The following is a 331,405-nucleotide window of genomic DNA, read 5'->3' on the forward strand; positions in this document are numbered from 1 at the left end:
ACGGTCAGGATGTCGCCTTCGCGCAGCGCCCTGGGATCGGTGAACAGCCGGCTCTGGCGGTCGTCCCACAAAGAGAACTTCTTGACCGGAGCGGCGGGCGGCTGAGGATAGCTGTAGGGTGCTGCCCCGTCGCCGCCGATGCCCGAACCGACCGGCGACAGCGATGGTTCCCTACCGATTTCCTTGAAATTGGTTGCGCAGCCGGACAAGGCTGCCGCCGCGGACAGGATGAGCATTCTGCGGATCATGACGGATCTACCCTTCGGGCTGCGCTGGCCATGATGCCGGTGAGCGTCGCCGCCGCCTTCTGGTCCATTTCGTTGAGGATGACACCCGCCTTGCGCGAATCGAGCTTCATCAGGATGGCCGCGGCGAGGTCCGCGTTGACGATCGCCAGGCGTTCGGCCGCGGCATCGGGCTTCATGCCGGCATAAATCTTGACGACACCGTCCTCGGCCCGGGCCAGAAACACCTCGCGCCGCTTCAACCAGGTTTCGTATTCGGCTTTTTTTGCGTCCAGCGCCTTCATGCGCTCGTCGATGCCTGCCTGCAGCTGTTTTAACTCCTCCGCCTGCAAGGCATAGCGGCGGTCGCGCGCGGCGTCGGCGATGTTGGAGCAGAAGCGCTCGATCTCGCTCTGGTCCGGCGCCTTTTCTCGTGTCAGTTGCTGCGGTGCGACCGCGGGCTGCGCTCCGGGCAGAATCTGACGAACGACATCCTCGCCGCGTGCGCCGCAGCTCGAAACGGACATGGCCGCGAGGACCGTGGCCGCGAACAAGATTGCGCTGGGAGGGCGTCCTTGATGGGATGAGAGGGAGGTGATCATCGGCATCGCTATTGGAGAACCAGATCGGCTTGCAAGGCGCCGGCCGACTTGATGCCTTGCAGGATGGCAATGATGCCGTCCGGCTTGACGCCGAGACGGTTGAGGCCGGAAACGAGAGTTTGCAGGTCGGGCCCGTCGAGCACGGCGACGCGGGCGTTGGGCCGGGTGGCATCGATGGCTGTGAACGGTTCGACGGCGGTTTCGCCCTTGGAGAAGGGTTCGGGCTGCACGACGCGCGGCGCTTCCGTAATGCGCACCGTCAGCGTGCCGTGGCTGATGGCGACACGTGAGATCTTGACGTCGTTGCCGATGACGATGGTACCGGTGCGCTCGTCGATGACGACGCGGGCCGGCGTGTCGGACTCGACCACCAGGTTTTCGATCTCGGCATAGAAGCGGGCCGCCGAAACGCTCTTCGGCCGCCTGATCTGCACGGTGCGGGAATCGCGCTCCGCCGCCACGCGCATGCCGAAGCGCTGGGCGGTGTAGTCGTTGATCGCGTCCGCGATGCGGATGGCGGTGGAGAAATCGGGATTGCGCAATTGCAGTGTCAGCGTCGACTGGTCATCGAACTCGGCCTTCACCTGCCGCTCGATTATGGCCCCGTTCGGCACGCGGCCGGCGGTCGGTACGCCTTGCGTCAACTGCTCGGCCTGGCCTTGAGCGGTGAAACCGGAAACGATGACCGCGCCCTGGCCGACGGCGTAGATCTCCCCGTCCGCCGCCTTCAGCGGCGTCATGATCAGCGTGCCGCCGGCAAGCGAGGTAGCGTCGCCCATCGAGGAGACGTCGATGTCGATGCGGGCGCCGGACTGCACATAGGGCGGCATGTTGGCGGTGACGATGACGGCGGCGACGTTCTTGGCGCGTGCGCTGCCGCCTTCCGTGGCGATGCCGAGATTTTCGAGCATGGCGCGGATCGACTGTTCGGTGAACGGCGAGTTGCGCAGGCTGTCGCCGGATCCGGCGAGCCCGATGACGAGGCCGTAGCCGACGAGCTGGTTGTCGCGCGAACTCTGCAGCTGCGCGATATCCTTGATGCGCGAGGCGACCTGGCCAGGCGGCAGCGAGCTTGGTCCGGGCGAAACGCGGAACATGCGCGCGGTGGTGGCGGGATCATATTCGGGATCGTCGTAGACACCGCCATTCCTGGCGGCGAGTTCGCGCTTGGCCTTGGGCGTCAGGCCATCGGCTAGTGCCGGCTGCAGACCGAGCGTGGCCGCAATCAGAAGGGCAAGCAGGCGCATCATGAAGCGCCGACCTGGATGGTGCCGTCGGCCATCACCGTGCCGGAGAGAATCTTGCCGCTGTCGCTGTTGCGGACCTTGATGAAGTCGCCCGCCGAACCCGGCTGCAAGGTCACGGCGGTGGCCGTGATCGTCAGCCCGCCGGCGACGAAGAAGACCTGCACGGCGGCACCCTGCTCGACCAGCCAGGCCTCACGGACGGCGACTGAAGGAATGTAGCGGCCGGGCAGCAGCGTGCGCTTGGCGATCTTGCCCTGCAATTCCTCGGAACGGGTCGCAACAGCATCGGGCTTATGCTTGCCGGGGATGAGGGTGACCTGCTTCAGGGCGGTGAGTTCAATGGTCTCGCCGGGATAAATGACCCGGTTGGGGATCAGCACGACCTCGCCAGCAGGTTGGTTGCTGGCGATCTGGTTGGCCGAGTCCTGGGCGAAAGCCGGCATGCCGCAGGCTACCAGCGCAAGGGCGAGCGCGGCGCGACGGAATGCGGAGCAGGAGATCGGCATGGCCATCATCCGTTACCTGATGTTCTTGGAGACGACGGAGGCCATGTCGTCGGCGGCCTGGATGACCTTGGAGTTCATTTCATAGGCGCGCTGCGCCGAGATCAGTTCCGTGATCTCCTTGACCGGGTCGACATTGGAGGCCTCGAGATAGCCTTGCTGGATGGTGGCGAAGCCGGGATCGCCGGGCACGCCGACATTGGCCGGGCCGGAAGCCGTTGTCTCCTGGAAGAGATTGTCGCCGAGCGGCGCGAGGCCCGCCTCGTTGGCGAAGTTGACGATCTGGAGCTGGCCGAGGTTCTGCAGGTCGGTCTGGCCGTCGATGCGGGCGAAGACCTGGCCGGTCTTGTTGACGATGACTTCGACCGCATCAGTCGGCACGGTGATGGCCGGAATGACACTGGCGCCGTCCACCGTCACCAGCTGGCCGGTGGCGTTGGTGTTGAAGGCGCCGGCGCGGGTATAGAGCGTACCGCCATCGGCGCCTTCGATCTGGAACCAGCCCCTGCCGGTGAGCGCCATGTCGAAGCTGTTGCCGGTGCTGGTCAGTTCACCCTGGGTGTGGACGTTGCGCACGGCGGTCGTCTTGACGCCGAGACCGATCGAAACGCCTTCCGGCACCAGCGAGGCATTGGAGCGGTTGGGGACGCCTTGCGTGCGGTCGACCTGGTAGAGCAGGTCGGAGAATTCGGCGCGCGCGCGCTTGTAGCCGGTGGTGTTGATGTTGGCGATGTTGTTGGCGATGACTTCCAGATTGGTCTGCTGGGCATTCATGCCGGTGGCGGCGATGGCGAGTGCTTTCATGGCCTGCTCCTCAGATGCCCATGCGACTGACTTCGAGATAGGCCGAGACCACCTTGTCGCGGATGGCGACGGCGGTCTGCAGCGCCTGCTGGGCGCTCATCACGGCATCGACCACCTGGCGGGTGTCGGCGTCGCCCTTGAGCGCCTGCATCGACACCTGCTCGGCATTCTGCATGGTGCTGACGGTCTTGGAGGCAGCCTGGCTCACCGCTTCGGCGAAGGAGGTGCCAAGGTTGCCCGATGCCGCCGGCGCAACGCCACCCTGCAGCAGATCGGTGGCTGTATGGCCCAGCCCAGGCTTCAGGTTAAGCGCGCCGATGCCGTTGACGATCATTGGTTCCTCATCAGGTCGATGGTCATTGAAATGAGATCACGCGCCTGCTTCACGACTTGCAGGTTGGCCTCGTAGGAGCGGTTGGCCTCGGTCATGTCGGCCATCTCGATCAGCACGTTCACATTGGGCATCTTGACGTAGCCCTTGTCGTCGGCGGCCTCGTTGCCGGGCTGGAATTCGACGGGAAAATTGCTCGGGTCGCGGTCGATCGAATTCACCTCCACCGTCGAGCTGCCGGAGGCCCGGTCGAGTTCGGAGACGAAGCTGATGGTCTTGCGGCGATACGGGTCGGCGCCCGGCGTGGTTCCTGTCGACTGGGCGTTGGCGAGGTTCTCCGAAACCACGCGCAGGCGCTCGGACTGAGCGCCGAGGCCTGATGCTGCGACTTTGAGGGCTGCGGTCAGTGCGTCCATGGTCAGCTCTTCACCGCCATCATCATCATTGAGTGGAATGCCTTGACGATGGCCGTGTTGAGTTCGAAGGAGCGGCGCACCTCGCCGGCCTTGAGAAGCTGGTCTTCAAGCACGACCGTGTTCTTGGAGGGCATGACCACGCCGTCGTCTTCCTGCGGCTTGATGGAGAAGCCGGCATTGGTCGCCGCAGTGCCGAGATGGCCGGGCTCGGTGATCTGGAGCGACACCGCGGTGCGGTCGAGCACCTTCTCGAACGGCTCGACATCGTTTGCCGTGTAGCCCGGCGTGTTGGCATTGGCGATGTTGCCGGCGACCGCCGACTGACGTACCGACAGCCACTGCGCTTGCTTGGCGGCGAGATCGAAAAGGGAAACAGGCTCCATGGGAATCTCCGGGCATGTGCCCAAAGACTAGGACGCCAGTCTTGCGCGGACCTTGCGATCGGTCGCTGGAACGTGAAGGCGAAAACGGTGAAGCGGTTTTCGGACGACATCATGCTCCATCCCTTGAAATGGAGACGGATGATTTCAGGACGATCCGACCTGAAATCATCCTCGGCACAAAACCGTGACGGCTTATCTGGAAAGCTCGATCACCTGGTTGGCGCTGGTGAGCATGACCCATTTGCCGTTGCGCTGCTCGATCGCCGATACCTTGCTGGAATCCGGCAGCGTCGAACCGCGCTGGACCATCCACAGGCCGGTGTCGTCCTCGATCATGGCGCGGCCATTGGCGACATGGACCATGCGGAACTTCGCGATGTCGGCGGGGAAGGGTTGCTCGCCGGGCGGCTGCGTTTTGGAGTCGTCCTGCACCGTGCCGGTGGCAAGCAGATCCACATCGGCGTTGGGAACGTCCCTGGCGGTCAGCGGCGCGCTGCGCTCGGCGACCACGCCACCTCCCGCACGTCCCGAATTGGTACCGGTGCCGCCGAACTTGATCGCCTGCACGCCGAACTGGTCCTGGTTGAAGAAGATGTACCAGGGAAACAGGGCGCAGGTCAGGCCGAGCGTGATGCCGAGCGCGGCGATGACGACGTCGCTGCGACGGTCCGCCTTCTTCTTGCCCAGTCTGGGGAATTGCGGCTTTGGCGGCTGCGGCCATTCGCTGGCGGCAAACAGGCCATCGATCAGCGATTCGCGACTGGCTTGAGCCATATCGGCAGCCTCGACGCGGGGAAGGGAATTCACAGGGGGCTCGGCAGTCCGGGCCGGCAAAGGCTCGGATCTGGGGAGAGCCGATTTGACGGCCTTGGCCAGAACAACCGCGGTCCGGGCAGCCATGGCGGCGGCGGCGTTTGCCCTGGCGACCCTGGCCTCCTCCGCTCGAGCCTGCTCCGCGGCGTTCGCTTCGGCGATCATCTCGTTCAGGAGTCGCTCGGTGTACTGGCGTTCAGTCTCCTGGTTCGGCATTCTGCTTTCCCTTGAGATGGCGGGCAAGATCGGAGAACGGATCGGCGGACGGACGGTCCCTGGGCGATTGCGTCAGCGCCTCATAGATGACGGGCACCTGGCGTACGGCCATATCGAGTTCAGCGTCGACGCCGCCCTGATAGGCGCCGAGCAGCCGGATGTCGCGCGTGTCCTCGAAGCGGGAGATCATCGACTTCAGCCGCGTCACCAGGGCTCGCTGTTCGACACTCCAGGCCTTGCCGGCCAGTCGCGAGATGGACGACAGCGGATTGACGGGCGGATAGCGCCCCTGTTCGGCGATCGCGCGGTCGAGCACGACATGGCCGTCGAGGATGCCGCGCACCGAATCGGCGACCGGATCGTTGTGATCATCGCCGTCGACCAGCACGGAAATGATGGCCGTGATCGATCCCTTGCCTTCCAATCCTGGGCCTTCGGTTCCAGGCCCGGCGCGCTCGAGCAGCTTGGGCAGTTCGGTGAAGACCGAGGCGGGATAGCCGCGGGCAACCGGCGGCTCGCCGGTTCCCGTCGCCACCTCGCGCAGGGCGTGAGCGAAGCGGGTGATCGAATCCAGCACCAGCAGCACACGGTGGCCCTGGTCGCGAAAATGCTCGGCGACGCGCATGGCGGTGTCTGGCGCGCGCCGACGCATCATGGCACTCTCGTCGCTGGTGGCGACGACGGCCACGGTCTTGGCCATGCTGTCGCCGATCGTATCCTCGAGGAATTCGCGGACCTCGCGGCCGCGTTCGCCGATCAGCGCCACGACGACGGTGTCGAACGCGTCGGCGCCGGCGAGCATGGCAAGCAGCGTCGACTTGCCGACGCCCGATCCGGCGAAGACGCCCATGCGCTGGCCGAAGCAGAGTGGCGTGAAGATGTCGATGACCTTGACGCCGGTCATGAAGGCGGTACCGACGCGCTGCCGCGCCATGGCGCCGGGTGTCGCGGCGGCCGCCGACATGTCGTCGCCCCTGACCAAGGGCGGACCACCGTCGATTGCCCGGGTGAGCGCGTCGATGGCGCGGCCGCGCCACGAGGCATGCGGCGCCACCGCGAGCGGACCCCTGCGGAACACGGCATCGCCGATGCCGGCGTCGGCGCTGCGTTCGAAGGGGGCGATCACAACCTCGTCGCGGCTGATTTTGACGATCTCGCCGCGGCGCGAGCCGGACTGACCGCGCTGCTCGACAATGTCACCCAGCCTGGTGAAATCGGAAAGGCCGCGCACCTTGTAGTGCGTTGATGTGACTTCGGTGACGAGCCCGCCGCGCTTGACCAGCCCGTCGCTGTCGCCAAAGCGCCTGATAATCCGCTCCAAAGCGGCAAGCCGATCCAGCGGCGCCGGCTGGAGCTGTCTTTCGGGTGCACGGAGGGCTGGCTGCTCTGACGACATGCTACGACTTCGAGCCGAGCGTCTTTATCGCCTCCTCGGCGGAGGAATCGGTCTGCCGCATCAGCGCGGCAGTGTTCTCGAAGGCGCGCTGGACCATGATCAGCCGGGTCATTTCCAGCACGGGATTGACGTTGGATTCCTCGAGGAAACCCTGGGCGACGCCGATGTCGGAGCGGTCGGTGACCGGTTCGGGCGTGCGTGCGGGCACAATGCCGGAATTGCCGTAGCGCACGAAATTCTCGCCCGGGTCGAAATTGTAGAGGCCGATCGAGCCGACGAGCTGTTCGTTCTGGCGCAGCGAGCCGTCGGCGCCGGCCTTGGGCGGACCGTTGCGGGGGTCGAGCTGGATCGGCGCCCCGCCGGCGTCGAGCACCGGATGGCCCTCGACCGACATCAGCTCGCCATTCTCGTTCATCGAGAAACGGCCGTCGCGGGTCATGACGGTGCCAACTGGCGTGTCGATGGCGAACCAGGCGTCGCCCTGGATGGCGAAATCGAACGGGTTGCCGGTCTCCGTCATGGCGCCGTGAGCCCCCGACATAAAGGTCTTGCCGGAGGAGGCGAACGAAACCGACTTCTGCCCTGCGCCAGACACCACGTCCTCGAACTTCACGCCGGTGGCGCGAAAGCCGACGGTGCTGGCGTTGGCGACGTTGTCGGCGATCGTGTCGAGCCGGCGCTCGAGGGCTATCTGCGCGGAGAGGGCAACGTAGAGACTGTCTCGCATGATCAGAACTTCAGTTTCTGCATGGCCATCATCAGGTCGGTGGAGATGCCCGATGTGACCGGTTTGGCAAAGAGCACGCTGACCGACGTCACCGCCGTCGAGGTCGGATTGTTGATCTCGTACATGCTGGTGAAGCGGGTCAGGAACTTGTTCAGTTTCACGGGGTCCGTGAAATCCGAGATGTCGAGCTTCTGCCCGAACAACTGCGCCTGCTTGTCGATGTCGGCGGTGGCGAAAGAATCGGGCAGCCCCAGCGCGGTGCGCACCACGCTGGCAAGCGCCGTGTCGGCCAGCACGTCGTACCAGCTGGTGATGGTTGATGCTTTCCGGTCGAAATAGAGCGCCAGCCGCACGCCCTCATTGGTCTTGCCGGCGTCCTCCTCGAGGGTCTGGCGCATGTAGTTGTCGACGGTCGGCTGCTGCGCCGGATTGATGGTGGTGGCTGCTTCGCCGTACTGCTCGAAGTTGAAAGCGGCGGCGAGCCCGGCATAAGCCTTGTTCGTCATCTTGTTGGCGACGCTGTCGGCGTCGCGAATGCCCCCGGTCAGCACGCTGCGGATGAGATCCTTGCTTTCGGTCGCCGGATCGAGTCCGTAAGCCGAGAGCGCATAGTTGTACAACCGGCTGTTGGCCATCAGGTCGTCGATGGATTTCACGTTCGTGACGTTGGCAAGGTAGTATGCGGTCTCCGATTTTATGGAGTCCGCGTTCGGCAGGATCAGGCCAAGCGCCGACCCCGTGGTGTAGATCTTCGGCGTGTCTTTCAGCACCTCGTCGCGCGACGTTGTCTGATCGCCATATTGGGCAAAGTTGAACGCCGTGACGAAGTTGGCGTAGCGTTTGTCTGTCAGCTTGTTTGCCGGGCTGTTGGGATCGCTGACGCCGCCCGCCAGCATCGTGCTGATCTGCAGCGGCTTTTCGGTCGACGCATCCAGTCCGTAGGAAGCCATCGCGAAGGTGAGCAGGCGCCTGTCCGCCATGAGATCGTCGATCGACTTCACCTTGGAGATGTTTGCCGCGTAATAGTCCGCCTCGCCCTTGATATACTGGGGGCTCGGCTCGACCAATTTCAGTCCGGTTCCGGCCACATAGCCTTTCGGCACCGCCTGCTGGGCAGCATCGCGCGTGGTTGTCTGATCGCCATACTGGGCGAAGTCGAAGGCCGAGACAAAGTTGGCGTAGCTGTTGTCGGTCAGTTTGTTGGCGGGACTGTTGGGGTCGCTGACGCCACCTTCGAGCATGGCCCTGACGGTTGCCGCCGGTTCGGTCTCGGCATCGAGGCCGAATGCGGCCATCGCGTATGTCAGCAGGCGGCTGTTGCCCATCAGGTCGTCGACCGACTTCACCTTGGAGATGTTGGTGACGTAGTAGGCGGTTTCACTCTGGTAGTAGGAGAGTCCTGCCTGCGAGGCGCCGATCTGGACTTGCAGCGCATAGTTGCTGGTCACCAGTTGCTGCGCCTTGTTGTAGATCGTCGCATTGGGGCCGTTGGCGGCGAAATTGAAGGCGCTGACGAACGCGGCGTAGCGCTTGTCGGTCAGTTTGTTGGCAAAACTGTTGGGATCGGAGACGCCTTCCTTGAGTGCCTTCACCATGAAGGCCTTGGCGTAGTCCATGTTCTCCAGGCCGTAGGCCTTCATGGCGTATTTGAACAGCCGGTCATTTTTGACGAAATCGTCGATCGATTTCACCTTGGTGATGTTGGCGAGATAATATTGGGTATCGCGGTCGACGGTCGGCTGTTGCTCGATGCGATCGATCGACTTGTTGATGTCTTTGGTGATCAACTGGTAGCTGGTATAGGTACTGAGCAAGGACGCGCCTCCGGCCGAAGCTATGCCAGCACAATAAGCTCACTTCCTTGCGCGAAACTGAATCGCCAACTTTCGTGCCATGGCGGCTCGGATTCAAGCCTCACACAAGGCACGGGGACTATCCCTTGTCCGACGTGAAATGCGGAAGGACCGGTCGTGGGCATTCTGATTGGACTTGTGGTGACGCTTGGCTGCGTCCTTGGCGGCTTCATGGCCATGGGCGGGCATCTGCACGTGCTGGTGCAGCCATGGGAAGCCGTGGTCATCTGCGGCGCCGCACTCGGCACCTTCCTGGTCGCCAATCCGATGAAGACGGTCAAGGATACCGGCAAGGGCATTCTGGAAGCCTTCAAGCAGGCGGTGCCGAAGGAGCAGGACTATCTGGAAACGCTCGGCGTGCTGCACAGCCTGATGCGCGAGTTGCGCTCCAAGTCGCGCAGCGAGGTCGAGGCGCATATCGACAATCCGGAGGAATCGGCGATCTTCCAGGCCTTTCCAACCGTGCTCAAGAATCACGATTTGATGAATTTCATCTGCGACTATTGCCGCATCATCATCATCGGCAATGCCCGCTCACACGAGATCGAGGCGCTGATGGACGAGGAAATCCAGACCATCAAATCCGACAAGATGAAGGCCTATCACGCGCTGGTCGCGGTCGGCGACGGCCTGCCGGCGCTCGGCATCGTCGCCGCCGTGCTCGGCGTGGTCAAGGCGATGGGCGCGCTTGACCAGTCGCCGGAAATCCTCGGCGGCCTGATCGGCGCGGCGCTGGTCGGCACCTTTCTCGGCATCTTCCTGTCCTATGCGGTGGTCGGACCTGTCGCCACCAAGATCAAGACGGTGCGCGAGAAGAAGAACCGCCTCTACATCATCGTCAAGCAGACGCTGCTCGCCTACATGAACGGTGCGCTGCCGCAGGTGGCGATCGAGTTCGGCCGCAAGACCATCTCCTCCTATGAACGGCCGACCATCGACGCGGTCGAGCAGAGCACCATGAACACCGGCAGCGCCGAGAAGAAGGCTGCCTGAGCGATGCGCGACAGATCGGTGCCAAAACTGTCATGACGAGTCCGGGCAGCCCCTCGCAGGCGCGTTCGTTGATCATCGAGCGTCTGGTCGGCGACAGCGGTGAGACCGATCAGGTCGTCGACGCCGGCCGTGCCATGGCCGAACGCGCCGTGCCGCTGCTGCAGAAGGGACTCTCGGGCGAGCTCGGCATTCCCGTAATTGTCGACCTCAAGGCCGTCGAGGTCAGCCGCGTCCCGGAGGCGCGCTCGCGCGCCGGCGACAATTTCGCGATGACCGTCGTCGGCTCGCCGGCGTCCTCGGACGCGATGACACTCGTCATGGATGCTCCCGCAATCGCGATCATGGTCTCCACCTTGTTCGGCGGCGACCCGGATATGCCGGTGTCGCCGATCGAGCGCGAGCTGTCGTCGATCGAGGCCGATGTCTCGACCATGGTGCTCCAGGAAGTGGCGCAGGCGCTGAACGGATCGGGGCGGCGCTCGCTCGAACTGCGGCTGCCCGCACCCCGCGCCATGTCGGGGATCGAGGCCAGGCGGCACGTGTTGCGCGACGGTGCCGCGATCCGCATCGTCCTTGGCATCTCGACGCCGGTCGACAGCGGCTCGATTACCGTGACGATGCCGCAGCGCATCGTGCTGGCGGGCCGCGATGCCACGGCCAGCATCAGCGAGGACGATCATGGAACCAGTTGGCGGGCACGCTTTTCGGAAGAGGTGATGCGCTCGACCGTAGCGCTCGAGGCCACCATGCCGCTGGCGCGGCTGACGCTGGGCGACCTCGCCAACCTCGAAGTGGGCCAGGTCATCGACTTCGAAGAAACGGCGCAATCGCGGGCTCGCCTCGGCGCGCGCGGCCAGACGCTGTTCGTATGCGAGTTCGGCAAACTGGGGCAGAATTACACCGTCCGAATCAGGCATCCTTTCGATGCCGGGCAGGATTTCATCGATGGGCTCATGCCGGCTGGTGCCGGGCGCGCCTGAGCTTTTGGAGACGACGCATGGCCAAGACCAAGGTAGAAGCAGAGCTCGACCAGCCGGACGAGCAGCTCGATCGCGCCATCGAGGAATTGCGCGGGGTCCTGCACGAAGAAGAACAGCGCCCCGATGCGGCGTTCCGGGCCGCCGCGGGGGCCAATTCAAGCGTCATCATGAACATCCCCGTCGATGTCCAGATCATCCTCGGCAGCACCGAGATGGCGGTTGCCGATCTGATGGCGCTGCAGAAGGGGTCGACGGTCGCGCTCAATCGCCGCATCGGCGAGCCGGTCGATGTCGTGGTGAACGGCCGCAAGATCGCGCGCGGCGAGATCACCGTGCTCGAAAGCGACCCTTCGCGCTTTGGCATCAGGCTGACCGAAATCATCGCCGGCACGAAGGGCGCCTAGACATGGATCGCGGAGCTCGCCGGTGGCAGCGGAGGCGAAAGGCATGACGACGCCGCTGACGACCCTGACGCGCGCGCAGAAGGCAGCCGCCATATTGGTGGCGATGGGCAAACCGTCCGCCAGCCGTCTCCTGAAATTCTTCAAGCAGGAAGAGCTGAAGGCGCTGATCGAGGGCGCGCGGCTGCTCAGGACCATTCCGCAGAGCGATCTCGAGCGCATCGTCGCCGAATTCGAGGCCGAGTTCACCGAGGGCGCCGGCCTGCTCGATTCCGCCGACAGGATGGACACCATTCTCAACGAGTCTCTTTCGCCCGAAGAGATGAGCGCCATCATGGGGGACAAGAAATTCGAGGTCGCGCCTGAAGGGCCGCCGCCGATCTGGCCCGATCTCGAAAAGCTCGAACCCTCGCGGCTGGGCGCGTTCCTAGCGGGCGAACACCCGCAGACGGCGGCCATGGTGCTGTCGAAACTGGGGCCGCAGGCGGCGGCGAGTGTGCTTTTGACACTGACGAAGCCGATGCGCGGCGAGATCATCAAGCGCATGGTGACGATGGCCAACGTTCCGGCCGCCGCCACCAGGATCGTCGAGAACCGGCTGCGCTCCAGCGTGCTGTCAGATACCTCCACCAAGGACACTTCGGCCGGGCAGGCGCGCGTCGCCAGCGTGCTCAACGAGCTGGAAAAGCCCCTGCTTGAGGAGGTCATGCAGGATCTCGAAGCCGCCGGCACGCCCGACCTCGACGGTGTCCGTGCCCGGCTGTTCGCTTTCGACGACCTGCCGCTGCTCACCCAGAAGGCGCGCGTGCTTTTGTTCGACGGGCTGTCGACCGAGCTTGTCACGCTGGCGCTGCGCGGCACGTCGGCGGCACTGGCCGAGGCGGTGCTGTCGGCGATCGGCGCGCGCTCGCGACGCATGATCGAGGCCGAACTCGGGCAAGGCTCGGAGGGTGTCCCGGCCGCCGACATCATGGCTGCGCGCAAGACGATCGTGACGACCACCATCCGCCTGTCGCGCGAAGGGGCCTTCGAACTTCCCTCGACGCAGAACGCCGCCTAAGGCATGTCCGACGCCACCGACAAGGACTCGAAAACCGAAGAGGCGACGGAAAAGAAGATCCGCGATACCATCGAACAGGGCAAGCTGCCCCATTCGAGGGAAACGGCGCTCCTCGCCTCGTTCGTCGCCATACTGGTGTTCACAGTCTTCTATGCCAAGGACGCCGCCGTCGATCTCAGCACGTTCCTGTCGATGTTCCTGGAGAAGCCCGAGGCTTGGCCGATGGACACCGAGACCGATGTCATCGCGCTTTACAAGCAGGTCTTGTTCGAAGTGGGTCGCGCCGTCGTGAGCCTGCTGGTGCTGCTGACGGTTGCCGGCATCGGCGCCTCCGTGCTGCAGAACATGCCGCAATTCGTCGGCGAGCGGATCAGGCCGCAGATGTCGCGCATATCGATCGCCAAGGGCTGGAACCGGATGTTCGGCGCCCAGGGCTGGGTCGAGTTTTTGAAATCGCTCGCAAAGGTCGGTTTCGCCATCACCGTGCTCACCTTCACGCTGTCGGAGGACCACCGCAAGCTGCTTGCCGGGATGATCACCAATCCCGTCGCTTTCGGCCTCGTCATCCGTGGCATCGCCGTCGACATACTGGTGGCGATCGTGTTCGTCATGGGACTGATCGCGGCGATCGACATCGTCTGGTCGCGCTTTCACTGGAAGCAGGACCTGCGCATGAGCAAGCAGGAGGTCAAGGACGAGTTCAAGCAGTCCGAAGGCGACCCGATCGTCAAGTCGCGGCTGCGTTCGTTGGCGCGCGACCGGGCGCGCAAGCGGATGATGACCGCGGTGCCGCGCGCGACGCTCGTTATCGCCAACCCGACCCATTTCTCGATTGCGCTGAAATATGTGCGCGACGAAGATTCGGCGCCGCTGGTCGTAGCGAAAGGGCAGGATCTGGTGGCGCTGAAAATCCGTGAAATCGCCAAGGAGCATAACATCCCGATCTTCGAGGACGTGGCGCTCGCCCGCTCCATGTACAAGCAAGTTTCGGTCGATAATGTGATCCCATCACAATTCTACCAGGCCGTCGCCGAACTGGTGCGGATCGTCTACTCGAAAAAGGCTGAGCGCAGACAGATTTCATGAACCGGCAACCGCACGCAAAATCCCGCGAGATCATCGTCGCCAGCGCCATCGAACAGGTGGTGGTGGAGCTCAGGCTGATCGACGTCGCCGACTATATCGCCTTCATCCGGCTGGAGCATTTCGCCTGCCTGTCGGATCTGGTCGATTCAGCGGCGGAGCTGTTCTTCATGCCGGGTACGCTTAGGCTCGGTCATGGCGGCGAGGCACATGTCGACTGGAGCGGCAGCCCGCGCATCGTGCTCGATCTGGAACTCAGGCCGCCCGGCGTGACCGTCTATTTCCAGCTGACGCTGAGCGAGACCGGCAGCACGGTCCTGGTCAATTACGTGTCGTTTGAAAAGCCGGGCGAAGACCCCGGGCACAACACGGCGCTGCTGGAGGCGGTGATCGAACAGGCCCGCATTCGCAAGGTCGAACCGCTGGCGTTCTAAAGCGCTTCCTTCAGCCGAGAGCGGCTACTCGATAAGCCCCAGCCGCAACGCCTTGGCGACCGCTTGGTTGCGGTTGACCGCATTGAGCTTTTGGGTCGACTGGGTGAGGTACTGGTTGGCGGTGTGCACCGACAGTTTCAGGAGCCGCGCGATCTCCTCGCTGGTGTTGCCGTTGGCGGTCAGCTTCAGGCATTCAAGCTCGCGCTTGGAGATCGAGCGCATTCTGCCGACGTCTCCCGGACGCATCCGCGCGACGGCGGCGAACAGCGAGAAGCAGCGAGCGTGAATTTCGTAGAGCGCATCCTGCGCCAGCGCGATCTCCGATCCCAGGAAGACGACAAGACCGCATTGACCGCGATCGGCATGGACGGGGAAGGCAATGCCGCTCGACCCGGGTGTCAGCGGCGCCATCTGTCCGGTCCAGGCGAGATTGCCGAACATGTCGGCCATGGCCGCCACGCCATCATCCGTCCACCAGCGCGGCTCGGTCGAAATCCGGCTATGGCGAACGATGTCCTCGCCATTGGCGCCTGAAATGAACTTGGTGGCCACCGCGACGCCGGGATAATCTGAATCAAAGCACGGGACCAGCCGCGCGCGCTCCGGCGACGGGCTGACGAAGTACAGGCCGAAGGCCGAGGCATTGATGTCGACTGAGATCCAGCGGCAGCGGCGCACCGCATCGGGAATGGTGACGGCGTGATGTGTTTCGGATCCCAGCGAGAAGGCACCGAACGGGCTGCGCTGCTCGTTGAAAAGGGCCTCCGCGGCCTCCTTGATGTCGGCGTGTTTCAAATGATGCCACTCCTGATCGCCGTGGCGATGGCCATCGCACGGTTCGAGGCCGCGAATTTCTGGATGGCGTGGGTGATGTAGCTGTTGACGGTGTTGGAGGAGACGCCAAGGATCACCGCCACCTCGTCGGTGGTCTTGCCTTCCGAGACCCAGAACAAGCATTCGCGCTCGCGGTCCGACAGCGGATCCTGCATCGCCGCGGCGGCGATCAACTGCGGGATGTGCGAAAGCGCGTAGCAGCATTTCAGCTGCGCCTTCATCAGCGCCGGCTGGTCGATCCGGCCGGCGGCGGCCGCCGAGAACAAGGCGAACAGGCGCTGACGGCCGACATTCAGCCGCAGTGAATAGACCTCGGCATGGCCGAGCACGTCGAGGAGCCGAGCCTCTTCGCCCGAGACCAGCCCGCCGGCATCCGGCGCCTGGGCCGCAACCAGCGGCGTCGGACGGATACCGGGTGCGGCGGTGAGCGGGCCCTGTGCAAGGCCGGCGATCAGCCGCTTGCCGATCAACTCGATGGCGTCGAAGATCCAGTTCGAAGACACGATACGCGCATCGTTGCGGTCCTGGTCATGGACAATGGCGACCAGCATGTAGCTGTCGGCGCCGATCTCGGCGGTCAGCTCCATGAAGAAGGAGGTGAGATCACCGCGCGACGTCAGGCGCGAGCCCAATGTGTCGGATTGAAGAGGCGCGGCGGGACTGCTCATCTGCTGCTTTTTGGTCGGAATCAATTCTGATGCCCGGCTGCTGGAGTGCCAGCTGCCGAACCCGAAAACGCGTTACTTTTACGAGACACACACGAGGCGCGGGGCCGCGCCCGACCAGACGGAATCCATTCAGGGAACGCGAGACATCCGCGTCTGGCGCCGGAAAAATTCCGGAACGTGAGACTTTGGGTGGTCGCCGCGCCCCCCGAGGACCGGCTGATTCGGGTCTAATCTACCCGCAGATGAATCCGACATCAAACGCGATTTGACAAAATTGAATCCGGTGGACTCGGCCCGCGACTCAGCGGCCAATTTCTTTGCATTTCCTGGGCACGGAAATCGAGCCGCGCAGGCCGGTCATGATTTTTGCGATGGGCTTACGCGGCGCCTCTGGGTGCAAAGAAGGGGCGGCTGCCGCCACCCTTCCTTTGTCCGTCCTCCCCGCAGACGCTGCGCTTGCTGGACGACCGCTCTACCGATCCTCGAACCCAGTCAGCACGCCGACGGCATTGATGCCGATCTCCTCGACGGCATAGCCGCCTTCCTGGACGAACAGCGTCGGCAGGCCGAGCTTGGCGATGCGCTGGCCGATCTTCGGATAATCCAGGCTTTTCAGCTTGAACTGGCTGATCGGGTCCTTTTCGAAAGTGTCGACGCCGAGCGAGACGACGACGATGTCGGGAGCGTAGGCGGCGAGCCTGGCGCAGGCATCCTCCAGCGACACGTTCCAGGCATCCCAGCCGGTGCCGAAGGGCATGGGGTAGTTGATGTTGAAGCCTTCGCCGGCCCCCGCGCCATGCTCATCGGCATGGCCGAGGAAGAACGGGTACTCGACCATCGGATCACCGTGCAGGTTGAGAACCTGTACGTCGGCGCGGTCATAGAAGATCTCCTGCGTGCCGTTGCCGTGGTGATAGTCGACATCGAGGATCGAGACACGCTTGGCGCCCTGGTCGCGGAACCATTGCGCGGCGACGGCCGCGTTGTTGATGTAGCAATAGCCGCCCATGAAGCCGGCCCCGGCATGGTGGCCGGGCGGACGGCAGAGCGCGAAGGCCGACCTCTCGCCGTCCTTGACCAGGCCGGCGGCGGTCAGCGCGACGTCAAAGGACGATTTGATCGCGGCCCAGGTGCCCTCGACGAAGGTGGCGCCGCCGTCGAAGGAATAATAGCCGAGCAGGGCGTCGATGCGCTTGGGCGGCACGTCGCCGCGCAGTCCGCGCGTCGGCCAGGTGAAGGGCATCGCCGTGCCCGCATGGCCCTCGGCGATCCATTGCGGCCAGACGGTCGGCAGGAAGTCGATGTAGTCGGCCCTGTGGACGCGCTTGGCGGCGGCAAGGTCGTGCTCGACCGGCGCGATGATCGGCCCGAGCTTCTCGCTTTCGACCCGCGCCTTGATGAACTCCGCCCGCGAGGGCTTTTCGAAGCCGGGCACGATGGCTGAGGTGACCAGTTCCATCTGCCCGGCATGACCGGCGTGAAGTGGCGAATAGACAGTTTTCATGAATTTCCTCTCGAAGTGCGAAGCTACGGCAATTCCAGGAAAAGTGTGAAGCGGTTTTCCGTCCGGAATTGCATTGAAACCGGTCAGTCAAGATTGAGGTAGGGGCTCACCAAGGCGAGCCACATGGTTTCCACATCGTCCTCGATGAGGTCGAACGTCCTGCGGTCCTTCTTCAGCCCAACGAGCCGACAGACGTGCCCGACCTCCATCATCACCACGCCGAGCCGGCTGGCGATCTTGCCTTCGAGTGCGGGGTTCACATGCTGCAGCCATGCAGCATAGAGGGCGATGATCTGGTCGTCATATTCGTTCTGGATCGGCCGCAGGTCGGCATTGCCTGAAATGGCCTCGATCACCGGCATCAGGGTGGCGTTTTCGAGGTAGAGCTTCGACGTGTCGATGAACAGCTTGCGCACTTCCCGCCGAAATTCTTCGCGGTTGGTGGGCGGGGCGACCTTGATGCGCCTCGCGATCACCTCGGGAAAGGATGACAGCCAGCGTCGGGCGAGATCCAGAAGAATGGCTTCCTTGTTGGGAAAGTACTGGTAGACCGAACCGACCGACAGGCCCGCGCGCTGCGCGATGGCGAGCGTCGTCGGTGTCCTGGTTCCTTGCTCACGCGTCAGGATCAGCGCCGCGTCGAGAATCCTGTCGACCACCTTGCTGGACCGTTGTTGCCGCGGCTGCTTGCGCGGCTCGAGCGCTATCCTGGCTTTGCGGTCGAGACTGCGCTTCACTGCTTGATGCCCTCGTTCCCCGCCTGGTCCCAACACAAGCGGGGCGTGCTGTCCACAATACATTCTAAATCCGGCATGTTGACAAACGCGAATAATCAGTCGCATTCTTTATCCACACTGTCTCTTGGGATAACAAGGGAAATTTCGAAGACAGCGTACTGGCATCTATTTTTGTCCCATGGCGCCGCTCCTGTGGAGTGGGTCGTTGGGCACGGGGTTGTCGGGTCTAAAGTCAGTCGTCAAAAGCGCGGAGTCGCGATGTCTGTTACGGGTGCGGGTCACAATGCGGATCTGATTGTCATCAACGGTCGTGTGCTGACCATGGACGGTGACAATCCCGCCGCCGAGGCCGTTGCCGTCAAGGACGGCGCCATCATCGCCATTGGCAGCCGTGCTGCAATCGAAGAGTTCAGGGGAACGGGTACAAAGGTCATCGACGCCGAGGGCGGTTCGGTGATCCCGGGTTTCATCGAGGCCCATATGCATCTGTTCGGCGGCGCGGCTGAACTCGACAATCTGCACCTGGCTGCCGTGCATGGCTTCGATGCCTTGCGCGATGCTATCCAGCTCTTTGCCGCGACGCGGCCCAATGCCAAGCTTCTGATCGGCGCCGGCGTCGACTATGCGGTCCTTCCCGAGCCGGTTACGCGGCATCATCTCGACCGCATCATTCCCGACCGCCCCTTCGCCATGTCGGCTTCCGACCATCACACGATGTGGGCGAACACCAAGGCGCTGGAGCAGGCAGGGCTTCTGCATGGCCGCCAATTGGGGCCGGGCAACGAAATCGTCATGGGCGCCGACGGACTGGCCTCGGGCGAATTGCGCGAAGGTGAGGCATTTGGTCCGATTATGGAATTCTTTGGCCAGAACCGCACGCGGCTTGGCCTGACTGGCACGGAGCCGGAGCCTTATCCTTCGGCCGAGGAATTGGCTGCCGACCGCGATCTGATGCATCGCGGTCTCGAATGGTGCGCCAGGCATGGCATCACGTCGATCCAGAACATGGATGGCAACCTCTACCAGCTTGAATTGCTTGCCGGCCTGGAGGCGGAAGGGCGGCTTATATGCCGTACAAAAATCCCGTTCCATTTCAAGAACTTCATGACACTGGGCATGCTTGAAAAAGCGTCGGGTATGGCCGCGACCTATAACTCCGAATGGCTCTCCTCGGGCATGGTCAAGGTGTTTTACGACGGTGTGCTCGATTCTTGGACTGCCGTGATGGTCGACGACTACGCCGACCGTCCCGGCTGGCGCGGCGAGCCATTGTTCACGCCCGAGCACTTCGCCGAGGTGGCAGTGGAGGCCGACCGCAGAGGCCTGCAGATCGCCGTTCATTCGATCGGTGACGGCGCAGTCCGCGCGGTGCTGGACGGCTATCAGGCGGCGCGGGAGAACAACGGCAAGCGGGACAGCCGTCACCGCGTCGAGCATATCGAAGTCATCACCCCGACGGATGTACCGCGGTTCGCCGAACTTGGCGTCATCGCTTCGATGCAACCGCCGCATCCGCCCGGCGCCATGAACTTTCCGCTGGAGCCGACGATTTCGCGCATCGGTCGCGAAAGGTGGCCGCTGAGCTATGCCTGGCGCACGCTGAAGGATGCTGGCGCCCGCGTCGTGTTCGCTTCCGACTGGCCGGTCTCGCCGGTTGATCCGATCCTGGGCATCCAAGCGGCGGTGATGCGAAAGCCTTGGGCAGAGGGCTTGGCGGACCAGAGTTTCTCGCTGCATGAAGCGCTTGCCGGCTATACGGTCGAGGGCGCCTACAGCGAATTCATGGAACACCGCAAAGGCGTGCTGAAGCCGGGTTATCTGGCGGATCTGGTCGTTTTGTCGGCCGATATCGAGAGGACTGCCCCGGAAGCGTTGCATACGGTGCGGCCGGTGACGACCATCTGTGGCGGCAAAATCACCTACCAAGCCTGACTGTGGCATGGGGCTTGCTACCCCAAGAGTACACTGAACTGTGAGTCAATGCCGGGCTTGCCAACATACCGGGCGTGTGGTCACATCCAACAGGGGAACAGCTCCGCCAGCAAGAGCGGGGTCAACAGTGAGGCGTAATCGTGCCGGACAAACCGGATCGGAATGCGATTGAAGTAGTAAACGTCAGCAAAATTTTCGGATCGGGTGAGGGGCAGGTCGCTGCCCTCGACAAGGTCTCGGTCTCCATTCGCGAGAACGAGTTTTTCACGCTGCTTGGGCCGTCCGGCTGCGGCAAGACCACTCTTTTGCGGCTGATCGCCGGATTCGATTTTCCAACAGCCGGCGAAATCCTGCTCTATGGCCAGGACATCGCGCCCTTGCCGCCGTTCAAGCGCCCGGTCAACACCGTCTTCCAGTCCTATGCGCTGTTCCCGCACATGACGGTGGCCGAGAACATCGGCTTCGGCCTGGAAATGCTGGGCAAGCCAAAGGATCAGATCAAGGCGCGCGTCGCCCAGATGCTGAAGCTGGTCAAGATGGAAGCGCTGAGCAATCGCCGCACCAGCCAGATCTCCGGCGGCCAGCAGCAGCGCGTAGCGCTGGCGCGGGCGCTCGCACCGCAGCCGAAGGTGCTGCTGCTCGACGAGCCGCTCTCCGCGCTCGACTACAAGCTGCGCAAGGAGATGCAGATCGAACTGAAGCGGCTGCAGCACGAGACCGGGATCACCTTCATCTTCGTCACCCACGACCAGGAGGAAGCGCTGACCATGTCGGACCGTATCGCCGTGATGTCGTCGGGCAAGATCCTTCAGGTCGGTTCGCCCTGGGACATCTACGACAAGCCGGCCGAACGTTTCGTTGCCGACTTCATTGGCGAGACCAACTTCTTGACCGCCGCCATCTCTGGCGTCAGCGATGGAAAGGCCCGCGCGACGCTCAAATCCGGGGCGATGATAAATGCCACGGTGGCGGAAGGCTTCCAGCCCAAGGACAACGCCACCGTGGTGGTGCGGCCCGAACATGCCAAGCTGACAACGACCAAGGGTGATCTTTCCGGAACGGTCGAAAACATCGTCTATTTCGGCACCGATACGCACATTCAGGTCCGCCTCGACAGTGGCGAGGCCTTCACGGTCCGCCAGCAGAACACCCGTAGCGCAGGCTGCGGTTTCGAGCAGGGCGACAAGGTCGGCATTGCCATTGGCAACGACGCCGCACAGGTGTTGAGGGACTGATGGCAGCCGCACTCTCAAAAGCCGCCTTGTTCGAAGCAGGTGCCGCCAAGGCCTCGGCACGGCGCAACCGATTGCTCTCCGTGCCGGCGCTGATCATCATCGGCATTTTCGGCGTGCTGCCGCTCATCATCATATGCGTTTATTCGTTTCTCCAGGCAGCGCCCTATGGCGGCGTGCAATGGCAGTTCTCGACCGACGCCTATCTGAACTTCCTGTTCCAGCGCGATATTTTCGATGACACGCTGCAGTTCACGCCGGACTTCCTGATCATCTACCTGCGCTCGTTCCTGTTCGCCGTGGTGACGACGGTCATCTGCCTGCTGCTTGGCTTTCCAACCGCCTACTTCATGGCGACACGGCCGCCGGCGCAGCGCAACTGGTGGGTGCTTTTGATCACTATTCCGTTCTGGTCGAACCTTTTGGTGCGTACGCTGGCGATCATGTTCATCATCCGCGACGAAGGACTGGTCAACAATGCGCTGATGGCGTTGGGTGTGATCGATAAGCCGATCACGATGCTCTATACTAATTTCGCTATCCAACTCGGCCTGCTCTATTCCTTTCTGCCGTTCATGATCCTGCCGCTTTATTCAAGCCTGGAAAAAATGGATTTCCGGCTGGTTGAGGCCGGCTATGACCTTTACGCCACCCGTCGCAAAGTGTTGTGGCGCGTGATCATCCCGCTGTCGTTGCCCGGCATCATCGCCGGCTGCCTGCTCGTCTTCATCCCGGCACTCGGCGCCTACGTCACGCCGCTGATCCTTGGTGGCGGCATCCATCTGATGATAGGGGATCTCATCGCCCAGCAATTCGGCTCGGGACGCAACTGGCCGCTCGGCTGCGCGCAAGCGCTGATCCTGATGGCCGCGGTGCTCGTGGCGCTGTACTTCTACGTTCGCAACACGTCGGGGAAGGTGCAGCATGGCTGATCCCCGCAACGTAGATATCAAGGATCAGCCGGGGTTCCGCACGATCGCCATCATATGCGTTGGCGTGCTTTACGTGCCGATCCTGATCCTGATGATCTTTTCGTTCAACACGGGTTCGCTTGTCACCCATTGGGAGGGCGTCGGCCTGACTTGGTACGGCACCGCACTGCTCAATGAGGAATTTCACAACGCCGCCGAGAACACGCTGATCATCTCGGTGAGCGCGACGATCGTTTCGACGATCTGCGCCACGCTGGCGGCGATCGGCATGACCCGGGTGAAGCCGTGGCGTGGCCTTCCGGCCGCCTTCATGGTCATAAACCTGCCGCTGATGGTTCCCGAGATCATAACCGCGGTGGCGACATTGTCCTTCTTCGCCCTGATCGCCGGGGCCTTCGGCCTGAATTTCGGCATCGGCAATCTGATCCTCGCCCATACCGTGTTCTGCATCCCCTTCGCCTACATGCCGATCCGGGCACGTCTCGAGGACATGGACCTGACGCTCGAATCCGCCGCGGCCGATCTCTACGCCACGCCCTGGCATGCGTTCCGGCGCATAACACTTCCCTTGCTTGTTCCCGGTATAATGTCGGGTGCGGCGCTCGCCTTTATCGTCTCCTTCGACGATTTCACCATCACGCAGCTCGTCGCCGGCCCCGGCCAGACGACCTTACCTCTCTACATCTGGAACCAGATCAGGCGGCCGATGACGCCGGAGATCAATGCCATCTCCACCATCCTGCTGTTGGTCTCGATCCTCTTCGTCTCGGTATCATTCCTGATCGCGCGCAGACGCGCCAAGTGACCAAAAGCTCCACGACAAACAATGGGAAGGCAAGGAGAACAAAAATGTCTAGAAAGTTGATGGCGGCCGTTTCGACGGCCGTGCTTATGTGGGCAGTGCCGGCACTCGCCGATGGCGAGCTGCACATCTACAATTGGGGTGACTATACCAATCCCAAGCTGGTCGAAAAGTTCGAGAAACAGTACAACGTCAAGGTTACGCTGGACGATTATGATTCCAACGAAACCATGCTGTCGAAGGTGCGCGCCGGCAATTCCGGTTACGACATCGTCGTGCCGTCCGACTACACGGTGAAGATTATGGTCGACGAAGGGCTGCTCGAAAAGACAGAGCCCAACGCGATGCCGAACGGCAAGAACATCGATCCGCGTTTCGTCGACGTCTATTGGGACAGCGGCCGTCACTACACCGCGCCGTGGCAGTTTGGCACCACGGCATTCGCGGTCAACACAGACAAGTTCAAGGGCAATATCGACACGCTGGCCATCCTCTTCGACCCGCCGGCGGAGCTGAAGGGCCAGATCAATATGCTCGACGATGTCAACACTGTCATGCATGCGGCCGAGCGTTATGCCGGCGTGCCGCGCTGCGGTGCCGACAAGGCCAATCTGAAGAAGGTCAACGACATCCTGATGGCCGCCAAGCCGTCATGGAAGACCTTCAGCTACGACACCATCACCAAGATCACCTCCGGCGACGTGATCGTGACGGAGCAGTGGAATGGCGCGACCTATCGCTCGCGGCAGAAAATCCCGGCCATCAAATACGCCTACCCCAAGGAGGGCATCGAGGGCTGGATGGACAATGTCGCGGTGCTGAAGGGCGCCAAGAACCTCGACAATGCCAAGCTGTTCCAGGACTTTATCATGGCTCCGGAAAACGCTGCGCTGATCTCGGAATTCGCCGGTTACGACAACGGCATTGCGGGCAGCCACAAGTTCCTGCAGCCGGATTTCGCCAATTCGCCGGAACTCAATCCGCCGGCAGGCGCGCCGGTAGCGGAATTCGTTCCGCCCTGTCCGCCAGATGTGGTGGAGATTTACAACAAGATCTGGACCAATTTGCGCAAATAGGTTCGGTCTAAAGTCCAGCGGGAGGGAGGCTTCGGCCTCCCTTCTTTGCGCTTACGGGGAGGGTTCCATGACATCTTACCGCAACAGCGATCCGCGGCCGCCTATCATGCAAGGCTCGCCGCCCGCCATGCTGCCGCCGAGGCTCGACTGGGACAGGCCGCCCTGGAACCGCTGGGCTTTCCAGCACATACGGGAAATTCTGCCGACCGTGGAAGTCTGGCGCGGCGCTGGCCATCGCCACCGTCTCGAACGCGCCGAGGTCGATCTCGACGGGCTAGCGGTCGAGGACAGCGAGGGCAGGCCTTCGACACTCGCCGGCTTGCTCGACGAGACCTATACGGACGGCTTCCTGGTGCTCAAGGACGGCAGGATAGCCTATGAGCGCTATTTCAACGGCATGGACGAGCGCACGCTGCACCTGTCGCAGTCGATGGCCAAGTCGGTCACCGGCTCGGTGTTCGGGATATTGGCCGGGCGCGGCCTGATCGATCCGGCGAAGCCAGTGACGGACTACCTGCCGGAACTGAGCGCGACCGGGTGGGCCGGCGCCAGCGTCCAGCATGTGCTTGATATGACCACCGGCGTGCGGTTTTCGGAGGAATACACCGACCGCTATTCCGACATCGGCCAGGTCGATGTCGCCACCGGCTGGAAGCCGGTGCCACCGGGCAGCGATCCGGATTTCCGCTGGCCATCGCACATGTTCGAACTGATCCTGGGCTTGAAGGACACGGTTCGCCCGCATGGAGCCACGTTCGAATATCGCTCGATCGAGACGGACGTGCTCGCCTTCATCATGGAACGGGTGACCGGCAAGCGGCTGGCGCAACTCGTCTCGGAAGAACTTTGGCAAAAGCTCGGGGCTGACGAAAGCGCCTGCTTCACCGTCGACAGCGCCGGCTATGCGCTGGCCGATGGCGGCTTCAACGCGACGCTGCGCGACTACGCCCGCTTTGGCCAGCTGATCCTCGACAATGGCGGCGGCATCGTGCCGGCGGACTGGATCGAGGCGACGCGTACCGGCAGGCATGGTCCGGATTTCTCGGCCAGCCTGCCCGAGGGCAGCTATCGCAACCAGTTCTGGATCGAGAATCCCAGCTCGCGGGCACTGATGTGCCGTGGCGTGTTCGGACAGTTGATCCATATCGACTGGAACACAGGAATAGTCGTGGTGAAGCTGTCGACCTGGCCGGATTTCAGCAACATGGCCTATTCCAGGGCAACGCTGAAGGCCGTGCACGCCATCGCCGCGGCGCTTGCCTGAGCTTCATGACCAATGGACTGGGAGGAAACGCCATGACCGGCAAGACCGCGTTCGAGACTCGATACGGATTCCGCCGCAACGAGGTGCTGCTCGGCAACTGGCGTGTGAGCCCGTTCAATCGGTGGTCGTTCCAGAATCTCGGCGAACTGGTGCCGACCGCCCGGGTGGCGGCAGCGCCCGGCGCCGCAGAAGCCCCTCGGCGAGACATGGACGGCTTGCTCGGGGAAAAGGTCACGGTCGCGACTGCACCGGAGACGGTGGCTGAATTCCTCCTGCGCTCCAGCACCGACGCCCTGACGGTGATGAAAGGCGGCAAGATCATTGGCGACTGGTTCGCGCCGCATATGGAGTTTGGCGCGCGCCACATCATCTTCTCGATCAGCAAATCGGTGACCGCGATCATCGCCGGCATACTGGAAGGCGAGGGCGTGTTCGACCCTGAAGCGCCGGTGACGGACTATATCCCGGAAGCAGCCGGCTCGGCCTATGGCGATGCAAGCGTTCGGCATGTGCTCGACATGAGCGTCAGCCTCGACTTCGAGGAGGCCTATCTCGATCCGGAAAGCGCCTTCGCCCGCTATCGCCGCGCGACGCTGTGGAATCCGGGCGGCGGCACCGAAAGCCTGCGTGAATTCATCCTTACCCTGCAGCGGCTTGCCGAGCCGCATGGCCAGACCTTCCGCTACCGCTCGCCCAATTCCGACCTGCTCGGCCTGCTGCTCGAGCGCGCCTCGGGCCAGCGCTTCACCGACCTGATGCGTGAGAAACTGTGGCTGCCGCTTGGCGCCCTCGGCGAGGCCTCTGTCGGCGTCGACATGGAAGGCACGGCACGCACCGCCGGCGGCATTTCGGTGACGCCGCGTGACCTGGCGCGCATCGGCGAGATGATGCGGCAGGGCGGCACCGCCAATGGCCGCCGCATCGTGCCCGAGGCCTGGGTGCGCGACACCACCAGCACCGGCGGCAGCTCGGAAGCTTGGCGGCGCGGTGCCATGCTGCCGCTGTTCCCGAAAGGCCGCTACCGCAACAAATGGTATCAGACCGGCTTCGAAAATGGCGCGTATTGCGGCATCGGCATCCATGGCCAGTGGCTTTATGTCGATCCCAGCACCGAAGTGGTGATCGCCAAGATGTCGTCGCAGCCGGAGCCGGTCGACGATCCGCTGGATATCGAGATCGTTGCGTTTTTCGAGGCGCTGAGCCGGATGGTCTAAGTGGGCAGTCGCGTGCGATTGGTGATGTCGGCGCTGCCCCTCATCCGCCTGCCGGCACCTTCTCCCCGTATAGTGACGGGGAGAAGGGATCTGGTCGCTACGCCGGCGCCCCTTTGCACCGTTGGCGATTGGCGAAATCGGCGATGACAGCGCCCTCTCCCCGTCACTATACGGGGAGAGGATGCCGGCAGGCAGGTGAGGGGCGGCGCAGACATCTCAGTATCAGCAAATTCCTGCGGTACCCAGATCCGGTGAACGCATCGCGTTTTCCTGTGGACCTCCGCCGCCGTTGAAAACGTCGCGGTTGGCGGACCTGATGTCTGCGCTTATGGTCGCCGCTCTTTTCGACGAGAGTGGGAAGACATGGCATCCGACATCAAGCGCATCGCAGCCATCATCGCGGCCGAAATCAAGGCGCGGCCGGAACAGGCGGCCGCGGCGATCGGACTGCTCGATGAGGGGGCGACGGTGCCGTTCGTGGCACGCTACCGCAAGGAAGTGACCGGCGGGCTGGACGACACGCAATTGCGCGACCTTGCCGAGCGTCTTGTGTATCTGCGCGAACTCGACGCCCGCCGCGACACCATCCTGGGCTCGATCCGCGAGCAGGGCAAGCTGACGCAAGAGCTTGAAACCAAGATCGCGGGCGCCGCGACCAAGGCGGAGCTCGAGGACATATACCTGCCCTACAAGCCGAAGCGCCGCACCAAGGCCGAGATCGCCCGCGAGCGTGGATTGGGGCCGCTGGCCGAAGCCATTCTCAACAACCGTGCGCTGGTGCCCGCGGACGTCGCGCTCGCCTATGTCACCGGCGAGGTGGCCGATGCGAAGGCGGCGCTCGAGGGCGCGCGCGACATCCTGTCGGAGCAATTCGCCGAAAACGCCGATCTGGTCGGCAAGCTGCGCAGCTACATGAAGGAGCGCGCCTTCCTGCGCGCCAGGGTGGTCGACGGCAAGCAGGAGGCCGGCGCGAAATTCTCCGACTATTTCGACCATGTCGAACGTTGGGCGACCGTGCCGAGCCACCGCGCGCTCGCCATGCTGCGCGGCCGCAACGAGGAGGTGCTGTCGCTCGACATCGAGGTGGATGCCGATGACGGCTCGCCGGTGAAGCCGGTCGAGCGGATGATCGCCAACGCCTACGCCATCGGTGCCAGCCTGCCCGGCGACCGCTGGCTGATGGAAGTGGCAGGCTGGACCTGGCGCATCAAACTGTCGCTGCACCTGACGCTCGACCTGATGCGCGACCTGCGCGAGCGGGCCGAGGAAGAAGCGATCCATGTCTTTGCCCGTAACCTCAAGGATCTGCTGCTGGCGGCTCCCGCCGGCTCGCGGCCGACGATGGGGCTCGATCCCGGCATCCGCACCGGCGTCAAGGTGGCGGTGGTCGATGGCACCGGCAAGCTGCTGGCGACGACGACGGTCTATCCGTTTCCGCCGAGGAACGATGTGCGTGGCACGCAGGCCGAACTTGCGGCGCTTATCCGCCAGCACAAGGTCGAGCTGATCTCGATCGGCAACGGCACCGGCAGCCGCGAGACGGAGAAGCTGGTCGCCGACATGCTGTCCGACATGCCTTCGGCCGGCGGCCCGAAGCCGCTCAAGGTGATCGTCAGCGAGGCGGGAGCGTCGGTCTATTCGGCCTCGGCGACGGCTGCCGCCGAGTTCCCCGGCCTCGACGTGTCGCTGCGCGGCGCGGTGTCGATCGCGCGACGGCTGCAGGATCCGCTGGCCGAACTGGTCAAGATCGAGCCGAAATCCATCGGCGTCGGCCAGTATCAGCACGATGTCGACCAGTACCGGCTCGGCCGCTCGCTGGAAGCGGTGGTGGAGGACGCCGTCAACGCGGTCGGCGTCGACCTCAACACCGCCTCGGCGCCGTTGCTGGCGCGGGTTTCAGGCCTCGGCGCGTCGCTCGCCGATGCAATCGTCGCGCATCGCGATGCGACCGGCCCGTTCGCCAGCCGCAAGGATCTGCTGAAGGTGGCACGGCTTGGACCGCGCGCGTTCGAGCAGTCCGCCGGCTTCCTGCGCATCGCCAATGGCAGCGAACCGCTCGATGCCTCGTCGGTGCATCCGGAGGCCTATGGCGTGGCCAAGAAGATCGTCGCCGCCTGCGGCCGCGACGTGCGTTCGCTTTTGGGCGACAGTGCCGCGCTCAAGGCGCTCGACCCGCGCGTCTTCGTCGACGAGCGGTTCGGCTTGCCGACGGTGCGCGACATTCTGGCGGAGCTGGAGAAGCCCGGCCGCGATCCGCGTCCCGGCTTCAAGACGGCGACCTTCGCCGATGGCATCGACGAGATCAAGGATTTGAAGCCCGGCATGCTGCTGGAAGGCACCGTAACCAATGTCGCCGCTTTCGGCGCCTTCGTCGATATAGGCGTGCACCAGGACGGGCTGGTGCATGTCTCGCAGCTCGCCGACCGCTTCATCAAGGACGCGCATGAGGTGGTCAAGGCCGGCGACGTGGTCAAGGTGCGCGTCGTCGATGTCGACATCAAGCGCAAGCGTATCGCGCTCTCCATGCGTAAGGATGGCGGCGAGGGGGGTGCATCGAAGGGCGGGCCGCGCGACAATGGCGGCGGCAGGCCGGCGCCACGCGGGCCTACGCCGCAACGCCAGCCGGAGCGGCCGGCACAGCAAGGTGCGTTCGGCGCCGCGCTGGCGGACGCGCTGAAGCGAAAGTAGCTACCACGCCAGAACAGCCGGCTCCTTCTCAAGCTGGCCGAGCAGCCAGTCCCGGAAACTGGCAACCGGCGGATAGCCGCGCTTGTCGTGAGGAATGACAAGGTAATAGGCGCTGCGGCTCTGCATCGGCTGGCCAGGCGCGGGCACAAGCTGGCCGCGCTGCAGTTCGCCCTCGATGAGGATCTGCGGCAAGAGCGCCACGCCAAGGCCCGCCATGCAAGCCTGGGCGGCGGTGGCGAACTGCTCGAACTGCATGCCAGGCCCGGTCGGCGCGCTCAGGCCCTGATGCTCGAACCATTCGCTCCAGGCCCCGGGGCGCGTCGTCATGTGCAGCAGCGGCAAGCGGCCGATGTCGGCCGGCGTAGCGATGGCGCGGCCGGCGAGGAAGTCGGGCGACACCACCGGCGCCACCGTCTCGCGCACCAGAAGCGTCGAGTCGGCGTCCGGCCAGTCCGGCAGGCCGTAGTGGATGGCGGCATCCAACCGTTCGCGAGCGAAGTCGAAGCGCCCGACGCGGGTGACGAAGTTGATGGTGATGTCGGGATTGTTCTCGACGAAATCGGGGATCATCGGCATCAGCCAACGCGTGCCGAAAGTCGGCAGAATGGCAAGATTCAAGATGCCACTATGCCGATTGCTCATCAATCCAAGGGCTGCGTCACGCAACTGGCCAAGCGCCGAGCGTACCGCTTCGGCGTAGATTTCACCTGCCGTGGAGAGCCTTACATTGCGGCTGTCGCGTTCAAACAGCTGCCGGCCGAACTGATCTTCCAAAAGCCTGACCTGGCGGCTGACCGCGCCCTGGGTCAGGTCCAATTCCTGGGCGGCGGAGGTGAAGGAGCCAAGCCGCGCCACGGCCTCGAAGGCGGCAAGGGCGCTGATGTTGGGCAAAAGGCGGCGCTGGACACTCATGATCCATTCCTAACGCTCATTGATCCGCGAAGCAATTTCGTTTGATTTTTTCAGGCCACGAGCCGATAAGCCGGGCTTCACCTGTTTCAAGGATCGAGAAGCCATGGCCGACAAGAATGCATTCGTGTGGGAAGACCCGTTCCTGATCGAGGACCAGCTTTCGGAAGACGAGCGCATGGTGCGCGATGGCGCTGCCGCCTTTGCCGCCGACAAGCTCGCGCCGCGTATCGAGGAAGCCTATCTCAACGAGACCTTCGACACGGCGATCTTCCGCGAGATGGGCGAGGCCGGCCTGCTCGGCATCAACATTCCGGAAGAGTTCGGTGGCCTCGCCGCCAGCTATGTCACCTACGGTCTGGTGGCGCGGGAAGTCGAACGCGTCGATTCCGGCTATCGCTCGATGATGTCGGTGCAGTCGTCGCTGGTGATGTACCCGATCCATGCCTATGGCTCGGACGAACAGCGCAGGAAATATCTGCCCAAGCTCGCTAGCGGCGAATGGATCGGCTGCTTTGGTCTGACCGAGCCGGATGCCGGTTCCGATCCCGGCGGCATGAAGACCCGCGCCGAAAAGACCGCCAGCGGCTACACGCTCTCCGGCTCCAAGATGTGGATTTCCAACGCGCCGGTCGCCGACGTGTTCGTCGTATGGGCCAAGTTGAAGGGCGAGAACGGCAAGGACGAGATCCGCGGTTTCGTGCTGGAGAAAGGCATGAAAGGGCTATCGGCGCCGAAGATCGGCGGCAAGCTGTCGCTGCGCGCTTCGATCACCGGCGAAGTGGTGATGGAAGGCGTCGAGGTCGGCGAGGACGCGCTGCTACCCAACGCCAAGGGCCTCGGTGGACCCTTCGGCTGCCTCAACCGGGCCCGCTACGGCATCTCCTGGGGTTCCATGGGAGCGGCGGAAGATTGCTGGCATCGCGCTCGCCAATATGGGCTTGACCGCAAGCAGTTCGGCAAGCCGCTGGCCGGCACGCAGCTCTACCAGAAGAAGCTCGCCGACATGCAGACCGAGATCGCTCTGGGGTTACAGGCCTCCTTGCGCGTCGGGCGCCTGCTCGATGAAGGCAAGATGGCGCCGGAAATGATCTCGATCGTCAAGCGCAACAATTGCGGCAAGGCGCTCGACATCGCCCGCCAGGCCCGCGACATGCATGGCGGCAACGGCATCCAGATCGGCTATCACGTCATGCGCCACGCGCAGAACCTGGAAACCGTCAACACCTACGAAGGCACGCATGACGTGCACGCGCTGATCCTGGGACGGGCGCAGACGGGGATACAGGCGTTCTTTTGAGCGACTTAAGCCGGCAAGCGGTTCTTTAATTTAGGTGCACCGCAACATCCGCTTGGAGAATGGCGGCCAGGTGTGTCAGGGTTCGGCTGATGAAACGCCGATCTCCGGGGCCCCATGGCAATTCTGGCAGCCGTCTACCACCTGACCCACTATAAATACGACCGGCCGGTGGTTCTCGGGCCCCAAATCATCAGGCTGCAGCCGGCACCGCATTCCCGCACCAAGGTGTTGAGCCATTCGCTCAAGGTCGAGCCGGCGAACCACTTCGTCAATCTGCAGCAGGATCCTTACGGCAACTTCCTCGCCCGTTTCGTCTTTCCGGAGCCGGTGACGGAGCTGAAGATCGAGGTCGACCTCGTCGCCGACATGACCGTCTACAATCCGTTCGACTTCTTCGTCGAACCGTCGGCCGAGGCGTTCCCGTTCGACTATCCCGAGGAGATCCGTGACGACCTCGCCATCTACCGGATGCCGGAGCGGGCCGGGCCGCTGCTCCAGGCGTTTCTGAAAACTGTCGACCGCAGCGCGCCCAACACGGTCAATTTCCTCGTCGATCTCAATGCCCGCCTGCAGCGCGAGATCGCCTATATCGTGCGCATGGAAACCGGCGTCTTCTCACCGGAGGAAACGCTGGCAGCGGCCAAGGGCTCCTGCCGCGATTCAAGCTGGCTCCTGGTGCAGATCCTGCGCAATCTCGGCATCGCCGCGCGCTTCGTCTCGGGCTATCTGATCCAGCTCAAGCCCGATCTTGTCGCGCTGGATGGGCCGGCCGGCACAGCGGTCGATTTCACCGACCTGCATGCCTGGTGCGAGGTCTATCTTCCTGGCGCCGGCTGGATCGGGTTCGATCCGACCTCGGGCCTGCTCACCGGCGAAAGCCATGTGCCACTGGCCGCCACGCCGCATTTCCGCAATGCGGCGCCTATTTCCGGCATGGCGAGCTTTGCCAATGTCGAGTTCGGCTTCGAGATGCGGGTCGACCGCATCGCCGAGCATCCGCGCATCACCAAGCCGTTCTCCGACGAGAGCTGGCAGGCGCTCGACGCGCTCGGCAACAAGGTCGATGCCGCGCTCGCGGCCGGGGATGTGCGGCTGACCATGGGAGGCGAGCCGACCTTCGTCTCGATAGACGATTTCGAGGCCGCCGAATGGAACACCGCCGCCGTTGGGCCAACCAAGCGCGAAAAGGCCGATGCGTTGATCCGCAGGCTGCGCGAGCGTTTCGCGCCCGGCGGTTTTCTCCACTACGGCCAAGGCAAGTGGTATCCCGGTGAAAGCCTGCCACGCTGGACGTTTTCGCTCTTTTGGCGCGCCGACGGCGAGCCGGTGTGGAGCGACCCGTCGCTGATCGCGCGGGAAGATAGTTCGGCTGATATCGGGCCGAAACAAGCCGAAAGCCTGCTGACGGCGATCGCCGGCGAACTCGGCATCGACACGTCCATGGTCAGCGAAGCCTATGAGGATCCGGCCGAATGGCTGCTCAAGGAAGGCAAGCTGCCCGAGAATGTCGACCCGTCGAATTCGAAACTCGAAGATCCGGAGGAACGCAGCCGCATGGCGCGTGTCTTCGAACGCGGGCTGACCAAGCCGTCCGGCTATGTGCTGCCGGTGCAACGCTGGAACAGCCAGGCCTCCGATCCGCGCTGGCGCTCGGAGAAATGGAAGACGCGGCGCGGCCGGCTGTTCCTGGTCCCGGGCGATTCCCCGGTCGGCTATCGTCTCCCACTGGGCACGCTGCCCTATGTGCCGTCGGCGCAATTCCCCTACATCGTGCCCGTCGATCCGTCGCTGCCGCGTGGCCCGCTGCCGGTGCGCGAAGCGATCTTGCCAGCGGCCGCTCCTGCGGAACTCGAAGGCGCCGACGAAATGGCCCGTCGCCAACAGGCAGCCTCGTTCACGGCGACGACCGGCCAGCAGGAGCGCGTCGAGCAGGAGATCACCGAGATCGGCGGCGCGGTGCGCACGGCACTTTCGGTCGAACCGCGTGACGGCAGGCTGTGCGTGTTCATGCCGCCGGTCGAGGCGCTCGAGGATTACCTAGAGCTCGTCGCCGCGGCCGAGAACGCGGCAAAGGCAATTGGCCTTCCCGTGCACATCGAGGGCTACGGTCCGCCGCATGACCCGCGCCTTAACGTCATCCGCGTGGCACCCGATCCCGGCGTCATCGAGGTCAACATCCACCCAGCCTCCAACTGGCAGGACTGCGTGGCGACAACGACGGCGATCTACGACGAGGCGCGGCAGACGCGGCTCGGCGCCGACAAGTTCATGATCGACGGCCGCCACACCGGTACCGGAGGCGGCAACCATGTCGTGGTCGGCGGCGCCACGCCCAATGACAGCCCATTCCTGCGCCGGCCCGACCTGCTGAAGAGCCTGGTGCTGCAATGGCAGCGGCATCCCTCGCTGTCCTATCTGTTCTCCGGCCTGTTCATCGGCCCGACCAGCCAGGCGCCGCGCTTCGACGAGGCGCGCCACGACTCTCTTTACGAGCTTGAAATCGCGATGGCGCAGGTGCCGCATCCCGACCAGGGTGCCGCACCCTTGCCGTGGCTGGTCGACCGGTTGTTCCGCAACCTGTTGACCGACGTCACCGGCAATACGCATCGCTCGGAAATCTGCATCGACAAGCTGTTTTCCCCGGATGGTCCGACTGGCCGGCTTGGCCTTGTCGAATTCCGCGGATTCGAGATGCCGCCCAATGCGCGCATGTCTCTGGCGCAGCAATTGCTGGTGCGGGCCATCATCGCCCGCGCGTGGAAGAACCCGCTCGACGGGCGCTTCGCGCGCTGGGGCACCTCGCTGCATGATCGCTTCATGCTGCCGCACCATGTCTGGGCGGACTTTCTCGACGTGCTCGACGACCTCAAGCTCAATGGTTTCGAATTCCGGCCCGAATGGTTCGATGCCCAGCTCGAATTCCGCTTTCCCTTCTGCGGTGAGGTGCAGCATGCCGGGATCAAGCTGGAGCTCAGGCAAGCGCTGGAACCATGGCACGTGATGGGCGAGCAGGGCGCGATCGGCGGCACCGTGCGCTTCGTCGATTCCTCGGTCGAACGGCTGCAGGTCAGGACCGAAGGCCTCAATCCGGAGCGTCATGCGATCGTCTGCAACGGCCGCATCGTGCCGATGAGGATTACCGACAACAGAGAGGTCGCGGTCGCCGGCGTGCGCTTCAAGGCCTGGCAGCCGGCCTCGGGCCTGCATCCGGCGCTGCCGGTCAACACGCCACTGGTGTTCGATATCTATGACCGCTGGTCCGGCAGGGCAATCGGCGGCTGCGTCTACCATGTCGCGCATCCCGGCGGGCGCAGCTACGATACTTTCCCGGTCAACGGCAACGAGGCGGAGGCACGGCGGCTCGCCCGCTTCGAACCGCGCGGCCACACACCCTCGGGCTATGTGTTGCGCGAGGAACAGCCGGCGGAAGATTTCCCGATGACCCTTGACCTCAGGCGTCCACCAAGACTGTGATCTGACATGGCAAAGGGGAATCACAAAAGGGTGCGCGGCAAGCCGCAGGCCCATAGCCTGCTGGAGCACTACCAGCCGATCGACGGCGTCGTCGACGAGATGGTCGACGCGTCAGGCAATCCCCGTCCGGTCTGGAAGCATTTTGTCGAAGCGCTGGACGACCTCGGGGCCGAAAAGCTCGGCCAGCGCTTCGCCCGCGCCGACCAGTATCTGCGCGATGCCGGTGTCTACTACCGCGTCTACGACAAAGCGGGCGCCAACGAGCGCGAATGGCCGCTGGCGCATATCCCCTTGCTCATCGAGGACAGCGAGTGGCAGGCGGTCAGCGCCGGCCTGGTGCAGCGCGCCGAACTGTTCGAGGAAATTGTTGCCGATATCCACGGGCCGAACCGGCTGGTCGAAAAAGGCATCCTGCCGGCAGGACTGATCGCGGCGAGCCCTGAGTATTTGCGGCCCGTGGTCGGCAGCAGGCCGGCCGGAGGGCATTTCCTGCACTTCTGCGCCTTCGAACTCGGCCGCGGTCCGGACGGCCGCTGGTGGGTGCTGGGCGACCGCACCCAGGCGCCTTCGGGCGCCGGCTTCGCGCTGGAAAACCGGGTCGCCACCACGCGCGCTTTGTCCGACATCTATGGCGAGATGCATGTGCACCGGCTCGCCGGCTTCTTCCGCCGCTTTCGCGATGCGCTGATCGGCATGGCAAAGGAGAGCGACGGCCGCGTCGCCATCCTGACGCCGGGGCCACTCAACGAGACCTATTACGAACACGCCTATATCGCCCGCTACCTCGGCATCATGCTGCTCGAAGGCGAGGACCTGACCGTTTCCGGCGGCAGGCTGATGGTGCGGACCGTGTCCGGCCTGATGCCCATCAGCGTGCTGTGGCGGCGGCTCGATGCCGCCTTCGCCGATCCGCTCGAGCTGCGCCCGGATTCGCAGATCGGTACGCCGGGGCTGGTCGAGGCGATCCGGCAAGGCACGGTGTCCACCGTCAATGCGCTGGGCTCGGGCCTGATGGAGACGCGCGCGCTGCTCGCCTTTCTGCCCAAGATCGCGCGCGAATTGTGGGGCGAGGAGCTGCTTTTGCCCAGTGTGGCGACATGGTGGTGCGGGCAGGAGACGGAGCGCGCCCATGTGCTCGCCAATATCGACCGCATGGTGGTCGGCCCGGCGCTGTCGACAAGACTTGCCTTCGAAGATGACGGACAGACGAAGCTCGGCTCGGCGCTGTCGGTCGGGGAGCGGGCGGAACTGGTGGCGCGCATCGAACGCGACGGCGAGGCCTTCGTCGGCCAGGAGGCGGTGACGCTTTCGACGACGCCGGTCTATGTCGGCGGCTGGCTGGAACCGCGGCCGGCGAGCCTGCGCGTCTATCTGGCGCGTACGCCCGAGGGCTGGACGGTGATGCCGGGCGGGTTTGCGCGCGTCGGCCTATCGCTCGACCCGACGGCGATCGCCATGCAGCGCGGCGGCCAGGCGGCTGATGTCTGGGTGGTCAGCGACAGACCCGTGGAGCGCGAGACGCTGCTGCCGCAGGAGAGCGACAGCTTCAACCGGACGAGGCCCGGTAGCCTGCCCAGCCGCGCGGCGGAAAACCTGACCTGGCTCGGCCGCTACATCGAACGCTCAGAAGACACGGTGCGTATCCTGCGCGCCTATCACGTGCGGCTCGCCGAAACGTCCGATCCGGACATGCCGCTGCTGGCCGATATCAGGGACTATCTCGAACCGTTCGGCATCGATGTCGAAACGGCGATCCCGCCAGGGCTGATCGGCACGCTCGACAGCGCGGTGTACAGCGCCGGCCAGATCCGCGATCGTTTCTCGCCGGATGGCTGGCTGGCGCTCAAGGATTTGTCCAAGACCATCCATCAGTTCGCCACGACGGTGGCGCCGGGGGACGATGCGACGCGGGCCATGACCGTGATCCTGCGCAAGCTTGCCGGATTCTCGGGCCTTTTGCATGAGAACATGTACCGCTTCGCTGGCTGGCGTTTCCTCGAGATCGGCCGGCGGCTGGAGCGCGGCATCCAGATCGCCAGCACGCTGGCCCGACTGACCAGCAGCAAGGCGCCGGACGGGGCGCTGGACATGATGCTGGAGATCGGCGACAGCGTGATGACCCATCGACGGCAATATCCGGTGCAGGCCGGCCGGCGCACGGTGATCGATCTCCTGGCGCTCGATCCGCTCAATCCACGCTCCATCCTGTTCCAGCTCGAGAGGCTGAAAGCAGAGATAGGGCTGTTGCCGGCGACCGGCGGCGAGGGGCACATGTCGGCGGCGGCCAAGGAGATCCTGCAGCTCAACACGTCCATCGCCATCAAGGAACCGGCAGACATGACGGTGAAGGCGTTGAACGATCTCGCGGGCGAAATAGGCGGGCTCTACAGCAGCCTCGCCAAAGCCTATTTCGGCTAGAAAGAGATGGCCATGCTGTACGACATCAGGCTTCTGCTCCACTACGACTATGCTGCCGCTGCTGGCGGCGGACGCCATCAGGTGCGCGTGCTGCCGTCGACCATTGACGGTGTGCAGCGTGTCATCGCCGCTTCGCTTTCTTTTTCACCGGCACCCAACGAACGGTCGGATTTTTCCGATTTCTTCGGCAACAATGTCACTTCGATCGCGTTTCGCGACGCCCATGACACGCTCGACATCAGGATGAGCGCGCGTGTGTCGGTGGCGCGGCCCGAGCCGGGGCTCGACGTGTCGCCCGATCTCGGCCGCCTTCGACAGGAGCTGGCCGCCGTGCGGTCGCTTGCGCCTGCCTCGCCGCACCATTTCCTGGCCGCCAGCAGCCATGCGGGCATTGATGCCGCGATCACCGCATTCGCGCGAGACAGCATCGGAAACTCGGCCGCAGGGACGGCGATGAACCTGTGCAATCGCATCCATCGCGATTTCACATACGATGACGAGGCGACCACGGTGCGGACCCGGGCCAGCGACGCCTTCCAGCTGAAGCGGGGCGTCTGTCAGGATTTCTCCCACATCATGATCGCCGGCTTACGCGGGCTTGGCATTCCGGCCGGCTATGTCAGTGGCTTCCTGCGCACCATTCCGCCCAAAGGCAAGCCCCGGCTGGAAGGCGCGGATGCCATGCATGCCTGGGTCAAGGTCTGGTGCGGGCGTGATGCCGGCTGGCAGGAGTTCGATCCGACCAATGGCATGCGGGCCTCCAACGACCATATCACCGTTGGTTACGGGCGCGACTATTCGGATGTGGCGCCCATCGTCGGCGTGCTGAAGACGACTGGCGGACAGGTCGGCGACCAGGCGGTCGACGTCATCCCGGTCGTGCTCGAAAAGGCGTGAAACGGGGAGGCAGTCGACGGCCTGGAAAGTGGCGCACGCAGTCCGCGAGATGACGGACGACCGCGACGGCCGGGATCCGCTGCTGGGCCGCATCGTCGAGGTCGACACGACCTACATGGGCGCGCCTCCGCGCAAGAAGAAGTCCAAGTTCCACCGCCATGTATGGAACCCGCCAGGCAGGGGTACGAAGCGGCCGGAGGTGGCCGTCGCAGCCAGCCGAGACGGCCGTGTGGCGGCGGCGGTGATCCCCAAGGGCGACAAAGGCGCCATCGCCCGCTTCCTCGACCGTTTCGTCTCAAAGGACGCCAGGATCATGTCGGACGATGACCGCGCGATAGCCAAGGCGGCCAAGGCTTTCGCGGGCCACGCGACCGTCATCCACGGCCAGGAGGAATTCGCCCGCGGCGATGTCCATTCGAACACCGTGGAGGGCTTGGCGTCGCAGCTGAAGCGCGCCCAACTCGGCGTGTTCCACTACATCAGCGAGACGCACCTGCAGCGCTATGTCGACGAAATCATCTTCAGGCGAAACCAGCGGGAGATTATCGTCAAGCAGTACGTCGAGGACGGGCCGAAGAGCAAAGAGATGGTCTACCGGAACTTCGAGATCCAGCTGCGTGACCTGCTGAAACGGGCGATCGGACGCCAATTGCGCAGATCGCAGATCGGCGGCATGGAATGGCCGGATCCGATCGCTCCGGGATACGCGGCCGCGCCTTCGGCGGCCTCGACCTAGCGATGAAAGCGTGACGAGTAGGGCGATGGCAGACACGGTTCTTCGCTTCGTGACGCATTCGACACACCCGCCCTTCGGCTACCGAAGCGGCGTATTCAAGGTAGCGTATGAGCTTCGTAGAACGCTGCCGCCTTTAACGCCACGTTTCGAAGACATGGCGGAGCAATTGAGCTGGTTCGAGACGAACCTCGCCGTTCCCACGCGCTTTTCGACATCTCGACACCCTCGCGCACAGGAAACGGCTATCTCGTGGATCAGGAGCAGCGCCAAAGAACACGTGCGGAGGCTTCGCTTGCTTGTAGCCTTGGTCGAAGAGCTTGGGCACACCGCGATCGACGAGATCAGGACGGAGCGACCCGGCTACGTGGTGTTTGAAGACGACCATCAGGTCGTCGCGCTGCCATTTGCGGACACTCCTCGCTGATGACCCCATCCAACAGCTAGCGAATAACTGCATCGATGCGGTCACTAGAGCAGCTCACCGGTTCACGGAAAAGGCAAGCCGATCCAAGTCTTTGATTTCGCGCAATTCCGGACGGAAAAGCCGTTTCACACTTTTCCTGTAAGTGCTTAGTCTGTATTCGCCTTAAGGGAGAATAGTCTTAGGCTGCCGCGCACAGGCATGAGGTTTGTCATTGAAAGCTGTCAGCGTCGTCATACCCGCCTACAATGCGGCGGCAACGATCGCTAAAACGCTGGCCTCGCTTGGCGGAGAGGCCGGGTTTATCGGCGAGGTCCTGCTGGTCGACGATCAATCGACCGATGGCACGGCCGATGCGGCCCGGCAGGCCGCGGCGCAATCATCCCTGCCTTTGCGTGTGCTGCCCGCCAGTTGCCGCGACGCCGGCGGCGCCCGCAACCTGGCGCTCGACGAGGCAGCCCATCCGTGGGTCTACCTGATCGACGCCGACGACCTGCACCTTCAGGGCGGCTTAAGCTCCTTGCTGTCGCAGGCGGAAACCCAGCCCAAGGCCGACATGATCGTCGGCGCCTTCCGGCGCAGGGTGAACGGCCAGGACCGGCAGATCAAGGTGCCAAACGGCTATACCGCGGCCTGCCTCACCAACGCCTCCGCCTACGTGAAGGGAGATATACGCTCGGTGGCGGTGGGCAGCGTGCTGGCTTCCCGGCGTCTCATCGGCGAGACGCGGTTCCCCGTCGGGCTCGCCTTCGACGAGGACACGCTGTTCTGGGCGCGGCTGATGAGCAAGGCGTCGCTGGTCATGATTCAGCGCCCCGTCATGATCTACGAAGTTTCAGCGGAGCGTTCGGACGATCGCTTCACGGTCAACCCGGTGCGGCGCTTCCTGGACTGGCGCCGGGAACTGCGTACGCTCACCGATTGCGGCATCCCGATTTCGGCACTGAAAGCCAGGGAGGGCCTCGTCGCGCTCAAGATCGCCCGTGTCCATTATGCGCGAGGCGACCTGGACATGGCCGCGCGCTTTCTCGCAATAGCCTCGGCGGCGCCGAAGCGGCGCTCGGAAGCCTGGCGCTGCCTGCGCTACAAATTCAAACTCGCGGCGCGGCGCCGGCTGTCCCTTCCGCCGACACAGATGCAGCGCGCATTGTAGGCCTGACCGCCGCCACCGGGGGCCTGACCGCCGCCACCGGGACTGCCTTGTTTCCAGGCGGGGTGTGGAACCAGCGGTCAGCCCGCAGCTTATCTACGCATATTTCGTGTGGAGCTTACATGCTGCAAAGAACCGGATCGTCGCGGAGCCGATTGGCCGACGGTGATAGCGTACCCAAGAATGGAGCACAGATTTCCGCCAGGGATGCCGCGCTGACCTATGTCAGCGATGCCGAGCCCGGCATCCGCCGGCTGAAGGCAGGCAAGGGATTCGCTTACAAGGCACCGGACGGGAAAGCGGTCTCCGATGCCGACAGAGCGCGCATCGCGGCGATCGTCATACCGCCGGCCTGGACCGATGTCTGGATTTCGCCCGATCCGAACGGGCATATCCAGGCGACCGGGAGGGATCAGCGGGGGCGCAAGCAGTATCGCTATCATCCGCAATGGGCCGAGGAGCGCGACGGCGCCAAATATTCGAGCCTCGTGGCTTTCGCCGAAAGCCTGCCGGACCTTCGGCGCAAGATCGACAGCGACCTGCGCCGTCACGGCCTGCCGCTCGAACGCGTCGCCGCCGCGGTGGTCTGGCTGCTCGACAACACGATGATCCGCGTCGGCAATGCCGCCTATGCTCGCGACAACAAGAGCTTCGGCCTGACGACATTGCGGGACCGGCATGTCGATATCAAGGGATCGAGCCTGCGCTTCGCCTTCAAGGGCAAGTCCGGCAAGGAATGGAAATTGAAGCTGGTTGACCGCCGGATCGCGGGGATCGTTCGGGGCGCGCAGGACCTGCCGGGCCAGAAACTGTTCCAGTATCTCGACGAGGACGGCAACAGACGCCCTGTCCGCTCCGACGACGTGAACCACTATATCCGCGAAGCGGTTGGCGACGCGTTCAGTTCGAAGCACTTCCGCACATGGGGTGGCACCATCCACGCCGCGTCGCTGTTTGCACAAACGGAACTGCCTGAGAGCCAGGCACAGCAAAAACGGGTGATGAACAACGTCATCGACAAGGTGGCCGAACGGCTGGGCAATACGCGCGCAGTCTGCCGCCAATGCTATATCCATCCGCAGGTCTTCAAGGCTTGGAGCGAAGGACGACTGCTTGCCGAAATGGCGGAAGCCAACAAGCGCAAGCGATCCATCGAAGGCCTCGATGAGGAGGAAGCGCTCGTGTTGAGATGGTTGAAGACGCAGGAGGACCGATCGGCGGCAATCGGCGGCCGCTGAATCCGCGGCGTCTCGATTTTTTTATCGACGCCATGTCGGCATCGGCCCTACTGTTTCGTCCTTTGCTACAGAAAGGACCGTCCATGCTCTACGCCATCCTCTGCTACGCCTCCGAAGATGTCGTCTGTTCCTGGAGCAAGGAACAGGACGACAAGGTCATGGCCGACCTGCTCGGCGTTCAGGAGAAGTATGCCAACGCCGGCCGGCTTGGGCCCGTGGCGCGGCTTTTGCCGACGACGGCGGCAACGACGCTGCGGAAAGTGAAAGGTGAATCGCTGGTCATCGACGGGCCGTTCGCCGAGACCAAGGAACAGTTCCTCGGTTTCTACACGCTCGATTGCGCCGACCTCGACGAGGCCGTCGAATTCGCTCGCGAGCTCTCCGAGGTCAACCCAAGCGGCGGTTCCTACGAAATCCGCCCGGTATCGGTGTTCCATCCGACGAGGGTTCCGGCATGACCGAACTCGCCTGGATAAGCTCCGCGATCAGCGCTGCCCGCCCACAGGCGATGGGCGCGCTGCTGCGCTATTTCCGCGATCTCGACACGGCGGAGGAAGCTTTCCAGGACGCCTGCCTCAAGGCGCTGAAGAACTGGCCGCAAAACGGGCCGCCTCGCGATCCGGCGGCCTGGTTGATCTTCGTCGGCCGCAACAGCGGCATCGACGCTGTGCGCAAGCGTGCCAAGCAGGCGCCGATGCCGGAAGAGGACCAGGTTTCCGATCTGGAGGACGCCGAAAGCGACATCGCCGAGCGGCTGGACGGAGCGCATTACCGCGACGACATATTGCGGCTGCTGTTCATCTGCTGTCACCCTGATTTGCCCGCAACGCAGCAGATCGCGGTGGCGCTGCGCGTCGTCTCCGGCCTCACCGTCAAGCAGATCGCGCGCGCCTTCCTGGTCGGCGAAAGCGCGATGGAGCAGCGCATCACCCGCGCCAAGGCGCGCATCGCGGACGCTGGCGTGCCGTTCGAGACGCCGGGCGCGGTCGAGCGCTCCGAGCGGCTCGCGGCGGTCGCGTCCATGGTCTACCTGATCTTCAACGAGGGCTATTCGACCAACAGCGGCGAGGCGCCGGCTCGCGCGCCCTTGTGCGAGGAAGCGATCCGACTTGCCCGGCTGCTGCTGCGGCTGTTCCAGACCGAGCCGGAGATCATGGGGCTGACGGCGCTGCTTCTGCTGCAGCACGCACGCGCACCGGCCCGTTTTGACGATGATGGCGAGATCGTGCTGCTCGAGGACCAGGATCGAAGCCTGTGGAGCCGCAAGATGATCGACGAAGGGCTGGCGCTCGTCGACAAGGCGCTGCGCCATCGCAAGCCAGGTCCCTATCAAGTCCAGGCGGCGATCGCAGCGCTCCACGCGCGGGCCGAGAAAGCCGAGGACACCGACTGGGTGGAGATCGACCTGCTCTACGGCCTGCTCGAGCAGATGCAGCCGTCGCCGGTCATCACGCTCAACCGTGCGGTCGCGGTCGCCAAGGTGCGCGGACCGGAGGCGGCGCTGGCGATGATCGAGCCGCTCGAGCCGAGGCTTTCGGGCTATTTCCATTTCTTCGGCCTCAAGGGCGGGCTGTTGATGCAACTCGACCGGGGCGAGGAGGCACGCATTGCCTTCGACCGCGCCATCGCGCTCGCCAATACGGCGGCGGAAGCTGCCCATATCCGCATGCATATCGACCGTCTGATCAAGGACGGCGCCGTACGCACGCCGGCGAAAAAGGCAAACTAAGCCCCTACGCCCGGTCGGCCCGAGCATCGCCTGGCTCAATCGTGCAGCCCGGGCTTGGACCATGCCGGGGTGGCGATTCTCCCCTGAAACAGGTAATGGCACGCCATGACAGCCCCTTCCAGCCGCGACGGCGCCGGGAAGGCATGGCGCAAGGCGTTGACCCGCGCCCTATGAGCGGCGGGATTCTGAAAGGGACAGAAATGACGATAGCGAAGGAAACGGCCGAGCTTCTGGCGAAACTGGGCGTGGCCAAGGAGGCGCTTGACGGCGGCGACCTGATCGTGCGCAGTCCGGTGACGGGTGAGCGGATCGCGGCGCTGAAGACGATCTCGCCGGCCGACGCGGCAAAGACCATCGATGCGGCCCACAAGGCGTTCCAGTCCTGGCGGCTGGTGCCGGGTCCCAAGCGCGGCGAACTGGTGCGGCTGCTGGGCGAGGAACTGCGCACGCACAAGGCCGAGCTTGGCCGGCTGGTGTCGATCGAGGTCGGCAAGATCCCGTCCGAAGGGCTCGGCGAAGTGCAGGAGATGATCGACATCTGCGATTTCGCCGTTGGTCTGTCCCGGCAATTGTACGGCCTGACCATCGCCACCGAGCGTCCGGGCCACCGCATGATGGAAACCTGGCATCCGCTTGGCGTCGTCGGTGTCATCTCCGCATTCAACTTCCCGGTCGCGGTGTGGTCGTGGAACGCAGCACTTGCGCTGGTTTGCGGCGATGCAGTGGTATGGAAGCCGTCGGAGAAGACGCCGCTGACCGCGCTTGCCTGCGAGGCGATCTTCAAGCGTGCGGTCAAGCGCTTCGGCACCGACGCACCGCAAGGACTGGCACCGGTTCTGATCGGCGACCGTGCGGTCGGCGAGATACTGGTCGACCATCCCAGGGTGCCGCTGGTTTCGGCCACCGGTTCGACTCGCATGGGCCGGGATGTCGGTCCGCGCCTGGCCAAGCGTTTCGCCCGCGCCGTGCTGGAACTGGGCGGCAACAATGCCGGCATCGTCTGCCCGACGGCCGATCTCGACATGGCGCTGCGCGCCATCGCCTTCGGCGCCATGGGCACCGCCGGCCAGCGCTGCACGACGCTGCGCCGCCTGTTCGTCCATGACAGCGTCTACGACGCCTTGGTGCCGCGGCTGAAGAAGGCTTATCAGAGCGTCTCGGTCGGCAATCCGCTGGAGACCTCGTCACTGGTCGGTCCGCTGATCGACAAGGCCGCCTTCGACGCCATGCAGAAGGCGCTGACGGAGGCGGCCGCGCATGGCGGCAAGGTGACTGGCGGCAGCCGGGTCGAGAACGGCCATCCCGATGCCTATTATGTGCACCCGGCGCTGGTCGAAATGCCGAAGCAGGTTGCACCGGTGACGGAAGAGACCTTCGCGCCGATCCTCTATGTGATGAAGTATTCCGATTTCGACGCCGTGCTCGACGAGCACAACGCGGTCGGCGCCGGCCTGTCGTCGTCGATCTTCACCCGCGACCTGCAGGAATCCGAGCGCTTCCTCGGTGTCGACGGTTCGGATTGCGGCATCGCTAACGTCAATATCGGTACTTCCGGCGCGGAGATCGGGGGCGCTTTCGGTGGCGAAAAGGAAACCGGCGGCGGCCGCGAGAGCGGTTCAGATGCGTGGAAAGCCTATATGCGGCGCGCCACCAACACCGTGAACTATTCCAAGGCGCTGCCGCTCGCCCAGGGCGTCTCGTTCGACATCGATTGAGAACGCCGGCCCGGTTCGGGTGTCGTTGCGCACCCGAACCGTTTGCGACCGGAGGTTGATTGCCGAGTGCAGTTATGCTACCATCTTCCGCATGGTGCCGACATGGGCCGATGACCCGCCGCAAGGCGGGTTTTTTGTTTCACGGTTCTTGTGTTTGGCTGGTTGTCGCCAACAGGCAGGTGACGCCGGCGACGCGGTTAAACCGCTCTACGGCATGTCGCGGCGAATAGGATTCGCCCGACCTGCTGTAAGCCCCTGATTTATGCAGGTCGTTGGCCCGGAGCCGGGTGCCATCCATTAAGTCCCTGTTTTTACGCGATTCCGGGCGGAAACATACCCTTCCTGGAAGCGCTTTGGAAACGGCCAAAAAGCACGCGCAGGTTGACAACCTTCCGGTTGCTGCAACATCCTGCCGATCTTTGACTCGGAGGTAGTTATGACTGTTTCGATCAACCGCCGCACCTTTTCCATGGGCACAGGAGCTTTGGCTTTGGCCGCCGCCGGCCTTTCGCCGGCGCACGCGCAGCAGGCTTTTTTCCGCATCGGCACGGGTGGAACGTCCGGCACTTACTATCCGGTGGGTGGCCTGATCGCCAACGCCATCTCGGCAACGGGGCCGGCCGGCGTCGAAGGCCTGGTCGCCACCGCCACGTCCTCCAACGGGTCGGTCGCCAACATCAGCGCCATCCAGTCGGGTGCATCCGAATCAGGGTTTACGCAATCCGATGTCGCCTACTGGGCATATTCGGGCACTGGCCTCTATGAGGGCAAGCCCAAGGCTGATGACCTGCGCCTCATCGCGACGCTCTATCCCGAAACGATCCATCTGGTCGCCCGAGCGGATGCTGGCATCAAGACGGTGGCGGACCTGAAGGGCAAGCGCGTTTCCCTCGACGAGCCGGGCTCAGGGACCATTGTCGACGCGCGCCTCGTGCTCGGCGCATACGGGCTGACGGAGAAAGATGTGCAGCCCGAATACCTCAAGCCCGGTCCGGCCGGCGAGCGGCTCCAGGATGGCGCCATGGACGCCTATTTCTTCGTCGGCGGCTATCCGACCGGCGCCATCGTCGAACTTGCCAGCACCAACAACATCACCCTGGTTCCAATCACCGGCCCCGAAGCCGACAAGCTCCTGTCCGAGCAGAAGTTCTTCTCCGCCGACACTGTGCCGGAAGGCACCTACAAGAATGTCGGCGAGACCAAGACCATATCCGTCGCCGCGCAATGGGTGACCAGCGCCAAGCAGACCGACGACCTCGTCTACAAGATCGTCAAATCGCTTTACAGCGACGCGACCCAGAAGGCGCTGCAGGCCGGCCATGCCAAGGGCAAGCTGATCACGCTCCAGAACGCGGTCACCAGCGCAGGCATTCCGTTTCATCCCGGTGCGGAGAAATTCTACAAGGAAGTCGGCGCCCTGAAGTAGGAGTCTAGCGCGTAGGACCGATGGACGACAGCGAGGCGGGAGGCGTGCTTTCCGCCTCTTTTGCCTGGAAACTCAGGACACGGAACCGGCCATGAGCGACGATGACAAAATCACGCTTTCCGCGATGGAGTTCGATGAGGAGAAAGCTCGCGAACTGGAGGAGAAATTCGACTCCGAAATCCGATTCCGGCCGTTGACCCAGGCCGCGGGCTGGCTGGTCGGCTTCCTCCTGGTGGCGCTGTCGCTGTTTCACTACTACACCGCCGGCTTCGGATTGCTGCAGGAGATGCTGCACCGAGGCATCCATCTGTCGATGGTGCTGGCGCTGATCTTCCTCGTCTTCCCGCTGGTGAAGAAGGGTTACGACCAGCCCGCGCAATCCAGCTTCCTGCGGCCGCTTGGCATACCGCTTTTCGACTGGCTGCTGGCGCTCGCCGCCGTGGTGGCCGTCCTGCACGTGCCGATGATCCCGCTCGACGATCTTGCCTTCCGCGTCGGCAACCCCACGACGCTCGATGTGGTGTTGGGCGTTATCCTGATCCTGCTCCTCCTGGAAGCGACGCGCCGCTCCGTCGGCATCCCACTGCCGATCATCGCGTGCATCTTCATGGCCTACGCACTGTTTGGGCGGTACATGCCGAGCGTTCTGGTGCACCCCGGCGCGTCCGTTTCCCAGCTTGTCGATCACCTCTATCTGACGACGCAGGGAATCTACGGCATCGCGCTCGGCGTCGTCGCCACCTACGTCTTCCATTTCGTGCTGTTCGGCGTCTTCGCAACCCGCATAGGCCTCGGCCAGCTCTTCCTCGACTGTGCCGCCTGGGTCGCCGGCCGCTACGCCGGCGGTCCCGCCAAGGTATCGATCTTCGGCTCGGCATTGTTCGGCATGATCTCCGGCTCGTCGGTCGCCAACACCGTCACCGTCGGCTCGCTGACCATCCCGGCGATGATCAAGCTCGGCTACAAGAAACATTTCGCCGCGGCGGTGGAGGCGGCGTCCTCGACCGGCGGTCAGGTCACGCCGCCGATCATGGGCGCGGCCGCCTTCCTGATGATCGAATTCCTCGAACTGCCCTACACGACCATCATTCTGGCCGCCATCGTGCCTGCCTTCATGCATTTCTTCGGCGTGTTCATGCAGGTGCATTTCGAGGCCAAGCGCACCGGCCTCCGAGGGCTCAGGCCGGACGAGATGCCCGACGTCGTCGAGGCGCTGAAGCGGGACTGGCCGACGATCATCCCGCTCGTCGTCCTCATCGGCGTCCTGCTCTCGGGCTACACGCCCTACATGGCCGCCTTCTGGGGCATCACGCTCTGCATCGCCGTCGGCTTGCTCAATCCGCGCCGTCGCATGTCGGTTGCCGACATCGCAGTATGCCTGCGCGACGGCGCCAAATATGCGCTCGCCGTCGGTGCCGCGGCCGCCACCGTCGGCATCGTCGTCGGCGTCGTCACCCTGACCGGCGTCGGCTTCAAGCTATCCTACATCGTCACCTCGACGGCAGGCCAGTTGTCGCTCCTGTTCGGCACCTTCATCCCCGAGTCGATCTTCTCGGCTCAGGGCCTGACGCTGCTGTTCACCCTGCTCATGACCGGCGTGGTCTGCATCCTGATGGGCTGCGGCATCCCGACGACGGCCAACTACATCATCATGGTGACCATCGCGGCACCCGCGCTGGTCATGCTGGGCACCGAACCGATCGTCGCCCACTTCTTCGTCTTCTATTACGGCCTGCTGGCCGACATCACGCCACCGGTGGCGCTGGCCGCCTATGCGGCCGCCGGCATGGCGGGGGCGGACCCGTTCAAGACAGGCAACACCGCCTTCCGGTTAGGGTTGGGCAAGGCGCTGGTTCCTTTCGTGTTCGTCTTCTCGCCGTCCCTGCTGCTGGTGACAAAGGACTTCACCTGGCCGAATTTCTTCCTGGCCTTTGGCGGCTGCGTGCTTGGTATCACCTGCCTCGGGGCCGCCCTGTCGCGCTATCTGCTGGTGCGAACGCGCCCATGGGAGAACGTGCTCCTGGTATTTGCCGCCCTGCTGCTGGTGGCGCCCGAGCTCTATTCCTCGCTGCTCGGCCTGGCGCTCGTCGTTCCCGTCGTGCTGCGCCATTGGAGCGCACGCCATACCGACGAGGCGCAACCAGTCTGACCGGCGCCGCGCCCGCGCGATCGACGCTTTAAATAAGCCTGCATCACCTTCACAAGCTAGGAGGTGACGGGACTCGGCGGTCGGTGGAAAAACACGCTGCAAAGGCGCTGTCGACGACGGCCAGCTTGGCGGCCTGGACGATCATGTATTCCTCGTAGAATCCGTGCGACACCCACATCACCGAATTGCCGCGCTGACCAAGCCAGCCAATGCTGCCGAGTTCCTCCGCCGTGCGCAGTTTACGGCTGAGATGGGTCCGCGACAGCTTGAGCCATTTGGCGAAGTCGCCGATCGAAACCACGCCGGTCGGAATTCGCTCCAGCCCGGCATGGTCGGGGTTGATGCCCGACATCAGCCAGTCCATGACGATGCCGCCATTGTTGAGCCAGATGAACAGGGAAAAGGTCTGGTTGGGTTCGCGCACCGGCTTTGAGGCTAGCAAGCCGTCAGCCACCAGCGGCTGCAGCGTGGCAAGCATGTCGGGCCGCTCCAGGAACCTGGCCAGCCGGTTGCCGCCATCGATATGGTCGAGCGTGCGCAGATGGGCTGTTACCCAGCCGGTGAATCGCTCAATCGTCGCCGCCGTCGGTTGCAGGGGATGCGTGCGGCCGTCCCCACCCGCCACATACTCGGCGATGTTGTAGTGCAGCATCTCCTTGATGAAGGCGTCCGCCGTGTTGCGGCTGGCCACGGCGTTCTTGTGCACGACCTCGATGAAACGCGATACGGTCAGGTCCTTGCGGCGGTCGTTCGGGTCGCGCCTGAAGTGCATGGCAAGGCCGACATGGCCCAACAGCCAGCGCTGCTGCGTGGCAAAGATCGAAGCCAGCCGCGGGCTTTCCTCATAGATGCGGATCAGGGACTGCGACTGTTCCTGAACGTAGCGGTGCAAGGCTGGATGGCCGGCTATGTCTTGCAGATTCAGCGATGATCTCCCGATGCCTTGAATCAACTCGCATGGCGAGATTGCGTTCCCCATTTTCCAGTCTTCGACATCCGTGTCCAGACGTACCAACTACGAAGAACAGGGCCAGCCGAGACACAGATCCACGGCAACGGTGATGCGTCATTTCGCTGACTGCTTGCTGTGGCTTTAGAACCCCTTCCCGTAATCGTTAGCCGAGCGGCGAGATCCAGCCGCAGGGTGGCGCAACGGTCGTCAAGGGCGTTTCCAGTTACTGGTTCATGGCGGCATCTTTCACCTCCATCAACCCACATGGCCGAACCCCAGCGAAGTCGAATTAACAGTTGGACAGGTTCGGCGCGGCCTTGCCGCGCAACGCATTGTCTTTCATTCGGCCGCCTGCACCCGACCGTTTGTTATGATGGCGCGAATCTCCGACCGGCAGGAACCGCAATTGGTGCCTGCCTTCAGCGTGGCGCCGATGGCTTCGACACTGTTGCAGCCGGCCGCCACGGCCGCGGTAATCTGGTTCACCCCGATGTTGAAACAGGAACAGACGGTCGCGCCGGCATCGGGCCGCTCGGCACCGGCACGGCCGGCGACGATCCTGAAGCGTTCGCGCTGGCTGGCGTGGACCTCGCCGAGCTGCTCGGCGGCCCAGCCGCGCGACACCGCGACCGGACCGGGTGCGATGAACAAGGCACCCGCCAGATGCTCGCCTTGGAAGGCGGCGATGCGGTGCTGGCCGGCCTCGCGGTCGTGATAGGCGAGCATTTCGGCATCCGCGGCATCGAAGAGAGAGCCGGCGAAGGCCGTCCAGTCGATATCGTCATTGGCAAAGGCCAGTTCGACCCGCCAGCCGCCCCGGCATCTGGCGGTCGCCCAGTAGTCGGCGGCCATCGTCACGGGCCTTTTGCGTGTCACGGCAAAGCCAAAGGCCCCAGCGGTGAATTTCTCGATGCGAGCGGCGACATGCTTTAGCGCCGGCTGCCCCGACACGGGATCGGTAAGCGATGCCGTGAGCGTGTCGAGCCGGCCCCTGGCGGCGAACTGGTCGGTCCAGTGCATCGGCGCGAACAGGCTGCCCGGGCGCTGGCGCGTGGTCACCAGCACGCGGACCAGCACATCGCCGCGCGGAGTAGAGACGCGCGCGATGTCAGCGTCGCCAATGCCGTAAAGCTGCGCATCCTCGGGGTGGATTTCGACGAAGGGCTCGGCGATGTGCTGGGACAGGCGCGGGCTTTTGCCGGTACGCGTCATGGTGTGCCAATGGTCGCGGATCCGGCCGGTGTTGAGGACGAGCGGGAAGGCGGCGGTGATGCGGGTCTCGACGGTTGGGCGCAGAGCGATGAAGCGGGCCTTGCGGTCGGGCGTGTAGAAGTTGCCGTCGGCGAAGAAACGGGTTGGTTGGCGTTCAATCGAAGTGGCCCCCTCTGGCCGAGTTCCAGCCTGAGCACCCCCTTCTGATTGAAGCTGAGCTTGAGCACCCCCCTCTGGCCTGCCGGCAGGCCAGAGGGGGGGGCCTGGGCTCGGCGCCGGCCAATGGAACGGAGCCAATCCTTCGTAATCCTCAACATCGATCGCAGCATAAGCGCTGATGTCGAAATCCCGCTCGCCATCATTTTCGAACCCCGACAGCGCGGCGTGCTCGGCAAAGATCCCCGCCGGGCTCTCATGCGCAAACGCCTCGCCAAAGCCCATCCGCCTTGCGACTTCCGCAATGATCCACCAGTCGGGCCGCGCCTCGCCGGGGGCGGCCAAAAACGGCCTCTGGCGCGAGATGCGGCGCTCGGAATTGGTGACGGTGCCGTCCTTCTCGCCCCAGGCCGTGGCCGGCAGCCGGACATGGGCGTGGCGGACCGTGTCGGTCTCGGCCAGCACGTCCGACACCACGACGAAGGGGCAGGCCTTGATCGCAGCCTCGACTGCCCCTGCATCCGGCATGGAATCGACCGGGTTGGTGGCCATGATCCACAACGCCTTGATGCGCCCATCGGCCACCGCCTTGAACATCTCGACCGCCTTGAGACCGGGCTCCCCGGCAATCGCCGGCGCCTTCCAGAAGCGCTGCAAGCGTTCGCGATGCCCGGGGTTTTCGATATCCATGTGGGCGGCGAGCATGTTGGCCATGCCGCCGACCTCGCGGCCGCCCATGGCGTTGGGCTGGCCGGTGACCGAGAAAGGGCCGGCGCCCGCTTTTCCGATGCGGCCGGTGGCGAGATGGCAGTTGATGATGGCGTTGACCTTGTCGGTGCCCTGGGACGACTGGTTGACGCCCTGGCTGTAGACGGTGACGGTCTTTTCCGTCCTGGCGAACAAGCTGTAGAAACGGCTAAGTTGGTCTTCGCTGAGGCCCGTGGCGGCAGCGACGCCGGCAAGGTCGAGCGTCGAGGCGGCGAACAGGGCTTGTCCGAATCCGGCCGTATGCGCCGTGATATAGGCACGGTCGAGCGCATTGTGCTGGCCGAGCCAGGCGAGCAGGCCGGTGAACAGGGCGACGTCGCCATCCGGCGCGATCGCCAGATGCATGTCTGCGATGTCAGATGTCATGGTACGGCGCGGGTCGACCAGCACGATCTTCATCTCCGGCCGCTTTTCCCGGGCAGCCGCGATGCGCTGATAGAGCACGGGATGGCACCAGGCGAGATTGGAGCCGACCAGCACGATCAGGTCGGCCAGTTCCAGATCCTCGTAGGTTCCCGGCACGGTGTCCGAACCAAACGCGCGGCGATGGCCGGCGACCGACGAAGCCATGCAGAGCCGCGAATTGGTGTCGATGTTGGCCGAACCGACGAACCCCTTCATCAGCTTGTTGGCGAGATAGTAATCCTCGGTCAGCAACTGGCCGGAGACGTAGAAGGCGACCGCGTCGGGGCCATGTTCGGCGATGGTGTGCCGGAAGGTCGAGGCGACGAGGTCGAGCGCCTCGTTCCAGCCGGCCGGGCGGTCGTGGATTTGTGGATGGAGCAGCCGGCCGTCGAGGTCGATCGTCTCGGCCAGTGCGGAGCCCTTGGAACAGAGCCGGCCGAAATTCGCGGGATGATCGGGATCGCCGCGGACAGACACCTGCCCGTCCGCGGCGATCTTCGCCAGCACGCCGCAGCCGACCCCGCAATAGGGGCAGGTGGTCCTCACCTCGCGCGCTGCGTCAATCTCCATGGTTCAGGCCGCCCGGCTGGCCAGCGCTTCCAGCGCGACGAACAGGTGCTCGCCCTCCCGCTTCACGGGAATCGTGCGCACGGCGCCTTCGTCGGCGCCAAGCGCCTTGCCTGTCTCAAGCGAGATGACCCAATTGTGCAGAGGGCACGTCACGGCCGCGCCATGGACAATGCCCTGGCTCAGCGGTCCGCCCCTGTGCGGGCAATGGTCGTCAATAGCGAAAACCTGATCCTCGGCGGTGCGAAAGACAGCGATCTTGCCTTGCGGGGTGGCGACACAGCGCGCGCCACGGCGGGGAATGTCGGAGAGGGTGCCGATCGATGTCCAGGTCATAGGTGTGCCTTTGCTTGATAGGATTGCGCCAAGGCGCCCCCCTCTGTCCTGCCGGACATCTCCCCCGCAAGGGGGGAGATTGGCAGCTTGAGCGCAGGCGCATTTTCTTCAGCGCTGGAGATTGGCGAAAGCAGATATGACATCCGATCTCCCCCCTTGCGGGGGAGATGGCCGGTAGGCCAGAGGGGGGTGCCTCGCGCAAACATCTCCATCACTCCGCCGCCTGCGCAAATCCTACCGAAGCCATCGGCCGAAACTCGTGCTTGTCCTTGCCGGACACGCGCTCGGACCATGGATCGACCTGGGCGAACTTCTGCGAAAAGATGAAGCGGTCGTAATAGGCCTTGCGCTTCTCGCCATCGTCCATGATCTGGCGCTTGATCTCGGCGATGCCGATGCGCTTGGCCCATTTGTAGATGCGTTCGAGATAGCGGCCCTGCTCGCGATACATCTGCGTCAGCGCCACGATATGCTCCAACGCCTCGTCCTCGGTCCTGACCAGGCCGAGCACTTCCGTGCCCTTGATGTCGAGCCCGGCGGCGCCGGCGAAATGGATCTCGTAACCGCTATCGACGCAGATGACGCCGACGTCCTTGCAGGTCGCCTCGGCGCAATTCCTCGGGCAGCCCGACACCGCCATCTTGACCTTGGCCGGCGTCCACGAGCCCCACATGAACTTCTCGATGCGGATGCCGAGACCTGTCGAATCCTGCGTGCCGAAGCGGCACCAGTCCGAGCCGACGCAGGTCTTCACCGTGCGCAGGCCCTTGGCATAGGCATGGCCCGAGACGAAGCCGGCCTGGCCGAGATCGGCCCACACCGCCGGCAGGTCCTCCTTGCGGATGCCCAGCATGTCGATGCGCTGGCCGCCGGTGACCTTGACCATCGGAATTTCGAATTTGTCGACGACGTCGGCGATGGCGCGCAGTTCTGCCGCATTGGTGACGCCGCCCCACATGCGCGGCACCACCGAATAGGTGCCGTCCTTCTGGATGTTGGCGTGGACGCGCTCGTTGATGAAGCGCGACTGGTAGTCGTCGGCATACTCGTCCGGCCAGTCGCAGACGAGATAGTAGTTAAGGGCCGGCCGGCATTTGGCGCAGCCGCAGGAGGTCTTCCACTCCAGCTCCTGCATGACCGCCGGAATGGTCTTCAGTCCCTTGGCCTTGATCAGCCTGCGCACGTCGTCATGGCCGAAAACGGTGCAGGAGCACATGGGCTGCACGGCGGCCGGGTTGTAGGTGTCGCCAAGGGTCAGCACCATCAGCTTTTCGACCAGCCCGGTGCAGGAGCCGCAAGACGCCGACGCCTTGGTGTGGGCGCGCACGTCGTCGAGCGAAGTCAGGCCCTTGCCCGTGATCGCGCCCGTGATCTTGCCCTTGCAGACGCCGTTGCAGCCGCAGATTTCCGCATCATCCGGCAAGGCTGCAACGGCCGCCATAGGGTCCAGCGGGGCACCCCCCTGGTAGGACTGGCCGAAGATCAACGTATCGCGCATCTGCGATATGTCGGTCTGTTTCTTCTTCAGGTCGTTGAACCAGGCGCCGTCCGATGTCTCGCCATAGAGCACGGTGCCGATGATGCGGTCATCCCTGAGCACCAGCCGCTTGTAGACGCCGGCCGAGGCGTCGCGCAGCACGATTTCCTGGCGGTCGTCGCCATCGGCGAAGTCGCCGAGCGAGAAGAGGTCGATGCCGGTGACTTTCAGCTTGGTCGGCGTGTCCATGTGGACGAAGGCGGCGGTCTCGTCGCCGGCAAGCTGATGAGCGGCGACACGCGCCATCTCATAGAGCGGCGCCACCAGCCCGTAGACCATGCCGCCCACCTCGGCGCATTCGCCGAGTGCGTAGATATCCGGGTCGTTGCTGCGCATCCCGGCATCGACGACGATGCCGCGGTTGACGGCAATGCCTGCATCCTTGGCAAGAGTGGCGTTCGGCCTGATGCCCACCGCCATGACGACCAGCGTCCCCGGGATGATTGTGCCGTCGGCGAGTTCCACCCGCTCGACCTTGCCATTGCCGGTGATTGCCTGCGTGTTGGCCTTGGTGACGACCTTGATGCCGCGCTGCTCCACCGCGCGCTGCAGGAGGTAGCCGGCGGCCGGATCGAGCTGGCGCTCCATCAGCGTCGGCATGACGTGCAGCACGGTGACATCCATGCCTTGCGCGTTGAGGCCGGCCGCCGCCTCCAATCCGAGCAGGCCGCCGCCGATGACGACGGCCTTGGCGCGCGACTGGGCGGCGAGCATCATCGCCTGAACGTCGTCGAGATCGCGATAGGTCAGCACGCCCGGCAGATTGTGGCCGGGCACCGGGATGATGAACGGCACCGAGCCGGTGGCGATGACAAGCTTGTCGTAAGGCTCGGTGACGCCGTGGTCGGAGGTGACGGTCTTCGCTTGCCGGTCGATGGCCATGATCTTGTGGCCCTTGTAGAGGGTGATGTCATTGGCGATGTACCAGCCGTCGCCATGGATGATGATTTCCTCATAGGCCTTCTCGCCGGAGAGCACCGGCGACAGCATGATGCGGTCGTAATTGACCCTAGGCTCGGCGTTGAAGATGGTGACGGCGTAGCGGCCCGGCGCCTGTTCCAGCAGATGCTCCAGCATGCGCCCGGGCGCCATGCCATTGCCGATGATGACGAGTTTTTCGGTCATTGCGTTACTCCGCGGCTTCGACGAAGCGGTGGCGTTCGTAGAGGAACTTCAGCACCGCCTCGCGGCAACGCAGGAAGGTCCGGTCGGAGGCAAGTTCGATGCGTCGGCGCGGCCGCGCCAGCGGCACGGGCAGCACCTCGCCGACGGTCGCCGCCGGGCCGTTGGTCATCATGACGATGCGGTCGGACAGCAGCACCGCCTCGTCGACGTCATGGGTGATCATGATCGTCGTCGAACCCAGCCTGGAATGGATGTCCATCACAGCGTCCTGCAGATGGGCGCGGGTCAAGGCGTCGAGCGCGCCGAACGGCTCGTCGAGCAGCAGGATCTTGGGTTCCATGGCAAGCGCCCTGGCAATGCCGACGCGCTGTTTCATGCCGCCGGAGATTTCGGCCGGCCGCTTGTCGCTCGCATGCGCCATCTGCACGAGGTCGAGATTGCGCATGATCCAGTCATGCCGCTCGGCCTTGCTCTTCGAGCGGCCGAAGACTTTCGACACCGCCAGATTGATGTTCTCGTAGACGGTCAGCCACGGCAGCAGCGAGTGGTTCTGGAACACAACGGCGCGCTCGGGGCCGGGGCTGTCGACCTCCTTGTCCTCCAGCAACACCGCGCCGGCGGAAACCTTGGTCAAGCCGGCGATCAGGTTGAGCAAGGTCGACTTGCCGCAACCGGAATGGCCGATGATGGAGACGAATTCGCCCTTGTCGATGGTCAGCCGGATGTCCCTCAGCACATCGCTTACCTGGCTGCCACGAGCGAAGGATTTGTCGATATGGTCGAGCTTGAGATAGGCGGTCATGGCGCTCTCCTCACTTTGCCGTCGTGCCGCGGGTGACAAAGGCGCCGACCGCCGCGACCAGGCGGTCGAGGCAGAAGCCGGTGACGCCGATATAGGCGAGCGCGACGATGATGTCGGGCAGCCGTGACGAATTCCACGCGTCCCAGATGAAGAAGCCGATGCCGACGCCGCCGGTCAGCATTTCGGCCGCGACGATGGCGAGCCAGGACAGGCCGATGCCGATGCGCAGGCCGGTGAAGATGTAAGGCGCAGCGGCCGGCACCATGATCTTGATGAAGAATTCGAGTTGGTTCAGCCGCAGGATGCGGGCGACATTGCGATAGTCCTGCGGGATGTTGCGCACGCCGACGGCGGTGTTGATGATGACCGGCCAGATAGAAGTGATGAAGATCACGAACAGAGCCGACGGGTTGGAGTCGCGGAAGGCGGCGAGCGACAGCGGCAGCCAGGCGAGCGGCGGCACGGTGCGCAGGATCTGGAACACTGGATCGAGGCCGCGCATCGCCCAGATCGACTGGCCTACCAGCGCGCCGAGCGCCACACCGACGACCGCCGCCATGCCGAAGCCGATGGCGACGCGCTGCAGCGAGATCAGCACCCGCCAGGCAAGACCGATATCCTGCGGGCCGTTGTCGAAGAATGGATGCGCGATCAGGTCATAGGCCTCGTTCCACACCTGGCTCGGCGGCGGCAGGCTTGCCGTCGGCGACGAGCAGGCGACCTGCCAGACGACAAGCAGGAGGGCGATGACGATGGCGGGCGGGACGAGAGCGCTGGCCACCCTGGTGGCGACCGCCACCGGATCGATACGGCGCCGCGCTTTGGCGGTGAAGGCGACCACCTCGGCTGGCTTGGCCGGGAATGCTTTCACCTTGGTGTCCTCGACGGCTTGGATGGACATGTCCTAGGGATACTCCGTGGCGTGCTGGTGCGGTACTGAGCGCCAAACGGCGATGGCGCCGTTTGCGTTGGGGCACAAACGGCCTGACTAAGCCGATGCCTTGATGGTCAGGCTGTCGAGATAGGCCGAGGGGTTGGCCGGATCGAAAGTCTTGCCGTCGAAGAAGGTCTCGACGCCGCGCGAGGACGAGGCTGGGATGTCGCTCGCGGCGACACCGAGTTCCTTGGCCGCCTCCCGCCAGATATCCTCGCGGTTGACCTGGTCGACCAGCGCCTTGATGTCGGTGGTCGGCGCGAACTTGCCCCAGCGGATGTTTTCGGCGAGGAACCAGCTGTCGTGGCTCTTGAACGGGTAGGAGACGCCGCCCTTCCAGAATTTCATGTAGAGGTCGGTGGCGCTGGCGACCCGGCCATTGCCGTAGTTGATGTCGCCCTTGAGGCGGCCGATAATGTCGGCGACGGGCACATTCATCCATTGCCGCTTGCCGATGATGGCGGCCATCTCGTCCTTGTTTTCCTTGGCATCGCACCATTGCTGTGCCGCCATCACCGCCATGACGATCGCCTTGGTGGCGTTGGGATATTTTTCTATGAAGGCGGCGCGCAGGCCGAGCGCCTTTTCCGGATGGCCCTTCCAGAGTTCGCCCGTCGTGGCGGCGGTGAAGCCGATGCCCTGGTGGACAAGCTGTTCGTTCCACGGCTCGCCGACGCAGAACACGTCCATATTGCCGACCTTCATGTTGGCCACCATCTGCGGCGGCGGCACGACGATGGTCGAGACATCCTTGTCCGGGTTGATGCCGCCGGCGGCCAGCCAGTAGCGCAGCCACAGATCATGGGTGCCGCCCGGGAAGGTCATGGCGGCCTTGACCTCCTTGCCTTCGGCCTTCTTGGCGGCGAAGGCGTCCTTCAGCTTGGCGGCATCGAGGCCAACGCCGGTCGCGGCATATTCCTGTGCGACCGAAATGCCCTGGCAGTCGTAGTTGAGGCGGGCGACGATCGCCATCGGCAGCGGCTGGTTGTTCTGCGTCACCTTGCCGGTGTGCATGAGGTAAGGCATCGGCGTCAGGATGTGGGCGCCGTCGATGCCGTTGGCTTCGCCGCCGAGCATCAGATTGTCCCGCGTCGCGCCCCAGGAGGCCTGCTTGAGCACCTCGACATCAGGCATGCCGAATTTCGCGAACAGGCCCTTCTCCTTGGCGATGATCAGGGGCGCGGCATCGGTCAGCGCAATGAAGCCGAGCTTGGCGCCGGTTACTTCGGGACCTTTGCCTTCGGCATGAGCGCCGGCGGGAAACAATGTCTTTGCGGCGAGGAACAGTCCTGCCGTCAGCGCGCTGCTGGCCAGAAAATCGCGGCGGGTGAAATCCTTGAGGGACGTGCCAGTTCCGATCCGTTTCGTCATCGTCGTCTCCGGTTGGGCGCGTTGGAAGCGCCGTCGATTGCGTGTTCGGCCAAAAACAAAAAAGCCGCCGGCCAGGCTTCGCGCATCCCTGGGGGGATTGCGCAGTGACCTGAGCGGCAGCTTTGCCTATGGCGCCCGCCATTGGACGCCTGTTCCATTGCCCGTGAAGGGCTCGTTTATTTCAAAGCAGGAACCGTGCCAGTTTACCTCTGGAAGGAAATTGCAAATGGATTCAAGGCGATCGGAGTATTATGCGGCGACCCGATCCGTCGCGATTGAGGTCAAACATTGGTCAGCTCACCTTTCGAGCGCATAATTTTTGTGCAATGCACAAGCATGGCGCTAAAATGATCAGATTTCCCCGATGGCTGATTTTTGCCTCTCGATATAGGCGTCGATCTCGTCTGGATCGAAGATCTGGCCATCGAAGAAACCGTCCGGTCCGAGCATGAGGCCGGCTCCCGTCGCGCCTACCGCGGTCGCGGCCTTGAGCGCGCCTTCGACCTTGGCATTGGCGCCGGGCAGCGCCACCCCGAGTGGCTTCAGTGCCGAGCGGTAGAGATCTGGGCGGTAGCAGTCGCGGGCGATGGCGAGATTGTCGGGCGTGTGCGCGACGTGGCCCCAGCGGACCATCTGCGTGTAGAACCACAGCGAATGGCTTTTCCAGGGAAAGTTGGCGGCCTTGTCGAACGGCACGAAGAAGTCGTCGATGTCCAGCTCGGCCCCGCCGCCCAGCCGGAGATGGCCGGTCAGGATCGGCATCTGGACCGCCGGCGGCAGGCCAAGGAAGCCACGTTGCGCCATCACCGCGGCCAATTCGTCACGGTTCGCCGGATCCTGGCACCAGCGCGCCGAGTGATGCAATGCGCGCAAGAGGGCCGCCAGCGCCTCTGGGACCTGTTCGGCCCAGGCCTTGCGCACGCCAATCACCTTCTCCGGGCTGTTGCGCCATATCCGTGCCTTGACGGTGACGATATGGCCGGTGCCGGCCGCCACCGCGGCGCTGTTCCAGGGCTCGCCGACGCAATAGCCGTCGATGCGGCCGGCGGCCAGCGCGTCGGCCATGAAGGGCGGCGGCACGATGACGATCTCGATCTCGCGCGATGGATCGACGCCGCAGGCGGCAAGCCAGTAACGCAGTTCGTAATTGTGCCCGGAATGCGGATGCACGACGGCGAAACGCAGCGGGTCGCGGCCGGCGTCGGCCCGCTCGCGGATGAAGGCGCCAAGTGCCGCGCCGGCACGGGCCGGATCGAGATCGGGTGCCGCACCGTGCGCCGCCATGCCGGCCCAGACGGCGTTGGAGATGGTGACGCAGTTGCCGCCGAGCCCCAGCGAAAAGGGCACGATGGTCTCGGAGGCGAGCGGAGTGAGGCCCAGATTGCAGGCGAGCGGCATCGGTCCGAGCATGTGCGCGAGGTCGAAATGGCCGATGGCGATGCGGTCGCGGATGTTGGCCCAGGAGGTCTCGCGGTGCAGGGTGAGATCGATGCCTTCGCGCGCAGCAAAGCCCAGTTCGCCGGCCGCGACCAGCACGGCGCTATCGAAAAGCGGCATGAAGCCGGCGGTGATCTGGTGCTCGGCGCCCATGCTCATTCGTCCTCCGCCGGTCCGAGAAGCCCGGCGGCAGTCACCAGGCTTTGGGCGATGTCGCCGATCTTGCGGTTCTGGTTCATCGCAGTCTTGCGCAGCAGCGTGTAGGCGGCCTCCTCGGTCAGGCCGCGCGACTTCATCAAGATGCCCTTGGCGCGGTCGATCACCTTGCGGCTCTCGAGTTCGCTGCGCGCCTCTTCCAGTTCACGTGCCATGCGCGAGAAAGCGTTGAAGCGGCTCACCGCCATGTCGAGGATCGGCTTGACGCGCTCCTGCCTCAACCCGTCGACGACATAGGCCGAAACGCCGGCATCGACCGCAGCCTCGATCGAGGCCTGATCCGAGCGATCGACGAACATGGCGATCGGGCGCTTTACGGCCCGCGACAGCTGGAACATGTTTTCCAGCATGTCGCGGTTGGGATTTCCAAGGTCGATGACGATGACGTCGGGTTCGATCTCGGCAATGCGGCGCGCAATGCCCGAGACGTCATGGATGACGGTGACCCGCTGATGACCCGCCTCGCGCAATCCGGCTTCGATTATCGAAGCGCGGATGCGGTTTTCGTCGATCACCAGGACGGCGAGGGAAGTTCGGACCATGCCCGCATTATGAGCAAGGCCGCAAATTTGTGCAATGCAGCATAGCCACCGACCTTGGAAGGTCGGTGGCTATGCCCAGAATGCCTGGCGGCGAAAAGTATCGGCTTGGCAGGAGACGTTGATCAGCCGCAGACGCGAACGTCTTCGACCACCCTGTGGTGGTGGCGCCAATGCACGACCGTCTCGATGTGGCAGCGGTGATGGCGGTGGTGACGCCAGCGGTAGCCGTCATTGTCATACTGGACGCTCTGGTCGCCATCATACTCGTTGTCGTAGCGGCGCTCATGATGACGGCGCACTACGATTCCGGAATCTTCGTCCGAGGAATACTGGTTGCCGTCGTCGGACTGGATAGTCACGCTGGCAGCCTGCGTGGGCGCAATCGCCGCAGCTGTCGCGGCAAACGCCAGCACCGAAGCCAAAATCAACTTTTTCATTCCGTCCTCCTGCATGTTCAACACACATAAACTCGCGGACCAACCGGGTGTTCCGCTCAAATCCACACGCTTTGCGAGGCTGGCGACATCAAGCCGTTATCGGCCGCATATTACAAGTGGACGAAGGCGGTCAGCGGCAGATGGTCGGAGGCCACGCGCGACAACGGTGTGTCATGCGCTTCGATGGTCCCGATCATGCCGTGCCGGTTGGCCATGATCCGGTCGAGCGCCAGCAGCGGCAGATTGGATGGGAAGGTGGGAACGGCAGGGGGCTGCGGGCCGAAGCTCGCGTGCAGCGTGTTCAGCGCGGAGCGGTTGCCGAGCCGCCATTCGTTCAGGTCGCCGAGCAGGAGCGTCGGCTTCTCGTCGGGACTGTTCATGATATCCAGCACGACCTGGGCCTGCTGCGAGCGGGAGCGGCGCAGCAGGCCCAGATGGGCCGCGATGATGCGCAAGGACCGATTTCCGTCGAGATCGATTTCCGCGACCACCGCGCCGCGCGGTTCGAGACCCGGGAGCCTGATCTGATGCACGTCGCGAACGACGCCCCTTTTGAACAGCAGGACATTGCCGTGCCAGCCATGGCCTTTGCCCGTTGCTGAAATGGGCACCGGCACGAGGCCGGTTTCGAGTTCTAGACGGTGCAGGTCGAGAAGCCCGTCACGGTCGCCGAAACGATTGTCGGCCTCCTGCAGGGCGATCACGTCGGGGGCGATCTCCCGGATGACGCGGCTGGTGCGGTCGGGATCGAACTTGCGGTCGACGCCGATGCATTTGTGGACGTTGTAGGAGGCGACCAGCGTCCCGGTGACGCCGTCCTTCTTCGCCGAGAAGGCGTTGGCCTTGCGCATCCGCCGGTCGCGAATGGACAGGAGCATATTGGCCGGCAGGCTGCGCCCGTTCACTCGCATCGCGCGCCGATCGTCCTTGCTGTTTTCACCATGCACCTAGAAATAGAGTCTTTCAGCCGATGTTCCATGGTTGGCGACACCCTATCCGGTAAACACGTCGTTTTCTTAAAGACAGGTTTTTTCCCAGAGATAGTTTCTCCTAGAGATAGGGCGATCCCAGCCAGAGCATGCGATCGAACAGCCGGATGATGAACGGACGCGCCCGCAAGGAGGCCAGCGTGACTGGGACGGCCGTTTCGATCGCCGATCCGATCCGGGTCTCGATCTCGGTGGCAAAAGCCGCATCGAGGACCTCAAGGTCGATCTCGAAGTTGAGCCGCAGCGAGCGGGCATCGAGGTTGGAGGACCCGACATAGGCCCACACGCCGTCGATCGAAAGCAGCTTGGAATGGTCGAAGGGCCCTTCCGTGCGCCATATGCGGCAATAATTCTTCAGGATCTGGTCGAATTGCGCGGTCATGGCGCGATCGACAAGGAAGAGGTTGTTCACCGCCGGCACCACGACATCGATCTCGACGCCGCGCCTGGCCGCGGTGATCAAGGCACTGATCAATTCCCGGTCCGGCAGGAAATAGGGCGACATCAGCCGTATCGACTTGCGCGCGACCGAGAAGGCGCCGATCAGCAGTTTGTGGTTGGTTTCGTTGCTCGCATCCGGTCCGGATGCGACCGCACGCACCAGCATCGGCTGGCCGGCGGGTGGCGAAACCGGTGTAATCCGCCAGGCATCGCCCTTCAGCGCCTCCTTGGTGGCAAAGCGCCAGTCCTCGGCGGCGACGGAGAAGAGATCGGCGACAACGGGGCCGGTGACCTGGAAATGCGTATCCCTGGCGCTTTTCGACCCGGCGAACTCCGCCGAAAAACCCTTGCGGATGTTCATGCCGCCGGTAAAGGCAACCGTGCCGTCGACCACCAGGATCTTGCGGTGGGTCCGCAGGTTGGCATAGGGCAGGCGCAGGCCCATGACGATGTTGCCGTTGAAGACATCCGCCGGGATGTTGGCGCGGCGCAGATGCCCCAGGATGCTGGGCACGGAGTAGCGGGCGCCGACGGCATCGATCAGCACACGGACGGTGACGCCGCGCTGGACGGCGCCGGCCAGCGCTTCGACGAAAAGCAGGCCGACGGCGTCGTTGTCGAAAATATAGGTCTCGAGCAGGACGCTGCGCTCGGCCCCGTCGATCGCCGCGCACATGGCCGGGTAGGCCTCGTCGCCGCTTTCCAGCACCTCGATTGCATTTCCCGGGTTGAGCGTTCGCCGCGCCACCCTGTCGCCCAGCGTCCTGAGGCCAGTGAACCGCTGTCCATAGCGCTCGATGATCAACGCCTCTTCGAGGGCGACGTCGCGTTCATGCTTGGCCGACACCAGGCCATCGGCGAGCGGGCGCTGGGCGCTGATCGTGGCGCGGCGGATGCGATTGATGCCGGCCACGGCATAGATCAGCACGCCGAGGATCGGCGACAGCACCATGATGCCGACCCAGCCGGTGGCGGCGCGGACGTCCTCCTTGGTCATGACAGCATGGGCAATGCCGATGGTTGCCATCACCACCGAGATGATCGCCAGTATTTGGGGCCAGTGAATCGCCAGGGTCTCGAACATTGCCGCGACTATCCAGCGAGCGCCCGCATAAGGCAATGCAGCCGGCCGTGTCCACGTCTCCGCATGTGCGAGAACGGCGGCGCACGGTTATTTGAGCAGGCCAACCAGGACGCTGAAAGCGGCGTCGATATCGGCGCGGACCGCGGCCTTGACGGCCTCGCCGTCGCGAGCACGCAAGGCCGCCGCTGGTCGCGAGAGCCTCGGCCGCCAAGGGTGGCTCTCCTGCTGGTGGGAACGTTCGTTTGAGGATTGAGCAGTTGGCTCGATCAACCTGCGATAAATTCCACCCGAGAGAGCCCAGCCTCACCGCGTGGGAAAGCATAGAGCCGGCGCCGTCCCGCGCCGTCCCGCGCTGCTTTGGTCATCGAGGCTTCCTGTACTTTGGTACCGCATCCATTGTATATCAGAGGGAATGAAATTAGCGATGTAACACTTCGGTTGATGGCGAGGGGGGCGCCGAATGATGACGTTCAACTTCGAGGGGCCACCAATGGGCGACGGCGATGCGCCGGCCGATTGCCAGGACCAGTTGCTGCCTCTCGTCAATGAGATCGTGCAGGCCGCGGTGGCGGCCGGCTGGAAGCGGGACGATATTCTTCTGGCTTTCGTAGAACTCGCCTGGGATCTGTACGAGAACCGGCGCGGTGATCTGTAGCAGCGGACTGCCAATCACCGGCTCCGAACGGCGGCTCCCATGCTCGACCTCGCGGGCAAGCCATCAATCAGCGCAGGCTGCGCCAGGCACCTGCCGTCAGCGGTTGACGAGAATACAGAAATCGCGCGACCGGGCGTGTCAGCACCGATTGGCGAACTCCTGGATGGCGAAGACCTCGTGCCGAGCGAAAATGAAACGCTCGGCAACTCCCATTCGCCGCCATTCCTTGTTTCTTTTCTCGAATAAAGATTTTTCTTTGCACGTGGGAGTTCTTCCCAAGCGAAGATGGCTGCGTTACGCTGTCTTCGGGGCCGGGAAGGGGATTTGAGGCGTCGTCGGACGGCTGAGGCAGTGCGAATGAAAAATGCGGACGAGGCACGGGAAAGCGGCATTTCCCGAGGCATCGATCGGAAGCGAGCAGCTCGATACGTCCTGGACATCATTCCTGAAAGTGCAGGTCCGCGCAGGGCCACAGCGCAAGGAAGCGTGATTTATTCCGTTTGCGGGCCCGGCTCGCAGACATTCCTAGCCAAGGAGTACTCCGCAGGGATCGTGCTTGCGCCCATGCAGCCTGCGCATCGTTCGCCGTCCGGACGGATCGCTCACATGAACGGGCCTCACGACGACGCCGGCCCGCGTCGAGCAATCACGAATTGTTTTTCGCGGGAACGGCCAGGGAGGCCTCGGGTTGAACTTTATCTGGAACTTATCAGGAGGCCGAAGAATGCCGGGCGATGATGGTTTCCCCGGGTCAGTTTCTCGAATCAATTCGGCGCGGCAGCCGGCGCTCACTGCAAAAGGCGGGCTTTCTCCCCGCGCCGCACGCAAGGTGCAAGACTTCCTGCACGAGAACTTCACCCGCAAGCTGGCGCTTGCCGAGATGGCTGCGGTGTGCGGGTTGTCGCCTTCTCATTTCGTGCGGGCGTTTGCCAGGACGTTCGGCGTGCCGCCGCATCAATATGTTCTCGACCTGCGGCTGGACCTCGCCGAAAGGCTGCTTGCCGACAGCCGCATGACGATCGCCGACATCGCCCATTCCAGCGGATTTTCAAGCCAGAGCCATTTTACCACCGTGATGAAGAAATACCGGCAAGTGACCCCATTGCAGGCGCGGGTAGGAAAGCTTAACGCCAAGATTAGATGAAGCGTCGCCCACACCGTTGCTTGATTACTTGGTTTTAAAGCAGTTGCTAAGGTAACGAGCTGTTAACCTCCGCCTATATGCTCGGGTCTTTTCTCACAAGACAGCAATTTCGTGAAATACGGCAAGCAGGAATCATGTCTTCCTGCCGTGGACTGGAATTGTCAGACGATTCCATGCCGGCCAGCGGAGAGGGCACCATGACCGACAATCAGATTTCGAGCGGCTCGCCTGTTGTGCAGCGTCGCGCGGCGCATTTCGCCGGCAACTGGATCGCCGGCACCGATCCCCGTTCCCGCTCAATTCGTCGTCGTTTGATGGCGGTGCTGCGCATGGCTCATCGCGCGCTGGGTATGGGACGCAAGCGCCTGGGGCTGGGAACGCTGGGCGTCGGCGGGGCGCCGGCCGCGATGCTGGGCGCCTTCGCGATCGGCATGGCTGCAACGCCGGCCCTGGCGCAATATCAGGCCGGTGGCGGGTCGGCGACAGGCGGCAACGCCGTCGCCATCGGTAACGGCGCGACGGCGAATGGCAATAACAGCACGGCGTTGGGCACCTCCAACAGTGCAACGGGCGACGCTACGATCGCCATCGGCTATGCGATGAGTGTCAATGGCCTCAATTCCATAGGCATAGGCGTGTTCGCGGGCGCGACCGGCGTCAACGCCCTCGCTTTGGGCGGGAACGCCCATGCCAACGGGGACGGAGCAAGCTCGATTGGCGTCAACTCGGTTGCAGCCGCAGGCGCGGCCGCCTTTGGCCTGAACGCGCGTGCCGACGGATTGAACTCGACGGCGATCGGCTACGTTACCCGGGCGACCGGGCTGCGCGCCACCGCGCTCGGGTTTGGGGCAACAGCGTCCGGGCTGGATTCGCTTGCCCAAGGTAATAGCGCCGTCGCAAGCAATCAGAACGCCATCGCCATCGGCTTCCAGGCGACCGCGACCGCGATCAATGCCGTCAATCTTGGCAACCGAACTGTTGCGGGAGGGGGCGCCCTTCAGGAAAGCGCCATCGCCATTGGCACGGACGTACTGGCGTCTCAGGTTGACTCCACTGCGATCGGGCGCCAAAGCAAGGCAACGGGCACGTCCGCCATAGCGATGGGCGTCACAGCCGCGGCATCGGCAACTAACTCGGTCGCCGTCGGCGCCAGCACGGTTGCATCGGGAGCCTTCGGGGTCGCCATGGGTAACCAAGCGCAGGCGCTTGCAGCCGGTGGTGCTGTTGCGATAGGCTCGGGCGCAATCGTTGCCAGCACCGCGACCTCGGGCCTTGCGCTCGGCAACAATGCAAGTTCCGGTGGTATTTTATCGGTTGCCGTAGGCGCCGGTACCAACGCCAGCGGCGACAATTCCACAGCCACCGGACGCCAGGCTGTTGCGAGTGGCACAAACGCCTCCTCGTACGGGACAGGATCCAAGGCTACGGGAGACAATTCCCTCGCTGCCGGCGTCAGCTCCAACGCCAGCGGGGTTGCCAGCACCGCACTTGGCATCGGCGCCGCGGCGTCGGCTACGAGCGCCATCGCCATCGGCAACAATGCCGCGGCCAGTTCCACCAACGCGGTTGCCATGGGTACCAACGCCGTGGCGACCGGCGGCCAAGCCGTCTCGATCGGTGCGAACAACACCGCCTTTGGCGACGGCGCGGTCGCCATCGGCGATCCGAGCTTCGCCAGCGGCAGCGGCGCCTTCACCGGCGGCGCCAACAACAGCGCCAACAGCGACGGCACGGCGACCGCGACCGGAGCCAATATGGCCAATGGCGCCGTCGCCATCGGCAACAACAACAAGGCGATCGGGCAAGGCTCCGTCGCGCTGGGCAACGGCTCCACCGCGGGCGCCGCCGGTTTCGTCGGCAATGTCGCGCTGGGCAACGGCGCCTCGGCGGCGGCAAGCTCGGGCGACGTGGCGCTGGGCTCGGGCTCGGTGACCGCCGTGGCGGTCGGCACCGCCAGTGGGGTGGTCAACGGCACGACCTATGCCTTCCAGGGCACCAACCCGACCTCGACGGTCAGCATCGGCGCGCCGGGCGCGGAACGCACCATCACCAACCTGGCTGCGGGGCGGATCAGCGCGCTCTCGACTGACGCGATCAACGGCTCGCAGCTCGCCGCCACCAACCAGGCGGTCGACGCCATCGGCGCCGTCGTCAACAACATCAATGTCGGCGGCGGCATCAAGTATTTCCACGCCAACTCGACGCTGGCGGATTCGCAGGCGCTGGGAGCCGATTCCGTCGCTGTCGGCCCGAACGCGGTGGCCAACAATGCCGGCGACGTCGCGATCGGCCTGAATTCGACGTCGGGCGCCACGACCAATGTCGGCGGCACGACGATCGGCGGCGTCAACTACACCTTCGCCGGCGGCACGCCGGCGGGCGCCTTCTCGGTCGGCTCGGCCGGCGCCGAGCGCCAGATCCAGAACGTCGCCGCCGGACAGTTGAACGGCGGTTCGACCGATGCCGTCAACGGCTCGCAGCTCTTCGCCACAAACCAGCAGGTGACGCAGAACACGACCGACATCGCCAATATCGGCGGCAACATCACCAATCTCGGCAACACGATCAACAACATCGCCGGCGACACCTCGGCGATCTACACCAACGCCAATGGCGAGGGCATCCGCTATGCACGCACCAACGAGACCGGCCTGGCGCAGACCGATTCCTTCGCGCAAGGCGTCGGTTCCACCGCAGTCGGCTACCAGGCGACCGCGACCGGCGTCAGCGCGCTTGCGCTCGGCCGCGACAGCGCGGCCAGCATCGACGGCAGCGTGGCGCTCGGTCAAGGTTCGGTCTCTGACCGCGCGATCGCTCCGGCTTCCGGGCAGATCGCGGCCGGCCCGTCCAACTTCATCCAGTACAACACCACCGACAAGACGCTGCTCGGCGCCGTGTCGGTTGGTACCGCCACGGCCTACCGGCAGATCACCAACGTGGCCGACGGCACGCAGGACCAGGACGCCGTGACTGTGCGCCAGCTGGCGGGAGCGATCGCGGCGGTCTCCGCCACCTCGACGAAATATTTCCATGCCAATTCGACAGCCGGCGACTCGCTGGCGGTCGGAGCGGAATCGGTCGCGGTTGGCCCGACCACGGTCGTCAATGGCGACAATGGCGTCGGCATCGGCAATGGAGCCGTCGTCGACCAGACGGCACCCGGCGGCACCGCCATCGGGCAGAACGCCCATGTGATGCTGGCCGACGGCATCGCGCTCGGCACCGACTCCACCGCCGCCGGCGTGCAATCCATCGCACTGGGCGCCGGCGCCCAAAGCACCTTCGCCAACAGCGTGGCGCTGGGCGCGTCGTCCATCACCACGGTCGGCGCGCAGGCCGGCTACACAGCCTTTGCCCTCGGCGCCGCGCAGACATCGGCCGGCGAAGTGTCCTTCGGTGCCGCCGGGGCGGAGCGCAAGCTCACCAATGTCGCGGCGGGTTCGGCTGATACGGACGGCGTCAACGTCTCGCAGTTGCGCGGTGTCTCACAAAACGTTTCCAACCTGTTCGGCGGCGGCACCACGGTCAATCCCGACGGCTCGATCACCGGGCCGACCTACAACATCCAGGGCAACAACTACTCGACGGTCTATGACGGCTTCACCGCCGTCAACAATGCGCTCACCACCATCAACAATGGCGGCGGCATCAAATATTTCCATGCCAATTCGACGCTGGCCGACAGCCTTGCCGGCGGCACCGACGCGGTGGCGATCGGGCCGGAGAGCGTGGCGAGCGGCACCGACAGCCTGGCCGCGGGCCATGGTTCGACGGCCACCGGGCAGGGCGCCGTGGCGCTCGGCCAGGGCGCGCAGGCCAACAATGCCAGCGATGTGGCGCTCGGCTCCGGCTCGGTGTCGCAGACCGCCGTCGGCACGTCCAACACGGTCATCAACGGCAAGACCTACGCCTTTGCCGGCACGACCCCGGACGGCACCGTCAGCGTCGGCGATGCCGGCGCGGAGAGGACGATCACCAATGTCGCCGCCGGACGCGTTTCTTCCGACAGCACCGATGCGATCAACGGCTCGCAGCTCTACGCCACCAACACAGCGATCGAAGACCTTACCAAAACGATCGGCGGCATCGGCGGCACCGTCCAAAACACCGTGCAGTACGACACCGTCACCAATCCGGACGGATCGACGACCAAAATCAACAAGATCACGCTGCAGGGCGGCGATCCGAATGCGCCTGTCGTCATCTCCAATGTCGGCCCCGGCGTTGCCGGCACCGACGCGGTCAACGTCAACCAGCTGAACCTGAACCTGGCTCAGAGCAAGACCTATACCGACCAGGTGGCTGTCACGACGTTGCAACAAGCCAACACTTATACCGACCAGAAGTTCAGCCAGCTCAATTCCGACATCAGCGGCATCCGGGACGAAGCACGGCAGGCGGCGGCAATCGGTCTGGCGGCAGCCTCGCTCCGCTACGACGACCGTCCCGGCAAGCTGAGCGTGGCGGCGGGCGGTGGCTTCTGGCGGGACTCGAGCGCCTTTGCCTTCGGCGCGGGCTACACCAGCGAGGACGGCCGCATCCGTGGCAATGTGTCCGGCACGGCGGCGGGTGGAAATGTCGGTGTCGGCGCCGGGCTGAGCTTCACCTTGAACTGAGGCGGGGACCTGGGGCGGGAATGAACAGGCGAACCGGCCATGTCAGGCCAGGCTCGAATCCGGGAAACCCGTTTGGTTTTCCCGGACTAGCCATGGCATTCCTGACCTGCCTGGCGCTTGCCGGCGGGCTGGCGCCGGCTGCCGCGCAGACGGCTTCGCCCTATAGGGTCAAGCCCTCCGACGTGGTCGTGCCGCCGGACGTGAAGCTCGGACAATACCAGCGCACCATCCGCCCCTTCGAGAACTGGACGCTGATCTGCGACGAGAACCTCAAGGCGCGCAAGAAGGTCTGCAACGTCTCGCAGGTGATCGAGGACGGGGCGGGCAAGATGGCGTTCAGCTGGTCGCTCGCCGCCACCCAGGACGGCAAACCCTACATGATCCTGCGCACCGCGCCGAACGCCAGGAGCGATGGGCTGGTATCGCTGAAGTTCGAGGGGCGCGCCGAATCCATCGACGTGCATTTGAACGGCTGCAACGAAATGGTCTGTGTCGGCATGCTGCCGGTGGGACCTCTGATGCGCCAGGAGATAGCGCAGAAGGCGACGCCGGCGATTTCCTACCCGACCGTCGATGGCCAGACCGTTACCGTCACCGCAACGCTCAAGGGGCTGTCCGAGGCCCTTGCGCCAGTCAAATAACCGAGGCAGCACCGTGAGCCACCAAGACCCGTTCATCTCCGCGACGCGCAGCAACCCGACCGTCGAGCCGGATCGCAAAAGGACCGTCGAGCCGGACCGCAAGAGGACCGTCGAGCCGCCGCGGCGTTGGCCGCGCGTCATCGGTTTGTGTGCGCTGGGGCTGGCCATGATGGGCATCGGCTTCGCCGCAGCGAACTATGCCGCGATCGCCGGTCTCGTCGGCACGCCGACGGCCGCTCAGGCCGGCACGGCGCCGCCCGCGCTGCCGGACTCGCCCTTCCTCCAACACGTCAAGCAATCCGGCGTGCAGGCCTGCTCGACCGTCTATCCAGTGCTCGGACAGCTCTTGACGACCGGCTCGAAATACAGCGTCAAGTCGCTGTGGAGCGACCAGGCCGCCGACAAGCACGCCGTGCAGGCGCTTGTCGGCCTGGACTATGCGACCGAGCACTACAGCGGGCCGGCCGCCGGCATCGTTTTTGCTTCGCCCACCGCCACGGGTTGCGAAGGCACCATGGTGCGGGTGGCGCCGTTCGCCAGCCCCTGCGCCGACGTCACGTCCGCGCTTCCGCAAGGCAGCAAGATCACGGATCATCTCGGACAGGTCGAAGTCTACGAGCTTGGCGGCAACACGGGCGAAGCCCTTGTGCTGCCGACCGGCAACACGTGCGTGGTGATTTCCATCGCATCGGCGGCCAAGTGAGAATGTCAGGCGAATGGGCGAGGCGCCCTGGAAAGGATTGCGGACCATGAAATCGCGACGTTTGACAGTCTTGTGCATGGCCTTGCTGTGGAGCGGGCAGGTCGTCTCGGCCGATCTGGTGGAGCCGTCCGAGCCACCGCAGGAGGAGAAAGGCATCTGGGCGGCAATCGCCTACTCCCAGACCGATACCAAATACGGCTTCTTCTGGGGCGCCGACAAGCGGCAGGAAGCGAAGGACATAGCGCAGAAATATTGCGAGAATGCCGGTGGAAAGGCCTGCAACGTCGTTACCGTGTTCCGCAATCACCGTCATTGGACGGACGATGATAAGACCGGATTTCCCTACAAGCATTGCGGCGCGCTCGCCGTGGCAGACAAAGTGGAGCACCGGTTCACCCCGTGGGGCGTGAACTCCGCCGAGACCCGCCGGGAAGCGGAGGATCTCGCCCTGCAAGCCTGCGAGGCAGGGGGGACCCAATGCAAGATCCGTGAATGGGTCTGTACGTGACGATAAACACGGGTCCTCGAGCCGCTACTTCGGGCATTTGCCCGGCACCCAAGAGAAGGCAGCATTCATTGGTTCGTAGACAGCTTTTCCCGAAGGCAGCCGTCATCTGCGCGGCTGCCTTCGCCGCTTCGGTGCCGGCCGTTTTCGCGCAACAGCAGCAGGCTTCGCTTCCCAATGGCGCATCGTCGCTCCAGGAAACCTATCAGGACTGGCAGCTGGCCTGCGGCATGCAGGACAATGCCCGGGTCTGCACGGTCACGCAGGACCAGACGCAGAAAAACGGCCAGAGGCTTCTGGCCGTGGAACTGCGCGTGGGGCAGAAGGGCGGGCTGTTTGGAACCTTGCTGCTGCCCTTCGGCATCCTGTTCGAGCCCGGCGTGACGCCCCAGATCGACGACCAGCCGCCCGTCGGGCCGTTGAAGTTCAGGACCTGCCTGCCGAACGGCTGCGTGGCGCTGTTTCCGATCGACCGGGCGCTGATGCAGAAGCTCAAGGCGGGGACCGAGCTGAAACTCGACGTCACCACCGCGGCCGACACCAAGCTGAGTTTTCCGGTGTCGCTGAAAGGCCTTGGCGCCGCCCTCGATCGCATGGTCGCGCTGAGCGCACGTTGACGAGGGTGCCGTACGCGACTGCCGGCGGATGCCAAGGTCTTCTTCCCCTGCGGGCGCTCAGCGTCATACCGGAGCCTGACCCGGTCGGGTCATTTCAAAAGGCCCATTGCAGCGCGAGACCGATAACCGACAATCCCATCGCAGTCGTCGCGAGCCAGCCGAGAAAGCGCAGCCAGCCCTCGACGGGGAATTCGCCCATGATTTCGGAACGCCCGGTCATCAGCATCATGACGACCATTACGGGGACCGCGCATATGCCGTTGATGACGGCGCTCCAGTAAAGCGCCTTGATGGGATCGATCGGCGTCAGCATGATCCCCATTCCCAGCACCACGGCGGCGGCCAAGGTCGCATAGAATGCCATCGCTTGCTTCGGCTTGCGCTCCAGCCCCACTGGCCAGCGGCGCGCCTCGCCCACGGCGAAAGCGGCCGAGCCGGCGAGAACCGGCACGGCGAGAAGGCCGGTGCCGATAATCCCCATCGCAAAAATCACAAAGGCGAATTTGCCCGCGACCGGCTCCAGGGCCTTGGCTGCGTCGGTGGAGGAATTGATGTCGGTCACCCCGGCCTTGTGCAGGGTGGCGGCCGTCGTGACGATGATTGCAATGGCGATCAGGTTCGAAAAAGCCATACCCACCAGGGTGTCGGCGCGAATGCGCTGGAACGCTCGCGGCGCCTGCCAGGGTGCCCATTTCAAAGGCTTGGCCTTCGGGTCGATCTTCTCCTCTTCGACCTCTTGCGATGCTTGCCAGAAGAACAGGTAGGGAGAAATCGTGGTGCCGAGTATGGCCAGAAGCGTCGTGAAGAACGCCCGGCTCCATTCGACATGCGGAACGACGATTCCCTTGAGTGCCTCGCCCCATGGGATATCAGCCAGAAACGCGGCCACCACGTAGGCAAAGAGGCTCAGCGTTGTCCATTTCAGGACCGTGACGTAGCGGCTGTAGTCGAGGAAGACGATCGCCAAAACGCATGCCACGCCGAACGCAACGACGTAAAGCGAGCTTGGGCCGCCCACCAGCAACCACAATGCATCAGCCATCGCGCTCAGGTCCGCCCCGATGTTGATCACGTTGGCGGCGAACAAAAGCAAGGCTACAAAATACATCAGCGGAGACGGGTAGTGCCGTGCGAGGTTGCCGGAAATACCTCGACCTGTCGTCCGGCCTATTCGCGCTGCTATCTCCTGGATCGCGACCATGAGCGGAAAGGTGAAGACCATCGTCCAGCCGACATTGAACCCCAACTGGGCGCCCGCCTGGCTGTAGGTGCCGATGCCCGAAGGATCGTCGTCCGAAGCGCCTGTGATGAAACCAGGCCCGATTGTGCGCAGCAGCCGCTGGAATGGCCCTTTTGCCCGAAGATTGCTCTGTTTCTCAGAGACTTCGGCGCTTATGTTGCTCATGCAGGTGCTCCAAATACGGGGTCCCTTCCGTAATCCGCCTGAAGCAAAATTCGGCGATCGCCATTCGGTTCCGTTAGCTATCGCTGAAACGCCGTTGGTGCCGTGTCGCCAGGTCGTGCTTGCTTTGCCGGCGATATGCTATTTCTCAGGCGCGCGATCGAGCGAAGGTCTCGGCGATCGCGAGAACCGCGGCGTGTATAGGTCCCGCGGTGAGACTGGGCATGATCGACGCGTCGACGACAAAAAGATTGTCGAGCGCCTTCAGCCGCAGATCCGCATCGACGACGGCGTCCGGGTCCTTGCCCATCCTGCAAGTGCCACAGGGATGATGATGCGTGATGACCGACTGCGCGATGAAGTCGTCCATGTCAGCCGCGCTGTTCAGGCTGCCTGGCAGGAGTTCGCGCTCGCGCCAGCCGGCGAGTTCATCCCGATGTCCGATCGTCCGGGCTGCCTCGAGCGCCTGGCGAAACAGCGCACGGTCCCGGCCGCTTTGCAAATATGCGGGGTCGATGATCAACCGATCATCGAGCTCCGGCCCGCTTATGCGCACGCTGCCGCGGCTCATCGGATGGGTGATCCCGAACAGCAGCGAATATGCCGTGCCGGCGGAAGGCGCCTGAAAGCGTTCCGACACGATGGGCGCGATGCCGCAACCAACGACAATTTCGGGCTGACCGGTACCGGTGAACCCGCCGGCGCGCATATAGGCCATCGATTCCGAGTGCTGGAGGCGCGATGGAGGAACGGGCCTGCGAGCCGCATAAAGGTTGCCGGCGCCAAGCAGGTGATCCTGAAGGTTTCGACCGACTTCCGGCATATCGATCAAGCAGCCAACGCCGGCGGTATCGAGCATGTCGTGCGGACCGATGCCCGAGCGCATCAGCAAAGCCGGACTTTCCAGCGCGCCGGCGCAAAGGACAATTTGATCCGCGAGGATTTCGACCGGACCCTGTCGCCCCACGATTTCGAGGCCGCGGACCCGATTGCTCGCCAGGTTAAGCCGCCGCACTCGCGATCCCGTGAGGATGGTCAGGTTCTCGCGGCCTCGAACAGCCGGCGTGAGCCAGGCGTCCGCCACCGTAACCCGCAGCCCATCGCGAATGTTCAAGGAGTTTGGGGTGACGCCGATCATCTCCCCGCTGTTGTGCCCTTCAAGACGCGGCAGGCCGAGCGAAGCGCCGGCTTCGATAAACGCGCGCGCGACCGGACTGACCTCGTCGGCCGGCAAATGGACGGGCATCGGCCCGCCCTTGCCGTAAAGGCCGTTGCCGCCGAGCGGGTGATCCTCCATAGCCCGAAAGGCGGGCAGCAATTCATCCCAGCTCCATCTGTTATCGCCGGTCGCGTCGACCCATGCCTGGAAGTCCCGGGGATGACCACGCATGTAACCCATCGCGTGCAGGCAACTCGAGCCGCCGACCACCCGCCCGCGCGCCCAGCGATGCACCCGGCCAGCGGTCCCGGCTTGCGGCTCCGTGCGATAGTCCCAATCGTAGCCACGGCCCTGAAGTGCCGGCCATGCGGCGGGGTTCCAGATGTCGGGATCCACCGCTTCTTCGCCTGCCTCGATCAGCAGAACGCGGCTGTCCGGCTTTTCACTCAGTCGCGCCGCAAGCAATGCGCCAGCCGACCCGCCGCCGACGATGACGATATCGGCATCCCGTTCGCGCTCAAAATTCGCCCAGCTCATCATCACTCCATCTGACGCTTGCGTATTTGGTCGGCAAGTTTGGCGCCGGCACGAGGTGGCCTACGCATCGAGCCGTGCGCGGACAGTCGATCCGCGACATCGTCAAAGGCTTCGGGTTTCAGGCGGAGCAACTGTCTTTCGAAAAACTCAAATCGCGCTGTCCATGGACATCTTCGCTGCCGCTTTGGCCTTCAACAGGTGATTTTTGGAGGCCTTGCGGGCGGCCTTCTCGTCGCCGGCGGCGATGGATTCGTATATCTCCTTCATCTCCGCCAGGCTGCTCTGTGCCCTGCCATCCAAGGACATCGATCGTCCGCGAAAGAAGCTGATCCTGGCCACAAGGCCACGATGGACCTCCTCAAGGATCGGGTTGCCGCAATTGGCCAGTATGATCGAATAGAAGTCCGCGGCGGTCATGACCTGTGCCAGGCTGTCATTGCTGGACGCCGCCGCTTCGAACGCGGAAAGAGATTTCTCGAGTTCAAGCAACTGCTCCGGGGAAATTCTCGACGCGCAGCGTCCCGCTGCCTCGACTTCCAACAGCTCTCGAACCTCGTAGATTGCGGTTGCCACTTCCCACGTAAGCGACGGTATCGATGGCCCGCGGTTGGGGACGATCTCGATCAGGCGCTCGGCCTCGAGACTGCGCAAAGCCTCCCTTAGCGAAGGGCGACTGATTCCGAGCTGTGTGCACAGCTGACTTTCGATGAGGCGGCTTCCCGGCTGGAACAACCCGGAGAAGATGGCGAGCCGTAACTTGTCGACGGTCTCCCGTTGAACTGTTCGTGGGGAAATTCGCAAATTCAAATCTGGAGGCATTTCTAACGTCTCATCGGTTTGAGTCGCAATCTCCTAACCAGCATACGTCACGCCGTGGAAAATAGCCAGATTGTCAAATCTGAAGATTGCAAGAATGTCAGACAATCTGCTTGACGTCCTTCTGGCTGTATGATCCTTTTGACCGAGACGGGCAGTGACGGTGAGGATCATGAACATTGCGGCAGGGACAGCTTCCGACCAATTTGGCTCGCGACGCATCGACACCGGCCGCATCACCTTGAATGTGCGCGAGGCCGGCAACGGCCCGTTGATGCTGTTTTTCCATGGCATTACCTCCAATTCCGCGGTCTTCACGCCCTTGATAGCTCGGCTCTCGGATCGCCTCACGACCGTGGCCGTTGACCAGAGGGGGCACGGCCACAGCGACAAGCCGGAAGGCGGTTACGAGGCGAATGACTACGCCGACGACATCGCCGGCTTGATCCATACCCTCGACCGAGGTCCTGCCATCCTCGTCGGACATTCGCTTGGCGCGAGAAACTCCGTCACGGCCGCCGTGCGACATCCAGATCTGGTGCGGTCGGTCATCGCAATCGACTTCACGCCCTATATCGAGACCGAAGCGTTGGATGCGCTTGAAGCCCGGGTGAACGCGGGAAGCCAGCTTTTCGAGGATATCAAGGCCGTCGAAGCCTATCTTGCAGGCCGCTATCCGAACATTCCCGCCGACGCCATCAGGATCCGGGCCGAGAGCGGCTATCAGCGGGTCGACGGCGGGCTGCGGCCATTGGCATCGCCCACGGCCATGGCCGAGACGGCCAAGGGCCTGCGATCAGACCTGGTGCCCGCCTATCGGGATGTGGCGAAGCCCGTCCTCATCGTTCGGGGCGAGGCGAGCAAATTGGTTTCGGCGGCGGCGCTGGCGAAAACAAGCCGGCTGCGGCCCGATCTGCCCGTGGTCGTCGTTCCGGGCGCCGACCACTACGTAAACGAGGTATCTCCCGAGATCACGCTGAAAGCGATCACGAATTTCATCGACGCCTGACGGCCCAGCACGCCGTCTTCTTGTACGCAGCATCAGGATAGAAAATGGCCAATGTAAACAAAACCCAGGGTAAGGCGCGCCGTGCCGAGGTCGCTGGCGGCGGCTTTGCTGGTCTGACCGCCGCCATCGCTCTGAGGCAGAACGGTTGGGATGTCAGGCTGCACGAAAAGAGCTCGGAGCTGCGGGCATTCGGCGCGGGCATCTATCTCTGGCACAATGGCCTTCGCGTGCTCGAAGGACTGGGCGCCCTGGATGATGTTCTCCAAGGTTCGCACACGCCCCCGACCTACGAGACCTGGATGCATAACAAGTCGGTTTCCAAGGAGACGTTCAACGGTCTCCCCTGGCGCATCATGACCCGGAGCCACCTGCATGATGCCCTGGTCAACCGCGCCCGCGCGCTGGGTGTCGACGTATCGGTCAACTCCGAAGCGGTTGCCGCCGATCCGGAAGGTCGCCTGACGCTTCAGACGGGAGAGGTTCTCGAAGCCGACCTGATCGTTGGCGCCGACGGTGTTGGGTCCAAGGTCAGGGACTCCATTGGCTTCAAGCAGGACCGATGGGTCTCCAAGGACGGTCTCATCCGGCTGATCGTGCCTCGCAAGAAGAAGGAACTCGGTCACGGCGAGTGGGACAACACCATAGACATGTGGAACTTCTGGCCGCGCGTTCAGCGGATCCTCTACTCACCCTGCAACGAGAATGAGCTTTACCTCGGCCTCATGGCTCCAGCCGCCGATCCGCGGGGGTCGCAGGTGCCGATCGATCTCGAGGTCTGGGTCGAGATGTTCCCTTTCCTGGAGCCGTGCCTGATCGAGGCGGCGAAGCTGAAAACAGCCAGGTACGACAAATACGAAACGACCAAGCTTGACAGCTGGACAAGAGGCAAGGTCGCCCTGGTGGGAGATGCCGCGCATGCGATGTGTCCGGCTCTTGCCCAGGGCGCCGGTTGCGCGATGGTCAATGCCTTCAGCCTGTCGCAGGATTTGGAGACTGGCTCTTCGGTCGAGGACGCGCTCGTCGCGTGGGAAAAGCGCATTCGCCCCATCACCGATCGCTGCCAGGCCCTGTCCGGCGACTATGCGGCGAACCGCTCGCTCTCGAAGGGAAACATGTTCACGCCGGCGGCATTGGAAGCAGCCCGCTACGACCCGCTGCGCGGCGTCTTCTCATGGCCGCAGTAGCATCGGGCGAGCCGCTCAACGAATTAATCGGCGCGCGCGCAAGCTGCGCTCCCTTCAGGAGACGAAGATGAACTATTCCAGTGAAGTCGAACGGGACTACGATGTCAGGGGTTGGTACGCCTCGGTCCAGGAAAGCCGGCATGATGGCGGCCAGCCTGGCGAGACCCTCGTCAAAGTCGCGACTGGCGTGGTCATACGCAATCCGTTCGCCGGAAAGTTCGTCGCCGAACTGTCCGACCTGACCAATCCCAGTTCAGCCATCGGTCATGCGCTCGGCGAGCGGGCGGTGGCGCTGCTCGGCAACAGGCCGGTCGAAAGCTATGGCAAGGGCGGCATCGCGGGCACATCCGGCGAGCAGGAACATGTCGTCGCCTGCATCACCACGGTGTTCGGAGATCCGCTGCGTCAGCAAGTGGGCGGCGGCAAGGCCTGGATCTCGTCGGTCAGCAAGGTCGCCGCGGCCGGCACATCCATCGATATCCCGCTTGCCCACAAGGACGAGCTCTACATCCGTTCCCACTATGATGCCGTCACGTTTTCGGTGCCGGATGGCCCGCGCCCCGATGAGCTTTTGATCTGCGTGGCCGTCGCATCGGGTCCGCGCGTTCATCAGCGCGTCGGGGGCAAATCCGTCGCCGACCTCAAGGCCGGTGTCTAGTTCGATCGAAATTGGCGAAGGACGAATTCCATGCCCCTGAACATCAAGGACCTCAAGATTACGTCGGCGGATTTCAAGCCGCTCGGGAAGTTGCGCGACGAGCATGCCGGCGACAAAGGCAATGTGTTGCCCAGGCTTACGGTCAGCGGCGTCCCCGCGGGCACGAAGGAACTCGCGGTCATCTGCCATGATCCCGACGCGCCCTTGCCCAACGGCTTCACGCATTGGGTCGTCTACGGCATCGATCCGTCGACCACCGATCTTTCGGATGCGCAGGAGAAGTTTCGCGTCGGCCCAAACGGCGCCGGCGGCAAGCAGTATTACGGGCCCCAGCCGCCCGCAGGCCATGGAGAACATCACTATTACTTCTGGGTCTATGCCCTGGACACCAAGGTCGAAGGGACGCCTACCAGGGAGGAGTTCCTGCAGAAATATGCCGGGAACATCATCGAGCAAAACCGGATCGTTGGCCTCTACGAAAACAAGTGAAATCCGCGACGCCGGCGACCGATAACTAAGAATAAAAATGGTCGCCAGCGCCGCGCAATGGGAGAATTTGGAAATGAAAGACAACAGCCCAGCACACCAGACCGTCTTCGAAGAGCTGGTCACGGCGACGAAGATCCTTCTGAACGAAGGCATCATGGATACGTTCGGGCACATCAGTGCCCGTGACCCCCAGGATCCCCAAAGCTTCTTCCTGGCCCAGAAGCTTGCTCCGAGCCTGATAACCGTCGACGACATCCAGCGTTTCAATCTCGACGGCGAGACGTCGGACAATCGCCCGTCCTATCTTGAGCGCTACATCCACAGCGAGATCTACAAGGCGCGGCCCGACGTCCAGTGTGTGCTCCACACTCATTCTCCGGCTGTCCTGCCGTACTGCTTCGTCGATACGCCGCTTCGGCCGGTCACCCACATGGGAGCTTTCATCGGCGAGAAAGTCCCGGTCTACGAGATTCGCGACAAGAATGGCGACGAGACGGATCTCTTCGGCGGCAGCCCCCGGATCTGCGCTGATATCGCCGAAAGTCTCGGCAACCAGACAGTGGTGCTCATGGCGCGGCATGGCGTCGTCAATGTCGGCAACTCCGTGCGTGAGGTCGTCTTCCGGGCCTTCTATCTCGAGCAGGAAGCGGCAGCGCTCACGGCCGGCCTGCGGATCGGCAACATCAAATATCTGTCGCCGGGCGAGATAAAGACGGCAGGAAAACTCGTCGGCGCCCAGATCGATCGAGGATGGAATCACTGGTCGCAGCGTCTGAGAGAGGCCGGCCTGGCCTAGTGCCGGCCGCCTAGAGGAATACCTAGTCCTGGCCGGGACGGTCCAGGCTCGGTTTCAATAGTTCCCTGGCGCAGGAGCGCCGGACCAAGGCAATGAAACGCACCATGCCGCACGCGGAAAGTTACGACTACGTCATCGTTGGGGCCGGATCGGCCGGTTGCGTGCTCGCCAACCGGCTGAGCGCCGACCCCGGATGTTCGGTGCTGCTGCTCGAGGCCGGCGGCTGGGATCGCGACCCCATGATCCACATCCCGCTTGGCTGGGGCAAGATCCTGACCGAGCGTCGCCACGACTGGATGTATTTCTGCGAACCGGAAGACAATGTCGGCGGACGCAGGGTCGAGTGCGCCCGCGGCAAGGTGATTGGCGGGTCGTCGTCGACCAACGCCATGGCCTATGTGCGGGGAAATCGCGGCGATTACGATCGTTGGGCGGCCAGCGGGCTCCATGACTGGTCGTACGACAAGGTGCTGCCCTATTTCCGCAAGCAGGAGAGCTGGGAAGGAGGCGCGAACCACTTTCGCGGCGGCAATGGTCCTGTCAGCACCCAGTTCTGCCGTTACAAGGACCCGCTGATCGACGCGTTTGCGCAGGCCAGCGTGCAGGCGGGATATCCACAGACGGACGATTACAATGGTGAGCGGCAGGAAGGTTTCGGCCGGCTCCAGATGACGATCTCGAACGGTCGGCGCAGTTCGACCGCGTCCGCCTATCTGCGGCCGGCCCTGAAGCGACCCAATTTGACCGTCCTGACCGGAGCGACGGCGACGAAGATCACGCTGGAGGGCACGCGCGCCACCGGCGTGGTTGTGAACCATGGCGGCGGCCAACGGTCGGTCGTCGCCCGCAAGGAAGTCCTGCTCTCGGGCGGCGTCATCAACACGCCGCAACTTCTGATGCTGTCCGGCATAGGGGCGCCAGAGGAGCTCGCGACGCACGGTATCCAGACGCGGGTCAACCTGCCGGCGGTCGGCAAGAACCTGCAGGATCACGTATCGGTCATTCTCATGTACCGGCGCCGGGGGCCGGGCGGCCCTTTCCTTCGCAACATGCGTGCCGACCGGATTGGGTTCGATTTCGCCAAGACCTACTTCACGGGACGTGGTTTCTCGGGAGATGTGCCCGGCGGGGTCGTCGCGTTCCTGAAAAGCGGCCCGGAGCGTCCGTTGCCGGATGTGCAACTGCTGTTCACGGCCGCCCCGCTCGCCGCGTGGCCGTATTTCGAGCCGTTCAAGGCGCCATTTCCGGACGGGTTCGCCACACGGATCGTGGCGACGCAGCCTGAAAGCCGGGGCGCGGTGAAATTGGGCTCGGCCGATCCTTTCGCGGCGCCACTGATCCACCAGAATTTCCTCGCCTCGCCGAAGGACTGGCAGTCGCTTCGGGCCGGCTTCCGAGTGGCGAGGGACCTCGCGTCGCAGCCCTCCATGCAGCCCTTCATCGAGGCGGAGTTTTTCCCTGGCCCGAAATGCCAGAGCGACGACGAGATCGATGAGCATATCCGCAAGACGTCCATCACCGTGCATCACCCGGCGGGAACCTGCCGGATGGGCGCCGACGCGGCCTCGGTCGTCGACCCGCACTTGCGGCTTCGTGGCGTCGACGGCCTGAGGGTGGTGGACGCTTCCGTCATGCCCGACCTGGTCTGCGGAAACATCAACGCGGCGGTGATCATGATTGCCGAGAAAGCCGCCGATCTCATCGCGGCATCAAAAGCGGCAACGCAAAGCAGGGCAGCATAATGATCCAGCGTATCGCCATCATCGGTCTGGGTACGATGGGGCCTGGCATGGCCGCCCGGCTCGCCAGGGGCGGCCTGCAGGTCGTCGCCTACGACGTTGCCCCGGCTGCGATCGAGCGCGCGGGGTCCATGCTGGGCGTGGCCGAGAGCGTTCTCGACGCCCTGGGTATCGCGGCGCCACCGGCCGGCGCCGGAACGGTCCGCTTCACGGATGACATCGCAGACGCGGTATCGGGCGCCGACCTCGTCATCGAGAACGTTCCTGAAAACATTTCGATCAAGGCCGATGTCTATCGCACGATCGACAGCCTGATCGCATCGGACACGATCGTCGCGTCCGACACGTCGGGCATCCCGATCACCAAGCTGCAGGCGCACATCTCCCATCCCGAGCGGATGGTGGGCATGCACTGGTCGAACCCGCCGCACATCATCCCGATGATCGAGGTGATCGCAGGCGAAAAGACCGCGCCGCATATCGTGACGACGATTCGCGACCTGATCCGCTCGATCGGCCTCTTGCCGGTGGTGGTGAAGAAGGATGTTCCGGGCTTCGTCGAAAACCGCGTGCTCTATGCGTTGCTGCGCGAGGCGGTCGACCTTGTCGAGCGCGGTGTCATCGAGCCGGAAGATCTCGACACCTGCGTCTCGTGGGGCATCGGCTACAAGATCGCGGTCATCGGGCCGATGGCGCTGCTCGATATGGCGGGCCTCGATATCTACAAGTCCGTCTCGTCCTTCCTCAACGCCGATCTCTCCAATCGCGACGATGTCGCGCCGATGGTGCTGGAAAAGACGAACGCGTCGAAGCTCGGCATCAAATCGGGGGAGGGCATGTTCTCCTACACGCCCGAGCAGACAAAGGCGCTGCAAGGCGAACGGGCGCGCAAGCTCGTCGCGGTGCGTCGCATCCTGGAGGGCCGGGAGTAGCCATGACACATCGTGCTCACAAGGCCGGTCGGGTTGGGGCACCGCATGGAGGGCCAAGCCATGCGTGTTGAAATCATCCGGGCAGCCGGTGGCCGGCCGGCCCATATACGTCACGACGACCTGATCTCCGCCAAGGGCGTTTCGGTGGTCATGGCCAAGCAATTGGTTCTGCAGAACATCGATCTTTCGGTACCGAAGGGATCGTTTGTTTCTCTCATTGGTCCTTCCGGCTGCGGCAAGAGCACCTTGCTGAAGGTTCTGGCCGGACTTGTAAATCCGACAAGCGGCAGCGTTTCGATCGCCGGGCTTTCGCCGGTCGAGGCGGCGCGCAAACGCATGATCGGCCTCGTCTTCCAGGACGCCAACCTTTTGCCGTGGAAGAACGCCGTCGACAACGCTTCCATGCTGCTCGGTATCGCCGACAAGTCGCTTTCGCGCGCGCAACTACGGACGCGCGGACAGGAGATGCTTGAGCTGGTGGGCCTGGGCGACAGCGCCCACAAGCGACCGAACGAATTGTCGGGCGGCATGCGCCAGCGCGTCGCCATCGCGCGGGCGCTGGCGCTCGATCCGGCGGTGCTGCTGATGGATGAACCGTTCGGCGCGCTCGACGCCATTACCCGCGACCAGATGGGTCAGTCGCTGCTGGAGATCTGGCAGCGCACCGGCAAGACCATCGTTCTTGTCACCCACTCCATCGACGAGGCCATTCATTTGTCTCGCCATGTTCATGTGCTGGGGATCAAGCCCGGCCGGATCACCGAGAGCCTCGATATTGGCCTGCCCTATCCGCGCGATCTGTCGGTGACGGAAGATCCGGAGTTCGTCAGGCTGGTGGTTCAACTGCGCACGATGCTGCGCGCCAGCCACCAACCGGGAGGCGCGTCATGAGCGATCAACCCATCACCAATCCCCTCGACGCGCGGCTTGCGTCCGGCTGGGTGGCCGCGACCGGCAGCTGGCTGCCGGCGGTCATACTTTTGCTGGCGACGATCGTCGTATGGGAAGCCGTGGTGCGAATTTTCGCCATCTCCGCCTTCATCATTCCCGCCCCGTCCGAAATCGCGCAATCGCTGGTCGCGCAATGGGCTACGCTGATGCAGGCGACACTGGTGACGGCAGGCGAGATCCTGTTCGGGTTCCTTGTCTCCGTCGTTGTCGGCGTCGCCATTGCGCTGATCATCGTGCGCTTCGACTGGCTGGGCCGGGCGCTTTATCCGCTGGTGGTGCTGTTCCAGAACGTGCCGAAGGTGGCGCTGGCGCCGATCTTCATTCTCTGGTTCGGCTATGGGCTCGCGCCCAAGATCGGCCTGATCCTGGTTATCGCCTTCTTTCCGGTGACATTGTCGATGCTGGCCGGCATGCAGTCGGTCGACCGCTCGCTGCTGTCGCTGATGAATTCGGTCGGCGCCAGCCCGACGCAGATCCTGTTCAGGATCCGCGTTCCGCATTCGCTGCCGAACCTGATGGCGGGAACCAAGATCGCGGCCACGCTGAGCGTGATCGGCGCCATCGTCGGCGAATTCGCCGGTGCCTCGGACGGCTTAGGCTACGTCATCCAGTTCGCCTCGACCCAGCTCGACACCGCGCTGGTCTTCGCGGCGCTGCTGCTCGTCTCCGTGCTCGGCATCGCCTTCTACTACGCCGCCGAAATCCTCGAACGCATCGTGGTGCCATGGGCACCGAAATTCAGCCAGGCCTAGGCCTCTCGATCAACCACCGTCAATAAAAGGGAACAAAAATGCTGAGACGCTCACTTATCAAGGTAGCCACGCTTGCGGCCTTTGCCGGCGCGCTTGGCTTCTCGAACGCGACGCTGGCCGCTGACAAGATCACCGTCCAACTCGATTGGGTGGTGCGCGGCAACCACGCCATGTTCTTCGTCGGCAAGGAAAAAGGCTTCTTCGCCAAGAACGACATCGATGTCGCCGAAATCCGCAAGGGTTCGGGTTCGCCGGATGCCATGCGGCTGGTGGGCAACGGGAACGCGGATTTCGGTTTCGGCGATCTTCCCACGCTCGCCGTGGCCCGCTCGCAGAGCGTTCCGGTGGTGGCGGTGGCAGCCGTCAACCAGCACTCGCCGCTGGCAATCATGTCGCTCGCCAAGACGGTGAAGCTCACCAAGCCGGCCGATCTCAAGGGCCTGACCATCGGCATTCATCCAGCGGGCTCGACCTACATCTTTTTCAAGGGCTTCCTGGCGGCCAACGGCCTGACCGAAAAGGACATGACGCTGAACAGCGTCTCGCCGCCCTATGAAAGCTATCTGCTTCTCGGCCGGGTCCAGACGGTGGTCGGCTATGTCGACGCCGAGGTTCCCGAACTGGAAGCCAAGGCGGGCGGTCCCGGTTCGCTCAGCATCATGATGGGCGCCGACCATGGCTGGAAGGCTTATGGCTCCGGCCTGTTCACCTCGGAGACAATGATCAAGGACAAGCCGGACGTCGTCGCCCGTTTCGTCAAGGCCTACAGGGAAGCCTTCGACTATGTTGTCGCCCATCCGGAAGAAGCCGCCGAGATCACTGCCAAGGCTGCTCCAGGCTATGCCGACAAGAAGGATGTGCTGCTGGCGCAGATCAACGCCGACATCGCCTCCACCTTCACCAGCCCCGACACCAAGGATCACGGCCTCGGCTGGATGACGAAGACGCAGTGGGAGGAAACGCTGAAGACGCTCACCGACCAGGGCGTGCTTAAAGCCGCGCTGTCGGCCGACGACGTCTTCACCGACAAGTTCCTGGCGAAGGAATAGGGCACGATGGCCCGGACAAACCGATCAATGAGCGCCTACCGGCATGCCAGGCTGTCCTGCTCCATGCCGCAGGACACCTCGCGCTCGCCTTTGGCGGCGTCGGTTCGGTCGAGCGCGATCTGCCCGCGCGTGGCATATGCGCGACCCGCGAGGCCACACCACAGGCGCTCGACCGGCAGGTTTTCGCGCTTGTCGTTGAGGATGGTGAAGGTGCCGGTCTTGGGATCGAACCAGAGTTCGACGCGAGCGCTCTTGCCCGGCTCTATCGTGGCGATCCCTTCTGAATACCAGTGGGCGAAGTCGGCGTTGCAGGACACACCTTCCTTGCCGGCATTCGAAATCGTCAACGGCACCATATCGAGCCCGTCGGTGCCCTTGCGGACGATCACATGGTGCAACTCAACGGCGTTAGCAAGCGATGTGAACGCCAACATCACGGGGAGGACATAACGGATTTTCACTTTGCCTGAGCTCCATGGGTAGCTTTCTCAGGCAGTCTATCTCGCTTGTGCGCAATAACAATAAAATAATGATTGGAAATCAAACAGAGAGGGTAACATGTTAAAGATCCTGAAGGGCAGCGTAAGTGCATTAATACTGTCGGGTATCTTGATGGGCGGCGCGCTTGCCGGTGAAGTCAAGTCGATCGCCATCCTCACGCCTGAAGAAGGCACGGACTATGGCTGGAACCAGCAAGGTATCGACGCCGCCAAGGCAGCAGGCAAGGCAGCCGGCGTCGAGGTGGTCGTGGCCCAGGGCCTCGGCTATGGCGATGTCCGTCCGACGCTGCGCGAGCTCGCGTCCGACGGCGCCAGCCTGCTGATCGCGCATGCCAGCGGCTACAACACCTCGGCACCCGAGATCGCCAAGGAACTGAAGGTTCCGGTAGCGATCGTCGATACGCCGAACGGGCTGGAGAAAGGCCTCGTCGCCGACTACACGCTGAGCGGCCACCAGGGCGCCTATCTGGCCGGCCGTCTCGCCGCCAAGATGTCGCGCTCGAAGTCGGTCGGCATCGTCGTCTCCGGTGAACCGCCATCGTGGAACTCGCAATCGGCGGCGTTCGCGCAAGGGGTGAAGGCGGAGAACCCGGACGTCAAGATCACCTATGCGGTGATCGGGCCGGCCGCCTACAGTGACGCTGCCGGCGGCAAGCGCGTCACCGAAAGCGTTATCGCCTCGGGCGCCGACATCATTTTCGGCCAGGGCAACGGCTCCAGCTTCGGCATGCTGCAGGCAGTCGAGACGACAAAGGCCGCCGATGGCGGCAAGGTCTATTTCATCGACGTCATCGGCGACAAGTCGCCAATCGACAAGGGCTTCCTGCTGTCGTCGGTGGTGTGGAACATCGAACCGGTCTACGCGGCGATGATCGCCGACCTGAAGGCCGACACGTTTGGTACCAAGCATTATTCGATCGGCCTCAAGGACGATTCCGTGCAGTTGCTGAAGACCGCCGCCATCCCCGACAACGTCTGGAGCGAAATCCAGGCGCTGCGCGAGGACGTCATTTCCGGCAAGATCAAGGTCGAGCCAGTCTATGACGCGGCCGCCGTCAGGGCACTGATGACAAGCGTCGCCCAGTAAGGCGATCAGAAGTCGGCTGCCGGAGGGGCGATCGGTTCGCCCCTCCGGATATTTCCCGTTTTCCAGTGCTGGGCTTTCATGAGCAGTCTTTCTTCATCGCCCGTCGATAGCCGCGACATCGTCGCGCTCGAAGGCGTGACCAAACGCTTTCCCGGCATCGTCGCCAACGACAGCGTCGACCTGTCGATCCATCCTGGCGAGGTGCATGTACTGCTCGGCGAGAACGGCGCGGGAAAATCCACCTTGATCGGCATGCTGTCGGGCCTGCAGCAGCCGGACGAGGGGCGCATACTTGTCGACGGCAAGCCGACGCCGATCACGTCGCCGCGCCATGCGCTGGCGCTTGGCATCGGAACGGTGTTCCAACACATGATGCTGGTGCCCACCCTGACGGTCGCCGAGAACCTGCTTCTTGGCGGGCCCTGGTGGCAGCGTCCCAGGACCGAAGAGCTTGCGGCCCGCGTGGCCGAGATCACCAGCAGCCTCGGCATCACGGTAAAACTGCATGCCAAGGTTTCGGAACTTTCGCTCGGTGAGCAGCAGCAAGTCGAAATCCTGCGCGCCATGGTGCGCAACAGCCGGCTGCTGATCCTCGACGAATCCACCTCGATGCTGACGCCGAAGGGCATTGAGGAACTTGGCGCGCTGATGCGCCGCCTCGTCGAACAGGGATTGGCGATCGTCTTCATCACCCACAAGCTCAAGGAGGCGGCCGCCTTCGGCGACCGCATCTCGGTTCTCAAGCTCGGCCGCAAGGTGGGCGAGATCCCGCCCGAGCGGTTTCGCGCACTCGGCGAGCAGGAGATTATTTCCGAGATCGTGGAGTTGATGTTCGGCAAGCAGGAGGACGATCCCGAAGCGGTCGAACGTCCGGCCCGCGCGGTCGATGCCAATGCCGCGCCTCTGCTTCAGGTCGCGGATCTGACGGTCGCGCCGACCGACAATGCACCCGGCCTGTCGTCGATCTCCTTCGACATCCGCCCGGGCGAGATACTCGGCATCGCTGGTATCGATGGCAACGGCCAGAAACAGCTGGCGGAGGCCTTGGCCGGTCAACGGGCGGCGACCAGCGGCTCGGTTCGGCTGGAGGGCACCGCCATCGAGGCGCTGAGCGTCGGCGAACGCCGCTACCGCGGTCTTCGCTACCTGACCGACGACCGGCTGGGCGAGGGCACCGTCGGCACGTTCCCGGTCTCCATCAACTTCTTCCTCAAGCAAGTCGGGGCGGCGCCCTTCTGGCGCGGCGGCGTCGAGCAGCGCGCCGAGATCGACAGGCGTGCCGCCGAGCTGGTGCGCGAATACGATGTGCGTACGCCAAGCTTGAAGACGCCCGTTGCCCGGCTCTCCGGCGGCAACATCCAGAAGGTGCTGCTGGCGCGGGAATTGGCCGAAGGCGCCAAGGTGGTGATCTTCAACAAGCCGACCTACGGGCTCGATCTCGCCAACACGCTGGCCTCGCGCCAGCGCATCCGCGACACGGCGGCACGCGGCCTCGCCGTACTCTTGATCTCCACCGACCTCGAGGAACTGCTCAGCATGTGCGACCGCATCGCCGTCATCGCCAACGGCGTGCTGGTCGGCACCGTGGCGAATGCCGACGACGCCCGGACCAGGGTCGGTCGCCTGATGATCGGACTTGCCGCATGAGCATCGACACCGCACCCACCGCCGGCGCCACCGCACTCGATGCCACGAGCGCCGCCGCCACGCGGCGAGACTTAGTGCACCGGCTGCTGATGACGCTTGGGCCGATCCTTGCCGCTCTCGTCATCGCCGGCTGCATCCTGCTTGCCGTCGGCGTCGACCCGCTCGCTTACTATGGCTACGTGCTGGAGAAGGGCCTCTTCTCGCCGCTCGGCATCCAGCAGACGCTGACGCGCATGGCTCCACTGCTGTTTCTCGCCGCCGGCCTGATCGTTGCCTTTCGCGCCGGCATGTGGAACCTCGGCGGCGACGGCCAGTTCCTGCTCGGCGCCGTCACGGCGGCGGCCAGCGCTCCCGTGCTGGTGCAGGTCATGCCAGCCTGGCTGGCGTTGTTCTGCGCGTTCCTGATCGCAATGGTGGTGGCCATGATCTGGTCGCTGGTGCCGGCGCTGCTGCGCGCCTATCAGGGTGTCAACGAGATCATCACCACGCTGATGATGACGTTCCTCGGCACGTCGCTCGCCAACGTGCTGGTCAAGCTGGTGTTTCGCGATCCCGGCACGACCGTGCCGCAGACCCGCACGCTGCCGGTGGAAGACCGGCTGCCGCGCCTGTTCGAAACCACCATCACCAGTGGCCTGCTGCTCGGCCTGGCGGTAATCATCATCGTGCATCTGGTGATGACGCGTACGGCATTCGGGCTGAAACTGAGGATCGTCGGCGCCAATCCGCGCGCCGCGGTTCATGCGGGGCTGGGCGTGCCCGGCCTGACGATTGCCGTCTTTGCCATTTCCGCCGGGCTCGCCGGCCTTGCCGGCGCTGTCGACATCATCGGCGTGCAAGGCAATGTTCGCGCCGACTGGAATCCAGCCTATGGGCTGGCGGTCATTCCGGCCGTGTTTCTCGCCCGCATGAACGGCTTTGCCGCGATCGGCTTCGTGTTCCTGCTCTCCGTATTGTCAATCGGCGGCGAGAGCGCGGCGCGGCGGCTTGGCGTGCCCAATCACTTCACGCTGGTGCTGGTCTCCATCGTGCTGATCGTGCTCGCCTTGGCCGAATATGTCGACCACCGTTATCATCAGTCGAGAAAGGCGTAGGGCATGACCGGGCTCTTCAGCGAAGTCTTTCTCAGCGCATTGCTGTTTGGCGCCGTCACCGCCGCCATTCCGCTGCTGCTTGCCGGGCTCGGCGAGCAGATGTCGGAAAAGGCCGGCGTGCTCAACATCGGCATCGAGGGCATGATGCTGGCCGGCGCTTATCTCGGCTTCGTCGGCGCGTTCTATTCGGGATCGCTGTGGCTAGGCTTTCTCACCGGCGCTGCGGGCGGCGTCGCGGTGGCGCTGATCATGGCGCTGCTTTGCGTGCGCATCGGGCTGAACCAGATCGTCATCGGCATCGCGCTGACGCTTGGTCTCGAAGGCCTGACGGCGCTGCTCCATCATTTCCAGTTTTCGCGCAGCTATCCCCGCCTGCCGGCGGCGGACGCAACCGTCATTCCGCTGCTGTCGGACATTCCGGTGATCGGCCCGGCCTTCTTCAGGCATCACTTGATCGTCTATCTGGCGGTCGCCCTGGTGTTCGCCATGAGCCACCTCTACCGCCGCACGCAGCTCGGCCTCAACCTGCAGGCAGCGGGCGACAAGCCGGCCGCGCTCGATGTCGCCGGCATCGACGTCATCAGGACCCGTACCATCGCGGTGCTGACGACCGGCGCGCTGGCAGGGCTTGGCGGTGCCTATCTCGCTAATGTCGGAGCGGGCCTGTTCATTCCGTTCATCACCAATGGCGCCGGCTTTCTCGGCATCGTGCTGGCCATGCTGGCGCGGGGACGGCCGATCTGGGTGCTGTTTGGGGCTCTTTTGTTCGGCGTGTGCCTGTCGCTGACGACGGCCATGCAGGTGGCGGGCATCAACATACCGACCGATGTCATCCAGATGCTGCCGTTCCTGGCGGTGATGATCATGCTGGTGCTGTTCGGGCGGCGGGCCAGCCTGCCGGCGGCACTGGGCATTCCATACGAGCGCGGGGCGCGCTGAGAAAACCAGACGCGCGGATGGAACCCGCGCCGGAAAAGGAGGCAACAATGTCGGATACCAAGGTCTACCTGCTCGACGGCGGCTCACTTGTCCTCGACGGCTATCATGTGTTCTGGAACCGTGGCCCAGGCGGCGAAGTGCGCTTCCCCGTCTATTCGATCCTGATCGAGCATGCCGAGGGCCGCTTCCTCATCGATACCGGCTATGACTACGACCACGTCATGAAGGTGCTGCCCTTCGAGAAGCCGATCCAGGAAAAGCACCAGACCATTCCCGGCGCGCTGGCGCTGCTCGGGCTGGAGCCGAAGGACATCGACGTCGTCGTCAACTCGCACTTCCATTTCGACCATTGCGGCGGCAACAAGTATTTTCCGCATGCCAAGAAGATCTGCCACCGTTCGGAGGTGCCGCAGGCGTGCAATCCGCAGCCTTTCGAACATCTCGGTTATTCGGACCTGAGCTTCTCGGCCGAGGCCGCCGAAGCGCGCGGCGCGACCGCCCAGCTGCTGGAAGGCACGACGCGCGCCAACTCGACTTTCGAGGGGATAGACGGTGACGTCGAGCTTGCCAAAGGGGTCAGGCTGATCTCCACCCCCGGCCACTCGATCGGCCATTACAGCCTTCTGGTCGAGTTTCCCAAGCGCAAGCCGATCATGTTCACGATCGACGCCGCCTACACGCAGAAGAGCCTGGAAACGCTTTGCCAGGCGGCCTTCCATATCGACCCGGTCGCGGGCGTCAATTCAATGCGCAGGGTGAAGAAACTTGCCGAGGATCACGGCGCCGAGCTGATGTACTCGCACGACATGGACAACTTCAAGACCTACAAAACCGGCACACAGTTCTACGGCTGATCGCCGCCAATCCGGAGACCAAGACCATGCGCTATCCAGATCACGCGGATCCGGTCCTCACGCTGACGGCGGGGCCAGTCAATGCCTATGCCGAGGTGCTGCGGGGCCTCGGCCGCACCGTGCTCTACGACTATGACCCGGCCTTCCAGCTCTTCTACGAGAAGGTCGTCGACAAGGCTCAAAAAGCGATGCGGCTTTCCAACAAGCCAGTCATCCTGCACGGAGAGCCGGTGCTGGGTCTCGAGGCGGCGGCGGCGTCGCTGATCACATCGGACGACGTCGTGCTCAACCTTGCCTCGGGCGTCTACGGCAAGGGGTTCGGCTATTGGGCGAAGCGCTATTCACCGCATCTCCTCGAAATCGAAGTGCCCTACAATGAGGCGATCGACCCGCAGGCGGTTGCCGCCATGCTGAAGGCGCATCCGGAAATCACTGTCGTCTCCGTCTGCCATCACGACACGCCGTCGGGCACCATCAACCCGATCGATGCCATCGGCGCGCTGGTGTCGGCGCATGGCGGCTACCTGATCGTCGATGCCGTCTCGTCTTTCGGTGGCATGAAGACGCATCCGGAGGACTGCAAGGCTGACATCTATGTGACCGGCCCGGGCAAATGTCTTGGCGCGCCGCCAGCGCTTACGATCATGGGGGTCAGCGACCGCGCCTGGGCCAAGATGAAGGCCAACAAGGCGGCGCCCCGGGCCTCGATGCTGAGCATCGTCGACTGGGAGAACGCCTGGTCTCGCGACAAGCCATTCCCCTTCACGCCCTCGGTGGCCGAAGTGAACGGCCTGGATGTGGCGCTCGATCTCTATCTCAACGAGGGACCGGAAGCGGTTTGGGCGCGCCATGCACTGACGGCCAAGGCCATGCGGGCCGGCGTCGTCGCCATGGGCCTGTCGATCTGGGCCGCCAGCGATGCAATCGCCTCGCCGAGCACCACGGCCGTTCGCACACCCGACGGTGTCGACGAGAAAGCACTTCGCCAGGCAGCACGCGCCCGCTACGGCGTGGTGTTTTCGTCGGGTCGCGGCGAAACTTTGGGGAAGCTTACACGCATCGGCCATATGGGCCCGACGGCACAGCCGATCTATGCGATCGCGGCGCTGACGGCGCTTGGCGGCGCCATGAACGCGGCTGGCCAGAAGCTTGCGGTCGGCAAGGGCATCGACGCGGCGCTGGCGGTGATCGACGCCGACGCCTGAACAGACATCAACAGACTGCGCATCGAGGGAGAAATTTCATGACTGAACGGCTCGCGGGAAAGACGGCGCTGGTGACGGGGGCGGCACAGGGCATCGGCAAGGCGATCGCGGCGCGGCTGGCGGCCGACGGCGCGACCGTCATCGTCAGCGACATCAATGCCGAGGGCGCCAACGCCGCGGCCGCCGAAATCGGCGGCAAGGCGAAGGCGATTGCAGCCGATATTGCCGATCCGGCCTCGGTCAAGGCGCTGTTTGACGAAATACAGGCGCTCGCTGGCGGCGTCGATATCCTGGTCAACAATGCCAGCATCGTGCCGTTCGTCGCCTGGGACGATGTCGACCTCGACCATTGGCGCAAGATCATCGACGTCAACCTGACGGGGACCTTCATCGTCACCCGCGCGGCGACCGACCAGATGCGGGCGGCGGGCAAGGCCGGACGGGTGATCAGCATCGCCTCCAACACCTTCTTCGCCGGCACGCCGAACATGGCGGCCTATGTCGCGGCCAAGGGCGGCGTCATTGGCTTCACCCGGGCGCTGGCCACCGAGCTTGGCAAGTATAACATCACGGCCAATGCGGTGACGCCCGGCCTGATCGAGAGCGATGGCGTCAAGGCGAGCCCGCACAACGAGGCGTTCGGCTTCGTCGAGATGCTGCAGGCGATGAAGGGCAAGGGCCAGCCCGAACATATCGCCGATGTCGTGTCGTTCCTGGCCAGCGAGGACGCCCGCTGGATCACCGGCCAGACGCTGAATGTCGACGCCGGGATGATCAGGCACTAAGGGCAATCGTCAAGTCCGGCGCCCTGCCGGCCCGATCGCCGGCCATCGAAACGTCTGGCTTTTCGCTGGCCTCCAGCCTCCCGGCTAGGTCAGCGTGTTCGCAAAGCCTGGCGTCTACCGGCGGCATTATCGGGGTGCACCTCGATAACGCCGCCGGGACTTATTAGCGGCTCGCGGTTGCGAGCGATGCATCCGGCCGCTATGCCGGGCCGGGATTTCTTGACGAGAAGGCAGAGCTGATGAAAGTCGTTTCCACGTCCAAGTCGCATGGCGGCGTGCAAGGTGTTTATTCACACGCTTCCGAAGCCTGCGCCTGCGACATGACCTTTGCCGTCTTCGTGCCGCCGCAGGCCAAGGGGCCACTGCCGGTGCTCTGGTATCTGTCGGGCCTCACCTGCACTCATGCCAATGTCATGGACAAGGGCGAATACCGGCGTCTGGCGGCCGAGCTCGGCCTGATCGTGGTCTGCCCCGACACAAGCCCACGCGGCGAGGGTGTGGCCGACGAAAAGGATAATTGGCAGTTCGGCTCGGGCGCCGGCTTCTATCTCGACGCGACGCAGCAGCCCTTCGCCAGGAACTACCGGATGCACTCCTATATCGTCGACGAGCTGCCGGCCCTGATCGCCAGCCAGTTCCCCGCCGATATGGAGCGCCAGTCGATTTTTGGCCACTCCATGGGCGGGCATGGCGCGCTGACCATCGCGCTGAAGAACTCCGAGCACTTCAGAAGTTGCTCGGCGTTCGCACCGATCGTTCAGCCGATGACGGCAGACTGGTCGCGGCCGGCTCTGGAAAAATATCTCGGCAAGGACGAGAAATCCTGGCGCGCCTACGATACAACAGCGCTGATCGAAGACGGGCACCGCTTCGGCGAATTCCTGGTCGATCAGGGCACCGCCGATGGCTTCCTCAAGGACGGCCTGCGGCCATGGCTTCTCGAAGACGCCTGCAAGAAGTCCGGCATCGCGCTCACCTTGCGCATGCAGGAAGGCTACGATCACTCCTATCATTTCATCTCGACCTTCATGGACGACCATTTGAAGTGGCACGCCGCGCGCCTGGCCAAGTAGGAGCACGCCAGGGGGCACTCACTCCGTGAGGATCGGGTTCGGGTCCGGCAAGGCAATCCCATAGGCGGTGTCGGCCGCGCCTTCGGCTATGTCGCTGGCGCAGGATCCGCAGGGCAAGAGCCTGAGCACGCTGATGCTGACGCGGCGGCGCGGAAATCGGCCGCGAACTCGATCGTTACGCGCTCAAACGGGTATGGCTGCGTGTATAGCAAAACCGAGCCAAGGTTCTCGGGCGCCGGAGCCCATTAGTATCTGAAATTATTCTAGAAATTGGTAGCGGGAGAGGGACTTGAACCCCCGACCCCAGGATTATGATTCCCGTGCTCTAACCAACTGAGCTACCCCGCCAGGGCGGCGACAGGCCCGAAATCCGCCTTAAATCGAAAGGCATTTCGAGGCGTTCGCCAAGGTCGCGCGGATATAAGGTTGGGAGGGCGAGCCTGTCAAGCTTCGATGCATTCGATATCAGGGCTATTCTCGATGGGGAAAAAGCTTTGCCGCACGAACAGCTGGTTGGTGCCGCCGGGGTTGAGTTCGACGGGGCACGTCGCTATGTCTCGGCCACGAGTTTTTAGAGTTTGAAACAGATGAAGCCGCGCATTGCAGTCCTCGGTTGCGGATACTGGGGCTCCAACCACATCCGCACCCTCAAGGCGCTCGGCGCATTGCACGCGGTTTCCGACACCAATCGGGCTCGCGCCGAAGGTTTCGCCAGCGAACAGGACTGCCTGGCGATCGAGCCGGACCAACTGTTCGTCCGCGATGACATCGACGCCATCATCATGGCCTTGCCGCCGCAGTTCCATGCCGATCTTGCCGTGCGCGCCGTCGAGAACGGCAAGGACGTGCTGGTGGAAAAGCCGATCGCGCTGACGGTGGCCGATGCCGAGCGCTCGGTGCAGGCGGCCAAGGACAATAGCCGCGTGTTCATGGTCGGCCATGTCCTGCGTTTCCATCCCGCCTTCGAGACGTTGAAAGGGCTGATCGACAAGGGCGAGCTCGGCGAGGTCCGCTACATCCATTCGCACCGGCTGGGGCTCGGCAAGTTCCATACCGAGAACGATGCGCTATGGGACCTGGCGCCGCACGATCTGTCGATGATCTTGGCCATCACCGGCACCGAGCCGATCGAGGTGCGCGGCGAGGGAGCGGCACTCCTCGACAATCTCAGCGATTTCGCGCATCTGCACATGCGCTTTCCCAACGGACTGCGCAGCCATCTTTTCACATCGCGGCTCAACCCTTATCGCGAGCGGCGGCTGACCGTGGTCGGAACCAAGGCGATGGCGGTGTTCGACGATGTCGAGCCATGGGAGCGCAAGCTTGCGGTCTACCGCCACGCCGTGTGGCAGGACAGCGGCCAGTGGGCATTCACCACCAATGAGCCGTCCTATGTCGCGGTTGCCCAGGGCATGCCGCTGACGCGCGAACTGGAGCACTTCATCCACTGCATCGAAACGCGCGCCGAACCACGCACCAGCGGCGAGGAAGCGATCAGGGTGCTGCGCATCCTGACGGCCGGCACCGTCACCCACACCAAATCCACGGCCTGAAGGAAGGCTACGTCGTACTGGTACGTCGCACTCCTGGTACGATGGCCAGGGGAGAGCTACTCGGCGGGAACTTGCGCCGGCTTCGCGGCCAGCCGGCTCAGCATCGCTTCGGCTTCGGCGCCGCGCTCGGAGCGCACGATGAAGCCGCCGCCGAAGACACGGGCCTCGTTGCCGTCGTCGGAATAGAGCACGCAGGCCTGTCCAGGCGCGATGCCGGATTCACCGTCGGCCAGTTCGACCGAGGCCACACCTGCCTCGTGACGCAGCACGGCCGGCCGTGGCGGCCTGGTCGAGCGCACCTTGGCGAACAGCTCGATGCCGCCGGCGGGCACATCGGCGAGGCCTCCGTCTCCCAGCCAGTTCATGTTGCGCAGATAGATCTTGTGCGTCTCCAACGCCTCGCGCGGGCCGACCACGACACGGGCGCGCTCGGCGTCGAGATGGACGACATAGAGCGGCTCGCCGGACGCGATGCCGATGCCACGGCGCTGGCCGATCGTGTAGCGCAGAATGCCCTCGTGGCGACCGAGCACACGGCCGTCGATATGAACGATGTCGCCTGGGTTGGCGGCAGTCGGCTTCAGCTTGGCGATGATGTCGGAATATTTGCCTTGCGGCACGAAGCAGATGTCCTGGCTGTCCTGCTTGGCGGCCACCGTCAGCCCCATCTCCTCGGCGATGGCGCGAACCTGGGGCTTCGACAGGCCGCCGAGCGGAAAGCGCAGGTAGTCGATCTGCGCCTGCGTGGTGGCGAACAGGAAGTAGCTCTGGTCGCGGTCGGCATCGACCGGCCGGTAAAGCGCCCGGTGAGCGCCATTGGCGCCGGAGCGGATGTAGTGGCCGGTGGCCAGCGCGTCGGCGCCGAGATCCTTGGCCGTGGCCAGGAGATCGGCGAACTTGACCGTCTGGTTGCAGGAAACGCAAGGAATGGGGGTTTCGCCGGCGACGTAGCTCTCGGCGAACGGATCGATAACCGCCTTGCGGAACCGCTCCTCGTAATCGAGCACATAATGGGGAATACCCAGCGTCTCGGAAACGCGACGGGCATCGTCGATGTCCTGGCCGGCGCAGCATGAGCCGGCCCGATGCGTTGCCGCACCATGATCATAGAGCTGCAAGGTGACGCCGACGACATCGTAGCCCTCGCGCTTCAACAAGCCGGCGACCACTGATGAATCGACGCCGCCCGACATGGCGACGACGACGCGGGTCTCTTCGGGACGTGTGGGAAGGTCGAGACTGTTCATGGTGCTTTCATTTCGCGGCAGCTCAATGCCAATGTCGAGAATATAGGTCAAGCTTTCATGCGGCGCCAGCTTGCAGGAAGACCCCGGGGTGGCGGACGCTGCGAACGGGCACATTTCTCCCGGCTCAAACGGCGCTTCCGGCCGTATATTTCAAATGCCCGCTAAAAGACTAACGCGGCGTTCACGATCCTTACCTAGTCATTAGGGTCTGCTTAGGCAATTTTTAAAGCTGTGGCGGTAACGTGGCGGGGATTGGGTCTTTGAGTTTTTTGTAGAGAGTACGATGACCGATCTGGTTAGACCTAGAGTCAAATATGTTATCGGGCCTGACGGCAGCCCTCTCACGATTGCCGATCTGCCGCCGACGAACACGCGTCGCTGGGTTATCCGGCGCAAGGCGGAGGTTGTTGCAGCAGTGCGCGGCGGGCTTTTGAGCCTTGAAGAGGCATGCCAGCGCTACAAGCTGACCACGGAGGAATTCCTGTCCTGGCAAGCGTCGATCGACGAATATGGCCTTGCCGGGCTGCGCACCACGCGTATCCAGCAGTACCGGCACTAGGCCGGTCTCACCACAAGCAAAGGGCGCGGCATGCCGCGCCCTTTGCTTTCAGTGTCGCCGCTCAGACCGTCAGCGCTACCTTGCCGATCGGCTTGGTTGCGAGAAAGGCGTGGACGGCTCCCGCCTGGTCGAGCGGAAAAGTCCTGGCCACATGGACGGCAGGCTTTTGCGCGTCGATCAAGCCGGCGAGCCCTCGCGGTCCGGCACCACCGACATGCGCTCGACCCTGATATCGCGCGAACTGGCGTCGGCGCGCGCGGCGTCGTTGACGTTGAGCAGTGACGCCAGCACGCCGCCGGCCTGCGGCGTGGGATCGGGCAATTCAGCGGTGACAAGAACGTCGGGTCCGCCAACTGAATTTTGGGGTAATGGCACCCATTAAATCTCTCCTGCTTGGAGAGTAACGGTCTATTGGCCAGCAAATGGCTCGGTCTGGTGGTCTGCGCGCTGCGCAAAGGCCGGCTGCACAATGGCGCGCTTGCCACGCGTCGAATATGAACTGACCGAACTCGCCCACGACCTGGCCTGATATTAGGGATGCCCGGGCGAGGGCCAGCGCCAAAAAGGAGGATTGGGCGGCGTAGGTCTTGCGTGCCAGCAGCGCTTCCGCGGCGGCTTGCTGTTGCCGGTTCGAGCTGTCGCCTGACAGGGCGCGCGCTTGTGCGCCAAATAGCGCCGATGTCGGCCGACTCAGCCGATCATGGCGCTGCGGCCGCCAGTTTCGGTCTCGCGAACCTTGGTATCGCGCGATTCCAGCATCTCAGCCTTGGAAAGCTCCGCTTCAGCTTCGCCGAGTAATGATTCGGCGGCGCTTCGCTGCTGGGCGAGGTCGCCTTGTGAGTTCCTGAGATTGTCGCGGCGCAGGCGCGCCGCCTTGGCGAAGGTCGGATAGGCGAAATGATTGATATCTGTGATGCCGGCTTTCTTTTCCTCGGCGGTGATCTGAAGCTCCAATTCGACGGCCATGCGCTCGAACTCGGCGATCATCATGTCGAGCTGCAGCAGCTGGCGCCGCTTCTCATTCACCTGAAATTGCTTCAGCCGAACGAGGTTTTCACGTGACTTCATGATTCGGTACTCCCGGAAACGCACACCCGCACATATCGTCCAAACCACCTGGAAAGGTCCAAGCGCTGCCCGTATCCACCGGCTTTCCCCGCACTATGGGAAACAAAACCCTAAAGTTTTTTGCCGACGGTAACCATTCGTTTACGGGCATTGTTAATCATACGGGTCAGGGCTTAAGGCCGGGTAAAAATTCCGGCCGCCGAAGCGAAGCCGCGTCGATGAGTCCCTGGAGTCACTTAGTCCGGGTTATTAATGTGCTGCATTAGGAATTTTGGTCTGTGATTCGTTATTAGATTCAAGAGGGTGTAGAAAGGGGTTAAAAAATCTGATACCGTATTGGACGGGAAATTAGGTTTTGTTAACCATTCGATGGCAGCCTCTGCACAAGGCAACCACTGCTCCGGGACAGGACGGGTCGTGAAATGGTCCGGCGGCAGAAAAGGGGAATGAAATGCGTGTTCTGCTGATAGAAGATGACAGTGCAACCGCACAAAGCATCGAGCTGATGCTGAAATCGGAAAGTTTCAACGTCTATACGACAGACCTCGGCGAAGAGGGTGTCGATCTGGGCAAGCTCTACGACTACGACATCATCCTTCTCGATCTCAACCTGCCGGACATGTCCGGCTACGAGGTCTTGAGAACGCTTCGCCTCTCCAAGGTAAAGACGCCCATCCTCATCCTCTCCGGCATGGCCGGCATCGAGGACAAGGTACGCGGCCTCGGCTTCGGCGCCGACGACTACATGACCAAGCCGTTCCACAAGGACGAGCTGGTGGCGCGCATCCACGCCATCGTGCGCCGCTCGAAGGGACACGCCCAGTCGGTCATCACCACCGGTGACCTGGTGGTCAACCTCGACGCCAAGACCGTCGAAGTCGGCGGCCAGCGCGTGCACCTCACCGGCAAGGAATACCAGATGCTGGAGCTGCTCTCGCTGCGCAAGGGCACCACGCTCACCAAGGAAATGTTCCTCAACCACCTCTATGGCGGCATGGACGAGCCGGAATTGAAGATCATCGACGTCTTCATCTGCAAGCTGCGCAAGAAGCTCGACGCCGCGTCCGGGGGCCAGAACTACATTGAGACTGTCTGGGGCCGCGGCTATGTGCTGCGCGAACCGGAAGATATCCGCGTCAGCGCCTGAGCGCAGTCGGCAACGCACTTCTAAAAAACCCGGCTTGGCCGGGTTTTTTTGCATTGTGGAGCAATTATTTGTTTTTGTGCGACACGACAGACCACCGCGCGGTTTGCCTGGAACAGCTTCCGTTCAGGCAGCGATTTTCAAGGCGCGAAAACGTTCGAGCAGTTGCGGGCGATTGAAGGGCTTCAACAGATAGCCCTGGGCGCCGGCGCGCTTGGCTCGCATGATCGACGCGATATCGAGTTCGACCAGCGAGATCAGGATCTGCGGCCGGATCGGGCTTTCCATGGCGCGCACGCGCCGGATGAGGTCGACCGCCTGCATATCCGGCAAGGCGCCGTCGATGACGATGATGTCGGGCATGTCGGCGGCGCACATCTCCAGTGCGTCAAGCCCGCTGGCCGCCTCGATGACCATCATGTCGGAACCGCCCAGGATGCGTTTTGCAACCTTCCTGATGACGCTTGAATCGTCGACGAACATGCAGCGTTTCATTTCCGCGTCCTCTTTGCCCTTGGGCGATCCGGTCGTGCGGGGCATCTACGGCGCAGCCTAGACCGATCTGGTAAAGAAGCCGAAAAGCCGTTAGGTAAAATTTTTGCAAAGAAACCGTTCGGCGGGTTTTTCCTTGCGGATGCTTCGGTGTCGACGAGCGGGCAAAGATCATCGCGCCGCGATTGTGGCGTCAATGAAATATTTCAGACTGAAATACTTCGTTTGGTCGCGCTGCCGGCGCCGACTTTCAGGCCACTGAGAGGACGATTTCTTCAGGCGTCGCGTGAATCGAAATCGTCATGTTGGCCTCGCGGGCCAACAGCAGCGTGTAATAAGGTTGCACCGAATGCGCGTCGATCGGCTCTTCCGGCTTGTGGCCGGAGTGCAGTTCGAGGAATTTCGGCGGGACACGCAGCATCGGCCCGCTTGCCGAAAGCGAAAAACGCGGCTCGGTTTCGAGATTCTCGAGCGTCACGACCAGCTTGCCGCCGCGCGGAATGGCGGCGTTGGCGACCAGCAGCAGGTTGAGCAGCAGCTTGACCTTGTTCTTGGGCAGCAGCGCACGGGTTCCATTCCAGACCAATTCCGGCTTTTCGTTCTTGAGGAAGGCGATGGCGACGGCCTCGGCATCTCCGGTGTCGATCATCATGCCCGCCGAGCCGGCCGCGCCAAAGGCGATGCGGGCGAACTGCAAACGCGCCGAAGCGTTTTTTGCACTCTGACGGATGAGCCGCATGGCGTCTTCGTCGGCGCCGCCCTCGTCGAGCAGTTCAAGCCCGTTGTTGATCGCGCCGACCGGCGAGATGATGTCGTGGCAGACGCGGCTGCATAAAAGTGCCGCCAGGTCGGGAGCGGTAAGGGTGAACAGATCGGCCATCGGCGAAATCCCTGCAAAATCTTCCATTTGACGGCCGAGCGATCGATCTTCGCGCCTGCCCACACGAATCACGCTTCAACCCAAGGCTTTCTGAATACACAGCGCCCGTGCGTGCAGCAACAAATCCAAAATTGCCGTCATGGCATATGGCGCGTTCACGCAGGCTCCGTGTCCCCTCGAGCGGCCAAGAGCCTTCGAACCGCCATCTTCATGTGGGAGTTTAATGGTTGAAAAAGGATTACGGCATAGTTTGCCCCTAACAGTCATCCTTAACGGCCGCCTAAAGAGCTGTACGGATGCGAGGCGTCGGCGAAAGTGCTTCATGACGGAGATTGGAAGCATGTTTTCCCGAATCTATGACCGGAGTTTTCTCCGTGTCCTCTCAATGGCGATCGCGCTCATGGGCGTTCTCGTCTTCTCGACATCGCCCCTGCGGGCGCAGGAGTACACCGCTCAGGAGATTGTCGATTCCGGCCACAAGTTCTTCGGCGCGACGTCGGGCGGGTTGGCCACCGTCGTGGAGAAGATTTTCGCCTCCTACGGTCTGCCCAATGGCTACCTGCTTGGGGAGGAGGGATCCGGTGCGCTGATCGGCGGCCTGACCTATGGCGAAGGCACGCTCTACACCAAGAATGCCGGCGATCACAAAGTGTTCTGGCAAGGCCCGTCGCTGGGCTGGGATTTCGGCGGCGAGGGGTCACGCGTGATGATGCTGGTCTACAATCTCGACGATGTCGGCAACCTCTACAATCGCTATGGCGGCGTCGCCGGTTCGGCCTATGTGGTGGCGGGTGTCGGCTTCAACGTGCTGAAGAACAACAATGTGCTGCTGGTGCCGATCCGTACCGGCGTCGGCGCCCGGCTCGGCGTCAATCTGGGCTACCTGAAACTGACCGAGCGGGCGACCTGGAATCCGTTCTGATCCGGCCGATATGAGCGAATCACGGACGGTTCGACCGGATTCCTCAACCGACGACCCGAATGGGCCGCGGCAAGCCCTTGCCGCGGTGCCGGATTTCCGCCATGCCAAGATGGCACGGTCCAGCCTTCCAAGTTGTCGTCGATAACGGGTAGTCCTTTGGTTCAGTCGGTCCTGTTCTTTGCCCTCGGCTTTCTCTGTGCCGGCTTTCTGGCGCTGATGGTGGCTCCCGCCGTCTGGCGGCGTGCCGTCGCACTGACCCGCAGGCGCATCGAGGCCTCCATTCCGCTGACGCAAGCCGAGATCCAGGCCGACAAGGACCGGATCCGGGCCGAATACGCCATGACGACGCGGCGCCTCGAAATCAAGGTCAAGACGCTGCGCGAGAAGGCGGCCGAACAACTCGTCGAGATCAATCGCGGCCGCGAGGCGCTGAAGGCGCTGGCGGTCGAGCGCACGGACAAGGACCACGCGCTCGCCGAACTCGGCGCCAAGAACGAAGCGCTTCGACAGCGCGAAGAGGAACTGCATCAGCTTTCGGAGCGGCTCAAGGAAACCGAACGAAAGCTGGAAAGGCGGGCGCTCGATCTCGAGAAGCTGGAGCACATGTATGACGACGCCAGTTTTGCCTCCAGCAGCCGCCAGATCGAACTCGTGGCCCGCGAATCCGAATTGCAGAAGCTTGCCAGCGATATCGTGCTGCTGCGCGGCCAGCGCAAGGAAGCGGATCGGCGCAGCCAGGAGATCGTAGCCGAAAGCAAGGCCGCGCGCGATGCCCTGAAGGCCGAGAAGAAAAGGGCCGCTGAACTCGACAAGAAGGTCCAGCGGCTGCTCGCAACGCTCGCCGACCGTGAGGACAAGCTTGATCGGCGGGAAAAGGAATTGGCGCGGTTGCGGGAAAAATCGAAAACCGAGGACGGCGCACCGGCCCTGCGGCTGGTCGGCAAGCCAGATGAGCCGGCCCGGCACGAGGAGGCCGGCAAGCGCGACGATTTGGACCGGGCGATTGCCAAGCTTGACGGCGACCGCGAACGGCTGGAGGCCAGGCTGACGGCCCTGGCGCGCGAGAACAAGCGCCTCAAGGCGGATCTCGGCGCCGCGGCATCGTCGGGTTTGACGAACGGCAATGGTGCCGCGCTGCGCGAGCAGATGAATGAGCTGGCGGCGGAGGTGGTCCACCTGACGGCCAAGCTCGAAGGCCCCGATTCACCAATCGCCAAGGCGCTCGCCGCGCCGCAGGACAATCGCTCTGCCGGCAACGACCGCAGCCTCGCCGATCGCGTGCGCGCCTTGCAGAAAGCAGAAGCCAACTGACGCCGTGCAGGGCTGACGCTTTCGCCGTGTCCTGGCTCACATGATCGTCAGCGCGAGAAATGATGCAGGGCAATGGCCGAGGCGGCAGCGACGTTCAAGCTGTCGAAGCCCTTCGACATGGTGATCCGCACGGTTTGCAGGCGGGCAAGCAGGCTTTCGGGCAGGCCTTCGCCCTCGGTGCCGAGATAGAGTGCCAGCCGCTCGCCGCGCCGTGCATCGCGTATGTCGATCCGGCCGCGCGGTGACAATGCGAACTGGTCATAGCCCCGGCGGTCGAGCTCCGCGGTGAAGCCCGCGGTGTCGGTGAAGGACGCAAAAGGGATCTTGAGCGCGGCGCCGACCGAAACCCGGATCGCCTTGCGGTACAGCGGATCGCAGCATGTCCCGTCCATCAGCACCGCATCGGCGCCGAAAGCGGCGGCGTTGCGGAAGATCGAACCCATATTGTCATGGTTGGCGATGCCGACAGGCACGACGATCAGGGCTTGAGCGGGCAAGGCATCCAGCAATGACCCGGCGGGATGCGGCGTCTCCTTGCGCCCAATGGCCAGGATGCCGCGGTGCATGTGGAATCCGGCAATCGCGTCCATCACCCCGCTGGCGACGACGTAGACCGGCAGGTCCGCTTGCGCCTTGCGCAGCACCTCCTCCAGGCCGCCAAGCCGGTTTTCCAGGATCAGGATGGATTCGGCGGTGAAGCGCCTCGACGACAAAAGCAGGTCGAGCACCACTTTGCCCTCGGCGACGAAGCGGCCTTGCCGGCCCGCCAGATCGCGCTCGCGAATATCGAGATAGGCTGCGACGCGCGGATCGCGTGGATCGTCGATGCGAATTGGGTCCATGTCCCGCTCAACAATCGAAAGCGCGGTCCGTGCGCCGGGAAAGACACACCAACCACGCTCCGGAAATCGTCAGCGAGGTAAACGACCGCGGCAGCTTCCGGTCAAGTCCCGGCGCGGCGCAACCTCTGCGCCATTTGGGACAGATCCTCCTTGCCGCCGCCGAAAATGCCTTCCAGCATGGCGAGCAGTTCGCGCACGGCATCGGATTTGCAGGAATAGTAGATCATCTGGCGATCGCGGCGGGTGTCCACGAGGTCCAGCGCCCGCAACTTGGCCAAATGCTGCGAGAGGGCGGATTGGCTAAGCATCACCTTTTCGGCGATGGCGCCGACCGACATTTCGCCGTCGATCAGATAGCTCATGATCAACAGCCGTTTTTCGTTGCCCATCAGCATCAGAAATTCGGCAGCTGATTCGGCGTTGGCGATTAGCTTTGTCGAGACCATTGATGCCCCATGCTGTTTGCTCATCGAGGCGCCATGGGGGCAATGGCGCCTGAATCCATAAATTCACGTGTGAAGGTGCCGACGAGTCAGCACCACACCTAAAGCCTAGAACATTTCTTTCAAATCTCAAGCGTTGCTTTTGATCAAATGCAATTTAATCTCGCTTTGCGCCTAGGATGCCGCCTTGGCGGCCCTCGCCATTTCAACCAGAACGGGACGCAATTCCTGCGCAGTCGCCAGTGGTTGTGGGAAGAATACCCGGCAAACATCGTCCCCGGACACCAGATCCATGCCATCGGCGTCCAGCCCGGCGATGCTCCAGCCAGCACCTGGCGCCTTGGCAAAATGATGGGCGTAGTTGGCGATCGCGTCGAGATGGTCCGCATTCATGTGCTCGACGGCTGACTGTTCGCTCGCCGCGAGCTCTTCGACAATCGGCCCGGCGGTGACCAGATCGGCCCGGTCGAGCAGATAGGCCTTGCCGAAGCCGCCGTTGAGACTGGCGCGCTGCGGCTCGAGGCGAAAGATTGAGAAGTCGCCGAGCCCGGCATAGAGGCTCGCCTTGGGATTGCGGTTGAGATAGCGGCGCGCGGCGCGAGCTTGGGCCTGCGAGCCGCGCTCCAGCCGCGAGGCCTGGCAGGCCAGCGTCAGCCGCGGATGCGCCAGCGGATCGCCTTTGCCGGGCTCCCCGAGCAGAAGGGAACAGCGCGGATCGGCAAGCAGGGCCGACGTGTGCGCCGCGAGCATCGACACCAGGATGAGCGGTGCGCCGTCAATGTCGGTGGCGACGCCGACCCGGCTCGCCAGCGGCGCCCCGGTCCCCGGTTCCAGCACCGCCAGGGCGCCGAAACGGGCACTGCGCAGAAGCGTTTTCGCCAGGCGGATCGCCTCGGCGTCGGTCTCGCGGATCACATCCTTCTTTCGATCGTCCAAGGTTTCTCGCCCTGCCAAGTTGATTTCCTATTCCACTTGTCAGCCGATGATGCCGGACTTGGCAAGGGGAGGTGCCCGCGCAAACCGCTTCGCAGCTTGGGGCGACACGCCTTACTTCGGCGCCATGCGGATGGCGCCGTCGAGGCGGATGGTCTCGCCGTTCAGCATCTGGTTTTCGACGATGTGCAGGGCAAGCGCGGCATATTCGGATGGTTCGCCGAGGCGCGACGGGAAAGGCACGGCGGCGCCCAGCGAATCCTGCACCTCCTGCGGCATGGCGGCCATCATCGGCGTCTTGAAGATGCCGGGCGCGATGGTGCAGACCCGAATGCCGGATCGGGCGAGATCGCGCGCCACCGGCAGCGTCATGCCGACGACGCCGCCCTTCGAAGCCGAATAGGCCGCCTGGCCGATCTGGCCGTCATAGGCGGCGACCGAAGCGGTGTTGACGATGACGCCGCGCTCGCCGCCCCGCAGCGGCTCGAGTTTCGCGGCGCGGTCGGCGACCAGGCGGATCATGTTGAACGTGCCGATCAGATTGACCTCGATCACCCTGCGGTACTGGTCGAGCGGATGCGGTCCATCCTTGCCGATCGTCTTCACGCCGATGGCGATGCCGGCGCAATTGACCAGGATGCGCGGCTCGCCCAGCTTGGCGGCAGCCTCGGCCAGGGCGGCGACGGCACTGTCGGCACTCGCGACGTCGCACTGGACGGCGATGCCGCCGATCTCGGCCGCGACCTTGGCCGCGCGCTCGATGCCGACATCGAAGATGGCAACGTTGGCTCCCTTGGCGGCAAGCGCACGAGCGGTTGCCTCGCCAAGGCCGGAGCCGCCGCCGGTCACGATTGCTATCTGGCCGCTGGGATTCATGGCGTCATCCTTCCCGTGAGAATGGGCTTGCTATCAAACAGGGACGGATCAGGCCCGGATTGAAGGGCCGGGTCAAGCCATCGCCTAGACGTGCTCGGCGGCCCTGGCCTGGCTGGCGTGACCGACCTCGCCGGAAAGCCTGGCAACCGCGCCGGGCGTGATCTCGTGCGACAAAAGGCGGTCGAGGTCGACAGGCCTAGGCATCGAAATCTGACCACGGGGGATGCGCTTGAAGCCGAGCGGCCCGTAATAAGGTTCGTCGCCAACCAGGATGACGGCCGGCGCGCCAGCCTTGGCGGCCGCCTCCAGCGCGATCGCTACCAGCCGGCGGCCGATGCCGAGGTTCTTGAAGGCCGGCCGTACCGCGAGTGGCCCAAGCATCAGCGCCCGGCCGGCCCCCGCCGCTATGCGGGTCATGCGCACCGAGGCGACGACGAGGTCGCCGTCGACCGCGACAAAGGACAGGGCGCGCTCGTGGCCGCCGGCCTCGCGGATCTTGTAGGCGGCCAGCACGAAACGGCCGGGGCCGAAGGCCTCGTCGTTAATGGCTTCGATTTGAGGGTCATGCGCCGGAGTTTCCGGCAGGTATTTCACGTCGGCAAGGCTCATGGTCTTTGCGTTCCGGTAGAGGAGGAAAGGTTGCTGCAAACGGCAGCATTCGCCAGTCAGCGCTTCATCAAGCGCGGGCGCCCTTTCGTCGTCGGTCAAACCGGATCAAAGCAAAGTCGAACATGCGGAGTGTCCGCTAGCATCAATTTTGCGCCGCCGCAATCGACCCGTTCGCTGGCACGACCGATTGACGATCTGTTCAGCCCTGGATGCTTTCCGCCTTGCCGCATCGCGCCCTACATGACGGGAAACCCGAAAGGACAATTCATGGGATTGCTCGTCGACGGCAAATGGCAGGATCGCTGGTACGACACGAAGAACAGTGGCGGCAAGTTCGTGCGGGCGCAGTCGCAATGGCGCGACTGGATCACGCACGACGGCAAACCCGCCGAAGGCCGCAGTCGCGGCTTCAAGGCGGAGCCCGGCCGCCATCACCTTTACATCTCACTCGCCTGTCCCTGGGCGCACCGGACGCTGATTTTTCGCACGCTGAAGAGGCTGGAAGGCATCATCTCCGTCTCGGTGGTTCACCATTTCATGGGCGCGGACGGTTGGACGTTTCTCGCCGAGGACGGCGCCACCGGCGACACGCTCTATGGTCTCGACTTCCTGCACCAGATCTACACCAAGGCCGATCCTGCCTATTCAGGCCGGGTGACGGTGCCGGTGCTGTGGGACAAGAAGGAACAGACGATCGTCTCCAACGAATCCTCCGAGATCATCCGGATGCTCAATTCGGCCTTCGACGAATGGGGCGACGCCAGCTTCGACTTCTACCCCGAGGCCTTGCGCGGCGAGATCGACGCGATCAACGGGCTGGTCTATCCCGCCGTCAACAATGGCGTCTATCGAGCCGGTTTCGCCACCACGCAAGCGGCCTATGAGGAGGCGTTCGGCGCGCTGTTTTCGGCGCTCGATACTCTGGAACATCGCCTTTCCAGGCAGCGCTACCTAGTGGGTGATCGCATCACCGAGGCCGACTGGCGGCTGTTCACCACCCTGGTGCGCTTTGACCCGGTCTATGTCGGACACTTCAAGTGCAACCTGCGCCGCATCGCCGACTATTCGAACCTGTCGAACTATCTGCGCGACCTCTATAGCGTGCCTGGCGTCGCCGGGACCGTGAACCTGCGCCACATCAAGGCGCATTATTACGGCAGCCACGAGACCATCAACCCGACCCGGATCGTGCCGGTCGGGCCGACGCTCGACTATGGCGCGCCGCATGATCGGGCGCGGTTCGGAAGGGCTGCTGCCTGACTACCAATAGGGCGATGCTGGCACGTTGGCGAAAATTTCGGCGATCCGCCGCAGCGTTGCCGGCGTCGTGCCCTCCGGCAGGCGATTGAGCGGGAAAAAGCCGGCCTCGGCGATTTCATGGTCTGGCAGTTTCGGTGCGGTGCGGCTGAAATGCTCGACGAGGTAGAAGCCGACATGGTCGCGCCGGCTGGCACGGCGGTTGAAATGCATCGATTTGAGAATCGGCGCGTCCGTGATCTGGATGTTGCCTTCCTCGTAAAGTTCGCGCGCCAGCGCTTCGGCCATCGTCTCGCCGACCTCGACGCCGCCGCCGGGAAGCTGCCAACCGGGCACATAGGTATGGCGGATGAGGAAGACGGAATTGGTGGCGGCATCGTGGATCAGGCCGCGCACACCGAGCGTCATTGGCCGCCGCAGCACGAAATAGAGATGGAACAGCCGCGCCCTCAAACCCGCCCAGCCGGTCTGGCGGAACGGAGCCTCCTCGTCGCTCGCCATCAGTAGCGAAACCGTGGGTGGAAAGGGGCGCGCACGTCGCCTATGAAGGAGGGATGTTCAGGCTCGCGCATATTTCCGATGTCCATCTGGGGCCGCTGCCCGATGTATCCTATCGCGATCTCGCCTCCAAGCGCGTGCTCGGTTATGTCAACTGGCAGCGCAACCGCCGCCGCCACATGCACGACGCCGTCATCGACGCCATCGTCGCCGATATCAAGGCGCAAAATCCGGACCATCTCGCCGTCACCGGCGACCTCGTCAACCTGGCCCTCGACGGTGAGATCGAGATGGCCAAACACTGGCTGGAGACGTTGGGGCCACCGCATGACGTTTCGGTGGTGCCGGGAAACCATGATGCCTATGTGCCCGGCGCCTTCGACAAGGTCTGCCGGTCGTGGGCGGCGTGGATGAGCGGAGACGGTGTCAACACGCCGGTCGACCGCAATGCCTTCCCCTATCTGCGCGTGCGCGGCAATGTCGCGCTGATCGGGGTTTCGACGGCGCGCGCCACGGCGCCCTTCATGGCCAATGGTTTTTTCATGGAGGGGCAGGCGGCTCGGCTCGGCAAGATACTCGAGAGCACGGCGAAGCAAGGGCTGTTCCGTGCGATCATGATCCATCATCCGCCCCTGCGGGGCGCTGTCTCCCAGCACAAGCGGCTGTTCGGCATCGCCCGCTTCCACAAAATCGTCCGCCGCCATGGCGCGGAGCTTGTGCTGCACGGCCATTCGCATCTGCCGTCGCTGTTCCAGATTGGGCTTCGCGGTGCAAAGATCCCGGTCGTCGGCGTCGCCGCCGCCGGCCAAGCGCCGGGCGGCAATCACCCGGCAGCACAGTACAATCTGTTCGACATCGACGGCGAAAAGGGTAACTGGCGTATCCACCTGACGCGGCGCGGTCTGACCGGACCGTCAATACCGCCTTCCGATCTGCAGAGCCTGGAACTCGGGGTCGAGCCCGGCGAGGCTATGGCCGCCAGTTGAGAACCATGGCCGAGATGCGGTCCCACAGCAGCGCGGCCGACACCGCCAGACCAACCAGCGCGCCGGCGGCGACCAGCCCAAGCCCGGACAGGAAGGCCGACCAGCCCTTGCCTTGCGTCGATGCTCGCAGCGGTGGCTCGGCTTCCGCGACCTCGGCGCGTTTCATGCCGGCGACCGCCGGCTCGACGCCACCTTCCATCATCCTCTGGCGCTCGACGATGCGCTCGGCCACATAACGCGTCACGGAATCGGCGACCGGCTTCATCTCGGTCGACTCGGCAAGCACGACCCGGCCAATGCGTGTATCCTTGAGGAAGCGGTAGGTGCGACGGTCGCGTCCCATCGCGACATGGCTGACGGCGTCGATCCACAGGCGCGGCTGCAGCCCCGAGGAGACGACAAAGTCGAAATTGTCCATGTCGGCTGGAACGTCGGCAAAGATGGGCGCGAGGTCCGCGGCCAGCAGGTCCAGGCGCATGCGGTGCGCTTCACGCATGTCGACGACGACATCGTCGCGGTCAGCGAAGGCATTCTTCACATCACGGATGGCATCGGACAGTTTCTTTGACGGATCGATCTTCTCGCCTGCGTCCTTCATCGGCGTGGCCTCGCGGGTTTGGTTAACAGGCAGTAACACAGCCGAAGGCAAAATGCACTCGCGAGATCAAGACGGCAAGGCGCCCGCTCGGTGCCGCGCGGGACGTCTCAGCCGGTCGCAGCGAGTTTCGGGCGCAAGGGCCTGGCGCGGCGGTTCATGTTGCGCTGGATGATCGTGGCGACCAGATCGGGCGCCTCCTCGATGAGCATATGGCCAGCCTCCAGCACGTGGTGCACGTGAAATCGCGCGGGCAGACCATCCATTTGGGTAACGGGTAGCATCGGGTCATTGCTCCCCCATACCACCATCACCGGCATGGTCAGTGTGTCCAACCGGTCGTGCGGGATGACGCCCTGCCGGTCGTCGCTGGTCATGGCGGCAGCAATCTCGATGAGTTTCTCCACCTGGCCGGGTCGCTCGCGCATGTCGCGAAGGGTATCCACGGTGCGGTCGACGGCGCGCGTCAGCGGTCCCGACATCGCGCTTAGGCACGCCCGGATGTCGGAGGGATCCCATGAGGCGGCAAAGCGGCGCAACAGCGGGCCGTTGATCTCGGGGCCGAAGCCGCCCGGCGCCAGAAGTGTCAGCGAGGCCACCCTCTCGGGTTCGGCCAGTGCCATCAGCGTCGCCACCGCGCCGCCCATCGAGTGGCCCACCAGATGAACGCGCTTCACCGATCGCGCGGCGAGATCGGTCAGGACGGCCCTTGCCGCCACCTTGGCCGGGCCGGCGCCGGGGAAATCGAGCGACAGCCCGTGCCCCGGCAAGTCATAAGCGAGTGTGCGCACCGCAGGCGACAGCGACGGGATCACTTCGTGCCAGACACCGTGGCAGCCGCCAAAACCATGCAGCAGGGCGATGGCCTTCGAGCCAGCACCCTGTTCGGTGGCGTGAAGCGATGCGATCATTGAAATGTGAAAGCTTATTACGGGACGGGAAGATTACGGGACGGGAAGATGGGAATGCGGCTGGATTGCTCCTTGTCCAGCACGATGGCCAGTAAAATTTTCGCGACGACTGGCGGTTGCGCTCTCTCGACCTTGCGAAGTCGCCTGACAAAGCCGACAAATCCGTCGTATCGGGGGTTTGCCACCTACTTTCGGCGGCCAACAATTCGGTTGGTCCAAACAACCCGTTGGTGGGACGTCAGCTCGCGTTGCCGAGGCCCGCCGCGCGCAGAGCCCCAACCAGCCGCTCGGTCAGATCGGGCGGATATTTCCGGTCGATGAAGGTCGCGCGCGGATCGGCGGTGAATTTCGGAAATTTGGCGGTTAGCTCGTCGAGCAGCTTGCGCGCCAGATTGTCCTGGCCGGCGATCTTGGCACCGATCAGCCGGGCTGCAAGATAGTGCGATTTGGTTGCGGTTGTTCTCAAAGAGGAACTGGCGATGGCGGCCTTGTTCGTGTCGCCAAGCATGAGTTCGCCGGCGAAAAGTCCGAAATCCCACCATGTCGGATGACCGCTGGAGGCGTCCACCGCCTGGGCCAGGATCGGCGTCCCCTCGGCATACCTGCCAGCGAAAATCAACCCATAGCCGTAAGCTGCGGCCATGGCGAGATCGTAGGGATTGAGGTCATAGGCCTTGCGCATCCAGCGCAGCGCCTCGTCAGCGTTGCCAAGACGCGAATTGATGTAGCCGTAGGAGCGATGCGCATAAGGACTGGTCGGTCCCATCTGCACGGCGCGATGGGCAAATGTCATCGCCTTCTCGATCGTGGCATCCGGCGGATAGGCGTAGTGGTCGTTCACGGCCTCCAGGTGCAGCGAAGCGAGTTCCGAGTAGACCAGCGGTGACTTGGCGCCGCGTTCGGCGAGGGTTTCGAGGCAGCGATAGGCGGCCTCGTGGGTCCGGGCGTTCTGGTCGAGATAATATTTGTCGTTGAGCGTCAGGCATTGAGTGAGGACGGTCTGAATGCCGCTCTGTTCGATATAGCTGTAGATCGTGCCGGAAGCGGGAAGAGCGGACGTCAAGATGCCGGCTATACGGTTCTCGACGGCGGTCGGTGCGCTGTCGGCGGCGGTCAGGTTGCGCGACAAAAGCACCCGTCCGGTCGCCACGCTCTGCAGTTCAATCGTGATTTCGCCCGTATCCGGCCCAGGCAGAATATCGAAGATGAAGCTTGTGGCATTGGTGGCCGGATCGGTCGTGGCGACCGCGTCGCGACCGATGAAGTCGATCGTATCGAAACCGCTCAGGCCGGCGCGCAGCGATGCGGCGACACGGCTGGCATCCGTGCCACTGGCCTTGACGGCGATGTAGACGAGCGGCAAGGCCTCGCTGGCGGGAGACGGCTCGATGCTGCCGGTGAGGCCTGCGGTCTCGAGCGTGGCCGCAAGGTCGCCGCCTGCCAGCAGCGCACCGCTGCCCTGACGCAGGATCAGAACACCAAGCATGGCGATGACGACGGCGATCGCCATCCAGAAGAATCTGAGGTGACGTGCCACCGACGGCGCCGGCGCAACCATCGGTGCCAGTAAGGCAGGGGCCGCAATGGCACTCTCGGCAGTGCCGCGTTGCGCCGATGGAGCCGCCGCCGCTCCCGTCTGGATGGCGAGTTCGGCCGTCTCAGGCAAGCGGATCGCATTGAGCTCGTAGGCCGGGACATAGCCGCCGCGCGGAATGGCTATGCGGACAGGCTCGGCAACACCTTCATTGGCGAAATATTGCTGCAGCAAGTCGCGCAGCCGGCCGGCCTGAACCCGCACCACCGCATCGGTCGAAGGATCGAAATCGCCGTCCTTGCCGAAGACATCCATGGCGATGGAAAAGCCCTTGAGCCTGTCGGCTTCGCCTGCCTGTTCGCGCTCGACAAGATAACGCAACAGCTTGCGTGCCCGTTCGGATCTTCCGAACGTTTCGCTGGCAAGCAGTCGCTCCAATGTTTCGCGCACTGCGGGGGCGGCAGGCGTGGCATGCTGCAAGTGTCGATCCTCTCGAAGTCGGCACAGGTTAAGGCACGGATCATATAATGCCCGCACCGCCATACAAGTATACACCCATTATGCGATCGCGTACCCCACCGGATATTTTCCCGGTGGTTAATGAGCCGCGCGCGACAGGATAGCCAGGATGCCGGAGCAATCCTTATTGAATCCCATGGATGCCAAGACCTTGTTCAGGCCCGAAGGATGGCGGCGCGAGAGCCAATCCCGGCTCTCGCGCCGACGGTAAACTATCGCGCGTTGCGGCCGACGATACGATTGGCCGCTGACGTTACCGCTTCCAGTGAGGCAGCGACGATGTTGGTGTTGATGCCGGCGCCGAACAGCTTGCCGCCGGGATATTCCATCTCGACATAGGAGATAGCCGACGCATTCGAGCCGCGCTGCATCGAATGCTCGGAATAATCGAGCACCGACATCTCGACGCCGACATGGCGTGACAGCGCATCGACGAAGCCGTCGATCGGGCCGGTGCCGGTGCCTGATATCGTCACTTCCTTGCCGTCGTCGAGGATGACCGCCTCGACCACGCGCCGGCCCTTCACCTCGGTGGCCGGATAAGTGTGATGATCGAGGAATTTCAGGCGGGCGCCAGGCTGGTCGACATAGGTTTCGAGGAAGCGGTCATGAATACGCTTGGCCGGCACTTCCTTGCCTTCGGCGTCGGTGATCGCCTGGATAGCCTGACTGAATTCGATCTGCAGGTTGCGCGGCAAATTGAGGCCGTAATCGGCCTGCAGCACATAGGCAATGCCGCCCTTGCCCGACTGCGAGTTGATGCGGATGATGGCCTCATAGCTGCGGCCGACATCGGCCGGATCGATTGGCAGGTATGGCACTTCCCAGTGTGGCGTGTTGGCCTTCTTCAAGGCCTTCATGCCCTTGTTGATGGCGTCCTGGTGCGAGCCGGAAAAAGCAGTGTAGACGAGTTCGCCAACATAGGGGTGGCGCTCGGGAATCTTCAGCTGGTTCGAATATTCGTAGACATCTTTCATCCGGTTGATGTCGGAGCAGTCGATGCCCGGATCGACGCCTTGCGTGTACATGTTGAGCGCCAAGGTGACGATGTCGACATTGCCGGTGCGCTCGCCATTGCCGAACAGCGTGCCCTCGACGCGGTCGGCGCCAGCCATCAAGCCGAGTTCGGTGGTGGCGATGCCGGTGCCACGATCATTGTGCGGATGCAGCGAGATGATCAGGTTTTCGCGGTTGTCGAGATTGCGGCACATCCACTCGATGCGGTCGGCATAGATGTTGGGCGTCGACATCTCGACCGTCGACGGCAGGTTGACGATCAGCTTGTTGTCGGGTGTTGGCCTGACGATCTCGGTGACGGCGTTGCAGATCTCCAGAGCGACCTCGAGTTCGGTGCCGGTGAAGCTCTCCGGCGAATATTCGAAGCGATAGCCGCCGCCGGCCTTGGCAGCCATGTCGGTGATCATCTTGGCCGCGTCGGTCGCGATACGCTTGATGCCGCCGACATCTTTCTCGAAGACGACGCGACGCTGCAACTCGCTGGTCGAGTTGTAGAAATGCACGATCGGGTTGGTGGCGCCCTTCAGCGCCTCGAAGGTGCGGCTGATCAGTTCAGGCCGGCACTGCACCAGCACCTGCAACGACACATCGGCCGGCACGTTGCCTTGCTCGATGCACCAGCCAGCGAAGTCGAAATCGGTCTGCGAAGCCGAGGGGAAGCCGATCTCGATTTCCTTGAAGCCCATGTCGAGCAGCAGGCCGAACATGCGCGCCTTGCGCTCGTGGCCCATCGGATCGATCAGCGCCTGGTTGCCGTCGCGCAGGTCGACCGAGCACCAGATCGGCGCCTTGTCGATCACCTTCGAGGGCCAGGTCCGGTCGGTGAGGCCGACGGTCGGGTAGGGTTGATATTTGCGGGCTGCGTCCGGCATGCCCCGGCCAACTTGCTTGCCGGTCGCGGCCTCGCTGGCGCGGATGTCTTCTCGTGCGTTCATCGTTGTTTCTCCCGGCGGCTGGCGGGTCCACCTTTCAGGCGGATGTGGAGCCAAGCGGCGCCTTTACCAGAATTTCGTTCGCTTGATATGATTTGCCAAGGAGCATTTGCTTGCGCGGCGGTTCGACCGCCGGGCGCTCCTTCAGCGAACCCGGCGATCGCCGATAAGGCCGAGAAGAAGCAGGGTCGAGGCAAGCGCGCGCACGGTCTCGCCGGCAAAGCCGGTCTGACGGGAAGCGGTGGTGGGGCGCGTGTTCATGGCCGCTCTCATACAGGAGCGGCCTGTTGGAGGCAAGCGGGCCGGCCCCCGTCGAATTTTATCTTAACGCGGATGCTCTTCCCCGCGCGCCGCAAATGCGCCAGACTTGGCTTCCGGCGGGGTGCCGTCGGCAGGGGGCGTTCATGAATTTCGTGTTCTTCTCGCCGCATTTTCCCGCCAATGGCGCCGATTTCTGCGACCGGCTGAAGAAGGCAGGCGCGACCGTGCTCGGCATTGGCGATGCGCCCTATGATGCGCTCCACGGCAAGCTGAAGCAGGCGCTTTCGGAATACTACCGCGTCGCCGACATGGAGGATTACGAGCCGGTGTTCCGGGCGATAGGTCATTTCATCCACAAATGGGGCCGCATCGACCGGTTCGAATCGCTCAACGAGCACTGGCTGGAGCTGGAAGCCAACATCCGCACCGACTTCAACATCTACGGCACCAAGCTCGATTTCGTGAAGAATCTGAAGCGCAAGAGCCGCATGCGCGCCTTCTTCCGCAAGAGCGGTGTCGAGACGATCGCGCAGCGCAAATGCTCCGACCGGGCCGGCGCTATGACCTTCATCCGCCGCGTCGGCTACCCCGTGGTGGTGAAGCCGGATTCGGGCTCCGGCGCTTCGAACACGTTCAAGATCTCCAATCCGAAAGAGCTCGACCAGTTCTTCCGGGACAAGCCGGAGGACGTGACCTTCGTCATGGAGCAGTTCATCGAAGGGCTGGTTGTGACCTATGACGGATTGATCAACCGCGACGGCGAGGTGGTGCTGGCGGCCAGCCATCGCTACGACCAGAGCGTCATGGACGTGGTCAACAAGGACCGCCACATGAGCTACACCTGCTTTCCCCGGATCAGGCCTGCCGTCGAGGAGGCCGGCCGCAAGATCCTGAAAGCATTCGACGTGCGCGAACGCTTTTTCCATATCGAACTGTTCGAGACCAGGGACGACCGCATCATCGCGCTGGAGGTCAACATGCGGCCGCCCGGCGCCTGGATGACCGACGCGATCAACTACACGTTCGACATCGATGTCTACGCGGCATGGGCGGACATGGTGGTCAAGGATGCCGTCGGCGGCCCCTATGAGGGCAAGTATTTCACCGCCTATGCCAGCCGCAAGCGCCACCTCGACTATTTGCACAGCCATGCGGACGTGCTAGCCGCCCACCGCGACAAGATCGTCCATCATCAGCCGATAGAAGAGGTTTTCAGCCGGGCCATGGGAAATTACGCCTACCAGATGCGCTCGAAGGATCAGGCTGATCTGCGCGAGGCGGTGGCCTATATCCACGCCGAAAAGGCTTGAGGCATGGACATTTCCTATCACAAGGTCTTCGCCCGCAATCTCGGCCGCGACATGGAGTACAAGCGCTACGGGCATGCCGGCCGGCCGGTCGTGGTGTTCCCGACCTCGCAGGGCCGGTTCTACCAGTTCGAGGATTCCGGCGGAGTGGGGGCGCTCGCCGAGTTCATCGATACCGGCCGCATCCAGCTGTTCACCGTCGACGGCATCGATACAGAATCCTTCTTCGCCAGGGATGTCGATGCCGTGCATCGCATCGACCGGCACGAGGCCTATTTCCGCTATCTGCGCGAGGAGGCGCTGCCGGAATTCCTGGAAACCGCCGCGCAAGCCAATGGCGGACGGCGGTTGAAGCCGCTGTTCTCGGGCTGTTCGATGGGCGGCTACCATTCCTCGAACTTCGTCTTCCGGTTTCCCGAGCTCGCCAGCGGCGTCATCTCGCTGTCGGGTGTCTATTCGGCCCGCGATTTCTTCGGCAAGGCGCTCGACGGCGACATCTTCTACAACTCGCCGCTCGATTATCTGCCAGGGATCGTCGACCCGAAACTGCTGGCGCGGCTGAAGGCGCTCAGGCTGATCTTCTGCTGCGGGCAGGGCGCATGGGAAGAGCGCATGCTGGTCGAGACGCGCCAGCTGGAACAGATCCTGCGCGACAAATCCATTCCGGCCTGGGTCGACTATTGGGGCGGCGACGTCAGCCATGACTGGCCGTGGTGGCACAAGCAGCTGGCTTATTTCTTCGGCCGCTGGCTGGATGACGATCTGATGCACAGGCTGGACTAAGGTGCATTGATATTCAGCTGGCCTGCGGATGGCTGACGCCTACCCTTCCTGGCAGGCCGGCAGAGGTGCGGTCTGGTGCTCCGCCGCCGATCCGCGGCGCAGGCCGAGAAAGACGACGAGGGCGGTGACGATGGTGACTGTCGCCAGCACGATCAGCAGCCTGTCGAACGCCGTTTCGTAGGCCTCGACCAGCACGGCGGCGCCAGCCGCCGGCAAATGGTGCGCGGTTCCACCGACATTGCCGGTCACCAGCAATTGCGCCGCGGCGGCCGCGTCGCTGGAAGGCGCAGCGCCCCGAGCGGCGAGTTGCGCGGCGGTAAAGCCTGACAGGGTCGCCATGACGATGGCCAGCGCCACACCTTCGCAAGCGACACGGGTGGTGTTGAAGATGCCGACCGCCATCCCGGCCCGCTCCGTCGGCACGACGCTGACGGCGAGCCCGTCCATCAACCCCCAAGGCAAGGCGATGCCGACGCCGATCAGGATCAGTGGCGCGACCAGCGCAACCTCAACCGGGGGCGTCAGGCTCAGCCAGACCAGGCCGGCCGCCGCGACGAGCAGGCCGACGCCGCAGATCGTGGCCGGAGCGATCCAGCGCGCCAGCTGGCCGGCGAGCAAGGGCAGGAACAACAACGGTCCGGAGAGGCAGATCATCAATTGCCCGGCCTTGATCTCGCTCATCCCCTCGATGCCGATGAAGCGGATCGGTAAAAGTACGAGCAGGACGACGAAGCCATAGGCGGGCGCCGCCGCAAGAAACTGGACGCCGACGAAGCGAGGAAAGCGAAACAGGGTGAGATCGAGCATCGGCCGGCGCACGCGCCGCTCGGCGACGACAAACAGCACAAAGCAAAGGACGGCGACGCCGAGAAGCGTTGCCACCAGCGGGTCGGTCCAGCCGCTCTGGGGTGCCTGGAGCACGCCATAGGTCAGCGAGGCCAGCGCGAAGGTGAACGTGGCGGCGCCCGCCCAGTCGAGGCCGGAAGCATCCGGATCACGCGATTCCCTGATGGTGCGCAGGCCGAGGGTTGCCGAGCCAGCCGCGAGCGCCATCACCAGAACAAAGATCGACCGCCAGCCGAAGGCGGCGATGAGCAGGCCGGAGGCGATCGGGCCGAAGGCCAGCCCGATGCCGAAACTGGTGCCGAGGAAGGAGAAGGCGCGCAGCCGCGATGGTCCCTCGAATTCCTGGGCAAGTGCGGAGGCGCCGCCGGCGAAGGCCAAGGCACTGCCGAGCCCTTGCGCGGCCCTGAAGATGTCGAACCAGGCGATGTCGGACGCCAGCATCGCGCCGAGCGAAGCGAATATGTAGAGGGCAAGACCGACGAGGAAGATCCGCTTGCGGCCATGATTATCGGCCAGCGCTCCGGCCGCCATCAGGCTGGCGGCGAAGGTCAGCATAAAGGCGTTGGTCACCCAGTTGAGCGTGATCGGGCTGCCGCCGAGATCGGCCGCGATGCGGGAGAGCGCGACGGCCGGGCCGGTGAAGGTCAGAGGCATCGTCATCGCGGCAAGGCATACCGACAAGAGCACGAGCCATCGCCCGGCCGGGCCGGTGGTGGTCTTCAAGGTCATGGGTTTTTCCTATCTGAGCGGTCTGCGCCGGCGCGCAACCGCGGCGCCGATCATGCGGACCAAGATAGGTCAGAGACAGATCAGGAATAATAGTATTAAATATCCTGATATAACGGACTGAAACGCTCGAATGGAGCAGCATGATGGATCGCCTCAGCGGCCTTCTGGCTTTCGCCCGCACCGCCGAGTTCGGCAGCTTCGTCGCCGCCGGCCGGGCGCTCGGCATCTCCGCTTCAGCGGTCGGCAAAAGCGTCGCGCGGCTCGAACAGGAACTCGGCGTGCGGCTGCTGCAGCGCTCCACGCGGCGGATCGGCCTGACGGAGGAGGGCAAGCTGTTCAACGAGCGCGTGCGGCGCATCCTCGACGACATCGACGATGCCGAGGCGATGCTGTCGCGGACAAGGGAGACGCCGCGTGGGCGGTTGCGCGTCTCGACCCCGATCGTCACCTACCATCTTTTGCTGCCGGTGCTGTCGGAGTTCATGGCCCGCTATCCCGAGATCGAGCTCGATATCGATTTCAACGACCGGATCGTCGACGTCATCGAGGAAGGCATCGACGTCGCCATCCGCAGCGGCGAGCTGCCCGATTCACGATTGGTGTCCAGACCCATTGCGCCCTTCCGCATGCTGCTGTGCGCGGCACCCTCCTACCTCGATCGCCATGGCACTCCCGGCGTGCCGGCGGATCTCATCAGGCATTTCGGCATAAACTTCCGCTATCTCAACAGCGGCAGGCTGCTGGACTGGCCGTTCATTACCGGGAGCGCCCAACCGCTGATCCGTTCGATGCTGACCTGCAACAACATGGAAGCTTTGAAAGGCGCCACGATCGCCGGACTCGGCATCGCCTGCATGCCCGATTTCCTGGTGCGGGACGCGTTGCGCGAGGACCGGCTGCGCACCGTGCTCGACGATCATGTCGACGGCCGTGGCCAGTTCCGGATGCTATGGCCCTCCAATCGCCATCTGTCGCCAAAGGTGCGCGTCTTCGTCGATTTCCTGCCCGAACGCCTGGCAGCCGCGCGATAGCGGTGCCCTGGTGGCAGCCCTCATCATTCCCTGATGCTTCTGGCTACCAGCCGGGCAATGCTGGGGCCGACAAGCAGCACGATCAGGAAGCGCGCCGACTGCAGGGCCATGACAAAGGAGATGTCGACGTTCTGCGCGGCGGCGGCGATGATGGCGACGCTGTCCATGCCGCCAGGGCTGGTCGCCAGATAGGCGGTCAGCGGGTCGACGCCGGCGAGCCGGCTGATGAGGAAGGCAAGGCCGCCGCAAAACGCGATCAGCGCGATGATCGAAGCGATGATCTGCGGCAAAGCGCGTGCCGCGTGGCGCAGGATCGGCCTGGTGAAGTTCAGGCCGATCGCCCAGCCGACCGTCGCGTAACTGACCGCCAGCAGCCATTGCGGCAATTGCATCGGCACCCCGAGGCCGAGATGGATGACTGTGCCGAAGATGAAGCTGCCGAGGAAGAAGGGCGAAGGCAGCCGGCAAAGCCTGCCCGCGAGGCCGCCGATGAGCGCCATGCCGATGGTGGCGGCGAAGGGTTGCGGATCGATCTCGGGGAACCAGATAACGGGCGGGACCTCGATGCCCGAGGTATCGACCCACATCTTGGCGACGAGGGCTGCCGTCATCGAGACGAAGATGACGCGCAGATACTGCATGAAGGCGACAAGGCGCTGATCGGCGCCGAAGGCGCCGGCCATCAGCACCATGGCGGTGGCGGCCCCCGGCGAAGAACCCCAGACGGCGGTGGTGCCCGGCAGGATGCGCCAGCGGCTGATCAGCCAGCCAAGCAGGCTTGAGGCCGCGACGGTGGCGATCACCACGCCGAGGAACAGCGGCCATTCCTTGTAGAAGACCGGGAAGATATCGGCCGAGATCGAAGCCGCGACGAGGCAGCCGACGACAGCCTGGGCGGCGCCGAACAGAAGCCGCGGCACACGCACCGCGGCACCGTTGGTGCCGGCGACGATGGCCGCCAGCATCGGTCCGATCAGCAGCGCCGCCGGCAAAGCGGCGAGTTCCAGCGCGCCGGCGAAGAGCGCGGAGATGACCAGCAGGATGAGCCACTGCCAAGGCTTGCTCAGCCGCGTCATGCGCTCGACAGGGGACTGCTCGGCCTCGGAATCCATGCTTTGGTCTTAGACCGGGCGGAAAGGAATGCGAACCCCGCAGTACCAAAACAAAACTATTCAGCGTGTCCGCCAGTTCACGAGAGATGTCCTTGTCAGATCTTTCGGACGGGGCCTGGATATCGGGCGACAAAATCGTCCGTCGTCAGCAAGGTAATGCCTTCCACCATTGCCTGGGCAATCAGGATTCGATCGAAGGGATCCTTGTGAATCGCCGGAAGTCCATCGACGGTGACAGCATGTTCACTCGTGATCGGCAGTTCGTGATAGTCGTTGTCTATCAGGCCTCGCCGCAGCAACCGAGGGTCGATCTGGAAATCATCTCGCCCCAGTCCTCGTTTAATTGCGACTTCCCAGAGGCTGGCAGGACTGAACAGCAATTCGTTCTCTGGGTTCTCGATTTCGGCGAGGGCCGCGATTGGCAGCCGACCTGGTTCGGCTGCCACCCACAGCAGCAAATGAGTGTCGAGCAACAGTTTCACGCGTTGTCGCCAAACAGCTGCTCGATCTCCTCGCTGCCCATGCGGTCGAAGTCACGGGGGACCGAAAATTGGCCGATCATAAAACCAACCCGTCGCGCTTGTGCCGAAGCCGACTGGTCGACAGGTATGACCTTGACCAGTGGTCTGCCGGCCTTGGCGATAATGAACGGCTCACCTTTGGCGGCTCGGTCAACGAGGCGCGAAAGGTTGGTCTTTGCGTTGTGAATGTTCACGGTTTGCACGACAGCATTACCTCAAGCGGACTTAGTTCATAGAACTTAGTTCATTTGATGGTTATTGCAAGGGCGGGTCCGCCCCTGTTTGTCGGTGTTGAGCCGGCCGGTTCAGCCCCCCTTCGCTTCGGCCAGTCCAAAGCCCCCGACGGGATGCGTTTCCACCTGGAATTCGAAGCCGCCGATGAAGGGGCGCGCCTTGGCGATCGCCGCCTGGACTTCGGGAAGCTGCAGCGAGGCCTTGTGGCTCGCCTGATCGGTCCACACCTCGGTCACCCAGATCGCGTCGGCATCGGCCGGATCGGTGGCGATGATATAGCTCAGGCAGCCGGGCAGGGCGCCAGTGCTCTCACGCAGCACGGTCATGACTGCGTCGCGTTGGCCACGCGCCGCCCGCATCTTGCCGATCAGTCCATACATGTCCTCGTCTCCCCCTGGGTTGGCGCGAAAGGAGTGTGTCCAGTATGCCGGTCGCCGGTCAAGGCATCAACTGGCCGCCATTGACTTCGATCACCTGGCCGGTGACGTAGCCGCTCAACAGGTCCGATGAGAGGAACAGATAGGCGCCGACGCAATCTTGCGCCGTGCCGGCACGGCCCTGCGGGATGGTGGCGACCATGCCCTTCATCTGCTCGTCGGTCGAATAGCGTTCGTGGAAGGGGGTGAGGATGGTGCCCGGCGCCACGGCGTTGACGCGGATGCCGAAGCCGATCAGTTCCTTGGCCATGCCGCGCGTCACGTTGGAGACGAAGGCCTTGGCCGAGCCGTAAAGGCCAGCGCCGCCGCCCGCCCCGTTGCGCGCGGCGATCGACGAGGTGTTGACGATGAAGCCGCCCTGTTTTTTCAGCCACGGGATCGCCTTGCGCGAGGCGGTCAGCACCGAGCGTGCGTTGAGGTCCATCACCGCGTCGTAATGCGCCTCGGTCTGCTCGGCGTAGGGCACGCGGCCAAGCATGCCGCCGGCATTGTTGACCAGCCCGTCGAGCCAGCCGAAATGCCGCGCGCTGTCCTCGACGACGCGTTCGACATCGGCAGGGAGAGAAAAGTCGCCCTGGACGAGGAACACCTCGCCGCCGCCGTCGCGAATGGTCTGGCCGAGTTTCTCGGCGGCGTCGCGGCTGGAATTGTAGTGCAGCGCCACCTTGCATTTCTGCCCGGCATAAGCGAGCGCGAGCGCCGCGCCGATGCCGGTCGAGGCGCCGGTGACCAGCACCGCCTTGCCGGCGAGGTCGGGGATGACAAGACCAAGGGCTGTCTCTGGCACTGCTGTTCCTCCGGGGGATTTCCAAGTTTCTTGGCGGGTGTTGCCACCCTTGCATTCAAGTCAGTGCCGCTTCAAGGCCTGAGATAGACATAGCCCTGGCTTTGCAGTTCGGCGAGCTTGACGACGCCACCCCTGTCGGCGGCATGGAAGCCATCGAGCAAGTCGGCGAGCGTAATATCCATGCCGTGCATGGTGTTGCCGCAGGCATGCGGGTCGAGCCCTTGCTGGACAAGACCGGTAAAGCGCCCCGAAATCGCCGCCGATATGCCCTTCGACTTGAAGCCGGCAAGCGCCGGACCATGCACGACCAGCGCGATATCGACGTTGCCGCCGGTGCCCTCATAGTGGTTCTTGATGTTGCCGAGCACGAAATTGACCTTGTCGAGGTCGCTGAGGTGATAGGCGACCTTCAGCCTGGCAGGCTCGGTGGTTGCCGCCTGCACCGCCCGCAGGCCGAGAAGCGTCCCGGCTCCGGCGAGAGCCGCGTGGAACATGTCACGTCGGCGCATGGCGTGCCTCCCTGGCTTGCCGGCTCAGCGCGATTTGCTTGGCCGCGGCCGCAATACTAGCATAAATTGACGTTACGTCCTGTCGATGCGGAGAGGGGCACATGGCGTTCAGGGAATGGAAGACGTTTGCCAGCGCCGGATTTGGCGCCGCACTGCTTGGCGGACTTGTGGGTTCTGCTTTTGCCGACAATGCGCTCAAACTCACCGAACTCAGCCCCAACGGGGCGGACGCCTGTTTCGGCCGGGTCTATGACGCGGCGCACCTCAAGGCGCGTCCGAAGCAGAAGGTGACGCGGATTTTCTTTTACTACGGCCATGATCCGGTCAGCCGTCCGAATGAGGAACCGAACGCGAATTCCGATACTTCCTACAATGGGTTCCTAAGCACCACGGTGCGTGGCGCCAAGGCGCCGGAATGGGCCGGAGGCTGGTGCAATCACGAGTCCGAGGATGGCAAATCGGGCCCGATCCGTTGCGGCATGGACTGCGACCGTACCCTGGCGTCGCTGAAGGTCGACGGCAAGGGCCGGCTGATCCTGTCGGACCTGTCGTCCGACATCTACCTCGACGCCGGTTCGGAAGAAGAACTCGGCGCGGCTGAATACGACAGGCAGGCGCTTGGCAAGGAAGACGACAATTTCCGCCTCGATCCGATGCCGGCGGCGACCTGCAAGGCTGAATTCGCCCGCATCGATCCGATCGACCCGGCGCTCGGGCCGCCGCTGCGCGAGCGGCTGAAGCCAGACCAGGCCTTCTGCTACGGGCGCGACTATGACGCTGCGCATATGAGTTCGCATCCCGAGCAACTGACGCAGTCGATCCGGGTGTTTCGAGGACCGGTCGAACTGGCGTCCTTCGCCTCGGGAGGCGACGCCGCGAGCTGGCCCGACGGCGCCGACATCGTGGTCTCGGTCACGACGCGGCAGAAGGGAGCCAAGGTCACGCAGACTTATTCATGCCAGGGCGAGGCCGATCAATGGCGTTGTGCCGCGAGTTCGAAGACGAGCAATTTCTCCTGCGACATCGCGCAAAAGGAAATCTTCCTCAAGCGCGGCGCCAACGGCGCCATCACGCTTGCCAACCCCAACAGCAGCCTGGCGGTCGTCGACCTGTGCTCGAAGGCGGCCGACGGCAAGACGATGTCCGACGACAAGGTCTATCGGCTGGAGCCAATGCCACAATCCGCCTGCGCGCCGTAACCAGCGTTTCGTCATCCTTGGGTCGCCGCTACGGAGCTGCGCTCCTGCTTCGCCCAAGGATGACGAAGTCGAGAAACTCCGGTTAGCTCTTTGTTTTTACGCAATTCCGGACGGAAAGCCGCTCACGCTTTCTTGGAATTGCTCTTCCAAGGTAAGCGACAGTGACCCGCCTCAGGCGAACGGCACCGCGGTCGTGCCCTTGGGCAGCTTGGCTTCGTCGTCGGGCTCGACATGGATGGTCACCCGCACCGAGGGGAGTTCGGCCTTCAGCGCGTCTTCGATGCGATCGCAGATGACATGGCTGGCGCCGACCGACATGTCGGCGTCTACGACCAGATGGAACTCGATGAAGGTGGCGCGGCCGGCGATGCGGGTCTTGAGGTCGTGCACCTCCATGGCGCCCTTGCAATTGGCCGAGATGATGTCGCGGATGCGCATGTGCTCCGCCGTGTCGACGGCCCGGTCCATCAGGCCGTTCATCGACGAGCCGATGACATGCCAGCCCTGCCACAGGATGTTGAGCGCGACGATGACGGCCAATGCCGGGTCGAGGATCTGCCAGCCGGTCAGGATCGCTCCGACGAGGCCGCCGAAGACGCCGACCGACGTCACCACATCGGTCATGATGTGATTGCCGTCAGCGACCAGCGCCGGCGATTTCTCCGCCCGGCCCGTGCGGATCAGCATCCAGGCCCAGAAGGCGTTGATGACGGTGGCGACGCCGTTGACGGCAAGGCCTTTCCAAGGCTGTTCGAGCGGCGCCGGGGCCTGCCAGGAGCGCCAGACTTCGTTCAGAATCAAAAGCGCGGCGAGCACGATCAGCACGCCTTCCAGCACGGCGGAGAAATATTCGGCCTTGTGATGGCCGAAGGGGTGATCCTGGTCGGCCGGCTTGTGGCTGACCTGGATCGCCCAGAAAGCGGCAATCGACGCGATGACGTTGACGATCGATTCCAGCGCGTCCGAATAGAGCGCGACGGAGCCGGTCACGTACCAGGCGGCGGCTTTCAGCGCGAGCACGACAAAAGCGACCACGATCGACCAGAAGGCAAGGTTGGCGACCTTGCGCTTCGCGGCCGCCCTGGCTGCGATCGCCATCGTGTTCTCGGCTTCGGCCATTGGCGTCAGGCTGCCTTTTCCTTGGCCTTTCGCGGCAAATGCGCGACGATGTTCTCGATGATGCGCATGCCGGCATTGTGGCCGAGCGTCATGATCGATTCCGGGTGGAACTGGACCGCGGCGATCGGCTCCTTGCGGTGCTCGAAGGCCATGATGACGCCGTCTTCCGTCTCGGCCGTAACCATGAAATCGTCGGGCAGGCGTACCGGATCGGCGAAGATCGAGTGGTAGCGGCCGACGGTGACTTCCTTGGGCAGGCCGGAGAAGATGATGCCCGGCTTCGAGACGCGGATACGCGACGGCTTGCCGTGCATGGGAATGTGCAACTGCCTGAGTTCTCCGCCATAGGCTTCCGCCAGTGCCTGCAGGCCGAGGCACACGCCGAAGATGGGCAGGTCGCGCGCGCGCGCCTTTTTGATGGTCGCGGCGCAGTCGAAGTCCTTCGGCGTGCCGGGTCCGGGTGACAGCACGACGAGGTCGGGCTTCAGCCGGTCGAAGACTTCCTCCGGCACCGGCGAGCGCACGGTCGAGACATTGGCGCCGGTCTGGCGGAAGTAGTTGGCCAGCGTATGGACGAAGGAATCCTCGTGGTCGACCAAAAGGATGTTGACGCCGTCGCCGACGCGCGCCGTGGTGCGCTCGGTGCTGGTCGAATTGCCCGTCTTGGCGTCGCGGATCGCGGAGAGCATGGCGGATGCCTTCAGTTCGGTTTCAGCTTCTTCTTCCTCTGGAATGCTGTCGAAGAGCAATGTAGCGCCGGCACGAACCTCGGCGATGCCGTCCTTGATGCGGATGGTGCGCAAGGTAAGGCCGGTATTCATGTCGCCGTTGAAGTTGACCATGCCGATCGCGCCGCCATACCAGGCGCGCGGGCTTTTCTCGTTCTGCTCGATGAAGCGCATGGCCCACAGTTTCGGTGCGCCGGTGACGGTGACCGCCCAGGCGTGCGAGAGAAACGCGTCGAAAGCGTCCATGCCTTCACGCAAGCGGCCCTCGATGTGGTCGACGGTGTGGATCAGGCGCGAATACATCTCGATCTGGCGGCGGCCAATGACGCGTACAGAACCCGGCTCGCAGACCCTGGACTTGTCGTTGCGATCGACGTCCGAGCACATTGTGAGCTCGGATTCGTCCTTCTTCGAATTGAGCAGCTTCAGGATCTGCTCGCTATCGGAAATGGCGTCGTCGCCGCGTTTGATGGTGCCGGAGATCGGACAGGTCTCGACGCGGCGGCCGTTGACGCGCACGAACATCTCCGGCGACGCACCGATCAGGTATTCGTTCTCGCCCAGGTTGATGAAGAAGGAATAGGGCGACGGGTTGATGGACTTCAGCTTGCGCGAAATCTCGGAGGGCTGGGTCTCGCAACGCTCGTAGAACATCTGGCCGGGGACGACCTCGAACAGGTCGCCACGCTTGAACGAGTCCATCGCGCGGCGCACCAGATTGGCGTATTCGCCGGGCTCATGGTCGCCGCGTGGCGGGATGCGGTCGGCGGTCCTGAACGGCTCGGCGATTTGGTCGCGTGGCAGGCCTTCGGTCGAAAAACCTTCGCCCGCATAGTCGTAGCGATCGGTCCAGGCCTTGGCCGAGTAGTGGTCGACGACCAGAATCTCGTCGGGCAGGAACAACACCAGGTCGCGCTGGCTTTGCTTGCGCACGAGCGTGTGGTCGACCGGGTCGAACTGGAAGGCAAGGTCGTAGCCGAAGGCGCCGTAGAGACCGAGATTGGCGTCTTCCGCCGTCTTGAACAGCGCGGTGATGGCGCGCAGCACAGTGAAGACCGAGGGAACGCGGCTGCGTTCCTCCTCGGTGAAGACACGGCCGGGTTTGGCGACATCGAGGCGGATCAGCTTTTTCGAGGTCTCGGCGATCGTGACCTCGGCGAGGCCGCCCAGTGTCCTGCCGATGACCGGCAACAGCGCCTCGCCACGGCCGTTCAGCGCCTCGATACGCATGGCGCGGCCGCGTGCCGAGATGACCAGCGGCGGATCGATGATGGCCGTATCCCAGCGCGTGTAGCGGCCGGGATATTCGTAGTTCGAGGAAAATACCGCGCCCCGGCGCGAGTTCAGTCCGTCGACATAAGTGTCGATCGCGCCTTCATAAGGGCGGCCGTGGCGCTCGCGGGTGATGGTGATGCCACCCGCCGTCGCGAAGCTTTCAGCGCCGTTTTCCAGAACCTTCAACGTCATTGCCGTCTCCATCAGCTACTTGGGCAACGGACCCGGGAATGGCTTTAAAAAACAAATGGCCGCCCGGACATTCCGTTGCGGCCACCCTCTATTTTCACGCGCACGCGTTCGAACAGGCCGCTGTCAGCAGGCCCACCACCAAATGGTCTTGATCGAACGCATGTTCATGGCGATTCCCTTAGCGGCGATTGGGCGGCCGCGCAACTGGATTCGACGCAGGCTCAATCCTCCAGCGTGCCCGACCTTGCATCGGCGCTCTTCCTGTCGCCAACCAGTTTCAACAGGTCTTCGCCGGAGCGGATGATGCGGCGCGAGCGGCGGGTCAGGATGATGCCGTCCTGCGGCGCGAACACTTCCGTGCGGCCATCGGCCTCGCCTGGCGCGTGAACGATGGTAGCGAGCCGCGCGCCCCTGGTGACGCGGTCGCCGGGTTTGACGTCGTAGAGGACCGCACCGCCACGGGGCGCCGGCATCATGTCGATATTTTCCAGAGGTGCCGCGACGCCCTTGAAGGGGCCGGGCGCGGGCAGGGCGGTGTCGGATATCACGCCGCGCGCCACCAGCAGCCGGTAGAGGCCTTCGGCGTCGGACTTGGCCAGCGCGCCGTCGACATCGAGAATGCCGCGATATTCGACAGTGGTGGCGACGCGCCTGTCGAACTTCGCCACATCGGCCGATGCGTTCTGGTAGGGCATGATCGAAGCGCCCTCGAAGGTGCCGTCGGTGTCCTCGCTCCACAGCACCACGGCATCGACGCCCATGGCGGCGGCGCAATCGGCCATCCCGGGCCACAGGCTGGTGTGGACGTAGAGATAGGCAAGACCCTCATCGTCGCAGTGCAGGTCGAGCACGATGTCATGGCCGAGCGAAAGCTGCACCAGGCGCGACTTCAGCCGCTGGTCGGCGCCGCCAAAGGTGGCGTCCGGCAAGAGCCTGGCGTCGGGCGCGACCAGCAGCGGAAAGCCGCGGTTGAAGTTGGTGCGGGTGCCGAGATGAAAGCGACCCTGGTGCTCGCCGAAATGGTATTGCGCGCGGCCGATCGGGTTGGCCCAGGGCACGATGGTGATGTTGCCCCTGATGCGACCCTCGGCCTCGGCCTTGTTCAGCATCGGCATCAATGCATCGATGGCGACGACGCCAGGCAATTCGCCGGCATGGAGCGCTGCCTGCAGGTAGGCCGAAGGTGCTGTCTTGTCGGCGCCGGCCAAGCGGAGCACCGGGAATTCGTAGGAAACGCCGTCGCTGTCGCCGGCGATGCGTTCGATCGATTTCTGCATGACGTTCTCCATGAAAGCGAGAAGACATGCCCATTGGAAGGTACCGATGTCGATTGGTCCAGCCCGCCGCGCTATGGGCGCAAGGGCCTATTCCGCGGCAGCGTGAAGCGTGACAGGCGCGCGCCTGTCCAGCGCCGCCGACAGCACCGCAACGGCGACCGCCAGCAGGGCTAGCACCGCGCCGACCAGTGGCAAACCGGCATAGGAAACGCCTGATGACAGCGCCACGCCGCCGACCCATGCGCCGCCGGCATTGCCGACATTGAAGGCGCCTTGATTGAGCGTGGCTGCAAGGTTCGGTCCTTCGGAAGCCGCCTCGACGACCCGGATCTGCAGAGGTGGCACGACGACGAAGATGAGCAGGCCCCAGAGGAAGACGATGCCGATGGCAACGCTGGCGATCGTGCCGAACTGCATGAAGCCGACGAACAGCAGGGCCATCAGCAGCAAGGTGGCGATCACTGTCGGCATCAGTTTCCAGTCGGCAAGCCTGCCGCCGATGATGTTGCCGATGGTCATGCCGGCGCCGAACAGCAAAAGCACCCAGGTGACCGCCGCGGTCGACAGGCCCGACACGCCGGTGAGGTATGGCTTTATGTATGTGAAAACGGCGAACAGGCTGGCCGAGGTCAGCGCCGCGATCAGCATCGCCAGCCACACCTGCAGCTTGCCGAGCACACGGACTTCGGCGCGCAGACCGCCGCCGCTCGGTTCCGTGACGTCGGACGGCACCAGCCAGGCGATGGCCGCGACCGAGATCAGGCCGATGCCGACCACGGCCAGAAAGGTGGCCCGCCAGCCGAAGGCTTCGCCGAGTGCGGTGCCTGCGGGAACCCCGAGGATGTTGGCGAGCGTCAGGCCCGCGAACATCAGCGCGATGGCGCTGGCGCGCTTGTTGCGCGGCACAAGGCTTGCCGCGACGACCGAGCCGATGCCGAAGAAGGCGCCATGGCCGAAAGCGGTGAAGACGCGCGCAGCCATCAGCAGCCAGTAATTGGGCGCGATGGCGCAGAAGAGGTTGCCGACGACGAACAGGGCCGCAAGTCCCACCAGCACGGGCTTGCGCGGCAAATGCGCGGTAGCCATGGCCACGACAGGCGCGCCGAAGACGACCCCCAGCGCATAGCCGGTGACCAGCAGGCCGGCGGCGGGGATCGTTACGCCGAGATCGGCGGCGACCTCGGGCAGCAGGCCCATGATGACGAATTCGGTGGTGCCGATGCAGAAGGACGCAATGGCAAGCGCAAGGATCGGCAAAGGCATGGAAGGTCCAGACTGAATCGGTTCAATTCAGACTGCGCGAGACCCCTGCCGGGCGCAACAGACATTGCCGCAATGCAGCAATGCAGAAAGCGTGGAGCGGACGTCTCCTCTTCTACCGGCCCGACGCAGACCGATCCTTCAAGGGCTGAAACGATGTCGCTTCGTGCCAGTTCTGCAGCCGGACACGTTATCTTGAAGCCTGCCGGTGCCCCAACAATAAATGCGTGATGACGACCGTGAAATTGCGGAGCCTTCGCAAGGCATAGGCGACGACTGATGAGGCAGGAAGTCGACTGACAGTCTCACGCCAGCGGCTTCAGCTCCTGGGCGATGGTGGGCAGCAGCTCCGAGACGGTGGGATGGATGTGCACGGCGCGCGCCAGTGTGTCGACCGGCGCCTTGGCGTACATCAGGTCGAGCACGCAATGCACCGCCTCGTCACCGCCTGGACCGAGCACGGAGCAGCCGAGGATCTCCCTGGTGTCGGCGTCCACGAGGATCTTCATGAAACCCTGCGTCTCGCCCTTTTCGACGGCGCGGCCGACACGGGTCATCGGCCGCTGGCCGACCAGGGCGCGACGTCCGGATTTCCTCACCGCCGTCTCGGTCATGCCGCAACGGCCGAGCGGCGGATCGATGTAGAGCGCGTACGCCTCGATGCGGTCGCTGATCCTGCGCGGATCCTTGTCGAGCAGATTGGCGGCGACGATCTCATAGTCGTTGTAGGAGGTGTGGGTGAAGGCGCCCTTGCCGTTGCAGTCGCCCATCGCCCAGATGCCTGGCACGCTGGTGCGCAGCTGGTCGTCGACGACAACCGCGCTGCGTCCGTCGACCTCGACGCCCGCCTTGTCGAGGCCGAGATCGTCGGTATTGAGCGTTCGGCCCAGCGCCAGCAGCACATGCGAGCCGACCGCGGGCGGCTGGCCCGTGGAGAAACTCACGGCAATGTCCCCGCCCTGCTTGGCGAAGCCGATGTCATCGGCGCCGACATGGACCGCGATCCCTTCGTTTTCGAGGATCGACAGGATGGCGGCCGAGACGTCCTCGTCCTCGCGGCCGGTGAGGCGCGGGCTCTTTTCGATGACGGTGACTTCCGAACCGAAGCGGCGGAACATCTGCGCGAATTCGAGCGAGATGTAGCTGCCGCCGACGACGATCAGGTGGCGCGGCAAAACGTCGAGATCCATCATCGACGAGTTGGTCAGATAGTCGATGTCGTGGATGCCGGGCAGGTCCGGCACCGAGGCGCGGCCGCCGGTGTTGAGAAAGATCTTGTCGGCGGTCAACAGGTCGTCGCCGACGCGCACCGTGTTGGCGGATTCGAAGCGTGCATGGCCGCGATAGAGCGTGCAACGCTCCATTCCGGCGATCCAGGTCTCCAGATTGCCGCGGGCGTCGTTGGTGACCTTGTCCTTGCGCGCCTTGATCCTGCTGTAATCGATCCCGACGGGACCCGGGAACGTCACGCCATAGTCGGCGGCGCGCCGCGCCAGATGGGCGGCATAGGCGCTGGCGACCATGGTCTTGGTCGGCATGCAGCCGGTGTTGACACAGGTGCCGCCGACCAGCTTGCGCTCGATCAGCGCCACGCTCATGCCGGCTGCCGTCAGACGGCCCGCCAGGGGCGACCCCGCCTGGCCAGCGCCGATGATGATGGCGTCGAAGGTCCTTGCGTTCAAGGTCTGGGCCGTCATGCCACCGCCGCCACGATCAGCAGGCCGCCGATGATCGCCACCGCATCCTCGATGAAGGCCGCGGGCGGATCCTTGCCGAAAACGGCCGCCAGCCGGCCGCGCGCTTCGGCACCACCCAGGGTGCCGATGACCGCGCCGATCGCTCCGGCGATCAGGCACACGATGGTGGCGCCGCTGGTCGCGCCGATCACCGCGCCGCTGAACGCGCCGAGCAGAATGCGGGCGCCGAACTGCTGCGGCACCTTGCGGCTTGGCGTCGACGGCAGCTGGTCGGTGACCAGTTCGACTATGGCCAGGACGGTGAAGATGCCGACAGCCGCCCAATGGCCCATGAAGCTCGCCCAGGTGCCGGCAACCGGCAGCCAGCCGAGATAGGCGCCCCAGGCAACGGCGGCAGGTGCCGTCATGGCGCGCAGGCCGGCAATGACGCCGATCAGGAGTGCAAGAATGTAGAGCATGGTCGATCCCCCTCGATCCCGGGCCGGTACAGCCTTGAAACGGCAAGCTACCATAGGCCGGATATTTGGCTAGGCCGCAGACTCACAAGCGCACAGCCACGGCGGATCGAGGCAAGTCAGTTGGCTGATGGAGCGTTGATCGCAAATTGCGCGGCGAAAGCCCTGATATAAGCGGGCCGAGCTTCCCCGCGCGCCACATAGGCGGCCAGGTTTTGGTATTCATCCAGAATGCCTGACATTCTCAGTCGCAGCAGCACTGACACCATCAATAGATCGCCGGCGCTGAACGCATCATCGAGCCAGTCCGCGACGCCCAAATGCGTCGAGAGACAGTCCAGCCGGGCGCGAACACGGTCCTTTACCAGCGGCAAGCGCGCCTCGCTCCAGGGCTTGTCGGCTTCGAAAATTCTTGCCGTGGTCAATTCGAGGATCGGCGGCTCTATGGTGTTCAGCGCGGCAAACATCCACGTGATCGCTCGCGCGCGGGCGTTGCGCTCCTTCGGCAGCAGGCCCGCATGCTGCTCGGCAAGATGAAAGACGATCGAGCCGGTCTCGAACAGCGAGAGAGAACCGTCCTCATAGGTGGGGATCTGGCCGAAAGGATGGATGGCCAGATGGTCAGGCGCCTTCATGCCCGCGAAGGAAACAAAACGAACCGCGTAAGGCTGCCCCACTTCTTCCAGCGCCCAGCGAACACGCGTATCGCGGGCCAGTCCCTTCCCGCCATCGGGTGATCGTTCAAACGCCGTGATCGTGATTGTCATCGCATTTGTTCCTTGCCTGGGCGAATCTCTTCGGCTTCCTACCGAGGACGAATGAGCTTCCCGGAAATCGACATCGGTCCTGAACTATTTCATTGCTGGAGCAGATCGCGAATGGCCGCCAATCAGCAAGGCCGCGCATCCTGTTTTACGGATTTCACGTCAGTCTCGCCTTGGCGCTGTTCGCAGTGATGTAAAAAAACGGAGGCACTGCCATGGTTCAGAGCGAACGCGCGAAAATGGCTGATGGTGAATGGTATACGTGCCTGGATGACGATCTTGGCGCGTTGCGCGGCTTGGCCGCGGATGCGGTGTTCGAGCACAATACGCTGCCGCCTCGCCGACGCGGGAATCTCGGGCTGGCCCTGCGGACACTGCTGGGCGGCGTGGGCGAGGGTGCCCGCATCGAGGCGCCGTTCCATTGCGCCTACGGCTTCAACATCTTTCTCCGCGCCGGCACCTTCCTCAATGCCGGCTGCACCATTCTTGACACCGCGCCGGTGCGTATCGGCGAGGGGACGCTGCTTGGCCCCAATGTGCAGATCTATTGCGCCGAGCACCATAAGGAGGCGGCAAGGCGCCAGGCGGGGCTGGAGATCGCCAAGCCGGTCACGATCGGTGACAATGCCTGGATCGGCGGCAGCGCGGTCGTCCTTGGCGGCGTCAGCATCGGCGAGGGCGCCATCGTCGGCGCCGGGGCGGTGGTGACGCGCGACGTGGCGGCGCACACGACCGTGGTCGGCAACCCGGCGCGGGTGGTCAGGCGGGGCTGACACTACGCGGCGGGAACCTGATCGTCGCTTCAAAACCGTCCCGTCGGCCGGATGCCGGTGAGGTCAGGACAAGCGTCGCATCGATCTGCTGCAGGATTTTGGTGACGATCGCCAGTCCCAGGCCTGATCCTTCGGCACGCGTCCCACCGCGTTCGAACCGTTTGACCAGACCGCCGGGAGCTGACGCCACCGGACCTTGGTTGATCACGCTGAGCCGGGCATCGTCAGTGATGCGAACGACAACCTCGCCGCCCTCGGCGCCATGCCGCAAGGCGTTCTCGATGAGGTTGCGCAGGATAATGGCCAATGCATCCGTATCGATCGCGGCCAACGCCTTGCCTTGGTCGGACGCTTCAAGACGAAGCCGACCCCTGTTCTGGCCGTGCTGCTCGAAGTCGGCGACCACCAATGCGGCGACCGCAGCGAGATCGGCTGGCTTGCCGGCGATCGCTACTCCGGCGTCGGCGCGCGCCAGCTGCATCAGCTTTTCGGACAGGCCGGCGAGGTCGGACAGAGCCGCCTTGATCTGGCGCGGGCGTTTTCTTGCCGCCTCGTCGGATGTTTCCGCGATCAGGCGCTCCGTTTGTGCCAACGCCCCAGCGATTGGTGTGCGCAATTCATGCGCGGCGTTCGCCGTGAACTCCTTTTCAGCATCGAGCGCCATATGCAGGCGCCGCATCAGGCTGTTGACCGACTTGGCGATGGCGGCAAGTTCGGAGGGCAGGTCCTCGGTGCGGATCGGAGCAAGGTTGTCGCCGTGGCGGGCGCTGATTTCGCCGCGCAGTGTCGCGATCGGCCTCAGGAAACGCGTCAGGGTCAGCCACGCGACAAGTGCGCTCAACGGGATGAGAATGACCATCGGTATGAGGAAGCCGGTGGCGGCTTCGAGCGTTTCCTCATTGCGCCGTGAATCGAGCTCGGCGACCTGGATGAGTATTGTGCCGCTGACCGCGGGCTCGGTGTAGATGCGCCATCCGGCTGCCTCCGAGAAGCCCTGCGCGAGCTCAGCCGTGAGCGGCTCCGCGGGAGCGTCATGGGAATGCATGAGAACGCGGCCGCCGGCGTCCCGCACCTGGAAGATGAGGCGGCCGCCTTCGTCGTCCGAAACAGCCTCCCCCAGCCTGCGCGGCGATTGCGATGCCTCACGCCCGAACATATCGTCGATGACCAGCGGCAGCAGTCTGCGGGCTGCCTCCTGCATCGAATTGTCCATGGCTTCATTGATTTCGCGGTGCAGCGTGATGCTTCCGGTGCCAGCGGCGACCAGGCCAACAGCGACCGTGACGAGGATCAGCGACGACACGAGGCGACCGGCAAGGCTGCTGAAGACCTTCATGGGAGTGCAAGGCGGTAGCCCAACCCCCTCACGGTTGTAAGGACCTGGCGCCCGATCTTCTTGCGCAAGCGGCTGACATAGACTTCGACAGTGTTGCTTTCGATCTCCGCGCCGAAGGCATAGAGCGCGTCCTCGATCTGGTTCTTGCCGACTGTCATACCGGGCCGGCGCAGGAACTGCTCCAGCACCGCCCATTCGCGCGATGTCAGCATGGCCTCGGTGCCGTCGATGGTAACGCGGCGCGCGGCCTGGTCGATTTCGACGGCTCCGAGCCGGATCAAAGGGTTGGGGTTTCCGGCATAGCGGCGCGCGACCGCGGCAAGGCGTGCGGACAACTCGCTGAGATCGAACGGCTTGACCAGATAGTCGTCCGCCCCGGAATTCAGCCCGGCTATGCGGTCTGAGAGCTGGTCGCCCGCGGTCAGGATGATGACCGGCGTATCTGTGCCTTCACGACGCAGCGTTTTAAGGAATTCGAGACCCTTGCCGTCGGGCAGATGCAGGTCAAGCAGGAGGAGCACATAGGAAACTACACGGAGGTGATCGCAGGCACCGCCAAGCGTCGTGCTCCAGTCCACGGCGTGGCCGTCGGCAGCGATATGATCGCGCACCGCTTCGCCCAGCACCGGATCATCTTCGATCAACAGAACGCGCACTTCGCCTCCGTGTCGCTGCAACACGCGCCTTCATGCGGCACGAGGCTGACAGGAAGCTGAATGAAAGCCAACTGAGGCTTTTGCACGATGCGATGCGTGTTCAGGCTGCTGTCAGGTTTCGCGGCCAAGGTCCTCGACATCGGAATCGGCCGATGGAGAAAATAAGATGAAGACCTTGATGCTGACCGCGCTGGTTATGGCTTTTGCCAGACCGGCCTTCGCCGCCGACAAATGCGATGTGCCGACCGGCCAGTGGCAGCCGCGCGAAGCCTTGCAGAAGAAGCTCGAAAGCGAAGGCTGGAAGGTTCGCAGCATCAAGACGGAACACGGCTGCTATGAAGCCAAGGCGCTTGACGCCAATGGCAAGAAGCTGGAAGCCGTCTTCAATCCCAAGACGCTGGAGTCGGTCGGTGCCGATTCCGATGACGGTTGACGGCCATGAACGCCACTGTTTCGACACGAGAAACCTCGGTCGAGGTCTGGAGCCCCTACGTCCGCCTCTTTCACTGGTCGCTGGTCCTTTGCGTCGCGGTGGCGTGGCTTTCTTCAGGCGAAATCATGAAGATGCATGAACTGGCCGGCTACAGTGCCGGGGTTCTGATTGCCTCGCGTTTGATCGCCGGTCTGGCGGGGTCGGGATACACGCGCTTCCGTCAGTTTGTGCGTGGACCGCGCGTGGTGAGTTCTTATCTCGCCGACGTGGCGCATGGCGATGAAAAACGCTATCTCGGCCACAACCCCGCCGGCGGTGCCATGGTGCTGGCGCTTCTGGCTTGCGTGGCAGGAATTGCGCTCACCGGCTGGATGCAGACCACCGATGCCTGGTGGGGCGTGGCCTGGGTCGAGGATACGCACAAGATCCTGGGCAATGGTGTACTGGTGCTGATTGGACTTCATGTCGGCGGCGTGCTGCTCGCCAGTCTGCGTCATCATGAAAATCTGGTTCGCGCCATGATCACCGGCCGTAAACGCGCGGCCTCGCCGCAAGACGTTGGCTGACCGCGGAGAGCGGAAATGCAAGGGCACCGCAGCGACGCGACGCCCTTGCCGTTCGATCACGATGACAGGGCCAGCGCCACCCGTCCGTCCTGATCGACCCGCCGGGAAAACTCGCGCCGATATTGCGCGGGTGATGTCCTTAGCCGCGCGGCAAAATGTTGGCGCAAGGAAGTTGCGCTGCCGAAGCCGGCCTCGAAGGCGACCATGTCCATCGGCTTGTCCGTCGTCTCCAGCAGCCTCTGCGCCAGCGCGACGCGCTGGTCGGCCAGCCAGTCGCCGAAGCTGGTACCTATCGTCTTCTGGAAACGGCGGGTAAAGGTGCGGCGGGTGAGACCGGCCGCGTCAGCGACGCTATCGAGACCGTGCGGTTCGCCTAATGTCGCGCGCACCTTGTCGAGAGCCTGGGTAAAGCGGTCGGCGGCCGGGCTCGGCGCTACCGGGCGTTCGATGAACTGCGCCTGTCCGCCCTGCCGGTGCGGTGAAAGCACGATGTGCCGGGCGAGCCGCAGTGCCGCCTCGGCGCCATAGCGGGCGCGCACGATGTGCAGGCAGCAGTCGAGCCCGGCGGCGACGCCGGCGGAGGTGATGATGTCGCCGCCGTCAACGTAGAGCACGTCCGCATCGACCGAAATGTCGGGATGGAGAGCCTGCAACTGATCCGTATAGGCCCAATGCGTGGTCGCCTTCCGTCCTGAAAGCAGGCCGGCGGCGGCGAGGGCAAAGGTGCCGAGGCAGAGGCCCACGATCAGCGCGCCGCGCCGGTGGGCGCGGCCGAGCGCTTCCTCGAGCGGTTTTGCCACAGGCGCTCCGAGATCCTTCCAGCTCGGGATGATGACGATATCGGCGTCTTCGAGCGCGGCAAGCCCGTGCGGGACCAGGATGCTCAATCCGGCGTCGGTCTGGATCAGCCCTTCCTCCACGCCGCAGACGCGGAAGTCGAAGCGCGGCAGGCCGAGCCTGGTGCGGTCGGCGCCGAACACCAGGCACGGCACGGAGAGATGGAACGGGCTGATGCCGTCGAAGGCGAGGACGGCGATGATGGGAGCGGTCATGGGGCGTTTCCAGTGTGAAGGAGGATTGTCCCAATTCTTTCGTATGATGTCAATCGGGCCACTGTTGGCGCCTCGGTCAGCTGGCTATCCTCGGTCCATCGCATTCAAGCCTGAAAGGAAATATCATGTCTGCCCCAGCCAACACCGCGCCGCGCCGCGCGCTGATCGTCGTCGACGTCCAGAATGACTATGACGGCGGCAACCTGGCTATCCAGCATCCGCCATTCCGCGACAGCGTCGTCAACGTGACGCGCGCCATGGATGCCGCATCGGCAGCAGGCATCAAGGTCGTGGTCGTCAAGCAGATGGCGCCCGAGACGTCGCCGATCTTCGCCCGGGGCAGCCATGGCGGCGAACTGCATCCCGAGATCGCCAGGCGTGGCCGCGACCATTATGTCGAGAAGAACTTGCCAAGCGCCTTCACCGGTACCGACCTCGAGGACTGGTTGCGCGCCAACGCCATCGATACGATCGCGGTCGTCGGCTACATGACGCATAATTGCGACCTGTCGACCATCATCCATGCCGTGCATATGGGCTTCGCGGTCGAGTTCCTGTCCGACGCGACCGGTTCGGTGCCTTACGCCAACAGCGCCGGTTACGCCTCGGCCGAGGAGATCCATCGCGTGGTGAGCATCATCCTTCAGTCGCGCTTCGCCGCGGTGCTCAAGACTGCCGAATGGATCGACTGCCTGGAGACCGGCGCGCTGCCGGAACGCGACACGATCCATGCGTCCAACCAGCGGGCGCTGTCGCGCAGCGCCGCGTAGGACGATCCGCAAACGAGAAGGGCGCCGCGGCGATGCGGCGCCCTTCTTGTTCTTGTCGAGATGAAGATCAGAACAGGCCTTCGATCTGGCCGGCCTCGTTGAGGAAGATCTTTTCCGACGACGGCTTGCTCGGCAGGCCAGGCATGGTCATGACCTCGCCGCAGATGATGACGACGAAGCCGGCGCCGGCGGACAGCCTGACCTCGCGCACCGGCACGGTGTGGCCGGTCGGCGCGCCGCGCAGGTTCGGGTCGGTCGAGAACGAGTACTGTGTCTTGGCCATGCAGACCGGAAGGTTGCCGTAACCAGCATCCTCCCAGGCCTTCAACTGGTCGCGCACCGATTTGTCGGCGATGGCTTCCGAGCCGCGATAGATGCGCTGAACGATGGTGTTTATTTTCTCGAACAGCGGCATGGAGTCGGGATAGAGTGGCGCGAACTGCGAGGCGCCGGATTCGGCGAGCGCCACCACCTTGTTGGCAAGCTCCTCGATGCCGGCGGAGCCGTTGGCCCAGTGCTTGCACAGGATCGCTTCCTCGCCCATCGAGGCGACGTAGTCCTTGAGCGCCTGAATCTCGGCGTCGGTGTCGGAATAGAAGTGGTTGATGGCAACGACCGCCGGGACGCCGAACTGCCTGATGTTCTCGATGTGGCGTCCAAGGTTCGGGCAGCCCTTCCTGACGGCTTCGACATTCTCCTTGCCAAGGTCTTCCTTCTTGACGCCGCCATTCATCTTCATGGCGCGCACGGTGGCGACGATGACGGTGGCTGCCGGCTTCAGTCCGGCCTTGCGGCACTTGATGTCGAAGAACTTTTCGGCACCTAGATCAGCACCAAAACCGGCTTCGGTGACGACGTAGTCGGCAAGCTTGAGCGCCGTCGTGGTGGCGACGACCGAGTTGCAGCCATGCGCGATGTTGGCGAACGGGCCGCCATGCACGAAGGCCGGGTTGTTCTCCAGCGTCTGCACCAGATTGGGCTGCATGGCGTCCTTGAGCAGGACGGCCATGGCGCCATCGGCCTTGAGGTCGCGGGCATAGACCGCCGATTTGTCGCGGCGATAGGCGACGATGATGTCGCCGAGGCGTTTTTCCAGATCCTTCAGGTCGGTGGCGAGGCAGAGGATCGCCATCACTTCCGAGGCGACGGTGATGTCGAAGCCGGCTTCGCGCGGAAAGCCGTTGGCGACGCCGCCGAGTGAGCAGATGATCTCGCGCAGCGCCCGGTCGTTCATGTCCATGACGCGGCGCCACACCACGCGGCGGGTGTCGATGCCGAGTTCATTACCCCAGTAGATGTGGTTGTCGATCAGGGCCGACAAAAGGTTGTGCGCCGTGGTGATGGCGTGGAAGTCGCCGGTGAAGTGGAGGTTCATGTCCTCCATCGGCACGACCTGCGCGTAACCGCCGCCGGCGGCTCCGCCCTTGACGCCGAAATTCGGGCCGAGCGAAGCTTCACGGATGCAGACGATCGCCTTCTTGCCGATGCGGTTCAGACCGTCACCGAGGCCGACGGTGGTGGTGGTCTTGCCTTCGCCGGCCGGGGTCGGGTTGATGGCGGTGACGAGGATCAGCTTGCCGTCCCTGTTGCCCTTCACCGACTTGATGAACTCGGCCGAAATCTTGGCCTTGTCGTGGCCGTAGGGCAGCAGATGTTCGGTTGGGATGCCGATCTTCTGGCCGATCTCCTGGATCTGCTTTTTCCTGGCGCCACGCGCGATCTCGATGTCGGACTTCACTTCGGCCATGACGGCGTTCCTCTGGATTGGACGGTGGAGGGGACGGGGTTGATCTTACTCGCAAGAAGGCTGGAGCCGGACGCGCAGGGCATCTAACCCTGTCGCTGCGGCGGCGTCAACTTTCATGCAACTATGTTTCCTATAGAGAAAATTCCTCTGCGGCGGCCGACCTATTCCCGGTTCTTTATGGCTCCGCTTGCCGCGCCGTATAGAAGCCAGAGCAGGGGCGCTTCCGCCGTCTCAAAACAGCCGCACAATGCACGGAATGCGACAGACGCGACGACGCAAATCCGCCATCGCGAGTGTTGCCGTGGGACAGCGCTACTGCGTCAGCACGTTGCTGATTTCAACCATGTTCGAGCGCACCCGAAGCACGTAGAAGCCCATCGTCGTCAGATGGGTGGGCAGCAGCCAGCCGTCCTCGCGGCCATTGGCGATGATGAAGGGCTGGATGCGCAGGGCCGACACGAACTGCGCGTCCATCGTATCCCACAGGCTCTGCAGGTGCTTTTCCTTGATGACGTCCTCGAAGTCGGCCTGGGCGCCCTTCATCAGGCCGTAATAGGCATAGAGCTGGCCATAGGCGAACCAGTAGCGGTCGTCGGCGCGGGTGTCGAACCAGCCATTGTTGTGGTTCTCGGCACGCTCCTTGAGGATGGCGGAGGTCGAGCCGATGTCACTGGCGATGCGATCGATATACTGCTTCAGATTGTCGGCGCGGGCATCGAAAGTGGCCTGGCAGGTGGCGAGCCGGGCATTGAACGAACGCAGCTTGCGCACGGCGTCGCGATAGTAGCTCGGCGTCGGTGTCTTCGGTCCAAACGGGCTCACGCCGAAATACCAGGTATACTCGTCGAACTGCAGATTGCCACGCGCGTCCTGCAGGTCGGCATCGATCTGCGAGGTGGTGCGCACGCGGCCGAGATTGTCGGCAAGCTCGGTCGCCGTGCGTCGCACCGCCTGGTTGATGCCGCGCTGGAAAGAGGCCTTGTTGTCCATCCACGGGGTGTTGTCCCAGTCGATGCCGAACAGGCCGAGCTTGTAGAGGATCATCGACGAGATCCAGGCATTCTGGTTGACGTTGAAGTCAGTCAGGTCCGCCGCCACCTGGGCGATGCCGGAGTTGCCGCAAGTCTTGGCCGTGTCGGTGCCGGCGCCGGCGGCCACCTGTTCACCGGCGGAAACGTTGCGCTTCTCGAACGTATAGGTGTCCGGGTAGTTCGGGTTGAACCTGTTCCACCACTGGGTGGCGTAGAAGAAGTTGGCGTAAAGGCCGATCAGCACCAGCAAGGCCAGGCCGACGACGGCCTTCAGGATCCAGCCGCGCTGCGTATACCAGCGGCCGGCCCACAAGAAGGGCCACAGGATCACGCCGATCAGAAGGCCGATGCCGCGGCCGATCCACTGGAACAGCTTGACGAAGAAGTTCACGATCGGGTCGAGCATGGCTGTATCACCCCCTCAGCACGATGCCAAAAAGTTGCAGACTTTTTGGATAACATCATGCACCAAAACAACAAGTTAGAACGGAATGACGGTTCATATCGTTCTAGTCGGTCAGGCCGTAGAGGCGTGTGCGAAACGCCACCTTTTCCTTCAAATATGTGGTTTTCAGAACGTCCACAACATGCGATCGCCAAGCGTCGCTGAAGCCGTCATAGTCCTTGTAGAAGCCGTCCTTGTTGAAGATGTAGCGCGACACGAAGTCCGACGGCACGAAATCCGAGATCAGCCGGTTGGTCAGCCAGGCGTCGGGATGATCAGGCTTGGCGCGGACCACCAGGAAGCGCTGCTGCGGGAAGACGTCCTCGATCTTGAGGTGGCCGAACTGGGCGATCTCGCGCTTGGCGGCGTTGAGGAAGGGAAAATTGCCGTCCCTGGTGATCAGGTCGGCATGGCCCTGGATCCAGGTCTGCAGCCAGACCTTGTCGACGTCGGTCAAATTGCGGTTCGGCTCGGCGTCGCGGATCAGCGCGCGCACGACCATTTCAGCGCGGTGCTCGAGATAGCCCGAGGTTTCGATCCAGGAGGCGCGCGGCAATTCGATGCGCCCGGTGGCGGCCAGGAATTTGAACACCTTGTCGGCGTCCTTGATGGAGAGATAGCTCACCTGCCAGGGCCGCGAGCGGCGGAAACCGGGAGCCGCCGGATCGCTGATCACCGTCGTCATGTCGGGATCGACGAACACGTAGAGGCCGCCGAAATGGCTGGTCCAGTAGGCGTTGTGGCGGAAGATCACCTGGTCGGGCACCAGCGCGTTCTCCCTGATGTCGCCGCAGACCTTGGCGAGTTCCACCATGCGGGTCAGCATGGCATTGTCGCGCCAGGCGTCGGGCTCCTGCTTCAGCCGGTCGACGAGCTTGCCGAGCTCGGCCGCCTTGCCCAGCACGTCCTCGGCCGACAGCACCTTGAACTCGACCTGGCTGATCGACAGCAGGTCCTCGATGTCGTTGACCTTGGGAACGGAATCCTCCATCTCGCCGTAGATCACGTCCTTGATGGTCAGCGCGTCTATGGCGCGCTGGTTCCTGGACATGAATTCGAACATCAGCTGCGAGGTGTTCGAGAAGGCCGTGTGCACCACCGGCAGGTCGATCTGCGACGGCGTCAGGATGATGAAGCGGCGGTTGACCTCGTTGGGATCCAGATAATCGTAGTCGCCACACTCCTCGGCCACTTCGGGCGAAAAGCCGGTGCGGTCGATCTGGAAACTCTTCAGCTTTGTCGGCTTGAGACCGAAAGCCGCCAGCGCCTTGTTGTAGCGCTGGATGAGATGCGGCTCGTCGACCGTGAGCAGCCGGCCGTAGATGAGTTCGTTGTCGCGCAGGAGATCGGGTTTTTTGCTCATCTTGCCTTCTCCCCGTTCACGGGGAGAAGGTGCCCGAAGGGCGGATGAGGGGCGGCGCAAACGCTCATCATCTCGTCTCCAAGATTGAAGGCAGAAACTTCGCGTCGATGCCAATCATCTTCTTGTTCAGCCGACCATCCACGGCCGCAACGATGGTCTCCAATACGCTCTTTCGGCCGCTCAAAACATCAGCGTGCCAAATCCTCAATACCGACCAACCATTAGCGTTCATCGTTTCGTCCCTGTAGCGATCCCGGGATCCACCTGCATGCTGGCTGCCATCGACCTCCACGACCAGATTAGCCTCACGACAGGCAAAGTCGGCGAAATAGGGCCCGATGGGCAGTTGGCGAATGAATTTGTGGCCATTCAATCGTCGCCCACGCAGTTCATGCCAGAGCTTTTCCTCGGCATCGTTCTCGATTTTCCGAAGCTCGCGGGCTCTTGCCACCTTGGGCTCGTTTCCACCACGCATGGCGCTGCCCCTCATCCGCCCTTCGGGCACCTTCTCCCCGTGAACGGGGAGAAGGAAGAAGAGCTCGCCTCACGCATTCCACAGACCCTTCTTCTTCATCTCCTCCATCTCACGCGCCGCGCGTTCGCGCAGCCTTGCGTCGCGCAGCAGCTTCTCCACCGCGGCATCGTCGGACTTGTCGGAATAGCGGAACTCGGAATCGGCGTAGCGGTTGATCTCCTGCATGACCATGGCAAGCGAGAACGGCCCGCGCAATTCCTCGATCATCGCTTTCTTGTCGTCGTAGCTCTTGTGCATGAAGGCTTCCGGCTTTTCGAACCAGTCGTCGGGAAGCTCGATGTCCATGGCACGCATCTTGATGGCGTCGGTGACGTTCTTGATGGCGCGGCCGGTGAAGCGCGGCTCGGCGTCCTTGATCAGGTGCAGGTAGGTGCCGATGTCGGCCATGGTCCTGGGCGCGCCATTTTCCTTCATGTAGCGCTCGTAGACCCGCACCAGTCCGTCCTCCCGCGGCTTTTCATGCTCTTCATAGGCTTCGGTCACGGCGCGCTGGATCTCCTGCGCGGCGTAGAGTTCGTGCTTGCCCAGGGGGATTTCGTGGTTCTTGCCGGCGAGCAGCACGAAAATGTCGATATAGTCGTCTCGGGTCTGCGGCCCGTCGACCAGCCAGCGGGCGCCGGCGCGCTGGCGCAGCGCATCGTCGACATTTTCGGGATAGTTGGAAAACATGCCGAACGAGCAATTGCCACGCACCACGGTGGCAGCACCGGCGAAGGCGTCCATCAGCACGCCGGTGATCTCCTGCTGGCCGGCCGATGCGCGGTCGTCGGAACGGCGGGCGGCCACCTGGTCGATGTCGTCGATGGTGCCGAAGCCGATGACGCGCGGGTTCAACACATTGTTGATGAACTGGCGGCAGTTCTGGCCAGACTTGCCTTGGTAGGACGAAATCTGGTCGACGCCGAAATTTTCATAGGCAAAGGGATAGCCGGCGACCTGGCAATAGCCGTTGACAAGGCCGGCGATCATCTGGATCAGCGTCGTCTTGCCGGTGCCGGGCGCGCCGTCGCCGATGAAGGTGAACAGGAAGCCGCCGAGCTCGACGAACGGGTTCAGTTCACGCTCGAAATCATAGGCCATCAGCATCTTGGCGAGCTTGACGGACTGGTATTTGGCGATGTGGTTGCCGACGACCTCTTCCGGTTTCTTGAAGGTCATCACCAGCGGCTTGGAGCGCTTGCCGGGCGCCACGTCGAAGCCGTCGAGGGTGAAGTCGTCGGCGTCGATGCGGATATGGGCGTTCTCGAACGGGCCGATGCCGTCGAAGCGGCTTTTGCGCGCCAAAAGCCCGTCGATGGCGACGCGGGCGAAGGCGCGCGCCCTGGTCGTCAGGTCGCCCTCGTCCGTCGAGCCCGCTATCGCCTTGTCGAGGCCGGCCAGGATCGATTTAACCGCATCCTGGGGCGTGTCGAACAGGAAGTCCGGCTCGCGGATATCGTTCGGCGCCTCGCCGTCGCCGTCGATGAGCTGGAACAGATACGAGGCGAGGCTGAAGGCCGAAATATAGGCCGAAGCCGACAGCAGTTTCTTGAAGGTGGACGCCTCGTCGCCTTCGAGCGGCGCGCGGGTGTTCCTGGCCTGCAGGCTTTCGAGATCGGAGCCTTCGGCGAAGACGTCCGATACCGCCAGCGCGATCGCCGTGCCGCGCCGGGCGCGAAAGAGCAGCGTGTGCTGCGGGATGGTCAGCAACTGGTCGTCGGGATGAACGGCGCCGACCGTCTTCGACAGCTCGACCTCGCGGGTGCGGCGCACCGAACCGACCGAGACGGTGGAGACGAAGCGGCGGTTGGTGCCGGCCAATGCCGTACCGGATTCGCGCGATGGATCCTCCAGCACGACGATGCGGGTGATGAAGCTCTGCGCGGTGGCGCGGTGTTTTTCGATAGCCGCTTCCGGGATGGTGGTCAGGCCGGTGTCCATGAAGGGTGCTCCGTGGTGTGACGGTCAGACGTCTGAGATGACCTGCCCATTCGATAGGATGTGAACCTTGTAGCCGCCAAAGATCTTCTGTGCTTCGCCGGCGGCGTAAAGCGCCTGGTAGGCTTCGTGCGGGATCAGCGCGTGGTTTTCGTAGCTCGACACGCCTTGGCGGGCGGCTTCCAGGTCGTCGGTGTTGATGAAGAATTCCTGCGTCGTCTTCTCGCTGGAGAACAGGCCCTTGCGGCCGGGCTTCTCGCCCTTGGAATAGACTTCCTGGATGGTCCAGGTCAAAAGCCAGGCATTTTCGGGCTTGCGCACCTTGGCCAGCACTTCCGTCACCGTCGAGTTGTTGTCGGTGATGCCTGCCGAGTAGAAGGGGCCAAGCACCACACGCCTCAGCTGCTTGGGGTGCAATGGCTCGAAATCCTTGTCGAGATTGACCGCGATGGTCGCCGGCGACAGCGTATAGGCCGAATTCTTCTCGGTGAAATCGTCGAAGCGGTGGGCAAGCTCGGGGTTGAGCAGGCCGTCGACGGGCAGCGGAATGTCGACCTTGTCGTTGAGCTTGCCGCTCCGGTCGACAAGCTGGCGGACCATGCTTTCCGAGGAATCCTCCACCGTCACCATATAGACCAGAGGCAGGTTGGCGCTGCCGTCGAAGCTTGCCCAGTGGACGAGGTAATAAGGCCGCGCCGTCTTCGGATTGACCGACACCTTGGCCGTCTGCGCCAGCGTGAACGGACCGAAGGTCTGCTCGCTCTTGACGTCTTCGAGATAGAGCCGCTCGGCCATCGATTTCTGCAGCGCCTCGGGAAACTCCTTGTGGCGCAGGATGAAGTCGGCCATCTCCTCGCGCAGCTCGCCGGCCTGGGGGATGTTGGCGAGCCGCGCGTCGGCCTGCAGGCGGTCGTTTTCCAGTTCAAGCAGGTTCTGGAACACCGGGTAGCCGCTCTCGGCGCGCGAAATGCGGAACGTGTCCATGAAGCCCAGCCGGTTGCGCCAGCAGGAAAAGGACTTGTCGAGCCGAGCGATGTACTCGGCAACGATCTTGGCGACGATGCCGTGCCGGTAAAGCGGCGAGCGGTCGTCGCGCATGAACACTTCAAGGCCGCTGAGCGCGGCCGTGATTGCCGAGAAATACCGCGCCGCGGCGTCGTTTTCGGGGGTCATGCTGTCAGTCCTGGGATTGTCGCACCGATGCGCGCGGCAATTATGACTGCACGTAGTTGGCCGAATTGTGCTTCTTCAGCACCTCGTCGAAGCGGCGGGCAAAGGCATCGTCGGCCAGCTTCTTGCGGCGCTGGATGTCGGCGCTGGCGACCATGTTCTTCTCGTGCATCTCCAAGAGATCGCCGATGTGCTTCTGCGAGGCGGCGCCGATGCCGGCCATGGTTTCCTCGGCCGTGTTGTCGACCTGGCTGCCCAGCGTGTTGATCTTGTGGGCGACGTCCTGCTGGGCGGCGGTCTTCAGCGAGTCCTCGAGCGCCTTGTAGAGCACGATGCGCTGTTCGGTATCGATGGTCAGCTTGTTGATCAGCGTCGACTGCGCGGCGATCTGGTTGTTGAGCGAATCGACGAAGGTCTGGAACATCGAAGTATAGCGCTCCAGCGTCTGGCTTTCGGCCAGCAGCTCCTGCTCCTTCGCCTGCTTTTCATTGTATTCGGTGGCAAGCTTGGAACGCTCGCCCTCGAGCTGCGTGCGGTCTTTCTGGCTGGTCGAGGCGGCGATCCTGTTTTCGATGTCGAGCAGCATCGGATTGAGCTCCTCGATGCGCTTCTGCACGGTTTCGAGGTTGGTCATGGTGATCTTGCGGCGCTCGATAACCTGCGACAGGCTGGCCTCGGAGGTCTTGTAGCGCTGGTCGAGAATTTCCTTCTGCGCCTTCAATATGCCGACGATGGTATCGGACTTGGCCAGCAGCTCCTGCAGGTTGCCGGCGAGCGACATGTTGCGGACGCGATCGGTGCGCATGCGCTGCTTGCGCTGTGCCGAAAAAACGCCGACGAAGTTTTCCCAGCCGGTATAGTTCTTCATGCTCTCGAACTCGGCGCCGAAGACGTTGGTGGCGTCCTCCAGCCCGATGATCAGGTCGGCGATGTTGCCTTCCATCACCTTCTGCTGCTTCAGTACATCCTCAATGCGGGCGTTCTCGATGTCGAAATTGGCGTCGCCGATCTTCTTGTCGGCGGTTGCGAGCGTGTCGAGCACGGTGCCGGATTGCTCGATCTTGGTGCGCATGTCCTGGACGACCTGCTTGGTCTTGGCAATTTCGGCATCGAAATTCTGCAATGTCGCCATAGGGGCCTCCCGCTTCGGCTTCCGCTCGCTGGTTGCGAACAGCGGCGAATATATGTGGGGTATCAGGGGATTGAAAGACGTGAAGACAGTGCATGGCGCGAAAACAAATATCCGGCCGAACCCTTGAAAGCCAGTGGAGCCGTGGTCATGACGTGATCAACTGGCAGGCCAAGCCTTGTTCAGCTGATTTTGAACTTTGATGCCGGCAAAGCAATCAATCCACGCGGAAGCGAATGGCTCCTAAACTCGACAACAACTGGCCATTTGCAGCCCCACCGGCGGCACAAGTCGGCCCGTCCGACGACGAACGGCGTCTGCTCAGGGTTTGGGGTCGGCCTTCAGATAGGCGACGACGTTGGCGATGTCGTCGTCATTGCTGAGGCCGCCAAAGGCCATCCTGTTGCCGGGCACCTTCAGCTTGGGCGATCTGAGGTATTCGGCAAGATTTGCCTCGTCCCAGACGAGACCGGCAGCACCCGCGCTCTTCATGGCGTCCGAATAACGGTCGAGGAAGCTTTCGGCGGTTCCCGCCTTGCGGCCGACGACGCCCATCAGATGCGGGCCGACCTTGTCGCGGTCGGACGCCGCCTCATGGCAGGCCATGCATCGGTTGAAAACATGTTTGCCCAGCACAGGATCGCCCCCGGCCCGGGCGGTAACGGAGGTGGCAAGCAAAAGAAGGCTGGCGGACAAGACGGCTCGAAGCATGGCTGACCCCGGGAGGCTCTGGCTGAGGGTGGGAAAATAGGGCGCTGACCTTGACAAAGGCACCATAGAACGGCGCGGCCGACAAGAGGTGGCAGCCAGCTACCCACGCCGACGCCCCAGCGAGCCCCATTCAGCGGCTGATGAAGCCGATGAAGTCGTCCGGTGCCGCGCGGCCCATTTCCTCTTCCCAATGCCGGCGGCAGAGCGAGACATAGACGTCCTTGCCGATCGCCACCTGTTCGCCCTGCCTGGCCACCTTGCCGTCGGGACCGAGGCGCACGACCATCGTCGCCTTGCGGCCGCAGCGGCAGATGGTGCGCACTTCGCGCAGATCGTCGGCGATCGCCAGCAGCGCGCGCGAGCCGGGAAACAGCTTTCCCTGGAAATCGGTGCGCAGGCCATAGCACATGACCGGGATGTTGAGCCGGTCGGCGATGCGGGCAAGCTGCCAGACCTGCTCCTCCTCCAGGAACTGCGCCTCGTCGACAAAGATGCAATGCACCGCCGTGTGCTGGTGATGCTCGGCGACGCGGGCGAACAGGTCGTCGCCGTCGCGGAACATCTCGGCTTCCGTTTCCAGCCCGATGCGCGACGAGATCAGGCCGGTGTCACCCTTGCGGTAGTGGCCGGCGACGAACAGCATCGTCGTCATGCCGCGCTCGCGGTAATTGTACGACGCCTGCAACAGCATGGTCGTCTTGCCGGCATTCATCGTCGCGTAGTGGAAGTAAAGCTTGGCCATGCCGCTCTTTTAAGCCGACTTGCCAGGCCTCGGGGAGGGGCAGGCGCCGCATTCCCCTGAAAAAGCCGCCATTGCCGAGGCAGATTGCGCTTGGGCTCGGCGCGGAAAGCGTCAGCTGTGTCGCTGATGGGCCAGCCAGCGCCGTTGATCGTGATTGTCTTAGCGCTTGAAACCACTCCAGAATGGTGTTTGGCTGACGAAACAAGGCGGGCACAAAAACCGTAACTTCGCTTCGCCAAAGAATCGAAATGGGAGAATACAGATGTCGCGCATGAATTCCTTCGTCGCCGGCCTGGGCCTGGCGGCTTTCCTGTCCACGAGCGCCGCCTTCGCCGGCGATCCGGCAAGCTGCAAGGCGGTTCGCCTCTCCGATGTCGGCTGGACCGACATCCAGGCCACCACCGGGCTGGCCTCGGTGCTGCTCACCGCGCTCGGCTACGAGCCGCAGGTGATCCAGCTCTCGGTTCCGGTGACCTATGCGTCGCTGAAGAACAAGGACCTCGACGTCTTCCTCGGCAACTGGATGCCGTCGATGACCAATGACATCAAGGATTATACGGCCGACGGTTCGGTCGAGACCGTCAGCCAGAACCTGGCCGGCGCCGGTTACGGCATCGTCGTGCCGACCTATGTCGCGGATGCCGGCGTCAAGTCGCTGACCGACCTCGGCAAGTTCAAGGACAAGTTCAACGGCAAGATCTACGGCATCGAGGCCGGCAATGACGGCAATCGCATCATCCTCGACATGATCAAGAACCCGAAGGACAATCTCGACGGGTTCGAGCTGGTCGAATCCTCGGAGGCCGGCATGCTGACGCAGGCCGAGCAGTCGATGAAGAGCAATGAGTGGATCGCCTTCCTCGGCTGGACGCCGCATCCGGTGATGGGCGCCATGAAGATCACCTATCTCGACGGCATGGGCGACAGCGGTTTCGGCGCGGCCACCGTCTCGACCAATGTGCGCAAGGGCTACATGAGCGAGTGCCCGAATGTCGGCAAGTTCATCGCCAACCTGAAGTTCAATCTGGATATGGAAGGCCAGATGATGGACGCCATCCTGAAGGGCAGCGATGCCAACAAGGTGGCAACCGACTGGTTGAAGAAAAACCCGGATGCGGTCAAGCCGTGGATCGCCGGCGTGACCACCTTCGACGGCGGCGACGCTGCGGCAGCGGTCAAGACCGCGCTCGGAAGCTGAGCCGACTTTGATTTCGGCGTGACCGAAACAGAGGGCAGTCTTTGTGGAAAAGGCTGCCCTTTTTCGTATCCTGTGACAAGATGACGTCGCGACAGTACGGGGCCGAAGGCAGAGCTCTGGCAAACGAGGGGTGAGATGGATCCGATTTCCAAGTTCATGGTCGATCACAAGATCCCGATCGGCGCCTGGGGAAAGGCGTTCTTCGGTTTCCTTACCGACAATTTCGACACCGTCTTCAGGGCGTTCTCGAATGGCCTCAATTTTCTGCTCGACGGGCTGGTCAACATCCTGCTGATGGTGCCGCCGGTGCTGCTCGCTTTGGTGATTGCCGTCATCGCCTGGCTGCTGCAGCGTTCGCGCCCGCTCGCCATTGGCGTTTTCATCGGGCTGATCTTCATCATCAACCAGAACCTTTGGAAACAGACGGTGCAGACGCTGGTGCTGGTTGTCGCGGCGGCGGCGGCGGCGATGGCGATCGGCGTGCCGCTCGGCATCTGGGCCGCGCACAAGCCGAAGGTTTATCGCATCATGCTGCCGGTGCTCGACCTGATGCAGACGCTGCCGACCTTCGTCTACCTGATCCCGGTGCTGACGCTGTTCGGTCTTGGCAATGCGCCCGGCCTGATCGTCACCATCATCTTCGTCATCCCGACCGCGGTCCGGCTCACCCATCTCGGCGTCGTCTCGGTACCGAAGTCGATCATCGAGGCCGGCGAGGCCTTCGGCGCCACCAAGAGCCAGCTGTTGTGGAAGGTCGAGCTGCCCTCGGCGCTGCCGACCATCATGGCGGGTCTGACGCAGTCGATCATGCTGTCGCTGTCGATGGTGGTGTTCGCGGCCCTGATCGGCGCCGGCGGGCTCGGTACGGAAATCAACCGGGCGCTCGGTTCGCGCCGCATCGATCTGGGCCTTGAGGCCGGTCTCGCCATCGTCGTGCTCGCCATCGTGCTCGACCGGATGACCCGCATTGGCGTTGGAGGCAAGAAATGACCGTCGCCGTCGATTTCAGGAATGTCGATATCGTCTTCGGCGCCGACCAGGCCGGCTCGCTGGCGATGATCGACAAGGGCGCCACCCGGGCCGAAATCCTCGAGAAGACCGGCAATGTGCTCGGCTGCGCCGGCGCCAGCCTCACCGTGCATGAAGGCGAAATCTCGGTGCTGATGGGCCTGTCCGGTTCGGGCAAGTCGACGCTGCTTCGCGCGGTCAACCGGCTCAACGTGGTGTCGCGCGGCCAGGTGCTGGTGAAGGACGGTGACCGCACGGTCGATGTCGTCACCTGCGACGAGCCGACCCTGCGGCGGCTGCGCCAGAAGCAGGTGGCGATGGTGTTCCAGCAGTTCGGCCTGCTGCCATGGCGCACGGTGGAGGAGAATGTCGGGCTCGGCCTCGAACTCGCCGGCGTGCCGGACGCCGAGCGCAAGGAGCGGGTGCATCGCCAGCTCAAGCTGGTCAATCTCGACCAATGGTCGAACAAATACGCCCATGAGCTGTCGGGCGGCATGCAGCAGCGCGTCGGCCTGGCGCGTGCCTTCGCCACCGAGGCGCCTATCCTGTTGATGGACGAGCCGTTCTCGGCCCTCGACCCGCTGATCCGCACCAAGCTGCAGGACGAACTTCTGCAGCTGCAGGCGGAATTGAAGAAGACCATCATCTTCGTCAGCCACGATCTGGAGGAGGCACTGAAGATCGGCAGCCACATCACTATCATGGAGGGCGGCCGTATCGTCCAGACCGGCGCGCCGGAAGACATCGTGCTGCGCCCCGCCAACGATTATGTCCGCGACTTCATCGCCAATGTGAACCCGCTCTCGGTGCTGACCGCCTGGAACGTGATGCGCGATCGCCGCGATCTCGAACAGGGCAAGGACGGCTGGGTGTGGCTCGACCGGCGCAAGACGACGCGCTTCAAGATCGACGAGCACGGGCTGGTGGCGGCGGCCGAGCGCGACGGCAAGCCGGCCGTATGGGTGTCCTGCGCCGATGTCGAGGGCCAGCCGGAGGAGTTGGCGCAAGTGTTCTGGGCCAATCCCGGCACCTCGCTGAAGACCGTGATGCTGGCCATGCACCGGTCGCAGACCGCACCCGTGGCGCTGTTCGACGACCAGTCGCGCTTCGTCGGCGCGATCGGCATCCGCGACGTGCTGAGCGCGGTGCTGCGGCGCTGATGCATGTCGCCCAAAAGTGACCTCGGTTTTGGGAAGACGACATGCACAAAAACGAAGACTGAAGCGCGGCGCCTGATCCGCTTCGGCGCGACGCGCTTCAGGCGGCTATGTCCTAAGCCGCCATCGGCAGGCGCAACTCGGTCAGCAGGCCGCCGTCTGGATGGTTGGATAGGCGCACTTCGCCGCCCGCCGCGCGCGCGATGTTGCGGGCAATGGTCAGCCCCAGCCCGAGACCGCCGGTCTGGCGGTTGCGGGACTGTTCGAGACGCACGAAGGAGCCGAAGACGGCGTCGATCTGGGCCTGGGGAATGCCCGGTCCCTCGTCACGGATGGCCAGCGTGATCGTGCCGTCCAAGCGGCTGAGGCTGAGATGCGCTTGCTTGCCGTAGGTGACGGCGTTCTGCACCAGATTGGTGACGCAGCGCTTGAGAGCCACCGGCCGCGCCATGCAGATCAGGCCTCGCGAACGGACGTCGTCATTGTCGAAGGACACGGTCTCGTAGCTGTCGGCGACCGATTCGACGAGCGACCAGAAATCGATCCGTTCGGCCTTCTCTTCCGTGACCTCGAATTTGGCGAAGTCTATCACGGAACTCGCGATGCTTTCGATGTCGGCGAGATCGTGGGCGAGCGCCTGGCGCGCCGGTGATCTGCGCAACAGCTCCAGGCGCAGCCGCATCCTGGTCATCGGCGTGCGCAGGTCGTGCGCGAGGGCCGCCGCCAGGTGCTCACGATCCTCGACATATTCGCGCAGCCTCGCCTGCATGGCGTTGATCGCCTTGGCGGCGGCGCGTACCTCGCGGCTGCCGCTCTCGGCGATCGGCGAGCTCTTGAGGTCGTTGCCGATCCGGTTTACGGCGGTTTCCATCATCCGGTAGGGCGCGGTCAGCCGGCGCAGCGACCAGATCGACATGATCACCACCAGCCCCGCGATCAGCGAATAGAGCGGCAGGCTATCGACGCTCAGGATCGGGCCGACGGGCGTGATCGGTTCGGTGAAATTCAGCCATTGGCCGTCGGCGAAGCGCAGCGAAGCCGTCAGCTTGTCGCTCTGGGCGAAATCGGCGGCCAGCACCAGAAGATCCCGCTCCACCTGGCCGATCTCGGGTCCCGGTGCCGCGCCGCCGGCATCGTCGGCTTCGCGCGTCGCCGGATCGCGCCGCACGCGCGCGTCGGTGATACCGAACTTGGACAATCGGCCGACGAGAATGTCTTCCAGTTCGGCCAGTTCGTCGTCGCCGGCGATCGAGGAGGTGACGGCGGGCGTGTCCGAGACGGTGAGCGCGTAGGTGGAGTTGAACAGCCCGGTCGCCGTCGCCTTGCGCTCCTCCGGCGTGGCGTCGTGCATCAGCTGCACGAGCGAGAAGGCGCGGTCGTTGAGGCGGTAGAGGTCGACCACGTCATTGGCGGCGGCGCGGTCGCGCGATACGATATAAAGCGTCGCGACCTGACTGATCAGCAGGCCGGCAATGACGATCAGCAGCACCCAGACAGGCAAGGTCTGCGGCAGGAAACGTCTCATTCGGAGGTCGTCTCGGGCAGGAACTGGTAGCCGCCGCTGCGCACGGTGAGGATCAGTTTGGGCGTCTTGGGATCATCTTCCATCTTGCGCCGCAGCCTGGAGACAAGGATGTCGATGCTGCGGTCGAAGGAATAGTCGCTGTCGCCGCCGGACAGTTCGATGAGCTGATCGCGGGTCAGCACGCGCTGGGCGCTCTTGACGAAGGTCTGCAGGAGGTTGAACTCAGCCATGGTCAGTTCGACCCTGACATCGTCGGGCGCGGTCAGCCGCCGCCGCGAGCAGTCCATCGTCCAGCCGGCGAAGTGGTAAATCTGCTTGGTGGTGGCGCGCTTGGGCTCGGCGGCGCCATTGCGCCGAAGCACGGCGCGGATGCGGGCCAGCAATTCGCGCGGGTCGAAGGGTTTGGGCACATAGTCGTCGGCGCCCATCTCGAGCCCGACGACGCGGTCGGTCGTCTCGGTGACGGCGGTCAGCATGATGATCGGCGTCGTATACTGGGCGCGGATGTCACGGCACAGTTCCAGCCCGCTCCTGCCGGGCAGCATCACGTCGAGCACGATCAGATCCACCTGCGTGCGGCGCAGGATGGTTTCCATCTCGGTCCCGTCGGCGGCAACCGAGGTGTGCAGGCCCCGCTTCTGGAAGAACTCCTGAAGCAGGTCGCGAATGCCCTTGTCGTCGTCGACGATCAGTATGTGTGTCTCGGATTTCACAGCTGCCCTGTCTGGTTTGCCGGCCACGCCATTCTTGGCTGGTGAGCCACACGATAGGATTCGGGCCGTATGTTGGCCAGTGCCTTGCTTTTCAAGGAAGAATGAATTCCGCCTTCTCCACAACGGCCAGCTTGGCGTGGCCCGGCCAGACACAATCCAGAAACAAAATTCTACAATCGGGAAAAACTCCTGAAAAGGTAGGCCGGCATAACGGTGCCGTGGCGGTCAGGTCATCGGCTGCGACGCTAGTCTCCGGGTTCACGGATAAACCGATGCCAAGATTGTCGATCAGTTTGTTGGGAGTTTTGCTGGGCCTTGGCCTGCTCACTGCCGCTGTTGACCAATCAGACGCAAAGGCGCCGCTGACCCGGAGCGAACGGTGCGCCAATCTCAGCCACCAATTTGATGAAGCCCTCGAAACCCATGCCACGGCAACGCAGGTCACCGCGGCAAAGGCACTTCAGAGAAAGGGTAACCGGTACTGCGCCGCCAAGAAACAGGCGCAGGGCATCCGGATGCTCGCCAATGCTTTGAAGTTGCTTGGAGTGACACCGAACGACCCGGTCCAGTGACACTCAAACGACCCGCACAAAAAAGGAAAACGAAGCCATGAAAAAATCCCTCCTGTCCGCCCTTGGTCTCGCCGTCGCTCTCGCCTTCTCGATGCCCGTTCTCGGCAACGCTGCCGCGACCACGACCGCTGCCCCGGCCGCTGCCACCACGACCACCGCTCCGGCTGCTGCCGCGACGACCACTGCTCCGGCCAAGGCCGCTCCGAAGAAGGTCGCCAAGAAGACCGTCTGCAAGGTGACCAAGAAGCACAAGTGCCCGGTCAAGAAGGCCCCCGCGATGGCGGCTCCCGCGAAGGCGGCCCCGGCGAAGGCTGCTCCCAAGAAGCCCTGATCAGCTTCGAGGTTAGTTCTAGCAAGGCCGCCCCAGCCGCAAACCGGCTGGGGCGGCCTTCTGCCAAGGCATGATCGAAGAGCTGAACGCCGGCGGCTTCCAGCCACGCATCTCGATCGTGCTTAACCCGTTTGCAATGCCGGCCCTGTAGGACAATCCGCATGAAGAAGCGGCTTTCGTCCATTTTTCGCTCCATGGTGATTGGCGGCCTGGTTGCCACCGGCGTGGCCAGGGTGCTGATTCTGCTCACCGCCAGCCCCGTGCCGGACCCTGCAAGCGGGCGCACCGAGCCTTCGCTGTTCGCACCGGCGATTTCCAGCAACTGGGATTACATCACGCCGGTGCAGGCATGGCTTTTGATCGTGCTCGCCGGCGTGACGCTGATCTGTGTAGCCGGATGGCCGATCGCGGCATGGCTGGAACGCCGGGCGGATGCCGAAGCAACGCGCCGCGTCTTCGGCCGTCAGGGCCGTTGAACCGCGACCGACAATTCCCCACATGATCCTGAAGGACCGGGCCCGCCCGCCGACGGTCCGTAAATGGACGATCACTGCCGCCCGTGGCAAAATGCGGACTTAAGCTGATCGCGAAAACAGTCGGTTCGAATGCCTGAAATCACCACAAAACCGCGCACCAAGGTCAAGCCGCAGACAGAGCGGCCGAAGCTCTACAAGGTCATCCTCGTCAATGACGATTTCACGCCGCGCGAATTCGTGGTGACGGTGCTGAAGGGCGAGTTCAAGCTCTCGGAGGACCAGGCGCACCGGGTCATGATCACCGCGCACCAGCGTGGCGTCTGCGTGGTCGCGGTCTTCACCCGGGATGTCGCCGAGACCAAGGCGACACGGGCCACCGATGCCGGCAAGGCCAAGGGCTACCCGCTGCTGTTCACGACGGAACCGGAGGAGTGAGGAGGGGCTCGTCATAGCCTTGGTTTCGACAATTGGCGAAACCATTCGCGACGGCGTCTTTCTCCGCGTCACTACACGGGGAGAAAGAAAGAGCGCACCGCTCTACCGTCCCTCGCGGTACCACATCGAACCCATCGCCAGGAGCAACAGGCCGAGGCCGAGGAAGCCGCCGAACAGCGGCACGCGCGACACGGCCTTGAGCACACTGTCGTCGGTGGTGCGCAGGCCGATCCAGTCGCTGCCCGACGCCTCGCCGGCCGAGCGCACCGGCACGATGGAAGGCAGCGTCACGTCGCTGCCCGCGGCAGACGCCAACCGGCGCACGCTGCCGCCGGTGGCTTCCGCCGGCGCCTTCAGCCGCTCCTGCGTGGAGACGACGTCGGCGAATTCCGGAGCGTTGACCGGTCCGACATGGGCAAGCGCGGTGAGATCGCCATTGGCGACCTGGAAGAGGCCGATCTCGCTGGTCTGGACGCTGCCGAGGAAGACGCCGGGCTCGGACTTGTCGAGCTTGACGGCGAGCGTCTTGCCGGAGGGGGTGATGATCTGCGCCGGGCCGGGATCGTCGGCCATGGTCTGGCGGCGGATCTCCAGCACCATGCCGCGTCCCTCGGCGGTCAGCCGCTCTTCCTCGAGCTCGGGCTCCTTCATCAGCCAGTGGGCGATGCGCCGGTAGAGCTGGACATGCGGGCCGCCGCCCTCGAAGCCGCGCGCCCACAGCCAGCCCTGGTCGGACAGAAGCATGCCGACGCGGCCTTCGCCCTTGCGGTCGAGCAGCAGCAGCGGCCGGTTGTCGGCGCCCTTCATCACCACTTCACCCTGCGGGTTCTGCACGCCGATGGTGCGGAACCAGCGGCTCCAGTGCGGCGGCTCGGTGGCCGAACCGTCGAGGCCGCGCGTCACCGGGTGACGCTGACCGAGTTCGGTGAGGCGGGGATAAAAGGCCTTGTCGACGACCTCGCCGGTCGGCATGGCCGGCAGCGCCGACATCAGCGGCGTGCGTGCGATCGAAGCCTCGCCGGCATATTCGGGACCGGCGGCGATCAGCAGCGCGCCGCCCTTTTCGACATATTCGGAGATGTAATCGTAATAGAGGATCGGCAGCACGTCGCGGTGCTGGTAGCGGTCGAAGATGATGAGGTCGAAATCCTTGATCTTCTCGACGAACAGCTCGCGGGTCGGGAAGGCAATCAGCGACAATTCGTTGATCGGCGTGCCGTCCTGCTTTTCCGGCGGCCGCAGGATTGTGAAATGGACGAGATCGACCGAGGCGTCGGATTTCAACAGATTGCGCCAGGTGCGCTCGCCCGCATGCGGTTCGCCCGAAACGAGCAGAACGCGCAGGTTCTCGCGGATGCCGTCGACCAGCGCGATGGCGCGGTTGTTGGTGTCGGTCAGTTCGCCCGGCTCACGGTCGATGGCAAGTTCGATGATGTTGCGGCCAGCGCCCGGGATGGTCACCTGCAGCGGCATGGCCTGGCCGACCGTGGCATGCTCGACTGAAACCTGCTCGCCATTGACCGAGACCCGCACATCGACCGGTCCGGTCTCGTTTTCGGTCGAGATGACGCGATAGCTCATGTCGAGCGGCTTGCCGACGAGGCCGAAACGCGGCGCGTTCTCGAAACGTATACGGCGGTCCTTCTCATGGTCGTTGCCGGTGATCAGGGCATGCAGCGGGGCGTTGAACTCGGGCGTGCCCGACGGCGTGTCATGCACCTCGCCGTCGGTGACCATGATGGCGCCGCCGATGCGCGAGGGCGGCACGTCGCGGAAGGCGCCTTCCAGCGCTCCGAACAGCCGCGTTTCCGTGCGCTCCTCGGCGGCGTCGGATTTGCCGGCCTCGACGACACGGACGTCGAACTGCTTGAAGCGGCCAAGACGCTGCTGCAACCCGGCCACGGCCTCGTCGGTCTGCCTGGTACGGTCGCCAATGTCCTGGCTCTGGCTGCGGTCGACGACCAGCGCGACGACGCTTTTCAGCGGCTCGCGCTCCTCGTTGAGGAATACGGGGTTGAAGAGGGCGGCGGCGAGCGCCAGCAGGGCGACCAGGCGCAGGACCGAGCCGCGCTGGCGAAACCACAGGCCGACGAGCGCCAGCAGCGCCAACGGTACCAGCACCAGGGCCAGAAGCGGCCAGGATAGAAGCGGTTCGAAGGAGATCGACCAGTTCATGCTTCATCCTCTCCGTTGTGGAGAGAGTTGACCACGGTGGGGAGTAAGAAAATCATCCTATTGTCCCAGCCGTTCGAGCAGGATGGGAACATGCACCTGGTCGGATTTGTAGTTGCCGGTCAACATGTACATCATGATGTTGACGCCGGCGCGCAGCGCGTAGACCCGCTGCATCGGATCGTTCGGCACGGTCGGCAGCAGCGGATCGCCATTCTCGTCGACCGCCCAGGCGCCGGCGAAATCATTGGCGGTGATCATGATCGGCGATACGCCGTCACCGGTGCGCACCGGCCGGTTGTCGGCATTGCTGGCATCGAGCGATGCCTCGACCCAGAGCGGGCTGCCGGCGAAGCGGCCGGGAAACTCGGGCAGGATGAAGAAGGATTTGGTCAGCACATGGTCCGACGGCACCGGCTCCAGTGGCGGCACGTTCAAGTTGCCGAGGATGTCGCGCAGCCGCTCGGTCGCCGGGCTGGTGGAATCGGCACCGATGCCGTTGGCGAACTGATCGCGGGTGTCGAACAGCACGGTGCCGCCCTGCTGCATATAGGCGTCGATGCGGGCGATCGCGGCCTGGCTTGGCATCGGTGCCGCCGGATCGATCGGCCAGTAGATCAGGGGATAGAAGGACAGTTCGTCCTTCGAAATGTCGACGCCGGCCGGCGCCCCCGGTTCCAAGGCGGTCTTCTCGATCAGGAAGCGGGTCAGACCCTCGAGCCCGGCGCGGCTGATCGAATCGACACCCGGGACGCCTGTCAGCACATAAGCGATGCGGGTTTTCGAAATCGCCTCGATAGCAACCTGGTCGCCCGGCTTGGCATCATCGGCGCGCGCGACATCGGCATGGCCGAACAGTGCGCCAAGCGCGATCAAGACAGCGGCTGTGGTGGCGCCCGCACCGGCACGGCGGGGCCGGCGCGAAAACAGGCCGCCCATCCACAACACCGCCAGCGTGTCGAGCAGCATCAGCAACAGAGCCGCCGCGACCAGCGCGCCCTTCAGGTTGCGCGATTCATCGAAGGCGTACTGGACGGTGGTAACCGGGACCGTCACTTGCGGGCGCGCCAGCGGGGCGAAGGTGCTTGAGGCGTCGAGCAGATTGTGGGCGAAGACGCCGGTTTCCGAGCCGTAGAGGCCAGGCGGGTTCTCGAAGGTGACCGGCAGTGGTCCTGCGCCCGGCACCAGCGGCCGTGCATCCGGTGTCGGCGGCACCAGCGAGCCGTCGGCCGCGATCATCCGATAGGGCGCCAGCGACGTGGCTGCGGCTTCGGCATTGGCGATCGCCGCGCCCTGGTTGCGCGACAATTGCACGATGCGGCGCAGCATCTCCACGAAACTGCCCGAGATCGGCAGGTTCGACCACGTCGCCTCGGGGGTGACATGGAACAGCACCAGCGTGCCCTTGCCCTTCTTCAGCCCGGTCACCAGCGGCGTGCCGTCGGCGAGGGCCGCCCAGGTGCGCTCGACGATGTCGGGTGTCGGTTCGGCCAGCACCTGCCTGGTCACCGTGACCTCGGTCGGCGGCGCCAGGTCGGCGAACGGGCCGGCCTTGGGAAATTCGGTGACCGGCTGCGGCGAGGTCCATGACAGCGCGCCGCCGAGCGAACGCTCGCCGGTGCGCAGGCGGACCGGCAGCAAATCGTCGTCATTGCCGGCGGCGGCCAGCCGCGAGCCGGCGAAACGCACGAGCGTGCCGCCATTGTCGACCCAGTCGACCAGTCTTTGCCGGACCTGTGCGGGAATGGTGCCGATATCGGCCATGACGATCATCGCCGGCTTCTGGTCGAGGATCTGCGGGATGGCGTCGGCGAGATCGGCGCTGGAGGGCTCGACCAGATCGGCGAAGGGCTGCAGCGCGCGCCTGATATAGTAGAGCGGCGACAGAAGCGGCTGCGCCTGGTCGGCCTCGGCTTGCGACAACAGCCCGACGCGGCGGCGTTTGGAGCTTTCGTCGAGCACGCGCACGGCACCTGCATGCCGTTCGCCATCGAGCGCGATCGACGCGAAGTCGTTGCGCAATTCGAACGGCACCGCCATGGTGCCAGTGGCCGTGGCTTCGCCCGGCGCGAAGGTTAGGGTCGCATCGGCGATGCGGCGGCCCTTGTCGTCGAATGCGCCGGCGGTGACCTGCGCCGGGGCGGGGTCGCCGGGCGCGCGGATGGCGGTCAAACCAAAGCCATCAACCTGGTTTTCGGCTGATGTCAGGCCAGTCAGCGACAGCCGGTCGGCCACCGCCCAGACGATTCGGGCGGCATTTTTCGACAACAGCGTGTTGAAGGCGGCCTCGTCGCCCTTTGCCGCCAGGCCATCGGCCAGCACGGCGACGCTGGCGCCAGGCAAGGTTTCCAGCATGCCGGCGACGCGCGCATAGACGGCGGGCCGGTCGGTGGGGATCGGCCGCGGCCTGGCGGCGCGCAGCCGGTCGAGCGCGGCGGCGGCATCGAAGGGGCCGATCTCGGCATTGGGCTTTTCGGCGGTGAAGGCGATGATAACAGGCACGCCGTTCGAGCCGGCGTCCTTGATCAGCCGCTCGGCGGTGGCGACGCGCTTGTTCCAGTCGGCGGCACTCGCCCAATCATTGTCGATGACCAGGGCAAGCGCGGCACCCTCGGCCGGCAGCTTTTCGCGCGGGTTGAACACCGGTTCGGCCAATGCCGCGACGACGAGGGCGGCCATCAGCAGCCTGAGCAGTGTCAGCCACCAGGGGCTGCGCTGCGGGGTTTCCTCACGCCTCAGCACGCGGGCCAGGATCTTCAGCGGCGGGAACACCTCGGTCTGCGGCTTGGGCGGGGTGAGCCTGAGCAGCCACCAGATCACCGGTAGCGCCAGCAGGCCCCACAGCACCATCGGAGCGCCGAAGGAGAGCGGCAGCCAGCTCATGCGACCGCCTTTCCAGGCTGATCGCCCTTGGCGATCAGCCTGGGCTGATCGCCGGCAATGATACCGGCATGCCCGCCATCGGCGGTCATCGCCATGTGCAGGCGCACCAGCGCGTCGGACGCGAGCCGGTCGGTGTGGTTGACGGTAAAGCTCCAGCCAAGCCGCTTGCACCAGCCGGCCAGCTCCTGGCGGCGAGCGGTGTAGAGCAGGCGGTATTCATCGGCCAGCATCTCGGCGCGGCCGGCGGTCAGCTTGTCGCCGGTCTCGGGATCGGTGAACTCGGTGCGGCCGGCATAGGGGAAGGTTTCCTCGGCCGGGTCGGCAACCTCGATCAGATGGGCGCGCACGCCATGGCGGGCGAGCACGTCGAGCCAGGCCATGGTTTCCTCGACGGGGTCGAGGAAATCGCTGGCGATGACGATGTCGCAGAAGCGCCTGATGTTGGAGAGATCGGGTTTTGCCGGCAGTTCGCCGGCATGCATGAGCTGGGCGGCGATGCGCTCGGCGCCGTTGCGGGCGGTGAATGGATCGGTCAGATCAGGCCAGGCGATGCGTTCGCCGCTGCGTGACAAAAGCTCGGCCATGGCCAAGGTTAGCACCAGCGCGCGCGATTGCTTGGAAACGCCGGCTCCCGTCGATTTGTAGAGCATGGACGGCGAGGGGTCGGCCCACAGCCAGACGGTGTGGGCGGCTTCCCATTCACGGTCGCGCACATAGGTGTGGTCGTCGCGGGCCGAGCGGCGCCAGTCGATGCGCGAGGCGTCGCCTTCGACATAGGGCCGGAACTGCCAGAAATTCTCGCCGATGCCGCGCTTGCGGCGGCCATGCCAGCCGGCGATCACGGTGTTGACGATACGGCGTGCCTCGACCAGCAGGTCGGGAACCAGCGAAGCCCGCAACCGGCCTCGGGCGAGCGCATCGCGCGTCGCTGCCGGGGCCTGGACTTCGCCGATACGCGCCATCAAATGCCTTTCACAAGTTTCGCCACCACGTCGCGCACGCTGGTGCCCTCCGCGCGGGCGGCGAAGGTCAGCGCCATGCGATGCTGCAGCACCGGCTCGGCCAGCGCCCTGACATCGTCGACCGAGGGCGCCAGGCGTCCGTCGTAGAGCGCGCGGGCCCTGGTGCACAGCATCAGCGCCTGGCTGGCGCGCGGGCCCGGGCCCCAGGCGACATGCTTGTCTGTGTCGGCATTGCCCTGGCCCGGACGCGCCGAGCGCACCAGGGTAAGGATCGCCTCGACGACGCTTTCGGGTACCGGCATGCGGCGGATCAGTGTCTGGATCTCCTTCAGCCGCGCCGGCTGCAGCACGTTCTGGGCTTTCGCGTCCTCGACGCCGGTGGTTTCCAACAGGATGCGGCGCTCGGCCTCGATTTCGGGGTAGAGGATATCGACCTGCATCAGGAAGCGGTCGAGCTGGGCTTCGGGCAGCGGATAGGTGCCTTCCTGCTCCAGCGGGTTCTGCGTCGCCAGCACATGGAAGGGGGAAGGCAGGTCGTAGCGCGCGCCGGCAATGGTGACATGATATTCCTGCATCGCCTGCAGCAGCGCCGACTGCGTGCGCGGCGAGGCGCGGTTGATCTCGTCGGCCATCAGCAGCTGGGCGAAGATCGGCCCGGAAATGAAGCGGAACGAGCGCTTGCCGGTCTCGTCCTGCTCCATGACCTCGGAGCCGAGGATGTCGGACGGCATCAGGTCGGGCGTGAACTGGATGCGGCGCGAATCGAGCCCCAGCACGACGCCCAGCGTCTCCACCAGCTTGGTCTTGGCGAGGCCCGGCACACCGACCAGAAGCGCATGGCCGCCGGCCAGCAGCGCCACCAGCGTACGCTCGACGACGTTCTCCTGGCCGAAGATCACCCGGCCAACCCCGTCACGGATCCTGGAGATGTCGGCAAGTGCCTTCTCGGCCTCGGCGACCATGTCCGTTTCGCTGATCGGGCTTTCCTTGACCATCACGCTCATGCCGCATCGACCCTTTGGTTGGAAATGCCATGGTTTGGAAATGCTGGCCCGCACCATACCATAGACTGCCGCGATTCGGCCTCGCGGAGCGCCTATGGTTGAACTTAAATCACAGACTTAGGCTGACAAGCGGAACAACAGTGACTATTTCGTGACGATGAGCGAACACCACGAACATCGCCAACAAAGCCTTACGCAGGCCACCGAGGCTCGGGGCCTCGAGGCGTTGATCTCGCGCGCGGCTCGCGCAGGCAAGGGCGGGGCGCCGGTCGAGCGCTGGAATCCCGACTTTTGTGGCGATCTCGACATGGAGATCAAGGCCGACGGCACCTGGTTCTACCTGGGCACGCCGATCGGCCGCATGCCGCTGGTGCAGCTTTTCTCCTCCGTGCTGCGCAAGGACGCCGACGGCAGGACCTATCTGGTGACGCCGGTGGAAAAGGTCGGCATCCGCGTCGCCGATGCGCCCTTCGTCGCCGTCGAGATGGATGTTTCGGGCGAAGGCGAGGATCAGGTCATCACCTTCCGCACCAATGTCGGCGACGTGATCGAGGCCGGACCGGAGCGGCCGCTGCGCTTCGTCGACGAGAACGGGACCGGCGGTTTGAAGCCGTATCTGCTGGTGCGCGGCAGGCTGGAGGCGCTTGTGGCGCGGCCGGTCATGTACGAACTGGTCGGGCATGGCGAGGAGATCGAAATCGACGGCATGACGATGTTTTCGGTGCGCTCCAAGAACGCCGTGTTTCCGATCATGCCGGCCGATCAGTTGAAGCGGTTGAGCGAATGATGGACCAGGTCTCTCCGGCGCCGTTTTCGTCGGCGGATTTTCGCGCGCGCTTTGCCGCGCAGCCGGAGGCGCATGCCGGCGGCGACTATGGCGATCACCGCTTCAATCCCGGCCATCCACGCCTCAACCCTGGCAAGCCGCTGCGCAACGCCGCGGTGCTGATCCCGGTGGTCGACAATGACGGCGAGGCGACGGTTCTGCTGACCAAACGGGCCGAAAAACTCCGCAATCATTCCGGGCAAGTGGCTTTCCCGGGCGGCACGATCGATGCGACCGACGCAAGCCCGGAAGCGGCGGCGCTGCGCGAGACCTTCGAGGAGATCGGCCTTGGCCAGGATCGCATCGAGATCATCGGCCGGATGCCCGATTACGTCGCCGGCAGCGGCTATCGCATCGCGCCGGTGCTTGGCATCGTGCGGCCACATTTCCAGCTGACCCTGAACGCGGATGAGGTCGACGCCGCCTTCGAAGTGCCGCTGCGCTTCCTGATGGACGCGGCCAACCACAAGCGCGACAGCCGCATCTGGAACGATCTCGAATGGTTCTTCTACGACATGCCCTATGGCGACCGGCGCATCTGGGGTGTCACCGCCGGGATCATCCGCACACTGTATGAAAGGCTCTATGCGTGAGTGTTTCGATCGCGGGCAGGGCGGACTGGCTCTTCGACAAGCGTCTGCAGCGCCTGCTTGGCGCGCTCACCGAAGGCGGTGAAGAGGCGCGCATCGCCGGCGGCGCCGTACGCAACGTGCTGATGGGCCAGCCTGTCACCGACATCGACATAGCAACCTCTTGCCTGCCGCGGGAAACCATTCGCCGCGCCGAGGCGGAAGGTTTCAAAGCGGTGCCGACCGGTATCGAGCATGGCACCATCACGGTGGTCGCCGATGGCAAACCTTATGAAATCACCACCTTGCGCGCCGATGTCGAGACCGATGGCCGTCGTGCCAGGGTGTCGTTCGGGCGCGACTGGAAGCTCGACGCCGAGCGGCGCGACTTCACCATCAACGCGCTTTATGCGGAGGCCGATGGCAGCGTTGTCGACCTTGTCGGCGGCATCGCCGACATCGAGGCGCGCCGGCTGCGCTTCATCGGCGATCCGGAGGCACGCATCCGTGAGGATTATCTGCGCATCCTGCGCTTCTTCCGCTTCTTCGCCTGGTATGGCGAAGGCCGGCCCGACGCCGAGGGGCTGAAGGCCTGCGCCCGGTTGAAGGAAGGCCTCGCCCAACTCTCGGCGGAGCGCATCTGGTCCGAACTGAAAAAGCTTTTGTCCGCACCCGATCCCTCGCGGGCGCTGCTATGGATGCGGCAGGCCGGTGTCTTGACCGCCGCGCTGTCAGAAAGCGAGAAATGGGGCATCGATGCGATCCACGGATTGACCAGAGCCGAGAAGGATCTGGGCTGGGCAGTGGATCCGATGCTGCGGCTGGAGGCGATGGTGCCGCCGGATGCGGCGCGCATGAAGACGCTTGCGGAGCGGCTGAAATTCTCGACCGCCGAGGCGGATCGCCTGCGCCATTGGTCCATGGCAACCGCCGTCGAACCGAAGACGACCGAGGGCGAATTGGCGAAACGGCTCTATCGCGGCGACCGCCAAGGATTTGTCGACCGCCTGCGGCTTTCGCTCGCCGCGGCGCGGGTGCGGGCCGTCGAAGACAATGAAGCGCTGCTCGAAGCCGGCGGCTTTTCGCGCCTGCTTTCCTTTGCGCTCAAATGGAAAAGGCCCGAATTTCCGCTACGAGGCGCCGATCTGACCGCGCTCGGCGCAACCCCGGGGCCGAAGCTCGGCGAGATCCTCAAGAACCTGGAAGCGGAATGGATCGATGCGAGTTTCACGCCCGATCGCGACGCACTGATCAAGCGCGCCGCGGAGGCACTTGAAGGCTGATGAGGATCAGGCCGCGTCGCGGACCTTCTCAATTCGGGAGCGGATAGCCTCGATCATCGTCTCGCGGATGGTCGTTTCGCCATGTGTCTCACGCATATGCTCGACGGCACGGCGCATCACTTCGGCCTCCTCGCCGGCACGAGTATGCCACTCACAGCCGGGAACCAGCGACCCGCAGTGAAATTCCTTCATCGGATTTCTCCTTTTCCTCCGTGGAGCCTGCGAGGCTCCGGTACTTTTTTGGCTCATGATCCGACTTTTCCGATCATGGGCGGGGGTGAGAACCATAACACAGATGGTGTGATATTGGTTGCGGTCAACGGTGAAAGGGCGGAGCAGCGCTGCTCCGCCCTCTTACGCTAGCCCGGCGGGCAGGCCGTCACTTCACGATCTTGACTGCCTCGGCAACTTTGTCCTTGCCGCTCATGTCCCACGAAATTCTGACCTTCTCGCCGACCTTCAGGCCAGGATCCTTGAAGGTTTGGGGAAGCGTAAAAGACGATCCATTGTCGAGAACCAGGCTCTTGGCCGTCGCATCGAAGCTCTTGACCGTTCCGGTGGTGTGCTTGACGGCGGCGAACGCCACCGAACCGGAAGCAAGAAAGGCAGCCGCGGCAGCGGAAACAATGATCTTTCTCATGCTGATATACTCCTGGGAAAGCGGCCATCCTTTGACGAAGATGATCCGCATCGTCTTCGGGCCGTCCGGTCGCGTCGAGTCGCGGTTCGCCTGTTCCGACGCAATTCCGAAGGGAAAACCGCATTTTCCTGGAATTGCCCTCAGGCAAACCACCGGCGCTTCCCGACCCGAATGCGATAAATAACCCAGCTTTTTCAGATGGATATTAGACGAAAAAGATATTCATTGCGTCACATTCCGCTCCCAGATTCGAACAATGGGACATCAATGCGGCCTCACATCGCGCTCACAATTTTTTTATGGCCAGCGCACCTCCGGCGGCAGGCTGGACAGGATCGAGGCGACATTGCCGCCGGTCTTCAGCCCGAAGATGGTGCCGCGATCGTGAAGAAGGTTGAATTCGACATAGCGGCCGCGGCGAACGAGCTGTTCGTCGCGGTCGCCATCGGTCCAGTTCTCGTTGAAGTTGGCGCGCACGAGGTGGCCGTAGACCACGAGAAAAGAGCGCCCGACATCCTGGACGAAGTTGAAATTGGCATTCCAGCCGCCCTTCTCTTCTTCCGGATGCAGGTAGTCGAAGAAGATGCCGCCGGTGCCGCGCGGCTCGTTGCGGTGCGGCAGGAAGAAGTACTCGTCGCACCAGGCCTTGAATTTCGGATAGTCGGCGACGGCGGCATTCTTCTCGCAAGCGAATTGCATGGCACGCTGGAAGGCTATCGTGTCGGGATCATCCTGGGTGCGGCGGCGGTCGAGCACCGGCGTCAGGTCGGCGCCGCCGCCGAACCACTGGCGTGAGGTCACCACCATGCGGGTGTTCATATGCACGGCCGGAACGTTGGGGTTCCATGGGTGCGCGATCAGTGAAATGCCCGATGCCCAGAAGCGCGGGTCTTCCTCGGCGCCGGGCATCTGCTTCCTGAACTCGGGCGAGAACTCGCCATGAACAGTCGAAGTGTGGACGCCGACCTTCTCGAAGACGCGGCCGTGCATCATCGACATGGTGCCGCCACCGCCCTTGCCGTGATCGCGCTCCCAGGGCGTCTTTTCGAAACGGCCCGGTGACCACGAAGCCAGCGGCCCGCCGAGATCCTGCTCGATCTGCTCGAAAGCGCCGCAGATGCGCTCGCGTAGCGCCTCGAACCAAAGCCGGGCCTTCATCTTCTTTTCTTCGATGTCGGCAGGCAGCCCCGCCGGTATTTCAGGTCGTTCCAAGTGCCGTCTCCGGTTGCGGGGCGGTGAGTCGACAAAAGACTCGTCTTTTCCGGGCGCGATCCCTAATCTCTTAAGGGATAGGGTCAAGTCACTTTGGTTTCGCGCATGATCCTTTCCGAACCCGATCCCGATTTCGGGGTCATGCGCCAGGTGCAAGGAGTTGTTTCGTGCGCACCCCGGCAAGACCGCCGCTGGATGGCCTGAAGAAAAGGCTCGATCAAAGCCGGGCCGAGCGCGCACGCATGCCGCGCGACGGTTTTTTGCGTGAAACCTTCGTGCTGCCGCGTTCGGACGCGCGCCTCAAGGCCAAGGAGTGGTTCGAGCGTTTCCCCAAGCAGGCCTACTGGACCGAGATCGAAAGCTGGTTCGAACGCCCGGGCGATCTGATCGAGTTCACGATAAGGCGGCTGCCAGCCGCGGATTAGCGCTCGGCCAGCAGGCGCCTCGCGCCCGTTCCCTCCCTTGCCAGCCGATCCCCCTTATTGCGAAGCGGGCATTTGTCGATCGACATGCAGCCGCAGCCTATGCAGTCGGTCAAGCCGTCGCGCAGCTTCCTTAGCTGGCTGATTTTCTGGTCGAGGCTATCGCGCCAAGCCGTTGAAAGCAGATTCCAATCCTCGCGCGTCGGCGTGCGGCCTTCAGGTAATGATTCAAGCGCGGCACCGATTTCCGCGAGCGAGATGCCGACCTCCTGGGCAATCCGGATTATGGCCACCCGGCGCAGCACGTCACGGCCGTAGCGCCGCTGGTTGCCTGCCGTGCGATGGCTGCGGATCAGACCGCGGGCCTCGTAGAAATGCAGTGCCGACACAGCCACGCCGCTGCGCGCGGCCACCTGGCCGACCGTCAATTCCGTTACCGGCGCCATTTTCGCACTTTCCGCTTGACCTCAAGTTAAGTTGAGCTTGTAGCCAAGAAAGCCTGACTGTGCAAGCCAAAGGAGAAGGCGGATGTGCGCCTGGGCAAAAATCACCGCTGACGGCGCTGCCGACGATCCCCTATCGGAGTTGCCGGACGGCTTCGCCCGCCACCATGGCCACGGAAAGGGCGACGTTGATGCTGCGCGCGCCGGGCTGCATCGGGATGGTCAGCCGCGCATCCGCCGCCTGATGGACTGGATCCGGCACGCCCGCGGATTCGCGACCGAACAGGAGGATGTCGCGGTCGGTGAAGCTGAAGTCGGTGTAGGTAGTCGTAGCCTTGGTCGACAGCAGCACCAGGCGATCCGCGCGGGCCTTGCGCCACTCCTCGAAGGCGTCCCAGTCGACATGCCGGGTCAGGGCAGCCATTTCAAGGTAGTCCATGCCGGCGCGCTTGAGCGCTTTGTCGGAGAGCGGAAAGCCGGCCGGCTCGATGATGTCGACGCCGAGGCCGAGGCAAGCGGCGAAGCGCAGGATTGTCCCGGTATTGCCGGCAATGTCAGGCTGGTAGAGCGCGATGCGGAGACCAGGGTTCACTTCCGCGTCCTTCTAATAAGTGGCAGATCGGCCACAGCAGCTTCCTGGTTTTGGAAATTCCTGGACCTGCGGGTGGCCATTTTTTTCGAAGTCGGGTATACGACCAGCATTGTCAACCCGAACCGATGGAGGGGTAATTCATGATGGCCATGTACATCCAGCGCCCCACCTGTGGGCTTATTTGCGCCCTGGCGGTTTCGGTACGACGTTTCTCCTGATCTTTTAGACACTTCCGCACCGATTTCCGCCGAAACCATACCCTGGTCTTCGAAGGAATCCCGCGATGTTTTTCAAGCTGCCGAAGGGGCCGATGGCCCCGTCCCAACGCGTTCCGACTGATCCGCTGCCGATCCCGCGGCACGACGTCGATCATCCTTTTTATCTCTATTTCAACACGGAGGACGGACCGATGTTCGATCCCTACAGAATACCGGGCTCGAGGAGCCTGCAACACCCGAAGGTGGTGGCTTGGGCGCTGTTGATCGGCGACACCTATTCGTCGGCGGTTCATGCCGAAGTACGCCGGCGTCCACATCGCGGCATGCTGCCGGATGTCGATTTCTCGCGCGCGGTACCCGATCCGAGCCGTCCGTCGCTGGTGCGCCGGATCATCCGGCTGATCCGGCCAGGCGCGAAAAACCGGACTGGTGGCGCCATGTCGTCAGGATCGACAAAGGTGGCTGTCGGCGAAAAGCCGGCGAACCCCTATATAGCGCGAAACAGGGCCGACGCTCCGGATGATTCCGGAGCGTCGGCCCTCGATGCCATGCGGTCCGAGGACTTCGTACGCCGCCAAGCCGCGTAAGCGGAAAACAGATCTCACAGGCGTGACCTATGTTGTTGTTTAGCTGGTTTGAAAGAAAGCTCGATCCCTTCCCGGCCGCGGAACCGGTCGAGCCGCCCAAGACGCTTGTTGCCTTCTGCCTGCATTATACGCGCGGGGCATGGCCCTATATTCTTGTCGATGCGGTGCTGGTCGCGGCCATCGCCATCGCGGAAGTGTGGATGTTCGGCTTCCTCGGCCGCATCGTCGACTGGCTGTCGGGGCAGAACCGCGAGACCTTCCTGCAGACGGAGGGCTGGAAGCTCGCCGGCATGGCCTTCATCGTATTGTTTGCGCTGCCCGGCACGGTCTGGCTGCATTCCCTGCTCAACCAGCAGACGCTGATGGGCAATTACCCGATGCGCATCCGCTGGCAGGTGCACCGCTACCTGCTCAAGCAATCGATGAGCTTCTACCAGGACGAGTTCGCCGGCCGCATCGCCACCAAGCTGATGCAGACCGCGCTTGCCGTGCGCGAATGCGTCATCAAGGTGATCGACGTCCTGAACTACGTCGTCGTCTATTTCCTCGGCATGCTGTTGATCGTGGGTTCGGCCGACTGGCGGCTGGCCGCGCCGCTCGGCGTCTGGATGGTCGGCTACATCCTGCTGCTGCGCTTTTTCATCCCGCGACTGGGCAAGGTCGGCGAAGAGCAGGCCAATGCGCGCTCGACCATGACCGGTCGCGTCGTCGACAGCTACACCAACATCCAGACGGTCAAGCTGTTTTCCCATTCACGCCGCGAGGCCGCCTTCGCCAGGGAAGGCATGATGGGCTTCCTCGACACGGTCTACCGGTCGATGCGGCTGGTGACACTGCTGTTCGGCTCGCTCTACATACTGAACGCGCTGCTGCTGTTCTCGGTCACCGCCATCTCGCTGTGGCTGTGGATGGGGCAAGTGGTGACGATCGGTGCGGTCGCCGTGGTCATCGGCCTGGTGCTCCGGATGTGGGGCATGTCGCAGTGGATCATGTGGGAAATGTCGAGCCTGTTCGAGAATATCGGCACGGTGCAGGACGGCATTGCCTCGATCTCGTTGCCGCGCCTTGTCGAGGACAGGCCGGATGCCAAGGAGATCATCGTTTCCAAAGGCGATATCCGCTTCGAGGATATCCGCTTCCATTACGGCAAGCAGAAGGGCGTCATCGAAAACCTGTCGCTGGCGGTGAAGCCGGGCGAGAAGGTCGGCATTGTCGGCCGCTCGGGCGCCGGCAAGTCGACGCTGGTCAATCTCCTCTTGCGCTTCTACGACTTGGAAAGCGGCCGGATCCTGATCGACGGCCAGGAGATCGCCGGCATGAAACAGGATTCGCTGCGCGCCCAGATCGGGATGGTCACGCAGGACACCTCGCTGCTGCATCGTTCGGTGCGCGAGAACATCCTCTATGGCCGGCCCGATGCCACCGACGAGATGCTGCTCGAGGCGGCGCGGCGGGCCGAGGCGATGGATTTCATATCAGGACTTTCGGATCATCATGGACGCAAGGGGTTCGATGCCTATGTGGGCGACCGCGGCGTCAAACTGTCCGGCGGTCAGCGGCAACGCATCGCCATTGCTCGCGTTATGTTGAAGGACGCGCCCATACTTATCCTTGACGAGGCGACGTCAGCGCTCGATTCCGAGGCGGAAGCCGCCATCCAGGAGAACCTCTACAAGCTCATGCAAGGCAAGACCGTCATCGCCATCGCGCACCGGCTGTCGACCATCGCGGCGATGGACAGGCTCGTCGTGATGGACCAGGGTCGCGTCATCGAGGAAGGCTCACACGAGGAACTGGTCGCCAGAGGCGGGCTCTACGCGCAGCTCTGGCAGCGCCAGTCGGGTGGGTTCCTGCTCGATGACGTCCCAGTCGAAGCCGCCAATGACGCAATAGCAAAGGGGCAAGCCGCAGAATGATGGCCGCCGCATGATGACAGCCGTCTACCGCTGGTTCGAGACCTGGGTCTACCCGTTCAGGGAGCCGGCGAATCTTCGGCCACCGGCCAGCGTTACGGGCTTCCTCTGGCACTATGTCGGGCAAGCGAAGTTCGCCTTCTTCGCCATGCTGGTCATCGGCGGCATCGCGCCGCTCGTCGAGGCCGGGCTGTTCTATTTCGTCGGACGGCTGGTCGATATTCTCGACCAATTGCCCGGCGAACGGAGCTGGCACGCGCTGTGGACCGCCGCCGGACCCGAACTGGTGTTCATGGTCGCGGTGGTGCTGATCATCCGCACCGTGGTCGTCGCCTTGTCGGCGCTGGTCGACGAACAGACGATCACGCCCGGCTTCTACAATCTGGTGCGTTGGCAGGCGCACCGGCACGTCTCGCGCCAGTCCTACGCCTTCTTCCAGAACGATTTTGCCGGCCGCATCGCGACGAAAGTCTGGCAAGCCGGACAGGCGACGGGCGACCTGATGGAAAGCTTCATCGAGGTCGTCTGGTTCATGGTCGTCTATACGGTGACGACGCTGGCGCTGGTCGCCGGGCTTGACCTCAGGCTGGCGGCACTCGTGGTGGTCTGGATCACCGCCTTCGGCTTTCTGGCGAAGCGCTATTTGCCGGCAATCCGCAAGCACGCCGAAGCGACGGCGGAGGCGGGCTCCATGATCAATGGCCGCATTGTCGATTCCTACTCCAACGTGCAGACGCTGAAACTGTTCGCGGCCGATGGCGACGATCGCTACATCAGGAACGGCTTCGACATCTATCTCGACGCATTGCGGCCCTTCACCCGCCGCTTGACCGGCGTGCGCATGGCGCTGACGACGCTGTCGGGCATCATGATCACGGCGATCGGCTGCTTTGCCGTTTATCTCTGGGTCGAGGGCTCGATCACGGTCGGGGCGGTCGCCTTCACGCTCAGCCTGGTGCTGCGGCTCAATATGCTGCTCGGCCGGTTGATGATGCAGATGAACGGCATCTTGCGGAATCTCGGCGTGCTGGAGAACTCCAAGGCGCTGATCTCGCAGCCGCTCGGCCTGACCGATGCACCGGACGCCGGGGAACTGGTCGTGGCGGGTGGGCGCATCGAAGTAAAAAATGTCGAGTTCCACTACGGCAAGGGGTTTGGGGTGCTGAACGGCATCAACCTTATCGTCAAGCCGGGTGAGAAGGTCGGGCTGGTCGGGCCTTCGGGCGCCGGCAAGACGACGCTGGCGAACCTTATCCTGCGCCTCTACGATCTCGAAAGCGGCCAGATCACCATCGATGGCCAGGACGTCTCTGGTGTAACGCAGGATTCGTTGCGCGCCAATATCGGCGTCGTCAGCCAGGATACGGCCCTGTTCCACCGTTCGCTGCGTGACAACATCAAGCTCGGCATGCCCGACGCAACCGACGCGCAGGTCATCGCGGCGGCGAAAAAAGCCGAGGCCCATGAATTCATCCTGACCTTGCGCGACAACAGGGACCGCCAGGGCTACGAAGCCTTTGTCGGCGAGCGCGGCGTGAAACTGTCGGGCGGCCAGCGCCAGCGCGTGGCGATCGCCCGCGTCTTCCTCAAGGACGCGCCGGTCCTGATCCTCGACGAGGCGACGTCGGCGCTCGATTCCGACATCGAGGCGGCGATCCAGGAGAATCTGACGCGGCTGATGGAGAACAAGACCGTGATCGCGATTGCCCACCGGCTGTCGACGATCGCGGCACTTGACCGCCTGGTGGTGCTCGACGGCGGCCGCATCGTCGAGCAAGGCACACATGACGAACTGGTGGCGCTCGACGGGCTTTATGCCCGGCTGTGGAAGCGCCAGTCCGGCGGGTTCCTCTATCACGAGGAAAGCGTGCTGGAAGAGACGCGGCCGGCGGAGTAGGCGCGTGGGTGGATCGGCAGAGCTCAGTCCGGAGATCGGCCCAGAGATCGGCTACACGCTCAAGCGTTTGCGGCCAACCGTGGCGGCCTTCGACATGCTGAAGGAAGAGAGCCGGCTGGAAGGCTACTGGATGCTGGTGCGTCTGGGCGATGGCTGGGCAAGCGGCCGCAACAAGTTCCTGAAGCGGGGCGAGGCGCTGTTCGGAGCCTGGCATGGCGCCGAACTCGCCGGTGTCTGCGGGCTGAACATCGATCCCTATTTCGAGGGCAGGGACCACGGCCGGGTCCGCCACCTGTTCGTCAGCGCGCGTCACCGTCGCGCCGGCCTTGGCCGAACGCTGGTCGAGATCGTGATCGACCGAGCCCGCCAGTATTTCACCGTGTTGAACACCCGCGCGCCGCCAGAAGCCTTCGCTTTCTATGAACGGCTTGGTTTTCAGCGCGTGGAGGGCGAAGAATTCGTTACCCATCGCATGGTGTTCAGGAAAGGGAACTGAAATGTCCTTGCGTCCGCCATCCCATCTTGCCGGCACGTCGGCCGCCGACGCGGCCTTCGACGCGCTTGGCCATGAAATCCTGGCAGAGAAGGCGGCGGCGCTCGGGCGGGCCGGCCAGCGCGTCGAAGAAACCTTGGTCAGGTTGCGCGATAACGGGGACGATGAGTTGCGCCCCCGTCTGCTCAAGGAGGCTGCCGTGGCCGTTCACGCCTATTTCATCCAGCGCGAACTGTGCGGCCTTCGCAAGCATGACGCCGTGATCCGCGAATACAATATCCCCAGGGCGGTTCTAGTGAGGCTGGGCGCCGCGTAAAATCAGTTTTTAGAAATCACTCCAGCCATTCGGTGATGAAGCTGCCGTTTTCGTGAATGTCGGTCGTTTCCAGCGGACCGGGACCGAGATTGGTGAACTTGTGCGGCGTGTTAGGCGGCACGATCAGGATCTGCCCCGCCGAAGCCTCGATTTCCTGGTCACCGACCGTGAAGAGGCCGGTTCCCTGGCGGATGATGAAGATCTCCGCATAGGGATGGGCGTGCAGCCGCGGGCCGCCGCCGACGTCGGGCAGGTGATTGAAGATCAGGCAGGAGTTTGAGCCGTAGGCACCGCACTGCAGTTCGCCCTTCCAGTGGTCGGAACGAACAGCCCATTGCTCGCGATCGATGACGTGCGCCATGCGAAGGAGGATAGATCACACCGGCGCCCTGTGTCGAGGCAAGCCGGAGCCTTGGATTTTGCTGATATTTCCCGGTTGTTTAGCCGCCCTTTGCAGCCATTCGCCGTCCCGCCGGACACGAGGGGATTTTGTCCCCGCGACAATCTGCCCTTGTGCCTTCACCCGTCTGGACAAAAACGGGCTTCACGCATAAACCGAAGTCCAAATGCCGGAGGAATTCGCTAGCCTGTTCGCCATGCGCTGTCGGGTTGGCGTGATTGAGCGGGGAACAAGGCTCGGCCACCGGCGCGGAAGAGGCGAAAGGATCAGGCACCCGTGAGCGCAACCGACATCCACGATCCCAATCGTCGAGATTTTCTCTACGTCGCCACCGGCATGGCCGCCGTGGTCGGCGCCGGTGCCGTGGCTTGGCCGTTCATCGACCAGATGCGCCCTGATGCCTCGACGCTGGCGCTCGCTTCGGTCGAGGTCGATGTCTCCTCGCTGGCGCCTGGCAGCTCGCTGATCGTCAAGTGGCGCGGCAAGCCGGTCGTGGTGCGCAACCGGACCGAGAAGGAAATGAAGGACGGAGAGGCCGTCAGCCTCTCCGATCTCAAGGATCCGATTGCCCGCAACGCCAATTTGCCGTCCGATGCGCCGGCGACCGACGCCAACCGCACCACGCCAGGCAAGGAAGCCTGGATGGTGATGGTTCAGGTCTGCACCCATCTGGGCTGCATCCCGCTCGGCCAGGAAGGCGATTTCGGCGGCTGGTTCTGCCCGTGCCACGGTTCGCAATACGACACGGCCGGCCGCATCCGCAAAGGCCCGGCGCCGGAGAACATGGCGATTCCGGTATTCAAATTCGTTTCCGACACCAAACTCCTTATCGGTTGAGGCAGGGGATATTTCGATGAGCGAGGGACACTCGACCTACACGCCGAAGACCGGTATCGAACGCTGGTTCGACGCCCGCATGCCGCTGCCCAGGATGGTCTATGACAGCTTCATCGCCTATCCGGTGCCGCGCAACCTGAACTATATGTGGACCTTCGGCGGCATCCTGGCGATCATGCTGGTGGCGCAGATCCTGACCGGCATCGTGCTGGCCATGCACTATACGGCCGACACCAATCTCGCCTTCGGTTCGGTCGAAAAGATCATGCGCGACGTGAATTCCGGATGGCTGCTGCGCTACATGCACGCCAACGGCGCCTCGTTCTTCTTTATCGCCGTCTATTTGCACATCTTCCGCGGCCTCTATTACGGCTCCTACAAGGCGCCGCGCGAGCTGCTGTGGATTCTCGGCTGCATCATCTACCTCCTGATGATGGCGACCGGTTTCATGGGATATGTGCTGCCATGGGGGCAGATGAGCTTCTGGGGCGCCACTGTCATCACCGGCTTCTTCAGCGCCATTCCTCTGGTTGGCGACTGGATCCAGCAGCTCCTGCTCGGCGGCTTCGCCGTCGACAATCCGACGCTGAACCGCTTCTTCGCCCTGCATTACCTGCTGCCGTTCATGATTGCCGGCGTCGTCGTTCTGCATGTCTGGGCGCTGCATGTCGTCGGCCAGTCGAACCCGACCGGCATCGAGGTCAAGTCGAAGACAGATACCGTGGCCTTCACGCCCTACGCGACCATCAAGGACGCGTTCGGCATGATCGTGTTCCTGTTCGTCTTCGCCTACTTCGTCTTCTACCTGCCGAACTATCTCGGCCATCCGGACAACTACACGGTCGCCAACCCGCTTAAGACGCCGGCCCATATCGTCCCGGAATGGTACTTCCTGCCGTTCTACGCAATCCTGCGCGCCATCACGTTCAACATCGGGCCGATCAATTCCAAGCTCGGCGGCGTGCTGTGCATGTTCGGCGCCATCGTCATGCTGTTCCTGGTGCCGTGGCTCGACACCTCCAAGGTGCGCTCGGCGGTCTACCGGCCCTGGTACAAGCTGTTTTTCTGGCTGTTCGTGGCCGATGCTATCCTGCTGGGCTGGCTGGGCTCGCAGCCGGCGGAAGGCAGCTATGTGTTCATGGCGCAGATGGCGACGCTGTTCTACTTCGCCTTCTTCCTGATCGCGCTGCCGGTGCTCGGCTTGATCGAGACACCCCGCAGGCTGCCGAACTCGATCACCGAGGCGGTGCTCGAAAAGAACAAGGGTGGCAGCGGGCATCCGGCGGGCGCCACGGCAGCGCCTGAGACCAAGGGCTGAGCGGTAGAGAATCTAAGGGGATTTGGCATGAAAAAGATTCTCACCTCGCTTGCGCTGGTCGGCCTCGTGGCCGCCGGCACCGGAGTTGCAGGCACTTGGGCGTTCGCGGCCGAAGAGGCGCACAACGCGGCGGCACCGACGCATTTCCCGATCAACGAGCCGAAGGAAATGAGCTGGAGCTTCACCGGCCCGTTCGGCACCTATGACAAGGCGCAGTTGCAGCGCGGGCTGAAGGTCTACAAGGAAGTCTGCTCGGCCTGCCATTCGATGAACCTGGTGGCGTTCCGCACGCTTTCGGACCTCGGTTACAGCGACGCGCAGATCAAGACGCTGTCAGCCGAATACACCATCCATGATGGCCCCAACGATGCCGGCGACATGTTCGACCGTCCCGGCAAGCCGTCCGACCATTTCCCGGCCCCATTCGCCAATGAGGAAGCCGCCGCTGCCTCCAATGGCGGTGCGGCGCCGCCGGATATGTCGTTGCTGGCCAAGGCGCGCGGCGTCGAGCGCGGCTTCCCGCAGTTCGTCTTGGATATCTTCACCCAGTATGATGCCGGTGGTCCCGACTACATCCATTCGCTCTTGACCGGCTACGACCAGACCCCGCCCGCCGGCATGGTCATCCCCGAAGGCACACACTACAACCCGTACTTCATGTCCGGCGTGTCGCTGAAGATGCCCAAGCCGCTCTCCGACGGCCAGGTCACCTATGACGACGGCTCGCCGCAGACCATCGACCAGTATTCCCGCGACGTGGCTGCCTTCCTGACATGGGCTGCCGAGCCGCACATGGAAGACCGCAAGAAGATGGGCTTCCGCGTGCTGGTGTTCCTGCTTCTGTTCGGCGCCCTGGTCTACCTGACCAAGCGCAAGGTGTGGGAAGCCGTCGCGCACTAGGCCTGTTGATCTTCAGGTGAGGCCGGTCTGCAAACGATGGCTTCCGGTGCTCACGTACTTCAAGTACGCTCCGCTCCGGTTCTCGGAAACCATCGTTTTCGATTCGGCCTGACCTGAATCTCAAAGGCCCTGGGCCGTTCAGTGTACAACATGGGGCGCCGCGAGGTGCCCTTTCTGCTTTTTGAGTGGATTGCGCCTCCACGTCTCGGCGGTGTCACATGGCCGTCACCACACATCGCGATCCTGCGGCGCTCTCATCAAAGGATCACGCCCATGAAAAGATACGCATCGCTTGCGGCAGGCCTGCTGCTGCTCGTCGTTGGTTCCGCGGCCCGCGCCGAAGACGCAAAACCATTTATCACCAACAAGGATGTCGACCTGACGATGATCCTGCCGCCGCCGCCGGCCAATGATTCGGCTGAGACCAAGGCCGAGCTTGGCGAAGTGCTGACCATGCAGGTCACGCGCACACCCGAGATGGAAGCCCGCGCCATCGCCGACGCCGAGGAAAACGTCTGGCGTTTCGCCGATGTCATGGGACCGAATTTCAACAAGGACAAGCTGCCGAAATTCAGCGCCTTCTTCGATCGCGTGGTGGAGACCGAAGGCGCCGTCGTCGATCCGGCCAAGGATGTCTGGAAGCGCCCGCGTCCGCACCAGCTCAGCGATCTCGTCAAGCCGGTGGTCAAGCTGTCGAGCTCCGGTTCCTGGCCGTCCGGCCATGCGACCGTCGGCACGATGATGGGCATCATCCTGTCCGACATGGTTCCGGAAAGGCGTGCTGAGATCATGGCGCGCGCGGCCGAGTTCGCCCACAACCGCATCGTCGGCGGCATCCACTATCCGTCCGACGTCGAGATGGGCAAGATTTCCGGCAGCGTCATCGCCGCCGTCCTGCTCAACCGGGATGACTTCAAGGCCGAGTACGATGTGGCCAGGGCGGAGCTTCGTTCCGATCTCGGCATGTAGGATTTGGCCGATAGCCATCCGTTCGAGCGGGGCGCCTTCGGGCGCCCCTTTTTCGTGGCTGCGCCCAACAGGAGGAAAATCGCCTGGTGGTTGCTCCCAGCCCGTAGTCAATTCCTTTGCCGGATGCGCTTGTCTCGGTCGCCACATCGCGCTAGCCGTTGTCGGTCGCGCCGGGTTACGATCGGCCCCGCGCCGTTTCACTTTGTCAGCCGGATCATTCGGAGCCGCTTCATGAAACCTTCTCTCGAAGACACGCTGCTGGCCTCGATCCGTACCATCCCGGACTATCCCAAGCCCGGCATCCTGTTTCGCGACATCACCACGCTGCTCGGCAATGCGCGCGCCTTCCGCCGCGCCATCGACGAGCTGGTGCATCCCTATGCCGGGCAGAAGATCGACAAGATCGCCGGCATCGAAGCGCGCGGCTTCATCCTGGGCGGCGCCGTTGCTCACCAGCTCTCGGCCGGCTTCGTGCCGATCCGCAAGAAGGGCAAGCTGCCTTATGAGACCGTGCGCGTCGCCTACAGCCTGGAATACGGGCTGGACGAGATGGAGATGCACAAGGACGGCGTCGCGCCCGGCGAGAAGGTGATCCTGGTCGACGATCTGATCGCCACCGGCGGCACGGCTGAAGCGGCGGTCAAGCTGCTGCGCCAGATCGGCGCCGACATTCTCGCCGCCTGTTTCGTCATCGACCTGCCGGATTTGGGCGGGCGCGCCAAGCTCGAAGCGCTCGGCGTGCCGGTGCGAACGCTGATCGGGTTCGAGGGGGTTTGAGACCGGTTTGCCGAAGGCAAATTGAAAGGTCCAGTGGACCTTTCAAAGATCTCGAACGCCCGGAGCGATAGCGAAGGGCAGGGAGGCAACACGATAACCAGCGCGGGTGCCGCCCTCATCCGCCTTCGGCCACGCCGTAAACGGGGCGAAGGAAGAGACTACTCCACCTTCACCAGCACCGCGCTTTCGAACTCCAGCACCTTGCCGCCGGTCGAATCAGTGGCCTCGCAGAGGAGCGCCAGCAACCGCCAGCCGGGGCGGGACGCGATGGGGCGGTGGGACAGCGCCGTGCGCGTGAAGGTGATGGTTTGCCCGGCAAAGACGGGCTTCAGCCACTTCAGGTTCTTGAATCCGGGCGAGGGGCCGAATTCGGGCACCGGGCCGTCCCAGCCTTCGGCGTCCAGGCGGCTCTCCAGGTTCAGCTTCATCCAGGTGGCGGCGGTATGCCAGCCGGAGGCGCAGAGGCCGCCGAGCACGCTCTTCTTCGCGGCCTCTTCGTCGATGTGAAAGATCTGCGGGTCGTATTTGCGGGCGAACGCCTTGATCGCCTCGGGCTCGAATCTGTGCGAGCCCAGCGTCACCGTGGTGCCGATGCGGAAGAATTCGTCGAGCGTCATGCCGCATTCCCCGCGTCGCGCGTCAGGAACATGACGGAGTTCTCGAGCTCGAAGACGCTTTCGCCGCGCTGGTTGACCAGTTCGCTGCGCATGGTCACGAAGCCGAGTTGCGGCTTCGATTTCGACAGGCGCCTGGCCAGAACCACCAGGCTGCCCCGCAGCGTATCGCCGGCGAGCACCGGCTTCTTCCATTTGACCTGATCGACTCCTGGTGCGCCCTGGCAGGTGGAGTCCAGCAGGAAGGCATCGCACAGCATGCGCATGAACATGGCGCAGGTGTGCCAGCCTGAAGCCGAGAGGCCGCCCAGGATACTCGCCTTGCCGGCCCCCTCGTCGAGATGCATCGGCTGGGCATCGAACTCGCTGGCGAACTCGATGATTTCGGCCGCGCTCACCTGTTTGGTGCCGAGATCGAACGAGATCCCCTCGACGAAGTCCTCATAGGCCCATGTCTTGCCGGTCATGGTCTGGCATCCCTGCAGAACGCGCGATCCGTATGGATCGGCAAACCCGGATGCAGGCCGCGGGCGATTTGGTCAAGCCCTTTCTGGTGAGCCAGCCGGCGCGATCGGGCCCGCGGCGGCAGTAGGGGCCAGCCGCGGCGCCTCCGATCGCCTAGCGGGCGTTCGGCAGGATCTGGTGCAGGACGATCGCCCAGACGGCGCCGAAGGCGATGGATGAGCCCAGAATGTACTGCACGATATCGGGCAGCGTCTTGACGAAATCCGGCGGTACCAGCGTGGCGAACAGCGCCATCAGGATGGGCAGGCCGATGACCAGCATGTTGCGTTCGGTCAGCGGCGTCCCGCGCACCACCCGAAAACCGTTCATGGCGATGACGACGCAAAGCACTCCGAAGACGCCGCCGATGACCGGCCCCGGGATTGAGGCGATGACCGCCGAAAGCTTGCCGATCAGCCCGAACAGCACCAGGAAGATGCCGGCCGCCCCGAAAGCGGCACGGCTGGCGATGCCGGTGATGGCGATGATGCCGGCGTTGGACGAATAGCCGGTGACCGGCGTGCTGCACAGCAGCGCGCTGATCAGACAGCCAAGGCCTTCGCCGGTGGCGCCCCGGTCGAGCTGCTCGTCCGAGAGCGGCTTGTCGATGACGGCACCGACCGCGAACCAGGTGCCGGTGGTTTCGGCCAGGACGACGATGTAGACGATCAGCATGGTCAGCGTCGCCGACCAGGAGAAGGTGACATCGAGATTGAGGAAGGCGATGCGCGGCATGGAAAACCAGGTCGCGGCGGAAACGCCCGTCATGTCGAGCTGGCCCATGAAGGCGGCGGCCACGCTGCCAGCCACAAGCGCGATGATCACGGACAGCAGGCGCAGCCATGCGCCTTTCGCGCCAAGCGCCATGCCGATCAGCATGCAGCCGACAAGGACCGCCGCGGCGACGAAGGCGAGGACGATGTTGCCGCCGACGGTGGCGGTGCCGTGGACAGCGAAGACGCTCTCCTTCAGTGCCACCGGCATCAGCGCGACGCCGACGACGATGATGATGGCGCCGCCGACGATGGACGGCACGAAGCGGTTGACGAGGCGGTGGAAGAGCTTTGTCGGCGATCCCAGAAGCATGACCAGTATGGCGCCCGGAATGAGTGCGCCGATCACGGCCGACAGGCCCGGCAGGCCGCCGCCGGCGCCAAAGGCAATCGCCAGCACCGCGCCGATCGGGACGAAGGACGGTCCCTGGACGACGGGCAGCCGCATCAGCAACTGCGACTGGATCAGGGTTGCGATGCCTGCCGCCACGAAGGCCGACTGGATGAAGGCGCCGGCGTCGCCGACGCTGAAGGCAAGCACCGACGCGATGATGAACGGCACGATATAGACGTCCATAGCCAGCACGTGCTGGAGGCCGAGCAGGGCGGCCTTGCCCAGGGGCAACGGATCGTCCGGCTGGGCGATCAAACTGATTTCTGGCGCAACGCGTTCCATGATGTCCCCTCTGGAAATCCCCGGCCGATCATGGGATCAGTCGGCGGCAAAGGACAGCGGCGGAAATGTTTGCCAACTGTTTTCTTCTAGGCCACGCATTGGCAGCCCCGCCCGCCAGCAGCACCGGAGCGACGATATGACGGCAGATCCTTTCGTGCTGCTCGGCACCGCCTTCCATACGCCTGAGCGCGGCAGGCTGGAGGTGCTGGAGGAGCACCTGTTCTGCGTCGATGCACAGGGGCGCATCGCCGAGATCCTGGCGCCCGGCCACCCGGAATACACGGCCACGATAAGCGATGCCCGCCGGGCGGGCAGGCTGGTGAAACTTGGCGAGGGGCAGTTCCTGCTGCCGGGGCTCGTCGACCTGCACATTCATGCGCCGCAATGGCCGCAGATGGGCAAGGCGCTGGACGTGCCGCTCGAAGTCTGGCTGTGGAAATACACTTTTCCGCTCGAGGCCCGCTATGCGGATTTGGACTATGCTCGCGCGGTCTATGCTGATCTGGTCGACAATCTGCTCGCCAACGGCACCACCACCGCGCTCTATTTCGCCACCGTCCATGTCGAGGCGAGCGTGGCGCTCGCCGAGACATGTCTTGAGAAAGGCCAGCGTGCCCTGGTCGGCAAGGTGGTGATGGACGACCCCGAACAGTGTCCGCCCTTCTATCGCGATGCCGATGCGGCAAGCGCTGTTTCGGATACCAGGCGCTTCATCGAGGCCGTCATGTCATTGGATCCGGGCGAGAGGCCGCTTGTCCAGCCGGTGATCACGCCGCGTTTCATTCCAAGCTGCACCGACGCGGCCTTGCAGGGGCTGGGCGAACTCGCGGAAGAGTTCGGTTGCCACGTGCAGACCCATTGCTCCGAAAGCGATTGGGCAAAGCAGTTCGTGGAAGCGCGCTTCGGCCAAACGGATGCGGCAAGCCTCGATGGTTTCGGCCTGCTCACCCGTCATACGATCCTGGCGCATTCGAACTTCATCGATGGGCAGGACATGGACCTGATCAAGGAGAAGGGCGCCGGCGTCGCTCATTGCCCGCTGTCCAACGTCTACTTCGCCAATGCAGTGTTTCCGCTTCGCGAGGCGCTCGACCGGCACATGCATGTCGGGCTCGGCACCGATATTTCAGGCGGCTACAGCCCATCGCTGTTCGACGGTTGCCGGAACGCGCTGTCGGCCTCGAGAACATTGCAGAGCGGCGTGCATGCCGGCCTGCCGGCAAAGGAGCGCGGCGCGCCCGGCGAGCCGATCACGCATCAGGAAGCGTTCTGGCTGGCGACCGCGGGAGGCGCGGAAGCGCTCGACCTGCCGACCGGCAGTTTTCGCGTCGGACACGAATTCGACGCGCTGCTGATCGACACCAAGGCGAGCGCCTCGAACATCCATGTCAACGGCGCCGACGATACGCTCGACGACGTCTTTCAGAAGATCGTGCTCAATGCGGCACGGGCCAATATTGCCACTGTTTGGGTCGGAGGCCGGCCGGTGGTCGGCTGTAGCTAAGCTACGCTCACTTGTAGTGGCCTCGCCTGCGCGAATAAACATGGCCCTGTGCCGACGTCGGCAGCGCCTGCGAGCATGGAATACGACAGCCCGTTTTCGTCTTTCGCAACGGGCGCTATACGAGATCGTCAACCGAGACATTGAGGGCGGCGGCGATGCGCTTGATCGTGTCGAAGCTACCGTCGCGGGTGCCTGTCTCGATCTGCGAGAGATAGCCTGCGCTGATCTCAGTCCTTTCAGCGAGGTCGCGAGCCGAAATCCCGCGATGCTCGCGCCAGACGCGGATCTTATTCTCGCCGTCCAGGATGCGGTTGACGACGGCGACCGGAATAAGCTCCTCCTCGCCGGCAGCGATCTTTTGCTTGATCTGATCGTAGGTTTGAATGTCGGCCACGTCCTCCGCCGCTTCAACAAGGCTCTCGTAATCAGCGAGTGGCAGAATAGCCATACGGTCGCCATTCGGCGTGGTAATGATGGTGGGCTTGTTCATGTCCTCAGTCCTCGTAGATGCTACCGCGCGGTCCGATCTCCACAATGTCCATTACCGTGCCTTCCTGATCGAAGATAATACGGTAGTCCCCGACCCTAAGCCTGAAGCCTGGCCGGCCTTTCAGCCGTTTGACATTTTTCGCCAAGCTGGCCGGTTCGGCTGCATATTGGCCGATTTTAGCAGTGATCAGCCGAGCCGTGTTGGCGGGCATCCGCGCGCAAGCTAGAAATTTGCGTTAGCAAATAATGGGACATGGCTTTCATCGGTCTCCACCGGGTGCTGATCGGGGTAAGGCGACTTATGGTCTTCAATACCCCCGCGAGAACTCTGCGGCAGGGATGGTGCTGTCCGACTGACGGTTGGGTCGCTCCGCCGCGACCTCCTCAGGTATTGAACTTGAACAGCATGATGTCGCCGTCCTGGACGACGTACTCCTTGCCTTCGTCGCGTGCCTTGCCGGCTTCCTTGGCCGCCACTTCGCCGCCCAGCGTGACGAAGTCGTTGTAGGCGATGGTCTGGGCGCGGATGAAGCCGCGCTCGAAATCGGTGTGGATGACGCCGGCCGCCTGCGGCGCCTTGGCGCCCTTGTGCACGGTCCAGGCGCGCGTCTCCTTCGGCCCAACGGTGAAATAGGTGATGAGCTGCAACAATTCGTAGCCGGCACGGATCACCTTGTTCAGGCCGGGCTCGTCGAGGCCGAGCGAGGACAGGAATTCCATCTCTTCCTCGTCGGAGAGCTGCGCAACCTCGGCTTCGATCGCGGCCGAAATGACGACAGTGCGGGCGCCTTGCGCTGCGGCCATCTGCTCCACGGCCCTGGTGTGCTCGTTGCCGGTGGCCGCGTCCGCCTCGGCGACGTTGCAGACGTAGAGCACGGGATGTGAGGTCAGAAGGTTCAAGCCCTGCAAGATGTGCAGATCTTCCGCCGAGATGCCGTCGAGCAGGATGCGGGTCGGCTTGCCTGCCTGCAGCAGCTCGAGCGCGGCCTCCATCATCGGCAGCACGGTCGTCGCTTCCTTGTCCTTGCTGCCGGCGCGCTTGCGGAACTGGACGATGCGGCGCTCGAGGCTGTCGAGGTCGGCGAGCATCAGCTCGGTCTCGACCGTCTCGGCGTCGGCGACGGGGTCGATGCGGCCCTCGACATGGGTGATGTCGTCATCCTCGAAGCAGCGCAGCACATGCACGATGGCGTCGACCTCGCGGATGTTGGCGAGGAACTGGTTGCCCAGGCCTTCGCCCTTGGAGGCGCCGCGGACCAGGCCGGCGATGTCGACAAAGGAGATGCGGGTCGGGATGATCTCCTTCGACTTGCCGATCGCCGCGATCTTCTGCAGGCGCGGATCGGGCACCGCCACCTCGCCGGTGTTCGGTTCGATGGTGCAGAACGGGTAGTTGGCGGCCTGCGCGGCGGCCGTCCTCGTCAGCGCGTTGAAAAGCGTCGACTTGCCGACGTTGGGCAAGCCAACGATGCCGCATTTGAAACCCATTTTATCCAGTCCTATCGGGAAAAGCGAAATTTGATGAGGCTATGGGCGATAGGGGTTGGGAACGTCAAGTCCCGTGACGCCGCATGCGCCTACGCCTCAGTCCTTGTTGCCGAAGAGTTTCTTCAGCATGGCGGCCATGGGGCCGCTTTCCGGCAGCTTGGCGACCGGCTGCTGAGGGCGGGCCTGGCGGACATGACTTTGCTGTTTCGGGCTTTGCTGTTTCGGGCTCGACTGCTTCCGCGCCGGGTTTTCCGGTTCGGCGCCGGTCTTGCCCTGGACGGCAAGGGCGGCCTTGTTCATGAAACCGGATTCGTCGCCCTTGACGATCATCGCCGCATTGTCGGCGATCGCGTCGAGCAGCGGGTCGAGCCAGTCGCGGTCGGCCTTGGCGAAATCACCGAGCACATGATGCTGGACCATTTCCTTGACGCCGGGATGGCCGACGCCGATGCGCACACGGCGGTACGCATTGCCGACATGGCCGTCGATCGAGCGGATGCCGTTGTGGCCGCCGGCGCCGCCGCCGGTCTTGATGCGCAGCTTGCCTTCGGCAAGGTCGATCTCGTCGTAGAAGACGGTGAGGGCGGAAAGGTCGAGCTTGTAGAAGCGCAGCGCTTCGCCGACCGACTGGCCGGACAGGTTCATGAAGGTCTGCGGCTTGATCAGGATGATCTTTTCGCCGCCGAGCGTGCCCTCGGAAATCAGGCCCTGGAACTTCTTCGACCAGGGTGAAAAGGAATGGCGGCGGGCGATAGCGTCCGCCGCCATGAAGCCGACATTGTGCCGGTTTTCAGCGTATTTCGCGCCCGGATTGCCGAGGCCGGCAAAGACAAGCGCTGTCTTTTCTGGCATCGTCGCCTCCGGGCGTGAAAAGAGTTACTTCTCTTCGGCGGCGGGAGCCGCTTCGGGAGCCGCGGCCTCAGCTGTCTCTTCGGTCTCCGGCTTCATCGCCGACGAACCGGCAACGGTCGCGATGGTGAAGTCGCGGTCGGAGATGACCGGCTTGACGCCGGCCGGCAGCTTAACCGACGAGATGTGGATCGAATCGCCAATGTCGGCGCCGGTGAGATCGACGGTGATGAATTCCGGGATCGCATTGGCCGGGCAGTGGAACTCGACTTCGTGACGCACGATGTTGAGCACGCCGCCCCGCTTGATGCCGGGTGACTTGTCTTCATTGATGAAGTGCACGGGAACATCGACGTTGACTTCGGTGTCCTTGCCGATGCGCAGGAAGTCGACATGGACAGGGAAATCCTTGACCGGGTCGAGCTGGAAGTCCTTCGGCAGGACCTGGATCTTCTTGCCGTCGACATCGATCGTGGCGATCGTGGTCAGGAACCCGCCGCCGTGGATCTTGTAGTAGATGTCCTTGTAGGTGAGCGCGATCGCCAGGGGAGGCTGTCTGTCACCATAGATTACTGCAGGCACTTTACCGTTGCGGCGAACTGCACGGGCGGACCCCTTACCGACCTGTTCGCGCGCTTCGGCCTTGAGCTCGTAAGTATCGTGGCTCATGGCTTTTCCTTTCGCGTGTTATGGAGCGCCTACGGTTGGCAATGTACCAGGCCGTAAACGTCGAAAGCCGCCAGACCTCGATGTCCGAATGCCGGAAACCGCAGCGAGCGGATCTTTGTTCGGGATCACAAGGGGAAGGCAGCCTTCCGCCGCGTTGCCTCCAAGGGTGTCTACGCGGGTGGCGGCTCTATAGCGGAAGGCGGGCAGGCGTGCAAGCGGCGGGTGGGAAGGCCGTTGCTACCGGTCGCCGCTCAACGCATCGCGCAACGCCTGGACCTGCCGGTTCAGCGTGTCGAGTTCGGCCAGCGTCATGCCCGAGCGTTCGACCAGGGTCTCGTTCAGGCAGTTGCACTGGACGAGCAGCTTGCGGCCGGCCGGTGTCAGGTCGACCTGTACCTGGCGCTCGTCGGTCTGGCTGCGCTGGCGGGTAACCAGGCCGGCCTGCTCCATCCGCTTCACCAACGGCGTGACCGTGCTCGATTCCAGGGCGAGCCTGTGCGCGATCGTGCCGACAGACATGCCGTCGGCCTCGCCCAGCGCGTTGAGCACGAGATATTGCGGATAGGTGATCCCCATCTCGTCCAACATCGGCTTGTAGGTGCGATTGATCGCCATGCTGGTGGCGTAGAGCGTGAAGCAGAGCTGATTGTCCAGCGGGAGAGGCACGGTGGATTCCTTTGCCGATTAAGCGCACGCATTATGTACCACGGAAAAAGATATCGCGATACATATTTCTATGGACAAGAACCCTGAGCTGGGTTAGCGATATTGCTATCGCGATATTTTTTATCGCGACAGCAATCAAACGGAGATAGAGATGACCTCGCAGACCAAACCAGGCTCAGGCAGCGGCACGATCACCACCAAGGACGGCACGGAGATCTATTACAAGGACTGGGGAACCGGTCAGCCCATCGTGTTCCATCACGGCTGGCCGCTGAGCAGCGACGATTGGGATGCACAGATGCTGTTCTTCCTGGGCCAAGGCTACCGGGTCATCGCCCACGACCGCCGCGGCCACGGCCGTTCGACGCAGACGGATATCGGCAACGAGATGGACACCTATGCCGCCGATGTGGCTGAACTTGTCGCGCATCTCGACCTCAAGGACGCCATCCATGTCGGCCATTCGACGGGTGGCGGCGAGGTGGCGCGCTATGTCGCCCAGTATGGAGCGGGCGGCCGTGTCGCCAAGGCAGCGTTGCTCGGCGCGGTGCCGCCGATCATGCTCAAGACCCCAGCCAATCCCGGCGGCCTGCCGATCGAGGTCTTCGACGGCTTCCGCTCCGGCGTCGCCGCCAACCGCGCGCAGCTATACGTGGATGTTCCCGCTGGCCCGTTCTACGGGTTCAACCGTCCGGGCGCCGTGGTCTCGCAGGGCATTATCGACAACTGGTACCGCCAGGGCATGATGGGCGGCACCAAGGCGCATTACGACTGCATCAAGGCCTTCTCGGAGACCGACTTCACCGAAGACCTCGAGAAGATCGACGTGCCGGTGCTGGTCATGCATGGCGACGACGACCAGATCGTGCCGATTGCCGACTCGGCGCTGCTGAGCATCAAGCTGCTCAAGAAGGGCGAGCTCAAGGTCTACAAGGGCTTTCCGCACGGCATGGCCACGACCCACGCCGACATCATCAACGCCGACCTGCTGGCCTTCTTCAAGGCCTGAAGCCCTCCTGCCGGAATGGCAAAAGGCATCCGCCATATGGCGGGTGCCTTTTGCCTGGACACAGATGATTCAAGCGGCCGCTTGCGCCTTCCGGGCTTCCTTCATGTTGGGCAGGAACACCGTCAGCAGCCCCAGGAACGGCAGGTACGAGCAGATCTGGAAGACGAAGTCGATGCCCTTCATGTCGGCGACGACGCCAAGCACCGCGGCCGCGATGCCGCCGACGCCGAAGGCGAAACCGAAGAAGATGCCGGCGATCGTGCCGACGCGACCCGGCACCAACTCCTGTGCGAAGACGACGATGTTGGAGAAGGCCGACGAGAGGATGAGGCCGATCAGCACGGTCAGCACCATCGTCCATTCCATGTTGGCGTAGGGCAGCGCCAGCGTGAAGGGCAGGACGCCGACGATCGAAAACCAGATCATCGCCTTTTGTCCATAGCGGTCGCCGAACGGACCGCCGAGTAGGATGCCCAGCGCCGAAGAGCCGAGGAAGAGGAACAGCATGACCTGCGACATCTGCACCGAAACGCCGAACTTATGGATGGAATAGAAGGTGTAGTAGCTGGCCAGGCTGGCGATGTAGGCGTTCTTGGTCAGCACCAGCAAGGTCAGCACCGCCAGGGCCCACATCACCTTGCGGCGCGGGAAGGGCGACACGAAGCTTGCCGCCTTGCGATTGCCTTGCGCTGCGCGCAGGCGGCTGTACCAGCCGCCGACCTGCCACAGGATGACGATGCCGATCAGCGAACCGACGGCGAACCAGGCGATGCTGGTCTGGCCGAAGGGCACGACGATGAAGGCGGCCAGCAAGGGACCCATGGACTGGCCGAAATTGCCGCCGACCTGGAACAGCGACTGCGCCAGGCCAAACCGGCCTCCGGATGCGAAGCGGGCGATGCGCGAGGATTCCGGATGGAAGATCGCCGAACCGATGCCGATCAGCGAGGCGCCGATCAGCAGCAGGTAGTAGTGCCCGGCATAGGCCAGCACGACCAGGCCGATCAGCGACGATGCCATGCCCCAGGGCAGCGAGTAAGGCATCGGCCGCTTGTCGGTGACCGCGCCGATGATCGGCTGCAGCAGGGATGCCGTTACCTGGAAGGTGAAGGTCAACAGCCCGATCTGCCAGAAGTCGAGGCCGTAATTGTCTTTCAGAAGCGGATAGATGGCCGATAACAGCGACTGCATGATGTCGTTGATGGAGTGGCAGAGGCTCACCGCCAGGATAACGGTGAAGGCCGTAGCCTGGGCTGACGCGTGACTGGCGGTCGCAGGCGGCGCGACGCTGGTGGCGGTCGTATCGGTCAAGATAGGCTCCGTAGTCTTTTTGGCGGGTTGTTACCGCAGGCGACGTGGCGGGCGCTTCCCGCAGGCAGCCTTATAGTCCGGTTGCCAGGCGACTTCTTTCGTGGTTTGGTCCAATAGTTTCGCAAGTGGGCCATATCGAATGCCAAAAACCAGGGAAGTTTTCGGCGCCGGCCACACCGACCTCGAGCAGTTGCACGGGCTGCGCTGGCAGTGGCTCGAGCAGGCGGTCGGGCCGGCGGTGGTGCTGCCGACCGAATATCCGGATGGCTACCACGTGCCGCACCACCACCACAGCCGCAGCCAGTTGCTGCATGCGCTGGTCGGCGTCGTGCTGGTGACGACGCGGCATGGGCGCTGGATGGTGCCGCCGGACCATGCGATGTGGATTCCAGCCGGCATCGAACATTCCGTCGAGATGCTCGGCGACGTCTCGATGCGCTCGGTCTATGTCATGCCGCAGGCGATCCCAGGCCTGCCGGAGGGCATGCGCGTCGTCGGCGTCACCGACCTGATGCACAGTCTTATCGTGGAATCCGAGAAGCTGCCGCAAGGCGGCGAACTGGAAGGGCGCGGTGGCCTGATCATGAGCCTGCTCCTGCATGAGATCCCGCAATTGCCGGAGCGGCCGCTCGGCCTGCCGTTCCCGTCGGATCCCAAACTGGCGGCGCTCTGCCGGCGTTTCGTCGCAGCACCCTCACCGCACGCGACGATCGACCAATGGGCCGATACCGTCGGCATGAGCCGGCGCTCCTTCACGCGCGCCTTCCAGCGGCAGACCGGCCTGTCGCTGTCGACATGGCGCCAGCAGGCCTGCCTGTTCGCGGCGCTGCCGAGGCTCGCCGATGGCGAGCCGATCACGCGGGTGGCGCTCGATCTCGGCTATGACAGCGTGCCGGCCTTCATCACCATGTTCAAGCGCATGCTTGGCTCCTCGCCGCGCGGCTATATGCGCGGCGCGCGTGATGCCGGCGAAGGCATGCGGCGAGCCCCGGCCCGGCTGGAGGCGCCGACGCCATCGGCCTTGCCGCAGGAACAATTTGGGCCGCAGGAGTAACTTGGGCCGCAGGGGTAACCTGGGCCGCAGGGATAACTGGTTTTCAGTCGAACAGGCTCGAGACCGACTCCTCAGTCGCCGTGCGCGAAATGGCTTCGCCCATCAGGTCGGCAATCGAGATGACGCGGATGTTGGGCGCGTCGAGCACGCCTTGCGTCGGCTGGATGGAATCGGTGATCACCAGTTCCTGCAGCTTCGAGCCGCTGATGCGAGCGACCGCGCCGCCCGACAGCACGCCGTGGGTGATATAGGCGGTAACGCTGGTGGCGCCGTTGGCTAGCAGTGCGTCGGCGGCATTGCACAGCGTGCCGCCGGAATCGACGATATCGTCGATCAAAAGGCAATCCTTGCCGGCGACCGCGCCGATGATGTTCATGACTTCCGATTCGCCGGGACGCTCACGGCGCTTATCGACGATGGCAAGTTGCGCGTCGAAACGCTTGGCAAGCGCACGCGCACGCACCACGCCGCCAATATCGGGCGACACGACGACGACATTGCCGAGTTGCTTGTACTTCGCCTTGACGTCGCGGGCCATCACCGGCACCGAGAACAGATTGTCGGTGGGGATGTCGAAAAAGCCCTGGATCTGGCCGGCATGGAGATCCAGCGTCAAAACCCGGTCGACACCTGCACGGGTGATCATGTTGGCGACCAGCTTGGCAGAGATCGGCGTGCGCCCGGAAGCGCGGCGATCCTGCCTGGCATAGCCGAAATAGGGAATAACCGCCGTGATGCGCTTGGCCGACGAGCGCATGAAGGCGTCGATCATGATGAGCAGTTCCATCAGGTGATCGTTGGTCGGAAACGAGGTCGACTGCAGGATGAAGACATCCTCGCCGCGCACGTTTTCCTGGATCTCGACGAAGATTTCCTGGTCGGCGAAGCGCCTGACACTGGCCTTGCCCAGCGGGACGTTGAGATAGCGGGCGACCGCTTCGGCCAGCACCCTGTTGGAATTGCCCGCGAAGAGTTTCATGCACCGTTCCTGGTGGAGGACGGAGAGGCCTGACGGACTCTCCTGCACCTTTTAACCGGGCTTTTAGCGGCCCGCGCGGCTATTGCAAGCGCCGAGATCGTGAATCCGCCGGCTAAGCCTAAGAAAGCTGTTCGGCATCACCGGCTGGCAACACCTCAGCTCGCCTTGCCGCTGAGAAAGGCCGCAAACTGGTCGATGGTCTGGTCGGCGATCGCCTGCATGGTGGCTGGCGAGACCGACTTCCAGCTGTCGGCGCCCGCGCTGTCGCCGGAACCGGTGGAAGGCGCCTTCATCTGGCCGTTGATACGGTGCAGCCGGTTGCCGGATGGGTCGTAGACATCCCAGACATAGATGACCGTGGTGTCCTTGCCCTCCGTCATCGCCGAGAAGTAGCCCTTGAGCACATGGGTCGCGGTCTGGTCCTGGCTGCCGGCCAGCGTAATGCCGCGCTGCCTGGCGCGTGTCTGCAGTTCCGCCGTCAGCGGCGTTGCGGCTTCCACCGAAGCGCCGACGATCGGTGCGATCTGCAGCCGGGTCTTCGCCAGGATGGCGGCGGCCTGGGCCGAAGTGATGGGCGCGGGCGCGCCCGCCGTCGTGGTGGCCGTCGCGGCCGTGGATGGCGCCGGGGCGGGAACGGAGGCGGCAGCGCTGCCTTGCGTGGCCGGTGCGGAGGCCGCCGGCGGGGTGATGGCGGAAGGTTCGAGGACGTCCTTTGCGTTGGTGCAGGCGGTCAAAGCCAATGCCACAAGCAATGACACGGTCGTCACATGCGATCGTCTCATTTGCCTTCTAACTCCTTGGCGAAGAACGCCTCCCATTATGGATTCACTGCACGATCAAGTCGAGATCATGGCGGGACAGCGGCTTCGGCTGGGATTCGGTGGTCAGGTAGGTGCGGCCAAGCGTCATCGCCGTCTCGGTCTCGGAGTCCATGATGATCATGTGGGCAAACAGCGTCATGTTCGGCGCGATCGGCTCGGGATTGCCCTGGTAGAACATCGGCATGTCCATCCAGGACGGCGTGAAGCGGGCGCCGACCGAATAGCCGCAGGCGTTCAGCCGGTGCTTGGTCAGCCCGTGCGCTTCCATGGTGCGGGCATGGGCGTCGAACACATCGCCGAAGCTGTTGCCCGGCGTCATCGCCTTTTCGACGGCCAGAAGTGCGGCGCGTGCGGCGTCGAACAGCTCCTGATGACGCTTGGAGACCTTCCCGGTCAGCACCGTTCGCATCATCGGCGCATGGTAGTGATGGAAGACGCCGGCCCATTCGAGCGTCAGCTGGTCGTTCTTGGTGAGCTTGCGGCGGCCGGCCTTGTAGCGGCACAGCAGCGCATCGACGCCGGAGCCGATGATGAACTCGTTGGCCGGATAGTCGCCGCCGCCGGCGAAGATCGCGCCCTGCATGGCGGCCAGGATCAGCGCCTCGTCGCCGCCCTGCTTGATCAGCGGCAGGGCCGCGTCCAGCGCGTCGTCGGAGAGATTGGCTGCCTTTTCCGCTTTGGCGACCTCGGCCGGGCTCTTGAACAGGCGCAGCCGCCCGACGATGCCGGAGGCGTCGGCGATCTGGCCGAAGGTCTGCAACTGCTCGTCCAGGCGGCGGCCATTGTAGGCGGTCAGGCCGTGAGTGTCGTATTCGACGCCGATGCGGGCGCCGAGCAGGTCGAGTTCGTTAAGCAGGTTGCGCAGGTCGACCGCGGGATTGGCGCCGTCGCGGTCGGTCCACAGTACGATGTTGTCGATGATCGAGGTTTGGCGCGCCTGGCGCAGATCGGCCGAGCGGGTCAGCAGCACCATCGAGCCGTCGGCCTTGACCACCAGGCACTGGAAGAAACAGAAGCCGAACGTGTCGTAGCCGGTGAGCCAGTACATGCTTTCCTGGGCGAACAGCAGGATGGCGTCGAGCTTTTTCTCGGCCATCTCTATCATCAGCCGGTCGCGCCGCGCGTCGAATTCGGATCGTTCAAAATGCAGCGCCATTATACCTTCTCCAAAACGATTGCCGAAATCTGCCGGCCATAATCGGGCTCCCTGCGGTGCGTGGTGCGCCGGTAGGAGTAAAACAGATCTTCCTCGGCATAGGTGCAGCGGCCAAGGCCATCGGCCGTCACGCCAGCCTTGGCCAGCCGGTCGATCGTGTAGCGGTTGAGGTCGAACATAGCGTGGCCGGCATGGGCCGAAGGCACAAAATACCGGGCATTTTCGCTGTCGGCCTCGACGAAGCGGGCGACGAATTCGGGCCCGACCTCGTAATTTGCGGGGCCGATGGAAGGGCCAAGCACGGCGATGATGTTTTCGCGCCGGGCGCCGAGGCGCTCCATGGCGGCAATGGTGTTTTCGAGCACGCCTGACAAAGCGCCTTTCCAGCCGGCATGCGCCGCGCCGATGATGCGCGCGCCGGCATCCGCGAACAGAACCGGGCCGCAATCGGCGGTCGAGGCGCCGATGGCGATGCCCAGCCGGTCGGTGACGATGGCATCGGCCTTTGGCCGCTCGCCGGCAAAGGGTTCCCTGGCGACGATGACGTCGGGCGAATGGACCTGCCAGGCGGTCAGCAGATGATTTGCGGGCACGCCCATCCAGGCGGCGACACGGGCGCGGTTCTCGGTCACCGGTGCCTGGTCGTCATCCGACCCGGTGCCGATGTTGAGGCCCCGGTAGATGCCCGTGGAGACACCGCCGATGCGGGTGAAATAGCCGTGGCGGATGCCTTGTGCCTGTGCCTTGTCCAGCAGCGGCGACCGAATGGGATCCGGTTTGGTCTGATTGAGCATGCGGGCGTTGTTGTCCGTGTGGGCGGTTTCGTCAAGGAAAAGCGGCCGGCAGTCCGGCGGCTCTTTTACCGGACGGGAGATTGGGAGGGGTAGCGACGAAAAGTCAATCCGCCGTGGCGAAGGGCCTGACGGGGATGTCGCGTGGAACAACGGCGAGGACCTTGAAGAGTTCGCCCATCGCTTGCGGCCCGGCGAGCCGTTCGACGGCATCCGATATGTTATCGCGTGCCGCCTGACCGGCATCGGCGCCCAGCTGGCCGGCGCGCTCCAGAATGCCCATGCCGAGCAGGAAATTGCCCTGCGTCGACAGATGGGCATCGAGACCATGCGCGCGCACGATCGCTGCAAGAGCGGCGAAATCGACATGGGAAGTGAGGTCTGCTTCGCCGGGATTGGCCAGCACATCTTCGTGGTTGTGCCGGCGCAAGGCCTGCAGCGTGTCGCCGACACCGGGCCGCAGATGGCCGTAGTCGAGGAATAGCCCGGCGCCGCCATGAGCGGCGATGCGCTCGGCGATCGCCGCCATCAGGGCGGTGCGGGCGGGCGCGATTTCGACGATCGCGCCTTGCGGCGCGTCGGCCGCATCCCTTGGCAGCAGCGTCGGGTCGACCGAGCCCGCGCCGGCGAAGAAGCAAAGATTGCCGGCATCGTCCAGGCCGACCATGCGCTCGCGCCACTCGGCGCCGGCGCGGACGAACTGGCGGATGGGCACGGCATCGAACAATTCGTTGCCGACGATCAACAGCGGTTGATGGGACAGGGTCTCGATCGTTTCATGCCAGCCTATCGCGAAGGGTATCGCTCCAAGCGTCTGCTTCTGGATCTCGGCCAAGCGCGGACTGGTCTCGATCATGGCGAAGGCGGCGCCATTGGCCAAGGCCGAATCGAGCCGCGACAGAGTGCGCAGCATGTCCTTCATCAGCGTGCCACGACCGGGGCCGATCTCGGCGACGGTGACCGGCATCGGCCGGCCGATCGCCGCCCAAGCTTGGTAAAGCCAGACGGCGACGAGTTCGCCGAACATCTGGCTGATCTCCGGTGCGGTGATGAAATCGCCGGCCGCGCCGAACGGCTCGCGTGTGGTGTAATAGCCATCGCGCGGATCGAACAGGCACAGCGCCATGTATTCGTTGACGGGCATCGGACCGACCGCCTCGATCAGGTCGACGATACGAGCCTTCAGCCGCGTCATGTCGCCTGCGGCTGCGCTTGCGTCACCGGCTTGGCCGTCGCCATCGCCCAGATGCCGGCCAGCACCATCGGCGTCGACAGGATCATGCCCATGGTCAGCCAGTTGGTGCCGAGGAGATAGCCGAGCTGCTGGTCGGGTTCGCGGAAGAATTCCACGAAGATTCGTGACAGGCCGTAGCCGCAGATGAAGGCGCCGCCGACAAAGCGCGGTGTCTTCAGCTTGAGGCGCGAATGGGTAAGAATGCGCAGCACGACAAACAGCACCAGCCCTTCGAGCAAGGCCTCGTAGAGCTGGCTCGGATGGCGGGTGAACGGACCGCCATTGGGGAATTCGATCGCCCAGGGCACATCGGTGGGCCGCCCCCAGAGCTCGGAATTAATGAAGTTGGCGACGCGCACGAGACCGAGACCGACCGGCACGCCAGCTGCCACGACATCGAACAGCGACCAGGTGCGGATGCCGCGCTTCATGGAAAACAGCGTCATGGCGAGGATGACCCCGAGCAGGCCGCCATGAAAGGACATGCCGCCTTGCCAGACAGCGAAGATGTCGAGCGGATGGGCGATGTAGCGCGCCAGGTCGTAGAACAGGACATAGCCGGTGCGGCCGCCCAGAACCACGCCAATGGCCGCCCAGACGATGAAATCGTCGAGATCCTCAGGCTTCATCGGCAAGACGCCGTCGGGCCAGAGTTTAGGATTGGCGGCGAGCCGCTTGGCATACCACCAGGCAAACAGGATGCCGACGATGTAACCGATGCCGTACCAGTGCACCGCCAGCGGCCCGATCTGGACAAGGATCGGATTGATATTGGGAAAAGGCAGCGAAGCCAGCGGCAGCAGGAAATATTCGTTCAACGGGGAGCTCTCGGTTGCGATCGGCGCGGACCATGCGGCAGGGTTTTGGCAGGGTCAAGGCAAGGTCACGGGGGGCAATGGTGCGGGAACAGATTCGGGTCCAGGAACAGATTCGTCGCCGGGGTGGGCGTGCTTACCCCCTGGACTTGGCGGCCACCACTTCGCGCAAGGCGTCGTTGATCCTGTCCTGCCAGCCGGGACCATCTTCCTGGAAATGATCAAGCACGGCCCGGTCGATCCTGATCGAGACAAGCTCGCGGACATTCGGTGCGGTGGAGGGTTCGCGAGGCGGGGCCGCTGCCGGTTTCTTGACCGGCTTGAAAACAGCTTCGGCGGCTTCCATCGGATTTGTCGGTCTGCGCGGGGGCGTTGCCATTGGTGATCCTGATTGAAACATGCCTGAAAGGAGACGAGGGCGTTACAATAGGCGACTTGCCACCATCAAGTACAGCTTCGGAGCCGTTCGAGAAGCTCCTGCAGGACCCCGTGTCCATCATGCGGGCCGTGCGCCATAGCAGCGCGGAGGCCGCATCGGGTCCCAACGTTCTTGCATTCCTGGCGCCACGTCACTAATTCAAATCAAGCAAGCGAGGATTTGCCATGTCGACCGGACCGAACCGCATTCTCGATGAATTCGCCAAGCTGATGACTGATGCCGCCGGTGCCGCTCAAGGTGTGCGGCGCGAGGTGGAGACGGCCTTCAAGGGCCAGGCGGAGCGCATCCTCAACTCCATGGATGTCGTGCAGCGCGAGGAGTTCGAGGCCACGCGCGAGATGGCCGCCAAGGCGAGGGAAGAAAACGGCAGGCTCGCCTCGCGCATCGAGACGCTCGAGGCCAGGATCGCCGAGCTGACCGGTCAGGCCACACCTGCGGCGCCGGCGAAGCCCAAGCCGAAAAAATAATTCGTTAAACTTTTCCACAAAGCACCAGCCTGAAAATCGCTTTGCCGTGAATCGCTTACCGGCATTGCGTGACTCTTTGTGACAGGCACCTTTCCACATGCGAATGACGCAGTGCGAAAAATTGGGCTGTTCACGCGACTCCCGATCAATAGACTGAATTTGTTGCATGATTCGGAGCAGGGTCATGCAACCGGGCGGTGGGGTTCGGTCTGGGGTCTTTGCGTTGATAAGTCCCGGCCGTCCGAGTTCTAGACAAGATTGTTCGTCGTGTGTGCCCCGCGGAGCGTGTGGCGCTCCCCCTGAACACAGGAAGCATTCCATGGAACTTCTCGAACTCGAATTTTCCCGCGAAATCCATCCGGTGGATGTGATCGAGCAGGTGGCCCACAACAATGACTGGTCCTTCGAACGGGCCGGCGATGACGAAATCTCGATCTCGGTTGCGGGCAGCTGGACCGACTATCACGTCTCCTTCTCGTGGATGGAGGATTTCGAGGCGCTGCACCTTGCCTGCGCCTTCGACATCAAGGTGCCGGAAGCCCGCACGCTGGAAGTGATGCGGCTGTTGTCGCTGATCAACGAACAGATGCTGTTCGGCCATTTCGACCTCTGGGAGCAGGAAGGCGCGATCATGTTCCGCCAGTCGCTGCTGCTCGCCGGCGGGGTCGAACCCTCGAGCCAGCAGGTCGAGGTGCTTTTGTCCTCGGCGCTGGAAGCCTGCGAATGCTATTTCCAGGCTTTCCAGTTCGTCGTCTGGTCGGGAACCTCGGCCAAGGACGCGCTGGCCGGCGTGCTGTTCGAGACCTTCGGCAACGCCTGAGCAGAAGCGTTCGACATGGGTTCAGACAACGAGCGCAAGCCTGAAATCAGCTTCGCCGATTTCGATCGTGTCGACATCCGTGCCGGCACGATCGTCGAGGCCGAACCGTTTCCGGAGGCGCGCAAGCCGGCCTTCAAGCTGAAGATCGATTTCGGACCCGAGATCGGAGTGAAGAAGTCCTCGGCGCAGATCACCAAATATTATACGCCCGAGACCTTGATCGGCCGCCAGGTCTTCGCGGTGGTCAATTTCCCGCCGCGCCAGATCGGCCCGTTCATGTCGGAAGTGCTGACGCTCGGCTTTCCCGATGAAGAGGGCGCCGTGGTGTTGGGCGCCATCGAGCGCAAGGTGCCGGATGGCGGCAGGCTGTTCTAGGCTTTCCGAGGTCAAACAGAATACCGCCTCGTTCCTTGGCGTCCCCGCCGGCCTGTCGGATCAGGCAGCCAGCTTGCGCGTCTTTCCCAGTGCTTCCTCGACCGCGTCGAGAAACATTTCCGCGCAGGCCTTCCAACTGTAGCGCATGGCGCGCTCGCGGGCCTGGTCGCGGCTGACGTCGAGCGCGGCCAGCGCGGCCTCGCGCAAATCGGTGGAAACAGCACCGCCGACACCATCACCAACGATGTCGATCGGCCCGGTCACCGGGTAGGCGGCGACCGGCGTGCCGCTGGCCAGCGCCTCGATGATGACGTTACCGAAAGTGTCGGTGCGGCTGGGAAAGACGAAGACGTCGGCGGAGGCGTAGATTTCGGCCAGTTCGTCATTGGGGCGATGGCCGAGGAAATGCGCCTTCGGATATTTCGCCTTCAGCTTGGCAAGCTCGGGCCCTTCACCGACGATCACCTTGCTGCCGGGCAGGTCTAGGTCGAGGAAGGCCGACAGGTTCTTTTCGATGGCGACGCGGCCGACACAGAGGAAGACCGGGCTGGGGAAGCCGAGGTTCTTGCGCTTGTCGGGCCGGAAATGCTCGGTGTCGACGCCACGCGTCCAGGGCCTCAGCTTGTTGAAGCCGCGCGCCGTGAGATCGTCGGCGAGCGACTGGGTGGCGACCAGCGTGCCTTGGCCCGAATTGTGGAAATCGCGCAGCCAGCGATAGGCCCAGCTCTCCGGCACCGGCAGGCGGGCGCTGAGATATTCGGGAAAGCGGGTGTGGTAGCTGGTGGTGAACGGCCGGCCGGCATTGCGGCAATGGCGCCGCGCCATGATGCCAAGCGGTCCTTCGGTGACGATGTGGATGTGATCGGCCTTGTAGCCGTCGATCAGGCGCGCGACATGGCCGGGCGTGGTCAGCGCCAGGCGGATGTCGGGGTAGGTCGGCAGGGGCAGGGTGCGAAAGATGTTCGGGGTCAGGAACTCGACCGCGACGTCGAAGGATTTCAGGGTCTCGGTGAGCCGCTCGAGCGTGTGGACGACGCCGTTGACCTGCGGGCGCCAGGCGTCGGTGACCATCACTATGCGCATGGCGGCCCTTTGCTCCGGAGGTCGGCGGTTGCCTTGAAACGATGCCGGAACGGCGACCATGCGGCCGCCCTCGCTTCGCTCCAGCGCACCCTGACGGGTACGGGGTCGAAGTGAGGCGGCAAGGACGAATCAAGTGCGGTCGCGCGCTTCATGCGCGCTCTTGACCATGGTTTCATGACGGGCGGATGAAGCAGACCGTGATCCCGAAAGGTCGAAAGCGGCTTTCAGGCAAGATCATGCCAGATAGAGATCAGGCCGGAACCTTGATCACCGCGCGCAGGCCACCCATCGGGCTGTCGTCGAGCGTGATGTCGCCGCCATGGCTGCGGGCGATGTCGCGGGCGATCGACAGGCCGAGCCCGGTGCCGCTGGCGTCGAGGTTACGGGCTTCGTCGAGCCGCACGAAGGGCTTGAACACGTCTTCGCGCCTGTCGGCCGGAATGCCTGGCCCATTATCGTCGACGGTGACGAGAAGCGAGCCGCGGCCGTGGTCGGCGGTGACCTCAACGGTGCGGGCATAGCGGAAGGCATTGCCGATGACGTTGGACAGCAGCCGCGCGAAGGCGTTCGGCCTGACATGCACGGTCGGATCGCCGGAAAGCGTCGTCGACAGTCTGCATTTGCGCAAGTTCGCTTCTTCGCCAAGCTTCTGGAAATAGGCTTCCAGATCGAAACGTCCCGGGTCCTCCGAGGCCTCGCCCTTGGCAAAGGCGAGATAGCCTTCCAGCATCGACTGCATGTCCTCGATGTCCTGGTCGAGCGCCGCCTTGGTCTCGGCCTTGCCGCCGGCCAACGCCAGCTGCAGCTTGAAGCGAGTAAGGATGGTCCTGAGATCATGGCTGACACCGGTCAGCATGGCCGTGCGCTGCTCGATCTGGCGCTCGATGCGCTCCCGCATCTGGATGAAGGCAAAGCCGGCGCGGCGCACCTCTTCGGCCCCGCGCGGGCGGAAATCGCGCGGCATCGGCCGGCCCTTGCCGAAGCTTTCGGCGGCCTCGGCAAGCGCCAGGATCGGCCGGATCTGGTTGCGCAGGAAGGGGATGGCGATCATCAGGAGCACCAGCGAGGTGCCGACCATCCAGATCAGGAAAATGTGGGTGTTGGAGGCATAGGCCTGGCTGCGGCGCACGAAGACGCGCAGCACCTTGTTCTCGAGCTGGACGCGCACTTCGATGATGTTGGAATTGCCGACAGTGTCGATCCAGAAGGGGCGGTTGATCTGCCGAGTGATTTCGGCGGAGAGAACATCGTCGAGGATAGAGAAGAACGGTTTTGGACCGGGCGGCGGCAGCGGATCGGGCGGCAGCAGATCGACCTTCAGCTGCATGCGATCCTGCGCGATGCGGATGATGTTGGCGTAGTCGGCGTCGTGCGGATAAGTCTCGATCAGGTCGATGATGGCGGCGATGTCGCGCACAGTGGCCTGCGACAGGCGTTGCGTCACGGTTGCCCAGTGGCGCTCCATGAAATCGAAAGCGACAACCGACTGCAAAAGGATCATCGGCGCGATGACGATGATCAGCGAGCGCGCATAGAGGCGCTTGGGCATGTAAAGCGAAACCAGGCGCCAGAACCGGTTCCAGATGCGCGGCACCGCCTTGAGCGACCGTGTGGCGCGTGCACTCAAACCGTCATTGTCCGGCTGTTCCAGTTCCGTGGTCGCCATTGGCTCTTTTCATCCGTCGGCGGTATTGGGTCGGGATGACGTTTGGCTGAATCGTCATCCTGATCCAACTCTTTGTTGGAGCATGATCTTTTCCGAAAACCGGTTCCCACTTTTCGGGACCATGCACTTGGGCCGCCGCCGGCATTCTATTCCACGCTGAGCCGATACCCAATACCGCGCACGGTCTGCAGCCAGACCGGATTGGACGGATCGCGCTCGATCTTGCGGCGCAGCCGGTTGATCTGGACGTCGATGGTGCGCTCGCCGACTTCCGAATCGTCGCCGACGAGTTCGTGGCGGGGGATGGTTTCGCCGGCGCGCGCGGCGAAGATCGCCAGGATCTCCTGTTCGCGGTCGGTCAGCTTCAGCGCCTCGCCGCCGCGCTTCAGTTCGCGCCTCGCGATCTGGAAGGTGTAGGGGCCGAACACCAGCTGCTCGACCTTGGGCGTCGCCGCCGGGCCGCCACGGCGCAGGATGTTGTTGATGCGCAGGATCAGCTCGCGCGGGTCGAAGGGTTTTGGCAGGTAGTCGTCGGCGCCGGCTTCGAGCCCCGAGATGCGGCTGTCGGTCTCCGACAAGGCCGTCAGCATCAGGATCGGCACGTTCTTCTCGGCGCGCAGCGCCTTGGTGAGATCGACGCCGCTTTCTCCCGGCATCATCACGTCGAGCACGAGCAGGTCGAAATCGAGGCCGGCGAGCTTGCGGCGGGCCTCGCCGGCATTGCCGGCGACGGTGACGCGAAAGCCGTTTTCGGTCAGATACTGCTTGAGAAGATTGCGAATGCGGGTGTCGTCGTCGACCACGAGCAGATGTGGTGCGTCGTCATCCGGTGCGGCCGCGGTGTCGACCCTCTCAGTGCTCTCCATGGCTTTTCCCTGACATTTTTGCGGACCCAACGTCGATCTGAGCTCTCAGTTCCGGATTGACCATTGCTTCGAGGAAGCGTTCCACCAAGGCCCGTTCGGTGGCGCCGGAATCTTCCAATGCAGCACGGATGCGGCGTGACTGTGGCCGCGCCAGCGCCAGCGCCAGCGCACGGCCCTTGGCCGTCGGATAGAGTTCGCGCTGGCGACGGTCGCGCGGGCCCTGCAACTGCACGACGTGATCGGTGTCGATCAATTGCTTCAGCACACGCGCCAGGCTCTGCTTGGTTATCTTCAGCACGTCGAGCAATTCGGCGACGGTCAGGCCCGGCCGGCGGTTGACGAAATGCAGCACGCGGTGGTGGGCGCGGCCGAAGCCGTAGTCGGCCAGGATCTGATCGGGATCGGAAGTGAAGTCGCGATAGGCGAAGAAGAAGAGTTCGATGATGGCGAAGTCGATGCCGTCCTCGCTGGTGATCGCGGTCCTGATCGGTTTTCCGGCAGCTGGGCTTTTGTCCGTCATCATTTCTCCATGGGAAGAGGAGATTATGTCAGTACTATTGACGTAATTTCCCTGCAATGGTAATTTTTGACAAGCTTTTGGGCGGATTGCGAACGAAAAGGCGAGGCAAGCCGGTTTTTCCGGAACTTCCTGAGTTTGCCAGGGCGCGATTATCCGCTTACGCTTCCAGACACCGGCCGGCGTCTCCAACCACATGGCGCTGCCAAAAGAACACGCAACAACACTAGGATATGCGGGTCGCGACCCGCGGGAGGTTACCATGGCATCCGTTCCCTTCGATCAACTGGACGGCTTCATCTGGATGAATGGCGCGTTCGTCCCGTGGGGGGACGCCAAGATTCATGTGCTGACCCACGGCCTGCATTACGCCAGCGCGGTCTTCGAGGGTGAGCGCGCCTATGGCGGCGAGATCTTCAAGCTCAACGAGCATACGGAACGCCTGCATGAATCGGCACGCCTGCTCGGCTTCAAGATTCCCTATTCGGTGGCCGAGCTCAACGACGCGTCGACCACGCTCCTGAAGAAGCAGGGCTTCCAGGACGCCTATGTCAGGCCGATCGCCTGGCGCGGCAGCGAGCAGATGGGTGTTTCGGCGCAAAACAACCGCATCAACGTCGCCATCGCCATTTGGCAATGGCCGAGCTATTTCGACCCGGCGCAGAAGCTGAAGGGCATCCGTCTCGATGTGGCGGAATGGCGCCGGCCCGATCCGCGCACGGCGCCGTCGCGGTCGAAGGCCGCCGGCCTCTACATGATCTGCACCATGTCCAAGCATGCCGCCGAGGCCAAGGGCTATGCCGACGCCATGATGCTCGACTGGCGGGGCCAGGTCGCCGAAGCGACGGGCGCCAACATCTTCTTCGTCAAGGACGGCAAGATCCACACGCCCAAGCCCGATTGCTTCCTCGACGGCATTACCCGCCGCACGGTCATTGGACTCGCCAAGGATCGCGGCCTGGAGATCATCGAACGCGCCATCCTGCCGGAAGAACTGGAAGGGTTCGAGCAGTGCTTCCTGACCGGAACGGCAGCGGAAGTAACCCCGGTTTCGGAGATCGGCCCTTACCGATTCGAAGTCGGCGAGATCGCCAAGAATCTCATGAACGACTATTCTATCGCCGTTCAACCCAAGCATGCTATCGCCGCAGAATAACGATAGTCACAGCTTTTCGCGCAAGCAGGGGCGGTTTTCGGGCCGCCCCTTTTATTTCAGCGTTTCTGCATTTGACTTTCCTCCAATTCGGCGTCTCATGATGGTGTCGGCCCGGGAGGCTGGCAGCTATGGAGGGACTAATCATATGGACATGAACACGCTTCTTCCGATCATCATTCAGATCATCACAGGCATCATTGGTGGTCAGGCGGTCGGCGCGGCGATCAAGACGGCGGCAATGGGTCAGCTTCCCAAAATCCTGGGCGGAGCCATCGGCGGTGTCGGCGGCGCGGCGATCCTCGGCAGCCTGCTTGGCGGCGGTGCGATCAGTCCTGACGCGGCCGCGGCGGCGACCAGCGGCCTGGGCAGCGCGCTCAACCTGCAGAACATCGTCGGTGGCGCCGGCGGTGGCGCGATCCTGACCGGCATTCTCGGCGCGGTCATGGGCGCCATGAAGAAATAAGCCTGCCGATCTCGGGCTTCGCAGAATGGGCGGCTTCGGCCGCCCATTCCTTTGGAGACGCACTGTTTGGCCTTCCGGCTGTGGACGGTTTTGAGCGATGCCTCTACATGATCGCTGACACAGCGAAAGGACGATCATGGGTCAGCTCAATGCCGGCATCGTGCCGGTCACACCGTTCCAGCAGAACTGCACCATCCTGTTCGACATGGAGGACAAGCATGGCGTCGTCGTGGATCCGGGCGGCGACATCGACAAGGTGCTGGCAACGTTGAAGGACAACGCGATCGCGGCCGAGGCGATCTGGATCACCCACGGTCATATCGATCATGCCGGCGGCGCCATGGAACTGAAGGAAGCACTCGGCGTCGAGATCATCGGCCCGCATGAAGCCGACAAGATGCTGCTCGACAATCTGGAAAACCAGGGCAGGCGCTACGGCATCGGCGGTGTGCGAAACTGCGTGCCCGATCGGTTCCTCGCCGAAGGCGAGACGGTGTCGTTCGGCGGCCATGTGTTCGAGGTGCTGCATTGTCCCGGCCACGCACCGGGCCATGTCGTCTATTATAACCGCGCCGCCAAATTCGCCCATGTCGGCGATGTTTTGTTTCGCGGTTCGGTCGGCCGCACAGACCTGCCCGGGGGCGACCATGCGGCCCTCATCGCCTCGATCAAAAACAAGCTGTTGCCGCTCGGCGACGACATCGGCTTCATCTGCGGCCATGGCCCCGGCGGGCGTTTTGGCGAGGAACGGCGAACCAACCCGTTTTTGACCTGAATGAGATCGCTGCCGGAAGCCCAACAAACCGACAACAAAAAAGCGCTGGCCTTGCGGTCAGCGCTTTTTTGTTTGGGGCAGGGAAGCCTCAGTTGGCGGTGCAGAAATGCTGTTCACCGTCGCTGCCGGTGAAGGTGCCGGTACGGGAATTGAAGGTGCGGTAGCGGTCCGAGCAGTACTCGTACCAGCCGCGCGTCCACGGTTCGGCGTAACGGTCGGCATAGACCACCTGCGGTTCCGCGTAGTAGCGGCGGACCGGGGCAGGGCGCACCCGCACGTCACGATCGTAGTAACCGTCATCGTAATAACGGTCGGAATCGGGCGGTGGCCGGTCATTGGCCAATGCGCCACCGATCAATGCGCCGGCGGCAAGGCCGAGAACGCCGGCTGCCACGGCATCGCCATGGCCATGGCCGTGATGGTGCCAACGGCGCCAGTCATCGGCATTGGCCGCCGAGAAGGTCCCCAGCGTGGTGGCGACCACGGCTGCGGACAGCACGGCTGTCTTGAAAATGCGGTTCATCTTGGTCTCCTTCGTACCGGACCGTGCAGTTTCTTGCAGGGGATGCAGTCCGGCTTTACGAATGACTAATATGGGACCGTGGCTGAACGGGGGCTGAACGAAAATTTGGCCGCACGCATTCTTTCACCGCCTCAAAACCGCACCTTTCGGCGCGGACCTAACTGCCGGAGCCGGTCCGAAGCCGGCTCAGCCGACCGACAGGTTGACGGCCTTGGGTCCCTTGCCGCGCTTGTCCGGCTCGGTGTCGAATGTCACTTTCTGCCCATCTTCGAGACCGGGGAGACCCGACGCCTGCACGGCCGAAATATGGACGAAGACATCCTTCGCGCCATCATCCGGTGTGATGAAGCCGAAGCCCTTGGCATGGTTGAAGAATTTGACGGTGCCGGTCTGCGGCATGGGAAGCTCCTTTGATCCCATAAACTCCAGTCTCGGGCCGGCAAATGCCCGAATGCAAATTTGTCCTTTATTTTAGCGCTATCGGCAAGAGAAAGTTTTGCTGGCACTTAAAGCACGTCGCTTTAAGTGCTTGTTTTGATGCGCGTCATTGGCCCGGACCCGGGATGAACTTCCGGATGAGATGAGTCTGCGCTGCGCGGCGGACATGAAAAAGGCGCGGCGAAAACCGCCGCGCCTTTCAAAAATCCGTCTGCCTGCCCAGGTGCTGGTCAAGCTCCTCGTTCGCCCATCCGCCTGGGATGCGCGCGCGCCGATCGCTCAGGCTGCGCGCAGGTTGACCGCCTTCGGGCCCTTGCCCATGCGGTCCGGCTCGACGTCGAAAGTGACCTTCTGGCCATCGACGAGCGTGCGCAGGCCCGAGGCCTCGATCGCTGAAATGTGGACGAACACGTCCTTGGCGCCGCCGTCGGGCGTGATGAAACCGAAGCCTTTGGTCGCATTGAAGAATTTAACGGTGCCGGTCTGGGCCATTGGGGAAACTCCTTCACCCGTTCAGTCTTGGTGGTCCTGCCCGCCACCTGGCGTCGAGGGCAGTTCCTGGTGGTTGCTTTCGGCAGTCATGCATTGGCGCATGGTCAAACCCCCCGCCGAAAAACGGGGCCGTCAGAGATTCACAGTATCGGGGAAAGGTCGTCCAAAACGTTCCGCTCTCCGGGTCGCAAATGCCCGAACACAGAATTTATCGCACGGAAACGTGAAGGTTGCAAGATAGCGCCGCGGGCCGCCGCCCTTGGCGCATCCCGACGCAAAAATCGACCGATCAAAGCGTCGACCGGCCGCAAATAGGCTTCGTTGGCGGAAGGGTCATCGGCCCACAGCACCGGTCATGGATGGGCCAGGAGCGACGATTGCCGGGGACGCGGCTGGGGCCTACCGGTTCGGGTGTCGTTCTCCTACAGAAGCCGCAAACAAGGGTTGCAATTGGCGGTGGAATGACAACGATCACGCCATTGGGTGACTGATCCAAATCTTGTTTTGATCGATATCATCATCAACGAACCGCCACGCAGTCTTGGGCGGTACGGACCGGGACGGGGATCGAGGGAGAGACGATCATGAGGTTTCTTGCGGCGATCTTTTCACGGCAGGTTTTTGCCGTCCTTTTCCTGTCGGCAATTCTTGCCGCCTGCACGGTCGTCGTCGATGACGGACCTGGGCCGCGACCGCGTCCGCCGCGCCCTGAACCGCAATTCTGCACCAAGCAATACGAACCGGTCTGCGCCCGGCGCGGCGGAGATCGCCAGACCTTCGCCAATGCCTGTCTGGCCGATCGGGCGGGTTACCGCATCGTGCGTGACGGCGCCTGTCACGGCGGTGATGGCGGTGGCGGCGGTGGCGAGCAGACGTTCTGCACCCGCGAATATGCTCCGGTGTGCGCCCGCCGGCATGGAGAGATGCGCACCTTCCCCAACGCCTGCGAGGCGCGGGCCTCGGACTACCGCATCGTCGGCGAGGGGCCGTGCTGAGATTCTGCCGTCTCCCGCATGAGGGGAAGGCCATTATTTGTCCACGCCAACATAAGCTTTGCTCTTGAGCAGGCCGGCCAGATGAGCAGCGTTTGAGGCCGCCATTTCGATGGCTTCGGTAACCTTGGCGGGGGTTTTCGGCAGGTCGACGTAATTGACGTCATGCATGGCTTCACCGACCCAGTAGACGCCGCCATTGGCGGGAATGGTGAAGCCGACATCGTTCAGCGCCTGGAAGCACTCCGCATGGCAATGATGCGCGCCGTCCTCGTTGCCGACGATCGCCACCAGGGCCACCTTGCCGGCGGCCGGCATGCGGCCCTTGTCGTCGGTCTCCTCGAGAAAGGCGTCCATCCGCTCCATGACGCGCTTGGCGACGCTCGATGGTTGGCCCAACCAGATCGGCAAGCCGAGAATGAAGATATCGGCGGCCAGGATCTTTTCGCGCAGGCCAGGCCAGTCGTCGCCCCTGCCCATGTCGGAGAGCACGCCAGGCTTGATGTCATGATCAAGCGTGCGCACGACCTCGCCTTCCACGCCATGCGGTTTGAGCGCCGCGAGCAGATCGGCGATGATCTTGTCGGTGGACGATTTTTCCTTGTCGCCGGATGCTTTCAGCGAACAGTTGAGGGCAAAGGCGGTGAGGGACATCGCAAAACTCCTGCATCTGGTGTGCAGGCTCAACGCCGCGAGGCGTTTGCGGTTGCGCGGTGTGTCGGCTGGCCTCCGCTCAGCTGGCCGGATTGTCGGCCAGTTCGAGATTGTCTTCCGTGGTGACCCGTTCGTGGGTCTCCTGGTCGCTGCGGATGCGGTATTGCGGGGAACCGTCCTTGACCGGCAGCCTGCTCTTGATCTCGAACAGTTCCGCGGCCTTGTTGACCAAGCCGGTCCGGCTTTTCATCCGCACGGTCTGGCCGATGGCGAAGAGATGCGAGGGGGTGTCGGTGCGCGGTCGCGCATTCTGTTGAAAACGGATCATGCTGCATTCTCCCGGTCGCGCACCAGCGCGGTTTCGAGGTCCAGGTGGTCGATGGCGACGAGCTGGCTGGTGAGCGGGTTGTTCACCGCCTTTGCCGGCAGATGGATGAAGGTGGCGACGCGGCGCCAGGCAAGCCGCGACATGCCCTCGATCAACTCCTCGTCGTGATCGATGTCGTAGTCGCCGGCCGGCAGTTGTCCTTCCAGGCCACCGAGCATGAATGGCGCGGTGAAATGGGCGATGGAACGGGTGGTGCGGTCGGGCATTGTCCTGGCCTTTTGGGATGAGATTGGCGGGTCGAGAACCTCTGACGCCGCGAGATGCCAATTCTGGCCCAAACCATATGTGATATATAACGGAAATCGGCGCTCTATTCAAGAATAATAACGGAATTCCTTGCTTCGATTTGAAAAATAGACGGATATTAATTTTGGAATAAATCTGCTATGGCTGCGGATATCTTCGAAAATTTCTTGGAGACGTTCCGAGTTTTTCCTCGGCGCTTATGTTTTTATTTTTTCAAAAAGGGATAAAGCCATGGATTCAATCAGAACTTCGAAAGGGAAGAGCATGGCGATCAATCCGATCGTCAGGTCAATCGCCACGTACCCCATTGGCGCTGCCGGAAAGCCGATGGCCGTCCAGTCGGCGCGGCTGACCATCAGAAGGGACGAGGCGGCAAGGCGAACGATCTCCGATACCGATGGAACTGTGAGGCGGGCCAGGCAGGTTGCAGAGACCAATCGCCTGATTTGATCGCTTTCGCCGCGACGTGAGGCGCAGAATCAAGCAAAGCCTTGAACCTGTAACGCCGATGGCCTAGATCGCGGCAGGCGCACGAACACGGTAGGTGTCCCATCAACAGAGATCAGAGAAGAGCGGCGGGTGCGGGGACCAAGCCTGGCGCGGCCAAGTCTGGCGGGGGAGGACAGCCGCCGCTGGGCCTCGACCAGTATGTGCAGCAGGCATTGCAACTGCACCAGGCCGGGCGCCGGCAGGAGGCCGAGGCGATCTACCGCCAGGTGCTGACGCGTCAGCCCAAACACGCGGCCGCGGCGCATTTCCTGGGGTTGCTGCTGCACCAGACGGGGCGCAGCGAAGAAGGCATGGATTTCCTCGAACAGTCGGTTCAGCTGCAGCCGACCAATCCCGACTTCCTCAACAATCTCGGCACGGTGATGCGCGATCTGGGCCGTGTCGCGGCGGCGATCGATTTCTTCCGCGGCGCGGTGGACCTGCGGCCGGAGCAGCTCGCGGCGCGCGACAATCTCGGCTCGTCGCTTAAGCAGATCGGCCGGTTCGACGAGGCCGAGGACATCTATCGCGGCACGGTGCAGCGCAATCCATTCCACGTGCGCGCCCGTATCGGGCTTGCCGAAACCCTGCAGGAAGCCGGACGCCTCGACGAGGCGCTGGCTGTCTTCCAGGAGGCACTGACCATCCGGCCTAGGGATGCCGACCTGCTGCACGGACTGGGCGTCGGGCTGATGGAAAAGGGCAAGCTCGACGAGGCGACCGGCCTGTTCCGGCAGGCGGTGGCGATCCAGCCCGGCATGGCCCGCGCGTGGCTGATGCTGACGCAGGTCAAGCGCCAGAAGGAGCGCGATGCCGAAATGGCTGGCATGGAGGCGCAGCACGCCAAGGCGCCTCAGGACAGCCTGGCACGCATGCAGCTGTCGTTTGGCCTCGGCAAGGCCAATGACGATCTCAAGGATTATGGCAGGGCCTTCGACTATTTCGCCGAGGGCAATGCCATCCGCCGCAAGGGCATCGACTACGACCCGGTGAAGACGCGCGCCGAATTCGAGGCAATGAAGACGGTGTTCGATGCCGGTTTCTTCGAAAAGCACAGACCGAGCCCGATTGCCGACGACGCGCCGATCTTCGTCGTCGGCATGCCGCGTTCGGGTACGACGCTGGTCGAACAGATCATCGCCAGTCACCCCCAGGTCTATGGCGCGGGTGAGCTCAGCATCCTGAAGACGGCGGTCGGCAAGCAGTTCCCGTCGAACATGCCAGGCGGCTTCCCCTGGGGCGTGGCCGACACGGACGATAGGGATTTCGCCGAGGCGGGGCAGGCCTATCTGGACATGCTGCATGCCCGATATCCGCATATGCGCCACGTCACCGACAAGATGCCGGGCAACTTCCTGCTTGTCGGCTTCATCCACATGATGCTGCCGAAGGCCAGGATCATCCATTGCGCCCGCGATGCGGCGGCGACATGCCTGTCGATCTACAAGGTGCATTTCCGCGGCGACAGCCACCGCTATGGCTATGACCTCGGTGAGCTCGCCGATTTCCACAATCTCTACACCGACATCATGGCGCATTGGCACAAGGTGCTGCCCGGCGTCGTGCACGATGTGCGCTACGAGGATTTCGTCGCCGACCAGGATGGGCAGAGCCGGGCGCTGATCGACTATCTCGGCCTGCCATGGGACGATGCCGTGCTGTCGTTCCACGAGACCGACAGGCCGGTGCGCACGGCGTCGGCCGCGCAGGTGCGCCAGCCCATGTACCAGGGCTCGGTCGATCTGTGGAAGCGCTATGGCGACAGGCTGAAACCACTGCTGGATAAGCTCGGATAGGCCGATAGCGCGGTAAGGCCGGCCTGCGAACGGCGGTCGAGCTGTCTCAAAGTTCCATGAAGGGCTGGAAGCCGCCGAAGATCATGCGCTTGCCGTCGAACGGCATCGTGGCCATATCGCGCTGCAGACGAGGGTCGGCCATCACCTTGGCCATCACCGCATCGCGATCCTGCCTGGATTTGTATACGGCCCAGGAGAAAACGACGATTTCATCATCCTTGGCCTGAACGGCACGCGGAACGAGGTGATTTCGCCATAGGGCACGTCGTCGCCGATGCATTCGACATAGGCGAGCGCGCCATGTTCCATCCATATGGGGCCTGCGAGGTTGGCGAGCTTTTTATAGTCATCGAGATTTGCCTTCGGCACGGCAAGCACGAAGCCATCAACATAGGACATGGTGGTCTCCTCTTTGCTGAATTCGAACGCCGGGTCGGCGGGGATACACCCGGCGCGATTGGGCGCATCCCCTCGGCGAGGGGCGCGCTCGCTAAAGCCTATTCCGTCGGTGCGTTCATTGCCCAGGCGACGCCGAAGGGGTCCTTCACCTGGCCCCAGCGGTCGCCCCAGAACATCACCTGCAGCGGCGTGACGGCCTCGCAGCCGGCGTCGACGGCGCGCTTCCACCAAGCGTCGATATCATCCTTGCCGAGATGGAGCTGCAGCGTATAGCCCTGCGCCACCTGGTGCGGATGGCCGTGTTCCGGATAGGCGTCGCCCAGCATCAGTGTCGAGCCGTTGATATAGAGATGGATATGCATGGTGCGGCCTTTTTCGTCCGCCGGGTAGGCAAAGACTTCCTCGGCCCCGAAAGCCTTCTTGTAGAACTCGGCCGCCTTGATGGCACCGTCGACCTGAAGATAGGGGGTCAATCCGCCAAGCACTTTTGGCCGGGGTGGGGTCTGGTCGGTCATTGCATGTTCCTCTTCACGTTTGTTTGGCCTTGCGGACCACAGGACGGATGAGATGACGGCAATCCTACAGGACGCCGAAAATTTTTGGCCGGGCGACAACCGATGGGTTGGGAAGGCGTGCAACGAACTTGCGTCGGCGGCTTCCAATCAGAGCGCAATTCTCTCGGCTCCCAAGCTAAAAGAGTTGGATTGCGCGCCGCCTACTCAGCCCGGAGACGACAATGATCCTCTATTATCAGACCCACTCACCTTTCGCGCGCAAGGCGCTGGTCTTCGCGCATGAGGCAGGCGTCGCCGATCAGCTCCAGGTCATTCATCACGAAACCAGCCCGACCTTGCACAACGCCAGTGTCCACGCCGAAAACCCGCTAGGCCAAGTGCCGGTGCTGCTGCGTCCGGGTGCGCCGGCGATCTTCGATTCCGACGTCATCTGCGCCTATCTCGATACGCTGCATGATGACCGGAAGTTGCTGCCGCAGGTCGGCGAGGCACGCTGGCAGGCGTTGCGGCTGCAATCGGCCGCCCAAGGCCTTGCGCAGACGGGCATCGCCTTGCGCTGGGAGACGGAAAGGAGACCCGAACAGCTGCGCTATGATGCTCTTGCCGAAGGATATCGGCAGAAGATCGAGGCGACCTACGACTGGGCCGAGGGCGCCCTTGACGACGAGGCGCCGCTCCATGTTGGACATATTGCGCTAGCCACCACGCTGTCCTGGATGGCGTTCCGTCATCTTCCGTCGTTTGGTTCGCGGGCGCGGCTGACGCGCTGGTTCGAGGCTTTCGAAAGGCGTGCGTCGATGCGTGCGACGCCGCTTTCGGGCGATACACATGATTGATTCGCGCTCGCCTGAGAGGCGGCGAGCGTCAACGGTTGTTCCGCGTGTCGAGGATTTCCGGAAAGCCGATATCCTTGCGCAGCGCGGCGGGCAGCGACAGCAGGATGCGTTCGCTGCGGTGACGGGCGCGCGCCGCGGCATACCGGGTTGCGATGCGGCCGATGGATGACAGGACGGACATGACGAATTCTCCCTGGTTTGGCGCCGGCATCATCGTGTCGGCATCCCAAGGACGGGGCCGCAACGGGCGATCCGACAGATTGCCCGGAAAATTTTTTGTCAGCATTTACATCTCGTTCAGGCGTCGCCGAGGAGAACCTATGCGACCTTGAGCGTGGGAATAGCCGAAACATCGACCTCACGCTCGGCGTGCCAGGCATCGAAAGCCGCCTGCATCCGAAGCCAGATCGCGGCGCCGTCGCCGAACAGCTTCCCAAGGCGAGCGGCCACCGCCGGCGAAACCGGCTTCCTTTCGCGGATAATGTCATAGAGCTGCTGCCGGGATATCCCGAGCAGATTTGCAATTTCCACCTTGGTCTTTCCAGTTGCCGGGATAATGTCCTCAAGCAGCGCTCCCGGGTGGGAGGGGCAACGCTCGATCGGACGCGTCGGCTCGTGCACGGTCATACGTCGAACTTCTCCAATCTGGCCGCCTCAGTGATATTGCTCGAAATCGACGCGGGCGGCGTCGTTACCGTCGAATTCAAATTTAATGCACCACGGACCATTGACGTGGACCGTGTAGCGGATGGGATCGAGGCCTTTCAGCGAATGGAAGTCGAAGCCGGGAAGGTTCATCTCCTCCGGCTTTTCCGATGCTTCCAGGCGGTCAAGCCGAACAAGGATGCGCTTGTGCATCTTGGCATCGATCTTGCCGGTTTTTCCGGTTTGAAAAAGGTCGGACAGCGCCTTGTTCTTGAACGATTTGATCATGACATATGTAAACAGATCGCTTACACAAATCAAGAACCTGTAAGCAAATAATTTACAGGCATGCCGATCTCCCGCCGCTCAGCCGGTTCCCTCAGCCACCTCGCGGAAGAAGCTCTCCGGATCCTCGACTTCGGTCAGCTTCCGCTTCTCGATCAGCCAGAAGCGGTTGCCGATGGCGCGGATGAAGGAGCGGTCGTGCGAGGCGAGCAGACAGCTTGCCTGGTGCTTCAGCAACTCCTCCTCCAGCGCTTCCTGGCCGTCTATGTCGAGATGGTTGGTGGGCTCGTCGAGCAGATAGAAATTGGGATTGGCGAGCCTGAGCGCCAGCATCATCAGCCGTGCCTTCTGGCCGCCCGACAGAACACCGATCTTTTTCTCCTGCATCTCGATGACCACGCCGGCGCCGGCAAGCAGCGAGCGGGCGCGCTGTTCGCCGACATCGTAACGGCGCGAGACCATCGCCAGCGGCGTGTCGTCGCCGCTGATGCCCGACAGCGCCTGGTCGCTGTAGCCGAGCACGGTGGACGGCGTCACCTTCACATTCCGCACCGTGTCCGGCTCGAGGATGGCGTTGCGGATCATGGTGACGAAGCGCGACTTGCCGACGCCGTTGCGGCCGAGCAGCACGATCCGGTCGCCCTGGCAGATGTGGCGCTTGCCGGTCCTGAACAGCAGCGTGCCGTCGGGCGTTTCGACCGCCGCGTCGTCAAGCGTGATCAGCACCTTGGCGTGGGTACCGCGATTGGCGAGTTTAATCGCGCCCGCCGATTTCTCGCGATGCGCCGGATTGGCGGCCTCTTCCAATTTTTCCGCGCGCTGGTTGAGTTGCTTGGTCTTGACCGTCAGCAGGTCGCTGCCGGAATTGATGCCGATATTGTTGAGCTTGGCCGCCTGCCGGCGCAATTGCTGCGCCACCTTCATGTCGCGCTGGAACTTTCGTTCGGTCGACGCGTCAACCTCGTCCAGCGCCTCCCTGGCGCGGGAATAGGGGAGGGAGAACACCGGCGACTGTTCCGGGCGCAGGAACAGCGTCCGGTTGGTGGTGGCGTCTAGGAAGGCGCGGTCATGGCTGGCGATGATGACGGGCACCTCGCGCGGCAGCGCGTTGAGCCAGGTTTCCAATTGGCTGATGCGCGCAAGGTCGAGATGGTTGGTCGGCTCGTCGAGCAAAAGCATGTCGGGATCGGTGACCCAGACGCGGGCGATCAGCGCCAGCCGCTGCCAGCCGCCGCTCAGTGCCTGCATTTCTCGCCCGCGCATCGGCTCGGGCACGTCAAGCGAATCGAGAACGACGTCGACACGCCACATCTCGCTGTCGGCCTGTTCGGGCGGTAGCGCGTCAGCCACAACCTCGTAGAAAGTGCGGCCAAGCAGGGCAGAGGCAATAGACTGCTCGACATGGCCGACACGCAGACCGCGCGTGCGGGTGATGTCGCCTGTCGTCGGCTCCAGTTCGCCGGTCAGGCATTTGAGCAAGGTCGACTTGCCGCGGCCGTTGGCGGCGACGATGCCGAGCCGGTCGCCGTTGCCGATGCTGAGGTCGAGATTGGAAAAGAGCGGCGCACTCATGGTGACGCCGAGGGATTTGAGGCTGATCAGGGCCATTTTGATTTCTCTGGTCTTGCCGGAATGCCGGCTCATGCACTTTGACGGTGCGCGTGCCGGCCATCAGGCCAGGCGTTGCGTACCACGAAGGGCAGACCAAAAAATCGAAGCGGGAGAAAACCCGGACCGTCCCTGGTCAGCCCTGCAAGCTGGCTCGCAGGGCGCAAATCGGGCCACGCTGACGATGGTGACGATAGAACGTAAACACGTGAGCCCTCCTTTCGAGACGTTCGAGTGTGACGACTGGCTACACCAAAGGCGAGGCTGATGGCAAGGCCGCCGCTTTCAAGCGGCGCGGGAAGGGGTCCAGCACCAGTATGCAGCCGCCGATGATTGCCACCGCGCCGAAGCCCTGGATCAGGGTCAGCGACTCGCCGAGCACAATCGTTCCAGCCAGCACCGCGATCGTGGTCACGGCGAATTCGACGCTGATGGTCCTGGTGGCTCCGATGCTGGCCACCAGCCGGAAATACACGACATAGGTCAATGCGCTCATCACGCAGGCCAGTATGGCCAGGTAGAGGAAGTCGACAGGGCGCGGCATGGCCGGCACCGGCACGGCGAGCAGCAGCGGCAGCGTCATCAGGCCGCCGAACAGGAAGGCGGCGCTGGTGAGTTCCAGCGAGCCGGCCGAGCGCAAATGGCGATTGGCGTAGTTGCTGCCGAATGCCGCCGAGAAGGAACTGAACAGCGAGGCGGCACAGCCGATCGCAAAGGATGCGGTGACCGGAACGGCGGGGAAACCGACCAGGACGATGATGCCGGCAGCGCCGAGCAGCAGTCCGGCCAGGCCGCGAACAGCGATGCGCTCAAGCCCCCAGAGCTGGCCGATGATCATCGAGAACAGCGGGATGGCGGCAACCAGGATGGCCGCCATCGCCGTGCCGATGCGCGGCGTGGCATAGGACAGGCCGATCAGCTGCGCCGCCACCGTCGTCGCGCCGACCATGGCGAAATGCCGCCAGCCGGCGCTGAAATCCAGCCGTCGCCGCGTCGCGGCGGCAAGCAGAAAGAGCGTGATGCCGGCGATCAGCGCCCGCAAGGTGACCGCGCCGACCCAGCCAAAGGCATGCACCACCTTGAGCAGCACCAGGAACGACAGTCCCCAGGTGACAGCCAGGAAGACGTAGGCGGCGATGTCTCTGGGTTTCATGGGGGAGTTGGCTGATGGTTTTCGGAGCGGAAGAGCAGAATTGAAAGGCCCGTATAGGTTCGTCCCACCACTGGCAAGGTGGCAGGAAAAGCTGATCTATATTGGAGGGACAGCGGGGGCGCGAAGAATTGCTACCGTCCGGGCCTGCCTGTCTTGCCCGGCCGGCGCTTTTCGCGGCGGGCGTCGCCTTGGTCTTCGTAGGAGCCGATGCCGGAGCGTTGACGGACGATAGGCTTGTCGGCATCGCCGCGATCCTTCGCGCCCCTCTCTGTCCTGCCGGACATCTCCTCCACGGGGGAGATTGGCTGTGGCTTCGCCGGGACTTTTCCCTCTACCGGTTTTTCGGTGCGACGCACCGTCATCTCGTCGAGCGAGTTCTTTTTGAACAGCGGCTTGGTCGCATCGCCGGGGATGCCGAAGTCGGAGCCATGCGCTTCTTCCGCCGACTGCTTCTTGAACAGCGACCGCGACACCGCGCCTGACGGCGTCGGCATGTCGGTACCAGGTCCCATATCGTCCAGTGACGGCTTGGCGAACAGTGGCTTCTTCACCGGCACGGCGCCGTCGGCGCCCATCTCGTCGAGATCGGGCTTGCGGAAGAGGTTGGGCCTGGCGGCCTTGGCTGCCTCTTCGGCGGCGCGTGCCTGATCGAGCTTGCGGAACCGTTCCTGTTCCTCCAATGTCCGATGCTTGGCCACGCCCTTGTTGTGCTTGCCCTTTTCGCGGCCAGAGGCCGGACTTTGGCCTTCCACCTCGCGCGCCAGCGGATCGTCGGAGATCGACAATTCCATCTCGTGCAGCCGCTTGATCTCGTCGCGGATGCGGGCCGCCTTTTCGAAGTCGAGATTGGCGGCGGCGTCGCGCATCTGCTTGTCCAGCGCGTCGAGATGGGCCTTGAAATTGTTGCCCATCATGGCGCCGGCGCTGTCGGTGAACTGCGAGATGTCGGCGCGAACATGGTCCTTCTCGTAGACCGAGTCCAGAATATCGGAGATGCGCGACTTGACCGATTCCGGCGTGATGCCGTTGGCGGCGTTCCACTCCATCTGCTTCTCGCGGCGCCGGTTGGTCTCGGCCATCGCCCGCTCCATCGAACCGGTGACCTGGTCCGCGTAGAGGATGACCTTGCCGTCGACATTGCGGGCGGCACGGCCGATGGTCTGGATCAGCGAGGTTTCCGAACGCAGGAAACCTTCCTTGTCAGCGTCGAGAATGGCGACGAAGCCGCATTCGGGAATATCGAGGCCTTCGCGCAAAAGGTTGATGCCGACCAGCACGTCGAAGGCGCCGAGGCGCAGGTCGCGCAGGATCTCGATGCGCTCCAGCGTGTCGATGTCGGAGTGCATGTAACGCACGCGCACGCCCTGCTCGTGCAGGTATTCGGTCAGGTCCTCCGCCATGCGCTTGGTCAGCACCGTCACCAGTGTGCGATATCCCGCCTTGGTGGTGTCGCGGATCTCACCGACGACGTCGTCGACCTGGCTCTTGGCCGGGCGCACCTCGACCGGCGGATCGATCAGGCCGGTCGGGCGGATAACCTGTTCGGCGAAGACGCCGCCGGCCTGTTCCATCTCCCAGCCGCCCGGTGTCGCCGAAACGGCAACCGAGAGCGGCCGCATTGCGTCCCATTCCTCGAAGCGCAGCGGTCGGTTGTCCATGCAGGAGGGCAGGCGGAAGCCATATTCGGCCAGCGTCGCCTTGCGCCTGAAGTCGCCGCGATACATGCCCCCGATCTGCGGCACGGTGACGTGGCTCTCGTCGATGAAGACCAGCGCGTTGTCGGGAATGTATTCGAACAAGGTGGGCGGCGGATCGCCGGGCTGGCGGCCGGTAAGGTAGCGCGAATAGTTCTCGATGCCGGCGCAGGAGCCGGTGGCTTCCAGCATTTCGAGGTCGAAGCGGCAGCGCTGCTCCAGCCGCTGCGCCTCGAGCAGACGGCCGGCGCGCTCGAGTTCCACCAGCCGGTGCTTGAGCTCTTCCTTGATCGACTTGATCGCCTGATTGAGCGTCGGGCGCGGCGTCACATAGTGCGAGTTGGCGTAGATCTTGACGCTCTTCAACTCGCCGGTCTTCTGGCCGGTCAGCGGATCGAACTCGGTGATCGCCTCGATCTCGTCGCCGAACATCGAGATGCGCCAGGCGCGGTCCTCAAGGTGGGCCGGGAAGATCTCGATCGTGTCGCCGCGCACGCGGAACGAGCCGCGCACGAAATTGATGTCCTGGCGCTTGTACTGCTGGGCAACGAGGTCGGCGAGCAGAGCGCGCTGGTCGAGCCGGTCGCCGATCTGCATCTGGAAGGTCATCGCCGTGTAGGTCTCGACCGAACCGATACCGTAGATGCAGGATACGGAGGCGACGATGATGACGTCGTCGCGCTCGAGCAGCGAACGCGTCGCCGAATGGCGCATGCGGTCGATCTGCTCGTTGATCGAGGATTCCTTCTCGATGAAGGTGTCGGTGCGCGGAACGTAGGCTTCCGGCTGGTAATAATCGTAATAGGAGACGAAATACTCCACCGCGTTGTCGGGGAAGAATTTCTTGAACTCGGAATAGAGCTGCGCGGCCAGCGTCTTGTTGGGCGCCAGGATCAGAGCGGGGCGCTGCGTCTCCTCGATCACCTTGGCCATGGTGAAGGTTTTTCCGGAGCCGGTGACGCCGAGCAGCACCTGGGTGCGGTCGTTGTTGTCGACGCCCTCGACCAGATCCTTGATGGCGGTCGGCTGGTCGCCGGCGGGCTCGAAATCCGACACCATCTTGATGGCGATGCCGCCTTCGGATTTTTCCGGCCGGGCAGGGCGGTGCGGCGTCCACAGCACGCCGTCCTTGTGCAGCGGATTGCCGGATTCGATTAGCGCCGAGAGCGCGGCCACCGTGGCGGTGACGCCACTGGACGACATCGTCTCGGCTTCTTCCAGCGAGATGTCGAGCCCGGCGACCGGATTGAGGCCGGCCGCCGTGCGTTCGCGGGCCGACGCGGCGCCGCCCATCGAGGTGCCGCGCGCGGTGCGGCCCGGCGCGGCGGAGCGCTCGGGTATTTTCTTCGGCGACTTGGCGCCGCCGCCTTTGCCCGCGGCGCGTCCTTCCCGTTCAGCCTCCTGCTCGATCTGCTCGGCCCAATCGGCGATCGAGCCGGTCAGCGGCGTGCCCGACAATTCGGCCTGCGGCATCTCGGCGAAGCCGCCTTTGTGCAGCGGTTCCGAGGCGTCGAGGAAATCGGTCAGCGGGCTGCGCCGCTTCGGCGCGGCGCGGTCCTCATTCGCCGTCGGCGGCGTTCTTTTATCGGGGGATTTGGCCATGTCCCGAATATGGGATTTCTCGGCCAAAATGGAAAGAGCGCGATGAGGACGGGCCGGCGGTCGCGTCAGGCTCCTGACAGAAGGCTGTCAGGAGGTGGCGGACGGTTTCGCCTTATCTCAAGCGCCGCTTCCGTTCGACGCGACCCGGGTCGCCGATCCGTTCAGGCGATCCACCACGACGAGGCGGGTGACCTTGCCCTTCTTGAAGGCGGCGAGGAAGCGGGAATAGTCCCTGAAGACGACGCAGCCATTGGATTCGGCGCGACCGCCCCGCAGCATGTAGGTATGCGCGAGCAGGCCGTTGCGGTTGTATTTGTTGCCGCCGCTCGTCGGGGTCAGGCGGATCGCCTCGACGCCGTGGAAGCGGGATTCGCGCAGCGACAGATTGTAGGTGTTGGGCGGCGTCGGGCCACGGTCCTTGACGTGGACATAGCGCGGCTGGTCGACCATTGCGCCGAGGCCGGAATGCGCCTCGAGCCGCTGGCCGTCGGGCATGTAGACGGTCTTGGCACTGATGTCGTAGACGGCGACGCCATGGCCGGCGCCGCTTCCGGCGCTCGGGCCGTTGAACAGGTTCCTGAACGCCTGGCCGAGGCCGCCCGAAGGCGTGTCCGGCTTGGCATAGGCCAGCACGTCGCCACCATCACGGGTCCGGCCTTGCCGGGCCGGCTGCCTGGCTTGCTGGACGGGCTTCGGCTGGGGCGCCGGCTTCTGCTCCAAGGTCCTGGGCTGTGCGGCCGGCTTGTCCTCTTCCACGACCCGGGGTTGCCGAGGCGCGTCATATTGCGGGCGACGGGTCGGCAGCGGCACGTCGTCGGTGAGCGCATTCGGCAGCGAAGCGGCGTCGCCCGGCTGTTCCTGCTGGGTTTCGACAGGCGCCACCGCGACATCGGGGGAGGATTCGGTCATCGGCAGCGGCGAGGCGAAAGCTTCGTCGTCGACCGGCATCGACTCGACGAGGGCAAGCGCCAGCTGCGCGTTGTCGGGCGTTTCCGACTGGGCAAAGCCCATCGGCGCCGGCGCGGTCTGCACGACGGAACCCGTTTCGGCGCGGGCGAAGCGTTCCGCCGCCGGAGCCGGCATGTCGTTGGACAGGCTGGCCATGACCTGGACGGACGGCACGAGGGACGCCTCGGTGATCCGTGGAGCGGCGCTGGAAATCACGGGATGGGTGCTGGCCGCGGTCGCCGGCTTTCCCGCGCCGGCGAAGGCAGCGGCAAGCTTTGTCGGCGACAGCGACGCTTCCATCAGTTCGAAGCGCTGCTGCGATTTCGACTTCGCCGGCGTTGGCTTGGCCTGCGCCACCAGGCGCCCGGATTTCTCCGCCTTGGAGGTTATCGCGGCCAGCTTGAAGCAACTGGCACCGCACTGTACGGCATGGTCGTGCAGCGCCTGCGCGCCGCCATGGGCATTGGCCGTCATGAAGGGCGCGGAAGAGCTGAGGAAATGCTGCTTCAGCGGATCGGCGAGAGCGAGCGTGCCCGGCATGGACAGCGTCTGCGGCAGGCCGACCGACGTGACCGAAAGCGAGGCACCGACAGAGCTAAGGCCGGCCATGGTGCCGATCAGCCATAGGCCGACGGCGGCGCTGACGCCCGGCACCGCAATCCAGCGGACAACCCGTTCAGGGGTGAAGGATGAGGCACGTGGCGCTTCGAAGGCGGTCTCGCCGCTGCAACGCCTGTCCCCGACAATTTTACGACTCAACAACGCCATGCAACCAATCTTGCTCCAATCGGCTCCCACGTCCGCGGCTGTGATAGCCGCGACGACCATTCTGTGAGTGATCCCAGGTGGTCCCCGACGCGTTTGCCGCGCCTGTCGTTAGTTGCCGATTGCTTCAAAATATGGACAAAGTTGGTTAACCAATCCCTCTCAAAACCAATCGAGAGACGTGGACTTTGTGCCGAAAAAGGCTCGTCCACGACCATGCACGCGGTATTGCAGCCCTTCCAAGGCTTTTTTGCTGCCTGTTTTTATCTGCCGAGTCAAGCAGAACAGTCTTTGCCAACCTCCGCAAAAAGGCGATTCGGCGCTTCCGGGACAGTGAGGCACGCCAAATGCCTGTCGGCCGAGCGCCCGCAAACATCACGGGTGCCAACAGATTTTGTTGCCGTGCTGCCACAAGTCTTCGGCCCAAAAGGGTCGGCTCTCGGGGCTCATAGCAGCGGTCGTGGTGGGCTCCTACGGCTCCAACGCCGCTGTCCAAGGGTTCCCTACTTTCGGATACGTCGGAGTTCGGCCGACGCGCAGCGTCCGCGCCGCTCAGTTGAACCACAGTGCGAACGTCAAAAACCCGCCACCTCCAAACTCGCGCTGGATCTGGTCGAAATCCTCGCTGGTCAGGATCTTGCCGCTCTCCAGATAAGGCGCGATGCCGGGACCGGTGATCGAGAGTACGAGGTCGAAGGGTTTAGGCTCGTCGAAGAAGCGCTTCATGTTGATCCCTTTGCCGGTGATGCGGAAGTGCGGCAGCAGCGCGCGGCCTTCGAGCAGGTCCTCGGCCATCGTCAGGGTCGCGAGCCAGGCCTGCACCTGCTCCTCGCCGACTTCGAGGCCGGTGAGCGGGTTCTCGCCCTTTTGCTGCGGGCCGGGCAGCCATTCGCGGTCATTGTCGGTCTCGGCGCGGATCGCCTTCCAGTCCTCGCGCGACAGCCGGATCATTTCGAGCAGCTCCTGGCGCGCCGCCTTGCGGCGTTCCGGTTCGACAACCGGCCAGTTGACGAGATGCACCATCGAGATGAAGTCGGCGATGCGCCATTCCGAGGAGAAGATGCTCGAGCCCATCTCGCTTGGCGGCGGCACGAGGATGTCCTGCAACGGCAGCTTGGCGCGCGGAAACAGCATGTGGAACGAGCCGTCGAACGTGCCCTTGAAATCATGCGCCAGCCAGAAATCGGCCTGCGCCATCAGGAATTCGGCATAGCCTTGCAGCCAATAGCCGTCGGCGCGGTCGAAGCGGAAGGTGAGCGCGGGGGCTGTATCGCCCTGGGAGATGCCGCCGCGCGACAGCGCCGCCATGATCGCCGCCATGCTTTCATCCGGTGCGATGGTGCCGTCCTCGTTGAGGTCGATGCCGACATGGGTGAGGTCGATGACCATGCCGATATCGGCATCGGCCGGCACCGAACCAAGCGTGGTGGCGGACTTTGCCAGCCGGTCACGGAAGGCCACCAGTATGGCGCGGAACTCTTCGTAGGTCAGCGGCTCGGGATTGGGGTTCGCCGGTACCGGCAGCTGCATCAGCGGCAGCATGAAGGATTGCGGGCTCTCAAACCCATGGCGATGCAGGCCGCTGGCCAGCAGTTCCAGCGCGGTGAAGAACTCGCCGGCGCCGGCGGCATAGGCTGACGCTGGATCTTTCGGCGCGGCCGCTTCCAGTGTCGACAGCGCGCCGTCGCGCGCGGCCACGGTCCTTGCCTCGAACAAAGCTGTTGCCGCTTCGGGCATGGCCGCCGATGCGGACGACAGCGGCACGAGCACAATGAAAGCCGATGCCAGCAGGCTTGCTATTCGTGTCATCTTTTCCCTCCCATTTGTCGGGCGACCATACACAGATTTACGACGCCGCGCCTGTCGATGCCGGCACGCTGTCCACATCGTTGCATGAATGTCGCCGGGCACGCTTCAACCGGTCCGTCGGACGGTCTACAGAAGGCCAACGATGAGGCGTGCCGTGTCGAACTATCCGCTCTCCTACAAACTGTCCTGGCTGCCGCGTTTCCTGAAACCGTCGCTCGGCGGTGGCGCCACTGGATTTGCGCCGGCATCGGGGACGCTGATGGACCCGCTACCGAGACAGACGGTGCGGCTGGCCGTCATCGGCGACATCTCGGCGGTATCCAACCGGAGCGCGCCGGACTGCGATCCGGCGATCAAGGCGCTGCTGGGCACGGCCGACCTGGTGATCGGCAATTGCGAAAGCCCTGTCGTCGACAGGCCGAGCGCCGTGCTGGGGACAAAGCTCGGTACGCATCATGCGATGAGCGAACGCTTTCTGGCCGAGGCACTCGCGGCGGTTGGCATCAGGCGCGAAAAACTGGTCCTGTCGCTGGCCAACAATCATGTGTTCGACCAGGGCGTCGCCGGTTTCGACGCGACGGTCGCGGCGTTGAAGCGGCTCGGTGTCGGCATCATCGGCCTCGCCGCCAAGGGTCCGGTCGAACGCTTCGCTGCCGGGCCGCTCGCTCTCGGCTTCGCCGCTTTCACGCTCTGGCGCAACGCCGATGAGAGACTGTTTGCCGACCGCGTCTCGATGGAAGGCGATCCGGCGCGCTGGCCGCGCGAGGCGAGCGCTGGGGTCGATCTCCTCTGTGCCGTGCCGCACTGGGATTGGGAATTCCGGCATTTTCCGCGCGCCGCAACACGGGCACTGGCGCGGCGGCTGGCCGGGCAGGGCGTCGGTCTGATCGCCGGCCATCACGCCCATGTCGTGCAGCCGGTGGAGCGGATCGGCGGGACGGTGATTGCCTATGGGCTCGGCGATTTCCTCGGCACGGCTTTTGCCCGGCAGCCATGGCCGGGGCGGATTGGCGGGATTTTCATCGTGGACGTCAGCGCCGATGCGGAGACGCGCGGCGCTGTCGCGTCCTACTGGTTTCATCCCTTTGTGCGCTTGCGTGCGGGAGACCACGAACGGCTGCTGCCGGTCGAGGCATTGGACGAGCCCATGCGGCAAAAAATCGAGGGCCGGCTGGACGCGATCTTTCCTGCTTCCCTTGTGGACGCGTCGCCCTGACCGCGTGACAGGTCCACGACAGGGCAGGGGTAAGCGCTGGCGACTTTCCCGCGAAAATGGCTATCATGCGGCAACACTGGCGGCGGGGATTGGCGATGGAGACGGCGGATTTCATGCCGGGCGCGGCTGCTATCGCAGCCATCAAGAAAGACATCGAGGTCTACGAAGCGAAAAGGGCCTCGGTGGCACGCGCGGCCAAGTGGCGCGCACCGTTGTTCGTTGGCCTGGTGGTCGTCTTCGTGGCGCTCATTGCGTGGCTGTTCAACAAGGTCGCCGATCCCAACGAGCAATGGTTCTCGACGCCGCACGTATTTCTCTACGTGGTCGGCTTCGTGGTGGCGATCGTGCTCTATTTCCGGGCGATCAGGCCGGCGGCGAGGCTGCAGCAATCATTTCGCCAGACGCTGATGCCGATCATCTTCGGCTTCATTGGGGATATGCGCTACCAGCATGACGTGACGCCGCATTCCTTTGACCGATTGCCGCGCGAGACCGTCGGCGGTTTCACCATGAGCCGCTTCGACGATATCATCTCCGGACGATATGACGGATTTGCGTTCGAACTGTACGAAGCCGACCTATGGGACGGGGGCGCCACCAAGAACAAGGCGACCACATTCAAGGGCGTCGTCGTCGCCTTCGAAACCATCGAGCCGTTTCCAGGAATACTGGTCGCGGCGCGACGTGCCAGTGGTGTGATCGGCTTTTTCCGCGGCATGTTCGCGCCCAGGATGCAGGAACTGCCTTCCGGCGTGCCGGAGCTCGACGCCGCATACGAGTTCCGCACCAACAATGTCGAGGCGGCGCGGCCGCTGGTGACCGGCCGGCTGGCGCAAGCGCTGAAATGGCTCGGCGAAACCTGGCCGGACGAGCCCGCGCGCGTCGCGCTCAACGGCAGCGATGGTTTTCTGCTCCTGCCGCAACCGAAGAACTTTTTCGAGCTACCTGATATTTCGGTGCCGCTCGACTACGCCAGTCATGTCGCACCGATGATTTCGGACCTGGGTGCCATGCTGGCGACCGCGGCACTGGTGCGCAAGATCGGCGCAAGCTAGTCCGGTTGGGCAAACGATCAACAATCGTAACCGGATTTGTCGCGCAGGTAGTCCGCTTCTTCCTTCGACATCCTCTTGAACATCACACACACGGTGAAGCTCCCTACTTGCCGCCCGTCGTGTCTGTATCCCCAGTCCGAAATATCGTCCCTGGTGAATTCTATCTCCTGGCCGAGGACGACATTGCGCACAGCTGCCGGTTCGTTTGCCAATATGCCGACGAACCCCGTTTCGGTGCGCTGGAACGGGATGACCCAGAAGTGCTCGCTGATATCCCCATCGCGCACCTCGACCTTCAATTTGAACCTGTCCGTCCCCGAGGGCGGCGTTCCAGCCAGGGCCAGGAACTCATCCAGGCTGGCAAGAGCCTTTGCAGTTGCCGTCGCCATCTCGGGGTCTTCCGTAGCAAAGATAAGCGCTTTGTCATCGTTCGGATTCGCGGCTTGCGCGCCGGCCGATCCCGGAGCACACGCCAACATCATCAAGGACATCATGGACCGGACTGCAAGCTTCATGGAAAGGCCCCCTCATGGTAACGGCGCACCATCCGGCATCCGTTCCAGATTTGCAACCGGAGCGCGAGTTTCGTCCATTTCAATTGGCGATCTGAACTGAACCATGACACAAAATGTGTATCGATAACCGCTCGGCGGTCTGTTTCGTGATGCTCCTCGAGACGGATTGCGGCGGCCGCGCCGTGATCGCAACCGCTCGCCACAATCCGTCTAAACGACTCTTTTCGCGAACAGAAATGCGCTCGCCGGGGGAACCGAAGCGGCCTGAAATGATGTCGGCCGCAGACAATATGTCGGAATTAAGCCTATGATATCCTTTGCGAAAATTCACCCAACGTGATTTGCCGACGATGGCTGTTTCGTTCCAGTCTCGGGCCGTCCGGTGCTGCCCTCTCCCAAGCGGTACCGGAAAACCGAAACAGCACGGAGTGCTATCCATGAAGAAGACCCTCGCAACCACCGCCGCTTTGCTCGCCTTCCTCGGCACGGCCTATGCCGCGACCGTTCAGGGCACCATCCAGGCCGTCGATCCGACAACCAAGTCGGTCACCCTCGACGACGGCAAGATCTACCAGCTGTCGCCCGATGCGTCGGTCGGGAAACTGAAGGTCGGCGCCAAGGTGGCGGTGACCGTCGACGACAAGACCGGCATGGTGACGTCGATCAAGAAGGCCTCATAGAGACTGCCGACCGGACTTTGAGACCCTGCTCCAATCTGGCCGGTTCCTTGGGGAACCGGCCATTTTCATTAGCTTGGACCGTCACCGCCAGGCGACGACGGCGGCGGAACGCCGTTGCGGCAGAGGCGCTATGGTTTTTGCCAAAAGGCCGCGCTATTCCTTGGCCGCCGGGGGATCCGCATGGCCGAGGAACAAAAGGGATTTCGCCTGTCGCGGCGGTTACTGCTGGGGGCGGCCGTCTTTGGCGGCGCCGTGCTGTGGGGCGGCACCACCGTGGCGCGGCTGGCGCGAGGCCCGTCAGGGCCGAAGAACACCGGACGCATCGCCGATGTAGACGGTATCGCGCTGCCGCTGAAGCCGATCGCGAGCCCGCCCGCCTTCGATCCGTCGCTGCCCTGGCTGGCCAAAGGCGGCGACATCAACGATGCCAGCGGTCTGTCGAGGACGCCGGTCTATGGCGTCGTCGAGATCAGCGAGGAAGAGCATATCGCCAAGGCGCTCGCCTTCGCGCGCGCCAACGGGCTGAAAGTGTCGCTGGCGGCCATCCGCCATTCGATGGGCGGGCATGCTTTCGACGACAATGCGCTGGTCCTGGATATGAGAAAGTTCAGCAAGGTTACGGTGGACGCCGCGGCCAAGACCATGACCTTGCAGCCGGGCGCGTGCTGGCACGATATCCAGACCATGCTGCATCCGCGCTTCGCGGTGAAGGCGATGCAGTCGACCGATATTTTTTCGGTCGGCGGCTCGCTGTCGGTGAACGCGCATGGCATGGACCATCAGGCGGGCTCGGTGGCCGGCTCCATCCGCTCGATGCGGGTGATGCTGGCGGACGGGTCGGTGACCACCTGCTCGCCAACCGAAAACATCGAGCTGTTCCGACATGTCGTCGGCGGCTACGGTCTGTTCGGCGTGGTGCTGGAGGCGACGCTCGATATCGTCGACAATGCCGTCTACCGCACCTCGCGCGAGATCATCAGATCCGACGATTTCCCGAAATTCTTCGCCGAGGTGCTGGAGCCGAACAAGGACATCGGCCTGTTCTACGGGCATCTGTCGACCGCGCCGGGCAATTTCCTAGAGGACATGATCGTCTACCGCTACGATAAGGTGGCGGAGCAGCCGCCGGCCGACCAGCCGGCGCTCGGCGAACCCGATGGCGTCGGCCTGAAGCGGGTGATCATGAACATGGCCAAATGGGGCAGCGCGTTCCAGGAACTGAAATGGTTCACTGAAAAGACGCTGGAGCCGAAATTCGAAAGCTGCACGGTGCCGCGTAGCTCGGCGCTTGCCCAGGGCGAGGCCTGTCTCGTCACCCGCAACAACCCGATGCACGATTCGGTGCCGTATCTGTTCAACGACCTCATGTACGAGACCGACATACTGCACGAATATTTTATTCCTCGCGCGAGCTATAATCCATTCGTCGCGGAAGCGCGCGAGATCCTGCGCAACCAGGATCTGCCGGTGCTCAACGCCTCGGTGCGCATCGTCCACAAGGAGGACGTGGCGCTGACCTACGCGCCGGAGCCGGCCTATTCGCTGGTGCTCTATATCAACCAGCCGGCCGATGCCGATGGCAATGCCAGGATGCGGGCGCTGACGCGGGCGCTGATCGACGTGACGATCAAGCATGGCGGGCGCTTCTTCCTGCCCTACCAGCTGCACTATACGGCCAAGGAATTGCTGGCGTCCTATCCCGAATTGCCGGCCTTCCTGACGGCAAAGCGGCACTATGACCCGGCGGAACTGTTTTCCTCGACCTTCTACCGTGCCATCAAGGCGCTGAGCGGGACGGTGTAGACGGCACGCGGGCCGTCCTACAGGCCCGTCGGCATCAGCCCAGCCAGCCAGTTCACGGAGCGCTTTGCCGCGTCGGCGGTTGCCGAGGCGGCGCGGCCGAGATCGGTCTTGACCACGGCGTAGCCGTTCTTCGTGCGATAGAGCACGCCGGTTCCGCCGTCGACCACCTGTTCATAGGCGACGGGTCGGGCAGCGGCCGCGTCCAGGGCCGTCGTGGGCGAACCGACCGGGACGCTCGGCCGATGGCTGAGCTCTGGCGGCAGCGGGCTTTCCGTCCCGACGACCCGGCTGGCGGGCTTCAGTTCCGGGCCCGACGCGATCGCGGCCAGGTGCGAGGAGGACGCCGAGCCCTTCGCGCGGCAGATGCCGGACACCAGCGGATAATTGAAATTGCGCTCGTGCAGGATCTGGCTCTTCATCGCCGCTTCGCAATCGGCGATGGTCGACCACTTGGCCGGCGTCTCGCCGATATATTCGCACAGCTTGGCGTCGCAGTCGCAGCCGACGATGGTCATGGCGACAAGGGCGGTCTTGATCACGGTCTCGTCCCTTCGAGATGCCCCCCGGCAGCCCAGTCAGGCATGTCGCGCCTTCAGGCCGACATGCGATCTTCCATTGCGCGCGAACAAGGCGGGATTTTGCCGCGATTGTGGAATGAGCATGACGGCTCGCCGATCCTGGCCAGGCGTGGCTGAAAAACCTCAGTAGTCGTAGACGTGTTCGAGCCTGGCGCCGGCCTTGATCAGCGACGGCAGCACCAGATGCAGCTTGCGCACGGCCACGACCATGCCGGTGCGGCGCGTCGAGGGCTCCGCCGGCAGCGGATAGCTGAAAAGGATGCGCATGCCTTCGGGAATGGCGATCGAATCGGTCGACAGCACCGTGACCATGATCTCGTCATTGCCGCCGATCTCGACAAAGGAGACACCCTTGTCGATCAGCCGCGGGATCATGTCGGTGAACACCTGGTAGCGCCTGGTGACGAAGACGGTGCCGTCCGCGCCGTAATCGCGTTCCAGCAAGGTGTCGGGCTCGTTGCGGGTGGCTTCGCCGACCGGCCCCCTGGCCCAGACATGGACATCGAGGAAGGCCGGGTCGGAGGTCGCGGCAAGCGCCTTGGTGATCAGGTCGGCATAGCCTTGCTTGATGGTGTCGGCGAGACCGAAGGCAAGCTTGCGTTCGCTGGTGCGGATGGAACTGTCACCAGGCGCCGGCTGCACCGCGAACAGCCCGGCGCGCTTCTCGGCATAAGGGAACTGGTACCACGGCACCTGATCGAGGAAAGAAGCATACTCCGCGGCCACCTTGGCCTGGTAGATGTCGGCCGCCGTGCGCTTGGCTGACGTCGCCTCGGTGATGCGACCGACCGTGTTCTCATAGGCCCATTGCAGGATATGCTCGATCGAATGGCTGGTGCCGATGATGACCAGCATCTGGTGGTTGGCGTAGTTGAACCTGTAGGGAGAACTGGCGCGGATCACCGTGGCATAGTCTTGCCAGAAGCGGCCGACATAGGACCAATAGGGAAAGCCGCTCGGCTGGTCCTTGGCGACGAAACCGGCATATTCGCGCGCGGCGTAGACGATCGCCCATTCCGGGTAGGTGAGGAAGGTCGACTCCTCCGGCCGCTGGTAGCCGAGGATTTCGGCGCGCACCTTGTCGGCCAGTGCCTTGGGCGGCGCGCCGTCGGCAATGCCTGGCAGCGGCGTCCTGTCGAGCGCCGGCGTCGTCAGGAAGCCATAGGCCAGCCCGGCGATCGGGATCAGGATGACGATGACGATCAGCCAGAGGATCGCCTTGACGATGCGCTTTATCAAGCGGAACAGGAACATGGCCCGTCAGGCCGTGGCGAAGTGGTCGTAGATGCGCTTCGACAGCCAGAAGCCGATATAGACGGCGATGCCGCCAATGACGATGTGCGGCAGGTTGGCGAAGAAGCGGGCAGGGAATTCGATGTCGTTGAGGGAGCGGAAGCCGTTGATGAAGATACCGGCATCGAGGCAGCCTGAGCCGGTGATCAGCCCGAGCACGCCGTCGAACAGGTAGACCGAGCCGAACAGCTTGAAATAGAACACCGCCTGGCGATGCGAGATGAAGGCGGCGGCCAACGCCCAGACGCCGGAGAAGGCGTGCAGCAGGTCGTCGTACCATTGCAATGAGAACAGGCCGAACAGATTGCCGTCTGCATCGTTGAAGGCCGGAATGTAGCCGATGGCCACGACGCCGAAGAACAAGAACGCGTAGGCGACTGCAAGCTTCTGGATCAGCGTCATGAAGTATCCCCCTTCTACGAGCCCATTTGTAAACGCTACTCTGCCAGCCGCCTGACGCGGTTTTCTGCGCTTCCGCGTTCTACTGCACCGCAGTAGAACTGTGCTCACGGACCCAAAGGTCCGCTGTGCTTCGGTTCTCGAAAACCACGCCATCCGACTCGGCAGAGCGCGTTTTCAAACGGGCTCTGACGACGTCGAACGTTAGCTGATTTTGCCGCCGGTTGCAGCCCCAACCGGAAACACCGTAAAAATTGCGTGGGAGAGCCAAAAGACAGTCGGCGCCGGGATTTCTCCCAGCGCCTCCCTGTCAGATCAGGACACGGTCGCGGCAGCAACTTCCGTAAAGTCGTCGCGCCATGCCGGCCTTGATTTTGACGGTCCTGCCAGAAGCCACCCGAGAGCAGCATCCGTTCCAGACCACGCCGGTCTTGGCCCTTGCGGGCTTTGCCCTGCGTGCCATCGAAGGTTTTTGCCGTCCTTCATGGCAGCATCGGTCCGCCGTCGGCGTTGGCACGCTTTCCGCGGCCCCGTAGGTCTCGGCTTCCGTCCCTTGAACAAGCAAGCCTGCTCTCGTTCCGGGCCGTACGGGCCTCAGGAAATCCGCCTTTCACTTCGCCTTTCGGCTTGATGATCGGTAGCCGCCTGAGATGGGTTCAACTTACGCCGGGTAAGGGGTTTGGGGAATGGCCGCGCCCCTGTGGATAGCGGGATTATCGGGGACCAAGGCCAGAAGCCAGGGAAGTTCAAGCGCGAAGGCCTTAGACAGCCTGCCCCGCGCTTTTTGGCGTCCATGGCCGAACGCGCCCTTGCTCCGCCGGCCGGTACGAGTTTGAATGCCGGCAAAGGATCGGGCATCCAGGTCCGGCGTCGGGGAGGGCGAAACTTGAAGGTCGGGGTGGTGCTCAATCCGATTGCCGGCGGCGGCCGGCTGAAACGGCATTGGCCTGACGTCGCCGCCGCGCTGAAAAAGCACTTCGGCGATTTCGAACTGCGCGAGACGCAGGCCGAAGGCGACGCCGAGCGGCTGGCGCTCGATCTCGCGGCAAACGGCTTCGACCTGGTGATCGCGGCCGGCGGCGACGGCACGGCGAGCGAGGTGGCCGACGGCTTGCTGCAGGCCCGCGAGGAGGGCGGCAGGACGACCGAGCTTGGCCTGCTGCCGTGCGGCACCGGCATCGACTTCGCGCGCGGGCTCGGCCTGCCGAAGGAGATCGGCGCGACGCTGGAACGGATTGCCGGGGCGAAGGCCAGGGCGGTCGATGCCGGCCGCATCTGCTATATCGACGACCATGGCGCGCTGGCCAGCCGCCACTTCATCAACATCGCCAGCCTTGGCCTGTCGGGCGCCACTGATCGCGCCGTCAATGCCGACAAGCGCAAGGGCAGGATGTCGGCCAAGGCGCTGTTCCTGTGGCGCACCGTGGTCGAGTTCATCCGCTACCGCTTCCAGGACGTGCGGATCACAGTCGACGACGGCACGCCGGTCGAGGCGCGCATGGCGCTGGTGGCGGTGGCCAATGGCAAATTCTTCGGCGGCGGCATGATGATCGCGCCCGATGCCGAACTGACCGATGGACGGTTCGACATCGTCATCCTGCGCGCGGCGGGCAAGCTGAAGCTGATCTGGGACATCCGCCTGCTCTATGGTGGGCGGCACCGCAACCATCCAGCGATCACCATCCTGCGCGGCAGGAAAGTGGTTGTCGAACCGCTCGGCGACGTCGAGAAGAATGGCGCGCTGGTCGACATAGACGGCGAGTCACCGGGGCGCATACCCGCCACCTTCGAGATCCTGCCTGGTGCGTTGCTGGTGAGATATTGAATCAAGGCACAGCCCGGCGGTGGAGCGTCTCAACGTCGTCATCCCAGGGCGAAGCAGGAGCGAAGCTCCGTCGCGGAGACACTGGGATCCATGCCGTGATATTGGCCGAAGAGTGCGGCGGAGCCGAAATCAGCACCGTTGCAGCGCCTTGATGTTACGGGATGGATCCTCGGGTCAAGCCCGAGGATGACGAAAGGAAGGGGTGTCTCCCGCCAATCGCCGAGCCATGCAGTCCGATCGAAACTCTCGCCCGAGAAACCGGTCGAGATGTTGCCGCTATGATTCTAGATGCTCGCCCAACATCTTGATTTTATTTGCTAGTTCATATTTCCAGCCTGGCCGGAAAGCCCGGCGCGCGCAGGTCGGTGCCGACGGTATCTTCAAGCAATTTGACGATCTGGGTCGACCAGGCATCGCCGCCATAAGCCGCCTTGCCTTGCTCGAAGATCGCGTTGACGCGCAACGCCAGATCGAGCGGCACGCCGGATTGTTCGGCCATGGTCAGCGCAAAGCCAAGGTCCTTCAGCGCAAGGTCCATGGTGAAGCCGATATCGTAGGAGCCGTTCAGCACCAACTGGCTTTCGGTCTCGTGGACGAAGCTGTTGCCTGAAGACGCGACGATGGCGTGGTAGGATTGCGCGAGGTCGAGCCCGCCTTGCTTGGCCAGCATCAGCGCCTCGCCGGCGGCGACCAGATGGATGAAGGCCAGCATGTTGGTGATAACCTTGATCACCGCCGCCGAGCCGATCGGGCCCATCAGGAACGACTTGGCGCACATCGCTTCGATGGCCGGGCGGTGACGCTCGTAGAGGGGGGCGTCGCCGCCGACCAGCGCGGTGATCTTGCCGGCCGCCGCCAGATGCACACCGCCGGTGACCGGGCATTCCAGCGTCTCGATCCCCTTGGCCGAGGCGAGGGCGGCCAGCCGCAAAATCTCGTCGCGGCCGTTGGTCGACATCTCGATCCAGGTGCCGCCCCTGGGCAGCCCTTCCAGCAATCCGCCCGGGCCGCCCAGCACCGCCTCGCTGACTTTTGGCGAAGGCAGGCACGTGATGGCATTGCCGGCCCGCGCCGCGGCTTCGGCCGGGCTATTGGCGGCCGTCGCGCCGAGCGCGACAAGGCGCTCGACGGCGGCGGGGTCGCGGTCGACGACGGTGACGTCAAAGCCGTTGCGGATCAGGCTGGCGGCAAGATTGCCGCCGAGATGGCCAAGGCCGATGAAGGCGTAGCTTTCGCTCACGGCATCAGCGGCGTCTGCATCATCTGCAGATGCAGGTCCTTGCCGGTGTAGGGATGGGCGTCGCAGACCGCCTCGTTCAGCTCGACGCCGAGGCCCGGCTCCTTCGACGGGATGACATTGCCGTCCTGCCATTCGATCTTCTTCTTCAACAGCGTGGCGTGGAAACCGTCCCACTGCTTCAGCGATTCCAGGATCAGGAAGTTGGGCAGCGTCACCGCGAGCTGGATGTTGGCGGCACCGACGATCGGCCCGCAATAGCAGTGCGGCGCGACCTGGATGTGATAGGCCTCGGCCATGGCCGCGATCTTCTTGGTTTCCAGAATGCCGCCGGAGCGGCCGAGGTCCGGCTGCAGGATGGTGGCGGCGCGGTTCTCGATGACACGGGCGAATTCGGATCTGGTCGTCAGCCGCTCGCCGGTGGCGATCGGGATCGAAGTCGCGCGGGCGACCTGCGCCATCACTTCGGGCATGTCGGGCGGCACCGGCTCCTCGAACCACAGCGGATCATAAGGCTCGATGGCGCGCGCCATGCGCAGCGCGCCCGATGCCGTGAACTGGCCGTGCGTGCCGAACAGGATATCGGCGCGGGTGCCGACCGCCTCGCGGATCGCCTTGATCATGCGGGTCGAGACATCGATGTCGACGAGGCGCGGCTGATGGCCGTCGAAGGCGGTGTAGGGGCCGGCCGGGTCGAGCTTGACGGCATTGAACCCCTGCTCGACATATTCGAGCGCGCAGGCCGCCGCCATCTCCGGGTCGTTATAGACATTCCTGCCATCCGGCGCGTCCTCGGAATGGACGCTGCCGGTGTGCGGATAGAGATAGGTGTAGGAGCGCAGCGTCTCGTGCACCTGGCCGCCAAGGAGCTTGTAGACCGGCTTGTTGGCTTCCTTGCCGACGATGTCCCAACAAGCCATTTCGAGTGCGGAAAAACAGCCCATGCCGGTCACGTCGGGGCGCTGGGTGAAGCCGGAGGAATAGGCGCGGCGGAAGAAGTTCTCGATGTCGTGCGGATCGTGGCCGATCAGATAGCGCTCGGCCATGTCCTCGACGAGCTTGGCCGTGACATGGGCGGAGAAGGTGGCGTTGTAGGCCTCGCCATAGCCGACCACGCCGCCATCGGTGGTGAGCTTGACGAAGATGAAATACTTGCCGCCGATGCCGGGTGGCGGGTTGCCGACAACCCAGGTCTTGACGTCGGTGATCTTCATGTGTGGTCCTCCAGAACCAGTTCGGCGCCCTTCCACCCGGTCATGACAGAGGCGGCGTTGGTGTTGCCGGTGATGTTGTCGGGAAAGATCGAGGCGTCGATGATGCGCAAGCTTTCGAGCCCGTGCACCTTGAGGCGCGGATCGACGACGGAGCGCGAGGGATCGGGTCCCATGCGGCAGGTCGAGACCGGGTGATAGACGGTGCCGGAGCGTTTCCTGAAATCGGTGATCAGGTCGGCGTCGGACCGGATCGACGGACCGGGCAGCACCTCTTCGGCGATGATCTCGGCCATGGCGGGCATCGAGGCGATCTTGCGCACGAATTTCACCGCCGACAGCATTTCGTCGACATCGGCATTGGTGGAATAGGCGTTGGCGACGATCTTGGGATAATCGAGCGGATTGCTGGAGCGGATCATGATCTCGCCGCGGCTCGATGGCCGGCAGTTGGACAGGCCGATGGAGAAGCCCGGCCACGGATCCGGCGTCAGGATCGGCCGCTCGCCGTTCTTCGGGATGAGGGTCGAGAAGGCCTGGAAATAGAGCTGCATGTTGGGGCGCGAGAAGGCCGGATCGGTGCGGAAGAAGCCGCCGCCATGGTTCATCGACAGCGACAGCGGCCCGGAGCGGGTCAGGATGTACTGCATGCCGACCAAAAGCTTGCCCCACCAGGGACGCAGGATCTGGTTCAGCGTCGGCAGCTTGCCCTTGAAGGTGTAGTTGATGCCGACATGGTCCTGCAGATTGGCGCCGACATTCTCGTTGGCATGCACGACCGGGATGCCCAAGCCTTCAAGCAGCGCCGCCGGACCCACCCCGGAGAGCTGCATGAGCTGCGGCGAGTTGATCGAACCCGCGGACAGGATGATTTCGCGGCCGGCGCGGGCCGTCCTGGTCTGACCGTTCTGCAAATACTCGACGCCGACGGCGCGCTTGCCTTCGAACAAGACGCGGCTTGCCAGCGCGTTGGTCTCCACGCGCACATTGGCGCGCTTCATCGCCGGGCGCAGGAAGGCACGGGCGGCCGACATGCGCCGGCCGTTCTTGGTCGAGATCTGGTAGATGCCGACGCCTTCCTGGGCAGCACCATTGAAATCGGGGTTGAGCGGCAGACCGGCCTGCTGGCCTGCGGTGAGATAGCGCTTCGTCAGCGGGTGGACGGCATCGGTGGTGTCGCTGATGTGCAGGGGACCGCCGCTGCCGCGCCATGCGTCGGCGCCGGCTTCATTGTCCTCGAGCGCCTTGAAGGCCGGCAACAGATCGTCATAGCCCCAGCCGGGATTGCCGGCGGCGCGCCAGTCATCGAAGTCTTCGCGGGCGCCTCTGATCCAGACCATGGCGTTGATCGAGCTCGACCCGCCAAGCAGCTTGCCGCGCGGCCAGTGGTCGACATTGCCGCCGAGGCCGGGATCCGGCTCGGTCTTGTAGTTCCAGTTCACCGTGGGATCGAAGAAGGTCTTGCCGTAGCCGAGCGGCATCTGCACGTAGAAGCGCCGGTCGCTGCCGCCGGCTTCCAGCACCAGCACCGAGAAGCGGCCCGAAGCCGACAGTTTGTCGGCCAGAACCGAGCCGGCCGAGCCGGAGCCGACGATGATGAAGTCATAGGTCTGCATGATGAAAATGGCGGCTCCGGAAATCTGGCGCAGCCTAGACGCCATGGGTTCGCCGCGTCGCCGCGCCTTCCGGCATCGGTTGTGAAAAAAGCGACTGGTATACCGGCCGGCTTTCGGGGAATGCCGACAATCGCGCTTGATATGCATGGGGTCGACGGACTATGCGGATAGCATCATTTCGGCATGATTTTTTCCGATAAGTCTGCAACTTTTCGGAATCATGCCCCTGGCCACTCCGCGCAAAGGCAGGAGAACCCATGCGTGTCCTGTCGGATGCTTTCATTCCCGAACTGCCGGGCTATTACAAAGGCAAGGTCCGCGAGAATTACGACCTGGCCGACGGCAGGCGTATCATCATCGCCACCGACCGTCTCAGCGCCTTCGACATCATTCTGACCTCGATCCCGTTCAAGGGAGAGATCCTCACCCGGACGGCGCGGTACTGGTTCGAGGAAACCGCCGACATCTGCCCGAACCATGTGCTGGAATATCCCGACCCCAACGTCGTCGTCGGCACAAGGCTCGACATACTGCCGGTCGAGATCGTCGTGCGCGGCTATCTGGCGGGGACCACCAGCACCTCGATCCTGACCCGCTACCGACGCGGCGAACGGGACATGTATGGAATGCGCCTGCCAGACGGCCTGCGCGACAATGAGAGGCTGGCCGAACCGGTCATCACGCCGACCAGCAAGGCGGCCGACGGCGGCCATGACGAGCCGCTGTCCAGGGCCGAGATCCTGGAGCAGGGCCTGCTCACGCAGGAGCAGTGGGACACGGTTTCGGATTATGCCTTGAAGCTGTTCGCCCGCGGCCAGGCGCGCGCAGCCGAACGCGGCCTGATCCTGGCCGACACGAAATACGAATTCGGGACAGACAAGGACGGGACGATCATTCTCGCCGACGAAATCCACACGCCCGACAGCAGCCGGTACTGGATCGCGGCGAGCTACCAACAGGCGCTGGCTGATGGCACGCGGCCGGAGAGCTTCGACAAGGATTTCATCCGCTCATGGGTGACGGCGCGCTGCGATCCCTACAAGGACCCGATCCCGAGGATTCCGGACGAGATCGTCGAACAGGCCTCTGGGGTGTATGCCCAGGCTTACGAGGCGATCACCGGCAAGGCATTCGTTCCCGACATTTCCGGGGATACGGTTCTCGACCGCATCCGCGCTAACCTTGCACGTTATTTCTGAGAGGTGCGATCTCCAGGAACCGCGTTCCTCGGCGATTGGAGGAAACCCTCCCTGACACCCGAAGCCGCTGAAAATCAGGCACAACCGGGCGAATGCAGGGTTAGCCTATGGCCTTGGGGCGAGGAAACAGCAGCCGCCGCGCGTTGACCTATTCCCGTAGCGGCGATACGGGATCGATGACCATCACTGCTTGAGGATTCTGCCCATGGTGCAGTACGCGGACGGACGGCCGATCGGAGACCTGACGCTGCGCACCCTGGCCATGCCTTCGGACGCCAATGCCGCAGGCGACATTTTCGGCGGCTGGGTGATGGCGCAGATGGATCTTGCCTGCGGCATCCGCGCCGCCGAGCGCGCCAGGGGCCGCGTGGTGACGGCGGCGGTCAAGGAAATGTCCTTCGCCAAGCCGATGAAGATCGGCGACACGCTGTGCATCTACACCCATGTCGAACGCGTCGGCCGCACCTCGATGACGCTCAAGGTCGAGGCCTGGGCGCAGCGCTACCTTTCCGACCTGATGGAAAAGGTGACGCACGCCGATTTCGTCATGGTGGCGCTCGACGGCGAGGGCAAGCCGAAGGCGGTTCCGGCCGAGAGCTGATTCGATACCCGCCAAGCCGGGGGCATTTGTAACATCGCCCGAGCGAAGCGATGCGTTCAGCGACATGCTGCCGTTGCCTTCCACGCGCAATTCTCCCGGGCACCGGAGGAAGACAATGCGTCAACACCTGTTGAACGGCTGGCTTGCGGCGGCTCTCGTGGCCCTTGTCTGCCTGCTCGGCATAACCGCTTACGCCGAAGTCAAACAGGACCTTGGGCGCACCGCCTGCCTGCATGACGCGACGGATGCGAAGCAGCGAACAGCGACGTGCACGATCTGCAGCCAGACGCCTTGCTTGGCGCGAAGGGCCTGACTGGCTGCCGTTGGGATATGGGTTACCGTCGAGAGAGGCCGGGCGCGTTGGGCCGGCATCGAGCGCCATGGAGTATTTCCAAGTCGCTTTCAGGGAACCGTGACTTCGCCTGGGCAGCTAGTGCCGCTCAGTGCAGGGTCCCGGATTCCTTGCCGCGCATGGGCTTCAGGCATGCATGTCGTCGAACCTGGCGCGTGCCGACTGGACACGCTGGGTGTTCTTGCGTGCCCATTCGCCGAGCGCGCCGACCGGCACCAGCAACTCGTGACCGAGCTCGGTCAGCTCGTAATCGACGCGCGGCGGAATGGTCGGAAATACCTTGCGCGTGACGAAGCCGTCGCGCTCCAGGCCGCGCAAGGTGGTGGTCAGCATCTTCTGGGAGATGCCGCCGACGGCGGCGCGCAATTCGTTGAAACGCAGCGGTCCGCCGCCCAGCTTGCCGACCACGAGCACGGTCCATTTGTCGCCGACGCGCTGCAGGATTTCCGACACGGCGCGGCAGTCCTCGGTGTTATGCGGGTGCCTCAGTAACAAAAACGTGCCTCCTTGCGCATCAAATTGTCAGTATCACATATAGCGCCGGTATCCAAACGATACCAAAAATTCCCGCAAGGAGAGCCCCTTATGTCCAAGCCCAAAATCGCCATTGTCATCGGTTCGACGCGCGCCGCCCGCTTCGCCGACGTGCCGACGCAGTGGATCGCCAAGATCGCCAAGGCACATGCCGACATTGATGTCGAAATTGTCGATCTGCGCGACTTTCCGCTGCCCTTCTTCGATGAGGTCGCGTCCTCCGCCTGGGCGCCGTCGCAGAACGAAGTCGCACAACGCTGGCAGAAGAAGGTCGCCGGATTCGATGGCTTCATCTTCACCGCCGCCGAATACAATCACGGCCCGACGGCCGTGCTGAAGAATGCGATCGACTACGCCGCCAACGAGTGGAACAAGAAGCCGGCCGGCTTTGTCGGCTATGGCAGCGTCGGTGGCGCCCGCGCCGTCGAACAGCTTCGTCTCCACGCCGTCGAATTGCAGATGGCGCCGGTCAAGTCCGCAGTCCATATCGCCTGGGGCGATTTCCTCGCCGTGCGCCAAGGCGAGAAGAAGCTCGAAGATCTCGAGCACCTGAACCAGGCCGCCACCGCGCTGGTCAACGACGTCGCCTGGTGGGCCAAGGTGCTGAAGGCCGCTCGCGCCGCCGATGCCGTCGCCGGAGAAGCCCAGGCGGCCTGATCCGCCGGATCGGATTGTCCTCCCAAGGGATATGGGGCGGCGCTTGCGTCGCCCTTTTTTCGCGTTCCTGCAAGGAGTTGCGGCTGCGCGAAAGATCTGCATGCAACGCCGCGCCGCCCCTCAGCGCCTCGCAAGCAGGTGAGAGTGCCGCAGACACAGCGCTCTTGCGAAGGCGCCCGTCCCGGGAGCCACGTGCTCGTCCTTTGCCCGAAGAGGGCGGCTCGACCGGCAAGGTCGTGCTGATGCCTCAGTTTCCGAAGGTGCTCGTCGGCAGACTGCCACCTCAAAGGGCGGTCGTCGGTCCAGGTCGGGTCGGCTCCGAATATCGAACGGCTCAAATACCCGCGATCGCGAAAAGCCAGGCCAGGATGTCGAACAACAGAAGGACCAGCGCAATCTGCAATGCCACCCGAAGCCGCTGGATAATGCGCCAGTTGCTGACCATGTCCGCCTTGATGCGAAGGGCGAGCGCGCGCTGCATGGCCGACATGTTTGCCGGCCGGTCGCCGTCGACATATTGATGGAGCAGCTCTTCTGGGTCGAAGCGGAACGTGTATTTGTGGTAGGGCCAAAGCAAGAAGACGATCAGCCCGCCGATGACGAACAGCAGAACCACCGCGATCCAGTCCCAAAGCCCAAGCCCGTCGGAAAGCGCCCTTCCGCCAAGCAGCGAGTTGGCGAACGCAGTGGCGAAGATGAGGCTGCCGGCGCGGGCGTTCATGTTCTCGACGAGGTTCTGCTGGTGATTGAGGCCTCTCACCGCCTCCTGATAAATGAAGGCAAGGCGGGGATCGCCGTGGGCAAGGTCGCTCGCGACTGCTGTGTTGCTGTCTGCTCTACTGGCAGATTCGTTCATAAGGGTGCTCTATAACGCGCCAGTGCTGCGTCATCCTAACTCAAATCTCTTGCCACCAAAACGTTGGCCGTACAGGACAGCTCCTCGACTCTTCCACCGGCCTCCATTTATGGGCCGACTGTTTTTGGCGGCACTCTGGCGGAGATCTTTGATCTCCAGGATCAGATCGCCTCAAACGTAGTCGGCGCAATCACGCCGAAGGTCGAGGAGGCTGAAATCGAAGGTGCCAAGCGTAAACCGAGATCTTTGCGCTCGCAGCCGAACTACGCGAGCGCGATGCGTGTCGCGATGGCAAGTCATGCCTTGGCGGGACAGCTTTCTGAAGCGGAGAAGATGCGCGCCTGCGCGAACTCGATCCCACATTGCGGCTTTCGGACCTCGCGGAGGTGCTGCCCCGTTTCAACGGGTGGAAGACCGCGACAACTATATCGAGGGCCTTCGGAAGGCGGACTTGCCAGAATAGCGCAAAAGCCGGTCCGTCATGCCATGGCCGAAACTCGATGCTCAGATATCCGCTTTCGCGGTCACGCGCCGCTAGACAAGCCGGCAATGGTTGGCGGGCTCGCTGCGAGCTTTCCCAGCCATTCCACAAGTCGCCATGGTTGGACCGCCATATCGGCGGGGCTGCCATCTGGCCCCGCCGGTCCGCCCTGATATATCCGGCTGCGATCCGTCACATGAGGGGCCTCGTGAAGTCATCCAGCCTGGCAGGCGCCGTTTCTCCCATGATCCCGGTGCTTGTCTGCGCGCTTGGCATCTTCCTGCTGTCGGGGATGGACGCGGCGATGAAGGTCCTGGTCCTTGCCGTCGGCGTCTACAACACGGTGCTGTGGCGCAGCATGCTCGCGACCGTGGCTGCCGGCGCCGGCTGGTCGGCGGGACCGCGCACGCTGCCCACGCCTTCCGTGCTCAGGCTGCATGCGCTGCGTGCCGCGGTCGTCGGCTTTGTCCTGCTGTCCTTCTTCTGGGGGCTTGCCCGGCTGCCGCTGGCGGAGGCGATCGGGCTCAGTTTCGTGGCGCCGCTGTTCGCCCTGCTGCTGGCGGCGTTGCTGCTCGGCGAACGCATACAGCGTCAGGCGATCTGGGCTTCGCTGGCCGGCATTGCGGGCGTCGCAATCATCGTCGGTGGACAGTTCGGGCAGACAAGCCATGCCAGGGATGCCTTGCTCGGCACGGCGGCGGTGCTGGTGTCGACGGTGTTCTATGCCTACAATCTGATCCTTGCGCGGCAGCAGGCGCTGGTGGCCAAGCCGATCGAGATCATGCTGTTCCAGAACCTTTGCGTGGCGGTCTTCCTTGGTCTCGCGTCACCCTGGCTGGCCATTACCCTGCCGCGCGAGCTCTGGCTTCCGCTCGCCGGCGTGACGGCGCTGTCGCTCGCCGGCCAATTCCTGATGAGCTGGGCCTATGCGCGGGCGGAAGCGCAGTATCTGATCCCGACGGAATACTCCGCCTTCATCTGGGCGATCGCACTTGGCTTCCTCTTCTTCGACGAGGCGGTGACCTGGACCACGCTGGCGGGAGCGGGTCTCATCGTCACCAGTTGCCTGATCGCGGCACGCTCAAATCCCAGGCTTGCCGAGCCGATCGAAGCCGCTCTCTGATGGCCTAAGCTTCCCGCCCACCATGCGCCGAGGAGGGAGGCTGATGGGCTCGGAGGGGTAGCCGTCATCTAAGTAGATCATTCATCTAAGTAGATCCTTTGCAATTTCTAGTTTATACACCATTTTACTAAATATCTTTGCTTAGGCGCCGCTCTTTTCCCGGACAATAAGTATATGTCTTCCGAAAGATCGATGTTATGGTGGGTTGTGTAATGATTCCCCGGAACGAAATCGTTCCTTTCAGCATTGATCCGACGTGGCCATCCGGAAGTCCGTAAGCGAACGGTTCGAGGCGGCCATGCCTCACGAGGAGGATGTATCCGATGAGCTTCTTCGTCAATGCCGTGGGTGTTCCTCTTCCCTATAGCGGTACGTCCAACCACTGGTTCTCGGCGCCTGGGGCCGGGCCCGACTTGTATGGCAGCGCGGGAAATGACTCGTTTTACGGAGCGGGCAATCTCAACGTCACCATGCATGGCGGCACGGGCGATGACATCTATTACCTCTATGGGGCGGGCAACAAGGTGGCCGAGGGCGCCGGGGCAGGCATCGACACGATCAGCACGTGGATGAGCTACAAGCTCCCCGCCAATGTCGAGAACCTCATCGTCACAAACCCCAACAACTACGCTTTCGGAAACGGCTTGGACAACATCATCACCGCCAAGGCTGGGCACCAGACGCTGGACGGCGGCGCGGGAAACGATGTTCTGATCGATGGCGGCGGTGGCTACGACACGTTCGTCATCTCGAAAGGCAACGGCAGCGACCTGATCGCCAATTTCGCCGCCACCGACACCGTCCGCCTCAATGGCTATGGTTTCACGTCGTTCGATGCCGTTCACTCGAACCTGATCCAGGCGGGATCGAACGTGCTGCTGAACCTCGGATCCGGCGAGATCCTCGAGTTCAAGGACACGACCATCGACAAGCTGCAGCCCAACCAGTTCGAATTGCCGATCGACATGTCCGGCATGAAGCTGTCCTTCAGCGACGATTTCAACGCGCTCAATCTTCACAACGCTCAGGGCGGCACGTGGGATACCAACTTCTCATGGGGAGCGCCGAACGGCAGCACATTGACCAGCAATGGCGAGCTGCAATGGTACATCGACGCCAATTACGGGCCGACGAGTTCCGTCCACCCGTTCAGCGTGAATAACGGCGTGCTCACCATCACCGCCGCGCAGGCACCGGCCGACATCAAGCCCCTGATCAACAACTACGAATACACGTCAGGTATCCTCAATACGCACGGCACCTTCTCACAAACCTACGGCTATTTCGAAATGCGCGCCGACCTGCCCGAGAACGCCGGCGCCTGGCCCGCCTTCTGGCTGCTGCCGGCAGACGGCTCGTGGCCGCCGGAACTGGATGTGGTGGAAACGCGCGGGCAGGACCCGAACTCGTTGATCATGACGGCGCATTCGAATGAAACGGGAACCCACACCAAGGTGACGTCGACGGTAAACACCATGGATACCGCCGGCTTCCACACCTATGGGCTGCTGTGGACGCCGGACAAGCTCGTCTGGACTTATGACGGTGTCCAGGTCGCGGAAGCGGCGACGCCATCCGATATGCACAAGCCCATGTACATGCTGGCCGATCTCGCGGTCGGCGGTCTTGCCGGCGCGCCTCCCGATCATCTGGCGACGCCTGCCGAGATGAAGATCGACTATATCCGCGCCTATACGCTGGACAACGCGCCGGCGAGCGCTTTGCACACCACCACCAGCACCGCCACGCATAGCATCGCCAGCAGCACGCTGCACGGCGGTTCCGAATTCGGGGGCCACGCGTAAGGGCCGGGATCATGCAGCGGCGGGAAATGCGGAAATGACTGGACCGTCCGGCCTGCGTCCGGTCTTCCTGCGCGCTATCGCCGATGTCGGCGTCTTCTCGCTGCTGATCAACATCCTGCTGTTGGTGATTCCGCTCTACCTGCTGCAGGTGTATGACCGCGTGCTGCCGTCCTCCAGCGCCGAGACGCTTGTCTATCTGTCAGCTATCGCGGTGCTCGCGCTCGCCTTCCTCGGGCTGCTGGACGCGATCCGCGCCGTCTACACGCAGCGCGTCGCGGCGACCGTCGACCGCAAGCTGGGTGCCAGCACCTTCGCCGTTTCGCTCGGCGCGAGATATGCCGGCGGCCTGTCGCCGCTGCGCGATCTCGCTTCGGTCTGCGCCTTCATCAGGTCACGCGGCGTGGCGGTGCTGTTCGACCTGCCTTTCGCCCCTGTCTTCCTCGCCTTGCTCTATCTCATCCATCCGGTGCTGTTCTGGGTGACGGTCGCCGGCGCGGTGCTTCTGCTATTCCTCGTCGTGGCCAACCAGCTTGCGATCGGCAGGAACGATGCCTTGTCCGCGGAGCGTTCGGCGTTGGCCAGCCAGGCGGAACAGGCCTTTGCCCGCAATGCCGAGACGCTGCGAGCCATGGGCATGGTGCGGAATGCCTCGCTGGTCTGGGGACGGCACGTGGCGGCGGCGCTCACTTTCCATGACCGTTCCTCGAGCGCCAACGCGATCTTCAGCGGCGCCTCGCGGGCGCTGCGCATGATGCTGCAGTTGGCGATCCTCGGCGCCGGCGCATGGCTGGTGCTGCAGGGGCAGATGACGGCCGGCATGATCTTCGCCTCCTCGCTGGTGTCGTCGCGCGCGCTGCAGCCGCTCGACCAGTTGATCGGCGCCTGGCGGCAGATCGCCGATGCGCGGCGGGCGTGGACGCGGCTGGAAAAAGCGCTCGCAATGGGTCCGGCGGAGCCGCGAAAACTGATCCTGCCCGATCCGGCCGGCGCGATTTCCGTGCAGGACGTCTTCTTCATGGCGCCGAACGCCCAGCCCGGCACGGAACCCATCCTCAAGCGGCTCAACTTTGCGATCGGCGCGGGCGAAGCGCTGGCCGTCGTCGGCCCGAGCGGGGCCGGCAAATCGACACTGGCGCGGTTGCTCGTAGGGGCCGCCCAACCGACCGGCGGCTCAATCAGGATCGACGGCGCCGACCTCAGGACCTGGGACGAAAGCCAGCTTGGAAAGCATGTCGGCTACCTCGCGCAGGAGGTTGAGCTCTTTCCTGGATCGATCGCGCAAAACGTCGCCCGCTTCGACCCGCAAGCGGACGACGCCGCGATCGTCGAGGCGGCAAGGCGCGCCCAGGTGCACGAGCTGATCCTGGCGCAGCGCGACGGCTACCAGACCATGATCGGCCCGTCGGACAGGGCGCTGTCGGGGGGCGAGCGCCAGCGAATCGGCCTGGCGCGCGCCTTCTACGGAAATCCGCGGCTCCTGGTACTCGACGAGCCCAGCTCCCATCTCGACGGCAGCGGCGAGGCCGCGCTCGAGGCGGTGCTTTCGGCCGCGCGAGCGGCGGGCGTCACGGTCATCGTGGTCACCCATCGCCCTTCGATCGCCGCCGCTTGCGCCCGCGTGATGCTTTTGCGCGGCGGCATGGTCGAAGCCTTCGGCCCTGGCGACGAGGTGCTGCGGCGTTCGGTCATCGGCAAGGCCCCCCAGCAGAGCACGGTGGTGACCGGGTCATTCGTCCCGACAATCCGCGCGGGTGGCAGTTTCGGATCGTGAGATGACGACACAGAGCCTCGCCTGGGACAGCCAGCCGCGCACCGACATAAGACGCGTGGCCCTGACCGGCTACGTCGCCATAGCGGTGCTGGCGGGCGGCTTCGGCTATTGGGCCGTCAGCGCTCCCTTGTCGGGAGCGGTGATCACGCAAGGCACGATCTCGGCGACCGGCGGAAACATCCGCATCCAGCATCGCGAGGGCGGGATCATCAGGGAATTACCGGTCCATGAAGGCGATCGCGTGCAACAGGGCCAGGACCTGGTCGTGCTGGACCCAACGGCCGCGCAGGCCGAGCTCAACCGGCTGGTGAGGCAGTCGATCGCGCTCAGGGCAAGTGCGGCGCGGCTGGAGGCGGAACGCGACGGATTGGACAGGATGGCGCCCATCACCGAAGCGGCGCCGGCACCTTTCCAGCACGATTTCGAGATCCTGGTTCGCGAACAGCAAAAGGAATTCGACGCCAGGCTGGCCCGGTTCCGGTCGGAAAAATCGATCCTGGCACAACGCGTCGCCATGCATCGGCAGTCGGTGGTGGGGTTGCAGGCCCAGCAACAGGCCATTCAGCAGCAAGCCGACGTCGTGAAGAACGAACTCGGCATCAAGACCGGCCTGCTGGACAAGGGCCTCACCAACCGCACCGAGTACTCCCAGCTATTGCGCAGCGAGGCCGATCTCGTCGGGCAGGCCGGGGCGCTGGAGGCCAATCTGGCGACGGCCAACACCCAGATCGTCGAGGCCCAGGAGCAGATCGAGCGCCAGACCACGCAACGCGTCGAGGAGGCGCTGACGAAGCTGGACGACGTTCGCTCCAATCTGGCCGATGTCGAGGAGCAGACCAGGGCGGCGGAGGCGGTGCTGCGGCGCACGACGATCAAGGCGCCGGCGGCAGGCATCGTGGTGTCGTCGGCCTATAATTCCAAGGGAAGCGTGATCGCCCCAGGCGAAAAGATCATGGAGATCCTGCCCACGGCATCGGGCCTCGTCGTCGATGCAAGGCTGCGGCCGAAAGACCTCGATCAGGTCCGTGTCGGCCAGCCGGCGAAGCTGCGGCTGTCGGCCTTGAATGCGCGGCTCACTCCCGAGGTCTCAGCCACGGTGGCGCAAATCTCAGCGGACCGGCTCGTCGACGAGGCAACGCATGAGCCCTATTTCCGAGCCAAGCTGAGGATCGCGGCCGACCTGCCGCCCGGCGTAAAGCCCGAGCAGCTTTATCCCGGAACGCCAGTCGAGGCGTTCATCAACACCGGTGATCGGACTTTCCTGGAGTATCTGGCACGGCCGATGCTCGATTCCTTCGCCCGCGCCTTTACCGAGCGGTAGAGCTCGCGGTCCGCGCAGTATATTGGCCGCCGTCGAGGGCCGCCGGACCGAAACCAGGCATATGCCGTCAGCGCACCATCTCGCGGTGACCGCTGGGCAGGCGGGTGGCGATCAGCTTATCGATGCGGCGGCCATCGAGGTCGACGACCTCGAAACGCCAGCCCTGCGCGTCGACACATTCGCCGGTCGCCGGCAGATGGTGCATGTGCGACAGCACATAGCCGGCGACGGTCTCGTAGTCGCGGTTCTCCGGCAGGTCGATGCCGAGCACCTCGGCCATCTCGTCGGCCTGCATGTAGCCGGCGAGAAGCCATGAGCCGTCGTCGCGCTGGACAGCGTTTTCTTCCTCGCCGGCCTCGAGATCCGAGCGGAAGACGCCGGTGATGGCTTCTAGGATGTCGGCGGGGGTGACGATGCCTTCGAAGTGGCCGTATTCGTCATGCACCAGCGCCATCGGCACGTCGCTCTCCTTCAGCTTCTGCAACACATCAAGCGCATCGGCCTGATCGTGCACGATCGGTGCCGCGCGCACATATTTGCGCGGGTCGAGCGCGCGGCCGCCGAGCAGTGCGGCCAGCACGTCGCGCGTCTGGATGACGCCGATCATGGCGTCCACCCCGCCGTCGCCGGCGGGCAGGCGCGAATGCTGGGTGTCCATCAGAAGCTTGCGGATCGTGGCGTCATCGGACTGCAGGTTGATCCAGTCGACATCGGTGCGGGGTGACATGACGGCGCGCACGGCGCGGTCGCCAAGCCGCATGACGCCGGCGATCATGCGCCGCTCGTCGGATTCGATAGTGCCGTGATGCTCGGCCTCAGCGACCAGCATCTTGATCTCCTCGTCGGTGACCTTTTCCTCGCTTTCGCCGCGCTGGCCGAGCAGCCAGAGCACGGCACGGCCCGAAATATCGAGCAGGAAGACCAGAGGGGCCGAGATGGTGGCCAGGATGGTCATTGCCGGCGCCGCCCGTGCCGCGACCCGCTCGGGATCGCGCAACGCGATCTGCTTGGGCACGAGTTCGCCGATAATCAGCGAGGCATAGGTGATGATGGCCACGACGATGCCGACGCCGAGCGGGTCTGCTATGTTCTCGCGGATGCCTGCCGTAGCCAGATATTGCGCCAGCCTCTGGCCGAGCGTGGCGCCGGAAAAGGCACCCGAGAGCACGCCGACCAGCGTGATGCCGATCTGCACGGAGGACAGGAATTTGCCGGGATTGGAGCCAAGCGCCAAAGCGCGGCCGGCACCCTTGACGTTGCGGTCGATCATCGCCTTCAGGCGAGCCGGCCGCGATGAGACGATGGCGAGTTCGGACATCGACAGAAGGCCGTTCACGCAGATGAGGACGACCACGGTGGCGATTTCAACGTATAGCATGAGGGCTCAATAGCATTGCCGCACGGCTTTCGAAAATAGTCGGCGGCCATTTTAGAAAGATGACAGCGGATGCGGGTGGATCAGACAGCATCCCAGGGCGGCGCGCCTTCGAGAAGGGGCCGTTCGGCAAGATCGTCATCGCGACGACCTGACCTGCCGTCACGGCAACTGCTTCAGCACGCCGACGACCGCCTTGCCGTCGGTGAAATAAGGGTCGCCGCCGCCATTGCGGCCGCTCCGGGTGGGGCCGATGCCCGCCAGGCCGCTGGTCGAGGCCAACAGGCCGGCGGCATTGAGATCGCCGATCATAAAGTCGCGCTCGGCATCGAGGTCGGGACCGATGTGATGGGTGATGGCGCCCGTGTCATGGCTCAGACCGACGCCGCGATCGAAGCTGGCGGCACCCAGCCAGAGCGGCCTGCCATCGTCGCCAACCATATCCGTTCGCCAAAAACGGACGTGATGGCGCCGGTCGGCACTGTCGCCGACCGGCTTTTCGAAAGCGAGTTCCTGGGCGCGGCCTTCGAACAGCAGACGGCTTATCGGTGCGTCGGGATAGGGGCGGGAAAACAGTACACTTTCGCCGATGTCGATGGCGGTTCTCAAGGTGACGGCGTCGGCGGTGTCCCAGCCGGCGACGGCGAAAGCGTGCACCAGCTCCTTCTCCGTGCCGATCAGGCCGACATTGATGGGGTCGCCGGGAATGCCTTGCGACGTGTGGGTGACCATCTCGAAATGCCGATCGCGAAAGCCGCGATCACGGAATGTCCAGAATTCCGGCGCCGCGACATAGGCGAGCGCCAGATAGCCGCCCAGCACGGCCACTACCCAGATCGCAATGCGTCGCTGGAGGCTTCGTTGGCTCATAAAGGCGGCTCGATCCGAGCGCTATCTGTTGCCTGACGGTTCCCTGGAAATCAATGGCCAGAGATGAGCAGACGGTTTATCGTAAGCCATCATTTTTTCGTGGGGGCGGGAATGAAACGGAAGCCGACGGGCCCGAGAACGATGGCGTTGACCGCGGATCTTGTCGCCCGGGTCGAGCGCGTCGAACTGGATCCCGGGCCTGAGCCTGGAACGGCCGAGCACACCAACGCGGAGTTCGATGAGTTGGTCGCTCGACTGCTCGCCGAATATCGGCCCGAAATGCTATGGGTCTTCGCCTATGGTTCGTTGATCTGGAATCCCGAATTCGTTCCTGTCGAGCAGCGCCCGGCGACGGCGCCTGGATGGCACCGTTCGTTCTGCCTGAAGCTGACGCGTTGGCGGGGCACGCGCGAATTGCCTGCCCTGATGCTGGCGCTGGACCGCGGCGGCAGCTGCAACGGGATCGTCTACCGGCTTCCCGATGAAGATCATTTCGGGCAGCTCGGCCAGCTGATGCGCCGGGAAATCGATGCCAACCCACCAACCAACGTGCCCTGCTGGATCAAGGTCAAGACCAAGCAGGGTCCGCTGCGCGCTCTGGCTTTCGTCGCCGCGCCGGGTGGCAAGGCCTATGCCGGACGGTTGCCGTTGGAGCAGGTTGCGGACACGCTGGCGCGAGCCGCCGGACACTGGGGGTCGTCGGCGCAGTATCTGTTCCGGACCGTCAGCAAGCTGGAAGAAAGCGGTATTCGCGACAAGAATCTCTGGCGCATCCAGGATCTCGTGGCTCGGCAAATTATCGCGTCCACCGGTGACGCATGATCTTTTCCTACCGGCAGGCGCGGTAACCGTTCCTGCGGTTCTTGATGTCGAAATGGAAATGGTTGCGGTGGTCGTAATTGTAGCCGGGGCCGAGCACGGTGGTGAAATACTGGCAGCCGTCGGCGCGCACATTGTTGAGGAAGCCGCGGGTGCGGAAGGCGAACAGGCCGGGTTTGCGCACGTCGATGTCGTCGCCATTGTTGAGTTCGATGCTCATGACATCGAGCGCGTTGCCCTTGCCGTGCTCCGACAGCACGCCTTCGCCGGCAATGTTGCGGCAGGAGTAGCTTGAGCCCTGGTGGATGGTCCTGACGCCGGAGAAATAGCGCCAGCGGGCGGAGGGAACGAGTTCGTTCTTGGTCCAGGCGGCGAAGGTGGCGGCCATGTCGCAGGTCAGGGTCGCGGCGGGTTTCATCTCGATGCTGCCGATAGCCGTGACCTTGACCGGATAGTCGATGCCGCACTGGCCCTCATGGATCGGTGCCAGATCGGTGTAGGCGACATCGAGGCGCTTCAGCTGCTGGCGGCAATCGGTTTCGCTGGCTGGAATCTGCTCCACCGGCGACATCGGCTCGTCCATGCGCGGATAGGCGGCCTGCGTCATGTAGGGATTGGACGGAACAAGCTTCTGCATGCCCTGATATTGCGGCACGGCCGCGGTCTGCGAGCCGACATCGACGGCAGGCTGCAGCGACAGCACGCTGCCGGTGTTGCAGGCGGAAACGGCGACGAGGGCAAGGCCAGCGGCCACCATCGCTGTACATTTTGCCATCACTGCGCATTTTGATTGGCGCGCGACCGTCTCGGCGGCGCGAAATAGCTCGGCCATGGGCGGAATTCCTATCCCTGATCGGTGGGATTTTAACGATCAAGGGTAAAGGAAAGCTCAGCGTCGGCGCTCACGCCTGCGGCCGAATTGCGGCTAACTCTGTGTAGCACAACGCAAGCGCCGAGTTGCTGAGGTTTGACCCAAGATTATCCGACGCAGATGTCTATCAGGTTGCCATTGTACATGCGCCAGCACAAATCCTTTCCCTTGAAGTGGCGATGCTGGATCTGCTGGTACAGGGGCATGGGCTTCGCCGGCTTTGCAGATTTCTCATGCCTGGGTTGAATTTTCTCATGCCTGTGCTGATCTACGCGTTTTTTGAAATGCGCCGAGGCTGAAGTTATGCCTGGTGCAAATAGCACAGCCATAGACAGGAAAATGAACGCCGCATATTTCATGCTATTTCCCTTCGAGGCCTGTTCACGTGGCAAATGGAATGACCGGCTCCGAGGAGCCTGCATAGCGAATATAGTTAGATCAACTTGCAGCTCTTGAACAGGCATGGAACGGCCAAGAGTTCGATAATTCAAGGCATCGAACTCGAGCCACATTGCGGCTAGCGATCGGCGATTTTATTGGCAGAACGTTCCGCCATGCCGGCGCGGCTCGAGATCGAGATGGAAATGCAAGGAATGGTCCGGGTCGGCGCCTGGGCCGAGCACGGTCTTGAAAGGTCCGCAGGCGGCCTTGCGTACGGCGTCGAGGAATTTGCCGTCTTTTTCCGGCGGCGCCGGCCCGACCTCGATCGTCCTGCCATCGGACAGCGTAAAGCTGGCAATGTCGAGCGCGTTGCCGAAAGCATGTTCCGACAGTTTGCGCGTGCCATTGCGCGGCCGGCAGACGAAGGCCGACGCCTGGCCGATCGATTTCAGGTCAGCGCCGAATTCGGCTTTAGCCGCCGGCTGGATGACGTCGGCGGCAAAACGCGCCGCCGCCTCGGCCATCGGGCAGTTGAGCTCGGTGCCCGGAGCAATCGCGACCGATTTGCCAAGCGACTTCAGCACGATGGGGTAGGGGATCGAGCAGCCGATTTCGGGGTTGCTTTCGGCCTTGTGCTCCTCGAATTCGACCCCGAGTGTCTTCAGGCGCTCGCGGCAGGCGACTTCCTCAGCCGGCATCTTGTCGGCGGGAAGATCGGCCGAGCGTGGATCGGGCAGCATCTTCTCCTCGTCACCTGCTTCCGCCGGCTTTGGCGTTGGCTGCGGGGCGACGGCCGGCGCTTGAGGTTCGGGCGTCGTGGTGGCGGGCTTTGGCGTCGGCGTCGGCGCCACGGCAGGCGGCTCCGGCTCGCTTTCGGTTTCGGCTGGTGGTTCCGGTGGTTTCGGGCTTTTCTGATGGGACTCTTCGTCGCTGGGTAGATCGGGGTCCTTGGGCGGGTTGGGCGCCGCGCCGCTCTTTGGATTTTCAGCGTTCTGATCTTGCGACTTTGGGGTGTCCACTTTCTGAGTGTCCACCGGGCGTGGCTCGGGCACCGGAACATCGGCGGACGGCCGAGCATCCTGCGTTGCCGGCGGTGCCGGATTGGGCGCGAGATGCTGCCTGGCTCGCGCTCTCGACTGCCGCTTGCCGCGCGGTTTCAGCGGCTGATCGGCCCGCTGTGTCAGCGGCTGCTCCACGCGCGGGCTCAGCGGCCCATGGTGTTTGTGACGATGTCTGGCGTCGGCCGGCATGACCAGCAGAGCCGTGACGGCCAAGGCCAATGCAATCCTGTACCCTCGAGAAAAGCTCAGCTTTGCCATCATCCACAAAACGGCGCCGGTCGGCTGAAGTTGCCTGGACAGGCGCTTAGACCCGATCACAATCGGTTACCTCCGCGTTACGCGCCGATCGCTTCCAGTCCCTCTTCCAGCCAGTCGGCGAGCAACGGCATGCCGAGCAGGTATTTTGCCGTGCGCTTGTTGGCGCGCTCGCGTGCCGCGGTTACGGCGTCGGCCCATTCCGAGGCGTCGTAGTCGCCGCGGCCGACCCAGGCCAGCGCGATCAGCTCGGCGGCCTCATCGATATTGAGGTCGTTGATCAGCTCGCGCAGCTCTTCCTCGGTGAGGTTCTCCGAGCTTTCCTCGGCAAGGCCGTCATGGTGGTGGTTGTCATGCGTGTCGCCGTCGAACTCGACCTCGTGTTCGGCGCCGTCGGCATAGTCCTCGTTAACGCCCGCGCTCAGCGCCTTGGCCTTGAGAATGAACAGCCGTACGGTATCGGGGCCGATCGTGAGATCCCAGTCCTTTTCGAGCCGTCGCTGCACGGGCCCTCTCCGTCAGTCGTTTGCCGGATGATACCGGATTTGCGGCATCCGTCACCTAATGTTCTCCAGGCGATCTTTTCCGGGATGAAACGCGGACCGCTCGGCGTTAGTGTTGCATTGTCACACCCTCAGGAGGTTTCCATGCATAAAAGAGTGCTGATCCAGGCGGCGAGCGCGCTTATCGCTCTGCAGTTCCTTGCCGTTCCGGCGTTCGCCGCCGGCAGCAGTGGTGGTAGCGACCAGACTGTCACCCAGTGCAAGAAAGGCGAGGTCTGGGACAAGAAGAAGCAGAAATGCGTACCGCCGAAGGAAGGCATGCTGGACGACGACAGCATCTACGATGCAGGCCATGCGCTGGCGATGGCCGGCCGCTATGACGAGGCGATCTCGGTTCTCGTTCTTGCCGCCAACAAGCAGGATCCGCGCATCCTCAACTATCTCGGCTATTCGCACCGCCATTCCGGCCGCGTCACCGTCGGCCTCGGCTATTACGAGGAAGCGCTGCGCATCGATCCCGATTACACGCTGGTGCGCGAATATCTCGGCGAGGCGCATCTGCAGATCGGCGATCTGGCCGGCGCCCAGCAGCAGCTGATGGAAATCGAAAAGCGCACCGGCAAGGGTTCGCGCGAATACGGCATGCTGTCCGAGCAGATCGACCATTTCATGAGGAGCTGATCGGGCCCTCCTGATGTCTCAAAGCGGCTGCGAGCGATCGCGGCCGTTTTTGTTCGGCTCCGTCCCACGGCCGCCCCTGCTACAAAAGAAGGGATGATTTTTACAAAACCGATTTTTGGGCGTGAAAAGCCCGCAAAGATTGCTATATTCAAGGAAATTGCGGTGAAACGGTTCCGTTAGCCCGAGGCTGCCGGACCGTTTTCTTTTTGTACCCCAACGACAAGGCTTCCCCCGAAATGCGGGGGCGGCAGCAGGAAAGGTCAGGCACTATGAACAAGGTCCCGATGACAGGCGAGGGGTTCGCGTCATTGAAGGAAGAACTGCGTTGGCGCCAGCAGGAAGAGCGGCCTCGCATCATCGAGGCGATCTCCGAGGCGCGCTCGCATGGCGACCTGTCCGAAAATGCCGAATACCATGCCGCCAAAGAGGCGCAGAGCCTCAATGAAGGCCGCATCAACGAGCTCGAGGATTATATCGCGCGCGCCGAAGTGATCGACGTGACCAAGCTTAGCGGCGAAAAGGTCAAGTTCGGCGCCACCGTGGTGCTGGTCGACGAGGACACCGAGGAGAAGAAGACCTACCAGATCGTCGGCGACCAGGAAGCCGACGTGAAATCCGGCCGCATCTCGATCTCCTCGCCCATCGCGCGCGCGCTCATCGGCAAGGAAGTCGGCGACGCCATCGAGGTGAATGCGCCGGGCGGCGCCAGGGGTTACGAGATCGTCCAGGTGCAGTTCATCTGAGGGCGTCGGCTGGGCGCAGCTCCGCGCTGACAGGTGCTATTCGCGCGAGGTTGGCGCCGCCCCTGCCGGCAGGCAGATGAGGGGCAGCGCCAACCCTGCCAATCGTTCGATCGAAAATTCAGTCTTTCCCGGTAGTTGTCCGCCTAAGCTCTAAAAGTCGTTCAGCCTCCGCCATCACGTCCGAGGGCGTCACGCGTCTGCCACCAGGCGCCAGCAACGTCGACGCATACGGCCCGCGCGGTCCGGTCAAACCCGGCTCCGTCGCCAGGAACACGGCGACCGTCGGCAGGCCGAAGGCGCTGGCGAGATGGGTCAGCCCGGTATCGGCGCCGATGACCAGCGTCGAGCGGCCGAGGATGGCGGCGATGGCGTCCAGCGGCGACTTTGGCATCACGACCGTGGCTGGCACGGCCTTGGCGATCGCTTCGGCCACCACCTTCTCCCGTTCGTTCGACCAGGTTGTGACCGGAATCATGCCGCGCTCGACCAGCAGGCGGGCGGTTCCGATCCAGTCCTCGACCGGCCATTTCTTGTCCTCGCGGCTGGTGCCGTGCAGCAGGAACGCGGTCCTGCCGTCGACGCCGGCGATCATGCCCGCTGGCGCCACGATGCCCGAGTCGAGCGTCAAAAGGTCCGGCCGATAGCCGAGCGCCAGCCCGAACAGCCGCCGTGTCCGCTCGATGGCGTGCAGGTCGCGCGGCACCGCATAGGTGATATCATAGAACAGCGTCGCCGAGGGCTCGCGCACGCTCGACCGGTCGAAGCCGGCGATCGGCGCGCGCGCCTGGCGTGCCACCAGGGCCGACTTCAGCAGGCCTTGCGCATCGATGACGAGGTCGTAGCGGCATTTGCGCAAGGTTCGGCGCAAGGCCGCCGCCTCGCGCCAGGTGTTCGTGTCGAAGAGGTTCTTTCGCCAGCGCCTTATCGCCACCGTGTGGATGGTGCCGATCGCCGGATGCAGCGCGAGGATGCCGGCAAACGCCTCCTCCACGCACCAGTCGAAAGCGATATCGGGCCGTGCGCGGCAGGCATCCTGAAGTGCCGGAAAAGTGTGGATGACATCGCCCATCGACGAAGTCTTGACGATCAGTACCTTCATGCCGCGGCCGACACTTCCAGCAGGCGGTCCGCTGCCGCGGCGACCTGCGCGACTTCCAATGTCTTCAGACAGTTGAGATGACCGAGCGGACAGATTTTCCGGTGGCAGGGCGAGCAGGACAGGCCGAGCCAGACCAGTTCGCGACGCTCCGCCAGCGGCGGCGTGTTTTCAGGCGAGGTCGAGCCATAGACGGCCACGATGGATGTACCGACGGCGGCCGCGACATGCATCAGCCCGCTGTCGTTGGAGACCGCGAGCCTTGCCGCCGCGATCAGGTCGATGGCGTCCTCCAGCCGCGTCTGGCCGGCGAGGTCGACGACGCCGGGGGCAAGGGCTGCGATCTCCGCCGTAACGTCGCGGTCGTTCTTCGAACCAAACAGCGCGACCTCCAGGCCCTTGGCCATGAATTCGCGGGCAAGGCCGGCATAGCTCTCGCTTGGCCAGCGCTTGGCCGGGCCGAACTCGGCCCCGGGCATCAGGGCTACGAATTTCCGTGGCGCCAGGCCGAAACGATCGAGCAGGGCGGCCTGGTTTTTCACGTCCACGGTCAGCCGGGGGGCGCGGAAGTTGCCACCCTGGGCGAGGCCGAAATAGGCCTGCGCGGTGCGTCGTTTCACGGCATCGGGCAGCGGCACGATGTCGGTCAAGAGGCCGTAGCGCATTTCACGCAGATGGCCAAAACGGCGCGGGATGCGGGCAAAGAACGGGATCAGCGCCGACTTCCAGCTGCCCGGCAGGACATAGGCCATGTCGTAGCGGCCGCGCAGCAGACGGCCGAAACGGCGGCGATGGCTGAATTCCAGCGCACCCGGCTTCAGCGGAAAGTCGATCTGCTGTCGGATTTCGGGCATGCGCTTGACCAGAGGTGCCGCCCAGGCGGGCGCCAGCACATCGATCGCGGCATCGGGATGGAGTTCCTTCAGCGCCGAGAACAGGCACTGCGCCATCACCATATCGCCCACCCAGCGTGGGCCGATCACGAGGATCGTTGGGCTTTCAGCCATTCGACATAGTCTCTGACGCCGGTTTCTACAGTGCGGAATTGCCCGTTATAGCCGGCCGCGCGCAAGCGGGACATATCAGCCTGGGTAAAACTCTGGTAGCTGCCCTTGAGGTGGTCGGGGAAGGGGATGAACTCGATCTCGCCCTTGCCCAGCGTGTCGATGACCGTTTCGGCGATCGCACGGAACGGCTGCGCGCGGCCGGTGCCGCAGTTGAAGATGCCGCTGGCGCCGCGCTTCCACAGCCACAAATTGACGTCGGCGACATCGCCGACATGGATGAAGTCGCGGCTCTGTTCGCCCGGCCCGAAGCCATCGTAAGCGCCGAACAGCTTTGGATTCTCGCCGCGCTCGACCTGGTTGAACAGATGGAAGGCGACCGAGGCCATGGCCCCTTTATGCGCCTCGCGCGGGCCATAGACATTGAAGTAGCGCAAGCCGGCGACCTGCGAATGATCGCTGTCGAAGACCGTGCGCCTGACATAATCGTCGAAGAGTTTCTTGGAATAGGCATAGACGTTGAGCGGCCGCTCCAGCGCCGGCTCCTCGCGAAATTCGGCGCCGCCGCCATAGACCGAAGCGGAGGAGGCATAGAGGAAGGGCACGCGCAGCGCCTGGCAGGCATGCAGCAGCCGTTTCGAATAGGCGTAATTCACCTCCATCATGAACTTGCCGTTCCACTCGGTGGTGGTCGAGCAGGCCCCCTGATGGAAGACGACCTCGACGCGGCCAAGCGAGCCGGCCTCCATGCCGGCCAGGAAATCATCCTTGTCGAGATAGTCGGCTATCGTCAAATCGGCCAGGTTGGCGATCTTGTGGCCGTCGGTGAGATCGTCGACGACCAGGATGTCGTCATGGCCTTCCGCATTGAGCGCGGCGACGATGTTGGAGCCGATCATGCCGGCGCCGCCCGTGACGATGATCATGAAGGCCTCTGGTTGCGTGCGATTCCGGTCCTTATAAGGGAGGCTGGCCGGGCTGTCGACAAAGCAGGCGGTCGCTCGGGGCTCGCCCGCTCAGGCTTGTCTGTTTTGTCCATTTTGTCTATTATAGGCAAAACGGAGTTTCCAATGAAACACTATCCATCCACTGATCTGAAACAGAATCTCGGCGATGTGCTCGCGGCTGCCAGCCAGCAGCCGGTCTCCATCACTCGTCACAACAAGCCGAGATACGTCCTGATGAGCATCGAGGCCTACGAAGCGCGCTTCGGCAACGATAGCCGTCGCGTCTACGCGGCCGAGGATGCACCGCTGCAACATGTCGAGATGCTGGAGGAGTACGCCGCGGAATTGGACCGTGATTAAGCCCGTGGCCGCGGACGTCTGGCGATATCCATATCTGTGGCATCGCCAACATGGAGACGGCGAGACCGAAGGCCGCAAGGCGAGGTCTGTCGCCTTCGTCGCCGTTCTTCCCGGAAAAGCCGAAGGGACGAACCTTTTCATCCTTGCAATCACCTCCACCCAGCCGGGCCGTGATCGCGTCGCGGTTGGCGTTCCTGAAATTGAACGCCGCCGCGCCGGCCTTGACGCTATCCCGCTTTGGATCATAGTCGACGAGTACAATCACGATATTCTGGAATCGTCGGCTTATTTCGAACCGGGTGCGCGTATCGGCGCATTCAGTCCGTCATTCCACAAAAAAGTCATGTCGGCTTTCATGGCAACTGTTCGCGCAGGCCAATCCAAAGCCATCCACGGGCTGACTGAAAGGCCTGCAATCGGGCAGGGCAGGATCATGAGGGACAAGAAATGCCGCCGACCGAACTGCTGATCGCGTTTTTCGCCACCACGGCGATCTTCGCCTACATTCCGGGCCCCGCCATGCTTTATGCCGCCGCGCAGACGATGGCGCGGGGGCGCTGGTCGGGGCTGACGGCGGCACTCGGCATTCATCTCGGCGGCTATGTCCATGTCTTTGCCGCCGCAGCCGGCTTGTCAGTGCTGTTCCACGCCGTGCCGCCGCTCTACATGGCCGTCAAGCTGGTCGGCGCGCTGTACCTGATCTGGTTGGGTATCTCGCTGTTTCGCAAGCGCGTGGAGGGCGACGTGGCGCTGCCGGCGATCACCCGCAAATCGGCCCGCCGGGCGTTTTTCGAGAGCATCACCGTCGAGGTACTCAATCCCAAGACCGCGATCTTCTTCATGGCGTTCCTGCCGCAGTTCATCGATGCCTCGGCGGGGTTGCCGGTCTGGGTGCAATTCGTGGTGCTGGGCACCATCGTCAACCTGATGTTCTCGTCGGCCGATGTCGTGTGCGTGTTCCTGGCCGGCCTCGTGATCGGCCGGCTGCGGAGTTCGAGCCGTGCGCAGCGGCTGATGCAGAAGGCCGGCGGCGCGGTGCTGGTCGGGCTGGGCGTCCACGTCGCCTTGCAGAAGGCCTGACCTGTCCGGGTTTGCCTCCGCCCCGGCGTTGCGCTGGTGCCCAATTGCGGTATATCGACAGGCATGACCGGCCGGCCTCGCAAATCTGGTGTTTCGACCTATCCGAGATCGGCGTTTCCCGCGCGTGGCAGATGACATGATCAAGCACAATCCGCCTTCACCCGAGCCCCTGCATCGCGCCATTGCGCGCTTCGGCGACGTCGCCGTGCTGGTGGTCGGCGATATCATCCTCGACCGCTTCGTCAATGGCGTCATCGAGCGGATCTCGCCGGAAGCGCCGATCCCGGTGCTGCATGGGCGTGGCGAAAGCTCGGCGATGGGCGGCGCCGGCAACGTCGTGGCCAACATCGTCTCGCTTGGCGCGCGCGCCATTCCGGTCTCGGTGATCGGCACTGATCCCGCCGGTGACAGTCTGGTGCGGATGCTGGGCGAGCTTGGCGCCGAGACAGTGGGCCTTTCACAGCAGCGCGGCCGCATGACCTCGTCAAAGAGCCGCTTCAGCGCGCTCAACCAGCAGGTGCTGCGTTTCGACGAGGAAGAGATCAAGCCGCTCGGCGAAGCGGAACGGGCGGAGCTGATCCGCCGTTTCCGGAACGCATTGCAGCAGGCCGACATCGTTATCCTGTCCGACTACGGCAAGGGCATATTGCTGGACGGCGTCGCCGCCGAATTGATCGCCATCTGCCGCGAGGCGGGCAAGCCGGTGCTGGTCGACCCGAAGGGCCGCGACTACGCGCGCTACGCCGGGGCGACCGCCGTCACCCCCAACCGCAAGGAGCTTGGCGAGGCCGTCGGCCATGCGGTGTTCGCCGATGACGAGATCGTTGCCGCGGCACGGGAACTGATTGCGGCGCATGGCTTCGACTTCGTCGTCGCCACGCGCAGCGAGAAGGGCATGAGTGTGGTCGGTCCCGACGAGGCGAGCCACATCGCCACCCAGGCACGTGAGGTGTTCGATGTCTCGGGCGCTGGCGATACGGTGATCGCGAGCTTCGCGCTGGCACTTGCCGCCGGTGCCGATCCTGTCGCCGCTGCCTCCATCGCCAACGCCGCCGGCGGCGTCGTGGTCGGGAAACGCGGCACCGCGCGACTGAGCGTCGAGGAACTCACCGGCGCGCTGTTCCGCTCGCACGGACCGACCGCGCACAAGGACGCTATCCTGGACGCCACTTCGGCCGCGCGCATGGTGGCGGGATGGAAGGCGGAGGGCCTGAGCGTCGGCTTCACCAATGGCTGCTTCGATATCCTGCATGCCGGCCATGTTAGCCTGCTGCACGCAGCGCGCAGCCAGTGCGACCGGCTGGTGCTCGGGCTCAACAGCGATGCCTCGGTGCGGCGGCTGAAAGGGCCGGGCCGCCCGGTCAACGACCAGCATGACCGCGCCTGCGTGCTTGCCGCGCTCGCTTCGGTCGATGCCGTCATTGTCTTCGATGAGGATACGCCGCTGGCTCTGATCGAGGCGCTTCTGCCCGACATACTGGTCAAGGGCGCGGACTACACGATCGACACCGTGATCGGCGCCGATGTGGTGCAAAAGGCGGGCGGGCGCGTCGTTCTGGTCGATCTCGTCGCCGGCAAGAGCACCACTGGCACCATCGGCAAACTGCGCGCCGGCGGCGCCACCAACTGAGGGAATTCATGTCCGAATTGAACGACTACCTGGTCCGCTCGGCGGCCGCCATCACCGCCACGGTAGAGCGAGATCTGACCGGCGAAATGGACCTTGCGGTGAATGCTGTCGTGGCGGCGCTTTCCCAGGGAAAGGCCTTGCTGGTCTGCGGCAATGGCGGCTCGGCCAGCGACGCCATCCATATCGCCACCGAACTGGTCGGTCGCTTCCTGAAGGAACGCAAGGCCTACAATGTGATCGCTCTGCCGGCCAACGCCGGGATGCTGACCGCCTGGGGCAATGATTACGGCTTCGACACGGTGTTTTCGCGCCAGGTCGAAGCGCATGGCGCCGCGGGCGGCGTGCTTTTGGCAATCTCGACCAGCGGCAATTCGCCGAGCATTCTCGCCGCGGCCGAACAGGCGCGCATGATGGACATGACGGTGATCAGCCTGACCGGCGATACCGGCGGCAAGCTCAAGCCGCTCACCGACATCCTGCTCAACGTCCCCTCGACCTCGACGCCGATCATCCAGCAGGGGCATCTGTGCCTCTATCACTATCTGTGCGAGGTGGTCGAAGCGCGCCTGTCGAATGGCTGACGAAACAGCGCCGTTTCCGCTGGCCGAGCCGGGCCTGTGGGTGGAGCAGGTCGGCGGGCGGGTTTTTCCCGCACGCTCGCCGGCGCTGTTCCTGGACCGTGACGGCACCATCAATGTCGACACCGACTATCCCAGCGACCCGGACGAGATAGAACTCAGGCCGCAGATGCTGCCGGCGATCGCCGCCGCCAACCGGATCGGCATTCCGGTGGTCGTGGTCACCAATCAGTCCGGCATCGCGCGGGGCTATTTCGACTGGGGCGTCTTTGCCGCGGTAAACGACCGCGTGCTCCATTTGCTGGACAGGCAGGGCGCGTTCGTCGACATGGTGCTGGCCTGCGCCTATCACGAGGCGGGCGTCGGGCCGCTCGCCATAACGGACCATCCGATGCGCAAGCCCAATCCGGGCATGCTGATCGAGGCGGGCAGGCGCCTTGATCTTGACCTCCAGCGCTCCCTGATGGTCGGCGACAAGCTGGCCGACATGCAGGCGGCCCAACGCGCAGGGCTGGCACAGGGCTGGCTGGTCGACGGTGAGGCGGCGCTTCAGCCTGGCTTCGCCATCAGGCGCTTGCATGACGACCACGATCTCGGCGGCCTGCTCGCCGCTATCGACGCGCTCGGATCGTAGGGCCTAAGCCTGGTCGTTTTGCTGCGAGGCTTCGTAGAGCTTGGCTTCGGTGGCGAAGGAATAGATCATCACCGACATCGAGTAGACGAAGCCGTGCCGGCCGCACAGGAAGTAGCGCTTGGCCAGGTAGAATTTGAGGAAGTTGCCGAACGGCGACAGCACCAGCCGCACCAGGCCGGGCTTCTTGCCTCTCTCGACCAGCGTCACCGCCTTGAGGCTGGAATAGGTGTTGGCCCGGGCAAGATCCTCCTCGACCGATATTTCACGGCGATGCAGCAAGAGACCCTCTTCGATCGTGTCGGTCTCGCCCGGCACGTGAACGGATTCATGCACCCGTGCCGTTAGATCCATGCTGGCACCTTCCCTGCGGAAAAGCCTGAGCAGCCTGTTGTGCAGCACCCAGCGATGGGCATAACCGTAGCCCTTCAGCCAGTCGCGGCGGCGCATGTACCATCCGCTGGCCTTGCCGCCGGCCGCCTGGGTGATGGCCACGATCGACTGCCGCAATCGGTCGTCGACGCGCTCGTCCGGGTCGATCGAAAGGCACCAAGGCTGGTTGGCGTGGTCGAGCGCGAATTGCCGCTGGCGGGGGAAGCCCGGCCAGTCATTGTGCAGCAGCGTTATCGGATAGCCCCTGGCGATATAGCTTTCAACGCATTCGACGGTGCCGTCCGTCGAGCCGGAATCGACGATGATGATCTCGGCACAGAAATCGATGCTTTCCAGGCACGGGCCGATCATATCGGCCTCGTTCACGCAGATGATCAGCGCCGAGACCGGGCTTGCAAAACGGGTCATGGTCCCCTTCCCATGGCGGATTCTTCCCGGAATATACGCTGCTGGCGCCATCTGTTCTCAAGCAATTCCGGGCGGAAAACCGTTACACATTTTTGCTGGAATTGCTCGGGAAACCAATGAAGCGTCAGTCGAGCGGCGAATCCGGCAGAGCCGTCCAGCCTTGTACATCAGCGTCTTTCGAATACCAACGCGGCACCGGTGTGGCGAATGTCGGGAATTTGCCCATCGCGCAGACGTTCGCCTGGCTCAGGAGCGTTCGAACGACACCAAGCCCTCATCCTTGACGCGGCGGATGGTGAGCGCGGTGCGCACCGTGTCGACGTTCGGTGTCGAGGTCAGTTCCTCGATGACGAAGGTCTGGAAGGCGCCGAGGTCGCTCGCCACGCAATGCAGCAGAAAATCGGATTCGCCCGACACCATCCAGGCATCGCGCACGACCGGCCAGCCGCGCGTACGCTCGGCGAAGATGCGCAGTTCGGCATCGGCCTGGTGATGCAGCCCGACCAGGCAGAAGGCAACGACATCGAGGCCCAGCGCCGGGGCGTTGAGGAGCGCGCGGTAACCGCGGATGATGCCGGCTTCTTCCAGCCGCTTGACCCGGCGCAGGCAGGGCGGTGCCGAAATGCCGACGCGGTTCGAGAGCTCGACATTGGTCATGCGCCCGTCCGACTGAAGCTCGCGCAGGATCTTCCAGTCGATGGCGTCAAGATCGGCCTTGAGGGGCATCAGGGTTCTCGATGATCAGTGTGGCGCAAGAATCTTTCGCTATTTTGTAATTAAACGACTTTTGCGTCGAAGCCAGCCCTCGTCGACGCGATTGTGGACAGGTAACGAAAGCGGCCATCGCGCGAATATCCATAGGGGCCGAAGCTTTCCGGGGACGACGGTCCGTTCGTCTTGCTGGCGTGGTTTGCAGCCCTTACATTAAGAGCGATATTCCACGTCTTTTTCCAAGGCACACTCGCTGTCCGCCCCCGCAGAGGCTCCAAATGACCACCAAGCACGCGCCCGTTCTCATCATCGGTTCCGGTCCGGCCGGCTATACGGCGGCGGTCTATGCCGCGCGGGCCATGCTGAAGCCGATGCTGGTCGCCGGTCTGCAGCAGGGCGGCCAATTGATGATCACCACGGATGTCGAGAACTACCCCGGCTTCGCCGATCCGATCCAGGGACCGTGGCTGATGGAGCAGATGCTCAAGCAGGCCGAGCATGTCGGCACCGACATCATCAACGACATCATCACCGAGGTTGACCTCAACGTGCGGCCGTTCCGCGCCAAGGGCGATTCCGGCACGACCTACACGGCCGATGCGCTGATCATCGCCACCGGCGCGCAAGCCAAGTGGCTGGGCATTCCGACCGAGCAGGACTTCATGGGCTTCGGCGTTTCCGCCTGCGCCACCTGCGACGGCTTCTTCTATCGCGGCAAGGATGTCGCGGTGGTCGGCGGCGGCAATTCGGCGGTGGAGGAGGCGCTCTATCTGTCCAACCTCGCCAAGAGCGTCACCGTCATCCACAGGCGCTCGGATTTCCGTGCCGAACGCATCCTGCGCGAACGGTTGTTGAAAAAGGACAATGTCCGCGTCATCTGGGACACGATCGTCGATGAGATCACCGGCCGCCCCGGCAAGGCACCGCTGCCGCCTTCGGTCGAAGGGCTGAAGCTCAGGCATGCCGTGACCGGAGCCGAGAGCCACCTCAAGATCGACGGTGTCTTCGTGGCCATCGGCCATGCGCCCGCGGTCGAGCTGTTCGCGGGCAAGCTGAAGCAGAAGCCGAACGGCTATCTGTGGACAGCGCCGGATTCGACGCGCACCGACGTGCCCGGCGTGTTCGCCGCCGGCGACGTGACCGACGATATCTATCGGCAGGCCGTGACAGCGGCGGGGCTGGGCTGCATGGCCGCGCTCGAAGCGGAAAAGTATCTGGCCGGCATCGAGGTACATCGCGAAGCAGCGGAATAAGAGCCGCCGCAGACTGTATAAAACGGCTTAGAAACGCCGTGTAAAAGCCTGATTTTTCATTCAGACGCCAACCGGAACGAGGGGAAATCATGGCGTTGGACTGGGACAAGCTACGCGTGTTTCACGCTGCGGCGGAAGCCGGATCGTTCACGCATGCGGCCGAGACGCTGCATCTGTCGCAATCGGCGATCTCGAGGCAGGTCAGCGCGCTCGAACATGATGTCGGCGTGCCGCTGTTCAACCGCCATGCGCGGGGCCTGGTGCTGACCGAACAGGGCGAGATGCTGTTCCGCACGGCGCATGACGTGCTGATGAAGCTCGAGACGATCAAGTCGCGGCTGACCGAGACCAAGGACCGCCCGTCCGGCGTGCTCAGGGTAACGACGACCGTTGGCCTCGGCGCCGGCTGGCTGACCGAGCGGGTGCAGGAGTTCATCGAACTCTATCCCGAAATCAGCCTGCAGCTGATCCTCGCCAACGAGGAACTCGACCTCACCATGCGCCAGGCGGATTGCGCCATCCGGCTGCGCCAGCCGCAACAGCCGGACCTGATCCAGCGCCGCCTGTTCACCGTGCATTTCCACCTTTACGCAGCCCCATCCTATGTCGCCAAGCACGGCAAGCCGGGCTCGGTCGCGGAGCTGAGAACCCATCGCATCGTCACCTTCGGCCTGCCCGTGCCGTCGCATCTGTCGGAGTTGAACTGGCTGGAGACGGTCGGCGATTTCGAGAGCGGCCAGCGCGTGCCGTCGCTGCAGATCAACGACATCCTGTCGATCAAGCGCGCCGTGCAGGGCGGCGCCGGCATCGCCATGCTGCCGGACTATGTGATCAGCAAGGATTCCGGCCTGGTGCAGCTGCTGCCGGAGACCGAGGTGCCGTCCTTCGACACCTATTTCGCCTACCCCGACGCGATGAAAAACCAGGCCAAGCTGCACGTGTTTCGCGACTTCATCATCGCCAAGGCCAGAAGCTGGTCGTTCTAGCCTATCCTCTCCAAGGCGTAATCCGCGGCAGCCAGCCCGGTACGTTGCGGCGGTAGGCCTCGTATTCGGCGCCATAACGGCCGGCGAGCGTCGGCTCCTCGTAGAGCTTGACGAAGGTGACCATGGCAGCCGCCGCGACTGCCGCGTAGGCAGCGATCGACCAGCTCGAGAACAGCAACGCCTGGCCCAGAATGATCGACAGCACGGCGACATACATGGGGTTGCGGACATGGCGGTAGACGCCGCCGACCACCAGCCTTTCGGTCGGTGCGACGGGGGCGGGCGTGCCCAGCCCCTCCAGCGCGAAGCGGACGAAGGCATGCAGCAGGACCGCAGCCGCGGCAATGACGAGCATGCCGCCGGTGAGCGCAAACAAGGGCAGGGGCGACCATGGCAGGCCCCAGCGATCGCTAAGCAGCCAGGGAACCAGCCCGGCGACAACGCCGGGAGCCGCAATCAGGAAAATGCCGCTGCCGACGAGCGCCGAAAACCTGCGCAATGGTCGATCCTCGCTTGACTGCCTTGGAATTGAACCGCCGCTGCCTCATTCCACATCATCAGTGCTTTTTTGACATTCGGGAGCAAAATCGGTCGGGATCGGCGTTTTCGAGACGGCAATGACCCGAAATCGCGCCTCATTTTCACGATTCTGCTGGTCCTATTGGCTTCTGGAATGGGTTGGACCACAGCCTGTGCCTTTTTGCATGTGTGTGTTGCAAAATAGATGCTTGTTTCTTGGGCATGAAGAGCACATATAGAGATCATCTCCTGGACGCGTTCTCCTCCCATTAGCGTCCTCGAGTGTTCCCCTCTGGAGGTTAGCCTTAACAGGCACTTCCAATCAAACTCAGCCGGATCTTCGTTGATCCGGCTTTTTTGTTGCCTGCATGCCACTGGGATGGCTGAAAAATTCACCAGAATTGCCGCGTAACAGTGTCATGTAACCTCTGGTAACATGACAAGGACACCCTCCATCTGCTAAGTGGATGATAGGACGCGGTGTGGTTCGGACGGGAGATGGGGGCATCACTCGTACGGCCCGGGCTCAGGCGGCTACCGCGTCCGAACCTTTTGCGCCGAAGCGCGGTGACCTCGACATGCGGCGGACCTGCCGTTTTTCCTCCCGAGAAAACGGTCCGCAAACAAAACGACGTCCGGCCCCCCCGGGCGTCGTTTTTGGTTTTCGCCCCCTCGATCGTTCGAGGGGGGCTCCACACGATTCGAAATCGGGCACCGGACGAAATCAGGCAGCCTTGCCGTTGGCGTTCATCGCTTCGTCGGCGAGACGACCAGTCAGCTCGGCCATGTGATCGAAAACGGCGCGGTAGCTGGCAACGCCTGACGTGGCCGAGCGCAGCTCGATAATCAGATCGCCGATCTCGGCCTGCGGCATGGTCGCCTCGACGACGTCCCATCCCGGCCAGTCGGGCCGCGCGTCATAGCCGAGGATCTGGCCGCGCCGCTGCGGGATCAGCGCGATGATCTTCGATGTCGCGTCCGACGGCGTGACGATCTCTACCTTCATCACCGGTTCCAGAAGCACCGGCGAGCAGGCGGCCATGCCTTCCTTCATGGCGAGCTTGGCCGCCATCTGGAAGGCCATGTCGGAGGAATCGACCGCATGGTACGAGCCGTCCGACAGGTTGACCGCGACATCGACCACGGGGAAGCCGAGCGGGCCGGATTTCAGGTAGTCACGTATGCCTGTCTCGACCGACTGGATGTAGGTCTTGGGCACGACGCCGCCGGTGATGGTGTCGGTGAACTGGAAGCCGGAGCCGCGCGGCAGCGGCTTGATCTCGATGACGACATCGCCGAACTGGCCATGGCCGCCCGACTGTTTCTTGTGGCGGCCGCGCTGCTGCACCGGCTTTCGGATCGTCTCGCGATAGGGCACCGCCGGCGCATGGCCTTCCACCGGTATCTGGTTCTTGCCCTCCAGCCGCTCGCGCACGACGCGCAGATGCATCTCGCCATGCCCTGACAGCACGGTCTCGGCCGAATCCTGGTTGTGGCGCAGGCTGAGCGAGGGATCCTCCTCTGCCAGGCGCTGGATGGCGGCCGACATCTTGACCTCGTCCTTGCGCTCCCTGGGGCGCAGCGCGAAGGCGAAGACCGGCTGCGGCGGCTCGACATCGAAGAGCTGTTTGGCACCGCCCTTGGCCGAGGTGAGCGTCTGGCCGGTCTTGACCGCGTCCAGTTTGCCGAGCGCCACGGTGTCGCCGGTCCTGGCGGCGGTCAGCTTGACCTGTTCTTTGCCCAGCATCCGGTAGATTCCGGAAACCTTGGCGGTGTCGCCGCCGGGCAGCCACAGTTCCGAGCCGTCGGCGACCTGGCCGGACAGGATGCGCGACACCGACAGCTTGCCGCCATGCGGCGTGTGGATGGTCTTCATCACCTGGACCACCGTCGCATTGCCGTCCGGGGCGCCGAGCCGCTTGCGGGTCGCCTCGATGTCGGGCGCGTCATGGCGGATCGTCTTCAAGAGGCGCAGCACGCCATTGCCTTTCTCGGCGGTGCCGATCAGCACCGGCGTCACCGCGCCTTCGCGCAGATCGGCGGCGAGATCGTCGAAGATCGCGTCCTTCGGCGGCTCTATCTCTTCCAGCAGCTGCTCCATCAACTCATCGTCGTGATCGGCCAGCGTCTCCAGCATGGAGAAGCGCGCCTCCAGTTCGCGCGCCTTGTCGTCGCCCGGTATCTCGGCCACCTCGCTTTCGGCATATTCGCGGTAGATGTAGGCGCGCTCCAGCGCCAGATCGATCGAGCCGATCACGACCCCGTCCTTCCGCAGCGGGATCTGGCGCAGAAGCAGCGGCGCCGCGCTTGTCGGCTGCAGCATCTTCAGCGTATCGCGCACGCCCGCGATCGCCTTGTCGACCTTGTTGAGGAACAGGATGCGCGGCACGCCCAGATCGTCGAGCTTGCGCATGATGAGCTGCAAGGCGGGGATTTTCTTTTCGTCGGCCTCGGCCACGACCACCGCGACGTCGCAGGCGGCCAGCACCGGTTCGGCCTCGAAGGAGAATTCGATCGATCCGGGGCAGTCGATGAAGGTGAACTGCTCGCCCATGAACTCGGTGGTGGCGATCGACGCCTCGACGCTCATGGCGTGGGCGCGGGCCTCGGGCGAATGATCTGAAACGGTATTGCCTGAGGAAACCGGGTTCTGGCGGGGAATGGCGCCGGTACGGGCCAATATGGCTTCGAGAAGTGTCGTCTTACCGCTTGCGAAGGGACCGACTATGGCAACGCATTTCGGTCCCGTGCGTCGTCCTCCGGCGCGAGTACCCATGACTGACCTCCACTCAGGCGTTTCCTGGGGACCGACTGGCATTCATGGTTCAGGCCAGGGTCAATCGGTCCTGAGCGGCGGCCGGCCTGTTCGACCGTCGCGGGCGGTCTGTTTCGACCTGCCCGCGATTATCGTCCCACTTGTTTGCCGGCAGGGCAAGAAAAATAGGGAGCAGGCACGGCCGGTCGTCTCAGGCGCTGAGCGCGAGCGGTTCGGCCGAGCGCCCGTCAAGCAGCGCGAGCTTGCCGCGAGGCACCGGCCTGCCGAAGAAATAACCTTGGAAGCGATTGCACCCGGCCGCCTTGGCGAGAGCGAATTCTTCTGCCGTCTCCACGCCTTCCGCCACTATGGTGACCTCCTGGATGCGCGCGATCTGCGCCAGCGCCGAGACGAATATCTGTGCCACCTGATCGTGAGCGAGGGCGCGGATGTAGGAGCGATCGATCTTGATGATATCGACGGGCAAGGTCTTCAGATAGTTGAAGCCGCAATGGCCGGTGCCGAAATCGTCGAGGGCGATGTGAAAGCCGAGGCCACGCAATGCTTCGAGGCGCCGCAGGATCTCGGGCGTGGCGGCGGTCGCCACCGTCTCGGTGATCTCGATGATGAACTGTGATGCCGACCGGCCAGTGTCCTTCAGCACGCGGTCGCACATGGTCACGATCTCGTCACGCTTGAGCTGCTCGCCGGAGACGTTGATGGAAATGCGGCGGCCGGCGAACTGGCCGATGTCGGCACAAGCCCGCTTGAACACCCATTCGCCGAGCATGTCGATCAACGTCGATCGCTCGGCGATCGCAATGAACTCGGCCGGCGCGATCAGCCCGCGAACCGGGTGGCGCCAGCGGATCAGCCCCTCGAACGCCTCGGTGGAACCGTCCGGGCCGACGATCGGCTGATAATGCAGTTCGAGTTCGCCCAGATAGACCGCGGCGCGCAATTCCCGTTCGACCAGCCGCCGGTAGCGCTTGTCGGACAGCATCTCCTCGTCGAAGACGGTGACGCGGCCACGGCCCGCCGCCTTGCTTTCATAAAGCGCCAGATCGGCAACCAGCATCAATTCCGTCGTGTTCGAGGCATGGGCCGGCGCCAGGGCGACGCCGATCGAAATGGAGAGCGGAATGGTCTTGCCTTCATGCGATTTGCCGGCGCGCATGGCATCCAGCAATCGTCTGACATCCTTGTTGATGGCCGCCAGGTCGCCATGGGGAATGATAACACCGAATTCGTCGCCGCCGAGGCGTCCTACCATGGCGCCGGCAAAGATGCGCTCCGCGGTCTTGACCAGATGCGCCAAGGTGAGGTCGCCGAACTGGTGTCCGAACGTGTCGTTCAACTGCTTGAAATGGTCGAGGTCGATCAAGAGCAAGGCTGCCTCGCGCCTGTCGCGCCTGGTGCCCAGGCTTTCGCGCAGCGCTTCGAGGAAATAGCGTCTCGTCGTGGCGCCGGTCATCGCATCCCTGGTGAGGAAATGATGTTTCTCGGCTTCCGCAGCGGCGGCCGACTGGAGACGATGGACGACGCTGCTGCGCATGTACATCAATGCCAGCAAGGCCAGGCTCGTGGCCAGGATCGAGATGGCGAAGGCACCGCCGGCTGACAGGTTTTGCGAGACGTCGAAAGCGCCAAGCACCGCCGCGCCGGTGCTGATCACGAGCAGCGACTGGATACCGCGATAGATCCGGCCGCTATGGTCCTTGATCGTCGCCAGTATGCTCATCCGCCAGCCCCCGCAATGCAGGCCAACGGCTAGTGCGCAGCCGTTAAGAAGACATTGAATTCCCGGGCATTTCGCTTGGCGGTCCCGTACCGGCAAGTGTCATGGTTAAGAAATCAGGCCTTCGTCCGAGCGAGGTGACAAGGGCGGTTGCATCAGAGCCGATCCAGACCGAGAATGCGGCTCAGTTTCGCGGGCCGGCGTCTCACCGGCAACCACCAGTTCCAGGGAACAGACGATGAAGATCATTGCTTGCGGCAGCGTGCCGACCGTTATAGCGCCGGAAAAATACTTCACCGGCCGGGTTCTGCAGACGCCAATCATCGAGAAGGAGCCGCCAGCGCGGCTCAGGGCCACGCTGGTCAGTTTCGAGCCCGGCGCGCGCACTCACTGGCATACGCATCCGCTTGGCCAGACACTTTATGTCACCGCAGGCGCCGGCCTGGTCCAGACATGGGACGGGCCGATCCAGGAAATCAGGGCCGGTGACGTCATCTCCTTCGCGCCTGGCGAGAAGCATTGGCATGGCGCGGCGCCGAAATCGGCAATGACGCACATCGCCATGCAGGAGGCGCTCGACGGCGTCCATGCCGACTGGCTGGAAGAAGTGACCGCGGCGCAATATGGCGGCTGATTGCTGTATCCACAAAACCCGGCGATAACGCCTGACAGCGGTGACGCCGGGTTTGTTTCGGATCTACCAGATCAGGTCAGCGATGCCGTGAAGCGCTGGATGCGCGTGCAGGCTTCCTCCAGCAGCGTCTCCGAGGTGGCGTAGGAGATGCGGAAGTTGGGACCAAGGCCGAAAGCCGAGCCGAACACCACCGCGACGCCCTCGGCCTCGAGCAGTTCCGAGCAGAAGGCCTCGTCGGTGTCGATCACCTTGCCGGCCCTGGTTTTCTTTCCGATCAGCTGGGCGCAGGACGGATAGACATAGAAGGCGCCTTCCGGCGACGGGCAGGTGATGCCGCGCGCCTGGTTGAGCATCGAGACGACGAGGTCCCGCCTGCCTTGAAAGATCGCCTTGTTCTTGGCGATGAAATCCTGCGGGCCATTCAACGCCTCGACCGAAGCCCATTGCGCGATGGTGCAGGCGCCGGAGGTCTGCTGGCCCTGAATCATGTCCATCGCCTTGATCAGCTGGACGGGACCGGCGGCGTAGCCGATGCGCCAGCCGGTCATGGCATAGGCTTTCGAGACGCCGTTCATGGTCAGCGTGCGCTCGTAAAGCTTGGGCTCGACCTCGGCGATGGTCTTGAAGACGAAGTCGCCATAGGTCAGGTGTTCGTACATGTCGTCGGTCAGCGTCCAGACCTTCGGGTGCTTCAGCAGCACGTCGGCGAGCGCCCGCAGTTCGGCCTCGCTATAGGCCGCGCCCGACGGGTTCGACGGCGAGTTCATCAGCAGCCATTTGGTCTTCGGCGTGATTGCCTTTTCCAGCACCGCCGGCGTCAGCCTGAAGCCATTGTCGATCGAGGTGTCGGCAAATACCGACGTGCCGCCGCAGATCGCCACCATTTCGGGATAGCTGACCCAGTAGGGGCGGGGGATGATGACCTCGTCGCCGGGGTTCAGCGTCGCCATGAAGGCGTTGAACAGGATCTGCTTGCCGCCGGTGCCGACGATGGTCTGCTCGGGCTTGTAGTCGAGATTGTTCTCGCGCTTGAATTTTTTCGCGATCGCCTCGCGCAGCGGCACGATGCCCGAAACCGGCGGGTATTTGGTCTCGCCACGGCGAATGGCCTCGATCGCCGCATTCTTGATGTTGTCGGGCGTGTCGAAATCGGGCTCGCCGGCGCCAAGGCCAATGATGTCCCGGCCGGCATTTTTCAGCTCGCGCGCTTTCTGCGTCACCGCGATGGTGGCGGAAGGCTTAACGCGGGAAAGGGTGTCGGCAAGAAAGGCCATGACCTTTTGTCTCTCCAAAGGATCGGCGCGGCCAGGAGCGGCCGCGGCGCTTCTCATGTCGCAACATTCCCGTCAGCGCAAGCCTTGTCGGCTGGGCCAGGTGGGGCAGCGCGGTCAATGAGGCGTGATCGGCAAAAGAAAGTTCATTAACGGGCGGTAGAGGCTTGCATGGCAGGATCGCGGTTCAATTCCGCCAGGTCGCGGAGCGAGGAACCTTTGTCGCGCAGCATCGGACTTGCCCATATCACCCGTCATGATGACGGCACCTCGAGTGGTGTCTGGGGCATTTATACGCTGCAAAGCGCTTTTCAACCGATCTTTGCCTTCAACGAGGGCAAGCTTTCGGTTGCCGCCTTCGAAGGGCTGATCCGTCCGTTTCGCGACGGCGAGCCGCAATCGCCGATGAGCTTTTTTTCGACCTGTCCGGCGGCCGACCGTCTGCATGTCGAGGCGCTGACCAGGACGCTGCATCTGCTCAATGCCGGCGCCTGCCTGCCGCAAGAGGCGTCGATCTTCATCAATTTCGACCCGTCGGTGTTCACCGAGCGCGCTGTCGCCGACAATGCCTTGCGTGACATGCGGCTGGTGCTGCAGGAAGCCGGCATCGATCCGGGCCGCGTCGTTTGCGAGGTGACGGAGCAGAGATCGGCATCGCAGGAAACCCTGCACGGCTTCGTCGCCGCGCTCAGGGCCAACGGCTTCCGGATTGCCGTCGACGACTATGGCGCCGACGATTCCGACATCACCCGCGTCAAGGAATTGCGCCCCGACATCGTCAAGTTCGATGCGCACTGGATCACGCAACTGATGGAATCGGGCGCCGGTTTCGCGCTGCTGACATCCATGGTGAGGAGCTTCGAGGACCAGGGCATCCGCACGGTGTTCGAAGGCATCGAGGAAGGCTGGCAACTGGAGCTGGCGGAACGATCGGGCGCTTCGATGGTCCAGGGCTATGTGCTGGCCCGCCCAGAACTGGCGCCGACGAGTTTCCGCGCTTTCGGCCAGGGCAGTCCCGAGCCGGTTCCTCCCCTGAGCCATGCGTCCGCTCCCGCCACCGTCGCGCCGCGCGCCGGGAGGCCCGCAAAAGCCTTCGGGCGCAAGGTGGCGCCATGAGCGTCGAGCGGCGGCGCACCGTCGGCGATGCGATCTTCGTCGACGAGATCGGCATCGAATGTGGCATCCATGGCGACTTCCGCCTGCGCAGCGCCTACCAGCCGATCTACGCCCCGCGCGGCGGCAGCTTGCATCCCGTGGCCGTCGAGGGCCTGATCGAACCGCACCGCGCCGGCCGGCCAGTGTCGCCGCGGGTGTTCTTCGACAGCGTCGCGGCTCCGGAGCGGCTGTACGTCGAAACAATGTGCCGGGTGCTGCATCTGAGGAATTTCCACAATATCGGGGTCGACGGGCTCGACCTGTTCTTCAATTACAATCCCCTGGTCAACGACCATGCTGGACGGGCGCTGGCCGAGATCCGGCTGATGAGCCGGCACCTCGACGAACTTGGCCTGGCTCCGGCAATGCTCGTGTGTGAAATCACCGAGCAGGCGGCGGACGATGCGCTGCTGGCCAGACTGGTGCGTGAAATGCGGCGCGACGGCATCCGCATCGCCATTGACGATTTCGGCACCGGCCACTCGACCGTGGAGCGGGTGAGCCTGCTTCAGCCCGACATCGTCAAGATCGATGGCGGCTGGTTCGCGGAATTCTGCCGCCACGCCGCCGCGGAACGCTTCTTCCGCCCGCTGGTGTCCAGCCTCCACGATCGCGGTGCCAAGGTGCTGGTCGAGGGCATCGAGCAGCCCACCCATCTGCGTGTCGCGCTCGAAGGCGGGGTCGATTTGCTGCAGGGCTTTCTGCTTGGGCGTCCGGCGCTGGCCGGCACCATCTTCAACGAAGAGCCGCTTGCCGTCGATGCGCTGCTGGGCTTCGACAACAAGGTCGTGCCATTGCATAAGCGGCGCTGATGGTCGCGCCAAAACAAATCATTGGTTGAGGATGGCGCCGCTGCGATAATCGGCTCGCAGAAGCAGCGCTCCGGGGAACCATGATGATACTTTACAGCATGATCGATAGCGGCAATTGCTACAAGCCGCGTTTGCTGATGGCCAAGCTCGGCCTGGCCTTCACCACCGTCGAGGTGAGTTCGCATACCGGCGATACGCGCAAGGCCGATTTCGTCGCCAAGAACCCGAACGCCATGGTGCCACTGCTGGAACTGGACGACGGCCGGCGGCTGGCAGAATCCAACGCCATCCTGCTCTATCTCGCCGAAGGCACGCGCTTGCTGCCCGCGGACAAATATGAGCGCGGGCTCGCTTATCAGTGGCTGTTCTTCGAACAATACAGCCACGAGCCCTACATCGCCGTGCGCAAGGCACTGCTGACCTTTCCGGAACGCGCAGCGGATGCCACGCCGGAGCGGCTGGCTGTGACGCTGGAGCGCGGCAACAAGGCGCTCGGCGTCATGAACACATATCTCGAAAACAACGCCTTCTTCGCCGGCCGCACATTCAGCATCGCCGACATCGCGCTCTATGCCTATACCCACACGGCGGAGCAGGGCGGCTTCCAGCTCGACGCCTATCCGGCGGTGGTCGCCTGGCTCGGCCGCGTGGAGGCGGACCCGGGGCATGTGCCGATCGAATGGGTGGGGTAGGGCGGCCGGTAGTTGGCGAAAGCGGTGCCGCAGCGTCCTTCTCCCCGTCTCCATACGGGGAGAGATGGCGGCAGCCAGATGAGGGGCGGCGGCCAGCCTTTCGGGGTAAGTTCAAAAAGGGGCAATTCCGAAACGTTGGCGGTGCCCCTCATCGCCCTGCCGGGCACTTCTCCCCGTATGGAGAGGGGGAGAAGGACAGCAGCTTCGCCGCCTTCGCCAAACCCCAGACAAATAAAAAGGCGGGATAAATCCCGCCTTCCCATTTCGGTAGCCTGATTGGGAGCGTCCGGTCCGGGGCTGGCAGCTATCTGCTGTTCCAGCTTGTCGGCTCTTTCCGCTCCGGCGCGCTTCTCGCGCGACCGTCAGTACATCCGTGACTTGCCGCGCGCCCCGAACTCTCGTCCGGCGCGCGCCATTTTCAAAATCAGGCTGCCTTGCTCAGAGAACCAGCGGACGACTTGCCAGTGCGGCGGTCCTGCTCGATCTCGAAGTTGATCTTCTGGCCTTCGACCAGGGTCGACAGTCCAGCGCGCTCGACAGCCGAGATGTGGACGAAAACGTCCGCGCCGCCGCTGTCAGGCTGGATGAAGCCGAAACCCTTGGTGGCGTTGAACCACTTGACCGTTCCAGTTGCCATAAAAATAGTCCTTCACATTTGCTTTGGTATGACCGGACCGAAGTCCAGCCGGTGTGCATCGAGATTTTGGAGATAGACGTCAGCAAACGCGAAGATCGCGAGGCCCGGATCGATCGGCCGAAATATCAATGGGGCTGATATAGGCTGCTTTCGCACAAAAAACAAGACTGCGTGAAAACGTCGTGATCCGGGGCCGCCCAACGGCCGCCCCAATCTGGTGAAACCGTGGCGCAAGATCGTGCCGTCCCGGGCGGCGGATCGAGGGGAGAGCGACCATGAAAACCATCCTGCTTGCCGCCTGCCTCACGCTGGTGGCCGTCCAGGCGCAGGCGATCTCGCGCTACGACCCGACACATCTGAGCTGCGGCAAGGTCCAGTCGACGATCGCGCGCCAAGGTGCGGTTATCCTTCGCTATCAGTCGAAGCGGGTGCCGGGGCTGCCGCTCTATGACCGCTATGTGCAGAGCCAGCAGTTCTGCACCATGGGCGAGGTGCGGACACGCGCCTATGTGCCGAGCGCCGACACCAAGTCCTGCCCGGTGTACAACTGCAAGCGGCCGGACAATGAGCATTTCAGGCATCGATTCATCCGGCGCCATTAGCACCCGGGAGCGGCTTACTGCTGTCAGAAGCCGAAGGACACCTGCGCCGGCGGCGGCGGGCCGACATGCACGCCTTCCATGGCCAGCATTTTTTCCTTGGTGGTCGAGCCGCCGGGCGCCGAGAAGCCGCCGATCTTGCTGCCGGCGGCAAGGATGCGATGGCACGGGATGACCAGCGGCACCGGATTGGCGCCAAGGGCCGCCCCGGTTTCGCGCGGCAGGCCGGCATGGCCGGCGCGCTTGGCGAGTTCGCCATAGGTGGTGGTTTCGCCGTAGCCGAGTTTTCGTGCCGCGTCGTAGATGGCGAGGCGGAAATCGTCGATGCCGTCGAGGTCGACGGGAAAGCCGGTGAAATCGACGTCCTCGCCAGCGGCGTAAGCCTTGATCGAGGCGATCAGTTCGACCACCCATGATGGCTGGGCCGTGGAGGCGGAAATCCCGGCATGGCGCATCAGCCGCCGCTCCACCGCTTCGCGGCTGCGTTCGGGCAGGCAAAGCCGGATCAGGCCCTTTTCGCTCCAGGCGATGCCCATGAAACCGATCACTGTTTCTAACACTGCGTGGCCCGCCGTGATCGAAGATGTCGTTTCCATGCTGCGCTCCTTTCCGCAAAGCGGCGAAATCCGGGATTCCTGCCGGTACATATCAGGAACAATATGGCATCGCTGCCTGCATCCCGCCACCCGAAAACCACCAGATGGCCCCGATTGCTACCCAGGAATCGCTGGTGTAAGGAAAATCTTAACACCCGACAAACCGGACACCGAACGCGGCTTGCCAGCAAAACAAACCCTTATCGCCATCGGCATGATCGTGGCGGCTGCCGGCATCAGCGGCTGCACCTCGACCTCGCAAATGAAGGCCGCGCCGTCGCTGACCGAAACCGCGACCGTTGCCGGCAGCGATGCCGGCTTCACCATCCCCTTGCCGGAAACGGTTTCGGTGCTGCCGCAATCCTCCGGAATCAGCCCCGTCCAGACCACCGAGTCGACTCCAAGCGCGGGTGCACCGGCCCTCGATGCCGTCGCGCAGCCGGCCGCGGCGACCGCGGCCTTTGCCGGGGCGACCCCAACCGCGCCTGCCGTGCCCGCCGTGATGGCCGCCAATGCCTGGCAGGCGCCGGCCCCGGCGAAAGCCGGCCGACCGATCCAGTCGGCGGAGACCTATACGACCGCCGGGCTCATCGTGCCGGCGGTTGCCAAGGGCGGCCAGAAACTGCCTGGCGTGCAGCAGGTGGCCTATGTCGTGCCGCAGAACCCGGCTGCCCTGGTGCAGTTCCCGTCGGAGCCGGTCGAGCCGGAGCAGCATGCGACCGGCATGCGCGGCGACGTCGACCGGCTGATCGTCAAATACGCCGCCTTCTACCAGGTGCCGGTCGATCTGGTGCGCCATGTCGTCAACCGCGAAAGCACCTACAATCCCAAGGCCTACAATAACGGCCATTGGGGGCTGATGCAGATCAAGCACGCGACGGCGCGCGGCATGGGCTATGATGGGCCGGCCAAGGGCCTGTTCGACGCCGAGACCAACCTCAAATACGCGGTCAAATATCTGCGCGGCGCCTGGCTGGTGTCCAACGGCAACGCCAAGAAGGCCGACTGGCTCTACCAGACCGGCTATTATTTCGACGCCAAGCGCAAGGGCCTGCTCGAGGCGACCGGCCTCGGCGTCGACCGCAAGCGCGGGCGCCTTCAGCCCGACGCCTGAGCGCGATGCCCGAACCGCGCCCGCCGGCTCCGAACGACATCCGGCTGCGCAAGATCCTCGACGAGACACTTGTTCCACCGCATTGGCCGGACGGCTTCGTCATGCGCTCGTTCGAGCGCGGCGACGCGCTGCCCCTGCATGCGTTGCTGGGCGAAGTGTTCGACGACGGCACGGACGGCCCCTTCGACGAATGGTGGCCACGCATATCCGAAGATCCCCAATTCGACCCGGCGCTGTGTTTCCTCGTTATCGACGCCAAGGGCAGGCTGGCGGCGGCTGCACTGTGCTGGAGCTCGGCGTTCGTCAAGGATCTGGCCGTTCATCCCGAGGCGCGCGGCAAGGGTGTCGGCGAAGCGCTGATGTGGCACGCCTTCGCCATTTTTCGCGACCGGGGCGCGGCCCATGTCGACCTCAAGACCAATACGCTCGAGAACCCCGCCGCCGTGCGGCTTTACGAGCGGCTGGGCATGAGGCCCGTCGCCTGGGAAGGCTGACTGGCGGCGATCGCTGTTCGGGAACCCAAGGCGCTGCTCCGCATTCAATGAACGGTGGGGTCCTGACCGGCTGCCGGTGCCGTGCGCCGCCGGCTGCCAAGGGAGATCCACCGCGATGAAGCTTTTCCACGCATGGCTGGCGTTGAGCGTCGTTGTCGTGCTCGCGGCGGGTCCGGCGCGCGCGGTCGAGCTGTCGATCGTGTCGGGCGACACCGGCAACGGCCTCAAGGTGCTGCGCGAGATCCTCGACCGCTATGAGAAGGAGAGCGGCGACACGGTCACCATCGTCGCCATGCCGTCGTCGGGGACCGACCAGTTCGGCCAGTACAGGCTGTGGCTCGCCGCCGGCAACAGCGACGTCGACGTCTACCAGACCGATGTCATCTGGGCGCCGCAGCTCGCCAGCCAGTTCGTCGACCTGACCCAGGCGACCAGGGATGTCGTGGCCAGGCATTTCCCGTCGATCATCCAGTCGCAGACCGTCGACGGCAGGCTGGTGGCGCTGCCGATCTTCACCGATGCGCCGGCGCTCTACTACCGCAAGGACCTGCTCGACAAATACGGCGCCAAGGTGCCGGCCACCTGGAAGGAGCTGGGCGACACCGCCAGGCTGGTGATGGACAGGGAACGGGCGTCGGGCAACAGGGATATCTGGGGTTTCGTCTTCCAGGGCAATGCCTATGAGGGGCTGACCTGCGACGCGTTCGAATGGGTGGTGTCGAATGGCGGCGGCCATATCGTCGAGCCGGACGGCGCCATTTCCATCAACAACCCCCAGGCGGCGGCCGCGCTCGATATGGCGAAGGCCTGGATCGGCACCATCGCGCCGCCGGGCGTGCTCGCCTACCAGGAAGAGGAGGCGCGCGGCGTGTGGCAGACCGGCAATGCGGTCTTCATGCGCAACTGGCCCTATGCCTATGCGCTGGGCAACAGCCAGGGGTCGCCGATCAAGGGCAAGTTCGATGTCGCACCGCTGCCGGCGGGCACGGGCGAGGGCGCCCGGCCGGCGGCGACGCTCGGCGGCTGGAACCTCGCGGTCTCGAAATATTCCAAGCACCCGGATGCGGCGATCAAGCTGGTCAAGTTCATCGCCTCGCCGGCAATGCAGAAATACCGCACGCTCAAGACCGCCAACCTGCCGACCATCCAGGCGCTCTATGACGATGCCGACATCGCCCGGCAACAGCCGATCATTCCACACTGGAAGGAGGTCTTCCTCAATGCCGGGCCACGGCCCTCGGCGGTGACCAGGAACAAGTACAACGAGGCGTCGAGCCAGTTCTGGAACGCCGTCCACAAGACCTTGTCCGGCGAGGGCAGCGCCGCCGACAATCTGGCCGACCTCGAAGCGACGCTGACCCGGCTGAAAGGCAAGGGCTGGTGAGCGCGCACCCGGCCGATGCGCGCTCTGGTTCGAGCCTGACGCGCCAGCGTGCGCGCTCGGCATGGCTGTTCCTGGCGCCGATGCTTGTGGTGCTCGCCGCCGCTGCCGGCTGGCCGCTGGCGCGCACGGTCTATTTCAGCTTCACCGACGCCTCGCTGTCAGACCTCGACGCCCGGCAATGGGTCGGCTTGGCCAATTACGTCTCGGTGCTGCGCATGCCGAGCGGGCGGGTCATCTACGACGGGCTGCTTCTCGACCCGGTCTGGTGGGGCGCCGTGTGGAACACCGTGCGGTTCGCGGTGGTTTCGGTGACATGCGAGACGATCCTCGGCATGGTCGTCGCCCTGGTGCTCAACGCCGAATTTCCCGGCCGCGGCATCGTCAGAGCGGCGATCCTCATCCCCTGGGCGATCCCGACCATCGTCTCGGCGAAGATGTGGCAGTGGATGCTGAACGACCAGTTCGGCATCATCAATGTCATGCTCGTCAACCTCGGGCTGATCGACCACAAGATCGCCTGGACCGCCAGCGCCGACACGGCGATGGCGGCGGTGCTGATCGTCGACATCTGGAAGACGACGCCCTTCATGGCGCTGCTGATCCTGGCGGCCTTGCAGATGCTGCCGCGCGAGATCATCGAGGTCGCCAGGCTCGACGGCGCCAATCCCTGGCAGATCTTCTGGCGGGTGACCTTGCCGCTGATCCGCCCGGCGGTGATGGTGGCGGTGATCTTCCGGGCGCTCGATGCGCTGCGCATCTTCGACCTGATCTATGTGCTGACGCCCAACAATGCGCACACCAAGTCGATGTCGGTGTTCGCCCGCGAGAACCTGTTCGAGTTCGACAAGTTCGCCTATGGCTCGGCCGCCTCGACCTTGCTCTTCCTCATTCTCGCTCTGCTCACCATGCTCACCATCCGCATCGGCCGGCTAAGCCTGGACGGAGGCCGCTGAGATGTGGCTGCTGAAGCGCATGGGTTTTTATCTGCTGGTCGGAGCAATCGTGCTGATCGCCGTGTTCCCGTTCTATTACGCCATCGTCACCAGCCTGAAATCGGGGACCGAGCTGTTCCAGGCCGACCTGTGGCCGAAGGTGCCCAACCACGGCAATTATCGCAACGTGCTGTCCGAAGGCGCCTTCCTGCGCAACCTGCTGAACTCGCTGGTGGTTTCAGGCGCGGTGGTGGCGCTATCGCTGTTCCTCGGCGTCACCGCGGCCTACGCGCTGGCGCGTATCCGTTTTCGCGGCCGCTCGGCATTGCTGTTCGCCATCCTGTCGGTCTCGATGTTTCCGCAGGTGGCGGTGCTGGCCGGGCTGTTCGAGCTGGTGCGGCTGTTCGGCCTCTACAATTCGCTCCTCGCGCTGATCTTCTCCTACATGATCTTCACGCTGCCGTTCACCGTCTGGGTGCTCACCGCTTTCGTGCGCGACCTGCCGGTGGAGGTCGAGGAGGCGGCGATCCTCGATGGCGCGACGCCGTGGATCATCATCACGCGCATCTTCCTGCCGCTGATGTGGCCGGCGCTGGCGACCACCGGGCTGCTGGCCTTCATCGGTGCCTGGAACGAGTTCCTGTTTGCGCTGACCTTCACCTCCAACGACGCGCGGCGGACCGTGCCGGTGGCGATCGCGCTGCTTTCGGGCAATTCGCAGTTCGAGATACCCTGGGGCAACATCATGGCCGCCTCGGTGATCGTCACGGTGCCGCTGGTGGTGCTGGTGCTGATCTTCCAGCGCAAGATCGTCTCCGGCCTCACAGCCGGCGGGGTCAAGGGGTGAGGAGCGGTCGGCGTTCAGATATCGGGCGCGTTGCCGATTTTCTGCTTGATCTCCAGCGCCCAGGCGCGGCCCTCGTCGCCACCCCATAAGAGCCAGGCGATGGTGCCGGCCGAAGGTTTTTCCTCATTGCCGTAATTCTTGCCGCGCTTGTCGACCTCGTGGCGGGCGAAGTAGCTGACGATGCGGCGGATGGTGGAAGGCGCCAGCTTCTCGCGGTTCTTCAGCTCCGTCGCCCGCGCGACACCGATCTCGGTGCCGCCACGGCCGAACTGCTTGCGCAGCCGCAGGCCCTTGGCGGCATTGTCGGCCACCACTTGCGGGCAGCGCAGGTCGATCTCGTCGGCTTCGTGCATACTTCTCTCCACTCCTCAGCTGTAGCCGATAACGGGGATGTGGCAAGGCCGGGCCTGTCCCGATGCGAAATGTCGGGACCGGTTCCGGCCAAACGTCCTTGGGTCGCAGAGCAACCGCGCCGGGACGCGGCGCGCGGAACCAAGGAGCCGACATGATCACCTTTCCCAACGAATCCGCCAGATACCGCACCGCACGCGAAAAGCTGCTGAAGAAGGAAATCGAGCTGCGCCGCGCCATGGAAGCCGTGGCCGAGGCGCGCCGCGCGCTGCCGCCGGGCGGGCTGGCGCCGCAGGATTATGTATTCGACGGCCTCGATGAAGCCGGCAAGCCCGCCAGGATAAAACTGTCGGAGCTGTTCGCGGCCGGCAAGAACACGCTGATCCTCTACAACATGATGTTCCCGCGCCATCCGCGGGAGACGCGCGACGTCGCGACCAGCGGCGGCACGGCAAAGCTCGCCCGGCCCGACCAGCCATGCCCGTCCTGCACCGCCCTGCTCGACCAGTTCGACGGCGCGGTCGGCCATCTCGAAGCGGCCGGCTTCAACTTCGCCGTGGTGGCCAGGACGGCGCTGGAAAACCTCGTCACGCTCGGCCGCGATCGCGGCTGGCGTAACATGCGGCTGGTGTCGTCGGCCAACAACAGCTTCAAGCGCGACTACAATGCCGAGGATGCGGACGGTGCGCAGATCCCGCTGCTGTCGGTGTTCCACCGCGACGCTGACGGCATCAGGCATTTCTGGTCGTCGGAACTCGGCTTCGCACCGACCGAGCCCGGCCAGGACCCGCGCGCCATCGGCACCTGCGAGATCCTGTGGAACCTGATGGATTTCACGCCGGAAGGCCGGCCGAATTTCGGCGAGCAACTGCAATATGGCGAGGCGTGCTGCCACTGAGGACGTTCAGTCCGCACGCTTCAGTTCGGCGTGGCTCTTCAGCACATGGTCGCCGTTGGCCTGTTCGATGCGGCAGGCGGGCTCGTCGGGCGATGCCTTGCGTTTGATCCGTGTCCTTGATCCGCGCTTCACGTGGCTGCTGGAACATCGGAAGATCCGCTGCATTGATAGGAGACGGTTTGCGACCCCTTTCACGGATTAGACGTGCGCCCCGCGATCAAAGACGTATGGGACTTGATGCGAGAAAGCGTGGTTGGCTTTGTCAACGACAATGCCCTTAGCCATGGCGCGGCAATGGCGTTTTATGCCGCCACGTCGCTGGCCCCGGTCCTGATAATCGTCGTCGCGATAGCCGGCATCGCTTTTGGTCATGACGCGGCACAGTTGGCCTTGTCTGCTCAGATATCGGGGCTGATGGGCCGGGAAAGCGCGGCGCTGCTTCAGACGGCGCTCGAAGGGGCATCCAGCAAATCATCGGGGACCCTGGCGGCCCTCATCGGCGTGGCCACGCTGCTCGTCACCGCCTCCGCGGTGTTTGGCGAGATGCAGCAGGCCCTGAATGCAATATGGAAGGTTGAAGCGAAAGGGGATTCGCTGTCGCGTCTGTTGCGCGCGCGTGCGGCAAGTCTGGGCCTGGTCGCCGCCCTCGGCTTTATGTTGCTGATATCCCTGGCGGCGAGCGCGGCGATCTCGGCTCTGGGCAGCGTGATCAGCGCTTATCTGCCGTTCGGCCAATTTGTTCTGAGCGCCATCAACACCCTGATTTCCTTTTCCCTGATCTCCGTGATGTTTGCCGCGATCTACAAAGTGCTGCCGGACCGTGCCTTGCAATGGCGGGATGTCGGGATCGGTGCCGTGGTGACCGCCGCTCTGTTCACGTTGGGAAAGTCGCTTATCGGCTGGTATATCGGCACGAGTGCGATCGCGTCGTCCTATGGTGCGGCCGGAGGGCTGCTCGTCATACTGCTCTGGGTCTATTATTCATCGGAAATCTTTCTGCTCGGTGCGGAGTTGACGCGCGCCTATTCCGTTCGACGGGGGAGCAGGTCCGACCTGGACGGGTTGGTTCAAAATGCTCCGGCTCCGGAAAGCCTTGTTCCAATGCACCGAAGCCCCGGCTCTTCGGGCTTCGTCCCCTTGTTGGCGGTGGCGTGCGTGAGCGCGACGATGACAGCCTTTCTGCTGGGGCCTCGCCGCCCTTAGGGAGAGATCCTGCCGCGGTCGCAAGGCTGCTTTCCCTTCTACGGCGCGACGAGAAGGATGCGGCTGGCAACCTCGCCGCATCTGCGGCGTTGGAATCCTCGAGGGAACCATTCCGATCGGAGACGCCAGATGAAAATGCTCCTGACCATGGTCGCCGTCGCGCTGACCGCCGTCGCGCTGACCGCCGTCGCGCCCGCCGCCCTTGCCCAGACGAACGGCACCAATTCGAACGCCGTCGCGCCCATGTTGCCCGACAGCAAGGTCGACACCCCGACCTTTGTCGCCACAGTGCCCAGTGCCAATGAATTCGAGATCCAGTCGAGCAAGCTGGCCGAACAGAAATCCGCCTCGGCCGACGTCAAGGCCTTCGCCGGCCAGATGATCAAGGACCACACCAAGGCCGGCGAGGACTTCAAGCAGGCGCTGAGCAAGGGGCAGACCACCGCCTCGATCAAGCCCGCCGGACCCGCGCTGCAGCCCAAGGACCAGCAGATGCTGGACCAGCTGAAAGCCGCCAGCGGCAAGGCGTTCGATGAGAAATACGTCATGATGCAGACTGAGGCCCACAAGCAGGCGGTCGCCCTGTTCAGCACCTATGCGAAATCGGGCGACGACCCCGCGCTGAAGGAATTCGCCAAGAAGACGCTGCCAACGCTGAAGATGCACGAGAAGCACGTGAAGGAGCTCGGCGCGGCGCATTAGGGGGCGGTGGCCAGGGCGAGAACGGTTCGAGATCCGCGCTCTACGGCGCCCCCCTCTGTCCTGCCGGACATCTCCCCCTCAAGTGGGGAGATTGGCGGCTTCGGCGCCGGCTCTCTTCCTGGCGCTGTTGAAAATTGGCGAAAGCAGCGACAACAGCCAATCTCCCCCCAAAGAGGGGGAGATGTCCGGCAGGACAGAGGGGGGCGCCGTAGGGCGCTACGTCGGATACGCCCAGGCAAAACGCGCAACTTGGCCCTGTGCCTCCACCGGCCATGCGCTACACTGCCCGCCATCACCCTCGGGAGCACCCCATGCCCAAGATCGACCTCGCATCCGTGCCCGTGCGCAAGGGCTCGGGCTACCCCGCACCCTTCGACGCCCCTTGCGCCGACCGCACGCGCCGGCGCCTTGGCGATGCCGGCGGGCTTACCGATTTCGGCGTCAACCTGACGACATTGCCACCCGGCGGCTGGTCGAGCCAGCGTCACTGGCACAGCCACGAGGACGAGTTCGTCTATGTGCTGGAAGGCGAACTGGTGCTGGTCGAGGATGGCGCGGAGACGCTGCTCAAGGCCGGTGACAGTGCTGCCTTCGCCAAGAACAGCGGCAACGGCCATCACATGATCAACCGCGCGTCGGTCACGGCGCGCTTACCTGGAAGTCGGCTCGCGCTCTCCGGACGATGTCATCACCTGCTCCGACATCGACATGATGAGCCCGAGTTCGGACGGGCGCTTCCTGCACAAGGACGGCATGCCGTATCCGGGGCAGGGATAGGGCTAGACCATGCGTCGGCGCTGGCATTCCGCCCGTGCCGGGATAAGCTGCCAATAACCGCGGGAGTCGGCGCCAGCCCCCTCATCCGGCCGCTTCGCGTCCACCTTCTCCCCGCTGGGGAGAAGAGATTGGCGCTGGCGCTCGTGATCTCCTCTCCCCTCTGGGGAGAGGTCAGCCGAGCGAAGCGGAGGCTGGGTGAGGGGGGTTGGCGCCAGCCCTGCCAACCCAGGGAGGACACCCATGAAAAAAGAAGTCATCGAAGTGCCCGTCATGTCGGACAAGGTGCGGGCGCTCGGCCTGCCCTGCTCGACGGCGGTGAGGGCCAATGGCTTCGTGTTCATCTCGGCGACGCCGCCGGTGGACATGGTGACCGGCGAGATGGTGCGCGGCGACATCGAGGTCCAGACCGAGGCGTCGCTGAAGGCGCTGAAACACTGCCTGGAAGCGGCCGGCACCTCGCTGGAAAACGTGGTGATGGTGCGCATCTACGCGGTCAATTCCGGCTTCTACAACGCGATAAACAGGGTGTATGCCCGGTATTTCAGCGTGAACCCGCCGGCACGCAGTTTCGTGCCAGTGGCTTCGTGGCCGATGGAGTTTGATATCGAGATTGAGTGTGTGGCGGTGGGGTGAGGGCAGGCCGCATAGCGGACGAAAAAGCCAATTGCTTGGCCTTTCGCGCCTCGGATGCCCTGAACCTGAGCACATAGCGTAATTTTTCACTTGTCTTTCAAGTAAACTCGTCCTCAATTCCCGTCGGGGATAGGGAGGGTGAGTCATTGAATAAATTACCAAAGAAATTTGTCGAACGCGTTGCGTCTAATCTGAAGAAGTACCAGCGGATTGCGTTGGCTCAGCAAAAATCCGATGTCGCAGAGGCTGATACGGTTACCTTGGTCAAGGACATTCTCGCTGATGTTTTTGGCTATGACAAATATGACGAACTGACGTCGGAACACCAGATCAAGGCAACATACTGCGATCTTGCCATCAAGATCGCAGGAAAATTGCGATTGCTTGTCGAAGTGAAATCAGCAGGCAGCAGCTTGGCCGATAACCACCTGAGGCAGGTTATTGACTACGGGGCTCACCAAGGCATTCACTGGGTAATCCTGACCAACGCGGTCGAATGGCGGCTGGTCCGTATCTATGTGGCAAACCAGATCAGCCATGAAGAAGTTTGCCGTATAGTACTGGCGGATGTAAGTCCGAAGAACGAGGATCATTTGCAGTGCCTTTTCCTATACGCCAAGGAAGGGCTGACGACCGACGCGATGGACGCATTTCACCAGCAGGCCCGGTTGTTCAATAAGTTTACTGTATCTGCGATCATACGGTCGGATGCGGTCATCTCAGTGGTGCGTCGGGAAATCCGGAGACTGTTTCCTGACATCAAAGTCGGCAACGAGAACCTCTCGCTGATGGTTGAAAATGAAGTGATCAAGCGGGACACGATCGAAGGAGACAAAGCCAAGGAAGCGGTCGCCAGAATGCGAAAGGCGCTGAACAAACTGGAACGAGCTAAGAACAAGGCTACGAAAGTTGTTGTCGCCGATGTCGCGAGCTAGGCTCCAAAAAGCACCTGAGACCTCTGTGGGTTGCCCGCATGGGTGGAGTGGCGATGTTCGCCGTCTTTGCCGCGTTGCCCCGACTGGCAGCCGCCGAATGCCCGGATATTCCCATGGCTGTGGCCGGTCCTATGACCGGGGATTGGGCACTCATGGGCGACGAAATGCGGCGGGGTACTTCGCGAAAGGCGATCGGCGCGAGCCTGACGTCGCGATGTACGTCTGGACGAAACAGGCGAACGGTGGCCTGTCGCTGGAGTCGATAAAATAGGGCCGCTTGGCAGTCTAATTTGAGATGTAAGCGCTGCCCCTCATCCGCCTGCCGGCACCTTCTCCCCGTTGAACGGGGAGAAGAGAGCTAATTGCTCAGCCAAAATACTCCTGTAGCGGCCTCACTTCCAAACTCCCTGCCTTCAGCGCCGCAATCGCCTCGGCCACGGCCGCAGCACCCGACAGCGTCGTGTAATACGGCACCTTCTGCATCAGCGTCGCCCGCCGCAGCGACTTCGAGTCCGACACCGCCTTCTGGCCGTCGGTCGTGTTGAAGACGATCTGGACCTGGCGGTTGCGGATGGCGTCTTCGATGTGGGGGCGGCCTTCGAGGACCTTGTTGATCTTCTGGGCGTCGACGCCGTTTTCGGCGAGGAAGCGCTGCGTGCCCGAGGTGGCCAGCACCTTGAAGCCGAGGCCGGCGAGGCGCTTGACCGCCGGCAGGATGCCTTTCTTGTCCTCGTCGCGCACCGAGACGAACAGCGTGCCGGAGCGCGGCAGGTCGACGCCGGCGCCGAGCTGGCTCTTGGCGAAGGCCAGCGCGAAATCGCGGTCAAGGCCCATGACCTCGCCCGTGGAGCGCATTTCCGGGCCGAGCAAGATGTCGACGCCGGGGAAGCGGGCGAAGGGGAAGACGGCTTCCTTGACCGCGATGTGGCCGGGGTTCCTGGGGTCGGGCATGGCGCCGTAATGGGCGAAGGCGTCTTCCAGCGCCTCGCCGGCCATGATGCGGGCGGCGATTTTGGCGATCGGGCGGCCGATGGTCTTGGCGACGAAGGGCACGGTGCGCGACGCCCGCGGGTTGACCTCCAGCACATAGACCGTGCCGTCCTTGATCGCGTATTGCACGTTCATCAGCCCGCCGACATTGAGCGCGCGGGCGAGGGCGGCCGTCTGGCGTTCCAGCTCGTCGACCAATTCCGAGGGCAGCGAGTGCACCGGCAGCGAGCAGGCACTGTCGCCCGAATGGATGCCGGCCTCCTCGATGTGTTCGAGAATGCCCGACACGAAGGTCGCCTTGCCGTCGCAGAGGCAGTCGACATCGACCTCGATGGCGCCGGAGAGATAGGTGTCGAACAAAAGCGGGTTCTTGCCCAGCAGCGTGTTGATCTGGCCGGTCTTGTCGTTGGGGTATTTCTGCTTGATGTCCTCCGGCACCAGGCCGGGCACGGTGTCGAGCAAATAGGATTGCAGCATGCCCTCGTCATGGATGATCTGCATGGCGCGGCCGCCCAGCACATAGGAGGGGCGTACCACCAGCGGAAAGCCGAGCTCGCCGGCGACGAGGCGGGCCTGCTCGACCGAATAGGCGATGCCGTTCTTCGGCTGGCTGAGGTTCAGCTTGTGCAGGAGTTTCTGGAAGCGGTCGCGGTCTTCGGCGAGATCGATCATGTCGGGCGAGGTGCCGAGGATCGGTATACCTGCCTTCTCCAGCGCGTCGGCCAGCTTCAGCGGCGTCTGGCCGCCGAACTGGACGATGACGCCGACCAACTCGCCCGAGGCCTGCTCGGCGCGCAGGATCTCCAGCACGTCCTCCGCCGTCAGCGGCTCGAAATAGAGCCGGTCCGACGTGTCGTAATCGGTCGACACGGTTTCGGGGTTGCAGTTGATCATGATCGCTTCATAGCCGGCGTCGCGCAGCGCGAACGCGGCATGGCAGCAGCAATAGTCGAACTCGATGCCTTGGCCGATGCGGTTCGGGCCGCCGCCGAGGATGACGACCTTCTTGCGTGCCGAGACCTGCGCCTCGTTGGCGAGCGCGCCAGCGAAGGGCACTTCATAGGTCGAGTACATGTAGGCGGTGGGCGAGGCGAATTCGGCGGCGCAGGTGTCGATGCGCTTGTAAACCGGATGAACGTCGAGCTTTTCGCGAGTCTTCTGAACGACTTCGGCGTCGCTCTTCGTCAGTGAGGCGAGGCGGGCGTCGGAGAAGCCCATCGCCTTCAGCATGCGCAGATTGACGGCGTCGCCTGGAATGCCGTGCTCGCGGATGCGGGCTTCCATGGCGACGATGCCGGCGATCTGTTCGAGGAACCACGGGTCGATCTTGCACATGGCGTGCACGTCTTCCAGCGAGGTGCCCATGCGGATCGCCTGCGCCACCATGCGCAGCCGGTCGGGCGTCGGCGTGCCCAAGGCGGCGCGGATGGCGTTGCGGTCGTCGGCGCTGTTGGTCGCGCCAAGGCCGGGGATTTCGATCTCGTCGAGGCCGGTGAGGCCGGTCTCGAGACCGCGCAGCGCCTTCTGCAAAGACTCCTGAAAGGTGCGGCCGATGGCCATGACTTCGCCGACCGACTTCATGGCCGTGGTCAGCACCGGCTCGGCGCCGGGGAACTTTTCAAACGCAAAGCGCGGGATCTTGGTCACGACATAGTCGATGCTCGGCTCGAACGAGGCGGGCGTGGCGCCGCCGGTGATGTCGTTCTCCAGCTCGTCCAGCGTGTAGCCGACGGCAAGCTTGGCGGCGATCTTGGCGATCGGGAAGCCGGTCGCCTTGGAGGCGAGCGCGGACGAGCGCGAGACGCGCGGGTTCATCTCGATGACGACGAGACGGCCATCGGCCGGGTTGACGGCGAACTGCACGTTGGAGCCGCCGGTCTCGACGCCGATCTCGCGCAGCACCGCGATCGAGGCGTTGCGCATCATCTGGTATTCCTTGTCGGTCAAGGTCAGCGCCGGGGCGACGGTGATGCTGTCGCCCGTGTGCACGCCCATCGGGTCGATGTTCTCGATCGAGCAGACGATGATGCAATTGTCCGCTCTGTCGCGGACGACCTCCATCTCATACTCCTTCCAGCCGAGCACGCTCTCCTCGATCAGCACTTCGGTGGTCGGCGAGGCGTCGAGGCCGGACTGGACGATGTCGTAGAATTCGGCCCTGTTGTAGGCGATGCCACCGCCGGTGCCGCCCATGGTGAAGGACGGGCGGATGATGGCCGGCAGACCGACATGGTCGAGGGCCTGGGCGGCGATCGCCATGCCATGGCTGATGTAGCGCTGCTTGCGGTCGCCTTCGCCGAGGTTCCAGCGGGTTTCCAGCGCATCGAGTTCGGCGTCGAGATTGTCGGGCTTCTCGGCCTTCAGCGCGGCGCGCTCGGCCTCATGCGTCTTGCGGTCGGCGTTCTTGACGTCGGTGGCGTTGGCCAGCATCGACTTCGGCGTCTCCAACCCGATCGTCTTCATCGCCTCGCGAAACAGCGCGCGGTCCTCGGCCTTGTCGATGGCATGGGCGTCGGCGCCGATCATCTCGACATTGTAGCGATCGAGCACGCCCATGCGGCGCAGCGACAAAGCAGTGTTGAGCGCGGTCTGGCCGCCCATGGTCGGCAAGAGCGCGTCGGGCCGCTCCTTGGCGATGATCTTGGCCACCACTTCGGGGGTGATCGGCTCGATATAGGTGGCGTCGGCCAGTTCCGGGTCGGTCATGATGGTGGCCGGGTTGGAATTGACCAGGATGACGCGAAAGCCCTCTTCCTTCAGCGCCTTGCAGGCCTGGGTGCCGGAATAGTCGAATTCGCAGGCCTGGCCGATGACGATGGGGCCGGCCCCGATGATCAGGATCGACTTGATGTCGGTGCGTCTGGGCATGTCTATGAATTCCGTTCGGCAGCGGGCTTGCACAAAAAACCGGGACGGGAAGACCCGGCCGGTTGTGCTCGCGATTCTGGTATCAGGCTAGGAGGGCCTTATAGGGAAGAGTTTTGCCCGATGTAACCCCGAAAATGCGGGATTGGGCGGGGCTGCACAGGCTGGGCGCGCGCGTTGGGTTTGAATAGGTATCTTGCAGTGCGTTGGCGCTGCCCCTCACCTGCCTGCCGGCATCCTCTCCCCGTATAGCGACGGGGAGAGGGGGTGCTGCCGTCGCCGGTGTCGCCAATCACCGCTGTTGCAAGAAGAGCGCAAGGTTGCGGCCAGCATCTTTCTCCCCGTCATATACGGAGAGAAATGCCCGGCAGGGCTATGAGGGCGGCGCAAACCCCAGCAATCAGGCAGCCACGGCAAAAGTCGCCGAACTCTAATCCCCCAGCACCACCGTGTCCGTGATCTCGAACCGCTCCGACACGCCGATGCGGATCATGTTGAGTTTGCCTTCCCGGGTGAAGCGGAAGTCGCTGCCGGCGTCCGAGCTTGCCGGCAGGCCGGCAGTGAAGGAGATGACGCGGCTGCCGCCATCGGGCCAGGTCACGGTGACGTCGGCCTTGTCCGTGCCCTTGTGCGTCACGCTCGCCGCGCAAGGCGCCATGGGCTGTCCAACGTAGCGGGCGCAGGGAATTTGCAGGCCGGCATCGCCGGCCGTGGCCCCGGTTGGCTCTTCGGCCGCGGGTCCGTTTTCAGCCGCAGCCAGCGCCAGGCCATAGGCATCCTGCATGGCGATCTCCGCCGCGGATTTCGGCGGGGCTTCGGGGCTGGCTGGTTGGTTCGCATCACCCAGCCGAGCGGTCAGGTCGGGTGCATCGGGCGTCGCGGCGGCGTCGGTGGCCATGGCGGGCGTATCCGCGGCCTCGTCGGGCACGGTCGCCGGATTGACGGGAACGAGGTAGCGCGCGGGAGCCCAGCCGGTGGCTTTGGGATTGTCAGACTCGATCTTGCACCAGGGATGACCGTCAATGTCGTTGCAGCCGAGGTTCCGTACGCTCGCACCGGCCGCCAGGCGGGCCTCGGTCTTGCCGATCGCCGACGGCTTGGCGCGCACATTGAGCAGGTCGTCGGGGGCGAGCCCGGTGACAACGGAGATAAAGGGACCTTCTTCCGCATGGGCCGGGACAACAGCCGGCCACGCCACCATCAGCAGCGGAACCGCAACCAGCGCATGCAAACCTGTTCGGAGCGTAACTGTGCGCCTCATCATCTGGCCGTGCGCCGATACTCGAAATTCCATGCCGCGGCCATCTTGCCGCACGTTAGGCCGATTCTATAAGGGACGACGCGCCGCCATGTAAGCCGGAAATTGAGGCTAATCATGACGGCGGACCGGCCCGCCGCCTCGTGGTGTACTCGACGGCGATCGTCTCGAAGCGATCCGGCTGGCCGGCGCCGCCCAAGGTAACGATGTCGTAGCGGGCTAAGCGCATTTTCGAGGGGGCTCCACAGGCTGGCGAAGGACTGGTCGAAAGGGCGACCCTGACAGGGACATGATTTCCTCCCGCTTAGCGAGGGAAAGAAAATGCGTCAGGCCGACACTTCGATGTCGTGGCCGCCGACGGCCGGCAGGGCGGCGTCGCCCGCGGCCGCGGCGATGACGCTGTCGAGCAGGCCGGGGAAGCGGGCGTCGAGATCGGCGCGGCGCAGCGTGATCATGCGGTTGGTGCCGACCACTTCGGCGCGGGTGACACCGGCCTCACGCAGCTTGGCGAGGTGGTAGCTCAGATTGGTCTTGGAGCCGAGATCGAGGAAGCGGCTGCAGTTCAGCGGCACGCCTTCCTTGCTGGCGAGATAGCGCACGATCGCAAGCCGCGTCGGGTCGCCGAGCACGCCGAGCACAATGGGCAGGCTGATCTGGTCCGTATTGGGGTGTGGCAAGGTCATGGCTGGAACCTAAGCACAGTTCGGGCCGATTTCAACGCGTCGATCCTGCCCGGTCCATACACACTGTTTCTCCAGTTCATGGCCGTCCTGACACAGGGCTGTCAGCATGGTTATGCTATTTTTGTCTGGCTTCATTGACATGATGCCCTTTTATGTCCAATTGTTCAATAACTTTTGAACTAAGGACGCTTTCCCATGGACAAGAGAATTTTCTGGCTTGCGCTCGGATCGTTTGCGATCTCGACCGAAGGCTTCGTCATCTCCAGCCTCCTGCCCGATATCGCCAGGGATGCCGGCATCTCGGTACCGCTCGCCGGCTCGCTGATCACCGCTTTCGCGCTCGCCTATGCCGTGGGCACGCCGATCCTGGCGACGCTGACCGGCGAATGGGACCGGCGCCGCGTGATCCTGTGGACGCTGGTGTTCTTCGTCGTCGGCAATGTCGTCGCCGCCTTGAGCTCATCCTTCGAAGTGCTGCTCGTCGCACGCATCATCATGGCGCTGTCGTCGGGCCTGTTCGCGGCGACCGCGCAAGGCACGGCGGTGGCGCTGGTGGATGACCATCACCGCGCCCGCGCCATCGCCGTCGTCGTCGGCGGCACCACGGTGGCCGTCGCTGTCGGGGCGCCGCTTGGCGCGCTTGTCGCGGCCATCGCCGGCTGGCGCGGCACCTTCTATGCCATTGCCGGCCTTGGCGCGCTGTCCGGCGCCATCCTGTGGTACCGCCTGCCGCGCGGCATCATCGGCACCAGGCTGCCGCTGAAGCGCCGGCTGGCGGCCGCCATGCGTCCCGGCGTGATGCCGATCCTGGTGACGACATTGCTGGCGCTGGTCGGTGCCTTCACCGTCTTTGCCTATGTCGCGCCGCTTGCCATCGAGGGCGGCGGGCTGAGCGAGATCGCGCTGCCCGGCATGCTGCTCGCCTTCGGCGTCGGCGCCGTCATCGGCAACATTGCCGGCGGCCAGGCGGCCGACCGTTTCGGCGCCACGCGCACCGTCGGCTGGTCGCTGGCGTTGAGTGCCGCCATGCTGATCATGCTGTCGGTCATCCCGACCTTCCTGCCGCAGCACATTGCCGGACCGGCGCTGATGGCGATGATGGTGCCGTGGGGCATCGTCGGCTGGGCGTTCCCGCCGGCGCAGGCCAGCCGCATCATCAAGCTGGCGCCGGACGCCGCTCCAATCGTGCTGTCGCTCAATGGTTCGGCGCTCTATCTGGGCGTGGCGGTGGGCGCGGTAGTCGGTGGTGGCGTGCTGCGCTACGGCGCGCCCGCCGATCTCGGTCTGGTCGCGGCGGTATTTCCGATCGTCGGGCTCGGCATCGTGCTGGCGGGGCGGGTGTTTGCCCGGGCCGTCACCATGCCGGCGGAATAAGGCCGGCTCCGAGGCTTGCATCCTTGTTTTTTCGCGGCCGCTTCTTCAGCTGGAAGGAGTGGCCGCGGGCAATTCCAGCTTCAACGCAGCCACTTCATCGAGCGTGGCCCGCAGTTTCGCGGCCTGCTCCGCGCCGATCATGGCCTCGAATTGCCGCTGGGCGACACTCCATAGCTTGATCGCCTCGTCGAGCTTGGCCTGGCCAGATGGCGTCAGCCGTACGCGCTTGACGCGGCGATCGTCCTTGTCGGGGAAGGTTTCGACATAGCCGTCGCGGACCAGGGGCTTCAGCGTGTGGCCGAGCGCCGAAAGGTCCATGATCAGCGCCTCGGCAATGGCTCCCATCGCCGGCTCGCTGCCGACACTGATCTGGAACAGCAGGCCGAACTGCGTGCCCTTCAGGCCGGAAGGCGCCAGCGCGTCGTCGTAGAACCGGCCGAGCCTGCGTGCGGTGCGCCGCAAGGTGGCATTGTTGCAACGGCTAAATCCGTCAGCTTCACTCATGGTCGCTCCTTGTGGAGCATCTCCGGCGAAACGCATCGCCTCCAATGCTCTCTCTTGTCACGCAATTCCGGACGCAAAACCGCTGGGCACTTGCTGGAATTATCCTGGCAGGTGCGCCAGCCTGCCGCAGAAATAGTTTTCGCCGCCGCCGTTGACAAGATGGTGGCATATACCTACTTCGCAAAAAGTGGCATATACCACTAATTCGAAAAACAGCCTTGCCGGCCGATATTTATCCACCGGGGCCGAGCCAGCGAACACAAGGAACGTGACAATGAGCAAGAATGACAACAAGGGCACGGCGGTCGTCACCGGCGCTTCATCGGGGATCGGCGCCGTCTATGCGGATCGACTGGCGGGGCAGGGCTACGACCTGGTGCTGGTGGCGCGCCGTGCCGACCGGCTGCAGGCGCTGGCCGGGAAGTTGCGCCATGACCACGGCCGCAACGTGAGCGTGATCAGCGCCGATCTGTCCGACGACGGCGATGTGCGCCGTGTCGAGCAGTCGATATCAGCCGACGAAACCGTGACGCTGCTGGTCAACAATGCCGGCCTTGGCGGTCAGGCAGTGGTGGCAACCGCCGATGCCGACGCGGCCGAGCGCATGATCAAGGTCAATGTCGTGGCTCTGACCCGGCTGACGCGTGCCGTGCTGCCTGGGCTCCTGGCGCGCAACCGGGGCGGGATCGTCAACATCGCCTCGGTCCTGGCCTTCGACACCTCGTTCGGCGGCATCTACAGCGGCACCAAGGCCTATGTCGTCAACTTCACCGAAGCCCTGCATCGCGAGGTCGCGGGCACCGGAGTGACGGTGCAGGTGGTGCTGCCGGGCGCGACCCGGACCGATTTCTGGGAGCTTTCCGGCGGTGATATCGACCAGCTGCCGAAGGAGATCGTCATGACCGCCGACGATATGGTCGACGCTGCCCTTGTCGGCCTGGCCAGGGGCGAGGCCGTCACCGTGCCGGCGCTTGCCGACACGGGAAAGCTGGACACATTCCTAGGCGCCCGCCAGGCCTTCTATGGCAGCCTGCACGCCGACAAGCCGGCCCGGCGCTACGCGGCTTAGGCTGACGTGGCGGCCGGCCGTCAGGCCGTCCGCCACATCGGGATGATCGAGGCGGCGAGCACCAGCGCCAGCACGATGTTGAGCGCGCGCCATTGCCACTCGGTTTTGAGCAGCCTGGCCAGCACCATGCCGGCGATGCACCAGACGGACAGCGAGATGGCAGCGGTGAGGCCAAAGGTCGAGCCGAGCAGCAGTGCGAGTTGTCCGGGTCCGTCGGCGAGGGCGGCGAACGAAGCCGCCGCGCCCAGGCCCATCGCCCAGCCCTTGGGATTCATCCACTGGATGCCGGCGCCGCCCAGGAAGCTGTTCGGTTTGGCCATGGTGACGTCAAGGTTGGGTGGCCCTGCGCGACCGATCTTGATCGCCAGCCACAGAAGATAAAGCGAGCCGATCACCTTCATCGCCAGTTGCAGCGAAGGCACCGCAAGCAGCAGGCTGGCGAGGCCGGCGGCGGCCGCCCCCGTCACGGTAGCGAGGCCGGCGGCGCTGCCGATCATCAGCGGTACCGAACGGCGAAAACCGAACTGCGCTCCGGAAGCGGTCGACAAGGTCGTGGCGATGCCGGGCGTGGCGGTAGCCACGAAGGCAAACAGGATGAGCGGCAGGATCGGCTGGAGCATGGAGCGTCCTTTGTCGGAGGCTTCATGGTAGACTGAGCGTGACATCAGTAAATGCAATGTTTGCGATGATCGTCATTAGTACTTATAATGCCGGTCATGATCCGCAATCTCGATACCAGTCTCATGCGCACCTTCGTCACCGTCGCCGACAAGGCCAGCATGACGGCGGCGGCCAACGCGCTCCACCTGACGCAGGGCGCGGTCAGCCAGCAGGTCAAGCGGCTGGAAGACACGCTCGGCTGCGGGCTGTTCGAGCGCGACCGGCGCGGTCTGCGGCTGACCCATTCCGGCGAGCGACTGTTCGACAAGGCAAGGCGCCTGCTCAGCCTCAATGACGAGATATGGACCGAGATGGTGGGGAGCGCTGTCGCCGGACAGGTGCGGCTCGGCGTTCCCTACGACCTTGTCGGCACCTTGCTGGCTCCCGTCCTGAAGGCCTATGCCGAGGCCTATCCGAAGGTCGAGATATCGCTGGTCTGCGCCTCCTCGCCGGAACTGGCGGCGGCACTGGCGGCCGGAACCATCGACCTCGCGGTAATCGAGGAGCGGGTCGGCCCGACCTCTGGCGAATGCCTGGCCATCGATCGGTTGGTCTGGGTCGGCGCAAGGGGTGGGGTGGCTCGCGCCAAGCGGCCATTGCCCGTCTCGATCGTTGCCGACACCTGCGCCTTCCGGCCGGTGGTGCTGGCGGCACTTAACGAGTATGGGCTGGAATGGCGCAGCGTGTTCGAGAACGGCAACATCGACGCGACGACGGCGACGGTGCGTTCCGACCTCGCCGTCACCACATGGCTCGCTGCCACCGTGCCAGCCGATCTCGACATATTGCCGTTCGACAGCGGCCTGCCGCCGCTGCCGAATTTTGCCATCAACCTGCACCTGCCGAGGCATGGCGTGAGCACGGCGGCGCAGGAATTCGCACGCCATATACGCGATGGGCTGGCGCGGCGATCGCAGGCTGCCTGATGTCCGAATTTACTTCCAGTTCTTGCGCCGCTCGAGTTCGGCCGGGGATGGCTCGCCCGTGACAAAGGAGCCGACCTTGATTTCGCCCGCGCGCTCATAGGTCGCGATGATGACGCCGGTGGTCGAAGTCTGCGATTTGACAAGCTTGAAAGCGGCCGGCATCGCGGCCTCGCCGAACAGCCGCTTGCCCTTGCCCAGCAACAGCGGGAAGATCATCAGCCGGATCTCGTCGATCAGCCCGTTGGCGAGCAGGGTCTGAATGAGATCGCCAGATCCCTGGATGAGCAGGTCAGGTCCATCTTCCTGCTTGAGGCGACGCAAAGCCGTGATGATATCGGGCCCAAGCGCGTGCGTGTTCTGCCAGGTCAAAGTATCCGGCCGATGGGTCGCCACATACTTGGTCGCGGGGTTGAACGCATCCGCGATCGGATCTTTCTGGTAGGGCCAGTACGCGGCGAAGATGTCGTAGGTTCTGCGGCCGAGCAGCAGGGCGAAGGGTTTGGAGAACAATTCCTCCATTGCCGCGCCTCCCACCTCGTCAAAATAGTGGAACGTCCAGCCGCCGAATTCGAAGCCACCGACCGGATCCTCTTCCGGCCCTCCCGGCGCCTGCATGACGCCATCGAGGCTGACGAAGGTCGCGGCGATGATCTTTCTCATTGTGCTCTCCCTTGCTTGCGGCCACGCCATCGCGGCCGGACTTCAACCCAAGGACGGAGCAACCGCGCCCGTCCCGACAAAGGCCGCGAGATTTGGTCCGCCCTCGATAGGTCAGCCGCGGACGCTCACGGCTTTCGACGAGAACCAGACATGCTCGAAGATCGCCGTGGCGGTGCGGTCCGGCTGCCTGTCCTCGACCAGCCAGATCGAGCGGCTGCGCGTGGCCTGCTCGCGTGTCGGGATCTTCGCCGCAAGATCCGCGAGCGAGGCGCCGAAGCATGGGATGAACCAGGCACGCATGAACGGATCGCAGGCAAAGCCCTTTTCGGTGCGGGTCACCAGCATCGCCAGCGGGACGCGCTCGGCGGGACGCCAGGGGAAGATCATGCGGCCGCCGGGGCGCAACGCTTTCAGCCATCCGGCGGGAGGGGCGACGACACCGGCATTGACATAAATGATGTCGGACGGCGGCAGCGGCGACGTCACGGCATCGCCATGGACAATGGTCGCATTGCCGTAGGTTTCGAGATTCTTGCGCGCCAACCCGGCCAGGTTTTCGTCGATCTCAAAGGCGGTGACGGTGCCGCCTGGCGAAACCAGTTTGGCCAGCAAAGCCGTGTAGTAACCGCTGCCGGCGCCGATATGCGTGATGGCCTCACCAGGCTTTGGTGCGAGTTTTCCGATCCACATGGCGTGCAGAAAGGGCTCGCCATTGTTGATGCCCTTGTCGGTATCGAGCGCTACCAGGACGTTCTGGCAGATGTGGGCCGGATCGGCGCTTGGCGTGGCGACCGTGCCGTTGCCGGTGATGACCGTCCATGGGCCGGGGCCGAGGAAGGCCTCGCGCGGTACGCTGGCGAACACCTCTTCCAGGCGCGGGTCCGATGAGGCGGCGTTGACCGCCATCAGCCGCGCGTAGAATGTCCGGATATCTTCGAGGTCGCTCATGGCATCGGGAAGATAGCGCGATCCGGCGGTTTGTCCCGTGATTAAACGGAACTTCAGCCAACCCCGAACATGGTGTCGTAGAGCAGCTTGAAATTGAGCACCAGGATGATTGCCGCGACCACCCAGGCCAGTGCGGCGACGCCGCGCGGGATGGCGAGATTGCCCATCTTCTTCTTGTCGGACACGAACTGCACCAGCGGGACGACCGCAAAAGGCAGTTGCATGGACAACACCACCTGGCTGAAGACCAGTAGCTGGCCAGTGCCCTTCTCGCCATAGAGCGCGGTGACCACCACCACCGGGATGATGGCGAGGCCGCGCGTCAGCAGGCGCCGCGCCCAGTTGGGGATGCGCAGGCGCAGAAAACCTTCCATGATGATCTGGCCGGCGAGCGTTGCCGTCACCGTCGAATTCAAGCCCGACGCCAGCAGTGCCACGGCAAACAGGATCGAGGCGATGCCGAGGCCAAGCAGCGGCGACAGCAGCTTGAAAGCCTGGTCGATCTCGGCGACATCCTGGTGGCCGGTTTCGTGGAAGGCGACGGCCGCGACGATCAGGATGGCGGCGTTGACGAACAGCGCCAGCATCAGGGCGATGGTGGAGTCCGTCGTCGCCCATTTGATGGCATCGCGTTTTCCGGCCTCCGTGCGCTCATAGGCGCGGGTCTGCACGATCGAGGAATGCAGGTAGAGATTGTGCGGCATCACCGTTGCGCCGATGATGCCGATGGCGATGTAGAGCATCGCTGGATCGGTGACGATTTCGGAGGACGGCACGAACATCGAATGCAGGATCGTGCCGGCCGGCGGAGCGGCAACGAAGATCTGGATGGCAAAGCAGCTGAAGATGATGACCAAAAGCGCGACGACGAAGGCTTCGAGATAGCGGAACCCCTTGTTCATCAGGAGCAGAACCAGGAAAGCGTCGAGCGCGGTGAGCATGGCGCCGCCGATCAGCGGGATGCCGAACAAAAGCTGCAGCGCGATCGCGGTGCCGATCACCTCGGCGAGGTCGCAGGCGATGATGGCGAGTTCGCAGGCGATCCACAGCACGAGATTGACGGGGCGCGGATAGTAGGCGCGGCAGGCCTGGGCGAGGTCGCGGCCGGTGGCGATGCCAAGGCGCGCGGCCAGCGCCTGCAGCAGGATCGCCATCAGGTTGGACAGCATGATGATGAACAAAAGCGTGTAGCCGAACTGCGCGCCGCCGGCGAGGTCGGTCGCCCAGTTGCCCGGGTCCATATAGCCGACCGAGACCATGTAGCCGGGACCCATGAAGGCGAACAAGCGGCGGAACCAGACGCCTGATGTCGGCACCGCGATGGAGGAGTTGACCTCGCGCAGGCTGGGCTGATCGTCTTCATCCCGTCTGGCGAACCGCCATGCGGACCGGGAGGTTGTGACGTCTGCTTCTGACATGAAAAGGCTTTCCGCGACTTCCGGAGGATGCCCTCAAGGTATGCCATGGCTCAACATTATGCAATAGGCTATATTTCATTGTCGGTGCTTTTTAGCATGTCGCGCTGTGCGTGCGAGGATGACGCCCCCGGAGACGCCGGTTGCGCCTCTCTCGGAATGCAAATAAACGGCCTGAAGAATCAGAGCCCGTGCTATAAAAGCAGGGACGGCAAACTCCCGAGGAGGAGCGCGCATTGGCGCTGAAGAACAGACCGGTCCCGCGTGAGCCGTTGCTCGATGCCGATGTCCATTCGGAAGGGTTCCGGCAGACGCGCGAAGCGCGCCGCAGCGCGCTGGTCGAGGATTATGTCGAACTGATCGCCGACCTGATCGAGGACGGCAACGAGGCGCGCCAGGTCGACATCGCCGCGCGCCTCGGCGTCGCCCAACCGACGGTGGCCAAGATGCTGACGCGGCTATGCGCCGACGGGCTGGTGTCGCGAAAGCCCTATCGCGGCGTGTTCCTGACCGATGCCGGCCGCAAGGTCGCAGAGGAAAGCCGCATCCGCCACCAGACGGTCGAGGCCTTTCTGCGCTCGCTCGGCGTCAGCGCCGAGACGGCGCGCATCGATGCCGAGGGCATCGAACACCATGTCAGCGCCGAGACGCTGGAAGCGTTCCGCAAGGCGATGACGGCGCGCTGAAGCGCTTCATTGCCGCGTTTTCGACCATGTTAGCCGCTGGAACCGCCGGCGCTTATGCGCGTTCCCCTCTCATTGCGCGCCTATCGCGCGCCAGGGAGGAAGCAATGGGCATCGAGCAGGCACCGACCGCAAAAGGCAAGCAGGCAGCCACAGGATTGGAACAGGCGGCCGCCAGGGACGAGCGCAAGACCGAGGCCGAAACGGGACATCCGCTGAAGAAAGGCGCCGATCGTTTCGAGGAACGCTCGAAAAGCTCCGACGGCAAGAGCGCCGGCGCCAAGCAGAAAGAGTAAGCGGCAGCAGTTCTGGACCGATGCGGATGACCATCGAGTGGCGCCCGCCTGAACGCTTTGTCTTTCAGGGACATTCGATTGCCTGGGGCGTCATGGGGGAAGGACCGCCCGCCGTCGTTCTCCACGGCACGCCATTCTCCTCGGTCGAGTGGCGCCGCATCGCGCCATGGCTGGCGAAGCAGCGACGCGTCCACTATTTCGACATGCTTGGCTATGGCTGGTCGGACAAGCCGGACGGCGATGTGTCGCGTGGCATGCAGAAAGAGCTGTTCGCGGCGCTCTATGCCCACTGGAAGCTGGAACGGCCCGACGTGGTCGCGCATGATTTCGGCGGATCGACCGCTCTGCGCGGTCATCTGCTCAACGGTTGGAGTTCCGCTCGATGGTGCTGATCGATCCAGTGGCGATCAGCCCGCAAGGTTCGCCGCTGGTCCAGGCAGCCAGGCAGAACGAGAAGGTTTTTGCCGGGCTGCCCGCATATGTCCACGAAGCGATCTTGCGGGCCTACATCGATGGCGCGACGGACAATTCGTTGCGCACAGACGAGATGCAGGCCTATCTGCGTCCTTGGCTTGGCGACGAGGGCCAGAAGGCGTTCTGGAGGCAAGTCGCGCAGGTGGACGACAAGTACACGGAGGAAGTGGAGTGGCGATATGGCGAGATTCGCTGTCCGGTCACCATCCTGTGGGGCGAAAATGACGATTGGATCCCGATAAAGGACGGCCGGGAGCTGGCGCGGCGCATTCCCGGTGCGACGTTTCAGACAGTCGCCGGCGCCAAGCATCTCGTCCAGGAAGACGCGCCGGAGGCGATCGCCGCAACGGTCCTCCAGTTCTGGCGGAGCCTGGAAGGCGGCTAGGGCGGTTCAGCGTTTGATAGAACCGCCGGACCGGCCCAATTTCCTTCGCTGGTCTTCGGCTCGTCTGATATCTCGCGCTTGACCGTGTCGCGCACGCTGGCCAGCGCCGGCACCGAAAACTGGCTGCTATTGTCGACGTCGCGGGTGAGGCCGAGCGTGGGACCGAGCAAATGGCTGATCGACAGGCCGCCGCGCTCCAGCGCCTGCAGGGTGACCGGATCGGTGACGGCGACGCTGGGATCGAGCGTCACCGCGCCGGCATTCGCAAGCCCGAGGCACGCAACGCCACCGGCATCGACAGGAAACACCTGATCGTCCTCAGGCCTGGAACCCCCTTCCAATGCCGGCGATGCGACAGGCCTTGCGGCGCTCCCGGCCAGTGTGGTGGAGCGGCCATGCGGCGCTGCCTGGCCACAAAAATGCTGTGACTTGGAGCAACCATTGCGATACTTGTTTGTTGGATTGAGCCGGCCCTGCCGGAGCAATGGGGAAGTTTGCAGCACGAGGAGTTGCCATGCTCTGGAGAGGCCGTCGTCAGAGTGACAATATCGAGGACGACCGCAGCGATGGCGGCGGCGGCGGGATCGGTGGTGGTGGCGGCCAGTTCCGCATTCCGATCGGTGGCCGCGCCGGTGGCGGCGGTAGCATATTCCTCGTCATCCTGGTGGTGCTGGCAGGATGGTATTTCGGCTTTGATCCCTCAACGATCCTGGGCGGTGGCGACGGCGGCCTGCTGCCGGGCGGCGGTGGCCAGATATCGGACAACAGCGGCGGCCAGGACAGCGCCGCAACGCCAGCCAATGACGAGATGAAGCAGTTCGTGGCGACCGTGCTCGCCGAGACGGAAGACACCTGGACCGGCATCTTCAAGTCGCAAGGCCTGACCTACGAGGACCCGAAGCTGGTGCTGTTTTCCGGCCAGGTCCGCTCCGCCTGCGGCTTTGCCTCGGCGGCGGCGGGACCGTTCTATTGTCCGGGCGACCACAAGGTCTATCTCGACATGACCTTCTTCCAGCAGCTCGACCAGCAGTTCGGCGCTTCCGGCGAGTTCGCCCGCGCCTATGTCATCGCGCATGAGGTCGGCCACCACGTGCAGAACCTCACCGGCATCATGGGGAAGTTCAACCAGATGCGGCAAGGCATGAGCGAAGCCGATGCCAACCAGCTGTCGGTGCGCATCGAGTTGCAGGCCGACTGCTTCGCCGGCGTGTGGGCGCATTACACCGGGCAGAAGGGCATATTGGAGCAAGGCGACTTCGAAAGCGCGCTGAACGCGGCCAAGCAGATTGGCGACGATACGCTGCAGAAGAAGATGCAGGGCTATGTCGTGCCGGAAAGCTTCAACCACGGCACCTCGCAGCAGCGGCAGACCTGGCTGACACGCGGATACAAGAGCGGCAAGCTTTCGGACTGCAACACGATGAGCGGCCCGCTCTAAGCAGCCGTTTTCGGACATGGACCTGGCGGCCAACGCGCCGTCAGGGAGTGTCAGGATCAAAGCTTCCTGCCTGTTCCCGCACTGTTCCTTTCCGCGGGCTCGCCTATAAGGTGCGTCCGCCCGCGCCCCCTAGGCGGCCAGAGGAGCTTGACCCATCATGATCGACCCCAAAACCGCCAAGCGGGGCCTTGCGCTGGTTTTCACCACGCTGCTGCTCGATATCATCGGCTTCGGCATGATCATGCCGGTGCTGCCGGCCTTTCTCAGGGAATTGACCGGCGTCGGCATCAGCGAAGCGGCGATCGAGGGCGGCTGGCTGTTCTTCGTCTATGCGGCCATGCAGTTCTTCTTCGCGCCCATCATGGGCGGCCTGAGCGACCGATTCGGGCGGCGGCCGATCCTGCTCGCCTCGGTGTTGACCTTCTCCATCGACAATTTGATCTGTGCCATCGCCTGGTCTTATCCGATGCTGTTCATCGGCCGCGTCCTGGCCGGCATTTCGGGCGCCAGCTATTCGACGACGTCGGCCTTCATCGCCGATATTTCGAACGACGAGAACCGGGCGAAGAATTTCGGCCTGCTCGGCATTGCCTTCGGCGTCGGCTTCGTCATCGGGCCGGTGCTTGGCGGATTGCTCGGTACGTTCGGGCCGCGCGTGCCGTTCTTTTTCGCCGCCGGGCTCGCCTTCGTGAACTTCCTCATCGCAATGTTCTTCCTGCCCGAAACGCTCGATGAAAAGCACCGCCGCCGCTTCGAGTGGAAACGTGCCAACCCGGTCGGCACGCTTCTGCAGATGCGCCAATATCAGGGCATCGGCTGGATTGGGCTGGTCTTCTTCCTGATGACGCTCGGCCACATGATGTATCCGGCGGTGTGGTCGTTCGTCTCCAACTACCGCTACGGCTGGAGCGAGCAGCAGATCGGCTTCTCGCTCGGCGCTTTCGGCCTGTGCGGCGCCATCATCATGGGCACGGTGCTGCCGCGCGTCATCCCCAGGCTCGGCGAGTGGAGGACGGCGGTCATCGGCCTGACGTTCACCGCGGCCAGCGCCTTCGGCTATGCCTTCGCCTCGCAAGGCTGGATGGTCTACGCGGTGATCGTCGTCGGCTGCCTGGAAGCGCTGGCCGATCCCCCGCTGAGAAGCCTCGCCGCAGCCAAGGTTCCCCCTTCGGCACAAGGCGAATTGCAAGGCGCGATGACCTCGATCTTCTCGATCACCTCGATCGTCACGCCGCTGCTCTATACCGCGATCTTTTCCTGGTTCACCGGCCCCAGCGCGCCCGTAACCTTCGGCGGCGCGCCCTATCTGGTCGGTGCATGCTTCCTGGTGCTGGCGGTCATCGTCTTCGTCACCAAGGTGACTAGGCCGGCGACGGTCGCAAACATCACCACCGGCGTGGCCAATGACCGAGCGCAGGCATGAGCCATGACAGCCGCATCGCGTTGACCAGGGACGGGATGTCGCTGTCGCGGCTGGTCTTCGGTGCCCGGCGCCTGCTCGACGGCCCAGTGCGCCCCGATGCCGACCAGGTCGCCCGGCTGATCGGCAACGCCGTCGATCTCGGCCTGACCAGTTTCGATCATGCCGACATCTACGGCAGCTACGAAGTCGAGGCGGCCTTCGGCGCCGGGCTGGCGCGTTGGCAAGGCAGGCGCGAGGCGATCGAGCTGATTTCGAAATGCGACATCGTGCTGGCTACCAACCAGATCGAGATGCCGATGTTCAATACATCGGCGCGTACTATGAGGAACAAGCAAAAAAACATATTGGCGAGCTAATTTAAAGTGCCGTGGGGTGACACGCCTCGCTCGCTGAGAAGCTGAAGGAGCGCGGTGCCACGACACAGAGCGCAATCTTGCGAATAATTCGTGGCAGCTTCACCGCTTCCTTTTTATGATGCTTGATGTCATCGGCGCGCGTCAAGTAAGTCTTGAAATTTAAGACAGTAATGTGCCGATGACACCTCCGATAGTGAAGGCGGCAACAGCCATAATAAATATCACACGATTTCGGAGCGAACCGGGTTCATCAGGGAAGTAAAATGCCTCGAAGTGGATGTTTTCGATTTCAGACGAACGCAGGAATATGTGACCTTGGCTAAACGCTTGGGTGGACATAGGTCGCGCTTTGCCGAATGTGGTTGTCGGAATTTCTTTGTTCAAGCGCAGATAGAACTTGACTGGATCTTCAAGGATCAAATGATCGATGTTGTTCCCATCCCCAAGGCTGATCTCCTTCGGCAGTCCGGCATACATAAGGCGTTGATTGCCGTTAATTACCTTTGTCAGCACGAAGCATGTTAGCAGGGGCTCTTGAATTTTGGATATAAACGGGGCGAGCGAGCCGTACATTAAGCGCCCTACAATTTTGGACCTCCGGGATAGCCACTGTACGCAATAGGCGGATAGCAAGGCGGTTGCGCTAACGCCCAGAAACACAAGTGCCGAACAGATGGGGTAGCTGAAAAGGAAGTTTGTTAGTTCGAAACGCCTACTATGAGGGGGTAGAATGGAGTGGTCGAAGACGTACATATCACCGTTAAATTCGACAATTCCAAAGGGTATTTGGTAAGTGTGAAAGAGATTTAGGAAACCAACAGCCAGTGCGATTACGGACCAAAAAACTATAAAAACGAGTATGGAGTACAGCAGCACGGCAATGGAGGAATAGAGCGTGCCGCCCGCGAAAAAGGGCCTCCGAACCGGAGACCCTTCGTAAACCGCGTACCGGAATATCAGTCCCGGCACCAACAATATGAAAAGCGCAAGTGTCGATGCGCTAAGCGACACAGATCAACCGGCTTCCTTAGCGGCCGAGGTGCGCTCTTTGACAATCGCTCGAATGCGGCTCTTGACCACATCTTCGCTTAGAGTCGTGCCGCCGTTACGCTTGGCGGAGGGGTCTCCCGCCGCCTCCACCAGCGCGCGATAAAGGGTGACGAATGAACCCTTGGATTCTCGCCTCAATTCATCGACGATTTTATCGCGACGAATGAACGTGTTCATTTCGCGAATCTCCTATGAATGACGCATGCGACTAACAGCCTGCACACGAAATCGTTCCAAATTGGTTATCGCTGCTTTGTATGCGAATCATCGTACGCGGACGCCGTAAGGACGTCAATTCGACGTTTTGAATATATGGACGCGCGTAACGCATCGCAAATTCATCGCCAATTCTCCCCTTATGGTGGCGGAGAGAAAGACGCTGTCATCGGCCGTTTCGCCAATTGCCTATATTCCAAAAAAGGGCAGGCGGATGAGGGGCAGCGCTGACGGATCGAGTCAAGCCCTTTCCACCAGCAATTCCTCGCCGCGCTTTTCGCGGATGAGGTTGACGAAGCGGCGGAACAGGTAGTGCGAATCCTGTGGGCCGGGCGAAGCCTCGGGGTGATGCTGGACCGAGAATACCGGGCGGCCGGTCAACGCGATGCCGCAATTCGAGCCGTCGAACAGCGAGACATGGGTTTCCTCGACACCCGCGGGCAGCGAGTCGGCATCGACGGCAAAGCCGTGGTTCATCGAAACGATTTCGACCTTGCCGGTGGTGTGATCCTTGACCGGATGGTTGGCGCCGTGATGGCCCTGGTGCATCTTGGCGGTCTTGCCGCCCAGCGCCAACGCCAGCATCTGGTGGCCGAGGCAAATGCCGAACACCGGAATGTCGGTCTTGAGCAGGTCCTGGATGACCGGCACGGCATAGTCGCCGGTGGCTTCCGGGTCGCCGGGGCCGTTGGAGAGGAAAATGCCGTCGGGCCGCATGGCGAGGATTTCTTCCGAACCGGTGCTGGCCGGAACCACCGTCACCTTGGCGCCCAGACCGGCGAGCAGCCGCAATATGTTGCGCTTGACGCCGTAGTCGATGGCGACGACGTGCAGCGAAGGCTCGGCCTGTTCGCCAAAGCCTTCGTTCCACACCCAAGGCGTCTCGCGCCAGACAGAAGACTGGCCCGACGTGACCTCCTTGGCGAGATCGAGCCCGATCAGGCCCGACCAAGCGGCGGCACGCCGCTTCAGGTCGTCGAGGTCGAAGACGCCGTCGGGCGCGTGCGCGATGACGGCATTGGGCATGCCCTTTTCGCGGATCAGCGCGGTGAGCGCGCGAGTGTCGATGCCCGAGAGCGCGACGATGCCGCGCTTCTTCAGCCACTGGTCGAGATGGCCGGCGGCGCGGTAATTGGATGGGTTGGTGACATCGGCCTTGAACACGGCACCGACGGCGCCGGCACGAGCGGCCGGATTGAGGTCTTCGATGTCCTCGCCATTGGTGCCGATATTGCCGACATGCGGGAAGGTAAAGGTGACGATCTGGCCGGCATAGGACGGGTCGGTGAGGATTTCCTGGTAGCCGGTAAGTGCCGTGTTGAAGCAGACCTCGGCAACCGCCGAGCCGGTGGCGCCGAGGCCGCGACCCTCGATGACGGTGCCGTCGGCCAGCACCAGAAGGGCGGTCGGCTTTTCAGTGGCCCAGGCGGGCGTCATCTCGGCCATGGCGGCACTCCTATCAAGCCGCGCGCTTCCGTAGCCCGGCGGGCGTTGGCGCGGCAAACGGCGCGAAGCGGCGAATTCGCGGCCTCCACGCACCCAAGCTTCAGTTCATGCAAGGCCCAGTACATAGGGGAAGGGGACAGGGCGGTCAATGATCATGCGAAAGAGGGTCGCGATTTATTTCATTGAGGAATATCATAGGCTTGCCCAGGCATATCAGAGTTTGCGTTGGCCTGTCCCCGGCGCTATTGTCCGCGCCGACCGAAGGAGAGAGAGCAATGCGCGCGAAAATCGCCGAATCCCTGAAGACCGCGATGAAGGCGCAGGACAAGCATCGGCTGCCGACATTGCGACTGATCCAGGCAGCCATCCACGACCGCGACATCGCCAATCGCGGTGCCGGCAAGGAACCCGCCAGCGATGAGGAAATCCTGCAGATCCTGGCCAAGATGGTGAAGCAGCGCGAGGAATCGGCCAAGGCATTCGAGGACGGCAAGCGCCCGGAACTGGCCGCGCAGGAACGCGGCGAGATGGAGATCATCCGCGGCTTCCTGCCGACGCAGCTTGACGATGCCGCGGTCACGGCGGCGGCGCGCGAGGCGATAGCGGCGACCGGTGCGGCCAGCCAGAAGGACATGGGCAAGGTGATCGCGGCGCTGAAGCAGAAATATGCCGGCCAGATGGATTTCGGCAAGGCGAGCGGCATCGTCAAGGCGCTGCTGCAGTAGGGCTTTCTACTCTCGCGTCGTCGGCTTCCAACACGGCCACTCGACGCCAAGCTGCGCTGTTAGCCCCGAGGCTCCAATGCGCGGCGCAATGCAGGTGCTTCCCGCTGGATATGGTCCCACAAGCGATTGGCGATCGGGCCGTGCGGCCGGTCGCGGCGGCGCGCCACCACCAATTCGTCGGTGCGGCCCGGCAGATGACTGCCGGCTATGGATAACAGCTGGGCGTCGCGCAGCTCTTCCGCGATCAGGAAGTGAGGCAGGTGGCCCCAGCCGAGCCCTTGCAGGATGAGTTCCTTCTTCATGGCCTGATCGGGGACCAGGCATCGCGGCGCGCCCTGGGCCACGAAATAGTCCTGTCGTGGCGAATGCAGGGCGGTGTCGCGCATCACGCACTGGGTGAATGCCTGCATCTTCTCCAGTGTGACCGGTTGTTCGACGCGCTCCGGCAGAAAGCCCGGCGCCACGACGGGAATGAACGACACCTTGCTGAGATCGATCCATTCCACCCGTACGTCGCCCTTGTCGATCCAGTGCAGGATGAGATCGGCTTTGTCGTCAAAAAGGCGTTCCCACGGGCCGCCGACGGCTTCGAAATGGAGATGCAGCCGCGTGCCGGGGCACTGGGCGAAGAACCGCCCAAGCATGCCCAGCACCTGCGGGCGCGGGCAGAGGTCGCCGATCACGACGTGGATATCGCTTTCCTCGCCCATCGAGAGCTGGGCGGCGTGGATGCTCAGGCCTTCCAGTTCGCGCAGCAGCGATTGCGCCCGTCGATGGAACGACAGCCCCGCTTCCGTCGCCCGCACGCGATAGCCGCCGCGATCCAGGAGGACGAGGTCGAGCTGTCGTTCGAGCCTGGCGACGGCGGCGAACACCGCCGGATGCGAGCGATGGAGCAGGGCCGCGGCCGGCTGAAAGCCGCCGCAGCGGATCACCGCGTCGAAGCACTGGAGGTCGTGCAAGGTGAATTCGGCCATGTCAGCTTTGATTACAGAGATCGTCCTATCTTTGTAATATCACCAAATCCCGGCCACAGCTACGCTTTGCCTCATTCAACGTTCCAAAAGGATTTTAATCATGAGTGAGCTGAATTTCGTGACTGTCGGCGACGGCACGCGCATCGCCTACCGGCTCGACGGTGACGCTGGGCAACCGGTGCTGGTGCTGTCCAACTCCATCGCCACGACGCTGCACATGTGGGATGGCCAGATCGGCGAACTGTCCAGGCATTTCCGCGTTCTGCGCTACGATTTTCGCGGCCATGGCGGATCGAGCGTGCCGATCGGCGCCTATTCGCTCGACCGGCTTGGCCGCGACGTGATCGAACTCATCGACGCGCTCGGCCTTGGCCGGGTGCATTTCCTCGGCCTGTCGCTGGGCGGTTTCGTTGGGCAGTGGCTTGGCATCCACGCGCCCGAGCGGGTCGACCGGCTGATCCTGAGCAACACTTCATCTCACCTCTCGCCGGCAAGTTATTTCGACGAGCGGATCGCCGTCGTGCGGCAGGCGCCGGACATGTCGGAAACCGCCGAAGTGTTCCTCAACAACTGGTTCCCGGCCGGCATGGTAGCGGCCAACGAGCCCGTCATCGAGAAATTCCGCGCCATGTTGCTTGAGATCGACCGTCTGGGCCTGGCGGGTCTGTTCGCCGCGGTTCGCGACGCCGACCTTCGCCGCACGGTGGCCCTGATCGACCGGCCGACATTGGTAATCGCCGGCCAGCACGACACGGTGACGGCGGCCAGCCACAGCGAACTGATCGCGGCAGCCGTGCCCGGGGCGAAGCTTGTCGTGCTGCCCGCGGTTCACCTGTCGAACGTGGAATACCCCACCGAGTTCATGCAGGCCGTGCTCGATTTCCTGCACTGAGCCGGAGCAGGGTGCCGTGGCTCCATCTCACGGCTCCTTGCACATCGGCAGTGGCTGCGGGGGCGCCGCCGGGTGGTCCTTCTTGTACTGGGCAATGACCGGCTCGAGGGTTTTTCGCGGCCAGAATTTCGGCGTACCGATCTCTTTCAGGCAGGATGCGTTCCAGTAGGTGCCTGAACCGGAATGGCCGTTTGCCACGGCGGCGATGTCGCGCGATTCCGGATAGATATAGAGCGTGGTGGGGTTGTCCTTCACCATCGAGATGAGCTGCCTGGCATCGGCCGGCGACCAGCTGGTGCAGCCATTGCTGCGGCCGCCGGCATAGTCCACCAGCTTGCCGAACGGCACGAAGCCGTCATGGTCGGCATAGGAACTGCTCGGGCTCTTGCGCAGGCACATGCCGCGCAGCACCTGCGCCGCGTGGCCGCCGATCACGCGCTGCCTTGCGTTGGCGGCTTCGCCTTCGCCGTCGAACTGGATGAAAGTGCGCTGGAAGGCCACGTCCTGTTTGGCGCCGATGCGATAATAGCCCTTGAACGAGGTTTTCGCCTCGCGGGTCATGTAGGGACCGCCGGCGGTCAGTTCCGAATCCATGGCATTGCCGAAATTCCTGGCGCAGCGCCTGCCATTGGAGAAATCCACCGTGCCTTTCAGGTTGCGGCCGCCGCCGTGACCCGACGAAATCGCGCGAAACGACTGGCTGGCCTCGCATACGACATAGTAGCGGCGCCCGAGCACGCCATTGCCCAAATCGCCGGGACGGGTGGCGTCCATGGCGAAGTAGCAGGGGTTCCGGACGACGCCCTGGGCGACTTTTTTCAGGTAAAGCGCGCGCGCCCGCTCCAGCACCACTTGTGAAATCTGGCCATCGCCATCTCCGACATGGGCCTGCAGCCAGGCCGGAATGGCCGATGGCGCGGCAAAGGACCGGGCCGATGCCATCAAGGCCATGACGACGACGAGGAGACCGAGGAACGTAACGACACCCAACGGGACAGATCTCAACCGCACCGGACCCATTCTCCTGTCGAAGCCGTTTGTGATCCCCGCGGAATCACCCGAGGCGATCATAAAACGCGGCGCGCCGTCAGGCGAAACACATCTTGTTTAGCGCACCGGCAAGTAGGCGCGAAAAGACCAGGCCGACGCGCAACCCTCCATAAACGGACATGCTGGGTCAAGGCTTGCGGCTACGAACGCCCGATTTTCGAGCCGGCTCGATTGGGCTATGATCTGATTCTGGCGCGGCCCACGCCTCCTCCCTCCGCCGGGAAAGCATCGTTCATGCGGGGCCATCCAATCACCGCACCGACTGTTCGAGCACCAGGCATAAGGAGGGGTTGCAAAAACTGCTCGCACCAGGAGGTTTTGCGATGAGGCTGTTTTGGCCCGTCTATCATCTGAAGCGTCAAGCCAGGCTGTTGTCCCGCGAGGTGAAAATACCGCTCCACCAGGCGCTCGACCGTATCGCGGCACAAGAAGGTTTTGCGAGCTGGAGCCTGCTTGCGGCGAAGGCCGCGGAAACTGAGCCCGCAGGCAGATTGTTTGCACAACTGGCGCCCGGCGACCTCTTGCTGGTCGGCGCGCGGCCGGGCCACGGCAAGACGCTGATGAGCCTGGAACTGGCGGTCGAAGCCATGAGGCGCGGCCGGCGCAGCGTGTTCTTCACGCTGGAATATACGCAGCCGGACATTCTCGACCGCTTCCGCGCGATCGGGGTCGAGCCACGGCAATTCGAGGGTCGGTTCGAATTCGACAGTTCCGATGCCATCTCGGCCGACTACATGGTGGCGCGGCTGGCCTCGGCCGGGGCCGGCACGCTGGTGGTGATCGACTACCTGCAATTGCTCGACCAGAAGCGGGAAAATCCGGATCTGACGATCCAGATACGCAGGCTGCGATCATTCGCGCGCGACAGGGGACTTATCCTGGTCTTCATCGCGCAGATCGACCGTTCGTACGAATTGTCGAAAAAACCGGTCCCCGATATCGGCGATATCAGGCTGCCCAATCCGCTCGACCTTTCGCTGTTCAGCAAGACCTGCTTCCTGAACAAGGGTGAGATCCATTTCTAGGCGGCTTGAGCACACTGCTGTCCAAGGCTATGCCTGCCGCGTTTTCAGGAGGCATCTATCATGGTCGAGATCGTCAAACCGGCGCTTGAACATCTGCCGAGCTACAAGGCGGCGCTCGAACGCGGCTGGTCGCCGGACAATGTGCGACTCCTGGACGCGACGCGCGAGCGGCTTGCGGCAGTAGAGGAAGACCCGGTGGCGTTCCTGGCCAGCCTCGATGATCCCGAGGCAAAGGGGCCGCCCATCGCCTTGCCCGACGGGACACAGGTGCCACGCCTGCCGGGCTTCCGCCGCTGGATCTGGGACGGCGAGGCGGCGGGCTCGATCGGCTTTCGCTGGCAGAAGGGCACGGCGGAACTGCCTTCGCACGTGCTTGGTCATATCGGCTACGCCGTCGTGCCCTGGAAGCGGCAGCGCGGCTACGCCACCGAAGCGTTGCGGCTGATGCTGGACGAGGCGAGGGCGGTAGGCCTTCCCCATATCGAGATCACCGCCAAGCCGGGCAATCCGGCCTCGCACAAGGTGATCCTGGCCAATGGCGGCAAACTCGTCGAGCGCTTCTTCGAGGACGCCGCCTATGGCGGGGTGCAGAGCCTGCGGTTCCGGATCGATTTGTAAGAGGCGGTTTGGAAACTCCACGCCGGCGGCCATCTGATGGCGTTCTGCGCCTATTGCCTTTCGGGCTGGTCGCGCAGCCAGTCGGCGAGCGATGCGCGATGCGTGCCGGCCCTGCCGGTGAATGCCTCGGCGGACAGCATGGAGTTCAGCACCGCCTCTTGCGTCGCCTCCGCCGCCGCCCGGAAGAGAATGTCGATGCGTGCTTCGTTGAGCGCGAGCAGCGGCACCAGATCTCGGTTTTCATCGTGGTCGACCGGGTTGCCGGTGCTGAAGGCGATGGCGATGTCCCCGCTGCCATTGCCCCAGAAGGAGCCGAGCCTGGCGATGCCGGCGCCCGCACGGCGCGCCAGGCGCTCGAGCTGGCGGTGTTCGAGCGGCACATCGGTCGCCAGAACGACGATGATCGAGCCGCGTTCGGCCTCGGCCTGCCGCCTGGGGTCGGGCCGGCGCCCATCGGGCAGGACGAGGTCGCCGGCCCTGCCGAAATTCGACAGGACGAGAACGCCAAGATGATGTCCGCCGGCGAGCGCGATTTTCCTGGAGGCCGAGCCGACGCCGCCCTTGAAGCCGAAGCAGCTCATTCCCGTTCCGGCGCCGACATTGCCCTGTTCGAACGCGCCTTCTCGGGCATCCGCCAGCGCGGCAAGGGCATGCTGCTCTGATATCGCCATGGCCTGGATGTCGTTCAAGGGACCGTCATTGCATTCACCGACCACCGGATTGACCGTTCCGGTGGTGCGGCCGATATCGGGGTTCTGGCGGATGGCGTCACGGATCAGCGCCGTGGCGCAGGTGCCGACCGAAAGCGTGTTGGTCAAGAGAATAGGCGTCTCGATGGTGCCGAGTTCCTTGACCTGCATCAGCCCGACGGTCTTGCCGAAGCCGTTGATGACATGGCTTGCCGCCATCACCTTGGTGCGGAACAGGTTTCCGCCATGCGGGAGGATCGCGGTCACGCCGGTGTTGATGTCGCCGTCGCGCAGCGTGCGGTGACCGACGCGCACGCCAGGCACATCGGTGATTGCGTTTTGCCTGCCCGCCGGCAAGGTGCCGCAGGTCAGGCCGAAATCGGCGACAGCCCTTGCCATCTTATTCGGCGGCCGCCGGTACCGGCGGGCCGATGTCGCTGCGCCGTTCCCAAAGATGGGAGATGACAGCCACAATGACGGCGACGAGCATCGCAAAGGCGCCAACAAGCGACAGGCTGCGATAGCCGTAGCCGGCATTGAGCATGGCGGCGCCCAGCGATGCGGCCAGCGCGATGCCGATGTTGAAGCCGGACGGGATGAGCGAGGCGGCGAGGTTCGAGGCGTCCGCCGTCCAAGCCAGGATCCGGGTCTGGATTGGCGTGCCGATGGCGAAGTTGAGGCCGCCCCAGACGATGATCGCGACGACCATCGGCACGGGATAGGGGCTGACGGCATAGATAATGGCCAGCGTCACCGCCTGCAGGGCAAGCATGGTGATCAGCGACGGCATCAGTTTCCAGTCGGACAGTTTGCCGCCCAGGAAGACGCCAAGCGTGGCGCCGACGCCGTTGAGCAGCAGCACCCAGGGCACCAGGTTTTCATCGAGCCCGGTGACCTCCAGCAGCGTTGGGGTGATGTAGGTGAACAGGCAGAACTGGCCGAGCATCAGCATCAGCATCAGGATCAGCGAAGTCCAGACCTGCTGGCGCGCCAGGACGCGGACCTCGCTGGCAAGGCTCGCCGACCTGGCCTGATATCCGGTGGTACGCGGCAGCAAGGCGGCCATGGCGAGCGTTGCCGCCACGCCCAGCGCGCACATCACCCAGAAGGTCGCGCGCCATCCCCAGATGTTGCCGATGGCGGTGCCGGCCGGCACGCCGATGACGTTGGAGACGGTGAGACCCGACAGGATGACGGCGACCGCCATGCCGCGCTGATCCTCGCGCACAAGGCCGACGGCGACCACCATGGCGACGCCGAAATAGGCGCCATGCGCGACAGCCACGGCAATGCGCAGCAACAGCATCGAGGTGAAGTCGGGTGCCAGCGCGCAGGCCGCCTGACCGAGGGTGAAGACGACGGCGAGGCCAAGCAGCAAGGTCTTGCGCGATAGGCTCTTGGTGGCAAGCGCCAGCAGCGGCCCGCCGATGGCGATGCCGCAGGCATAGCCGGAGACGAGGTAGCCGGCGGAAGGAACCGAAACGCCTAGCCCCTGCGCCACCTGCGGCAGCACGCCGGCGATGACGAATTCGGTGGTGCCGAAAGCGAAGGCGGCGATGAACAGGGCGATGAGCGGCAGCGACATGAAAAGGAACCCCCGAATGCAGGGCTCAAACCATGGATGGCCTTAGCAGGCAATCCAGAAATTTTTGTCGCCGGTTTAGGTTTTCTTGACGGGACCGATCGATCGCAAGCCCTTCAAGTCACGGACTTGCGTCCGTAAGGAATCTTCAGCCATGCCCGCTCATGAAAATAATAGAGCAGCGACTTGGTGAAGACCTCCGTCACCCCGATGGCGGCCGCAAGCTTGATGCTTCCGGTCACCACCAGCGAGATGATCATCGTATCGATGGTGCCGGTCACGCGCCAGGAAAGCGCCTTGGCGAAACTGCGCGAATGGGTATCCATCGATTTCCTCCCGGTGGAAACGGATGCTTAGCCGACGGATGGCTGGATAAGCAAAGGCTAAATTTGGCGTTCTTTCCCGAATGATGGAAGCGTGTTCCAAATCGGTGCGATTGCAGGAAGCTTCCGCCGGTCAGCTCGCCTTCAGCCGCGATCCCGTGAGCAGGCCGCGCTCTTCCAGAACCGGGTAGGCCATCGAGGCCAGCAGCGAGTTGATCTGCTTCAGGTCGCGGATGGTGTCGAGGTGGATCGAGCTGGTTTCGACGCTTTTGGCGGTGCCTTCGCGCAGGCGCATAAAATGGCTGGCGCTGGTTTCCTTCTCGCGGTCGCGCAGCCGGTCCTTTTCCAGCACGAGCTGGCGCGCGGTTTCGGGATCGCGCGAGACCAGGACGTTGAAGGCGAGCCGGGCATTGGCCAACACCGAGCCATGGAAGGCGCACAATTCGCTCCAGCCTTCGTCGGTGAATTCCAGCCCGCGGTCGAATTTCTTCTTCACATGCACCAGCATGTTGCGCACGATGATGTCGCCGACCTGCTCGAGCTTGACGCAGGCGCCGATCAGCTCCTGGCAGCGCAGCGCCTCGTCTTCGGTCATCGGATTCCTGGTGACCTTGGCGAGGTAGAGCTTTATGGCCGCGTGCCTGCGGTCGACACGGTCGTCGAGGGCCGCCAGCGCCTTGATCTTGTCCGAGTCTGCGTCCTCGTAGAGTTCGATGATGCGCTTGAGCATGATCTCGACCGTCTCGCAGACACGCACCACCTCGCGTGTGGCGTTGGCCAGGGCCTGGCTCGGCACATCGATCGCGCTTTCGTTGAGCGCCGACAGTTCGACGACGTCGAGCGCAGCGGCCGGCGCCGGCTTGGCGCCGAGCGCCACGATCCTTTCGGAGGCTCGGTAGACCAGACCGGCCAGCGGCAGGCCGGCGAGCAGGATGACCACGTTGAACAGGATATGAGCGTTGACGATCTGATCGGCCGCCGTCGGGCCGAGGAAGGCAACATGCGGCCGGAAGATCATGAATAGGATCAGCATGACCAGCGAACCCAGCCCGCGCATCAAAAGGTTGCCGACCGGCACGACGCGCACTTCGGGACTGGCCGAGCGTGTTAGCATCGGCGCGATCAGCGACGAACCGAGATTGACGCCGAGGATGAGGACAAGGCCGAGTTCAGGGCTGATCAGCCCACGGCCGGCCAGCGTCGCCATCAACAGCACCGCCGCGATGCTCGACTGGAACAGCCAGGTGATCATTGCCGCCAGCAGGTACGCGGTGATGGAATCGGTGGAGAAGTAATTGAGGATGACCGGCAGCAGCTGGCTGTTGCGCAGCGGCTCGGACGCTTGGCCGATCATTTCGAGGGACAGGATCAGGAGGCCGATGCCGACCAGGATGCGGCCGGTCTGGCGCCAGTCGCGCCGCTCCGTGGCCATGAACATCACCGTGCCGGCAATCAGGCAGAGCGGCACCAACAGCGTGAGGTCGAAGGTCAGAAGCTTGACCACCAGAGCCGAGCCGATCTCGGCGCCACGCACGGCCAACTGACCGGCGGCGCCCGAGACGATGCCTGAACCGGCGAAGGAGCCGACCAGCAAGGTGACGGCGGTGGAGCTTTGCAGCGCGATCGCAAGACCGGTGCCGGCCAGCACCGCCATGATCGGATTGCGCATGGTGGCGCGCAGGCGATGACGCAGCACGTCGCCATAGGCCCGCTCGACGCCGGTCTTGACCATGCGGGTGGCAAACAGCATCAGCGCCACCGCGCCGGCCAGATGCAGGAGGACGACCGAGCCGCTCATCGCGGCGCCTGCATGCCGGCATGGCGCGTGCGGCGGGCAGCATGGCGACCGGTGGTTAAAGCGAGGGTACGAATCATGGTCATGGCAGCCTTGGAATATAGTCGGAATATTTTAGCCGGATAATAAAAATTTGTCGATTTCAAGGGCTCGCCGCGAGGCGACGGCCGGTGTCGGAAAATGGACGGGCCCCCAAATGGTTGCACGGGCTTGAGCCGTGGATCGGGCGGACCTGGGAGGGTGTTGGCGCCGCTGCTTGCGCTTATGTTCAAATCTTTGGACTAAACAGCGAGATTCATTACACAATTGTAATGCTGGCGTTCAGTTTTGGTTCATCCCCTGGCCGCTATTCCTCTGGCATCGACAACCAAGGAGACTTCCCATGAAACGCGTTGTTCTTTCCGCTCTGGCTTTCTCGATGCTGGCCGCCACCTCACTCACCGGCCAGGCAGCGCCGATGAATGCTCCGGTCGCGCCACAGTCGAACTACACCAAGGTCGACTGGCAGAGGCCCGGCGACCACCGGGATATGAAAAAGCGTGTGTTCAAGAAGAAGGTCGTGGTGAAGCGGAACAACTGGCGCAATGGCCAGAAATATTCCGGCTGGAGGCAGCACCGGCCGATCCGCGACTATGGCCGCTACGGCTTGCACCGTCCCGGCCGCGGCCAGGAATGGATCCGCGTCGGCAACGACTATGTGCTGGTCGGCATCCTCTCCGGCGTCATCTTCGGCGCGCTTGCCGCGCAGTAAGTTCCGACTGGTGCCGGACTGAAAAAGAAAGGCGGTCCGCAATGGCCGCCTTTCTACTGGCCTGTGGAAACCGGGCATCGTCCGCATTAGGGGTCGTCTGAAATCGCGGGCATGATTATATGGTGGGGAAACGAGTTCCCTCAATGCGCTTTCCGCCCGCCTTTCTCGACGAGATCCGCGACCGCGTGCCGATTTCATCGGTTATCGGCCAGCGCGTCGCGTGGGATCGCAAGAAGACCAATGCCTCGCGTGGCGATTATTGGGCGTGCTGCCCGTTTCATGGCGAAAAGAGCCCGTCTTTCCACTGCGAGGACAAGAAGGGGCGTTACCACTGTTTCGGCTGCTCGGTCTCGGGCGACCATTTCAAGTTCCTCACCGAACTCGAGGGACTGAGCTTTCCCGAGGCGGTCGAGAAGATCGCCGACATGGCCGGCGTGCCGATGCCGGTTCGCGATGCGCAGGAAGAACGGCGCGAGAAGGAACGCGCCAGCCTGACCGACGTCATGGAAATGGCGACCGTCTTCTTCCAGGAGCGCCTGCAAGGGCCTGAAGGCGCCAAAGCCCGCGCCTATCTGCGCGACCGTGGGCTGACGCCCGCGACGCAGCAGTCGTTCCGGCTCGGCTTCGCGCCCGACAGCCGCAATGCGCTGAAGGAACATCTGGCGGCCAAGGGCGTGCCGAAGGCCGATATCGAAGCCTGCGGGCTGGTGCGCCATGGCGACGATATCCCGGTCTCCTATGACTGGTTCCGCGACCGCATCATGTTTCCGATCCCGGATTCGCGCGGCAAGATCATCGCCTTCGGTGGCCGCGCGCTGGCGCCCGACGCGCTCGCCAAATACATGAACTCGCCCGACACCGAGCTCTTCCACAAGGGCAATGTCCTCTACAATTTCGCCCGCGCCCGCAAGGCATTGGCGAAAGGCGGTACGGTCATCGCCGTCGAGGGCTACATGGACGTGATCGCGTTGGCGCAGGCCGGCTTCGAGAATGTCGTGGCGCCGCTCGGCACCGCGCTTACCGAAAACCAGCTCGAATTGTTGTGGCGCATGGCGCCGGAGCCGATGCTGTGCTTCGACGGCGACAAGGCCGGGCTGAAGGCGGCGTGGCGGGCCGCCGACATGGCGCTTCCGTCGGTACAGGCCGGACGCTCGGCGCGCTTCGCGCTGCTGCCGGAAGGCAAGGATCCCGACGACCTGGTCAAGGCCGAGGGGCCGGATGCCTTCCGCGCCGTGCTGGCCGATGCGCGGCCGCTGGTCGACCTCCTGTGGATGCGGGAGACGGCGGGCGGCGTCTTCGACACGCCGGAGCGGCGGGCGGAATTGGGACAGACGCTGCGGGAACTCAGCAGCCGCATCCGCGACGAAAGCACGCGCTACCACTACCAGCAGGAAATGCGCGAACGGGTGCAGAGCTTCTTCGGCTCCCAGCGCAATGCGCGCCAAGGCCGCCAGGACTGGAAACCGGGGCAGGGCAAGGCAGCCGCACCCGGTGGCCAATTCGCCAAGCCTGGCGGCGGCCGCATGGCGATCACCGAAAGCCTCGGCCAGTCGGCGCTGGTCAAGCGCGGCAGCGAAGGGATGTCGGTGCGCGAGGCGACGATCATCGTCGCCTTGATCAACCATCCGGCGCTGATCGACGAGAACTTCGCTCATGTCGAGTTCCTCGATCTCGCCAATTCCGATCTGACCCGGCTGCATGCCGCCATCCTCGATGCGATGGCGCATGACATGGCCAACGACCGCCACGCCGTGGTGGCGACGATCGAGCGGGCCGGCTGCGCCGAGATCTGGGAGCGCGCCGTCGGCCTGATCAAGCGGGCGCGGCAATGGCCGGCGCTGGAGACGGCGGCGCTCGAGGATGCCCGCGACGCCCTGAACCAGGCGTTGCACTTGCAGCGCAGCGCGCGCACCTTACATAAGGAACTGAAACAGGCGGAAGCGGCGCTCGAGGCGGACCCTTCGGACGAAAATTTCCGCCATCTGATCGAAATTCAGGCGCAGTTTCAGGATGTACAAGCGACGGAAGCGCTGATCGAAGGATTTGGCGTTTCGTCGGGCAGGGCTGGGCGAGCCTAAGTGCAGCTGAGTGCAGGAATGAAGGCGCGGCCGCGCTTCCCTTGGGGGCGCGGTGCGCTAAGTCGGGTAATTGATTCGCTTTTTTCATGCGAATCATGCCAGAGGCGCTTGACCTTCGGACAGAATGACGGAATCAGGACGATTCGAAACGTTAACCCGCACCCGCGTCGACGGGAAACAAGCGATGCAAGGTACTTGGTCACTGGACAGGCGGCCCGCCTGCCACAGATATCAGGGTTAATCTGGACTTAATGTATGCCGCCCAAGAGTGAAACCCGGTTTTGGGGCAACGGCATGCACCAAACAAAAGAGTGGATGCAGTTTGTGGGCCGGGTAAGGCGCGTTTAGAAAAACGGGCGTATCCGATTTGACTGGTCCGACAGCTTACGCGGCCCCGATGGCCGGCCGCTAGGAGAAGATAAAGACTATGGCGACAAAGGAAAAGGAAGAGGTCGAGACCGAACGCGAAGGCGCCACCGATGGGCCTCTGCTCGACCTTTCCGATGATGCTGTCAAGAAGATGATCAAGGCCGCCAAGAAGCGCGGCTATGTCACCATGGACGAGCTGAATTCGGTGCTGCCTTCCGAGGAAGTGACCTCCGAGCAGATCGAGGACACGATGGCGATGCTGTCCGACATGGGCATCAACGTCGTCGAGGATGACGAACAGGGCGAAGAGGCCGAGGCCGGCGACACCGCCGCCGATGCCGAGGAAGACGCCAACGAGCTGGCCGAGCAGACCGGCACCGCGGTCGCCGCCACCACCACCAAGAAAGAGCCGACCGACCGCACCGACGATCCGGTGCGCATGTATTTGCGCGAGATGGGCTCGGTCGAGCTTCTGTCGCGCGAAGGCGAAATCGCCATCGCCAAGCGCATCGAGGCCGGGCGCGAGACGATGATTGCGGGCCTGTGCGAAAGCCCGCTGACCTTCCAGGCCATCATCATCTGGCGCGACGAGCTCAACGAATCCAAGATCCTGCTGCGCGAGATCATCGACCTCGAAGCCACCTATGCCGGCCCCGAAGCCAAGCAGGCGCCGGTGGTCGAACGCGTCGAGGAAGCACCCAAGGTCGAGGAAAAGTCGCGTCGCGGACGCGATGACGAAGACGACATCACCAATGTCGGCGCCGACACGCGCGGCATCGGCGATGATGACGAGGAAGACGAGGACGAGGCGAGCCTGTCGCTGGCGGCGATGGAAGCGGAACTCCGCCCTCAGGTGATGGAGACGCTCGACGTCATCGCCGACACTTACAAGAAGCTCAGGAAGCTGCAGGACCAGCAGGTCGAGAACCGTCTGGCCGCCGCCGGCACGCTGTCGCCCAGCCAGGACCGCCGGCTGAAGGAGCTGAAGGACCAGCTGATCAAGGCGGTGAAGTCGCTGTCGCTCAACACGGCGCGTATCGAGGCGCTGGTCGAGCAGCTCTACGACATCAACAAGCGGCTGGTGCAGAACGAGGGCAAGCTGTTGCGCCTGGCCGAAAGCTATGGCGTGCGCCGCGAGGAATTCCTGAAGGAATATCAGGGCTCCGAACTCGACCCCAACTGGACGCGCTCGATCGCCAACCTGACCTCGCGCGGCTGGAAGGAATTCACCAAGAACGAGAAGGACGCGATCAAGGATTTGCGCGCCGAGATCCAGAATCTGGCCACGGAAACGGCCATTTCGATCCTGGAATTCCGAAAGATCGTCAACCAGGTGCAGAAGGGCGAGCGCGAAGCCGCGATCGCCAAGAAGGAAATGGTCGAGGCCAATCTGCGCCTCGTCATCTCCATCGCCAAGAAATACACCAATCGTGGCCTGCAGTTCCTCGACCTGATCCAGGAAGGCAATATCGGCCTGATGAAGGCCGTCGACAAATTCGAGTACCGCCGCGGCTACAAGTTCTCGACCTACGCGACATGGTGGATCAGGCAGGCGATCACGCGTTCGATCGCCGACCAGGCGCGCACCATCCGCATTCCGGTGCACATGATCGAGACGATCAACAAGATCGTGCGCACCTCGCGCCAGATGTTGCACGAGATCGGCCGCGAGCCGACGCCGGAGGAACTGGCCGAGAAGCTCGCCATGCCGCTCGAAAAAGTGCGCAAGGTCTTGAAGATCGCCAAGGAGCCGATCTCGCTCGAAACGCCTGTGGGCGACGAGGAGGATTCGCATCTGGGCGATTTCATCGAGGACAAGATGGCGATCCTGCCGATCGACGCGGCGATCCAGGCCAATCTGCGCGAGACCACCACGCGCGTTCTGGCTTCGCTCACCCCGCGCGAGGAGCGCGTGTTGCGCATGCGCTTCGGCATCGGCATGAACACCGACCACACGCTGGAAGAGGTCGGCCAGCAGTTCTCGGTCACCCGCGAGCGTATCCGCCAGATCGAAGCCAAGGCGCTGCGCAAGCTCAAGCACCCGAGCCGCTCGCGCAAGCTGCGCAGCTTCCTCGATAGCTGAGTTCATTTTTGTCGCGAACAGTTAAGGGCGCCGATCGGCGCCCTTTTTCGTTTCGGGCGTCAAAGCAACGGCACGTTCAGCCGCGCGCCCTTGACGGTGATGCCGCCCCGGTTGCCGATCTCTATCGAGCCATAGCGCTGCCGGAAGCAGTCCGGCAGCGGACGGTCGCCGGGGACCGACAGCCACAGGCGCAGCATATGGCGCTGCTTGTCGGGATCCGGCCAATCGCGAAAGCCCATGCGGTCGTGAAGCAGCGAATGATTGTAGACGAACTGCATGTCGCCAGGCCGGAGCCGCATCGACAGGTTCAGCCTGACATCATTGGCAAGGCTGTCGAAAAGATCCAGCGCCTCGACATGGGCTGGAGTGAGGCGCATGGCATCGGGGAAGCGCTGCGCGCTGTCGATGTACTGACGCTGATAGATGCCGGTCAGCAGTCCGGCATGCCAGTTGAGCACCGGGATTTCGAAGTAGGGCTTTTCGCCTTCCGGGATCTCGCCGCGCCGGTCGGTGGCAATCGGATCGAACAGCAGGCGGACCAGATCGGGCCGTCTCTTGCGCATCTCGTTGTAGATCGTCACCGTGCTCACCAGCAGGGACTCGCCGCCCTGCATGGCATCGCGCAGGCAGAGCAGGCCGACGACATCGGCGGAATCGGTGTGAAATGTCTGGCGTTCCGACGTCTGGTAGATGCGTGTCCTGGGGTCCCTGGCGTCGGCGCCGATGTCGCGGACATGGCCGAGTATATGGCCCTGGGCATTCTGGGACCGAGCGCTTCCCAGATGGGCGCCAACCCCGCGGAAGATCGTTGCCGTCATCTCGGCGGAATATCTCTCGACCGGGAGACCGCGCAGCACCTCGAAGCCAATTCCGGCAATCAGTTTTTCGCGAAGCGCGGCAAGGTGGCCGGCAAGCCGGGGCAAGGGGAAATGAGCCTTGGTCAGACTGCCGATATCGTGCGAGCCGGCGAGAAAGCCGGTTGCGGCAGCTTCCAACTCCGCGACGTCCTCCGGCTCCAGTTCGACCAGCCATTTTTCAGGATGCTTCGCCATGTCCTCGCCGACCCAGGCGGCGGGAATTTCGATCTGTTCCGGCGGCAGCTCTGATGTCTCGCGCATGAAGCTCTCCTGCGGCTGGGTTGGCCCGGATGAGGTATTGCCGGCCTGGGGGCCACGACGGAGATTGCCGCACTCAGGCGGGTTTTTAAACCGGCTTTACCTGACCGCCGCCGGCTGATTTGCGGTTGATGCCTGCGAGCGCCTTTGTTGCGTCGGCTGGCGTGAGGTCGCACTCACACGGCATTGGTCCCGCGCAGTAGCGCTTGCAGGACGTCGGCAGCGGGAGGATACTCCTGCGTCGGATGCATTTTCGGGCGACAACCCCCGGAAGCCAGCCCCGGCCGAGGCCGTGTCGACAAGCCCATGGCCTGAGTGCCGTGCTCCGTGGCCCCGGAGAGAGGCCTACCATGACGACCTACATCATGCTGATGAACTGGACCGAGCACGGCGCTAAGAACGTGCGCGACTCGCCCAAGCGCCTCGACGCCGCCAGGAAGCAACTGGGCGAGATGGGAGGATCGTTCAAGTCGTTCTACCTGACCATGGGCGAATTCGATATGGTGGCGGTGGTCGAGGCGCCCGACGATGCGGTGCTGGCGCGTTTCGCGCTGATGCTGGCCGCGGGCGGCAATATCAGGTCGCAGACGATGAAGGCTTTCCCGGAGCTCGCTTACCGCGAGATCATCTCGTCGCTTGGATGATAGTATCCGCCTTGCGCAAACAGGTCGGCACGGCCAATCCCGCATCGGTCCATTGCGCGGCGATTGACGGACGCCTGACAATCAAGAAGGACAAGGCCGGCAACGGGTTTTGCCACCTGCCCAACGGGCGCCTCTGTGAAGAGTGGGCGCTGTTTCGCGACAACAGACGCGTCGGGCCGTCATGCATCGGAACTGAGGCGCGGACTTCCGTTGGGCGATCTCGCAAACCGTGCCTGGCGGTGTGGTCGATGACATGGCGTGCCACCATGATAGGGTAAGCCATGACGCATTCCCATTCGCATCTTTGGCCTGGCATACCGCTTGCCCTCGGCTCTGCCGTCTTGTTCGGCGCGACGCCGCCCCTGTCCAAGCTGCTGCTCGACAGCGTCAATCCGTTCATGCTTGCGGGCCTGCTATATCTCGGCGCGGGCCTTGGCCTTGCCCTCTATCGCCTGTTGCGCGACCGGCAAGCCAATGCCGGCGAGGCGCGACTGGCCGCCGAGGATATTCCATGGCTTGCACTGGCCATCGGCATGGGCGGCATTGTTGGACCGGTCCTGCTGATGTTCGGCCTCATCCTCAACACGGCATCCAGTTCGGCATTGCTGCTCAACCTCGAAGGGCTGGCAACGATGGCGATCGCCTGGCTCGTCTATCGCGAAAATGTCGACCGGCACCTGCTTTTCGGTGCCTTTGCCATTCTCACTGGCGCTGTTTTGCTTTCGTGGCAAGGTAATGGCGTCACTTTCAACCTTGGCGCGTTGCTGGTCGCGGGGGCGTGCCTGGCATGGGGACTGGACAACAATTTCACGCGCCGGATATCGGCCACAGACCCGGTGGTGATCGCCATGCTGAAGGGGCTCGTGGCCGGTACCGTCAATGTCGGCCTGGCATTGATCGGCGGCGCCTCGCTTCCCGCCGCGCCGATTGTCGCCTCGGCGGCGGCTGTCGGTTTCTTCGGCATCGGCGTCAGCCTGGTGATGTTCATCCTTGCGTTGCGCCATCTCGGAACGGCGCGCACCGGAGCCTATTATTCGCTGGCGCCGTTCATCGGTGCCTTGCTGGCCATCGTCATGCTCGGCGATGCCGTGACGCTGAAGCTGGCGATTGCAGGGTTGCTGATGGGCGTCGGGCTCTGGTTGCATCTGTCGGAACGCCACGATCACGAGCATGAGCACCAGGCGCTGGAGCATGAGCACAGCCATGTGCATGACGAGCACCACCAGCATCATCATGACGGGCCGGTGACGGAGCCGCATTCGCACTTGCACCGGCATGCGCCGCTGCGCCACAAGCATCCGCATTACCCCGATCTGCACCACCGGCACGATCACGGCTGACACATGTCCAGGCCCGTGCTGACCGTCTGGTACAACACGCGCTGCCCCGTCTGCGATGCCGGCATCGGTCGGCAGAAGCGGCGGCTGGTCGAGGCGGTCAAGGCCGGTCGGATCGAATTCCGCGACATCAACCTGGAGCCAGATGCGCTGTCGTCGCGTGGCATCGCGCTGGAGGACATCCGCCGCCGGTTGCATGCGACCGACGCCCAGGGCAGGCTGCTGGTCGGTGCAGACGTGGCGATCGCGGTCTGGCTGACAACGCCTGGCGAGGGATGGCTGGCGCGCCTGTTCGGCAATCGGCTCATGCTGCCGCCGACCCGCATTGCCTACGATCGCTTCGCCGATCTGCTCTACGGCTGGAATCGGCGCAAGGGCCGCTGGTAGCCCCCTCACACACCATCCATTCCTGCCGCTGACGCGTGGACGCCACCGTTGGCTAAGATACATCGTAAGATATATCTTGACTCATCGATAGGGTGTGCCTAATTAAGATATATCGTGAGATAGAACTCAAGGAGCAATCAATGCACAAGCACAATTTTGGGCACAATCATTCCGACCGTCATCATTTCGGCGAGCGCATGTTCATGCATATGGCCGGCAAGTTCGGTGGCAGGGGGGGCGGCGGCTTCGGCCCGTTCGGGGGC

The 331,405-nt window shown here is 63.6% G+C and carries 330 protein-coding genes, 1 tRNA gene and 3 pseudogenes (1 of these 334 running past the window's edge); 162 read left to right on the plus strand and 172 right to left on the minus strand.

The genetic code is table 11. The annotated features are described in order from the left end of the window. The 12 genes from flgH to FJ943_RS11070 form a co-directional block, all read right to left on the minus strand. Window positions 1-248: the beginning of a flagellar basal body L-ring protein FlgH gene (flgH, locus tag FJ943_RS11015; RefSeq protein ID WP_140713460.1), read on the minus strand. Its footprint begins 457 nt before the window's first position; 248 of the gene's 705 nt are visible here — the first part of the coding sequence; the start codon lies at window positions 246-248; its stop codon lies off the left edge, out of view. Continuing rightward, window positions 245-826: a MotE family protein gene (locus FJ943_RS11020; protein ID WP_083883185.1), complete on the minus strand. Its 582-nt coding sequence runs from the start codon at window positions 824-826 to the stop codon at window positions 245-247. Before FJ943_RS11020 ends, flgH begins: the two co-directional genes overlap by 4 nt. An 8-nt stretch (window positions 827-834) precedes the next feature. After that, window positions 835-2,076 (minus strand): flagellar basal body P-ring protein FlgI, encoded by a 1,242-nt coding sequence (locus tag FJ943_RS11025; protein WP_140721464.1) that lies wholly within the window; start codon window positions 2,074-2,076, stop codon window positions 835-837. Then, window positions 2,073-2,588 carry a flagellar basal body P-ring formation chaperone FlgA gene (gene flgA, locus FJ943_RS11030; RefSeq protein ID WP_083882975.1) on the minus strand — a complete coding sequence of 172 codons (516 nt, stop codon included), beginning with the start codon at window positions 2,586-2,588 and terminating at the stop codon, window positions 2,073-2,075. Before flgA ends, FJ943_RS11025 begins: the two co-directional genes overlap by 4 nt. A gap of 3 nt (window positions 2,589-2,591) precedes the next feature. After that, window positions 2,592-3,380, minus strand: a complete 789-nt coding sequence (flgG, locus tag FJ943_RS11035) for a flagellar basal-body rod protein FlgG (protein ID WP_015315912.1) — start codon at window positions 3,378-3,380, stop codon at window positions 2,592-2,594. Window positions 3,381-3,390: 10 nt separating this feature from the next. Next, on the minus strand, window positions 3,391-3,714 hold the full coding sequence (locus tag FJ943_RS11040; protein WP_015315913.1) for a flagellar hook-basal body complex protein FliE: 324 nt from the start codon (window positions 3,712-3,714) through the stop codon (window positions 3,391-3,393). After that, on the minus strand, window positions 3,711-4,127 hold the full coding sequence (gene flgC, locus FJ943_RS11045) for a flagellar basal body rod protein FlgC (protein WP_015315914.1): 417 nt from the start codon (window positions 4,125-4,127) through the stop codon (window positions 3,711-3,713). The genes FJ943_RS11040 and flgC overlap by 4 nt, the downstream gene beginning before the upstream one ends. A 2-nt stretch (window positions 4,128-4,129) precedes the next feature. Beyond that, a complete protein-coding gene (flgB, locus tag FJ943_RS11050; RefSeq protein WP_015315915.1) occupies window positions 4,130-4,510 on the minus strand; it encodes a flagellar basal body rod protein FlgB in 381 nt (126 codons plus the stop codon). A 192-nt stretch (window positions 4,511-4,702) separates the two neighbouring features. After that, entirely contained in the window at window positions 4,703-5,284 is a 582-nt protein-coding gene (locus FJ943_RS11055; RefSeq protein ID WP_224583355.1) for a hypothetical protein, read from the minus strand. 235 nt (window positions 5,285-5,519) lie between these two features. Then, window positions 5,520-6,935: a flagellar protein export ATPase FliI gene (gene fliI / locus FJ943_RS11060; RefSeq protein WP_015315917.1), complete on the minus strand. Its 1,416-nt coding sequence runs from the start codon at window positions 6,933-6,935 to the stop codon at window positions 5,520-5,522. A gap of 1 nt (window position 6,936) precedes the next feature. Beyond that, the gene (gene flgF / locus FJ943_RS11065; protein ID WP_140661819.1) at window positions 6,937-7,662 is read right to left on the minus strand and encodes a flagellar basal-body rod protein FlgF; all 726 of its coding nucleotides are present in this window, start codon (window positions 7,660-7,662) and stop codon (window positions 6,937-6,939) included. Window positions 7,663-7,664: 2 nt separating this feature from the next. Then, window positions 7,665-9,476 carry a DUF1217 domain-containing protein gene (locus FJ943_RS11070; RefSeq protein ID WP_140721467.1) on the minus strand — a complete coding sequence of 604 codons (1,812 nt, stop codon included), beginning with the start codon at window positions 9,474-9,476 and terminating at the stop codon, window positions 7,665-7,667. Window positions 9,477-9,632: 156 nt separating this feature from the next. Between FJ943_RS11070 and motA the strand changes: the two genes are divergently transcribed. From motA to FJ943_RS11100, 6 genes are read left to right on the plus strand one after another with little or no spacing between them, the layout of a single operon-like run. Next, complete coding sequence (gene motA / locus FJ943_RS11075; RefSeq protein WP_015315920.1) at window positions 9,633-10,508, plus strand: flagellar motor stator protein MotA; 876 nt, start codon at window positions 9,633-9,635, stop codon at window positions 10,506-10,508. Window positions 10,509-10,540: 32 nt separating this feature from the next. Continuing rightward, on the plus strand, window positions 10,541-11,488 hold the full coding sequence (locus FJ943_RS11080) for a FliM/FliN family flagellar motor switch protein (protein ID WP_140619462.1): 948 nt from the start codon (window positions 10,541-10,543) through the stop codon (window positions 11,486-11,488). Between the two features lie 17 nt (window positions 11,489-11,505). Further along, window positions 11,506-11,892 (plus strand): flagellar motor switch protein FliN, encoded by a 387-nt coding sequence (gene fliN, locus FJ943_RS11085; protein WP_015315922.1) that lies wholly within the window; start codon window positions 11,506-11,508, stop codon window positions 11,890-11,892. A 43-nt stretch (window positions 11,893-11,935) separates the two neighbouring features. Next, complete coding sequence (locus tag FJ943_RS11090; protein WP_140619464.1) at window positions 11,936-12,949, plus strand: flagellar motor switch protein FliG; 1,014 nt, start codon at window positions 11,936-11,938, stop codon at window positions 12,947-12,949. A 3-nt stretch (window positions 12,950-12,952) separates the two neighbouring features. After that, window positions 12,953-14,035, plus strand: a complete 1,083-nt coding sequence (gene flhB / locus FJ943_RS11095) for a flagellar biosynthesis protein FlhB (protein WP_140721470.1) — start codon at window positions 12,953-12,955, stop codon at window positions 14,033-14,035. Next, window positions 14,032-14,466: a hypothetical protein gene (locus tag FJ943_RS11100; protein ID WP_015315925.1), complete on the plus strand. Its 435-nt coding sequence runs from the start codon at window positions 14,032-14,034 to the stop codon at window positions 14,464-14,466. The genes flhB and FJ943_RS11100 overlap by 4 nt, the downstream gene beginning before the upstream one ends. Window positions 14,467-14,490: 24 nt before the next feature. On the opposite strand, the gene FJ943_RS11105 is transcribed toward FJ943_RS11100, so the two are convergent. The 4 genes from FJ943_RS11105 to FJ943_RS11120 all read right to left on the minus strand — a co-directional run bounded on the left by FJ943_RS11105 (window position 14,491) and on the right by FJ943_RS11120 (window position 18,209). Then, entirely contained in the window at window positions 14,491-15,261 is a 771-nt protein-coding gene (locus tag FJ943_RS11105) for a helix-turn-helix transcriptional regulator (protein ID WP_015315926.1), read from the minus strand. Then, the gene (locus FJ943_RS11110) at window positions 15,258-15,968 is read right to left on the minus strand and encodes a helix-turn-helix transcriptional regulator (protein ID WP_041163672.1); all 711 of its coding nucleotides are present in this window, start codon (window positions 15,966-15,968) and stop codon (window positions 15,258-15,260) included. Before FJ943_RS11110 ends, FJ943_RS11105 begins: the two co-directional genes overlap by 4 nt. Before the next feature lie 472 nt (window positions 15,969-16,440). Next, entirely contained in the window at window positions 16,441-17,472 is a 1,032-nt protein-coding gene (locus FJ943_RS11115; RefSeq protein WP_140721473.1) for a histone deacetylase family protein, read from the minus strand. Between the two features lie 83 nt (window positions 17,473-17,555). Then, window positions 17,556-18,209: a TetR/AcrR family transcriptional regulator gene (locus FJ943_RS11120; protein ID WP_140721476.1), complete on the minus strand. Its 654-nt coding sequence runs from the start codon at window positions 18,207-18,209 to the stop codon at window positions 17,556-17,558. A 258-nt stretch (window positions 18,210-18,467) separates the two neighbouring features. Here FJ943_RS11120 and FJ943_RS11125 point away from each other — a divergent pair, with 258 nt between their 5' ends. From FJ943_RS11125 to FJ943_RS11165, 8 genes are all read left to right on the plus strand, one after another. Beyond that, window positions 18,468-20,141 carry an amidohydrolase gene (locus FJ943_RS11125; protein ID WP_140721478.1) on the plus strand — a complete coding sequence of 558 codons (1,674 nt, stop codon included), beginning with the start codon at window positions 18,468-18,470 and terminating at the stop codon, window positions 20,139-20,141. 140 nt (window positions 20,142-20,281) lie between these two features. Continuing rightward, window positions 20,282-21,376, plus strand: coding sequence for an ABC transporter ATP-binding protein (locus FJ943_RS11130; RefSeq protein ID WP_140713486.1), 1,095 nt, complete (start codon window positions 20,282-20,284; stop codon window positions 21,374-21,376). Further along, on the plus strand, window positions 21,376-22,305 hold the full coding sequence (locus FJ943_RS11135) for an ABC transporter permease (protein ID WP_246671855.1): 930 nt from the start codon (window positions 21,376-21,378) through the stop codon (window positions 22,303-22,305). Before FJ943_RS11130 ends, FJ943_RS11135 begins: the two co-directional genes overlap by 1 nt. Further along, window positions 22,298-23,110, plus strand: a complete 813-nt coding sequence (locus FJ943_RS11140; RefSeq protein WP_140661826.1) for an ABC transporter permease — start codon at window positions 22,298-22,300, stop codon at window positions 23,108-23,110. The genes FJ943_RS11135 and FJ943_RS11140 overlap by 8 nt, the downstream gene beginning before the upstream one ends. A gap of 44 nt (window positions 23,111-23,154) precedes the next feature. Further along, a complete protein-coding gene (locus FJ943_RS11145; protein ID WP_140661827.1) occupies window positions 23,155-24,183 on the plus strand; it encodes an extracellular solute-binding protein in 1,029 nt (342 codons plus the stop codon). A 67-nt stretch (window positions 24,184-24,250) separates the two neighbouring features. Then, window positions 24,251-25,447 carry a serine hydrolase gene (locus tag FJ943_RS11150; RefSeq protein WP_140713488.1) on the plus strand — a complete coding sequence of 399 codons (1,197 nt, stop codon included), beginning with the start codon at window positions 24,251-24,253 and terminating at the stop codon, window positions 25,445-25,447. A 32-nt stretch (window positions 25,448-25,479) separates the two neighbouring features. Further along, window positions 25,480-26,661: a serine hydrolase gene (locus FJ943_RS11155; protein ID WP_140721481.1), complete on the plus strand. Its 1,182-nt coding sequence runs from the start codon at window positions 25,480-25,482 to the stop codon at window positions 26,659-26,661. A 363-nt stretch (window positions 26,662-27,024) separates the two neighbouring features. Beyond that, window positions 27,025-29,349: a Tex family protein gene (locus FJ943_RS11165; RefSeq protein WP_140721484.1), complete on the plus strand. Its 2,325-nt coding sequence runs from the start codon at window positions 27,025-27,027 to the stop codon at window positions 29,347-29,349. On the opposite strand, the gene FJ943_RS11170 is transcribed toward FJ943_RS11165, so the two are convergent. Then, entirely contained in the window at window positions 29,350-30,261 is a 912-nt protein-coding gene (locus FJ943_RS11170; protein ID WP_140721487.1) for a LysR family transcriptional regulator, read from the minus strand. A gap of 103 nt (window positions 30,262-30,364) precedes the next feature. On the opposite strand from FJ943_RS11170, the gene FJ943_RS11175 reads away from it, so the two are divergent. From FJ943_RS11175 to FJ943_RS11235, 13 genes are all read left to right on the plus strand, one after another. After that, window positions 30,365-31,558: an acyl-CoA dehydrogenase gene (locus tag FJ943_RS11175; RefSeq protein ID WP_140661831.1), complete on the plus strand. Its 1,194-nt coding sequence runs from the start codon at window positions 30,365-30,367 to the stop codon at window positions 31,556-31,558. 114 nt (window positions 31,559-31,672) lie between these two features. After that, entirely contained in the window at window positions 31,673-35,032 is a 3,360-nt protein-coding gene (locus tag FJ943_RS11180) for a transglutaminase family protein (protein ID WP_140721490.1), read from the plus strand. A gap of 6 nt (window positions 35,033-35,038) precedes the next feature. Beyond that, entirely contained in the window at window positions 35,039-37,450 is a 2,412-nt protein-coding gene (locus tag FJ943_RS11185; RefSeq protein ID WP_140721493.1) for a circularly permuted type 2 ATP-grasp protein, read from the plus strand. 12 nt (window positions 37,451-37,462) lie between these two features. After that, window positions 37,463-38,347 (plus strand): transglutaminase family protein, encoded by an 885-nt coding sequence (locus FJ943_RS11190; RefSeq protein WP_140721496.1) that lies wholly within the window; start codon window positions 37,463-37,465, stop codon window positions 38,345-38,347. Next, entirely contained in the window at window positions 38,286-39,083 is a 798-nt protein-coding gene (locus FJ943_RS11195; protein ID WP_140721499.1) for an IS1595 family transposase, read from the plus strand. Before FJ943_RS11190 ends, FJ943_RS11195 begins: the two co-directional genes overlap by 62 nt. 25 nt (window positions 39,084-39,108) lie before the next feature. Beyond that, window positions 39,109-39,507: a hypothetical protein gene (locus FJ943_RS11200; RefSeq protein WP_015315943.1), complete on the plus strand. Its 399-nt coding sequence runs from the start codon at window positions 39,109-39,111 to the stop codon at window positions 39,505-39,507. A gap of 211 nt (window positions 39,508-39,718) precedes the next feature. Next, a complete protein-coding gene (locus FJ943_RS11205) occupies window positions 39,719-40,657 on the plus strand; it encodes a glycosyltransferase family A protein (RefSeq protein ID WP_015315944.1) in 939 nt (312 codons plus the stop codon). A gap of 119 nt (window positions 40,658-40,776) precedes the next feature. Next, complete coding sequence (locus tag FJ943_RS11210; RefSeq protein WP_015315945.1) at window positions 40,777-41,892, plus strand: DNA topoisomerase IB; 1,116 nt, start codon at window positions 40,777-40,779, stop codon at window positions 41,890-41,892. Window positions 41,893-41,975: 83 nt separating this feature from the next. Further along, the gene (locus tag FJ943_RS11215; protein WP_015315946.1) at window positions 41,976-42,350 is read left to right on the plus strand and encodes a YciI family protein; all 375 of its coding nucleotides are present in this window, start codon (window positions 41,976-41,978) and stop codon (window positions 42,348-42,350) included. Continuing rightward, entirely contained in the window at window positions 42,347-43,621 is a 1,275-nt protein-coding gene (locus tag FJ943_RS11220; RefSeq protein WP_015315947.1) for an RNA polymerase sigma factor, read from the plus strand. Before FJ943_RS11215 ends, FJ943_RS11220 begins: the two co-directional genes overlap by 4 nt. Before the next feature lie 200 nt (window positions 43,622-43,821). Next, window positions 43,822-45,336 (plus strand): aldehyde dehydrogenase family protein, encoded by a 1,515-nt coding sequence (locus FJ943_RS11225; RefSeq protein WP_015315948.1) that lies wholly within the window; start codon window positions 43,822-43,824, stop codon window positions 45,334-45,336. Between the two features lie 436 nt (window positions 45,337-45,772). Beyond that, entirely contained in the window at window positions 45,773-46,762 is a 990-nt protein-coding gene (locus tag FJ943_RS11230; RefSeq protein WP_140721502.1) for a TAXI family TRAP transporter solute-binding subunit, read from the plus strand. Between the two features lie 91 nt (window positions 46,763-46,853). Continuing rightward, window positions 46,854-48,911, plus strand: a complete 2,058-nt coding sequence (locus tag FJ943_RS11235; RefSeq protein ID WP_140721505.1) for a TRAP transporter permease — start codon at window positions 46,854-46,856, stop codon at window positions 48,909-48,911. A 49-nt stretch (window positions 48,912-48,960) separates the two neighbouring features. Here the strand turns inward: FJ943_RS11235 and FJ943_RS11240 are convergent, their stop codons facing one another. From FJ943_RS11240 to FJ943_RS11295, 12 genes are all read right to left on the minus strand, one after another. Continuing rightward, complete coding sequence (locus FJ943_RS11240) at window positions 48,961-49,890, minus strand: hypothetical protein (RefSeq protein ID WP_140713509.1); 930 nt, start codon at window positions 49,888-49,890, stop codon at window positions 48,961-48,963. A gap of 312 nt (window positions 49,891-50,202) precedes the next feature. Next, window positions 50,203-52,974 carry a nitrate reductase gene (locus FJ943_RS11245; RefSeq protein ID WP_140721508.1) on the minus strand — a complete coding sequence of 924 codons (2,772 nt, stop codon included), beginning with the start codon at window positions 52,972-52,974 and terminating at the stop codon, window positions 50,203-50,205. Window positions 52,975-52,977: 3 nt separating this feature from the next. Continuing rightward, window positions 52,978-53,307 carry a nitrite reductase small subunit NirD gene (nirD, locus tag FJ943_RS11250; RefSeq protein ID WP_140661842.1) on the minus strand — a complete coding sequence of 110 codons (330 nt, stop codon included), beginning with the start codon at window positions 53,305-53,307 and terminating at the stop codon, window positions 52,978-52,980. A 211-nt stretch (window positions 53,308-53,518) separates the two neighbouring features. Continuing rightward, window positions 53,519-55,969, minus strand: coding sequence for a nitrite reductase large subunit NirB (gene nirB / locus FJ943_RS11255; protein ID WP_140721511.1), 2,451 nt, complete (start codon window positions 55,967-55,969; stop codon window positions 53,519-53,521). Window positions 55,970-55,973: 4 nt separating this feature from the next. Next, window positions 55,974-56,771 (minus strand): ABC transporter ATP-binding protein, encoded by a 798-nt coding sequence (locus tag FJ943_RS11260; RefSeq protein ID WP_015315955.1) that lies wholly within the window; start codon window positions 56,769-56,771, stop codon window positions 55,974-55,976. Between the two features lie 10 nt (window positions 56,772-56,781). Next, the gene (ntrB, locus tag FJ943_RS11265) at window positions 56,782-57,672 is read right to left on the minus strand and encodes a nitrate ABC transporter permease (protein ID WP_140713515.1); all 891 of its coding nucleotides are present in this window, start codon (window positions 57,670-57,672) and stop codon (window positions 56,782-56,784) included. An 87-nt stretch (window positions 57,673-57,759) separates the two neighbouring features. After that, window positions 57,760-59,076: a CmpA/NrtA family ABC transporter substrate-binding protein gene (locus FJ943_RS11270; protein ID WP_140721514.1), complete on the minus strand. Its 1,317-nt coding sequence runs from the start codon at window positions 59,074-59,076 to the stop codon at window positions 57,760-57,762. A gap of 351 nt (window positions 59,077-59,427) precedes the next feature. Further along, complete coding sequence (locus FJ943_RS11275; protein WP_181174544.1) at window positions 59,428-60,666, minus strand: CmpA/NrtA family ABC transporter substrate-binding protein; 1,239 nt, start codon at window positions 60,664-60,666, stop codon at window positions 59,428-59,430. A gap of 2 nt (window positions 60,667-60,668) precedes the next feature. Further along, a complete protein-coding gene (locus FJ943_RS11280) occupies window positions 60,669-61,271 on the minus strand; it encodes an ANTAR domain-containing response regulator (RefSeq protein ID WP_140619514.1) in 603 nt (200 codons plus the stop codon). A 122-nt stretch (window positions 61,272-61,393) separates the two neighbouring features. Next, the gene (locus FJ943_RS11285) at window positions 61,394-61,708 is read right to left on the minus strand and encodes a hypothetical protein (protein ID WP_140661847.1); all 315 of its coding nucleotides are present in this window, start codon (window positions 61,706-61,708) and stop codon (window positions 61,394-61,396) included. Window positions 61,709-61,818: 110 nt separating this feature from the next. Next, window positions 61,819-62,619: an endonuclease/exonuclease/phosphatase family protein gene (locus tag FJ943_RS11290; protein WP_140721520.1), complete on the minus strand. Its 801-nt coding sequence runs from the start codon at window positions 62,617-62,619 to the stop codon at window positions 61,819-61,821. Window positions 62,620-62,758: 139 nt separating this feature from the next. Continuing rightward, window positions 62,759-64,222, minus strand: a complete 1,464-nt coding sequence (locus tag FJ943_RS11295) for a phosphatidylserine/phosphatidylglycerophosphate/cardiolipin synthase family protein (RefSeq protein WP_140721523.1) — start codon at window positions 64,220-64,222, stop codon at window positions 62,759-62,761. A gap of 460 nt (window positions 64,223-64,682) precedes the next feature. Here FJ943_RS11295 and FJ943_RS11305 point away from each other — a divergent pair, with 460 nt between their 5' ends. The 8 genes from FJ943_RS11305 to FJ943_RS11345 all read left to right on the plus strand — a co-directional run bounded on the left by FJ943_RS11305 (window position 64,683) and on the right by FJ943_RS11345 (window position 73,103). After that, a complete protein-coding gene (locus FJ943_RS11305) occupies window positions 64,683-64,877 on the plus strand; it encodes a hypothetical protein (protein ID WP_140721527.1) in 195 nt (64 codons plus the stop codon). 39 nt (window positions 64,878-64,916) lie between these two features. Next, window positions 64,917-65,123: a hypothetical protein gene (locus FJ943_RS11310; RefSeq protein WP_140721530.1), complete on the plus strand. Its 207-nt coding sequence runs from the start codon at window positions 64,917-64,919 to the stop codon at window positions 65,121-65,123. Between the two features lie 478 nt (window positions 65,124-65,601). Further along, a complete protein-coding gene (locus FJ943_RS11320) occupies window positions 65,602-66,021 on the plus strand; it encodes an AraC family transcriptional regulator (protein WP_015315964.1) in 420 nt (139 codons plus the stop codon). A gap of 197 nt (window positions 66,022-66,218) precedes the next feature. Further along, on the plus strand, window positions 66,219-70,637 hold the full coding sequence (locus FJ943_RS11325; protein WP_140721533.1) for a YadA-like family protein: 4,419 nt from the start codon (window positions 66,219-66,221) through the stop codon (window positions 70,635-70,637). 92 nt (window positions 70,638-70,729) lie between these two features. Next, window positions 70,730-71,278, plus strand: a complete 549-nt coding sequence (locus FJ943_RS11330) for an invasion associated locus B family protein (protein WP_140617616.1) — start codon at window positions 70,730-70,732, stop codon at window positions 71,276-71,278. Between the two features lie 13 nt (window positions 71,279-71,291). Further along, on the plus strand, window positions 71,292-71,981 hold the full coding sequence (locus tag FJ943_RS11335) for a hypothetical protein (RefSeq protein WP_181174536.1): 690 nt from the start codon (window positions 71,292-71,294) through the stop codon (window positions 71,979-71,981). Between the two features lie 76 nt (window positions 71,982-72,057). Further along, on the plus strand, window positions 72,058-72,489 hold the full coding sequence (locus tag FJ943_RS11340) for a DUF4189 domain-containing protein (RefSeq protein WP_246671856.1): 432 nt from the start codon (window positions 72,058-72,060) through the stop codon (window positions 72,487-72,489). A gap of 68 nt (window positions 72,490-72,557) precedes the next feature. Beyond that, window positions 72,558-73,103, plus strand: a complete 546-nt coding sequence (locus FJ943_RS11345) for an invasion associated locus B family protein (protein ID WP_140721536.1) — start codon at window positions 72,558-72,560, stop codon at window positions 73,101-73,103. 94 nt (window positions 73,104-73,197) lie between these two features. Here the strand turns inward: FJ943_RS11345 and FJ943_RS11350 are convergent, their stop codons facing one another. The 3 genes from FJ943_RS11350 to FJ943_RS11360 all read right to left on the minus strand — a co-directional run bounded on the left by FJ943_RS11350 (window position 73,198) and on the right by FJ943_RS11360 (window position 77,020). After that, window positions 73,198-74,508, minus strand: a complete 1,311-nt coding sequence (locus FJ943_RS11350; protein ID WP_140721539.1) for a divalent metal cation transporter — start codon at window positions 74,506-74,508, stop codon at window positions 73,198-73,200. A 145-nt stretch (window positions 74,509-74,653) separates the two neighbouring features. Then, complete coding sequence (locus tag FJ943_RS11355) at window positions 74,654-76,201, minus strand: GMC family oxidoreductase (RefSeq protein ID WP_140721542.1); 1,548 nt, start codon at window positions 76,199-76,201, stop codon at window positions 74,654-74,656. A gap of 147 nt (window positions 76,202-76,348) precedes the next feature. Beyond that, complete coding sequence (locus FJ943_RS11360) at window positions 76,349-77,020, minus strand: GntR family transcriptional regulator (protein ID WP_140617621.1); 672 nt, start codon at window positions 77,018-77,020, stop codon at window positions 76,349-76,351. 169 nt (window positions 77,021-77,189) lie between these two features. On the opposite strand from FJ943_RS11360, the gene FJ943_RS11365 reads away from it, so the two are divergent. The 10 genes from FJ943_RS11365 (at window position 77,190) to FJ943_RS11410 (ending at window position 86,576) form a co-directional block, all read left to right on the plus strand. Beyond that, entirely contained in the window at window positions 77,190-78,026 is an 837-nt protein-coding gene (locus FJ943_RS11365) for an alpha/beta hydrolase (RefSeq protein ID WP_140721545.1), read from the plus strand. Window positions 78,027-78,070: 44 nt separating this feature from the next. Then, the gene (locus tag FJ943_RS11370) at window positions 78,071-79,210 is read left to right on the plus strand and encodes an NAD(P)/FAD-dependent oxidoreductase (protein WP_140721548.1); all 1,140 of its coding nucleotides are present in this window, start codon (window positions 78,071-78,073) and stop codon (window positions 79,208-79,210) included. Window positions 79,211-79,277: 67 nt separating this feature from the next. Continuing rightward, complete coding sequence (locus FJ943_RS11375; protein WP_041163678.1) at window positions 79,278-79,868, plus strand: amino acid synthesis family protein; 591 nt, start codon at window positions 79,278-79,280, stop codon at window positions 79,866-79,868. 30 nt (window positions 79,869-79,898) lie between these two features. Beyond that, window positions 79,899-80,357, plus strand: a complete 459-nt coding sequence (locus FJ943_RS11380; protein ID WP_015315976.1) for a YbhB/YbcL family Raf kinase inhibitor-like protein — start codon at window positions 79,899-79,901, stop codon at window positions 80,355-80,357. 73 nt (window positions 80,358-80,430) lie between these two features. Then, window positions 80,431-81,153 (plus strand): class II aldolase/adducin family protein, encoded by a 723-nt coding sequence (locus tag FJ943_RS11385; protein ID WP_140665230.1) that lies wholly within the window; start codon window positions 80,431-80,433, stop codon window positions 81,151-81,153. Window positions 81,154-81,257: 104 nt separating this feature from the next. Next, window positions 81,258-82,895 (plus strand): choline dehydrogenase, encoded by a 1,638-nt coding sequence (locus FJ943_RS11390; protein ID WP_140721938.1) that lies wholly within the window; start codon window positions 81,258-81,260, stop codon window positions 82,893-82,895. Continuing rightward, window positions 82,895-83,824 (plus strand): 5-formyl-3-hydroxy-2-methylpyridine 4-carboxylate 5-dehydrogenase, encoded by a 930-nt coding sequence (gene fhmpcd1 / locus FJ943_RS11395; protein ID WP_140721551.1) that lies wholly within the window; start codon window positions 82,895-82,897, stop codon window positions 83,822-83,824. The genes FJ943_RS11390 and fhmpcd1 overlap by 1 nt, the downstream gene beginning before the upstream one ends. A gap of 60 nt (window positions 83,825-83,884) precedes the next feature. Next, window positions 83,885-84,715, plus strand: a complete 831-nt coding sequence (locus FJ943_RS11400; protein ID WP_140721554.1) for an ABC transporter ATP-binding protein — start codon at window positions 83,885-83,887, stop codon at window positions 84,713-84,715. After that, window positions 84,712-85,527: an ABC transporter permease gene (locus FJ943_RS11405; protein ID WP_140713533.1), complete on the plus strand. Its 816-nt coding sequence runs from the start codon at window positions 84,712-84,714 to the stop codon at window positions 85,525-85,527. Before FJ943_RS11400 ends, FJ943_RS11405 begins: the two co-directional genes overlap by 4 nt. 38 nt (window positions 85,528-85,565) lie before the next feature. Next, complete coding sequence (locus FJ943_RS11410) at window positions 85,566-86,576, plus strand: ABC transporter substrate-binding protein (RefSeq protein ID WP_140721556.1); 1,011 nt, start codon at window positions 85,566-85,568, stop codon at window positions 86,574-86,576. Between the two features lie 35 nt (window positions 86,577-86,611). On the opposite strand, the gene FJ943_RS11415 is transcribed toward FJ943_RS11410, so the two are convergent. Then, the gene (locus FJ943_RS11415) at window positions 86,612-87,037 is read right to left on the minus strand and encodes a hypothetical protein (RefSeq protein WP_140721559.1); all 426 of its coding nucleotides are present in this window, start codon (window positions 87,035-87,037) and stop codon (window positions 86,612-86,614) included. Between the two features lie 97 nt (window positions 87,038-87,134). Between FJ943_RS11415 and FJ943_RS11420 the strand changes: the two genes are divergently transcribed. The 8 genes from FJ943_RS11420 (at window position 87,135) to fghA (ending at window position 95,760) form a co-directional block, all read left to right on the plus strand. After that, window positions 87,135-88,163 carry a BMP family protein gene (locus FJ943_RS11420; RefSeq protein WP_140721561.1) on the plus strand — a complete coding sequence of 343 codons (1,029 nt, stop codon included), beginning with the start codon at window positions 87,135-87,137 and terminating at the stop codon, window positions 88,161-88,163. 78 nt (window positions 88,164-88,241) lie between these two features. Beyond that, window positions 88,242-89,810: an ABC transporter ATP-binding protein gene (locus FJ943_RS11425; RefSeq protein ID WP_140721564.1), complete on the plus strand. Its 1,569-nt coding sequence runs from the start codon at window positions 88,242-88,244 to the stop codon at window positions 89,808-89,810. Then, window positions 89,807-90,904 (plus strand): ABC transporter permease, encoded by a 1,098-nt coding sequence (locus tag FJ943_RS11430; protein WP_140721567.1) that lies wholly within the window; start codon window positions 89,807-89,809, stop codon window positions 90,902-90,904. Before FJ943_RS11425 ends, FJ943_RS11430 begins: the two co-directional genes overlap by 4 nt. A gap of 3 nt (window positions 90,905-90,907) precedes the next feature. Next, window positions 90,908-91,843, plus strand: coding sequence for an ABC transporter permease (locus FJ943_RS11435; RefSeq protein ID WP_140617631.1), 936 nt, complete (start codon window positions 90,908-90,910; stop codon window positions 91,841-91,843). Window positions 91,844-91,890: 47 nt separating this feature from the next. Then, complete coding sequence (locus FJ943_RS11440) at window positions 91,891-92,697, plus strand: 4-pyridoxolactonase (RefSeq protein WP_023770377.1); 807 nt, start codon at window positions 91,891-91,893, stop codon at window positions 92,695-92,697. Window positions 92,698-92,723: 26 nt separating this feature from the next. After that, window positions 92,724-93,902 carry an alanine--glyoxylate aminotransferase family protein gene (locus FJ943_RS11445; protein ID WP_140721570.1) on the plus strand — a complete coding sequence of 393 codons (1,179 nt, stop codon included), beginning with the start codon at window positions 92,724-92,726 and terminating at the stop codon, window positions 93,900-93,902. 38 nt (window positions 93,903-93,940) lie between these two features. Then, entirely contained in the window at window positions 93,941-94,687 is a 747-nt protein-coding gene (locus tag FJ943_RS11450) for an SDR family NAD(P)-dependent oxidoreductase (RefSeq protein ID WP_140721573.1), read from the plus strand. A gap of 239 nt (window positions 94,688-94,926) precedes the next feature. Next, window positions 94,927-95,760, plus strand: a complete 834-nt coding sequence (fghA, locus tag FJ943_RS11455) for an S-formylglutathione hydrolase (RefSeq protein WP_140721575.1) — start codon at window positions 94,927-94,929, stop codon at window positions 95,758-95,760. Between the two features lie 271 nt (window positions 95,761-96,031). On the opposite strand, the gene FJ943_RS11460 is transcribed toward fghA, so the two are convergent. Then, window positions 96,032-96,108: transfer RNA gene (locus FJ943_RS11460), tRNA-Met, on the minus strand. 239 nt (window positions 96,109-96,347) lie between these two features. On the opposite strand from FJ943_RS11460, the gene FJ943_RS11465 reads away from it, so the two are divergent. Then, entirely contained in the window at window positions 96,348-97,313 is a 966-nt protein-coding gene (locus FJ943_RS11465) for a Gfo/Idh/MocA family oxidoreductase (protein ID WP_015315992.1), read from the plus strand. Window positions 97,314-97,369: 56 nt separating this feature from the next. On the opposite strand, the gene mnmA is transcribed toward FJ943_RS11465, so the two are convergent. After that, window positions 97,370-98,560, minus strand: coding sequence for a tRNA 2-thiouridine(34) synthase MnmA (gene mnmA, locus FJ943_RS11470; protein WP_041163680.1), 1,191 nt, complete (start codon window positions 98,558-98,560; stop codon window positions 97,370-97,372). Between the two features lie 283 nt (window positions 98,561-98,843). On the opposite strand from mnmA, the gene FJ943_RS11475 reads away from it, so the two are divergent. Beyond that, window positions 98,844-99,119 carry a DUF1153 domain-containing protein gene (locus FJ943_RS11475; RefSeq protein WP_006203587.1) on the plus strand — a complete coding sequence of 92 codons (276 nt, stop codon included), beginning with the start codon at window positions 98,844-98,846 and terminating at the stop codon, window positions 99,117-99,119. A gap of 177 nt (window positions 99,120-99,296) precedes the next feature. Here FJ943_RS11475 and FJ943_RS29925 read toward each other — a convergent pair whose 3' ends face one another. Further along, window positions 99,297-99,494: a hypothetical protein gene (locus FJ943_RS29925; RefSeq protein WP_246671857.1), complete on the minus strand. Its 198-nt coding sequence runs from the start codon at window positions 99,492-99,494 to the stop codon at window positions 99,297-99,299. Between the two features lie 315 nt (window positions 99,495-99,809). After that, window positions 99,810-100,187: a flagellar export protein FliJ gene (locus tag FJ943_RS11490; RefSeq protein ID WP_140617636.1), complete on the minus strand. Its 378-nt coding sequence runs from the start codon at window positions 100,185-100,187 to the stop codon at window positions 99,810-99,812. Window positions 100,188-100,638: 451 nt separating this feature from the next. On the opposite strand from FJ943_RS11490, the gene ctrA reads away from it, so the two are divergent. Next, window positions 100,639-101,334: a cell cycle two-component system response regulator CtrA gene (ctrA, locus tag FJ943_RS11495; RefSeq protein ID WP_006203583.1), complete on the plus strand. Its 696-nt coding sequence runs from the start codon at window positions 100,639-100,641 to the stop codon at window positions 101,332-101,334. A 123-nt stretch (window positions 101,335-101,457) separates the two neighbouring features. Here the strand turns inward: ctrA and FJ943_RS11500 are convergent, their stop codons facing one another. Further along, on the minus strand, window positions 101,458-101,826 hold the full coding sequence (locus FJ943_RS11500) for a response regulator (protein WP_015315995.1): 369 nt from the start codon (window positions 101,824-101,826) through the stop codon (window positions 101,458-101,460). 247 nt (window positions 101,827-102,073) lie between these two features. Further along, window positions 102,074-102,703, minus strand: coding sequence for a histidine phosphotransferase family protein (locus FJ943_RS11505; protein WP_015315996.1), 630 nt, complete (start codon window positions 102,701-102,703; stop codon window positions 102,074-102,076). A gap of 385 nt (window positions 102,704-103,088) precedes the next feature. Between FJ943_RS11505 and FJ943_RS11510 the strand changes: the two genes are divergently transcribed. Beyond that, window positions 103,089-103,625, plus strand: coding sequence for an EipA family protein (locus FJ943_RS11510; RefSeq protein WP_224530344.1), 537 nt, complete (start codon window positions 103,089-103,091; stop codon window positions 103,623-103,625). Between the two features lie 156 nt (window positions 103,626-103,781). After that, on the plus strand, window positions 103,782-104,936 hold the full coding sequence (locus FJ943_RS11515; protein WP_140721578.1) for a hypothetical protein: 1,155 nt from the start codon (window positions 103,782-103,784) through the stop codon (window positions 104,934-104,936). Window positions 104,937-104,983: 47 nt separating this feature from the next. Here FJ943_RS11515 and FJ943_RS11520 read toward each other — a convergent pair whose 3' ends face one another. The 5 genes from FJ943_RS11520 to FJ943_RS11540 form a co-directional block, all read right to left on the minus strand. Continuing rightward, window positions 104,984-105,778, minus strand: coding sequence for an RNA methyltransferase (locus FJ943_RS11520; protein ID WP_140721581.1), 795 nt, complete (start codon window positions 105,776-105,778; stop codon window positions 104,984-104,986). 101 nt (window positions 105,779-105,879) lie between these two features. Next, the gene (locus tag FJ943_RS11525) at window positions 105,880-106,224 is read right to left on the minus strand and encodes a metalloregulator ArsR/SmtB family transcription factor (protein ID WP_015316000.1); all 345 of its coding nucleotides are present in this window, start codon (window positions 106,222-106,224) and stop codon (window positions 105,880-105,882) included. A gap of 171 nt (window positions 106,225-106,395) precedes the next feature. After that, window positions 106,396-107,157, minus strand: a complete 762-nt coding sequence (locus FJ943_RS11530; RefSeq protein ID WP_140721584.1) for a HugZ family protein — start codon at window positions 107,155-107,157, stop codon at window positions 106,396-106,398. A 111-nt stretch (window positions 107,158-107,268) separates the two neighbouring features. Continuing rightward, window positions 107,269-108,030, minus strand: a complete 762-nt coding sequence (locus tag FJ943_RS11535) for a 3-hydroxyacyl-CoA dehydrogenase (protein WP_140721587.1) — start codon at window positions 108,028-108,030, stop codon at window positions 107,269-107,271. Between the two features lie 84 nt (window positions 108,031-108,114). Then, window positions 108,115-108,639: an N-acetyltransferase gene (locus FJ943_RS11540; RefSeq protein WP_015316003.1), complete on the minus strand. Its 525-nt coding sequence runs from the start codon at window positions 108,637-108,639 to the stop codon at window positions 108,115-108,117. Between the two features lie 267 nt (window positions 108,640-108,906). Between FJ943_RS11540 and FJ943_RS11545 the strand changes: the two genes are divergently transcribed. Next, a complete protein-coding gene (locus FJ943_RS11545) occupies window positions 108,907-109,899 on the plus strand; it encodes a glutathione S-transferase family protein (protein ID WP_140721590.1) in 993 nt (330 codons plus the stop codon). Here FJ943_RS11545 and FJ943_RS11550 read toward each other — a convergent pair whose 3' ends face one another. Next, complete coding sequence (locus FJ943_RS11550) at window positions 109,900-110,397, minus strand: NUDIX domain-containing protein (protein ID WP_140721592.1); 498 nt, start codon at window positions 110,395-110,397, stop codon at window positions 109,900-109,902. It abuts the gene before it with no gap. Window positions 110,398-110,450: 53 nt separating this feature from the next. Between FJ943_RS11550 and FJ943_RS11555 the strand changes: the two genes are divergently transcribed. Beyond that, the gene (locus tag FJ943_RS11555; protein ID WP_140713562.1) at window positions 110,451-111,380 is read left to right on the plus strand and encodes a metallophosphoesterase; all 930 of its coding nucleotides are present in this window, start codon (window positions 110,451-110,453) and stop codon (window positions 111,378-111,380) included. Here the strand turns inward: FJ943_RS11555 and FJ943_RS11560 are convergent. From FJ943_RS11560 to leuA, 4 genes are all read right to left on the minus strand, one after another. Continuing rightward, window positions 111,364-111,978, minus strand: coding sequence for a hypothetical protein (locus FJ943_RS11560; protein WP_140617644.1), 615 nt, complete (start codon window positions 111,976-111,978; stop codon window positions 111,364-111,366). The genes FJ943_RS11555 and FJ943_RS11560 overlap by 17 nt on opposite strands. A gap of 107 nt (window positions 111,979-112,085) precedes the next feature. Next, window positions 112,086-112,886, minus strand: a complete 801-nt coding sequence (locus FJ943_RS11565) for an alpha/beta fold hydrolase (RefSeq protein WP_140721595.1) — start codon at window positions 112,884-112,886, stop codon at window positions 112,086-112,088. Between the two features lie 238 nt (window positions 112,887-113,124). After that, complete coding sequence (locus tag FJ943_RS11570) at window positions 113,125-114,900, minus strand: hypothetical protein (RefSeq protein WP_140617646.1); 1,776 nt, start codon at window positions 114,898-114,900, stop codon at window positions 113,125-113,127. A 251-nt stretch (window positions 114,901-115,151) separates the two neighbouring features. Next, window positions 115,152-116,891, minus strand: coding sequence for a 2-isopropylmalate synthase (leuA, locus tag FJ943_RS11575; protein ID WP_140721598.1), 1,740 nt, complete (start codon window positions 116,889-116,891; stop codon window positions 115,152-115,154). A 401-nt stretch (window positions 116,892-117,292) separates the two neighbouring features. Here leuA and FJ943_RS11585 point away from each other — a divergent pair, with 401 nt between their 5' ends. Both FJ943_RS11585 and FJ943_RS11590 read left to right on the plus strand, forming a co-directional pair. Then, a complete protein-coding gene (locus FJ943_RS11585; RefSeq protein ID WP_140721601.1) occupies window positions 117,293-118,459 on the plus strand; it encodes an ATP-grasp domain-containing protein in 1,167 nt (388 codons plus the stop codon). A gap of 3 nt (window positions 118,460-118,462) precedes the next feature. Next, window positions 118,463-119,239 (plus strand): alpha/beta hydrolase-fold protein, encoded by a 777-nt coding sequence (locus tag FJ943_RS11590; RefSeq protein ID WP_140721604.1) that lies wholly within the window; start codon window positions 118,463-118,465, stop codon window positions 119,237-119,239. Window positions 119,240-119,278: 39 nt separating this feature from the next. On the opposite strand, the gene FJ943_RS11595 is transcribed toward FJ943_RS11590, so the two are convergent. Beyond that, window positions 119,279-120,814, minus strand: a complete 1,536-nt coding sequence (locus tag FJ943_RS11595; RefSeq protein WP_140721607.1) for an MFS transporter — start codon at window positions 120,812-120,814, stop codon at window positions 119,279-119,281. Window positions 120,815-120,957: 143 nt separating this feature from the next. Here FJ943_RS11595 and FJ943_RS11600 point away from each other — a divergent pair, with 143 nt between their 5' ends. Beyond that, window positions 120,958-121,845 (plus strand): LysR family transcriptional regulator, encoded by an 888-nt coding sequence (locus FJ943_RS11600; protein ID WP_140665177.1) that lies wholly within the window; start codon window positions 120,958-120,960, stop codon window positions 121,843-121,845. A 23-nt stretch (window positions 121,846-121,868) separates the two neighbouring features. On the opposite strand, the gene FJ943_RS11605 is transcribed toward FJ943_RS11600, so the two are convergent. The 6 genes from FJ943_RS11605 to FJ943_RS11630 form a co-directional block, all read right to left on the minus strand. Beyond that, complete coding sequence (locus FJ943_RS11605) at window positions 121,869-122,957, minus strand: AbrB family transcriptional regulator (protein WP_140721610.1); 1,089 nt, start codon at window positions 122,955-122,957, stop codon at window positions 121,869-121,871. 95 nt (window positions 122,958-123,052) lie between these two features. Beyond that, entirely contained in the window at window positions 123,053-123,439 is a 387-nt protein-coding gene (locus tag FJ943_RS11610; protein ID WP_140721613.1) for a type II toxin-antitoxin system VapC family toxin, read from the minus strand. Beyond that, entirely contained in the window at window positions 123,436-123,681 is a 246-nt protein-coding gene (locus FJ943_RS11615) for a type II toxin-antitoxin system prevent-host-death family antitoxin (RefSeq protein WP_140721616.1), read from the minus strand. Before FJ943_RS11615 ends, FJ943_RS11610 begins: the two co-directional genes overlap by 4 nt. A gap of 102 nt (window positions 123,682-123,783) precedes the next feature. Further along, entirely contained in the window at window positions 123,784-124,092 is a 309-nt protein-coding gene (locus tag FJ943_RS11620; RefSeq protein WP_140721619.1) for a putative quinol monooxygenase, read from the minus strand. Between the two features lie 58 nt (window positions 124,093-124,150). Continuing rightward, window positions 124,151-124,936 (minus strand): SDR family oxidoreductase, encoded by a 786-nt coding sequence (locus tag FJ943_RS11625; RefSeq protein WP_140721621.1) that lies wholly within the window; start codon window positions 124,934-124,936, stop codon window positions 124,151-124,153. A gap of 71 nt (window positions 124,937-125,007) precedes the next feature. Then, window positions 125,008-125,445 (minus strand): DsrE family protein, encoded by a 438-nt coding sequence (locus tag FJ943_RS11630; RefSeq protein ID WP_015316019.1) that lies wholly within the window; start codon window positions 125,443-125,445, stop codon window positions 125,008-125,010. Between the two features lie 101 nt (window positions 125,446-125,546). Here FJ943_RS11630 and FJ943_RS11635 point away from each other — a divergent pair, with 101 nt between their 5' ends. Then, the gene (locus FJ943_RS11635) at window positions 125,547-126,644 is read left to right on the plus strand and encodes a hypothetical protein (protein WP_140721624.1); all 1,098 of its coding nucleotides are present in this window, start codon (window positions 125,547-125,549) and stop codon (window positions 126,642-126,644) included. Window positions 126,645-126,815: 171 nt separating this feature from the next. On the opposite strand, the gene FJ943_RS11640 is transcribed toward FJ943_RS11635, so the two are convergent. From FJ943_RS11640 to FJ943_RS11670, 7 genes are all read right to left on the minus strand, one after another. Beyond that, complete coding sequence (locus FJ943_RS11640) at window positions 126,816-127,763, minus strand: cation diffusion facilitator family transporter (protein ID WP_140617656.1); 948 nt, start codon at window positions 127,761-127,763, stop codon at window positions 126,816-126,818. A gap of 5 nt (window positions 127,764-127,768) precedes the next feature. Next, window positions 127,769-129,958, minus strand: a complete 2,190-nt coding sequence (locus FJ943_RS11645) for an anthranilate synthase (RefSeq protein WP_140721627.1) — start codon at window positions 129,956-129,958, stop codon at window positions 127,769-127,771. 221 nt (window positions 129,959-130,179) lie between these two features. Then, a complete protein-coding gene (locus tag FJ943_RS11650; protein ID WP_140721630.1) occupies window positions 130,180-131,235 on the minus strand; it encodes a succinylglutamate desuccinylase/aspartoacylase family protein in 1,056 nt (351 codons plus the stop codon). Window positions 131,236-131,322: 87 nt separating this feature from the next. Then, the gene (locus FJ943_RS11655) at window positions 131,323-132,498 is read right to left on the minus strand and encodes an MFS transporter (protein WP_140721632.1); all 1,176 of its coding nucleotides are present in this window, start codon (window positions 132,496-132,498) and stop codon (window positions 131,323-131,325) included. Between the two features lie 302 nt (window positions 132,499-132,800). Beyond that, the gene (locus tag FJ943_RS11660) at window positions 132,801-134,177 is read right to left on the minus strand and encodes an FAD-containing oxidoreductase (protein ID WP_140721941.1); all 1,377 of its coding nucleotides are present in this window, start codon (window positions 134,175-134,177) and stop codon (window positions 132,801-132,803) included. A gap of 11 nt (window positions 134,178-134,188) precedes the next feature. After that, complete coding sequence (locus FJ943_RS11665; protein WP_140721635.1) at window positions 134,189-134,650, minus strand: DUF4126 domain-containing protein; 462 nt, start codon at window positions 134,648-134,650, stop codon at window positions 134,189-134,191. 116 nt (window positions 134,651-134,766) lie between these two features. Then, window positions 134,767-135,414 carry a glutathione S-transferase family protein gene (locus FJ943_RS11670; RefSeq protein ID WP_140713590.1) on the minus strand — a complete coding sequence of 216 codons (648 nt, stop codon included), beginning with the start codon at window positions 135,412-135,414 and terminating at the stop codon, window positions 134,767-134,769. Between the two features lie 212 nt (window positions 135,415-135,626). Between FJ943_RS11670 and FJ943_RS11675 the strand changes: the two genes are divergently transcribed. Next, window positions 135,627-136,184, plus strand: a complete 558-nt coding sequence (locus FJ943_RS11675) for a sugar O-acetyltransferase (RefSeq protein WP_140721638.1) — start codon at window positions 135,627-135,629, stop codon at window positions 136,182-136,184. On the opposite strand, the gene FJ943_RS11680 is transcribed toward FJ943_RS11675, so the two are convergent. Together FJ943_RS11680 and FJ943_RS11685 are read right to left on the minus strand one after the other, a co-directional pair. Next, complete coding sequence (locus FJ943_RS11680) at window positions 136,171-137,520, minus strand: ATP-binding protein (RefSeq protein ID WP_140665152.1); 1,350 nt, start codon at window positions 137,518-137,520, stop codon at window positions 136,171-136,173. The two genes, FJ943_RS11675 and FJ943_RS11680, sit on opposite strands and share 14 nt — an antisense overlap. After that, the gene (locus FJ943_RS11685) at window positions 137,517-138,176 is read right to left on the minus strand and encodes a response regulator (protein WP_140721641.1); all 660 of its coding nucleotides are present in this window, start codon (window positions 138,174-138,176) and stop codon (window positions 137,517-137,519) included. The genes FJ943_RS11680 and FJ943_RS11685 overlap by 4 nt, the downstream gene beginning before the upstream one ends. A 166-nt stretch (window positions 138,177-138,342) precedes the next feature. Here FJ943_RS11685 and FJ943_RS11690 point away from each other — a divergent pair, with 166 nt between their 5' ends. Together FJ943_RS11690 and FJ943_RS11695 are read left to right on the plus strand one after the other, a co-directional pair. Beyond that, window positions 138,343-138,609, plus strand: coding sequence for a PepSY domain-containing protein (locus FJ943_RS11690; protein ID WP_140721644.1), 267 nt, complete (start codon window positions 138,343-138,345; stop codon window positions 138,607-138,609). A gap of 5 nt (window positions 138,610-138,614) precedes the next feature. Next, a complete protein-coding gene (locus FJ943_RS11695) occupies window positions 138,615-139,175 on the plus strand; it encodes a cytochrome b/b6 domain-containing protein (RefSeq protein WP_140721647.1) in 561 nt (186 codons plus the stop codon). 56 nt (window positions 139,176-139,231) lie between these two features. On the opposite strand, the gene FJ943_RS11700 is transcribed toward FJ943_RS11695, so the two are convergent. After that, the gene (locus FJ943_RS11700; RefSeq protein ID WP_140721650.1) at window positions 139,232-140,227 is read right to left on the minus strand and encodes a helix-turn-helix domain-containing protein; all 996 of its coding nucleotides are present in this window, start codon (window positions 140,225-140,227) and stop codon (window positions 139,232-139,234) included. Window positions 140,228-140,352: 125 nt separating this feature from the next. On the opposite strand from FJ943_RS11700, the gene FJ943_RS11705 reads away from it, so the two are divergent. Continuing rightward, a complete protein-coding gene (locus FJ943_RS11705) occupies window positions 140,353-140,997 on the plus strand; it encodes a cysteine hydrolase family protein (protein ID WP_140721653.1) in 645 nt (214 codons plus the stop codon). 67 nt (window positions 140,998-141,064) lie between these two features. Here FJ943_RS11705 and FJ943_RS11710 read toward each other — a convergent pair whose 3' ends face one another. The 9 genes from FJ943_RS11710 to FJ943_RS11750 form a co-directional block, all read right to left on the minus strand. Beyond that, the gene (locus FJ943_RS11710) at window positions 141,065-142,744 is read right to left on the minus strand and encodes a formate--tetrahydrofolate ligase (RefSeq protein ID WP_140721656.1); all 1,680 of its coding nucleotides are present in this window, start codon (window positions 142,742-142,744) and stop codon (window positions 141,065-141,067) included. A gap of 312 nt (window positions 142,745-143,056) precedes the next feature. After that, window positions 143,057-144,181 (minus strand): DUF2333 family protein, encoded by a 1,125-nt coding sequence (locus FJ943_RS11715; protein WP_015316037.1) that lies wholly within the window; start codon window positions 144,179-144,181, stop codon window positions 143,057-143,059. A 103-nt stretch (window positions 144,182-144,284) separates the two neighbouring features. Then, a complete protein-coding gene (locus FJ943_RS11720; protein WP_015316038.1) occupies window positions 144,285-145,583 on the minus strand; it encodes a DUF6638 family protein in 1,299 nt (432 codons plus the stop codon). 67 nt (window positions 145,584-145,650) lie between these two features. Beyond that, on the minus strand, window positions 145,651-146,058 hold the full coding sequence (locus FJ943_RS11725; protein WP_015316039.1) for a DUF559 domain-containing protein: 408 nt from the start codon (window positions 146,056-146,058) through the stop codon (window positions 145,651-145,653). 69 nt (window positions 146,059-146,127) lie between these two features. After that, window positions 146,128-148,038 carry an ATP-binding protein gene (locus FJ943_RS11730; protein WP_140721659.1) on the minus strand — a complete coding sequence of 637 codons (1,911 nt, stop codon included), beginning with the start codon at window positions 148,036-148,038 and terminating at the stop codon, window positions 146,128-146,130. Between the two features lie 24 nt (window positions 148,039-148,062). Continuing rightward, a complete protein-coding gene (locus FJ943_RS11735) occupies window positions 148,063-149,208 on the minus strand; it encodes a hypothetical protein (protein WP_140721661.1) in 1,146 nt (381 codons plus the stop codon). A gap of 40 nt (window positions 149,209-149,248) precedes the next feature. Beyond that, window positions 149,249-150,337: a hypothetical protein gene (locus FJ943_RS11740; protein ID WP_140665129.1), complete on the minus strand. Its 1,089-nt coding sequence runs from the start codon at window positions 150,335-150,337 to the stop codon at window positions 149,249-149,251. Window positions 150,338-150,655: 318 nt separating this feature from the next. Next, window positions 150,656-151,045, minus strand: a complete 390-nt coding sequence (locus FJ943_RS11745; protein ID WP_015316043.1) for a cytochrome c family protein — start codon at window positions 151,043-151,045, stop codon at window positions 150,656-150,658. 130 nt (window positions 151,046-151,175) lie between these two features. After that, window positions 151,176-151,787, minus strand: a complete 612-nt coding sequence (locus FJ943_RS11750; RefSeq protein ID WP_140617670.1) for a thymidine kinase — start codon at window positions 151,785-151,787, stop codon at window positions 151,176-151,178. A gap of 262 nt (window positions 151,788-152,049) precedes the next feature. On the opposite strand from FJ943_RS11750, the gene FJ943_RS11755 reads away from it, so the two are divergent. The 3 genes from FJ943_RS11755 to choV all read left to right on the plus strand — a co-directional run bounded on the left by FJ943_RS11755 (window position 152,050) and on the right by choV (window position 155,153). Next, window positions 152,050-152,985, plus strand: coding sequence for a choline ABC transporter substrate-binding protein (locus FJ943_RS11755; RefSeq protein WP_015316045.1), 936 nt, complete (start codon window positions 152,050-152,052; stop codon window positions 152,983-152,985). Between the two features lie 135 nt (window positions 152,986-153,120). Beyond that, window positions 153,121-153,975, plus strand: a complete 855-nt coding sequence (gene choW, locus FJ943_RS11760) for a choline ABC transporter permease subunit (RefSeq protein ID WP_140665124.1) — start codon at window positions 153,121-153,123, stop codon at window positions 153,973-153,975. Beyond that, window positions 153,972-155,153 (plus strand): choline ABC transporter ATP-binding protein, encoded by a 1,182-nt coding sequence (choV, locus tag FJ943_RS11765; protein WP_015316047.1) that lies wholly within the window; start codon window positions 153,972-153,974, stop codon window positions 155,151-155,153. The genes choW and choV overlap by 4 nt, the downstream gene beginning before the upstream one ends. A 112-nt stretch (window positions 155,154-155,265) precedes the next feature. Here choV and FJ943_RS11770 read toward each other — a convergent pair whose 3' ends face one another. Together FJ943_RS11770 and FJ943_RS11775 are read right to left on the minus strand one after the other, a co-directional pair. Then, on the minus strand, window positions 155,266-156,675 hold the full coding sequence (locus tag FJ943_RS11770; protein ID WP_140721663.1) for an ATP-binding protein: 1,410 nt from the start codon (window positions 156,673-156,675) through the stop codon (window positions 155,266-155,268). Beyond that, window positions 156,672-157,388, minus strand: coding sequence for a response regulator transcription factor (locus FJ943_RS11775; protein WP_015316049.1), 717 nt, complete (start codon window positions 157,386-157,388; stop codon window positions 156,672-156,674). Before FJ943_RS11775 ends, FJ943_RS11770 begins: the two co-directional genes overlap by 4 nt. Before the next feature lie 272 nt (window positions 157,389-157,660). Here FJ943_RS11775 and FJ943_RS11780 point away from each other — a divergent pair, with 272 nt between their 5' ends. The 4 genes from FJ943_RS11780 (at window position 157,661) to clpS (ending at window position 159,202) form a co-directional block, all read left to right on the plus strand. Continuing rightward, window positions 157,661-157,960, plus strand: coding sequence for a hypothetical protein (locus FJ943_RS11780; protein ID WP_015316050.1), 300 nt, complete (start codon window positions 157,661-157,663; stop codon window positions 157,958-157,960). A 37-nt stretch (window positions 157,961-157,997) separates the two neighbouring features. Then, entirely contained in the window at window positions 157,998-158,291 is a 294-nt protein-coding gene (locus FJ943_RS11785; RefSeq protein WP_140617674.1) for a hypothetical protein, read from the plus strand. Window positions 158,292-158,452: 161 nt separating this feature from the next. Then, window positions 158,453-158,767 (plus strand): hypothetical protein, encoded by a 315-nt coding sequence (locus FJ943_RS11790; RefSeq protein ID WP_140617675.1) that lies wholly within the window; start codon window positions 158,453-158,455, stop codon window positions 158,765-158,767. Window positions 158,768-158,896: 129 nt separating this feature from the next. Beyond that, on the plus strand, window positions 158,897-159,202 hold the full coding sequence (gene clpS / locus FJ943_RS11795; protein ID WP_015316053.1) for an ATP-dependent Clp protease adapter ClpS: 306 nt from the start codon (window positions 158,897-158,899) through the stop codon (window positions 159,200-159,202). 102 nt (window positions 159,203-159,304) lie between these two features. On the opposite strand, the gene FJ943_RS11800 is transcribed toward clpS, so the two are convergent. From FJ943_RS11800 to FJ943_RS11815, 4 genes are read right to left on the minus strand one after another with little or no spacing between them, the layout of a single operon-like run. Then, complete coding sequence (locus tag FJ943_RS11800; RefSeq protein ID WP_140721666.1) at window positions 159,305-161,377, minus strand: hypothetical protein; 2,073 nt, start codon at window positions 161,375-161,377, stop codon at window positions 159,305-159,307. A gap of 57 nt (window positions 161,378-161,434) precedes the next feature. Continuing rightward, window positions 161,435-164,257, minus strand: a complete 2,823-nt coding sequence (locus FJ943_RS11805; RefSeq protein ID WP_140721669.1) for a DUF4159 domain-containing protein — start codon at window positions 164,255-164,257, stop codon at window positions 161,435-161,437. Beyond that, a complete protein-coding gene (locus FJ943_RS11810; protein ID WP_140617678.1) occupies window positions 164,254-165,219 on the minus strand; it encodes a DUF58 domain-containing protein in 966 nt (321 codons plus the stop codon). The genes FJ943_RS11805 and FJ943_RS11810 overlap by 4 nt, the downstream gene beginning before the upstream one ends. After that, window positions 165,219-166,223, minus strand: coding sequence for a MoxR family ATPase (locus FJ943_RS11815; protein WP_023770308.1), 1,005 nt, complete (start codon window positions 166,221-166,223; stop codon window positions 165,219-165,221). Before FJ943_RS11815 ends, FJ943_RS11810 begins: the two co-directional genes overlap by 1 nt. A gap of 157 nt (window positions 166,224-166,380) precedes the next feature. Between FJ943_RS11815 and FJ943_RS11820 the strand changes: the two genes are divergently transcribed. From FJ943_RS11820 to FJ943_RS11830, 3 genes are read left to right on the plus strand one after another with little or no spacing between them, the layout of a single operon-like run. Next, window positions 166,381-167,010: a DUF1285 domain-containing protein gene (locus tag FJ943_RS11820; RefSeq protein WP_140721944.1), complete on the plus strand. Its 630-nt coding sequence runs from the start codon at window positions 166,381-166,383 to the stop codon at window positions 167,008-167,010. Beyond that, window positions 167,010-167,642, plus strand: coding sequence for a CoA pyrophosphatase (locus tag FJ943_RS11825; RefSeq protein ID WP_140721672.1), 633 nt, complete (start codon window positions 167,010-167,012; stop codon window positions 167,640-167,642). Before FJ943_RS11820 ends, FJ943_RS11825 begins: the two co-directional genes overlap by 1 nt. Then, window positions 167,639-168,901: a CCA tRNA nucleotidyltransferase gene (locus tag FJ943_RS11830; RefSeq protein WP_140721675.1), complete on the plus strand. Its 1,263-nt coding sequence runs from the start codon at window positions 167,639-167,641 to the stop codon at window positions 168,899-168,901. The genes FJ943_RS11825 and FJ943_RS11830 overlap by 4 nt, the downstream gene beginning before the upstream one ends. A 6-nt stretch (window positions 168,902-168,907) precedes the next feature. Here FJ943_RS11830 and FJ943_RS11835 read toward each other — a convergent pair whose 3' ends face one another. The 3 genes from FJ943_RS11835 to hemF all read right to left on the minus strand — a co-directional run bounded on the left by FJ943_RS11835 (window position 168,908) and on the right by hemF (window position 170,753). Next, a complete protein-coding gene (locus FJ943_RS11835; RefSeq protein WP_015316061.1) occupies window positions 168,908-169,093 on the minus strand; it encodes a DUF1059 domain-containing protein in 186 nt (61 codons plus the stop codon). Window positions 169,094-169,280: 187 nt separating this feature from the next. Further along, entirely contained in the window at window positions 169,281-169,541 is a 261-nt protein-coding gene (locus FJ943_RS11840; protein WP_015316062.1) for a DUF1344 domain-containing protein, read from the minus strand. A gap of 297 nt (window positions 169,542-169,838) precedes the next feature. Then, window positions 169,839-170,753 (minus strand): oxygen-dependent coproporphyrinogen oxidase, encoded by a 915-nt coding sequence (gene hemF, locus FJ943_RS11845; RefSeq protein ID WP_140617679.1) that lies wholly within the window; start codon window positions 170,751-170,753, stop codon window positions 169,839-169,841. A gap of 167 nt (window positions 170,754-170,920) precedes the next feature. Here hemF and FJ943_RS11850 point away from each other — a divergent pair, with 167 nt between their 5' ends. Beyond that, window positions 170,921-171,178, plus strand: coding sequence for a hypothetical protein (locus FJ943_RS11850; protein WP_023770299.1), 258 nt, complete (start codon window positions 170,921-170,923; stop codon window positions 171,176-171,178). Here FJ943_RS11850 and soxR read toward each other — a convergent pair. Together soxR and FJ943_RS11860 are read right to left on the minus strand one after the other, a co-directional pair. After that, complete coding sequence (gene soxR, locus FJ943_RS11855) at window positions 171,175-171,621, minus strand: redox-sensitive transcriptional activator SoxR (RefSeq protein ID WP_140721677.1); 447 nt, start codon at window positions 171,619-171,621, stop codon at window positions 171,175-171,177. The two genes, FJ943_RS11850 and soxR, sit on opposite strands and share 4 nt — an antisense overlap. Window positions 171,622-171,751: 130 nt before the next feature. Beyond that, window positions 171,752-172,210 carry a tRNA (cytidine(34)-2'-O)-methyltransferase gene (locus tag FJ943_RS11860; RefSeq protein ID WP_140721680.1) on the minus strand — a complete coding sequence of 153 codons (459 nt, stop codon included), beginning with the start codon at window positions 172,208-172,210 and terminating at the stop codon, window positions 171,752-171,754. A 283-nt stretch (window positions 172,211-172,493) separates the two neighbouring features. Here FJ943_RS11860 and FJ943_RS11865 point away from each other — a divergent pair, with 283 nt between their 5' ends. Genes FJ943_RS11865 through FJ943_RS11885 form a run of 5 tightly spaced genes read left to right on the plus strand, consistent with a single transcriptional unit; the run spans window position 172,494 to window position 177,634 of the window. Next, on the plus strand, window positions 172,494-173,015 hold the full coding sequence (locus tag FJ943_RS11865) for a hypothetical protein (RefSeq protein ID WP_181174537.1): 522 nt from the start codon (window positions 172,494-172,496) through the stop codon (window positions 173,013-173,015). Window positions 173,016-173,044: 29 nt separating this feature from the next. Then, the gene (locus FJ943_RS11870) at window positions 173,045-174,931 is read left to right on the plus strand and encodes an ABC transporter ATP-binding protein (RefSeq protein ID WP_140617682.1); all 1,887 of its coding nucleotides are present in this window, start codon (window positions 173,045-173,047) and stop codon (window positions 174,929-174,931) included. Window positions 174,932-174,941: 10 nt separating this feature from the next. After that, the gene (locus FJ943_RS11875; RefSeq protein ID WP_140721683.1) at window positions 174,942-176,825 is read left to right on the plus strand and encodes an ABC transporter ATP-binding protein; all 1,884 of its coding nucleotides are present in this window, start codon (window positions 174,942-174,944) and stop codon (window positions 176,823-176,825) included. A gap of 4 nt (window positions 176,826-176,829) precedes the next feature. Continuing rightward, window positions 176,830-177,321, plus strand: coding sequence for a GNAT family N-acetyltransferase (locus FJ943_RS11880; protein WP_246671858.1), 492 nt, complete (start codon window positions 176,830-176,832; stop codon window positions 177,319-177,321). A 1-nt stretch (window position 177,322) separates the two neighbouring features. After that, entirely contained in the window at window positions 177,323-177,634 is a 312-nt protein-coding gene (locus tag FJ943_RS11885) for a DUF6665 family protein (RefSeq protein WP_140721686.1), read from the plus strand. Window positions 177,635-177,650: 16 nt separating this feature from the next. Here the strand turns inward: FJ943_RS11885 and FJ943_RS11890 are convergent, their stop codons facing one another. Beyond that, window positions 177,651-177,995 carry a cupin domain-containing protein gene (locus tag FJ943_RS11890; RefSeq protein ID WP_140617686.1) on the minus strand — a complete coding sequence of 115 codons (345 nt, stop codon included), beginning with the start codon at window positions 177,993-177,995 and terminating at the stop codon, window positions 177,651-177,653. Between the two features lie 315 nt (window positions 177,996-178,310). Here FJ943_RS11890 and petA point away from each other — a divergent pair, with 315 nt between their 5' ends. From petA to FJ943_RS11915, 5 genes are all read left to right on the plus strand, one after another. Then, complete coding sequence (petA, locus tag FJ943_RS11895) at window positions 178,311-178,871, plus strand: ubiquinol-cytochrome c reductase iron-sulfur subunit (protein WP_140617687.1); 561 nt, start codon at window positions 178,311-178,313, stop codon at window positions 178,869-178,871. Window positions 178,872-178,887: 16 nt separating this feature from the next. Next, on the plus strand, window positions 178,888-180,189 hold the full coding sequence (locus FJ943_RS11900; RefSeq protein ID WP_015316074.1) for a cytochrome b N-terminal domain-containing protein: 1,302 nt from the start codon (window positions 178,888-178,890) through the stop codon (window positions 180,187-180,189). Between the two features lie 27 nt (window positions 180,190-180,216). Beyond that, window positions 180,217-181,089: a cytochrome c1 gene (locus FJ943_RS11905; protein ID WP_140721689.1), complete on the plus strand. Its 873-nt coding sequence runs from the start codon at window positions 180,217-180,219 to the stop codon at window positions 181,087-181,089. A 273-nt stretch (window positions 181,090-181,362) separates the two neighbouring features. Beyond that, a complete protein-coding gene (locus tag FJ943_RS11910) occupies window positions 181,363-182,058 on the plus strand; it encodes a phosphatase PAP2 family protein (RefSeq protein WP_015316076.1) in 696 nt (231 codons plus the stop codon). A gap of 231 nt (window positions 182,059-182,289) precedes the next feature. Continuing rightward, window positions 182,290-182,835, plus strand: coding sequence for an adenine phosphoribosyltransferase (locus tag FJ943_RS11915; RefSeq protein WP_015316077.1), 546 nt, complete (start codon window positions 182,290-182,292; stop codon window positions 182,833-182,835). A 158-nt stretch (window positions 182,836-182,993) separates the two neighbouring features. Here FJ943_RS11915 and FJ943_RS11920 read toward each other — a convergent pair whose 3' ends face one another. From FJ943_RS11920 to FJ943_RS11930, 3 genes are all read right to left on the minus strand, one after another. Then, window positions 182,994-183,452, minus strand: coding sequence for a MaoC family dehydratase (locus FJ943_RS11920; protein ID WP_015316078.1), 459 nt, complete (start codon window positions 183,450-183,452; stop codon window positions 182,994-182,996). After that, window positions 183,449-183,916: a MaoC family dehydratase gene (locus FJ943_RS11925; RefSeq protein WP_140721692.1), complete on the minus strand. Its 468-nt coding sequence runs from the start codon at window positions 183,914-183,916 to the stop codon at window positions 183,449-183,451. Before FJ943_RS11925 ends, FJ943_RS11920 begins: the two co-directional genes overlap by 4 nt. Before the next feature lie 151 nt (window positions 183,917-184,067). Beyond that, a complete protein-coding gene (locus FJ943_RS11930) occupies window positions 184,068-185,402 on the minus strand; it encodes a solute carrier family 23 protein (protein WP_015316080.1) in 1,335 nt (444 codons plus the stop codon). Window positions 185,403-185,538: 136 nt separating this feature from the next. Between FJ943_RS11930 and guaD the strand changes: the two genes are divergently transcribed. After that, window positions 185,539-186,906 carry a guanine deaminase gene (gene guaD, locus FJ943_RS11935; protein WP_140721695.1) on the plus strand — a complete coding sequence of 456 codons (1,368 nt, stop codon included), beginning with the start codon at window positions 185,539-185,541 and terminating at the stop codon, window positions 186,904-186,906. Between the two features lie 115 nt (window positions 186,907-187,021). Here guaD and FJ943_RS11940 read toward each other — a convergent pair whose 3' ends face one another. From FJ943_RS11940 to FJ943_RS11965, 6 genes are all read right to left on the minus strand, one after another. Then, complete coding sequence (locus tag FJ943_RS11940) at window positions 187,022-187,396, minus strand: helix-turn-helix transcriptional regulator (RefSeq protein WP_140721698.1); 375 nt, start codon at window positions 187,394-187,396, stop codon at window positions 187,022-187,024. Between the two features lie 4 nt (window positions 187,397-187,400). Next, complete coding sequence (locus tag FJ943_RS11945; RefSeq protein ID WP_140721701.1) at window positions 187,401-187,607, minus strand: type II toxin-antitoxin system RelE/ParE family toxin; 207 nt, start codon at window positions 187,605-187,607, stop codon at window positions 187,401-187,403. A 172-nt stretch (window positions 187,608-187,779) separates the two neighbouring features. Continuing rightward, window positions 187,780-188,883 carry a redox-regulated ATPase YchF gene (gene ychF, locus FJ943_RS11950; protein WP_015316083.1) on the minus strand — a complete coding sequence of 368 codons (1,104 nt, stop codon included), beginning with the start codon at window positions 188,881-188,883 and terminating at the stop codon, window positions 187,780-187,782. Between the two features lie 96 nt (window positions 188,884-188,979). Beyond that, window positions 188,980-189,735: an aminoacyl-tRNA hydrolase gene (pth, locus tag FJ943_RS11955; protein WP_140665084.1), complete on the minus strand. Its 756-nt coding sequence runs from the start codon at window positions 189,733-189,735 to the stop codon at window positions 188,980-188,982. A 24-nt stretch (window positions 189,736-189,759) separates the two neighbouring features. Then, window positions 189,760-190,401 (minus strand): 50S ribosomal protein L25/general stress protein Ctc, encoded by a 642-nt coding sequence (locus tag FJ943_RS11960; RefSeq protein ID WP_015316085.1) that lies wholly within the window; start codon window positions 190,399-190,401, stop codon window positions 189,760-189,762. Window positions 190,402-190,638: 237 nt separating this feature from the next. Continuing rightward, entirely contained in the window at window positions 190,639-191,067 is a 429-nt protein-coding gene (locus FJ943_RS11965; protein ID WP_015316086.1) for a MarR family transcriptional regulator, read from the minus strand. Between the two features lie 151 nt (window positions 191,068-191,218). Here FJ943_RS11965 and FJ943_RS11970 point away from each other — a divergent pair, with 151 nt between their 5' ends. Beyond that, entirely contained in the window at window positions 191,219-192,076 is an 858-nt protein-coding gene (locus FJ943_RS11970; RefSeq protein ID WP_140721703.1) for an alpha/beta hydrolase, read from the plus strand. A 69-nt stretch (window positions 192,077-192,145) separates the two neighbouring features. Here the strand turns inward: FJ943_RS11970 and FJ943_RS11975 are convergent, their stop codons facing one another. Continuing rightward, window positions 192,146-193,387, minus strand: a complete 1,242-nt coding sequence (locus FJ943_RS11975) for an MFS transporter (RefSeq protein ID WP_015316088.1) — start codon at window positions 193,385-193,387, stop codon at window positions 192,146-192,148. A gap of 139 nt (window positions 193,388-193,526) precedes the next feature. Here FJ943_RS11975 and FJ943_RS11980 point away from each other — a divergent pair, with 139 nt between their 5' ends. Next, complete coding sequence (locus FJ943_RS11980; RefSeq protein ID WP_140721706.1) at window positions 193,527-194,441, plus strand: helix-turn-helix transcriptional regulator; 915 nt, start codon at window positions 193,527-193,529, stop codon at window positions 194,439-194,441. Window positions 194,442-194,484: 43 nt separating this feature from the next. Here the strand turns inward: FJ943_RS11980 and FJ943_RS11985 are convergent, their stop codons facing one another. The 7 genes from FJ943_RS11985 to FJ943_RS12015 all read right to left on the minus strand — a co-directional run bounded on the left by FJ943_RS11985 (window position 194,485) and on the right by FJ943_RS12015 (window position 200,616). After that, on the minus strand, window positions 194,485-195,420 hold the full coding sequence (locus FJ943_RS11985; protein WP_015316090.1) for a ribose-phosphate pyrophosphokinase: 936 nt from the start codon (window positions 195,418-195,420) through the stop codon (window positions 194,485-194,487). Between the two features lie 155 nt (window positions 195,421-195,575). Further along, complete coding sequence (locus FJ943_RS11990; RefSeq protein WP_140721709.1) at window positions 195,576-196,202, minus strand: hypothetical protein; 627 nt, start codon at window positions 196,200-196,202, stop codon at window positions 195,576-195,578. A gap of 43 nt (window positions 196,203-196,245) precedes the next feature. Continuing rightward, complete coding sequence (locus tag FJ943_RS11995) at window positions 196,246-197,397, minus strand: Xaa-Pro peptidase family protein (protein WP_015316092.1); 1,152 nt, start codon at window positions 197,395-197,397, stop codon at window positions 196,246-196,248. After that, on the minus strand, window positions 197,397-198,191 hold the full coding sequence (pgeF, locus tag FJ943_RS12000; RefSeq protein ID WP_140721712.1) for a peptidoglycan editing factor PgeF: 795 nt from the start codon (window positions 198,189-198,191) through the stop codon (window positions 197,397-197,399). The genes FJ943_RS11995 and pgeF overlap by 1 nt, the downstream gene beginning before the upstream one ends. Window positions 198,192-198,294: 103 nt before the next feature. Next, window positions 198,295-199,383, minus strand: coding sequence for a class I SAM-dependent methyltransferase (locus FJ943_RS12005; protein WP_140721715.1), 1,089 nt, complete (start codon window positions 199,381-199,383; stop codon window positions 198,295-198,297). After that, window positions 199,380-200,240 (minus strand): prolipoprotein diacylglyceryl transferase, encoded by an 861-nt coding sequence (gene lgt / locus FJ943_RS12010; protein WP_140664831.1) that lies wholly within the window; start codon window positions 200,238-200,240, stop codon window positions 199,380-199,382. Before lgt ends, FJ943_RS12005 begins: the two co-directional genes overlap by 4 nt. Before the next feature lie 133 nt (window positions 200,241-200,373). Beyond that, window positions 200,374-200,616: a BrnA antitoxin family protein gene (locus tag FJ943_RS12015; RefSeq protein ID WP_140721717.1), complete on the minus strand. Its 243-nt coding sequence runs from the start codon at window positions 200,614-200,616 to the stop codon at window positions 200,374-200,376. A gap of 224 nt (window positions 200,617-200,840) precedes the next feature. On the opposite strand from FJ943_RS12015, the gene FJ943_RS12020 reads away from it, so the two are divergent. The 3 genes from FJ943_RS12020 to FJ943_RS12030 all read left to right on the plus strand — a co-directional run bounded on the left by FJ943_RS12020 (window position 200,841) and on the right by FJ943_RS12030 (window position 202,338). Further along, window positions 200,841-201,143, plus strand: coding sequence for an accessory factor UbiK family protein (locus FJ943_RS12020; RefSeq protein ID WP_140721720.1), 303 nt, complete (start codon window positions 200,841-200,843; stop codon window positions 201,141-201,143). Between the two features lie 319 nt (window positions 201,144-201,462). Then, window positions 201,463-201,963, plus strand: a complete 501-nt coding sequence (locus tag FJ943_RS12025) for a YbjN domain-containing protein (RefSeq protein ID WP_015316098.1) — start codon at window positions 201,463-201,465, stop codon at window positions 201,961-201,963. A gap of 15 nt (window positions 201,964-201,978) precedes the next feature. Further along, a complete protein-coding gene (locus tag FJ943_RS12030) occupies window positions 201,979-202,338 on the plus strand; it encodes a tRNA-binding protein (RefSeq protein WP_140721723.1) in 360 nt (119 codons plus the stop codon). A gap of 60 nt (window positions 202,339-202,398) precedes the next feature. Here the strand turns inward: FJ943_RS12030 and FJ943_RS12035 are convergent, their stop codons facing one another. The 4 genes from FJ943_RS12035 to FJ943_RS12050 form a co-directional block, all read right to left on the minus strand. Further along, entirely contained in the window at window positions 202,399-203,421 is a 1,023-nt protein-coding gene (locus FJ943_RS12035; protein ID WP_140721726.1) for a glycosyltransferase family 1 protein, read from the minus strand. A gap of 250 nt (window positions 203,422-203,671) precedes the next feature. Continuing rightward, window positions 203,672-205,087, minus strand: coding sequence for an ATP-binding protein (locus tag FJ943_RS12040; protein WP_015316101.1), 1,416 nt, complete (start codon window positions 205,085-205,087; stop codon window positions 203,672-203,674). 146 nt (window positions 205,088-205,233) lie between these two features. After that, the gene (locus FJ943_RS12045; protein WP_023770265.1) at window positions 205,234-205,953 is read right to left on the minus strand and encodes a response regulator transcription factor; all 720 of its coding nucleotides are present in this window, start codon (window positions 205,951-205,953) and stop codon (window positions 205,234-205,236) included. Then, a complete protein-coding gene (locus FJ943_RS12050; protein WP_181174538.1) occupies window positions 205,940-206,473 on the minus strand; it encodes a MarR family transcriptional regulator in 534 nt (177 codons plus the stop codon). The genes FJ943_RS12045 and FJ943_RS12050 overlap by 14 nt, the downstream gene beginning before the upstream one ends. A gap of 259 nt (window positions 206,474-206,732) precedes the next feature. Between FJ943_RS12050 and FJ943_RS12055 the strand changes: the two genes are divergently transcribed. The 3 genes from FJ943_RS12055 (at window position 206,733) to FJ943_RS12065 (ending at window position 208,864) form a co-directional block, all read left to right on the plus strand. After that, window positions 206,733-207,626, plus strand: coding sequence for a branched-chain amino acid aminotransferase (locus FJ943_RS12055; RefSeq protein ID WP_015316104.1), 894 nt, complete (start codon window positions 206,733-206,735; stop codon window positions 207,624-207,626). 145 nt (window positions 207,627-207,771) lie between these two features. Next, window positions 207,772-208,089 carry a hypothetical protein gene (locus FJ943_RS12060; RefSeq protein WP_015316105.1) on the plus strand — a complete coding sequence of 106 codons (318 nt, stop codon included), beginning with the start codon at window positions 207,772-207,774 and terminating at the stop codon, window positions 208,087-208,089. Window positions 208,090-208,225: 136 nt separating this feature from the next. Continuing rightward, window positions 208,226-208,864, plus strand: a complete 639-nt coding sequence (locus FJ943_RS12065) for an MBL fold metallo-hydrolase (protein WP_015316106.1) — start codon at window positions 208,226-208,228, stop codon at window positions 208,862-208,864. An 88-nt stretch (window positions 208,865-208,952) separates the two neighbouring features. Here FJ943_RS12065 and FJ943_RS12070 read toward each other — a convergent pair whose 3' ends face one another. The 3 genes from FJ943_RS12070 to FJ943_RS12080 all read right to left on the minus strand — a co-directional run bounded on the left by FJ943_RS12070 (window position 208,953) and on the right by FJ943_RS12080 (window position 210,317). Then, window positions 208,953-209,387, minus strand: a complete 435-nt coding sequence (locus FJ943_RS12070) for a BA14K family protein (protein ID WP_015316107.1) — start codon at window positions 209,385-209,387, stop codon at window positions 208,953-208,955. A 186-nt stretch (window positions 209,388-209,573) separates the two neighbouring features. After that, window positions 209,574-209,786, minus strand: a complete 213-nt coding sequence (locus FJ943_RS12075; RefSeq protein ID WP_008877668.1) for a cold-shock protein — start codon at window positions 209,784-209,786, stop codon at window positions 209,574-209,576. A gap of 318 nt (window positions 209,787-210,104) precedes the next feature. After that, window positions 210,105-210,317 (minus strand): cold-shock protein, encoded by a 213-nt coding sequence (locus FJ943_RS12080; RefSeq protein WP_006202520.1) that lies wholly within the window; start codon window positions 210,315-210,317, stop codon window positions 210,105-210,107. 584 nt (window positions 210,318-210,901) lie between these two features. Between FJ943_RS12080 and FJ943_RS12085 the strand changes: the two genes are divergently transcribed. Next, window positions 210,902-211,312 (plus strand): Kazal-type serine protease inhibitor domain-containing protein, encoded by a 411-nt coding sequence (locus tag FJ943_RS12085; RefSeq protein ID WP_140721729.1) that lies wholly within the window; start codon window positions 210,902-210,904, stop codon window positions 211,310-211,312. 33 nt (window positions 211,313-211,345) lie between these two features. Here FJ943_RS12085 and FJ943_RS12090 read toward each other — a convergent pair whose 3' ends face one another. The 4 genes from FJ943_RS12090 to FJ943_RS29590 all read right to left on the minus strand — a co-directional run bounded on the left by FJ943_RS12090 (window position 211,346) and on the right by FJ943_RS29590 (window position 213,034). Beyond that, window positions 211,346-211,963 (minus strand): NAD(P)H-dependent oxidoreductase, encoded by a 618-nt coding sequence (locus FJ943_RS12090; RefSeq protein WP_015316109.1) that lies wholly within the window; start codon window positions 211,961-211,963, stop codon window positions 211,346-211,348. A gap of 79 nt (window positions 211,964-212,042) precedes the next feature. Next, window positions 212,043-212,291 (minus strand): hypothetical protein, encoded by a 249-nt coding sequence (locus FJ943_RS12095; RefSeq protein ID WP_015316110.1) that lies wholly within the window; start codon window positions 212,289-212,291, stop codon window positions 212,043-212,045. Then, window positions 212,288-212,557 carry a hypothetical protein gene (locus FJ943_RS12100; protein ID WP_015316111.1) on the minus strand — a complete coding sequence of 90 codons (270 nt, stop codon included), beginning with the start codon at window positions 212,555-212,557 and terminating at the stop codon, window positions 212,288-212,290. The genes FJ943_RS12095 and FJ943_RS12100 overlap by 4 nt, the downstream gene beginning before the upstream one ends. A gap of 237 nt (window positions 212,558-212,794) precedes the next feature. Next, window positions 212,795-213,034 (minus strand): hypothetical protein, encoded by a 240-nt coding sequence (locus FJ943_RS29590; RefSeq protein ID WP_181171509.1) that lies wholly within the window; start codon window positions 213,032-213,034, stop codon window positions 212,795-212,797. 213 nt (window positions 213,035-213,247) lie between these two features. On the opposite strand from FJ943_RS29590, the gene FJ943_RS12110 reads away from it, so the two are divergent. After that, a complete protein-coding gene (locus tag FJ943_RS12110) occupies window positions 213,248-214,882 on the plus strand; it encodes a sulfotransferase (protein WP_140664853.1) in 1,635 nt (544 codons plus the stop codon). 46 nt (window positions 214,883-214,928) lie between these two features. Here FJ943_RS12110 and FJ943_RS12115 read toward each other — a convergent pair. Further along, a pseudogene (locus tag FJ943_RS12115) lies at window positions 214,929-215,281 on the minus strand (DUF1428 domain-containing protein). Window positions 215,282-215,379: 98 nt separating this feature from the next. Then, complete coding sequence (locus FJ943_RS12120; RefSeq protein ID WP_140721732.1) at window positions 215,380-215,796, minus strand: glyoxalase/bleomycin resistance/extradiol dioxygenase family protein; 417 nt, start codon at window positions 215,794-215,796, stop codon at window positions 215,380-215,382. A 221-nt stretch (window positions 215,797-216,017) separates the two neighbouring features. On the opposite strand from FJ943_RS12120, the gene FJ943_RS12125 reads away from it, so the two are divergent. Beyond that, window positions 216,018-216,632, plus strand: coding sequence for a glutathione S-transferase (locus FJ943_RS12125; protein ID WP_015316116.1), 615 nt, complete (start codon window positions 216,018-216,020; stop codon window positions 216,630-216,632). A 28-nt stretch (window positions 216,633-216,660) separates the two neighbouring features. Here FJ943_RS12125 and FJ943_RS29595 read toward each other — a convergent pair whose 3' ends face one another. From FJ943_RS29595 to FJ943_RS12165, 8 genes are all read right to left on the minus strand, one after another. Then, the gene (locus FJ943_RS29595; RefSeq protein ID WP_015316117.1) at window positions 216,661-216,918 is read right to left on the minus strand and encodes a hypothetical protein; all 258 of its coding nucleotides are present in this window, start codon (window positions 216,916-216,918) and stop codon (window positions 216,661-216,663) included. Between the two features lie 32 nt (window positions 216,919-216,950). Next, window positions 216,951-217,259 (minus strand): HigA family addiction module antitoxin, encoded by a 309-nt coding sequence (locus FJ943_RS12135; protein WP_015316118.1) that lies wholly within the window; start codon window positions 217,257-217,259, stop codon window positions 216,951-216,953. A gap of 27 nt (window positions 217,260-217,286) precedes the next feature. Beyond that, window positions 217,287-217,565 carry a type II toxin-antitoxin system RelE/ParE family toxin gene (locus FJ943_RS12140; protein WP_140721735.1) on the minus strand — a complete coding sequence of 93 codons (279 nt, stop codon included), beginning with the start codon at window positions 217,563-217,565 and terminating at the stop codon, window positions 217,287-217,289. 78 nt (window positions 217,566-217,643) lie between these two features. Continuing rightward, complete coding sequence (locus FJ943_RS12145; protein ID WP_140721738.1) at window positions 217,644-219,170, minus strand: ABC-F family ATP-binding cassette domain-containing protein; 1,527 nt, start codon at window positions 219,168-219,170, stop codon at window positions 217,644-217,646. A gap of 247 nt (window positions 219,171-219,417) precedes the next feature. Then, entirely contained in the window at window positions 219,418-220,323 is a 906-nt protein-coding gene (locus FJ943_RS12150; RefSeq protein WP_140713659.1) for a DMT family transporter, read from the minus strand. A 131-nt stretch (window positions 220,324-220,454) separates the two neighbouring features. After that, on the minus strand, window positions 220,455-223,619 hold the full coding sequence (gene uvrB, locus FJ943_RS12155) for an excinuclease ABC subunit UvrB (RefSeq protein WP_140721741.1): 3,165 nt from the start codon (window positions 223,617-223,619) through the stop codon (window positions 220,455-220,457). A gap of 117 nt (window positions 223,620-223,736) precedes the next feature. Continuing rightward, window positions 223,737-225,335 carry a DUF2778 domain-containing protein gene (locus tag FJ943_RS12160; RefSeq protein WP_140721744.1) on the minus strand — a complete coding sequence of 533 codons (1,599 nt, stop codon included), beginning with the start codon at window positions 225,333-225,335 and terminating at the stop codon, window positions 223,737-223,739. A 549-nt stretch (window positions 225,336-225,884) separates the two neighbouring features. Beyond that, window positions 225,885-227,141: a hypothetical protein gene (locus tag FJ943_RS12165; protein WP_140721747.1), complete on the minus strand. Its 1,257-nt coding sequence runs from the start codon at window positions 227,139-227,141 to the stop codon at window positions 225,885-225,887. Between the two features lie 142 nt (window positions 227,142-227,283). Between FJ943_RS12165 and FJ943_RS12170 the strand changes: the two genes are divergently transcribed. Beyond that, entirely contained in the window at window positions 227,284-228,357 is a 1,074-nt protein-coding gene (locus tag FJ943_RS12170; RefSeq protein WP_181171216.1) for a CapA family protein, read from the plus strand. A 95-nt stretch (window positions 228,358-228,452) separates the two neighbouring features. After that, window positions 228,453-229,412, plus strand: coding sequence for a DUF3137 domain-containing protein (locus FJ943_RS12175; protein WP_140721749.1), 960 nt, complete (start codon window positions 228,453-228,455; stop codon window positions 229,410-229,412). Window positions 229,413-229,429: 17 nt separating this feature from the next. Here FJ943_RS12175 and FJ943_RS12180 read toward each other — a convergent pair whose 3' ends face one another. Further along, window positions 229,430-229,927 (minus strand): DUF2314 domain-containing protein, encoded by a 498-nt coding sequence (locus tag FJ943_RS12180; protein WP_140721752.1) that lies wholly within the window; start codon window positions 229,925-229,927, stop codon window positions 229,430-229,432. 437 nt (window positions 229,928-230,364) lie between these two features. Here FJ943_RS12180 and FJ943_RS12185 point away from each other — a divergent pair, with 437 nt between their 5' ends. Together FJ943_RS12185 and FJ943_RS12190 are read left to right on the plus strand one after the other, a co-directional pair. Continuing rightward, window positions 230,365-230,607 (plus strand): DUF1344 domain-containing protein, encoded by a 243-nt coding sequence (locus FJ943_RS12185; protein WP_015316128.1) that lies wholly within the window; start codon window positions 230,365-230,367, stop codon window positions 230,605-230,607. Window positions 230,608-230,787: 180 nt separating this feature from the next. Then, the gene (locus tag FJ943_RS12190) at window positions 230,788-232,410 is read left to right on the plus strand and encodes an FAD-binding oxidoreductase (RefSeq protein WP_140721755.1); all 1,623 of its coding nucleotides are present in this window, start codon (window positions 230,788-230,790) and stop codon (window positions 232,408-232,410) included. Between the two features lie 17 nt (window positions 232,411-232,427). Here FJ943_RS12190 and FJ943_RS12195 read toward each other — a convergent pair whose 3' ends face one another. The 3 genes from FJ943_RS12195 to FJ943_RS12205 all read right to left on the minus strand — a co-directional run bounded on the left by FJ943_RS12195 (window position 232,428) and on the right by FJ943_RS12205 (window position 234,683). After that, a complete protein-coding gene (locus FJ943_RS12195) occupies window positions 232,428-232,949 on the minus strand; it encodes a hypothetical protein (protein WP_140721757.1) in 522 nt (173 codons plus the stop codon). Between the two features lie 162 nt (window positions 232,950-233,111). Then, window positions 233,112-234,242 (minus strand): hypothetical protein, encoded by a 1,131-nt coding sequence (locus tag FJ943_RS12200; protein ID WP_140721760.1) that lies wholly within the window; start codon window positions 234,240-234,242, stop codon window positions 233,112-233,114. A gap of 6 nt (window positions 234,243-234,248) precedes the next feature. Further along, window positions 234,249-234,683, minus strand: coding sequence for a hypothetical protein (locus FJ943_RS12205; RefSeq protein WP_140617720.1), 435 nt, complete (start codon window positions 234,681-234,683; stop codon window positions 234,249-234,251). Window positions 234,684-235,566: 883 nt separating this feature from the next. On the opposite strand from FJ943_RS12205, the gene FJ943_RS12210 reads away from it, so the two are divergent. Next, the gene (locus FJ943_RS12210) at window positions 235,567-236,505 is read left to right on the plus strand and encodes a diacylglycerol kinase family protein (protein WP_015316133.1); all 939 of its coding nucleotides are present in this window, start codon (window positions 235,567-235,569) and stop codon (window positions 236,503-236,505) included. Window positions 236,506-236,827: 322 nt separating this feature from the next. Here FJ943_RS12210 and FJ943_RS12215 read toward each other — a convergent pair whose 3' ends face one another. From FJ943_RS12215 to FJ943_RS12225, 3 genes are read right to left on the minus strand one after another with little or no spacing between them, the layout of a single operon-like run. Next, window positions 236,828-237,745 (minus strand): NAD(P)-dependent oxidoreductase, encoded by a 918-nt coding sequence (locus FJ943_RS12215; RefSeq protein ID WP_140721762.1) that lies wholly within the window; start codon window positions 237,743-237,745, stop codon window positions 236,828-236,830. Then, complete coding sequence (locus FJ943_RS12220; protein WP_140721765.1) at window positions 237,742-238,956, minus strand: mandelate racemase/muconate lactonizing enzyme family protein; 1,215 nt, start codon at window positions 238,954-238,956, stop codon at window positions 237,742-237,744. Before FJ943_RS12220 ends, FJ943_RS12215 begins: the two co-directional genes overlap by 4 nt. Further along, entirely contained in the window at window positions 238,953-240,569 is a 1,617-nt protein-coding gene (locus FJ943_RS12225) for a GMC family oxidoreductase N-terminal domain-containing protein (RefSeq protein WP_140721956.1), read from the minus strand. Before FJ943_RS12225 ends, FJ943_RS12220 begins: the two co-directional genes overlap by 4 nt. 257 nt (window positions 240,570-240,826) lie before the next feature. Between FJ943_RS12225 and FJ943_RS12230 the strand changes: the two genes are divergently transcribed. Then, window positions 240,827-241,768, plus strand: coding sequence for a phosphoribosylaminoimidazolesuccinocarboxamide synthase (locus tag FJ943_RS12230; RefSeq protein WP_140721768.1), 942 nt, complete (start codon window positions 240,827-240,829; stop codon window positions 241,766-241,768). Between the two features lie 205 nt (window positions 241,769-241,973). After that, window positions 241,974-242,369, plus strand: a complete 396-nt coding sequence (locus FJ943_RS12235) for an acyl-CoA thioesterase (protein ID WP_013893544.1) — start codon at window positions 241,974-241,976, stop codon at window positions 242,367-242,369. Window positions 242,370-242,847: 478 nt separating this feature from the next. On the opposite strand, the gene FJ943_RS12245 is transcribed toward FJ943_RS12235, so the two are convergent. Continuing rightward, window positions 242,848-243,216: a helix-turn-helix domain-containing protein gene (locus FJ943_RS12245; protein ID WP_023770230.1), complete on the minus strand. Its 369-nt coding sequence runs from the start codon at window positions 243,214-243,216 to the stop codon at window positions 242,848-242,850. A gap of 90 nt (window positions 243,217-243,306) precedes the next feature. Here FJ943_RS12245 and FJ943_RS12250 point away from each other — a divergent pair, with 90 nt between their 5' ends. Further along, window positions 243,307-243,912 (plus strand): NADPH-dependent FMN reductase, encoded by a 606-nt coding sequence (locus FJ943_RS12250; RefSeq protein ID WP_015316140.1) that lies wholly within the window; start codon window positions 243,307-243,309, stop codon window positions 243,910-243,912. Window positions 243,913-244,246: 334 nt separating this feature from the next. Here FJ943_RS12250 and FJ943_RS12255 read toward each other — a convergent pair whose 3' ends face one another. Continuing rightward, window positions 244,247-244,768, minus strand: coding sequence for a hypothetical protein (locus FJ943_RS12255; RefSeq protein WP_181174539.1), 522 nt, complete (start codon window positions 244,766-244,768; stop codon window positions 244,247-244,249). 74 nt (window positions 244,769-244,842) lie between these two features. On the opposite strand from FJ943_RS12255, the pseudogene FJ943_RS29930 reads away from it, so the two are divergent. The 5 genes and pseudogenes from FJ943_RS29930 to FJ943_RS12280 form a co-directional block, all read left to right on the plus strand. Continuing rightward, window positions 244,843-245,008, plus strand: a pseudogene (locus tag FJ943_RS29930) (CadC-family transcriptional regulator); the annotation flags it as partial. A gap of 437 nt (window positions 245,009-245,445) precedes the next feature. Beyond that, the gene (locus tag FJ943_RS12265; RefSeq protein WP_140721774.1) at window positions 245,446-246,372 is read left to right on the plus strand and encodes a DMT family transporter; all 927 of its coding nucleotides are present in this window, start codon (window positions 245,446-245,448) and stop codon (window positions 246,370-246,372) included. Between the two features lie 323 nt (window positions 246,373-246,695). Next, window positions 246,696-248,177 (plus strand): family 16 glycosylhydrolase, encoded by a 1,482-nt coding sequence (locus FJ943_RS12270; protein WP_140721777.1) that lies wholly within the window; start codon window positions 246,696-246,698, stop codon window positions 248,175-248,177. A gap of 34 nt (window positions 248,178-248,211) precedes the next feature. After that, on the plus strand, window positions 248,212-249,948 hold the full coding sequence (locus FJ943_RS12275; protein WP_140721780.1) for a type I secretion system permease/ATPase: 1,737 nt from the start codon (window positions 248,212-248,214) through the stop codon (window positions 249,946-249,948). A gap of 1 nt (window position 249,949) precedes the next feature. Continuing rightward, window positions 249,950-251,269 (plus strand): HlyD family type I secretion periplasmic adaptor subunit, encoded by a 1,320-nt coding sequence (locus FJ943_RS12280; protein ID WP_140721783.1) that lies wholly within the window; start codon window positions 249,950-249,952, stop codon window positions 251,267-251,269. A 67-nt stretch (window positions 251,270-251,336) separates the two neighbouring features. On the opposite strand, the gene FJ943_RS12285 is transcribed toward FJ943_RS12280, so the two are convergent. After that, window positions 251,337-252,647 carry a hemolysin family protein gene (locus FJ943_RS12285; RefSeq protein ID WP_015316146.1) on the minus strand — a complete coding sequence of 437 codons (1,311 nt, stop codon included), beginning with the start codon at window positions 252,645-252,647 and terminating at the stop codon, window positions 251,337-251,339. Between the two features lie 159 nt (window positions 252,648-252,806). Continuing rightward, window positions 252,807-253,514: an LssY C-terminal domain-containing protein gene (locus tag FJ943_RS12290; RefSeq protein ID WP_140721786.1), complete on the minus strand. Its 708-nt coding sequence runs from the start codon at window positions 253,512-253,514 to the stop codon at window positions 252,807-252,809. Window positions 253,515-253,625: 111 nt separating this feature from the next. Here FJ943_RS12290 and FJ943_RS12295 point away from each other — a divergent pair, with 111 nt between their 5' ends. After that, window positions 253,626-254,336 carry a gamma-glutamylcyclotransferase gene (locus FJ943_RS12295; RefSeq protein WP_140721789.1) on the plus strand — a complete coding sequence of 237 codons (711 nt, stop codon included), beginning with the start codon at window positions 253,626-253,628 and terminating at the stop codon, window positions 254,334-254,336. A gap of 7 nt (window positions 254,337-254,343) precedes the next feature. Here FJ943_RS12295 and FJ943_RS12300 read toward each other — a convergent pair whose 3' ends face one another. The 4 genes from FJ943_RS12300 to FJ943_RS12315 all read right to left on the minus strand — a co-directional run bounded on the left by FJ943_RS12300 (window position 254,344) and on the right by FJ943_RS12315 (window position 257,407). Continuing rightward, window positions 254,344-255,165 (minus strand): extensin family protein, encoded by an 822-nt coding sequence (locus FJ943_RS12300; RefSeq protein ID WP_140721792.1) that lies wholly within the window; start codon window positions 255,163-255,165, stop codon window positions 254,344-254,346. Between the two features lie 146 nt (window positions 255,166-255,311). Next, a complete protein-coding gene (locus FJ943_RS12305) occupies window positions 255,312-255,563 on the minus strand; it encodes a hypothetical protein (protein WP_140664928.1) in 252 nt (83 codons plus the stop codon). Between the two features lie 174 nt (window positions 255,564-255,737). Next, a complete protein-coding gene (locus tag FJ943_RS12310; protein ID WP_181171218.1) occupies window positions 255,738-256,781 on the minus strand; it encodes an extensin family protein in 1,044 nt (347 codons plus the stop codon). Between the two features lie 200 nt (window positions 256,782-256,981). Next, window positions 256,982-257,407, minus strand: a complete 426-nt coding sequence (locus tag FJ943_RS12315) for a DUF3775 domain-containing protein (RefSeq protein ID WP_140664934.1) — start codon at window positions 257,405-257,407, stop codon at window positions 256,982-256,984. Window positions 257,408-257,548: 141 nt separating this feature from the next. Between FJ943_RS12315 and FJ943_RS12320 the strand changes: the two genes are divergently transcribed. After that, window positions 257,549-258,085, plus strand: a complete 537-nt coding sequence (locus FJ943_RS12320; RefSeq protein WP_140617735.1) for a tetratricopeptide repeat protein — start codon at window positions 257,549-257,551, stop codon at window positions 258,083-258,085. Window positions 258,086-258,354: 269 nt separating this feature from the next. Further along, window positions 258,355-258,828 carry a transcription elongation factor GreA gene (greA, locus tag FJ943_RS12325; protein WP_015316152.1) on the plus strand — a complete coding sequence of 158 codons (474 nt, stop codon included), beginning with the start codon at window positions 258,355-258,357 and terminating at the stop codon, window positions 258,826-258,828. Between the two features lie 118 nt (window positions 258,829-258,946). Here the strand turns inward: greA and waaC are convergent, their stop codons facing one another. The 3 genes from waaC to rfaD are packed head-to-tail and all read right to left on the minus strand — an operon-like array spanning window position 258,947 to window position 261,854. Then, the gene (gene waaC / locus FJ943_RS12330; protein WP_140713684.1) at window positions 258,947-259,927 is read right to left on the minus strand and encodes a lipopolysaccharide heptosyltransferase I; all 981 of its coding nucleotides are present in this window, start codon (window positions 259,925-259,927) and stop codon (window positions 258,947-258,949) included. Next, window positions 259,924-260,931, minus strand: a complete 1,008-nt coding sequence (waaF, locus tag FJ943_RS12335) for a lipopolysaccharide heptosyltransferase II (protein WP_140721798.1) — start codon at window positions 260,929-260,931, stop codon at window positions 259,924-259,926. The genes waaC and waaF overlap by 4 nt, the downstream gene beginning before the upstream one ends. After that, window positions 260,904-261,854, minus strand: a complete 951-nt coding sequence (rfaD, locus tag FJ943_RS12340; protein ID WP_140721801.1) for an ADP-glyceromanno-heptose 6-epimerase — start codon at window positions 261,852-261,854, stop codon at window positions 260,904-260,906. The genes waaF and rfaD overlap by 28 nt, the downstream gene beginning before the upstream one ends. A gap of 144 nt (window positions 261,855-261,998) precedes the next feature. Between rfaD and FJ943_RS12345 the strand changes: the two genes are divergently transcribed. From FJ943_RS12345 to gmhB, 6 genes are all read left to right on the plus strand, one after another. Then, window positions 261,999-262,235 carry a type II toxin-antitoxin system Phd/YefM family antitoxin gene (locus tag FJ943_RS12345; RefSeq protein WP_015316156.1) on the plus strand — a complete coding sequence of 79 codons (237 nt, stop codon included), beginning with the start codon at window positions 261,999-262,001 and terminating at the stop codon, window positions 262,233-262,235. Beyond that, complete coding sequence (locus tag FJ943_RS12350) at window positions 262,228-262,704, plus strand: hypothetical protein (protein ID WP_246671859.1); 477 nt, start codon at window positions 262,228-262,230, stop codon at window positions 262,702-262,704. Before FJ943_RS12345 ends, FJ943_RS12350 begins: the two co-directional genes overlap by 8 nt. Further along, window positions 262,683-263,315: a LysE family translocator gene (locus FJ943_RS12355; protein WP_140664945.1), complete on the plus strand. Its 633-nt coding sequence runs from the start codon at window positions 262,683-262,685 to the stop codon at window positions 263,313-263,315. The genes FJ943_RS12350 and FJ943_RS12355 overlap by 22 nt, the downstream gene beginning before the upstream one ends. 136 nt (window positions 263,316-263,451) lie before the next feature. Further along, window positions 263,452-264,945, plus strand: coding sequence for a D-glycero-beta-D-manno-heptose-7-phosphate kinase (gene rfaE1, locus FJ943_RS12360; RefSeq protein WP_140721803.1), 1,494 nt, complete (start codon window positions 263,452-263,454; stop codon window positions 264,943-264,945). Between the two features lie 8 nt (window positions 264,946-264,953). Further along, window positions 264,954-265,526, plus strand: a complete 573-nt coding sequence (locus FJ943_RS12365; RefSeq protein ID WP_015316160.1) for an SIS domain-containing protein — start codon at window positions 264,954-264,956, stop codon at window positions 265,524-265,526. After that, window positions 265,519-266,157, plus strand: coding sequence for a D-glycero-beta-D-manno-heptose 1,7-bisphosphate 7-phosphatase (gene gmhB, locus FJ943_RS12370; RefSeq protein ID WP_140713698.1), 639 nt, complete (start codon window positions 265,519-265,521; stop codon window positions 266,155-266,157). Before FJ943_RS12365 ends, gmhB begins: the two co-directional genes overlap by 8 nt. Window positions 266,158-266,160: 3 nt before the next feature. Here the strand turns inward: gmhB and FJ943_RS12375 are convergent, their stop codons facing one another. After that, complete coding sequence (locus FJ943_RS12375) at window positions 266,161-266,955, minus strand: glycosyltransferase family 2 protein (RefSeq protein ID WP_015316162.1); 795 nt, start codon at window positions 266,953-266,955, stop codon at window positions 266,161-266,163. A gap of 246 nt (window positions 266,956-267,201) precedes the next feature. Continuing rightward, on the minus strand, window positions 267,202-267,681 hold the full coding sequence (locus FJ943_RS12380) for an Lrp/AsnC family transcriptional regulator (protein WP_015316163.1): 480 nt from the start codon (window positions 267,679-267,681) through the stop codon (window positions 267,202-267,204). Between the two features lie 263 nt (window positions 267,682-267,944). Between FJ943_RS12380 and trxB the strand changes: the two genes are divergently transcribed. Then, window positions 267,945-268,919 carry a thioredoxin-disulfide reductase gene (gene trxB, locus FJ943_RS12385; RefSeq protein WP_127873462.1) on the plus strand — a complete coding sequence of 325 codons (975 nt, stop codon included), beginning with the start codon at window positions 267,945-267,947 and terminating at the stop codon, window positions 268,917-268,919. 89 nt (window positions 268,920-269,008) lie between these two features. Beyond that, a complete protein-coding gene (locus FJ943_RS12390; RefSeq protein ID WP_015316165.1) occupies window positions 269,009-269,905 on the plus strand; it encodes a LysR family transcriptional regulator in 897 nt (298 codons plus the stop codon). Window position 269,906: 1 nt separating this feature from the next. On the opposite strand, the gene FJ943_RS12395 is transcribed toward FJ943_RS12390, so the two are convergent. From FJ943_RS12395 to FJ943_RS12405, 3 genes are all read right to left on the minus strand, one after another. Beyond that, entirely contained in the window at window positions 269,907-270,404 is a 498-nt protein-coding gene (locus tag FJ943_RS12395; protein WP_140721806.1) for an isoprenylcysteine carboxylmethyltransferase family protein, read from the minus strand. Between the two features lie 744 nt (window positions 270,405-271,148). Further along, window positions 271,149-273,200, minus strand: coding sequence for an elongation factor G (locus FJ943_RS12400; protein WP_140721808.1), 2,052 nt, complete (start codon window positions 273,198-273,200; stop codon window positions 271,149-271,151). A gap of 190 nt (window positions 273,201-273,390) precedes the next feature. Further along, on the minus strand, window positions 273,391-274,920 hold the full coding sequence (locus FJ943_RS12405; RefSeq protein ID WP_140721811.1) for an EAL domain-containing protein: 1,530 nt from the start codon (window positions 274,918-274,920) through the stop codon (window positions 273,391-273,393). A 235-nt stretch (window positions 274,921-275,155) separates the two neighbouring features. On the opposite strand from FJ943_RS12405, the gene FJ943_RS12410 reads away from it, so the two are divergent. Further along, entirely contained in the window at window positions 275,156-275,551 is a 396-nt protein-coding gene (locus tag FJ943_RS12410) for a cupin domain-containing protein (protein WP_140617749.1), read from the plus strand. 71 nt (window positions 275,552-275,622) lie between these two features. Here the strand turns inward: FJ943_RS12410 and FJ943_RS12415 are convergent, their stop codons facing one another. Then, window positions 275,623-276,825, minus strand: a complete 1,203-nt coding sequence (locus FJ943_RS12415; protein ID WP_140721814.1) for a pyridoxal phosphate-dependent aminotransferase — start codon at window positions 276,823-276,825, stop codon at window positions 275,623-275,625. Window positions 276,826-277,041: 216 nt separating this feature from the next. On the opposite strand from FJ943_RS12415, the gene FJ943_RS12420 reads away from it, so the two are divergent. The 3 genes from FJ943_RS12420 (at window position 277,042) to FJ943_RS12430 (ending at window position 279,481) form a co-directional block, all read left to right on the plus strand. Continuing rightward, on the plus strand, window positions 277,042-277,938 hold the full coding sequence (locus FJ943_RS12420; protein ID WP_140721817.1) for an EAL domain-containing protein: 897 nt from the start codon (window positions 277,042-277,044) through the stop codon (window positions 277,936-277,938). After that, window positions 277,935-278,789 carry an EAL domain-containing protein gene (locus tag FJ943_RS12425; protein ID WP_015316172.1) on the plus strand — a complete coding sequence of 285 codons (855 nt, stop codon included), beginning with the start codon at window positions 277,935-277,937 and terminating at the stop codon, window positions 278,787-278,789. Before FJ943_RS12420 ends, FJ943_RS12425 begins: the two co-directional genes overlap by 4 nt. 83 nt (window positions 278,790-278,872) lie before the next feature. Then, window positions 278,873-279,481 carry a glutathione S-transferase family protein gene (locus FJ943_RS12430; RefSeq protein WP_015316173.1) on the plus strand — a complete coding sequence of 203 codons (609 nt, stop codon included), beginning with the start codon at window positions 278,873-278,875 and terminating at the stop codon, window positions 279,479-279,481. 424 nt (window positions 279,482-279,905) lie between these two features. Here the strand turns inward: FJ943_RS12430 and FJ943_RS12435 are convergent, their stop codons facing one another. Next, window positions 279,906-280,118, minus strand: coding sequence for a cold-shock protein (locus FJ943_RS12435; protein ID WP_015316174.1), 213 nt, complete (start codon window positions 280,116-280,118; stop codon window positions 279,906-279,908). 275 nt (window positions 280,119-280,393) lie between these two features. Here FJ943_RS12435 and FJ943_RS12440 point away from each other — a divergent pair, with 275 nt between their 5' ends. Beyond that, window positions 280,394-280,720 (plus strand): hypothetical protein, encoded by a 327-nt coding sequence (locus tag FJ943_RS12440; RefSeq protein ID WP_140721820.1) that lies wholly within the window; start codon window positions 280,394-280,396, stop codon window positions 280,718-280,720. 23 nt (window positions 280,721-280,743) lie between these two features. Here the strand turns inward: FJ943_RS12440 and FJ943_RS12445 are convergent, their stop codons facing one another. Next, window positions 280,744-281,313, minus strand: coding sequence for a methylated-DNA--[protein]-cysteine S-methyltransferase (locus FJ943_RS12445; protein ID WP_140721822.1), 570 nt, complete (start codon window positions 281,311-281,313; stop codon window positions 280,744-280,746). A 181-nt stretch (window positions 281,314-281,494) separates the two neighbouring features. Between FJ943_RS12445 and FJ943_RS12450 the strand changes: the two genes are divergently transcribed. From FJ943_RS12450 to FJ943_RS12470, 5 genes are all read left to right on the plus strand, one after another. Next, window positions 281,495-282,427: a lytic transglycosylase domain-containing protein gene (locus tag FJ943_RS12450; protein WP_140721825.1), complete on the plus strand. Its 933-nt coding sequence runs from the start codon at window positions 281,495-281,497 to the stop codon at window positions 282,425-282,427. Window positions 282,428-282,432: 5 nt separating this feature from the next. After that, window positions 282,433-282,921, plus strand: coding sequence for a GNAT family N-acetyltransferase (locus FJ943_RS12455; protein WP_140617760.1), 489 nt, complete (start codon window positions 282,433-282,435; stop codon window positions 282,919-282,921). A 115-nt stretch (window positions 282,922-283,036) separates the two neighbouring features. Continuing rightward, on the plus strand, window positions 283,037-284,305 hold the full coding sequence (locus FJ943_RS12460; protein ID WP_140721828.1) for an ABC transporter substrate-binding protein: 1,269 nt from the start codon (window positions 283,037-283,039) through the stop codon (window positions 284,303-284,305). Between the two features lie 80 nt (window positions 284,306-284,385). After that, a complete protein-coding gene (locus tag FJ943_RS12465; RefSeq protein WP_224643935.1) occupies window positions 284,386-285,258 on the plus strand; it encodes a sugar ABC transporter permease in 873 nt (290 codons plus the stop codon). Window position 285,259: 1 nt separating this feature from the next. Further along, window positions 285,260-286,084: a carbohydrate ABC transporter permease gene (locus tag FJ943_RS12470; protein WP_140721834.1), complete on the plus strand. Its 825-nt coding sequence runs from the start codon at window positions 285,260-285,262 to the stop codon at window positions 286,082-286,084. A 14-nt stretch (window positions 286,085-286,098) separates the two neighbouring features. Here the strand turns inward: FJ943_RS12470 and FJ943_RS12475 are convergent, their stop codons facing one another. Next, window positions 286,099-286,437 (minus strand): hypothetical protein, encoded by a 339-nt coding sequence (locus tag FJ943_RS12475; protein WP_140721837.1) that lies wholly within the window; start codon window positions 286,435-286,437, stop codon window positions 286,099-286,101. A gap of 152 nt (window positions 286,438-286,589) precedes the next feature. Here FJ943_RS12475 and FJ943_RS12480 point away from each other — a divergent pair, with 152 nt between their 5' ends. After that, the gene (locus FJ943_RS12480; protein ID WP_181174541.1) at window positions 286,590-287,333 is read left to right on the plus strand and encodes a DUF899 family protein; all 744 of its coding nucleotides are present in this window, start codon (window positions 286,590-286,592) and stop codon (window positions 287,331-287,333) included. Between the two features lie 6 nt (window positions 287,334-287,339). On the opposite strand, the gene FJ943_RS30135 is transcribed toward FJ943_RS12480, so the two are convergent. Further along, entirely contained in the window at window positions 287,340-287,465 is a 126-nt protein-coding gene (locus FJ943_RS30135) for an HVA1 family protein (RefSeq protein WP_281406167.1), read from the minus strand. Between the two features lie 72 nt (window positions 287,466-287,537). Here FJ943_RS30135 and FJ943_RS12485 point away from each other — a divergent pair, with 72 nt between their 5' ends. The 5 genes and pseudogenes from FJ943_RS12485 (at window position 287,538) to FJ943_RS12510 (ending at window position 291,583) form a co-directional block, all read left to right on the plus strand. Further along, window positions 287,538-288,536, plus strand: coding sequence for a YihY/virulence factor BrkB family protein (locus tag FJ943_RS12485; protein WP_140721842.1), 999 nt, complete (start codon window positions 287,538-287,540; stop codon window positions 288,534-288,536). A 129-nt stretch (window positions 288,537-288,665) separates the two neighbouring features. Further along, window positions 288,666-289,238, plus strand: coding sequence for a DUF4142 domain-containing protein (locus tag FJ943_RS12490; RefSeq protein ID WP_140721845.1), 573 nt, complete (start codon window positions 288,666-288,668; stop codon window positions 289,236-289,238). 311 nt (window positions 289,239-289,549) lie between these two features. Continuing rightward, window positions 289,550-290,015, plus strand: a pseudogene (locus FJ943_RS12500) (cupin domain-containing protein). 240 nt (window positions 290,016-290,255) lie between these two features. After that, entirely contained in the window at window positions 290,256-290,648 is a 393-nt protein-coding gene (locus tag FJ943_RS12505) for a RidA family protein (protein WP_140721848.1), read from the plus strand. Between the two features lie 146 nt (window positions 290,649-290,794). Beyond that, window positions 290,795-291,583: a type I restriction enzyme HsdR N-terminal domain-containing protein gene (locus FJ943_RS12510; RefSeq protein ID WP_181174542.1), complete on the plus strand. Its 789-nt coding sequence runs from the start codon at window positions 290,795-290,797 to the stop codon at window positions 291,581-291,583. Between the two features lie 366 nt (window positions 291,584-291,949). On the opposite strand, the gene carB is transcribed toward FJ943_RS12510, so the two are convergent. From carB to FJ943_RS12530, 3 genes are all read right to left on the minus strand, one after another. Then, window positions 291,950-295,441, minus strand: a complete 3,492-nt coding sequence (carB, locus tag FJ943_RS12515; RefSeq protein ID WP_140721854.1) for a carbamoyl-phosphate synthase large subunit — start codon at window positions 295,439-295,441, stop codon at window positions 291,950-291,952. A 427-nt stretch (window positions 295,442-295,868) separates the two neighbouring features. Beyond that, complete coding sequence (locus tag FJ943_RS12525; protein WP_140721959.1) at window positions 295,869-296,702, minus strand: SH3 domain-containing protein; 834 nt, start codon at window positions 296,700-296,702, stop codon at window positions 295,869-295,871. A gap of 320 nt (window positions 296,703-297,022) precedes the next feature. Next, on the minus strand, window positions 297,023-297,379 hold the full coding sequence (locus FJ943_RS12530; RefSeq protein WP_015316191.1) for a helix-turn-helix transcriptional regulator: 357 nt from the start codon (window positions 297,377-297,379) through the stop codon (window positions 297,023-297,025). Between the two features lie 195 nt (window positions 297,380-297,574). Between FJ943_RS12530 and FJ943_RS12535 the strand changes: the two genes are divergently transcribed. Then, window positions 297,575-298,753 (plus strand): MFS transporter, encoded by a 1,179-nt coding sequence (locus FJ943_RS12535; protein WP_015316192.1) that lies wholly within the window; start codon window positions 297,575-297,577, stop codon window positions 298,751-298,753. A gap of 45 nt (window positions 298,754-298,798) precedes the next feature. Here FJ943_RS12535 and FJ943_RS12540 read toward each other — a convergent pair whose 3' ends face one another. Beyond that, on the minus strand, window positions 298,799-299,257 hold the full coding sequence (locus tag FJ943_RS12540) for a MarR family winged helix-turn-helix transcriptional regulator (protein ID WP_140721857.1): 459 nt from the start codon (window positions 299,255-299,257) through the stop codon (window positions 298,799-298,801). 274 nt (window positions 299,258-299,531) lie between these two features. Between FJ943_RS12540 and FJ943_RS12545 the strand changes: the two genes are divergently transcribed. Beyond that, window positions 299,532-300,326, plus strand: coding sequence for an SDR family oxidoreductase (locus FJ943_RS12545; RefSeq protein ID WP_140721860.1), 795 nt, complete (start codon window positions 299,532-299,534; stop codon window positions 300,324-300,326). A 20-nt stretch (window positions 300,327-300,346) separates the two neighbouring features. Here FJ943_RS12545 and FJ943_RS12550 read toward each other — a convergent pair whose 3' ends face one another. Further along, window positions 300,347-300,946, minus strand: a complete 600-nt coding sequence (locus FJ943_RS12550; protein WP_140713756.1) for a LysE family translocator — start codon at window positions 300,944-300,946, stop codon at window positions 300,347-300,349. Window positions 300,947-301,042: 96 nt separating this feature from the next. On the opposite strand from FJ943_RS12550, the gene FJ943_RS12555 reads away from it, so the two are divergent. Beyond that, on the plus strand, window positions 301,043-301,912 hold the full coding sequence (locus tag FJ943_RS12555) for a LysR substrate-binding domain-containing protein (protein ID WP_140721863.1): 870 nt from the start codon (window positions 301,043-301,045) through the stop codon (window positions 301,910-301,912). A gap of 9 nt (window positions 301,913-301,921) precedes the next feature. On the opposite strand, the gene FJ943_RS12560 is transcribed toward FJ943_RS12555, so the two are convergent. From FJ943_RS12560 to FJ943_RS12570, 3 genes are all read right to left on the minus strand, one after another. Continuing rightward, entirely contained in the window at window positions 301,922-302,572 is a 651-nt protein-coding gene (locus FJ943_RS12560; RefSeq protein ID WP_140665015.1) for a dihydrofolate reductase family protein, read from the minus strand. Window positions 302,573-302,683: 111 nt separating this feature from the next. After that, the gene (locus FJ943_RS12565) at window positions 302,684-303,520 is read right to left on the minus strand and encodes a protein-L-isoaspartate O-methyltransferase (protein WP_140721866.1); all 837 of its coding nucleotides are present in this window, start codon (window positions 303,518-303,520) and stop codon (window positions 302,684-302,686) included. Between the two features lie 53 nt (window positions 303,521-303,573). Beyond that, window positions 303,574-304,938, minus strand: coding sequence for an Nramp family divalent metal transporter (locus FJ943_RS12570; protein ID WP_140617781.1), 1,365 nt, complete (start codon window positions 304,936-304,938; stop codon window positions 303,574-303,576). Between the two features lie 233 nt (window positions 304,939-305,171). On the opposite strand from FJ943_RS12570, the gene mntR reads away from it, so the two are divergent. The 4 genes from mntR (at window position 305,172) to FJ943_RS30145 (ending at window position 306,773) form a co-directional block, all read left to right on the plus strand. Continuing rightward, complete coding sequence (gene mntR / locus FJ943_RS12575) at window positions 305,172-305,621, plus strand: manganese-binding transcriptional regulator MntR (protein WP_015316200.1); 450 nt, start codon at window positions 305,172-305,174, stop codon at window positions 305,619-305,621. Between the two features lie 104 nt (window positions 305,622-305,725). Next, window positions 305,726-305,914, plus strand: a complete 189-nt coding sequence (locus tag FJ943_RS12580) for a hypothetical protein (protein ID WP_015316201.1) — start codon at window positions 305,726-305,728, stop codon at window positions 305,912-305,914. Between the two features lie 26 nt (window positions 305,915-305,940). Beyond that, on the plus strand, window positions 305,941-306,306 hold the full coding sequence (locus FJ943_RS30140; protein WP_263489240.1) for an alpha/beta fold hydrolase: 366 nt from the start codon (window positions 305,941-305,943) through the stop codon (window positions 306,304-306,306). Next, a complete protein-coding gene (locus tag FJ943_RS30145) occupies window positions 306,297-306,773 on the plus strand; it encodes an alpha/beta hydrolase (RefSeq protein ID WP_263489241.1) in 477 nt (158 codons plus the stop codon). Before FJ943_RS30140 ends, FJ943_RS30145 begins: the two co-directional genes overlap by 10 nt. On the opposite strand, the gene FJ943_RS12590 is transcribed toward FJ943_RS30145, so the two are convergent. Continuing rightward, on the minus strand, window positions 306,770-307,081 hold the full coding sequence (locus tag FJ943_RS12590; RefSeq protein WP_246671860.1) for a hypothetical protein: 312 nt from the start codon (window positions 307,079-307,081) through the stop codon (window positions 306,770-306,772). The genes FJ943_RS30145 and FJ943_RS12590 overlap by 4 nt on opposite strands. A 206-nt stretch (window positions 307,082-307,287) precedes the next feature. On the opposite strand from FJ943_RS12590, the gene FJ943_RS12595 reads away from it, so the two are divergent. The 3 genes from FJ943_RS12595 to FJ943_RS12605 all read left to right on the plus strand — a co-directional run bounded on the left by FJ943_RS12595 (window position 307,288) and on the right by FJ943_RS12605 (window position 309,990). After that, window positions 307,288-308,211, plus strand: a complete 924-nt coding sequence (locus tag FJ943_RS12595; protein ID WP_140721869.1) for a neutral zinc metallopeptidase — start codon at window positions 307,288-307,290, stop codon at window positions 308,209-308,211. A gap of 157 nt (window positions 308,212-308,368) precedes the next feature. Next, window positions 308,369-309,634, plus strand: coding sequence for a TCR/Tet family MFS transporter (locus FJ943_RS12600; RefSeq protein ID WP_140721872.1), 1,266 nt, complete (start codon window positions 308,369-308,371; stop codon window positions 309,632-309,634). Then, a complete protein-coding gene (locus tag FJ943_RS12605; protein WP_246671861.1) occupies window positions 309,631-309,990 on the plus strand; it encodes an aldo/keto reductase in 360 nt (119 codons plus the stop codon). The genes FJ943_RS12600 and FJ943_RS12605 overlap by 4 nt, the downstream gene beginning before the upstream one ends. Before the next feature lie 159 nt (window positions 309,991-310,149). Here the strand turns inward: FJ943_RS12605 and FJ943_RS12610 are convergent, their stop codons facing one another. The 3 genes from FJ943_RS12610 to carA all read right to left on the minus strand — a co-directional run bounded on the left by FJ943_RS12610 (window position 310,150) and on the right by carA (window position 312,702). Then, window positions 310,150-310,563, minus strand: a complete 414-nt coding sequence (locus tag FJ943_RS12610) for a hypothetical protein (RefSeq protein ID WP_140721875.1) — start codon at window positions 310,561-310,563, stop codon at window positions 310,150-310,152. 441 nt (window positions 310,564-311,004) lie between these two features. Beyond that, on the minus strand, window positions 311,005-311,217 hold the full coding sequence (locus FJ943_RS12615) for a hypothetical protein (protein WP_140721878.1): 213 nt from the start codon (window positions 311,215-311,217) through the stop codon (window positions 311,005-311,007). Between the two features lie 279 nt (window positions 311,218-311,496). Beyond that, window positions 311,497-312,702, minus strand: a complete 1,206-nt coding sequence (carA, locus tag FJ943_RS12620; protein ID WP_140721880.1) for a glutamine-hydrolyzing carbamoyl-phosphate synthase small subunit — start codon at window positions 312,700-312,702, stop codon at window positions 311,497-311,499. A gap of 275 nt (window positions 312,703-312,977) precedes the next feature. On the opposite strand from carA, the gene FJ943_RS12625 reads away from it, so the two are divergent. Beyond that, window positions 312,978-313,427, plus strand: a complete 450-nt coding sequence (locus tag FJ943_RS12625) for a GatB/YqeY domain-containing protein (protein ID WP_015316206.1) — start codon at window positions 312,978-312,980, stop codon at window positions 313,425-313,427. Window positions 313,428-313,486: 59 nt separating this feature from the next. On the opposite strand, the gene FJ943_RS12630 is transcribed toward FJ943_RS12625, so the two are convergent. Next, window positions 313,487-314,404: a LysR family transcriptional regulator gene (locus FJ943_RS12630; RefSeq protein WP_140721883.1), complete on the minus strand. Its 918-nt coding sequence runs from the start codon at window positions 314,402-314,404 to the stop codon at window positions 313,487-313,489. Between the two features lie 100 nt (window positions 314,405-314,504). On the opposite strand from FJ943_RS12630, the gene FJ943_RS12635 reads away from it, so the two are divergent. Then, window positions 314,505-315,296 carry an alpha/beta fold hydrolase gene (locus tag FJ943_RS12635; protein ID WP_140721886.1) on the plus strand — a complete coding sequence of 264 codons (792 nt, stop codon included), beginning with the start codon at window positions 314,505-314,507 and terminating at the stop codon, window positions 315,294-315,296. A gap of 27 nt (window positions 315,297-315,323) precedes the next feature. Here the strand turns inward: FJ943_RS12635 and FJ943_RS12640 are convergent, their stop codons facing one another. Continuing rightward, entirely contained in the window at window positions 315,324-316,307 is a 984-nt protein-coding gene (locus FJ943_RS12640; protein ID WP_140665034.1) for a hypothetical protein, read from the minus strand. 362 nt (window positions 316,308-316,669) lie between these two features. Between FJ943_RS12640 and FJ943_RS12645 the strand changes: the two genes are divergently transcribed. Next, window positions 316,670-317,371 (plus strand): DNA helicase, encoded by a 702-nt coding sequence (locus FJ943_RS12645; RefSeq protein WP_140721889.1) that lies wholly within the window; start codon window positions 316,670-316,672, stop codon window positions 317,369-317,371. Window positions 317,372-317,431: 60 nt separating this feature from the next. Further along, window positions 317,432-317,989 carry a GNAT family N-acetyltransferase gene (locus tag FJ943_RS12650; protein ID WP_140721892.1) on the plus strand — a complete coding sequence of 186 codons (558 nt, stop codon included), beginning with the start codon at window positions 317,432-317,434 and terminating at the stop codon, window positions 317,987-317,989. 50 nt (window positions 317,990-318,039) lie between these two features. Here FJ943_RS12650 and FJ943_RS12655 read toward each other — a convergent pair whose 3' ends face one another. From FJ943_RS12655 to FJ943_RS12670, 4 genes are all read right to left on the minus strand, one after another. Next, the gene (locus FJ943_RS12655) at window positions 318,040-319,077 is read right to left on the minus strand and encodes a P1 family peptidase (RefSeq protein WP_140721895.1); all 1,038 of its coding nucleotides are present in this window, start codon (window positions 319,075-319,077) and stop codon (window positions 318,040-318,042) included. A 1-nt stretch (window position 319,078) separates the two neighbouring features. Beyond that, the gene (locus FJ943_RS12660; protein WP_140721898.1) at window positions 319,079-320,263 is read right to left on the minus strand and encodes an MFS transporter; all 1,185 of its coding nucleotides are present in this window, start codon (window positions 320,261-320,263) and stop codon (window positions 319,079-319,081) included. 113 nt (window positions 320,264-320,376) lie between these two features. Further along, window positions 320,377-320,586 carry a DUF2061 domain-containing protein gene (locus FJ943_RS12665; RefSeq protein ID WP_015316213.1) on the minus strand — a complete coding sequence of 70 codons (210 nt, stop codon included), beginning with the start codon at window positions 320,584-320,586 and terminating at the stop codon, window positions 320,377-320,379. A gap of 130 nt (window positions 320,587-320,716) precedes the next feature. Beyond that, a complete protein-coding gene (locus FJ943_RS12670) occupies window positions 320,717-322,381 on the minus strand; it encodes a Na/Pi cotransporter family protein (RefSeq protein WP_140665049.1) in 1,665 nt (554 codons plus the stop codon). Window positions 322,382-322,760: 379 nt separating this feature from the next. Between FJ943_RS12670 and FJ943_RS12675 the strand changes: the two genes are divergently transcribed. The 3 genes from FJ943_RS12675 to rpoD all read left to right on the plus strand — a co-directional run bounded on the left by FJ943_RS12675 (window position 322,761) and on the right by rpoD (window position 327,659). Then, window positions 322,761-323,129 (plus strand): RcnB family protein, encoded by a 369-nt coding sequence (locus tag FJ943_RS12675; protein WP_140721901.1) that lies wholly within the window; start codon window positions 322,761-322,763, stop codon window positions 323,127-323,129. A 143-nt stretch (window positions 323,130-323,272) separates the two neighbouring features. Beyond that, window positions 323,273-325,207 (plus strand): DNA primase, encoded by a 1,935-nt coding sequence (dnaG, locus tag FJ943_RS12680; protein ID WP_140721904.1) that lies wholly within the window; start codon window positions 323,273-323,275, stop codon window positions 325,205-325,207. 427 nt (window positions 325,208-325,634) lie between these two features. Beyond that, window positions 325,635-327,659, plus strand: a complete 2,025-nt coding sequence (rpoD, locus tag FJ943_RS12685) for an RNA polymerase sigma factor RpoD (RefSeq protein WP_140713786.1) — start codon at window positions 325,635-325,637, stop codon at window positions 327,657-327,659. 59 nt (window positions 327,660-327,718) lie between these two features. On the opposite strand, the gene FJ943_RS12690 is transcribed toward rpoD, so the two are convergent. After that, window positions 327,719-328,777 (minus strand): TauD/TfdA family dioxygenase, encoded by a 1,059-nt coding sequence (locus FJ943_RS12690; RefSeq protein WP_140721907.1) that lies wholly within the window; start codon window positions 328,775-328,777, stop codon window positions 327,719-327,721. Window positions 328,778-329,124: 347 nt separating this feature from the next. Here FJ943_RS12690 and FJ943_RS12695 point away from each other — a divergent pair, with 347 nt between their 5' ends. From FJ943_RS12695 to FJ943_RS12710, 4 genes are read left to right on the plus strand one after another with little or no spacing between them, the layout of a single operon-like run. Continuing rightward, window positions 329,125-329,418 (plus strand): GYD domain-containing protein, encoded by a 294-nt coding sequence (locus FJ943_RS12695; RefSeq protein WP_015316219.1) that lies wholly within the window; start codon window positions 329,125-329,127, stop codon window positions 329,416-329,418. Beyond that, window positions 329,415-329,696 (plus strand): DUF333 domain-containing protein, encoded by a 282-nt coding sequence (locus FJ943_RS12700; RefSeq protein ID WP_140721910.1) that lies wholly within the window; start codon window positions 329,415-329,417, stop codon window positions 329,694-329,696. Before FJ943_RS12695 ends, FJ943_RS12700 begins: the two co-directional genes overlap by 4 nt. A 3-nt stretch (window positions 329,697-329,699) precedes the next feature. Continuing rightward, window positions 329,700-330,758, plus strand: coding sequence for a DMT family transporter (locus FJ943_RS12705; RefSeq protein ID WP_140721913.1), 1,059 nt, complete (start codon window positions 329,700-329,702; stop codon window positions 330,756-330,758). A 3-nt stretch (window positions 330,759-330,761) separates the two neighbouring features. Continuing rightward, window positions 330,762-331,142 (plus strand): DCC1-like thiol-disulfide oxidoreductase family protein, encoded by a 381-nt coding sequence (locus FJ943_RS12710; RefSeq protein WP_015316221.1) that lies wholly within the window; start codon window positions 330,762-330,764, stop codon window positions 331,140-331,142. Window positions 331,143-331,405: the final 263 nt, after the last annotated feature.

The sequence above is a fragment of the Mesorhizobium sp. B2-3-10 genome, from assembly GCF_006442275.1.
Taxonomy (GTDB): Bacteria; Pseudomonadota; Alphaproteobacteria; order Rhizobiales; family Rhizobiaceae; genus Mesorhizobium; species Mesorhizobium australicum.

Bases quoted from the DNA above. Each gene is read 5' to 3' on its own strand.
- FJ943_RS11020 (WP_083883185.1), bottom strand. From the start codon at position 826: ATGATCACCTCCCTCTCATCCCATCAAGGACGCCCTCCCAGCGCAATC.
- FJ943_RS11025 (WP_140721464.1), bottom strand. From the start codon at position 2,076: ATGATGCGCCTGCTTGCCCTTCTGATTGCGGCCACGCTCGGTCTGCAG.
- flgA (WP_083882975.1), bottom strand. From the start codon at position 2,588: ATGATGGCCATGCCGATCTCCTGCTCCGCATTCCGTCGCGCCGCGCTC.
- flgG (WP_015315912.1), bottom strand. From the start codon at position 3,380: ATGAAAGCACTCGCCATCGCCGCCACCGGCATGAATGCCCAGCAGACC.
- FJ943_RS11040 (WP_015315913.1), bottom strand. From the start codon at position 3,714: ATGATCGTCAACGGCATCGGCGCGCTTAACCTGAAGCCTGGGCTGGGC.
- flgC (WP_015315914.1), bottom strand. From the start codon at position 4,127: ATGGACGCACTGACCGCAGCCCTCAAAGTCGCAGCATCAGGCCTCGGC.
- flgB (WP_015315915.1), bottom strand. From the start codon at position 4,510: ATGGAGCCTGTTTCCCTTTTCGATCTCGCCGCCAAGCAAGCGCAGTGG.
- FJ943_RS11055 (WP_224583355.1), bottom strand. From the start codon at position 5,284: ATGGCTCAAGCCAGTCGCGAATCGCTGATCGATGGCCTGTTTGCCGCC.
- fliI (WP_015315917.1), bottom strand. From the start codon at position 6,935: ATGTCGTCAGAGCAGCCAGCCCTCCGTGCACCCGAAAGACAGCTCCAG.
- flgF (WP_140661819.1), bottom strand. From the start codon at position 7,662: ATGCGAGACAGTCTCTACGTTGCCCTCTCCGCGCAGATAGCCCTCGAG.
- FJ943_RS11080 (WP_140619462.1), top strand. From the start codon at position 10,541: ATGACGAGTCCGGGCAGCCCCTCGCAGGCGCGTTCGTTGATCATCGAG.
- fliN (WP_015315922.1), top strand. From the start codon at position 11,506: ATGGCCAAGACCAAGGTAGAAGCAGAGCTCGACCAGCCGGACGAGCAG.
- FJ943_RS11090 (WP_140619464.1), top strand. From the start codon at position 11,936: ATGACGACGCCGCTGACGACCCTGACGCGCGCGCAGAAGGCAGCCGCC.
- flhB (WP_140721470.1), top strand. From the start codon at position 12,953: ATGTCCGACGCCACCGACAAGGACTCGAAAACCGAAGAGGCGACGGAA.
- FJ943_RS11100 (WP_015315925.1), top strand. From the start codon at position 14,032: ATGAACCGGCAACCGCACGCAAAATCCCGCGAGATCATCGTCGCCAGC.
- FJ943_RS11110 (WP_041163672.1), bottom strand. From the start codon at position 15,968: ATGAGCAGTCCCGCCGCGCCTCTTCAATCCGACACATTGGGCTCGCGC.
- FJ943_RS11115 (WP_140721473.1), bottom strand. From the start codon at position 17,472: ATGAAAACTGTCTATTCGCCACTTCACGCCGGTCATGCCGGGCAGATG.
- FJ943_RS11125 (WP_140721478.1), top strand. From the start codon at position 18,468: ATGTCTGTTACGGGTGCGGGTCACAATGCGGATCTGATTGTCATCAAC.
- FJ943_RS11135 (WP_246671855.1), top strand. From the start codon at position 21,376: ATGGCAGCCGCACTCTCAAAAGCCGCCTTGTTCGAAGCAGGTGCCGCC.
- FJ943_RS11140 (WP_140661826.1), top strand. From the start codon at position 22,298: ATGGCTGATCCCCGCAACGTAGATATCAAGGATCAGCCGGGGTTCCGC.
- FJ943_RS11145 (WP_140661827.1), top strand. From the start codon at position 23,155: ATGTCTAGAAAGTTGATGGCGGCCGTTTCGACGGCCGTGCTTATGTGG.
- FJ943_RS11150 (WP_140713488.1), top strand. From the start codon at position 24,251: ATGACATCTTACCGCAACAGCGATCCGCGGCCGCCTATCATGCAAGGC.
- FJ943_RS11155 (WP_140721481.1), top strand. From the start codon at position 25,480: ATGACCGGCAAGACCGCGTTCGAGACTCGATACGGATTCCGCCGCAAC.
- FJ943_RS11165 (WP_140721484.1), top strand. From the start codon at position 27,025: ATGGCATCCGACATCAAGCGCATCGCAGCCATCATCGCGGCCGAAATC.
- FJ943_RS11170 (WP_140721487.1), bottom strand. From the start codon at position 30,261: ATGAGTGTCCAGCGCCGCCTTTTGCCCAACATCAGCGCCCTTGCCGCC.
- FJ943_RS11175 (WP_140661831.1), top strand. From the start codon at position 30,365: ATGGCCGACAAGAATGCATTCGTGTGGGAAGACCCGTTCCTGATCGAG.
- FJ943_RS11180 (WP_140721490.1), top strand. From the start codon at position 31,673: ATGGCAATTCTGGCAGCCGTCTACCACCTGACCCACTATAAATACGAC.
- FJ943_RS11185 (WP_140721493.1), top strand. From the start codon at position 35,039: ATGGCAAAGGGGAATCACAAAAGGGTGCGCGGCAAGCCGCAGGCCCAT.
- FJ943_RS11190 (WP_140721496.1), top strand. From the start codon at position 37,463: ATGCTGTACGACATCAGGCTTCTGCTCCACTACGACTATGCTGCCGCT.
- FJ943_RS11200 (WP_015315943.1), top strand. From the start codon at position 39,109: ATGGCAGACACGGTTCTTCGCTTCGTGACGCATTCGACACACCCGCCC.
- FJ943_RS11210 (WP_015315945.1), top strand. From the start codon at position 40,777: ATGCTGCAAAGAACCGGATCGTCGCGGAGCCGATTGGCCGACGGTGAT.
- FJ943_RS11215 (WP_015315946.1), top strand. From the start codon at position 41,976: ATGCTCTACGCCATCCTCTGCTACGCCTCCGAAGATGTCGTCTGTTCC.
- FJ943_RS11220 (WP_015315947.1), top strand. From the start codon at position 42,347: ATGACCGAACTCGCCTGGATAAGCTCCGCGATCAGCGCTGCCCGCCCA.
- FJ943_RS11225 (WP_015315948.1), top strand. From the start codon at position 43,822: ATGACGATAGCGAAGGAAACGGCCGAGCTTCTGGCGAAACTGGGCGTG.
- FJ943_RS11230 (WP_140721502.1), top strand. From the start codon at position 45,773: ATGACTGTTTCGATCAACCGCCGCACCTTTTCCATGGGCACAGGAGCT.
- FJ943_RS11235 (WP_140721505.1), top strand. From the start codon at position 46,854: ATGAGCGACGATGACAAAATCACGCTTTCCGCGATGGAGTTCGATGAG.
- FJ943_RS11240 (WP_140713509.1), bottom strand. From the start codon at position 49,890: ATGGGGAACGCAATCTCGCCATGCGAGTTGATTCAAGGCATCGGGAGA.
- FJ943_RS11245 (WP_140721508.1), bottom strand. From the start codon at position 52,974: ATGGAGATTGACGCAGCGCGCGAGGTGAGGACCACCTGCCCCTATTGC.
- nirD (WP_140661842.1), bottom strand. From the start codon at position 53,307: ATGACCTGGACATCGATCGGCACCCTCTCCGACATTCCCCGCCGTGGC.
- nirB (WP_140721511.1), bottom strand. From the start codon at position 55,969: ATGACCGAAAAACTCGTCATCATCGGCAATGGCATGGCGCCCGGGCGC.
- FJ943_RS11260 (WP_015315955.1), bottom strand. From the start codon at position 56,771: ATGACCGCCTATCTCAAGCTCGACCATATCGACAAATCCTTCGCTCGT.
- ntrB (WP_140713515.1), bottom strand. From the start codon at position 57,672: ATGTCCATCCAAGCCGTCGAGGACACCAAGGTGAAAGCATTCCCGGCC.
- FJ943_RS11270 (WP_140721514.1), bottom strand. From the start codon at position 59,076: ATGACGAAACGGATCGGAACTGGCACGTCCCTCAAGGATTTCACCCGC.
- FJ943_RS11275 (WP_181174544.1), bottom strand. From the start codon at position 60,666: ATGGGCGCCGAGCACCAGATCACCGCCGGCTTCATGCCGCTTTTCGAT.
- FJ943_RS11280 (WP_140619514.1), bottom strand. From the start codon at position 61,271: ATGGTCCGAACTTCCCTCGCCGTCCTGGTGATCGACGAAAACCGCATC.
- FJ943_RS11285 (WP_140661847.1), bottom strand. From the start codon at position 61,708: ATGAAAAAGTTGATTTTGGCTTCGGTGCTGGCGTTTGCCGCGACAGCT.
- FJ943_RS11290 (WP_140721520.1), bottom strand. From the start codon at position 62,619: ATGCGAGTGAACGGGCGCAGCCTGCCGGCCAATATGCTCCTGTCCATT.
- FJ943_RS11295 (WP_140721523.1), bottom strand. From the start codon at position 64,222: ATGTTCGAGACCCTGGCGATTCACTGGCCCCAAATACTGGCGATCATC.
- FJ943_RS11305 (WP_140721527.1), top strand. From the start codon at position 64,683: ATGATGACGTTCAACTTCGAGGGGCCACCAATGGGCGACGGCGATGCG.
- FJ943_RS11310 (WP_140721530.1), top strand. From the start codon at position 64,917: ATGCTCGACCTCGCGGGCAAGCCATCAATCAGCGCAGGCTGCGCCAGG.
- FJ943_RS11320 (WP_015315964.1), top strand. From the start codon at position 65,602: ATGCCGGGCGATGATGGTTTCCCCGGGTCAGTTTCTCGAATCAATTCG.
- FJ943_RS11325 (WP_140721533.1), top strand. From the start codon at position 66,219: ATGACCGACAATCAGATTTCGAGCGGCTCGCCTGTTGTGCAGCGTCGC.
- FJ943_RS11330 (WP_140617616.1), top strand. From the start codon at position 70,730: ATGGCATTCCTGACCTGCCTGGCGCTTGCCGGCGGGCTGGCGCCGGCT.
- FJ943_RS11340 (WP_246671856.1), top strand. From the start codon at position 72,058: ATGGCCTTGCTGTGGAGCGGGCAGGTCGTCTCGGCCGATCTGGTGGAG.
- FJ943_RS11350 (WP_140721539.1), bottom strand. From the start codon at position 74,508: ATGAGCAACATAAGCGCCGAAGTCTCTGAGAAACAGAGCAATCTTCGG.
- FJ943_RS11355 (WP_140721542.1), bottom strand. From the start codon at position 76,201: ATGAGCTGGGCGAATTTTGAGCGCGAACGGGATGCCGATATCGTCATC.
- FJ943_RS11360 (WP_140617621.1), bottom strand. From the start codon at position 77,020: ATGCCTCCAGATTTGAATTTGCGAATTTCCCCACGAACAGTTCAACGG.
- FJ943_RS11365 (WP_140721545.1), top strand. From the start codon at position 77,190: ATGAACATTGCGGCAGGGACAGCTTCCGACCAATTTGGCTCGCGACGC.
- FJ943_RS11370 (WP_140721548.1), top strand. From the start codon at position 78,071: ATGGCCAATGTAAACAAAACCCAGGGTAAGGCGCGCCGTGCCGAGGTC.
- FJ943_RS11375 (WP_041163678.1), top strand. From the start codon at position 79,278: ATGAACTATTCCAGTGAAGTCGAACGGGACTACGATGTCAGGGGTTGG.
- FJ943_RS11380 (WP_015315976.1), top strand. From the start codon at position 79,899: ATGCCCCTGAACATCAAGGACCTCAAGATTACGTCGGCGGATTTCAAG.
- FJ943_RS11385 (WP_140665230.1), top strand. From the start codon at position 80,431: ATGAAAGACAACAGCCCAGCACACCAGACCGTCTTCGAAGAGCTGGTC.
- FJ943_RS11390 (WP_140721938.1), top strand. From the start codon at position 81,258: ATGCCGCACGCGGAAAGTTACGACTACGTCATCGTTGGGGCCGGATCG.
- fhmpcd1 (WP_140721551.1), top strand. From the start codon at position 82,895: ATGATCCAGCGTATCGCCATCATCGGTCTGGGTACGATGGGGCCTGGC.
- FJ943_RS11400 (WP_140721554.1), top strand. From the start codon at position 83,885: ATGCGTGTTGAAATCATCCGGGCAGCCGGTGGCCGGCCGGCCCATATA.
- FJ943_RS11405 (WP_140713533.1), top strand. From the start codon at position 84,712: ATGAGCGATCAACCCATCACCAATCCCCTCGACGCGCGGCTTGCGTCC.
- FJ943_RS11410 (WP_140721556.1), top strand. From the start codon at position 85,566: ATGCTGAGACGCTCACTTATCAAGGTAGCCACGCTTGCGGCCTTTGCC.
- FJ943_RS11420 (WP_140721561.1), top strand. From the start codon at position 87,135: ATGTTAAAGATCCTGAAGGGCAGCGTAAGTGCATTAATACTGTCGGGT.
- FJ943_RS11425 (WP_140721564.1), top strand. From the start codon at position 88,242: ATGAGCAGTCTTTCTTCATCGCCCGTCGATAGCCGCGACATCGTCGCG.
- FJ943_RS11430 (WP_140721567.1), top strand. From the start codon at position 89,807: ATGAGCATCGACACCGCACCCACCGCCGGCGCCACCGCACTCGATGCC.
- FJ943_RS11435 (WP_140617631.1), top strand. From the start codon at position 90,908: ATGACCGGGCTCTTCAGCGAAGTCTTTCTCAGCGCATTGCTGTTTGGC.
- FJ943_RS11440 (WP_023770377.1), top strand. From the start codon at position 91,891: ATGTCGGATACCAAGGTCTACCTGCTCGACGGCGGCTCACTTGTCCTC.
- FJ943_RS11445 (WP_140721570.1), top strand. From the start codon at position 92,724: ATGCGCTATCCAGATCACGCGGATCCGGTCCTCACGCTGACGGCGGGG.
- FJ943_RS11450 (WP_140721573.1), top strand. From the start codon at position 93,941: ATGACTGAACGGCTCGCGGGAAAGACGGCGCTGGTGACGGGGGCGGCA.
- fghA (WP_140721575.1), top strand. From the start codon at position 94,927: ATGAAAGTCGTTTCCACGTCCAAGTCGCATGGCGGCGTGCAAGGTGTT.
- FJ943_RS11465 (WP_015315992.1), top strand. From the start codon at position 96,348: ATGAAGCCGCGCATTGCAGTCCTCGGTTGCGGATACTGGGGCTCCAAC.
- mnmA (WP_041163680.1), bottom strand. From the start codon at position 98,560: ATGAACAGTCTCGACCTTCCCACACGTCCCGAAGAGACCCGCGTCGTC.
- FJ943_RS11475 (WP_006203587.1), top strand. From the start codon at position 98,844: ATGACCGATCTGGTTAGACCTAGAGTCAAATATGTTATCGGGCCTGAC.
- FJ943_RS11490 (WP_140617636.1), bottom strand. From the start codon at position 100,187: ATGAAGTCACGTGAAAACCTCGTTCGGCTGAAGCAATTTCAGGTGAAT.
- ctrA (WP_006203583.1), top strand. From the start codon at position 100,639: ATGCGTGTTCTGCTGATAGAAGATGACAGTGCAACCGCACAAAGCATC.
- FJ943_RS11500 (WP_015315995.1), bottom strand. From the start codon at position 101,826: ATGAAACGCTGCATGTTCGTCGACGATTCAAGCGTCATCAGGAAGGTT.
- FJ943_RS11505 (WP_015315996.1), bottom strand. From the start codon at position 102,703: ATGGCCGATCTGTTCACCCTTACCGCTCCCGACCTGGCGGCACTTTTA.
- FJ943_RS11510 (WP_224530344.1), top strand. From the start codon at position 103,089: ATGGCGATCGCGCTCATGGGCGTTCTCGTCTTCTCGACATCGCCCCTG.
- FJ943_RS11520 (WP_140721581.1), bottom strand. From the start codon at position 105,778: ATGGACCCAATTCGCATCGACGATCCACGCGATCCGCGCGTCGCAGCC.
- FJ943_RS11525 (WP_015316000.1), bottom strand. From the start codon at position 106,224: ATGGTCTCGACAAAGCTAATCGCCAACGCCGAATCAGCTGCCGAATTT.
- FJ943_RS11535 (WP_140721587.1), bottom strand. From the start codon at position 108,030: ATGAATCCCAGCGGCCAGATAGCAATCGTGACCGGCGGCGGCTCCGGC.
- FJ943_RS11540 (WP_015316003.1), bottom strand. From the start codon at position 108,639: ATGAGCCTTGCCGACGTGAAATACCTGCCGGAAACTCCGGCGCATGAC.
- FJ943_RS11545 (WP_140721590.1), top strand. From the start codon at position 108,907: ATGGGATTGCTCGTCGACGGCAAATGGCAGGATCGCTGGTACGACACG.
- FJ943_RS11550 (WP_140721592.1), bottom strand. From the start codon at position 110,397: ATGGCGAGCGACGAGGAGGCTCCGTTCCGCCAGACCGGCTGGGCGGGT.
- FJ943_RS11555 (WP_140713562.1), top strand. From the start codon at position 110,451: ATGTTCAGGCTCGCGCATATTTCCGATGTCCATCTGGGGCCGCTGCCC.
- FJ943_RS11560 (WP_140617644.1), bottom strand. From the start codon at position 111,978: ATGAAGGACGCAGGCGAGAAGATCGATCCGTCAAAGAAACTGTCCGAT.
- FJ943_RS11565 (WP_140721595.1), bottom strand. From the start codon at position 112,886: ATGATCGCATCGCTTCACGCCACCGAACAGGGTGCTGGCTCGAAGGCC.
- leuA (WP_140721598.1), bottom strand. From the start codon at position 116,891: ATGAACGCACGAGAAGACATCCGCGCCAGCGAGGCCGCGACCGGCAAG.
- FJ943_RS11585 (WP_140721601.1), top strand. From the start codon at position 117,293: ATGAATTTCGTGTTCTTCTCGCCGCATTTTCCCGCCAATGGCGCCGAT.
- FJ943_RS11590 (WP_140721604.1), top strand. From the start codon at position 118,463: ATGGACATTTCCTATCACAAGGTCTTCGCCCGCAATCTCGGCCGCGAC.
- FJ943_RS11595 (WP_140721607.1), bottom strand. From the start codon at position 120,814: ATGACCTTGAAGACCACCACCGGCCCGGCCGGGCGATGGCTCGTGCTC.
- FJ943_RS11600 (WP_140665177.1), top strand. From the start codon at position 120,958: ATGGATCGCCTCAGCGGCCTTCTGGCTTTCGCCCGCACCGCCGAGTTC.
- FJ943_RS11605 (WP_140721610.1), bottom strand. From the start codon at position 122,957: ATGGATTCCGAGGCCGAGCAGTCCCCTGTCGAGCGCATGACGCGGCTG.
- FJ943_RS11620 (WP_140721619.1), bottom strand. From the start codon at position 124,092: ATGTATGGACTGATCGGCAAGATGCGGGCGGCGCGTGGCCAACGCGAC.
- FJ943_RS11630 (WP_015316019.1), bottom strand. From the start codon at position 125,445: ATGCGCCGACGTGACATGTTCCACGCGGCTCTCGCCGGAGCCGGGACG.
- FJ943_RS11635 (WP_140721624.1), top strand. From the start codon at position 125,547: ATGGCGTTCAGGGAATGGAAGACGTTTGCCAGCGCCGGATTTGGCGCC.
- FJ943_RS11640 (WP_140617656.1), bottom strand. From the start codon at position 127,763: ATGGCCGAAGCCGAGAACACGATGGCGATCGCAGCCAGGGCGGCCGCG.
- FJ943_RS11645 (WP_140721627.1), bottom strand. From the start codon at position 129,958: ATGACGTTGAAGGTTCTGGAAAACGGCGCTGAAAGCTTCGCGACGGCG.
- FJ943_RS11650 (WP_140721630.1), bottom strand. From the start codon at position 131,235: ATGCAGAAATCGATCGAACGCATCGCCGGCGACAGCGACGGCGTTTCC.
- FJ943_RS11655 (WP_140721632.1), bottom strand. From the start codon at position 132,498: ATGCCTTTGCCGATCCTTGCGCTTGCCATTGCGTCCTTCTGCATCGGC.
- FJ943_RS11665 (WP_140721635.1), bottom strand. From the start codon at position 134,650: ATGCTCTACATTCTTGCACTCCTGATCGGCGTCATTGCCGGCCTGCGC.
- FJ943_RS11670 (WP_140713590.1), bottom strand. From the start codon at position 135,414: ATGACAATCACGATCACGGCGTTTGAACGATCACCCGATGGCGGGAAG.
- FJ943_RS11675 (WP_140721638.1), top strand. From the start codon at position 135,627: ATGGTTCAGAGCGAACGCGCGAAAATGGCTGATGGTGAATGGTATACG.
- FJ943_RS11680 (WP_140665152.1), bottom strand. From the start codon at position 137,520: ATGAAGGTCTTCAGCAGCCTTGCCGGTCGCCTCGTGTCGTCGCTGATC.
- FJ943_RS11690 (WP_140721644.1), top strand. From the start codon at position 138,343: ATGAAGACCTTGATGCTGACCGCGCTGGTTATGGCTTTTGCCAGACCG.
- FJ943_RS11695 (WP_140721647.1), top strand. From the start codon at position 138,615: ATGAACGCCACTGTTTCGACACGAGAAACCTCGGTCGAGGTCTGGAGC.
- FJ943_RS11700 (WP_140721650.1), bottom strand. From the start codon at position 140,227: ATGACCGCTCCCATCATCGCCGTCCTCGCCTTCGACGGCATCAGCCCG.
- FJ943_RS11705 (WP_140721653.1), top strand. From the start codon at position 140,353: ATGTCTGCCCCAGCCAACACCGCGCCGCGCCGCGCGCTGATCGTCGTC.
- FJ943_RS11710 (WP_140721656.1), bottom strand. From the start codon at position 142,744: ATGGCCGAAGTGAAGTCCGACATCGAGATCGCGCGTGGCGCCAGGAAA.
- FJ943_RS11715 (WP_015316037.1), bottom strand. From the start codon at position 144,181: ATGCTCGACCCGATCGTGAACTTCTTCGTCAAGCTGTTCCAGTGGATC.
- FJ943_RS11720 (WP_015316038.1), bottom strand. From the start codon at position 145,583: ATGAGCAAAAAACCCGATCTCCTGCGCGACAACGAACTCATCTACGGC.
- FJ943_RS11725 (WP_015316039.1), bottom strand. From the start codon at position 146,058: ATGCGTGGTGGAAACGAGCCCAAGGTGGCAAGAGCCCGCGAGCTTCGG.
- FJ943_RS11730 (WP_140721659.1), bottom strand. From the start codon at position 148,038: ATGGACACCGGCCTGACCACCATCCCGGAAGCGGCTATCGAAAAACAC.
- FJ943_RS11735 (WP_140721661.1), bottom strand. From the start codon at position 149,208: ATGACCCCCGAAAACGACGCCGCGGCGCGGTATTTCTCGGCAATCACG.
- FJ943_RS11740 (WP_140665129.1), bottom strand. From the start codon at position 150,337: ATGGCGACATTGCAGAATTTCGATGCCGAAATTGCCAAGACCAAGCAG.
- FJ943_RS11745 (WP_015316043.1), bottom strand. From the start codon at position 151,045: ATGCTTCGAGCCGTCTTGTCCGCCAGCCTTCTTTTGCTTGCCACCTCC.
- FJ943_RS11750 (WP_140617670.1), bottom strand. From the start codon at position 151,787: ATGGCCAAGCTTTACTTCCACTACGCGACGATGAATGCCGGCAAGACG.
- FJ943_RS11755 (WP_015316045.1), top strand. From the start codon at position 152,050: ATGTCGCGCATGAATTCCTTCGTCGCCGGCCTGGGCCTGGCGGCTTTC.
- choW (WP_140665124.1), top strand. From the start codon at position 153,121: ATGGATCCGATTTCCAAGTTCATGGTCGATCACAAGATCCCGATCGGC.
- choV (WP_015316047.1), top strand. From the start codon at position 153,972: ATGACCGTCGCCGTCGATTTCAGGAATGTCGATATCGTCTTCGGCGCC.
- FJ943_RS11770 (WP_140721663.1), bottom strand. From the start codon at position 156,675: ATGAGACGTTTCCTGCCGCAGACCTTGCCTGTCTGGGTGCTGCTGATC.
- FJ943_RS11780 (WP_015316050.1), top strand. From the start codon at position 157,661: ATGCCAAGATTGTCGATCAGTTTGTTGGGAGTTTTGCTGGGCCTTGGC.
- FJ943_RS11785 (WP_140617674.1), top strand. From the start codon at position 157,998: ATGAAAAAATCCCTCCTGTCCGCCCTTGGTCTCGCCGTCGCTCTCGCC.
- FJ943_RS11790 (WP_140617675.1), top strand. From the start codon at position 158,453: ATGAAGAAGCGGCTTTCGTCCATTTTTCGCTCCATGGTGATTGGCGGC.
- clpS (WP_015316053.1), top strand. From the start codon at position 158,897: ATGCCTGAAATCACCACAAAACCGCGCACCAAGGTCAAGCCGCAGACA.
- FJ943_RS11800 (WP_140721666.1), bottom strand. From the start codon at position 161,377: ATGAACTGGTCGATCTCCTTCGAACCGCTTCTATCCTGGCCGCTTCTG.
- FJ943_RS11805 (WP_140721669.1), bottom strand. From the start codon at position 164,257: ATGAGCTGGCTGCCGCTCTCCTTCGGCGCTCCGATGGTGCTGTGGGGC.
- FJ943_RS11810 (WP_140617678.1), bottom strand. From the start codon at position 165,219: ATGGCGCGTATCGGCGAAGTCCAGGCCCCGGCAGCGACGCGCGATGCG.
- FJ943_RS11815 (WP_023770308.1), bottom strand. From the start codon at position 166,223: ATGAGCGTGATGGTCAAGGAAAGCCCGATCAGCGAAACGGACATGGTC.
- FJ943_RS11820 (WP_140721944.1), top strand. From the start codon at position 166,381: ATGAGCGAACACCACGAACATCGCCAACAAAGCCTTACGCAGGCCACC.
- FJ943_RS11825 (WP_140721672.1), top strand. From the start codon at position 167,010: ATGGACCAGGTCTCTCCGGCGCCGTTTTCGTCGGCGGATTTTCGCGCG.
- FJ943_RS11835 (WP_015316061.1), bottom strand. From the start codon at position 169,093: ATGAAGGAATTTCACTGCGGGTCGCTGGTTCCCGGCTGTGAGTGGCAT.
- FJ943_RS11840 (WP_015316062.1), bottom strand. From the start codon at position 169,541: ATGAGAAAGATCATTGTTTCCGCTGCCGCGGCTGCCTTTCTTGCTTCC.
- soxR (WP_140721677.1), bottom strand. From the start codon at position 171,621: ATGGCGCCGGTAACGGAATTGACGGTCGGCCAGGTGGCCGCGCGCAGC.
- FJ943_RS11865 (WP_181174537.1), top strand. From the start codon at position 172,494: ATGTTTTTCAAGCTGCCGAAGGGGCCGATGGCCCCGTCCCAACGCGTT.
- FJ943_RS11870 (WP_140617682.1), top strand. From the start codon at position 173,045: ATGTTGTTGTTTAGCTGGTTTGAAAGAAAGCTCGATCCCTTCCCGGCC.
- FJ943_RS11875 (WP_140721683.1), top strand. From the start codon at position 174,942: ATGATGACAGCCGTCTACCGCTGGTTCGAGACCTGGGTCTACCCGTTC.
- FJ943_RS11885 (WP_140721686.1), top strand. From the start codon at position 177,323: ATGTCCTTGCGTCCGCCATCCCATCTTGCCGGCACGTCGGCCGCCGAC.
- FJ943_RS11890 (WP_140617686.1), bottom strand. From the start codon at position 177,995: ATGGCGCACGTCATCGATCGCGAGCAATGGGCTGTTCGTTCCGACCAC.
- FJ943_RS11900 (WP_015316074.1), top strand. From the start codon at position 178,888: ATGAGCGAGGGACACTCGACCTACACGCCGAAGACCGGTATCGAACGC.
- FJ943_RS11905 (WP_140721689.1), top strand. From the start codon at position 180,217: ATGAAAAAGATTCTCACCTCGCTTGCGCTGGTCGGCCTCGTGGCCGCC.
- FJ943_RS11910 (WP_015316076.1), top strand. From the start codon at position 181,363: ATGAAAAGATACGCATCGCTTGCGGCAGGCCTGCTGCTGCTCGTCGTT.
- FJ943_RS11915 (WP_015316077.1), top strand. From the start codon at position 182,290: ATGAAACCTTCTCTCGAAGACACGCTGCTGGCCTCGATCCGTACCATC.
- FJ943_RS11920 (WP_015316078.1), bottom strand. From the start codon at position 183,452: ATGACGCTCGACGAATTCTTCCGCATCGGCACCACGGTGACGCTGGGC.
- FJ943_RS11925 (WP_140721692.1), bottom strand. From the start codon at position 183,916: ATGACCGGCAAGACATGGGCCTATGAGGACTTCGTCGAGGGGATCTCG.
- FJ943_RS11930 (WP_015316080.1), bottom strand. From the start codon at position 185,402: ATGGAACGCGTTGCGCCAGAAATCAGTTTGATCGCCCAGCCGGACGAT.
- guaD (WP_140721695.1), top strand. From the start codon at position 185,539: ATGACGGCAGATCCTTTCGTGCTGCTCGGCACCGCCTTCCATACGCCT.
- FJ943_RS11940 (WP_140721698.1), bottom strand. From the start codon at position 187,396: ATGAACAAGCCCACCATCATTACCACGCCGAATGGCGACCGTATGGCT.
- FJ943_RS11945 (WP_140721701.1), bottom strand. From the start codon at position 187,607: ATGCCCGCCAACACGGCTCGGCTGATCACTGCTAAAATCGGCCAATAT.
- ychF (WP_015316083.1), bottom strand. From the start codon at position 188,883: ATGGGTTTCAAATGCGGCATCGTTGGCTTGCCCAACGTCGGCAAGTCG.
- pth (WP_140665084.1), bottom strand. From the start codon at position 189,735: ATGCCAGAAAAGACAGCGCTTGTCTTTGCCGGCCTCGGCAATCCGGGC.
- FJ943_RS11960 (WP_015316085.1), bottom strand. From the start codon at position 190,401: ATGAGCCACGATACTTACGAGCTCAAGGCCGAAGCGCGCGAACAGGTC.
- FJ943_RS11970 (WP_140721703.1), top strand. From the start codon at position 191,219: ATGACCTCGCAGACCAAACCAGGCTCAGGCAGCGGCACGATCACCACC.
- FJ943_RS11980 (WP_140721706.1), top strand. From the start codon at position 193,527: ATGCCAAAAACCAGGGAAGTTTTCGGCGCCGGCCACACCGACCTCGAG.
- FJ943_RS11985 (WP_015316090.1), bottom strand. From the start codon at position 195,420: ATGAAACTCTTCGCGGGCAATTCCAACAGGGTGCTGGCCGAAGCGGTC.
- FJ943_RS11990 (WP_140721709.1), bottom strand. From the start codon at position 196,202: ATGAGACGATCGCATGTGACGACCGTGTCATTGCTTGTGGCATTGGCT.
- FJ943_RS11995 (WP_015316092.1), bottom strand. From the start codon at position 197,397: ATGGCGCTGCATTTTGAACGATCCGAATTCGACGCGCGGCGCGACCGG.
- pgeF (WP_140721712.1), bottom strand. From the start codon at position 198,191: ATGCTCAATCAGACCAAACCGGATCCCATTCGGTCGCCGCTGCTGGAC.
- FJ943_RS12005 (WP_140721715.1), bottom strand. From the start codon at position 199,383: ATGACGCGGCTGAAGGCTCGTATCGTCGACCTGATCGAGGCGGTCGGT.
- FJ943_RS12015 (WP_140721717.1), bottom strand. From the start codon at position 200,616: ATGGCAACGCCCCCGCGCAGACCGACAAATCCGATGGAAGCCGCCGAA.
- FJ943_RS12020 (WP_140721720.1), top strand. From the start codon at position 200,841: ATGTCGACCGGACCGAACCGCATTCTCGATGAATTCGCCAAGCTGATG.
- FJ943_RS12025 (WP_015316098.1), top strand. From the start codon at position 201,463: ATGGAACTTCTCGAACTCGAATTTTCCCGCGAAATCCATCCGGTGGAT.
- FJ943_RS12030 (WP_140721723.1), top strand. From the start codon at position 201,979: ATGGGTTCAGACAACGAGCGCAAGCCTGAAATCAGCTTCGCCGATTTC.
- FJ943_RS12035 (WP_140721726.1), bottom strand. From the start codon at position 203,421: ATGCGCATAGTGATGGTCACCGACGCCTGGCGCCCGCAGGTCAACGGC.
- FJ943_RS12040 (WP_015316101.1), bottom strand. From the start codon at position 205,087: ATGGCGACCACGGAACTGGAACAGCCGGACAATGACGGTTTGAGTGCA.
- FJ943_RS12045 (WP_023770265.1), bottom strand. From the start codon at position 205,953: ATGGAGAGCACTGAGAGGGTCGACACCGCGGCCGCACCGGATGACGAC.
- FJ943_RS12050 (WP_181174538.1), bottom strand. From the start codon at position 206,473: ATGACGGACAAAAGCCCAGCTGCCGGAAAACCGATCAGGACCGCGATC.
- FJ943_RS12055 (WP_015316104.1), top strand. From the start codon at position 206,733: ATGGCATCCGTTCCCTTCGATCAACTGGACGGCTTCATCTGGATGAAT.
- FJ943_RS12060 (WP_015316105.1), top strand. From the start codon at position 207,772: ATGGACATGAACACGCTTCTTCCGATCATCATTCAGATCATCACAGGC.
- FJ943_RS12065 (WP_015316106.1), top strand. From the start codon at position 208,226: ATGGGTCAGCTCAATGCCGGCATCGTGCCGGTCACACCGTTCCAGCAG.
- FJ943_RS12070 (WP_015316107.1), bottom strand. From the start codon at position 209,387: ATGAACCGCATTTTCAAGACAGCCGTGCTGTCCGCAGCCGTGGTCGCC.
- FJ943_RS12075 (WP_008877668.1), bottom strand. From the start codon at position 209,786: ATGCCGCAGACCGGCACCGTCAAATTCTTCAACCATGCCAAGGGCTTC.
- FJ943_RS12080 (WP_006202520.1), bottom strand. From the start codon at position 210,317: ATGGCCCAGACCGGCACCGTTAAATTCTTCAATGCGACCAAAGGCTTC.
- FJ943_RS12085 (WP_140721729.1), top strand. From the start codon at position 210,902: ATGAGGTTTCTTGCGGCGATCTTTTCACGGCAGGTTTTTGCCGTCCTT.
- FJ943_RS12090 (WP_015316109.1), bottom strand. From the start codon at position 211,963: ATGTCCCTCACCGCCTTTGCCCTCAACTGTTCGCTGAAAGCATCCGGC.
- FJ943_RS12095 (WP_015316110.1), bottom strand. From the start codon at position 212,291: ATGATCCGTTTTCAACAGAATGCGCGACCGCGCACCGACACCCCCTCG.
- FJ943_RS12100 (WP_015316111.1), bottom strand. From the start codon at position 212,557: ATGCCCGACCGCACCACCCGTTCCATCGCCCATTTCACCGCGCCATTC.
- FJ943_RS12120 (WP_140721732.1), bottom strand. From the start codon at position 215,796: ATGACCGACCAGACCCCACCCCGGCCAAAAGTGCTTGGCGGATTGACC.
- FJ943_RS12125 (WP_015316116.1), top strand. From the start codon at position 216,018: ATGATCCTCTATTATCAGACCCACTCACCTTTCGCGCGCAAGGCGCTG.
- FJ943_RS29595 (WP_015316117.1), bottom strand. From the start codon at position 216,918: ATGCTGACAAAAAATTTTCCGGGCAATCTGTCGGATCGCCCGTTGCGG.
- FJ943_RS12135 (WP_015316118.1), bottom strand. From the start codon at position 217,259: ATGACCGTGCACGAGCCGACGCGTCCGATCGAGCGTTGCCCCTCCCAC.
- FJ943_RS12140 (WP_140721735.1), bottom strand. From the start codon at position 217,565: ATGATCAAATCGTTCAAGAACAAGGCGCTGTCCGACCTTTTTCAAACC.
- FJ943_RS12145 (WP_140721738.1), bottom strand. From the start codon at position 219,170: ATGGCCCTGATCAGCCTCAAATCCCTCGGCGTCACCATGAGTGCGCCG.
- FJ943_RS12150 (WP_140713659.1), bottom strand. From the start codon at position 220,323: ATGAAACCCAGAGACATCGCCGCCTACGTCTTCCTGGCTGTCACCTGG.
- uvrB (WP_140721741.1), bottom strand. From the start codon at position 223,619: ATGGCCAAATCCCCCGATAAAAGAACGCCGCCGACGGCGAATGAGGAC.
- FJ943_RS12160 (WP_140721744.1), bottom strand. From the start codon at position 225,335: ATGGCGTTGTTGAGTCGTAAAATTGTCGGGGACAGGCGTTGCAGCGGC.
- FJ943_RS12165 (WP_140721747.1), bottom strand. From the start codon at position 227,141: ATGACACGAATAGCAAGCCTGCTGGCATCGGCTTTCATTGTGCTCGTG.
- FJ943_RS12170 (WP_181171216.1), top strand. From the start codon at position 227,284: ATGAGGCGTGCCGTGTCGAACTATCCGCTCTCCTACAAACTGTCCTGG.
- FJ943_RS12175 (WP_140721749.1), top strand. From the start codon at position 228,453: ATGGAGACGGCGGATTTCATGCCGGGCGCGGCTGCTATCGCAGCCATC.
- FJ943_RS12180 (WP_140721752.1), bottom strand. From the start codon at position 229,927: ATGAAGCTTGCAGTCCGGTCCATGATGTCCTTGATGATGTTGGCGTGT.
- FJ943_RS12185 (WP_015316128.1), top strand. From the start codon at position 230,365: ATGAAGAAGACCCTCGCAACCACCGCCGCTTTGCTCGCCTTCCTCGGC.
- FJ943_RS12190 (WP_140721755.1), top strand. From the start codon at position 230,788: ATGGCCGAGGAACAAAAGGGATTTCGCCTGTCGCGGCGGTTACTGCTG.
- FJ943_RS12200 (WP_140721760.1), bottom strand. From the start codon at position 234,242: ATGTTCCTGTTCCGCTTGATAAAGCGCATCGTCAAGGCGATCCTCTGG.
- FJ943_RS12205 (WP_140617720.1), bottom strand. From the start codon at position 234,683: ATGACGCTGATCCAGAAGCTTGCAGTCGCCTACGCGTTCTTGTTCTTC.
- FJ943_RS12220 (WP_140721765.1), bottom strand. From the start codon at position 238,956: ATGAAGATCACCGACGTCAAGACCTGGGTTGTCGGCAACCCGCCACCC.
- FJ943_RS12225 (WP_140721956.1), bottom strand. From the start codon at position 240,569: ATGCAGACCTATGACTTCATCATCGTCGGCTCCGGCTCGGCCGGCTCG.
- FJ943_RS12230 (WP_140721768.1), top strand. From the start codon at position 240,827: ATGCGTGTCCTGTCGGATGCTTTCATTCCCGAACTGCCGGGCTATTAC.
- FJ943_RS12235 (WP_013893544.1), top strand. From the start codon at position 241,974: ATGGTGCAGTACGCGGACGGACGGCCGATCGGAGACCTGACGCTGCGC.
- FJ943_RS12250 (WP_015316140.1), top strand. From the start codon at position 243,307: ATGTCCAAGCCCAAAATCGCCATTGTCATCGGTTCGACGCGCGCCGCC.
- FJ943_RS12255 (WP_181174539.1), bottom strand. From the start codon at position 244,768: ATGAACGAATCTGCCAGTAGAGCAGACAGCAACACAGCAGTCGCGAGC.
- FJ943_RS12265 (WP_140721774.1), top strand. From the start codon at position 245,446: ATGAGGGGCCTCGTGAAGTCATCCAGCCTGGCAGGCGCCGTTTCTCCC.
- FJ943_RS12270 (WP_140721777.1), top strand. From the start codon at position 246,696: ATGAGCTTCTTCGTCAATGCCGTGGGTGTTCCTCTTCCCTATAGCGGT.
- FJ943_RS12275 (WP_140721780.1), top strand. From the start codon at position 248,212: ATGACTGGACCGTCCGGCCTGCGTCCGGTCTTCCTGCGCGCTATCGCC.
- FJ943_RS12280 (WP_140721783.1), top strand. From the start codon at position 249,950: ATGACGACACAGAGCCTCGCCTGGGACAGCCAGCCGCGCACCGACATA.
- FJ943_RS12285 (WP_015316146.1), bottom strand. From the start codon at position 252,647: ATGCTATACGTTGAAATCGCCACCGTGGTCGTCCTCATCTGCGTGAAC.
- FJ943_RS12290 (WP_140721786.1), bottom strand. From the start codon at position 253,514: ATGAGCCAACGAAGCCTCCAGCGACGCATTGCGATCTGGGTAGTGGCC.
- FJ943_RS12295 (WP_140721789.1), top strand. From the start codon at position 253,626: ATGAAACGGAAGCCGACGGGCCCGAGAACGATGGCGTTGACCGCGGAT.
- FJ943_RS12300 (WP_140721792.1), bottom strand. From the start codon at position 255,165: ATGGCCGAGCTATTTCGCGCCGCCGAGACGGTCGCGCGCCAATCAAAA.
- FJ943_RS12305 (WP_140664928.1), bottom strand. From the start codon at position 255,563: ATGAAATATGCGGCGTTCATTTTCCTGTCTATGGCTGTGCTATTTGCA.
- FJ943_RS12320 (WP_140617735.1), top strand. From the start codon at position 257,549: ATGCATAAAAGAGTGCTGATCCAGGCGGCGAGCGCGCTTATCGCTCTG.
- greA (WP_015316152.1), top strand. From the start codon at position 258,355: ATGAACAAGGTCCCGATGACAGGCGAGGGGTTCGCGTCATTGAAGGAA.
- waaC (WP_140713684.1), bottom strand. From the start codon at position 259,927: ATGAAGGTACTGATCGTCAAGACTTCGTCGATGGGCGATGTCATCCAC.
- waaF (WP_140721798.1), bottom strand. From the start codon at position 260,931: ATGGCTGAAAGCCCAACGATCCTCGTGATCGGCCCACGCTGGGTGGGC.
- rfaD (WP_140721801.1), bottom strand. From the start codon at position 261,854: ATGATCATCGTCACGGGCGGCGCCGGCATGATCGGCTCCAACATCGTC.
- FJ943_RS12345 (WP_015316156.1), top strand. From the start codon at position 261,999: ATGAAACACTATCCATCCACTGATCTGAAACAGAATCTCGGCGATGTG.
- FJ943_RS12355 (WP_140664945.1), top strand. From the start codon at position 262,683: ATGCCGCCGACCGAACTGCTGATCGCGTTTTTCGCCACCACGGCGATC.
- rfaE1 (WP_140721803.1), top strand. From the start codon at position 263,452: ATGATCAAGCACAATCCGCCTTCACCCGAGCCCCTGCATCGCGCCATT.
- FJ943_RS12365 (WP_015316160.1), top strand. From the start codon at position 264,954: ATGTCCGAATTGAACGACTACCTGGTCCGCTCGGCGGCCGCCATCACC.
- gmhB (WP_140713698.1), top strand. From the start codon at position 265,519: ATGGCTGACGAAACAGCGCCGTTTCCGCTGGCCGAGCCGGGCCTGTGG.
- FJ943_RS12375 (WP_015316162.1), bottom strand. From the start codon at position 266,955: ATGACCCGTTTTGCAAGCCCGGTCTCGGCGCTGATCATCTGCGTGAAC.
- FJ943_RS12380 (WP_015316163.1), bottom strand. From the start codon at position 267,681: ATGCCCCTCAAGGCCGATCTTGACGCCATCGACTGGAAGATCCTGCGC.
- trxB (WP_127873462.1), top strand. From the start codon at position 267,945: ATGACCACCAAGCACGCGCCCGTTCTCATCATCGGTTCCGGTCCGGCC.
- FJ943_RS12390 (WP_015316165.1), top strand. From the start codon at position 269,009: ATGGCGTTGGACTGGGACAAGCTACGCGTGTTTCACGCTGCGGCGGAA.
- FJ943_RS12400 (WP_140721808.1), bottom strand. From the start codon at position 273,200: ATGGGTACTCGCGCCGGAGGACGACGCACGGGACCGAAATGCGTTGCC.
- FJ943_RS12405 (WP_140721811.1), bottom strand. From the start codon at position 274,920: ATGAGCATACTGGCGACGATCAAGGACCATAGCGGCCGGATCTATCGC.
- FJ943_RS12410 (WP_140617749.1), top strand. From the start codon at position 275,156: ATGAAGATCATTGCTTGCGGCAGCGTGCCGACCGTTATAGCGCCGGAA.
- FJ943_RS12415 (WP_140721814.1), bottom strand. From the start codon at position 276,825: ATGGCCTTTCTTGCCGACACCCTTTCCCGCGTTAAGCCTTCCGCCACC.
- FJ943_RS12425 (WP_015316172.1), top strand. From the start codon at position 277,935: ATGAGCGTCGAGCGGCGGCGCACCGTCGGCGATGCGATCTTCGTCGAC.
- FJ943_RS12430 (WP_015316173.1), top strand. From the start codon at position 278,873: ATGATACTTTACAGCATGATCGATAGCGGCAATTGCTACAAGCCGCGT.
- FJ943_RS12435 (WP_015316174.1), bottom strand. From the start codon at position 280,118: ATGGCAACTGGAACGGTCAAGTGGTTCAACGCCACCAAGGGTTTCGGC.
- FJ943_RS12440 (WP_140721820.1), top strand. From the start codon at position 280,394: ATGAAAACCATCCTGCTTGCCGCCTGCCTCACGCTGGTGGCCGTCCAG.
- FJ943_RS12445 (WP_140721822.1), bottom strand. From the start codon at position 281,313: ATGGAAACGACATCTTCGATCACGGCGGGCCACGCAGTGTTAGAAACA.
- FJ943_RS12455 (WP_140617760.1), top strand. From the start codon at position 282,433: ATGCCCGAACCGCGCCCGCCGGCTCCGAACGACATCCGGCTGCGCAAG.
- FJ943_RS12460 (WP_140721828.1), top strand. From the start codon at position 283,037: ATGAAGCTTTTCCACGCATGGCTGGCGTTGAGCGTCGTTGTCGTGCTC.
- FJ943_RS12465 (WP_224643935.1), top strand. From the start codon at position 284,386: ATGCTTGTGGTGCTCGCCGCCGCTGCCGGCTGGCCGCTGGCGCGCACG.
- FJ943_RS12470 (WP_140721834.1), top strand. From the start codon at position 285,260: ATGTGGCTGCTGAAGCGCATGGGTTTTTATCTGCTGGTCGGAGCAATC.
- FJ943_RS12475 (WP_140721837.1), bottom strand. From the start codon at position 286,437: ATGCACGAAGCCGACGAGATCGACCTGCGCTGCCCGCAAGTGGTGGCC.
- FJ943_RS12480 (WP_181174541.1), top strand. From the start codon at position 286,590: ATGATCACCTTTCCCAACGAATCCGCCAGATACCGCACCGCACGCGAA.
- FJ943_RS12490 (WP_140721845.1), top strand. From the start codon at position 288,666: ATGAAAATGCTCCTGACCATGGTCGCCGTCGCGCTGACCGCCGTCGCG.
- FJ943_RS12505 (WP_140721848.1), top strand. From the start codon at position 290,256: ATGAAAAAAGAAGTCATCGAAGTGCCCGTCATGTCGGACAAGGTGCGG.
- carB (WP_140721854.1), bottom strand. From the start codon at position 295,441: ATGCCCAGACGCACCGACATCAAGTCGATCCTGATCATCGGGGCCGGC.
- FJ943_RS12525 (WP_140721959.1), bottom strand. From the start codon at position 296,702: ATGATGAGGCGCACAGTTACGCTCCGAACAGGTTTGCATGCGCTGGTT.
- FJ943_RS12530 (WP_015316191.1), bottom strand. From the start codon at position 297,379: ATGACCTTGCCACACCCCAATACGGACCAGATCAGCCTGCCCATTGTG.
- FJ943_RS12535 (WP_015316192.1), top strand. From the start codon at position 297,575: ATGGACAAGAGAATTTTCTGGCTTGCGCTCGGATCGTTTGCGATCTCG.
- FJ943_RS12540 (WP_140721857.1), bottom strand. From the start codon at position 299,257: ATGAGTGAAGCTGACGGATTTAGCCGTTGCAACAATGCCACCTTGCGG.
- FJ943_RS12545 (WP_140721860.1), top strand. From the start codon at position 299,532: ATGAGCAAGAATGACAACAAGGGCACGGCGGTCGTCACCGGCGCTTCA.
- FJ943_RS12550 (WP_140713756.1), bottom strand. From the start codon at position 300,946: ATGCTCCAGCCGATCCTGCCGCTCATCCTGTTTGCCTTCGTGGCTACC.
- FJ943_RS12555 (WP_140721863.1), top strand. From the start codon at position 301,043: ATGATCCGCAATCTCGATACCAGTCTCATGCGCACCTTCGTCACCGTC.
- FJ943_RS12560 (WP_140665015.1), bottom strand. From the start codon at position 302,572: ATGAGAAAGATCATCGCCGCGACCTTCGTCAGCCTCGATGGCGTCATG.
- FJ943_RS12565 (WP_140721866.1), bottom strand. From the start codon at position 303,520: ATGAGCGACCTCGAAGATATCCGGACATTCTACGCGCGGCTGATGGCG.
- FJ943_RS12570 (WP_140617781.1), bottom strand. From the start codon at position 304,938: ATGTCAGAAGCAGACGTCACAACCTCCCGGTCCGCATGGCGGTTCGCC.
- FJ943_RS12580 (WP_015316201.1), top strand. From the start codon at position 305,726: ATGGGCATCGAGCAGGCACCGACCGCAAAAGGCAAGCAGGCAGCCACA.
- FJ943_RS30140 (WP_263489240.1), top strand. From the start codon at position 305,941: ATGACCATCGAGTGGCGCCCGCCTGAACGCTTTGTCTTTCAGGGACAT.
- FJ943_RS30145 (WP_263489241.1), top strand. From the start codon at position 306,297: ATGGTGCTGATCGATCCAGTGGCGATCAGCCCGCAAGGTTCGCCGCTG.
- FJ943_RS12595 (WP_140721869.1), top strand. From the start codon at position 307,288: ATGCTCTGGAGAGGCCGTCGTCAGAGTGACAATATCGAGGACGACCGC.
- FJ943_RS12600 (WP_140721872.1), top strand. From the start codon at position 308,369: ATGATCGACCCCAAAACCGCCAAGCGGGGCCTTGCGCTGGTTTTCACC.
- FJ943_RS12605 (WP_246671861.1), top strand. From the start codon at position 309,631: ATGAGCCATGACAGCCGCATCGCGTTGACCAGGGACGGGATGTCGCTG.
- FJ943_RS12610 (WP_140721875.1), bottom strand. From the start codon at position 310,563: ATGTACGGCTCGCTCGCCCCGTTTATATCCAAAATTCAAGAGCCCCTG.
- FJ943_RS12615 (WP_140721878.1), bottom strand. From the start codon at position 311,217: ATGAACACGTTCATTCGTCGCGATAAAATCGTCGATGAATTGAGGCGA.
- carA (WP_140721880.1), bottom strand. From the start codon at position 312,702: ATGGCCGAGATGACGCCCGCCTGGGCCACTGAAAAGCCGACCGCCCTT.
- FJ943_RS12625 (WP_015316206.1), top strand. From the start codon at position 312,978: ATGCGCGCGAAAATCGCCGAATCCCTGAAGACCGCGATGAAGGCGCAG.
- FJ943_RS12630 (WP_140721883.1), bottom strand. From the start codon at position 314,404: ATGGCCGAATTCACCTTGCACGACCTCCAGTGCTTCGACGCGGTGATC.
- FJ943_RS12635 (WP_140721886.1), top strand. From the start codon at position 314,505: ATGAGTGAGCTGAATTTCGTGACTGTCGGCGACGGCACGCGCATCGCC.
- FJ943_RS12645 (WP_140721889.1), top strand. From the start codon at position 316,670: ATGAGGCTGTTTTGGCCCGTCTATCATCTGAAGCGTCAAGCCAGGCTG.
- FJ943_RS12650 (WP_140721892.1), top strand. From the start codon at position 317,432: ATGGTCGAGATCGTCAAACCGGCGCTTGAACATCTGCCGAGCTACAAG.
- FJ943_RS12655 (WP_140721895.1), bottom strand. From the start codon at position 319,077: ATGGCAAGGGCTGTCGCCGATTTCGGCCTGACCTGCGGCACCTTGCCG.
- FJ943_RS12660 (WP_140721898.1), bottom strand. From the start codon at position 320,263: ATGTCGCTGCCGCTCATCGCCCTGTTCATCGCCGCCTTCGCTTTCGGC.
- FJ943_RS12665 (WP_015316213.1), bottom strand. From the start codon at position 320,586: ATGGATACCCATTCGCGCAGTTTCGCCAAGGCGCTTTCCTGGCGCGTG.
- FJ943_RS12670 (WP_140665049.1), bottom strand. From the start codon at position 322,381: ATGAGCGGCTCGGTCGTCCTCCTGCATCTGGCCGGCGCGGTGGCGCTG.
- FJ943_RS12675 (WP_140721901.1), top strand. From the start codon at position 322,761: ATGAAACGCGTTGTTCTTTCCGCTCTGGCTTTCTCGATGCTGGCCGCC.
- dnaG (WP_140721904.1), top strand. From the start codon at position 323,273: ATGCGCTTTCCGCCCGCCTTTCTCGACGAGATCCGCGACCGCGTGCCG.
- rpoD (WP_140713786.1), top strand. From the start codon at position 325,635: ATGGCGACAAAGGAAAAGGAAGAGGTCGAGACCGAACGCGAAGGCGCC.
- FJ943_RS12690 (WP_140721907.1), bottom strand. From the start codon at position 328,777: ATGCGCGAGACATCAGAGCTGCCGCCGGAACAGATCGAAATTCCCGCC.
- FJ943_RS12695 (WP_015316219.1), top strand. From the start codon at position 329,125: ATGACGACCTACATCATGCTGATGAACTGGACCGAGCACGGCGCTAAG.
- FJ943_RS12700 (WP_140721910.1), top strand. From the start codon at position 329,415: ATGATAGTATCCGCCTTGCGCAAACAGGTCGGCACGGCCAATCCCGCA.
- FJ943_RS12705 (WP_140721913.1), top strand. From the start codon at position 329,700: ATGACGCATTCCCATTCGCATCTTTGGCCTGGCATACCGCTTGCCCTC.
- FJ943_RS12710 (WP_015316221.1), top strand. From the start codon at position 330,762: ATGTCCAGGCCCGTGCTGACCGTCTGGTACAACACGCGCTGCCCCGTC.